This is a genomic window from Streptomyces sp. Ag109_O5-1 (genome assembly GCF_003814875.1).
Lineage (GTDB): Bacteria > Actinomycetota > Actinomycetes > Streptomycetales > Streptomycetaceae > Streptomyces > Streptomyces sasae.
In genome coordinates, this window is sequence record NZ_RKQF01000001.1 from 11,291,744 (window position 1) to 11,643,955 (window position 352,212).

Here is a 352,212-nt window from a genome sequence, read left to right on the forward strand (position 1 = left end):
TTGGCCTCCGCGAGGCGCTGGGGCGGGACGCTGGAGTTGAGCAGCGACAGGCCGCCGAGCTGGCCCATGCCCTGGCCAGCGCCGGCGAGCAGCGCGGAGGCGATGAGGACCGGCACCGACGAGGTGTGCACGGCGACGATCAGCGTGATCATGCTCAGCGTGGTGCTGACCGCGCCGGCCGTGAGGATGGTGCGCCGGTCGAGGCGTTGCACGGCGAACTGCACGCCGGTGGCGGCGAGGAACATGACGAAGGCCATGGCGCCGGCGGCGATCCGGCTGGTGGTGCCGAGCAGGCCTGACAGGAGCGAGGGGCCAAGCGAGAGCATGAAGGAGGTGGCCGTGATGCCGGGCGCGAACACGGTGATGCCGAGGGCGAGTTGGCGGCCGTTGCCGCGCGGCACGCCGGGCACCCGCACCCAGGCGCCCTTCGCGGGCGCCGCGGGACGCTTGAGGGGCATGCGCAGCACGGCAAGCACCGCGGTGAGGAGCAGCACGGCCTCGACGACGAAGACGGTGACGGTCGGCCCGGGCAGCGACTCGGAGAGCACTCCGGCCAGGAGCGGGCCGAGACCGGCACCGAAGACCATCGCGCAGGAGGCGAGTAGGGCGGCGATCCGCTTGCGCTCGGGACCAGCCACGTCGGTCACCGCGGCCATGCCGGCCGAGACGACGGCGCCGACGGCGATTCCGGTGAACAGCCGTGCCACGATCAGCGCGGCCACAGTGGTGGCGGTCGCGAAGATCAGGCAGGCGGCCAAGGCGAGCACCAGGGCGGGTAGCAGCACGGGCTTGCGCCCGAGCCGGTCGGAGACCACTCCGGACACCAGGAGCGAGCCGATGAGCCCGAGGATGTAGAACGCAAACACCACGGTCAGGGTGCCCTTGGAGAAGCCGATGTCGCGCTGCCACAGCACGTACAACGGTGTTGCCGCGTTCGAGAGGACGAAGACGGCCGTGACCGGCCAGGCGGCGAGCCATACCCACCCCAGCGGAGCGGCGGATCCTCCGCCGGGCTCCGCGGTGCCACGTCGTTGCCTCCCGCCGACGGCCTGGACGGGCGCTTTCCGGGTCTCGGACATGACTGTTCCCTCCGACTTCCTGCAGTACGACTTGAGTCGAACTTAGCATGCAGTACGATTGGAGTCGTACAAAGGAATCGAGTCGTGAGGAGCTGCCCATGTCTTCGACTGCGGGCGCCACAGCCGCCATCAAGGTGCTCCCGGCCCCTCCCGGCCTACCCGAACCGCTGCCGGAGCCGACGGTCGAGGAGTTGCGCCTGGAGACCGTTCTCGGGGCGCTCAGCGACCCCTTGCGGCTGACGATCGTCCGCAAACTCCTCCTGGAATCAGAGCAGTTCGACCACTCCTGCGGCTGGTTCGGCTTCGACCGGCCCAAGTCGTCGCTCACGCACCACTTCAAGGCGCTGCGAGAGGCGGGGGTCACGCGCCAGCGCCAGTACGGGCTCGAACGCCGCAGTCACGTACGCATCGACGACCTCAACGCCTGCTTCCCCGGCCTACTCGACCTGGTCGCGGCCTGGGCCCCAGAGGTATGACGAGGCGCCGCTTGACGAACGAAGACAGGCGGGCGGGGGCCACAGCAAGCCCCGACACCGCCGCGCCGCACGGTCACCCGCCTGCCAGAACGGCGGAAGTCAAGGGATTCGTTCATTCATGATCAGGCGGCGGCGGCCTCGGGACGCTCGACTAGCCGGCCGTTCTCGAAGCGGGCCCCAGCGCGGACGAGGGCGACCAGGTGCGGCGCGGTGACCGCGCGCCAGCGGGACTGGGCGGACTCGGCGAGCTTGAACACCATGGCGAGCGCGGCGGCCGGGCTGCCCGCGCCGCGGGTGACCTTGGTCCGGAGCTTGGCCGTGGAGAAGGTCGATTCGATCGGGTTTGTGGTGCACAGGTGGATCCAGTGCTCGGCGGGGAAGTCGTAGAACGCCAGCAGCTCCTCCGCGTCGTTGATGACCTTCGCCACCACTTTGGGCCACTTCGCCTCGTAGGTCTTCGCGAACACCTTCACGGCCTTCTCGGCATGCTCGCGGTCCTCCGCGTTGTAGATCTCCTGCAGCGCCTTCTTCGCTCCCGGCTGGGCGGACTTCGGCAGAGCATTCACGATATTCCGGATCTTATGGACCCGGCAGCGCTGATGCCGAGCGGCGGGGAACACCTCCGCCAGCGCCCGCCACAGCCCCATCGCACCGTCGCCGACGACCAGCTCCGGGTCGCGCATGCCGCGACGCCGGCAGTCGGCCAGCAGGTCCGCCCACGACTCGGTCGACTCGCGCAGCCCCTCCGCCAGCGCGATTAGCTCCTTCGTGCCGTCGATGCGCACTCCCATCAGCACCAGAACACACGAGTGGGCCTGGCTGAGGCGGACCTTGGGGTGCACGCCGTCGGCCCACACGTACACGTAGTCGCTGCCCGACAGGTCGCGCTGCTGGAAGGCGGCGTGGTCGTCGCTCCACTGCTTGGTCAGACGAGTGACGGTCGGCGCGGACAGGCCGGCGGCCGAGCCGAGGAACTGCTCCAGCGCGGGCGCGAAGTCGCCACTGGACAGGCCGTGCAGATACAGCAGCGTCAGTACCTCGCTGACCTTCGGGGACTTGCGGCACCACGGCGGGAGGACCTTGGAGGAGAACCGCTTCCGCTCGCCAGTGGCCGCGTCGACGCGGCGGTCGTTCACCCGCGGCGCGGCCACCTCGATGGCACCGGCGGCGGTGGTCACAGGGCGGGGCCGATGGCGGCCGTTGCGCACCACGAAGCGTCGCCCGTTCCCGTCGCGTTCCGCAGCCAACTCGGCTATGTACTGGTTGACTTCGGCCTCCAGAGCCGCGGCGAGCATGCGGCGGGCGCCCTCACGGACGATCTCGTCGATCAGGGAGCCGGACTCGGTCGAACCGTCGGCGTTCACTACGCTGAGCACAGGCGTGCCTCCCGACCCGTGCTGCAACGCGGGCCTACTCGGTGAGCTTGTTATCGATCACCCGGGAAGGTACGTCCTTTGCGTCCACCCCGAGGACCGATCCACAACTCCTGAGCATTGCTCGGAACGGCCTTCCGATCCTTCCTGTTCTTCATGAGGGTGAAGGTGTACTCCATAGCCGTTGGTGGTGAGAGCCCGCTACCCGGTGACCTCCTGCCGGCCTCAAGCCCTCGAACTCTGGGCGACACCGAGGCCCGTGAGGAACGATGGTGCCGCGAACGGCTCGTGCGATCTCGGCCGGGCGAGGCCTGGAACTTAGGGAGCCGCCTGGTTCGCCCGCGCCGGCGCAAACGCCCGCACGATGGGGAAGGGCAGCGTGATCTGCTGCGGAATGGACCGTGTCGGCCCGGTTGATGAAGATTGCCGCACATGAAGACGGTCTGAGGCAGCCCTACTTGGCCCGTCTGGTGCTGTCGTGGGTGAGGCTGATCCAGCTTGCCTCGGAGGGGATTCAGCGGGTTTCGCCGAGGTTGTCCAGGGCCGCGATGATGTCGGCGGGTTCGGCGCGGGCGGTGTAGTCGGAGTCGACGAAGGCCCAGTGGATCACGCCGTCGCAGGCGATGACGTAGGTGGCGGCCGTCGGCAGTGTGCGGGGGTGGCCGTTGTTGACGCACTGGAGGCCGAAGCCGAGTTTGTCGTAGGTGGCGGCGAGGTCGTCGGGGAGGTCGAAGGCGAGGCCGTACTGCTTGGCGGTGTCCGAGCCGAGGTCGCTGAGCACGTCGAAGGCGAGGCTGTGCTTCTCGGTGAGGGTGAGTGACTCGTCGGGGATCTGCGGGGAGACGCTCACGTTGGCTCCGCGATCGCGCAGCGCCGCGAACAGGGGTCCGGAGCCGCAGCCGGCGTCGAGGATCCGCCGACCGGCCACTTCTCCGGCGAGGACCAGCATCGCGGGCCGCTCGTAGTAGGCATTGATGAGGTTGGTTTCATTTCTCGGCCGTGTACGCCTCGGCGAAACTGTTGTAGTCGTTGACCTTCGGCGGATCCACAGTCACCGCGGGCAGCGAGGTCTGGCCGGTGGAGCTCGCATGCCCTTGGCGTTCGTCAGAGATCATTGTGCGGGAGACGTGTGCTGCACCAGTTCGGTTCCTGGCCGGACCCGATCGCCCTCACAACCTCGAAGATTCAACGAGCCGTTCGTCAAAGCGTCGCGACCACCGTCATGTCATGTGGGCCTCAGGAGCAGGCACGAAGCTTGTTCTTCAACCCGCCGTGTCTGCTGGGGCGTGTATCGAATGTCAGCCCCGCCCCGGTCACGCTGCTTTCGCGTCCTCACCGGCCAGAAACGGATGCAGCAGCGTGAGCAGGGCGTGCGGCCGGTGCAGCGGGATGATGTGGCCGCAGTCTTCGATGGGTGCGGTTCCTTTCGAGGGATAGTTGAGCTGGGAAGACGCTGATTGCCGTGTGGGCGGTGCCGTCGTACTTCTACCGTGGCGAGGTGGAGGTGGGGCGCCATGGTGTCGTTGCCGGAAGAGCTCCAGGCGCGGGAGGCCGCGGCTCGACAACGGGTCGAAGAGCTGCAGGCCGAGGCTGCGGAGTTGGCTGTCCGACTGGAGAAGGCACGGGCTGATCTGTCGCGGTTGGAGATCACGCGGGAGACCGTCGCCCAGGTACTGGCGGAGTTGTCGGCCGCGGAGCAAGCGCCGGAGGCAGAGGCGCGCGATGCGCCGGAACCCCGGGAAGCGCCGGCGCCTCACGGCATCGGGGTGATGGCGGTGCCGCCGTGGCGGGAGGGCCTGGTCGTTCAGGTGCTGCCGGATGTGTACCGGGACATCGTGGAGATCGTCGCTGATGCTCCAGGTCCGTTGCAGGCCAAGCAGATCGTGCCGCGGATCGGGCTGGAGGCCACCACGGCGAAGATCGAGGGGACCCGGGGGAAGCTGAAGCGTCTGGTGGTGCGGGGCTGGCTGGACGAGGAGGCGCCGGGACGGTTCACCCTCGCCCGCCACGATGGGGACGCCGACCACGTCAACTCCGGGTGACCAAGGGGCTCTTCTCCGTAGATTCGAAGGTGCCAACCGAACGAACCGTAAGAAGAGCTGAAGAAGAGCCCCAGATGGAACCCTATGACGCCTTATCCGGGCCTGGTGCCTATGCCGCCTCCCGTGGTGCCTTCGAACGCCTCGTCTCGACGCTGGCCGGCGCCCCGGCGCGGGGTATGGCCCACGACGAGCTGGAGGAACTGCTCGAACAGCAAGGACGGGAGCTGCTGCGGCAGTTGATGCAGGATCACCTCGACCTGCGGGCGAGGACGGAAGACGCGGCGGCCCGCATCAGCGCGGGGCGGGCGGCGGTGCACGGGCCGGAAGGACAGGCGCGGACCTGGCGGGAGAGCAACCACCCCCGCTGGCTGACCTGCGTGTTCGGGCCGGTGCGGGTGAACAGGATCGCCTATCGCGGCCGGGGCCTGTCCAACGTGCACCCGGCCGACGAAGCGTTGTCGCTGCCTGCTGGCCGGCACTCCCGCGGACTTGCCCGGCTCGCGGTCCTGGAAGCGGTCCGCGGCTCGTTCGACCAGGCCCAGGCCGCGATCGAGCGACGCTGCGGAAGAGTGCTGGGCAAGCGTCGTCTCGAAGAGCTGGTGGTCGCCGCGGCCGTCGACATCGCCGCCTACTACACGGTGAAGATCCCCACCCCCTGCACCCGCGAGATGCCGCTGGTCCTCCAGGTCGACGGCAAGGGCGTGGTGATGCGCCCCGAAGCCCTGCGCGAGGCCACCCGCCGGGCCGCGGCCAAGAGTGCGGCCGCCGGACGGCGCGGGCGGCTGGCTCCCGGAGAGAAGCCCAACCGCAAGCGCATGGTGACGGTGGCCTGCGTCTTCGACACCGCGCCCGCCCCGCGCCGGCCGCACGACATCGTGCATCCGCCCGGCGGCCGCAGCGAGAACCGGCCCGCAAGGCCGGGCCCGACAGCACAGCACAAATGGTGCACTGCCTCAGTGATCCATCCCCCAGAACGCGTCGTCGCCGATGCCTTCGACCAGGCCGAGGCCCGCGACCCGCAGCATCTGCGGGACTGGATCGTGCTCGTCGACGGCGCCCGCCACCAACTCGACCTGATCCAGGACGAAGCCGCCCGCCGCAGCATCCGCCTCAACGTCCTGCTCGACTTCGTCCACGTCGCCGAGTACTGCTGGACGGCCGCCCACGCCTTCCACCCGCCCGGCAGCCGCGAGGCCGAGACCTGGGCCGCGGACAAACTCACCGCGATCCTCGCCGGACACGCCGGCCGAGCCGCCGCCGAGATGACCGCCCAGGCCGCAGCCGAACAGATTCCCGCCGTCCGCCGCGAGGCAGTTACCACCTGCCACCGCTACCTCACCGGCCACCTCGACCAGCTCCACTACGACACCGCCCTCGCAGCCGGCTGGCCCATCGCCACCGGCGCCGTCGAAGGCGCATGCCGCCACCTGATCGCCGACCGCCTCGACATCACCGGCGCCCGCTGGGGACTGGACGGGGCCGAAGCCATCCTCCGACTCCGCGCACTGATCACGAACGGCGACTTCGAGGACTACTGGATCTTCCACGCGGCCCGTGAACATCAACGCCTCTACCCCAGCCCCGACCTGCAGAACTACAGCCTTACTGCTTGATCCCGACCGTCACTTCAGAGGAACCGCACCCCAGCAGAATACGGGCAACATGCTCGCCTTCTTCCACATCTGTGAGGCCACCGGCAGCGGTTGGCAGGTCGACAGTCGCTACTGGGCGGAGAAGGTCCAGCCCCACGGTGAAAGGGACCTCCAGGCGTACGCCGAGGACCGGGTGCGGGCCCTACTGTCAAGCAAGCCGCGGAGGAGGCAGAGGCGGCCCACCTGGGGCTGATCGCGGAGGTCGAGGAGGAACTGTTCAGTCGCTACAGGAACGCGGCCCCGGAGACTGAAGCCGGCGCCAAGACCGCGCTCGCCGCGTTCGAATTCGACGGCTCCGTTTCGACACCACCGGCTGGGAGTTTCACCGAGTACGACTACTGGTTCATCTACACCTGCCAGGCCATCGCCTGGACCGTGGCCCAGTACGACGCCGCGCCCCTTCGGCCTGTCCCCACACACGGCCATGCAGTACCTGCGCGCCGCCCATCCCGGACGCTACGGCCCCAGCCACCCGCAGTGAATGAACCCCCACATGGCCGAGACTAAGCTCCCCGACCCTAATCAGGACCCAGGTACGGGGCCCACCTCCAGGTCGGCCCGGCTATTTCCCGAGCCTGTGGCGCCGTCTGCACCAGACCCGGGCCATGGTCAGCCACCACCGACTTCGCGGCAACCCACAACCGCCGCGCCTGCGGCCCTGGGAACGCCACCGACCGATCCCACCGATCACTGATCCTCAAGATCTCCGGATGTAGTACCGGTACGGTGTCGAGAGGCGATCGTGTCGGCCGAGTTTCCCGTAGCTCGGGGAATGTACCCGAACCCGTAGGGATCTACTTAGTTTTACGGATGTCGGCTGACCACGGCCTCAACGATGGTGAGTTCCACCCGGCGGGACGCCGTCTTCGGCGCCCGGGGCACTTCAGGGAGGAACTCGTGCTTGACGCTCTCGCCGAGGCATTCGCGGACGAGCAGCACTACGCTCCTCTCGCGGCGATAGCGGACCCGGGCCTGCGCTTCGCGCCCAGCCGGGTGCCGGCCGGCGGGTGGGGAACGGACCAGGAGATCACCCGAATGTCGTGCCTGAGGGAAGCCGGTCTGCACGCCGGACTCGCCGGGCCGGCGTACTTCCTCGCCGACCACGCCGAACTGGCCGGTGGCGAGACCCGCCGCCACGACGCGGTCCGGACCGCCACCGGCCTGCTGAAGTACGCCATCCCGCACACTCATGGCGTCCTCTTCCTCGGCAAAGGTTCGCACCGCTTCAGCGCCGATTTGTACCAGCGGAGGGGCCGGGGCGCTGATTGGCACTGCACCGCGTCCTGCGCGCTCCGGGTGACGAGCTGTTCACCTTGAACAGCGTCGCGCAGCCCCCGCTGCCGCTGTCATGACGTCAGAACGCCCGATTCGCCACACACAGAAAGAGCAGGTGATCGCATATGAAACGGACGTGGCGGATTGCGGGACGGGCGAAGGGCGAGTGGCTGTGAGTCCGGTGATCGCAGATCGGTGGAGGTCGGCCGTCCGGCCGGGGGTGGACGGCCGCCTCCGGGACATCCTCTGGCCCGCGTCCTTCCCGAATGCGCCCCGGGCCCGTGTCTATGCGCACGCGCTTGCCGCGCTGGTGGTCGTCACGGCGGTGTGCGCGACGTTCAGCGGCTTCTACTGGGCTGACGACCCCCAGGTCAGCGAGTACCGCGCGGGCCTGCGAGGGGTGACGCTGGCGATGGCAGTGCCAGCGCTGGGGATGGCAGTTCCGCTGCTGCTGATGTGCGTCCTGCTGGCCGGCGCCCTGCGGACCTGGCCCAGGGCGCCGCACCGGGCGCTGCCCGCTGTGGCCTGGACAGCGATGGTCGCGACCTTCCTGTGGTGGTCGTGGTGGCGTGACGGGCATGGAAACATGGGCGTGGCGGTGCTTCTTGTCCTGACGTGCGCCCTGCTCGCCCGGATTCTGCTGGCTGGCGGGGTGCAGTATCCGGTGCTGGCAGCCGTGGCCTGGATGTCATCGGCGCTCATGACCTTCCTGGTGCTGCTGTTCACCTCGTTGACGAACGACAGCGACTACTGCACGGCGAACGAGGCCGTGCATCCGGTGTCGGCGAATGTGGTGCTCCTGTGCGTGTTGGCGGCACTGGCCGCCGGATCCTTGGCGGGGTGGGTCGCGTGGCTGCTCTCGCGTCGCAGGGCGCGGCCGTTGGTGCTGTACGCAATATGGCTCGCCACGATCGCCGCGACAGTCGTACTGACCCTGGCACCGCCGCTCCATGCGGCTCAGACCTGCGGCCCGTCCGGGATCGGCTGAGCTTGTTCTTTTTCTTCCGGCCTCGAATGGCGTCTCGAACTGGGTTGCTCACCTGGGGATTCTTCACGGCAGTGGACTCAGCCGCGGACACAGCCACCGCCTCGACCAACTCCTCCCGCGCGATCACCCGCCAGTCCAGCTCGATCTCCGCAGCCTCCAACACCCCGGCCAGCCGAGCGACTTCCTCCCGCAGACCCTCCACCCGCACACGGGCAGCCGCCTCCCGCTCCTCCAGCATTCCCAGCACCGACGCCAGCGCGCACTCCTCGGCCATGAAGCGAACACACGACGCCGCATCCCTGCCTCACCCCGAGCGACACCATGCCTGACCAGCAGAAATCATGGATGCCTACTCGACGTCACCACCGACTACGGGCCAGAGGCACTCGTCTGACAGACCCCACGCCAGTCGAATACGGCCTTGGATGCCGGTGTCTCCGATAAGAATGCCGCTGAGGGCAGCGGCGTCGATAGAGTGCCGTCATGCCGTATTGGCCGACGGCGCTCCAACTCGGCGGGCGCCCGACGACGGGCACGGGACCCCGGGAAGCGGTCCGACAGTTTTCCAGCCCTACGAAGCTGGCGTGAACTCGCGTGGCAGGGGGCCGACTTCACCTAGGGAGCAGTGCAGACATGCCGAAGGGGTATGCCCAGTGGGGGAACGTTCTCTTCTGTCAATCCCCTCGGACTGTGGAGATCTTCTAAGCGGCCAGCTCCAAGGCGGAGTTGGCTCGGTGGTCGTGTTCGTAGTCGATCGGACTCCGGTAACCGCACACGCTGTGTAGTCGGTGTGTGTTGTAGAAGGCGGTGATCCAGGTCGCGATCCTCAGGCGGGCCTCGGTGCGGGTGGCGAAGGTGTGCCGATGGACGTACTCGACCTTGAGTACGCTGTTGAACGCCTCGCTGACGGCGTTGTCGAAACACGACCCGACCCGGCCCATGGACTGCGTCACGCCCAGACGCCGGCAGGCCCAGCGGAAGCGCCGGGACACATATTCGCTGCCCCTGTCGCTGTGGAAGATGACGCCCTTGACGTCGCCGCCACGGGTGGCCGCGGCCATGTTCAAGGACGCAACGACGAGTTCTGCGTCGTGACGTGCACCCATCGCGTAGCCGAGCAGGCGGCGCGAGAACAGGTCGATGACGGTGGCCAGATACAGCTTGCCCTCACCGGTGGCGATCTCCGTCATGTCGCCACACCACACCTGATCTGGAGCGTCGGCGGTGAAGTCGCGGCGGACAAAGTCCGCGAACGCGGGCCGTTTGCCGGGGCGGGTCAGCCCGCCCCGTCGGCGGATCTTCCGTCCGGCCAGGCCGAGTTCGGCCATGAGACGCGCGACGGTGTTCACCGAGACGCGCCAGCCGGCGCGGATCAGGAGGAGCCAGACCTTCGGAGAACCGTAGGTGCCGCCGGACTTCTCGAAGATCTGTCGGATCGCGTCGGCCAACTGTCCTCGCCGCACTTCACGAGCGGTGGTGGGCTTGTCGCGCCACTTGTAGAACCAGGACTCCGACACTCCCAGAACCCGGCAGGCCAGGCGGTGCGGGACGTGGTGCTCGGCCCTCTGGTTACCGATGAACGCGGCCAGGGCGGCCGGGTCCGTTCCGGTCACTTCACCCAGAGGACCATGCATCGCTTGAGGACATCACGCTCCATCTCCAGCTCGCGGATCCGCTTGTTCTTCTCCGCCGCATCCCGCCGCAGCCGCTCCAACTCGGCCCGCTCGGCTTCGCGCAGCCGCCCGCCCGGTGCGGGCTCGGCAGGCTGGTCGGACGACGCCGACCCGTTGCGCCGCCACCGTGACACCCAGCTGTGTAGCGTGCCGGAATGCACACCGAGCTCCTCGGCGACCTCCGGGATCGGCCTGCCCGTCTCGATCACAATGCGTACAGCACCCTCACGAAACTCAGGCGTGTACGTGCGTTGCTTGGACCCCATGAACCCCAACTTCCCCTGCAATCACGGACTCCACGCTAAGAGGGGAGGGACAGCCCGGCCGATGAGGGACACGGCCGATGAGAGCTCCCCCAGCATGCCACTGCCCCAGGCAACTCAACAACGAGCGTTGCCTCCAGGCCGTCGGGCAGTTCCCTGCCCGACGCCGCGGACGGGAGCTTGCCGATGCCCCACACGGCAATCAGCGTCTTCCCAGCTCAACTATCCCTCGAAAGGAACCGCACCCAACTCCGACTTACCCGACCGATGACCGCCGACCTCCGCCGCCCCTGGGAGAAGCCGACCGAGCCCGGCCGTCTCATCCCGGCCCAGATCCGCAGGGGGTTCAGAAACCTCCGCCCACAGCTTGCAAACCCGGCTCGTGCCCCGAAACCCAACCGGCCCGGTCCCGGACGCCCGCTCAGCTGGAAGAACGGGCATCGCGCCACGCGCTACGAAGTGGGCAAGACGGCCAGACGCGCAGGCGCCATCGCCGAACGCAACCAGGTCAGACCCTGAAGAACAAGCCAGGCGAGAGCGGGCAACGTTCGTCGACGGTTTTGGACAGCACTGAGCGATCAGTCAGCTCGAAAATGTCGATGAGACCTGGCAACGCCGGCGCTCGACCGGGAGGGACGGCGCCGAACGCTCGTACGGGTCCGTGCGAGGATCGCGACGTGAACGATCTGCACTTCCGCCTTGCCGGCGTCGCCGACCTCGCCACTCTCGTTCGTCTGCGCGACGACGCTGCCCGCTGGATGCTCGCCCAGGGAATCACCGGCCAGTGGCAGCCCGGCCAACTGGACGAGGAGCACTTCCGTAAGACCATGGCGAATGGTGAGGTCTGGCTCGCCCAGGCCGACGGCCGGGTGATCGGAGCCTGGGAACTGTGGTGGGAAGACGAGGATGCCTGGGGACCGCAGCCGCCGGTGGCCGGCTACGTGCATCGGCTGATGGTGGACCGCAGCAGGGCCACGCCGGGGACGGGGCGTTTTCTGCTGCGTGCTGCGGAGCGCCGCGTTGCTGCGGAGGGGCGGGCGTTCGTGCGTCTGGACTGCCTGGCTGGCAACGCGCGCCTGAACACCTACTACCTGAACGCCGGTTACCGGGTCGTCGGCCAGAAAGCAGATAAGCCGCAGCCGGGCGGTGTACCCAAGTCGTTCACGCTCCTGGAGAAAACCTGCGGGCCGACAGCGGGCGGCTGAGCGGACGTGGCCAGGGGACACGTCGGGCGGATCCGCCTGGGGAAATGAGCGGCGGGGTCCCCCTGGTACGCGGTACGGTGCGCCGATGTCAGCGATCAAGAAGTTCCAAGTCACCTTTGACTGCGCAGAACCTGAGCGCCTCGCTCGCTTCTGGTGCGAAGTGTTGGGGTACGTCACCCCGCCGCCACCGGAGGGGTACACCACCTGGGACGATTTCAACCGCACCCTGCCCCCTGAGAAGCAGGGATCATGGTTCGCCTGCAGTGATCCCTCAGGTGTGGGCCCGCGCCTGTACTTCCAGCGCGTTCCCGAGGGGAAGATCGTCAAGAATCGGGTCCATCTCGACGTCCGGGTCGGCACCGGGCTTGTGGGGGACGAGCGCCTCGCCACGCTCGAAGCCGAGTGCGCACGACTGGTCGCGCTCGGCGCGACCCATGTGCAAACGCTGTACGCCGATGAGGAAAACGAGTCGTGCATCCCGATGCTGGACATCGAGGGCAACGAGTTCTGTATCGACTGAACGCTCTCCGAGCCGGGGAGGTGGGGAGCCGCCTCCCTCGGGCCTCTCTGGTCCCGCATGGGGAGGGAGTTAGCTCATGAGGGCGAGGTGGTGCATCCGGGCGATGCCGAGCAGGATCTTCCATGCCTTCATCCGCGCGAAGACGTGCTCAACGCGTGTCCGGACCTTGCAGTGGGAGACGTGGCTCTGACCGGGTCGCTCGGACGGCGATCCGCCGGGATTCCTGGTGGGAAGGGTTGTCGGTCCGGGCTTTGGCGTGCAGGTACAGGGTGCACCGGCGGTTGGTGCGCGAGGTGTTGTGCTCGTCGTGGCCGTCCTCGCGGAAGGGGCTGGCGCGTCATGCTTCCGCGCTCGGCTCGTCTCGAACGAAAGCTTCAGGAAAGCGCACGTGTTCCGGCGGACCTGGCCAGGTGCTGCCGCAACCTCACGGTTTCGAGGGTGCCGAGGAGGCCGGCCGGTCGCCTCGACACTCGCGCCATGCAGACCTGAGGACTTCGAGCTCGGTGCGGGGGAAGTGCTCACCCCACTTGCCGCGTTATGGGCTTTCGCCGTACTCCCTCACGACCTCGTCGAAGCAACGAATCACCGCTCGGGCAACGACGTCGATGTCCTGCCGGGTGGACCAGATCTCGGAACCCGTGTTGTCGTGGGCACTACCGTGGGCCAGCTCCAGCAGGCGGATCCACACGTTGGTGCCTTCACGGTAGAAGATCCATCGGAAGGCGGTGGGCTCGGCCTCGAACTGCGCCCGACATTCGGTCTCGCCGACGACCAGACGTGTTAATGCCGTCAAGAACTCTTCGGGGGCAGCGGTGATATAGGAGGCCGTGACTTCAGCTTCCGCGTGGCGGTCGCTCACGATGCAGTGGGCCCAACCCTGTCCGGACAGGACCCAGTCGAGTCGCAGGAGGGCCATTCTCGTTCCCCTCCTTCGGTCGAGGGTTCCCTGCGCTGATCTCCAAGGGTCCCTGAAATACATCAGAGTTTGCGGCATGGCGAGACTGATGACGAGCGGATTCTCAGGCACTGGCCGCCGCTCGACGATCGGGCAGACGCCCGGGGCGGCGGCGTGGCCGGCGAGATGTATCAAGGCGGCGTGCGGGTCCATACCGAAGGCCGCGGCAACGAGCTTGGGGGCCTTGGTCTTCAGCAGGCCGACGAGCCGGGTGCCGCGAATCATGCGGGGTGGCAAGCCGCAGTCGTCAAGAACGCAGGAATGACAGGCAGTTGAGGCCGGGCTCCGCCCGGCCTCGGTTCCCTTGGTGACGATGACGTGCGGGTTGTCCGTCCGTTGCGCCTCACGCGGGATAGGGCCGTTTCCTCAGCCGGTCCGTATGGGCCTGCTGGTCGACAGCAACATCATCGAGACCGGAAGAGACTCGTACTGCCTTGCCCAGACACGCCCAACCGAAATTCTCCGCGAGATAGGCCCCCACCAAGCGGCCCCGGGGCTGACTCCGTCATCACTCCATCGCGCGTACGGAGCCTCGAAGCAGGGGCGCGGAACGGCGAAGACCAGATGCCCTCCGGGTACCAGGACTTGCCGCACGGCGCCGACCCTGCGGTCATCCACTCCACACTGCCAGTCGCAACAGTGGCCGGGGAACAGCCGTCGTCCACGGCATAACGTGCGCCGGTCGCGATGGTCTGCCCGGCGGCCCGAGCTGTGGCCGATCATGCGCGGTGACGGGTCGCTACCGGTCACGGACCCCCGTGACCGGCCAGCGCGCGGGTGATCAGCCTCTCCCCACACCCAAGATCCTGGATGCGCTGACCATGTAGGTCCGCAGGAAGCCGGTCGAAGAGAACATCGCGAGCGAACTCGTCCATCGCAGAGCCGGTCCGCACCCGCTCGGCATACCAATCACCCGAATGAACCACAGCATTGAAGCAGAGCAGGCACCGAACGCTCCGGGGGGCCACCCCACTCTGTCCACCGGGGCCGCGGCCACTACACACAGCCGAAGCCAAGTATGCGTGCCGCGGTAGTGAAGCCATCAGAAGAGAACCCGAAGGGGTGTTCCGGCACTCCACGCGGCGATGTCCTCGACTGCATCTCGGTAGAAGACCTCGTACAGATCCCGGCTCACGTAACCGATGTGCGGGGTGACCACGGCGTTGGGCAGGGAACGCAGAGGGTGGTCGGAAGGGAGGGGTTCTCGGTCGAAGACGTCCAGCGCCGCCGAGGCGATTCTCTTCTCGGCCAACGCCTTGATCAGCGCCGTCTCGTCCACGACGGGCCCGCGTGAGGTGTTCACCAGAATCGCCGTCGACTTCATGAGGCCCAGTTCGTGCTCGCCCACCAGGCCCCGGGTGCGCTGGCTGAGTACGACATGAATGCTCAGCACGTCGGAGTGCGTGAACAACTCGTCTCGCGAAACAGAAACCGCTCCCTTCGCCTCGGCGTCCGCAGGCGTCAGGTTCTGGCTCCAGGCAATGGTCCGCATGCCGAAAGCACGCCCGATCTCCGCCACCGAGGTCCCCAGTCGGCCGAGCCCCAGGACTCCGAGAGTGGCCCCTCTCAGGCTCGCTCCCAGGCCCTCCTGCCAGCCACCTCGGCGTACTGAGTCCACTTGCTGCGGGATCAGACGTGCCGCGGAGAGGATGAGCCCCCAGGTGAGTTCGACCGTCGGATACGAGAAATAGCCCGTACCGCAGACGGTGACGCCCAGACGGCGCGCCGCGCCCAGGTCGACCGCCGCGTTCACGGGACCGGTGGTGACGAGCAACCTCAGACGTGGCAGCTCACTCAGGGTCGAGGACGGAAAGGGAGTCCGCTCCCGCATGGCCACCACCACGTCGTACTCGGCCAGTGCCGCCACAACCGCCTTCTCGTCGTCGAAGGCCTCGGTGAATACATGCACCTCGGCGTGGAGCGAATCCCAGTCGGCCAGGCCCAGCGCCACGCTCTGATAGTCGTCCAGGATCGCGATCCTCATGGGTAATCCTCTCGCTCTCGGCAATCGAGCCGACAGCCCGGGCCGCTGCGCGGGCTGGGGCGGAACTTTCGTCCGTCTCAGGTTTGCACCTGCCCCATCACCCCCCGAGCAGCCTGACCGCCCCATACCACAATGGACCCCGGTTGAGCCGGTCCGGATAGAGCGCCGCCATCCGGTCGTAGAACTCGCGGGCCGTAGGTTTGTCGTCGAGCAGCCGGATGGCGTCCACCAGGTACTGCCGGGTCTGGTCGAGAATGGCGGGATCGTCTGCGAGTTGCTTGTTCTTGTGGCCCGCCACGATGGCACGCGGTTCTAGCGCGGCGACGCGGTCGATGGCGGTGAGCCATGCCTGGAGACCGCCGTCGCCGCCTTCGAGGATGTACTGGTGTACGCCGTTGTAGGCGACGTCGCCGGCCACCACGAGGCCGATGGACGGTACGTGCAGAACGGATGTCTCGTCGCTGTCCGTGTGCCCGACCTCGACGGCCTGGATCAGGTCCTGCTCCAGCAGGAAGCCGTCGGCGGGAACGGGACGGGCCACCACAGGGCTGTCGGGAATCAGCCCGGGAAAACGCCTGTCCCACATCTCCGCACGCCCCTGGGTGGCCTCCCGCCGCATGACCTCGATGGTGCCGCGGGTCGCGTAGACCGTGACATCACCGAACCGTTTCAGGAGCTCCGCCATGCCGAACCAGTGATCGCCGTCCCCATGGGTGTTGTAGATGTGGGTCAGGCGCTTTCCGGACCGCTCCACCCAGTCGCCCACCTTCTCGGTCTGCTCATGGGTGAAAGGCGGATCGACCAGCACGCCGTCGACCTCACCGAAGATCAGCGTCGACGTCAGCGGCGAGGACACCAGCCGGTCACCCTCCGGCAGGCGTTCCTCGCCGGCGCGGGGCGCTCCGTCCGACACAAAGGTCTCGTACGCCAGAGTGCTGGGCGTGCCTGCGGTCATGAGGGTGCCTCCCTAGAGATGCAGCGTGAGGCCCGCGCGGCTGGCGTAGCCGTCGTGGCGCAGGGCCTCCTCACAGCGTGGGAAGGCAGTTCGATCACAATCGTCAGCGGGCCTCGCCGGAGTCGTGTCGGATGAAGTGCACACAGTGCCCCATCTTCCGGACGTGCGGCAGGTGGCGCATCACGAGAACCTCGTAGTCTCGCCGCACGGGCGCAACTACGTGCCGAATGCGGTTGTACGCGTTAGCCGGACGAACAAGCGGAGGATGCGGCCCGCTCACCGGATGGCGCCTGCGTCACTGCTGCTGAATCATCGCGAGTGTCGGCTGCACGCTGAGGAGGGCGGTAACGTCCGTGGCGTGCTGGACGGTCCTGATGTGGCGGTGACTCTGCGAGGCGGAGTGCGTACTCGTTTCCACGCCTGGGAGTTCGTGTGCTGGTTCGCTGACGCATGGGTGGGCCGTCCGGTGGAGCCGGAGGATGGTTGCACCGCTGACGAGTTGGCGGCAGCGGAGGCCGATCTGGGCTTTGAGCTCCCGGCCGCATTGAGCGAGGGATATGCGCTCTTCGGCCGCCGGGACGACCTGATCCGGCAGCAGGACCCTCTGGTCAATCCATCTGGCCTTTATGTCGATGATGCCTTGGACGGCGTCCTGGTCTTCCGTCGAGAGAACCAGGACTGCGCCTTATGGGGCATCCCCCTGACCCAGATCGAGCAGGACGATCCACCGGTGGTGGTGGAATCGCATCAGGGCTGGGTTCCCTTTCTCGATCGGATGTCCCGGGCATGGGTCGAGTTGGTGCTGAGTGAGTCGCTCTTCGCGGCGGGCAACGTCTATGACGCCTGCGAGCTGCCCGACGCGCTGATGCCGGATCTCCACGCCCGGTATGCCCGGGTCGCTCTGCCCGACCATCCGATGTGGGCGAGCGAGGACGACTCACCGATGCGCTGGTATGCGGCCCCCGGCCGAGTGATTCGGCGGGATGGCCTTCAGGACCAGTCCTGGATCCACGCGCGCGGGCGCACGGCTTCCGATCTGGAGACCATCCGTGAACAGCTCCCAGGCCCTTGGGTCGGCTGAAGTCACATGAAGTCACACCCACCGGGCAGCCGAGGAGCTCGTTGAACAGGTTCCGCAGGGCAACGGCGTTCACCAGCCCATGCTCGGCGCCGCCCGCCTGCTCGACCTCGCGCGGGTCCGGTGATCTGACGGCGGCAGCGGGCTCAGCTCAGCGTCAAGTGCACCAGGTCGATCTCCGCTTCGCGGGCCCGGGCGAAACACTTGCTCTTCCCCACGACGACGAAGCCGCACTTCTCCAGCACGCGGATGGAGCCGGCATTGTCGGCGGCGGCGTCGGCGTGCAGCGGCCGCGAGGGCTCCAGCTTGACCAGTTCGGCAAGGGCTGCGGTGGCGATGCCCTGGCCCCAATGTGCTCGCCCGACGACGTACGTGACCTCACGCTCCGACGGCGGACCGAAGACAGCGGCGTGCCCTGTCACAACGCCGTCGGCGACAATGGTTCGCAAGATCACTGACGGGTCCGAGCGTACCTTTGTCCAGTGCTGGTCGAAGTGGCCGCGGTCGTAGTGATACTTCCTGGTCACGGCTGCCATCTGCTGCAACCTGGCATCCGTCAGATGCTGCCAGAAGATCGGCAGGTCGCTGTCCTCAAGCTCGCGCAGAGAAATGCCCATAGGTGCAGTCTCACTCTCCACAAGATCGGTACGCGGATCGCCGGCCCAGACTAGGGCTTGTCGCTGCGATCTTGGATATCGAGGTCGGGTCTGTCTGGCGACCGCTTAGGATCAGCCCATGATCGCTGACCTGCAGTGCGTGGTGCTGGACTGTTCCGAGCCGACGCAACTTGCCGAGTTCTACCAGGCGCTGCTCGGTGGGGCTGTCAACCAGGAGGATCGGCGATGGGCCCTGAGCGACGGCTGGGCGACCTTGCACACGCCGTCCGGACTCGTTCTCGCCTTCCAAAGGGTGGCTGACTACGTGGCGCCGCAGTGGCCCGACTCGACCCGGCCTCAGCAGTTCCATCTGGACTTCGGTGTCGCTGAGCTGGACCGAGCCCAGGAACAGGTACTGGCCTCGGGGGCGCGGATGCTGGATGACGGTTCCGGTGGACGAAGCTGGCGTGTCTATGCCGATCCGGCAGGGCATCCGTTCTGCCTGGTGCGGCACTGAGGAGAGGTAACAGGCCGCGGGCGCGTCGGCGCACGATCACGAGCGGAGCCAGATGAGGAGGGTGGCGGCGGTCACCGTGCCGAGGTAGACATACCCGCGCTTGATGCCCCTATGGATCGTCAAGCCGCGATGGTGCAGGGCTCTGCTGCGCGTCAGCCACCGCCGGATCAAGAACAGCCGCTTGGCCGCGGCCGGCACGTGCACCGACGGGCGCACGCAGGCGCCGCGGGGCTGTGGACGGGCATCAGGATTACACGCATCATCCTGATTCTGGAAGTCGTGAATCATCCAGACGTGGAGTGCTGCGCCGCGACCGGATCGGCGTGGCGACGGCCCATTTGTATGATGGGAATCGTCTTGATGTGGGAGTGGCGTAGGCCGCTCCTCGAAGGGAGTCCGGCAGGGGGCATTCGCAGGCGGAGAAGGCGGCGACCCTTGAGCGGGTGCTGCGCATCGCGTCCCGCAAGATCCGCGAGGACGGCATGTCACGCCCCGGTGTCGCCGAGATCATGCAGGAGGCGGGGCTGACCCGCGGCGGCTTCTACAAGCACTTCGCCTCCCGCGAAGACCTGATCGCCCAGGCCGCCACGGCGGCCCTGCCGGAGGGCTCGGCGCAGATCGAGGACCTCGCGGGCAGGAGCGAGCAGGGCCGGCGCACCGGCCTCATCGACACCTACCTCTCCAAGGAACACCGCGATTCCCCCGGCATCGGCTGCGCCCTGGTCACCCTCGGCGCCGCTGCCGGCCGTGGCGACCAATCCCTCAAGGAGGCGTACGAGAAGTGGGTGCGCGGCTATCTCACCCGATTCGGCGGCGACGGTTCCGAGGAGGCCCGCGCCGAGGCCATGCTCACCCTCAGCGCCCTCGTCGGCGCCACCCTCCTCTCCAGGGCCGTCGCCGACCCCGCGCTCGCCGACGAGTTGCTGGAGACGGTGGCTCAGCAGCTGGAGCAGCGGTAGTCGCCGCTTCCCTCATCGCAGCACCCCGCGACCCCGCCTGCTCGCGAGGGAGGCCCGCACCGCGTCGGTGTCCGGCGGTGTCTGAACGTACGCCGGAGGCTGGAGAGACGGCGCGGAACTCCTCCTCGCCGCCGCCACTCAGCTTGTCGTTTGATGTCCGGCAGTCAGCGCCAACAGCCTGGGCATTCGTGCAACCGTCGCTATCACTCGGCCGCGAGTACCAGGTCGTGGACCATGAAGTGGAGTTGCACGTCGTCCGTCGACTCCACCCACAGTCCCTCGGCGTCGAGCACGGAGGCTGCGACCATCCGTGCCTCAGCGACGAGTTCGGGGTGGTTGTTGAAGCCTGGCCAGGGAAGGACGGGGTAGTCGTTCTCCTCGCCGAACTGGCGCACCCGCTCGATGTCGCCCAGGGCGGCGTGCGGGAGTGACGCGTTCGCCCAGGACCACAGCCAGGTCTGCTGGGCGACGCTGACGCTTCCGATCACCGTGAGTCGGCCGGTGAGGAACACCTCTCCGTCCCGCGACCACGTGATGTGAGCGTCGTCCATCGACCAGTCGTATTGCACGTCTCCTGACAGGCCGAAGCGCTCGACCATTGCGACCTGTCGCGAGCGGGCACGCTCCCGAGCCGCGAGCACGACCGCCTCCCAGCCGGAGTGGTCATGCTTCGAGCGGTCGTCCATGTCGCCTCCTCGTGCGGAACTGTCGGCAAGATCCTGCCACCCCGGCCTGCGCATGCGACGTGGTCGGGTCCGGCCGGCCAGCCGCCGCCGCCGTTCGCGGAACTCATGCCGGTGAGTATGCCGCGACGATCCAACACCGGCGAGGAAACCGCTCTACGAGCACGCGGACTTCACTCCGTACTACCTCGCGCAAGCCGCCTGACACAGGTGCCCACCCTGGCGCTCCGCAGCGGAGCGCCTCGGGGCGCCGTACTGCCCTGTCCGGGGCTTCCCACGGCGCGTATCGAGTCACGGATGGAACCGCCACCGGCCTTCGGAAATGACATCCACCTTGCCGTCCCGGACGCGAACGGCCGTCTCGTCGTCGATGAAGTAGATCGGGAAGTCCGCCCGTGCAGAGATGCGATCAGCCCAGGCGTCGTCCCGCTCGGGGAAATCCGGTGAGTACAGGTGGGGCTTGAGATACCAGTCGAAGAGGCCGAACGGCGGCTCCACGGTCGTCGCGCCGAGCACATGGAGGTCCGCGGTGTCCCCGATGACGTCGGCGGAGTGTCCGGTGAGATGACGGCTGAAGATCATTGATCCGGCGCTGACCCCCACATAGACCCGGCTCTCCAGCGCCTCCAGGAAGCCGTCGGCCAGGCCGTTGCCGGTGATGCTGCGCGCGAGGTGGTAGTGGCTGCCGCCCTCGACATAGATGACGTCGGCGTGGAGCAGCCGGTCGAGCACCATCTGGCGGGGCAGGCCATTCAGCTCCAGTACGTCGAACTCCCGCCAGCCGAGGCCGTGCAGCCGGTTCATGTCCGCGACGAACCACCCGTGGTCCCCGGGCTCCGCGACTGATGCCGTGGGAACGTACACGACGTTCGCCGATCCGAATGGCCTGCCCAGCATGTCCCGCAGCGCATCCCGCAGCGTCTCGTTACGCAGGCCACTCGCCGTCAGCAGAAAGTTCATCGGGCGAGCCAAGCACGACTCACGGGCCCGCGCAACGAACCCGAGATCCACCACGAACGGCCCGTAACCCGCCGCAGTGAGAAGACCCGCAGCTCGTTGTGAGATCGGAGTGGATCTCCCGCGTGACCGGGGCACCCTGGAACCGACGGCATCCGGGTGACCGTCCTGTGTCACCGGCCCGAATGGAGGGCGGCCGGCCTCGGGAGCCCAACGTGGCAAGCAGCGGCGGTGATCCCGCCTCCTGGCGGGCCACCTGTCGCACACCCCAGGGACCTTGGTGACGTCCGTACGGATCAGGCCGGCTCGCCGGTCCACGGCCATGCGCCCTCGCGGCCGGCCTCGATGAGGCCGACCATCCGGAACGCGGCGTCCGTGAGGCCGCCGAAGGTGTGCCTGTGGGGGCCCGTTGGGCCGTGGGCGGGCCGGTATCCCGCAAGGTTCCAGGTGTAGACAGGGATATCGGCCGGGACCGGTTCGGCCGGTCCTCCGGGGCCGTAGGGGGCGGCCTGCTCGTCGGTGACGATCAGGACCCGGTCGTGCTCCCGGTAATGGGTCCGTACCGCCTTCGTGGTGTGGGTGCCTCCGAGACTGTGGAACCGTTTCAGTACCTCGAGCACCGGCTCGCCCGGCTCGAACGGCACCTCCGCGCTGCTCCAGCCGAACTCCACCAGATCCGCCTGCTCAGCTCGCATGGCCAGCGCCGTGCCGAACACGGCCGCCGCGTCCGCCCGGGTCAGCTTGGACCCCGCGGAGACGGTGTCACAGAACATGGAGCCGGACCGGTCCACCAGGATCAGGGTCCGGCCGGCCAGGGACGGTACGTTGGCCAGCGAGTGACCTAGTGCCCTTTCCAGCGCGGCCGCCCAGCGCCGCGACGGCGCGTGCTGATGGGCGGCCAGGTAGCGGAAGGGGAACTGCCGGGACCGCGCCACCTCGGTGGCATCCGAAAGCCGAGCGGCGACCTGGGCCGCTACCTCGGCCGAGACCCTCGCCTCGTCGAAGTTCCGCAGGTTCCGCAGGAGCGCCATCGGCCCCATCGTGGGAATCATGGCCTCCCACACAGCGGCGTCCATCGGTCCCTGGAGCCAACCCGCCAGGGCCTCCCACGTCATCCCCGCCGCGGCCAGCCGCTCGGAGCCGCCCGGCCCGGTCACCAGCGCCCGCCGCTCGTCCGCAGCCGACTCCAGCAGTGCCCGGTGGGCGGTCAGCAGGTGGTCGGAGGCAGGCGGAACCGCCTGCTCCGGGTGGTGGCGACGGTCCAGGGCATACCGGAAGAGCGCACCCTGCCAGGGCTTGCCCGGGTCGGGGGAGGCATGCACCAGGTTGAGGACGTCGCCGAAGCGCAGACCCTTGGACGCGGTGTCGTACTTGAGCAGGGACCGAGAGGTGTACAGACGGCGTACGCCGTCGGCGATGCCCCGCTTCACCGGCTGCGGCACGTTGCGCCCGTACGCCGAGATCCAGTGGGCGAGCAGTTCGCCGGGCTCGTCGGCGCGCTGGAGCACCGAGTCGATCACGGACCGGTTGGACGGGCCGCCGGACTCCCCGGCCTCAAGTCGGGCCCGCACGTATGCGGCGGCGCCCACCAGGGACGCCGTGCGCATGTTGCCCTCGCCGCGGAGCCAGCGGAGCAGTCCGGCCGTCCACACGGGATCCTGGAGGGCGAGTTCACCGACGAGACGGGCGTACCGGTCGTCCCGCTCCGCACCGCTCTCGTAAAAGGTCGCCTGGGAGACGAAGTTGCCGACCGCGAGGAGGAAGAGCTCCTCACGAGGCTCCCGGACGAAGGCCTGGCCGCCCTCGTAGGTGCGCAGGTCCGGCCAGGGGGACCCGTGATCGGGCCGTGGTAGGGGCAGGGAGCGGGCGGCCGCCGAGACGTGCGGGGCCACGAGCATCTCGGACCAGATCTTGGAGACGCGTGGGGTGTAACGAGGCAGCGAATCCCCCCGGATTCAAAGGACTGGACGGCCCCGGCCAAAAGGTCCGACGGGGCGAAGACGCCCGCGCCTGCCGAGATCAAAGGAGGCGGCGGCGTCACTTGGTTGTCAGAAGGAAGTAGCCGCAGCCGAGCGCATCGGAGGCGCGGTCGCGATGCCAACGTACAAGTGCCACGGGGTCGCGCACCAACGATTTATTCGGTGCCGTTCCAGGCTGTCAGGCGTGTGATCGTTCTGTGGACCTCCGACCGCGCCGGGCGGGGCTTCGGCGATCGGCCCGTACACGGCGTCGCCGGCGGCTGCACGGCCGCCGATCAGGGCGATCACAGTGGCGATCAGTTCCACGCCGGCCCGCCCGGCCCGGAACCGTTCGGACCCGGATCTGCCTGGAGCGCACCTTCACCGCATGGCGGCATCTGCCCCACAACCGCACCGCACATGTGCGAACTGGCGCCCGCCCTGCGGGAGATGTGCAGCAGACCCCGAACGACCTACGCGAGCACTGCCGGTGGTGGTCCGGCAGCACACGCGAACTGGACGCGCTGCTGTCGCACACGGGTTCAGCCCCGCCACCCCTGAGCAGTCTTCAGGAGCGCGGCGAGTCCGTCGGTGTAGATGCCGTGGAAGAGCTCCTCGGCATCGGCGTCGCTGACGCCCACGGGGGTGAACGAACCGGACCATTCGACGCGAGCGGCGGCAGTTTGGCCGGGGACAGGATGCACGCTCAGGGTGGAGAGGTAGCCGGTCACGGGGAAGGGCGCCTGCTCGATGGCGTACGAGTAGCTGCGCGCGGTGTGGTCGAAGGCCTGGAGGCGTTCGACGATCACGCCGCCGTCCTGGTTGGTCAGGCGGCGTACGCGTCCGCCCTCGCTCAGTTCGCTCTCGGGGATGTAGGGAAGCCAGTCCGGCAGGGAGCCGAAGCCGCCGATGAGCTGCCAGATGCGGTCGGGGCTTTCCGGGACGTCGATGAATGCGGTGGTGGAAGCCATGGAAGAGCCTGCCGAAAGCCTCAGTTCTGACCAGGTTGGGCTGCGCCGGTGGCGCATGACGGATCTCGACGCCTTGGAACAAGCGATCTACGAGTCGCTGGACCATCTGGTGCCGTGGATGCCTTGGGCGGCCGACCCTGGCAGACAGCAAACCTCCGACTTCCTCGCCCGGAACCAGGAGGAGTGGGAGGCCAGGCAAGCCTTCGGCTTTGCGATCACATCGGATGCTGCGGTGATTGGCAGCTGTGGCCTCATGCGCCGCATCGGAGCGGGCGGCCTCGGACCGGACGGGGTCTGGCCACGATGGCTGCTGCGGCTCTTGTCCGCCAGGGCTTCCATCTGGCAGGCACCGACCGCATCGAGATCCATCATGATGCCGCCAACCCTGCCAGCGGAGCCGTCGCCCGCCGCTTGGGGTTCATTGAGGTTGAGCGCGTAGAAGCACCTGAAGGGCCCGTCGCTCCTGGCGAAGCGGGGGTTGATGTCATCTGGCGGATGACGGCAGATCAGTGGAAGGCAAGGACATCCGAGCACGCTCAACAAGCGAGCTGAGTGGGGGATTCGGGTATTTCCTGTTGGCGGACGCCGCCCGTGAGAGCGAGGTCCACCAAGATGGGGCCGTCGGGTGTCAGCCGGCCTTGGCGGGCTCCTCGGCCCGTGCTCGGGTGCCGGCGAGGCGGTAGGAGTCGGTGCCGGTCTCGATGATGGTGCCGTTGAAGGTGAGGCGGTCGACGATGGCGCCGTCGGCCACCTGGGACAGCGCGAATCCCATCGCCAGCCGCATCTTCGAATCGAACATTCGATGTGACTACACCCACGTCGGTCCTCCTGGCCCCGGCAGCCTCGGCCGGGGTGGAGAACAGCTCGGCCTTGCTCTCCTTCGCCCCGCGGCGGATGCCCTGGCAGTCATGGGCGGAGAAGGTCGTCTTTGGGTGCCGTTTGTCTGGAGGGGGACTGGCCTGCGATTGTGTTCGCTACCCGGATCGGTGGTGGATTGCTGAGGGAAGGCGTCGCATGCCGACCACGTGCCCGCCCGTTCCCGTGACCAGCAGTCGGTAGAGACCGCCGGCCAGGGCGGCCGCCGCCAGGCGGAATGACACGGCCCACAAGCCCAGTTGGCGGTCCTGGACTCGCATGTGTGCGCAGTACGCACCGACGAAGTACAGCGTGAGACCGGCGGCGGCGAGCGCGCCCAGCACTGGTACGGCAGATCCGGCCAGCAGCCCCAGCGCGCCCGCTGCAAGCAGCTCTCCCAGCGGGCGCATCCAGGATCAGGGCACGCGCAACTTCTCTGCTTGGCTTTTGGGATATCCATGGCCGGCGAAGTTGGCGATGACGGCCGAACCGTTGCCGGCCGAGGTGAGAAGGGTGACCCGAGGTAGGCTGCGAACACGAAGGTCTCCTGCTTCGCGAGAACGACGGTTGAGTGTTCGCTTCCTGGACGAGCCCGGCCTCCGAGAGGTGACATCCGCAGTTCGGGCGGTCTCTTGGGGAGAGCCGCGACATTGCCGTGCGCTGCGACGAGCCTGCGGTGGTCATGGTCGACGGACCCAGGACGGCTCTTGTCGGACGGGCGGGTGTCAGGGCCGGATGTTTTCCAGGTCTTCGAGGAGGCTGGAGTGTGTCGGCTGCCATCCGAGGGCTTCGCGGGTGTGGGCGCTTGAGGCCGGCTGGTCCATGGCGAAAATCGGGCCGAACGGGCCGAAGTCCTCTTGCGGGACCGCCTCGGTCGGCAGGCCCAGCCGCCGGCCGATGACTGTCGCGATGTCCCGTACCGCGTCGCCCTCGTCGGCGACGGCGTGCCATGACGTCCCGGCTGGTGCCGACTCGAGGACCAGGCGGAACAGGACCGCTGCGTCGCGCGCATGCACGGCCGGCCAGCGCTGGGTGCCGTCGCCGGGGTAACCGGACACTCCGGTACGGCGCGCTGCGTCGACCAGCAGGCCGGCGAATCCGCCCTGGCCCTCGTTGTGGACGGTGCGCGGCATGCGGACAGCTGTGCTGCGCAGACCGCGCGAGGCGAGATCCAGCAGTGCCGTGACCGAACGGCCTCGGCCGGCCACCGGTCCGTCGGTCGGCAGCGGATCGGTCTCGGTGGAGGCGCGTCCCGGCACCCAGGGCGTACCCGAGACGGTGACGATCGGGCGGTCGCTCTTGATGAGTTCCTGCCCCAGTGCGGCGAGGGCGGCGCTCTCCTGGGCGATGGCCTGCGCGAGTGCATCGGGACTGCTGTAGTCGCGGCCGAAAGCCAGGTTGATCACGCCGTCGGACTGCGCGGCGCCGGCGCGCAGGACGTGGAGGTCCGACAGGTCTCCCCGCAGCACCGTGGCACCAGCGCTCTCAAGGGCCTGTGCGGAGCCGTCCGAACGGGCCAGCGCGAGAACGGTGTGGCCGTTGCCGAGCAGTTCGGCAACGACGGCGGAGCCGATGGTGCCGGTACCGCCGGTGACGAAGACATGCATGAGCTCTCCCTGAAAGTGATGGGACTTCTGTCCCATCACTGACCCTACACGGTGATGGGACGGAAGTCCCATCACTTATCCTGGTCTCATGGCTAGATGGCAACCAGGGGCGACCCAGCGACTCGTCGTTGCGGCCGTCGACCTGTTCACCGAGCAGGGATACGACGCCACCACGGTGGCGCAGATCGCCGAGCGCGCCGGCGTCACCAAGAGCACCTTCTTCCGGCACTTCTCCGACAAGCGCGAGCTGCTGGTCGCCGGCCAGGAAACGCTCAGCAGGCTGCTCGCCGACGGCATCGCCGAGGCGCCTGCGGACGCCAGCCCGCTTCAGGCGGTGGCGGCCGGCCTTGAGCGCGCATCGGGCGCCATGGGGCCTGCGAACCGTGAACTCGGCCCCCGTATCAGGGCAGCCGTGGCAGCCAGCACCGAACTTCAGGAGCGTGACACCCTCAAGAGCGTCGGTCTCGCGGCCGCCATGACGGCCGCGCTCATCGACCGCGGCGTCCCCGACCCGACTGCACATCTGGCGGGTGAACTGGGGGTTCTCGCGTTCAAGCGGGGCTATGCCCGGTGGTCGGAATGTGATCGTGACGACGAGGGAGGGCTCGCGCCGCATGCGCTGGCGGCCCTGGAAGACCTGCGTGCGGCGACGGCGTCGCTGGGCTGAACTGTGACCTTGATGCAGGCAGCCGTTGATGTGCGCCTTCGGACGGCGTCCGGCGGATCGCATCTTGTCGCGTGTCCGACGCCCTGTCCTGTATGTGATGTCCCCCGCGTCCGGCCGCCCTGTCCAGGGCGGCCGGTTCCGTGCCCGGTTAGTGCTCGGTGGCGGTGAGGGCGGCCAGTTCGCGGTTGACGGCAGCCTGGTGCGCTTCGGCGTCGATGCGTGCTTTCTTCGGGTTCCAGCGGCCTGCCATCACGAAGACGAACGGCAGGAAGAGTGCTTGGCCGGCGACGCAGATCCACCACCAGTCGCGCCATTGGCCGGGGCCGTTCTTCGTTGCTTTCTGGACGTCGGCGCCGTATTTCTGCAGTACCTCGAGCTGCGGCGCCGCCTTGTGCACGACGGCGAGGTCCTTCGTGCCGACTTCTTGGACGGCGCGGGCGCTCAACGCGGGTGGGACGGTGGTGGGGGTGTACTTGTTCAGTTCGGCGAAGAGCTGCGGGTGCGCGTTGATGACGGCGAGTGCGGGTGCCGCCTGTGCCGAGGCGGCCTTGACCTCGGCGCCGTGTTCCACGAGCGGGGTCGCGGAGGTGACCAGTACCGGGATGAAGGCTGCGGAGACGGCCACCACGATGCGCACCGTCCAGCCCCACACCGCCAGACCTGCCGCGGTCGCCGCCGGGTTGTGCTTCTCGACCGTCTCGGTGAAGCTCGCCATCCAGGGCGCGTAGGCGATGCCGCTGAAGACGCCGATGCCGACGAACAGCCAGGCGAAGGTGTAGTAGCCGGTCGTCAGGTGGGTGGCGCGGGTGGCGAAGATCGCGGTCATCGCGGCGGAGCCGACCGCGCCGGCGATCATGAAGGGCTTGCGCACCTTCAGCCGGTCCGAGAGCAGGCCGGCCAGGACCAGGGCGATGGCGTTCGCCGCCCAGTACCAGTTGGCCAGTGCGTTGGTGCGCTGCTCGCTGTAGCCGAAGACGGTCGCGAAGTAGACGACGAAGTTGCCGACCGCCGCGTAGTACAGCAGCAGGAACACGGCGATGGCGAAGGCCGAGCCCAGCACGTCCAGGCGCATCATCTGCCGCCACTCGCCACGGCGTAGCGCCTCGGTGTCCAGCCCCTTGGCGCGCGCCTCGACCAGCGCCCGGTCCCGCAGCGTCACCATGATCTGGTCGCGCAGCGCCGGGGACAGCTCGCGCAGCGCGAAGAGTGCGGCGATGAAGACGACGAACCCGGCGATCGCCGAATAGCGCAGTTCGTCCTGCCAGGTGGCGCTGCCGAGGGTGTTGCTGGTGACGGTGGTGACCACCAGGGAGCCGATGACCGGGCCCATCGTCCAGTACCCCATCGCGGTGGCCCGGCCGAGCTGCGGGGAGAAGTCCCTGATCAGTGCGGGGGTGGCGACCAGCACGATGCCCTCGATGAAGCTGACGAGCGCGAAGAGCACCAGATAGGCGGTCTTGTCGGCCGCGTTCGGCAGTCCGAAGAAGACCAGCAGCGCGGCGATCAGCAGCCCGTAGACCACCAGATTCGCCCGGCCCCAGCGGTCCGCCAGACCGGCCACGAGCGAGGCGAAGGCCCCGATCGCGTTGCCGATCACCGAGACCCAGATGAAGTAGCGGTACGTCATGCCGAAGTGCGTGATGATCGATGTCGCCACCGCGTACTGGATGTACAGCATGTAGTACAGGACGACAGTGGTGACGACCACGATCGCGAGATACGCCATACGGCGGCCGGTGGGCGGGTAGTCCGCAAGTTCACGGCGGTACAGCCGGGTCAGCGGGGTGCGGGCATTCGCGGCGGGCGCATCGGGCGCGGGTCTGTCGGCGTCGAACGGCGTCGTGGCGGCGGGCATACGGCTCCTCCCAGGGATCACCGGAAACCGGGTGCCTGCGTCGGTGGGACTGGGGTGCGAGGCGGCCCGGCTCCGGGAGCGTGGCCAGAGGCTAGTACCGACTAGTCGGTATGCCTAGGGGTCTGCATGAGGTCGTTCACTCGGTTCATCCCCGGCCGCTGAAGGTGCGAGTGCCGAACTGTCATCCATCCTGTTCAGCTGCTGACCGGCGATGAATCGAATCCCGCCGCCTGCCAGGCGGGGCAGGCGCCGCCGTGTCGTGATGATCGGCTGTGCTACCGCGCGCGGCCTGCTCCGCCTTCACGGACACGGTCTTCTTGATGCGCGTGCTGCCGTCGGCGCACAGCAAACAGCAGTTGCTGACCTGGGAGCGTCCGCTGTGGGAGGAGCGGGAGCGGGGGAGCGTCGTACCGCCCGGGGTCGCCTGTCGTGCCCGTCGCCGCGGCTTTCGGGGCGGCTGTCGTCCGCGCGCGGCACCCGATCGCGGGCATGTGCGCGGGCGACAACCGCGGCAACGTCCGCACAGTGCAAGGCAGTTCGCGCCCGCAGCGCGTGCACGGTCCCAGCGGGCGGGTGTGCCTGCCGTGCCATTTCTGGCACCGCCGGCAGCGGCCCGAACTGAACTCGAGCGTCCAGGCCCCGCAAGCACGGCAGGCCCCATGCGCCGCCGGCACGGTGCGAGGCGCCGTCCGCGTGCTGCTGTCATGGACGGTCTGTCCATGCTGTTTGCCGGCCGGTGGCCCGGAACTTGATCACGTGACCATGAACTGGACCGCGATGTCCGGGCAGTGGGGCTGAAGAGCCGCGGTCACGCGGTCTGGTCGGGGTCGGACCGGTCGATCACAATATCGGCGTGTCCACAGTGATTGACGGCGAGTTCGACGACGGTACGGCCGTGAGGTTCATGCTCACCGGTCCACCGGCCGTCGCGGTCGCGAGCGACGAGTCCGATGATCTCCCTGAAGGCATGGTCAAGGCCGTTCCCGTGGCGGCGGGTGGTGGTGCCGGGGCTGCGGTCGCCGGGTTCACGGAGGGGGCGTTACGGCGGGTGCTCAAGCCGCTGGGGCCGTTGCTGCGGGGGGTGCACGACGCTGTGCGGGCCGTACCGGAGCCACCCGGTGAGCTGAGTGTGACTTTCGGGGTCCAGGTGGGACAGGACCTCAAACTGGGCATCGTGGGCGGGACCGGGCAGGCGCACCTCACCGTGACCGCCAGCTGGAAACCGACAACCGGCGCGGAGTGAGGCGTGGGCTGGTTCAGAGCGGTGGGGGTGGCGACGGGCGGGGAGCTGGGGCCTCGGGTCGCCTCGGTACGCCGGACTGCCGACGGCAAATCGGCGGGAGCGGCCGTGGTCCTCGGCATCGATACCGTGCTGACCTGTGCCCATGTCGTCAACGACGCGCTGGGCAGGCCTATGTTCGAGACGCGGACGCCGGGCCTCGACGAGGTGCCTGTCGCGCTGTGGGGACCCCGCAAGACCGATCTCTACCCCGCTCGGGTGGTGCACTGGGTCGCGCCCCGGACCCGTGACGGCGGGCCCGTCCGGGGTGGCGGGGGCGAATGGCTGGGTGACCTCGCCGTGCTGCGGGTCGACGCGCCGCCTGGCGTGATCCCCGCGCCGGAGCCGTGTGCCGCCATGGTGCCCGGCCAGCGGGTGCGCGCCTGGCACGGCAGTGGTCAGGGGGCGACCTTCGCCGACCTGGAAGTCGCCGCCCTCGACGGCCCGTTCGGCTACCTCGACGGCAAGGCTACCGGGATGGCTGTCGGCCCCGGCTACAGCGGAGGCCCCCTGTGGTGGGAGGAGGACGGCGCCGGTGCGGTCGTAGGACTGGTCGCCGCGGCCTATCTGCCGCAGAGGGACGGATGCGGTAGCCCGCTGCCGTTCACCCCGCAGCAGCCGATTCGGCGCAGCTGGTGCATCCCGTGGCAGCGGGTCGAGGCTGAGCTGGGCCCGCTGGGCGCCCTCGACGGGCTCGGCTTCCAGCTCAGCGACCCGGACGATCCAGCGTACGGAATGCTCGTGACGGCGATCGAGAACGCGCTGCCGTCGAAGTACACGCTCGGCGACACCGCACGGCAGCTGGCCCACGCGTGCGGTGTGGGACCGGGCAGCCCCGTCGCCCCGCCCGCGGTCGAGGAGTTCGCGGCATTCCTCCTCACCCATCCACGGGCCCTGGCCGCCTTCACCGAGATCCTGCGCAACCGGGACGCCCGCGCTGCCGACCGGGTCCTGGTCGCCGGACAGCTCTCGCCCACTCCTCTGCTGCTCTCCCCGCGCGAACACCTCCGGCTGCACCAGCTACTGCGCAAGGTCGACCGGCCGGTCCTCGCCCGGTTCCCCGAGGCGGTGCGCGAGGCCACGAAGCGGGTCGCCGTGCCCCGTGACGGCGGCAGCCTCGACGTCGTCCTCGACCGGCTGGAGACGCTGTCGGGGGACGGCCACTCCGCGGACGGCGGCCCGCGGGTGCCGGTCCTGCTGCGGGTCGTCGAGTACGTCGCCGCCCTCTGCCCCGCGCCCCGGCAGGCGGAGCTGCGCCTGTGGTCGGACGGGGTCGCCGGGCGGCTCGGCATCCCGCTCGCGGCTCTGCGCGAACGCCGCTCGGACGCCCAGGACTGGGCCCGGATGCTGCGTGGCGGGACCCGGCGGGTGCGGGTTCTCGCCTGGATCACCAGGGCCGGGCGCGGCCGGTACCGGCTGCGCATCTGGTGCGACGAGGGCACCGGGCCGCGCCAGGTGTCGGCCGACAGCTCCGGCAGTTACTCCGCCTCGGAGGCGGCCCGCGAACTCCTGCGCGTCCTGGAGACCCTCGCGCCGGCCGTCGCGGACGGCGGACGACCGCTGGTGGAGGTGCTCGTGGACCGCGCCGACCTCAACCTCCCGGTCGACGAGTGGGCCGCGCAGGCCCCCGGCGAGATCGTGCCGGGGGTGCTAGGGGTGGAGTTCCCCCTGGTGGTGCACTGCCCGGAGCTGCTGCGCCGGCACGAACGGTTCCTGCCCGACTGGCGTGAGCGATGGCGGCAGCTCGACTCGGGCGAGACCCTGGTCGTCTCCGACCCCGCCCAGGATCCCCACCAGATCTACTACGAGCTGATGGGCAGACTCGACACCGTACGGGTCTCCGTGGACGTGCCGGCGGGCCCGCGCGACGCGATCGTGCAGGTCTGTCTCGCCGTGGGCATACCGGTGGTGGTGTGGGACCGGGGCGCCGACGCGTCAGCGTCCGAGGCGTCGGTCCCCGAAGCGTCGGTCTCCGACGCGTCAACGTCGGGGGCGTCCACGGCGTCTTCTCCCATGACCTCCGCTTCGGTCTCGCCCTCGTCGCACGTCGTACGGCACATGGCGGAGGTAGCCACCCGTGAACTGCCCGACGGGGTACGTGTCTACCGGGCCAACGCCCGCGGCAGCCGCGCCCCCGAGTTCCCCGGGCGTCCGGTCCTCGCCTGGGCGGACGCCGACCGTGCCGTGCCCCGACTGCACCTGACCGAACCCCAGGAGAACGCATGACCTCCGCACACGAGGCAGACGAGGCATACGGGACCGACGCGGACTGGCGCCTGTTCCGCGGCGACGGCGTGCCCCGCCCCGTGGCCCTGCCCTCCGCCCCGCCCTGGCGCCGCTTCAGCCCCGCACCGGCCGTCCGCCCGGAGCTGCCGTACCTGATCGAGCCGCGCCACGCCGACGTGGTCAACGCCGCACTCCATCTGCGGCGCCCGCTGCTCGTCACCGGCACTGCGGGCACCGGCAAGTCCTCGCTCGCCCGTGCCGTCGCCCACGAACTCCGGCTGGGCGATCTGCTGCGCTGGTCCATCAACAGCCGTTCCACCGTGCGTGAGGCGCTCTACCAGTACGATGCGATCGGCCGCCTGCGCGAGACCACCCTCAGCCGCGACCGGGGCGAACACGAACCGTCCATAGGCACGTTCATCCGGCTCGGCCCGCTCGGCACCGCCCTGGTGCCGTCCGCCACGCCGCGCGCCCTGCTCGTCGACGAGATGGACAAGGGCGACGTCGACCTGCCCAACGACCTGCTCACCGTGTTCGAGGAGGGCTACTTCGACATCCCCGAACTCACCCGCCTGCCCGCCGACATGGCCGAGATCGAGGTACAGACCGCCGATCACCGTGGCACGGTGACGGTGCGTCAAGGCAGGATCCAGTGCCAGGAGTTCCCGGTCGTCGTCATCACCAGCAACGGCGAACGGGACTTCCCGCCCGCCTTCCTGCGCCGCTGTGTCCGCCTCGACCTGCCGGTGCCCGACGAGACCCGGCTGCGCGCCATCGTCACCGCCCACCTCGGCGAGGAGGCGCTGCGCGACGCGGACGACCTGATCGAGGCCTTCCTGCGGCGCCGCGCCCCCGGCGAACTCGCCACCGACCAGCTTCTCAACGCCGTGTTCCTGCGCACCGGCGGCGTCGACCTGGACGCGGAGGGCCTGCTGGACGCCGTACTGCACCAGCTCACCGGGTCTCTGTGAGGAGGGTCTGATGCCAGGGGGAGGCGCGAGGCTTGCCGAGGCGCTGCGGGTGCTGTCGGCCACGGGCCATGAACTTGACGCCGACCAGGTGCTCGACGTGCTCTGGCTGGCCCGGCGGCTGCCCGCCGGAGCCGCGTCCGCGCTCAACATCCCCGCGCCCGCCGGGCATCCGAGCGTCGAGCAGCCGCCCGCCCCTGGCACGGACCGGCCCGAGCCCGACGTGCCCGCACCGGATCCCGGTGACCCCGGCCTGCCCGACCTCACCTCCCCCTCCCTCTATGCGGCGGCCCGCCAGACACCCACCGCGGTGCCCGACATCAGAACGCGGCGCGGCCCCGAACCCGGCCGGGCCATGCCGGTCCGGGTCCCCGAGGACAAGGCCCTCGCCGCCGAACTCGAACTCGGTCGCGCCTTACGGCCGTTGCGCCGACGCCGGGCCAGCCCGCACCGGCTGGAGATCGACGAGGAACACACCGCCGCCGAACTCGCCGAGACCCGGCTGCCCGACGTGGTGCAGCGACCCGTGCAGGAGCGCTGGCTTCATCTGATGCTTCTCGTCGACGACGGACTGTCCATGCTGCTGTGGCACCGCCTCGGCGCGGAACTGCGTACCCTGCTCGAACGGCTCGGCGCCTTCGCCACCACCCGGGTGCTCGGCCTCGACACCCGCGACGCCCACCAACCCCGCCTGCACGCACGCCCGTTCGGGCCGGACAGCGCCCCCGTGCCGCTCAGCGCGGTCGTCGACCCCTCGGGCCACACCCTCGTGCTCGTCGTCAGCGACGGCATGGGTGCCGCCTGGCGCAGCGGAGCCCTGCACCGGCTGCTGACCGGGTGGGCGTCCCGCGGCCCCACCGCCCTGCTGCACACCCTGCCACCCGACCTGTGGGACGGCTCCGGCATCCACGCCGAACGTTGGCAGGTCACCACCCGCCGTATCGGCGGCGCCAACACCTCCTGGGACATCGCCGACCCGGTGCTCCCCGCCGATCTCGCCGCCTTCAACGGCGCACCGGTGCCGGTCCTGGAGCCAACCCCCGGCTCGCTGCGCGACTGGTCCAGGCTGCTCGCCTCACCGGGAACCACTTGCTCGCTGCCGCTGCTGGCCCGCCCGGGCAGGACCCCGGGATCCGGCACCGTCCCCGGTCCGGTCGACCCTCAACACTTCCGGGACGCGGCGACCCCGGAGGCATACCGCCTCGCCGCGCATCTGGCGGCCGTCTCACCGCTCACGGTGCCCGTGATGCGGCTCGTCCAGACGGCCGTCCCGTGGCAGGCCCGCACCTCGCACCTCGCGGAGGTCTTCCTCGGCGGTCTGCTGCGCCCGCACCCCGCGCCGGTCCCCGGCCCCCTGCACGCCAAGCACCAGGTCTTCGACTTCACCGATTCCTCCCGGCTGGTCCTCCTCGACGCCGTCCCGCAGGCCGAACTCCTGCGCACCAGCCAGCGGATCGGACAACGCCTGGAACAACTCGTGGGCAACTCACCCGACTTCCCCGCCTGGCTCGCCCACCCGGAGGGCCCGGCCCAACTGCCGGGCACCCACCGCCCGTTCACCAGCATCGAGCGACGGCTCCTCACCCGGTTCGGGGTGTCCTTCGACCGGGAGACAGCAGGCCTCGACGTGGGCCCGGACCAGGGCGGCGGCGGGGACGGCTGGGGGCCGCTCACCGAGAGCGACCCGAGAAGGCTGGGCCCGTACCGGCTGCTACGACGGCGGCGACTGCGCCGTACGGTGGAGTACGACGGCGTCGACGCGCAGGGCGTCCGGGCCATGGTGCGCGCCCCGCGCCCCGGTCCCGCGGGCGACCAGGCCCACACACTGGAGGCGGAGGCGCTGCACCGGCTCGGCGGAAAGTACGCGCCCACCCTGCTCGGCCACGGCCTGCACGACGATCCGCCCTGGGTGGCGACGGCCCCCGTCGTGGAGACCGGCACCGCCACGCCCTCCCCGCCCCTGCGGCTCGCGGAGATCTTCAACACGGCCCACGCGGAGGGCCACGCGCCCTTCGACAAGATCACCGCCCTGGTCGTGGGCTGGCATCTGGCGAGCGCTGTGGCACTGTGCCATCTGCACGGAATCGTGCCCGGGGACCTGAACGCCGAGAACTTCTTCGTCCTGCGGCGCTCGGTGGTGCTCGGCGAACTCTCCGACTGCGCCGTCGACGGCCGCTACCCGGGTGCGGGCATCCCACCGGCCGTCGAAGACAACGTGCGTGCGCTGGGTGAGCTGCTCCAGCTCGTCAGCAGCAAGCCGGGCTGGGAGCTGCCGGGCCGTCCCGAGGGCATGCACCTGTGGCAGGGCGATACCTGGAACCAGCTCAGGGGGCTCGTTGTGCGCTGTCTGGAACCAGACCCGGCAGCGCGTCCCGCCGCGGGGGACATCGCCGACACGCTGGCCCGGTACATCGCCCAGTCCCGCGTGGAAGACACCGTCACCCCACCGTCCCCGACCCCCGCCCACCCCACCGAACGGATCCCCCTCACCGAGCCGCGCCCCGCCCCCGCCGCCGAACTTCCCTTCCGGCTGCCCCGGTTCGGCATCGCCCGTCAGGAGGCGGAGGCCCGGATCGCCCGGCTGCGCGCGCCCCTGCGCCACGGCAGGCGGCTCACCCTGGTCGGTGCCCACAGCTACAGCGGCAGGTCCACCACGACGATGGTGCTCGGCTCGCTGCTCGCCGCCGTCAGAGGCAACCCGGTGCTCGCCCTCGACGGCGCGTCGCACGAGGGAGCCCTCGCCGACTTCCTCACCGACCGCAACCCGGCCACCGTGCGCGATCTCGCCGGCCTGCCCGTCGACTCGCCGTACCAGGCGGTCCGCGCGCTCACCACCGCGCTGCCCTCCGGCCTCGAAGTGGCGGCCCACCCCCAGGGCCACGTCAGCCCGAACTTCGTGCACGCGCAAGCGTACGAGCACATCCTGACCCGTACCGAGCCCTACTACTCGTACGTCCTCACCGACTGGGCGCCGCAGCAGCTCGGCGCGTCGGCGGACACCGTCCTGGACCTGACCGACCGGCTGGTCCTGTGCTGCGGTATCTCGGACTTCGCCCTCGCCTACGCGGCACGGATGCTCGCGGGGCTGCGGGACGCCCGCCGATGGCGGCTGGCCGACGAGGCGCTCGTGGTGGTCACGGAGGTGGAGGGGCCCACGGCGCGCCGGGTGCCGGCCGGCCTCGCCCGCCGGCTCGGAGTCATGCCCGACCAGGTGGTGGCCGTGCCCTTCGACAAGTACCTGAGCGCCGGCCGGTTCAGAGAACTGGCCCGGGTACGGACCCAGACCCTTGCCGCGTTCCTCGACCTGGCCGAGCGGGCCTAGCACTCCAGTCGAACTTCACCATTCCCGCTGGTCAGAGCCATAGTTTCAAGCCTGGCGGCATGACGGCCGAGCAGGGGCGGGGCCGGGCTGTGCATCGTGGGTGTGGGTGTGGGTGTGGGTGTGGGTGTGGGTGCGGGTGCGGGTGCGGTAGGCGCGGGCGACGGCCTGGTGGCGTCTGCGCCAGTGGGACCAGATCAGTGCACCGGTCCCATGGCGCGCGGGCCAGGGGCCACCAGCTGCCGGCAGCAGCCGCCTGACGCGTGCGGCCGGACCGCGCCGGCGGCCACGGCGGTCGCCGCCATGCCCGCGAGCCTTTGCAGCCAGGCGCGGCTCTCGCGGCCGAGTCCGCGCCAGGCCGCCGGAAGTCGGGACATCCTCACCCGGGGCCGGTCACGTGACCCCGCGGAGTGGGGAATCCACCGCCGCTCAGGCCGGCCACCGGCGATGGCTTCCGCCACGTCCGCAAGATCGCCCGTCAAGGCGTACCGTTGTAGCGGGTTTTGTCGGTGACCCAGTTGGTGACGTAGGTGCACCAGTAGTCGGCATACGGAGGCAGCCACTCGGTCGGGTCCTTGTCGGCCTTCGACCCGCAGGATCGCCCTGGCCGGATCGGCACCGATGCGCTGGGCAACGCTGTAGGGCTAGGTTCTGACTCGTTGACCATCTGTCGGCTGGGGCACTTGTAGATGGTCCATGGCGGTGCCGTCGGGATTTCGCCCGAAGGCTGCCCCTAGAACAGCGGGAAGGTCTGCCTCGGGGACCGTGGCGCGCACCTCCGCCAGGACATGGGGGAAGGTGTCATCGCCGATGGCGCCCATGTGCTCCTGACGGAGTTGGTAAATGATCTCGACGAGTTCGGGCCTCAGCTGCATCCAGGCACGGGAGGTGCGGATCTCTTCGTCGACCTGGTGCATGAACCAGCGCATGACCGCGTAGGGAACTTCCACGTGTGGTGCATGCGGGTTGAAGCACACCGTCGGCTCCCGGGCCGGATCCTCGTCCGGGATGATAGCGGTCACGAGATTCCGTTGTCCGGCCACAAGGTCCAGTTCCAAGTACCAGGCGTCATCGGGCACGGAGTACATCGCAGTGATCGTGTAGTCGCCGTCGGGGTGTCGGAAAGCCATTGCCGCATGCTGTCACGCTGGGCTGAGGGCGCGTGCCTCTCCCATTACGCGACTCGTTCCCGGGCCCGAACGAGGATGGCGGCGAGGTGGAGTGCGGCCTGGTAGACGATGACGAGCTTGTCGGTTCGCATGGCCAGGCCCCGCCACTGCTCGGCCGGTCGATACGTCGCTCGGCCGTGTTGCGCTGCCTGTACGCCTCGGCGTCGAATCCGGGCGGGCGGCCACCAGCGCGCCCTCGGCGCAGACGGTGACCGACCTGGTCGGAGTGCTGGGGGTGACAGATCGGATCCCGCGGCGGCGGAGATGCTTCCGAATCGCGCGGGACGAGTTCGCGTGGTCCGCCAGGACGGCCTCGAGCCGAGTCCTCGGTCTTCCGGGACCACTACGCGGAACACGGATGCCTGACATGACGGCCTCGACGGCCGGCGCGTCACCCGCTTGGCCTCCGGTGACATGGAGGGACAGCGGCCGTGCACGGCCGTCGCGAGGTGGACCTTCGTGCTCAGGCCGCCGCGAGAGCGACCGAGCCCGTGCCCGTCAGGTTCGGCCCGGCCTTGCGCCCCTCTTTCCTGGCGCCGGCGGCGTGCTGGTGGGCGCGGCAGCCGGTGGAGTCCACCGACACGGCCCAGGACAGCAGCGATCCCACGCTGTTCGGGCTGCTGGACGCCGATGTCCTGGTGACGCTTACCCCGACCGACGACCCTTGCCGGGTCCAGGTCACCGTGGCCGAGAGGGGCTTCGGGACCCTCGGCTCCGTCTACCTGCAACCCGACCTTCTCCACGCTCGGTTCACTGATGTCCCCGGGAACCAGGGGGCCGATCGTGCGGCCGTGGAACTCGCGGACGCCGCGCTTCCCTACACCTCGGGTGCCGAGCGGGGGCTGCCCGCCTCCCTCACGCACACCCTGGACGCGCTGCGCACTGCCGTGCTGGCCGACGACCGTGAGACGTTGGCCGAGCTCGGGACGGGCCTGGTCCACGACGCCGCGCAGGTTCCCCTGCCGGACACCGGCCCGGGCCACCGCTTGGCCGCAGCCCTTCGCGCCTTCTGCCAGTCGGCCGTTGAGGCGACAGACGGCGCGGTCTTCACGAAGGACGGAGAACTCCGGCCTGAAAGCAGTGCCGGGTACGCGGAGATCATTGCTGAAGTCGCCGCCGGCAGACAGACGGCACCCAGCCCGGGCGACGGATCCGATGAATCCGACGACGAGGAAGACGAGCGGGACGTCCTGAAGCCCGGGGACGAGGAGAACGAGCCCAAGGACGCGGTCTTCCCCGGCCTACGGATCCTCAAGGACGCGGTCGGCCGCTCGAAGATGCACCCGATCCCCGTCATCCGCACCGAGGACCGCGACAGCGACCCGTGGCTGCTGATGAGTGAGCACATGGACGGTGAGCCCCGCTGGGTCCACCCGGACGTCACCGTCACCCGCGTCCCGTACATCAGGGAGAACGGCACGCGGGTCTGCCGTGACCAGATCGACGTGCCCGATTCCTTCGGCGGGGGTGTGCTGTGCCTCATCGACTGCAACGGGTCCTATCCCTCGGCGTGTTCGGCCGTACCCCTCGCCCCGAACAAGCTGCTGCACACGGGCCCGCTGGACGCATTCGACAAGAGCCAGGCCGGTATCTACCTCATCGACATTCCCCACGTGGACGCGCACCGACATGCCGCACCCGCTGGGGCGGCTCGTCGACAATCCCGATGCACAGGGCCGCGTGTGGGCCACCAGCCCGCACATCAGGCTTCTCGAGAGGCTCGTCAGGGATAGCCACATCGCCGCCATGCCGGGCATCCACGACTCCCGTACAGGGAAGGCCAACGAGTCGCTGTTCAAGCCGTTCTACGAGGCCACCCGCAAGGCACGAACCGAACTTGTCCAGACCGGCGGAGACCCCTACAAGACCTACAAGACGCGGCTGTCCATCGCGCTGCGTCTGCTGTGGCCCAAGCGTGCCGAACAGAAGTCCCCGTTCTGGCGGCCGGAGTGGCGCATGAGCACGCTCGCCGAGGCAGAAGTCCGTCACTGGATCGTGGCCTTCCAGGCCGTCCTGGCGGGCTACCTGCGCGTCGCACTGCGCAACGTCGACGAGGCCGTCTTTCTGGACGCCTGGCAGCACCCCACCCGCCACGTACCGGATCGGGACCGGCTTCGGCGAAGTGAAGGCCAAGTTCGTCCAGCCCGGCGAGATCATCCCCAAGGGTGACGACAGATGGCCGCCCCCACGGGGCGCGGCCGCTCCCTGGGCGCCGCCTTCAACGACCTTCTGCGCTCCCAGGTCACCCCACGCCAACGGCTGTCGTCGTACACCGCCAAGCACTGGCACGCCCAGCTCAGCCGGCTCACCGCGACCCACCGCGGGCAGCAGGCCTTGGAGGACGCCGGCCTCCACGTGACGAGCAAGACCCTCACCAGATGGCTGTCCGACTCCGAGTACAACATCCGACGCAGCTACCGCGACCTCATCCACACCGCCTACGAGAACACGGCCATCGTCCCCGCTGACCCGCTCCCCGACCACATCAAGCGGGGCCAGTAAAAGATCAGCGGCACCGTCAAAACAGGGGACGACGTACGTACGCGCGGAACCCGGGATGCCGCGCCCCTGCGTATCGACGGCAGGCGGGGGCACTGGGACGGGATCGAGGAACTCTGGCTCGTCGGTGAGCTCACCGACGACGAACTCGAGGACCACTTCATCGACGACGTCATCGTGGAGGACATCGGCGAAGGCACCGACGGATGGGAGTTTCCCGGCGCCTCGTACTCCGTCGAAGTCAGGTGGCAAGCACACCTGAAGCAGTGGGACCGCCCGTCACAGCAAGGGAATCCACATCATGGGCCACCCCGGCTGCGATCCCGCGCTCTGGCTCCGGGACGCCTTGCTCGCGGTCGACACGCGCAATGTGAGGCACGCCGGCCCGCACCGGTGCTGCGGGCGGTTGTCGCGTGTTGCCGCTGGGACAACGACGCCACCAGGACGAGGAGATGGTTGCCGATGAACGCCGTCCGAGACAGTCCTGCCGTTCGACCCAGTGGGGGTGTACGAATGTCACAGGGCGAGTCAACGCGCCTGCGCGTGCTTTGCGATGATGACGCTCGCGTGCCGGCGAAGCCCCGTTCTGCAGCAGCGTTTGCAGGGCTTTCGCGGCTCAGCGGCGGCGGGTCCAGGAAGTAGCGAGTGGTGCGGCGCGGTAGCCGGGTACGGATGCCGCGCTGAGGTTTTGCGCGACCGCGGCCGGCTCGACGGGCGCGGGTGCCACCTGCACGCAGGCGTTCTTGGGCTGCGTGGTGCTCTGTCCGAAGCGGCAGGCCACGCCGGTCAGTTTGATGGTGATGAAGTCGGCGATCTGCGCGCCGAACTGGATGGGCTTCCCGTTGATCTCGATGTCACCGACGGTGAAGCCCTTGTCCTGGGGTACCTCGTAGATGAACCGCACGGGGTGGGTCGCGTCGCCGCGTTGCCTGATCCAGTAGTCCTTGGGATCGGAGCCGTCCGGGGCGGCCCAGCCGTCCGTGGCCAGTTTGTCGAAGTAGAGACCGACCGGGTCGGCGAGGGAGACGTCCGCCTTCTGCCGGGCGAGGTCGTTCACGGCTCCACCGATGTGCGGGTCGCTGTTACGTTCGGGCTCGCCGTACTTGCTGCAGTGGATGAGTTCCTGCTCGGTGGTCAGCTCGTGGCCGTCGATGACCCGCACGACGGTGGCCGCAGCCGCGAGTTCGATCTCGGCGCCCAGGGTGTTGTTGGGCTGGATCAGATGCATGGCGCCGTCCGTCGTGGAGTCGTTCCACCGGTTACGGGGGTTGTAGGTACCGGTGGCTCCGAAGAGGTCGCTGTGCTGGACGTTCGGGTCGATGTGCGTCCGGTAGAGCTCGAGGACCTTGGCGGGGTCCGACTGGCCGAGCAGATGCCAGTACTCGGGTCCCTCGCAGGTGAACATGACCTTGGTGATCTTCCCGGCGGCATTGCGGGTGACGCTCCACTCGCAGTACTCGTCCTGGACGTCCCGGCTGGCGTCGGCCCGTCGCCACCGCTGGGCGTCTGACAGAGACTGGATCACGATCAGACGGGGGAAGGCCGTCCAGGTGACGGTAGCCTCCCGGGCGTCGGCCGCGGTGTCGGTCTTGGTCAGGTTGTAGAACTGGCTGCGAGGGCTGTCGTTGAGCACCTCGTGGGGATCGGGGCCCGTGATCGAGTTGTCGACACGGTCGCTGATGAACATGTTCCAGGCCTTCAGGCCGGTCTCGTCGAGATCGTCGAGGTGTCCGGGCGGGCTGTACGAGGCGAGCAGGCTCATGGGGCACTCCTTCGCTGAAAGATGGCCGGGGACGGGCGAGCCGCAGACAGCGGCGGCTGTCAGGGGGTGGGCGCGACCGTGCCGTCGTCGATCATCCCGAGCCGCGGGGCGTCCGCGGGAATGTTGGTGGTCGGCAGCGTCAGCTCGAACTCGTTGAGCCGCATCGCCTTGAAGTCGCGGCGGCGGGACTCTGCCAGCCGGACGTAGTCGTCGAAGCCGGCGGATTCCTGGATTCGCCGGCCGACGTGGCCGAGGTAGTCGTCGATCCGCTGAGCGAAGGCCTTGGGCCAGGTGTCGTCGGCGAGGACCCAGTCGGCGGCGAAACGGCCTTCAGGGCTGCCGGGCGGCAGATTGGCGGCAGCGTCCACGATCGCCCGCGCGATGTGGTCCTGCAACTCGGTTACGGCGGTCGGTGTGGTGGGGACATGGGCCATCAACTGCTCCCGGACGGAGCTGAAGACCGGGTTGGTGAAATCGACCATGAACGCGCAAGCGGCGAACTTGCCCGTGATCAGGCCCTGTTTCACCATCTGTCGGACCATCTCGTTGTCCTCGCAGGCCGGCTCCGGTACGACGAAAGCGAAGAAGGTGTCCCCCGGCTGGGAGAAACCGCTGCTCTTCTCCTCCAGGGCGAAGTCGAAGGTTCCAAGGCTCTCTACGTAGTGGGCGGCCGGGACCATGGGAGGAAGCGCGGCCGTGACAGGCAGTTCGAGATCGCTCAGGAGCGCGTCGCTGTTCAGCCAGAAGCCCGGGGGCAGCAGCAGGTCACCGCTGGAGGGGGTGATCGTCGAACTCTGGGTCGCCGTACTGGCCAGGTTCACAGCGGTCGAGGTGAACAGATGGCGCATCAGCTGCTCGGGATGTTCCACGGTGCCGTCCTGTGTGACGGCCGCCAGGCGGGCGGCGGTCCAGCGGCTGATCAGCGCACGGACGGTCAGCTCAAGGTTCTCGGCGCCGATGACCTGCTGATACAGCGGGTCGGAACGGAAGGGGTCGTCCGGGGCCAGGCGAATCGTCGCCGCCTGCGACTGCCAGTTGTTCCAGGGCGCTTTCAGCTCCTTCATCACGACGCTGCCGTTTATGTGACTGTCGAAGCAGCCGTGGCCGCGGGAGCCGGGGGCGAGGGCGGACCACGAGTTGCCCGCCCACACCCACACGGGGCTGATCCGCATGTAGTAGTTGAAGACCTTCGCGGCCGGATCCCAGGCGGCAACCTGGAGAAACGTCGTGGCCGGATCCTCGTTCGCCCCCGTGCTCACCAGCAGGTCCACGTCCCGGCCGGTGGCGGCGCGAGCGACGGCGAACCGCATGGCGCGCGGCAGCTCGGGGGCGGAGCCGAGCGGAATCTGCCCGGCCTCGCCGATCAGATACACGGACTGGTTCGCTTTCGTCGCCGGCTCGGGCAGCCCAGCGAGGAGATCCTGCACCGTCAACGGGAAGATGCCCCTGCGGAAGAACAACTCGGCCATCGGATCCCCCAGCTCCGCCAGCTCCTGGGCGTCCAGCGGACGGGCCAGCTGGTCGACACCCACCACGAAGCGGTACAGACTCGGTGCTTCCCGGTCGTGGGAGTCCGGGTCGCCCAGGGCGGCCAGGACCGCGCGGCTGGCGGGGGGCGTGATTCCAGGAGGGGAGCCGCGGGTCTCTGCGGTTCGAGCCTGCTGCAACCAGGCAGTTGCCCGGCGATGCTCTCGTATGCCGTCCACCGACTCGACCTTTCGTCACCCACAACTGTCCGGTGAGGTGGGAGCGGTGTGTCAGGGGGCTTGAGTGCCTCGCACTCCATGACCAGTCTGCCTCGCCCGAGGACGTGGCGCATCCTCAGCAGTGGAGGACCGCACACGTGGCTAGTGGTGGCTGTCCGGCCCGCCCGTGCACATGGAGACGTTCAGCTCCTGAAGCACGGAGGCAATCGGATTGCCGACCGTGTTCGCCCCCGAGCCGGCGAAGAGCAGCGCCACCACGAAACCCTGCTCGTCGACGATGGCGGAACCCGAGTCACCGTGGTCGGAGAAGACGGCGTCAGGGGAGGTGGCGGCCGTGATGCTCACCTGGTCGCGCAAGGTGTGCACGCCGAGGCCCTCGCCGTAGTCCACCTGGACGGTGGCCGAGATGCCGTCGACCGAGCCGCGGGTCAGCTCCGTCGTCCGCCCGCGCTTGCGTACGGCCATCCCGAGTGCGGCGGTCTTCGTTCCGCGTACGCCGCCGATCTCGACGATGTCACACGACGTCTGCCGGTGCTCGTCGATGGAGATCACCGCACCGTCGACGTGGTCGGAGAGGACCAGTCGGAGGGTGGCTCCGAACTCGTCCTGAGGAACCTTCCCGTGCTCGATACGGCTGGGCTGCACCATGCGGTCGCCCGCCTGGCCGGTCGCGTCGACGGCGGCGACATGGAAGTTGGTCAGTGCCGCACGGGCCTGGCTCTCGTTGTCGACGACGACGGCACCGAGCGTGCCGGCGAAGATGCTGCCGCCGATGGCCCTGCTCGGGCCCATGCTCACGCCTCCCAGAAGGGGCGAGTAGTGCTTGGCGTCCGCCAGTGAAGCCACGGGCAGGGAGGTGACGTGGAGCTCGTAGACGCGTTCCAGCACGTCGGTGACGGCGCCGTGGATCTCCTCGGGAACTCTCTGGTCGGCCGGTATGTCATCGGTTTTCCGCGCCACATGAACGCGCACGGCGATCTGGTTCGTGAGCTCGCCGCCGACTTCCTTGTAGCCGACGTCGATTCCGGTGACGCCCGGCTGGTCGATGTAGTGCTGCTCGACCTGCTGCTTGATGGCGACGAGTTCTTCGATCGTTGGCATCATGGCCCCTTCGGTCGTCATGGGCACCACATATCACGCTCCCACGTACGCTGCGGCTTCGCTCGGCGAGTTGCCTGCGCAGGTGGTCTCAGCGCCGAGCACGCACAATGGAGGAGTGAAGATGACCCTCGAACAGGCGCTGTCCATTCAGCGCCGCCATGAACAGGGCATCCTGTCCTTGCCGTCCGTGACCGGTATCGGCGTGAAACTCCGGGACGACAGGCTCGTGCTGGAAGTCACCGTCGAGCCGGAGACGGAGGTGCCCGCGCAGTTGCGGGTTCCGGATGTCGAGGGACTGCCGCTGGTGGTGGAAAAGCGCCGGTACGAGGCGCAGTAGTAGGCGGCAGGAAAGAGAGTCGCTGGGCAGTCCTGCAGAGACTTGAGGATGGCGAGGGCCTGTTCGGCAAGAGCCTGGATCCGGACATGGGGACGGTTCGGGTGGGGCGGCTGGCAGCACCCCAGTTTCCAGCGTCGTTCGAAACCGCGCAGGGTGGGCCAGTGGTCGGCGCCGACCCGCCACGGTCCCAGCCGCCAGCCGCGCATGCCCCACCTGGAGCGCCAGCCGAACACATCGAGGGCGGCGTCATGCCGGGCGAGCCTCGCCTCGCCCACGTGCGATGTGCCGGTCGGGAGTACCACGGTCTGGGGTCGCGGCACGCTCAGCACCATCGTCATCCGTCCGTAGCTGTCGCCCTCTTGGACAGCCACTCCCGCTCTGGCCTGCTCATCTCCACCGTGGTAGCGCAAGAGGAGCGGCGGCTGGGCTCGCTGTTCGAGGAGTTGGAGGCCCGCGAGGCGGCTGCCCGGACACGGGTGGAGGTGCTGGAAGCCAAGCTCGCGGAGGTGTCCAGGCGACTGATGAGGCCCGTGAGGGGCTGGAACGGCTGCCGATCGGGCGGGAGACGGTCGCCGAAGTGCTGGGGGAGACGGTCCCGGAGAAGCCGGGGGGCGCGGTCGATACCGACGGGTCGAGCGCGGGTGGGCCGGTGGCGTCGCCGTTCGTCCCTCGAAACGAACCGTACCCATTCGGATATGCGACCCGATCGCTGTGCAGGACAACGTCGGCGAGGTCGTCTGCGGGATCGATGTGCGACGACGAGCCGGCGGAGGTGACCGTGCCCCAGCTCTGGGCCGGAGTGGACATCGGCAAGGAACACCACCACTGCGTGGTGGTCGACGAGCGAGGCGAACGCGTTCTCGCACGCCGCGTCCTCAACGACGAACCGGCCCTGCTGGAACTCATCGCAGACGTGCTCGCGGTCTCTGAGGACGCACTGTGGGCGGTGGACATCAACCACGGCGGCGCCGCCCTGCTCATCGGCCTCCTGCTCAGCCACGAGCAGCCGAGCTCGTCGAGCACAAGGCCGAGCGGGCCCGCACGCAGGAGGCCGGGTCGGAGGAGTACGCAGACATCCGCCAAGAGGACGCCCGGCAGACATTGCGCGATCTTCCCGGGCCGATTGACTTCTTCCTCAACGACGGTTGGCCCGAGGTGGTCCTGGACGTGCTCGAACCGCTCACGCCCGCACTGCGCCCGGGCGCAGTGGTCGTCACCGACAACGTCGGCGCGATGCGTGGCGACTACGCCGATCACACGGCCTGGATCCGCCTTCCCGACAAGGGCTTCGTCTCACTCAGGGCGTCGTTCCGCACCGGCACCGAGGACTCCGTCCGGACCGGTTGACACCCGCGGCCCGATCGCGCGGCCACCCGTCGGACCGCGCTCCGCCTGACCGTCGCCAGGGGCTGACCCGGCCGAAAACCGTGGGCAGGGTGGTCGAAACCCCGGCTCGCAACAGCCAGTTCAAGCCGTTGTGCTGATGCGGTCATGACAACGCTGTCCGGTGGGTGTCACTCTGCTCTCCGAAGTTCACCCTCCATTCACAGGAGACTCACAAAACCCCTGCATCTCCGATCTCGTATTTCCCTCCTACCGCACCGCACGGCCCAGCAGACGTCACCGCGTCGGACCGTGCCCTTGGCACCCGCGCGCCGCCGGACGGCTCGACCCAGCCGACCCGCTCTCCAGGGCTCCGCCGAGCCCGCCACCCCACAGAAGGAGAACGTCATGTTCCGGCAGGACCGTCACCATCGCCGCACCAGACACACCATGACCCTGGCGCTGACCGCCGCGACCACCCTGCTCACCATCGGTATCCAGAACGGCACCGCTGTGGCCGGCCCCGAAGTCCGCCAGCCCGCCCGCATCCTGGCCACCCCGAGGGCCGGTGCGGCCCCCGCCCCGCTCTCGCCGGCGCGGCACAGCGCGCTGCTGAAGCACGCCGCGGCGGACGCACCCGACACCGCGAGGACGCTGCGTCTCGGTGCCGGCGAGAAGCTCGTCGTCAAGGACGTCGCACTCGACGCCGACGGCACGACGCACACCCGTTACGAGCGCACCTACGACGGCCTGCCCGTCCTCGGCGGCGACCTCATCGTCCATGCCAACGGCGACCGGCTCACGGTGTCGCGGGCCACGAAGACGGCCCTCGCGCTCTCCTCCACCAGGGCGAAGGTCCCCGCGGCCACAGCGAAGGCCCGGGCGCTCGGCGTCGCCGCGAAGTCCGGCGCCGAGCACCCCGTGGTCGAGGGCGCCCCGCGGCTCGTCGTCTGGGCCGCCTCGGGCAAACCCGCCCTGGCCTGGGAATCGGTGGTCGGAGGCTTCCAGGACGACGGCACGCCCGACGAACTGCACGTGATCACCGACGCGGCCTCGGGCAAACAGCTCTTCCACTACCAGGGCATCGAAACCGGCACCGGTACCGGCCAGTTCAACGGAACCGTGCCCCTCAGTACCACGCTCTCCGGCTCGACCTACCAACTCGTCGACGGCGACCGAGCCGGGCACCGAACGTACGACCTCAACCAGGGCACGTCCGGCACCGGCACCCTCTTCACCGACGACAACGATGTCTGGGGCGACGGCACATCGGCCAACCGACAGACCGCGGGCGTGGACGTCGCCTTCGGCGCCGCGGCCACCTGGGACTTCTACAAGAACGTCTTCGGCCGCAACGGCATCCGCAACGACGGCGTCGCCGCCTACAGCCGCGCCCACTACGGCAACAACTACGTCAACGCCTTCTGGTCGGACAGCTGCTTCTGCATGACGTACGGCGACGGGTCCGGCAACACCCACCCGCTCACCGCACTCGACGTCGCCGCCCACGAGATGAGCCACGGCGTCACCGCTGCGACCGCGGGTCTCACCTACTCCGGCGAGTCGGGCGGCCTGAACGAGGCCACCTCCGACATCTTCGCCGCAGCAGTCGAGTTCTACGAGAACCTCCCCGCCGACGTCCCGGACTACCTGGTCGGCGAGAAGATCGACATCAACGGCAACGGCACCCCGTTGCGCTACATGGACAAGCCCTCCCGCGACGGCGCCTCCAGCGACTACTGGAGCTCCTCCCTCGGCGGCCTCGACGTCCACTACTCCTCGGGCCCGGCCAACCACTTCTTCTACCTGCTCTCCGAGGGCAGTGGAGCCAAGACCGTCAACGGGGTCGCCTACGACAGCCCCACCTACGACGGCCTGCCGGTGACGGGCATCGGCATCGACAACGCCCAGCGTGTCTGGTACCGGGCGCTCACCACGTACATGACGTCCAGCACCGACTACGCGGGCGCCCGCACGGCCACGCTCCAGGCCGCGGCCGACCTCTTCGGCGCCTACAGCCCCTCCTACCTCGCCGTCGCCGACGCATGGGCCGCGATCAACGTGGGCCACCGGGTCGCACTGGGCGTCAACGTGGCACCGATCGCGGACCAGATCAGCGGCATCGGGCAGACGGTCACGCTCCAGACGGACGCCTACACCACGAACTCCGGCGCGGGGCTGACGTACACGGCGACCGGACTGCCGGACGGGCTGACGATCAGTGACACGGGCCTGATCTCCGGCACTCCGACCACGCTCGGGACCAGCGACGTCACCGTCACGGTCACCGACGACACGGGCGCGAGCAGCACCGTGAACTTCGCGTGGGAGGTGGCCTACGTCTATGGCAACGCCACCCGCGTCGACATACCGGACAACAGCACCGCGGTGGAGTCCCCGGTCATCGTCACCGGCCGCACCGGGAACGCCTCGGCCACCACCCAGGTCTACGTGAAAATCATCCACACCTACCGGGGTGACCTGACCGTCGACCTGGTCGGCCCCGACGGAACCGTCTACTCGCTGCTGAACCGAAGCGGCGGCTCCGCCGACAACGTCGACCAGACCTTCACCGTCGACGCGTCCGCCCAACCCCTGACCGGCACCTGGAAGCTCCGAGTCCAGGACCACGCGGCGATCGACGTCGGCTACATCGACCAGTGGCGGCTCATCCCCTGATCCCCTCCGCCCCACCTGCCACGGCTGTTGTTGCGGGACACGCACCGAGTCCCGGAACAACGGCCGCGGCGCGCCGGTGTCAGCGGCCTGCGACACGGTGCCGCCCCTGCCGATCGACGAGAACCACATCCGCGCCACGATCACCTGTGCGGGTTGTTCACGCTTGGCCGGCGTGTCTCGTAAGGCGGATCGAGCAACCCTTCGAGCGCACCGTGATCCCCGAGGGGTTGGCCATCCTCGTCGATGACGACCTGCTCTTCGAGAATGAGAACGGGCTGCGAGCGACCGCGGTCGCGAACAAGTGGTTTCGCCCCCGGCCGACGGAGAACTGCCCGGCGCCCTCGTCCTGGGGTACGTACGCGCGGATCCTGCGGGACTGGCTCGTGTCCGCCCAACTGCATGGGGTGGAGATCTTCGACACCCGAGACCGGTTGAAAGGCCCTGCTCAGCACGTATGCGGTGGTTCGCTGCAGCGGAGATCTCAAGCAGTGACTCGCAGCGGTCACCTGGAGCCAGTACATGAACGTGCCGGGCAGGTTCTACCGATGGGCGGTCGACGAGTCGTACGCCACGTCCGTGCCCTAGCGGCTCGAAGTAGCCGGACATTCCGGCGTTGTTGACGCCGTAGTGCAGGGCGCCGAACCGGTCGACGGTGCGGGAGACGGCCTGTTCGAGGTCGTCCGGCACGGCGACGTCGCCGGCCACCGCGAGCGCTTCACGGCCGGTGGCCGCACGGATCCGGGCGACCATCTCATCGAGCTTGTCCTGGCCGCGTCCGACGAGGGCCACGTCCGCCCCCCGCTCGGCGAGCAGGAGGGCCGTCGCCGCTCCGATGCCGCTGCCTGCGCCCGTGACGAGGGCGACCTTGCCTTCCAGCGCAGTGTTCACGATGTCTGTCTCCCAACGTGGCCGGGGCCGGGTCTCCGGCGCCCGGGAATGGTGAAACCGGGGCGCGGTACGGCCCTCAGCCGGTGAAGTCGACGGAACGTCCGATCTCCGCCCACTTGGCGTCCTCGGCCGCCTGCTGCTCCATGACCTCGGCGATGTAGTCGACGGCGTGGCCACCGAGCACCAGGTGCTGCGGGGGCTCGGGGTTGTCGGCGAGGTCCAGGAAGACACGGGCGACCTTCGCCGGGTCGATCGGCTCGGTGCCGGTCCAGCCGCGCAGGTGCTTGGCCTGAGCGCCGACCGTCGGCTCGTAGGCGGGGTCGAAGGAGGGGATCTCCATCGAGGAACCGGCCCAGTCGGTGCGCATGCCGCCCGGCTCCGCGAGCGTGACGCGGATGCCGAGGGGCGAGACTTCCTTGTGCAGGACGCCGGAGAACCCTTCGACCGCGTGCTTGGCGGCCTGGTAGGCGCCCAGGCCCGCAGCGGTCAGCCGGCCGCCGATCGAGGTGACCTGGATGAAGTAGCCGCTGTTCTGCTTGCGGAAGACAGGCAGCACCGCCTTGGTCACATGGACCGTGCCGTAGAAGCAGGCGTCGACCTGCGCACGGAAGGCATCGAGGGTGACCTCCTCGATCGGGGCGATGTCGGCGTAGCCCGCGTTGTTGACCACGATGTCGATACGCCCGAACGCCCGCACCGCGGTGTCGACCGCGGCCTGGGTCTGCGCCGGGTCGGTGACGTCCAGCTCGACCGCCATCACCCGGTCGCCGTACCTGGCTGCCAGGTCGTCCAGCGCCTCGGTGCGGCGGGCGGTGGCGACGACCCGGTGACCGGCGGCGAGCGCCTCCTCCGCCACCGAGCGGCCCAGGCCGCGCGAACTACCCGTGATGAACCAGACCTGCTCGCTCATGGATGTCTCCTCGTCCACGGTTGACACTTAGTGCAATCTAGTTGCCTTAGGTTAACTCAATTGAATTGCGCTAACAAGGCAACCCGAGTGCGTTAAGATCGACTCCATGGACACGACAGAACCGCCCGCCTTCCAGCGAGCCCGCTCGCCCGAGCATCGGGAGCGTCGCGCCCGGGACCTGCTGCAGGCGGCCGCCGAACTCGCGCAGGCGGGCGGAACCCGGACGGTGACGCTGAAGGGGATCGCCCAGCGGGCCGGCGTGCACTCCTCAGCCGTTCGCGGGTATTTCTCCTCGCGCGAGGAGATCCTGCTGCGTCTGGCGACCGCGTCGTGGCAGGCGTGGTCGCGGGACCTGACCGAGCAGCTCGCCGGGGCCGGGCCGCTGGACGCAGACGGCCTCGCCCGCTCGATCGCCGCCTCCCTCGCGGAGCACTCGCTCTTCTGTGACCTTCTCGCCCATGCGGCCGTCTCCCTGGAACGCGAGGTTCCGATCGACTGCCTGCACGAGTACAAGAACGCCGCGGTCGGGGCCGTCGACGAGCTCGCCGACGCCTTCCACCGGGCACTGCCCGCCCTCTCACGGGCGGACGGACGTGATGTCGTGGCCGCCGCCGCCGCGCTGGCTCCCGCCTTCTGGCAGTACGCGAACCCCGGGGAGAGCCTGCAGCTCCTGTATGAGCGAGTGCCTCAACTGGCCCACGCACGAGTGGACTTCGAGCCCCGCATGACCGTGCTGCTGACCGCGCTCGTCAACGGCCTGACCGGTCCGCGAGCCTGAGAGCACCCGGCGGCCGCACCTGAGCGTGAGAGGCGTCGCCCACCACGGCCACCCAGATATGTACGCCGTATGCCGCTTCTGCTCAGCCGCAGTCGACGCCACTGCCTGGACCGACACACCCCCGAACAGAACACCGCCCGGGGCGACCCACCCGGCCTCAGCCAGTCACCACACCCCGGACAACGCCGGTCCTGTACAGGCCCGTCGACCCCAGCCACCAACCCAGGTAGACCCACCAAAAGATCCAGACGGGCGGTTCAGAAGCGGGCACTCACGCAGATCCGCCGGAGCGCGGCTCACCGTCCTGGGGGAGGGGTACTTTCATCCGCTCCCAGGCGCCCGGATGCCCCAACCGCGACATCCAACGCCTCCAGCTCTGTTCTGCCTGGGGTGTCGCGTGACCGATTGAGTCCACTTGCCGGCGCCGAGGCCGCAAGCGCACCGGCTGCCCACACGTGGCTCGGCGACGCCCGGCGGTTCCTGGACCGGGCCAACTCGTGATCACGTCGCTGGTGGTGGCGTGGCCTCCCGAGCTCGTCCGTGCGCCGGCGAGTCTCGAGAACCCCTCTTGAGCGGCATCCGGACCCTGGTCGGCGCAGAGACACCGTCGGTTCGCGAGGGCCGCCGTACCTCCGCGCCTTTCATTTCGAGTCGCGCGATAATGGGCCTACGGCTGGAGTGCATACCTGAAACGGCCTGAAGGTGGTCGGCGAGGGGCGCCTGCAGGCGAGGGAAGTGAGCAGGGTGTCGGTCGCCTGGGACGACATCGGCGGACTCGTCGATGCCCATGAACGTTTTCTGGCCGGAGCACGGGTCGAAGACGTACGCAGTCCGATCCTCGAGTCCTGGAAGCGGTGCAGGTCCGAAGGGGTCCAGCCGCACCGGGTGCTGCTGCCGTATGCCTCCGGCCTGGCGTTGGACGACCGTCTCATGCGCGCGATCGAGCCGGTTCTCAAGGACCTGACCGCGTCGCTGGCCGACGTGAGCATGGCGGTCGCCCTCTGTGACGCGCAGGCCCGCATGGTCCAGCGGTACGGCGGTGGCCGCCGACTGTTCAAGGGCCTCGACGAGGTCAACTTCGCCCCTGGTTTCGATGCCTCGGAACGGGTTGTGGGCACCAACGGCGTCGGCACGGCACTGGCCGGGCGGGACCCCATCTATCTCGCCGGCCGTGAGCACTTCGCCGACTGTCTGCAGCCGTTCTCCTGCGCGGGCGCGCCCGTCCGCGACCCCCTCAGCGGGCGCATCGAGGCGGTCCTCGACATCACATGCCTGCGTGCCGACGGCGACCCCGCCATGCTGCGACTGGTGCAGGAGGCTGCCCGCGACATCGAGACACGGCTGTTGGAACAGGCCTCGGAACGGGAACGGGCACTGCTCGCCGCCTACCGGCGGGCCTGCCGCGACAGCGGCGGTGCCGGTGATCCGTCGCAGCGTGCTCTCCAGCTGCTCCCAGGTCCCGGCCCCGAGGAGGGCGGCCTCGGCCCGGTCGACCTGTCGATGCTGCGGGAGAAGGCCGAGGAGCTCCTTGCCTCATCGCAGCGCACCCTCGACGAAGTGGCTCTGTCCGGCGGGCGCGTCGCCACGCTGCTGCGTCGCCCGGTCACGGGAGCGGCAGGTGAGACGGGTGCGGTCGTCGAGGTCCGCGTTCTCGGCGGTCCGAGCCTGCGCCATGTCGGACTCACCGAGCCGACCGAGCCGACCGAGTCGGGCCGGCTGAGGGCGGTGACCCATACGCTCCTGACCAACACGCCGACGCCTCGCTCCCTGGTACCGGGGCGGAACGCCCCGGTCTCCCCACGTGCGGTCGGACCGCCACCCCTGCTCATGGCAGCGGCCTCGCCCGTGTCCACTGCGGTCGGCCCGCAACCTCGGACTCAGGAAGGAACACACGCGAACGGCAGCGGTCCCGGCTCGGCCGACGGCTGGGTGGTGCTCGTGGGCGAGCCCGGCGTCGGCAGGCTCGCCGTGCTGGCCCGCAAGCGCCTGGAGCTGCTGCACGACGCCAGCGTGTGCATAGGGACCACTCTCGACGTCACCCGCACCGCGGAGGAACTGGCGGAAGTGGCCGTCCCCCGGTTCGCCGATCTGATGGTTGTCGACCTGTCCGACCCCGTGTTGCTGGGTGAGGAGCCCGGGCCGCTCGGAGGGGAGACATCGCTGCGCCGGGTCGCGATGGGCTTCGTGCGCGAGGAACTGCCCGTGTACGGGGTCGGGGACCCCGTCCAGTACGTTCCGTCCACCCCACAGGTCCACTGCCTGGAGACCGGGCAGTCCGTGCTCGAACCCGTCCTGGCCGACGCCGAGGGTTGGATCGCCCAGGATCCGGCACGCTTCGGGCGGGCACTCACGGAGGGCATCCACTCACTGATCACGGTGCCCCTGCGAGCTCGCGGTACCGTTCTCGGCGTGGCGAGCTTCTACCGCTCCGAGAAGCCCGCTCCCTTCGAGGACGACGACCTGTGTCTGGCTCAGGAACTGGCCGCCCGCGCCGCGATCTGCATCGACAATGCCCGCCGTTACACGCGTGAGCACAACACAGCCCTCGCGCTGCAGCGCAGCCTGTTGCCCCGGGGGCGCCCCGAGCCGACCGCCGTCGAGGTCGCCTGCCGCTATCTGCCCGCGCAGGCCGGAGTGGGCGGCGACTGGTTCGACGTCATCCCGCTGTCAGGCGCCCGGGTGGCGCTCGTGGTCGGCGACGTGGTCGGTCACGGCCTGTACGCCGCCGCCACCATGGGCCGGCTGCGTACCGCCGTGCACAACTTCTCCGCCCTGGATATGCAGCCCGACGAGCTCCTCACTCAGTTGGACGACCTGGTCGGGGGCCTCGACCGGGGCGAGGGGTGGGCGGTGGAGCCCAGTCATCAGGACTCCGGAATCGTCGGCGCGACCTGTCTGTACGCCGTGTACGACCCGGTGTCCCGGCGGTGCTCCCTCGCCCGCGCCGGACACCCCCAGCCCGCGGTGGTCGGGCCCGACGGCACAGTGGACTTCGTCGACCTGCCGTCGGGGCCGCCGCTCGGGCTGGGCGGTGTGCCCTTCGAGACCGTTGAGCTGGAGCTGGCCGAGGGCAGCCAGCTGGTGCTGTACACGGACGGTCTGGTCGAGGACCGGGGCCGCGACATCGACAGCGGTATGAACAAGCTCCGCGCCGTTCTGTCCAGCGCCGACCGGGCACCGGAAGACACCTGTGAAGCGGTCCTGGACGCACTGCTCCCGGCACGTCCGAGTGACGACGTGGCCCTGCTGGTCGCCCGTGTGCACGCCATGGGACCGGAGCGGGTCGCCGAGTGGCAGTGGCCCAGCGACCCGGCGATCGTCTCCCGCTCCCGAGCGGCGGTCACCCGGCAGCTGTCCACGTGGGGACTGGACGACCTGGCTTTCACCGCTGCACTGGTCGCCAGCGAGCTGGTCACCAACGCGATCCGGCACGCGATCGGTCCGATCGGGCTGCGGCTGATCCGCGACCGCGCGCTGATCTGCGAGGTCTCCGACGGCAGCAGCACCTCGCCCCGGCTGCGCCGCGCACGGAGCGAGGACGAGGACGGACGCGGGCTCTTCCTCGTCGCCCAGTTCACCGAGCGCTGGGGAACCCGCTACACCACCGACGGCAAGGTCATCTGGACCGAACAGCTCCTGGGGTGACCGGGGCGAAGGGTCCCGGCCCCACGGGCATGTTGGGAACCGCACGTCTTGCGATGCGGCGCCGCCCGCAGTCCTCGCGATGTCGTTGCAGGACGGCGTGGACGCGCGGGGCGCCGTAGGCCCCGTGGGACCGGTCATGCAGGCGGAAGACTCCCCAACCTCGCTGATCTTCTCCGTCAGCCCGGCATCGCGGACCGCCGCGGGCCGGGCCGGCCACTGCGGCAGGCGTAGAAGGCGGCTCGGGAGACCTGCAGCAGCCCCCTGCGGCGCGCTCGCGAGACCGCGTGGTACGCAGGTTCCAGAACCGGCGTGCGTGTTCGAGAGGAGGCCCGCCTGCGCGAGAGGATGAACCGGGACGGAGTCCAGCCCATGGAAGACTTCCTTGCGGACCGGGCCGCCTCGGTGAAGGACCGGGACTTCGTTCCCGCTGCCGGTGGCTCCTCCCGTGATACCGCAGAGCGAATTCGGGCCCGCCTGGTCGACCTGGCCGATGAGCCCCGCCCTGTTGCCCTGGTGACGCATGGTGGGGTAACCGTGGACCTGCCGCGCGCCTTGATCGGCGACGATGCGGTGCCGGTCGAGTTGATGCGGCACGGCGTCCCCTCCTGCGCGATCACCACGCTGGATGGCCTGTCCGTCGCGGACGTCGCTTCGGTTGGGCACCTGGCGTGACCAAGCCGACCATTCCGCCTGGTGATTCGTCGACCGGATGACGCACAGTCTGCTGCGGCAGGGATTGAGCGGCCCGTCGCCAACCCCGAAGAGCGCGTCGGTCCGGACCCTTGCGGCAGGCGGTGGACGCTCCTACGGCTTCGTCCACCGCCTGCCCACCGAGGCCGACACCACCATCCGTACGCGAGGCGGCCCGAACGTCTCGGACTGGCCAGCGAACTGACGCGCGACGGCTGCTGCTGCGGCGTCCGCCGAGACCCGAATCCGTGCCGCACACACCTCCTACGTCGCGCCACTGCCCACCGGCCGTACGATCCTCCGCTACCGGCCCCCGGGCGGTCGTGGACGCGGACGCCGCGCCGGCATCCGCTGAGAGCGCGGGGTGGGGAGTTCGCCGGGTCCGACGGGCACGATCTCGATGCCGGTGATGCCCTGCTGCTTCAGTTCCCCTGGACTGGCGCCCTTCTCCGGCGCTCCATCTCAGTGGGGCTTCCGAGGCGGCTCGGGCGCCAGCCATCCGGCTCGATTCCGGAGCGCGTCCCGCCTGGTGGAACAAGGTGATGCCGGCGGAGCGGGCCTCATAGACTCGGCCTTCATCTGCGGCCTGGTGGCCGAGCGGGTGCCGTCGTCGGGAAGGGATCAGTACGGTGAGTGCGATGGGATGGAGCGACGCCCCGATCTACGAACGGCTCATACGCGAACGTGGTGATGTGGCCGCCGACGCCCGCAAGACGGCAGAGGCGACCTGGCGCGAGGTCGGCAGGATCATGGACTTCCGTCTCCCGCACGCGATCGCCGCGCAGGACTCCAGGCTCCGTTGACTGCCGCGTGGTCCTGATACCGGGTGATCGCTTGGGTCGCCCGCGAGGGCGTCGTAGGCGTTGCAGTTGCCGTCGAGGACCGGGTCGGTCTGTGAGGGTCTCGCTCGACCGCTGCTTGCCGCCGAGCCGGCCGTACCGTTGGGCGCTCTGGCCGGCGCGGGTGGCGCCGTTCCCGTCGTTGTCGGGAGCCGTCGGCGCGAGGACCGTGTCGAGCGGCAACCTCACGGCGATGTCGCCGTGGATGTCGGTGAGCTGCAGGACGGTGCCGTTCGTCTTGCCGGTGGTGGCGGTCAGCGACCCGGTTGCGTTGGCGACGTTGCGGGTCAGCGTGGTGGCGGCTGTGTCCTCGACGATCCGGTTCGGGTTGTCGGAGTCGTCGCTGTAGCGGTTGGTCCTGGCCGGTGTCCGGCTCCAGGTGCCGGAGCTGTTGGTCTCGATGGTCCAGGAGCGGAAGCGCAGTCCGGCGTCGGGCTGCCAGGTCTGGCGGTCGGTGCCGGCTGTCTGCTGGTAGGCGAGGTCGTTGGCGTAGTAGGTGCGGGTGGATCCGGGACCTGCGGTGGTCCGACCGCAGGCGTCGTAGGAGTAGCCCCGCCGAGCTCAGAGCAGGTCGAGGGCGTCGAACCCGTAACTGGGGCTGAGGTAGCCGCCGCCACCTGCCGAGCCGCTGGCGGCGTCGATGTGCAGGGTGTTGGTGCCGGTCAGCAACTGGGCAACGGGGATGACGTACTCGTAGGTGTGGTTGTTGCCCCGGTAGCTGCCGACGGTCAGGGTCCGGGTGGACGGCTTGGTCGCGGCGGCCGGGACGGCAGAGGTCCAGGTGTCGTTCACGGTGATCTGCGGACGGCCGTTGGCCTTGGCGTTCGCCGAACGCCAGAAGCCGCGTCCCGAGCGCATCATTGTGGGCGCATCTGAAGTTCTCCGGCAGCCGTCAGTGTCATGGGGGTCTGCCACCACGTGACCCTGCCGCACGGCCCGTCCTCCGTCTGACGCACCGGCCGGACGCGTCTGCTCACCCGGAGCACCTGCCTGTCGCTCTCGTCTGCTGTGACGGTCACCGTGACGGTACGTCCGGCGTCCGATCCTGCCGGTGTCGGCAGGAAGAGGGAGTGTACGGAGGGAGACGCTCCTGATATCGCCTGGCACCTGTCGTTGACGCAGGCCCGCACGGTGGCGTGTTGATGTGAAGCCGCCCAGGGTGTGACATCCAACAGCACGTCCGGAGCGGGCTCATTAGGTCCGTTGCACACCTGCGGTGACGCGCACCCCGCTGCTGCGACCATGGCCACGGCGGTCATCCACAGCAACCTGATCGCACCGGGGCGCACTGTTCGGCTGTCCACAGTGATGGCTCCGATCGCTTTGTGACAGGGCTTGCTCGGCAACCGCGGGACCGCAGCGCAGCCTCCCCCAGCCGTTCTCGGAGGACAGGTGGCGCAGGAAGTGGTCCATCAGCTTCGGGATCGCTCTGACAGGGTGGTGAGGCGGCGGTACAGTTCCTCCCCGCCCAGGGCTGTCGTCAACCGCGCCGTCGGGCCATGTACCGAGCCAGGTCAGCCGAGACAACGTCCGGCATCCAGTCACCCAGGACCTGAACAATCGAGACCCTCGACATGCTCACGTCTCAACTGATCTGGTAGCTCCAGGTCAAAGGTCTGGGCCGGGGTCCAAGAACCTCGCGGACGCAAGATGCCCGGGCGAGGCGCCCACCGGACGGTGGGCTTCGCGGGCCAGGGTGAGAGTCTGTACGGCATCTGGGACAACAAGGCGCGCTCGGCGAGGAGATCGGGCTCGCCTTCGACGAGGAGGCGCAAGAAGGCCGCACGATCAGTCCCACCGTGGCGGACGGCGGCAGGACTCTCGGCGTCTCCAACGCCTCGGCTTCTCCTACGGCCTCCGCATCCGGTTCACCTGAGCGAAGTGAGCTGACCTCAGCCCGCCGGTCCCCACTCCCGGGCGATCAGCATCCGCTGCACCTCGCTGGCGTCTTCGCCGATGTCCGGGAGTTCGGGTTGGCGTCGCACACCCGGCGGCCGGGTGCACGTCCATGAAGGTTTTCGCACCGGCTCTACGCTCTGTCCGGCCTGGGGCGTACTGGCGTGTTCTTGTCTGTGCGCGCGCAGGTGCCGTGAACGCCCCTCGGTTCGCGTTGTCAGGCGGACTGCTGTGGTGTCTGCTCGTCGGCTGTGGGTGCGGCTGTGTCGGGGGCGGTGTAGAAGACCGATGTGCCTTGCTTGGTGCGCTGGGCCTGGTTCTTGGCCACGAGCCCTTCCAGTGTCGTACGCACCACGGTTGTCTTTACCGCACGTTCGGGATGCTGCTGCTCGAGCGCGGTGGTGATTTCGGCGGCCGAGCGGGGCTCGTCCTGGCGGGCCAGGTGCTCCCGCACCAGGTCCACCAGCTTGGGCCCGGCCGGCCGCGGGGCCTGCTCCGCAGCGGTGGTCTTGTTGCTGGTTCGCTTCTTGGCCGGGGCGGGCTTGTCGTCCGTCGTCCGCTTGGCCGCACCGGATGACGCCGCCTTCTTGCGGGGAGCGGGCACTACGGTGGCAGGTTCGGCGGCAGGCGCTTCGGACACCTCTGACACGCCGAGCGCCTCCTGGAGGTTCACCAGGACGGTGTGATCGTGCCGCACGGCGGCCAGTTGCTCCTGCAGCGCTTCGATCTCAGCAGTGAGGCGTTCCTGCTCCTTGCGGTTGCGTTCCAGGTCGCCGGCTACCTGGGCGCTGTACTGAGAGGCCAACTCGGTGGTCTGGGCGGTGGTTTCGGACATGGCGCTCACGCTCTTTCCGGGTGCCGCAGCCGATGAGCGGTGAGCCCATGGCGTACGCGGAGTCGAAGATTCATGCTGTCCCGCCTGCTGCTACGGGAGCAGCGGCAGTTGGTGACGCACGTCTTTGGCACAGTCATAGCACGGAAGACGGCTGTGTTGCTGCTGTACGGGTGTGAGCGGACGGGAGAGGCCTGGCACGACCTTGGTCAGGTGTGCAGGTCTGTGTGGGGTGGACAGGGAGCTGATGATGCACTGTAGACAGGCTTCCGGGACAGCGACATCCCCGCATCCCCTGATCGCAGTCTCACGGTTGCTGTCGACTCCCACCGGGTCCTGATGAACCGCACTTCATGCGCAGCGGTCTCCAACGTGAGTGGTGCCTCGAATCTCTGCCGGTCGTACGCACCCCTCGGCGCCGGTTTTCGTGCCGGTGTTTCCTGGGGCCGGAGTTGAGGGATCAGTTCAGTGTCGGAGGCTGCTGGGGGCCGTGAGGGTGTGGGTGAGCAGGTAGTCGAGGGTGTCGGCGGGTTGCCGGCGGTGGCGTAGGGCGGTGCGTTGTCGGACCGCGCCTGTGCCGTGGAGGCTGAGCCGGGTGATGAGACGCTCGACCAGGGCGGTGTCGCCGTGCTGGTCGAGGGCGGGCCGGATCCGGGTCAGCAGCTGGTGGACCTGACGCCAGGCCGGGGTGAGCCGGCGGGTGAGCGGGTCCAGGAGTGCGCCGGTGAGTCCGTCGCGGGCTGCGCGCCATGACGCGGCGCGCAGCAGGTGGGTGTCGGGGCGCGGTGCGGGCGTGCCGGCGCGGACGTCGGCGAGTGCGGTCGCGGCGGCCGCGCGGGCCAGTGCGGTGAACAGCACGGTGTCATCGACGGTCAGGCCCGCGTCCGCGAACCGCAGCTCCAGGGTGGGCAGATGATGGGAGGGCCGGATGTCCCAGTAGATCCCGCCGGCGTCGAGGACCACGCCGGTGCCGACCAGGGTGGCGACGGCATCGTCGTAGTGTGCGGCAGAGGTGAAGTACGGCGGGGGACCGGCAGCCGGCCAGCGGGCCCAGCACACGCTGCGCCAGCTGGCGTGCCGTGTGTCCCGCCCGTTCCACAGGGGTGAGTTCGCGGTCATTGCTGTCAGCACCGCGGTCCAGGTGCGCAGCTGGTTGCTGACCCGGACGGCCTCCTCGCGGCTGTCCATACCGACATGGACGTGACAGGCACAGCACACCTGCTCCTCGTCCAGCGCCCCGAACATGCGCTCGCTGCGTTCGTAGCGCTTGCCGGGCATGAACGGCGGTGCGCCCGCCGGTGAGAGAACCGGCGTGCCGCTAGAGACGAGCCTGGTCCTGTGTACGGCGGCCGCGCGTGACACGTGCAGTCGGCCGGCGTAGAGCTGTTCGGCGAGCGCGCTCAGGTGATGGTGGGGCTCGGTGCGGGTCTCGACCTGGTAGCGGGTCAGCTCGGGTGTGACCAGGTCGCCCAGCTTGGCCTGGGCGGTGGCGATGACCGGCACGGCCATCGGTGCCAGCAGGCGGGTGCGCGGGTTGACGAGAAGGAACTCCTCTTCGACCCCCACGGTCAACCGAGGTCCCCTCGCCCCGGCCACCGGCGCCCTGCCGGTCCTGAGCCCGTGAATGCTCGTACTGCGAGATGGTCGGCTCTCCACAGGCAGGATCCTTCACCAGCGGCCCGCCAGGATCCCGCCGCGTGGGTGAACTCGCCGCGAACGGAGCGGCAGATGGCTGAAGAACTCCGATGGATGACAACCGGAAGGCACCGGCTGGCTCACGCACGTCGGCTGTCACCTCGACCAGCTGGCCCACGCCCGCTTTTGCGCACTTTCAGGTGACGGCCCGGTCGGCGGGGCGGCGCCAGATGCAGTGACGCCGGGGCGAGCCCGCCTCCCGCACGGCATCGGCTGGTGGTAGGCCAAAGCTCCGTCGTTCTCGTGGATGGCCCGGACCCGCGGGTATGGGCCCGATACTCCAAGTTGGCGATGGTGGGCGGTTCGTGACGGGCGACGGATAGCGTGCAGGTACCACCTCCGGTGATTACGGAGTGTCGAGTTCGCCGACCACCACAACGGAGGACGGTGCCGGCTGCGCCGTTGTCCCCGTTCTCGTGCCCGGCCATACCCGGGTGGCCACCCCAGCCGGACAACCTGACCACCAGACGCGGAAGGCGGCCGATCCGCCGCCCGGAATGCGAGCGGACATGGGCGCCGCCGCCCTTCATCCGGTGGAAGGCAGACACCTCACGTTGCTATGCCGTCAAGTTCTCGGGATCAGCCCCCCCCGTTCACGGCGCGGTTGTAGAGCCGCCGGTGCCACTCGTTGGCGTGGGGTCCGGGGTCGCTGGTCAGGACGGGGTTTGGGCCGGTCTCGATGAGGTGCAGCAGGGTCCCGGCGACGCCGTAGCAGTCGTCCGGGCCGAAGCAGGAGACCAGCGCTCGGGCTTCCTCGCCCGTGACCGGCTTCGGAATCGCTTCGAGTTGCTCGACGCGCCTGTCGATCTCCTCTTCGCTCGCGTCCCAGTCGGGGAGCGGGCCATCGGCGACGAACGCCTGCACTTCGGGTCTCATGGGTGAATGATCAGCTTCCATCGCCAGCGTGAGCAAGGTGTCTTCGCTGTTCAGGCTGCCGCCGCCCCGTACTGGACCAGCTGGGCCTACAAGCCCGGCGGCCTGCGCGACACCCAGACCGAGCACAAGGCGACGGGCGACACGAAGACCAGCTACGGCTACCCGGCCGTCAACGCCAACGGCGCCGGCCAGCCCCACACCCTGACCTCGGTCACGGTCAACGGGGGCACGGCCAAGTCCCTGACTTGCGACGAGCAGGGCAACACCACTCAGCGCTACGGGCCGACCGGCACCGCGCAGAGCCTCTTGTGGGACATGGAAGGAGGACTGGTCCGCCTCACGGAGGGCACGAAGATCACCGACGACCTCTACGACGCCAACGGCGAGTTCCTGATCCGCCGAGGTACCGACAAGACGGTGCTCTACCTGGCCGGTCAGGAAACAGGAGGCCGTCGTTGATGGAGTTGCGGATGACGACGTCCAGGCGGGCCTTGGCGGTGCTGGCCAGCTCCTCGCCCCAACCACGCTGCTGGCTCCTGCCATGAGCTTCCGGTCTTTGCTGTGGGTAAGGACCGTTCCGTCGAGGGCCCTGACGGCCCGTCCAGGCGCGGAGCGTCCCCGTCGCAGAACCTGCTCACCGGAACGGCGAGGGAGTGACAACGGACACCTCGGTATCTGCATCGGTCTTCGAAACAGTCCCGAGCATGTCCGTTGATCACGCTGCCGCACCGGGAGACTCCAAGATTCCCGACAAGGTCAAGCTCAGGCTGGTTGCCAGGAGAGGACCGTCTGGTACTGCGACTCTATGCCGCCGGCCGCGATGACACTCGACGGAATCTGGTCGGCTCCGGTGATGTTGTGGTTGTCCTGGATCAGGACGCCCTTGTTGTCGTAGTCGGAGGGACCGTTCGGCCAGTAGTTGCCTTCGATGTCCGTCGGGTCGTAAGTTCCGTCGCCGGCGGTGTAGTTCCCGTGTTTGCTGCCCCACGGTGAGACGTTGATGTTCCACACCGCGTTGCCGAGGATCGACACGTAGGTGGCACCGTTGTCGGTGTACAGGACGTGGCCGCCCGAGGTGTTGAGCTGGTCGTGGACCACGTTGCCGGTGACATGCTCGCCGCTCGCCATCGAGGTGCCGGTGATCCCGTTCGTGTAGACGGCTCCGCCGTCGCCGAGCAGCGACATGTGGTCGTAGATCAGATTGTCCGAGATCGTGTTGTGGTTCGAGTAGTTGGGCTGTGCGGGCAGGCTCACCTTGTCGGGCCAGCCGCCCCAGCCGATGGAGATCGCCGTGTAGGGGACATGGTCGATCTGGTTGTGAGTGATGGTCGACGTCTCGATGTAGCCGGCGTCGATGGCGATCCCGCCGTGGTACTCGGCGGCGGTGTCATAGAAGTGGCTGTCCTTGACGGTGATCCCGCTGGTGTGCTGGGCGGCACTGTTCGGCTGCGGGATGTCCACGCCGCCCAGGTCGAGGCCGTTGCCGGAGATGTCGGTGAACACGCAGGCGGTGACCGTGTCGTTCTGTGAGCCGTCGCCCAGGTCCAGTCCGGCCGCGCCGAGATGGACGAAGTAGTCGTGGTCGAAGTGGACGCTCTTGTCGTAGGTGAAGCGAACCGCGCCGGGCATCTTCGTCCAGTTGGCGTAGGGGCAGGTGCCGTCCGACACGAAGGCGCACAGTCCCTGGGTGGCGTAGCCGTTGATGCCGGTGACCTGGTAGGTCGCCTGGATCTCTGAGAAGCCGGTTCCGGTGTTGGAGGTCGTGTAGTTCGCGTAGCTGAACTGGATGCCTTGGAAGCCGACATGAGCGGGTACGTCCGAGGCGTTCCCGGAGGTCGCCACCAGCGTGTCGAGTGCGGGTGCCTCGACGTCCGCCGTAGTGAGGTCCTCCCCGGAGCGCGGGATGTAGTAGAACCGGTGCTCGCTCTTGTCCAGGTAGAACTCGCCAGGCTTGTCGAGGAGTTCGTAGGCGTTCTCGACCGCTGTCGGGGCCTCGGTGATGGACTTGCGGCCGACCAGGTTGTAGGTGCGACCGGAGCCGTCGGTACGCATGACCCGCTGGGTGGAGTTGTTCCAGCAGGGCTGGGCCATGGTGATGGCCGTACTGGTCACCGAAGCGACCGGACAGCGCGGCTCGGTCCACAGTCCCAGGCCGCCCCGGTAGACGAACTCGATCGCCGACGGATTGCGCCAGCCGGCCATGGGATCACCGGACGCTGTGGTGTAGCCGGTTGCTGTCTGGGTCACCGACACCGGCAGGGAGCCTGCCGCGCGCTGAGCGCGCACGCCGTCCACGTACAGTTGCCGGGTGTCCAGTCCGGTGGGGGCCGGGGCGGACCAGATGTCGCTGCCCGTGCTGGTCTTGGCCCAGCCGGTGATGTGGACGCCGCCGCTGATGACGGGGGTCTGTCCGGCTGCGGCTTTCCACCAGATGGTGCCAGCCGTGCCGCCGCCTGAGTCCGCGGCGGTGAAGGTCAGCGTCTTGGCCAGCCGGTAGACGCCGCCGGCCAACGTCACGGTGATCGGGCCGGATGTGGATGTGTCGATCGTCCGGACCGCGGTCTGTGCCTTGGTGAGTGTGCGGAAGGGAGCAGCAGCGCTGGTCCCCGGGTTGTCGTCACTGCCACTCGGCGAGACGAAGTAGGTGACCGCGGTCGCCGCGTGCGCAGGCAAGGTGAGCGCTCCGATGGACAGGAGCGTGCAAACGAAGGCCGCAAGAACACGGTAAGACCCGATGAATAATAGGAGTTCCTTGGGGGGTCTGGTGATGTCCTTCTGCTCTCTCGTGGGAAACATCCTGGCAAGGTAGAAGGGCTGTGATGAAACGTCAATGACTGTGACGCCGATACATCGGATCAATTTTGTTGTGACAGGAGTGTCTTTCCAGCCATGCCGGGGTGCGTCCAGGCCCGGGTGACGCGAGCGTTGACCCGCCGTATCCAGTCCTGGTCGATGTGCCACACGAGGTGCCGCGGGCGGCGTCGGAGATCGGGACGGCAGCGGCCGGCCGCCGATGTCCGCCAGATCTTTGGTGCCCCCGGCAACACCCAAAGCCCGCGCCGGTGACATCAGGCCGCCGGAGCCTGCTTTGACGAGCAGCACTGCCTCAAGCCGTCAGAAGTTTCCTGCCACGGACACCGTGAGAAGGCTGCTGCCTGCCGCGGTTGTGCGGCAGTACTGTCATGGCCGTCGAATGCCAGTCTCCCACCGAGTTGCCCGGACGGGCAGCGTCTCACCTACGAGCAGATCGTCCCGCGGTAGCCGCCGGGCTCACCCGGGCTGGCATCCAGAAGGCTGTGGAACGCGGCTGCAGGGCACAGGAGCAGGCAAGATCCGGGGTCGGGGACAGCGTGAGTCCCAACGACCTGGCGAGCTGAGCACCTGGCAGCCAGTTCCGGAATGCACATGCCGGTACCTCCGCAGCCCCCAACAGCGGCAACGGGAGAGTCAGGCGGCCGGCATGCGCTTCAGCGGCATCGCGGTCGACCCCGATCCGGTCGCACTGAGAGGTCTCGTCGAACTCGTCGAACAGGGCAGGCTCCGGGTCCAGGTGCAGGAGACGTTCCCGTTCGAGCGTGTCGCCGACGCACACCGACTGCTCGACGGCGGTCATCTCCACGGCAAGCTCGTCCTCACCGTCTGATCCCGTCGTGGGGCCTCGCGAGAGCGAGGCGCCACTGAGACCCATGCATCATGAAAGCTGCACGTCAGACGGCTTGGTGTGCGTCCGTGTCAGCAAGCTCGGGCCGGCCCTGAGCGGTAGTCCACCGACAAGAACATGCACCGCGTCGACGGGACGTCGGCCGTCGGGCGGGGTTGTCGGTGATCTGTAGGCGATGTGTCGGGGACTGCTGGAACCGTGGGTGCCGAGCCGCCCTGCCGGGCGGTCGCAGCCGCCTTCGACAGCAAGGGAGCCACGCCGCCATGTCGTCCACGCCCTCCACCCCGCCCTGGGATGTCCGACGGCTCCCGCGTGCCGACGGCAGCGTCTTCCTGGTGACCGGCGGCAACGCCGGCATCGGATACTTCGTCGCGGAGCAGTTGTCCGTGACCGGGGCCACCGTCGTCCTGGGCAGCCGGAACCCCGCGAAGGCCGAAGCCGCCACGGCCGCGATCCGCTCGCGTGTCCCCGGCGCGCGGGTGCGGGCGGTACGCCTGGACCTCGCCGACCTGCCGTCGCTCGGAACGGCGGTGGAATCACTGGACGTGGAACACCTCGACGCGGTGGTCCACAACGCCGGCGTCGCGCTCGACGACCCGCCGCGCCGGGAGACCGGGGACGGTCACGAGATCATGTTCGGCACGAACCACCTCGGGCACTTCGCGCTGACCCACTGGCTGCTGCCCCTGCTGTCGGCCGCACCGGCGGCCCGCATCGTGACCGTGGGCAGCTTCGCCGCCAAGTCCGAGCGGCTCGACCTCGACGACCTGCAGTCCCGGAAGGACTACCGGCCCAAGCGCACCTACGGACGCTCCAAGCTGGCGCAGATGTACTTCGGCCTCGAACTCGACCGGCGCCTGCGCGCGGTCGACAGCCCGGTGGCAAGCGTGGTGGTCCACCCCGGGGGTGCGCTGGACTCCCTGACCCCGTCCCGACCGCCGGTCCAGGTGCGGACCGCCGGTGCGCGGCTTTGCGGTGCACCGGCCGCCCTCCTCGTCCAGGGCAAGCACGCCGGCGCCTGGCCGGCGGTCCGAGCGGTGCTCGAGCCAACCGTGCGCGGAGGACAGCTCTGGGGACCGCGCGTCTTCGGCCTGCGCGGCAAGCCCCAACGTGAACCGGTGTGGAACCACCTCGCCGACACCTCCGTCGCGGCGCGGTTGTGGGACGCAAGCTGCGACCTGACTGGAGTCGACCTCGGCGCCATCCCTTGATGAGCGACATGTCGAACGGGTCGGGTTCGGTTCACCCGGCACTCGGGACGGGCGGTGGGCCGACATGGTCTCGGCCCACCACCTGCGGTCGCTCACGAGCCCAGGAGGGCGCGCAGTCCGGGTTGGAGGAGGTCGCCATGGGCGGTGACCATGTCGTCGCACAGGCGCCAGATGTCCTCGACCGGCAGGGCCGCGGCCGTGGCGGGGTCGGTCATCGCCGCGTGCCTGATGTGCCGCGGGTCGTCCTCGATCGCCGCCCGCACCACCAGGTCGTTCGCGCTCAGATAGGTGCGGTTGAGCGCCGCGAGCTGGGGCGGGAGGGAGCCGGCGCGGGTGGGCTGGACACCCAGCGCGTCCACCAGGCACGGTACCTCGACGGTCCCGTGCGCGGGCAGGTTGTCGATCAGGGTCCGGTTGGGGACGTTGCCGTAGACCGTGCGCGGGGTGCCGGTCACCATGCTGTGGATGATCTGCGGCGCGTACTCCATCGTCCCCTCGACGGCGACCGGCGTCCCGGCGGTCAGTGCGTCGCGGGTCCTCTCGTACGTGGCGACGTTCTCGTCGACGATCTTGAGGTACTCGCCGATCGGCAGCCGCAGCCGCTCCACCTCGCTGTCGTGGTGCAGATACCAGGGCACGTACTCGGAGGAGTGCTCGCTGGTCTCCGTGGGGTAGTAGCCGAGCCGGCGGTACATGTCGACCCGGACCCTGCGGCGCAACTGGTCGTCGGAGGCGATCAGTTCGTCCAGCCTCGGGTAGAGGCTCCGGCCCTGGTGCTCGAACCGCAGCACCCACGCCTGATGGTTGACGCCCGCGGCCTGGTAACTGATCTCCTCGTAGGGCACCTTGACCAGGTCCGCGAGGTCGCGCATCGTCCAGTACACCGAGTGGCACAGACCCACCACGCGGGTCAGGCCGGTGGCCTGCGTCAGGTACTGCACGTTCATGGCCATGGGGTTGGTGTAGTTCAGCAGCCAGGCCTGCGGGCAGACCTCGGCGATGTCCCGCCCCAGTTCCTTCAGGAACGGGAACGTGCGCAGGGCGCGGAAGATGCCTCCGATGCCGAGGGTGTCGCCGATGGTCTGCCGTACGCCGTAGCGGGCCGGTACCTCGAAGTCGGTCCGGGTGGCCTCGGCCATACCGATCTGCACGATGTTGATGACGAAGGCGGCGTCGGCCAGGGCTTCGCGACGGTCGGTGTGCGCGGTGACGTTCGGGCGGGCGCCGAGCGTGCCGGCGATGCGGAGGGCGGCCGCGTGCGCGGTGGCCAGGCGTTCGGTGTCGATGTCGTGCAGCGCGACGTGCGCGGACTTCAGGTCGGGGAACGCGAGGAGGTCGGCGAGCAGTCCCTGGGTGAAGACGACGCTGCCTGCGCCGATGAAGGCGATCTTGGGGGTGGTCATACCGGGGTTTCCTCGGTCTCGGAAGGGCGGGAGAGGACGTCGTCCCGCGTGGGCTGTGCGGTCGTACCGACGATGACGTCAGGGGCGGCGTCGCCGATGACGAGCACGTCGAAGGTGTGCGGCACTGAGGTGTTCCTGCCTGAGCGGTGTGTCGGGTGACGAGCGGGATCAGCCTTTGAGACCGGTGGAGGTGATCGACTGGATGAACGCCTTCTGCGCGCCGAGGAAGGCGAGCAGGACCGGCAGCACCGTGATGACGTTCCCGGCCATCACGGCGGACCACTGTGTGTGGTGCTGTCCCTGGAAGGTCGTGAGGCCGAGCTGGAGCGTGTACTGGGTGTCGTGGCTGATGGCGATCAGCGGCCAGGTCAGGTCGTTCCAGGTGCTGAGAAACGTCAGGACGGCCACCGTGCTGAGGGCCGGCCGGGACAGCGGGAGCACGATCCGCCACAGCACGTGAAGCCGTGAGCAGCCGTCGATCCAGGCAGCCTCCTCCAGCTCGCGGGGCAGCGAAAGGAAGAACTGCCGCAGGAGGAACACCGAGAACGGCGTGACGAGGGACGGCACGATCAGCGCGCCGAGCGTGTCGATGAGGCCGAGCTGCTTCATGACCAGGAACGTGGGAATCATCGTCAGCTGGAACGGGATCGCCATCGTGGCCAGCATCAGTCCCAGCAGCAGCCGGGAGCCGGCGAACCGCATCCGGGCGAACGCGTAGCCGCCCAGGGTGCCGAGCACGAGGTTCGCGGTGACCGTGACGAAGCTGACGAGGAACGAGTTGGCGAACCAGCGCGGGAACATCGCGTTGCCGAGCACATAGCGGTAGCCGCCCAGGTCCAGACGGGAGGGCCACAGCGCCGGCGGGAAGCGGTTGATCTCCGCGTTGCTCATCACCGAGCTGAGCGCCAGCCAGATCAGCGGTACCGCGAACAGCAGGGCCATCGGCGCGAGCAGCAGGTGCCAGGGGCTGAACGGCAGCCGCGGGCGTCGCCGGCCGGCATCGGGCCGGGCGGTCGGGACGGCCTGCGCGGCCTCGGGCGGGGCGGAGACGGCGGTCATGCGGCGGCTCCCTGGAGTCGGCGGCGGGCGATCTGGAAGATCAGGCCGATCAGGCCCAGGGCCGCGGCCAGTACGTAGGCCGAGGCGGCGCCGTACCCTGCGGTGGCGTTCTTGAACGCCTGCTCCCAGATGAAGTAGACGATCACCGTGGTGGATCCGAGGGGTCCGCCCTTGGTGGTGACGTACACGAGGTCGAACGTCTGGAGGGCCTCGATGGTCTGCCACAGCAGCAGGAACACCGAGACGGGCCTGAGCGTGGGCAGGGTGACGTGCCGCAGGACCTGGAAGCGACCGGCGCCGTCGAGCCGGGCCGCCTCGGTCAGCGAGGCCGGCACGTCCTGCAGCGCCGCGAGGTAGATGACCATGCAGAAGCCGGTACCGCTCCACAGACTGATCGCGACCAGCACGAGCAGCGCCTGGGACGGATCGTTGAGGAAGCCCTGCGCCGGGATGCCGAGGTAATGCAGTACCGCGTTGGCCGCGCCGAACTGCGGATCCAGGATGAACGAGAACAGCACGCCCTGCGCGGCGGAGGAGACCACGAACGGCACGAAGAACAAGGTGCGGTAGAGCCCGACGAAGCGTATGCGCCGGTTCAGGGCGAGGGCGAGCAGCAGCCCCACCACCATGCTCGCCGGCACGTACAGCGCGGTGTAGAGCAGGGTGTTGTGCACCGCCTGGCTGAAGTGGGGGTCCTGGGCGAGGGCGCGGTAGTTGTCCAGGCCCACCCAGCGGCTCGGTGTGACGAGGTCGTCGGCCCGGAAGGACAGCAGCAGCGACCAGATGATGGGCACCACGCTGAGACCGAGGATGATCAGGACCGCGGGCGATACGAACGTCCAGGCCATCGCGGACTCGGCGGCCCGTCTGCGGCGCAGGGCGCGCAGGTTGTCCGGGGGCCGGGACAGAGTGATCGGGGTGGGCACTCGGGACACGGCGGATCTCCTCAGCGGGGTATGAGCAGTGCGGCGTTGGCGTCGGCGGCGCAGGAGCGCACTGCCTGGGCGGGACTGCTCCGGCCCAGCAGCACCGCGACGACGGCCTGTCCGAGGGCCTGCGAGATCTGCGGGTAGGCGGCGTGCACGGGCCGTACGCGGGCCGAGTCCAGTGCCTTGGTGAACACCTCCAGGCCCTCGGTGGTGTTCTCCTGGTGCTGCCAGGCGGGCAGGTCGCGGGTGCGGCGGCTGAGCGGGAGGCTGCCCGCGTCGATGTCCCAGCGCACGTCCTGCGCGGGCTGCATCAGCCAGCTCACGAAGGTCTTGGCTGCCTTCTTGCGGGCAGCGCCGTTGTCGAACACCGTCCACGTGTCGGGTCCGCTGATGGTCACCGGCCGGCCGGAGAAGGTGGGCAGCGGGACGACGTGATAGTCGATCTTCGCCTGCCGGATGTCGGGGAGCTGCCAGGGACCGGTTACGGCCATGCCCATCCGGTCGGACAGGAAGACCTGGTACATCTGCTCGCTGCCCGGCTTCGGGTCGACGTAGACGCTCTTGTCCCGGGCGAGGGCGGCCACCACCTCCAGGGCACGGGTCCCGGCGTCGGCGAACCCGATGTGCTTGCCGTCGTCGGCGACGACGTCCCCGCCGAGATCCCAGATCATGGGCCAAAGTCGCCAGACGGTGTCCTCGTCACCGACGCCGGGCCAGCCGGTGCCGAAACGGCCGCGGCCGACGTCCGTGAGCGCCTTGGCGGTGGCGACGAAGTCGTCCCAGCGCCAGTCCGCTTCGGGCAGCGGCAGGCCGGCCTGCCGGAAGAGCTTCCGGTTGCAGACCACCGCGAGCGAGTCCAGCAGCGCGGGCGCTGCGCGTACCTGGCCGTTGACGGTCACGGCCTGGCGGGCCGGCGCCCAGTAGTTCGTCCAGGGCGTGCCGGCGTGTCCGACCATGTCGGTGAGGTCGACGACCTGAGGGCTGCGGGCGACGCTCGCCAGGTCGGAACCGAAGATGTAGGCGATGTCCGGGTAGGAGCCGGCGGCGAGGGCGGCCGTCACCTTCTGGAGCATCGCGTCGGCGAGCACTCCGCCGCCCAGCTCCACCCGGATACGGGGGTGGCTCCGCATGAACGAGGCGACCAGGGACTCCATCGCCTTCTTTCCCGTGTCGGTCTGCCCGTGCCACATCTCGATCGTCACGGTGCCGTCGGCGCTCACGCCGTCGTCGCCGCCCGCCGCGCAGCCGGAGGCCCCAAGGCCCGCGGCCGCCGTGGTCGCCAGAGCCGCTCCGGCGCGCAGCACTGTGCGGCGTTCGGGCTGTGCGCTGCGGGTGAGCGCGAACATGGGTACCTCCCGTGCGGAGCTGTGGGACATGCGCAGTGCGTCAGGGATGCGTTCGGTGTACGGAGTTCCGGCCGCGGCGACGGCGGGTGATCCCGGCGGGTCCGGGTGCGGGGCCGGTCCCGGGCGGCCGGAGCGCCGTGGGGCGGTGCTCAGGGCCGGGCGCGGAGCGGGACGGGCGGCCGGGTGCGGGCGCTGCCTCGCCGTCCGCGGGGAGTCACATGGATACGGATCATGTCCAAGCCCCAGAACATGGTGGGTACGTCCCCGCCTCGGACACCGACGTGGTCCTGGCGACTCAGTCCGGACTCCTGGCGCGTGGTCAGCTACCGGCTGGGCGTACCTCTGCCGCCGAGTGCTTCGACTACGGCGTTGACCAGGAGTTAAACGATGGTGCCAGGCAGCTGTCAAGAGGGAAGCGATGATTGAGTGTGCGTGAAACACCAGGGAAACCTGCATGATTGAGCATCAGGCGATGTCGGCCTGCGGCGGTTCGGCGAGCCGTCACAGGCCGACACGCGTTTCAGGGCGCGCCTGAGGGCGTGATCAGTGCGGGATGCGCCCTAGCAGGTCTTGCGGACGTACCCGCTGCTGCCGGCCGGCGAGACCGCCACGTCGCGCTGGACGATGCTCAGCGTGCCGCCCCACCCCTTGCACGCCTTCGACCTGCCGGAGTTGGTGTACTCGATCACGATCACGTTGTTGCCGAAGGCGCTGGTGTAGTCGCCGCACTCGTCGTACTGGCCGCACTCCTCGGCCACCGCGAAGTCGAGGCCGTTGGCGGTGCGGTTGCCGGCCAGCTCGGGGGTGTTCTTCTGGGCGATGGCCAGACCGTCGGCGTGGGCGCGGGCGGAGAGCAGCTTGATGAACGCCTGCGCGTTGTTCGCCGTCAGACGGTTTCCGGAGCGGCTGTAGCTGTCGTAGTTGTCGGGCTCGACGGCCTGGAAGCCCTTGTCCCGGCAGCCGTCGATCTGGGATCCGATCTGGTTGGCGATCCGCTGGCGCTTGGCGTCCGTGCTGACGTCGAGGAGGGCCTCGCCCCAGTCCTCGTCGTAGACGACCTTGCCCGCCGAGTCGCGCAGCAGCAGGTCCGACGCCCACTCGCCCTCCGCGCCCGGCTGCGCCTGGAAGGCGTTGACGTAGCAGATGTTGTACAGGCCGGCGGCCGGGGAGGCGGTGTGGTCACGGGTGACGACCTTGACGCCGGCGGGCGGCGTGTAGGCGCCCCCGATCTGGTAGTCGAAGCCCGCGTGCGTGGGCGGCAGGGACACGGTCGCCGCCTGCGTCGAGGGCGCCGCGACGAACAGGGCGCCGGTCAGCGCGGCCGCGCCGATGACGGTGCCGGTGAGTTTGAGAGGGGTGGTGTTCAGGTGGCTCATGCGTGAGCTCCAGAGGAAGCGGGCACGTCCCCGCCTCGGACGACTGGGGTGTCCTGGCGACTTGGGCCGGGCTTGCGACGCGGGGCCTGCATACCGGCTGGGCGTGCCTCTGAACGCGGAGCGTGGCTCCGGTGTAGTCCGAGAGTAAAGCGATCGCGTTCGAGGATGTCAACGGCGGCGAAGTCCCTTGCTTGCGGCGCGAGTTGGCGCCTCGCGTGGCGCGGTGTGACCGTCGGCGGCGGCGTCCGAGTGCCGGAATAAATGCTCGAACCTGCTTGGTGCAAGCGTTGATTGAGCACCTTCGAGCATCTAAGGTCGTCGGCGTGACGGTCGAACAGGGGCCGCGCTGTCGGCCCGGGGCGATGCGTGACGCATCTCCGCCACGCTCCCGCGCCGGCTGCGCCCATGACGGCGCCCCGGGACACCGCGAGTCCGTCCACCACCGCGCACCGCGGCCGATTCTCCGACGGACCCGTGACGTTCAGGCGTCGGGCGCGCCTCCCCGTCCACCACGACGAAGGGATGCTCCTTGACTTCCTCCCTCTCCTGAAGGAGGGGGATTCCTACGGCTCGCGCTGTAGGGGTTTCTGCTTCATCGCCGACTGCCCGCCCGGAGTGCTCCGTTGAGGTCTTGCATCAGCTCCACAGACAGACGCCGTCAGCCCGACGGCCAGGATGTTCTTCGCCGCGTTCACGTCCCGGTCGTGGGTCGTTCCGCAATCGCACGTCCACTCTCGGACGTTCAGCGGCATCTTGTCCTGCAAGGTGCCGCAGGCGGAGCACAGCTTGGAGGAGGGGAACCAGCGGTCGATCGCGATCACTTCGCGGGCGTACCACTGGGCCTTATATTCCAGCATGCTCCGAAATTCCGACCAGGCCGCATCACTGATGGCGCGGGCCATGCTGCCGATCTTCACCATGTTGCGGACGGACAGGTCCTCGATCACGATCGTTTGATTTTCACGAACGAGACGAGTGGTGAGCTTGTGCAGGTGGTCACGCCTGCGGTCGGTGATGCGGGCGTAGACCTTGGCGACCTTCAGGCGGGCCTTGGCCCGGTTCGCTCCGTCACCCCTGGCCTTGCGGGCAAGTTGCCGCTGGGCCTTGGCGAGACGGATGCGTTCACGCCGTTCGTGCCGGGGGTTGGAGACCTTCTCGCCGGTCGAGAGGGTCAGCAGGTGGGCGAGCCCAACGTCGACGCCGACGGCCGCGTCAGTGGCGGGGAGAGGCTGGACGGACGGGTCCTCGCACAACAGGGACACGTACCAGCGCCCGGCCGCGTCCTGGGACACGGTCACCGTGGACGGCGACGCTCCCTCGGGCAGCGGACGGGACCACACGATGTCGAGCGGCTCCGCCGTCTTTGCCAGGGTGAGGTTCCCGTCGCGGAACCGGAACGCGCTGGCGGTGTACCCCGCCGACTTCCGCGACTTCTTCAGCGACTTGAAGCGCGGGTATTCGGCGCGCTTGCCGAAGAAGTTCGTGAACACCGCCTGGAGGTGCCGCAGTGCCTGTTGGAGCGGGACGGCGGAGACGTCGTTGAGGTACGCGAGTTCCTCGGTCTTCTTCCAGGCCGTCAGCATCGCCGACGTCTGGTTGTAGTTCACCCGTTTCTGCCGCGCCCACGCTTCCGTGCGTGCCGCAAGGGCGAGGTTGTAGACCTTCCGCACGCATCCAAACGTGCGGGACAGCTCGGCTGCCTGCGCATCGGTTGGATGGAAGCGGTACTTGAACGCCCGCTTCAGATGGGTGGTCTTCACGGTTCACAAACTACCCAATCAGTTTGTGACGTAGCGCGAGTAGGTGGGGTTGGACGCCAGTCCGCCCTGGGGGCGAACCGACCTTCCCTGTCCTGGCCCGCAGGAGCCTTGTTTACTCCCCGTCCTGAGGGACGGGGTATCCACGAGGGAGAGCCCCGATGACCAACCAGCCGGCCGCGCCGGGACTGCGTGTCGGTGTCGTAGGCACGGGCCAGCGAGCCGGGCTGGCCGTCCTGGCCGAGCGGCCCGGCTCGGCCCGCGTGGTCTCCTGCGCGGATCCGTCCGAGCGCGGCCGCAGCGACGCCCGGAAGCTCTTCGGGGCGGACGTCCAGGTCCACGACCGTTACGAGGACATGCTCACGGACGACCTGGACGCCGTCTTCGTCCTCACCCCGGACGACCTCCACACCGCTCCGGCCCTGTACTTCCTCGAAGCCGGTGTCGCCGTGTTCGTCGAGAAACCGCTGGCCGTCGACCTCGACGACTGCGACGGGGTCCTGGCCGCCGCGGCCCGCACCGGCACCCGGCTGTACGTCGGGCACAACCTCCGCCATCTGCCGGTGCTGCGCACCATGCGCGGGCTCGTCGACGAAGGGGCGATCGGAACCGTGCGGGCGGTGTGGTGCCGGCATTTCGTCGGCCACGGCGGCGACTACTACTTCAAGGACTGGCACGCCGAACGGGCCCGGACCACGGGCCTGTTGCTGCAGAAGGGCTCGCACGACCTGGACATGATCCACTGGCTCGCGGGCGGCTACGCCCGCACGGTGACCGCGCTGGGCGATCTGTCCGTTTACGGAGCCGGCTCGCACCGCCGTACCCGGCCCCAGGGCTCGGAGCGGGTGCAGGACTGGTTCGACGAGGGCGTCTGGCCGCCGTCGGCGCTGCGCGATCTCAACCCCGTCATCGACGTGGAGGACATCAGCATGGTGCTGACCCGCCTCGACAACGGAGTGCTCACCAGCTACCAGCAATGCCACTTCACGCCCGACTATTGGCGCAACTACACCGTCATCGGCGACGAGGGCCGTATCGAGAACCTCGGGGACGGCGTCGAGGGCGACGCCCCGTTGATCAAGGTGTGGAACCGGCGCCGTTCCGGCTACCGCGCCGAGGCCGATCTGACGCTGCCGCCCCCCGAGGCGGCCGGCGGCCTGCACGGAGGCGCCGACCAGGCCCTCGTCGACGAGTTCCTGCGGTTCGTCGCGCACGGCGGTGCGACCGAGACGTCGCCCGTGGCCGCCCGAGAAGCCGTCGCGACCGGCATCGCGGCCACCACGTCGCTGCGCTCGGGGGGCACGCCGGTCGAGGTCCCCGCCCTCGCCCCGCACCTCGCCGACTACTTCGGGCGCCACCAGCCCGGTTCCCGCGGCCCGGCCTCCCGGATCGACTGAGCCCTTTGGCGCGGCCTCCGGTGCCGTGCCGCGACTCACCGTCCGGGAGAGCCGAGTTCACCTCGGGGCACAGGATGTGCGGATATACCTTACGGAGCATGAGCGAAGATGACTTGGTCTCTCGCGCGCAGTGGGGGAACTTAGACATCGTCTCATTTGGACGCATCGATAGTCTGGGCTCGTGCTGATCGTGGAACGCTTGGTGCCGGACGAGCTGTACGACCTGTTCCAGCGGGTTGTGCCGCCCGCTCCGTCACGGCCGCAGGGCGGGGGCCGACGCCGGTACGGTGACCGTGAGGTCCTCGCGGCGATCATGTTCGTGGCCACGTCGGGCTGCACCTGGCGGCAGTTGCCGCCGGTCTTCGGTCCGTCGGGGCCGACCGCGCACCGGCGCTTCACCGAGTGGACCGCCGCCCGGGTCTGGGCCAAGCTCCACCGCGTCATCCTCGACGAACTGGGATCGCGCGGGGACCTGGACTGGTCGCGCTGCGCCATCGACTCGGTGAACATGCGGGCGCTGAAAGGGGGGAGCTGACAGGTCCGAATCCTGTCGACCGGGGCAAGAAAGGCTCGAAGATCCAATTGGTCACCGAGCGGACCGATTTACCCCTGTCCATCGGCATCTCTGGCGCGAACCTGCACGACAGCCAGGCACTCAAGCCGCTCGTCCGGGGCATCCCGCCGATCCGCTCGCGCCGCGGGCCGCGCCGACGACGGCCCGCCAAGCTCCATGCAGACAAGGGGTACGACTACGACGACCTGCGTCGATGGCTCCGCAGACGAGGCATCCGGCACCGCATCGCCCGCAGAGGCATCGAGTCCTCCACCCGACTGGGCCGGCACCGCTGGACCATCGAACGCACGATGTCCTGGCTCGCGGGATGCCGCCGCCTGCACCGCCGCTACGAGCGCAAGGCCGAACACTTCCTCGCCTTCACCGCCATCGCCTGCAGCCTCATCTGCTACCGCAGACTCACCAAATGAGACGACTTCTTAGAGGGCGTTTGATCTAGGTGGATTGCCCTTTATATTCTAGTAAGTCCCTCGCCAGTTGGGTGTCGTCTCGTCCGTTATGCGCTTGGTGAGGTTGTCGATCGAGGCGACGTGGATCATGGCCTCGGAGGTGGCGGGCAGGGTCTCGTAGTCTCGGGCGAGGCGCCGGTGCAGCATGATCCAACCAATACTTCGTTCGACAACCCAGCGCCCTTTGACGACGTGGAAGCCGCGAACTCCCGGGTTTCTGTTGACGACTTCGACGTCGATTCCGAGGCTGGCGCCGTGCTCGATGACGGCGTTCTTGAAGCCGGTGTCGACCCAGCTCTTGGTGATGGTCGGGTAGGTCTTCTTGGCCTGGTCGAGGAGCTGGATTCCGACGGCATTCTCGGACAGGCTCGCGGCGGTGACGGTCAGAAGCACAAGCAGCACGGCATGAATGTCCAGGTCGTCGCACGCCCGGACGGCACCCCACTGTGGTTCTCCCGCGCGATACCGGGCCGCACGCACGACCTGACCGCGGCCCGCGCGCACGGCATCGTCCAAGCCTGCCTCACCCGGCAGATCCTGGTCCTGGCCGACCGGGCCTATCAGGGTGCCGGCGCCACCTTCCGCACCCCCGTACTACCACCACAGCGAACAGCCCGAGCACTACCAGCAGTTCAACCGTGACCATGCCCGGCTGCGAGCTCCGGGAGAACGCGCCTTCGCACAGCTGAAGTCCTGGCGACTGTTACGGCGAGCCCGATGTTCAACCCGGCGCATCGGCACCATCGTCCGAGCCATCCACACACTCATGACCTGCGACTATTCAGGAAGAAAGAGGTTCAGTGGGCGGTTCGTGAGTATATGAGTCATTCTGGTGTCGCCTGATGGTATGGACGGAGGCGGAACGTGCCGGTCCGATGCCGGTGGCCTGCTGGGATCGGTGGGGTGAGTGAACGCAAGCCGTACCAGAGCGACTTGGCGGACGAGCAGTGGGCGTTGATCGAGCCGGTGCTCACGGCCTGGAAGAAAACCGGCACCGTTCCGTCAGCGGCCACCAGGGCCACTACTCGATGCGGGAGATCGTGAACTCGATCCTCTACCAGTCCCGGACCGGCTGTCAGTGGGCTCTCCTGCCGAACGACCTGCCGCCGAAGAGCGCGACGTACTACTACTTCGCCGCCTGGCGGGACGACGGCACCGACCAGCAGATCCATGAACTCCTGCGCTGTCAGGTGCGGGAGAGGAACCGGCGATTAGAGGACCCGACCCTGGTGATCCTGGACACCCAGAGTGTCCGGGCGGCCACCGGGGTCCCCGCGGCCACGACGGGCAAAGACGCCGCGAAACGGGTACCGGGCCGCAAGCGGGGACTGGCCGTGGACGTCCTCGGCCTGGTCATCGCCGTCACCGTGCTGGCCGCGAGCGTCCACGACAACGCCGCCGGGATGACTCTGCTCGACCAGGTCGCCGTTGCGGCCGGCGGCTCGGTCAGCAAAGCCATGGTCGACCAGGGCTTCAAAAACCAGGTCGTCACGCACGGGGCTGCCCTCGGTATCGACGTCGAGATCGTCCAGCGGAACCCTGAGGAGCAGGGATTCGTTCCGCAGCCGAAACGGTGGCGGGTGGAGCAGACGTTCGGGATCTTGATACTGCACCGGCGGCTGGTCCGCGACTACGAACACCGCCCGGCTTCCTCCGCCTCACGCGTCTACTGGGCCATGACCCACGTCATAGCTCGTCGGCTCACCGACACGAACACGCTCACCTGGCGCGATCCGCGGGTGGCCGGCGCGTGAACCTGAACCCTCTCCTCCAGGCACTCGACCTTCAGGAAGACGCCGCCCGGGCCCTGGCCGACGATCTCCGCACCCAGATCGACGTCCTGCAGTCCCGACTCCGTGAGGCCGAACTACGTCTGGAACACCTCGCCATCACCCGCACGACCATCACCGGCCTCGCCGACCGAATCCCGGTCCAGACGGTCGACCCAGCAGGAAGTCCGGAGCTGCCTGAGCACCCTGACTACCCGCGCATCCTCGCCGTCTTCAACGCCACCACCGGTCCGCTGAGGGCCCGAGACATCTGTCAGGCCCTCGACTTCGAGCTCCTGCCGAAATACGTCGAACGCACCCGCGCCAAGATGAAACGCCTGGTCACAATAGGAATCCTCATCGAGGCCGAGCTCGGCACCTTCAGCAAGAAGCAGTAACGACGTGGTCGGCGATTGAAGGTCGAGGTGGCTCTGCTCGGTGCTGGCACCACGCAACTCGATCGCGACAGAGAGCCGTGCAGGATCGGCTCCGCGTCAGGTCCGCACCGTGCTGGTCCACGGGCACCGGTACCGGTCCAGTCGGAGGTGGCGGCGTCTCGCGAGGCTCAGTGTGTGAATGCCAAGCAGGGGCGCCTGGACCCTCAGTACGATCAACACTGGTCTTCCAGCGGGATGCGAGGGGCGATTCGTGGCACTGGAGCATCACTATGACGACATCGAGCAGATACGGATGCACTGGGTCACTGCGGGCGCCGGGGATCCCGTGGTCCTGCTCCATGGGTGGCCGCAGACCTGGTACGAGTGGCGGCACCTGATCCCGGTGCTCGCAGAGCGCCATCTGGTGATCGCTCCCGACCTGCGGGGTTGGGGGGAGACCGAGCGGCCAGCCGATGGTTACGACGTGGCCACTGCGGCCGCCGACGTCCGCCGCCTGCTCGATCACCTTGGCATCGCGAGCGCGCATGTCATCGGGCACGACTGGGGCACGCCCATCGGCTACTACCTGGCCGCCACCGCGCGTGACCGGGTGGTCTCGTTCACCGCGCTGGAGGCGAGCATCCCCGGAGCCGGCGGCGAGGATCTGCTGAACTTCTCCCGGGCCTGGAACCCGTTGTGGTTCTTCCCGTTCCTTGCCACTCCCGAGCTTCCGCAACAGCTCATCGGCGGAGGCAGGCAGGAGACCTTCTTCACCTGGATGCTCACCCAGATGTGCCGTGCCACCCCGGGCTCCCTCACCGATGAGGACATCGCCGTCTACGTGAAGGCGTACAGCGACGACGACGCGGTGCGGTCCAGCTGCGCGTACTACGTCAACACCTGGGCCAGCGCCGACCAGGTCCGCGACGCCGCCCAGGTGCCGCTCAACGTTCCCGTCCTGGCGATCGCGGGTGAACACTCCCTCGGACAGAACATGATCGATTTCGTCCGGCGGCTCGCCCCTGATGCAGAGGGCGTCATTCTTCCCGGGTGCGGCCACCTCGTCCCCGAAGAGCGCCCTGCCGAACTTGCGCAGCTCGTCACCGACTTCCTGGCAGGCATCGACTCGCACGGGTGACAGTGGGACTGCACTGCGTGCGCGGCAGCGTAGGACAGTGACGGAGCCCGGCCCCCACAGGTATTCGGGGGCTTGGTCCGTGACGTGACCGTGGTCGCATGGGTTCTTCGGGTGTGACAACGAAGTGGGCTCGTGCGGCCTTGTCCCATCACGCCTTCTGCGGTCTGGCCCGTGCGCATCTTGGCACTGTGATCGCGGAGTTGGCCGCGCCGTGGTCGTCGCGTCGCGAGTCCGTACTAGGCAAGCGGCGTGGCGGTGCACGTCGCCGAGCGGCAGGCGCCGGCCCGAAGTATGAGTTGGTGTTCACCGACCGGGTGCTGGTCACCCTGGTTCACTTGCGCACCCAGCTGCCACATGCTGCGCTTGCGCAGCTGTACGGCGTTGGCCGATCCACCGTCACCGAGGCGATCGGGGAGATGCGGCCATCGCGGTGAGGGTCTGGGCGCTCAGCAGGGGCCGCCCAGATGACCAGGAATCGCAGATCGGCAAGGAATCCCGCGGCGCCGCGGAGAGGTGCGTCACTAATGATTGGGTGCGGTCCGCGCCTTCACGGAATCCAGCACAGTGCTGGGCGGCCAACTCGACCTCGCGGTGGGAAGCCGGACGGGAACGGCTATACGGCATTGCGGTATTCCTGGCTGACGTCAGGGATGTCGGGCCTACCGCCGGGAGATCCCGCAGAGACAACGACTCGCGACATTGCTGTGACTCTCTGCTGTGATTGTGTTCCGTAATGTGTTGGTACCCGTGATTCAGCGAGCTGCACGTGAATTCCGTGATCCCATTTATTGGTTCTGCTGCGTTGTGCTCCCTGCGGGTCAGGTCTAGCGTGAGGAAGGTGGCAACCGGCGCCATCTGCCGCGAGGCACCAGGCCGCCGAGGGAAAAAGGTTCCCGAGCCTCCACGGCAACCGTCCTGACCTTGGTCGTGTCCAGCCGGATTTTACACGGGCGGATTTGACGCAGTTCCGCGCCCACGGGCGCCCGGAGGTCGATGTGCTTCCCACGCGACACAAGACAGCAACCATCAAGGGCCAAGAGGTCTTCTACCGCGAGGCCGGCCCCAGCGACGCTCCGGTCGTGCTGCTGCTGCACGGATTCCCGAGCAGCTCGCACATGTTCCGCCATCTCGTCCCCGCGCTGGCCGACGATTATCACGTGATCGCCACCGACCACATCGGATACGGCCACTCTGCCATGCCCAAGGTGGACGCATTCGACTACACCTTCGACAACCTCGCAGGAATCACCGCCGGACTCCTGGAGCATCTGGGCATCGAACGTTTCGCCGTCTACGTGCACGACTACGGGGCACCGATCGGCTGGCGCCTTGCGCTCGACCCGTCCTTCGACGTCACCGCGATCATCTCGCAGAGCGGCAACGCCTACATGGAAGGCTTCGCCAAGCCTTTCTGGGACGACCTGTTCGCGTACGCCACCAACCCCGGCCGCGACACGGAACCGGGCGCGCGGGCCAAGTTCAGTCCCAGTACGACCCGTTGGCAGTACGAGAACGGCGCCACCGACATCAACTTGGTCAGCCCCGACACCTGGACCCTGGACCAGCTGCTGCTGGAACGGCCCGGCAACGACGAGATCCAGCTGGCGCTGTTCCGCGACTACCCGACGAACATCGACGGATACCCGAAACTGCAGGAGTACTTCCGTACCAGCCAAGTGCCCCTGCTCGCGGTCTGGGGCGAGCGGGATGAGATCTTCGGGCCGGACGGCGCGAAGGCGTTCTCCCGTGACCTGCCGGAGGCGGAAGTCCACCTGCTGCCCGCCGGGCACTTCGCCCTGGAGACGCACCTGGACGCCATCAGCGGATACATCCACGGATTCCTCGGGCGCGTCCTCACTTGAAGCGTAGCGAGACCCACGCCCCCTCGGCGGATGCGGCGGCTGATGCGACGTGCTTTCCGGTCGGAGCGGCATGGGAAGCGCCCCCAAGAGAGGCGGCGTGGTGGCCACATTGACAGCAGTGAATGTCGGGATGCCTAAGGGCGTTCCCTGGCACGGAAAGACCGTGTACACCGGCGTCTACAAGCAGACCGTGGCCGGGCCGCGGATGGTGCGGCGGCTGAACATCGACGGGGACGGCCAGGGAGATCTGGGCGGGCACGGCGGTGAGCAACGGGCGGTGCTGGTCTACCAGCTCGACTCCTACCGCTTCTGGGCGAACGAGCTGGGCCGCGACGACCTCACCCCCGGGAACTTCGGCGAGAACTTCACCGTGGACGGGTTGCCCGACGACGAGGTCTGCATCGGGGACCGCTACCGCATCGGGGACGCCCTGTTCGAGGTCACTCAACCCCGGGTGACCTGCTACCGGGTAGGGCTGCGCATGGGCGAGCCACAGATGGCCGCACTGCTCGTGGCGCACCACCGCCCCGGCTTCTACCTACGCGTCATCGAGGAAGGCGAGGTCGAGGCCGGGCAAAAGATCGTCAAGGTCTCCGCCGGTCCGGAGGCGATGACGGTCGAGGAGATCGATCGGGTGCTCTACCTGCCCGGACACACCCGTGAACAGGTCGAACGGGCCCTGCGGATCCCCGCGCTGAGCCCCGGCTGGCAGGGTTCCATGCGGACCCTGCTGGACCAGGCCGACGGCGAGGGTGGTGCTTCCTCGGGCAGCGCCGGACTGAACACCGCGGCCACCGCACCGCCGCCTGCCTGGCCGGGCTTCCGCCCGCTGACTGTCACGCATATCCAGTCCGAGAGCCGCAGCGTGTTCTCCCTGCACCTGGCCGCCGCAGACGGCTCGGCGCTGCCGGCCGCGCTGCCGGGCCAGTTCCTCACCGTCAAAGTCCAGCCCGAGGGAGACGTTCCACCCCTGATCCGCAGCTACTCCCTGTCCGGCGAGCCAGGCACCGGCACGTACCGGATCAGCGTGAAGGTCGAACCGCACGGCGCCGCCAGCAACGAGCTGCGCGCCCACATCCATGTCGGCGACCACCTGGAGGCCGCCGCGCCCCGCGGCACCTTCCGCCTGACCGGCGGCGACAACCCGGTGGTGCTGCTGTCGGCCGGGGTCGGCGTCACCCCCGTCCTGGCCATGCTGCACGCCCTCGCGCATGACCGCTCCACCCGCCAGGTGTGGTGGCTGCACGGCGCCCGCGACGGCACCGAGCACCCCTTCGCCAAGGAAAGCCGCGACCTGATCGCGGCACTCCCCAACGCAAAGTCGACCGTCTACTACAGCAGACCCACCGACACCGACCGCCAGGGCATCGACTACCTGGAAGCGAGCCGCCTCTCGGCCGAGCCCGTCCGCCGGCTTGGCCTACCGACCGATGCCGACGCGTACCTGTGCGGCCCCACCGCATTCATGGACAGCCTCACCGCCGCGCTCGTGGACTGCGGTCTCGACGCCTCCCGCGTCCACACTGAGATCTTCGGCGCGGGCCCCGCCATCACCCCCGGGATCAAGAGCTCGGCAACCGGGCCCGCGCCCCACCAGCCCGCGGGCCCGCCCGGCACCGGGCCCGAGGTCTCCTTCGCCCGCAGCGGACTTACCGTCCCCTGGAACGACGCCCAGGAGTCCCTGCTCGAACTCGCCGAAGCCTGCGACGTCCCCGTCCAATGGTCCTGCCGCACCGGGGTCTGCCACACCTGCGAACTCGCCCTCATGTCCGGCACCGTCAACTACTCACCCGACCCCGTCGAACCTCCCGCCGAGGGCAACATCCTCATCTGCTGCTCCAAACCCGCAGGAGGGGTTGTACTGGACCTATGAGACGACGGCCCCGCCGCGCCTGGGCCAGGGTGGAAGGGTCCTACCAGTGCCACCTCCACTTCTCGGTAGGGGAAGCGGCGGACTTCCGCGTCCCCGGCCAGGTCCTGGTAGAGCGGGATTGCGTCTTCGAGGTTCTCTACTTCGACGTTTGCGATCATTGCTCGGATGATGCTGCTCACGGAGATCTTCTTTGCTCAGTTGGCGGTGAAGGCGGGGTAGTCGGTGTAGCCCTCGGTGTGACCGGCGTAGTAGGTGTCCCGGTCACCGTCGGCCAGCGGGTGGCCCTGCGCGAAGCGCTCGACCAGGTCGGGGTTGGCGATGAAGGGGGCGCCGAAGGAGACCGCGTTTCCGCTCCGCCAACCGCGCGCTCAGGGCACGCATCCGGTGGATGTCACGTTCGCGGGCCAGCAGCAGCACTTCCAGCGCGTGGTCCGGCGGCAGAGCGGTGTAGGTGGGGGTGACGCCGGGCAGCCGGGCGATCAGACCACCGTCCTCAAGCCGCACCAGAGCGGCGACGGCCGTCTTGAGCTCCATGCCGGTCCGGCGGCACAACTCGTCCGCCGACATCGGCGGATTGTCGACCAGGACGAGATACAACACCTCTGCGGGCTGGTCCAGCCCGAGAACTTCCAACACCGTTGCCTCCGACGACAGCCTGGTCTGCGAGATCCTAATGATCACTCGGCTACCGGGTGTTCAACCGGGTTTCGTCGGGTTCTCTGGAAGGTGTGGGCCGCTGATCGGTGACGGTCAGTGAGCCAGCACGGTGAGCATGCTGTGTACGGTGCTCGCAACGGCGTCGCGTGCGGGGCCCAGGTACTTGCGCGGGTCGGTCAGCGCAGGCAGCGAGTCCAGCGTGTCGCGCACGACCCGGGTCAGGGATATGTTGAGCGCCGTCCCGATGTTGATCTTCACGATGCCGGCTCGGACGGCGGAACGGAGTTCGCCGTCGGGAACTCCGGAGGAGCCGTGCAGCACCAGGGGCACCGGAACCGCTTCCCGGAGCCGTTCGATGAGTGCGTGGTCCAGCGTCGCCGACCGTTCGGTCATGGCGTGACTGCTGCCCACCGCGACCGCGAGGGCGTCCACGCCGGTACGCGCCACATAGTCGACGGCTTCCGCCGGATCGGTGCGCACGCCGGCGGCGTGCGCGCTCGCGGGGGAGTCCGGTTTCCCTCCCACATATCCCAGTTCGGCTTCCAGCCAGAGCCCCGCGTCGTGAGCCCATCGCGCCGCCGCAGCGGTGGCGGAGACGTTCTCGGCGTAGGGCAGGGCCCCGGCGTCGAACATCACGGAGGAGAAACCGCAGTCGGCCGCCTGGTGCAGCAGCTCCACGTCGGTCACGTGGTCGAGGTGCAGCGCGACCTCGACCGTGCTGGACCGGGCCATCGAGGCCGTCGCCAGAGAGAGCGGGAGGAGCTGGCCCCCGTGATACCGCACGGCGTTCTCGCTGATCTGCAGGATCACGGGCCGTTCGGCTGCTTCGGCGCCTGTGATGATGCCCTCGGCATGCTCCAGGGTGATGACGTTGAAAGCGGTGACGCTACGGCGCTCGGTCGCGGCGTGGGCGACCAACTCGCCGGTGGGGACCAGAGGCATGTGTGTGCTCCTCGCGCGGGGGCTGTCTGAACCTGCGGTGTCCGTGTGCGGGGCCTACGGGCCTGCCAGCGGTGCCGAGGGAACCCGGGGCTCGGGGGTCTCTTCGCGCTTCTCGTCGGCGTACACCATCAGAGTGGATCCGCCGAGGGCGAGGACGATGCCGATGGTCCCCCATATCGTCGGCAGCGTCTGGTAGACGACCAGGGACAGCACGATGGTGAGGACGGGTGCCAGGGCGTTGGTGATCGGTGCGACGACGCTGGCCTTGCCGCGGCTGAGCGCCATGACGAGGAACAACGCGCCCACGGCGTTGAGGACCTGGGTGCCGGCGGTCAGTGCCGGCACCTGCCACGGTGCGTCGGGCAGCCCGCCCATCATGACGACGGCCACGGGGACGAGCAGCAGACCGCCGCAGGCACCAGCATGGTGAAAGCCCAGATGACGTAGATCATCTCGTTGGGATAGCCGTAGACCCGGGTACAGGATCCAGTTTCGTTGGTCACGCATGGTACTTCTCCGTGGTGGTGATCTCCGAGGAGGAGCGCAGGGCGGCGAGTGCCGCGGTGTCGAGAGGGGTTCCGGCGAGCTTCGCCGCGTAGAGGGCCGCGCCGACCACGGGCTCGAACAGGGGCCGGCGCAGTTCGTAGCGGGCGGTGCTGCCGCGGAGTTCGGTGGTGAACGCGTCGAGCACGGCGGCCGAGCGGAAGACGCCGCCCGAGTAGGACACCGGGACGGGTTCGGCCTCGGCGAAGCCCAGCCGGTGTCGCGCACTGTCCACCAGCAGGGCCAGTTCCCGTCCGGCCTCGGTGAGGACGGCAGCGGCCTGCGTGTCGCCCAGCCCGGCCGCCTCGACCAACAGGGGACTCAGCGAGGCGATCTCGCTGCGGTGTCCCTGCCACCGGTTGAGTACGACGTCGATGACCTCGAGGTCGGAGGTCAGATCGAGATGGCGGCGCAGGAGTTCCGCGAGCGGGCCCTCGGGCAGCCGGCCGTCGCTCATCCGGGAGAACACGTTCAGCGCGCGGGCGGCGATCCAGTACGCCGATCCCTCGTCGCTGAACAGTTCGCTCCAGCCTCCGGTGCGCACACCGCGGCCCTGCCGCTCGCCGTAGGTCATCGATCCGGTGCCGCTGATGACGTTGATGCCGTCCACCGCGCCGAGCGAACCGGCCCAGCCGCAGATCATGTCGTTGTCGCACGCGTAGCGCCGGTGTCCCAGCACCTCGCCGGGGACGGCGTCCAGTGCGGCGACGTCGCCGGGGACCTCCCCGTACCCGGGCAGGCCCAGGAACGCGTAGGCGATGTCCGCGGGCGTGATGCCCGCGCCCTCCGTCACGGCCCGGATTCCCTCGCGCAGAACCTGCGCGACGTGCTCCACGCCTCCCGTCCCGTTGTCCGCGAAGTAGTAGGCACCCTCCGCGACGGCCCGGGCCCTGATCGCGCCCGCACGGCCGATGAGGCAGAAGGCTGTCTTGGTGCCTCCGCCGTCCACACCCAGAAACATCGTTGTTCCTCCGCTCGGCTCTGTCTGAACGCTGTTAGGCGACGTCTTCGCGTCGCTGGGGGAGCGGATGCACGGTCACGCCCTGCACCACGCGGTTCACCTCTCCGGAGGGGAACGGGTTGTCGGGCCGGATGCCCTGGTGCAGGGACGCGCGCAGCGCGATCAGCTGGGCACACAGCACCGCGGGAAGGGCGAGGACGGTGTCGTCGACGTCGGCGAGCCCGGGGAGCAGCCAGGTGTCGTCGCCGGGCAGTCCGTCTCGTGACGCGGAGACGGCGACGACGCTGCCCTGCGGCAGCCCCGCGCGCAGTTCGGCGAGGATGTCGAGGTCGTAGCGGCGCGTGTAGGGGTCGTTCGACACGTAGACGACCACGGCTGTGCGGTCGTTCAGGACGGACTTGGGGCCGTGGCGGAAGCCGAGTGAGGACTCCGAGGACGCCACGAGCGCGCCTCCGGTCAGCTCCAGCAGCTTCAGGGCGGACTCCTGGGCCAGCCCCTTGAGTGCGCTGCTGCTGCCGAGGTACACCAGCCGTTCGGGTTCGCGGGCCAGCAACTCCTCGATCTGCCCGCCGAGTCCGCCCGCCGTGATGTGCTCGGCCGCCGCTGCAGGGGCCTCGATGGCGTCCGTGGTGAGCGCGCCCAGGGCGAGCAGGGACGCCAGGAGCATGCTGGTGAAGCTCGACGTCATGGCGAAGCCCCGGTCGTTCGACGCGGCGGGCATGAGCAGGACGTGTGAGGAGGAGCTCTCGCCGTGCAGGCGTGCCAGCTGCCCGGCGCTGTTGCAGGTGATGACGAGGTGGTGCACGTGTGCCAGGACCTGGTCCGCCAGCCGGGTCGCCGCGACACTCTCGGGGCTGTCCCCGGACCGGGCGAACGAGACGAGCAGTGTGGGGACGTCGTCGGGGAAGGACGCGTAGGGGTCGGCGACGACGTCGGTGGTGGAAACGGCATCGGTGCGGCGGCCGGTGGCGCGAGCGACCGCGGCCCGGACGACTTCTCCGGCGAAGGCCGAGGTACCGGCTCCCGTGAGGACGATCCGCAGGTCCTCGTCGGCGAGCAGGGGTGACAGGAAGGCGTCCAGGGACGCACGTTCACCGGCGACGATCGCCCCGACCTCACGCCACACGTCGGGCTGCTGGATGATCTCGGCGGCGGTGTGGTCGGCCCCGCAGTCCTGAGGTACCAGGTCCTGGGCGGTGGTCTTCACGCGTACTCCTTGTCATGGGTTCGGTATGCACGGTCGTAGTCGCGCAGGACGTCACGGACGTGATCGACGACGAGGTCCCGCGGTGCCGCGGACAGGTCCCCGGTCCTGACGCGCTGGTTCTGGTTGGGCAGGTGGGCGCTGAGCAGCGGAAGCGGAATGTCGAGGCCCGAGAGGTTGGTGAACAGCCGGTCCTGCGCGGCGGCGATCTCGGGGTCGGGCCAGTAGTAGCGCATGCGGTCGCTGTAGCTGTAGCGCCTGGCCAGCCGCTGATCGTCGGCGTTGCCGCCGTAGTAGCCCTCCCACCAGGAGGGCTTGTCGCGCATACGCCGGTCGATCACCTCGCTCAGCCGGGACCGGGACCGGGCCGGGACGAGCTCGTCCTTGATGTCGGCCAGCGCGAACAGGGCCTCGCGCAGCGCGAACATCAGTCCGGGTCCTACCTTGAGCACCGCCCAGTGGTGCTCCACCAGGCCGGCCAGTCCTTCCACCGTCTGGTAGTCGGTCGAGTGGGCTTCGAAGACCATGGCGGGTTCGTCGGCGAGGACCGTGCGCAGCTCGGCCGTCCGCTCACGCCGGTAGTCGAACACCTGGAGGTGATCGAACTCCACCCCGGACTGTACGACCAGGGCCATGACGCGAGGCCACGTCCCGGCCACGCCGTGCCGCTCGAACGCGCGCCGGTTGTGCTCCAGCGTCAGTCGTGCAGCCTGCGGACTGGTGGCAGACATGCCTTCCAGCGTCTCGTGGGCCCTTCCCGGCACCGGAACCTCGGTTCCGATGACATAACGGAGGGTGCCGGCGGAGTCGCCCGCGGCGGACTCGGCCATGCGCACCAGGCGTGCGGTGCGCTCGGCGACCAGGCCGTCGGTCAGCGGAGCGACGTCGTCGGCACAGGAGAAGCTGCAGTCCAGGTGGATCTTCGTGAAGCCCGCCCGGACGTATGCCGCGACGAGCCTGTCCGCCTCGCCCATCGCTTCTGCCGAGGGCAGCGAACGCCATCGGTTGGGTCCCAGGTGGTCTCCGCCCAGAACGACCCGGTCCAGCGGCAGCCCGTGCTCGGTGGCGATGCCGTGCACGAGTTCGCGGAAGTCTTCGGGCCGCATGCCGGTGTAGCCGCCGTACTGGTCCACCTGGTTGGAGGTCGCCTCGGCGAGGACGGTGCCTCCCGATTCGAGGGCCTGGCGGACCGCTGCCTCGATGACCAGCGGATGGGCCGAGCAGACGGAGGTGATGCCGTGCGGTTCGCCTGCCTTCTGGCGGCGGACCACTTCATCCAAGGGGTTCCCCATGATCGCTCCAGGGTTCACCGAAGGGCGTCAGCCGCATCTGTCGGCGCGCCTTCGGAAACGTGACTGGAACGGTACTGGTCTCGTTGATGGCCGTCAATGGTCTGTTATTGGTATGGAACTGGTCTGCCAGAAACTGGTATACATCTGGTATGTCTTCTTCGGACCGTGGTCTCCCTCAAGGGCTGTTGAGCGGAGACGCCCTGCCGCTGTACTCCCAGGTCGCCGGACGCCTCCTGGACGACATCGCCGAGAAAGGTGCCCGCCCGGGAGACCGACTGCCCTCAGAGCGGGCACTGGCCACCCGGTACGGCGTCTCGCGCGTCACCCTTCGCTCCGCCCTGAACGAACTCGCGGAGCGCCAAGTCATCGAGTCCGCGCCGGCCCGCGGCTGGTTCCTCGCCGAGGGCTACGAACGCGTCGCCCCCGCATCGCCTCCGCCGTCAGCGGGTCGGGCGGCAGCCCAGTCGGTCCAGGGCTTCGCCGACTACGCCGAACAGCAGGGACTGCGGCTCCGCGACTCGGTCCTGGAGGCCAGGGTCCGTCCCGCCACGGTTCAGGAGTCCGAACAGCTGAGGGTCGGCCCGGGAGCCGCGCTCTTCGAGATGCGCCGACTGCGCTACCTGGACGACATCGTCGTGGTACTGGAGCACAACCGGCTGCCGCTCGCGCTGTGCCCGGTGCTCGCAGAGACGGACTTCACCACGCACACGCTCTTCGCCACACTCCGCCGTGCCGACCCGCCCCAACTGCCCAAGGTCGCCGACTACTCCGTGGAGGCGCGCCACCCGACGGCGGAGGAACGGCGACTGCTCGAAATCACCGACGCGACTCCGGTGCTCGTCGCCACCCAACTCGCCTTCAACCAGAACGGACAGCCCCTCGAACTCACCGCAGCCGTCTACCGCGGCGACCGGTACCACTTCCGGGCCTCCATCACGGGGTGAGTTCCTCGCGTGGTGTGACGACGTGCGGATCGAGCCACCGGTGCCGCCCTGGCCCGAGCGGTCGTCAGGGCCGCAACCGATACCGGTACCGGACGGGTCAGGGGCGCAGCAGGGTACCGGCGGCCTCCTCCAGGAGCGCTACGGCGAGGAGTTCGCCGTCCACAGGTCCGAAGCGCTCCAGGGCCTGCCGGTGGATGCGCAATACCGTGTCGGCCATCTCGTGGGGGGTGCCGAGGTCTTGGGCCTCCTCGGTGATGACCTTGAGTTGGTCGTGAATGCGGTCGAGTCCGTAGGAGCGAAGGTAGTCCCCGGCGAACAGAGCCGGCAGGTCCCGGCGGATGAAGTCGCTGCCTGCCGCGCTGCCGGCCAGCGTGCCGTGCAGGGCAGTGAGGTCGATGCCCGCTCGGCGCCCGAGCAGCAAGGCCTCGGCGGTTGCCGTGGCCTGCCCGAACCAGAGGAGGTTGATGAGGAGTTTCGTGGTGTAGCCGGTTACCGGCCCGCCCATGTGGCGGATGCGATCCGACGTCGTCACTGCCTCCAACAGCGGCCTGCACCGGTCGAGGACGTCAGCGGAACCACCCACGAACAGCCACAGACGCCCCTGTTCGGCGTCGTCCGGACTGCCGCCCATGGGCGCTTCGAGCACATCGACGCCGTGTGCACCGGCTCGTTGCCGCAACTCCCGTGCGGCCGCAGGGGCGTTGCTCGTCATGTCGATCCACACCGCCCCGGTGGCCAGGGCGGCGAACACGGCATCCGGCAGAGCAGCCGCGGCCTCATCGGGCCCAGGAACCACGGTGACCAGGACATCCGCCCCGGCAACGGCGGCCGCCACGGAGGGCGCCCAGTCCGCGCCCAACGAGCGCACCGCTGCCTCCCGTTCGGGACGCAGATCGAAAGCGGTCACCGTATGCCCCGCCGAAACCAAGCGTCCACACAGAGGTGTCCCCATTCGTCCGGCACCGATGAGGGCTACGCGTGAGGGCAAAGCAGCACCGCCGTGTCAGTCGTTGCGTCTGTCGTCCGTCTCCGGCGCACCCGAAAGACCGTCGCCGTCCGCTCACTTGGACACATTAGGGATCATCCAGGGAGCACCGCGGTCATCCTACGAGCCCGTTGTGCGATCACGATCCGTCCTCCATGAGTCGTCGCCGACGGATGAGGCCACAGCTGTGCGTTGCGGTGGGGCGTGTGCTTTATCGCGCTCGTGCGGACACGGGCACCATGGCGACCGACCTGGGCCGTGACAGGTGGGCGACGAAGAAGAGCACTGCGCCACAGCCGGCGACCACGATTCAACCCGGGTCGACGCGTGTGCGAGTCCCGTGGGACCGATGCCCGAGACCAGGCCTCCGGCGAGAGCGATACCGAGGGCAGCGCCCAGCTGCCGGGCGGTGGAGGTGATCGCCCCGGCGACGCCGGCCGGGGCCGGCGGCAGCCCGTTGGCCGCGGTGTTGGTGATCGGGGCGTTGGCGAAGCCGAACCCGGTACCGATGAGCGCGTACGCGGCCAGCAGCAGGAGCACGCTCGTGTGTGAGGTGAGCCCGACCGTGCAGAGCCCGCCTGCCGTGATGAAGCCGCCGGCGAGGAGCAGCGGCAGCCGCGGTCCCGTGCGGGCGACCAGGCGGCCGGACCAGGGGGCGAAGACGGTCGCTCCGCCGGCGCCGGACGGGAAGTGATCGCCGTGGACCCCCGAACGCCGTCCACGCGACCGCAGGCGCGGGACGTGCGGCACTCCACGCCACCGTGGACATCGCGCTACGCGCCGTCCCGGGCAACGGCGCTGGAGCCCCCGGACCCGTGTGACGCCGCCTCCGCCGTCACACGTGTCGTGACGAGGCCTCTTGCGCCAGGTGCCCACGTCCCTCGCCGGAAGGGCCGTTAGCGTGGTCAGCTCCCGAGTCGTCGGGGAGGCCGCCGACCGCGGCCACCGTACGACAGCGGTCTTCCGCCGCAACCGGTACGTACCGTGCCCGCCTACTGCGCCGTCGCCGCGGCCAGCGCTGCCCAACTGGAAGCATGCCGGACCCACCCCGCCGACTGGACCTACCTCAGCCCGCCGGCCCTCCTCGAACCCGGTATCCGCACCGTGCCACTGATGAAGATCGTCGAGGTCGTTTCGGGCGCGCTGACCCGCCCCGAGATTCCCCCCCGCACCTGACCTCGTCGAGTTGGTCCGGGGTACCGGAAACGCCGCAGTGGTCGTGTCACACGCCGCCGGCTTCCTGGTCAAAGACGTCGGCTGCGGCCTGATTCCCGAGGCGTTCGCCCTGCTGGAGGAGTCCGTCTGCGACGCGACGGGCATTGACCGCATCACCAGCGATGTCCTCGGACCGCGCATGGACGCTTCCGAGGTCCCTTAGATCCAGCCTCTCTTGGCCGCCTCGACTCCCACCTGGAAGCGGGTTTCGAGGCCGAGGCCGGACGCGATCGCCCCGATCCGGCGGGTCACCGTGCGCGCGCTCGTCCCCAACTGCCGTGCGATCGCGTGGTCCTTGTAACCCGCCTGCATCATCTTCAGCAGCAGGAGGTCCTGTGGGCTCGGCCCGTCGGGCGTCGCCGGAGCGGTCACGACGAGGGATTGCGCACGTTGCCAGTAGGAGTCGAACAATTCGAGGAGCGCATCGAGCAGGCCCGACTGGTGGACGACGGCGATCCTGTCGTAGCGGCCCGGGACCAGCGCGACCAGCGCGACGCGCCGGTCCATGATGCGTAGCCGGAAGGGCAGGGTCGGCAGGATGCGGGCCTGCTCGCCGATCCGGGCGAGGTGGGTGATCAGTTCGAACCGGCCCGGCTGTGCCAGCGCCTCCTGGGTGTAGACCGACCGTATGTCGACGCCGCGGCCCAGCAGGTCCATCGTCAGGGCCTCTTCCAACTCGGTGCTGTAGGGGCCGAGATAGGGAGGTCGGTCGAGCACCCAGAAATGGGTGCGGACCGACTGCATCAGTTCGGCGACGCGCAGCGTGATCTCCGCCTCGCCGGTGATCACCTCCACCAGTCCGGTCGGATCCTCCTGCAGTCGATGGGCGCGGTAGTCGTCCGCCAGATCGTCGACGGTGCCCCACACGGCGGTGAACGCCGCCTCGGTCTCGGCCCGGCGTCTGGCGAGCAGTGCCCTGAGAGCGGTGTGCGGGCTGACCGGCCGGTACTGGCCGGGTCCTTCCTTTCGCAGCATGCCCAGTTCCACCAACCGGGAGACGGTGCGTCTGATCCGGCTGGGCGTGGTGCCCAGGGTCTCGGCGATCTCGGCCACCGTCCGGTCCGACGTGGTGAGGTAGGTGCGGTAGACCTGTTCGTCGAACTCGCTGATCCCCAGGGTGCTCAGCACCGGTTGCCCTCCCAGCGATCGCCGTCCGTCGAGCTGTCGGGACGGCCGTGGCGCGAATCGCCAACTGGCGATGTACGACACGAGTTTGATCTAGACATTCGCCGTTCACAAGCTTTCACTCTGAACGTTCACGCCACCTGTGGACGGGTTCCGAGCACCCTCGGTGCCTACGACCGGTCAGGCGGCGCCACTTGGAAGGCAGAGGACGAACGTGCTCTGCCCGACCGCGAGCCGGGAGAGACCCTGTGAAAGCGCACCACCGCAGACGCTGGAGTGTGCCGGTTGCCGCCGGCGCCCTGGCGTTGGCGCTGTCCGGCCCCTACGACGCGACGGCCTTCGCGTCCTCGGCGGCCCGTCCCGCCGCCGACCACCTGCCTACCGCGTCCCTGTCCACCGCTTCTACGTCCGACCGGGTGCCCGCGGGCGACCACTCCGTGACGCTGATCACCGGAGACGTGGTCACCACCCGGCGGAGCCCGAGCACCGGCAACGGGACCGGAGGCGTCGTCAGCGTCCGCGGCGCCGCCGGGCGCCCCGTGCAGACCCACATCCTGACGTCGGGCGACGACCTCTACGTGTTCCCCGAGTCGGTGCTGCCGTTCGTCGCCAAGGGCATCCTGGACCGGCAGCTGTTCAACATCACGGCCATGATCGCCGACAGGTACGACGACGCGCACCGCGACCGGCTGCCGCTCATCGTCTCCTACACGCACGCCGCCGACGCCCGCGGCAAGGCCGCCGCCCTGCCCGACGGGGCGACCCGGGTCCGTACCCTCGCCGGCATCGACGGCGCCGCCCTCACCGCGGACCGCGCGCACGCCGCGGACTTCTGGAAGTCCGTGACCGCGACGCCGTCGGCCGACGGATTCCGCAAGCAGTCCGCCGTACCGGCCTTCGCCGACGGGATCGCGCACATCTGGCTGGACGGCCTCGTCCACGCCGACCTCGCCGACAGCACGGCGCAGATCGGCGCCCCCCAGGTCTGGGCGAACGGCAACACCGGACAGGGCGTGGACGTGGCCGTCCTGGACACCGGCGTGGACGCGGGACACCTCGACCTCGCGGACCGCGTGGCGGACCGTCAGAGCTTCGTACCGGACGAGAACACGGACGACCACTTCGGTCACGGCACGCACGTCGCGTCCATCATCGCCGGTACCGGCGCGGCCTCCGACGGCAAGGAGAAGGGTGTCGCCCCCGGCGCCCGCCTCGACATCGGCAAGGTGCTGGACGACACCGGATCCGGTCAGACCTCCTGGGTCCTGGCCGGCATGGAATGGGCCGCCGTCGACCAGCACGCCAAGATCATCAACATGAGCCTCGGCGACGGTCAGCCGTCCGACGGGACCGACCCCCTCAGCCAGGCCGTCGACACGCTCAGTGCCGAGACCGGCGCGCTGTTCGTCGTCGCCGCAGGAAACTCCGGGGCGCCCGACACCATCGGCGCACCGGGCGCGGCGAGCGACGCGCTGACTGTGGGGGCCGTCGACTCCGGCGACTCCGTGGCCGAGTTCTCCAGCCAGGGCCCCCGCGTGGACGGCGCGCTGAAGCCGGAGATCACCGCCCCCGGCGTCGACATCCTCGCGGCCAACTCCCAGTTCGACGGCAACGGCGAGGGCGCCTACCAGACCATGAGCGGCACCTCCATGGCCACGCCCCACGTGGCGGGCGCCGCCGCGCTGATGGCCGCCGCCCACCCGGAACTCACCGGAAGCCAGCTGAAGGACCTGCTGGGCAGCAGCTCCCGGCAGACCCCGCAGTACGACGCCTTCCAGGCGGGCAGCGGCCGTCTCGACGTCGCCGCGGCCTCGCACGCCGGAGTCTTCGCCACCGCGACCGCGTACGCCGCGCAGGTTCCGCAGAATCCCGCCGGCGGCGTGCAGCGCCCGGTGACGTACACCAACACCACAGACAAGCCCGTCACCCTCGCGCTGAGCGTCGAGGCGGCACACGCCCCCAGCGGGGTGTTCCGGCTCTCCGCCTCCCAGGTGACCGTGCCGGCCCACGGCACCGCCGGTGTCACCGTGACCATCGACGGCTCGGGCGTCACCACGGGCGGCCGGTACACCGGCCAGGTCGTCGCGAAGGCCGCGGCCGGCGAGGTCGCGGCGCACACCGCCGTCTCCCTCGGGGACGTCGAGCACAAGCTGACCATGCGGTTCAAGGACGCCCAGGGGCGGCCGATGTCAGGCGTCGTCGAACTGCTCAGGTCCGGTGACGACGCCCCGGCGTTCGTCGAGATCGACGACTCCGGCACGGGCCAGATGTACCTGCCGAACGACGTGTACTCGGTGCTGTCCTTCAAGACGGTGCAGGGCGTCCACGGACCCCACTCCTGGGGCATGGCGCTGCTCGGCGACCCCGACGTCCGCATGGACCGCGACACCACCGTCACACTCGACGCGTCCAAGATCGACCGTGTTGACATGACGACCCCTCAGCGGACCGAGACGACCTACCAGCGGCTGGACTACACCCGCCTGATGAGCGGCCAGGTCTGGCGCGACTACATGGAGACCCAGACCAACTACGACAGCCTCTGGGCCCAGCCGACCACCCACAAGGTCACCCACGGCGACTTCTACCTGGCGGCCCGCTGGCGCAAGGAACAGCCCGCGCTGTCCGTCTCCACCAGGACGACCGACTTCACCGACGTGCTGCGCCAGGACGGCGTCACCCCCCTGCTCAAGGGCACCGTCAAGCTCCCGCTGGTCTTCGCCGGGGAGGGCGCGACCACCGACTACGCCCACCTCGACGTGCGCGGCAAGGCCGTGGTGGTACGCCGTAACGACGACGTGTCCGACATGGGCCAGGCGGCCGCCGCGGTGGCCGCGGGCGCGAAGCTCATGCTGGTCGTGAACAACGTGGACGGCCGCGGCTTCCGCTCCTACAACGCACCGTTCAGCTCGACGCCCGTCCGGCTCGACGTGGGCCTGCTCAGCACCGACGAGGGCGAGAGGCTCGTACGGCAGGCCCAGACCCGGGGCGCCACGGTCACGGTCGGATCCGCGCCCGTGAGCCCGTACGTCTACGACCTCGACCGGACCTGGCACAACGAGATCCCCGCCCACCTGGTGGTGCAGGGCAGCGCCAAGAACCTCGCCAGGATCGACGAGACCTTCGACAGCCCCGCCCCGGGCAGCACCGGCGGCGAGTTCCGGTTCGACTGGCCCGTCTACAACGACTGGGCGATCGGCTCGATGATGCCGGAACCGGTCCGGGGCAAGCGCACCGACTGGGTCTCCACCGGCGGCTACAACAGCTGGAGCCAGAGCGCGTACGCGGACGGCATGGTCTTCGAAGCCGGGGCCAAGACCTCCTACCGGGCGGGCAGCACGCAGTCGGAGGAGTGGTTCAAGCCGATCGAACGGCCCTATCTGAACGACACCTACAGTCTGCCCACGCGCACGGGTGACCACCTGTACCTCGACACCCCGGCCTGGGGCAGCCGCACCCACGTCGGCATGAACCAGATCGACGGCGGAGCGGAGCAGCGCCAGACCCTCTACCAGGGCACCACTCAGCTGGGCACGGGAACCTTCACGAACGTCTCGGGCGACGCCCCCGGCGCCGGAAGACTCCCTTACCGGCTGGTCGTCACCAGCAAGCGCGACGTGGCGTTCACCCCGTACTCCTCCAGTACGCGCACCGAGTGGGACTTCACCTCGAAGGCGCCGGCGGACGGCTCCGCCGCGGTGCTGCCGCTGGTGCAGATCGACTACGAGGTCGGCACCGACTCGGCCGGGCGGGCCGGACGGCACGATTCCCTGTCCGCCACCGCCGCTCAGCTACCGGGCGCCGTCGGCGCCGGCCGGCTCGGCACGGTCACCCTGGAGATGTCCTACGACGACGGCACGACGTGGCACCGGGTCACCAGTGACCATGCCGGGCGGTTCCGCCTGGACGCGCCGAAGAAGGCGTCCTACGTCTCACTCAGGGCGAGCGCCCGGGACACGGCGGGCAACGCGGTGCACCAGACGGTGATCCGGGCGTTCGGCCTGCGCTGACGCACCGCCACGGATCGCACGCGAGGTAAGAACGGTCCGTCCGCGGCCACACGCCCCCGGACGGACCGTTCGGACGACCCTTCCGGTGACGAAATTGCCGCACTCCCCCCAGAGAGATCGGATGGCGGCAGATAATTTCCGTCCCAGATCTAGGACTTGGGCCCACCCTTCCGTACATTCATCGGATGTCTGGGCCATCGCTCGTCCTGTGGGAGATCGACCATGCGCACCGTTGTCGCCGCGTGCCTTGCTGCTGCCGTGGCTTGTCTCGGTTTCACCGGCGGCCCACCCGAAGCCGTCGCCGCCGACGCGTCCGCTCACGCGCCGGACACCTTGCATGTCGCGCCCGACGGGCGTGGCTCGGCGTGCAGTGACCGGAATCCATGCGGTCTCGAAACCGCTCGTGACCGTGCGAGATCTCTCGTCCCGCACGCCGCCGGCGACGTCGTGGTCGAACTGGAAGGCGGGACCTACCGGCTCACCGCTCCCTTCCGGCTCGGCGTCCAGGACTCCGGCCGGCCCGGCCACCCGGTGGTGTACCGGGCGGCCGCGGGGCAGACGCCGGTGCTCAGCGGCGCGACCCGGATCACCGGCTTCGTGCGGGTCGACGCCGCGAAGAACATCTACCGGGCCCGGGTGCCCGCAGGCACCGCCGGCCGGGAGCTGTTCGTCAACGGAACACGCGCCGACCGGGCCCGCGGGCCGCGTGACCCGGCGGGCTTCTCCGTGACCGCCACCGGCTTCACCACCGCCGACGCCTCGTACACCACGTGGACGAACCCCGCCCAGGTCGAGGTCGTCCGCAACAGCGGCTGGAAGCAGATGCGCTGCCCGCTGGCGTCCATCACCCGTTCCGCGTCAGGCGGTTCGGACCTCACCGTCGATCCCGGCTGCTGGAACAACAACCACAACGCGGTGCCCAACCCGAGCTTCCCCTTCAACGGCGCCGGACTGCCGACGATGGACGGCGTCAGCTGGCTGGAGAACGCCTACCAACTCCTCGGCACACCGGGCCAGTTCTATCTCGACGAGGCCGCCGGGTATCTCTACTACGTGCCGCGCGCGGGCGAGAACCTGGCCACGGCGGACGTCGAGCTGCCGGTGGCGCCCGAACTCGTCGACGCCTCGGGCACTCCGGGACACCTGGCCCCCGTCAACGACACCGACTGGCGGGCGGACTACACCGGCACCTGGGGATACTCCGACGGCCGGCACCTCGGCGACCTGAACGCGGACGTGCACTACACCTCCAACGACGGTGACGCGGTCTCCTACACCTTCACCGGCACCGGGATCCAGGTGCTGTCCGAGACCAACTCCGACGAGGGCACCGCGGACGTGTACATCGACGGCAAGAAGGTCTCGACGGTCTCCGGAAACGGCCCGGAGCGCCTCGCCCAGCAAGCCATGGTCTCCGTCACCGGACTGCCCAAGGGCAAGCACACCCTGCGTCTGGTCAAGACCGGCGGCACCTACCTGCTCGTCGACGGGTTCACCGTGATCCCCGACGTCGTGGCACCCGTGCACGACCTCGTCCTCTCCGGACTCACCTTCGCCTACACCACATGGAACGCACCGTCCGCCGAGGGCTACGTGGACAACCAGGCCGGAGTGATCTGGGACCCCGCCACACGCACACCCATCCGCATCCCCGCGGCGGTCCAGGTGCACCGGGGCACGCGGATCTCCTTTTCCGGCGACGTGCTCCAGCACACCGGCACCAGCGGCATCGACCTCGCCGACCAGACACAGAACTCCACGGTCGAGGACAGCGCCGTCACCGACACCTCCGGCACCGGCATCTCGGTCGGCGAGGTGGACGACTACTACCAGACCGACCCTGCCCTCATGACGAGCGGCAACACCGTTTCCGGTAACATCGTGCAGTTCCCCGGCCAGGAGTACCAGGACGCGGTCGGCGTCTGGGTCGGCCACACCAGGGCGACGACCGTCTCCCACAACGACATCGGCTACACCCCGTACTCCGGCATGTCCGTCGGCTGGGGCTGGGGATGGGCGTCGAACTGCACACTGCAGGCCAAGCAAGGTCTGCCCGACCCCTGCCTGCACGGCACCACGTACGCCGGCGGCAACAAGATCCTCGGCAACCACGTGCACAGCGTCATGGGCGCGCTCTTCGACGGCGGTCCGATCTACACCCTCGGCGGCCAGTCCTCACCCTCGGAACTCGCCGGCAACGTGCTCTCGGAGTGCATCGACGGCTGCAACATGATCTACCACGACGAGGGCAGCTCGCTGTGGAACACCCACGACAACGTCGTGCGCTTCGCCAACGGGTCGCTCTGGACGAACCTGTGGACGCCGAGCATCCACGACGACACGATCCACGACAACTACAGCGACACCGCCTCCTGCAACAACAACGGCACCGACATCACGTTCCAGCAGGCCACCGTGGTGACCGACGGGAACTGGCCGCCGGCGGCCCAGGCCATCATCAAGGCCGCGGGCCCCGGCACCCTCACCGGCAGGACCGTCGATGACGACGACCTGCGGATCTCCTACACCGGCAGCTGGTCCTCCAGCGGTTCCCGCGGCTACGGCGACCTCGACGACGGCGTGCACTACGCCCAGCACGACGGCGCCGCCGCGACGATCACGTTCACCGGCACCGGGATCAGCTTCCTCACCGAGACGAACTCCGACGAAGGCGACATCGCCGTCTCGCTCGACGGCGCCCCCCAGAAGACTGTCAGCGCCGACACCCCGCAACGGCACGCCCAGCAGAGCGTGTACACGGTCTCGAACCTGCCCGTCGGCACCCACACCCTGACTCTCACCAAGGCCGGCGGCGACTACCTCCTGGTGGACGGCTTCATCCTGAACTGACCGCGGACCGCGATCACAGGCAACTCATCGCCATCGGGGCCGGCCGTGCGCCGGGAGAAAGGAAACACCCCATGCTTTCCGCACCCAGACGTAAGCTGCTCGCCGTGCTGACGGCACCCGCCACGGTCGTCGCGCTGCTCACCGGCGCGCACCTCGCCGTAGGCCGAACGGCGGCCTCCCCGGCAGCCGACTCCACCGCGTCGCACGCCCAGGTACCGCAGGGCCGGGTCGCGGCCTGGTCGCCGAGCATGACGGCCGGCGGTCCGAACTTCAACGACCAGACCATCCGGATGGTCGCGCACTCCACCGTCGACGGCGGCGCACTGCGCATCCACCTGTCCAACCTGCGCGGCACCATCCCGCTGACGGTGGCACACGTCACCGTCGGCGCGCAGGCCGGCCGGGCGACCGCCGTGGCACGGTCGCTGCTCCCGGTCACCTTCGACCACCGGAGGTCCGTGACCGTCCCCACCGGCGGGGAAGTGGTCAGCGACCCGGTGTCGATGCACGTCAAGGCCGACCAGAGCGTCCTGGTCAGCATCTACCTGCCCCATGCGACCAGTTCTGCCACGTGGCACTCCGACGCCTTCGACACCAGCTACCTGTCGGGGCCGGGCGACCACACCGCCGAGGCGTCCGACGCGTCCTTCGTCGCGGCGAGGACCTCCTGGTACTACCTGTCCGGGATCGACGTCGTCCCGACGCGTGCCCGCGGAACCGTGGTGGCCTTCGGCGACTCGATAACCGACGGCTACAACACCCCTGCAGGGGCCTACCACCGCTGGCCCGACGACCTGGCCCGGCGGTTGGCCGATACCCGCCCGATGGCCGTCGTCGACGCGGGCATAGGCGGCAACCGCGTCCTGACGGACGTCCCCAACATCTGGCAGGGCGTCAGTGCGAAGAAGCGCTTCGCCCATGACGCGCTCGGCCAGCCAGGAGTACGGGACGTGATCCTCCTGCAGGGAATCAACGACATCGGCAACAACAGCGGTCCCGGCGGCGCCCCACTGACCACGCAGGACCTGATCGACGGCTACCGTGACCTGATCCGGCAGGCGCACGCCGCAGGGGTCCGGATCATCGGCGGCACCATGCTGTCCGACAAGGGCAACGGCTACTACTCCGACTCCGCGGAGGCGATCCGCCAGGCGGCCAACCGGTGGATCCGCACCAGCGGGGCCTTCGACGGCGTGGTCGACTTCGACAAGGCCGTCGCCGACCCGGCCGACCCCGCCGCCCTCAACCCGGCCTACGACTCCGGCGACCACATCCACCCCAACGAGGCCGGCATGCAGGCACTGGCGAACGCGGTCGACCTCTCCCAGCTGACGTGAGAGATGCCTCGCGGCGGTGATCCGTTCCCGACATCGCCGAGAACGGGGGAGCGGCGGCCCGGCTCGCCTATGTGAGGACGCGGCCGAGGAATCCGTGGATGTACCCGCTGATGGCGTCCAGGTGTGTCTCGAGGGCGAAGTGGCCGGCGGGAAGCAGGTGGACCTCGGCCTCGGGCAGGTCGCGCGAGAACGCTCGCGCGCCGTCCGGCCCGAAGATCTCGTCCCGCTCGCCCCAGACCGCGAGCAGCGGCACCTGACTGGTACGGAAGTACTCCTGCAGCTTCGGGTAGCCCTCGATGTTCGTGGGGTAGTCGCGGAACAGGGCGAGCTGGACCTCGTCGTTTCCGGGCCGTTCCAGCAGGAGCTGGTCGAACATCCAGGTGTCGGGGCTGACGAGACTGGTGTCGGACGCGCCGTTCTCGTACTGCCAGCGCGTGGTACTGGGACTGAACTTGGCCCGGGCACCTGGCTCTGTGTCCCGGCTGGGTTCGGTGGCGTACGCGAACAGATCGTCCCAGAAAGGCTTGGTGAAACCCTCCATGTACGCGTTCCCGCTCTGCGAGATGATCGCGCTGACGTCGAAGGAAGGGCTGAGCGCCAGGCGCCAGCCGATCGGCGCCCCGTAGTCGTGGACGTAGATGGCGAAGCGCCGAATGCCCAGGTTTTCCAGCAGCCCGGCAGTGACACCTGCCAGGTTGTCGAAGGTGTAATCGAACTCGTCCACCTTGGGCATGGCCGAATGGCCGAACCCGACATGGTCGGTGGCGATCACGTGATAGTCATCGGCCAGTGCGGGGACGAGATGGCGGAACATGTGTGAGCTGCTCGGGAATCCGTGGAGCAGCAGCACGACCGGCGCGTCGCTTGGGCCTGCTTCTCGGTAGAAGACCTTCTGCCCTTTGATGGTCGCTGACTTGTGTCGCGTGGGAAGCACATCAACCTCCTGCACTCCGGCGATGAAATGTGTCAGATCCACCCACGTGCCGGTGCAAAGGCGTTCGGCCAAGGGCGGCCGTCGCGGAGCTCGAAGCTGGTTTCCCCTGCGTGGCGTCCCGGCCCCACGGCATATGACGTCCATTCCCACGCTAGCCCCTGCCCATCAGGAAGGACAACGCGACTGAACCACGCCGAGGGACTCAGGGGCGCGGGAGGTTCGCCAGCGTGGAGCGGCCGACGATGCCCTGCAGGACCGCCACGGGCGGGCCGCGTCTGCGGTCGTCCGGTGGCGCGCCGACCGCCGGAAGCGGGAGTGGCCAGCCGGGCCGGGCGTAGGCTCGAAATGCCGAGGTCACAGGGAACGTGATGTGGCCCTGGAATGCTTGACCACGGCTTCACGCAAGCCGCGAGTTCTCGGTCAAGGGCCCGGACCTTCGCCGGTGAGCCCGACCGGGACGCGCGGGCGGGCTCACCTGTGACGCGAGCGGCTGTCGCTCCAAATGATCAGACCGGGCGGCCGTGGGAAAACAAGCGGATCCCGCCGTTAGAGGTCGCTGCGGAATGCCCAGTGGTGGGTGGGCAACGGTTTCCAAGATCCGAAGTGGCTCAGAACCGAGGATCAGAAACAGTTACCGAGTGATGCCCGCGCCACGGCTGTTCCCGTCCGGAGTGCCGCGACCGGATCGGGCGCCTCGTCGAGCTCTATGAGGACCGTGTCGGCGCCGGGCGTGCGGGACATGGCCTCCGCCCACCCGGGCCAGTCCACGATGCCCGTGCCCAGTTCCGTCATGTACGGCTGCTGCTGGGCGTACACGGTCTCGTCGATGATGAGGTGGGTGTCGATCGGTCCGACCGCGTCCTTCCAGTGGGCCAGCGCGATGCGCGGGGCGTGGCGGCGGGCGACGGCCACCGGGTCACCCCCGCCGAGGGCGATGTGGCAGGAGTCGGGGCACAGCCAGACGTACTGCGGGTCGGTGAGGGCCATGAACAGGTCGATGTCCCGCTCGTACCAGAGGGTGCTGTTGGACTCGGTGTGGAGGGCGAGTTTCACGCCGTGCCGGGTGACGGCCTCGCCGACGGCGTGGGCGACGTCGGCCATCCGCTTCATGTAGTCGGCGTCGACGAAGAAGGGCGGGCGGGCTCCGAACGTCTGCCGCATGGGCAGACCGGCCACCAGGAGATCGGCTCCGGCCTCCGCGAGGAAGGCCGCGCGGCGCTCCGCGTCGGCGACGATCGCCGGGAGGCCGCCGTCGTCCCGCCAGTCCGGGGCGTCGCTGTCGGCGACGAAGGCGCTGACCACCGACAGTCCGCGGTCGGCCAGCTCACGCCGGAACGCCGACGCGCTGCCGAACGCGCGCAGCACCGAGCCGATGTCACCGGGCGCGAAGGTCAGCTCGATGCCGGTGACGCCGGATTCGGCCATCGCCTCCATCACCCGCTCCCAGAAGGCCACGGGGTGGGCGAGGGCCCGGTCGCGCACGGCGTCGGCGGAGTCGAGGCCCCAGAAGTCCGGGTGGTAGAAGGTGATGATGTCGGTGGCGAAGCGCGGTGTCACTCGGAGCCCCCTCGGGCGTTGTAGACGGCGACCTCGTCCGCGTCGACGGCTTCCCGGTAGGCGCGGAACACGATCAGTGCCTCGTCGCGGAGCACGTCCTGCTCGACCTTGATGCCGCGGCTTTCGAACTGCTCGGCCCAGTCCGCGCCGAGCGGGCCTTCGTCGAAGGTGGTGATCTCCTCCAGTTCAGGGCCCTGTCCGGCGACCACGAGGCCGCGCACGCCGGACCACAGGGTGGCGCCGTAACACTGCACGCACGGACGCCAGTTGACGACGAGTTCGTGGGACGGGAGGCCCTGGCCGCCGAGGTCCCAGCCGCCGGTCGCCGTCTGCGCGAGACCGAGGGCCACGACCTCGGCATGGGCGCTGGAGACACCGGAGGCGAGGACGACGTTCACGCCCACGGAGACGATCCGGCCGGTGTCCCGCTCGGCGACGAGCGCCGCGAACGGACCGCCGTTGCCCTCGCGCCAGTTGCGGTCGGCCAGCCGGTGCACGAGCCGCATCCGGTCCGCCCGGTCGGGGACGGCGGCAGGCACGTCGGCCAGCTCGTCGTCGATCCACGCGGGCAGCGCGACACGGAACTCCCTGGAGATTTCGATCATGTTCAGACCTTCTGTCGGGGGGTGGTGAGCGTGGACTTCCGTCGGCGAGCGGTGTGTGCGGTGACGCCGCGGGCGGCCCGGACGGCGGTGATCGCGCCCGTCAGGGTGACGTTCGCGGCCATCGCCGTGGGGATCACGCCGTTGCCGGCGAGGTACAGGTTGTCGTGGCCCCACACCCTGCCGTCCGGGTCGCACACGCTGGTCCCGTCGTCGGCGGGGCCGGAGCGGACGGTGCCCGTCAGGTGCAGTGACGAGCCGGGTGGCAGCAGGGCGCTCTCGGTCGCGGGGTCGAAGGAGCCGAACTCCTCGGCCAGCGACCGGACTTCGTCCTGGGCCCGGCGGATCAGCGTCAGGTCGGCGGCGGAGTGGTTGAACTCGACGCCGATCCGGGGCATCCCGGTGAGATCCGTGTCCGACTCCGAGAACACCAGCCGGTTCTCCGGCCGCGACTCGACCGGGACGTACAGCGAGATGCCGACCGAGTGCGCGAGCGGGTGGCCCGCCTCGTCCAGGTACGTGCGGTTCATGATCTGGCCGTGGAACGGCTGCTCGGCGCCGTTCTGCGGCAGCCACAGGGAGTCCGTGCTGAACTCGCCGGGGCGTGGCAGCGGCAGTGCGTCGAGGCCGATACCGAACCGGTCGAGGTCGAGCAGTGCGCGGGCGGTGACGAAGGCGTGCTCGTTGAGCCGGCGGCCCAGCGCGTCCGGCCGGATGCCCGAGGCGAAGAGCAGTTGCGGTGTGCGCAGCGCGTCGGCGCACACCACCACGGCGTCCGCGTCCAGGTCCGACTCGAAACCGTCGGTGACCCGGCGCAGCCGGGCTCCCGCGACCCGGCCGTGCGCCACCCGCAGCCTGGTGACGAGTGTGCCGGTGACCAGGGTGAAGGCCGGGTCCGTGCTCCTCGCGAGCGGCGGGAAGATCGTTGCCGGGGCGGTGCGCGGCATGGGGCCGGCGGTCGTCGGCGTGACGGCCATGGGCATCGGCTGCGGACGCCGGTCGGCCGGTCCGATGCCGTCGTAGCGGCGGCGCAGTACGTCGAGGACCAGGTGTCCGACCTCGGTCGGACCGATCGCGGCGGGTGCGACCGCGAGGAGCCGGCGGGCGGTGTCGAGGTCCGTCGCCCAGGCGGCCGGGTCGCCGAAGTCGAACACCTCGTGCCCGGTCGGCCAGGGTGTCGCGGCCGTCCAGTGCACTCCCATGCCGCCCGCGTTCCAGGCGAGCGCCGACTGGGGCATCGCCTCGGCGGCCTCCCCGAAGGCCAGTGCGTGATACATGCCGGGCGGTAGGGAGGTGAGGTCGCCGGGCACCTCGCGTACCACCTCGGCTCCCGTGTACATGCCCTGGATGCCGGTCGCGACCTGTTCGTTGTACCGGGCCCACAGGGCGGGGTCGTCGAGGTCGTGCAGGTGTTTGCCGGGTGTGTCGCCGATCGCGGTGCCGGCTTCGACCATCGTGACCCGCAGCGCCGGATCGGACTCGCGCAGCAGTCGGGCCACGACGGCGCCCATGATGCCGCTGCCCACGATCAGGACATGGGCGTGGGGGGTGCGGGGCACAGAAGACTCCAAAGGATCGATGAGATGAGGTAGCGGATCAGAGGCTCGGTACGAGCGGTCCGAACAACTCGGTGTCCATGCGGTCGAGTGCCAGCTTGACGGCACCGACCAGGGCGGCGTCGCGGCCCAAGGCGGTGGACCGCAGCTCGACCGCGGGGGTCCGGGCGGCGCGCAACGCCTCGCGCACCCGGGGCAGCAGTACGTCGGCCGCGTCCTCCAGGCCGCCGCCCAGCACGATCAGGGAGGGGGCGACCGTCCAGGACAGGGTGGTGAGGATCGTGGCGATGTGGGCCACGAATTCGTCGACCTCGGCGAGCGCGCTCGCCTCGCCCGCCCGGGCGGCCTCGACGCGCTCCAGCGCGACGGCACGGCGGTCCGGCTCCGGTGAGGTGAGCCAGGCGACCGGCCGGTTCTCGACCGAGTCCGTCCGCATCGGCACCGCCTCGATGATCTCGCCGGCCGCGCCGTCGAGGCCCCGGTGGACCGCTCCCCGGATCAGGATGCCCAGGCCGGCCCGGTTGCCGAGCATCGCCCAGACGACGTTGTCGTGGTCACCGGCCACGCCGCGCCAACGCTCCCCCAAGGCGCCCAGGTTGGTGTCGTTGTCCGCGAACCAGGGCACCCGAATCCGCCGTGCGAGTTCCGCGGGCAGATCCACGCCCTCCCACCGGGTCGTGTGGACGAGCCGCCGCACCACTCCGTCGTCGTCGATCGCGCCGCCGCTCGCGAGCGCACCGGCGCGCAGCCGCTCCGGCGAACCGCCCGCGTCCTCCAGCGCTTCCCGGACCAGCGTCGCCGCGTCGTCGAGCGAGGACTGCGGGTCCGGGTAGGAGCGCAGCGGTCGGTGGGCGCGCCCGACGATGCGACCGCGCACGTCGGCGACGACCGCGGACACGTTCTCCGTGGTGATCTGCACGGCCGCCAGCAGGGCGTGCTCGGCCCGCAGTTCATAGCGCCGGGCGGGCCGGCCTGCGCAGCCCCGGGCGGGTACCCGGTCGAGTTCGGCCACCCAGCCGGCTGTCAGGAGGGAGTCCAGAATCAGCTCTATGGTGCGCCGCGACAGCGTCGTCCGCTCGGAGAGAGAGGTGAGCGTCGTCGGCCCGGCCGACACCGCCAACGCCCTCAGGATCACCGAGGTGTTGACCCGGCGCACCGCGCTCTGGTTCATCCCCGCCATCAGCACGCCTCCGCCGCCGCCGGGACCACGGGGTCGTACCCGCCCGTGACGTCGGCGGTGGGCGCGGCGCCGGGACGGCCGTACTCGCGTGCCGTATCTCCCAGCTCGCCGGTCGCCGGCGCCCAGGACGGCCGCCGTCCGTGTACGAACCCGATGAGATCCGCGTGCATCCGCGCGGCCAGCTTCTGGGGTGGACGCGGGCCGAGGGCCGCCCGGACGCCCGGTGCGTCGAGTACGTCGTAGAAGAACGGGATGTCGACGCAGTGCGTGGCGCCACCGGTGGTGGGGGAGGGCCACTCGAAGGAGTACAGCCAGGTGCCGGCGATGGCCTTCCTGCGGAGGCGTGCGATGCGCGGGCAGGCGGCGCGGAAGAGGGTGTCGGTGATCCGGGTGCCGGCCGCGCGGGCGAACCGTGCTGCGACGTCCGCTGCCGCGTCCGCTTCCACACCGCCGTCGAACTCGTCGCCGGTCGCCCCGAGCAGCAGCGGCACGTCCAGCCCGTGCTCGGCGAGTCCTTCGGCGAAGGATACCGGGAGAATGTCATCGCCCGTGACCGGTCCGAGCACCAGCACCTCTTCGCCTCTCAAATCTCCTACACCCTTCTGCAGTTGGGCCACGCTGACGCTGCTGAATCCCTCCCGTGTCGGCGGTACGCCGAGCCGGTCCCCGAGTCGTTCCAGGAAGCCGTGGGCGGTGTCCCGTGCCACCTCGAAGAGGCCGCCGGAGATGCTCACCGCCTGCTGGAAGCGGCCCCGGGCGGCCGGTGAGGACAGGAGTGCCAGCACCACGGCGCCTCCGGCCGACTGCCCGGCGAGGGTGACCCGGTGGGGATCACCGCCGAACGCCGTGATGTTCTCGCGTACCCAGTCGAGAGCGAGCAGCGTGTCGCGGAGCCCGAGATTGGCCGGTACGCCGTCCAGGGGCGCGAATCCGTCCACGCCCAGCCGGTAGCCGACCGTCACGGTGACGACCCCGTCGCGGGCGAAGGAGCGCCCGTCGTACCAGGGGCTCGCCGGACTCCCCGCGAGGAAGCCGCCGCCGTGGATCCACACCAGGACCGGGCAGTGCTCGGCGTCGGCCGGGGCGACGACGCTCAGGTTGAGGACGGTGTCGCCTGGTATGGACGGCTCCGGGATCGTGGTCGTCGCCGACAGCGGCACCGCCTGCGCGGTCGCGCCGTGCCGGGAGGCGTCGTACGGCTCGGTGAACCGACGACGTGGGACCGGCGCAGCGAACCGCCGGGCGTCAATGGGCGCTTCGGCGTACGGGATGCCGAGGAAACGCCGTATCCGGCCCTCTCGGCGCCCGACGACCGTGCCCGCCGGGGCCCGCACCGTGTCCGTCGTGATCACCGCATCCCCGTTCCCGCGATGCCCTGCACGAAGTACCGCTGGAGGCACAGGAAGAGCACCAGCACCGGCAGCATCACCACGATCGCGCCGGCGAGCATCAGACCGTAGTCGGTGACGTGCGCGGCGGCCTGGCTGGTGGCGGCGAGACCCACCGGGAGGGTGTAGGTGGACATGCTCTGGGCGACGATGAGCGGCCAGATGAAGTTGTTCCACGAGGTGAGGAACGACATGATCGTGATCGTCGCGACCGCGGGGCCGGCCAGCGGCAGGAAGATCCGGAAGAAGATCCGGAACTCGCCCGCGCCGTCGATCCGGGCGGCTTCCAGTAGTTCGTCGGGGATGGACAGCGCGTACTGGCGCATGATGAACACCGACAACGGCAGGGCGAGCGCAGGCAGGGCGATACCGGTGAGGGTGTCCGCGAGGCCCATGTCGACCGTGATCACGAACTGGGTGACGAAGACGGTCGTGAACGGCACCATCATCGCCCCCATGACCGCGCCGAACGCGAGCCGCTTCCCAGCGAACTCCAGCTTGGCGAGCGCGTATCCGGCGGCCGACGCGGCCACGACGTTCCCGACGACCACCATGATCGCCACGACGACGCTGTTCACCAGGAACCGGCCGAAGCCCTGGGTGCGGAACAGCCGGACGAAGTTGTCGAGGGTGACATGGTGCGGAAGCCAGGCGCCGGGGTCGGAGCGGATCTCGTCGAGGCTGCGCAACGAGCCGCCGAGCACCCAGACGAACGGCAGCAGCGTGAGCAGCGCGCACAGCACCAGCGCGCCGTACAGGAGCGGCTGGGCGAAGGACCGTCGGCGTACGACGGCATGGTCGGCGGCGGAGGTTTCGGTGTTCTGGTACACGGCTACGGCGGTCATGAGCGGGGCCTCAGCAGTCGGAACTGGACGACACTCACCAGGGCCACCAGGACGAGCATCACGAAGGACGCGGCCGACGACATGCCGAGCTGGCCCGAGCCGAACTGGTGGTAGGTGTACAGCGCCACCGACTCGGTCGAGCCGAGCGGGCCGCCGTCGGTGAGCAAGTACGGCTCGTCGAAGACTTGCAGGTAGAAGACGGTCAGCAGGACCGACACCATCAGGGTGGTGGGCATCAGCATGGGCAGGGTGATGTGCCGCAACTGCCGCCACCGGCCCGCTCCGTCGAGGGCGGCAGCCTCGTAGACGTCTCCCGGGATCGCCTGGAGTCCGGCGAGGAACAGCACCATCGCGGTACCGAAGTTGCGCCAGACGCCGAGCGCGATGACCACGGGCATGGCCAGATGAGTGTCGTCCAGCCAGTTCGGACCGGCCAGGCCGACGGCGGACAGGACGCTGTTCACGGTGCCGTTCTCGTTGAAGGCGTAGCGCCAGATCAGGGCGACCGCGACGACGTTGGTGACGACCGGCGCGAAGAAGACCGTGCGGAAGGTGCCGCGCAGCCGCCGGATGCCGGAGTTCAGCGCCAGGGCCAGCGCGAACCCGACCGCCATGGTGAGGGGTACACCGACGGCCACGAACACCCCGGTGTTGCCGATGTCCTTCACGAAGCTGTCGTCCTGGAACAGCCGGACGTAGTTCTCCAGACCGGTGAAGTCCACCGCGAGCGGATGCCGCAGATCAGAGCCGCGCAGGTCGGTGAGGCTGAAGCCGAGCGCGGCGACGGTGGGCACGGCCGTGTAGAGCAGGAAGACCAGTGTGAACGGGGCGAGGAACAGCCAGGCGACGGCCGTCCGGCGGGTCCTCACTGCGCTCCCGTGCCGAGACTCTCGGCGTACGCCTGCACGTTCGCCGCCGCCTTCGCCGGGCTCTCGGTGCCCTTGGCCACGGCTTCCATCTCCTTGCCCAGCCGGGTGGCGACCTGCTGCCAGGTGGACACCTGCGGGAACGCCCGGGTGTTCTTCAGCTGGGTCAGGAAGGCGTCGAGCAGCGGCTGTCCCTTGATCGCCGCATCGTCCCAGGCGGAGACGACGGCCGGCAGCGAGCTGTACGCCTTGTACTGTGCGACCTGGGTGCTGGGCTTAGCGAGATGCCGGACGAACTTCCACGACGCGTCGGCGTTGCCGCCGTCGGCGAGCACGCCCCAGGTGCCGCCCGCGGAGAAGGACACGCTGCCCGACGAGCCCGCCGGCAGCGGCGCGGTGGCGACATGGTCCGCCGTCCAGCCGGTCTTCTTCGCCGCGGTGTCGAGCTGTCCGACGACCCACGGGCCGGTGATCATCATGGCGGTCCTGCCGGAGACGAAGTACGGCTGTGCGTCCAGGAAGGTCGGTCCGCTGGTGTCGGCGACCTTGGACGTGAAGAACGACGCGTTGTACTTGAGGGCGTCGGCCATGGCGGGGGTGTCGAGCGTCCACTTCCCGCCGGAGAGCAGCGAGCCGCCCGCCTGCCAGGCGTACATGGCGACGTCCTGGCCGTTGAAGATGTCCCAGCCGATGTCCGCCCCCAGCCCGTGTGCCGCCCCGGCACCTTGGAGCGCCTTGAGGAAGGGCACCATCCCCGCCCAGGTCGTCGGCGCCGTGACGCCCGCCTTCTTGGCCAGGTCGGAGCGGTAGACGAGCGCGTAGGTGTACGCGTACCAGGGGACCGTGTAGGCGACGTCCTTGACCACACCGGCGTCCCACAGACTGCTGAAGAAGGACTTGGGGTCGACCAGATCGTCCGGCACGGCCCGCAGGATCGACGGGTCGAGGAACTGCGCCTGCGACTCCGGGAAGAACTGGGCGACGTCCGGTCCCTTGCCCGCGGCGATCGCCGACTGGAGCTTCGTGTAGTACTCGGCGTTCGGGATCAGCGTGAACTTCACCGTGAGCTTCGGGTTCGCGGCCTTGAACGGCTTGATCACCTTGTCCAGGACGTCCGCGTCCCCCTGGGCGGCCCAAACGCTCAGGGTGCCGGTGGCCGGAGAGTCGTCGATGGGAGTGGCGGAGGACTTCGCGGCCGTGGTCGCGTCGCCACGGCCGCAGCCGGTGAGGGTACCGGCGCCGAGCAGCGCCAGGCCGGCGGTCAGTTTCAGGGCACCGCGTCTGGAGGGGAGGGACATTTCGGGGGCTCCTGGATTTCGCGGGAAAGCAGCGTTATCGCTGACTGCGAAGCTACGAACGCCGTGTTGCACGGGCGTGGCCGAGCCATCACGAATAATTTCGGAACTTGTAGCGAAATCGGCAGGGTGCTCGGCAGGGGCGCCCCGTCGGGGAGCCCGCCACCGCGCGTTTGGCGCGGCGCCGGCCCGGATCGAGTAGGAGCCATCCCTTGATCTTCGTAGGGAGTCCCGGTCTTCGGGCCTGGCGGGAATGCGATCCTCGGCCCGGAGGTGCGAAGCGCCGGAGATCTCTGCGTCTCGGGGTGGCGGTCAGGTAGGCCGCTTCTGGCTCTCGATGTAGTCCTTGACGATGCTCAGGGGAGCGCCGCCGCATGACCCCACGAAGTACGAGGGTGCCCAGAACACCGAGCCCATGCCGATGCGGTTGATCCGCCCGGTGTATTCGGCGCGCAGGTAGCGGGAGCTGACGCCCTTGAGGGAGTTGACGAGCTTGGACAGGGCGATTTTCGGGGGGTAGTGCACGAGCAGGTGGACGTGATCGCCTTCGCCGTTGAACTCCCGCAGCTCCGCGCCGAAGCTCTCGCACACGTCCCGCATGATCTCCTCGCAGCGCGTCAGCATGTCGTCGTTGAAGATCTCACGCCGATATTTGGTGACGAACACCAAGTGGGCGTGGAGGTTGTGGATGACGTGGTTTCCCCGTCTGATGTCGGGATCTGGTTCCCATCGTGGTGACATGCGCCAAGTGTATTTGGATCGAGAGGACTTGACCGGAGGGGGTGGGCTGGGTGATCCGTGCGTACAAGTTCCTCATGCGGCCCACCGTCCGCCAGGAGCAGGCGCTTGGCGAGATGCTGCGGGATCACTGTTCCCTCTACAACGGGGCGTTGCAGGAACGCCGCGATGCCTGGCGGCACGTCTCGCAGACCACCGTCAGGTACGGGATGCAGTCCACGCAGCTCAAGGAGATCCGGGCGTTCGACCCGGAGCGTCAGGGCCGCTGGTCCTTCAGCTCGCAGCAGGCCACCTTACGCCGTCTCGACAAGGCGTTCGCCGCGTTCTTCCGGCGGGTCACGTCCGGTGAGACGCCCGGCTATCCGCGCTTTCGTAGCGTGAGCTGGTTCGACACGGTGGACTTCCCCAAGGACGGGGACGGCTGCCGGTGGAACTCCACCCCGCACGACCCCGTCACCCGCGTCCGCCTCCAGGGCGTGGGCCACGTCAGGGTCAACCAGCACCGCCCGGTGGCCGGCCACATCAAGACCGTGTCGGTCAAGCGCGAGGGCCGTAAGTGGTTCGTCGTGCTGACCGCTGAGCAGGACCAGCCCGAACCGCTGCCCGCGACCAGCTCCGTGGTCGGCATCGACCTGGGCATCGCGAACTTCCTGGCCGATTCGAACGGTGATTTCGTGCCCAGCCCGCGCCACGGCCGCCGTGCGGCCGAGAAGCTTGAGGCGGCGCAGCAGGCCCGGTCCCGGTTCCCGCGCCGCAGGGCGAAGGACCGCACCGCCAACCACCAGCGGGCGGTGGAGAAGGTTGCCCAGCTGCACGGCAAGGTGCGCCGCCAGCGCCTCGACCACGCGCACAAGACCGCGCTCGGCCTGGTCCGCGCACACGATGTCATCGCGCACGAGGACCTCAAGATCCGCAACATGAGCAGGGCCCCCGCACCGAAGCCCGACCCCGACCAGGCAGGCTTGTTCCTGCCCAACGGGGCCGCGGCGAAAGCCGGGCTCAACCGTTCTATCAACGATGCCGGTTGGGGGGTGTTCCTGACGATCCTGTACGCCAAGGCTGAAAGCGCCGGACGGGAAGTGATCGCCGTGGACCCCCGCAACACCTCCCGCACCTGCCCCGAATGCGGGCACACCGCGAAGGAGAACCGGCCCGCACAGGAAAAGTTCCACTGCGTCTCGTGCGGCCACACCGCCCATGCCGACACAGTGGGAGCCATCAATGTTCTACGGGCCGGGCTGGTCCGTCGCGACGCCAACCCGGCGTAACGAGAAGCCCCCGGCTTCAGCCGGGGGAGGAGTCACAGCCCTCAGCAAGACGAACGACACAGGCCCGCTCGCAGTCACGACTTTCCCAACGGAGTCGTGAACGCCGAGGCTTTCTGCACGAGTCCCGGTAACCTGTGACATCGCTGAGGGCGCCCAGCAGCTCTCGTCCTTCGTCGACCATGTGCTCGCCGCCACTGGCGCGTCCAGGTCGACTTCGTCGGCCACTCCCTTTGACGGGGCGGTCTCGTGGCATGCCGCGTCCGGCGCCCGCACGGACGCAGGTGTCGCACGCGGCCGAACGCCAGGCGTCAAGCGGAGGGCGCCGAGGCCGGGGCGTACTCGAACCAGTCGAAGGCGACCGTGCCCTCGGTGGCGTACATGCCGATAACGCGGCCGGTGAAGCCGCAGGCGACCTCGGTGGACAGGTAGCGCCCGTCCAGTTCGACGAGTGGCTGGGCGTCCGAGGCGTCGGGATCGCCGACCCAGAAGGCGACGGTGTCAGGGCCGGTGGTTCCGCCATCGGTGAGTTCGGGCGACGCGGGCACAAGGTCGTTCGTCCGGATCGCGACGGTGAGGGTCAGCGGCCCGGGCGGGACCGGTCGGCTGGCCACGGTCTGGCGCAGCGGCCCGATTCGGGCGACGACGCTGGCCTCTCCGTTCCCGACCTCCAGTTCGTAGTGGTGGGCTTCGTCCAGGCGCACGCAGAGGCCGCCGCGTCCCGGACCCGGGTCGATCGCTGCGGTGACGCGGCAGTCGTGGTGTTGCTGGCGGCGGCCGACGAAGGTGTACCCGGGGCGGTCGAGGGTGGCGCCGGTGGCGTTGAGGGCCAGCCAGCCAGGGCGCTCGGTGAGCGACCAGGAGCCCTCCGGACGGGTGAACGGCGAGACCCACTGGGGAGCGAGAGCGGACTTGTCGAAGTCGTCGCGGGCGGGCAGGGCCGGAACGGGGTGCCAGGCGCCGCCCGGGGCCGCGTGGCTCTCGGGAACGGGCGCGACGACGGGCCAGCCGTCCTCGTCCCACTCCGCGGGGGTCAGGAACGTCTCGCGGCCGAGCACGTGCACGTCGGGCGTGAAGCCGCGGGGCCGGACGCCGAGCAGCACCATCCACCAACTGCCGTCGGGAGCCTCCACCAGGTCGGCGTGGCCGGTGTTCTGGATGGAGCGGGCGGTACCGCTGTGGGACAGCAGGGGGTTGGCGGGTGCGCCTTCCCAGGGGCCGCGCGGCGAGCGGCCGCGGGCGATGGACACGCTGTGGCCGCGTTCGGTGCCGCCTTCCGCGATCAGCAGGTACCACCAGTCGCCGATGCGGTAGAGGTGGGGCGCCTCGGGATACTTGAGGCCGCTGCCCGACCACGTGGCAAAGGGCCCCTCCAGCACCTCCCCCTTGACCGGGTCGATCCTGGCCATGTTGATGCCGCCTTCGGGCCCGGAGAACGCGCACCAGCAGGTGCCGTCCTCCTCCCACGCCAGATCGGGGTCGATCCCGTGCAGGTCGATCCACACCGGGTCGCTCCACGGCCCCTCGGGCCGCTCGGCCGAGACGACGAAGTTGCCGCCACCGTCGATATTGGTGTTGATGACCCAGTAACGGCCGTCGTGGTGCCGGATCGTGGGGGCGTAGAGGCCCCCGGACGCCTTGGCGCCGGGGAGAGGCAGCGGCAGTTGGTCGGGCCGGTCGAGCACGTTGCCGATCTGCTCCCAGTGCACGAGGTCCTTGCTGTGGAAGATCGGCAGCCCGGGGAAGTATTCGAAGCTGGAGCACACCAGGTAGTAGTCGTCACCGACCCGGCACACGCTCGGATCGGGGTGGAAACCGCTGATCACAGGGTTGTCGTATGTATGCACAGAATGTGTTCCTTTCGGGCAGCCGGGTGCCGTGGAGCGAGTCCCAGGGGTGCCGTAACTGCTGGTTACGGGTGAGATGACCGTGTCGTGGCTGGTTGGATCACGCCGTTGAACCGCTCGTGGACAGCCCTGTTCACCGGGTTGAGTCCACGTCAGTTCGGAAAGCTGATCACCGGGTGCGGCAGGAGGGGGCGGGTCCGGTGCGCAGCGACTCACCCGTCGCCCGTCCGGCAGTTCGGCGTAGGAGTCGTGGCGCCAGGTCGGGGACCAGGGCGGCGACGGCGAGTGCGGTGCCGCCGGGTCATCACGCCGGAGACCTCCGGCCCGGTCGGGCCGGAGTCGGGGGTCGCGCCCCGGCTCCAGCCCGAGCTCGGCCCGCGCGTGTCCACCTGGAGGTGGGCGTACCTGGCGGACGCCCAGAGCAGGTTCTCCTGCACATGCCCCCGTCCGCCGCCATGACGGACGTACTGTACGACGGCCGGAAGCGGGCCGGTCGCCGTGCCCGGCAGGCGCAGCCACGCCTTGACCGGCTCCCCGCCGAAGCCCGGGAAGGTGACGTCGAAGGTGTCCACGGTGCTCAGCCCGGTGCTGACCGGCGTCAGGCGGACCTCGCCGCCGTACGAGCGGACCTCCTCGGGCAGGTCGGTGTACACGCGCGGCTCTCGTTGCGTCAGCGGCACTCGACGGTGACGACGGGGTGCAGCCTGCGGGTGTGGTCGACCTCCCGGACCTGGCCGGTCAGGCGCAGCGGGACCGTGATGCGGTGGTCGGTGCTGCTGGCGGAGATCCGCAGTTCCAGCTCGCCGGGTTCGACGATGCGGCGGCCCGCGCGGCCGGTGAAGGAGGCCAGGTCCGCGGGAAGTTCCAGGAGGACCCGGCAGACTTCCCCGGTTTCGAGCGGGAGGCGCCGGTAGCCGACGAGGCGCTGCGTCGGCTGGACCACGGAGGCCACCGGGTCGTGCAGGTAGAACTGCACCACCTCGCAGCCGGAGCGTTCGCCGGTGTTGCGGACCTCAAAGGCGATCCGGAAGCTGCCGTCGGTGCCGGTCTCCGCGACGCTGACGTCGAGCGCGGACCACTCGAATTCCGTGTAGCCGAGCCCGTGCCCGAACCCGTAGGCCGCGCTGGTGCTGGTGCTGGACACGTCGCTGTCCTGGGCCAGTCGGGCGGCCAGGTAGGTGGAGGGCTGAACACCCTTGTGCCGCGGCACACTCACGGGCAACCGTCCGGAGGGGTTCACCCGCCCGCTCAGCACGCCGGCGATCGCTTCGGTGCCCGCCTCCCCAGGAAAGAAGGACTGCACGATCGCCGCCGCCTCCGTGTCGGCGCGACCCAGTGTGTAAGGGCGGCCCGCCAGCATGACGAGCACCACGGGCGTGTCGGCATCCAGCAGGGCGTCGAGCAACTGCTGCTGCATGCCGGGCAGTTGCATCGATTCGGCGTCGCATCCCTCGCCGCTGGTCCCGCGGCCGAACAGGCCGGCGCGGTCCCCGAGAGCGAGCACCACGACATCGGCGACGCGGGCCGCCGCGACCGCCTCGGCGAAGCCGGCCGTGCTGTCGCCGTCGACCGTCGCACCGGGCGCGGAGAAGATCTCGGCGTCGGGGAACTCGGCCGCCAAGGTCTCGCGCAGCGTGGGCAGCGCGATGCCGGTCGGGACCTCGGGGTGTTGCGAGCCGACGTGCACGGGGAAGGAGTAGCAGCCCAGCACGGCCGTCGGGGTGTCGGCGTTGGGGCCGATCAGCGCGATCCGGCGGGGGCGGCCGAGCGGCAGTGTGCCGTCATTGCGCAGCAGCACGACGGCCTGCTCCGCCAGTTCGCGCGCCAACTCCCGGTTGGCCGGGGGGTCCAGGTCGACGCTGCCGCGCAGCGCCTCGGGAACGGCCAGTTCCGCTCCGGAGAGCGCCTTCGGAACCGGGTTCCAGTCGGGGTCGAGCAGGCCGAGCTGTGCCTTCTGGACGAGGATCCGGCGCAGGGCGCGATCGATCAGCTCCTCAGGGACGGTGCCGGCCTCGACCGCGTCGAGCAGCGGCTGCCCGAATGTCTTGACGGTCGGCAGCTCGACGTCGACGCCACTGGCGAGGGCAAGCCCGGCGGCCTCGTCCCAGCTTCCGGCGACGCCGTGCAGGAGCTTGAGGAAGGCGATGCCGAAGTAGTCCGCCACCACCGTCCCGTCGAAGCCCCAGGTGTCCCGGAGCAGACCGGTGAGCAGTTCCTGGTCGGCGGCCGAGGGGATGCCGTCGGTGTCGGTGTAGGCGTGCATGACCGAGCGCGGTCGGCCCTCGCGCAGCGCCATCTCGAACGGGGGAAGGATGACGTCGGCGCGCTCGCGGGCGCCCATAGAGACCGGTGCGAGGTTGCGGCCGGCCCGCGAGGCGGAGTAGCCGGCGAAGTGCTTGAGCGTGGCGACGATCCCGGCGGACTCCAGGCCCTGCACGTAGGCGGTGGCGATGGTGCCGACCAGGTACGGGTCCTCGCCGATGGCCTCCTCGACGCGGCCCCAGCGGGCGTCGCGCACCACGTCGAGCACGGGGGCGAGACCCTGGTGGACGCCGACGGCGCGCATGTCGGTCCCGATGGCGGTGGCCATGGTGCGCACCAGCTCGGGGTTGAAGGTCGCTCCCCAGGACAGTGGGACCGGGTAGGCGGTCGCCCCCCAGGCCGCGAACCCGGCCAGGCACTCCTCGTGGGCGATCGCGGGTATGCCGAAGCGGTTGGCGGCGACGATGCGCTGCTGGGAGCGCGCCAGCGAGAGCGCACCGACGGCGGCGTCCACGGGAACGGTGCCGAAGGGCCGGGTCAGCTGGCCCAGACCGTTCGGCAGCAGCTCGTCCAGGTCCGGCGGCTCCTCCATCTCGTGCTGGTGCGGGGCGACCTCGCCGCCCTCGTCGGAGGCGCCCACCCAGACGCCGACCAGCTGCGCTGTCTTCTCCCGCAGGGTCATCGCCGCGATCAGTGCGTCGGCCCTGGTCGCGGGGTCGAGCGAGACGTCCCGCCACACAGGGGTGGCGAGCTCCACGGGGTTCATGTTGCCGGTCACTTTCCTCCGACCCCCATGAGCCCCTGGACCAGGGCGCGGCGGGCGAACAGGTAGACGATGAAGATGGGGAGCATGGACAGCACCACGGCGCTGAGCAGTCCGGGGACGTCGACGCCGTGTTCGGTCTGGAAGTTGTACAGACCGAGGGTGATCACCTTGGTCGAGTCCGACTGGGTGAGGATCAGCGGGAAGAGGAAGCCGTTCCAGGCCTGGAGGGCCGAGAAGACGACGATGGAGGAGAGTCCGCCCTTCGACAGCGGCAGGACGAGTTGCCTGAAGACCCGCCACGGGGAAGCTCCGTCCATCGCCATGGCTTCGTACAGGTCGGGGGTGATGTCGCGCATCGCCCCGGTCAGCACCAGGGTGCACACCGGCAGCGAGAACGCGGCGGTGGGCAGGATGACGCCGATCAGGTGGTCATAGAGTCCGGCCTGGCTGATCACGTAGAACATGGGCACGATCACCGCCTGCGCGGGGACCGCGAGTCCCAGCAGGAAGACCCGGAACACGACGGTGATGGTCCGGCCCTGGGCGCGCACGATGGCGTAGGCGAGCGGCGGCACCACCACCAGCACGATGCCGACGACGCTGACGGTGACGATCAGGGTGTTGAGGAAGTCCTGGCCGAAGCCGTTGGAGAACGCGTTGAAGTAGTTGCTCAGGGTCAGCTGCGACGGAAAGCTCAGCGGGCCCTGTGTGGAGTAGTTGGAGGTGGTGCGCAGGGTCGCGATCAGCAGCACGTAGAGCGGCAGGCCGATCAGAGCGAGCCATATCAGGGAGCCCAGTCCGGCAAGGTAGTTGGGGCGCTGCCGCATCAGATCCCCTCCGCCGTGCTGCGCATCTTGTCGTAGCCGGAGAGCCGGACCACGGCCAGGGAGATGAGGGTGGCGACCACGACCAGGACCAGCGCGATGGCCGAGCCGGCGCCGAAGTCGTACTCCTTGAAGCCCTGCTCGTACATGTAGTAGGCGCTGACCGTGGTGTCCGTGCCGGGGCCGCCCTGGGTGAGGATCAGCACCGTGTCGAAGGTGGTCAGCCCGCCGACGACCATGAGGATCATCGAGGTGATCATGGTGTTGCGCAGTTGCGGCAGGGTGATGTGGAAGAACTGCCGCACGGTGCCGGCCCCGTCGATCGCCGCGGCCTGGTAGAGCACCTGCGGAATCGCGCGGGCGCCGCCCTGGTAGAGCAGCGCGTGCAGGGGGGTGAACTGCCACATTCCGACGAAGGTCAGCACCGCGATCGAACCGGCCTGGCTGCCGAGCAGGTTGCCGTTGCCGAACAGCCAGGGAAGCTGGCCCGGGATGCCGAAGTTGGGGTCGAGCAGGGCGCGCCATACCACCGAGACCGCGGTCGCCGAGAGCAGCAGGGGGACGAAGAAGATCGCGGACAGCACTGCCCGGTTGCGCTGGGGTCCGGCCGCCCAGACGCCCAGCAGGATGCTGATGGGCGTCTGCGTCACGACCCCGAGCACGGTGAGCACGAGGGTGAGCCAGACGCTCTGGGTCATCACCGGGTCGTGGATCAGCTTGGTCCAGTTCGCCAGGCCGTTGAAGTGCGGCGAGGTGATGCCGTCCCAGCTGGTGAAGGACAGCACCGCGACCAGCACCAGCGGGAGGATCGCGAACAACAGGAAGAAGACAGTCGCGGGTACCGCCCAGACGAAGCCCGGGCGGGTCACCCCGACGCCGGCCCGGCGCGCCTTGAGGCGGCGGCCGGACACGGCTGCGAGAGAAAGGGAGCTCATCGGTCCTACTCAGGAGGTGGACAGCGACTGCATCGCCTGGATGAAGCCGTTGGCGTCGGTCTTGCCGTCGAAGAACTTCTGAATGGCCGTGTGCAGCGGCGTGGCTGCTGTCTGCGGGTAGGCCTGGTCCCAGGACAGCTGGAACGACGGGGCCGCCTTGACCAGGTTGAACTGGAACTGTGAGTAGTCCGGGCTGGCCGAGGTGGACAGGAACTTGGCGGTGTTGGTGGTGGTCGGCAGGTTGCCGATGCCGAGCTGGGCCTTCACGAACTCGTCGGAGTACATGAGCTTGAGGAAGGCCGCCACGGTGTCGGGGTGCTTGGTCTTCTTCAGGACGGAGTAGAAGTTGTTGGTGTTGCCGACGAGGTCCTTCGGGTCGCCCTTGCCGCCGCTGACGGTCGGGAAGGCGCTGTAGCCGAGGTCGTTCTTGGCGAAGTCGGGGTTGTTGGACTGCTGGGTGGAGTACTCCCAGGAGCCCATCAGCTCGAAGGCGGCCTTGCCCTTGGCCAGCAGCGCCGGGGACCCGCCGTCGGTGAACTTCACCGAGTCGAAGTTGCTGCCGAATGCGCCGGAGTCGACCAGCTGCTTCAGCATGCCCAGGGCCTTCTGGCTTTCCGGTCTGGCCCACGCGCTCTTGTCACCGGCGAGCGCCTTCTGGAACAGGTCCGGCCCGGCGACCCGGTCGAAGACGTACTCGAACCACATGAGGGTGGGCCACTGGTCGCCGCCGCCGAGCGCGATCGGGGTCAGGCCCTTGCCCTTGAGCACCTTGACGTCGTTGAGGAGGTCGTCCCAGGTCTGCGGGACGCTCAGGCCGGCGCTCGCCAGGACCTTCTTGTTGTTGAAGAGCAGTACGGGCTGCGTGCCGCGCATCGGGACACCGTAGGAGTTGCCGTCGATCACTGCGGTGTTGAACACCGAGGGGAGGAAGTTGGCCTTGAGCCCCGGGTCCTTGGCGATCATGTCGTCCAGGGGGAGCAGGAGGTTCTTCTTGGCGAAGGGCGCGATGCTGCCGCCGCCCCAGTTGAAGAAGATGTCCGGGGCCTGCGGGGTGTTGATGATCGTGTTGAGCTTGGACTGGTAGTCGGCGCCGGGGATGGTGTCCAGCACCACCTTGACCTTCGAGGTCTTGTTGAACGTGTCGACGATCTGCTTTTCGACCTTGTTCGCGGAGTCCCCGTAGACGAGGACGTGGATCGCCCCGGAGCTGGAGCCGCCGCTGGACCCGCATGCGGTGGTCAGACCGAGCAGCAGCGCGGTCGTTGCCGCTGCTGCGGCGAGTCTGTTCCGGGTCGCACCGTTGCGAACGGTCACGCGAAGAGAACCCATTGGATTGCCACTCCGTCGATAATTTCGAAGAGATTTCCGAATGCTGCGGGAAACTTAGGCGTAACATCGGTCTCCGTCAAGGGTTTGGAAGATCTCGATTCGGCCGTACCAGCTGGGGCCCTGACCAGCTAATATCCGTCTCGTACAGCCGCGATGACTACGTACTTCGCACACCAGGGCAGCACAGGAGGGGCTCGTGACCAGAGCGGCGACACTCGCCGAAATCGCGCGCGAGGCGGGGGTGTCCACACCGACTGTTTCGAAAGTCGTCAACGGCCGCGCGGACGTTGCCCCCGCCACCCGGGAGCGGGTGGAGGAGCTGCTGCATCAGTACGGCTATCAGCGGCGACGCAGCAACAGCGCCCCGGCCAGCCCATTGCTGGAGCTGGTGTTCCACGAGCTCGAGAGCGCCTGGGCGATGGAGGTCATCCGCGGGGTCGAGAACGTTGTCCGCGAAGAGGGGATGAGCGTCGTCCTGTCGGAATCCTCGGGCCGGCTCAGCCTCGGGCAGTCCTGGATGGACGGGGTGCTCGCCCGCCGCCCCACCGGCGTGGTCCTGGTGCTGTCGGGGCTCGACGAGGCCCAGCAGGCGCAGCTGACCAGTCGTGATATCCCGTTCGTGGTGATGGACCCGGCCGGGGACCCCGGTCAGGACGTGCCGGCGGTCGGTACGACCAACTGGAACGGCGGCCTCGCCGCCACCCGCCACCTGCTCGACCTGGGCCACCGGCGCATCGGCATGATCGCCGGACCGCGGCGGATGATGTGCAGCCGCGCCCGGATTGACGGCTATCGGGCCGCGCTGGAGACGGGCGGCGTCGCCTTCGATGCCGCACTGATCCGCGAGGGTAACTTCTACCACGAAACCGGCTACTGGGCGGGCCTGGAGCTGCTGCGCCTCAAGGACCGGCCCACCGCGATCTTCACCGGCAACGACCTGCAGGCGCTCGGCGTCTACGAGGCCGCACGGGAGTTGGGCCTGCGCATCCCGGAGGATCTCAGCGTCGTCGGCTTCGACGACCTGCCCATCGCCCGCTGGGTCGGCCCACCCCTGACCACCGTCCGCCAGCCGCTGACCGAGATGGCCGAGGTCGCCGCACGCATGGTGATCGACCTCGCCCGCGGCAACCCACCATCCGCGCTGCGCGTTGACCTGGCCACCAGCCTGGTCGAGCGCAGCAGCACAGCCCAGCCCCCGACCGCCGGCCGCCACTGAGTCGTCGGCACCTTCGAAATTTTCGACAGCACGTGACGCATCGCTGCGGTCGCGTACCGCGGGCTCTGGAGCCATTCCCGCCGACCTGCCCACTGCCGGCTGCCAGGCAGGTGTGCCCCGCGAACATCGACTGCTTCGGGCGCGCCCCACTTCCCGCAACGGCATGCACTGGGACCACTCGAGCCCCAACGGAACCCAGGTGAGTGGTGTTAAGACCGTGTCCTACGTGGTGAGGCGGACGTTGACTCGGTATGGGGAGGGGAACGTGGGAGTTGGATCGTGCCGGACGGGCTGTGGGAGACTGCGAAGCCGTTGATCCCGCCGTCGCGGGTGCGGCCGCAGGGCGGCGGAACGCAGAACAGGCCTGATGAGACCCTCTTCGCGGCCATCATCTACGTCCTGGTCAGCGGATGTGCCTGGCGCCAACTGCCACCCTGCTTCGGGATATCGAAGTCGACCGCTCACCGCCGGTTCCTGGTCTGGTCCCGGGCCGGTGTCTGGGGCCGCCTGCATGAAGCCGTGAAGCACCGCCTCGACGGCGCCGGCCTCATCGACGTCACCCGGGTCGTGCTCGACACCGCCCACGTCAGGGCTAAAAAAGGGGCGAACACACAGGTCCGAGCCCCGTGGACCGGGCTTGGGTTCTAGCGGTCGTGGCAACACCTCTCCGTGAGGGATGTCATGTTCGAGATCCGCAAGAACCGGACCAGGGCTTTGGGCGGTCGTAGACGGCTGGTCCGCCATCGGCACGCTGATGGAACGCTCGACCCGCTATCTGATGCTCCTCCACCTGCCCGACGGCGCACACCGGGCAGAACACTTCCACCAGGTGCTGGCCCGCACCATCCACGCACTGCCGGCTCAGCTCAAACGCTCCCTGACCTGGGACCAAGGCATAGAAATGGCAGGTCACGGCTCGTTCACCACGGCCACCGACATGCCGGTCTACTTCTGCGACCCGGCAAGCCCGGCTTCATCGTGATGAGTACGGACAATGCCGAGCACGACCTCAGTCGGACAGCGCGACCGGGGACCACATGCCGAACCACTGCTCGGCGCCCCAATCCTCGTACCGTTGCACCTTGGTGAACCCCAGCTTCGCCGCGAGGCGCATCGAGCGTTCGTTGGCGGTCTGGGTGGTGAGCACCACCAGCTCGCCGGGCAGCGCTCCGGCGCACCAGTCGAGTGCCGCCGTGCACGCCTCCGCGGCGTAGCCGTGTCCCCACGCCTGCGGCAGGAACATGTAGCCGAGCTCGACCTCCGAGGCCCCGGGACGGACGTGGACCGGATGCTCCGGGTCGCGACGTTCGAACGTGACGATCCCGATCATCGCCCCGTCGAGATCGGCCACGAAGAGGCCGGGGCGCCGCTTGGGTGTCTCGGGCACCGCACGCTCGAACTCGTCTCGCTGTCGGGGGCCGCCGATATAGGTGCCCACCTCGGGCGAGGTGAACAGTTCGATGACCGCCGCACGGTCGCGGGCCTCGGGCTCACGGAGCACGAGCCTCTCGGTCTTGATCGGGGCAGGTGGCCAGGCGACGGGTCCTAACTCAGTCATGCAGGCCAGCTAATCAGCATGCTCGGTAGCGATCAAGACTCACGGACCGATCACCCCAACTGCCCAGGCACGTCCTTCTTCTCTCACATCCCCTCCGCGGAGCCACAACCCGCACTGCTTCGCCCTGCGGGCTTAAGGATGGGATCGGACGTCACTTCTCGTGAACATCCACGGCCCCGCCGACTGCCCATCGCCACCCAAACCGATGGACAAACGCTGCTGCTTGAAGTGAACGAAGCCCCCCGAACTGATCGCGGAGTTCAGCACCGCCCCCACCGTCGACGCCGGCCGCTTCCGCCATCGCGTACGGTTCCTCCGGCTTCGCGAACCTCACCCCCGACCGGGTACCCCTCTTCCCTGCCGAACCGTGACGGGCGACCACCCGGCAACTCCGCGCCCCCGCATACGCCAGGGGGTGTCACCCGGGGCCGCCAGGCCACGCCTTGCGCGAGACCGTAGCTTGCCTGAACCGGCCTCGGCTGTCCGACCGCACCGGGCAGAGGTATCGCACGATGCAGCAACTGAATCCTGACGGCCGGGCTCGGCGGGGTCATGACCGACGATGTCGGCGTCGACAACGGCGATCTGACCGTCAGCGTCCGCCTTGGCGACGTGGGTCGCTGCGCGCACCGCCGTCCAGTACGCGGGTGCCGAGGAGTAGTTCACCCTGACGGGCGGTCCCGCCCCTGTCCCGGACGGCGGCCTGGCCGCCTACCACCAGGATCTGCTCGACCGTATCCGGCAGGACCATGCCGCCGAGGCCACGTGCCGGCCGCGGGTGCCTGCGGCTGGCCCGGTGCTGAACCAAGGACTCCCGATGATCCGACCCGAATCACGCCTCGGACGCCTCGTCAAAGCCCTCGACGCCGAACCCGCACCTGCCCCGCCCGGCCCTGAGCCCATCCTCACGTGCCGGTTCCAACGCACTCGCCTGCCGGCCACTTCGCCCCTGACCGCGGATACAGGTCCCCCAGCGCCCCACTCGTGTGCGGGCCCCTACTGCGCGAACGAGCCACCCCGGCGTCGGCGGGGACCACTCAGGGCATTCACATGCCTGATGGCAGGGGCAGGATCAGTCGACGTCCACCGCGCTCGCGGTGTCCTCGCGCAGCACGTCGGCGACGGTGGTGCGGGCGAGTTCGCTCAGCAGGGCGCGGCGTGCCCGCCGGTCCAGCGCGAGGAGGCTGCGGTGGACGCGTCGGCCCGCGGGGCAGTCGGGCTGTGGGGCATGCATGCCCAGGACCGGGTCCTCGCCGTTGAGTGCCAGCCAGACCATGGCGAGGTCGATCCGCTCGGCGTCGTGTTCGAGCATCCAGCCGCCGCGCGGTCCGGGCTGCGAGCGGACCAGCCCGGCCGTGCGCAACTGGCCGAGGATGCGGCGCGCGTGCGCGGCGTTGGTTGCGGGGCTGACGGCGAGGGACTGCGAGTCCCGCCATTCGCCGGGTCTCTCGGCGAGCAGGGTGAGCAGGTGCACGCCAACCGCGAACTGGGTGTTCGTGGGCTGTGCCATGAGTTCATGGTACGGCCTGCGGGGAAAACTGTACCTGTTGCTGTTACGGTTTGATTCGTAAGCGCCGCGGTTTCGAATTAGGCGGCGCTGGAGCACAGGGACACACACCTAGGGAGATTCCCATGGCGGTCATCACCGTCTTCGGCGCGACCGGCTACGCCGGCGGCCACATCATCGACGAGGCCCTGCGCCGCGGCCACGAGGTGATCGCGGTCAACCGCACCGGCTCCGCCGAGGCCCGCCCCGGGGTCACCCCGGTCGCCGGGTCCCTCGACGACGAGGCCCTGGTGCGCGACCTGGCGGCCAAGTCCGACGTGCTGGTCGTCGCGGTCCGCGGCAGCGTGGACGGCGAGCCGTTCCTGCTTCCGCTCGTCCCCTCGCTCCTGGCGGCGGCGGCCGAGGGCGGTGCCCGGATCGGCGTGGTGGGCGGTGCGGGCAGCCTGCACACGGCCGAGGGCGGGCCGCGGCTGATCGACTCCCCTGATTTCCCGGAGGCGTACAAGGCCGAGGCGAGCTCGCACGCCCAGGTCCTGGAGGCGCTGCGGGCCACGGACACGGACGCGCACTGGTTCTACGTCAGCCCGGCCGCCGAGTTCGGCGCCTGGGCTCCCGGCGAACGCACCGGCGTCTTCCGCGTCGGCGGCGACGTGCTGCTCTCCGACGCCGAGGGCAGGTCCTTCATCTCCGGTGCCGACTACGCCATCGCCTTCGTCGACGAGATTGACAAGCCCACCCACCGCCAGGCCCGCTTCAGCGTCGCCTACTGACGCGGGCTGGGGCCGGGTGTCCCTTTCCGCATGGGACACCCGGACCTGACTCGGCCGCCCCGGCAACCCGACGTCGTCGGCTTGCCGTGCTTCCTCCTCGACACCGCCTGCGACGTCACCAGGGGCGTACCCTGCTGCGCTCCCGCGCGCCGGGATGCTCGTACGCTTGGCTCTGACGCAGTTCGCCGGCTCCTCGGAATTGGCTACAGACAGGACCCCGCTCATAGGGGCTGTGTGATAGCGGGTGATACGGCGGAGCCCCTCGGGAACCATCCGGAGCACCTTGCCTAGCCAGAGGCGCCGCGGTTCGGACAGGAGGGCGCCGAGCGGGGCCTGCTCGGCGCAGTACACCGGCGGACCTCCTCACAGCCGGCGGCGAGATCCGAGACTCCAGGCCGATGCCCCGGGCCCCGGGGACGGTGAGGGCGTGGCTCCAGCCGCCAGGGCCGGCGAACAGGTCGAGGATGATCCGCCTCACGAGGCTGGCTCGGAATTTTCCTGTACCGGCTCGCCTTCGCCACGGCAGGCCCAGGGAGAGCAGCCGTCGACTACGCCGTTCTCCAGCTCCTCTGCATCGGTTCGGGCGTCCAGGTGCTGCTGGCGGGCGGCCAATTCAGCGGCAGTGACGTGGCCGATCGGGGCCTGGGCGAGCGGTTCCCGGGAGCGGTGCGGGAACGCCTGCCCGAGCAGCCGACCCGCCGTACGAAGGCACTCCCCGGTGCGAAATACTCTCCCGATGAGTTCACGCACTTCCCCGATCAGCCAGTCGATCACGATACGGAGGGCCGTCGCGCGGGATGCCAAACGGCTCACGCGGCTCGTGCGTGGCTCAGGCGCCTACGCGGGTAAGTACGCAGCCGCTGTGGCGGGCTACCGGGTCGGTCCTGATTACATCGAGGCCCACCGCGCCTTTGTGGCCGTCGGCGCCGACGAGCATGGTGGCCGGGTCCTCGGGTTCTACTCGCTCGTCCTTGCGCCACCGGAGCTCGACCTGCTGTTCGTCGCCGACGAAGCGCAAGGACGGGGTATTGGACGGCTGCTCGTGGCGCACATGCAGTCCGAGGCCCGTGCCGCCGGGCTCGGCCGTCTCAAGGTCGTGTCGCATCCTCCCGCCGAGGACTTCTACCACCGCGTTGGTGCGGTGCGGACCGGGACCGCGTTTGCGAACCCGCCTGCCGTGCCGTGGGACCGTCCTGAATTCGAGTTTCGCATTCCTTCGGAATGACGCGGTGTGCCGGTTGGCGGGGCACCGGCTTCGCCTGGATGGTGGCCGGCATGCAGGAGCCGCTGGACGCCACTCGCTCCGTGTGCCGTCGACTCCGCCTTGGCGGGGTGATCGCCTGCGGCCAGCGGTCTTCCCCGGCGACTTCCTCGCCTCCGACACTCCTAGAGCGTTGAGCTCGTCCATCAGCCTCTCCCGCTCAGGTGGCCGAAAACGAGAATGCAAAAGCACCACCGCCGCCCCGGCCCCCGGGTTCGCCTTGGCCACCCGCCTCCACCCGGCCGAGCGTCTCGTCGACGTCGTCGACACCGATGCTGAGCAGGATCCGCGGTCCTCGGCGCCGAACAATTTCGTATAGAAGCCGAGCAGGAGACCGAGATCTTCCGGGTGCCGGCGGAAGGCCCGGCTGGTCGAACCACCCCCGCGTCGGCGAGGACGGTACCGTCGTGAGGTCCGGCGACACCGACCTCGGGCTTCTGCAAAACCGCCCTGCCAGACGATCTCCACCCCAGACTGCCGCCCGCGACCTGTACGAGCAGTCCGAAACGGGGCCACACCACCCCTGCTGACCAGCCACTTCAAGAGGGCGCAGCCTCAGTGTTCGACACGGTGGAGCGTGCCGTGGCGGTTCAGTCGGCGTTGGCCAAACTCGTTCGCGGAAGCGGGCCGGAGAAATCGTCGCAGGTTCGCTCCCGCGCGCCCGCTCTCCGAATGCGGTGCTGCTTCCAGCCGCCCTTGGCCTGTGGGGTGGGCTGGGGTCGTTCCAGGCTGCAGGCTGGTGACTGAATCGGTACGGCTACCGTCGTGCTGCGTGAGGTGCCAGCAGGGGTGCTGCCCGTTGGGACGGAGTCAGGTGTGCAGCCGTGCTTCTACCTGACCGTCGGTTATGCGGGTGTCGAAGGCGGGCTGGGGTGCGGTGGCCGGACCAGTGATGTTCCAGCCGTCGGTCAGCCGGAAGGTGCTGCCGTGCCAGGGACAGCGCAGGCAGCCGTCTTCCAGGGTGCCCTGTGACAGCGGGCCCGCCAGGTGACTGCAGTGCTCGGCCAGCACGTGCACCCTGTCGCCCGGCTGGCGGACGGCGACCACGGCCACGCCGTCGAGATCACGGTGCGTCGGTCGGCCTTGCGGAAGGTCGGACAGGTCGGCGACGTAGTGCCAGCCCGGCTCCACCAGCTGCGGGACGGCTTCGGCGTGGTTGGCGCCAGCTGCCAGTCGGTAGGCGAGATGGCCGCCGAGCGCACCACCGATACCGACGACGCCGAGCCCCGCCCAGCCGTACATCCTGCCGGAGATTTCATGCCCGCGCAGACGAGCGGTCAGGGATGCGACGTACAGGGCGACACCGGTGATGTTCACTGCGGCATGGACGATGCCGACGCGCATCTGGCGGGGGTTCAGTTCCGCCCAGTCCACCCAGCCTGACGCCGTGGCCGGGGCTGCAGCAAGCAGGCCGGTGGCGATCAATACGCGCACCGCGGTTCGCTGGCCCGGCATTGCGTCGAGCACCGCGGCCGACAACCAGCTGCCGAGAGGTATCTGGACCAGCAGTGGGTGTACCGGGTGACCCAGCCAGCGCCCGTGCAGACCGTCTCTGGCCCGGCCGAGTGGAGCCGCCTGCACTATCCGCTGCACGACCGCGAGCAACTTGTCGGCGCTGGAGAAGTGTCAATCCCCTCGGACTGTGGAGATCTTCTAAGCGGCCAGCTCCAAGGCGGAGTTGGCTCGGTGGTCGTGTTCGTAGTCGATCGGACTCCGGTAACCGCACACGCTGTGTAGTCGGTGTGTGTTGTAGAAGGCGGTGATCCAGGTCGCGATCCTCAGGCGGGCCTCGGTGCGGGTGGCGAAGGTGTGCCGATGGACGTACTCGACCTTGAGTACGCTGTTGAACGCCTCGCTGACGGCGTTGTCGAAACACGACCCGACCCGGCCCATGGACTGCGTCACTCCCAGACGCCGGCAGGCCCAGCGGAAGCGCCGGGACACATATTCGCTGCCCCTGTCGCTGTGGAAGATGACGCCCTTGACGTCGCCGCCACGGGTGGCCGCGGCCATGTTCAAGGACGCAACGACGAGTTCTGCGTCGTGACGTGCACCCATCGCGTAGCCGAGCAGGCGGCGCGAGAACAGGTCGATGACGGTGGCCAGATACAGCTTGCCCTCACCGGTGGCGATCTCCGTCATGTCGCCACACCACACCTGATCTGGAGCGTCGGCGGTGAAGTCGCGGCGGACAAAGTCCGCGAACGCGGGCCGTTTGCCGGGGCGGGTCAGCCCGCCCCGTCGGCGGATCTTCCGTCCGGCCAGGCCGAGTTCGGCCATGAGACGCGCGACGGTGTTCACCGAGACGCGCCAGCCGGCGCGGATCAGGAGGAGCCAGACCTTCGGAGAACCGTAGGTGCCGCCGGACTTCTCGAAGATCTGTCGGATCGCGTCGGCCAACTGTCCTCGCCGCACTTCACGAGCGGTGGTGGGCTTGTCGCGCCACTTGTAGAACCAGGACTCCGACACTCCCAGAACCCGGCAGGCCAGGCGGTGCGGGACGTGGTGCTCGGCCCTCTGGTTACCGATGAACGCGGCCAGGGCGGCCGGGTCCGTTCCGGTCACTTCACCCAGAGGACCATGCATCGCTTGAGGACATCACGCTCCATCTCCAGCTCGCGGATCCGCTTGTTCTTCTCCGCCGCATCCCGCCGCAGCCGCTCCAACTCGGCCCGCTCGGCTTCGCGCAGCCGCCCGCCCGGTGCGGGCTCGGCAGGCTGGTCGGACGACGCCGACCCGTTGCGCCGCCACCGTGACACCCAGCTGTGCAGCGTGCCGGAATGCACACCGAGCTCCTCGGCGACCTCCGGGATCGGCCTGCCCGTCTCGATCACAATGCGTACAGCACCCTCACGAAACTCAGGCGTGTACGTGCGTTGCTTGGACCCCATGAACCCCAACTTCCCCTGCAATCACGGACTCCACGCTAAGAGGGGAGGGACAGAAGCGTTCCAAGCGGTCGACGGCTTTCAGGACATGGCCAGGGCCCCTTGCTTCGGGCAGGAGCCCTCTGGCCGCCGGGGGAATTCGGTGGGGGAGGGTGCTGAGTCTCATGTGCTCCGAGTAGCCACTTGACCGTGCCGTAATCAGCCGGCCTCTGCCGAGCCAAAAACGTCTCGCGATCTGGCCTTCGACGCGATGATCGAGCGGCTGGAGGAGAGTAATCGCTGACCCGAGGAGTTGCCGGCCGGCCGTCTGCACCGGCTTCGAGTGTGACCCGCGCAGTACTCCGTGACGTGGACCGACTTGTTCGTGCCGTCAAGACGGCGGCCCACGGCTCTGTCGATCACCCGGCGGGTATTCCGGTGACCATGATCCCGCCTGTGCCCACCATCCGCCGCTCACCGGCGACGCCTGCAGGAGCTGTCCCTGCGCATCGCCGGACACCCGTACTGGCAGACTGCGGCTGGAATGCTGGCGGCCCGGATGGCGCTGAAGGAGCTCGCCCGGGCAAAGCGCCTGCTCGGCACCTGACCACCGGCCCGGCCCTCGCGGCCCGTCCGGCCAGTCACTGCGGGCACCTCGGCAAGGCGCATCATGACCGGATTCTCGCTACCGGGGTGCAGAGCCGTCGCTGTGGCTTTGTGGACGGTGCGGTTCTACTGTTGGAGCAGGTAGATCCTTGGAGCACGTCATGATCGTCATCCTCGGACTCATCATCTTCATCGCCGCGGTGGTCGTCGGCGTGGCTGGTGTTCTCACCAACAGCGCCAGCGGGCATGAACTCACCGGCGGATTCTCGGTATTCGGCCACGAGATGATCGGCTCCACCGGCACGCTGTTCCTGTACGGCATCGTTGTCGGAGCGGCGGCCCTGTTCGGGCTGATCCTGCTCTTGACCGGTGTGCGCCGCCGCTCTTCTCGCCGAGGCAGCGTCTCGCGCCGCGGACTCAAGCAGTCCCGCGGCGATACGGCCTCTGCTGGGAGGGGCCGCGACGACCTGGTCGACCAACGCGAGCCCGCCCGCGCGGACAACGCGAATGCGCGGGGGAACGACTCACTCCACGGTGATCGCACTCCCGCCTCGAACAGTGGCCGTTGGAGCAGGCGGCACTTGTTCGGGCACCGGTCCGCCGCCCAGTAGGCGTGCCGCCGCACACGCAGATCGCCGACTGGCCGGTGCCACGGACACCCCTCCCACCGAAGCCCAGTAGACAACTCACCCAGGGTGGCTCCCCATGAGTATCGGCAAGAAGATCGCACACAAAGCCGAAGCGATGAAGGGCGGTGCCAAGAAGACAACCGGCCGCGCCACCGGCAACCAGCGCCTGCAGGCCGAGGGCCGCGGAGACCAAGTCAAGGGCAACCTCAAGCAGGCCGGGATAAAGATCAAGGACGCCTTCAAACACTGACCCCCCGACCCGACTAGGCCCGCGTCGAAGCGTGTGCCGGTGCGCGCTGCGCCAGTTCATGGACGCGTGCAACGCGGCCGCTACCAACGTGTTCGGGGGACCGGGCCCACGGTAGCGTCGGGCAGCCGGGGACACCGTTAGGCCCTACACCTGCACGGTGTGTGACTTGCCCGCAAATCCCTGGCCGGTAGGCAAATCCCTGGCCGGTAGGGAGACCGCGCACGGCGGGAGCCAGCCCCGCCCTGCGCGCAAGATCGAAGGACATCATGATCGTCCTTGGAATCCTCCTGCTGGTCATCAGCTACGTGGTCGGCTTCGTCGTCCTGTGGACCATCGGGATCATTCTGGTCGTCATCGCATCATCCTGTGGATCCTGGGATCCGTCGGGCACAAGGTCGCCGGACGGCGGCACTACTGGTAGCCGCCCCTGCCCAGCTTGGGTAGCAACCCGTTCTCGCACGACCTCCGACGCCGCGGACCCGTACAGCACGCGACCGTCACAACCATCCTGCCGCGCCTCCAGCCCGCGCGCGCCCGCGAACCGAGGCATCACGCCATGATCCTCTTCTACCTCCTGCTTATCGCCGCGATCGTGCTGGTCATCGTCGGCGCGACCACCGAAGGCATGCTGTACCTGCTCTCCGCCGGCGTACTGCTCCTCATCGCCGACGTGCTCTACCTCGCCGTGAGATCGGTACTGCACCTCTGGCGACCGGCCCACTGACCCCGCCCGGCCTGCATCCGCCGCTGCTCGCTTGCGGGTGATCTCGCCGATGAGGCCGTGGCCGTCGGTCCGGCCACCATCAGTACCAGCACGATGGCTTCCGGCCCGTACCGCCGAGCTGAGTACGTCGAGCGACAGGACGGCCAGTCCGCCGAAGCTGGCGAAATGGTCTTTCTTCCTCTCCCAGTGCCGCGACGCCACTCTAGGCGTGACCGTCTTCGGCCCCGTTCCAAAGCCCATGGGTGCCTTCCCTCCTTCCTGCGTTCAAGCGCGCCGGAGGGCGGTTCTTGTGTGAGTCAATGAACGCTGAGTGGTCTGCAACGGTGGTGGCGCGAGCACAACGACACGCGGCACTGGGGGAACCTGCGCGTCTGGCGATCATCGACCGGCTGCTGCTGGGCGATGCCTCGCCCAGCGAACTCGGCCAGGAGCTGGACCTGCCCAGCAATCTCCTGGCACACCACCTCAAGCTGCTCGAACAGGTCGGCCTGATCGAGCGATCCCGCTCCGAAGGAGACCGACGGCGCATCTACCTGCGCCTGCGCGTGGAAACCCTGGCCGACACGATGCCGACACCCCTGCGGACGGCGCCTCGCGTGGTGTTCGTCTGCACGCACAACTCCGCCCGCTCCCACCTTGCCGCCGCCCTCTGGAAGCGCCACAGCATCGTGCCGACAGCCTCGGCAGGAACCGAGCCCGCGCAGCGCGTCCACCCCCGTGCCGTGGCGACCGCACCGGCTGGCTCCCGCCGTCCGCCCTCCTGGAGGCAGCGATGACTGAGACCGCGTCCACCCCGCACCGCAACCTGAGCATCGACCAGCAACTCGCCCTGCGCACCGCCGCCACCCACCTGAGGAGGGAGTTCGACGGCGTCTTCGGCCAGGAGACCATCGAGCGGTTCCTGCACACCAGCTACGACCAGTTCGCCGGCCGCAGCACCATCCCCAACTTCCTGCCGCTCATCGCCGAACGGTTCGCCCGCCAGCGCCTGCGGGCCCTGGCCAAGGTCGAAGGCCACCACACCGACGGCAAGCCCGTCGTGCTCTTCCTCTGCGTCCACAACGCCGGACGCAGCCAGATGGCCATGGGCTTCTTCCAGTACCTGGCCGGCGACAGCGCCGTCGCCTGGTCCGGCGGATCCGAACCCGGAAACGAGATCACCCCGGCAGCCATCGCCGCGATGAGCGAACGCGGCATCGACATCTTCCGCGAGTTCGCCAAACCCTGGACCGACGAGATCGTCCGTGCCGCCGACGTCGTCGTCAGCATGGGCTGTGGCGACGCCTGCCCCGTCTTCCCCGGCAGGCGCTACCTCGACTGGACCCTGGACGACCCCGCAGGCCAGACCGTCGACAACGTCCGCCCCATCCGCGACGACATCGAACGCCGCGTACGCGGCCTCCTCGACGACCTCGGCGTCACGGCACAGAACTGACCGCGCGCAGGGTGTACGAAGGCGGGCCCCACACAGCTCCGCGCCCGTACGAATCAACCTTGCTGTACGGGCAGCCAACTCTCTGGTGCGACCGGATAGGTGCACCGGCTTCCGTGACTCCCAGCGATCATGTGCGCATGGATACGGGGGGACGTAACCGGCGGCTGTGGTGGTCGGCTCCAACCACGAATCCGGCATAGTCCGGGCTGACAGCCGCGGTCACAGGATGAGGAGAGCGGCCGCCCACAGGGCGTAGAGCACCGCCAACAACGGGCCGAACGGGAGGCCGTGGGCGCGCGCCGGGCTCTCCTCGGTGGGGCGGAGCTCGGGGTGGGCGTGCATGGCGGAGATCTCCTCCGCGGCTCTCAGGTACGACGGGCGCAGGGCACGGCGGCGTTCCATCCAGGGCCAGCCCAGGGACGGTGCCCAGGTCTTCCCGTCGGCGCGGCGTATCTCGAGAACGCCGCCGCTGGTGTAGACGGCCGCGCGCAGCTCTTCCCAGGCCAGATACCGCACCTTGTACGCTCCAGCCAGCCACAGCCCCGAACGGTCTGCGGTGATACGCCAGTTGAGGAAGGTCGCCAGCGATCCCGGCACAAACGCCAGTCCGAGCAGGGGCAGGACATGCCACCCCAGCGTGCCCGCCCTCACCTCGTCCAGGATGAACTTGATCACCGCCGCAGCGACTACTGCGCCGAGCAGCGCCGCGCACCGGGTGAACACGCCCGGCCCCCAGCGCATGGGACGGGCGACCGGCTGCATCGACGCCGCGATCCGGCCCACCAGCACTAGATTCTGCTCAACGGCATCCCCCACAGGCCATTCGAGCTCCGGCCTCTGATCGCCCGTCGGCAACCGCACCGGACCAGCCGTGAGCAGGACCACCGGGACCCCGCCCTGGGCGGCGGCGACGATCAGCAACTCGCCTGCGTCGTAAGGCGGGCCGTACAGCACTGCCTCCCGCAGCCGGGTGTCGACGATGAGCCGATCCTCTTCCTCGTCATGAGGGGGGCCGAACTCACCGGCCTCGTCATCGATGACCGGGTAGGCCAGGCAGCGCAGCAGCGGCGTACGGCCGGCGGTGTCGTCGGCGGCGTAGATCCAGGTGTCACCGTTGTGGTCCAGGCGTTGCAGTACCCGCAGCAAGGGAACGGGCGCCCGGCGCAGCGCGGCGGCCCGGCGGCGGGCCAGGACACCCGCGGCGAGGAAGGTCAGCCCCGGCAGCCCGGCGGCCAGGGTGAGCAGTTGCCAGCCGAAGGCGTCGTACGGCTCGGCGGCCAGTCGGATCCAGTTACCGTCCGACAGGAGCGTCACGACGCTGCCGGTGTCGTAGTCCTCGGGGAAGACTGCGTCGACGGTGCGCTTCGAGCCGTCCGAGGTGCGCACGCGCAGCGTTTCCTCGCCCTGGCCGAGGACGACGGCCGATACCGACACCGCCTTCGCGGCCCGCTGCTCGTCCTCGTGAATGCCCCGCAGGCCCTGGTCGACCGCCGCGCCCGCCACGGCGCACAGCACCAGCCCGGCAACGATGGGAACAATCCCCCGCCGCAGCGGGCCCATGCCGCCGGGCAACGGGTGCCGCACCCCGGCGGCCGCCTGCTCTGCGAGGCGCTGTTGCCGTCGCCGAAGAGCGAGCCGCTGCCAGGATGCGGCCCACCCGAAGGCGAGTGCCGCGATCACGGCGGCGTTGGCGGCGTCGGAAGCAGTATCAGGCAGGCGGAACTCCTCCACCGCCACGATGACCGCCAGCACCGGTCCCGACACAAGAGTGAGTTCCGGCAGCCGGACGTACCACAACAGCTGCACCACGGCGAGGCCCACCTGGATCATGCCCACCCAGTCCGGCCCGCAAGGGGCCGCCACCGTGCAGCGCTGCTCCGGCTCCAGAATCATCGCCGCGATCACGGTCGTCAGAAGTGCCAGTACCGGCCACCGGGGCTGTGCCCAGCGCGACAACCTGGGATTTGCCCAGCGGAAGGCATCGTGGGACAGCCAGGCAGGAGCACTCGCAGGTGCAGATCCGGGCGGCAAGGGAACGGGCAGGTCGCTCACGCGAGCGATTATGCGGCCCAGGAACTCGCTGCCCGCGGGCGGGGCGGCCTGGAGCGGCTGGATGCGGTGCCGTTCCTGCCGAAACAAGGGCTCGTCGTTGCCCGAATTCGACGCCCGAGAGAGTTGACCACCCAGTATTGGCCGGACGATCGGCGAGCGCGACGGCGGTAGCCACGGCGCTTGGGGGCCGCGGGCGCCGCATCGGCCGAAGGCATCCGTCACCGTGAATCGGTCCCACCAAAGGGACAGACACTCTCCCGAGCGCAACGCGTCGATCGTTTAGGCGGCCTGGTCGAGGGGTGAGCGTGCAGACGTGGCGGACAGCCACGCAGGCCCCACGGCCGTGCCGCAAGATGCCGAGCTCACCCGCGCCCGCCGACGTGCAGTGCATCGCGCCGGAGTACCCCTGGGCCCGTGGGCCGTTGCCGGTCTGGCCGTCACCGTCGGCCGCAACCTGCCGTGCGTCCTGCCATGGCCGCCATAACACGCAGGCTATGAGACCCATCCGGCCGGCTGTCCGGCAGCGCAGTCCCACGCGTGCGATCGCTTGACGGGAACCAGCTCCGAGACCGAGAGATCCTGGAATCAGCAGGGGACTCGAAGGCGAGATGATCGACTATGGACCCACCGGAGCGCTGCCCTGGTGACTTGCTTCCCGCCGCTGGGGCTCTGGCAGTGGCGGCTCCGGACGGTGTGCTGACCGGTTGGAGCACCGGTGCGGAGCAGTTGCTCGGGCTCTCCGCCGCCGAGGCTGTCGGCCTGCCCGCGGCAGAGCTCCTCGCATCGGCCCTCCCCGCGGCTGCGCGTGAGCGATTCGCCCGGCAGGAGGGCTGGACCGGGCCGGTGGCACTCCGCCACCAGGACGGTAGCGCCGTGGAGTGCCGGTTGCGCGCGTGCCCGCTGCCCACGGGTGACGGGCGAGCCGGTTGGCTGCTGGAGGGCGTCCCGGTGCGGGAGGAGACGGAGCGCGACACGGACCCACTGATCCGCTGGTCATTCGACCAGTCCCCGTTCTCCCTGGCGATCTACGACTCCGAGGGCCGATTCCTGCGCGTCAACGAGCCCATGACCAAGCAGCTCGCCGCCTCCGAGCGGGAGCTTCGGGGGCTCCGGATCACCGAGCACATGCCAGATCAGGGCTTCCAGGCTCCCGAGCGATCTCTCGATCGCGTGCTGCAGACCGGTGAGCCCGAGCACATCGAGAACTACGTCAGAGTCCCGGGAGAGCCCCACGCGCACGCCTGGATCGTCCACTTCACCCCGCTCAAGGACTCCCTCGGACTGGTGCACGGCGTGCAGCTGGCCGCCCTGGACTTCTCCGAGCAGTACGCGGCCCGCGAGCGCTTGGCGCTGCTCAACGAGGCCAGCAGGAGTATCGGCAGCAGCCTAGACGTGCCCCGGACCGCCCAGGAGCTGGCCGACGTAGCCGTGCCTGCCCTGGCGGACTTCGTCTCCGTCGATCTCCTAGACACCGTGCTGCGCGGCGACGAGCCCCCGCTGATCCCCGTCGACGGGCCCCTGCTGCTGCGGCGCACAGCCATCCGCTCCAGTGTGAAGCCCGCAGTCACAGTCGGTGAGCTGGCCCGCTACCCGGAGTTCTCACCGCCGGTCCGGTGCCTGGCCACCGGCCACGGCACCGTGCACCAGATCGGGGAGCCCGAGATCACCCGCTGGCTGGCCCACGACCCCGACCGGGCTACCTGGGTGGTTCGGTATCGCGCGCAGTCGCTGATCACGGTGCCGCTCCGCGCTCGCGGTACCAACCTCGGCGTCGCCCTCTTCACCCGACTGGCTCCCTCAGCCGCGCCGTACGGACCCGACGACCTGCAGATCGCCGAGGAGCTGGCGGCGCGCGCCGCGGTCTGCATCGACAACGCCCGCCGTTACACCCGCGAGCACAGGACGGCACTGGCTCTCCAGCACAGTCTTCTGCCACAGGGGACTGTCGCGCAGGCAGCCGTGGACGTCGCCGGCCGCTACCTCTCCTCAGACTCGCACATCGGCGTCGGCGGTGACTGGTTCGACGTCATCCCGCTTTCCGGCGCCCGCGTCGCCCTCGTGGTCGGCGATGTGGTCGGCCACGGCATCGCCGCCTCGGCCGCCATGGGGCGCCTTCGCACGGCCGTGCGTACCCTCGCCGATGTCGATCTGGCCCCGGACGAGCTCCTCACCCACCTTGACGACCTTGTGGTCCGGCTAAGTTCCGGGCCCGACTCCGGTGCGGAGGCGCCGTCGGGAGAACTCGGAGCCACTTGCCTGTACGCGGTCTACGACCCCATTTCCCGCATGTGCTCGCTCGCCAGTGCGGGTCACCTTTGGCCCGCACTGGTGCGCCCTGATGGCAGAGTGGATTTCCTCGAACTGCCCACCGGCCCGCCACTCGGTGTGGGCGGGACGCCGTTCGAGTGCGTCCACCACGAGATTCCCGAAGGCAGTCTCCTTGCGCTGTACACCGACGGCCTGATCGAGGCACGCCATCGCGATGCCGACGCCGGTCTGCATGCCCTGCGCGGCGCCCTCGCCGACGCCGCCGCTTCGTCGTTGGAGACCACCTGCGACAAGGTGCTCAAGGCGCTGCTCGACGAGCGGCCCACCGACGACGCCGCACTGCTCATCGCCCGTACACGTGCTCTGGACAGCGGGCACATCGCCGTCTGGGACCTCCCCAACGATCCGGAGGTCGTCGCAGGCGCCCGCTCTCGGGCGACCGCCCAACTCCACGCCTGGGAGCTGGACGAGCTGACCTACGTCACGGAACTCGTGGTCAGCGAGCTGGTGACCAACGCCATCCGCTACGGTGGCGCGCCCATTCAGCTGCGGCTGATCAAGGAAAAGACGCTGATCTGCGAGGTCTCCGACGCCAGCAGCACCTCACCCCACCTGCGCCGCGCCCGCATCTTCGACGAGGGCGGACGCGGCCTCATGCTGGTCGCCCAGCTCACCGAGCGCTGGGGGACGCGATATTCCGGCACCGGCAAGACCATCTGGACTGAGCAGCCCCTTCCCGCGCGGGTACTCAGGGCACCAACGCGCGGCGTGCGAGCTGACTGACCTGGATCGATGAGTAGTTCGGTTGGGTCCCTAGTACTCCAGCAGCACTTTGACGTTTTCCCTGTTCAGGGGCGGTCTGGGTGAGTGTAGAGGGCTGATGACCGGCCTGTGATCTCTTTCCCGGGCCGCCCCTCGATCGTGTGCAGCCGCCGCTGATAGTGGCAGCGGTCCGGGCAGCCTCCCGACGTGATCGACGAGCGTGCAGTTGAGATCTGGAACGACGAACTCGAGGAACTGTTCCTGCGTACCGGCCACCGCTTCAGGCGTGTCGAGCCGCGTCGCAGGATGCGTGACTACGTCCGTGGACTCCTGGGCCCGGTCGGCCGAAAGAACGGCTGGCAGCTGGCCGAGTACGCCGGACACCGCACACCCGACCGTCTCCAGCGGCTCCTTAACGGCGCACGCTGGGACGCCGACGAACTCCGCGACGACCTCCAGCACTACGTAGCCGAACGGCTCGGCGAGCCCGACGGAATCCTCATCCTCGACGACACCGGCTTCCTCAAGAAGGGCACCACCTCGGCCGGTGTGCAGCGCCAATACTCCGGCACCGCCGGCCGCACCGAGAACTGCCAGATCGGCGTGTTCGCCGCCTACGCCACCACCCGCGGACGCGCCCTGGTCGACCGCGCGTTGTACCTGCCCAAGTCCTGGACCGACGACCGCGACCGATGCCGCGCCGCGCACATCCCCAACGAGCGGACCTTCGCCACCAAACCCGACCTCTGGCCAAGGCCATGGTGCTGCGGGCGATCGCCTCGCCGCTGCCGATCGCCTGGGTGACCGCGGACGCCGCCTACGGCCAGGAGTGGCGGCTGCGCCGCATGCTGGAGGAGACCGGCCTGGGCTATGTGCTCGCGGTCCCCAAGTCTCAGCAGGTGCCCCACTTCGGACGCATCGACCACCTCTTCTCCCAGGCACCCGAGGAAGCGTGGGAGCAACGTTCGTGCGGTGACGGCGCCAAGGGCCCGCGCTTCTACCACTGGGCCGCCCTGCAGATCACCTCCATCGAGGACTTCGACGGCGAGATGCCCACCCACCAGCGGTGGGCACTGGCCCGCCGCAGCATCAGCAAGCCCGAGGAGATCGCCTACTACCTCTGTTACGCACCGCTCGGCACCACGGTCGAGCGTCTGGTCCGCGTCGCCGGGACGCGCTGGGCCATCGAGGAAGCCTTCCAGGCCGCGAAGAACGAGTGCGGCCTCGACCAGTACGAAGTCCGCCGCTATACCGGCTGGATGCGGCACATGGTCATGTCCCGCGAGGTGGTGTAGTCACGGCAGCTGTTTCGGTTCCGGTTGTGGGGTGATTTCGGGTTCGGCCGGCTTGGTGGTGAAGAGCTCGGCCATGGAGGCTTCGGAGAAGTAGCGGCGGTCGAAGACCTGCCATTCGTCGTGGAGTTCGGCCAGGACCGCGGCGGCGAGCCGGTCAAGGGCGGCGGGGTTGGGAAAGACCTGGACGACGTCGGCCCGCCGTTTGATCTCCCGGTTCAGCCGCTCCAGCGGGTTGGTCGACCAGATCTTCTTCCAGTGCGCCGGCGGGAAGTCGGCGAACGCGGTGATGTCCGTTGCCGCATCCAGCAGCATCGTCTTGACCTGCGGGAACTGCCGTCCGAGCATGTCGGCGACCACGTTCAGTTGGGTGCGCACCTGCTCACCGGTGGTCTGCGCGAAGATGGTGCGGATGGTCGCGGCGACCATCTCCCCGGAGCCCCTTTCGATCACCGAGAACACGTCCCGGACGAAGTGAACCCGGCACCTTTGCCAGGCCGCACCGAGGAAAACGGTGCGGATCGCGGCCACCAGACCGCTGTGGCTGTCGGAGATGACCAGCTGGACGTTCTCCAGGCCGCGGGCCCGCAGCGAGCGCAGGAACTTCGTCCAGAACGGCTTCGACTCACTGTCGCCGACCATCAGCCCGAGGATCTCGCGGTGTCCGGTGGCGGAGATCCCGGTGGCGATGACCACGGCCTGGGAGACGATCCGGTGGTTGACCCGGGCCTTGCAGTAGGTGGCGTCCAGGAAGACGTAGGGGAAGACGGTGTGCTCCAGCGGCCGCTCCTTGAACGCGGTCAGTTCTTCGTCCAGCTCACCGCAGATGCGGGAGACCTCGGACTTGGAGATCCCGCTGTCCGCACCGAGTGCTTTGACCAGGTCGTCGACCGAGCGGGTCGAGACACCATGCACGTATGCCTCCATCACCACGGCGAACAACGCCCGGTCGATCCGCCGCCGGCGTTCCAGCAGCGACGGGAAGAATGACCCGCTCCGCACCTTCGGGATCTTCAGGTCCAGATCGCCGGCCTGCGTGGTCAGCACCCTGTCCCGGTGCCCGTTGCGCCAGGTCGTGCGCGTCTGGGAGTGCTCGCGCGGCGCGGCACCGATCACCTCGGTGGCCTCGGCCTCGATCAGCTCCTGCAGGATGCGCTCGCACACCACCCTGATTGCTTCAACTCCATCGGCCCGACGTAGTGACTCAAGCAGCCGCATCAGCTCAGACTGGGACAAGGCCATCGCGTGCTCCTCCGGTCGAACTGCCCGTTCACCAGAGAGACTTGCGCGATGGCCTGCCCTTGTTCAGGGAGCATGCACCGCCGGCGGATGCACGCCCCGAGCAGACACCCGCGCGTTCCGGGACCCTGCCCGGCTACACCACTTCACGGGACGCCATCCGGCACATCACGCTGGCCATACTGGCGCATGCGTTCCTGGCCGCCATGGCCGCCATGGCCGCCGACGCCGCGGCAAAAGGGGCAGCAGAAACGGTTCCTGCCTTGCGCCCCTCACCGTGGCAGAAGTTCGGCGGCTCCTGGCAACTGGCCACTCACCCCTCGCCGCTCACCAGCCCCTCATCAGTGCACGCGCACTGAGATGGTCACACTGGCGCAGACGACGCCAAGCGGTCGCTCGCCGCTGCCACTATCAGCGGCGGCTGCACACGATCGAGGGGCGGCCCGGGAAAGAGATCACAGGCCGGTCATCAGCCCTCTACACTCACCCAGACCGCCCCTGAACAGGGAAAACGTCAAAGTGCTGCTGGAGTACTAGGCCAGCCAGTCCGGCCACTCCACGAGGGCTCGCCGCTGGGCGGCTCAGCCTTCGGTACCCAGGTCGCCGTTGGCTGCTGGCTCGCGGGTCCGCTCCCCCGTCGGAAGGGTGCACGACCTTCCCCAGGGTGGGCCGAGTTCCGCATCAGTTGGCCGGCTGGGAGCGGGGCACGAGGACGTCTGGTTGATCTCATCGTCCGGCAGGGGCAGACTGACCCAAGTGGTGACAGCGGCAAGCAGAGCGCGGTAGACCCAAGTTTTCTTCGCTCCACCTGTTCCGGGACACGACGATGGCGGTGTGCGGCAGAATGACGCCCACCGAGGTGCCATAGCGCAGCGGTGACCGCAAGTGCCCTGTTTCACGCGGTCCTTGGGTGCGCGAGGAGAGGAAGACGTGAGCGAGAACCAGAGCGCCACCGCCGCAGTGCAGCGACTCGACACTGGGACGGCGCACAACGCTCGCGTGTGGAACTACTGGCAGGGCGGCAAGGACAACTACGAGGTCGACCAGCAGGTAGGCGATCACGTTGCCGGAATGATCCCCGTCATCCGCGACATCGCGCGCGCCGACCGGGAGTTCCTTGGCCGCGCCGTGCGCTGTCTGGCACAGGAGCACGGCATCCGTCAGTTCCTCGACATCGGCACCGGCCTGCCGGCCTTGGAGAACACCCATGAGATCGCCCAGCGGATCGCTCCCGAGTCGCGGATCGTGTATGTCGACAATGACCCCATTGTGCTCGCGCACGCCCGCGCCCTGCTGACCAGTGCCCCGGAAGGCGCCACCGACTACATCGACGCCGATGTGCACGACCCGGACACCATTCTGGGCATCGCCGGACGGACACTCGACTTCACCAAGCCCACCGCACTCATGGTGCTCGGCATCCTCAACTTCGTCCTTGACGGGGACGAGGCGCGGGCCATCGCACGTCGGCTCGTGGAGGCGCTGTCCCCCGGCAGCTTCCTGGTACTGACCCATCCCGCCACGGAGCCCGAACTCGGCGGCGACCTCCAGCTTGAGGCGATGGAGTTCTGGAACGCCAACGCCAAACCGCCGGTCACCGCCCGCAGCAGCGAGGAGGTCGCCCAGTACTTCGACGGGCTCACGCTCCTGGAGCCCGGGCTCGTGTCCTGCGCGTTGTGGCGGCCGGAGCCCGGCGAAGAGCCCACGGTCGTACCCCAGCTGGGAGCCGTGGCGCTGAAGCCGTGATCTCTCGCTGCACCTCGCTGCCGCGCACACTCACCGGCAGGCCCGCCCCTCGTTCCTGACGCCGGCCTTGTCACCTACCCGCCCGGTGGGACATCTTGGCGCTGGTCAACGCCTGCGTCGTTTGACGTGCGAAGGCACCCGGATACGTCTGGCGACGGCGTACGACCTGGAGCCCTGGCGCCGAACGGCTCCGGCCCCCGGCGACGAAATGTCGCCGGGGGCCGGATAGTCGTAGCGGGGGCGGGATTTGAACCTGCGACCTCTGGGTTATGAGCCCAGCGAGCTACCGAGCTGCTCCACCCCGCGTTGGTGTCTTTACCGTACGGCATCCGCGGGGTGCCGGCAGGGATTTATGCCGTCGGGCCGTTCCTCGGGTCTGCCGCTGTGCGGCACCGATGGAGCGTGGCAGTGCCTGGGTGGGCATACTCGTGGGCATGAGAGTCCCGCTCCGTACCCGTCTGTTCGCGGCGTTGGCGCTGCTGATGATGTGCGCGGGATTGGCCGGGGGTTATGCCGGGCTCCGGCTGGGCGGCTGGCTGGGCGCGGGCGCCGGGATGCTCGCGGGCATGACCGTGGTGTGCCTGGGCGCGAGAATCACGATCTCTCTGTGCCGCCTGCAGACGCAGGACTTCCTGAAGCAGATCGTGGGCGACGGCAGGGCGGAGGCGTCAGCGGACGCGGTCCTGCGGGGGATCATGCTGTAGGAGGCAGCCGCCTTCCCTCTGACTGCTGACGGGGTCAGCGCCGCGGAGCAGCAGTCCCGGCGAACCGTCGCGTATCAGTGCGCCGCCTTCGACGGCCTCCCGCTTTCCGTGCGTCTGACGGCTGCCGAGACACTCGAAGTCATCGACCAGGGCCAGGAACGGGACCAGGTACGGGCCGCGGTCTCGGCGCTGGCCGAAGTGGTCCGCGAGTGCCGTGCCGGTCACCTCAAGCTCCACGACGAACAGGCTTCCTGATCTTCAAGGGGGCGAACGAGACGTTGACGTAGTTGCCTGGGGATGGGGCCTTGCTCTCCTGCAGGAAGGGCCGGAGGGTGCGTTCGGGAGTGTTGCACCAGCGGGCTACGACACGCAGCTTCGAGACCCGGCCCGAAGTCCGCCCCACCTGCTACTGGAAAAACAGGCCGCACCGCACTCCAGGCGATGGGATCCTTCGGGGATGGGGCATCACTCCTACCTTGTCGTCGGCGAATGCCACTTCCTCGGTACCCGCGATCAGGGACGTGGGCACCTTGGCGGACGGCGAGGTGGCCGAGCCGCGGCCCCCGCGTCGCCGCTGGTCTCGGGCTCGGGGTCGGCCTCCGTGCCGGCGATGCCCTGGAAGCCACCACCTTCCTGCTCGCGGAACACATCGACCGCATCACCGATGACCGCGACTTCGTCACCCGCGTGATCACAGACGCACTGACCGGTACGGGCAAAGGCTGACGCGAGTTCGGCCCACCACGGGACTCATGGGGCGGCGGCGCGATATCGTCGAACCGTGACGGTGCGGTACTACCTGTACATCAGCGACGCCAAAGTCGACATGCTGCTCTCCCAGATCGACCCCGCGTTCGGCCGCCGGAGTACCACCGAAGCAGGCCTGAGCGTCAAACTGTTCAGCATCAAGCGCAGCGTCGAGGCCCCTGCGCCCGACCGTGCGGCCAAGCTGGAGCGGGTCCTGCGTCACCTGGAGGAGTCCGGGGAGACCGGATCGGTGGACGAACCCGGACCGTACTTCCGTGGCACCCTGCCCATGCAGTGGGGGCCCCTGCCCGGCGGGAACGGCGGGTCGCTGGTGTACTTCGGCGGCCGGACCGACCGGACCGTCCTCGGACTCGGCGGCGCCGGCGGCCATGTGATCGGCGGAAGCGCACCGCAGGCCCAGGAGTTCGCACCGTCCTCGGTACCGACGCTCCTGACCGGTCTCGCCACGGCGTTCGCCGCCGACGGCGTCGAGATGCCGGCCGAACAGCCCTCCCTGGCCTGGGTGCACACCGCCGGACGGCTGCTGCGCGGTCCCCGGCAGCCCGTGGAGTTCGTCGCCCGGCGCCTGCTGGCCGGCCCCAGCCCCTACCCCGAACTCGACCCCAGGCCCGATATGCGGGTGCTGCTCGGAAGTCCCCTGTACGTAGCGCTCACCGACTGACGGCGCGTCGATGACACCGGAGGTCTGGCAGCCCGGCGACATCGTCCTCGATCTGTACGAGGTGCTCGACGTCGTTCACAGCGGAGGCATGGGCCTGGTCCACCGGGTACGCCACCAGGGCTGGAACGTGGACCTCGCGGTCAAGACGCCGCGCCCGGAACTGGTCGCCTCGCCGGAAGGCAGAAGCCGGTTCGAGGCCGAGGCGGGCACCTGGGTGGGACTCGGCCTCCACCCGCACACCGTCAACTGCGCCTATGTACGCACGATCGACGGTCGGCCGAGGGTGTTCGCCGAATGGGTCGACGGCGGCAGCCTGGCCGAGGCCGTCGCCGGTGGCCGGCTCTACGAGGGCGGGCCGCACACCGCGGCCGGCCGGGTGCTGGACATCGCCGTGCAGACCGCGTGGGGCCTGCAGCACGCGCACGACAGCGGCCTGGTCCACCAGGACGTCAAGCCCGCCAATGTCATGCTCGAACCGGACGGAACCGCCAAAGTCACCGACTTCGGGCTGGCCGGAGCGCGCCCCGCGGACCCGGCCGCCGCCACGGACACCGGCGTCACCTTCGGCGGTATGACCCCCGCCTACTGCTCCCCGGAGCAGGCGCTCGCCGCCGCCGGCCGAGAGGTCCGGCTGACGCCCGCGACCGATGTGTGGTCCTGGGCGCTGACCGTTTTGGAGATGTTCACCGGCCGCCGCCCGACCCGGCACGGCCAGGCCGCCCCGGAAGCCCTCGAAGCGCTGCTGGAGGAAGGCCCGGCCGACCCCCGCGTGCCCGCCGTACCCCCGGCGGTCGCGGGACTGCTGCGCCAGTGCTTCATGCCCAACGCCGAGGCCCGGCCGGCCGAACTCGACGAAGCCGCCCGGGTCCTGGCCGAGGTGTACGGCGACGTGACCGGCACGCCGTTTCCGCGCCGTGCACCGCGAGGCGTCGGGCTGCTCGCCGACGGACTGTCCAACCAGGCGTTGTCCCTGCTCGACCTGGGGCGTACGGAGGCGGCCGAGGACCTGTGGCGGCAGGCGGCCGACGTCGATCCGCACCATCTGGCCGCGCGCTACAACTACGGCCTGCACCTGTGGCGTTCGGGCCGCAGAACCGACCTGGAGGTGCTCTCGGACATCGAGGGCGGGCGCGTCTTCGGCGGAGCACCGCAACTCGCCGACCGGTTGCGGGGATTCATCCACCTGGAGCAGGACGACCGCAAGCGGGCCACCGAGTCACTGCACAGGGCGACGCGCCAAGAGGGCGGCCCGTCCGAGGAACACGCCGAGCACGAAGGACCCGTCCCGGCCGACACCGCCGAGGCACTGGCCGTACTGGCGGAACGGCCCCCGCCGACCACGGCGCGGCTGACCGGCCACGGCGCCTACGTCACCGCCGTGGCGGTAACCGCAGACGGAGGCCTGGTGCTCTCCGGCGACCGCGACGGCGGCGTCTGCGTGTGGGACGTGGAAACAGGCCGCTGTCTGCACGAACTGACCGCAACCGGCGCCGAGATCGTCGCCACCGCCGTCGACGCCGCGGGCCGCACCGGGCTGGTCCTCCGTAAACAGGCGCCGCTGGAAGCGTGGGACCTCACCCACGGAACCCCGATACCTCTGCCGCCGGAACTCGACGCCGACGACAGCAGCACCGACGCCCCCACGGCGGTCGCCCTCAGCGGCGACGGATCCATGGGCGCCACCGGCCACGCGGACGGCACGCTCCGGTTCTGGGACGTTCGAACCGGAGCACTGCTGCAGCGCGTGGCGGCCCACAGCGCCCCGGTGGCGGCCGTGACCATGACCGCCGACGGTGCCTTCGCGCTGTCCACACCCGCCGACAGCCGCAACGACCAGAGGGTGTGCGCCTGGAACGTCACCGACGGACGGCGCCATGCGGCACTGACCCCGCCGCTGGACGAGCAGGGCTACGGAGCGTGGGGCGTGCACGTCAACTGGTGTGCGCTCTCTGCTGATTCGCGGTATGCGCTCCAGGTCTGGGACAGCGGGAACATGGTGCTCTGGGACGCCCGAAGGGACCGCGTCGTCGCGCGGTCGCCGCACTCCCTGCGCGTCATTCACCATGCCATCGCCCTCGCACCGGGCGGCTCCCCGGCACTGGTGGGAAGTTCGCAGCCGCTGCGCGTACTCGAACCGGCGACGGGCCGGTGCCTGCGCACATACGACAACGGGCCCGAGGATGAGGACGGGCACCAGGGCGTCTACGGCGACGCCGACACCCGTGACACCAACACCGTCGCCATCAGCGCGGACGGGAGGTTCGCCGTCGCGGGCTCGCGGAAGGTGATCAGCGTGCTGCCGCTGCCCGCACCCGGCTACCGTGCCCCCTGGCTCTACGCCCGGCCCAAGGGCGCCGACGAACTGTCTGACGGGACGCGGGCGTTCGACACCGCCATGGAGCAGGCGCTGCACCTCTTCGACGAGGGCCGGTACGAGGAGAGCGCCGCCCGACTGCGGGCCGCGGAGGCCGTACCCGGCTTCGGACGCCATCCCGACCTGCGCGAGGCCTGGGCGGCGGTGGGCCGGCACGGGCTCCGGTCGGGACTGCGCAGCGGCTATCAGCTGTTCGATCTCGACGGACACCGGCACTTCACCCAGCCGCCGGTCCTGGCCGTCAGCAGGGACGGAGATTTTTTCGTCACCGGCCGGTGGACGGGGGAGATCGACCTGTGGAACGCGGCGAGCGGCCGTCTCGACCGGGAACTCGACTGGCCGTTGCCGGTGGCGCGCACCCTCACCCTGGTCTGCGGCGACCAGGCGACCGTCATCCACGGCAGGAACGGGCAGGTGGCGCTGCTCGACCTCGTCGACGACAGGGCATGGGACCTGACAGGTCCGGACGACGCCGGAACCGTCGAGACCCTGGTGTACGCGCCGGCCGCGGACCGGCTGCTCACAGGCGACGACACAGGGAAACTGTGCAGCTGGGACCTCGGGTTCGACGGGGAGCGGCGCACCCTCCGTACCTCCTGGCAGGCCCTCCGGGCCCACCGCGGCCCGGTGGCCGCGGTCGCGCTCAGCTCGGACGGCCGGTACGCGGCGTCGCGCGAGGACACACACGCCGGCCTGGACCTGGCCTCCGCAGTGCGCGGGGACGAGGTCTGCGGTTGGGAGCTGGAGTCGGGCGAGCGGCTGTGGACCCGTAGCGGAGTGCCGCCCCAGACGGCCCTGGAGATCACCCCGGACGGCGGGACGCTGCTGGAGTACGGCCCCTTCGGGGTGACCGCCGTCCGTACCCTCACAGGCAAACGACTCTACGGGGTGGCCGACACGAGCAACGCTCGCCTGCTGGCGATCGCACCCGTCGGCGGCCGGGCGGTCGTGGCGACCGCCGGGGCGCTCATCGCGTTCGACCTCGCCACCGGCCGTGTGCAGCGGAAGATCCCCACCGAGCACCTGACCACCGCACTCGCGCTCACCGCCGACGGGCGGTTCGCCGTCCTCGGCACCCACACCCAGCGGATCGACGTGGTGGACCTGGACACCGGCGAACTGCTGCGCACACTGACCGGGCACCGCAGTACCGTGCACGCCCTCGCCCTCAGCGAGGACGGCCGCACCCTGATGTCCGGGGACTACGACGCCACTGTGCGCGGCTGGGAACTGGACTGGGAATTCACCTGGGAACCCGGCGACGTAGCGCAACCGCCCGAGAAGCGCCGTAGGCCTCGGATGCCGTGGCGTACTCGGTAACGCTGGTCCCCGGCCACGGATCCGCCGCCGGACCGTACATCTTCACGCGCCGCACCACCTGCTTGGTCGGCCGGGCGGGCGAATGCCGCATCCGGCCTGCCGGCGACGACCGGAAGGTGTCCCGGCACCACTGCCTGCTCGACGTCGATCCTCCGCAGGTGCGGGTGCAGGACCTGGGCAGCAGCAACGGCACCTACGTCAACGGCCGGCGGCTGCCCCCGGGGCCAGCCGTGCGGGATCTGGCCGACGGCGACGAACTCCGCGTCGGCGACACGGTGTTACGCGTCCAGATCGGGACGGCAGAGCCCGCGGACGGTGTCGCGCGGGACCCGGTCGAGGCGACGCACACACTCCTCGACGCCGCGGAGACCGGCGAGCCGGCCCTCGCCCCCATCCGCGGCTACCGGGTGCTGCAGGAACTCGGCCGTGGCGGGCAGGGCGTGGTCCACCTCGTCCGGGACGAGAGCACGGGCGAACTCCTCGCCCTGAAAACTCTGTTGGCCCACGGCGTCGTCGACCCCGCGGCACGCGACGGCTTCCTGCGGGAGTTCGCCTGTACCCGGGCGCTGCGGCACCCCAATGTCGTGGCTTTCCACAGCGGCGGCGCACACGGCAACACCTTCTATTTCACGAGCGAGTTCTGCCGACTGGGAAGCGTGGCCGACCTGGTGGCCCGGGCCGGCGGCCGACTGGACGTCGGCCAGGCGGTGGGGGTGACCCTCCAGGTGCTGCGCGGGCTGCACTACGCGCACACGGCCGAGGTGCCCGTACGACTGCTCGACGGGACCATCACCGTCAGACGCGGCCTGGTCCACCGCGACATCAAACCGCAGAACCTCCTGCTCACCGGGGCCCGGGACGACGCGACCGTGAAGATCGCGGACTTCGGCCTGGCCAAGGCGTTCGACAGCGCCGGCCTGTCCGGGCACACCCTGACCGGCGCAATGGGCGGCAGCCTGGCCTTCATGCCGCGCGGACAGGTGATCGACTTCAAGTACGCCCGGCCCGAGGTCGACCTGTGGGCGGTGACCGCATGCCTGTACTGGATGCTCACCGGATCGCCGCCGCGGGACTTCCCGGCGGGCGTCGACCCCGTCGCCGTCGTCCTGCGCGAGCCGCCCGTGGCCGTGCGCGACCGGCTGGCCGCGCTCCCGCCCCGGCTCGCCGACCTCGTCGACAGCACCCTCGTCGACAAGCCCCGTATCACCGTCACCACGGCCACGGACCTGGCACATGCCCTGCGCCGCGCGCTCTGAGCGGCAGTTATCAGACAGGAAGGCGGTCGGGCGTCATAAAGGCATGCCCTTGGAGGGCATCTGATCAATGTTCAGGAGGTTGTGGGTGGGTTGTCCGTTTCGAATCGCCAGCTTGGTGTGGATTCTCCAGTGAGTTCGCGCGACATTTTGTGAGCCTTACGTTCCAGGGACGGGATGAGCCGAGCCCTTCGTGTGGTTGGGCCGCACAGGGGCGCCGGGTGTGGCTTTTAGTTGGCTGCCGTCCGTGGCTGCAATGGCTTGGCCGCCTGGCGTCCCACGACGACCCGGCCGCCAGATTGGGAAGTGCGAACAAGATCGCTGTGTAAGGCCATGCCGGCGAGGTCGTCCGTGGCACCAACTGCCCGCACGACATCTGGAGCGCCATGCACCGAATCTGGGCCGGCATAGACAGCGGCAAGACCCACCATCACTGCCTTGTCCGCAACGAAGGTGGCGAGACGCTCTTGTCCCGCCGCGTTGCCAACGACGAACCGGAGCTCCTGAAGCTCCTTGACGCCGTACTCGCTCTCGGCGATCAGGTGACCTGGGCGGTGGACATGGCCGGCGGTGAGCCCGCCCTGTTACTCGCCCTGCTCGTCAACCACGAGCAGGAAGTCCTCTACATTCCCGGCCGCGTGGTCAATCGGGCCAGTGACGGCTACCGCGGTGAGGGCAAGACCGATGCCCGCGACGCACTTGTCATCGCCGACCAGGCCCGTATCCGCTGCGACCTCCACACGCTGCGGCCCAGCGGCGAGACCACCATCGAACTCCGGCTGCTGACGAACCGCCGCGCCGACCTGGTCCGCGACCGCACCCGATCCATCAACCGGCTGCGCTCCGCCATGACCGGCATGTTCCCCGCGCTGGAACGTGCGCTCATTCTGACCAGCGCCGGACCGCTCGGTTTGCTGGCCGGCTACCAGACTCCGGCAGCCCTCCGCCGTCTCGGCACCGTTCGGCTCACCCGATGGCTGCGCGCCCGCGGCGTCGTCAGCCCCGAGGAACTCGCAAGGAAGGCGGTGGAGGCCGCAGAGCGGCAGCACACCGCCGTTCCTGGCGAGGCTGATCGCCCAACTCGTTCGGACGCTCGCCCAGGAGGTCCTGGCTCTGAACGAGAAAGTCGCCGAGGTCGACCGGCTCATCGAGGCCCGATTCCGCGCGCACGAGCTGGCTGAGATCGTGGCCAGCGTGCCCGGCATCGGCCCACTGCTGGGCGCCGAGTTCCTTGCCGCGATCGGCCCTGACCTTGCGGGCTTCGCCAGCCCGGACGGGCTGGCAGCATTCGCCGGCCTGGCGCCGGCGCCGAACGATTCCGGGAAGCGCAATGGCAACCTGCACCACCCCCGCCACTACCATCGGGGCCTCCAGCGCATCTTCTACATGTCAGCCCTGACGAGTGTCCGCTACGCCCCCAACTCCCGGACGTTCTACGACCGCAAGCGCGCTGAGTGGAAACGCCATACCCAGGCCGTGATCGCCCTCGCCCGCCGCAGAGTCGACGTCCTGTGGGACCTGATCCGAGACCGGCGCCCCTACGAAGTGGTCCCGCCCCAGCCGACCGGCTAGTCCGGGCGATCATCCGACCGCCACAGCCAGCGCAAGGCATCAGGGAGCAGGACTCCACCGTGGTTGGGGCTGTGACCGCCGTCGCCCAGGACGAGGCGGAAGTCGTATCCGCCCTCCGCGAGTGCGGCCGCGACACGCAAGTTGTTGGCGAGCCAGTTCGCTTCGGGCTCGTTCCAGCGCAGGTCACGATGGCCCGCTTGCAGGAAGATGCGCAGTGGCTTGCGGGGAACGCCGGGGATCAGTTCGGGGTACGGGTTGCCGCCTGGCATCTGCGTGAAGCTGGACAGGTACCCGATGACGCGGCGGAACTTGTCCGGGCGCAACCACGCTGCGGTAAAGGCGCAGTTGCCGCCGCTGCTGCCACCGCAGATGCCCCACCGATCAGGGTCCTCGGTGATCGTGTACCGCTGCGTGACCTCGGGAATGATCTCGTCCAGGAGGAAACTGACGTACCGGTCGTCGAATGCGTCGTACTCGGTGTTGCGGTTCTTCGGGTCCTCGACGTCGGGGAAGATGCCGGGGTCGACGAACACGCCGATGGTGACCGGGATGTCGCCGCGGTGGACGAGGTTGTCCAGAACGATCGCACCGCGGACCTCTCCTTCGGGGTCCAGGTACCACCATCCGTCCTGGAACACCATCAGCGACGCCGGCTGTGCGGGGTCGTACTGGGCGGGCACGTGAACCCAGAACTTCCGGGAGGTACCCGGGTAGATCGGGCTGTCGTTCCAGTCGAACTCGACTGTCTCGCCGACAGGCACGCCGGGCTGGACAGCCGAGTCGGGGCCGTGGGCGTAGCGGACGTCCGACTGGTCGACCGGCAGCGGCTGGTAGGGCACCTCGATCGTCACGCGGGCCAACCTAGGAGAGATCACGAGCCCTCTCAAAGGGGTTTAATGCCCATGTCTCACGGCTTGACTTCTCCATTGGGAAGCCACGTCGGCGTGGCGCGGCATTTGCCTACCAGATCCACATCCCGCCGAGGGGGGAAGTCCTACCGCTCTCGTCGACGCCGATCAGGTGCGCCGACTCGGGCCCCAGGCTTGATCCTTCGTCCAGCGGGATGACGAAGCGATGCTCCCCGAAGTGCAGGGCGAGAATCCGTTCAGGATCCTCTTCACAGCCGTCTACGGTCTTACCGATGTAGCAGCGCATGAGGTCCAGTGACCCCGGTGCTGGGAAATGCCACTCGCGCCCCTCGTGGATGCCCAAGGGGTCACTCAAGGCCCGCAGTACTGGCCCATTGAAGTGCAGCTCGACGAAGTCGCGCACGAAAGACACAGCGCTGACCTCCAAGCCCACCAGCAGTTGGAGTCCTGCGGCCGCGTCGTTCTCGCTGTTCACAGGTCCATGCTGCCAGTGCCCTCTATCCACCCGATCATGCGCCTGGCCTACCGCTGGCCAACTACGGATCGGAAGGGCCGGCTATCGGTCTTCATCACACTGCCCGTCGCATGCAACCGGCGGCATCAGAACGTCAGTTCGCGAATTGCCTCGAAATGGCCGTGACGCCCTCGAATCCGGCGCGTTTTTTAGAGCACCAGTGCCACCGCGACCCCCAGACGGAGGACACCATGCATCCCGTTCCCGCCGCAGCGCGCCGGTCCCTCGGATTCGAACAGCAGCAGCCCGCTACTGGCCCTGCCGTCGCTGCCGTGCGGTGTGCCGGCGTCCCCGCACGCCGCGGAGCACAGGCGGATACGAGGCGGGCGGCATGAGTGACCCCACGGATGCAGCCCAGGCAGAAAGCGACGTTCCGGCGCCGCGGTCCGCCCCGCTCCCGTTGCCGCCGGCCGAGGCACCGGCCGGCCCGCAGGACGGCGACGTGACCGACGACCTGGAAGAGACGTACTGGTCCGCCCACGACGGCGCCTCCGCCAACGCCACCGTGTATCAGGTCCTCGCCCGCCTGCCCAAGATCACCCGGCTGATCGGGCGGCTCGCCTGGAAGGCCGACCGTACGGCGACCACGGTCGTCATCACCTGCCAACTCACCTCAGCCGCCATGGGCGCGTTCGGCCTGCTCGCCTCGGTCGCCGTCCGGCAGCACCTGTTCGCCCAGGGCCCGACCCCCGACCGCATGCGCGCCGCCATCCCGCAGGTCCTCGTCGTGGTCGGTTTCCTGTCCGCCCGCGCGCTGCTCGACACCGCCGTGGCGGTCGCCCAGGCACGGATCACCCCCAAGATCCGCACCGCGCTCGAAGTCGAATTCCTCCATCTCACCGCGCACGTCCGCCTGGAAGCCGTCGAGGACTCCACGTGGCACGACGAGGTCTACCGGGCCAATGACCGGGGCCTGTTCTACGCACGCCAGATCGTCGGCCAGGTCATCTCTCTCGCCTCGGCCGCCCTCGCGCTCACCGGAACCGCCAGCGTCCTCAGCATCCTGCACCCGGCCCTGTTGCCCCTGCTCCTGCTGTCCGTGTTTCCCGTGGGCATGGCGGCCGTGCGCAGCGCCCGCACCCGCTTCCACTCCTTCAAACGGTGGAACGCGCTGCAGCGGCGGGTGCGGGTGTTCTCCTGGCTGCTGATCGACGTGGACGCGGCTTCCGAACTGCGCGTGGACACCGCCCAGGGCGCGCTGCTGGACGAGCACCACCGGCTGACAACCAAGATCGCGGAGGAGGACACGCGGCTGGGCGTGAACGCCGCGCTGATCAACCTGGCCGGACGGGCGGTAGGCGGCATCGGCACCGGCATCACCTACACCGTGCTGGGCGCGATGTTGATCGCCGGGTGGCTGCCCCTGCAGGCCGGGGCCGGGACCGTCCTGGCGATCCAGGCCGGACAGTCCGCGCTGACCCGGCTCGTCGACGTCGCCCACCTCGTCTACGAGCACGCCCTGTGGGTCGACGACCTCCTCGCCGTACAAGAGCACTGCCGTAAACTCCTCCAGCGCCAAACCGGACAGCCGACACCCCAGCACGCGAAGACGATCAGGCAACAACCGGCCGCAGCGGTGCCGGACACTGCCGTCGCGCGGGCCATGATGGTCGAACAACTCGAAGCCGACGGCGCATTGGGGCCGGGGCCGGTCCACGACGCCCTACTGGCGCTCCCACGCGAAGTACTCATGCCACAGGCGACCCAACCGGGGCACTCGAACGTCGGCGACCGAGACCGCGCGGTCCGCCGCCGTCTGCGGATCATCGAACTGCCATCGGCAGCGCTGCACCAACACCCGTTGACCTGCGAGGAGTGATTTGTGGGATACACCCGGGACGACTGGTCCCAGCACTACGCCGACGCCCGCGACTTTCGCCGACTGGGGGACCAGGAGAAGACCCTGCTCGCCGAGCACGTACCGACCCCTGACAACTGGCGGGCGCTCGACGTCTGCTGCGGCACCGGTGAGCTGGCCGCCTATCTGGCCTCACTCGGCTACACCGTCGACGCCGCCGACTTCGCCGACGGCGCCCTGGAGCGGGCCCGGACGCACCATGCCGAGGCAACGGGGGTGCGCTGGCTGTGTCTGGACATCGAGCACGACGACCTGGCCGAACTCGACGAGGACGGATACGACCTCATCACCATCCGGCTGGCCATCGCCTTCATCCACGATCGCGCCCGCGTCCTGCGCCGCCTGGCCGCACGACTGCGCGACAACGGGACACTCGTCGTCATCACCCCGACCGCTGACCACACACCCGATGAGCGTCGCCACATCGCATTGGGCGAAGACGAACTCGCGGCGCTCACCGACGGGTTCACCAAGGCCGAGCGATTCGATACAGAGGGCCTGGCGGTGCTGCTCCTCGGCCGCGCGGAAGGATCGTTCAGCACCGAGGAGAAGCGGCGGCCCGATCCACAGGCCGTGTTCGGCGCCGCGGTCGTGGCCACCGACTCCTTCGGCAGAATCCTGCTGGGCCGCTCGCGGCGGGACATGTGGGAACTGCCCGGCGGCCGGGTCGAGACCGGCGAGAGTGCAACAGCCGCCGCCGTACGGGAGCTGGCGGAGGAGACCGGGCTGACAGCACGCGTGCAGGACGCCTGCGTCATCACCGTCCTGCACGACGACCGCCTCGACGTGCGCCGCATCACCGCCGCCGTCCGCGTCACCAGCTGGAACGGCGAGCTCGGCCTGCCCGAGCCGCACCGCTTCGTACGCTGGGAGTGGCATGACCTGCACACCCTGCCCACCCTCGGGAAGATCTTCACACCCTCCGCGCACACACTGGACGCGGTGTGGCCAGGAGCGCTGCCCGGCCTGCCGCCCGTCCACTCCTACCCGTGCGCCGACACCGCCCCACCCGTGCCCGGTGAGCCGCCGGAGGCCTCACGGCTGCGGGCGCGGATGGCCGACACCGTGATCGGCAAAGGCTGGGCGCCCTCCCCGCGGCTCCAGACCGCGCTGCACCAGGTACCCCGGCACCGGTTCATGCCCGAGATCCCCCTGGAGACGGCCTACCACGACGACCTCGCTGTGGTGACCGTCCGGGAAGCCGACACGTCGGCAGTCAGCTCCGTGTCAGCGGCCTGGCTGCAGGCCGACATGATCGAACAGCTACAACTGGAGACGGGCATGACCGTGCTCGAAGTCGGCTCCGGCGGGTACAATGCCGAACTCCTCGCGCACGTCCTCGGCCCGCACGGCCGCGTGATCACCGTCGATCTCGACCCATACGTCGTCCACCGCACCACACGGCTATGCGCGGAAGCCGGCAGCGGCCGGGTCACCCCGGTCCTGGGCGACGGCTGCCTCGGCGCGCCCGCCCATGTCCCGGCCGGAGGCTTCGACGGCATCGTGATCACACACAACACGGCGGACATCGCACCGGCCTGGCGGCAGCAACTCGCCGACGGAGCCCGGCTGGTCGTACCACTGGAGATCGGCGGCTACACCCGCTCCATCACCCTGACCCGACGCGGCGACACCCTTCAAGCTGAGCACTTCACGTTCTGCGGCTTCCTGCGAGACCGCGGCGCGGCCGCCCGCACCGCCCCGGCCGTCGAACTGGCCGGCGGTGAAGTCACGGTGCGGTGGGAAGACGGTGTCCCCGGCAACGTCAGCGGACTTGAGGAGGCGCTGCGCGGGCCGCGACTCGAAACAGGCACCGAAGTCGTCCTTCCCGGCCACACCAGCTTCGAGACCCTGCAGGTCTATGCCGCGACCACCCTGCCCGGCTTCTGCCGCCTGGCCGCCCCGGAAAGCTCGCAGCTCGTCTCTCAACGCGACGCCGCAGCAATCGTGGCCGACGGCTCCCTCGCCTACCTGGCCTGTATCCAGATCCACAAGGCCGCCACACCCGCCGACTCCCGCTGGGAGTTCTTCATCCACGCCTACGGGCCAGCCGCGCAGGACCTCGCAGCCTGCTTCACCGCCTGCGTGCGGGACTGGGACCGCCACGTGCGCAAGACCGGCTATCCCTCCCTGACCGCTCACCCAGCCGGTACTCCAGACCAGCAGCTCCCGCCCGGCGACGTACTCGACAAGCCCGCCTCCCGCCTGGTCTTCCAGTGGCCAGGTCGAACCCCGTAACAGCTGGAACCGCGACAGCATCGGAGCCAACACCGACCGCTGCAGCGCTACTGCCGCTTGAGGCGATCGCACCGGGCTGGTCATTGCCCTTCCAGGAGGTCGGACTGGTATGAAGGCGCTGACGGTGAGGAATGCCGGCGGCGGCAGTACCAGGACGCGACGATCCGGTTGTGGGCCGACTGCGAGGCCGAGGGGCACAGGCCGTCCGGGCTTAGCTTCGGGGTCACGCAGGACGGCCGGTGGGCGCAGACAGGCCGCACCGTCGGCAGCTGAGGCTGCATACGCGGCGCTCCCTGTACGTGCATCCGGCTGGAGCACGATCATTGGATGGCGTCCCGTGAAGTGGTGTAGCCGGGCAGGGTCCCGGAACGCGCGGGTGTCTGCTCGGGGCGTGCATCCGCCGGCGGTGCATGCTCCCTGAACAAGGGCAGGCCATCGCGCAAGTCTCTCTGGTGAACGGGCAGTTCGACCGGAGGAGCACGCGATGGCCTTGTCCCAGTCTGAGCTGATGCGGCTGCTTGAGTCACTACGTCGGGCCGATGGAGTTGAAGCAATCAGGGTGGTGTGCGAGCGCATCCTGCAGGAGCTGATCGAGGCCGAGGCCACCGAGGTGATCGGTGCCGCGCCGCGCGAGCACTCCCAGACGCGCACGACCTGGCGCAACGGGCACCGGGACAGGGTGCTGACCACGCAGGCCGGCGATCTGGACCTGAAGATCCCGAAGGTGCGGAGCGGGTCATTCTTCCCGTCGCTGCTGGAACGCCGGCGGCGGATCGACCGGGCGTTGTTCGCCGTGGTGATGGAGGCATACGTGCATGGTGTCTCGACCCGCTCGGTCGACGACCTGGTCAAAGCACTCGGTGCGGACAGCGGGATCTCCAAGTCCGAGGTCTCCCGCATCTGCGGTGAGCTGGACGAAGAACTGACCGCGTTCAAGGAGCGGCCGCTGGAGCACACCGTCTTCCCCTACGTCTTCCTGGACGCCACCTACTGCAAGGCCCGGGTCAACCACCGGATCGTCTCCCAGGCCGTGGTCATCGCCACCGGGATCTCCGCCACCGGACACCGCGAGATCCTCGGGCTGATGGTCGGCGACAGTGAGTCGAAGCCGTTCTGGACGAAGTTCCTGCGCTCGCTGCGGGCCCGCGGCCTGGAGAACGTCCAGCTGGTCATCTCCGACAGCCACAGCGGTCTGGTGGCCGCGATCCGCACCGTTTTCCTCGGTGCGGCCTGGCAAAGGTGCCGGGTTCACTTCGTCCGGGACGTGTTCTCGGTGATCGAAAGGGGCTCCGGGGAGATGGTCGCCGCGACCATCCGCACCATCTTCGCGCAGACCACCGGTGAGCAGGTGCGCACCCAACTGAACGTGGTCGCCGACATGCTCGGACGGCAGTTCCCGCAGGTCAAGACGATGCTGCTGGATGCGGCAACGGACATCACCGCGTTCGCCGACTTCCCGCCGGCGCACTGGAAGAAGATCTGGTCGACCAACCCGCTGGAGCGGCTGAACCGGGAGATCAAACGGCGGGCCGACGTCGTCCAGGTCTTTCCCAACCCCGCCGCCCTTGACCGGCTCGCCGCCGCGGTCCTGGCCGAACTCCACGACGAATGGCAGGTCTTCGACCGCCGCTACTTCTCCGAAGCCTCCATGGCCGAGCTCTTCACCACCAAGCCGGCCGAACCCGAAATCACCCCACAACCGGAACCGAAACAGCTGCCGTGACTACACCACCTCGCGGGACATGACCGATCATTGCCTCATGCCCTCTCGGAGCCCCGCGCAGCTGCTTGCGGCCCATGTTCAATCTGTCCTGGGTGACGGTCCGTTTCCCCCGCCCCGCGGCTGGACGCACATGGGCGCCGTCATCTGCGACGCCAGCTTCCATGCCCGGCGCCGCTACCGATCGACCCTCCTGCCGAGGCTTGTCCGGCTTCAGTCGGCGTGGCCTGACGCTGTCACGGTCCGCGGCTTCCAGGCAAGGATCACCACGGAAGATCTGGGAGTCGCCGATCTGTCGTCGCCGAGCGGCCAAGCCCCGCCGCAGCAGCCGCAGCGCGGGAGTGGACAGATGCAGCCCGGATAGGTGGGCAATGACTCGGGGCTCTAGGCGGAGAAGGCTGCTGTTAGCCGACAACCCATCTACCTGGGGCTTCGTTGTTTCGTCACCGCAACCCCTCGATCTCACAGCCAGGTTGGAAGGTACTCAGTGTCGGCTGATCCGACGGCAGCGGGGCCGGACAGGATTGCCCCGCCCGGCCTCGCGGCTCGTCCCGGCGGACGACGTCCTCATGCGCGGGGCATTCAGTTACCGAGTCGGCATCGATGACCCTGCTCAATGGTGTATAGGAAACCGCAGCGCTGGCACTCTTGCAGCCCATCGACCACGTCTGCGCAATGGAAGCAGAAGTCGACAGGTGTCTCTGGAGCGGCAGCAGTCCGAGCTCCTCGCACCAGGCTGCTCATCGCGCAGACGGGACACCGGTTCGGGGCGTCACCGTCGTACGAGGCATCAGGAGCGGCGCGGTCGAGAACGCGGACGGCGTAGCCCAGAGCCAGGCCCAGAGCGCCATAGCCCTCGACGCAGAGGTGGCAGTACATGGGGGAGAGGCTGGCGTCCGACTGGCACCACTCGGGCACGCCTTTGATCAGTGTCGGAGTGAGGGCGAACTGCTGGCACTGCGGGCACTGGAGGGTAAGCGCTCTGACGGGTCCCAGCACCGGAGCGAGGTCCTTCATACGCTCTGCTACATAGCCCTGGATCGTACGGACCCCTCCGCGGATCCGGTCCATGTCGATCTCCGCGTGGTGTCGTTCCTCTTCATCCGTGATGTGCTCCAAGATGTGCTCACTGACGAAACTGATGAGGAAGTTCAGCACTTGGGCAGTGGTGCTCTCCACCTTGCCGGCTTTGGCGTCCTCGCCGACCAAGCCATAGTGCTGCAGAGCGTTACGGCGTTTCGCCAGGTCGGAGAGGGCCTCCTTTTCACTCTGGCTGAACTTGATACCCGCCATGTTGGTCAGCCGCTTACGCGTCTCTTCCGGAGAGCAACTGTTCAGTGTTCCGTTCTCGAGCGCTTCTCGCGTAGCGTCCCCGGGGTTGGTGAACACCAGGGACCAGTGCACCATCTGCAGACGCGCCTTCAGAAGCACTTCGGCGCCCGCAGCCAGGTGCAGCACGGCGTACTTCATGGCTCTTGCACTCGGTTCGCTTCCACCCTCCAGGTGCTCCGCCACGCTGACCAAGTAGTCCAGACCATTCCTGACGGGAGGAAAGTGCACATCACCTGCGAGCTCCGCCTGGCGCACCTGGTAGTAGGACCCGTTATGTTCGACCAAGCGCTGATCCACTGACTGCGGTATCTCCTCAATTTCATGACTCGACGCATCATCGAGAAATTTTTCATGCATGGGGATCCTTCAATGTGATTCTTGGCGGAGGATCTTCTCACGCACACGGTCCCGCGGTGTGCCTCTCCTGGAGGGGGGCCAGGGCTCTCGCCATACCAGGGCGGCTGGTGTTGCTCGCGCGCGACGCCTGGCGGGACACGCCGCCCGGGCTGCCGTCGGCCACGCTCCGTTTCGCCCTGTCCGCAGTCGGCGCTACTGGATCCAGAGGCTGCCGTACGCGACGACGGCGCCGCCGACCGCAGTTGCGGCCCTCGGAGCAGATGCAGACCGGCCTCATTGCGAAGGCGCCGGGTCCTCGCGGCAGTCGACGCTGACGGTCATTCAGAAACGGCACGACTGCTCCCAACTTCCGCCTCAGCGGCCTGATCAGCTCATCAAAGCGCCCCATACGACATCAACGAGCTCACATCCCGGAAGGAACCATCGGATTCTCGACAGCCCCCAACCAAGATCAGAAGTTAAACGTGACACACCCCCTTTGTGGCCGGGACCATCCACCTGAGCAAGATCGTGCCGGCCTGTCGATCAGGGTGTTGATTCAGCACTTCATGACCTTGGGCCGGGGGTTTCGTGCGCCGTCGTGAGGCTGTCGTGCCGACGGGTACGCAGCGCCGGGACAGTGATTGCCTTGATGGCAGCGGCGATTGGGATCGCCATCAGCGCGCCGATGAGTCCAAGCAGCGTTCCGCCGATGAGTGCCGCGAGCAGCACGGCGAGGGCCGACATCTGCACCGCGTTGCGCAACACTCTCGGTGCGATGAGGTAGTTCTCCAGCTGCTGGTAGACGACGAAGAACAGTGCGACGACGATGGCGTTCGGCCACAGGTCGGTGGTGGCCAGGGCAGCGACGATGCAGACCATGGCGCCAAGTGTCGCGCCGATCATCGGGAGCAGGTCGGTCAGTGCGACGAAGACCGCCAGCGGAACCGCGAACGGCACTTGTAGGGCAGTCAGAGCGACGAACGTGGCGACTCCGGCGATCGCCGAGATGGCGAAATTTCCGATCATGTATGAGCCGACCTTGTCGGCGACGACGGCAACGGCGTCGTCGGCCTTGCGGCGGTGCCGTTGCGGGAAGGCGCCGACCAGCCCCTTCCGTATCCGGGGCAGGTCGAGCATGAAATAGATGGTCAGTACGCCCACGAGCAGGGCCGAGGATACGGCGCCCATCGCTTGCTGCCCATACCTCCAGGCGTTGTGTCCGGCTCGATCGAGCATCGTCCTGGCCCATGCCGTGATGTGCTCCAGCAGGTGGAAGCGGTCGTCCAGCCGGGCGAGGGCCGGCGACTGCTTGCGCAGATGCGCCAGGTAGCCGGGGAAGTCGGAGGTGAGGCCCGTGCCCTGGCTCAGCAGCGGGGGAAGAAACGCCCACAGAAGCAGAGCAGTCAGGACGAGCGTCGTGAGGAAGATGATTGCGACCGCGTGCCCGCGTCGGGCTCCGCGTCCGACCATCCAGCGTACCGGCGGATCCAGGCTGATGCCGAGGAACAGCCCGATGACTGCCTTGATCAGTACCGAACGTACGCTGTACAGCGTCATGGCGGCCACGGCAACCGCCGCGACGCCCCCTGCCGCTGCGACGGCCCAGCCGAACACGGTCAGCCGTGACACCGGCGCCCGGACGGTCCTTTGATCGCTTTGATCGCCGTCGGCGGGTGCCTCGGATATTCGTCGCCCGTCTGTCTGCATGCGAACCCCTCTCAGCCCACGTCGACACCCCCACGGCCCGAACTGCACGGTGTCGGACACCTTGCCCGGTTCGTGCCCGGGGGTGGACGCGTTCCTCACGACGATGCCGGTACGCCCGGTCTGGCGGCCGGCGCCGAGTCCGGCGCCGTTGTCTCCAGGGTCGGCGGCTCTGATGTGGTGGAGCAGCGCCATGCGCTGCGGTCTGTGCTTACCGACAGAGCGTCAGGCAGGCCGTGTGATGACCCGGATCCGGTGTGCCAGGCCGAGTTGCATGGCACCGAGCATGATCAACCAGAGCCCGGCCAGCAGCGACAGTGTCAGCAACGACAGCCCCGGCCAGGTCAGCAATGTCAGGCCGGCCATGACGTTGAGCAGGCCGATCAAGATGCTCCACCCCCGCCCGGGCAGGCCGGGCTGGTCGAGGGCCGCGAAGACAGCGGTGAACCCGTCCACCATCCAGTAGACGCCGAGCAGCAGACCCAGTGCGAGCACGGTGATCAGGACGTGCCGGATCGCGTACAGCCCGAGCAGCAGGCTGACCACGCCCAGAACTGCTGTCAGGGTGCGGGCGGTGCCCGTGTCCCCCATGCTGGCCGATCCCACCAGGCGGAACACGCCGGTGGTGACCAGCTGGGCGCCGAAGACCACCGCGAGCACGATCAGCGTGGGACCGGGCCAGGCCACGGCGATGGCGCCGGTGACGATCGAGATCAGGCCGGACAGCAGATGCCATATCCAGGAACCGCCCAAGCGGGCGACGGGGCTCTTGTTCACGCTGCGGAACCTACCGGCACTGCCGCTGGGCGATCTCCCGAAGAATGTCCGTCTCCTTGTGCCCAGGCACAAGGAACAAGCGCGTTCAATCGCACTGATAGACGGGCATCCGCAAGGAAGACCGTGCCCAAGCTTGACCCGTACCCGACGCTGATCAAGGCGCCGGAGAAGATTCCGTGGTGGCTTTGTTCACGAGATGCGGGTTCTGGCACAGATCTTGGGAAGTCATCGCGGAGCGTTAGCCCGTTGTTCGATTGCGAGAGTCTGGATTGCGTGAGACGGCGTACGCCTTGTCGTCTGACAGCGGGAAGTGACGCTCCTTCAGGTGTCTGCCGTTCGCGCTGCTGTGGTCGGTTGTCGACGGTGATGGTGCTGGTCATGCAGACCAATGCACCGTTCTGGGACTCGTTGGTGTTCGAGGGGATCGACGATGTGGATGTCGAGGCGGTTACGGCCGCGTTCGGCACTGTCGAGGTGGTGGCGAGAGGCCGCGCTGCCCGGACGGCGTGTCCGGACTGTGGCCGCTTCTCGGACCGTGTCCACGACCCTTACCAGCGCAGGCTGAAGGATCTTCCGCTCGCTGGGCAGGGTTTTGTGATCCGGCTGACGGCCCGGCGCTTCATCTGCGGGTCGACCGACTGCCCGCGCCGAACGTTCGCCGAGCCGTTCTCCCGGCTGGCTGCCCAGCTGGGCTTCGCCGCAGGAAGGATGACCTTGTTGCGCAGGGTCATGGCACTGCCCGATCCGCAGCTCAACACGCCGCATGTGCTGGGAGTGGACGACTTCGCGATCCGTCGCGGCCAGACCCACTCCACCGTCTTGACCAGCGTCGAAGACCATCGCGTGGTCGATGTGCTCCCGACCCGTGAAGCCGGGCCACGGGCCGCCTGGCTGATCCGCCACCCTGGCGTGGAGATCATCTGCCGGGACCGGGCGGGCGCCTACGCCGAGGGTGCCCGGCGCGGTGCGCCCGACGCTCTGCAGGTCGCCGACCGGTTCCATCTGTGGCAGGGCCTCGGCCGGGCCGTGGAGACCTGCGTCGCCGCCTACCGGGACTGCCTGCGCAACCCTTCGCCCGGCGGCGTGTTACCGAAGGCCACCGGAGCGGCTTCGGGGCGACCGCAGGACGACTCGAACCCCGTCGGCCGGCGGGCCGAGCGCAAGAAGGCAGCACATGCCCTGGTCCGCGAACTGCTTGCTCAAGGTCACTCACGCCGGTCGATCGCCCGGCATCTGGGCTGGGGTCTCAACACCGTTCTCCGCTACGCGAAGGCCGCACGCTGGCAGGACACCCTCCGTGAGAACCAGCCCCAGCCCAGCAGACTGGCCCCCTACAAGCCCTACTTGGAGCGACGATTCGCCGAGGGATGCACCAGCGTCACCCGACTGCACGGTGAGCTGGTTGCCAAGCAAGCTCCCGTCACCTACGGCATGGTCCGCGCGCACATCGCCACTTTGCGCGGGGCTCCATCCGGGGCGCCGCCACGGCCGCCGACGGTGCGGCAGGTGACCGGCTGGATCACCCGTCACCCACGACCCTGACCGAGGAAGACCGGGCCGGCCTGAAGGAGGTCCTGGCCCGCTGCGCCAAACTGGACAAGGCAGCCGAACATGTCCGCGACTTCGGCGACATACTCACCGACCACCTCGGCTCCACACTCCCCTCCTGGATCGACGCAGTCGACACCAGCCAGCTACCCGGCCTCACAGGCTTCGCACTCCACCTGCTTCGAGACCTCGACGCCGTGACCGTCGGGCTCACTCTCGACTGGAGCTCCGGCAGTATCGAGGGCGCCGTCAACCGCATCAAGAAGATCAAGCGGCAGCTCTACGGCCGGGCCGGATTCGAACCACTCCGCAAGATGATCCTGCTCCAGTAACACTCCGAGACGCCCCCAAGATCTCTGGCATGTGAACGGGCCCATCCAGGTGCCCAGCCGTGGCAGGATGGCCTCATGTCGATCCGAAAGGGCGATGCCGCGTAGGCGTCCCAAGGCCGTCCGCGCAGAGCGGTGGCGGCCACGATGGCAGTATCCGGTCCTGAGGGTCCACGGTGTCTCCGCGCGGACTCGTGCAGCGATCCGCCAGGTCGAAGACCAGGAGATGTGGCCCAACGCGGTCGCGCATGCGCTCTCCCGCTTCGAGTGGGCGTTTAAGCAGCCTGGACGATATCTGAACGCCTCCGAGGCCTATTCGCCCGGGATAGAGGTGGAAGACGCCCGTGATGACCTGGAGCGGGCGATGCTGCACCTTCCTCCCGGAGCCAGACGTGACTTGGGGCGACTGATCACACGCATCGATGAGGAGTTCCAGCGCCGTACCTTGCCGGAACCCAACAACATCGAGTTGGCGATGTTCGGATGGTGGTGGACCAGAATGCGGGAACGCTGACGGGCCCGGGCTCGTACCCCCTGCATCGAACGACATCGTCACCCTCCGCGACCGCTCCCCAAGATCTGTGCCAGAACCAAGAAGTGATGCCAGTTGCCGAGCGAGATGACGTCCGATCGGGTTGGCGGCGTCAGTTCCGGCCGGAGCACTGGAGTATCAGCCGATAGTGCTCGGGGTTGGCAAGGATGGTCTCCACAGCCTGTTGGTGATCCACTTGCAGGGCGCCTGGGTAGGTAGAGGACTCCAGCGAGATCCACAGGGAGAGAACCTGGCGTGTCTCAAGGTCTTCGCAGGCCAAGAATGCCGTGAAGAACGGCACGAGTTCGGGCTGGACGCGGTCGGCGCCGTCGTCCAAGAGCTCTTCTGGCCGCTCGGGCAGGACGCAGTTCCCGCATACTCCGCGCAGGTAACGCCGGGCCCCCGGCCGCAGCGTTCGCAGTCGAACTCGCTCAGGCCGCCCGCGCAGTTGGTGCACCACTGGCCGCCGTCCGGTGCGATGCCCGGGGTGAGCCGGTCGACGCTGCAGCCGACGCATTGCCCATCCCTTGTTCTTCGTAGGGAGTCCCGGTCTTCAGGCCGGGCGGGAATGCGATCCTCGGCCCGGAGGCGCGGAGCGCCGGAGATCTCTTTGGGGTGACGGTCAGGCTGGGCGCTTCTGGTTCTCGATGTAGTCCTTGACGATGCTCAGTGGTGCGCCGCCGCAGGACCCGGCGAAGTAGGACGGGGACCAGAACACGGATCCGGTCCCGGTCCGGTTGGTCCGGCCGGTGTACTGCGCGCGCAGGTAGCGGGAGCTGACGCCCTTGAGGGAGTTGACGAGCTTGGACAGGGCGATTTTCGGGGGGTAGTGCACGAGCAGGTGGACGTGATCGCCTTCGCCGTTGAACTCCCGCAGCTCCGCGCCGAAGCTCTCGCACACGTCCCGCATGATCTCCTCGCAGCGCGTCAGCATGTCGTCGTGGAAGACCTCTTGCCGGTACTTCGTGACAAGCACCAAGTGGGCGTGGAGGTTATAGACGACGTGATTTCCCCGTCTGATATGGGGATCTGGTTACCAGTGTGGTGACATGCGCCAAGTGTATTAGGATCGAGAGGACTTGACCGGAGGGGGTGGGCTGGGTGATCCGTGCGTACAAGTTCCTCATGCGGCCCACCGTCCGCCAGGAGCAGGCGCTTGGCGAGATGCTGCGGGACCACTGTTCCCTCTACAACGCGGCGTTGCAGGAACGCCGCGATGCCTGGCGGCACGTCTCGCAGACCACCGTCAGGTACGGGATGCAGTCCACGCAGCTCAAGGAGATCCGGGCGTTCGACCCGGAGCGTCAGGGCCGCTGGTCCTTCAGCTCGCAGCAGGCCACCTTACGCCGTCTCGACAGGGCGTTCGCCGCGTTCTTCCGCCGTGTCACGTCCGGCGATGCCCCGGGCTACCCGCGCTTTCGTAGCGTGAGCTGGTTCGACACGGTGGACTTTCCGAAGGACGGGGACGGCTGCCGGTGGAACTCCACCCCCGGCGCGATCTCGCGAAGGAGTTCATCCGCCTGGTGCGCGAGTACTTCCTCTCTGACGACCCCGACGCGCCGGGCAGCCTGTTCTTCGGGATCGTCTGCCCCATCCCGCCTCCCCGCGCGGGCCACCACAGACAGCGCTGCCCGCTCCGCACTCCGGGGCGGGCAGCGCTGTAGAGCTGCGGCGACCTCGCACAGTCACTCTGGTGAGGCCACAGAATCGCGCGCAGCGGCAAACCGCCCCTTCACCAGTAAAGCGGGTCTGCCAAGCCCATTTGATGACGAAGGGCCGTGACGTAGAGAGGTGCCGGCCTGGAGGCTCGTCAGGAGAGCCCACCCAGCCCGCGTGCAGGGGACTAGGAGCTGTCCGGGCGATCATGTGACCGCCATGTGCCTGGGCATGGGGCGGGGTGATCTGACGGATGCCGAGTGGGAACGGCTGCGGCCGTTCCTGCCGGTGAGCAATGGGCGTTGTGGCCGGTGGCGGGATCACCGGCAGGTGACCGACGGGATTCTGCACCGGGTGCGGACCGGGGTGCACTGGCGGGATCTTCCCGAGCGTTTCGGGCCGTGGAAGACCGTCTATGAACGCCACCGGCTGTGGGCGGCCGACGGCACGTGGGAGCGTCTGCTGCAACAGGTCCAGGCTGCTGCCGATGTCGCGGGCGAGATCGACTGGGACATCTCGGTGGACTCCACCATCGTGCGGGCCCATCAGCACGCGGCCGGTGCCTGGACCGAACCGCCGCCGGCACCTGCGTCAAAGGGGGCCGAGACGGCAGGACATCAGGGCGAAACGCCGTGGCGACCAGTACCGAGCCGTGGCCACCCGCTATGACAAGCGCGGCTACGGCTTCCTGGGCACTGCAACCAGCGCGGCTCTGCTCATCTGGCTTCGGAGTTGAGTACCGACCTCACAGAGCGATCGGCCGATACGCCAGGGCCTGATCGACTACTTCATCAGCAGAAAGCTCCCGCTCCGGCGGCCAGAAGATCAAGCCGCTGACATGACCGGACGGGCATGCCAGGGCTCTGTCGAGCCGATCCAGCCAGCCGTCCACCTCATCGTCTGAGGCGTAGTCCGCCTGCATGATCCGCTGCACGAGCGCGACCGCCTCCGCGCGACTCATCCCCACAGCACTCATCAAGTCCCTCCACCGGGTCACCCTAGCGGGACGCATGATCGCCCGGACAGCTCCTAAGGGACGGGCGGCTTCGGAACATGTCGATTGCCATGCCAGTCCGGAGCCTCCCGTCCCCGCTCAACCACCGGGCAATCAGGCGGCCCGCACCGAACGCTGGCGCGGTCCCAGGGCCAGCGGACACAGTCGCTCCGGATCACCAGTCCAACGCACCTTCGGTGTCTCAAGGCTGCTGCGTCGGTCGGTTACGAGCCGGTCATTTCCCGACGCCGTGGGCGAGGAGGCTCTTGGCGGTCTCCGCGATGGTGTCCTCGATGGGACGGGCCCGCCAGCCGAGAAGCCGCTCCGCCTTGGCGCTTGTGGCGTCGAGATCCCGGCCGAGCTGGTGCCTGAGCAGTCGCAGTTCCGGGTTCACGGTGCCCAGCACTCGCGCGAGCCACACGGGCAGTTCGCGGTCCGGGGCCTTGGCGGCGCGTTCTCCCAGGCGGTCACGGAGAATGCGCGCGATCTCGACGATCCGCAGGCTGTGCCCGGCGGTTGCGAGGAAGCGCTCGCCGGCGGCCGCCGGATCGGTCATCGCGCGCAGGTGCAGATCCGCGACGTCGCGCACGTCGACGAAGCCCATCCCGAAGGGAGGGCAGGCAGGCACCCGTCCCTCGATCATTCTGCGCACTATGCGCAGGGAGGGCGGGTCGTCGGGGCCGAGCAGTGGTCCGAGGACGCCCACGGGATGAACCACTGCCAGTTCCAGACCACCGCCTTCGTCCGCGACGAACTGCCAGGCGGCGTGCTCGGCGAGTGTCTTGGAGCGCTGGTAGGGCGGGATGTCGCTGTCGACGTTGGTCCAGTCCTCCTCGGTGAACGGGGTCGAGCGAGGTGGGTGCCCGATCCCGATGGCGCCGAAGGCGCTCGTCAGGACGACCCGGCGCACGCCGGCGTCGCGGGCGGCGCGCAGCACCCGCAGGACGCCTTCTCGTGCCGGGATCACCAGCTCGTCGTCGGTCGCCGGGGTGCGGCGCAGGGTCGGCGAGGCGACGTGGAGGACGAAGTCGCAGCCGGTGACGGCGTCGTCCCAGCCCTCGGCGTGTTCGAGGTCGGCGCGTACGACCGTCAGACGGTCGTCGTCGAACGGTGTGGCCGCGTGGAGCCACGAGCGCAGAGCCGGTGCGCGGCGCAGGTCTCGGACGGTGGTGCGGACGGTGTGCCCGGCGTCGAGCAGGGTCAGGACGCACCAGCTCCCGATAAATCCTGTCCCTCCGGTGACCAGTACCTGTGCCATCTCTGTGCCCTCAGCTCGGGATCCGGATATCAAGGGGTGCCTCTCGGTATGGCGGTTCATGCGAGAGCCATGCCGGGAACGCGCTTGCGGATGGCCTCCATCTCGGCCTCGTCGGATACGCCCTGCCAGTCGTGGCGGGGGGTGTATGGGGCCTCCAGGGCGCGCACTTCCTCGTCGGTGAGCGCGATGTCGAGAGAGGCCACTGCCTCGTCGATCTGCCGGATTGAGCCGGCGCCGACCAGGGGTGCGGTGACGACCGGCTGGCGGCGCAGCCAGGCGAGTGCGACCTGTGCGCGGCTGACGCCGTGCGCGTCCGCGACCTGTCCGACCGCGTTGATGATGGCGTGGTTGGACGCCTCCTGCTCGGGCGAGTAGAGGGTGTCCGCGTACGCTCCGTCCGTCTCGGAGCGCGCCGTCGAGCGGGCATCGTCCCACGCGCGGGCGAGACGGCCGCGGGCCAGCGGCGACCAGATGATCGTGCCGACGCCCTCGTCCAGGCACAGCGGGATCATCTCCCGCTCCTCCTCGCGGGCGAGCAGGTTGTAGTGGTCCTGCATCGACACGAACCGTGCCCAGCCGTGCTGCCTCTGCAGGTGCAGCGCCTTCGCGAACTCCCAGGCGTGCATGGACGAGGCGCCGAGGTAGCGGACCTTGCCGGCCTTCACAAGGTCGCTGAGTGCCTCCAGCGTCTCCTCCCACGGGGTAGCGTGGTCGTTGCGGTGGATCTGGTAGAGGTCGATGTAGTCCGTGCCGAGGCGGCGCAGCGAGTGGTCGACCTCGGTCATGATCGCCTTGCGTGACAGGCCGCGGCCGTTCGGGCCTAGCCGCATCGGGTGGCGCAGCTTCGTGGCGATCACCACGGCATCGCGGTCGGCGAAGTCCTTGAGCGCGCGGCCGAGGATCTCCTCGCTGGAGCCGTTGGAGTACATGTTCGCGGTGTCGAAGAAGTTGATCCCCGCCTCTAGCGCGTGCCTGATGAGCGGGCGCGCGTCCTCCTCGCCCTTAGACCAGACGGGATGCCCGCGGTCGGGTTCGCCGTAGGTCATCGCACCGATCGCGATCGGGGACACGTCGAGGCCGGTCGTGCCGAGCTTGATGTAATGCATGACGCTCCTTAAAGTATGCGGAGAGCTCTCCATATAACGTAGTGGAGAACTCTCCACTTAGCAACGTGAGGTCCCGTGGTCCGTTCAGACGCCCGTGAGAACAGGGCACGCATCCTCGCCGCAGCACGCGAAGCGCTCACCGCGGACGGCAGCACGTCGATGAACCAGATCGCCCAGCGCGCCGGAGTCGGCGCGGGCACCCTGTACCGCAACTTCCCCACACGCGAGGCGCTCGTCCTGGCCGTCAACCAGGACGAGGTGGCACGCATCACCGGCACCGTGCCCGACCTACTGGCCCAGATGCCGCCACTGGAAGCCCTCCGACACTGGACGATGGACCTCGTCGAGGCCATGCGGCGAAAGCACGGCCTCGGCGACGCACTCACCCCGGGCGTACACCAGGCGATCAGCGAGCAGAGCTACGGGCCGGTCATCGCCGCGATCACAGAACTCCTCGACGCCGGCAAGAAGGACGGAAGCATCCGTGTGGACGCCGCACCTGGGGACTTCCTCCAGCTGACCGGCGCGTTGTGGCGTGCCGCGTCCAGCCCCGTGGACCGGGCCCCCCACATGCTCGCGCTCATCCTCGACGGACTCCGCACGCACCGGTAATGGAGGGCCTCACGGCTGCAGGGGTGCGCTGCCGTGTCGGCCGGCGATGTCGGGGAAGTTCGGGACGCCGAGGTCCACGGCGGTGTTGCGGCGGGCTTGTTCGGCATCCAACTGGGCGAGCTTGTCCAGTGCACCCGCACCGGCTTGTCCGCGATCGCCATCCACCGCATAAAGTCCCGAGCATCCACCCGCTCCACGCGATCCCGCCGGATCTCCCAGACCGCCAGGAACCGCCACCACCTCAACAGATCCATACCGTAGGACCGGATCGTCGACGACGGCTTCGCCTGAGCCTGCAGCTCAGCAAAGAACGCGTCTACCGGTTCAACCACCGAGCGACTGTCATCCACCAACTGGTACGGCATCCACGGGTCGGCGGTCTCCACCATTCGGCCTACCTGCGGCAGCACGAACCCCGTCAGCTCTCTCTGCGAAGCACCATGTCCGAGCACGGCCCGGAAGGTAGCAGAGTCAGCTTCTGACCTGCTGGTTTACGGTCACTGGTTCAGTCAACGGGACGGTGCCAGTTCACGTGGTCAGCGCGGCCGAGGACCACTTGGCGCGCTTTCACCAGTACCACGTGGAGGATATGGCTTCTCTGGGGCAGCACCCGTAGCGCGAGGCAGACTCGTCCGGTCTTGCGCAGCTCAGCGTCTGTTTCGTGGACGCTAGCAGGTGCAACACATGCAGTGGTAACACCAGGACCCTGCCGGGCCGCCCGTGTCTGCGGGCGGCCCGGCAAGATCCTCGGTCGAACACGTTATGCCGTGTGCCCACCAGGATCGGCGGCGGCCGGGCTCGGGGAACGGTCCGGTGCGGGTACGGCCGGGGCGCCGTCGCCGTGTGCCGTGGCTGTCCGGGGCTGCGGTCGTACCAGGATCAGGACGATCAGTCCGCCGAGCGTCGCCGCCGTCGCCGACAGCAGGAACACCCGGTCCAGGCCTGCCGCGAAGGCCTGGTGCACCAGGTGGCGTGCCGCGTCGCGGTGTGCGGGCGGTGCCGCCTGGATCAGGTGCAGCTTGGCGCCGGCGTCCGACGCGCGATCCACGTACGCCTGCTGAGCTTGCGGGGCCACGTTCTGCTGCGGCCCCGCAAGCGAACGGGCACGGGATCTTGTGTACCGGCCGGGTCACTCGATGAAGCGCAGGACTTCGCCGCCGAAGTCCTCGGGGTGCTGGAAGAGGAAGGCGTGACCGGCGTCTCCGTAGATGACGGTCTTGGAGTTGGGGACGGCCTGGGCCATGGCGTACGTCTGGTACACGTGTTCCATCGCGTCGTGGGCGCCGTTGGCGAACAGGGCCGGCACCGCGAGGTCGTCGAGGCGGCTCCAGGCGGAGTCGATGCCGCTGTTCCACCGGACGATGGCGTTCATCTGGGCCTCGCGCACAGGCGCCGGCACGTCCTGCCCGGAGTGGGCCAGGCGCCGGTCGATGCGGCGCAGGGAGTCCAGTCCCGCGCTCCGGCCGGTCTCGGTCTCGGGGTAGAAGAGGAAGAGGAAGTCTTCGTAGTCGTTCTTCTCACGCAGGGCGTGCTCGGGGACCCTCGGGTCCGGGCCCGGGTTGCCGGGCACGCCGCCGGGGCCGCTGCCCGCGACGACGAGTCGGCGTACCCGCTCAGGGCGTTCAAGGGCCAGGTCGAGTGCGACGAAACCGCCCATGGACCAGCCCAGCAGGTCCACCTTCTGCAGTCCGAGGGCGTCCAGGAAGGCCACTGCGACCTCGGTCATGCCGCGAACGGTGTCGGCCGGCTCTCCGCCGGAGTATCCGACACCGGCGCTGTCGAAGACGATCACGCGACGGTGGGCCGCGAGCACGTCGAGCAGGGCGGGGTCCCAGTGGTCGAGTGTGCCGCGAAAGCGGTTCAGGAGCAGCAGGGGCGCTGCGGTGGCCGGCCCGACCTCGCGGTAGGCGAGCGCTCCGTGCGGGGTGTCGACGTGCCGCGTCTCGGCCGAGTCGAACAGGTGGCTTGGCATTGATTTTTCCTTCAGGTACAGGGGAGTTGCCCGTCCAGGGGGCGGCAGAGTCGAAAGGTGGCGTTCTAGTCGTGGTCGGTGGCGAGGGCGACGTGCCGCCAAGCGTCCATGTCCTTGCTGAAGGCGTCCAGCTTGGCGTCGAAGGCTTGCAGGGTGTCGGCTCCGAGCGGGAGTCGTAGGGGCGGCTCGGGGGTGTCGGCCATCTCGACGATGGCGCGGGCGGCTTTGGCGGGGTCGCCGGGCTGGGTGTGGTTGAGGCTCGCGGCGGCTGTGCGCATCGCGCCGACGGTGGGTGCGTAGTCGTCGATGGTGTCGGGGCCGGTGTGCAGGTTGGCGGGGTCGAGGAAGTCGGTGCGGAAGAAGCCGGGTTCCACGAGGGTGACGTGGATGCCGAGGGGGGCCAGTTCGGTGTGGAGGGTCTCGGTGAAGCCTTCGACGGCGAACTTCGTGGAGGCATAGATGCCCCAGCCCGGCGCGGTGGCGAAGCCGACGATGGAGCTGATGTTGATGACGTGGCCGGAGCGCTGGCGGCGCAGTACGGGCAGTACGGCGCGTTGGACGGCGAGCGGGCCGAACACGTTGGTCTCGTACAGCGCGCGGACTGCGGCGTCGTCGGACTCTTCGACGGCTGCGAGCAGTCCGGTGCCGGCGTTGTTGACCAGGACGTCGATCCGGCCGAACCGTTCGACCGCCGCGTCGACGGCCGCCTGGATGCTCTGCGGGTCGGTCACGTCCAGCGCCACGGCAAGCAGCGCGTCGCCGGCGTCGGGGAACTGCTCGCGGACGGTGTCGGGCTTCCGCGCGGTCGCGACCACCTGGTGGCCGGCGGCGAGGGCGGCACGGGTGATCTCCAGGCCGAAGCCCCGGGACGATCCGGTGACGAACCAGGTACTCATTGTCTTCTCCAGCGTTCAGATGGTGGTGGGCAGGTCGAAGGCCGCGCGGTTTTGGGCGATGAAGGTCTCGACGTCGAGGGGGTCGCTGCCGCCGATCGTCTTGACCAGGTCGTTGGTGCCGGCGAAGACGCCGTTGCGGTAGTCGACGGCCACGGCGAGCAGGTGCTGGATGAGGTGGTCGGGGGCGCCGCGCCCGTGCAGGATGGCGGCGAACTCGTCGAGTTCGATGGGCACGTAGGTGACCTTCCGGTCCAGCGCCCGTGACATCTTCTCGGCGATCTCGTAGTGGTTGACCTCCTCGGCTCCGTACAGCGGGTAGATCTGGCCGGCGTGCGGGGCGGGGTCTTCCAGGATGGCCGCGATCACCTTGGCCTGGTCGCTTTCGGCGATGGGGGCGTGGCGTCCGTCGGCGAACGGCAGGCGTAGTTCGCCGGTTCCGTCGGCCCAGGTGTCGATCAGCCACTGGGCGAAGAAGGTCGGGCGGATGTGGGTGACGGGGACCGGGGAGCGGTCCAGGACGCGTTCGGCGACCCAGTGCTGGCGGGCCGCGTTGCTGGCGGTATGGCGGCGGGCGGAGACCTGCGACATGTTCACGATCGCCTGGACCCCGTTCTCCTCCGCCGCCTGGGCCACGTTCGCGGTGGCGTCCATCAGGCCGGGGCGGATCGGATAGGTGAAGTACAGGGCGTCGATGCCCTTGGTCGCCTCCGCCAGGGAGTCCAGGTCGAGGACGTCGCCTTCCGCGATGTCCGCTCCGAGGGCGGCGAGCCGCTCGGCGCGCGAGTCGAGGCCGCGGACGAGTGCGCGGACGCGGTGCCCGCGCTGGAGGAGGAGTTCGGTGGTGTGGCCGCCGGTCTTGCCGGTGGCCCCGATCACGAGGAGGGTGCGTTCCATGATGGTGATCTCCGTTTCTTGAGAGGGCGCTGGCGGGAATTCCAGCGTCAGACCTTCGAGCGGGTGTCGCAGAAGATGAGTGAGTCCGTGCGATGCCCGTCCGGCAGGAGGCTGTGATTGCGGCCCCGCCCCGAGTGGCCGCGGCCCTGTGGTCAGGGCGTGTGGCGGGGCCGGAGGGCGAGCAGCGCGGTGGCTGCGGCGATTCCGGCGCCGACCTGGACCCACCAGGCGTGGTCGAACCCGGCGGTCGTGGCCTGGGGGGTGAGGGCGACGAGCAGGGCCACGCCCACGGCGCTGCCGATCTGGCGGCTCATGTTGAGTACGGCGCTGCCGGTGGTGGCGCGTTCGGGTGCGAGGGTGCCGGCGGCGGCGAACAGCGGTGCCTGGGCCAGACCGCCGGCGAGGCCGACCAGGATCAGGCCCGGGAACATGCCGCCCCAGTAGTCGGGGGTGGTGTTCACGGCCGTGAGCCAGTAGACGGCGGCGAGGGCCATGGCCAGCGTGCCGGTCACGGCGGGGGCGGTGCGTCCGAAGCGGCGCTGGAGGGGTCCGGCGTTCATCGCGAAGGTGATCGAGGCCAGGGGCGCCGGGACGATGGAGACACCTGCGCGCAGCGGGCTGAAGTGCCACACCTCCTGCATGAACAGCGCGGTACTGAGCAGGACGATCGCGAAGCCGGCGGAGAACAGGAACAGGGCCACGCCGGCGGCGGTGAACACCCGGCCGGCGAACAGCTGCCTCTCGATCACCGGCGCCTTGGCGCGCAGGGTCCGCTCGACGGTCGCGGCCCCGGCCAGGACAGCGCCGGCGAACAGCGACACCGTGCGGATGTCGGTCCAGCCCCACCCCGGTCCCTGGACGGTGGCGAGCACCAGCAGGCTCACAGCCAGCAGCAACGCGAGGACGGAAGCCGCGTCCGGCACAGCGGCGCCCTTGGGTTGGCGAACCTCGGGCAGCAGCAGCGCACCGGCGACGAGGGTGGCGACGCCTATGGGAACGTTGATCAGGAAGATCCACCGCCAGTCGAGGGTGACGAGCAGACCTCCGACGGGCGGGCCCGCCGAGGCCGCGATCGCGCCCACGCCCGCCCACAGGCCGACCACCAGAGTGTGCTGGCGCTTGGGGAAGCTCGGGTAGAGCAGGCCGAGCGAGGTCGGCACGATCATCGCCGCGCCGACGGCCTGAAGAGCCCGGGCACCGACCAGCACACCGAGACTCGGCGCGGCGGCCGCGACGGCGGAGGTGAGAGTGAACAGCGCCACCCCGGACAGCAGCATTTTCCTGCGTCCCCAGTGGTCCGCGATCCGGCCGGCAGGGACGAGTACGGCGGCGAAGACGATCGCGTAGGCGGACAGCACCCAGGACGCGCTCGCCACGCTCGTGCCCGGGAACGACCGCCCGATCCCGTCGAGGGCCACGTTGACGACGAAGAAGTCGAGCTGCGCCATGAAGGCGACCGCACTCAGCACCGCCATGATGCTCCAGCGGCGCGGGTGACCCGCCTCGGCACCGGCCGGGGCGGGGCCGGTGTGCGGTGACGTCGCCACCGCCTGCGGTACAGCCTGTGTGTGCATCCCGTCCGCCTCCCAAGAGAATGGGCTTGGCAGCCCTTTTTGTGTCTGCACCCAGAAAACACCTCGCAGAATGGGCTGTCAAGCCCTTTTTTGCGGTATGATGGTCGCCATGACCACCACCAGCGCAGCGTCGGGACAGAAGCTGACCGCCAAGGGCCTGGCCACACGCGAACGCATCGTCAAGGCCGCGGCTGAGCTGATCTACGAACACGGCGCGCAGAACACCAACAACGAGCAGCTCCGGGAGGCCGCCGGGGTCAGCGGCTCGCAGCTGACGCGCCACTTCCCCACCAAGGAGTCCCTGGTGCGCGCGGTGCTCGCCTGGCAGGCCGACACCATCGTCGCCCGCCACCAGGCACCCGAGCTGGGCGAACTGGACAGCTTCGCTGCCCTGTACCGGTGGGCCGATTCCTACATCGCGTCGCAGGACATGGTGCGCGGCGGCTGCACATTCGGCTCGCTGGCCGCCGAGGTCGTCAAGGCTGAGCCCGCCCACCGGGACGCGGTGGCCGACGGCTTCGAGCGTTGGCAGGAACTGTTCAAGCGCGGCCTGAGCAAGATGCGCGAGCGCGGCGAACTGCGGACGGACGCCGACCCGGCCGCCCTCGCCCACCTGCTCACCGCCGCGTTCCAGGGCGGCGCCCTGCTGGACCAGGCGGCCGGCGACTCCACGCCTCTGCGCGACGCGCTGTACGGCGCACTGGACTACATCGAGTCGTTCGCCGTGCAGCGCGGACCGGACGACGGCCCAGCCGGTGGCCGGTGACTCCCGGCAGGTCCGGGCCGGTCTGCGATGGCGCCGTCTCGGGGCGGTGCTCATCCACGACGGCTGCTCGTTTTGGGATCCTGAGCGGCCGGACCTGCCATCGAGAGCCGGGCGTCGGGCCGGCTCAGCCTGGGTGCCCCGGTCAGTCACAACGGCCGGTGAAGAGGCGGGAGTTCGGCGCCGTCCCTGGTCAGTACAGGTACGTTTCCGCGTGAGGGTCGAAAGGTCGGCGCTATGCCTTTCATTCTGAACACCGATGAAGTCGAAGAACGCGATCGTGCCGAATTCGTCCACGAGGCGCTCGGCGCGACGATGGTGCCGATCGAACTGCACTGGCCCGGGCGTCACCGGTCAGTGGCCGCGCATGGCGTCGTCACGGACCTGGGCGACCTGACCATCTGCTCGGGACGGACCACCGCCCTGCGGGTGGAACGCACTACCGCCCTGGCCCGTGACTCGATGGAACCGAGCATTTTCATCAACGTCCAGCTCTCCGGGGCCAGCATGGTCGTCCAACACGACCGGGAAGCCGTGCTCCGACCCGGCGAACTGGTCATGTACGACTCCACGTCTCCCTACACACTGCTGAACGACACCGGCATGACCGGAAACTTCTTCCGAGTGCCGCATTCGGCGCTGGCGATGCCGCACGACATGATCCGCGCGGCGTGCGCGGTCAAGCTGAGCCCGGGGCACCCGGTGACCTCGCTGACCCACGACTATCTGCGCCGACTGGCCGCCGATCCCGCCCTGACCACTGCGGTGAACGCCGACCTCGTCGGTCACCCGAGCATCGAACTCATCCGCGCCGTGATCGCGACCCACCTGCGGGCCGACGAGTTAGCGGCCGAGCCCATGGCCGCCACCCTGCAGATGCGCATCCTCGAATACGCCCGCCGGCACCTCCACGACCCCGGCCTGTCCGCTGAGCAGATCGCAGCCGCGCACCACATCTCGGTGCGCTATCTGTACAAGGTGCTTGCCGCAAGCGGCATCAGTCTCGCGGACTGGATCCGCACCCGCCGCCTCGAAGCATGCAGGCAGGCCCTCGCCGACGACGCAGTCATGGCCATCGGTGCTGTCGCACGACGCCACGGTTTCTCCGACCCATCCAGCTTCAGCCGCGCATTCCGAGCCGAATACGGCATGTCCCCCAGCGAATGGCGAAAGCGCTGAACGGACCGTCAGCGGACCCGCGGGCCGTCGTGCGCGGCACCGCAAAGCCAGAGCCGAGGCGTCAGATCAGGTTCAGCTCGTCGAGGAAAGCGGCGGCGACAGAGGCATCACCGGTCACCTCGGTCCCCTCACGCCAGGGGATACGGGTGGTCGACCAGGCGAGGAAATCGAACGTGGACGACGTCACCTGAGCCGCCGGGGCCGGTGCGGTGGCGGGGTCCTCGACGCGGATCGTGTCCCCGACGCGGTGAAGGACGACACGGGTCGACGCCGGGCCCGTCAGAACCAGTGCCAACGGCGCGAGGAGCGAGCGGTGCAGGTTGCGCTGCATCTTCGGAATGGCGCCCAGCAGCCAGTGGACGGAGGGCTCCATCCGGTCCTCATCCATGGGCGGCACGTCGGCATCCAGCGGCCCGCGGGGACCGAGCAGGTCGAAGCGCAAGTGGGTCGCCAAGTCGAAGGAGAACATGTCCGGGATGGCGTGCAGCTCATAGACGCCGAGGTCGAGCAACTGCGCGGTGGACGATGCCAGCGGCTCGTCCTGGAGGCTGTCGAACACGGGGAAGGCCAGCTCCGACTGGACTCGAAGGAAGTCGACGGTCGCAGCGGGCGTCTGCTCCCTGGCGGCTCCGACCAGCACCTCGTTGAGCCGCTCGATCCCGAGCGGCGGATCCGGATACCGCAACGTCCCCTGCACGGCGGACACCAGCAGCGAGATGAGCTGTCCAGCGTGCGAGAACACGTCCTTGACCCGCCAGCCCTCAGCACCGCTGGGCCGGTTCCAGCCGACGTCGTCGAGAGTGCCGGCGACGAGAAGCAGATCCTGCGTCGCCAGGCGAAAGCCCTTCATACCCGCAACAGTCATGAGGGTCATCACTCCTTGGCGGGGCCGGAGCGCAGCGCGCACCAGCAGGGAATGTCGATCTGCGGCGGTTCATCGACCTATGGGCTGCCGTCTCGCCTACTCCGCGCGCCTTGCGTGGGCGGCTGCGAGGTCGGCACATCCGGGTGAAGGCACAACACCGTGTGCCCGGCCGGGTATTCGAGGCCGACGGTCACTGTGGTGTCTCATGCAGATCACATGCTAGGTGCCGGCCCGCGCAGCGCACTGTGCGAGAAGTGAACCCTGCTGTGCGTGCCGTGCACAGCAGGGGGCGCCAGCTCCCGCCGCGCCGTACGGGACTGACAAGGTGTTCGAAAGTGCTTGTCACGGTGAACGGCAACGTGGCGAACCGCGCGAGCGCACTCAAAGACCGATCAGATCGACGGCGTCTGTCATGTTGTCATCGCTGCGAACGGACAGGGAGAAGCGAGCATGCCCTCCATCACCACCTCCGACGGCCTCGACATCCACTACAAGGACTGGGGCTCCGGCCGGCCCATCGTGTTCTGCCACGGTTGGCCGCTCTCGTCGGACGACTGGGACCCCCAACTGCTGTTCTTCCTCAACGAGGGCTTTCGCGTGGTTGCCGCCGACCGCCGCGGCCACGGCCGCTCCACCCAGACCGACAGCGGTCACGACATGGACCACTACGCCGACGACCTGGCCGCGGTGGTCGACCATCTCGACCTGCGCGACGCGGTGTTCGTCGGCCACTCCACCGGCGGTGGTGAGGTCGCACACTACTTGGCCCGACACGGCCAGGACCGGGCTGCCAAGGCCGCGCTGATCGCAGCTGTTCCGCCGCTGATGGTCCAGACCGACGCCAACCCCGGCGGACTGCCCAAGTCGGTCTTCGACGACCTGCAAGCGCAGCTTGCGGCGAACCGCTCAGTCTTCTACCGTGCGCTGGCCGCCGGCCCGTTCTACGGGTTCAACCGTCCGGGACGCGAGCCCGACGAGGCGATCGTCGACAACTGGTGGCGGCAGGGCATGATGGGCAGCGCCAAGGCCCACTACGACGGCATCGTGGCCTTCTCCCAGACGGACTTCACCGACGACCTCACGAAGATCACGGTGCCCGTCCTCGTCATGCACGGCGACGACGACCAGATCGTGCCTATCGATGACTCGGCGCACCTGTCGTCCAAGTTGCTGCCCAACGGGATTCTCAAGGTTTATCCGGGCTTCCCGCACGGCATGCCGACCACCGAGGCACCAACGATCAACGCGGATCTGCTGGAGTTCATCCGCTCCTGACCTCCGCAATGACGTGCCCGCAGTAACGGGAGGGACGGTTCACGGATGCACGCGCTACCTGTCGAGCGCGCGCCGTCCGGCCGGGCAGAAGGTCTCCGACGCGACGATCACCACGACGGTGCCGCTGATGGCCGCCACTGCGCTGGTGGTGGTCGCCTCCCGGGTCCCCAAGCTCGGCGACAGCCTCGCCGATGTCGCCGCAGTCGTCCCGTTCTACGTCGTCTTCCTGTCGGTATTCGAGGGTTGCAGTATTCGCCGTAGAGCGAGCAGTTCCGTACCCGACTCGGTCACGTCAACGGTGACGAGGTGTAGAGCTCTCGCTGAACGGGCGCTGTCGGCGCGAAGACGCCGGAGCAAGAAGACGGCCTCTTGCGGTGAACCCGCGCCGGCCGCCCGCGCTCCGGTGCGGGCTTTCGCCCTCTGTCACCGCGCGGTACGGCCCCTTCCCGGCAGCAGCAGTCCCGCGCGGCGGAAGGCTCACCCGCCGCTGCGAGGTTCACGGCGCCGGTACGGCACCGATCTGCTGCATCACCCCGAAGAGGTCGGGCTGGCCCCGTTCGCCGACGATCCGGCCGCCGGCCAGGTAGTAGAAGTTCATGGCCTGCACCGAGATCTTGTTGCCGCTCGCCGGGATCCCGAAGAATTCACCGTCGTGGGTTCCCCGCATGGTGAACCGCGCGGCCACAGTGTCGCCTTCGGTGACCGTCTCCTCCAGTGTCCACTGGACGTCGGGGAAGGCGCTGCGCATCATCCCGATGACTTCCAAGTACCCATCGGGCCCGCGCAGTGGTTCCGGGTGGCTTGGCGCGTGGAACACCGCGTCCGGAGAAATGACCTCGCGGGCGAGATCCTCGTTGGCCGTGTTGATGAACTCGACGAAACGGTTCATCACTGACTCGGTGGACTGCGATGGCATCTTGCTGTGCCTCTCCGGAGACGTTTGGGCGGGTACCGGCGAGCGTAACATCGAATCGATGTTCACATCGATTCGATGTTCGCGTGCGAAGATGGACTCATGCTGGAACTCGCGATACTCGGCTTCCTCGCCGAGGGACCCCTGCCCGGACACGAGCTGCGCCGCCGCGTCTCACAACTGACCGGCTATACGCGGCCGGTCAGTGACGGCAGCCTGTATCCGGCGATCAATCGTCTGACCAGGGCGGGCTTGATCGAGCGGCGCGCCGACCCGGCCGCGGGGGCGGCCCGGTACGTGCTCAGCCCGACCGCGGCCGGACGGGCCGACATGCTTCAGCGCCTGCGCAAGCCTGCCGACCACGAGATCACCGACTTCACCCGGTTCTACGTCGTCCTGGCCTTCCTCTCCCACCTGCCCGACGTGGCCGAACAGCACGCGGTGCTGCGCAGACGGCTGGAGTTCCTGGAGGAACCGGCGAGCTTCTTCTACGACAATGAGCGGCCCCTGCGTGCCGAGGAGGTCGCCGACCCCTACCGGCGGGGCATGCTGCTCACCGCCCGCGCGACCAGCCGCGCCGAACGGACCTGGCTGCGCGAGGCCCTCGGGGAGAAGGCGCCCGCATTCGACACCGCATGCACCGACAGCGATCCGCATGCGCCCGCCGCTCCCGCGAGCTGACTGTCCACGGAGGTACCCCCATGCTCGCTTCCTGGTATGACAACCAGGGCCCCGCCGCCGATGTCCTGCACGTCGGTGAACTCCCTGATCCCGTCCCCGGCCCCGGCGAGGTCCGCGTCCGCGTCACCGTCTCGGGCGTCAACCCCGGCGACACCAAGAAGCGGCGCGGCTGGCTCGGCTCGTCCATGCCCTTCCCGCGGGTGATCCCGCACAGCGACGGCGCCGGAGTCATCGACGCCGTGGGCGCCCAAGTCGACGCCCGCCGCGTCGGACAGCGGGTCTGGGTATACGGCGCCCAGTCCTACCGCCCCTTCGGCACAGCCGCCCAGTACACCGTCGTACCCGACCACCAAGCCGTACCTCTGCCAGATCATCTGAGTGATGAGCTGGGGGCGAGCCTCGGCATCCCCGGCATCACCGGCCACCGCACCGTCTTCGCCGACGGCCCGGTCGACGGCCAACTGGTCCTGGTCCACGGAGTTCTCGGCGGCGTCGGCTCCCTGGCCGCCCAGCTCGCACACTGGGCCGGCGCGACTGTGATCGCGACCGTTCGCCGAACCGCGGACCTCGACCGCGTCGACCCGGCCGTCGTCTCCCACGCCGTCGCCCTGGATACCGGCGAGCCCGCCGCGGCCATCCGCTCGTACGCGCCGCGGGGCGTCGACCGGATCATCGAGGTCGCGCTGTCCGACAACGCCGATCTCGACAACGCCGTCGCCGCCAACAACGCCGTCATCGCCGCCTACGCCACCCGCACGGACCGCACCGAGATCCCCTTCTGGCCGCTGCTGTTCAACAACGTCACTCTGCGGCTGCTCGGCAGCGACGACTTCCCCGCCGAGGCCAAACGCCAGGCCGCCCGCGACCTCACCTCCGCCGCCGCCGTCGGCGCCCTCACCGTCGCCGTCGGCGACCGTCACCCGTTGGACGACATCGCCAAGGCCCACGGCCACGTCGACGCTGGCGGTGGCCACGGCCGCATCCTGCTCACCATCCCCCAGTGTGCGACATCCCGTGAGTTCCCCTGAGCCCCGCTGATTCTCTGGGCCTGTGGCCGGGGGGTTCTTCCTCCTTCGTGTGCTCTGCTGGCCCGTGACGTAACTTCAGGATTCCTGAAGCGTCTCATGTCGTCCGACCGATCCGCAGTCGGGCCGAAGGCGAGGAGGCTCGGGTTGGCGGCGCTGGCAGTCGTACGGGACCTGCGTGAGCACTGGGCGCCCGCGTCGGCGGAGGAACTGGAGCGGTTCCTCCGCCGACGCGGGCCTCGGCAGGGCTGGCGGACGGCACCATCCGCGGGGACGTCGGTCACCTGGATCAGATCAGGTCCTGGTTCGGCCGGCCGCTGTGGGACATGGAGCCCGCTGACGCGGACGTGTACTTCGGGAAGGTGCTGCGGCACTCGCCCAGCGGCACCCGGCTGGGCCGGTCGCAGGCGTTGAGCACGTACTTCATGTTCCTGGAGCTGCGGCACAAGGTCGAGATCCATCGGATGACGGGCCGGGTGGTCGAGTGCCCGATCGACGAGATGAACCGGCCGCGCGGGGCCAAGGATGCCCAGTTGCGGATCCCGCCGAGTGAGCCGGAGATCGGGACGCTGTTCACGGGCTGGGGCGGCGAGCTGGCGACCTGCCGGAAGTTCGCCCCGACCGCCCGAAACTACACCGCCTCGAAGCTGATGTCCCAGGTCGGCCTGCGGGTGAGCGAGGCATGCGGGCTCGACCTGGACGACATCAAGTGGGAGGTGGGCCGATTCGGCAAGCTCCACGTCCGCCACGGCAAGGGCGCCCGCGGCTCGGGGCCGCGCGAGCGGATGGTGCCGCTGATCAACGGTGCCGACCGGACGCTGCGGTGGTTCATCGAGGACGTGTGGGGCCAGTTCGACGACGATCACGCCAGGCCCGGCGCCCCGCTGTTCCCGAGCGAGCGGAAGAACACCGACGGTTCCGCCCGCCGGGTCGGTGACGACGCCCTTCGCAACGGTCTCGACAACGCCGTCGAGGCTCATCTGCCGGGCTGGACGGACAAGTTGACGCCGCACGTCCTGCGGCATTTCTGCGCGTCCCAACTCTATGGGAATGGGCTGGACTTGCTCGCGATCCAGGAGGTTTTGGGGCATTCCTGGATCGCCACCACCATGCGGTATATCCACGTGCAGCACCGGGTCGAGGACGCCTGGATCGCCGGAATGGAACGGGCCGCGAAGCGGCTGGAAGGACTGGCCCGATGAGGTGGAACCTGCGGCTGACCGCCGCGAACAAGGGTATCTGGAAGGCGTCAGAGCTCCAGCGGAGCCTGGCCGAGCACGGCCTGGTGATCTCGGCCGGGAAGATGTCCGGACTGTGGTCAGGCCAGCCGGTCTCCCTCAAACTGGACGACCTGGACGTTATCTGCGTGGTCCTCGGCTGCGAGATCAAAGACCTGCTGATCCCCGAACCGGAGAAGGTCCGCCGCCCTGGCCAGGCAGAGGAGACGGAACGGGCCGCGGTCGGTGCGGGAACCGCCGCACCGAAGGTGATCCCCAAGCGCCGGGACGGCCGGTCGCTGCCGCCGGAGTGATCCAATGGCACGGTTCCCGAAGGGCTATGTCAAGCCCATCGACTCCTGCGACAGCTGCCTGGCCTGGGGAAACTTCAGCGGCCCCCTCTGCCCCACCTGCTACATGTTCGGTCGCGGCCACGACGCGGCCGCATGCACCGGCTGCCGCCGCGTCCAGCCGCTGAAGTGGAACTACTGCCGCCTGTGCTGGTGCCAGGCCCGCCTCAGTGCGAAGGCTGTCGTCGGCCAGCCCACGGACGAGGCGGACGTGCGGGACCGGCTCGCCGCCGTCCGGCATCACCAACTGTTCTTCGTCGGGATGCACTACCGCAGGAGACCGACCCCCGCGGCTCGGACGCGAGGAGGACGGCGGGGAGCCCCGCGCAAGCCGCCTCCTGCACCGGTCTGGCGCCCGGATCCGGGGTGGCGGCAGCTACCGCTGTTCGCACAGATCCCCCGTGACTACAGCCGGCTCGCCCTGGCCGACGTCGACCTGGCCAGCCCGTGGCTGGCCTGGGCAAAGTACCTCGCTCACCGGCTCTCCGAGACCCGCGGCTGGGGACGCAACATCCGCTTCGCCGTCAACCGCGGCCTGGCCCTCGTCCTCACCGGTCACGTCGAGGGCGACGTCATCCGGCACACGGCGATCTTCGCTCCGCTGCGGGCCCTGGACCTGCCGGTCGGCCACATCGTCACGGTCCTGGACGAGATGGGGATCTTCGAGGACGACAGCGAACCCTCCTTCGAACGCTGGCTCGCCGAGAGGCTGGAGGGTCTCGCGCCCGGCATCCGCTCGGAGGCCGAGCGCTGGACCCGCGTCCTGCGTGACGGCGGCCCCCGCAGCCTCCCACGACGGGAAGGCACGGTCTGGCTCTACCTCAACCGAGTCCGCCCGGCCCTGCTGGAATGGTCGAACCGTTCCTAGAGACTGAGCGGGAGTGAGTCCTGTTGCCAGGACTCGTGCTCAGCCGAACGCCCCGGACGGTGTTGGGCGTTCTGGTCGACCGCGTTCGCTCCGCGTCCGGCGCCGACGGATCGTGTCCGTGGTCCGGGGATGCGGGGGCGGTTTCCCTCACGCTCCGGGGTGCCCGCTCCGGCCTGGACGGTCCGATGCCCATGCACATCGCTCTGGTGTGCACGGGGCGGTGCCGTCCGTCGCCGGACCGGGTGTCCCAGGGCGCGTCGTCCGATCGCCACGGCTGCCGCGTCGTGGCGGGTGGTCTTCCTGGTCTTGGTGATGAGGGGTTTCTGCCAGTGTTGGGCACCCCACCGGGACGTGTAGGCGGGGTCGACGGCGATGACGGGGATGCCGGGTTCGGCCGCCATGGACACCAGCCGGGCCCGCAGCCTGGCTACCGGCATGCCGGAGATCAGCTTGCGGAACTTCTTGCGGCGGCCGTGCTTCTCACGGGTCTTCTCCGCCTGAAAGTCGAGGTCCTCGACCGCGATCGCCAGGCTGTGGCGCCTGGCCCAGTGCAGCAGGCGGATCAGGGCATGCCGGACCTGCGCGTCACGATGAGAAGCCGTGCCGGTCAGCTCGTGGGCGAAGCGCAGTGGTTGGCCGGTGGGGTTGCCGTGCGCGTCAAGGCGCCAGGCCGCCAGATGATCGGCATTGGTGTCCACGCCGATCAGGCCGTTCGCGCGGGCCGCCTCCAGCGGCACCGTCGAGGTGGGTGGGATGGTCCAGGACGCGGTCAGGTACCAGCGGCCGCGCTGCACGTCTTCGTGGATGCGGTAGGCCACGGCCCGGTGGGCGGTGACGCGGTCGGCCCACTGCTCGGCCCGGTGCGCGAACGACACCTTCCCGGCGAGGACGTACCGGCCGTGCGGCGCGTTGGCCAGATGCGCCAGCGGTGCGGGGAGCTTGAGGGAGACCTCGCCGTCGGGCGTGACGCGGATGGTCTCGTTGCCGTGGCGCTTGCCGGACTCGCCGTCGGCCTCAAGGAACCGGCGTTCGGCGTGCCACCGGTGCCGCCACTGCTCGTGGGTGAGGTGGGCGGTCTCCAGTTGGTGGCGGGTCTTCAGCAGTCGCTTGCCGCCGCGCACCACGTGCACGACCCCGGCCTGCCAGTCGGCCTGCGCCGAGCGGAGCCGGTCTTCGAGGACGTGCAGGCGGCGTGACTTGGCGAACCACTCCTGCCTGCTGTGATATCCGCCAGGAGCTCGTTTGGACCCCTTCTCGCCGATCGGCAGGGACAGCCGATGCCTGATGGTGCGCACCCCCGCCTGGAGGCTGTGGATGTGCGCGAGCCGGCCGCGGCGGGCGAGGGCCCACTGGTCGTGGGTGGCCTTCGTGATGGACCCGGCCCAGCGCGAGGAGGACTCCCCAGTCAGGACACGCTTGTGCTGTGCCCACTGCTCGCTGTCGTGCTGCAGCCCGGCCGCACACCGCGCCTTCAGATCACGGGAAGCCAGTGTGCCGAGAAGGTCGCCGACCATGCCGAGCACTTTCTCGTCCCCGGCGGTCAGGCCCTTGAGCCGGGTACGGACCGCGACGCCCGAGGGGCCGGGCACCACGAACGACGCCACCATCTCCCGCAGTCCACCCACCCCATGTCACCCCCGGTCCGGCATCGCAGAACTCCGTCACCACACCCAACGACCACCATCGCCGAAGGTCACGCATTCGATGCGAGAACTCCCGTTCCCCACCGGCGCAAGTGCGCCTGCCACCGCCGGGAGGCTCACTCCCGTGTGCCAGAACGCACTCAAATGCCGTCAACCCCCACCTGTTCACAACCCCACCGACCACCTGCGGGAGGTGACCCGCGACGACGTCCTCACCTACATCAAGACCCTGCAGGGCCACCAGCGCCACGACCAACTCGTCGCCCTGCGCTCGCTGTTCACATGGGCCAAGCGGAACGGACTGATCTTCCGCAACCCCACCAGTCGGATCAAGGTCGGGCAATACGAGTACGCCGTGCTGCAACCGCTCGATACAAAGCAGGTCGACCGCTCCGTCGCGGCGGCCACCACCCCGGCGACGCGGCTCATCCTCGCCCTCGCTGCGGTGCACGCCGCCCGGGTCGCCCAGATCGGCACGCTCATGCTCGACGACGTCGACCTCGGCAACCGTCGGCTGACCATCGCCGGACGTGTCCGCCCGCTCGACGACCTCACCCCGAAGCTGCTGCTGGACTGGCTGGAGCACCGGCGAAGCCGATGGCCGAACACCGCGAACCTCCACCTACTGATCAACAACCAGACCGCCACCAAGACCAGCCGCGCCAGCAACCACTGGATCAGCGCCGCGATGCGCGGGCAGGACGCGACATTGGAGCGGCTCCGCGTCGACCGGCAACTCGAAGAGGCCCTGACCCACGGACCCGATCCCCTCCATCTCGCCGAGGTGTTCGGGCTCGACGACAAGACCGCGATGCGCTACGCGGACTCCGCACGGGCCCTGCTGGAGCAGGGCGCTGAACAGCAGCTTCGATGAAACCTGCTCGACCGGGACGCGCCATGAAGGGAATCATGGGCGAGTGACATCGACCGAAGCAGCAGCACTCGCCCTGCAGGACCATGCCGCCCTCTGGAGCATGGGCGAGATCCCTGCGACCGATGTCGTCACTTGCGCCTGTAATGCGCTCGTCGCCGGCCTCGACAGTCCCGCCCTGCGGATGCTGGCCGCGTGCACACGCGCGGAGGCGGATTACGACGTCCCCGATCTCCTTCCCCCAGCACTCGACGAACTGGGCCTCATCTTCTACCCAGTGGGCAGCGTTGCCGGACAGGAAGCCGTCGCACGAGCACTTGCCGCCCGGATGCTGGCTGGCGAGCTGACGCCACGCGAGCTGGTCTTCCGGATCCACCAGCGCTTCGGGCACGCGCTGCCCTTGGCCGAACGACTCGCCAACCTGGACGACGAGTACGACATCCTCGAATACGGCGACAGGACACCGGCACAGGTCGACGCCGACGTCTTGGCCGAAGCTCTTCGGCTCACTCAGCATCCTCGTGTTACCCCCGAACCCACGGATCCACTGACCTGAAGCACGCCGGTGGACCCGTGGGTTCGCACTGAAGAAACTTCGGTTCCCGTGAACCCACGGGGCTCTACGGCCTCGGTACAGCGGTTAACGCTAAGCGGGTGATCTTGTTCAGGCCGGATTTCTGAGGCCGGTGACGCGGTTCTCGTACTCGCGCCGGGCTTTGCGCTGGGCAGGGACGGCAGGGACACCCTGGCCGCCATCGAGCGGTTGGCAGCGGGCGAGGAGCTGGCGGTGGACCGCTGGCACGGCCGTGATGCGCCGGGTGTAGCCCTGGCCGCGCCGTACGGTCACCCCTTGGTCGAGCGCGGCCCGCTCGGCGGGCTCCAGGTCGGCCGCGCGGAGGAAGTCCGCGACCTTGCCCGGCATGTCGAGGGTGACCGGCAGCTCCAGGGCGGGGGTGCCCTCTTGCGCGATGCCGTTGTGGTCGGGCATGAGGTCGGCGACCGCCGTGCGAATCGCGCCGCGGCTGACGCCGTGGTCGCGGGCGAGGGCAGCAATCGAGCGGCGCTCCATGTATGCGGTGCGGACGGTGTCGGTCTTGTCGGTCGCCACGGCGGGCCGACGGCCGCCCTTGCTGCCCTTGGCCTCGGCGGCGCGTAGTCCGTCGGAGGTCAGCTCACGCTGGAGGTCACGCTGGAGTTCGCCGGCGGCGGCGAGGGTCTGCACCATGAACTTCACGGTGGACAGCAGCTCCCCGGTGCGCGGGTGACGGGCGGTGAGGTCCATCGCGGAGAACGCGCCGTCGTGGATGCGCAGCGCCACCTGGTCGCGGTGGAGGACGTCGAGCACGTCGAGGATGTGCCCGGTGCCGCGTACGAGGCGGAACATCTCGGAAATGTGCACGGTATCGCCCGGCCGCGCGTACGCGAGCAGCTCGCCGAACTTCGGCCGCTGGAGCGGGTGGAGGCGGCTGGAGGTGCCCGGGTCCTCCTCGAAGACGACCGGGTCCTCGATCCCGGCCTCGTCCAGGACGAGGTTCTGCCGGGCGGTGGACTGCTGGTCGGTCGAGACCCACTTGTAGACCAGGTTCGCCACCGAGGGGCCCCTTCCGTACGGAGGATCGGACCCTACCTGTCGTCAAACGATCGTTTGACGACAGGCCCCCGGAATAGACCCGTCCCAGTCGGGCCGAGCCGAGCCGAGCCGGCAAATCCTAAGTGCCAGGCGCAGGGCAGTGGCGCGCTGATTTTGATAAGGCAGGTTGATAAGTTAGGTTGATTACATGAGTGAGGAGCTGGATGCCGGTGAGATCGCCACCGCCCTGCTGGCCAGTGTCGGTGCGCTGCTGAGGCGTGTGCGTCAGGTGCGGGTCGAGGGCGAGCTCGCAATGCCCGAGCGTGTCGCCTTGTCCCACTTGGACCGTATCGGCCCGACAACGTCCGCGGAGCTGGCCCGGCAGGAGCAGATCACCGCGCAGGCGATGGGGGCCACACTCGGCGGTCTCCAAGCGCGCGGACTGGTCGAGCGCGGCGCCGATCCGCGGGACGGCAGGCGCGTGCTGCTGTCGCTGACCGACGCAGGTAGACAGGCGCTGGCGGACAAGCGCAGTGCCCGCACCGAGCAGGTCGCGCAGGCCCTTGCGGACGGCTTCACGCCGTGGGAGCTGGAACAGCTCGCGGTGGCCGCGCCGCTGCTCGATCGGCTGGCACAAAGGATCTGATCCTTGACCGAATGGGAAGCGGGCCGGTCGTCGCGCTCTTCCAGAACTGGCATCCAGTCCCAGTACGAGAAGGAGAGGCAGGGGCCGCCGTGGCCAAGGCAACCGCAGGGGATCGCATCGATCCGAAAGTCATGAAAGTTGCCGTCGCGCTCATTGTGGGCTCGTTGGCCGTGGTTTTCGACACCACGATCGTCAGCGTGGCGCTGCAGACCCTCTCGCAGGAGCTGCACGTGCCGATCTCCACGATCCAGTGGGTGAGCACCGGCTACCTGCTGGCGCTCGGCGTGTCCATCCCGCTGGCGGGCTGGGCACAGTCCCGCTTCGGCGGCAGGCGGGTGTGGGTGTTCGCGCTGGCGGTGTTCCTCGTCGGCTCGGTCCTGTGCAGTGTGGCCTGGAATGCCGGGAGCCTCATCGTTTTCCGGGTCATCGAGGGGCTCGGCGGGGGACTCATGCTCCCTCTGTTCTCAACGCTGATCATGCAGGCGGCAGCGGGCAAGGCTCTGGGGCGCACGATGTCGATCGTGACCCTGCCGTTCGTGGTAGGACCGATCGCGGGCCCGGTGATCGGCGGCATCCTGTTGAACTGGCTCGATTGGCGGTGGCTGTTCTGGGTGAACGTCCCCTTCTGCGCAGTCGGATTCGTCCTCGCCTGGCGGATGCTGGACCCGGACGCCACCGACGCGCGGCCGCGCTTTGACACCCTCGGCTGGCTCCTGCTCTCACCCAGCCTGGTCGCGTTCCTGTTCGGACTGGCCAACTCCTCGAAGGGCGGCGGCTTCGGTCGAACGGACTCGTTCGCGCCGCTGTTGGCCGGCGCCCTCCTGCTGCTGGTCTTCGCCCTGTATGCGGTCCGTCGTTCCGGCGACGCCCTGGTCGATGTCCGGCTGCTTGCGCACCGCCCGCTCGCCTCGGCGTCCGCGTCGATGTTCCTGTCAGGGGCCGCGCTCTACGGCAGCATGGCGCTGCTGCCGCTGTACTGGCAGCAGGTGCGCGGTGCCGACGCGCTCCAAGCCGGCCTGCTGGTCGCACCACTGGGCCTCGGCGCGCTCCTGAGCCGCCCGCTGGCCGGCGGACTCAGCGACAAGTTCGGGGCCAGATGGGTCGCCTTCACCGGATTCGCCATCGTGGGACTGTCCACCGTGCCCTTTGCCCTGGCCACGACCACGACGAACAAGTGGCTCCTGATGGCGGTGCTGGTGGTCCGCGGCTTCGGCCTCGCCGCCGTATCCATCCCCCTGCAAGCCGCCGCGTTCGTCGGCCTTCGGCGCGACCAGATACCGCACGCCGGCATCATCACCCGCATCACCCAACAGATCGGCGGGTCCTTCGGCGTCGCCGTGCTCGCCGTCATCCTGGACATCGCCCTGCGCCACCACACGGGGTCGGCGGCCCAGGCAGCCCACGCCTTCGACCAGGCGTTCTGGTGGGCAGCCGGCTTCACCGCTCTCTCACTCGTCCTGAGCCTGCTGCTGCCAGGCCGCACCCCGACGGAAACGCCCAAGAAGCCAGAGCCAGAAACCACCAAACCACCTCAGACCGTCTGACGTGCCAGTGAGGGACAGTCGACGTGTGCGGCGTCCGCACCCGTCGACCCCACCAGCACCGGCACCGGCCCGGACACCGAGACACGCCACCACACCGAATCGCATCTTCCTCAACGCGGCGAAACCGCAACCCACGATAAGACCCTCGACATGCTGGGAGCACCACCATGCCCATCCTCGGCCGACTTCTGAAGAACCGCAGGTCAGGTGATACCCACGCCGCGTGGAATCGCCCGAACCTCCACGGGCCAGAACTACTGGACCTCAGTAGCCGCAGCTTCGACCACCTCGGCACGATGCCGCCGGAGCACCACGCCAAGAACGCAGGCGGCCAGAACATTTCCCCCCACCTGGCCTGGAATCCACCGCCGACGGGCACCGCCCAGCTCCTGCTGGTCGTAGAGGACACCGACGTCCCCACCCCCAAACCCGCGGTCCACTGCGTCGTCCTGATCGACCCCGACGTACGCTCCCTCGCCCCCGGCGCCCTCGCCGCGAAAGAGCCAGCCCCCGGCGTCACGATACTGCGCTCCGTTATCGGACGCGGATACCAAGGACCCGCACCCATCAAGGGCCACGGCCCCCACCACTACACCTTCCAACTCTTCGCCCTTGCCACCCCACTGGGCGCGACCGCGGGCAAGACCGCACCGGACAGCGCAAGGCCCAGCGTCCTTCTACCCTCCATCACTGCGCCTGTCCTCGCCCGCGGCCGACTCATCGGCACCGTCGAACGCTGACCCCTCCTTCACGACGGCCTGCGACACGGCTCCCCGCAGTCACTCTGAGTTCTGGGGCCGCGCTCCGTGCGCCGCCGGTCAGACACTGCCCGTCACTTCTTGACCGCTCCCGTCGTCGTCCTCGTCCACCTCCGTCGCGTCCGGGTCGCACAGCGGGCGCAGGGCGCCGGCGGCCGGTGTCGAGGCGGTGAAGCTGTAGCGGCCCAGCAGGTTCAGGTTGCGGTGCTTGAGCGGGGACAGGCGGGCGATGTCCTCGTCTCGGATCTTGTGGCCCTCGGCGCGGAGCTTTTCCACGGCGGCGTCGATGTACTTCGTGGTCCAGAGCACAATGGCGTTGAGGACCAGGCCGAGCGCGCCGAGCTGGTCCTCCATCCCGTCGCGGTACGCCTGGTGGATGGTGCCGCGCTTGCCGTGGCACACGTCCCGCGCGAGCTTGTGGCGGGACTCCTGCACGGTGAGCTGGCGGTTCATCTGCCGCCGGTAGGTGTCGTCGACCGGGTCGACCACGCGCAGCAGGTGCTCGGTCTTGGCGATTCGCCCGTACTCTGCGAAGGCCGCGCCCAGCGAGGGTGGGCGCCCCCCCCGCGGCCGAACATGCGCAAGAGGTCGTAGGCGCGGACCTGGTTGGTGACCAGGGAACCGGCGACCTTCAGCATGTCCGGCCAGTGCGTGATCACCTTCTTCAGGTTCACCCGGTTGCGGGCCAGGCCCTCGACCGCACCGTACGTGCCCGTTTCGACGCCGGGCATCGTGGCCCGCCAGAACCGCTGGTCGTCCAGGTCACGGAAACGGGGGCTGAAGTTGTAGCCGAGGATCTTGAACAGGCCGAACACCGTGTCGGAGTACGAGGCGTTGTCGGTCGCCACCATCTCCGGCTTGACCCCGCCGTCCAGGTTCAGCAGCGCGTCCAGGATGTGCAGTGAGTCGCGCGGGGTGCCGGGCACGACCATCTGCCCGACGCCCGCGACCTGGTCGTTTACTGGCGCAGACCACTTATTTCTGCGGCGTCGTATTCCTCTCCCGGCCAAGATCCACGGCGCGGGCGGCGAGGTAGTCGGCCCAGGAAGTCTTGGCGAGGGTCTATACGGTGAGTGGTGTAACTCCCGAGCTGGAAGCGACAGTTGATGACTGACGTGACGAGTGACACCGAGGCCGGGAAGGCCACTGTGAGTGGGACGGGCGCCGTGGATGACGGGCTGGTCGCCGAGTTGGTTGCCCGGGCTCAGGCCGGTGGGGTGAAGCTCACCGGGGAGGGCGGCCTGCTGCAGCAGCTGACCAAGCGGGTGCTGGAGTCCGCCCTGGAGGGCGAGCTCACTGATCATCTGGGGCATGAGCCCGGTGAGCGGGCCGAGGGTGGTCGGGAGAACTACCGCAACGGGCACCGGTCCAAGACGGTGATCACCGAGTCGGGGCCGGTCGAGATCGCGGTGCCGCGGGATCGGGCCGGGTCGTTCGAGCCGCAGATGGTCAAGAAGCGTCAGCGGCGTCTGGGCGGGGTGGACGATGGTCCTGTCCCTGTCGGCGAAAGGGCTGACGCATGGGGAGATCTCCGCGCATCTCGCCGAGGTGTACGGCGCGGAGATCTCCAAGTCCACGATCTCCACGATCACCGACGGCGTGATGGCCGGCATGAGCGAATGGCAGAACCGTCCGCTGGACAGCGGGAGTTCAGGCGCAGGCGTCCTCGACGGCGACTCGGCGCACTGTGCGCAGCGTCGATCGGAGGCTGTCCAGGTCGGTCGATCCCAGGGCGAGGCGGATCGCCTGTGGTGTGTGTGTCGAGGTGGTGAACGGCTCCGCCGTGGTGACCGAGATGAGCTGGCGCGCGAGGGTGGCGGTGAGGCGGTCGGCGCGTGCGTCGTCAGGCAGCGGCAGCCAGGTGAAGTAGGACGAGGGGTGGCCGATGAGCGGGAGGCCCGCCAGCTCCTGCCTGACGAGTGCCTGGCGGGTCCTGGCGTCGTCTCGTTTCTGTGCTTCCAGGTGGTTCACGGTGCCGTCGTCGAGCCAGCGGCAGGCGATGGCGGTGGTGAGGGCGGGGGTGTTCCAGGTGGTTGCCCGGATGGCGCGTTCGAGGGACGGAACCTTGGTCGGCGGGGCGAGGACGAAGCCGACCCGCAGGCCGGTGGCGATGCTCTTGGACAGTCCCGAGACGTAGATGGTGATGTCCGGTGCGATGGCGGCCAGAGGCGGTGGAGGGTCCTCGACCAGGTAGGCGTATGAGGCGTCTTCGATGATGAGCGGACCGTGCTGTCGGGCGATCCTGATCAGGCGGGTGCGGTCCGTGGCCGGCATGACCCAGCCCAGGGGGTTGTGCAGGGTGGGCATGGTGTAGATCGCGCGCACCGGGCGGGTCGCGCACAGTTTCTCCAGGGCGTCGAGATCCGGCCCGTCGGTGGTGGTGGGGATGGGCTCCAGATCGAGATGAAAGGCGTGCGCGAGCACCTTGAAACCGGGGTAGGTGAGGGCGTCGACCGCGACGACGTCACCGGCGCTCAGCGTGGCCATGACGGTGATGGCCAGGCCGTGCTGGGCGCCGTTGGTGATGAGGATCTGATCCGCGTCGGTGGTGATTCCCCGGCGTGTGAGGTGTCGTGCGATGGAGGCTCTGTCCTGGGGGCGCCCTCGGTGCGGCTGGTAGCGCAGCAGAGAGTCGAGATCGCCGGAGGTGGCCACCGCCCGCAGGGCCTGGCGCAGGAGGCCGGCCTGGCCGGGCAGCGACGGGTAGTTGAAGTTGAGGTCGACCGCGTCCGTGGCGACGGCCTGCTGATCGATGCCGTGACCGACGGGGACCGCGATGTCCCGCACGAACGTGCCGCGGCCCTGTTCCCGGCTCACCAGGCCCATCGCTTCCAGTTCGGCGTACACCCGGGTCGCGGTCACCACGGCGATGCCCTCGCGGGCGGCGAGAGCACGGTGGGTCGGCAGCCGCACCCCCGGGGCGAGCCGCCCGGCCCGGATATCGGCTGCGAACGCGTCGACCAGCTTCTTGTATCGCGAGGCTGCCATGCACCGGATTGTATCCATGACAATTCTTTGACTGTCCTGCTCGCCGGTTCTTACCGTCGAGTCCCACTCACCCGGAAAGGACAGCCGTCATGCACATCGCCATCCTCACCTTCGAGGGCTACAACGAACTCGACTCCCTGATCGCGCTCGGTGTGCTCAACCGCATCAAGAGCGACGACTGGCGCGTCACCATCGCCACCCCCAGCCCCAAGGTGACGTCGATGAACGGGGTGGTCATCGAGCAGATGTCCACCCTTGAGGAGGCGTGCGCCGCCGACGCCGTCATCGTCGGCAGCGGCATCGCCACCCGCGAGGTCACCGAAGACCCGGCGATCATGAACATCCTGCGGGGCCTGGACCCCTCACGCCAGCTCATCGCGGCGCAGTGCTCCGGCGCGCTCGTGCTGGCCAGGCTCGGCCTGCTCAACGACATCCCCGCCTGCACCGACCTGATCACCAAGCCGTGGGTCGTCGCCGCCGGCGTCGAGGTCCTCAACCAGCCCTTCTACGCCAAGGACAACATCGCCACCGCCGGCGGATGCCTGGCCTCGCACTACCTCGCCGCCTGGATCGTCACCCGCCTCCAGGGCCAGGACGCCGCCGAAGGCGCGCTGCACTACGTTGCCCCGGTCGGCGAGAAGGAGGAATACATCGAACGCGCCTGGCGCAACATCACCCCGTACCTGCCCGCTCCGGCCCCGGCGCTCGTCTGACCCACCGGCCGCGAGCTGCAGCCGGCCAGGAATCCGCGCCTCCGGCAGCCCGGCCGGCCGCCCGCGGCCCGTACACCCACCGCACTCCCAGGGAAGGACTACGCATGAACCGTGACGAGGTAACGGCTGCGATCGTTGCCGGCAGACTGGCCAAGGGCCTCACATGGCAGCAGCTGGCTGACGCGATCGGCCGGCCGCTGGTGTGGACCACCGCGGCATTGCTCGGACAACACCCCCTTCCCGAAGACAGCGCACGTCAGGTCGCCGAACTGCTCGACCTGCCGGCGGAAGCTGTGCCGGTCCTCGCCGCCGTTCCGTACCGCGGCGGGCTGCCCACCGCGGTACCGACCGATCCGACGGTCTACCGCCTCTATGAGGCGCTGCAGGTCTACGGTCCGGCCCTGAAAGAACTGATCCACGAGCAGTTCGGCGACGGGATCATGAGCGCGATCAACTTCAAGCTGGACATCGGGCGCGCCACCCACGACGGGGCCGAGCACATCGTCATCACCTTCGACGGGAAGTTCCTGCCCTACAACTGGCCCAGTGACTGAGGCGCTTCAGCGGAGTCCATCGGGTCATTCCCCACGTTAGGGGAGAGGTGTGCCGCACTCTCCGCCGCAGGCCTGCAGGGTGCGGAGCGGCTGTTCGCATCGTGTTCAGCCCGGCCAGCGCGTGGTGCAGGCCGGAGTTGAGGAACGTGCTGATGCGACGGCTCGGCGGGTAACTGTCAGTGGGATCACGGGAGTTCGTGGGAGAATGGGGCGCGGGCCTGGTTTCGGGGACCTCTGGGAGGAGACGGTGACCATCGTCTCCAAGTGGATCAGTCCCGGTTGGCCTCGCGGGAGGAGGGCTGTCCGTTCCTGCGGGAGGACCGGCGGGTGATGCGCCTCGTCATCAACGTGAGCGCGGCCCAGGTGATCAACGATTCCGAGTGCTGGATGAGCCGCTCGTAGTCCCGGGCGTGACGGCGGGCGTGCATGATCCACGCGGATGGGTCGGCCGCGCGGCGAGGGTCTGCCGTGGCAGGTCCTTTTCCGCGCGGCCTCCCGCCGAACCGGACGTGACGGTTTCCCGTCATCCGGCTCTCCAGTGACTACAGCGTGAGCGATTCAGGCTGCTCGCGCAGGACACACAGCGCCGTTGCGGCGATCTGCATTTCGCATACCTCCCGGGTCTGGTGTGTCCGAGTCACCTGGCCCCCTTCGCCCTGTGAACGGCTTTCCCGTCTTCCCTGGCCGGTCGTGACTCCGGCGACTACTACGGGGCCTCCGTCGCCATAGGACTCGCGTCCCGTAGGCGCGGCATGCCTGCGGTCACCTCCAGCCGCAGGGTCTGCCCGTCGGACGCCAGCAGGAAGACCGCTCCCGCGTGCGTGCCGGTGTCGCGCATGGCGAACTCCAGCAGCCGGTCCAGCTCGGTGCGGCGCAGTGACCCGGCGCTGGGCGAAGGGGGGCGGGACCCGTAGGGCTGCGCTGCGCCGCCTTCCCGCATGGCACACATACCAGTACCGTATGTCCGCACCTGGCCCCCCGCGCGGAAGCCGATCCCGGTCACGGACGCCGTTCCCCACGACGGTCTGCCCGTCCAGTGTGTGTCAGCGTTCGAGGACGAGGGCGAGAGGGTCGCGATCCCGGTGCCGGAGCCGCGCCGCGCGAGCTGGTGGCGACGGTGGCGACGGTGCCGGCGGGGCGGGCGCCTGAGGCGCCGAGGGGGTGGCCGAGCGCGCTGGCGCCGCCCTGGGGATTGAGGATCGCCGGGTCGAACTCGGGCCATTCGGCGAGGCAGCCGAGGACCTGGGCGGCGAAGGCCTCGTTCAGCTCCAGTACGTCGAGGTCGGCGAAGGTCCGGCCGGCTTTGGCCAGGGCCCGGTTGACGGCTTCGACGGGGGCGAGGCCGAAGTAGTCGGGGTCGATCGCGGACACTCCGGTCGCCGAGACACGGGCCAGCGGCTCGCGGCCGATGGCCTTCACGCCCTCCTCGTCGGCCAGCAGCAGGGCGGCGGCGCCGTCGTTGAGGGGGAGGCGTTGCCGGCCGTCACTGTGCCACCGTCGGTGCGGAAGGCCGGTTTCAGCTGCGCCATCGCGGCGAGGGAGGCGTCGGGACGTACGCACTCGTCGACCGCGAACAGCTGAGGGTCCCCCTTGCGCTGCGGGACGGGGACGGGCGCCAACTCGGCGTCGAACAGGCCCTCTTCCTGGGTGGCAGCGGCCTTCTGGTGGCTGTGCAGGGCGAACGCGTCCTGCTGCTCACGGCTGATCCCGTGCTTTTCGGCGATCAGCTCGGCCGACTCCCCCAGAGGGATGGTCCATTGCGGACTCATCGCCGGGTTCACCATCCGCCAGCCCAGCGTGGTGGAGTACAGCTCGGCGTGGGCAGCCGGGAACGACCTGTCGTTCTTGGGCAGCACGTAGGGGGCGCGGGTCATGGACTCGACGCCGCCGGCGATGGCTATGGAGGCGTCGCCGACGGCGATGGCACGGGCGGCCTGGATCACGGCTTCGAGTCCGGAGGCGCACAGCCGGTTGACCGTCGCCCCGGGCACGCTGGTGGGCAGGCCGGCGAGCAGTGCCGCCATGCGGGCGACGTTGCGGTTATCCTCGCCGGCGCCGTTGGCGTTGCCGAAGTACACGTCCTCGATGCGCGCTGGGTCCAACTGAGGGCTGCGGGCAAGGAGTTCGCGGATGACCCGGGCGGCCAGGTCGTCGGGGCGTACCAAGGCCAGGCCGCCGTTGTAGCGCCCGATCGGCGTGCGCACGGCGTCAACGACGTAAACGGGGTTCATAGCAGGCCCTCCGTGACGGTCAGCTTGGCGTCGGTCTTGGCGATGATCTCCTCGACGTCGACGGCCGGTGCGCACTCGACCAGCACAAGCCCCTCGTCGGTGACGTCGAGGACCCCGAGATCGGTGATGATCCGGTTCACGCAGTGCCTCCCGGTCAGTGGCAGCGCGCACTCGGTGAGGGTCTTCGGCGAGCCGTCCTTGGCGGTGTGCGTCATGACGACGACGACCGTGCGGGCACCGTGGACCAGGTCCATGGCGCCGTCGATTCCCATGATCATCTTGCCGGGGATCGCCCAGTTTGCCAGGTCTCCTTGCTCGGAGACCTGCATGGCACCCAGAACCGCGACGTCGATGTGGCCGCCGCGGATCATCGCGAACGAAAGCGCCGAGTCGAAGTAGGAAGCGCCCGGCAGCACCGTGACGGTCTCCTTCCCGGCGTTGATCAGGTCCGGGTCGACCGCGTCCTCGGTCGGGTAGGGGCCGGTGCCCAGGGATGCCGGTTCTCCGACTCGAGGATCACCTCCACACCCTCCGGCAGGTAGTTCGGGATCAGCGTGGGCAGGCCGATGCCGAGATTGACGTACTGGCCGTCGCACAGCTCACGCGCGGCGCGGGCCGCCATCTCCTCACGGGTCCAGGACATCAGCTGCTCACCGTCCGCCGCTCGATCTTCCTGTCCGCCCCCTGCTCCGGGGTGAGGACCAGCACCCGCTGGACGAAGATGCCGGGCAGGTGCACCGCGTCCGGATCGATCTCGCCGGGCTCCACCAGCTCCTCCACCTCCGCGATGGTGACCTTGCCGGCCATCGCCGCCAGCGGGTTGAAGTTCCGCGTGGACTTGTTGAACACCAGGTTCCCGTGCCGGTCGCCCTTCGCCGCCCGGACCAGCGCGAAGTCGGTGCGGATGCCGTGCTCAAGCACGTACTCGATGCCGTCGAGAACCCGCACCTCCTTGGCCGGCGAGGCCAGCCCGACCCCGCCGGAGCCGTCGTAGCGCCAGGGCAGCCCGCCCTCGACGACCTGCGTGCCCACCCCGGCCGGGGTGTAGAACGCGGGAATGCCCGCACCCCCGGCGCGCAGCCGCTCGGCGAGCGTGCCCTGCGGGATCAGCTCCACCTCCAGTTCCCCGGCCAGGTACTGAGCCCTTTCCAACCTGGCTGTGGCGTCGGGGTGTTGGTGGGCATGGGTTGTACTGAACGACGAAGCTCCTGGTAGACGGGTTCTCGACCAAGATCACCCGTGTCCGCCAGGAGCTTGACGTGCTTGTCTACCCGTCGTCGATCGATCTGTCCAGCCGCACGCTGCGGCACCTGACGAGGCAACTGGCCGCTCACCGGCGGGAGATCGGCACGCGATGGCGGCGTCTGCCCGTCGGCCGTCAGGCCCTGCTCGCCCTGACCCACCTGCGATGCGGCGACACGTACGCCCAGCTTGCCGCAGGGTTCGAGATCGGCATCGCGACCGTCTACCGCTACATACGCGAGGCCGTCGAAGTGCTGGCCGCCCAGGCGCAGACCCTGGCCGAGGCAATGACGACCGTCCGGACGAAGGCGTACGTGATCCTGGACGGCACCCTCCTGCCCATCGACCGGATCGCCGCCGACACCCCGTACCACTCCGGAAAACACAAGCGCCACGGCATGAACGTCCAGGTCATCACGGATCCCTTCGGCCGACTGCTGTGGGCTTCCGCGGCCCTGCCCGGCTCCAGCCACGACCTGACCGCCGCGCGCGAACACGGCATCATCGACGCGCTCGCAACGGCAGGGCTGAAGTGCTTGGCGGACAAGGCGTACCAAGGGGCCGGCCGCCATGTCCGCGTACCTTTCCGGGGCCGCCGGCTCAAGCGCTGGAAACGACGGCACAACAGCACCCACGCCAAAATCCGGTGCCTCGGCGAGCAGGCCATGGCCGTCCTGAAGGGCTGGCGCCTGCTACGCAGGCTCCGCTGCAGCACCAACCGGATCACCAACATCGTGAAGGCCGTCGTCGTCCTTCATCACGCCTCAACCTGAGGTTGGAAAGGGCTCCTTGGCCAGCTGTTCTTCGAGTTCGTCCAGTTCCGCACGCCGCGCGGTGATCCGTTCCAGCAGCTCGGGATCCATGCACTGGATCGTAGAAGGCCACCCGGCCTCAGCGAGCGGGAATCGCAGAGCTGCCCGCTCCTACTCGGCGGCCTCCCGCACGTCCCTCACCCGCGCTGACTGTCGGCGCCCTCGCGTCGCCGTCGATTCACGTAGTGGTGCAGGCCGTCTCCCAAAGCCATCCGGCTGCCGAGAAAAGCGACCTGGATTGGCCAGCAGGTTCCGTCGGCCTCGACGTCGGAGCGACGGTGAAGGCGCCCCACACCGGATCGTCCACCCGGCGCCCTTGAAGGGCGAGTGCCGTACGCCGGGCCGCATCCACGCGGGAGAACGTCATGCTTCGTGATCGGGGTCGAGCACCACCATGAACCTGTTGCCTTCCGGATCCGTCATCAGGGCGTGCATGCAATCGTGAGGTTCCACGAGAGAGGCGCCCTTGGCGATCAACGTCTGAACCTGTTCGGCGATCGTTCCGACAAGGACGGTGACGACCGGTAGCACAGCCGGAGATTTCGCTTCGCCGACGCTGTACCCACCTCAACCCGGGATGCCACCCCAGAACCTGATCATTTTCTCTGGGTCTACTGCTTCAAAATGAACGTGCATGCTACTGTCTCACTTTCATCTGTGCGACCGAAGCCGAAAACGGCCTACCGAATCAGTCCGGCAGGCCGTTACGGGTGAACGGACTTCAGCAGTCGATCACGGTGCTGCCCGTGTCTGCGATTCCGGGTTCGCTGAAGCGTCCGTTGTATTCGACCTGCAAGGTCACCTCAGTGTTGTACGTCCCCCTTTCTCCATCATGCACGCACGTGAGCCCTGGAGTGGTGTAGCGCCCGCTGCACCTCGTCCACCCGCTGTCGTTGTGCTTCACCGCGCGCCAGTACCCGTCGCGCACGTACTCCTGAAGATCGACCTGGACCCGGCACTGGTCGGGTGCCGGAGTTGAGCAACCCGTGTAATTGCCCTGGGCGTACAGCGGGCCGCCATGGGTGACCTGGAACGGTTTCTCACCCTGGAACGTGCACCACACGGGAAAGGCAGCAGTCTTCGCGACGGCCCTTCCCGTGCTGCCGCTCGGAGCAGCCGACGCCGCGGCAGCTGGCACCAGCAGGGCCCCCGCCGCGAGAAGTAAAAGGATAAAACGCGCCTTGATTTTCCCCCTAGAGGAATCGCATGTGTGTCGCGCCGCCGACCACCCTCATGGGTTCACAGGCGGCACACAAGATCCGTGGCGCGAACTTTCCGCTGTTGTCCGGTTCCCAGTCGTGGAATTGACCGTTCCCTCCCATCTGCTGGCAGCGGGGGAGAAAACGACCATGCCCCCGCCGACCCAGAGGCTGACAGGGGCTGCCTGTGCGGTTTACGGCCTGCGGAGCGATTACTCAGGTTGAACTGGTGGTGTCCGCGGGCTGATGACGTTGCTTGATCGTCGCGGTACGACGGCATCATGCGGTATGCGCAAGGGGGCGGACTGACGCCGGAGAGCAGGAGAAGCGGGAACGGCTGCGGCTGGAGGCCAGCGAGCGGTTCGCGCGCGGAGACAAGACCGAGGCCATCGCGAAGGATCTGCGGGTCACTGCGCGGTCGGTACGGCGCTGGCGGCACGCGTGGGGCCAGGGCGGTGCCGACGCACTGCGGTCGCGGGGGCCTGTGGCCGTCGAACGGCTCAGTCCGGCACAGTGGGCGCGGCTGGGGCGCGAGCTGCAGCGCGGGCCGCTGGTCCACGGCTGGCACGATGAGAGCCAGGGCTGGACACTGAAGCGGGTCAAGCTGCTGATCGGCCGGATGTTCCACGTCGGCTACACCGTCCAGGGGGTGTGGAAACTGCTGCGCAGGCACGGCTGGTCGGCGCAGGTCCCGGTACGGCGGGCGATCGAGCGCGACGAGGACAAGATCGAGGTGTGGAAGGCGGAGGTGTGGCCGCAGGTAAAAGCACCGCGGCGGACCTGGGCGCCTACGTCTGCTTCGAGGACGAGGCGGGGCAGGGCCTGAGGCCGCCGAAGGGACGCACCTGGGCGCCGCGCGGGATGCGGCCGGTGGTACGGGTACGCGGCAGCAACCGGGGCCGGGTCAACATCGCCGGCGCAGTCTGCTTCCGCCCCGGCCAGCGTTCCCGCTTCTTCTACCGGCTGCGCGTCAGCTACGGACGTAAGGGTGAGCGCAAGGCGTTCACCTGGAGTGAGTACCGGGACCTGATCGTTGTCGCTCATCTGCAGCTGAAGGCTCCCGTGGTGTGGTGCTGGGACAACTTGAACGTCCACCTGGCCCGTGAGCTCGGTGACTTCGCCCGTGAGAACAAGGAGTGGTTACGGGTGTTCCAGCTGCCGTCCTACGCACCCGACCTGAACCCGGCCGAAGGCATCTGGTCGCTGCTGAAGCGTTCCCTTGCCGACTTCGCCGCCGCCGACCTGAACCACCTCGTGAAGGTCACCAAGCACAAACTCAAGAAGATCCAGTACCGGCCCCACCTGATCGACGGCTGTCTCGCCGAGACCGGCCTGATCATCGAGCCACCTAACACCACCAGTTCAACCTGAGTTGCGCTCGTTCCCAAATATCACGCGACCTGCGTAGACACCCGCCGCGCCCAAGCACAGCAGCGAGAGCATGACGGCGATGACGCCGTACTGGCCCAGTTTCGCACCCCCGATGAAGAAGCCGACGGCCAGCGCAAGGTAGAGGAGCGAGCACGCCGCGGCAACCCAGCGATTCGTCTTGGACCGCCCGTTGATCCGGGCGAAGAAGGCATGGCGTCGCGCGGCCCGACGATCAGCCCGCGCGATCCGGGCGAGCCGTTCCTCGGAGACGGTGACGGCGGTGTCGACCACCGTGTCGACGGGCCCCGACGCCCCGATGAGCGCGACAGCGGGCACGGACCTTATCGGAACAGCCAAGTCGATCACCTGCGTCCCCTGGGAAATCCGCAGCACGCCGTTCTTCCGCCCGAGGTTGAAAATGGGGTTGAGCGTTGCCGACGTCGGACTTGGGCCGACGTGGCAGGTGCTGTCGAAGATGTAGGCGCGGCGCGACAAGAACAACGGGTCGACGACTAACCCTGTCTCGTCGCCCACCAGAAACACCGTGGCCTGGCGCCAGCTCAGCCGTCCGACCTCCCTCACCCACCCCCTGTCCGTGATCTGCTGTGTGACGCCCCAGCGTTCCTCGACCGCGATCTGCGCAGGCTTCAGCGGATACCCGGGTTCGAAGGCAGGACGGCCGGTACTGCGTGGCCGGACATCCCCCCGCCAGCGCAGCTGACGAGGCACGATCGTCACGCCGATCGCCATCACGATGAACGCTGCAATGCCCCCCAACGTCAGCACCGGCCCCATCGGTCCGTCGCCGATCACGGCCACGCCAGCTAGCAGCGCCCCCATCCACGCCAAGGCCCCGAGCACCAGTACCAGGTCCACGTCGTCGGCCTCCGCCGCTCGCCCCAGGCACGAAAGATATCGGCAAATCCTATCGCCGCCGTATCTTCCTGGCCGCAGCCGTTCCCGCTTCTCCTGCTCTCCGGCGTCAGTCCGCCCCCTTGCGCATACCGCATGATGCCGTCGTACCGCGACGATCAAGCAACGTCACCAGCCCGCGGACACCACCAGTTCAACCTGAGCTTGACTCTGTCGGGGATCTTGGAGTTTCCCGGTACGGCAGCGTGATCAACGGGCATGCTCGGGGCTGTTCCAAAGGTCCTTGCGATTGTCGAGGTGCTCGTTGTCCCTCCGTCCCCGTTCCGGTGAACAAGTCCCGTCTCTGACCGCGCAGATCGCGCGGGCGAGCAATCCGGACGGCACGACGGCGATATGGGTGCGCGACCGGCTCGACGGGCTGTGGTGCGACGAGGACTTCGCCGACTGGTACCCGCGCGACGGGCGTCCGGGTCTCTCGCCCGCCCAGCTGGCCACCGTCTGTGTGCTGCAGTTCGTGCTCGGCCTGTCGGACCGGCAGGCCGCCGAGGCGGTTCGCTGCCGCATCGACTTCAAGTACGCGCTGGCCATGGAACTGGACGACCCAGGCTTCCATCACAGTGTGCTGGCCGACTTCCGCGACCGTCTCGCCGAAGAGGGCCGTGCCGACCACCTGCTCGACCTGGCGCTGGCCCGCCTCAAGGAGGCCGGCCTGGTGCGCGAATGCACCACGCAGCGCACCGACTCCACCCATGTCCTGGCCGCGGTACGGGATCTCACCCGAATGGAGCTGGTCACCGAGGCGGTCCGCGCTGCACTGGAAGAAGTCGCCGGTATCTCTCCTCACCTGCTGGACGATCTGGTCGATGAGGACTGGGGACGCCGCTACGGCCGACCGGTCCGTCTGGGCAAGAACCCCACCAAACCCAAGACCAGGATCCTCGCCACCGGAAACGACGCCGTCCGGCTCCTGGAGCACCTCTACCGTCACGGAGCGGACCGCGCGTCGGGCCCGCGTGTCCAGGCCCTGCGCCAGATCATGGTGCAGAACTACCACCGTGACGCCGCAGGACACCTGCGCTGGCGCACTGCCGAGACGGAAGGCGGGCCCGGACTGCCGCCCTCGTCCCGGGCGATCGTCTCTCCCTACGACACCTCGGCCCGCTACGCACGGCACGGACACATCATCAACTGGAAGGGGTTCTCAGCCCATTTGACCGAGACCTGTGCTCCTGACGGCCCCAACGTGATCACGGACGTGGCCACCACCGCGGCCACCACCCACGACAGCCAGGTCCTGCCCGGCATCCACATCCGACTGCGGCGCCGCGGCTTACTGCCCGCCGAGCACCTGGTCGACGCCGGCTACACCTCCCTGCCCCACCTGGAACAAGCCGCACGTGAGCACCAGGTCACCGTCTCCGGGCCACTGCGCAGCAACCCCACCCGCCAACACCGCAAGAACGAAGGCTTCGGCCGGGACGACTTCCACATCGACTTCGACCGCCGCCAGGTCACCTGCCCCCAGGGCCAGATCAGCGCAGGCTGGCACGGCCCCTACCCGACCTCCTCGCCCACCGCCGCCCCGCTGATCGTGGCCCGGTTCACCAAGAGCCAGTGCCGCCCCTGCCCTGCCCGCACCCGCTGCACCACCACCGCCGACAGCGCCCGGACCGTGGGCTTTCCCCCGCGAGAACTTCGCGACCTGCAACTCCGCGTCCGCGCCGAGCAGCAGACACCCGAGTGGAAGACCCGCTACGCGGTGCGCTCCGGGGTGGAGGGAACCGTCAACGAGTTCGCCCACGGCCACGGCATGCGCCGTTGCCGCTACCGAGGACAGGGAAAGGCCCACATCCAGCACGTCTTGACGGCCATCGCCGTGAACATCGAGCGCCTCAGCGGACTGACACCGACCGAGGAAGCACCCACACCCCGCCAGCCGACCGCCTTCCAGAACTACCTCGACCAGCACGAACTACCCCGGCCGAAGTCCTGGCGAACCCTAGGCACCTGACCTCGGCAACTCCAAGATCCCCGACAGAGTCAAGCTGAGTATCTGTGACGACAGGTTGGTCAGGGCCGTGAGACGTTGAGCGGCAGATTTCCGTGGAAGACGGCCATATCCTGGCCGGGGCCGTTGTAGTCGTCGACGATCTTCGTGTCGAAGCCGAGGCTGCGATGGAAGGCGATCGATCCGGTGTTCTCGATTGACGTGATCGCCTTCAACTGCCGTGCACCATGGCGTTCCGCTGCCTCGGCGAACGCCGCGTACAGGCGACGTCCGAGACCGGTGCCGCGGGCGTCGTCCCGCGTGGCGATCAGATGCACGTACCCGGTGCTGTCTGGGGTGACGAACCCGAAGATGTACCCACGGATTCCGTCCTCGGCTCGGGCAACCAGGCAGGTAGAACCGAACTCCTGCACCAGTGCCAGAAGGTGCAGCGACCGAAGATCGCGTTCGCCCCAGTAACGGGGGTGGTCAGCCAGGACCTGGTGGAAGTCGCCCACCTGGGCCGGTGCGATATGTATGCCCATGATGACGATCATGGCAGGCGTCTTGGCCGTTACGGGCGAAGATCCGTACGCGTTGGGCAAGTTGTGACGCAAGCCTGGGCCCGTGCGGCTTGTTCCCATCCTGCCCTGTCCGGGGTCTCCCGCGCACATGTCGGCGAGTTGCTCGAAGAACTCGCCCCCAAGTCGCAGACCGCCCGTGAGTCTGCCTTGCGTGAGCGGCGGGGCGGGGACCGCAGGCGGGCTGTGGGGGCCGGGCCCAAGCAGCGCCTGGTCTTCGTCGACCGGCTCCTGGTCACGCTGGTGCACCTGCGGCTGGGGCTGGCGCACGCCGCTCTGGCACAGCTGTACGGCGTGGACCGCTCCACCGTCTCCGCAGCGGTGCGAGAGGTCCGCCCGCTGCTGGCGGCCCGCGTCTTCGCCGTCCCCGACCGGCCCGGGCTGCGGCTGCGCACACTGGAGGACGTGTTCGCCTACGCCGGGGCGAAGGCGTGGACCTGCGGATCGACGGGACCGAGGTGCAGGTCCGCCGCCCGCGTGCGGGTCGCCCGGGCCGCAAGGGCGTTCGTCTCCGGCAAGAAGAAGCAGAACACGGTCGAGACCACCACCTTCAGCGACGCGCAAGGCCGCACCCTGTTCAGCGGGGTGGTCCGGCCCGGCCGGATGCACGACCAGACGGCCGTACGCACTGAGGGCATCGCTGAACAGTTCCGCCGGCACCCGAAGGTCAAGGCGGAAGTCGACGAGGGCTACCGGGGCCTGGCCAACGAGTTCCCCGCCCAGGTCAGCGCCCCGCCGAAGAAGCCCAAGGGCGACGCGCCGCTGGGCGAGCGCCATGCCTGGCGTGAGCAACGGCGCTGCCAGTCCTCCCGGCAGATCTGCGTGGAGCACACCAACGCCGAATACAAACAGTGGCGGCCCCTGCAGCGGTTCACCGGCCGCCGCGAAACCTATGCCGAGACCCACCAGGCCATCGCCGGACTGGTCTCCGACCCATCCGCCCGGCGGGCAACCCGTCGCAAGCCAGGCACCGAACTGGTACTCGCCCGCCAGGCCACCTGCGGGCACATCGGCCGGGACCGGGCGCTGATGTTCGACCTGGCGGAGAAGCTGGAGTTCACCGTCACCTCGGAGGACGGGCGGGTGCTGGACGCGCTCGCGCACGCGTAGCGCAACGAGGCCGCCCGCGGCGAGTACATCGGCGCGCTCGGCGAGGACGGGGCGGGGGTCGACATCTCGTTCGCCACGCAGAACTGGCAGAAGGCCGTGGTCGACAGGAGCAGGCCGGGGCAGTTCGTCCGCTGGCACTTCGAGGCGATGGTCTTCACCTACCTCGCCGAGGAACTGCGCACGGGCGACGTCGCGGTGGTCGGCTCGGAGGAGTTCGACGACTGGAGCGGCCAGTTGCTGGAGTGGGAGGTGGTGGAGGAGAAGCTGCCCGCCCACCTGGTGGAGGTCGGCCTGGCCGAGGACGAGGACACCAGGCCGCAGCCTTCGACGCCGCCTCCTTCCGCCGGCAGTTGGAGGACCGGCTGCGTCCGCCGCCGCGGCGGCGGACGCCGGATACCCGGACATCGAGAGCCTGATCATCGACCCCGCCACCGGCATCCCGTCGCTCAAACCGCACCGGTCGGAGGGACCGCGGCCCTCAGCGAAGCGGCTGGAGCAGGAGATCAAGGCGCGGATGCCGGAGCGCACGCTGATCGGGAATCTGTGCACGGACCGCGTACTGGGCGGAGTGGTGGCGCCGCCTCGGCCCGCCCTCGGGCAACGACCCCAAACTCCAGGACCCGTTCGGCCGGTACGTGCTTTGCACCTTCGTGAAGGGCACCAACATGGGCCCGTGCGAAGCCGCCCGTCACATCCCGAGCGCGAGCGGGCACGAGCTGGCCTACGTGGCGAACCGGCACTTCCCCTCGTGCTGCTCAACGAGGCCGTCACCGACCTGGTCAACGCGCACGCGCGCCTGGACATCTCGCAGGCGTGGGGCGACGGCACCGCCGTGGCTGCCGACGGCACGCACATGGACACCTACCTCGACAACCTGCTCGCCGGGACGTCCGTCCGGTACGGGAAGCCGGGCGGCATCGCCTACCACCACATCTCAGACTCCTACATCGCGCTTTTCACCCATTTCATTCCGTGTGGAGTGTGGGAAGCCGTCTACTTCATCGAGGGCCTGCTCAAGAACGCCTCCGAGGTCAAGCCCACCACCGTGCACGCGGATACGCAGGGCCAGTCGCTGCCTGTCTTTACCCTCGCCCACCTGCTGGGTTTCGACCTGATGCCCAGGATCCGGAACTGGAAGGGCCTGACCTCCTACCGGCCTAGCAGGCAGAGCGAGTACGTGCACATCGACGCCCTGTTCGACGAGCCGGACAAGAACGCCATCGACTGGGACCTGATCGAGTCCCAGATCCGGCACCTGATGCGGGTGGCCGTCTCCGTCCGCGAGGGCGTCATCTCCTCGGCCACCCTGCTCAAGCGCCTGCGCTCCGGCTCCCACAAGAACGCCACCTACACCGCGTTCCGCGAGGTCGGCCGCGTCATCCGCACCGTGCAACTGCTGCGGTACCTGACGGACGCCCCACTTCGCCGACGGGTGACGGCGACGACGAACAAGGTCGAGCCCTTCAACCGGCCCAGTGGGTCGGCTTCGGCAACCAGGGCGTCTTCGCCGACAACGACCCCGTCGAGCAGGAGAAGGCGATGAAATTCAATGCTCTGTTGACGAACGCGGTGATCTTCCACAACGCCCTGGACATCACCGAGATCGTCCGCCAGCTGCTGGAGGAGGGATGCGAGATCGACCCGGAGGACCTGGCCCAGGTCTCCCCGTACTTGACCGAGCACATCAAGCGGTTCGGCGAATACAGCACGCACGAGCTCGGCATCGAGCCGGAGGCATACGACCCCAAGCTCGACGGCGAGTTCGGTGGCGCAGGGTCTGGACGCGGTCCTCGACGGCGGGTTGCCAGCGTCGCGGATGAGGGCGGCGATGGCAGCGTTGATCGTCGAGGCGCGCAGGTCGTGGCCAGCGCGGAGTTGCTCGGCGAGGTCGAGTTCGTCGTCGGCCTGGCGGGGGTCGACGAACGCGAGGGCGAGGGCGCGCTTGGCCTGGTTGTGTGCGGCTTCGCCGGTTGTGGCGTGCTGTTCGGCTTCGAGGCGCCCGGCCAGGTAGGCCTCGGCCGCACGCTCTGCTTCTCCCTGGATCCAGTACAGGTCACCGAGGACACGCTGATGGCGGCCCTCCCACCCGAGAGTCTGGGCGGCGGCGAGTGCGGTCGGGAAGTCGCCGGCGAGCCGGGCGGCCTGTATCAGTCCGCGGCGGGCGGCCTGGGCCAGACGGCCCTCGCCGTCGGCCACCTGCTGGTAGTCGCGGCGCGAGTCTTCGGTGCGTCCGATGTCGCGGAGGGCTTTGGCCCGGTAGTAGACCGGCATCTCCTGCAGTTCGGCGCGCAGCAGGCCGGAGTCGATGACGGCAGTGAGCCGCTGAACGATGCGGGCGCGGTGCTCGCGCTGGCGGCGGGCCAGGGCGCTGAGGGTTTCGACCAGGGCGTCGGCCGGCGTCGACAGCACAGCGCTCTCGTGCCCGGGGGCGGGCGGGGCGAGCGGTTCCCACACGGAGTCCGAGATGTAGGAGTAGGCGGCTTCGGTGAGCCAGCCCAGATCAGTACCGCGCGGTCGCGGCGCGGCCCGTGGGCCCACTCGTGTCCCAGGGCGGCCAGCGTGCGCAGGGCGGCGCGGTACCAGTCCTGTTCGGACCACCGGTCGTCGGCGTTGCGGATCGTGGAGCGGACGACCTGGTGCAGGTGGAAGGGCCACAGCCCGGTCAGGTCCTCGCAGATGAAGGGACGTTCGCTCAGCCGCAGGGCCGCCGCGTCGCGGGTGAGTCCGGCCGCCTGGGTGGCCAGCGGCACGGAGAAGGCGTCCAGTAAGGACACGGAGCGCAGTACGTGGCGTTCCTCAGTGGTCAGGTCGCTGAGGGCGCGGGAGATCAGGGCGGGGAAGTCGCCGAAGTCGTCGGGCTGCGGTGCACGTCCGCGAGCTGTACGGCTAGTGCTGTGACCGCATAGGTTCGCCGGATCCGGTGTCGGCGCCCGTGGTTTCAAGATCTGCGGATGTCGTCTGGCGTCGGTAGGCGCCGGGGGGCAGGCCGTGTTCCCGCTTGAAGGCCGTGCTGAACGCGAACTCGGATGTGTATCCGATCCGGTTGGCCACAGTCTTCAGCGGAGCATCGGATTCGCGGAGGAGCCGGGCTGCGGTGGTCATGCGCCACCAGGTCAGGTACGACAGCGGTGGCTGACCCACCAAGGTGGTGAACCGCCGTGCGAATGCCGCTCGGGACAACCCGGCCAGTGCTCCCAGCTCTTCCACCGTCCATGGCCGGTGCGGGGCGCGGTGAATGCCCTGGAGCGCGGCGTGGATGGCCGGGTCGTGCAGGGCCGCGGTCCAGCCGGTGGTTGCATCGTGCCGGGGCCGCTCATCGAGCCAGGCCCGCATCACGTACAGCAACAGGGCGTCGAGAAGTGCGGGCAGCAGGGCGTCACTGCCGAGACGGGGCTCTGCCAGTTCGGTCGCGAGGAGTTCGGTGGCTCCGCGCAGTGACGAGTGCTGTCCGAGGCGAACCGGCAGGTGAACGAGCTCTGGGAACTCCCGTAGTAGTGGGTGGGGCCGGGTCCGGTCCATGAGGTAGGCGCCGCAGAGCATCACGGTCCGGGCCCCCGCCCCGGCGCCGTCGGGGTGATCGTCTTGGTGGGGATCGGCGAGCGGCGAGGAGGGGAGGTCGGCCACCGGCATGGCGGGATCACCGGTCACGGAGTGGGCACTGCCGTGGGGGAGGAAGGCAACGTCTCCGGCCTGGAGTTCGATTGGTTCGCCGTCCGGAGGGATCAGCCAGCTCCTGCCCTCCAGGATGAGGTGGAAGCCGGCACCGGCGAAGGGCCTGTGGCGTACGGCCCACGGCGCGTGCCGCTCGGTGCGCGCGTAGTGCGGCCGCCCCATGCGCATGGCGGCGATCGCGTCACTGAGCAGGTCCATTCGGCCAGCGTATCCGGATCCTCGGCATCCGAGACGATCACGTATGCAGAGGAGACGCTGACGAATTAGCCGTCTCGCCCAAGAGCCATACGCTGTCTTCAGAGGTCGTCGAAGGGACATCGGGCATGCGGATCGCGGTATACGGCGCCGGTGGTTACACCGGCAAGCTCGTCGTCGCCGAGTTGGTCCGGCGGGACATCGAGACGGTGCTGGTCGGCCGGAACGTCGATCGCCTCGGCGAGGCAGCCGCCCGAGCTGGACTTGCCGCAGTCGACGGCGCCGCAATACGGCGCGCCGTGTCCGGGGACCACACCGCACTCGTCCATGCCTTCCAGGACTGTGCCGCGGTCATCAACTGCGCGGGCCCGTTCGTTCTGTCCGGCGAAGCGGTCGTGCGGGCCGCCATCGCCGCTGGGTGTCATTACGTCGACATCGCTGGTGAACAGCGCCACCTCGATCGGATCTTCAGCGCCTTCGCCGCGCCAGCCAAGGCGGCCGGGGTGACAGTCGTCCCGGGCGCCAACGACGACGGCCTGCCCAGCGACCTGCTCGCTCACCTCGTAGCCGAACGTGTCCGTCCTGTACGGGAACTCGTCATCGGCCTGGAGCTGGTCCGCAGTGGCGCGATGCCGTCCCGCGGCACTCTCCGGTCGGCGCTGGAGAACATCGACACCTTCACCGGCGGCGGCCTCGGCTACGAAGACGGCCGCTGGCATCCCGATATCGCCGCACGGCGTACGGCACTCACCTTTCCGGACGGCCCCGACCCGGTGCCGGTGGCGAAGTTCCCTCTTCCGGCGGTGGTCACGGTTCCCCGCCACGTCGCGGCACGCCGGGTCGAGGGTGTGGTCCGTGCGGAACTTGCGGCCGCATTTGCCGACATCACCCCCGCGCTCATCGACAGCATTCCCGAGGGACCGCCCGCGGACAGCCGCCGCACTGCGCGCTGGATCATCGTTGTTGAGGCGACAAGCGAGGATGGCCGGTACGCTCGCGGCGTCGTTCACGGCATCGACATGCAGGGAAGCACAGCGGTCATCGCGGTCGAAAGCGCGCGTCGGCTCGTTGCAGACGGTGCCAAGCCTGGGGTCCTTGCCCCGGCCCAGGCCTACTCACCAGCCGACTTCCTGGAGTTCCTCGTCCAGCACGGCGTGCAGTGGAGAGTTGATGCCCGCCATGTGCTGTGACCGCATAGGCTCGCCGAGCTACGTCAGGCTGCGGCTTTGAGGGGGCGTCCGCCCCAGCGGATGCCCTTCTCGCTGCGGATGCGGGCACGTTCCCTGCGTTCGGCGGCCAGGACGTCGCGGTGGCGGGTATTGGCGTTGCGCCACCGCAGGTAAGCGTGCAGGGCCCGGGTCTGCACGGTGTGGTTGGCGTGGTTCGAGTTGGCGATGGTGAACTGCCGCAGCGGCCCGAAGTGCGCCTCAATCGGGTTCGCCCAGGAGGCGTAGGTCGGAGTGAAGCACAACTCGACCTTGTTCTTCTTCGCCCAGCAGCGGATGTCGGCGCCCTTGTGGGCGGACAGGTTGTCCATGATCACGTAGATGGGTGCGCCGTCGGGCCGGGCGGCACGGATCGACTTAAGCGCGGCCAGCGTGTTCACGGCACCTTTCCTGCGGTGGTTGACGCCCCACAGGCGGTCCTCGCCGATCGAGTAGCAGCCGTGGAAGTAGCGCACCCCGTGCGTGCGGTGGTAGGTGGCCGGCACTCGCTCGAGATGTTTCCGTTCGGCCCAGCCCGAGCCCGCGGTGGGCCGGATCCCGAGTGGTCCGAATTCGTCGAAGGCGAACACCCGGTCGGGGAAGCGGTCCAGGACCTCCTCGATCCGGTCCAGCTTCACCTCGCGGTCCGGGTCGGGTGATTCCTTCCATGTCTTGGTGCGCTGGAAGGTGACACCGCGGCGGGCGAGCAGGCCGCGTAACGCCTCGCGGCCGATGCGGATCACCCGGCCGTGGACTTTCCGCAGGTATGCCACGAGTTTGCGCAGTGACCAGCGGGTGAATGGCTGGCCGAGCTTGGTGGGGCGGGTCGTGGCCGCCCGAACGACGAAGTCCTCGTCGTCAGGGCTGAGTTGGCGGGGACGGCCTCCCGCCCATCGAGGGTCCAGGCAGGCCAGGCCGATCTTGTTGAACCGGTGGATGACGTCCCGGACGGTGTCCCCGTCGGCCTGTACCAGCTGCGCGATCACCGGCACCCGGTTCCCGCTGACCGAGGCCAACAGCATCATCGCGCGCCGATAGCGCACCGAGTTGGTGCTGCCCCGGCGCACGATCTGCTGCAGACGCTGCCCTTCCTCGTCGGTCGGTCTGCGCACACAGACAGGCTCGGCCACCGCGCCTCCAACGGTCGGATCGGACCTCATCCCACATCCAACCGCCACGATCGCCACCCCGGCGAACCTATGCGGTCACAGCACTAGACCCGGGCTCGTCCGGTGGAGTGCGGTGGGCTCATCCGACCGCTCCAGCCCGCTTAGCCCACGTGGGCCCATGTGTCGGTGCAGATCACGGGTCCGGGTGTCCTCCCGTGCTTCCATCGCACCAGGAGGCATATGAGATGACTGATGACCGACAGCAGCACGCCGACCCCAGACCGACGGCGTCCCGGCGTCGCGTGCTGGCCACCGCCGCCCTTGCGCCCGTACTGACCGGAGCGATCGGGGCGGTTTCCCCCGCCCGTGCCGCGACCGCCGGACCGGGGGCCGAGCCGGTCCGCACCCCGGTCCCGCCGGTGATGACCGAACTCGCCGACTGGGCGGACGTGGGCGCGGCCCTCGGCGCACCGGGCGGCATGAAGCGGTTCATGTACCACACGCCCCTGCTGCGCCGAGACCTCCACGTGGTCTCCCGGGGCATCATGATCGCCCCCGCGCTCGCCCTGGGCACCCATGTGTCCTTCGTCCGGTACGCCGACGGCAGCTCGCTCCTGATGGGCGACGCGGTGGTCACCGAGCGCGAACTCCAGCCGTTCAGCGACGCCCTGTACGAGCACGGGATCGGGCAGACCGCGATCCACAAGCACCTGCTGGCCCAGCGGCCCGACGTCTGGTGGTGTCACCTCCACGCCCACAGCACCGACCCGGTGGCCGTCGCCCGCGGTCTGCGCGCCGCCCTGGACCGCACCGCCACCCCGTTCCCGAAGGCCCATGCCGCTTTCGCCGTGCCCCTCGCCGTACGCTTCGACCTGGACACCGCGGCCATCGACGCCGCGCTCGGGGTGAAGGGCACCGCCGACAGCGGCGTCTACCAGAGCACGTTTGTCCGCCGGGAGGCCATCACCGACGGCCACCTCCTCCTTCCCCCGGGCCTCGGCTCGACCACCTCGTTCAACTTCCAGCCGCTCGGCCGCGGCCGGGCCGCGGTCAACGGCGACTTCGCCGTGATCGCCGACGAGGTCCAGGACGTCCTCACCGGGCTCCGGCGCGGCGGTGCCGACCTCGTCGAGCTCCACCACCACAACCTCGCCGACCAGCCCCGGCTGTTCTTCGTCCACTACTGGGCCGTCGGCGACGCCGTGACCCTGGCGCGGCGCCTGCGCCCGGTCGTGGACGCCACCAATGTCGCGCCGATGAAGGGGACGGGTGCCTGATGAGCATGAGCGCCGACGCCGAGCCTGCCCCGCGCCTGAAGAACGTACAGATGTCCGTCGGGCCTGCCTGCTGAGAGCCGCTGAGTTCACGATCAGGCTCGCCGTGCCCCTTCCCGGCGCTAAGGCCAAACCGCATAGACGATGCGGTTTGCGGGGTTGTGACCTGCACGTTTGCTGGGGTGTTGGCACTCGTGCGGCACGTCAGGGATATCCACAGCGGAGCCCCGTGGGGGGACGACTGCGCCCCGCCCTCGTTTTTGGCTGAGGACGGGGCGCGCTATGCATACTTACCCGGCATTAACAGACTCGCGCGAAGTCGGTTTCCTGAGGGACGTTGTACTGGTTGTACACGAACCTGACCGCTGCGAAGTGGTCACCGCAGCCGGAATAACCCGGATTGCTCCAGAACTCCTGCTGTGACGTGTTGTTCCACGGGGGAGTGCCCACGCACCAGAGATTTGAGGCACCCACAGGCCCACATTCCTGAAGCGTCACGGTCCAACCGCTGTGGCTCGCACGGAACGAATCCCACACCCACAGATAGCTGAAATATTCGTTGCACGACCGGGAGTAGTACTGCTTCAACGAGGCCGCGGTCTGACCTCCGAAAGTCACATAGGCGGTTGCCCCCAACTGCGTGACATCGGAGCATCCAGACGGAGTGGCGGCGCTTGCGCTCTCCGTGAAGCCCACGACCGGAGCAATGGAAATAGCTGCGACCGCGATAACTCGCGAGACCAATCGGCGTATCAAGCTTCCCCCTCTAGCGACTGACGCAGACGAATTGCTGAACTAGAGCCTGCACGCGCTGTTGCGCGTGGCAAAGGTGCGGTTTTCGTTCGGCGGTGATCCTAGGGTCGGCACGCATCGTGTGGAGTGTCTGGATGCACAGCGAAGAAGGGGTTCTGGTGCCGAAGTGCACAGCGAGCCGGGAAAGCGCAGGCGGGGGCCGAAGATCCGGGCCGCTGCCCTGCATGAGGTCTCGCGTCGGCGCATCTGCCGGGAAGCCTGAGCAGACGGCTGCGGCCCACTACTGGTAGGGGCAGCGGGCCGTTCGAGGGTGCTGACGAGTGTACGGCGCCGGACCGACAGCAGCAGGAAGCCACTGGCCAGAGGGCTGGACCTTCATGACGAAGGCCAAGCTTCCCGGTGTCGGGAAACTTCCCGCGCTCCTAGGGCGTGTATCGGTAGTGGATCTTGAGGTGAGATGATCTTGCTTCGTGGCACGTGGAGATCTGACGGATGCGCAGTGGGCCCGCCTGGAGTCGCTGTTGCCCAGAGGCAAGAAGCCGGGGCGTCCGCCGATATGGACCAGGCGGCAGCTGATCGACGGCATACGGTTCCGCACCCGCTCCGGCACGTCCCGTGGCGGGACGTGCCGGAGCGGTACGGGCCCTGGGCCCGCCGGTACGACCTCTTCCGACGCTGGCAGCGGGACGGCACCTGGCAACGGATCTTCGCCGAACTGCAGGCCCAGGCCGACGCCAAGGAGCTCATCACCTGGGACCTCAACATCGACTCCACCGTGTGCCGGGCCCACCAGCACGCCGCCGGGGCGCGGAAAAAGGGGATCTGCAGGCCGAGCCGCCCGGGGGCATCGCCGTCGAGCCGGACGACCACGGCCTCGGACGCTCACGCGGCGGCCTGACCACAAAGCTCCACCTGGCCGTCGAGCAGGGGCAAAAGCCCATGTCCATCGTGATCACCGCCGGACAGCGAGGCGACTCCCCTCAGTTCGAGCCCGTGCTGAAGAAGGTCCGCGTCGCCCGCCTGGGCTCGGGGCGTCCGCGCACCCGGCCCGACCGGGTCCGCGCCGACAAGGCCTACGCGTCCCGGAAGAACCGCGCCTACCTGCGACGCCGCGGTATCCGCTGCACCATCCCGGACAAGGTCGACCAGGCCCGCAACCGCAAGAAGCTTGGCTCTCGCGGCGGCAGGCCGCCCAAGTTCGACGCCGAGGACTACAAGGCTCGACACGCAGTCGAGTGCGGCATAAATCGCCTGAAAAGGAACCGCGCCGTGGCGACTCGCTACGACAAGCTCGCGGTCCGCTACGAGGCGACCGTCTTCGTAGCAGCCATCAACGAGTGGCTGTGACCAGCACATTCGATACACGCCCTAGTAGTGCTCCGTTAGGTCTGTCTCGCGGTGCTGTTTGGGGGCATGGTGAGGGTGTGGACGCACATGAAGTGAACCGTGCTCGGGCGAAGTTGGCGTTATTCGTAGCTGATGTGTTCGCGTCGGTGCCGCGCAAGGATCAGCGGGCGAAGGGCGACTGCTATCTGCGGGGACTGATGCTGGACGGGCGGCGGAAGTCGATCCAGCCGATGGCGGAACGGCTGCCGGACGGCAATGAGCAGAACCTGCAGCAGTTCGTGAACCAGTCGACCTGGGATCCGGTGCCGGTGCGGCGGCGGATCGCGCAGCGGATGGTGCCGCAGATTGGCCCGGCTGCCTGGGCGGTCGATGATGTGTCGTTCCCCAAGGACGGCCGGATGTCGGTGGCGGTCGCGCGCCAGTACTGCGGCGCTTTGGGCAAGCGGGCCAACTGCCAGGTCGCGGTGAGCGTGCACGCGGTCTCCGATGCCGCGTCCTGTCCGCTGCAGTGGCGGTTGTTCGTGCCCGAGGAGTGGGCGGACGATCCGGTACGGCGGCAGAAGGCCGGGATACCGCAGGAGGTGGGGCACCGGGAGAAGTGGCGCCTGGCCCTGGACACCATCGACGAGCTGGCCGGGTGGGGCCTGGTGCCGCCGGTGGTGGTGGCCGACGCCGGCTACGGGCAGAACGCCGACTTCCGCGACGGCCTGAGCGAGCGGGGCATCGGCTATGTCGTGGCCATCCGTTCGGACGTGACCGTCCACCCGCACGACGCGCAGCCCACCGCCCCGGCCTGGTCGGGCAACGGCCGCAAGCCGCAGCCTGGCCCCAAAAGCCGATACACCGGACTCACCCTCTACCAGATCCTCGACGCCATCCAGGACCTGCTGAACTGCTGGACCGGCACCTGCACCACCTGCCACCGCCCCCTGCCCAGAACATCCACCACCAGCCCAAACCTGAGAGCCAGAGCAACCTAACGGAGTCCTACTAGTGCCGCATCAGGCAACGTTCGCCCTGTGATGATGTGTCGGCTTGCTGTGCGGTGCGGCAGCGGACGGTCAGAATGATCACGTGGCAGAGCGCGTGCGGGTCAGGGAGATTGATGACGACGAGGGCAGGCGGTTGCTGCGGGTGATCCGCAGGGGCACCGGGTCGGCGGTGACCTGGCGGCGGGCCCAGATGGTGCTGCTGTCCGCGCAGGGCATGTCGGTGGCAAAGATCGCGGAGGTGACGTTCACCAGTGCGGACCGGGTGCGCGACGTGATCCACAACTTCAACGCCGACGGCTTCGACTCCCTCTACCCCAAGTACAAGGGCGGCCGGCCGAGGACCTTCACCCTGCCGGAACGGCGGGAGATCAAGAAGATCGCCAAGTCCAGGCCGGCCGAGCACGGCCTGCCGTTCTCGACCTGGAGCCTGGCCAAGCTGGCCGACTTCCTGGTCGCCGAGGGGGTGGTCGACGACATCAGCCACGAGGGCCTGCGCATCCTGCTCCGCGAGGAAGGCGTCACCTTTCAACGCATAAAGACCTGGAAAGCCTCGCGAGACCCCGAATACGCGGCCAAGAAGGCCCGCGTCGAAGACCTCTACGCGATCGCCGACGGCGAGGTCATACCCGAGGACGGCGAGCCTGAAGTCGTCTTCTGCGTGGACGAGTTCGGGCCGCTCAACCTCCAGCCCCACCCTGGCAGGCAGTGGACCGAACGCGGCGGCAGGCACAAGAACCAGTTGCGCCAGCCCAGGCCGAGACGGCGGGCGACCTACACCCGCCCGCACGGGGTGAGGCACCTGTTCGCCGCCTACGACCTGGGCAAAGACCAGCTCTACGGCCACATCAAGAAGACCAAGAACCGCTCGAAATTCCTGGAGTTCTGCCGTTACCTGCGCTCGCTGCACCCGGTCGGGAAGCGCATCGCGATCGTGTGCGACAACTACTCCCCGCACCTGACGGCGAAGCGGTGCCAGCGGGTCGGGACCTGGGCGGCGGTCAACAACGTGGAGATCGCCTACACCCCGACCAACAGCTCCTGGCTCAACCGCATCGAGGCCCAGTTCACCGCCCTGCGCTACTTCACCCTCGACGGCACCGACCACGCAAGCCACAAAGAGCAAGGCAGCATGATCCGCCGCTACATCATCTGGCGGAACAAGCACGCCGCCGACGAACGCCTCCGCGAGGTCCTGAACAGGGCGAACGTTGCCTGATGCTAGGAATGGTCGGGGGCGTCGAGGGAGTGTTCTTTGAGGAAAGCGCCCGCATGGGCTGCTGCTTCTTCCGCGGTCGCGTGGCGCGTCCCATCGGTGACCGCGGCGGATGCTCCATCAGCGCCCACGCCTGTCCAACTCCAGTCACCGGAAGACACCTGCACCAGTTCGGCAGTCCCTCCGAAAAGCGCAAGCGTGTTCCTTCTTGCTGTCGCGGGCGCTGAGCGGCTGACGGCGTCGGGCCATTTCTTACGGGCGCCCTGCCGGGTGATGCCCCAGACAGCCCCCATCTGCTCGTAACTGGCGCCGTAGGATCCAGCGGTTGCTGCCGCGCGCGCGGTCAACTGCCTGACCTCAGCATCCATCACCTTCCAAGCGGCCAGGACGGACAGTGTCACTTCGATGGGATCCGCTTCCCACATGCGGTCCGCGGGCAGCCCGGTCTGTCGGGAGCGAATCGCCGAGGCCAGCGGATTCAAGGCGTCGTACAGCGCCTTGTCGAGCTCTGCCTGCTCTTCCGGGGTGATCTCAAAGGCCATCATGCGACAACTATAGTTCCCGAATCGGTGCATGGAAACCAAAGTTTACGCACTGTCTCGCTCGCGGCCCGGCGCATCGGCGAGACAGGCCCTCCAGTGCTGCGCCAGGCGTCGTTCGCCCTGGCGACGACTTGGCGGAGGCGTTCGTCGGCGGCGTGCTTGTTTCGCCAGATGATGTAGCGGCGGATCTTGCTGCCCTGTTCCTGGTGGTGGACCAGGTCGGCATCATTGAGGGCGAACGTTGCTTGATGCGGCACTAGTTCGCAGCGCCCTGCCGGACGATCAGCCTCGGCCGTCCCGCAGCGCCAGGTGTCCGATGCGCGCGTCGGGGCAGCCCATTGAGGGTCAACCGACATCCTATCGCTGTGCGTTCGGCCCGAGGACGCGTTGTCGGTCCGGGACCGTATGACCGTACGCGCGGATCGGTCGGTCATACGGGCTCCGGACCAAGGCCGAGACGCAGGCCCAAAACCCGTGGCGCTCAGCCGAAGTAGCCGCCCACAGGGCCCCGGACAGCTTGGGCGACGAGTTCCTTGACCTGGTCGGCGGAGACCGGCTCACCCGGGGCGTCCTGGAACCACCGCTGCCACTCCGGCTCGCCCATCCGCGCCGCGGGGCTCGGCCCCTGGTACGGCTGGACGTAGACGGGGGTGCGGGGCTCGCAGCGCCAGGAGTCGGCGAGGGTGCCGATGTCCACGGCGTCGTAACCGAGGACGTCCATCAGGCGGATGATCTCGGCCTTGGCGGCCGGGTCGTCGCCGGCGATGGGCAGGGCGCTGCGGTCCGGGGCGCCGGCGGGACGGGCCCGGGTGTACAGGCGGATCCAGTCCATGTTGTGGAGCGCCTTGACGACACGGGAGTTCGCCAGGTGTCGCTGGAGCAGCTCACTCGAGGTGATCTCGCGGCTGTCCAGTTCGGCGATGCGGCCGTCGCGATGCGGGTAGTAGTTCATGGTGTCGATCACGATCTTCCCGGCGAGAGCGTTGGCGGGAATCCTGTCGTAGACACCCAGGGGGACGGTCGCCACCACCACGTCGCCCGCCTTCGCCGCCTCTTCCGGAGTGGCCGCGCGGGCGTGGTCACCGAGTTCGGCGACAAGGTCGGCGAGGGTCTCGGGGCCGCGCGAGTTGCTCATGACCACGTTGAGGCCGGCGGCGACGGCGAGGCGCGCGAGCGAGCCGCCGATCATGCCGCTTCCGATGAAGCCGATGGTCTGGGTCACAGTGTCAAACCTCCATTTATGTGCGCCCGAACGGCGCGTTGCCTGACTGCGGTGCTCAGTGACCGTGACGGTTGAGCTGGGCGTGGAGCAGGTTGGGATCGGTGGTGGTGGCGTAGGCGGCGCTGGGGACGTAGACGTGCGGGCCACGCACCGCTACGGAAGTGGGGTTCTGCAGGCCGTCGGAGGCGTTCAGGGCGGTGGTGTTCTTGCCGTCGTCCGTGATGCGCACGACCTTGTTGGGCTTGTTGAGGGCGGCGAGGATTTCGTTGCCGCGGCCGGTGAAGGCGAAGTCGTCGATGCCCTGTAGCCCGGTGGCCTTGACGGCCGGCTTTCCCGCGCGGTGGTCGCTGCGGATGGGGATGCGCACCACGGTGCCCTGGTCGAGGTTGGTCACCCACAGGGCGCCATCGTGGACGCGTGCGCCGTTGGCTCCCAGGAATCCGCGCGGGGCGAGTTCTCGTGCGGTGGACCAGGTCGTCGGGCGACCGCCGTGTGCGGGCACGGACCATACCCGGCCGAGCACCGAGTCCGTGATGTAGAAGGTGTTCGAGCGGGGGTCGAAGGCCAGTCCGTTGGGCAGGCTGTCGGCCGGGAGGGCCGCGATGCGTTCCGGTGCCTGGTGCCCCGGCTTCAGGCGCCAGAGCCCGGTCAGTTCCTTGGTGCCGGTGGCGTACAGGGCGTAGAGCGTGCCGTCGGGGGTGCGGGCGAGACCGGTGGCCAGGGCGAAGCCGAGCACGGGCGTGTGGACGCCGTTGTCGGAGGGTGCCGGGAGGGTGGCGAGGATGTGCGTCGTGCCGTTGCGGTCGACGCGCGCCACCTGGTGAGCGCCTGCGAAGGTCACGTCCACGGAGCCGTTCGGCTCGATGAGGGCGTTCTCCGGGCTCTGTCCCTTGGCCAGGTCGAAGTGGGCGACGATGTGGGCACGGGACACCGGCTCAGTGGCAGCCTGCGCGTCCGTCGCGGTGGCGACCGTCCCGAGCGTCAGACTTGCCGCGGCCCCGGCAAGAACGGCACGCGTGATTCTGTTCTTCATGATTGTTCCTGGGGGAGAAGGAGGGGAGGGGGCGGGTCACAGGTTCCGGCCGAGCAGGTCCAGCAGGCTGGTCCAGTGGCGTTCGGTGGCTTCGGCGTCGTACGCCTCGGTGTCGGCCATGCTGTAGCCGTGTTCGGCGCCGGTGTAGACCTCGGCCCGGTGGCGGACGCCGGCGTCGGAGAGGGCCTTGTCGAGGCGCTCGATCTGCTCGGGCGGCATCGAGTGGTCCCGGTCGGCGTGACCGAAGTACAGCTCCGCGGTGATCCGGTCGGCGAGCAGATGGGGGCTTTCGGGGTCGTTGTCGTCGGCCAGCCCACCGCCGTGGAACCCGGCCGCGGCCGCGACCTTCTCCGGATGGCTCGCGGCGGTGAGCAGGGCCAGGCGGGCGCCCATGCAGTAGCCGGTGATGCCGACCGGGCCCGGGGCAACCTCCGGACGGCCCGCCAGCCATGCCAGATAGCTGTCGGCGTCGCGCGCCACCGCGTCCGCGGTCAGCTCGCCCATGATCGGGAAGATCTGCTCGAACAGTGCGGGACGGTCGTCCGAGGCGATGAAGCCGGGCAGCGGCACGACCGGGGCGCGCCCGTGACGGTAGAAGACGTTGGGAACCAGAACCGTGTAACCGGCCCCAGCGAGGCGGTCGGCCATGTTCTGCAGCTGGGGACGCAGTCCGAAAGCGTCCATGTAGAGCAGTACGGCCGGGTGTTGGGCATTATCGTCGGGGTGGGCCAGGTAGGCGTCGGCCGTGCCGTTCTGGGTGGGGATGTCGACTTCTGTTCCGCGTACGGCGGTCATGGGTGTTCCTTGCTGAATTCGGGGTGGTGTTCGCCATGGGTCATAGGAGCCTGCCGTGTTGAGGGCTGCCGGACCGGAAGTGTTGGTGGCGCAGCGCGGGCCCCAAGGGCGGTGTGTGATCAGGCGTAGAGAAGTTCCGCCTGCCACCAGCCCTGTGGCTGGTGGTGGAGGTCGAGGTAGGCGGCGGCCAGGGCTTCGGGGGTGAAGCGCGGGTCGCCACCGCCGATGTAGCCGGCCACGGTCACGGTGGTCACGTGCACATCGGTGCCTCGCTGCTGCTTGTAGAAAGACTGGACGTAGGCCCGCAGCGCCGCCTTGCCCACCGACAACGAGCTGTAGTCCGGCGAGGGGTCGAGGGCGAGACCGCCGCCGGTGAACAGCAGGCTCCCCTGGCCGTCCGGCAGGAGCGGGAGGACCGTCCGAGCCGCGACCATGGCCCCGGTGACGTTCACCGCGAGGGCGCGGGCGAAGTCCTGCGGCTCCAGCCCGGTGGGCTTGTCGGGAGACAGCAGGGCCGCGTTGTACACGAGCACCTCCGGTGCCCTCAGCTCGTCGGCGGCCCTGACGAGCGCCGCTTGCAGAGCCTCGGGGTCGGCAGCGTCCACCTGGTAGGCGCTCGCCGTATGGCCTTCGGACACCAGGCCGGACGCGTACTCCTCCAGGCGCTCGGCGCCACGGCCGAACAGCACCACCGGATTGCCGTCCCGGGCGAAGGCGTGGGCGACGGCCAGACCGAGGCCGGGGCCCACACCGACGATGAGCGCGGATCCCTTGCTCATGAAAGTTCCTCCAGCTGCCGAGTGTTCCTGCGGCCCCGGCGACAGCGCGGCGACCGGACGTCCTGCCTGCGGCGAGTGGACGATCCCGGCCGTGGCCGGGGCAGCGACTCCATGCAACCTTTCGGGCGGAGGATGAGGGAGAGCCTGATGACCCGGGTACTGGCAGGCCCTCCCAGGTCCGGCTCACCCGGACCTAGCCTCGGAGCATGGACAGGCACATACAGATCCGCGAATTCCTGACGTCTCGGAGAGCGAAGATCACCCCGGAGCAGGCGGGGCTGCCCGCGTTCGGCGGTGACGCACGCCGCGTCCCCGGACTGCGCCGCGAAGAGGTCGCGCTGCTGACCGGGATCAGCGTCGAGTACTACACCCGCCTGGAACGCGGCAACGCCCGCGGTGTCTCGGACAGCGTTATGGACAACCTCGCCCGCGCCCTGCGACTCGACGAGGCCGAGCGCACACATCTGTTCGACCTGGTCCGTGCGGAGAACGCGGACACCCGCCCCCGCCGGGCCGGCAAGCAGCAGATCCGTCCTGCCGTCCAGCGCATCCTGGACGCCATGGCCGTTCCGGCCTTCGTCCGCAACGCGCGCCATGACACCCTGGCCGCCAACCAGCTCGGCCGCGCCCTGTTCTCGCCGATCATGCTCGGTCAGGCCCTGCCCGTGAACAACGCCCGGTTCATCCTCCTGGACCCGCGCGCGGTCGACCTTTTCCCCGACTGGGAGGACGTCGCGGGTGACACCGTCACCACACTCCGTTGGGCAGCGGGCCGCAACCCCTACGACAAGGGGCTGACCGACCTGGTGGGCGAGCTGTCCACGCGCAGCGCGTTCTTCCGTACCCGCTGGGCGACGCACAACGTGCGCATCCAGTGCAAGGGCGTCAAGGCGTTCCACCACGCGGCCGTGGGCGAGCTGGCACTCTCCTACGAGTCGATGACCGTTGACGCCGATGCCGGGCTGACCCTGGTCGCCTACAGTGCCGAGCCCGCATCACCTTCCGAGGACGGTCTGCGACTGCTGGCCAGCTGGGCGGCCACCGTCGAGGTCGAAGCGGGCATGCGGCAGTCGTCGGCCATCTGAATCCCCAGACCGCGGACGCAGTTCGCCGGGCTCGTGCTGTTGACCGGTCCTGCCGAGCGTGCGGGTGTCAGCCGGTGGAAGCCTGTCGGCTCTGCTCATGGTCGACCGTGGTGGCCCACTCGGCCAGCCGGCGCAGTGCTTTCTCCGACGGGGAGTCGGGCTCGGCGCTGTAGACGGTGAGGATCAGCCCGGCGTCCGAGTCGATGGTCATCGACTCGTAGGACAGGGTGAGGTCGCCGACGAGAGGGTGGCGGATGGTTTTCACGCCACCGCGGTGGATGCGTACGTTGTGGTCGGCCCAGCAGGTGCGGAACAGCTCACTCCGGGCGGACAACTCGTCAACCAGGTCGGCCAGCGCTTTGTCCTGCGGGTTACGGCCCACCTGCCAGCGCAGGGCCGCGATGGTGTCGTGCGCGATGGTCTCCCAGTCGGGGAAGAAATCGACCGCGCGCGGGTCCAGGAGGACGAACCGCGCGTTGTTCACCGGGAGTGTCCGGCCGAGCAGGAACGGTGAGAAAAGGGCGAGGCCGAGCTGGTTGGCGGCCAGGGTGTCGAAACGAGGGGTACGGACATACGCGGGAAGGCCGACCATGGAGTGGAGGATGCGCAGGACGGCAGGTGGAATGTGCGGCGCCTCCGCCTCGCTCCGTGGAACCGTGCCGTCCACGGAGCGCACCAGGTCGAACAGATGGGTTCGTTCGGCCTCGTTGAGCTGGAGCGCACGGGCGAGGTTGTCCAGGACTCCGTCGGAGACACCGCGGGCGTTGCCCCGCTCCAAACGGGTGTAGTAGTCGACGCTGACCCCGGCCAGAGAGGCGACCTCCTCGCGGCGCAGTCCGGGAACGCGCCGCGCGTCACCGCCGTAGGCGGGCAGTCCTGCCTGCTCCGGAGTGATCTTGGCCCTTCGGGAGCTCAGGAAGTCGCTGATTTCTTGGCGCCTGTCCATGTTCCGAGGTTATGCCCGCCCCTGCGCGCTGGGGGGAACTGCCAGTACCTGGGTTCTCAGGGTCTCCCTCGTCCGCCGCGTGAAGGGTTGCATGGATCGTGTCCGACGGCTCGGGGCGCCTTGACCGGTGACACGCGAACCACGTTCGGCCAGAACCGGTGCCCGGCCCGCCCGGCTGCGTCGCCCCCACACAGCTTCGTGGTCACCCGCGCCCTCCATGTGACGAGTGGCTGGGCGTCCACAGATTCGGCAGAGAGGATGAGAACGGTATGCGTACCACCACTCTGGGCAGCAAAGGTCCTGAAGTCGGCGTCGTGGGACTGGGCTGTATGGGCATGAGTTTCGCCTACGACATGTCCGCGCCACGCGACGACGAGACATCGGTCTCCGTGATCCGCCAGGCGCTGGACCTGGGCATGACCTTGCTCGACACCGCCGACGTCTACGGCCCCTACGTCAACGAGGAACTGGTCGGCCGAGCCCTGAGCGGCAGCCATCGTGACCGCGCGGTTCTGGCGACCAAGGTCGGTCTGGTGAGCGTGGGCGGGCCGGGCGAGGTCCGGACGGTCCCCAACGGCCGCCCTGAACACGTGCGCACGTCGATCGACGAAAGCCTGCGCCGACTCGGTACCGACCACGTGGATCTCTACCAACTGCACCGCGTCGACCCGGACGTGCCCATCGAGGAGACCTGGGGAACGATGGCTGAGGTCGTCGCAGCGGGCAAGGCCCTGCACATCGGTCTGTCCGAATCGACCGTCGACCACATCAAGCGGGCACAGGCGGTGCACCCGGTGGCCTCGGTGCAGTCCGAGATGTCGCTGTGGACCAGGGAATGGATGACCGAGGTGTTGCCCTACTGCCAGGAGCAGGGCATCGCCTTCCTGCCGTTCTCGCCGCTGGGCAAGGGCTTCCTCACGGGCCGTTTCGCTTCCTTCGACGACCTGCCCGAGGACGACTTCCGGCGCCGGCTGCCCCGCTTCCAGGAGGAGGCTTTGCGGACCAACTTGGCCATCGCGGGCAGGGTCCGGGAGATCGCCGAGCGGATGGGAGCCACCCCGGCCCAGGTGGCACTGGCCTGGCTGATCGCCCAGGGACCGCACGTCATCCCCATTCCCGGCACCAAGACCCCCAAGTACCTTGCCGACAACGCCGGAGCGGCCGACATCGAGCTCAACGCCGAGGACCTGGCCGAGCTCGACGCGCTGCCGACTCCGGAGGGTGGCCGCTACTGACGGCAGCCGAGTCCGCCACCGGCACAGTGAAGGCGCGTGGATCATCCGCGTGCATGCCGCTGCGTCGGGGCCCGGCCCCGGCATCCTCAGCACCCTCGCCTTGGATCGGCCTCCGGGGCCGGCTGATCGCCCACCTGCTCGTGACCGGTGGTGTCCGCCCAACTTGCCAGGAAGTCGAGGGCGTCCTCGGAAGGGGAGCCGGGCTCGGCGGTGTAGGCGACCAGGGTCAGGCCGGCGTCGGCGTCGATGGCCATCGACTCGTACGGCAGGGAGACGGCGCCGATGACAGGATGCTGGAGCCGTTTCACGCCGTTGCGGTGCATGTGCACGTTGTGGGCTGCCCACCGGGCGCGGAAGGACTCGCTGCGCGTGGACAGTTCGCCGATGAGTTCCGTCAGTGCCTTGTCGTAGGGGTTGCGCCCCGCCTGCCAACGCAGGGTGGCCACGGCGTCGTCGGCCGTGGCTTCCCACTCGCTGAAGAACTCACGGGCCCCGGGGTCGAGGAAGAGGTATCGGGCGTGGTTGACGGGCAAGTGCCGTTCCTGGAGCACCGGTGAGAACAGGGCACGGCCCAGCCGGTTGACGGTCAGCGTGTCGAAGTACCCGTTCCATACGAGTGCGGGCGTCGACATCGTGTCCAGGATGCGCTGCACGGCGGGGCGTACCCGCGGCCGGGCCTTCCGGCAGGGCCGGGTGGTGGCGTTGGCCGCGCGGACCAGGTCGAAGAGATGCGTCCGCTCGGCCTCGTCCAGCTGGAGGGCATGCGCCAGGTTGTCCAGGACGCTGTCCGAGACGCCTCGGGCGCCACCGCGTTCCAGACGGGTGTAGTAGTCGACGCTGACTCCGGCCAAGAGTGCCACTTCCTCGCGACGCAGCCCGGGAACACGGCGTGAGTCCCCGCCGAAGACGGGCAGCCCTGCCTGCGCGGGCGTGACCTTGGCCCGGCGCGAGGTCAGGAACTCACGGATCTCATTCCTCCTGTCCATGCTTCGAGGCTAGGTCCAGCCATGGCGGGGCTGGGAGGCCCTGCCAGTACCTGTGTCATCAGGCTCTCCCTCACCGAGAGCCCAGCCTGTTCCATGGATCGTGTACCGGTGGGGCCACAGACATGCCACCTGCGGGTCGCGGAGGCCCGCGTGGCAATCGACTCCGGTGCGGCCCGCATGCACCTGACGGTGCACGCGTCGCTGCCCACCGTGACTGCGGGGCTGTCCGCCGACTCGGCCCTTCTTCACCGGTTCCTCAGCGTCGAGGAGTCCCTCTTTCCCCTCCGCACGCACGTTCAGAAATGAGCAGTTTTCGCATGTCCATGACCCTGCCCCCTCCCGAAAGGCTGCCTCTTGAGCCCGCGCCGCGCTGGACTGCGCGGCTCTGGGGCGTCCTCGCCGTCCTGTGCCTGGTGCTCTTCCTGGACAGCCTGGACGTGTCGATGGTGGGCATCGCCCTGCCTTCGATCGGCCGTGACCTCCAGATGGCCCCCGCCTCGCTGCAATGGATCATCAACGGCTACGTCCTCGGCTACGGCGGGCTGATGCTGCTCGGCGGCCGGACCGCCGACCTCCTCGGTCGCCGCCAGGTCTTCCTCATCGCGCTGGCCGTTTTCGCCGCGGCCTCGCTGCTCGGCGGGGTCGTCGACAGCGGCTCGCTGCTGATCGCCGCCCGTTTCGTCAAGGGCGTGGCCGCAGCGTTCACCGCGCCCACCGCGCTGTCCATCCTCACCACGACCTTTCACGAGGGGCCGCAGCGCAATCGCGCGCTGTCGGTCTTCAGCCTCTTCGGCGCCCTGGGCTACTCCTCGGGCCTGATCCTCGGCGGCCTGCTCACCGGAATCGGATGGCGCTGGACCTTCCTGATGCCGGTCCCGCTCGCGCTGCTGGCCCTGGTCGTCGGCATGATGCTGATCCCACGCGACCGCCGTGCCGAGACCGGCGGCCATGACCCGGCCGGTGCCATCACCCTCACCGGCGGCATGCTGCTCGCCGTGTACGCGGTGGTCACCGCCCCTGAGAAGGGCTGGACCTCCAGTACGACAGTGGCCGCATTCGGCGTCGCCATCGTACTGCTGCTCGCCTTCGTCCTGATCGAGAAGCGCGTCCGCCACCCGCTGGTGCGCTTCGGCATCCTGCGCCAGGGCGCAACGGTCCGCGCCAACCTCAGCATCGTCGCGCTCCTGGGCTCCTACATGAGCTTCCAGTTCATGATGACCTTGTTCCTCCAGGACGGCCGCGGCTGGTCCCCGCTGCGCATGGCCTTCGCCCTGCTGCCGGTGGGCCTGGTCGTCGCCATGGGCTCGCCCGTCGCCGGACGACTCGCCAACCGCCTCGGGACCGCACCGCTGATCGTCACCTCCATGATCTCGACGACGGTCGGCTACCTCTGGTTCCTCCTCACAGCCGGCGACTCCCCGCAGTACCTGCTCACCATGCTCCCCGCCATGGTGCTGCTCGGCGGCGGCTTCACCTTCGGCTACAGCGCCATCATGGCCCAGGCCACCGAAGGCATCGACGACTCCGAGCATGGCCTGGCCTCCGGACTCGTACAGACCTCCGGCCAGGTCGGGGCGGCACTGGTGCTCGCCCTGCTCACCGCGGTACTCGCTGGAGCCGGTGACGCAGGCAGCGACTTCACCTCCTACCGGCCGGGTCTCAACCTGGTGACCGCAGTGGCGGCGGTCGGCCTGCTGCTCAACCTGGTCCCGATGCTGCGACTGCGGCGGCAGTGACCCCCGCCCGGGCGGGCCGGGCAGCCGCGCCACTCGCCTGGGGGGCCCTGCCAGTACCCGGGTCATCAGGCTCTCCCTCATCACCTACCGAGGCTGTTGCATGGATGGTGCTCCGGTCGGGTGGGAGGACCCGCCCGACCGGAAGCCCGGCGCCAGCCACCCCTCTCTCCCATGGCCGGCAGGGCACGGCCCCGGCGTAGTGGCATGTGCCCCACCCGCCGGCGCCGCTCGCCAGAACTGTTGTCCCGCCTCGGGGCATTCCCTCGAACAAGGAAGCAGCACGACGTGTCCACTCCCGAGAACACTGAGCCGCCTGCTGCCACAGCCCTGTCCGGATCAACCGGGCCCCGGCACCAGCAGCTGGGGATCAGCCGCGGACTGACACTGCTGTTCGCCATCGCCGGCGGCTCGGCCGTCGCGAACCTCTACTGGGCGCAGCCTTTGCTGGATTTCATCGCCGGTGACCTGCACGCCTCCGCCTCTCTGGCGGGGTGGCTGGTCACCGCGACCCAGTTTTATGGCCCTTAAACCGGGAGGCGCGTCCCGAACCGTTCCTCCGCCCTTGCCTGAACATCACCCCGGGGACTCAGTGTGGGTACGTTAGGCGGTACGCTCGTACCCATACGCCAGAGGCGGGTCGGCGTTCCGGCCCGTAACTACTCCCCGTTTCCGGGCGGGGACGCTCAGGGGAGACTGCTGCGGTGACGGCCCAAACTGACTCGCGTGACCGACGACCGCGCCGCACCACTCGCAGGCGGGTCGTCGATACTGGTCGGCGGGAGGAACTGCTGCGTCAGGCCGAGGCGATCATCCTGGCCGAAGGCTTCACCTCTGTGACCATGGATGAGCTCGCCCAGCGACTGGGCTGCTCCAAGGCGACGCTGTACAGTCTCGCCTCCACGAAGGAACAGCTAGTGCTGGCGGTCACCCGTGCCTTCTTCCGGGACGCGACAGCCGAGATCGAGCAGGCCGTCCAGGCCGAGCCCGACGCCAGGCAGCGCATCCGGGTCTACCTCACCGGCGTCGGCACCGCCATGCGCCGCCACTCCCACGCCTTCTACGACGACATGGTCGGCTACGAACCGACCGCACAGATCTACCGCAAGAACTCCGCCGCCGCCGCGCACCGAGTCCACGAACTCATCGAGGAGGGCGTGCAGAGCGGCGTCTTCCGCGCACTCAACGGCCACTTCGCCGCCCATGTCGTGGCAGTCACCATCGACGCGGTCCAGTCGGGGGTCCTCCTGGAGAGGACCGGCCTGACCGCCGGCGACGCCTTCTCCGAGCTCGGGGACCTCCTGCTGGACGGGCTCAGCTCGGGACAGGGCGCTTTCGCGCCCTCTTCCACAGCTGGCCGCTCGCCCAGGGGCTAGGAGCGTGGGTCAGTAACGAGCAAGCGGCTGTGTTGCGGTGACCGGCGGATCGGTTGCGGCGGCGGGGCCCTGTTGGCCTGTCACGTGGCCGGGACGCCTTGCCGGTCAGCAAGCCAGGGCGGCGATCCCTGCCGTTCCTGCGTGCCGGAAGATCTTGCGGAGGTTATGGCAGGCGGCCAGCAGGCGCCACTCGCTGCGGGCGCCGTCCTCGCCGCGTAGGAGGAGCTGGCGGCCGTTCTGGCAGGTCATGATCTGTCCGAAGACGGGTTCGACGATGGCCTTGCGGCGGCTGTAGGCGGCCCGTCCGGGCCTGGTCCGCAGCTTGCGGGCCATGCGCTCCTTCAAGGTCGCGTCCTTGGGGATGCGTCCGCGCGGCGCGGGCGGGACCTGCTCGTCGTGGGCGAGGCGGCCGGTGGCCATGAATCTGTCGGTTCCGCAGGAGAGCTGGCGGTCCCGGGCGGCTTCGAGGTTGGTCTCGGAGCAATAGCCAGCGTCGACCAGGGCCTGCTTGGGGTGGGTGCCGGTATTCGCCGCGGACTGCTCCAGCATGGTGGTGTAGTTCAGCGCGTCCGAGGCGTTGGTGGTTACGTCAGCTGCGGTGATGACCTGGTGGGCCTCGTCGACGACGGCCTGGGCGTTGTAGGCCTGGATGTAAGCGCCGTCGCTGTTCTTCATGATCCGCGAGTCGGCGTCGGTGAAGTTGGCCTGCGCCTTCGGCTTCGGGCGGGCCTTGGCGGCGGCCTTCTCCCCGGCGTCGGTGACGGCCTGTTCGTCGGCTGTGCCCTTGCGCTGTTGGCGGCGGCGCTCGATGTCCTCGGCGTGGCTGCGGGCCTTGTCCGCGGCTTCGGCCTCGATCTGGGCGCGGGCTGCCTGCAGCCTGGCGAGGCGTTTCTCGCGGCGGTCGAGTTCGGCGGGCAGATCGGTGTCCTTGCCGTCGGGGCCGAAAGCCTGGTCCTCGACGGTATCGGTGGCCTCGGCATCGGCGAGCAGGGCGGCGGCCTTGGCCTCCAAACGCGGCGATCTCGGCCTCGATCCGTTCTTCCTTGCCGACCAGACGGCCATAGCTCATGGCCTTGTGCTTGGAGGCGTTGGCTTCGAGCTTGGTGCCGTCCAGGGCGACGCGGCCCATCTTGACCATGCCGAGCTTGGTCGCGAGGTGCAGCGACTGGGTGAACAGGCCTGCCAGGGCGTCCAGGTGGCGGCGGCGAAACCGGGAGATCGAGCGGAAGTCCGGGGCCTGGCCGGCGGCCAGGAACCGGAACGCCACGTCGTCGGCCCATTTGCGCTCGATCGCCCGGGAGGAGCGGATACCGGTGGTGTAGCCGTAGATCAGCAGGCGCACCATCAGCCGCGGATCGTAGGGCGGAAAGCCACGCTTCTCGGTGTAGTCGGCCAGGACTGGCCCCAGGTCCAGCACGTCATCGACCAGATCGGCTACGAATCGGGCCAGGTGGTCCTCGGGTAGCCAATCGTCCAGCGAGGGCAGCAGCAGGCCCTGGTGCGGATCGAACGCCCTGAACCGCTTGTTGACCGCCACTGCACCACCCTGCGGCCGCTTCTTCTCGACCGGCTCAGCCTCAAACAGCCCGTCCCCGCCACTCATACCGATATCATTCCGCACGAATGATCACGAACCGAAGCAGGGTTGCTGACGGATGACGTCGGACCTCGCGCACGGGCAGTTGCGAAACCCGGGCGCCTCTCACTACGTGCTCCAATCGCCGATTCGATCCGGCGAGTTGACGGTGTGTCGATCGTCTGGCCTCTCTTTCAGAGTCGGTCATCTGCCACCCAAGAACAAGACTGCAATTTTCAGGCGGAGACCGGGACCATGGCACGCGTGACCTCTCCTTCCTCGGACTCCGAGACCAGCAGAGAACTGTCCGATCTACTCGCCCACGTCCGCTGGATCGCCGGCGGTACGGCCTCCGGTAAGAGCACGCTCGCCCACCTACTGGCCGACCAATACGGCGTCGAGGTCTACAACGGCGACCGTGCGGAGCACGGCTGGCTGACGCGATGCACGCCGCAGCGCCACCCGCGCCTGTCCGCCATGCGCCGAATGCCACCGGGCGGGATGTGGGCGGGCCGCACCGCGAAGGAGGTGTTCCAAGCGATGGCGAGCCTGCACGGAGAGACGACCGGCTTCCTCATCGAAGACCTCCTCGCCATGCCCACCGATCACATCATCCTGGTGGATTACTTCGGGATCCTGCCCAACCACCTCGCACCTCTGCTGTGCCGACCCGACCAAGCAGTCTTCCTCCTGCCCACACCCCAGTTCCGGCAGGATGCACTCGGCGCGCGCTATGCGGATCCCGCCCGCGCGAGAGCCACCTGGGGCAAGAACGATCCCGAGGCCATGCTGACCAAGCGCCTCACCCGCGACGCCCTCTGGGACGAGGAAGTCCGCAGACAGGCCTACGACCACCGGCTCGACACCATCACGGTCGACGGCAGCACTCCCGCCACCGACCTCGCCAATCAGGTGGCAGCACGCTTCGGATTGGGCCACAGAACGTAACGCTCGCCTGGCCGACGCTACCCAGGGTGGCGGCTGGGCTCCGGCACAGTCTCTCGAAAGCCCGAACTGAAGCATTCAGCTACAGCGGGCCACCGGTTACTGACCCACGCTCCTAGGTCTCGACACCCAGGTAGAGCGCGGAGAAGAGGGGTGCACGGATCGTCTCTGACCGACTGCACGACAGGTGCGACGCCTGCGCCCACTCTGGATACATGCGTCGGGCTCTCGCCAGAAAGGCGGGGGTCGAGACGCCGGCTCGCGCGAGCGGTACGCCCCTCCCCGCACCGGCCGCTCCGGTAGTGGCCTCCTGGTTCGCAGTGGTGAGGATCCCGCGCCCCGATGTCGTCGGCGGCCTGTTCGATCACTGGCACCAGTCGATGCACAAAACCGTATCCGCACTGTCAGCCCTGGCGCAGAGCACCGGTGCTCTCCGATCCGTCCTCGACGTGTCGGACTGAGCTGCGAAGCCGCCTCTCACAACGCCTTCCCCCAGAGAAGATGCGGCCGCGGCAGCGATGCCGCGAGGGCCGGGGCGTGAGGTCCGCCCCCTGACGGGACTGGAGCATGACCAGGTCGGGACGCGCGAAGGGGGTCCTGCACCGTCCGGCTTCTGTTCCGCGACCAGGTACCCCGGCAGCGTCGCGCCGTGAGGGCCGGGCCCCCGTGCTTCGGCCGGCATCGGCTCGACTGGGGGATACAGCGTCACTCTGCTACATCTTTGCTGATCCGCACGCCAGACACCTCCGAGGCTGTGCCGGGTCAGGGTGGTGAAGGCATGGCGCGGGTGGACAGGGGGACGACGGTGCCGCCGCCACGCAAGGCGTTGTTTTCGAGAGCCAGCTGCCGGATGGCCTCCTCGTACAAGGCGAGGGTGCGGCGCAAGTCGGTGTTCTCTCGACGGAGTCGGCTCAGGTTGGCTTCCGCGCGCGCATTGGGGGCGGGGGACGGGGTGGTCGCGGACTGCGGGATGCGGGGCCGGAAGTGCGTGTCGATCAGGTCCGCGTAGTGCCGGTGGAAGGTGGCGTGCGGGATGTCCAGGAACCGTTCGACCGCGGTCACGGTGGGGCGCCGTCCGCGGGCGGCGGCCTCGGCAAGGACGGTGTCGACGGCGGCTTTGACGGTGTCGGGCAGCGCGCGTTTCACTCGGCGATCTCCGGGGTGTGGCGGGTGAGGAACGCGGCGGTGGCACGGTGCTGTTCCTCAAGGCGGTGACGGACGTAGGGGGCCAAACGGTCACCGGCGGCCAGTGTGTCCTCCAGCCGGAGGAGGTGATCGGCAAGGGCCTGCCGGTTGTCGGATGTCAGGGCGGCGTTGCGGCAGGCTTGCGGCTGGCAGTCGGCCAGGACGGGCTGATCGGCGGAAGCCTCGGGGCTGCGGCACAGGGCGCGGTCGGGGTTGTAGACGCAGGTGACGAAGGTCCCCAGGTACACGTGCGGGTCGTGGCGGGCCACGATGCGGCGCAGGCGGGCTTCGTCAGTGACGACCTGGCCGTCGAAGACGGTGTGCCGGGCGAACTCGGCGAGCCGGGCTTCGGCCTCGGCGCCGGCCGGCCCAGCCAGCGTCGGGCGGTCTTCGTCGGCACTCAGCTCGGCGAGCAACTGGCCGCGGGCGAGGGCTTGCTCGGCTTCGACCTCATCGCGGAAGCCGGAGTCGCTGGTGCCGGCGTCGCCCTCGAACATTTGAATGTACTGGTGGCGGTATTGCAGGGCTCCCGCGATGGCGCCGCCGGGGCGGCGGGCGATGAACCAGGCCAGGGTCCGCCGGAACTGGCGCGTGGTCAGCCGAGGCAGCCGGCCCCGTTCCAGGGGGATCCCGTCGGGGCGCCTGCGGTCGTCGCAGTAGGCGGTGATCCAGGAGATCAGGAAGGCGATGTCTTTGTTGGTGGTGTTGCTGTTGGGCACCGGGAATGTGCTGCGGCGGCGGGTGCTGGGTGCGGGGGCGAGCAAGTAGGGCTGGTCCTGGGGCTGGAAGCGTTCGAGGACGGCGATGGCGCGGGCGACGGGGGCGGTGACGATCCAGGTGGCCTCCGCGCCGTGGACGTCTTCGCCCTTGAAGGCGAGGCTGGCCAGCCGGTGCCGGTAGACATGCCCGTCGGATGCTTGCTGGACGCTGAGGCATCCGCGCTTAAGGTGCTTGATCTCGGAGTCGCGCAAGCCGGAGAGATAGGCGTTCACGATCCAGCAGGACACCAGAAGCAGCCGCTCCATGCGGGCGACGTCGTAGTACGAGATGCGCTCCAGCCACGGCCGGCCCTCTAGCCGCCCCTGGGGGGCGTGCGCGAGCGGGCAGTCCGTGTTGACTCCGACGTCGTCGGCGGCCTCCGCGATCATCTGTCGTGGCCGGGCCTCGTCCAGGCGGTGAACGGGATAGCCCAGCAGTCGAGCCAGGTAGCTGGTGCTGGGGAACGGCTCACCTCGGCGGGCGGAGGCCAGGCGCGCGGGTGCCGCTGGCAGGGGGTGGCGACGGCGGCGGAAGTCGTCCAGCAGTTCCGCCAGCGCGGTGGGCAGGTCAGGGCCGGCGGGCGGCCGGGCATCGATGGCGTCGCGCTCTGCGCGGGCAGCCAGGACATCGTCGGCGAAGTCGTCGACGAAGCGCATCGCCCAGCTCAGCAGCGGTGCTACGACCTGCTCGGGGATGCGGTCGGTGAGATTCTCTGGTGGAGCAGGCTGAGGCGCTGGAGCGGTTCTTCGTGGCTTCGGAGTCGGCGGCGGTGGTGCCGCTGCCGTCTTTTCACGGGGCTGACGGCTTCGACTGCGGTGTCCTGCTGGGCCGGGAGGCGGCGGTGGGCCTGGTCCACCATGGACGGGAAGCGTGTGCGTCGGCACAGCCGGTGGAGACGATCGAGGCCGTGCGGGCGCTGCCGGTGTGGCACAACTGACGTGGTGGGGAGAGGCGTGAGCAGGAACCTTCAGCGGCCGGACGAGGCCCGTACGGCGTCGGTGGTCGCGCTGGCCCAGGACCTGATCCGGCAGCCGAGCCGGGCCGGGATCGACGACTACGGGCCCGTCCTCGCCGTGCTGGAGGACTGGCTCGCTGCTCGCGGCCTGCCGCACCGGCGCCTGCACGGCGATGCGGGTGCCCTGGTCGGGCTGCTGGTGGAGATCCCGGGTGATCGGCCGGGGGCGTGGTGGACTCTCGATGCATGCGTGGACACCGCCCCCTATGGCGACGAGTTGGCGTGGTCGTTCCCGCCGGCCTCGGGCGACATCGTGGACGGCTGGCTGCGGGGACGGGGCGCGGCTGATTCCAAGCTGGCTGCGGCGATGTTCTGCCACATCGCCGAGGACCTCGCCGCCCAGGCCCGGGAGCTGAGCGGCGGGCTCGCCGTGCTCCTGGACGTCGACGAGCACACCGGCAACTTCGGCGGCGCCCGCGCCGCTCTCGCCGACGAGGCCGTGGCCCGGCCGGCCGGGGTGATGATCGGCTACCCCGGCATGGACGAGGTGGTCGTCGGCGGGCGGGGCCTGTGGAGGGCCGTCCTCACCGTGCATGCTCCCTCCGGGCACTCCGGGTCCAGCAAGACCGTGGTCGGTGCGATCTCCCGCGCCGCGCACCTGGTTGGCCTCCTCGACGCGGCCGACCTGCCCGGGGTCGAGGACGGTTCGGAGTTCCCGCTGCTCCCGAAGGTGTCGGTCACCGCCTGCCACGGTGGCCAGGGATTCTCCGTCACCCCCGACCGGTGCGACCTCAACATCGATGTGCGCACCACGCCCGGATTCGATGCCCATGACGCCGAGACGCTCGTCCGCAAGGCCGTCGCCGAGCTCGACGCAGCCTCGCCTGCCCCGCGCCCGACCGAGATCACCCCGGTCGCGGCATGGCCGCCGTTCCGGCTCACCGACACCGAGCAGCCGGCTGCGGCCTTGCTGGACGCTGCCGCCGAGGCAGGGCTCGCGGTCCGGACGAAGACCGCCGGGCCCTCGAACATCGGCAACCTGCTGGCTGGCGAGGGTATCCCGGCAACGGCCGGCTTCGGGGTTCCCTACGAAGGGCTCCACGGCATCGACGAACGCGCCCACCTCGCAGAACTGCCCACGGTGTACGCGGTCTACCGGCGTGCCGTGCTCCGTCTGCTGGAGTCCGACATCCCAGCCGCGTCCCAGATTTCTCCCAACTCCGCTCCCAGCAAGTACCCAACTGCGCCTCTGGGAAAGGGACGTCGCCCGCGGTGACATGGAGGCAGTACCTTCCCCGTACCCGCTGAGAAGACGAGGGACTTGGCTCATGGCCGAGCCGATCACCCGTCCGACGAAGCCCGTCGGCGAAGGCAGCCGCGCCGCGGCGCACCGCCGGCAAGGAGGCACGATGCCCACCGCAGTCCAGGCCGCGGACCGTCCCTGGGGCGCCGGCCGGCTCGCCCCGTACCCGACCGTCGTCCACCGCCCGCATGCGTCGGTCGTGATTGACCCCGACACCCAGCTCGGCGTCTACCTGGACCACGCCGGTCAGGTGATCGACATGGGCAAGCACGGCACCAGCAAGGGCACCGAGACGGACACGACCACGAACGCGGATTCTGCGCCGGATCAGGGGCACGACCAGGACTCGGAGCAGGACAGTTGAGCGGTGACTGCCAAGAGGCCGGTGCTCGTGGCCACCGAGACGGACGATCTCACCGCCGACATGGTGATCGCCCATCTGAACCGCCGGAACGTGCCGGTGGTCCGGTTCAACCCCGCTGACATCGGCCCGGACCTGACGGTGTCCGCATGGTTCGGTGCCTGCCCGGCCCCAGTGTCCGGGCAGGCACGGACGCTGTCGCGGACCGTTGACCTGACCGTGGTGCGGTCGGTGTACTGGCGTCGGCCGGTGTGGCCCGCCTTCGAGCATCTCGGCGCCGATGACGCGCGTTTCGCGGCGGCCCAGGTCCGCCACGGCCTCGGCGGCATCCTCTACGCCCTCGACGGACCGCTGTGGGTGAACCACCCCCTTGCCAACGCCGCCGCCGACTACAAGCCCGCCCAGCTCGCCATGGCCCAGCGTCTCGGGCTCACCGTCCCGCCGACGCTGGTGACGAACGACCCGGCCGAAGCCCGGGAATTTACCGCCCAGCACGATCAGGTGATCTTCAAGACGCTCCGGTGGACGCCCTGCTGGCGTGACGGTGTTCCCGTCACGGGCTGGGCCGACCCGGTCACGGCATCCGAGATCGACGAGAGTGTGCGCGTGGCGCCACACCTGTTCCAAGCCGTCGTGGACAAGACGGCCGACCTCCGGGTGCTGGTCGTGGGCCGGCAGGTGTTCGCCGTGCGGATCGAGTCCGGGATGCTGGACTGGCGCAAGGACCACTCGGCTCTCTCCTACAGTGTCGTGGACCTGCCCGACCGCATGGAGAAGATGCTCCTGGCCTACCTGGACCACGCCGGGCTGGTCTCGGGGAGCTTCGACCTCGCCGTGGACAAGACGGACAGCCTGTGGTGGCTGGAGCTGAACCCCAACGGGCAGTGGGGGTGGCTGGAGGAAGCCACCGGTCTTCCCATGTCCGTCGCATTCGCCGACCTGCTGATGCAAGGAGCCGCCCCATGACCGACACCGCTTCCCACCGACGCGCCCTTGCCGGCCGCCTGAGCGAAGCGGGCGTCCTCGTCAGCCCTCAGTGGCGAGCAGCGGTGGAAGCCGTGCCCCGGGAGCTGTTTCTGAACCCGGGCGTGTTCCTGCCTGCCGAGGGCGGCCGGTGGCGCCCGGTCACAGCACTCGGAACCGACCCGCATGAGTGGGCGCAGATCGCCTACCGTGACGAGTCCTTGACCACACAGCTCGACGGCCACCTCACCGCTGACCAGGTCAGCGGTCTCGTCGCAGGCTCTCCGACATCGTCGTCCACCACTCCGGTGACCGTGGTCGGCATGATCGAGAACCTGGAGGTGCAGGACGGGCATCAGGTACTGGAGATCGGCACGGGCACCGGATACTCCAGCGCCCTCCTGTGCCACCGCCTCGGCGAGGACAACGTCACCACGGTCGAAGTGGACCCCACGGTCGCAGCCCGCGCGGACGCCGCGCTGGAGACGGCCGGCTACTCGACATGGACCGTCACTGCGGACGGCCTCCTCGGCCACCCCCGCCGCGCACCCTACGACCGCGTCATCGCCGCGTGCGCGGTGCGCCGCATCCCCTACACCTGGATCCGCCAGACCACACCCGGCGGTATCGTCCTCGCCACCGTCGGCGGGACCTGGCACTACGGCACAGGACTCGCCAAGGTCACAGTCGCCGACGACGGCACCGCCCAGGGCGGGATCACCGGCCGCTCCTCATTCATGCAGGCCCGCTCCCAGGCAAAAGTGCCGGTCATCGGTGACCTGTCCGCCCGCACCGCCTACGCCGACAGCGAGCGGGAGACCAAAGTCCCTCCGGCACTACTGGAGGAGTGGATGCCCGCCTTCCTCGCGCAACTCGCCGCTCCCGGAGCGCACTTCACCCGCGCCACGTCCGCGGAGGGAAATCGGCTCCTGTATCTCTTCGACCCGGACCGCGAATCGTTCGCGTCCTTCCTGGAGAAGGAGGACGCCTGGACGGTACGCCAGGGCGGCCCGCTGCCGCTGTGGGACACGATCGAACAGACCCTCACCGCATGGCAGGACGCCGGAAGCCCCGACATCACCACCGTGCGACTGCACGTCACGCAGGAGGCCCACACCTACTGGATCGAAGGTCACTCGGCGCTGCGCTGGCAGCATCACGTTCTCTGAATTGAGAGCCTTGCCCCTGCTCGCCATACTCCTCGAGCTCCTCGAACAGCTCCATGCCGATCGCCTCCAGCAGGCCCCGGGACGCCATGTTCGCCTGCTGGGCGACAGCGACCACCAGCCCGCGCTCTGGCCGAGGTCAGGAGTGTCGGACGCCGCAGGCGGGGCACTCCGCGCTTCATTGCTCGGACGCCGGTGATGCCGGCGCCAACCGTATCCGTGCCCGCAGGGGTCGGAGCCCCGCTGCCCGTCCGCAGGCTCGTCGGCCTGTCCGCGCTGTTACGCACTTTCGGGTGACCGGTGGCGCCGGGAAGGGGCCGCGGCGGCGTCGGTCGGTCATGGTGAGGCCGTCGCTCGTACCGCCGCGCGGGATGGCAGGCCGGCACGGCGCGGCTGGACGCCGCGCTGCTGCGCCTCGCGAGCAGGAAGCACCGGCTCATCGGAGCCGCGGCGCTCCGCGTCGTCATCGGCTTCGCCACCCTGCTGTACTGCCTGTCCGACTACTCACGGCGGCGCTTCCTGTGGGGGCCGGACTCCTACGACTCGATCTCCACGGCGAGGGCCGAGCTGCCGCGCTGGGGCTTCTCGATCTTCCTGTGGAGCCATTCCACGCTCTGGTTCGAGATCGCCTATCACGCGGTGATCGTGGTTGCCCTGGCGTTCATGATCTTCGGCGGCCGGGCACTCACCCTCGCGCAGGCCCTGATGATGTGGTCGCTGCACAACCGGAACCAGGATGTGCTCGAAGGCGGCGACAACCTTGCCCAGATCGTCATCCTGCTCATGGTCTGCATCGTCTCCAACGCCTACTTCGCGCCCGGCGCCAAGCGGCGGCGCGCACGGATGCGCGCGGACGAACGGCCGACGACCTCCACCGTGCTGCACAACCTCGCCGCCTTTCTCATCGTCTTCCAGACCGCGGTGCTGTACTTCACCGCCGGCTACTGGAAGATCACCGGGAAGGTGTGGCAGGACGGCGTGGCGATGTACTACATCAGCCGGATCACCGGCTTCGAGATGTCGGCCACGTACGCGCACCTGATGAACAACGCCTTCGTGGGTACCGCCCTCTGCTACTTCACGATCTTCATCGAGCTGGCGCTGCCCTTCGCGATCCTGTCCGCTCGCCCGTGGATCCGGAAGGCCAACACGGTGGCCCTGGAGGGCATGCACCTGGGCATCATCGCCTGCATGGGCCTGGTGTGCTTCGGGCTACTGATGATCGGCGCGGACTGCACCTGCCTGCGCGACGAGGACTACCGGTCACTCGCGCGGCGCTTCCGGTCCGTCAAGGAACGTGTAATGGGCGGGAGTTGGTCACCGCTGCCCGCGCGCGTCATGACCCCGGTGGCCATGACGGCGGGACAGGACGGTACGGCCGATGCGTGACACGACCGACGAAGCGGCGAACGCCGCGCCGGACGCCCTGTACCGGTTCCTCACCGCCGAGCCCGCCGACCGGGAACGCCTGGCACCGCGCGTGGTCGCCGCCGTGGGCCGGGAGCGGCTCGACGAGATCGTGGACACCACGCTCGGACGGGTCGGCGAGGTCACCGGCGTGCGCGACAGCCGCGACGGACTGGTGATCGAAGGCACCCGGGGGCGGGCCCTCGCCTTCGCCGCCACCAGGGACGGCCATGAGCTGGACGGGCTCCTGATCGCCCCCGGCGCACACCGCCCGGCACGCCTGCGCACCAACTGGGTGCGCCCGGCTCTGGCCTGGACCGTGCTGGTGCTGCTGTTCGTCGTGCGCATCGACGCCTGCTGGGAGGCCCCCTCCCGAATCGCCTGGTGCGGCCGCCTGTTGATCGTCGCGGCCGGATACCTGGTCGTGGAGGGCTGGCGTGCCCCGGCCCTGTTTCCGTGGTGGATACGCCGACCGCTGGAGGCCGGGGCGCTCGTCGCCCTCGCCTCCGCCTGGCGACTGCCCGGGCTGCCCACGTCGGGCGGTGCCCCCGAACTGGTCGTGGGGGCCGCACTGGTCGCCGTCCTCGGCGTACTCCTGATGCGGGCACGGCGTCACCGCTGGGGGACGGCCGTCTCCCAGCCCCTCGTCTTCCCCTTGCAGGGCGGCAGTTGGTACGTGGGGCAAGGAGGCGGACGCAGCCTCAACCATCACTTCGCCGTCCCCGAGCAACGCGGCGCCCTGGACGTGGTCCAGGCCGGCCCGGGCGGGACGCGCGGGCGTCACCGCGCCCGCACCCAGGGCACGCACGGCAAGAACGAGCGCTACCTCATCTACGGGCAGCCCGTGCACGCACCCTGCGACGGTACGGTCGTCTCCGCCGCCGATCACATCGACGACCAAGAACCCGGCGCCGTCCGCTATCAACCCCTGTACGGCAACCACGTGTGGATCGACACGGGCGCCGAGATCGTCAAGCTCGCCCATCTGCGCCCCGGCACCGTGACCGTGAGCACCGGCGACCCCGTGCGCGTCGGGCAGGTGCTCGGCGAGGTCGGCAACTCCGGCAACAGCAGCGAGCCGCACCTGCACCTCCACGCCGAGCGCGACGGCCTCGGCCTCGACCTGGAGTTCGAGGGGGTCTCGGGCCCGCTGTACCGGGGCCGGACCGTCCGCACCTAGGCCCTCTCGGCAAATTTCCGTCTGCCCGCGACCCGGGCGGACGACGGGAATTGACGACACGGCCTAGGCATCCCGTTCAGTTCAGCAGCCACCGGGCCGGTACGGCGAGACGTCCGTGCCGCGCCCCTTCGTTCTGCTCTGCGCGCCGTCCGGCGCTCCCACACCAAAAGGTCTGCATCCCATGCCTCTCCATGCCCCCATACGCCCGCTGCGTCGCCTGCGCGGCTCCGTCGTCGCGGCTGCCTGCGCCACGCTGCTCGGCACCGTCGGCTCCCTACCCGCCGCCCACGCGGCCGACCGGCACCCTCTCGTGGGATCCCGGCCCGCATACGCGACGCGGACCGCCGACACCGGCCCTGTTCCCGCCGGTAGTCACGTCAGCGCGCGTCTCTACCTCAACTCCCGTGACCCGCAAGGGCTCGCGGCGTTCCTGCGCGACATCAGCGACCCCCGCAGCCCGCACTACCGGCACTACCTCACCCCGGCGGATCACCGACGGCACTTCGGCCCGACGGACCGTCAGATCCGGACCCTCACGGCATGGCTGGTCGGGTCCGGATTCACCGTCATCGCCCGAACCTCCCCCCGGGAAGGGGTGGTCGGGGTGTGGCGCGTCGGTGGCCGGCCGGTGGGTGTCTTGCTAGGGCTGCTGGGTTGTCGGGTTGGCCGGGAGCATCGAGCTGCCGGCGCCGGTGATGATCTCCTGGAGTGCCAGCGCGTGCCGGTCGAGGGCGGTGCGGCCGTTGGTGGTGAGGCGGGCGGAGGTGCGTGGTCGCTTGCCGACGAAGGTCTTGCGGATCTCGATGTAGCCGGCGTCTTCCAGGGTGGTGAGCTGTTTGGACAGGGCGGAGTCGGAAAGGCCGATGCTGTCGCGCAGTACTTTGAAGTCCGCCCATCCGGTCGCGGCGAGGAAGGCGACCAGCGAGAGCCGGGTGGGCGCGTGGATCAGTTCGTCGAACCTGGGCGTGTTCACTGCCGGCTCCTGGAGCGCCGTACCAGCGTGGCCGCGTCCAGCCGTACGAGCATCGGCCCCCCGATGGCGAACACCACTCCTGTGACGGCGGCGGCGATCGTTCCCGGACAGGGCGCCCCGGCCGCCTTGAGGCTGATTCCGGTCGCCAGACCCACGCCGAGCAGGGCCGCCGCAAAGGCCGCCGATCCGATCAGTGTCGTGCGGGCGGCCCCCGGGCCGGCCAGGCCGCGGCGCGGTGCGGCGGCGCGGGATGCGCGGCGGACCGGCAGGTCGACGACGAGCGAGCCGGCCACGAACAGGGCGATGCCGGTCCCGAGGAGCACGCCGCGCCCGGACTCGGCGGATGCCGCGAGTTCGGTGATCAGGACGGCGTAGGCCCACCACCACCAACTGGGGAAGATCTTGCGCCGGATCACCTGCTCGCGCCGCCGGTCGATCTCGCTCAGGGCGCGTGCGGCGTCCGCCGGCTCGACTCGATCATCCATTTTCCCTCCCCGACAATACTTTCCTATCAGGAAAGTAACGGGGAGCTCCCCGGCCTTGTCAAGGGCCGTGGACCGGGCGGTGGATCAGGCTGCTGTGGTCTCCCCGTGCTCGGCCAGGGCGCCCTTGTCGGGCTCGGCTCCGGGGCGGGCCTGGGCGACGGGGGAGGCGTCGGTGAGCGCGCCGGTGTTCCTGGGCGGATTCTGATGAGGGTCTTTGGAAACGGTTCTGGCTGCCGTGTGCTGTTGGTGATCTTCCTGGCGCTGCTGTGCCCGCGCCGCTGTGTCGGGGCGGTGGTCGGTCGGCCGCCTGCAGGATCCGGTTTCGTGTGTCCCGCTCGTCCGGGAGGGCTGGGCGGCGGGATGTGAGCCTGTGCAGTGCTGCGGCAGGGGCAGGGGCAGGGGCAGGGGCAGGGGCAGGGGGGTGTCGCGGGGGTTGTCAGGGTGGTGTCTTGCCGGTGGGGGCGGGTTGTGTCTGTGGGTGGTGGGGTCCGGGGTTGTTCGTGGTGGTGGTCTGGTGGTCGTGGTTCTTGGTGGGTGTGTTGTGGTGTTGGTTGTTTTGCGTGTTGTGGGCTGGAGGGGGCCGGCCGCCGCGTTCGGGGGATGGTGGCGCGGCGGCCGGCTGTTCGGGGGTCGGCTGGGGGGCCGGTTGTGTTATCGGGTGGGTCGTTCGTCGACCACGGGCATGAGTTTTCCGCTGCGGGGGTTGATCTGTAGTTCGTTGTAGGGCTTCCATTCCACGGTGAGTGGGCCGATCATGCCGGCGGCGATGGTGTCGCTGATCATCGGCCGGCTGGCGTGGAGTTCGGCGAGGAGTGCCTGGGTGAGGGCCTGGGTTTCGGTGTAGTCGGGCCTGGCTGCCAGTCGGATGAGGAGGCTGTCGAGGCCGTCGGTCCTGCGTTCGACCAGTTGCATGCCGATGATGGCCTGTGCGGTGTCGACCTCGTTGACGATGCGCCGGAAGTCTTCTGTGTACAGGGAGACGGGTCCTATGCGTACGCCTTCGGCGTGGCGTCCTTGCAGCCGGAAGAGCCTCTTGTCGTAGTCCGCCCATTCTGCCCGGTCGCCTACGGGGTATCGCAGTACCGGCATGAGCCGTCGGCGCAGATCGGTCTTGATCAGGCGTCCGCTGCGGCCTGTTTCCCTGATGGGTTCGCCGGTGGCGTCGTCGACGATCTCCAGGACGGTGTCGCGGTCCGGTGCCTGGAACATGCGCTGGTCGGCGCCGCGCAGCGGGCTGCCGATGATGCCGGCGTCGGTGCTTCCGTAGATCGCGGCGCAGATCTCGGCGTTGGGGAAGGCGGCGGCCAAGAGTCGCCGCTGGTCTTCGAATACCGGTTCGCCGGCGAAGAAGATGATTTCCATGGACGGGAGCTGGTAGCCGTGTTCCAGCATGAATCCGGCGACTCGGCAGATGGTTGTCGGGGTGGAGCATGTCACCTGGGCATCGAAGTCCTTGAGGATGGTGTGGACTGCCTCGGGCGATGCGGCGCCCCCGATGGGCAGACGGACGTTGTCTGTGGTGATCGTCGTGAGGCTTTCCTGCCACAGCAGGAAGCTCGCATACAGCTCTCCACCGTAGAAGAGGTTCGCTACGCGGTGTCCGTGGCGCAGCCCGTTCCTGGCCATGGACTCGGCTATGCCGGCGACGAAGTCGCTCCATTCACCGCGTGTGTAGCAGGCGAACTTCGGTGCCCCTGTGGTTCCGCCGGTCTTGAGGACCACCGCTTCGGTGAGCGGCTGTGTCAGTACGCGGTTGCCGGAGACGGTGTTCGCCGACCAGAAGTCCGTGTGGTCGATGAGGGGGAGATCGGAGACATCGTTCACCACGTCGGGCAGATCCATGTACAAGTTGCCGTAAAACGGAGAGTTCTTCCGGGCGAACTGAACGATTTCGTTCAGCTTACGGTGTTCCATCGTCGCCTACCCCGTTCAGGATGGCAGGGGCCGTCTGGGCCTCGCGCTGTGAATGGTGGAATCCCAGTCTTCCTGCGGGATTTCATGTACGCATCGCGCGCCGGTGGAACTGCGGGGTTTCGGACCATCGCCGTTGGTGGAGGCTTCGGCCGCTGGATCACCGGCTCATCGGAAGGACGAGCCGGGGCCGCAGCGGTGTCAGCCTTGCACGGCGATGCCGGCGAGCAACAGCTTCACGGCCGCACGGAGTTCGCGCTCGAGAGCGCCTTGTTCGGCTGTCGTGGACTGCGACCAGCGGTAGAGAATTCCGAAGTAGACATCGTGCAGGACGTTTCCCACATGCTCCGGGGCCAGATCGGCGGTGAGTTCCCCCTTGCTGCGTCCCGCCTCCACGACCTCGGCGAATATGCGGCCGATATAGGGTTCCTCGGTGAGCGGGCGGCCCGCCTTGACCCAGGCGGACAGCATGGCGGCAGTGAGGTCGCGCTCTTCTTCGTTGATGCGTCCGAGGACGGCCATACACTCGTACAGCCGGGACGCCGCGTCGGCACCGTGCGCGGGTCCCTCCTTCTCGAGGGTGGCCAGCAGTTTCAGGCGGCGCTGCTCGCCCCAGGCGCTGATGAGGTCGTCCTTGCGCTGGAAATAGTTGAAGAAGGTCCCGCGTGCCACGTCGGCCCGCTCGGCGATCTCGTCGATCGATGTGTGGTCGTATCCCTGCTCGGTGAACAGGTCGAGTGCCGAGGCGTACAGACGGTCCTTGACCCTCTGCTTGTTGCGTTCGCGGCGGCCGACCGGCTGTGTGATCCCTGGCATGAGCGAGCCCCTCATTCTCTTCAGTCGTTCGGACGCCGCGCGCGGCAACCGACACCCATAGAACTTATACCACGGTACATCTATGGGTTATGGTCACAGTTGGTGGGGAACAGTGACGTCGGGGCTGCCGCTCGGGTGGCGGCAGGGTGGCCCCGGCGTGGCTCCGTCCGCTGTCCGGTGCCGTATCGGCAGACTTTCTGCCTCGTCGGGTGCCTGGCGGAGGTGCCGCGCAGGGTGTGCGGGACGTTGTTTCGCAGGGGCGCGGACGCCTCGCCGCTGCGACGCGGCCGGCCGTTTGGTGCGGGGACGGGGGACGGGGGACGGGGGACGGGGGACGGGGGTGGGGGGCGGGGGACGGGCCGGCAGGTGTCGGCGTTCTTGACGTGGTCGGGATGCGGCGGGGTTCGCGGTCGGGGTCCTTGGGCGTGTCGGCGCGTTTGGCCTGCTGCAGGCCCGGGCGGGGCATGAGGCCGGGCGGTTTGGACGTGTCCGTGCAGAAGACGGCTTCGGGCTCGCCCTTCTCGGGTACGGCCTCGCCGTCGGCGATCGGGTGGAGGTGTCCGGTGCGGGCCTTCCTGGCGGCGTGGTCGGGGGCGCGGGTCTTTTGGGTCTCCAGGTGCTGAAAGCAGACGCTGTCCTTGCAAAGGAGGATGCCCGGACCCTGGTGGGCTGATGGCGTCGGGCGCTCTCTCGGCGGCCGGGAAGTTTGTCGGCCTGGTCGGGTTTTGGGCCGGGAACGGCAGGTCGTGCTCGGCCGGCTGGGGCTTCACGGTCTTCTTGGTCTCGCACTGCTCAGGCAGGGTGAAGGTCTTGGGCCGGCCGTCCTTGTCCTTCGGGTGCAGGGGGTCGAAGCCATCGGTGTCGGAGTGGTGGATCACGTTCCGGACCCGGTTGTCGCTGGTGAAAGTCACGTTGGCGGTTTCCGTCGCCGGCATGGCCTGCGCGGACAGCGGCACCGTCCGGGCTCGCCGCCAGGTGGCCACCGGCCCGGTGCCCCGGCGGGTGGTCCTGGTCGGCCGTCTGCTCTCGTTGTCGTCGATCTCGCGTGCATGTACTCGTTGCGCTACCCGGACAGGGTGGCGGTCGCGCGCCGCCCGGCACGGCATCCGGACGGCGCGTCACATCACCACAGGGCGAACGGTGCCTGATGCGGCGCTAGGCGGGTACTGCGCCACCTCGGGTGAGGCTCTTGGAGATGGTGGCCAGGCTCTCTGTGCCCAGCAGCTGTCCCAGGGGGACCTCGATGTTGCAGTCGGTGCGCAGCCGTCGTTGCAGCACCGTTGCCATCAGCGAGTCGAGGCCGAAGTCACGCAGTGCCCGGCGCGGGTCGAGGCCGCCCGGTGGCATGCCGAGGATGTCCGCGGCCTGGTGCAGCAGCTCGTCGGCGGTGAAGTTTCCTGACGGCGTTTTCTGTTGGGCGGGGGCGCAGGGAGCCGGTGACGGCATCGTCGGCTCCACAGGAAGGAGGACGGGTTCGGGCCCGGCGGGCGCCGCCCGGCCTGTCTGGCCGGTCAGCCGGCTGGTGATGCTGCGTAGCCGTGCGGCCGCGGCCCGCAGCCGGCGTGCTGCCGGATGCCTGTGCTCGCGCAGGCGGTTGAGGCGGACGCCCCGGAACTCGGCGATCATCCGGCCGTCGATGCCCAGGACGAGCACATCGGCGACTGCCTGTTGTGTCCCTGCCGGGTTCCTGAGGAGGGCCATGCTCCAGAAGTGCTCGGGCAGGTCTTGCGCGAGCCGGACGTCGTCGAAGCCGATCGGGGCGTACGCGTGGCCGGGGATGCCCGGGCAGCGGGGTGAGGCCCAGGTGGCGAGCATCGGCTGCAGGCAGCTTTCCCAGGCCGCATGAGGGTGAGCTTTCGGCCGGCGCATGCGCGCCACTGCTTCCCCCTCCCGTCGCCACAGTCGCTCCACGCCCGCGAACGCCTCGCCGATCTCGAAACCCTGTCCTCGCGCGAGTTCGGTGAACTCGGCGGCGGAGACATGCTCGGCGCAGCGGGAGAGAGCGGCGTCCAGGGTCCAGGAGCCCTCGAGCGCATCGTGGCCGTCCGTGTCGGTGGTGCCCAGCACGGCGGTTGCGCACAGAACGCGGTCGCCGGTTCCGGAGCGTTCAGCCTCCACCTGTGCCCGGCGTGCTCCGGGAGTGTCTTCTACGGTGACGCAGAGGGTGAGGTCGCCGGGCGCCGTCAGATCGACGAGTTCTGTGCCGAGTTCCACCTCTTTGAGAGAGCTCGTCAGCCCGGGGGAAGCCTTGCGCCCTGCCTCCAGGATTGCCATCAGGCTGACGGCGGGCGGCAGTGGGCTGACACCGTGCACGCGGACCTGGCCGGCCCATGCGGCCACGTCCAGACGGGCCAGGTCGATGCGGTGGACGAACGTGGGCGGCTGCGCAGGCGTGATCCCGGCGGGCGCCGGCCGGAAGACGGCTGTGTCCCAGGTGTACGAGGGCAGCGGCACGGGTCGGGTCCTGTGCCGGTACCACTGCTCCCAGGACACCCGCCCGCCGGCCGCGAACAGCCGGCCCGTGGAATGCGTGAGTTCGGCGGGCTCGTCTGCCTGGCGGCGCAGCGTGGGGACGGCGGCCCCGGGCAGGCCGGCCTCGGCCAGGGTTTCACCGATGGCCGCCGTCAGAACGGGATGGGGACTGACCTCGACGAAGACGTACTCCCCGTCGGCTGCCACTTTCCGTATCGTGTCGGCGAATCGCACGGTATTGCGCAGGTTGTCGGCCCAGTAGTGGGCGTCGAGTTCCGGACCGAGGACCGCACCGCAGCGGACCGTGGACACCATGCAGGTCCTCGCGCGGCCCGGAGACAGCGCGGTCAGCTGCTCCACCAGGTCGTCACGTAAGGGGTCCATGTGCGGTGAGTGCGAGGCGACATTGACGTTCACCGCATGGCTCGGCACGCCGCGGGCCTCCAGCTCGGCTGACAGGGCGGAAAGTTCGCCGCAGTCACCGGCCAGGACGGTGCGGGTGGGTGCGTTGTGTGCCGCGACGCAGACGGCGTGTGTGCGGGTGGAGATTTCCTGGCGGGCCTGTTCCGGGGAGAGTTCGACAACGAGCATGGCCCCTCCGCCGGCCACGCGCTTCATCAACTGACTGCGCCGGCAGACGACCGCGGCTGCGTCCTTGAGTGTCAGCGCACCGCTGACGCAGGCTGCTGCCACCTCGCCCATGCTGTGTCCGACGCACAGGTCCGGCTCGACGCCCCGTTCACGCCACGCGGACGCCAGCGCCACCTGCATCGCCCACAGGGCGGGCTGGACCTTCTCGACTTCGTCGGGGAAATGCGCACCGGGGCCGGTCAGCAGCTCCTCCACCGACCATCCGACCTCGGACCGGATGGCACGGTCGCACGTGCGCAGCGTCCTGCTGAACGCGGGGGACGAGGCCAGCATGGTGCGGCCCATGCCGAGCCACTGCGAGCCCTGGCCGGGGAAGACGAAGCAGATCCGTCGCGGTGCGCTGAATCCGGCGTCGGTCATGGCGCCCTCGGGGGTGCTCTGCCCGGCCGCCAGTGTGCGCAGGGTTCTGGCCAGGTCGTCGTGGGAATTCCCGGTGGCCCACAGGCGGTACGGGTGGGCGTCGCGCGTGGTGGCCGCGGTGGCGCAGATGTCGGCCAGCCGGTGGCTGCGGCCTTCGCCTTGCGGGGCGAGATGATCGGCGTAGGCGTCGGCCAGTTGGCGCAGCGCTGTCGGCGAGCGCGCGGTGAGGGTCAGAAGGTGGTCATCGCTGTTGTGCGCGGCCGGCCCGCCCGCGGTGTCGTCCTCGGGTTCTGGGGTGAACTCGCCTATGACCACGTGGGCGTTGGTCCCGGAGAGTCCGAAGGAGCTGACCCCGAGGAGAGCCTGCCGTCCCGCTTTGCGCAGCGGCTGGTTCGAGGTGACGAGCTCGACCGGCAGCCTGCCGTCGGCGAGCAGCGGGTGCGGTGTGTCGACGTGGAGGGAGGCGGGGACGACTCCGTGCCGGGCGATCAGCACAGCCTTGATCAGCCCTGCGAGACCGGCGGCGGCTTCGGCGTGACCGATGTTCGTCTTCACCGACCCGGTTTTGAGCGGATGTTCGGGGCTCCGGCCGTCCGCGGTGGCTTCGGCCAGGGCGGACAGCTCCACCGCGTCCCCGACCCGTGTTCCGGTGCCGTGGGCCTCGACGTAGTCGAGCTGTCCGGGAGTGATGCCCGCACTGCGGCAGGCCTCGCGCAGCATGTCGGCCTGACCGGTTACCGAGGGCTTGAGTAGTAATCCGCTGCCCTTGCCGTCGTTGGTCACCGCGCTGCCGAGCAGGAGGGCCAGGACGGGGGTGCCGTCGCGCAGGGCGTCCGGCAGCCTCTTGAGGACCACGGTTGCGATGCCTTCACTGCGGACGAAGCCGTCGGCGCCGGCATCGCCGAAGCGGCAGCGCCCGCCGGCGGAGAGCATTCCCCCTTGCGAGTAGGCGATGGAGTCGTGCGGGGACAGGATGATGTTCGCCGCGCTCGCGATGGCGAGGTCGCTCTCGCCGGTCAGCAGGCTCTGCCGTGCGGTATGGACCGCCACGAGGGAGGACGAGCACGCGGTGTCCAGCACGATGCTGGGTCCTCGCAGGTCCAGCGCGTACGAGATGCGTCCCGCGGCGACAGCCCTGATCCGGCAGCCTGCGGCATGGTGGATGTGGGGGCCGTCGGGCTGCGGCGCCGTTTCCGCGTACTCTCCCGTCGCCTGGCCGACGAATACTCCGGTCCGCGTCGCCGCGAGGGAGGAGGGGCGTATTCCGGCCGCTTCGAGGGCTTCCCAGGTGACGTGCAGCAGGAGGCGCTGCTGAGGGTCCATGGTCCGGGCTTCGGCCGGTGATACCCCGAAGAAGCCCGCGTCGAACGAAAAGGCGTCCTTGAGGAAACCGCCGTCCTTGGAAACCGTCTTGCCCGGTGTCGCGGGGGCCGGAGAGTGGTACGCGGCGGCGTCGAACCTGTCCTCGGGGACGGGGGTGACGGCGTCGGTGTTGTCGATCAGCATCCGCCAGTAGTCGTTCACGCTGCCGGCCTGCGGGAATCTGCAGCTCATGCCCACTACGGCGACAGCCTCACCAGCGTGTACCGAGTGCTCCATGTACGAGTCCGCCTTTGATGAGTAGGGAACTGGGGCCCGCCGTCGAGGAGTCGGCGGGAGGACGTGCATGGTGCCAGCGGCTAGCGGGATCCAAACTTACACTGCCGCCCAACCTTGGCCTCAAGAGTGCTGCAAGGCGCTTCAAACTTCTCGCAAAGTGGCGACAGGATCCTTTCGTTTTAGCGGCTATAGCCCGTTTTGACCGCAAGTTCCCGTGACGTGGATCACGCGATACGTAAACTCGCCTCTATGCTTGAACTCGTGTCTATGATTATTCTTGAGTTCATAAATTGCTCGGTGGCGGGGATCGGTGATCGAGGTTGCGCGTCGTGGCCTGGCTCCCGGCAACGGCACAGGCCGCCGCTCAGTCGGAGTTCTTGATCGAAGGGTCTTGAGGGCACACCATGACGATGAGTCCCGAGTACGTGATGCCACTGCTCTCCGTGGAGACGCAGCAGTCCACGACGAACCTGGTACTGGCCGATTACGACCCCCTGTCCCGGCAGGTCCTCAGCGACGCACTGCGTGCTGCAAGTGGCCCCGAGGGCCGTCGGCTGCGACTGCTGGCGTCCCTGGACTCCTACACCCCCGTGGAGACGTGGCCTGGCCTCGATCACGCGGATGTCGTCGTGCTGGCTCCCTGCCCGCAGGCCGACACCGATGCCACGATCCGCCTGCTGGTGGCGCGTGGTGTCCGCGTGGTGCTGCTCCTCGCGCGCTGGGACAACCTCGCACTGAACCGGGCCATGGCAGCGGGCGCGTCCGGGTGTCTCGTCAAGGATCTCGAAGTGGACCGGATCCCTGCGGCTGTTCAGGCCGTGGCCTGCGGATATGCGCTGCTGTCGGCTGAGTTGATCACGCTCTACCGGCCGGCGTCCCCGCACGGCGGACACGCGGCTGCCGACCTGGGCAAGCTGACCGGCCTGCCCCTGACCGGCCGTGAGCACGAAGTGCTCAGTCTCCTCGCGCGAGGCATGTCTACGGCCGAGACGGCCCGGGCCCTGGGTGTCTCACCCACCACAGTCAAGAGCCATGTCTCTCACGCGCTGCCCAAGCTCAACGCCCGAAACCGGCTCGAGGCCGTCTTGATGATCAAGAACGCCAACTGAGCTGTTCCGCGCCTCTGCAGGCAGGTGACTGATCGCATGTCCCGTGGTATCTCCATCGGTGTCGTCGGAGGCGGTGCGGCTGCAGTCTGCCTTGTGGACGCCCTGGCCAGGGCGGACGGCTTGCCGGGTGAGCTCGTCGTCTTCGAGCCGACGCCCCATGTGTGGCGGGGGCGCGCCTATCAGGTGGACACGGAGATCCTCAGGGTCAACGCCACCCCCGAGGACATGTCGGTGCGCGAGGGAGACGGCGCACACTTCCGGCGCTGGCTCGCCACACGAGCCGGCGCCTCTACGACGGGCCAGGACGCGGACTTCCGCTCGGCCGCATATTTCCCCGCCCGGTCCCTCTACGGTGCGTACCTGGAGGACTCGGCCCGTGCCGGACTCGGTGAGCTGCGCCGCAGGGGCTGGCGTGTGAGCGTCCTCAGCGAAGCCGTCACCGCGGCTCGCCGCATGCCTCACCAGGTTCTGCTGAGCACCGGCCACGGCCGCAAGCAGTGCTTCGACCACGTCGTTCTCGCGGTCGGAGCCGGTGGGCCCCAGGACGTGTGCGGGCTGCGCGGCGCCCCGGGGTTCCTGGCGGAACCCTATCCGCTGTCCACGACCCTGCGGACCCTCGCCGACGACGATCATGTCGTCGTGATCGGCAGCGGTCTCACCTGCGTCGACATCGTGCTCGCGATCGCGGCCCGCGGCCACCGCGGCCCCGTGAGCGTGGTGTCCCGCGCCGGGGTCCTGCCCGCAGTACGGCAGCGCCCGCGCTCGCTCGATCTGCGCCACCTCACCCCGCAGCGGCTCATGGCCGTGGCCGCCGCGTCGGGCGGGCTGACCGTCGACGACGTGTGGGGCGTGGCCCGGGCCGAGTTCCGCGAAGCCGGTGCCGCAGTGCACACGGTCGTCGACGAGATCGCCGGTGTGCGGCGCGACAGTGCGGTCGACCGGCTGCGCCGTCACCTCGGGGCCGTCGACTCGCCAGACCTCGCTCTGCGTCTTCTTCAGCACGCCATACCCTCGGCAGGTCCCACCATATGGTCGCTGCTGCGCGAGGAGGAGAAAGGCCGAATCCTGCGCAGGCACCGGCGGACCGTCATGAGCCTGTGCTGTCCCATGCCGCCGTCCAGCGCCGCCGTGCTGCTCGCACTCGCCGAGAGCGGGCAGTTGGAGGTCCTCGCCGGGTTGCGTGGCATCCGGCCGAGAGCCGCAGGCGGGTTCGAGGTCGAGATCGCGGGCCGGGCCCGGTTCGGCGCCGACAAGGTCGTCAACGCAACCAGTGCGTCGCTAGAGTGCTTCGCCGCCGATGCCAGGCCTTTGATGTCATCCCTCATACGGGACCGTGCCGTCGGCCGCCATCCGCATGGTGGCCTCCAACTGGAGCCGGGCAGCGGCCGGCTCGTCCACGACGGCATCGCGGACCGGCGGTTGTACGCACTCGGGAGTGTGGCGACCGGCGCCCAGTTCTTCACCTTCGGCATTCCGGTCCTGGTTGACCAGAGCCGGCGCATCGTTGCCGCCCTGCAGGAACCTGCCCGGCGAGCGGCCCCGCCCCGCAGCGGTCCGGTGCCGCGCCACGGCGCCGGACCGCTGCCCGTCGCCCGGTGACTGCCCACTGCCGACGGGCCCAGGGCCGCGGGCGGGCGGCGGTGCGGGGCGGGCCCGGTCAGGGCACCAGAGCCGTTCGGTCACGGCCGGTCCCACGAATGCCGTGACCAGGCCGCCGTTGATCAGGGCGAGGGCGGGCGCGTCCAGATGCTGCCGGCCGGCGGCGGCGGCCACGAGGTAAGTCAAACCCGGAGCGGCGGACGCGAGCAGGACCACCGTCATGGGGCGGGTGCGTTGGATGCCGACCTGGAGTACGAAAAGGGGCAGCGCGACCCCCGCCACGGCGATCGCCGCGCACAAGAGCGCCTGTGAGCCGCGCAGCGCCTGTACAGAGGCTTTGGGACAGAAGGCCAACGCCACCAGCGCGAGCCCGTAAGTGAGGTGGAAGCGATGCGCGTTCACCTGCACCGGGGACACACGCAGCGCGCCCAGCCGAAAGGACAGGACAGGAATCGTGGCCGCCGAGACTCCGGCGAGCGCCGCAGCGCCCAGGCCGGCCGTGAACGCGGGCGACCCCTGAGCCTGACCGGCGGACACCATGCGTGCGGCGGCCGCGAGCGAGAGCGAGAGAGCCACCGTTGCGACGGCCAGTGCGCCAAGGCGGGGGGCCTTGGCCGGTCGGCGCAGGCGCAGGCAGGCCAGGGCCAGGGGGCCAATGCCGGACTCGACCCCGACGGCCAGGGGCGCCGGGACCAGCGAGAGCGACCAGTAGAAGCTGAGGAAGGTCACGGCGGTGGCGACATTGAGCAGGCCGAGCAGCCGCCTTTGTTCACCGCGGAAGGTTCCCTTGCCCGCCCGTCCTCGCCGGAACCTGGCCACGAGAGCGAACACCAGGGCCGATGCGCCGAAGGCGACGAAGGAGAGGAACAGGCTGTCCGTCCCGTTGAGCCGATCCGACAGCAGGCCGTTCGACACGGCCTGGAACACGACGGCGACGACCACCAACATCGGTCCACGCACAGGTGTCACCCCAAAAAACGACGCGATTCCAGTAGGTCAGCGGGCGATGGACGGCATCAGGAGCTCGTGCCGCTGCCCCTGGGCGCCGTCCGCCGGGCCGCGCATGTCGTACAGCAGCCCGCTGTCCTCCAGCGCATGCACGTGGTCGACGTCCGCGAGGACGGCCAGGGCGTCGGTGCCGACGAAGTAAGCGAGGCCCGCAGTGCCTGTGGTCAGCAGCGGATCCTTGATCTCGGTCCCGACCGAGGGCAGTTTGGCGAAGCTGTGAAACGTCGGAAGCCGGCGAATCATGTCAAGTCCCGGCATCGCGCGCACCGTTCCCGAGCCCTTGGCCCGCAGGAAGACCACGGCGAACTGACGGCCAGGGGCATAGGGGCGGGCGGCCAGCTCGTCGAAGGGGGCCCTCTTGAGCACTGCGTCAGCCAACAGCGTCGCCTGGCTGTGGCCGAGGGCCGCGAGATACGGATCGCTGGGCAGAATCGGCCCCATGAGACGGCAGTTGACCTCGATCAGGCGCGGTCCTGCATCCGTGAGCCGGATCTCGGTGTGCGCGGCTCCGTCGCTGACACCCAGCGCGTCCAGGCACTGCAGGCCGTACGTGACAACGGCATGGTCCTGAGGGCCCAGTGAGACCTTGAGCGTCTTGTGGCGCTGGATTGGTCTGCCCTCGACCTCGTCGAAGCGGACCGTCAGAACGTCGCTGACGACGTGCCGGCCCGCGACGGAGACGGTGTCGAGAATGTAGTGCGGGCCTGCGAGGTACTCCTGGAGCAGAACCACGTCATTGCGCCGGCCCAGCAGGTTCGGTCGCCCCAGCAGGCCACGGACGGCCTCGTACACCTGTGCCTCGGTGTCACAGATGGCCAGCCCGTCGCTGCCTGCGCTGGCGGCGGGCTTGACGACCACGGGGTAGTGCACGAAGCGCGACAGCGCCGTTCCTAGTTCCCCCTCGCCGGCCACCGCCGCAGTGGCCGCGTGCGGCACGCCCGCCCGCCCCAACGCCTGCGCCATGGCGAACTTGTCGCGGCGGGCGGGCGCCAGGCCGACAGCGTTGTGCGGCAGGCCGAGAGCGGCCGCCAGCGCGTCGGCGAGGGCCACCCCGACCTCACTCCCGGCCAGGACGGCATCCGGCCCGTACCGCCGCAGTGCGGTCAGGGTCTCATCGAAGCCGGTGCGCAGCAGCTTTCCGCCGGGAGCGGGATCGGCCGCGAAGGCGGCTTCGAGCTCCGGTTGGTACACGTGGAAGGTCTCGACTCCACGTTCGCGGAACGCCTCTGCGAGAGACGCCCCGCTGGAGACGGGGTCGACGATCACGATCTTCATCATGGGATTCCCCTGGCAATCCGCGGCCTGCAGGCCCTCGCGGGCCCGCGGCACAAGGGTGCGGGGGCAGGGCCGGGCACGGCCCCGCCCCCGGCTCTCAACGGGCGTTGTTCACCCAGCTCATCAGCTTGCGCAGCTGCTTGCCGGTGGTCTCCAGCAGGTGCTCGGAGTCCTGCTTCTTGTACTCGTTGTACTTCTTCAGACCGCCGTGGTACTCGTCCATCCAGTTGTTGGCGAAGGTGCCGTCCTGGATCTCGGCGAGGACCTGCTTCATCTCGGCCTTGGTGGCGTCGGTGATGATCCGCGGGCCGGTGACGTAGTCGCCCCACTCGGCGGTCTCGGAGACCGACCAGCGCATCTTCTCCAGGCCGCCCTCGTACATGAGGTCGACGATCAGCTTCAGCTCGTGGAGGCACTCGAAGTAGGCGATCTCCGGCTGGTAGCCCGCCTCGACCAGGGTCTCGAAGCCGGCCTTCACCAGGGCGGCGGTGCCACCGCAGAGGACGGCCTGCTCACCGAACAGGTCGGTCTCGGTCTCCTCGGTGAAGGTGGTCTTGATGACGCCGGCGCGGGTGCCGCCGATGCCCTTCGCGTACGACAGCGCCAGCGCGAAACCGTTGCCCGTGGCGTCCTGCTCGACGGCCACGATGCACGGCACGCCGCGGCCCTCCTCGTACTGACGGCGCACCAGGTGGCCCGGGCCCTTCGGGGCGACCATGCAGACGTCCACACCGGCCGGGGGCTTGATGAAGCCGAAGCGGATGTTCAGGCCGTGGCCGAAGAACAGGGCGTCGCCGTCGTTCAGGTTCGGGGCGATGGACTCCTCGTAGACCTGGGCCTGGATCGGGTCCGGGACGAGGATCATGATGACGTCGGCCTCGGCGGCGGCCTCGGCCGGGGTCACCACGCGCAGGCCCTGCTCCTCGGCCTTCGCCTTGGACTTGGAGCCCTCGTGCAGACCGACACGCACGTCGACACCGGAGTCACGCAGCGACAGCGCGTGGGCGTGGCCCTGGCTGCCGTAGCCGATGACCGCGACCTTGCGGCCCTGGATGATGGACAGGTCGGCGTCAGCGTCGTAGAACAGCTCGGCCACTTTGGGTTCTCTCCTTGAAGCGGGGCGAAGTGCCAAGTCGGATGGGGGAGTTGACGGTGTGAGCGGCGGATTCAGGCGCTGACCGGGTAGCTCTCGGCCCGGGCCGGGCGCAGCGGCAGAGCACGGGCCGGCTGGGCACAGTGGGACGCCCGGCGGATGGCGAGGGTTCCGGAGCGGACCAGTTCCCTGATGCCGAACTGTTCGAGCATGTGCAGCATCGTTTGCAGGTCCTCGGGACTGCCGGACCCCTCGACGATCACCGCGTCCGGGGCCACGTCCACGACCCGGGCGTCGAACAGCCGGGCCGTGTCCACGACCAGGGGGCGGGTCTGCCGGTCCGCCTCGACGGTGACCAGCACAAGACCCCGGCGGATCGCGGCGTCCCCATCGCACTCCACGATCTTGAGAACGTTGACGAGCTTGCCGATCTGTTTGACCACCTGCTCCAGCTCTCGGTCCTCGGCGTTCACCACGAGGGTGATGCGGGAGACCCGCGGGTCATGGGTGGTCCCCTCCGACACGGACTCGATGTTGAAGCCGCGGCGCGAGAACAGCGCGGTGGTCCGGGCGAGAACCCCGGGGCGGTTCTCCACCACAACGGACAGGGTGTGCTTGGGCATGGCGTGGCGACCTCTCTGTTTCAGAACTCGGGACGGATTCCGCGGGCGGACATGATGTCGTCGTTGGAGGCACCAGCGGCCACCATGGGCCACACCATGGCGTCCTGGTGTACGACGAAGTCCACGACGACCGGACGGTCCTGAACGGCGTTGGCCGCACTGATGACCTCGTCCAGGTCCTGTGGACGTTCGCAGCGCATCGCGACACAGCCCATCGCGTCGGCCAGTCGCACGAAGTCGGGCACCCGCGTCCCGACGGTTCGCTGCCCCTGCGCCGGGGCGGAAGGGGCCTGCAGGCCGGTCTGGGAGTAACGCTGACCGTAAAAGAGGGTCTGCCACTGGCGGACCATGCCCAGGGCGCCGTTGTTGATGACTGCCACCTTGATGGGGATGTCGTTGAGGGCACAGGTGACCAGTTCCTGATTGGTCATCTGGAAGCAGCCGTCCCCGTCGATCGCCCACACCGTGGCATCGGGGCGGCCGACCTTCGCACCCATCGCGGCGGGCACCGAGTAGCCCATGGTCCCGGCACCGCCCGAGTTGAACCACCGGCGAGGGCGCTCATGGGGGAGAAAGTGCGCTGCCCACATCTGGTGCTGCCCGACCCCGGACGCGTACAGCGTGTTCTCGGGAGCGAGCTGGCCGATCCGCTGGATCACCTGCTGTGGGGCCAGCGTGCCGGCCGGCGGGGCATCGTAGCCGAGTGGGTAGGTGCGGCGCCAGCGGTCGATGTCCTGCCACCACGCGGCATAGCTGCCCCGGCGGCCATGCGCATGTTCGCCGCGCAGCGCCCGGACCAATTCCGCGATGACGCTGCGGGCATCGCCCACGATGGGCACATCCGCTCTGCGGTTCTTGCCGATCTCGGCCGGGTCGATGTCCGCGTGGATCACCTTGGCGTGCGGGGCGAAGCCGTCGAGCCGGCCAGTGACGCGGTCGTCGAAGCGGGTGCCGAGTGCCACCAGCAGGTCGGCCTTCTGCAGTGCCGCGACGGCGGGGACCGTGCCATGCATGCCAGGCATGCCGATATGCAGCGGGTGACTGCCGGGGAACACCCCCAACGCCATGAGCGTGGTGGTGACCGGCGCGCCGATCAGTTCGGCCAGCTCCCTCAACTCGGCGGCGGCATCCGCTTTCGCCGTGCCGCCGCCGACGTACAGGACCGGCCGCCGGGCCTGGACAATCATTTCGGCGGCTGTACGGATCTGCCGGAGATTGGGCCTGACGACGGGGTGGTATCCGGACAGCTGCAGTTGGCCGGGCCAGACGAACGTGGTCTCGTCCTGCAGGGCGTCCTTGGCGATGTCGACCAGGACCGGGCCGGGGCGGCCGGTGGACGCGATGTGAAAGGCCTCCGCGATGGTCCGCGGGATGTCGTCGGCGTGGGTCACCAGGTAGTTGTGCTTGGTGATCGGCATCGTGATGCCGACGATGTCCGCCTCCTGGAAGGCGTCCGTGCCGATCGCCTTGGAGGCGACCTGTCCGGTGATTGCCACGAGCGGCACGGAGTCCATGTGGGCGTCGGCGATCGCCGTGACCAGGTTGGTCGCACCGGGCCCCGAGGTGGCCATGCACACGCCCACCTTCCCGGTCGCTTGCGCGTACCCCACGGCCGCGTGGCCCGCGCCCTGCTCGTGGCGGACCAGGATGTGGCGCAGCTGCGGGGAGTCCATGAGAGGGTCGTAGGCGGGGAGGATGGCGCCGCCCGGGATGCCGAACACGGTGTCGGTCCCCGCGTTCTCCAGAGCGAGAATCAGGGACTGCGCGCCGGTGATGCGTGGCGCGGTGGCGCGTGGTCGGGGTGCACTGGACCGCATGGGTGAGGGATCGGCATCCAGGGGCTGCCGGGCGGCGTTCTGCATTGTCTGCTCCACACATCTGTAGAGGGTGTCGGGCCCGCGCACGCGGGACGGGCAAGAGAAGTCCGACCGTCACGGGGGGCGAGCCGTGCGTCGGGCGGGGGATGCCTCAGTGGGGGCAGGGGAAGCTTCGGGGCGCGGTCTGCTGCTGGTGCCGCGCCACTGCCCGCAGCAGCGCCAGGGCTGTGGCGCGGGCCGGGTCGTGGTCCACCGCGACGCCCCAGACGATCCGGCCGCCGACCATGCACTCCAGGTAGACGGCGGCGTCGTCCTGGTCGGTGCGGTGCACCAGGTGAGCGTGGCGCTCCACCACGTCGACGGTGATGCCGAGGTCGGACAGAGCCGTGACGAGTTTGTCCTCGTCCACGGAGCGGGCCAAGTGAGAGGGGAGCCCGAGAGACTCGCCGGGCCGCCCGTCGGCGAGGCGGTACTCGTGCGCGAAGACCGTCCACAGACGCTCCGGTGTGATCTCGCCGCCGTGCGCATCGGTGTGGCCCTGGACGACACCGGAGAAGTCGATCTGCAGGCGGCGCGGCAGGTCGAGCCCGTGGCACTCCTTCATCAGATAGGCGATCCCGCCCTTGCCCGACTGGCTGTTGACCCGGACTATCGCCTGATAGCTGCGGCCGATGTCATGCGGGTCGAGCGGCAAATACGGCATGTCCCAGGGGAGTTGGTCGACGGGCATCCCCATGCGGGCCGCCTGCGTGCGCTGTGCCTCGAAGCCCTTGCTGATGGCGTCCTGATGGGACCCGGAGAACGAGGTGAACACCAAGTCCCCGCCGTAGGGGTGCCGTTCGGGCACACTCATCTGGTTGCAGTGGCGGTAGGTCCGCTTGACCTCTTCGATGTCGGAGAAGTCGATTTCCGGGTCGATGCCATGGGTGAGCATGTTCAGTCCGAGCGTCACCAGGTCGACGTTGCCGGTGCGCTCGCCCTGGCCGAACAGGCAGCCCTCCACACGGTCCGCGCCGGCCAGCATGGCGAGTTCGGCCGCGGCGACCCCGGTACCCCGGTCGTTGTGCGGATGGGCGGACAGGCAGACGTACTCCCGGCGCGACAACGTCCGGGACATCCACTCGATCTGGTCGGCGTAGACGTTGGGGGTGCTCAGCTCCACGGTCGCCGGCAGATTGAGGATGATCTCGCGGCCTTCTCCCGGCTGCCATACGTCCATCACCGCTTCGCAGATCTCGGCTGAGAACTCCAACTCGGTGCCGGTGAACATCTCCGGCGAGTACTCGAAGCCCAGCATCGTGTCCGAACCGAGGATCCGCTGCGCGTGCTCCATGACGTGGCGGGTTCCGTTCACCGCGATCGAGATCACTTCGTCGCGGCTGGAACGGAAGACGACCTCGCGAAAGCGCGGAGCGGTGGCGTTGTACAGATGGACCGTCGCACGGCGGACACCGACCAGGGACTGCAGCGTGCGCTCGATGAGCTCCTCCCGCGCCTGGGTGAGCACAGAGACAGTGACGTCGTCCGGGATCATCTTGCGCTCGCTGAGCGAGCGCACGAAGTCGAACTCCGTGTGCGACGCGGCCGGGAATCCGACCTCGATCTCCTTGTAGCCCATGCACACCAGCAGGTCGAACATGGTGTGTTTGCGATTGAGCGACATCGGCTCGATCAGCGCCTGGTTGCCGTCACGCAGATCCGTGGAGAGCCAGCGCGGTGCCTTGGACAGGGTGCGCAGCGGCCACCGGCGATTGGCCAGGGGAACCGACGGAGGCGCGCTGTAGCGATGGACCGGCATCCCGGAAGGACGCTGGCGTGCGGTGGCGGATGTGATCGGGGTGGGTGCCAGTACGCCTGGGCCTGACAGATCCATGAGGGACATGGTGAATACCTCTCAGATGATTACGGCCGGTCGGCCGTTGCCAACGCGGTTGCCATCCGGTGCAGCGCCTCGTCGATGACCTGAGGTGACGTGGCGAAGGAGAGCCTGATATGGCCCTCCCCGCCGGGCCCGAAGGCGGAGCCGGGGGTGACAGCGACACCGGCATCGGTGAGCAGCCAGGAGGTGAACTGTTCGCAGCCGCCCCGGGCGGCGCCCCGGATGTCGGGAAAGACGTACAGCGCTCCGTCGGGAGCGGCGCAGTGGATGCCCGGCAGCCGGTTGAGACCGGCGACGATCCGGTCGCGCCGGGCGGCGTACTGCGCCGTCATCTCCTCGATCGGCGCCTGCGGTCCGTTGAGCGCCGCCAGGCCGCCGCGCTGGACGAACGATCCAGCGCATCCCACGCTGTGCTGCTGCACCTTGAGGACCTCGCTGATCACTTCGGCCGGCCCCGAGATGTAGCCGAGGCGCCATCCGGTCATGGCGTAGGCCTTGGAGAAGCCGTTCACCGTCAGGGTGCGGCAGCGGGCATCCGGGAAGGACGCTGGGCTGATGTGCGGACGCCCGCTGTAGTTGATCTTCTCGTAGATCTCGTCTGAGATGATGAACAGGTCACGATCCCGGGCGAATCCGACCAGCGCGTCCACTTCGTCCGCGTCCAGCAGCCGCCCGGTGGGATTGTTGGGCGTGTTGACGAGAACCGCCCTGGTCCGTCCCGTCACCGCCGCCTCGAGTACGGGGCGTGAAAGGCGGAAGCCGTCGTGCGGGCTCAGCTCGGCGAACACCGGCCGGGCGCCCGCGAGATGGGCCATGGAGGCGTAACTCACCCAGCTGGGAGTGGGAACGATGATCTCGTCGCCGGGGTCGAGCACCGTCAGTACGGCGCTGTACAGCGCATGCTTGGCCGAAGGCGTCACGATGATCTCGGTGGACGGGTCGGCCAGGACGCCGTTGTCCTTGGCCAGTTTTCCGGCGACCGCCCCCAGCAGTTCGGGGGTACCGCGACTCGGTGTGTAGTGGGTGAAGCCGTCGTTGATGGCGGCGACGGCCTCCGCGGCGATATGCCCCGGAGTGCCGAAGTCAGGCTCGCCACCGCCGAGATCGAGGATGTCGGCACCTTGAGCGCGCAGTTGCCTGACCTGGTCGAGGACGGCGTAGGTCGCCGATTTCTGGATCCTCGTGAAACGCTCCGCCACTATGGGCATGTGGTTCTCCGCTTCTGTGTCGTGCCGGCGCCCTCTCGCCTGCGCGGGGTCAGTCGGCGACGCGGCCCCGCACCGAGTCGAGCCACTTGTCGGCGTGCCGGTCCGCCGCCGCGTCGTCACGGAACGCGTAGGTCTTCAGGAGCCAGCGCTTGCGGGCCTCGGCCGGGTCGTTGATCTCGATCTTTTCCCGGCTGTGCAGACCGTCCTGGTTGGCCAGCAGGAACAGGTCGCGTTCCAGGATCCGGTGGCGCTGCTTCTCCACCTTGGCCAGCGCGTCCTTCAGAGCGAGGAGCGCGTCCTTGGCCTCCACGGGGCTGCCGGGCGCGGTCGTCGTGCTGGTGTCCAGATAGCGGAAGCTGTGATGGTTCTCCAGGATCGAATGGACCTCGGAGAACGTGAGGCTCTCGTTCTTCTCCTTGGAGAAGACATCGAACGGAGTGATGTAGTACGGCCGACGGAGCATCGCCTGATCGTGCTCCGTCAATTCGTTGAGCATGGCGCGCCCGTCGATGAAGCCCGTGTAGATCAGGTCGTTTCCTGGGCACCTCATGCCGAGCAGGGCAATATAGTCCGCTCGTACGTCGTGGGCGGTTCGGTCGTTGTGGAAGAACAGCTCACTGTCGCTGTACCCGGTGAGCATTCCGCTGTACTTGCGGATGGCGACCACATCCGTGAAGAAATCGCCCCAGTTCCTCGCGTAGGCAAGCAGCGGGTTTCCCGCCAGCTGGGCGAACAGCTCCAGGAGCGCCTCGCCGATGAACGTCCTTTTGGCGACGTGCTTCACCGCGACCGGGTCCTCGTCCCCGAGTTCGGGAAGCTCGGGGTCGATCGGGCAGTTGCGTATGACGTGGGCATCCGACGTGCCGGCTTCTCGCTCCGCGCGGATACGGTTGGCTACGTCCACGAAGAACTGCGGTACCTCCCCCCGTTCGACGAGATCGCGCACGGCCTGGGAGAACGCCTCGTACTCCTCGTAGGGGTTCTTGCCGACCCCGTCGAGGACGCGATACAGCTCCGCGTACTCATCGTTGCTGAGTGTGTAGATCGGCTTCATGACTCCTCTGTCCGATCTCGGGGATGAATTCTGACCTCCCAAACAATCCCCTGCCCCTGGAGTCGTGTCATCGCTCGCCGGTTGAATTTCAGGTGCGGTGGAGAAGTCGGGAGCAGGTGACTCCACCGACGGTGGAAGCGCGTCAACCGGTATCCCGGCAAAAGGATGATCGGCCGCTACAAAGGAATTCCTTGCCAGCCCGTGTGCGGCGCAGGTTTACTTCTGCATCGATGTTCGGGATGGAGTTATGAACTTCGATGATGGGGGATTCATGGGATCAACCCTGGCGCAGAAGATCTGGAATCAGCACGTGGTGCACAGGAGCGCAGGCGGAGACGATCTGCTCTACATCGACCTGCACCTGCTGCACGAGGTGAACACACCGCAGGCGTTCGACGGCCTGCGTGCGGCCGGGCGTCGCGTGCGTCGTCCCGACCTCACGCTGGGTACGGAGGACCACAACACCCCCACCGTCGCCATCGAAAGGGTCATCCGTGATCCCGGCTCGCGCAGGCAGTCGGAGCTGATGCGGTCCAACTGCGCCGAGTTCGGCATCCCGTTGCACCGGCTCGGCGACCCCCGCCAGGGCATCGTCCATGTCATCGGTCCCGAGCTGGGGCTGACGCGCCCTGGCATGACCATCGTGTGCTGCGACTCGCACACCACCACACAGGGCGCGTTCGGCGCGCTGGCCTTCGGTATCGGCACCAGCCAGGTCGAGCACGTCCTGGCGACCCAGACGCTCGCGCTGCACCGGCCCGACGACATGGCCGTGACGATCAACGGCCGCCTCCCTGAGGGCGTCAGCGCCAAGGACCTCATCCTGGCCGTCATCGCCCGGATCGGTACCTCGGGCGGGCAGGGACACATCATCGAGTACCGGGGCGAGGCGGTTTCCGCGCTCTCCATGGAAGGGCGGATGACCCTGTGCAACATGACAGTCGAGGCGGGTTCGCGCGCCGGGGTGGTGGCACCGGACGACACCACCCTTGACTACCTCAGCCGGCGTCCCGGCATGCCGAGCGGGCCTCAGTGGGACGAGGAGGTGGCCCACTGGACGGCGCTGCGCAGCGACCCGGACGCGGTGTTCCACAAGGGAATCGTCCTGGACGCCGACGGGCTGAGCCCCTATGTCTCCTGGGGCACGAACCCGGGACAGAGCATTCCGCTGGATGCCCGGGTGCCCTCGCCGGACGACTTCACGGACCCCCAGCAGCGCTCCGACGCGGCCCGCGCCCTGGAGTACATCGGGCTGCGCCCCGGCACACCGATGCGTGACGTCCCAGTCGACGCGGTGTTCATCGGCTCGTGCACCAACGGCCGGATCGAGGACCTGAGGGCCGCCGCCGACGTGCTGCGCGGCCGCAGGGTGGCCGACGGCGTCCACCTCATCATCGTGCCGGGCTCTGCAGCCGTCCGCGCCCGCGCCGAGGAAGAGGGACTGGCCGAGGTGTTCGCACGGGCCGGCGCCGACTTCCGCGCGGCAGCCGGATGTTCGATGTGCGCCGCGCTCAACGAGGACCGGCTGCGGCCCGGCCAGCGCGCGGCGTCCACCAACAACCGGAACTTCGAAGGAAGGCAGGGCAAAGGGTCGCGCACCCACATCGTCTCCCCGGCTGTCGCGGCGGCAACCTCGGTCGCCGGCCGGCTTGCCGCCCCCAGCGATCTGTAAGGAGCCACACCGTGTACCAGTTCACTGTCCACACAGGGTCGGCCGTACCGCTGCGCCGGAGCAACGTCGACACCGACCAGATCATTCCGGTGCGCTTTCTCAACCGCTCGCAGCGGACCGGGCACGCCGACTCGTTGTTCGCCGACTGGCGCGACGATCCCGCCTTCGTCCTCAACCAGCCGCAGTACCAAGGCGCCACGATCCTGGTCGCAGGCACCGAGTTCGGCACTGGATCCTCCAGGGAGTACGCCGTGTGGGCCCTGCTCGACTACGGTTTCCGGGCTGTCATCGCCCCCCGGTACGGCGACATCTTCAGGGAGAACGCGCTGCAGAACGGGCTGCTGCCGGTGGAACTGCCCACCGGGGCCGTGGAGCAGCTGTGGGACCGGGTGGAGGCCCGCCCCGACATCCCGGTCACCGTCGATCTGCAGCGCCTGTCGGTGCGTTGTGCCGGTCACAGCCACCCCTTCGCCCTGGAGGAGCACGCCCGGCAGCGGCTGCTGGCAGGCGAGGACCGGATCGCGCAGACCCTGCGCCACGCCGAGCGGATCGCCGCCTTCGAGCGCGGCCGCCGTGCCGCGTTGCCGGTGACGACATGAGGTCGTCGTCGATGAAACTCACTCAGTTCTCCGCGCTCATCGCGATCGCGGACTGCGGGGGATTCACCAGGGCGGCCGCGCACATGGGGGTCAGCCAGTCCGCGATCAGCCATGCGATCGCCAAACTCGAGGAAGAACTCGGCTGCGTGCTGCTGGAGCGCGATCGCAACGGCGTACGGCTGACCGTGTGCGGCAGCGAGGTCCTCGAGCACGCCCGGGCCGTGATCACCCACACCGACCGCATCCAGGACATCGCACGCTCGACCAGGGAAGGGCGCCGGGGCACCATCCGGTTCGCGACCAGCCAGAGCTTCGGGCTGCACTTCCTGCCGGGCCTCATCAGCCGCTTCCACCGGCGCCTGCCGAACCAGGAGATCGAACTGCGGGAGGGAACCGACCCGCAGATCGCCCAGTGGCTGCGCCGCCAGGTCGTCGACATCGGCGTGGTCACCCTGCCGAAGGAGGACCTGACCACCTTCCCGCTGTGGAAGGACGAGATGCACCTGCTGGTCGCCGACGGGCACCGCCTGGCCCGCGAAGACACCCCGGTGCCCGTACACAGCCTGGCCCACGAGCGCCTCCTGATGCCGGTGGGAGGGGTGGAGCCAGTGATACGTGCCGTGCTGCGGATCGGGGGCGTCGAGCCGGACGTCGCCCACCGGCTGCGCGATCTCAACTCCCTGCTGGCGATGGTCGCCGAAGGCCTCGGCGTCACGGTGCTGCCCACCTCCTCCATGCTCTCCCTGCCCGCCGGTGTGACGGAGGTCCCGCTGGCCCCCGCGGTCTCCCGGCACGTCGCCCTGGCCACCCGGGTGGGCGTCCGGTCGCCCGCTGCGGTCCACGAGCTGGTCTTCATCGCCCAGGAGCTGGCGGCCGAGGGACCGGGTGCGCGGGACCAAGGGCGCACGGACGGTCGGCCACGGATCAGGCCACCTGGACCACCTGGCGGCGGCCTGCGCGGGCCCTCTGCTGCCGGGCCTGCAGCGCGTCCCGTGCGATCGCATCGGCGTCCCGTGTGAACTCGTTCCAGGGGCCGGGCCGGCTGCTGCCCACCAGGGTGAACCAGCGGGTGTGCTCGGTGGGGACGCCCAGGACGTAGAGACCGGTGTCGGTGCGGCCCGCGTCGTCGACGGGATGGAACGGGCTGCGGGTGACGGCGACCCCACCGGTGGGAAAGGCCTGCGGGCCCCTGCCGTTGACGAACTCGGTCCAGGTACCGCGGGCGAGCAGATTCCGGGTGAGGGCCGCCGGGTCGAGCCCGACATTCGGCTCGGGCGTCCGCGCGTCGATCAGGGTGTCCACCGCGACGGTGGATCCCGCCACCTTCGCCGAGGAGACCATGAACCGGCCCTTGTGGCCCTCGTACGTCGTGAACCGGGAATCAGGACCCACCACCCGCAGCACCCCTGCGGCCCGCAACGCCATCGCCTGACGCACGCGGATCCGCGGCGGACCCGCGGCCAGCATCGCGCTGCGTGGGGCGAACCAGCCGAGGAACTCGTCGCGGTGCGAATCGGGACTCAGCCCGCCGAAATCGACGATCTCCCGTATCACCCATCGGGTATCGCGCATCACGTCGAGCGCGGCCTTCAACGGGTCGGCGTAATTTCCGCGTTCGGCGTGCTCCAGGTCTTTGCGCAGATGAGCGCTCAACGCCTCATCGAATTCCGCGGTGCTGGCGAAGCGGCGTCCGGCGAAGGGCCGGGCCAGCTGCTCGAAGTCCAGCGGAGGCAGGTCAGCCACCCCGAACCCGGCCGCGATCTTGGCCACTTCCGGTACGCCGTCCTCGGCCGCGGCGACCACCTGCCCGGTGAACAGAGCCGCGGCCGCTTCGCCGTCCCGCTCGCGCAGGGCCGTGCGGTAGTACACGAGCTCCACCTCCGCGAGGTTCCACGGGAACACGTCGGTCATGAAACGGATCTGCCCGAAGGGGATACTGCGGCAGATGCGTGCCGGGGTGAAGAGCACGGGCTCGAACGCCAGCGTGGACGGCTTCTGGTTGCGCCCGCGTGCCGGCAGCGGCACACCGCTGCGGGAACCGGCCACCAGGAGCGGCTCCCGGCCACTGGGCAGATACGTCAGGCTGCCGTCGGCGGCCTCGGCGAATCTGCCGCCGCGGCCGACGCTGAGGGCCAGCATCAGATCGTAGAAGGACAGACCGAGCCCGATCGCCCCGACCTTGGAACGGTCCGGGATTTCCTCCAACGGCATTTCGGCCACCGAATCACCCGCGAAATAGCGAAGATGCGGCCTTGCTGCAGCGAACTCGGCGAAGTCCCGGAACTGCCCCACCTGGTCCGGGCGTGCATGCCCGGTCGCCAGAATTACCTTGTCGGCACAGAGATCTGCCCGTCCGGTAAACGAGAGCCGATAACCCCCTCCGTCCATGGGAGCCACGTCCTCCACGCGCGCCTGTATCCGGCGCAGGCTCGCCCCCTCGGGCAGCGTGCGTTCGACGGTGTCGACGACGTATCGCAGATACCTGCCGTGCAGACGGCGGGGGGCGTAACCGTCCTTGCCGGCGAAGCCCGGCTCATGCGCGCTCCACCACGCGGCGAGGGACGGGCCCGAGCCCGGACGCGCCGGGCCGTCGTCCGGCGGCCCGGAGAACATGGTGACCTCCCCGCACACGGTGTTCATCAGGAACCATTCGGGCTGGTCGGAGCGCCACAGTCGCCCGCACCCGACTTCCTCCGCGTCGATGAGGCAGACCTCCACCCGGCGACCGGGCGACTGCGCGACCCGGGCCGCGACGCGCTCCAGCACGGCAACACCGCGAGGGCCGCTCCCCACGATCGCGATCCGGTGTGCCGGTGCGGGCTCCTGCGCCCCCGGCATCGGCCCCGAAATCCATCGCGCATCACGCTGCTCGGTCATCAGATTCCTCGCTTTTCCGAAGTCCAATTCCTTGGCACAGAAAGCTAGAACTGTTTCGACGCGGGCAGCAAGGAATCCGTGTTCATGTATCGATCGACTTTGGTCATTACTGTGGAAGCGATGCCCCGCCTCGCCGAAGCTCTGGGTGAGAGATCCACCGAAGTTCGCCGCGAGGCAAGAGAGGGGAACATTATGGAGCGGTCTCCTGCGCTGATAATGCTGGACATGCTCAACGAGATCGTCCATCCGTGCGGGGCGTACGCCCCGCACGGATACGCCGCGCAGGCGGCACGCCGCCAGGTCCTGGCGCGGGCGGCGACCGCGCTCGCCCGAGCCAGGGCGCGCGGCATCCCGGTGATCCACGTCGTGGTCGGCTTCTCGCCGGACTTCTCCGAGGCGCCGGCGCACTCACCCGTCTTCGCCGCAGCGCGCGAACAGGGCGCACTGGTCATGGACTCATGGGGAACGTGCTTCCACGACGCGGTCAAGCCCGAACCCGGCGAGCCGATCGTCGTGAAACGGCGCGTCAGCCCGTTCTACGGCACGGAGCTCGACCTCGTACTGCGCGCGAGAGGCGTGGACACTTTGCTGCTCGCCGGGGTCTCCACCGACCTCGTGGTGCTGGCCGGGGCGCGGGACGGGCACGACCGTGACTACGCCGTGGAGGTGCTGGCGGATGCCACCGTGTCCGCACGCGACGACCTGCACGACGCCGCACTGCAACTGATCGCGCGTACCGCCTCGGTGGTGACCGTCGACCAGGCGCTGCCGGACCGAACAGAACTGGCACGGACGACCCGTGCCTCCACTTGAGACGAGGGCGCTGGGACGTCTCTCCACTTTGGAGGAACGGACGCCTGCCAGGAGTCGTCCGCCTTCATCGTGGAATTCCTCTGAAGGACGAAGCGCGAACGATGTCCGGCATGAACAATTGGAATGCGCCTTCCGGATGGCCGAAAGGCTCCGGGATTTGAAAATCCACTCGCGTTCCGGGGCAGCCGGACGGGCATCGCCCCTTGGTCGTGTACATACTAGTAGGTACAGTCGATTCATGGATACGAGAGAACGCCTCATCGAAAGCACTCGTGCCCTGCTGTGGGACCGTGGGCTCGACGGCACCAGCCCCAAGGACATCCTCCGAGAGGCCGGTGTCGGCCAGGGCAGCATGTATCACCACTTCCGCGGCAAGCACGACTTGGCCCGAGCCGCTGTCGAGCGCAGTGCGCAGGAACTGCGGACTGCGCTCGACCACCGGCTCGGCGCTCCGGGGCACGCCGTGGAGCGCATCACCGCGTGTCTGCGCCGGCAGCGAGGGGTCCTCAGGGGCTGCCCGCTCGGGGGTCTAACCCAGGACCCGCACGTCATGGGCGACCCCGAACTGCTCCGGCCCATCAAGGAGACGTTCGACTGGCTCCAGCACCGGCTCGCCGCCGTGCTGGCCGAAAGCCAGGCCGACGGCGAACTCGACGCCGAACTCGATCCCGTCGCCACGGCGGCATCGATCGTGGCCGTCATGCAGGGCGGCTATGTCCTGGCACGTGCCGCCCAGGACGAGAGCCGCTTCGACCGAGCAGCCGCGGGCATCCTGCGGCTGCTCGGGAAGGCCGAGACCGGTGCCGGAGCCGACCTGTGAACGTGCGCGACGACCGCCGCGCCCTCGTCCGCCCGGCGACTTGCCGCCCGCAGGCATCGCACTGCGGGACCTGCCATCATCCCTGCCACCCCGGGACCACCTTATGACCAGCAAACAAGCAGAAGCCGTCAGCGCCGAGACCCCTGCGGCCACCCGTGGCACGCAGGCCGCAGTCAGCCACCCCGGGATCGCCTTCACCCTGGCCGTCATCGGCTACTTCATGATCGCGGTCGACATGACCATCGTCAGTGTCGCGATGACGCCGATCAGCCGCGGCCTTCACCTGTCCGCGGCCTCCTTATCCTGGATCACCACGGCCTTCACCCTCACGTACGCGGGAGCCATGATGCTCGGGGGGCGCGTGGTCGACCTGTTCGGGCGACGCAGCTCCTTCGTACTCGGCATCTCCTTGTTCACCGTCGCCTCGCTCGCCGCGGCACTGGCACCCAACGCCGCCGTGCTCATCGCCGCCCGTGCCGCGCAGGGCGTCGGCGCCGCGATCACCACGCCGTGCACCCTCGCGCTCATCCTCGATCTTTTCCCCGAGGGCCCCAGGCGCCAGCGCGCCATGGGCACCTTCCAGGCGGTCATCGGGTCGGGCGCCGGATTCGGCCTCATCCTCGGCGGCCTGCTCACCGACGCTCTTGGCTGGCGGTGGCTGTTCCTCGTCAACGTCCCCGTGGGCGTGACCATCCTGGTCCTTACCCCGCGCTTCCTGCCACGCCCCACCCGGGAGCAGGCCGCCGGACCCCGGCGGTTCGACATGGCGGGTGCGACGACGGTGACACTGGCCCTGGCCCTGCTGATCTACACCCTCTCCGAGACAGCGCACCGCGGCTGGCTGAGCACTCCCACGCTCGGTGGCATCGCGGCTTCCCTGGCCCTGTTCGTCGCCTTCGGCTGGAACGAACACCGCAGCCCTGACCCGCTGCTCCCGCTGCGCATCCCGCGCAACCCCGTCGTCCACACCGCGAACCTGCGGGCCGCCCTGGTCTCCGGCGCGTTTCTGTGCGCTTTGGTCCTCGTCGCACTCGACAACGAACAGGCCCTCGGCCAGTCACCGACCCGCGCCGGTCTGAGCCTGCTGCCGGCTGCCGTGATGATCCTCCCCATGGGCCGGATCGGCCCGAAGCTGGTCGCGCGATTCGGTGTCCGCCGCATGGCGATCGCCGCTCCCGCCGTCATGGCCGCGGGCCTGCTGTGGTTCGCCACCACCCCCTCGACGAGCTTCGTCGGCAGCCGGCTCGGCCCGGACATCCTCATCGGCTGCGGTGCCACCGTCGCCAACCTCGCCAACATGCTCTCCGCGACCAGCAGCGCCAAGCCCACCGAACGCGGTGTGGTCTCAGCCCTGCAGTACACCGCCCAGCAGACCGGAAGCTCCGCCCTGCTGGCGGCGTTCACCGCCATCGCGGCCGCCCACACGACCCACCTGCTCAGCGGACACTCGGGAATCGGCCACACCGCAGCCCTGCACCAGGGCTTCCAGCAGGCCTTCTTCGCCGCAGGAATCGGCGGCCTCGTCGCAGTGCTGCTCGCGCTTCCGCGGCGCCACTTCGCCCGCTGACCCGACCACGGCGCCCGGGCCGGCCGCTCCGCTCCCTCCGGGGCGGCCGGCCCCCGGCCCCGTACAACCAGGCATAGCACGCTCCCCACCCACCACCCCGACCACCACAAGGACCAACCATGTCTTCTTCCCTGATCGAACAGCTCCCCGCTCTCTTCACGGCGTCCGGGGCGGGCCGCATGGCCCTCCAGGACCTCGACTTCCAGCCGCTGGTCACGGACGGCCGGGTGGGTGCCGAGATCCACCGCCTGTACGGCACGCAGGAGACCGGCGCCGACGGCCCCGCGGCGGCGATCGTGCGCTACTTGCCCGGAGCCGAGGCGCAGGCGCACGTGCATCCAGGCTACGAGCTGATCTTCGTTCTCGACGGCGAACTCGAGACCGAGGACGGCACCTACGGGCGCAACAGCCTGCTCGTGATGGAACCTGGCAGCGTCCATGCACCGCGCAGCCCCCGGGGGTTCACCGCCCTGGTCATCTGGGAGCGCCCCGTCCTGCCTGCCTGAGTGGCACCGCGACCCCCGTCCGGGTATGCCACGCAGCCGGCTTCGGCACGACACGAGGAGGCACCATGAGCCCGGCACCGACCGCAGCACCCAGCGAATCCGCCCTCGGTATTCACAACCAGCTGCACCACTTGGGCATCATTCTCGACGGCAACCGCCGTTGGGCGGCGGCACACGGGGCCTCCCTGCACAGCGCCTATCGCCGCGGCGCGCAGAAGTTCGGGGAACTGCTGACGTGGTGCGAACAGGCTGGCGTCCCGCACGTAACGGCGTGGGCCATGTCGGCCGACAACCTTCGGCGCCCCGCCGCGCACACCGCCCCGCTGATGGACGCGGTGCTCGAAGGCCTGCGGCCCATCACCGCGGCCGGGCGCTGGCGACTCCGCCTCATCGGTGAACTCGACCTGCTGCCGCCCCAGCACCGCACCGAGCTGCTTGACCTCGTGGCCACCACGGCCGATGCCCGCGGCGGCCGGGCGAACATCGCGCTCGCCTACGACGGGCGCCTGGAGATCCTCAGTGCCCTGCGCGGCGTCCTGGACGGGAGCACGTCGCACGGTGTGGGCGACGGCGCCCGCGTCGCCCCGGACGTGCTGGCCCGGCACCCGCAGATGGCTCACCGGCTTCCGGCTGAGGACTCACGGAACTGCGGCCAGAGCCTTGAAAACGAACGGAGGTGCTCCTCGCCTCACTTCGGAGAATCTTGAAGTGTGTGGGGAGAGTGGGGAGCGAAGAGCGTGAGTGGCCCTGCTTCGGAAGCAGTTCGTGGGCTCTTCGTTCTAGTGTGTCGCGGTGAACACCAACGCTCTCGTCGGTAGTGAGGTCCGCCTCGTCCCGTTATCCACCGACCATGCCGAAGATCTCTTCCCTGCTGCATCCGACCCCGAGGTATGGCAGTGGATGCCACGGCCTCGTCCCGAGTCTGTGGTGCAGATGCGCGAGATGCTGAGCCAGATGCTCGCGGACCCGGCTCGGCGGTGCTTCGCGGTGCAACGTTGTGACGACGACACAGTGATCGGTTCGACCAGCCTGTATGCCATTGACCTGGATGAGAGCCGTGCCGAAGTCGGTGCGACCTGGTTCGATCGATCTTGTTGGGGAGGCCCCTACAACGCTGAGAGCAAGCTGTTGCTGTTCAGTCATGCCTTCGACGACCTGCACCTCGCCAGGCTCGCTCTACGCACTGACAATCTGAATGTCCGTTCCCAGCACGCTCTGGCCCGTCTGGGCCTGGTCTATGAAGGGACCCTGCGCAGCCATATGCGGCGCCAGGACGGCACCCGCCGCGACTCGCTGTATTACAGCCTGCTCGCAGATGAGTGGCCCACCGTCCGCGAAACGCTGCGCGCCAGGATCGCCGCCAAGACGACCGCTTGATCCGGGACGCTGAGCTTGATCTTTAAGTCTTCAACCGAACGTGCTCTCCGAAAGTGTCAGCCCGTTTCACGGTTTTGCCGACGTCGTGCCTGGTGGCGGGTCGTCTGTTCTTGGACCCGAGGGGCCGACCTGGGCCAGGGGAGGAGGGTCTCGGGGCACGGGCCGGGCATGCCAAGTGCGGGCGGAGGTTCCGAAACCCTCGCCGAACCCGGGCCGGGGTAAGGCGGCCGGGCTCGGCGGGCTTCTCCCAGGGACGCCGGAGGTCCGCGGCGGCAGCGCGGAGGAGCCGGAGTTGGGTGTGAGCGGCGATGATGAGCCAGGTCCAGCGGTCGGCGGCCTCGGGGGTGCGGAGCTTGGGGCGAGTCCAGCCGAGTGTCGTCTTGATCATGCGGAAGGTGTGTTCCAGGTCGAAGCGGCGCAAGAATGCCTGCCAACGGATGTCGACGTCCGTGCCGGTCAGGCCCGTCCTGGAGGACCACAGCCAGACCGGAACGGGGGTGGCGTCACCAGGCAGGTGGTCGACTTCGAGCCGGATCAACGTGCCGTTGAGTACGGGGAGTTCACCGTGGTGGTCGATCCAGGCGGACAGGTGCCGCAACCGTGGATGGATGTGATCCCAGGCCATGGTCCGGGCCAGTCCGTAGCGATCGGTGGCCTGCGCGGTGGCTGCGTCCGGCTCGCCCCAGGTCTGGGGATTGGCCAGGCGGAATTCCGGGCCGTGCTTGGGGATCCTCCCGCCCTGCGGCAGCGCGGTCGTCCGTGTCGCGGGACGACGCATCACGCGGTCCGAGCGTAGTCGTCCCAATACTTCCACGGGCAGATCACCAAGGAGGTAGGCCAGGCGCGGGGCGTCGTAGCCGGCATCGCAGACGATCAGGATGTCTGCATCACCCTCGCGCCACCGCTCCTGAGAGGTCAAGTGCTGTACGACCCTGCGCAGTTGGACGGCGGTGACCTCGGCCACGTCGTCGGCGGGGCCGAGCCGGACGGCATCCAGGAGCTGGCACCACGAGGTCCGCCCGCTCTCCAGCGCGGCGACGAAGGAGTAAGGCCACCCCGGAACAAGCTGGTCCGAGGCGCGCCCGCTGCGGCCGTAGACGTGGCAGAACAGACGCTCCGGACTGCAGGGTGCGTCCGGGCGCAGCCAGTTGGTCACATCCACCGCCAGCACGAGGCGTCCATCCGCGGCCGTGGGCTGCGGCAGCGCAGCGAGCAGTCGGCCGAGCCGGTCAGTGTCGATGCGGCCGCGGTTCAGCGCGTCATACGGCGCAGAGCGTTCTCCCCTGTGTCCGAGACGGTCCCTGGTTGCGCGGGATCCAGCCCTGGTATATGAGGAATATCCGGTACTTCTTCCCGGCTCGCCGCAGAATCTAGAACGATCCGTTCCGCATGCGCTGACGAATAGTGCACCGGTTTTTGTCCCACGCCGAACGCCTACTGCGGTGCAGACCGGGCAGCACGCGAGTGCAGCGGTGGCCCGCACGAGGCGGTTCAGCGCGCTCAGTGGGCGTGCGCCGGCGCGGCGATGAACCGCTCGAGGGCCTGGGCGACGCCGTCCTCGTCGTTGGAGGCTGTACGACAAAGCGCGGTCCGTAGGACGTCCGGGTGGGCGTTGGTCATGGCGTAGGGCGCGCCGACCGCCTTGAGCATGGGGAGGTCGTTGGGCATGTCGCCGAAGGCGGCGATCTCGTCGGCGGTGATGCCGAGCCGGCTGCTCCACGCGAGGAGTGTGGCGGCCTTGGTAACGCCGGGCGCGCTGAACTCCACCAGCGACAAACCCGTGGAGTGGGTCGTCTCGGCACTGCCGCCGGCACTGCGTCGCGCCTGCTCGTAGAAGACGTCGAGGGGCAGCGTGGGGTGGTGGGCGAGGAGCTTGAGTACATGGCGGCCCGGCGCCGGCGTGAGCAGGTCCTCGGCGGGACCGATCAGCTCGACGGCCTCTTCGCCGAACGACCAGTTGGGGTAGTCAGGTTCGTGGCCGTATGCCGTCTCGTATTCCACGGCGAAGGAGACGCCGGGCACGGCATCGCGCAGTCGCGTCACGAGTTCGGTCGCCGTGTCGGACCGTATTGGGGAGATGTGGATCGTGGTTGCGTCCGGCGCGTACAGTGCGGCGCCGTTGGCGGCGATGACGTAGTGCCGTCCGATGGTCTCCAGCAGGGCGGGAACGCACCGTGGTGGGCGGCCGGTGACGAGGGCGATGCGGATGCCGGCCTTGCTCGCCGCGGTCAGGGCGGCCCGGGTGCGCTGGGACAGGCTGCCGTCGCTGTGCAGGAGTGTGCCGTCGAGGTCGGTCGCCACCAGCTTCGGCCGGGGATGCGGCGGGGAGGCTGGAGTCGGCGTTGGCGTCGTTGTCATGGTGCACTTTCCGGACCGGGGGCGGGCTGGTCGAGTGGGCCGGGCGCGGGGCCGCACGGGGCTGGGCGTGGCGCCGCATGGGTCTTTGGGCCTGGTGGCGGAGGATGCGCTCAGTCGGTGTGGCTGGGGCGGCGGGCGAGGAGGCCGGCTGTGGTGAGCAGGGCGAGCAGGACCGCGGTGAACCATGTCATCGCGGTGGTCATGGTGGTGTAGCGGGTGGCGATGCCGATGGCGATGGCGGGCAGGGCGAGGCCGAGGTAGGAGATGAGGAAGAGGCCGGCGAGGGCTTCGCCGCGTTTGGCCGGGGTGGCCATGGCGACGACGGTGCCGACGGCGGATTTGAACAGGACTCCGGCGCCGATGCCGGCCGTGATGCCGGCCACCAGGAACAGGGTGAGGCTGGCGGTGTGCATGCCGACGGCGAGTGCGGTCGCCCCGGCGGCCTGGGCGTACAGGCCGATGTTCCTGCGCAGTGTGGCGTCGAGGCGGCTGGTGAGGGTCTGGGCCGCGGCGGAGGCGCCGAACACGGCGAACACGGTCAGTCCGGTCAGTGCGCGGGAGGGGTGGTGCAGGGTGTGGCCGACGAATCCGGGGGCCAGCGAGGTGAACAGGCCGAAGACCGCGAAGGACGCGAAGCCCGCGGCCGCGGCGGCCACGTATCCGGCTGGGTCGCCGTGGTTGGTGCTGATGCGCTGCGGCCGGTAGGCGGGCCTGACGGACTGCACCTGGACCGTTTCGGGGGTGAGCGCGACCGCGGCGATGCTGATCAGCAGCAGGGCGCCGAAGACGAGGTAGGGCAGGCGCAGGGGGGCGTCGAGGTACTGGGCGAGAAGGCCGGCGATGAGCGGGCCGAAGCCGAGGCCGCCGATGTTGGCCGCGGTGGAGACGATCTCGAAGCGCTGCGGCGAGGCGTCGGGGCGGTGTGCGGTGTGCAGTTCGTGCAGATGCGCGGTGGCGGTCGCGGTGAGCATGCCGACCCCGAGACCGGTGACCAACCGTGCGAGGAGAAGGAGCGGCAGGGATGGCTGGGTGAGGAACAGTGCGGCGGCGACCAGTTCGAGGGTCAGTGCCGTGATCAGGACCTTGCGTCGGCCGATCCAGTCCGAGATGTGCCCGGCGAGCAGCAGGCTGGCCAGGACGCCGAGGGCGTAGACGGCGAACACAATGGTGACGGTGAAGGTGGAGAAGCCGTCGCGTGCCTGGTAGAGGGGGTACAGCGGCGTCGGGACGGTGGAGAACGCCATGGCCGTGACGAACGCCGAGGCGATCAACCAGAACCCGGCCCCGTGCCTGCGGACCGAGTGCCGGGCGGCGATCTGCTGGCCGGGTGCCCGGCGAACGAGCCGGGGGGCGGACAACGACATGGGGGTGCTCCGTTTTCGTGTGTGCTCCGAGTGGTGACGGTGGCCGGCCGGCGTCGCCTGGGACCGACGCCGGCCGTGAAACTCAAGTCGCTGAAGGACGGGTTCGCTGCCCCGGGCCGGACGGCCCGGGGCGGTAGCGGCGGGTTTCAGGCCAGCTGGCCGCGGGCCTGGGCCCACTTGACCTCGGCGCCGGCGCCCTCGGACCCGGTGGCCTCCGCCTGGGCGCGGGCCACGGACTCCATGACGGCGGCGTAGCCGGGGCTGACGCTCGCGTAGATGCCGCCCCAGGCGGCCCAGTCCTCGCGGGCCCAGGTCTTCTGCAGCTCGGCGGCCACGCCGAGGACGTCGATGACCTTGACGCCGGCGCGGCTGAGGCGCTCGATCGAGATCCGCTGTGCCTCGTCGGAGTAGGTGCCGGAGGCGTCGATGACGGCGTACACGTCGTATCCCTCGGCGAGGGCGGCCAGTGCGGGTTCGACGACGCAGACGCTGGTCATGATGCCGGCGACGAGGAGGGTGCGGCGGCCGGTCTGGGCGACGGCACTGCGGAAGCCTTCCACGTCCCAGGCGTTGATCTCGCCGTGGCGCTGGACGTAGGTCGCGTGGGGGGCGTTGTCGAAGACCTCGGGGATCAGCGGGCCGTTGGGGCCCTCGGGGACCGACGCGGTGGCGATCACCGGGGCGCCGGCCAGGGTGGCGGCCTTGGCCAGAACAGCCACGTTGTTGCGCAGCTCGTGGACGTTGGTGTGGTTGACGATCTGCAGCAGGCCGCTCTGGTGGTCCACCAGCAGAACCGCGGCGTCCGCGGCGTCGATGAGGCCGTTGTTCGACATGACGTCTCCTTGCTTCAAGGGCGGGCATCCGGCACCGGGCCGGATTCCCTCGTTCACCGGCAGCTCCCTCGCTGCCGACGACCTCTTCAACCTCGCGCCACAGCCACCGCTTCCCACGCGAAGGAGATGGTTGGAGATGACGGTAATCTTTGCCATAGATAGCCTGGACCGAGCGGGTACGGGAACTGGACCAGGCGGGTGCGGAAGAGGCACGGAGGCGGAATGGATCTTCGGCAGATGGAGGTCGTCGTCGCGGTCGCCGAGGAAGGCGGCTTCAGCGCGGCGGCACGACGCCTGCACGTGGTGCAGTCCGCGGTCTCCACCACGGTGCGCACCCTTGAGCGCGAACTCGGCGCACCGCTTTTCCACCGGACCACCCACCGGGTGTCCCTCACCCCGGCCGGCCAGGCATTCCTCCCCGCCGCCCGCGCCGCACTGCGGGCCACCGAGGAAGCCCGCGCCGCCGTCGACCTCGTCAAAGGAGAGCTGAGGGGAGAGATCACGATCGGTGTCATGCAGGGCCTGTACACGGGCCTCGCCCTGGCGCTGGCCGCCTTCCGTCACCAGCATCCGCAGGTGACGGTCAGGCTCCGCCAGGCGTCGGCCGACGACCTCCTGCAGGCACTGCGCGACGGCACCACGGACGTGGCCGTCGTGGCACTGGACCGTCCTCAGCAGCGAGGACTGACCGCACGCGTGCTGAAGGAGGAGGAGATGGTCCTGATCACGGCGTCGAGCCGTGCCATGGAAGGCGAGCGACCGGTCACCCTCGCCGAGGTCGCGGGACTGCCACTGGTGGAATTCCCCGTCGGCTGGGCGATCCGGCACTCGGTCGACCGGGCCTTCCGCGCGGCCCTCGTCGACCGCACGGCGACCTTCGAGGTCAACGACGTTCTGGGCGCCACCGACCTGGTCCGCCAGGACCTCGGCGTGTGCATCATGCCGGAATCCCTGGCCGCCCGCTTTCCCGACCTGACGGCACACCGGTTCGCCCAGAACGCACCGACCTGGAAGGTGATGGTGGTGCACCCTCGCGGGCAGGTGTCTCCGGCCGTCACCGCGCTGCTGGGCCACATCAAGTAGGCAGTGGCACGGCACCCGGCAGGCCGAACACGTCGGGCACGTCTCCGTAGATCCGCGAGCTTCCTCGGGAGACGCCGACGTTGCCCGCGCCCGTGATCGCGGAACGGACCGGCCGGCAGCGCGGGAGGATGACCAGCCTGAAGGAGTGGGTGCGCCCAGCCGTACCCACTCCGCCGCAGGGAATAACGCCCCGCACGCGTGAGCGATGCGTGAGCGGACGGCGCGGGACGAGCCATCACACTCTGGTCCTCACCCCCATGCCGCGAGGCCCTGATCAGGCAGAACAACGCCACGCGGCACAGTCACGTACCGCCCGGCAAGGATTCGATCCCGCAGGTACCGGACCATGCCGGACTTGTTCTCCCGCTTCGTCGTCTTCACGTACACGACTCCAGACCCTACGAGCTCGTCCCAGGCCAGCGCGGGCGAATCCAGAACATCGCGTCTCTAGGCACTTTCCGATCGTGGAGCAGCCTTCAGCCCCTTGGCCTGCACCTTCGGCCTCAACGAGCCTCGAGAACCCTCGAATTACGTCGAACCCAGGGTGGGTTTGGCCGGGAGGGGGAGTGTCATGAATTAGGCCCTGTCTCACATTCGGTGGTGACGGAGAGTCGTCAGGGTCGTTGACCTTCATGTGATAGGTGTCAACGAGCTTGTGCAGACAGTGTTTTCGGGTCTGTTCCCACTGGTCATGGAGGATGTTGCCGACGAGGGTGAGCGGATCGTGGTGCGGGCCCGGACGCCGCTGGACACCGCGGTCTGCCCGGTGTGCGGGGCCTCGTCGGGGCGGGTGCATGGCTATCACTGGCGGACGGTGGCCGATGTTCCGGTCGACGGACGACGGGTGGTGGTCCGTGTGCGGGTGCGGCGTCTGGTGTGTCCCACGCGGGGCTGCCGCCACACCTTCCGCGAACAGGTGCCCGGGTGCTGGAGCGATACCAGTGACGCACCGCTCGTCTGACCAGGCAGGTCAAGGCCGTGGTCAAAGAGTTAGCGGGCCGGGCGGGATCACGTTTGCTGGCGATACTCGCGGTGGTCCTGTCCCGTCACACGGCCCTGCGCACCCTGCTGCGCATCCCGTTGCCCACCGGGCGGGTGCCCCGTGTGATCGGCGTCGACGACTTCGCCCTGCGCCGGCGGCACCGTTATGCCACCGTGGTGATCGACGCCGAAACCCATGAGCGGATCGACGTACTGCCCGACCGCACGGCCGACACGCTGGAAGCCTGGCTGCGCGAGCATCCGGGCATCGAGGTCGTGTGCCGCGACGGCTCAGCCACATACGCCGAGGCCATCCGCCGTGCTCTGCCTGACGCGGTTCAAGTCGGTGATCGCTGGCACTTATGGAAGAACCTGTGCGAAGCCGCCCTGAGTGAGGTGAAGGCACATAGTGCCTGCTGGGCCACCGTACTGGACGCGCCGATCTACGACGGGCCCCGCGCCCAGACCACCCTCGAACGCTGGCATCAGGTTCATGGCCTGCTCGAGAAGGGCGTGGGCCTGCTCGAATGCGCCCGCCGCCTGCAACTGGCCCTGAACACCGTCAAACGCTACGCCCGAGCAGACCGGCCCGAGCGCATGCTCCGCGTCCCCAAGTACCGTGCCGGCCTGGTCGATCCCTACCGTGAGCACCTGCGCAAACGCCGAAGTGAAGATCCCGGCGTCCCCGTCCAGCACCTCTTCGAAGAGATCAAGACCCTCGGTTTCACGGGCTGCCTGAACCTTCTGCACAAGTACATCAACCAAGGCCGCGCGGACGCCGACCGCAGCCATATCTCGCCACGCCGGCTCGCCCGGATGCTGCTGACCAGACCCGACAACCTCAAGCCCGAGCAGCACGGGCTCCTGGCCAAGCTCACCGCCGCCTGCCCCGAGATGACCCAACTGGCCGCAGGTGTCAGAGACTTCGCCCGGCTCCTTACGCCCCATACCGCCAACGCCGATGCGCTCACGCACTGGATCGCCCAAGTCCGAACAGCCGACCTGCCCCACCTACACGCCTTCACCCGGGGCCTGGACCGGGATATCGACGCCGTGATCGCCGGGCTCACGCTTCCGTACAGCAACGGCCCTACCGAGGGCGTCAACACCAAGACCAAACGGATCGCGCGCCAGATGCACGGACGAGCAGGCTTCACCCTGCTCCGGCACCGCATCCTCCTCGGATAACAGCACGCTCCATCACCACCGAATGTGAGACAGGGCCGTTAGATTTACACTCCCCAGACTGACGGGGGCGAGGGGCCCGCCGGTGCGCTGACCAGCGACGAGCGCGAGGAGCTTCGGCGCCTGCGCCGCGAGCTAGCCGAGGCCAGGAAGGCGAACGAGATCTTGGTAAAAGCCGCGACCTTCTTCGCGAAGGAGATCGTGAAGTAGGCACTGTGTGTCTCTTCATCGATGCGGAGAAGGCCACCGAGGCGAACCCCGATGACTACAGCGTCGCGCGGCTGTGCCGTGTCCTGGGCATCAACCGCTCCACCTACTATTCGTGGCTCGCCGCGCGGCCGGCCGTCGCCGAACGGCGGTGCGCCGATGACGAGTTGGCCGGTCGTATTCGCGAGATCCACGCCGCTTCTCGTGGCGCGTACGGAGTCCCGCGGGTGCACGCCGAGCTGCGGCGGAAGGGCCACGGCATCAACCGGAAGAGGGTCGAGCGGATCATGCGCGAGCGCGACATTCGCGGGATCACCCGCCGTCGGCGCCGCCACCTGACGAAGCAGGACGTCAAGGCCGCCCCGGCCCCGGACCTGGTCGGCCGCGACTTCACCGCCAAGAAGCCCGGCACGAAACTGGTCGGCGACATCACCTATCTGCCGACGATCGAGGGCTGGTGGTACCTGGCGACCGTCATCGACCTGGCGACACGCGAGGTGATCGGATACGCGATGGCCGACCATCACCGCGCCGAACTGGTCACCGACGCCCTGCGCATGGCCGCCGGACGTGGCGACCTTCAGCCCGGCTGCATCATGCACACCGATCGCGGCAGCGAGTAAACAAGCAGCGAATTCCGATGCGGGATAAGGAAGTTGAACCTGCAGCAGAGCATTGGAAGAACCGCCATATGCTATGATAACGCCGCAGTCGAGAGCTTCTTCGGCCTGCTGAAGGCCGAGATCGGCACTGCCGTATGGGAAAGCCGCGAGGCGGCCCGCGCCGACGTCTTCCGTTTCATCGAGGTCGAGTACAACCGCACCAGGCTCCGCAAGCACCCCGAGTTCGGGTACCTCACCCCACTCGAAACCCGAGCCAGGCTGCAACAAAACTTCACCCCCGCAGCGTAAGCACCAGCTGTCCAAGATCAGGGGGGAACTTCAAAGAGATCCGAGACGACGTCGGACAGTTTGATCTGCGCGTCCTGCAGGGCCTTGTCCACCCGGTGCTTGTGGCGGGTGCGTTCCTGGACGAACACGGTGCGGGTGCGGGTGAAGTCCCGCAGCTGCCGGACCGCTTTCGGTGGCACGAACGAGGCCCGGACCATGCCGCGTTCGGCGAGCTTGGCCAGCCAGACCGCGTCCAGCTTGTCGGTCTTCGGGCGTCCGGGGACGTTCTTCACATCGCGCGCGTTGACGAGCCAGCAGTCCAGTCCGCGGGCCTCCAGCAGGTAGAAGAACGGACGCCAGTACGAGCCCGTCGCTTCCATGACGACCCGCTCGACGCCCTGGCAGACCAGTCGGTCACCGAGTTCCAGGATCGCGTTGGTGGTCGAGGCGACGTTCCAGACCTGTTGGACGCGCCGGCCCTCGATGGTGTCGTGCGGGACGCGCAGGCAGACCATCCCGGATGCCTTGGCGATGTTGATCGCCGCGGCCCGCGCGACCGTCCCGTCGTCGTGGTCTTCTCTCAACTCCTCCATCAGGTGCCCCCTGTTGTGCTGGTTCGGGCAGGGGCTGCCCGGGGAGCCTGAGGGGGCCGGAGAAGCTGATCGGCGTGCTCAAGGCGACAGTGTGCGGCCCCTCGGGCGGCTCCCTCACCAGACTCCTATGCGGGCTCACGGCCCAAACATCAAGCGGCGTCGGCGGACAGCCCCTGTACCGATTTTCACGCCCGCGAGGCGTCACCGCAGGTGAACGGTCGACTCCTATGAAGTCACAGACGCCCGACCGGCCACACGCCAGGCGGCACCGCCCGGCAGGCCGACGATTCCAGCCGAGGACAGCCGAAACGTCAGTCAGTCGGAGAGTCAGACCCCCGAGCGATGCCATCACCAATCCTCACTGTCAGTCGATGGTGAGGTGGCTGGTGAAGAAGTCGGTGAGCTTGTCGATGGCGGGGTCGATGTACTCCTTCTTGTCATAGAGGTCGACGTGGCTGGCGTCCTTGATCCAGTGGATCTCCTTGGGGCCAGTGGCGCGCTGGTGGGCCTCGACGGCCATCCAGGCGGTGACGGCGCGTTCGCCGATGATCTGGAGGATGGGGCGGGGGCCGATCAGCGGGATGGCGAAGAACGCGTCGTGGAAGGCCATCCTGTCGATGCTCTCCCAGGCGAGGGTCTTCGCAGAGCGTTCGTGCTGGCCGCGCGGGGTGCAGTAGTACTCGAAGCCTTCGACGCCGTGCTGGCCGCCGAGCGCGCGGGCCTGCTCGGCGGTCTCCGGGAACATGGTCATCGTGCCGGGGTTCTCGCCGCGTGCGGCGGCGCTGCGGGCCGCTGCGGCGGCGTCCAGAAGGGCTTGGAAGACGGCCGGGTCCTGGGTGCCGTCGGCGCCGAGGCGGAACTGGCGGGCGGGTTCGGCGGTGGACACGGTGGCCACGGCCTTGACGCGGTGGTCGCCGCCGGTGGCGGCCAGCGAGTACCCGCCGGAGGCGCAGATGCCCAGCAGGCCGATGCGGTCGGCATCGACGTCGTCGCGGGTGGTGAGGTGGGAGACGGCGGCTTTGAAATCCTCCACCCGCTGAGCGGGGTCTTCCAGGCCACGGGGCAGGCCGCCGGACTCGCCCTGGTAGGCGGCGTCGAAGGCGAGGGTGACGAAGCCGCGCTCGGCCATCCGCTGGGCGTACGTGCCGGAGGTCTGTTCCTTCACACTGGTGCCGGGGTGACCGACCACGAGCGCCGGCCGCGGACCCGACGCCGGCGTGTCGGGGGTGTAGAGGTGGCCGGCGAGCGGGATGCCGGCGCTGTCGAAGCTGACGGTGGTCTGGGCCATGAGGCACTCTCCCCGAGAGGTGATGACGTGTTGTAACGCACCGGCGCGGCGGCCTGGGGGCCCGCACCCTGCCGGGCACACATCCACGTTCTGTCAGTCTCCGCACGAGCGGGAGAGCCAGGTTTCTGCCTGGGAAAGAACTTGCCCCCTCACACAGGTGCCGTGGCCGTCGCGGCGCAATGACACTTAAGAGCATGACTGCAGACTCCGACCCCCGGGCGCTGGGCGCCTTCCTCAAGGCCCGAAGGGCCCAGCTGACACCGCAAGAGTGCGGCCTTCCCGAGGGAGACTCCGCCCGCAAAGTCGCCGGACTGCGCCGCGAGGAGGTCGCCCAGCTCGCCGCCATCAGCGTCGACTACTACACACGACTGGAACAGGGCCGCGTCCGGGCATCCGTACCCGTGCTGACCACCCTGGCCCGCGCCCTGCGGCTCGACGACGACCAGCAGCAATACCTCTACGAACTCGCCGGCCGAATCGACGCCCACCCGCGCCGCCGCCGGCCCGCCCAACGCCTGCGTCCAGCCATGCGACGTCTGCTCGACCAGCTCACCGAGACCCCCGCACTCGTCCTTGGCAAACGCCTGGACATCCTTGCCTGGAACCCCGCCGCCACAGCCCTCTACACCGACTTCGCCGCCTTCCCGGCGAACCGGCGCAACTACATGCGGCTGCTGTTCACGAGCCCAGTGGTCCGGCAACTGCACCAGGACTGGGCCCACGACGCCCGGGAAGCAGTCGCCGCGCTGCGCATGGAGGCCGCGGCCGACCCCGACGATCCCGACCTCGCCCAGCTCGTCGGCGAACTGTCCCTCCAGGACCCCGACTTCCGCACCTGGTGGGCCGAACACCACGTCAACAGCGCCAGTTACGGCACCAAGCACTACCGCCACCACCTGGTGGGCGACCTCACCCTCGACTGCGACACCTGGACCAGCCCCGACGGCTCCGGACAGAGACTGATGATCCTGACCGCCGAACCCGGCAGCCCCTCCCACGACGCCCTGCGCATCCTCACCTCATGGACCACCCAGCAACCGAGCACCGGCCGGACGGAGGACCTGACGCGATGACCCCATGGACACCCGAAGATCTCGCTCTTCTCACCGGGTCCGAATCCCTTGTCCTAACCGCCGGGGACGACGATCACCTTGGCGTGGAGATCGGTATGGTCCTGGTTGGTGGCGAGCTGTATGTCCGCGCCTACCGAGGGGTCCGCTCCAGCTGGTACCAGGCGGCGCACAAGCACAGCCACGGACAGATCCGGGTGGGGGCCGTCGCACGCGACGTCCTCCTGGAAACCCGTGACACCAGGCCCGCCTCCGAGATCGACGCTGCCTACCGGAACAAGTACGGACAGGCGGCCGGCGCCCTCGCGGCGAGCCGCCGGGCACACGCCGCGACGATACGGATCGACCCGGCGACCTCATCGAACGGCGCCGCGGGCCTGGTCCGCTGACGGAACGGGGGCCGGGCAGCGTCAGCGCGCAGCAGCGCACGCTCACCGGCGGCCCTGTCCGGCGAGACTGCTCGTCAGGTTGACAGCGCCAAGGCGATCAGCCAGTGATTCCTAATGCGGTCTGACAAGCCGCGAGGGCTTTTGGCGGTGCGAGCTCGTAGCACCGCCCGTCGCGTAGGAGTGCCTAGAGGACTGAGTCCAAGACCCTGGTCACGCACGCCACCAGCCAGGCGGCGCGCTGAGCTTCCTCGGCTACGAAGTGAAAGCCCAGCGATGCGACACGAAGCTCACGGGACCACGACGCTCCGTCAACGGTGCCATCGGGCTTTTCGTGCCACGGGAGGTAATCCGGCAGCGTTGTGCCTCCTACATGGGTGGCGGGAAACCGAAACTCCGTGGTGTGCTTCTCCCTTGAGTTTCGCGGTTTTGGCGGGCCTGATGTGATCATGCTGCGTGGGTGAGTCCTGCTTGGGCCCAGGCTTCCTGGACGGTCCGGATTTCGGCGTCGGTCGGCTGGCCTGCGGCAGCGGGAAGAAATCGGGTGGCGATGATCACGCGGCGGAGCTTGGCGAGCATGTCGGCGAAGGCTGGGTCGGTCTTGGTGGTATACCAGGGGGCTTGCTCGCGGCGGTCGGCGGCGTCGTTCGGGTGGTGGCCGTGCAGTGCGTACCAGATGACGGTGATCGAGTAGCAGTACAGGCCGAAGGGGACGGTGCGGCTGCGGGCCTGTCCGACGACGAGTAGGGCGCGGGCTTCGGCGAAGGTGACCTCGATGGACCACCGCCAGGCGTATCTGGTGACCAGCGCCGTGGCCGGGGTGTCGGGGTCGGTGGTGACCAGGGCCAGGTCGTAGCCGGTGTCGGTGCCGTCGTCGCGGATCAGGATCACTCGGACGGTCTGGGTGTGGAAGGAGCCGTACCACAGGCAGCGGACCTCGGCGATCCGCACCTGGTCGGTGCGGCCATAGCGTTTGACCCGCGCGGTCGTGAATGTCGCGGTCGCCGCGAGGTCGGCGGCCGTGCCCAGCCGGGCGCCTTTAAGGCGGGGGCGGCCGCGTCTGCCGGTCGGCGGCGGCGCGAGATCGAACAGCACGGCGTTGGCCAGCAACCGGACCATCGACGCAGCGAGTTCGACCTTCGACGGCCCGGCCTTCGGCCGCCACAGCCTGGCTGCCACCGGCAGGCACACCGGCCGGGTGAGGAACGGCAGCTCCACGACGATCCCGATCACCACGAAGCACGTCCCCCGCCCGACCGGCTTGGCACCGGCCGCCGCGCCGTCGTGCTGTCGCGGCCTTCCTGGAAGTGAGCAGTCTTTCAAGGCTGACCTGTGCGTTGCTCAGTTCGGAGAGCGGGATCCATTGAATACTACTGATGGGTAAGTTGGTTGGGTGTGTCGGCTGAGCCGGTGTGGCCTGCGAATTTCCGAGTTCTGCGCACTATGAGCGTTGGTTGTTCAGGCTTGCGGAGCCGCCGGTAGTAGCGGTCGAGTTGGTGGCACTGGTGCAGGCCGTGGTCACCTTCCGGACGAGCTCGAAGCCCGGCCCAGCCAGGGCGAGCCTGGGGGGCTTGGGGCCTGCGCAAGGCATGGCGCCGGAGTCGGAGCGGGAGAGAATAGACCGATGCGATATTCATGGCGACGGTCTCTGCGCCCCCTCGCCGTCCGCATGGACGGGGAGCCTGACCCACTCGACGACCGTCTTGAAGCCGACGGTGCGCTGGGTCTGGACGAGCTTCGGGACGTGCCGGTCGTCGTGATGCTGGGGGAGCGCGGCGCAGGCAAGTCTGTGGCCCTGGAACAGGAACACGCCTTGCTCCGCGAGGAGGGCATGCAAGCTGAGCCTTTCTTGCATCTGGGCCGGGACGTCTTCGACCTGATGTCTGCGAGTACCGCCTTCGGCCAGCGCTTGCATCAGTCGCAAGGGCAGGTGCGGCATGTGCTGCTGGACGGGCTGGACGAGGGCATGAGTGATGTACCCGGTCTCGACAAAGTCCTCCTGCACCAGCTGCGGGTCATGGAACCGTGGCACCGTGAGGGTCTGCGGCTGCGTATCACCTGCCGTACCAGCCGTTGGTCCGACGTGCTGGAGGGCGGACTGCGGGAGCTGTGGCCCCAGCCCGGCCAGGTGGCGATGATGACGCTCATACCGCTCAACCAACACGACATGCGACATGCGGCCGAGCAACGGGGCCTGGACGCGCCCGCCTTCGTTAAGAAGATCACCGGCCGCAGCCTGCAGGCCTTGGCCCAGCAGCCGGTCACCCTCCAACCTCTGCTGGAGGCCCAGGCGCGAGGGGAAAAGCTCCCCGAAACAGTAGCCGAGGCCTACGACCAGGCATGCCGGAGCCTGTGCACGGAGACCTGGTCCCAGGACTTTGCCCGGCGTCAGACACGGCCTGCGGCGGATCACCTGCTGGATGTGGCTCGCTGGGCTGCTGCTGCCCTCCAGTTCAGCCGTAGCCCGGCCCTGACGGACGGCGAGCCGGAGACAGGGGAGGAACTGCATCTCGACAGCCTGTCCGGCCCAGGCGTTCCCGGCCTCGTCCCCGAACCGGCGTGCCACCGCCACGAACTGCTGCACCTGACCGAGTCCGCCCTGCTGGCACCCGTGGGCCGACGCCGCTGGGTTTTCGCCCACCGTGGCTACCAGGAACACCTGGCGGCACAGTACCTCCATGCCCGGATCGCTCCCGCCGTGCGCTCCCAGCTGCTGTGGACGGGCAGCGGCCTTGCCCGCCATGTACTGCCGGAGCACCGGGAGATCGCCGCCCGTCTCGCGGTCACCGATCCGGATTTCTTCGAGGACCTGCTCGCCCATGAGCCCTTGGTCCTGCTGCTCGCCGACCTTCCCGTCCTGCCGGCCGCACAGCGCCAGCGGGTCGCCCAGGCTCTCCTCGACGCGGTCCTTAGCGACGGCTTTGAGCGTCTCGACTACGCGCTGCTGCGGAAACTGGACCATCCCGCCCTTGCCGAACAGCTCAGGCCCTTCCTCACACCGGTGACGCACTCCGATCAGCTGTACCTGGCTTTGTGGATCGCCACGCAGTGCCACCCGGCCGGTCTGGCACCCGACCTGCTCTCGGTGGCGCAGGACACCGCGTTGCCCGTGCGGTTGCGGTCTTTCGCCCTGCACGCGCTAGAGGAGTACGCGAAGGACGACGGGACGGTCGCACGACTGCGCCTGCTGGCCACCGACGCGAAACCAGACGTCGTCGAGGCGGCGTTGGAGCAGCTATGGCCTCAGCATCTGACGATCACCGAGTACGCCGACCTGCTGCCCGTCCGGCAGATGGTGACCTACAAGCTGCGGTACACGCACATCCAGATACTCACCGACTACAACCTCAAAGAGGCTCTTACCTGGGCGGTTACGACCCTCAACGAACGCCGCCCCAAAGCACTGATCGCTCTAGTCTTGGTGGCCCAGGGCATTCGCTTCCTGGGTCAGGCACAAACACGGAGCCCGAGCCCGGATTTCCGAGAGGTGCTGGCGGGCCAGGCGCTGGCCGCCGTGGCGGCACAGCCCGAGCTGTCCTACCCCGTCGAAGCCCGCACCCCTTTCGAGTACCTGCACGACTCTTTGGACAGCGCCCCCGCGCTGCGCCGCCGACTCGCCGAGCACGTCCTGCGCCACAGCAGTTCGGACCGCGTCCTGCATCTCCTCCTCACCAACCCTGACGTGGGTCTGTTTCCGTCCGAGGACCTGCGGTACTGGGCGGAGCGGTGGCCGGATCTCCCGCCCAAGGTGCGGCGCACCGCCCAGCCGCTCTTCAGCAGCCGCCCCCGGCCCGAGGACGAGCCGCTGAAAGAAGCCGTCGAGACAGCCCGGCAGGCAGACGAAGAGCTCCGGGAAGCCACCGCCTGGTGGGACGCCCCGCCTCCTGAGTGGCAATTGCGAAGGCAGAAAGAGGAAGAAGAACGGCGACGTGGCAACACCTTCGACGAGGGCCGGTTCATCGCCGCCCTCGATGCGGTACAAGCGGCCGGGCCGGACACCGTGCGCGCGGCCTGGCTCGCCGTACTCCTCGATCACCTCCAGCGGACGTGCGACGGCCGGCCGGTTGAAGAGGCCGCACCGCTGGGCATGGTCGCCGCAGCACCGACACGCCCGCTCGCGGACAGCACCCTGAGTAAGAAGCTGACCACGGCCGCCCGACACGTTCTGGCGACAGCACCCGCGCACACAGCGCATCGCGTGACTGCCTGGGGTACCGAGTGGGGCCATGTCCCGGAACTGTCCGCGGCCGCGTTCCTGCCAGCTGGCGAATGGGAGGCGGCAGCGGGCACGGACACTGACCGGTGGGCGGGCTGGGCACTGGCCCTGGCTACCATGCAGACCCTTGAACAGGACCGGGCCCTGCACAGCAAGCTGTTCGAACAATCCGCCCGCCACGCGGGAGCCGCGTTCACGGCCGTGCTCAGGGTGTGCCTGGAGCGTTTGGAGACTCACCGGGTCGCCGAGCTGGTTCAGTTCCTGCACGTACACCAAGCGCACGATGCCATCGGCCTCGTGCGGGACTGGGCGACGGCGCCCGGCCGCGTAGACGCAGCCTGGGGCGCCGTGGTGGTCACACTCTTCAGCCTCGGTGACGCCGCCGCCCTGAGCCTGCTGAAGAACACCGTGGCGGCTGATCCGTCCCCTGAGACACCCACGGCAGACCCGCAACGGTGGATCACCGCGGCCTACACCCTTCTGCCCCGGGCGGACCTGCACGAGCACTGGCCCTACATCCGCCGGGCATTCGACGATCCCCAGCTCTTTCACGCCCTGACCGACCGCATCGCCTCCCTCGGCACCGGCCACTGGCCCGCAGGCGTGGAAGGACTCGACGAAGCAGACCTCTGCGACCTGTACGAGCGCCTGTGTGCGAGAGAGGAACTCAGTCAGCCTCGGCCCGAGTACGAGCCGGGTGTCGCCTTCCAGATCACCAGACGGGACACCCTCCACGAACTCACCGATGCCCTGCCCCAGCTGATCGCTGGCAAAGGGACTACCCGGGCCGCCGGCCACCTCACCCGACTCGCCGCGTCAACCTCCCGCAATCCTGCCCGGCTAGGACGCCTGGCGCGTCGCGCTGCCCGCCAGGCAGCCCGACGCCACAGCCGCCCGCTGCCCGTGCACGAGTTGAGGAAACTCGCAGCTGATCACAGCCTGCGCGTGGTCGCCGACGAGGCACACCTCCTCGACGTCGTCATGGAGGCCTTGGACCGGGTTCAGCAGGCGCTGTCCGGCCCCAACGGAATGGCCATCCTGTTGTGGAACCGCGCTGCCGCAGCAGGCGATGCCGCAATGTGGCCGATGTGGGAGGAGGACTTCAGTGATCTCGTCATGGGCCTGCTGAAGATCCAACTCGGCGGGCAGCACGTCATCCTCAACCGTGAAGTCCAAATCGACCGCCCCGGCACCGGAGGAGGACGCACCGACATTCACATCCAGGCAGCAGACCCCTCTCACCACACCGAGCCCTTCACCGTGATCATCGAATCCAAGGGCTGCTGGAACAAGGACCTGCCTACGGCACTCTCCGAGCAGTTGGTAGACCGCTACCTGCGCCGACCCCGTACCGCAGGGATCTTCCTGGTCGGCTTCTTCGACTGCGATCAGTGGAGCTCATTGGCACGGCGGCGCTGCTCACCCCGCCACACTCGCCAGGAGATCATGCACGAGCAAAAGCAACTGGCCGCCCGGCATGACGCCACGGTCCGCGCCAGAGTTCTCGACTGCAGGCCCCCCGGCGCCCAGACAGATTGACAGGACAGACCGCACGGCCAGTGGACCGGCACTGATCCCCTCTTGACGGGCTCGGCCGCGCCGTGGCGTCGCGCTCCTTCGGCGGCCGTCAGCTTCTCCCTGCTGTGGGCCGCGACAAGGAGAAGCTCGGCGTACGTGTCGTTCCGTTGCCCCGGGAGATCTCGGTGCCTTGGGAACGGGGCGTTGGTGGTCTGACTCGTGCGCCTCCGCAGCAGGGGCTCGTACGAGCAGAGCGGCCAGGACACCCCACCGCTGCCGTACTGGCGCGTACGCACAAGAGCCTGTTCCCACGGCCCGGTCCGGCCTACTGCACCCTGACTTGAACGCTGTACAGCGTGGTTGCCGCCCCGGAAATCTGTCCCTGTCCGGGGCCCTGCAGTTGCAGGACGACCTCGCACCGGTTCCCGCCTACGACCACTACGAACGCACCTGGCTGCCGCCCTCACCCCTGCTGTTCCAGCGGCATAGAGGCGGGGAGAACCGGGCGATCAGCTCCGGCGCCATCCGCACGTTGCTGACAACCGCGCTCGCGCACACCGGGCTGACCGACTCGGTCACCGGCGGCCCTCTGCACTTCACTCCGTACGATTTCCGCAGGCTGTTCATCACCGACGCTGTCCTGAGCGGTCTGCCGCCGCACATCGCCCAGGTCATCGCCGGGCACCAGGACATCAACGTCACTCTCGGCTACAAGGCGGTCTATCCGGACGAGGCCGTCCAGGCTCATCTGGCCTTCCTTGCCCGAAGGCGAGCTATGCGACCCAGCGACGAGTACCGCGTCCCCACCGACGAGGAGTGGACCGAGTTCCTCGGCCACTTCGAACGCCGCAAGGTCTCCACCGGAACTTGCGGACGCTCTTTCGGAACCCCCTGCATCCACGAACACGCCTGCGTGCGCTGCCCAATGCTCTGGCCCGACCCCACCCAACGCGACCGGATGGTCGAGATCCGCGACAACCTCATCGCCCGCATTGCCGAGGCCGAGCGCGAAGGCTGGCTCGGAGAAGTCGAGGGACTGCGGGTCAGCCTCGCCGGGGCTGAAGACAAACTCGCCCAGCTCGACCGCCGCCGCGGCAACCACATCGTTGTCGACCTCGGCATCCCCACTCCGCGCAAGGCAGCGGTCGACCCAACAGGCCAATGACCCCGTGTTGATCGAGCTCAGGGAGCGTCAGTTCACCTGGGACCGGCCGCGACCCGCACGGGGCGTTGCCGCCCGGGTCCACTGGACAAGGCGGTCAAGGACCGCCAACACGACTTCTTGGCGCTGAGACGGAAGAAAGGGCCACGTCAGCCATGCCGGCGCGGACAACAACACAACCGCCAGAAGAGGAAGCAGGAACAAGGCAACGAGAAACGGGCGCGACAGCCACACGGGCATGCGTCAACCTCCAGGACTCTCCCCGGAAAGGGAACCGTGCTGGATGGCGACGCAAACTGGGCATCCCAGGCGCAGACGCGCATGGAATCTCCGGCCAGAGCCGACATCCAGATACCGCTCGGACCATACCCTCAACATCAGCTGCACAACCGCGAGTTCAGAGAATCCGGCCCACGAGCGGAACGCCACCCAGCGGTCGGACTCGCGTCGGTCTCGGAAGCCGAGGACCCGGGAGACTGCTGACCGCAGGTTGTCATAGCGGACCTTCCCGGTCGGCACTCCGCCCAGCACGTGGAAGGCGTGCAGGTGGCCTTCCAAGAATGCCTCAAGCCCGCACGAGGCCGAGATGCGGTGGACGGCCTTGCCCGAGTAGGACAGGCGGAAGGTGTAGGTAGCTCTCGATCTCCACGACGCCGCCGGCCACTTGGGCATCAAGTCCGCCACGCTCGAGCGCTTCGAACAGGCAGCGGGCCAGCTCCCCGGACGCCCGGTCTCCCTCGGCTACCTCCAACTCCTCACCCTGACTTGCACCCAGACGGGCCGCACCGCTCCCGCCTGCATCCCGCAGGCCGTCTCCGAGCCGGTGATCTCACTGCCGACCACCCTGTAAGACACCACCGTGCCCCACCCCTGGTCGGGCACTTCGCAGCAGACCGGCTGTACCGCAGACCCAGGTGCACCGGCACCCGAACCGACCAGCGGAGGTCTTCCGTGAAACGCGAGCGCGCCACCACACTCCTGAACGACATGCTCGACCGGCTGGAGGTGGGAGGCTGGCCGCTGGACCTCGTCGACGAGATCCTCGTCTTCGGCTCCTACGCACGCGGCGCACTGAACCCCTCGGACGTCGACATGGTCGTGGAGCACCGCAGGGACGACCGTCTCGTCTCCGAGTTTGTCCACGCCCTGTCCTACGGTCGTGACCCTTCCGCCTCGATGAAGCGCGCCCTGAAGGGCAACAGCCGCGGCCTGCAGATCCACTTCGGCGAACGCAAGATCCTCGAAGCGGAAGGATTCGAACTGACCCCGCTGTGGACGCGGGGCGAACCCGTCGACGCCGCCCGCGCCCGCCTCGCCGCCATCACCCCCGACCCCGCGGCAGGCCGGGCCCCACGCGACCACATGATCGAAGCCTTCGACGGCATCGACCGCTGGGTCCCGCGCCCGGTCCGCATCACCCTCACCGACCTCGTCGACCGCAAAGCCGTCACCATCCGCCAACTCCAGCTCCCCGACGCCGAACCAGCCCATCCCGCAGCCCTCGAAGCCCTCACCCGCTGGAGCGAGACCAGCCCGCTGCGCCGCGCCGCGGCAGCCGTCCTCGCCCACCTCGAAGCCACCTCCCGCCCCCTCGACTCCGTCTACCTCCACGGGGAACCGGTCATCGGCAGCCGCTACAGCAACACCACTTGGCAGACCGGCATTGGATTCGGCTGGAGCCATTACCGCGGCATCTCCCACCACCTGCAGGAGGGCACCGACTGGTTCGAGGTCGTCCGCCCCACCCCGACCCAGCCCCTGCACACCCTCCACATCACCGCCCAGGACCGCTCCGCCCTACCCTGCCTGTGACGGACCGCCATGCCCGGGTGAGTCCCCGCCGGCCAACGCTGCCGTCCGGCAGACCGGACGGCAAGACTCGCGTCAGATGCCCTGGGCGGCGCTGTGTTGGCGAACGCCTCACCATCGGATGCGCACCACGCTCTTGGTGCACGCGGTTATGGATCTCTTCAGGCAGACGTGTCGATGTAGGCGCCCAGCCGCTGCCGCCAGACGGCGTCCTGTTCAGGCAGGACAGCGCTTCGCAGCCTGAGCTTCCGATCGGTGTCAGCTGCTTGGACTGGAGTCATTCCCCGCTACGGGGAGGGGCTGGGTATGGCACTCAACATCGAAATCACCTGGGACGAACCGGTCACGATTGGTCTGCTTGAGCAGTTCATGAATTGCAAGGTCGAGCAGGAGCTACGCTGTCTCGTGCGACGCGACGGCTAGAGCCTTCGCACCACCCCGTGCCGCCTCCGACGGTCTTCCAACTGCAGCGTGCCCTCGGCGGTGGCCGCTGTGTATGGAATCCTTAGACGTAGTTTCTTTCGGTGCTGTTGGCTCGTTGAGCGGTTCGTGGCTGACCTGGTTGAGCGACTGGTTCCGCACGAACTGTGGGTGATTTTCCGGCGGGTGGTGTCGCTAACGGAGGTCAAGCGTCCGCAGGGCGGTGGCCGACGTCGGGCCGGTGACCGAGAGACGCTGGCCGCAATCATCTTCGTGGCCGCTACTGGCTGCACCTGGCGGCAACTACCACCGGTCTTCGGCCCTGCATGGCCCACCATCTACTGACGCTTTGCCCAATGGAGCCGGGCGCTCGGGTCACTTGACGTCGGCCAGCCAGCGCAGCGCGCTGAGGCTCGGCAGGAAGAAGTACTCTCCGCCGCGGGTGATGACAAAACGCTCTACGCCGTGCAGGCGGCGCTGGATGGGGTGCTGCGGGATCGTGAAGGCGCCCGTGCCGTCGTTGTCGCCCGTGAGCAGGTCCTTCTCCCGGCCGAGGCCGGTGAAGTTGCCGTCGTCCAACCATTGCGACTTCACGAACTCGAACTGCCGCTCCAGTTGGGAGCCGATGAAGACGAAGACGATGCCACGGTCGGCTCCGTCGTCGTCCAGGACGCCGGCCGGCAGCGGCGGGCCGTAGTTGGTGCCCCGTCGAATCATGCGGTGCAGGCGGACGTCGCCGATGATCTCCGAGTCGCGGGGGTTGGCTCGTCTGGCGTGGGCGCTGTGGGGGCAGATCGCGCCCTGCGGATCGGACGCGTAGAGGAAGTCGTTGTTGCGCTGGTCGTCCGCTCCCAGGGCCGGGTCGTCGTGCTCGGGCGCCAGGATCAACGGAGCGCCGCTCTGCCAGCGGCCCACGATCTTGGCGGCGAGCAGCGACTCCTCTTCCGGGCTGTTGGAGTTGTCGTGGAGATACCGGCGGAAGGCCGCGACGCGCGTGTGCAGCTTCCGCCAGGCCACGAAGGTGCCGTTGCGGCCCAGCTCGGCCGGCTGCGGCATCGACGGCAGGTTCCCTGTCTCGTCGCGATAGCCGAGCACGTATTCGCCTGCCTTGAGCGGGGAGCCGTCACCGGGCGGGCTCTCGGCGCCGCTGCCTTCGATCGTGGGGTTGCCGATACCGTCCTTGTAGCCGAAGCTGGTGCGCCCGGTGGACAGTTGGTAGAAGTCCTGCCGATGAACGGTCTGAAGGCCCGGAAGCTGCGCGTGGGCTTGGCGTGCGCGTTCAATAACGACCGCCAATGACTCCTGGTCGGTGGCCAGGAGGGACAGCATGACGTGTACCTGGCCGGTGCCGAAGGGCGGCTCCCAGCGTGCCGGCGCGCTCTCCCCGGTATCGCCGATGAGCTCGGCACGTGCCGCCATGCCCTGCCGGAACTCCGCGGGGAAGCTGTTCAGGGAGGCCGGTGGGACCTGGAGCGCCTCGAGGCCCCGACACGTCAGTCCGACGTTGAGGAGCGCGGGCAGGTCCGGTTGCCACCAGTTGGCAGCGGAGTCGACCAGCTCGGCCAGGCGTCCCATCAACTGACGGCCGGCACCTGGATCGTCCACACGCAGCAGGATGTAGGTGCCGACGTACGGTGACGGCCGGTTGCGCAGCACAATGCCCTGGATCTCGTCCAGCTGCAGCGGTGGGGCTTCGGTCGCTGTCATGTCGTCCCTCCGGAAGGGTGCCGGATGATTTGTACCAATTTCCCCTATCGTCGGCACTGTCCGACACGGCGCATCGCGCGATCGACGAGTGCGTGGGCGCGTGGGGTCGCCCGAAGGACGAGGTTGTGCCGCGCGAGCCGGAGTGCTCGTTGGGGATCGCCGCCGACGGTCAGCCAGAACTCCGCCGCGTGATCGGCGTACGCCTCGGGGTGGCGCGCCATCAATTCCTCGTAGCGCGCGCCAGCGTGGGCACGCCAGAACCGAGCCTCCGCCGACGCCTCGGACTGGCACAGGAGGCGGGCGAGCCGGCTGGTGTAGTCGGGATCGTCGCTGATGAGGGCCAGCCGGCGCAGGCGCTCGATCGCCACGGCCATCCTGCCTTCGGCGGCGTCGGTCTCAGCGAGCCGGCCTTGCGTCGGCACGTAGGACGGCAGTCGGGAAGCGGCCGACTCCAGCCAGGTGCGCGCGCTCACCAGGCGTCCCTGGGCCAGCCGCATCTGCCCGCACTGGAATTCGAGGACCGCCAGTGGAAACGGACTGACCCCGCGATAGGCGCGTCTGGCCGCCAGAAACCACGTCTCGGCCTCGTCCGCCTCGCCGCTCTCGGCATGACAGCGGGCCATGGCGCCGAGGGTCCTGAAGTCCTGCCGCCTCGACAGCCCCTGCCGAAGCAGCGCCAGCGCCTCGTCGTAGCGCCCGACCGTCTGGCAGACGGCTGCTCGCTCCTCGTCCACGGTTCGCCGATCGAGTCCCAGCGCAGCCGCCGCGTCCAGATCGTCCAGCGCCGCCGCGAACCGGTGGAAGAGGCCCCGCAGCCGGGCGCGCGCCAGAAGCGAGCGAGGATCGCGCGGCGCCTGGTCGACGAACGTCTCGGCCAGCGAGGCAGCGCGCTCGGTCTCGTCGATGCGGCCCCGTACGTGCCCGCGCAGGGCGGTCAGCTCCACCAACTCGCCCCAGCCGTCGGCGGTGAGTCTTCCTCGTGTCGCCTGCGACGTCAGACCTTCGATGCGTGCGTCGAGGTTGCCCATGGCAATGACGCCGGCTGTCGTGGGCGGCCCGCCCGCAAGGTCGGGTCCTCTCGCGCCGCCGGCACGAGTGCCCGCCGTGGAGCTGCTCATTGGCTCGCGGCAACCGTCGGGATGGTGGCCGCCTGCTGGGGCGGGTTCGGGTTGGCCGGTGCCAGGTACGGAAACTCACGCGAAGCCGGGACGGTCGCGTCGCAGCCGTCGCTCACGCGTGGGCCATGGCCCGCGTTGACGATCAGCGTGTAGAGCGTGTCGATGACATCGTCGTTGGGCGACCGGCCGCCACAGCTCGCATGCTCCCGTCCCTCCAGCAGGGCCCGCTCGATCTCGAAATAGCTGTCCTCCGCGTACGGCTTGGCCGCGTCCACGACCAGGAAGTCCGCGAGCAGCAGCTCCGTCAGCGGATGCGTCCCGTCCGGCTGTGTCGTCCAGTCCGCCTTGCCGTCGAGACCGTCGAAGAAGACCAGGTTGGCGTTGAGCCGGGCGCGATAGGCGTCCACGTAGCTCGGACCCAGCCGGAACGGGTCTTCCTCGTTGTAGAGATCGCGCAGGTCCACGACCCTGTTGGCGGTGTCGACCCCGTTGTCCGACATCAGGATGTTCTTGACCTCAGGGCGGCCGAGGCGTTCGAGGCGCACGGGATACGGCCCCGCCGTGACGGTTTCCGCCGCAACGGCGAAGACGCTCCCCGAGGCCGCCCCGAACACCCTGGCGACGTCAAGCTCTACCACGAGGGCCAGGACGTCGGCGCCCTCCAGAGTGTTGATGCCCTTCGGCACGAAGGCGAGCCGCCGGCTCGCCCGCGTCTCCACTTCCCTCGCCACGTCCATGAAGAAGGGATCCAGCCGCAGCCCGGCATAGCAGCGCACGCCATGCCCCTCGCCGCCCCGCTCGTCATTCACCAGAAACGAAACCGATTCCCCGCTCGGCAGTACGCACGTTCCCTGCTGCGCCGGCTCCCCGCCGTCACCCGGTCCGACCGGCGCCGAGAAGGTGCAGGTCAGCGCGAATTCGTCCGTGCCGACATCGAAGAGCGAACCGGAATCCCTCACCGGAACGGATGCCGGACGGACGCGGAAGCGATAGCTTGCAGCGTCGGAGAACAGGGCTCCCGGCCTCGCATTGGGAAAGACATTCATGACAAGGACGAGCCGACCCGCCTGGGAGGGGCTGGGAAAGGCAAAAAGGTCGGTCAGGTCTATGGCCGGATCGGCCAAGGCGCGGGTTCCGGAAAGATGGTCGGACATGATGCTGCGACCTCCACTGACGGGGCCCGGCCGACGGCCTCGCAGCGTTGCCGGGCCGCCTGGTGGTGCCCAGGCGCCATGGCCACGGCTACAGCACCTGGACGCGAGGCAACTGCTAGGCGGACGCGGTGTCCAGCAACGCGTTGAACGCCTGCGTGACCTTCTGCGCCTTGGTGGTGTCCTCGACCGTCATGGTCGGATTGGAGGCGTACCACATGTCCGCCTCCACGATTTTCGTCGCCAGCCAGTCGGACATGTGCGGATCGCTCGCCCCGGGCCAGCCCTCAACAGTATCTTCGAACATTTCGTCGAACCACGGCCCGGCGTTGGTGAAAATGTCAGCCATGTACGGCTTGAAGTCACCGTCATAGGTGACCGCGCCAAGGACCTGGGTGTCATTGTTGATGAAGGTAACGCGGAAGTCGTGGACAGTACCGACGAGCTTTTCGTAGTGCCAGGCGTCGTCCTGGATCTTGGCGGCCTTCTGGTGGAACCTCTCTGCCCCGCCTGGCTTGGCATCGAAGAGAACGGTGATTTCCGCTACCTCCCCGACGCGCTTGCCGAGACCGTCGGGTTGCCTGGCCACGGTGGGAGTCGCGTCCCCCGGAACCGCCGACTGCGCAGAACCCTGTGTTGTCATGACTCCCTCTCCTTTTGATCACTTATCGGCTGGTCTGCGGGCTCTCCTCCGTTCTGAGCGCCTTCCGAAATGCCTACAAAGCCAGCTTTGTCGTCCTCCGGGGCGTCGGCAAGACGATCACGCTCCCTGGGCCGACGGTGGCGGCGTCCAGATCATGAGCGGAAACACGAAAGTGCCCTTGACCTGCAACGGTAGGACTTGGCGAGGGTCCTGTTAGCTGCAAGGAAAAGAGCACTTTCCAGCTGCGAGGCCCATCTCGTCCTTCCCGCGCGTCCGTGCCCAGGGAGAGGGCCACCACGTAATCTCGCGGCTCCCGCGTGTGCCGGCAGGCGCGCAACGGAAACGATACGGGGACGGCGGAAGATTGCTGAGGTGGTCCCCACGGACGAGGAATGGTTGTCCGTTCAGCTTGGCCTCATGAGGGCCGCGCCGCTGAATACTTGGCAGCGTTCACCTTCAATTCAGACCAGCGCTCGGGATCCTGATCGGTACCGACAAGGTGGCCGATTTCTAGCGCAGAATAGGTGCTCCCGCTGCACCCCCAGCTGCCCTCCGGGATCTCGATGAGCAACGCGTAGATTCGCAGCAGGTATGCGGGCGAAACGTGGACGCCGTTCAACTCGGTCTCTGATCCATCATCGCCGAGCACGGTGAGGAATGCTTTGCCGATCGCAGTGTGCGCGGCTTCGCGTCGCTTTTGGGTGAAGAAGCCGGCAGCGGTGATTCCCTCGACGAGCCAGAACGGTTCATTCCCCAGGAAGCAGTTCTGCTGAGGTATCTCATTGAACACGATGAATGTACCGTTGCGGGCTGCCTCGGTAATCGGATCGACCTCTTGGGTCATCACGGCATCGATGAGCAGCGGGGCGAGTTGCTGCTTTTGTTCAGCGGTGAGCGAATTCTCGGGGCAGGTGACGCGGATGACGGGCATGATTGAACTCCTTCCCCGCTGGCTTTCCTTATCGGCGTCTATGTCGGTCGGTCACAGCATGCGAACTGACTCTCCTATATGGCGATCGCCAGCACTTGAATAAGCGCAGAAGTGCACCCTAATGTCGACGCGGAGGGGTGGATCTGGAGCAGCCAGCCCGACGCGAGACCGCCTAAGACGGCACACCCTATGAGAGGTGCGGAGGCGGACGGTTTCAAATTTCCTGCGTCTACGCCTTCGCCGTTCAATACTTCGACGGACCTGCCCTCGTTCGCCGTCAGTGAACTCCTTCAGCCGCCACTCGGGCGAGTGAGGAACCGCTGGGTGTTGGCGATGTCGGCGAGCAGGGCGACTACCGCCGTGCTGACCCGAACCATGGTCCTGGGTGTCACCCGATCGGTGGCCGTTCTGAAGAAGCTCAGTGAAGCTAGTTCATCGTTACTCCATATAGAACCCGCTGCAACCAGGGAGGTCGACTCGGGCCGGCTCTGGGCCGTGCGGAGGCGGACAACGACGATCAACGCCGACAACAACCGACGGCTAAGACCGTGTCCTACGTGGTGAGGCGGACGAGGCGCTTGTAGCAGCAGAGGGCAGCTGCGAGTCCGAGGAAGGCCAGGTAGTTGCGGGGATGGCGCTCGTAGCGGGGGCTGAGCCTGCGGTAGCCGGACAGCCACGACATCGTGCGCTCGATCACCCACCTTCGACGCCCTAAGCGTTCGCTGGATTCAATACCCTTGCGGGCGATGCGCACTCCGATCCGCTTGCCGCGCAGCCATTTCCGCAGATCGGCCCGGTCGTAGGCTTTGTCTGCGTGGAGGCGCTGGGGCTTGAAGTGCCGGCCGCGGTGGGGGTCGTGTCTCGTTTGGTGACCCTCGATCATGGGCTTCAGCCCTTCGCTGTCGTGGGTGTTGCCGGCCGAGATACCGACGAGAAGAGGCAGGCCGTTCGCGTCCGACAGGACGTGCATCTTGGAGCCCGGCTTGCCCCGGTCCATGGGGCTCGGACCTGTATGTTCGCCCCCTTTTTAGCCCTGACATGGGCGGTGTCGAGGACAACACGGGTGACGTCGATCAGGCCAGCGTCGTCGAGACGGTGCAGCACGGCTTCGTGCAGGCGGCCCCAGACGCCGGCTCTCGACCAGATCAGGAACCGGCGGTGGGCGGTCGACTTCGATTCCATCGACGTCAGCGACGCTCGGTTCACCTGACATCGGTTCCGTACGTGGCGCGTGCTGAGCGGAACTGGCCGGTCACACTTCCCACCCACCCTCTCAATGGCTGTCTCTCCTGCGTCGGCACGACTATCACGTCGACATCGCAGGCGGGTTCACCGCGGCACAGTACGTCTACGACACCGTGGAAGCAGACGGGATCCGCCTGCCCACCAAACGCCGGGCCTACCGAAGCGATGCGGGCAATCACCCGATCCTGGACCAGACGGTGGTCGTTCGTCTCCTTCCCGCCATGGTTCGATTTCGGTGACGGTGAAGCCGGGCATCGACAGCAGGAAGGGCGTCGTGAGATACGTCCACAGCGCGTATCCGTTGAAGTAGGCGCGGTCCAGTGGGTCCCAGGGGGTGTCGAGCTCGTGGCCTGAGAACGACTTCCGCGGTTGGTCGCGTTCGGCCACGACGCGGCCGTCGAGTTTTTCGATGCTGATTCGGTCGGCCGTGAAGTCGGTCTTCTGGTCTGGGGCGCCGAACGGCGTCACGGAGGCGTGCTGCTCGTGCAGCCAGACGGTCATCTCCCGGGGGGTGGGATCCTGCGGCATCCCCTTGATGACGAACATGTCGCCACCTCTGACGATGGTGGCGCGGACCGTGGTGAGTGCGTTCCAGCGGGCGAGGCCACCATGGGCATCGAGAACCTCTGCGAGCAACGTGTTCATGTCGGTGTCCTGCTCGGTCGTGCCAGGCGGCGGTGGCCGAAGGGCCATCGATTGGGCAGCCCGGCTTCGGCGACGCAGCCGCAGCGAGGCGATCCGCGGTGACCCTCATCAGCCGGGCGACCCTCTCATCGTTCACTGGTTCACGGGCGTCACGCACCCGGGCGCTCATCCTGGGGACGCTGTAGGCCCAGTCGGAACCGGCGTGGACGACGAGTATCCGCTGGTCAACCCTGCGTCCACGGCGTTGGCGCGCGGCGTTTCGGTGCGGTCCGTTGATGAAGGTCGTAGGGGTTCCATCGTCCCCCGCTTCGTGCAGGGCCGCAGCTGGGTGACTGCGGCGGCGCAGCCCCTGGCCGCCGGGCAAGCTGGAAGGCGGAGGTGGTTCCCGTGGCCGGTGAGACGCCGCTGATGATCGTGGACGGCGGAGGCGTGGTCGTGCAGTGGAGCCACCGGGCGGAGGAGTTGTGGGGGCGCCCGGCGGGCGACGTGGTCGGGCGGCCGGCAACCGACCTGGTCAGCCTTGTCCCCGCGCCAGGCGGTGGTGACGTGGAGCGCCGCAGGTATGACGACCTGCGTGATGTTGCAGAGGGCGCCGCTGGCAGTGGCCTGTGTGTGCGGCCGGTGCTGCGCGACGACGGTTCGGTGGCGTGGGGGATCTTCCCACCACCTGCGGACGGGATGGGGCCCGGCATCGAGAGCGCGGCACTCGATGCGCTGTCCGCTCACATGGCAGGGGCTCTGTTCGTGGTGGACGAGGAGTTGCGCGTCGTGTCGGCCAATGCGGCGGCTCAGGCCCTGTCCGGCGCGAGCGCACTGCAGATCCAAGGACGCCCCCTCACCGATGCGTGGCCCTTTTCATCCCCCGGCGAACTGGAGAACATGCTGCGCCAGGCCATGGCGGACGGTACGTCGGCGACGGACCACGTGATGTGGACGGACCCGAAGAACGATCCTCGGCACGCGCACACGGTCTCGGTGCTTCCCCTGCGGGATGCACCGGGGGCAGTGGTCGTGGCCCACGACGTGACAGATCAGGAGAAGGCACGCCGCGGAGTTCAGACCCTGTATGCCGTCCGGGAGCGCGTCGGACAAACCCTGGATGTGGTGGCCACCTGCCAGGAGTTGGTCCACGCGCTCGTCTCCGGGTTCGCCGATATCGCCGTGGTGGAAGTGGTGGAGCCTGTGGTGCGCGGAGACGAACCACCGCTGAGCCCGCTAGGACGGGATGTGCCGCTGCGTCGGGCCGCCTTCGGGAACAGCGGCGGTGATCAGCAGGCCCGGGCGCATCCGGTGGGAGATGTCCGCGCGCTGCCGTTCCCCACCCCGTACGCGCAGGCACTGGCCGACCTCAAGCCCCGCACGATGGCCCTGCGCCCCGACACGCCCTGGCTGGCGGCCGACCCGGCGCGGGCCGAAGCGATCCGCGCATCCGGCGCACGCGCCCTGCTCGTCACACCGCTGACGCTGCGCGGAAAGGTGCTCGGGCTGCTGAGTCTCTACCGCACCCAGCGATCCGGCGGATTCGACGAGAAGGAACTCGCCCTCACCCTGGAACTGGCCACGCACACCGCCCTGAGCATCGACAACGCCCGCCGCTATACCCGCGAGCACACCGTCGCAGCGGCACTGCAGCGCCATCTGCTGCCCCCGGCTCCACCGTTGCAGACCGCGATCGAGACCGCCGGCCTGTACGTGGCCGACGACCGGGGCGCGGGTGGCTGGTCCAACGCCTGCGCCCTGCCCGGCGCCCGCACGGCCCTGGTCGTCGGGGAAGTCGCAGGCCACGGCATCCACACCGCCGTCACCATGGGTCAGCTGCGGACCGCTATGAACGCGCTCGCCGCATTGGACCTGGAACCCGACGAGCTCCTCGCCCGGCTCGACGACACCATGACACGTCTCGCGCGCGAGCGGAGGGCGCTGCCGCTCGGCGACCCCCTGCGCAGCCAGCCCCTCAGCGCGACGTGCCTGTGCGTGCTCTACGACCCGTTCGCTCATAGGTGCACCATCGCCTCCGCCGGACACCCGCCGCCCGTCGTCGCCGGCCCCGGTTCCAGCACCCGAGTGGTCGAGCTGGCCACGGGTGGTGCCCTCGGCGATGAAGGAGGGCCCCCGTACGCCACCACCGCCGTCACTTTGGCCGACGGAGACGTCCTCGCCCTCTACACGGCCTCGCTCCTGGACGCGGCACGGCCTGAGGACGGCGCAAGCGACACGCAGCCGCTCCAACGCTTGCTCGCCGACACCGACCGGCCCCTGCGGGACCTGTGCGACGACATCCTCTACCGGCTGCGGATCGATGCTCTTCCCGGCGACGCCATCCTTCTTCTCGCCCGCACCCACCCCTTCCCCGCCGACTGCGTCGCCACCTGGCCGCTGGGCGAAGAGACCACCGCCCCCGCCCTCGCGCGGCGCCATGCCCGGCGCCAACTCGTCGGCTGGGGCGTGGACGACGACACCACCTACGACACGCAGGAGATCGTCAGCGAGCTGGTCACCAACGCCCTGCGGTACGGCGCGCCGCCCGTACACCTGCGCCTCATCAACGACCGCACGCTCACCTGCGAGGTCCACGACACCGGCACCTCCGCCCCGCGGCTGCGCCACGCACGAACGGTCGACGAAGGCGGTCGTGGCCTGTTCATCTGCGCCCAGCTCGCGCAGAACTGGGGTATCCGATACACCAACGACGGGAAGACGGTCTGGACCGAGCAGGCCCTCCCCTCAACGCGCCCATAGCGCCCCTCCGACGAGGAGTCGTGCACGGAGGCGCTCTGGTCTTCCCGCGCCTGTCTCAGCAGGTCGACGGAGCACCTGATGCGGGTGGCGACGCCTACGCGTCTTCAGCGGCCGGCCGCGATCAGTGCAGGAGGACGCCGAAGACCATACGGAAGAAGGCGTCGAAGGGAGCGGAGGACTTGTCGGCCCGGGCAGCGATCAACGTGCCCTCCCAGGCGCTGAGGATGAACAGCGCGGCGTCCTCGACATCGAGAGCGGCGTCCAGCTCACCGGCTTCCTTGGCTTCAGTGAGCACCTGCCGGATGTGCGCGGCCCACTGCTGGAAGCCGCCCTGGACGGCGGAGCGGATCTCCTCGGAGTGGTCCGCCACCTCGGCGCCGAGGTTGCCCACCAGGCAACCGCGTGCGAAGCCGTTGTCGACCGTGTCCGTGCTCAGGAACTCGAAGTGCGCCCGCAGCCGCTCCAGCGCCGGGCGTCCGGGAGTCTCGAGCATGTCGAACCGCAATCCGGCTGCGTAGCGGCTCAGCGCCTCGAGGGCGCTCTCCTCCTTGCTGGCGAAGTGGTTGTAGAACGAGCCCTTGGGAGCCCCCGCCGCCGAGGTGATGTCGCTGATGCCCGTGGCATTAAAGCCTCGCGTGCGGAACTGCTCCAGGGCTGCCTGCGCGATCTCCTCGCGCTTGGACGCGCGTGCCATCCTCACCACCACCTTTCGGGCCAATATGTCCGGTCGCCTTGCCTCAGGTCAAACCCAGATCGCCAGGGAAGCGGCGGCCGCCCCCAACGGCACGTGACCCACGCCTCGGACTCGGGACCTGCTTGACTATTTTAAAGTGACCGGTCATATTGAATTCAGATCCCCCACCCAACCCTCAGCCCTCCCCGTGTCGGCAGAGGCAGCACCGAGGAGAACCGTCATGTCCGCCTACCGAGCATTCGAGGCCACCGGCGTCCACCAGCTCCGGCTCGTCGAGCGCGAGCTGATCGACCCGGAGCCCGGACACGTCCGGCTCAGGGTGGAGGCGTGCGGCGTCTGCCACTCCGACGTGCTGGCCGTGGAAGGACTGCGCCCCGACCCCTCACGCCCTGTCGTTCCCGGCCACGAGATCGTCGGTGTAATCGATGCCGTGGGCACGGGTGTCACCGCCTGGCGCCTCGGCGACCGCGTCGGCGTCGGCTTCCTGAACGGACACTGCTGGGAGTGCGAACCCTGCCGCCGCGGCGACTTCGTCAACTGCCTCAACCAGGAACAGACCGGCACCACCGTCGACGGCGGATACGCAGAGGTGACCTACGCCCGCGCGAGCGGACTGGTACGCATCCCCGACGGCATGCCGGCCATCGAGGCGGCCCCCCTGCTGTGCGCCGGACTGACCACCCTCACCGCGATCCGGCAGGCCGCCACCCCCGCGGGCGCCCTGGTCGCCGTGCAGGGGATCGGCGGGCTGGGTCACCTGGCCCTGCAGTACGCGCGCAGCCTGGGATTCCGGGTCGCCGCCATCGCCCGCGGCCAGGAAAAGGAGAAGCTCGCCAGGGAACTCGGCGCCCACGAGTACATCGACAGCAGCGGCACCGACCCCGGCACGGCGCTGGCCGACCTGGGAGGCGCATCGGTCATCGTCGCCACGGCATCCAGCGGTACGTCCATGAACCCGCTGGTCCGCGGACTGGCCCCGGGCGGCAGCCTGGTGGTGGTCGGCGCCGCCCCCGACCCGCTGACGGTCGCCACGGCCGACCTGATCTTCGGTACCCGCCGCATCGTCGGCAGCCTGACCGGATCGTCGATCCAGAACGAGGACAACCTCGCCTTCAGCCTCGCCCACGGCATCCGCCCCTCCACCGAGACCATGCCCTTCACCCACGCCATGGACGCCTACGAGCGGATGCTCTCGGGCAAGGCACGCTTCCGCGTCGTCCTGGACATGGCTGCCTGACCACGCAGCCGATCTGCGCCGCCGGGCAGACGAGTCCCAGCCCGTGCCCTTGGCATTCCCTTCGAGGTACCCCCCCATGATCGACTTGGCCGACACGGCAGAGCACACCAGCACGGCCCCCCGCGGCAGCGGGCGGACGCGCCCATCCGCCGACATCGCCTCCGACGTCAACGGTCCCCACGCGACCCGCACCGCACGGATCAGGCTGCTGTCCGTCTCCCTCGGCACCGCCGGCCTCGGCGGAGCCTGGCAGGCGGCGGTCACCACCTTTCCGCCCGCTCTGCAGGTCAGCGACGCGCTGTTCACCGTCAGCGGTCTCATCTGGCTGGTGCTGCTGACCCAGTACCTGCGCCACGGCGGGACCCGATGGCACAACCTGCGCCACGACCTGCGCCATCCCGGTCAGGGCTTCACCCTTGGGTACGTGCCCATCATCGGCATGCTGATCGCAGGCCACTTCTCCCGGTTCGGGCTCACCGGGGCACGCTGGGTCTACGCGGTGTTCCTCACCGTGGCCGCCCTGATCGCCGCACGCCTGCTCGCCCACTGGCTCACGGGCGCCCTGAGCACCACAACTCTGCACCCGGGCTACCTACTGCCCGTCTCCTCCGCACCCTTCGTCGCCAGCGCCGTCGCCTCCACACTCAAGCTGCCCGGCATCGCCGACGCCGCCTTCGCGGTGGGGCTGCTCTACTGGTTTGCCTTCGGCACCGTCATCCTCGGCAGCCTCGTCACCAGCGGCCCCCTGCCCAGGCCCGCCCGCCCCGCACTCACCGTCCTGACCATTCCCCCGGCGACCGGCGGAATCGCCTGGACCGCCGCCCACAAGGGCGTCTTCGACGCCGTCGGCTACGGCTTCGCCGGCACCCTGCTCTTCACCGTCCTCCTCGTCGCCTTTCTGCTCCCCGAGCTACGCCAGCCCGCGTTCCATCCGGGCCTGTGGATCTTCAGCTTCCCCATAGCGGCATCGACCAATTTCGCCATCCGCTGGATACACGCGTCCGCACTTCCCGGAGGGCTGGCCCTCACCGGGATCCTCCTTGCCGGTGCGACCACGGCGCTGGGCCTGTTGGCCGCGGCCACCCTGCACCACCGCGCCCGGCGAGCACGTCCCAGCTGAGTTCGCTTCGTTCTCAACCTCGGTGACTGGGAGAACCGCTTCCACCCCGACTGGATCGCCTCGGTCGACGCGGCCCTGGGACGAGGTGGAGAAGTCGGAAGGCCCCCGCGCCCTGGTGACCGCTGCGACCGGGAAGTTCTACTCCAACGGTCTCGATCTTGAATGGCTCGCTGCCCACAGCGACGAGCAGTTGGACTACGTCATGGTCCGGGGCCTTTGACGTCTAGTTCTGACATCAACGCGGGTAGTCGCGGGCGATCACGGGCGACCTGGGTGTGTCAATTTAACTGACTGTACAGACCCGTTCCACGCTGGCTGCGTAGTGGGGCGCTTCGAGCGCGTTGTGGCGTGCCACAGCCGCCTGGCGCTCCTCCACCACCTGCTCGAAGGGGATGCCTCGCTCCTTGAGGTTCTCCAGGAAGGACCGGGTCGGCCGACCGAGCACCTTGTTGGTGAAGGTGGCCCTGCCGGAGTCGAGCGGGGTGACGCTGAGGTCCCAGATAACCTGGACGTACTGCCAGCCGTCGGGGCTCTGGGTCTCCGACAGCGAGACCAGGCGGCAGTGGTGCGGCTCCAGCACCTCGGCGACGTAGTGCTGGATCATCAGCGCACCGCCGATCACCTCCACGTTGATGCTCACCAGATCGCCGTCGGCGTTCTTGCTCCAGCCGCAGGCCCTGTGGTCCGGGACCGCACACGCTTGGTATTCCGCGTCCGTGAGCTGGGTCAGCCACTTCCCCAAGTGGATCTTCTCGACCGGCGCGTTGATCACCACGTTCTCGGTAGAGTCCGACAGTACCAAGTCCTCAACGACTTCATGAGTGGTCGTCATAGCTATTTCCCCTTTCTGCGCCGGGCTTGCCGACGTCAGTGGGTTTCCCACCAGTCGGCCACGAGCCGTGCGTACTCGCGGGGCTTCTCCTCCCAGGAGAAGTGACCCGCGTCCTTGATGAAGTCGACTCTGCTGCCAGGGATGCGGTCGACCAGGAAGTGGGCGTTGTCCGCCGGGACCACCTCGTCGTTCTCTCCCGCAATGACACGCACGGGGGTGGTGATCCCGGGGAGGAGTTCCGCGAGCTGCGGAAGCTGGTCGGGGTACTGCTGGACGAACTTCAGCGACTCCGCGAACCTTCCGTCCCCGTACGACGCCACGTAGTCGTTCCTGGTCTGCGCGGAGGGCGTGAAGCCCTTGACGGTGCTCAGCGCGGCGTCCACGATCTTGGCGGGGTCCACGTTCCGGTACTTGTCCGGGTCGGGCTCCTCCACCCAGCTCTTGAGAACGCCCGTGACGTTTACAGGCACGGACGCGCCGCCGGCGCCGACCACGATGCTCCGGAAGGCGTCAGACTTCTGAGCCGCGGCGAAGAGAGCGGCCGAGGTGCCGATGTCGGGGCCCACGATGTGCGGCTTGTTGAGACCGAGGGCCTCGACCGCCTGGAGGATGAAGCCACCCATGGCCCGAGGCGATTGGAGCGCCTCGGAGAGCTGGGACCCTCCATAGCCGGGAAGGTCGATGGCGATGAGGCGTGCATGCGCTGCCAATTCGTCCCAGACCTGCTCGTAGGCGTAGATGCTTTCCGGCCAAGGGGCGATCAGTACGGCGTCCGGGCCGGTGCTGGAGCTGTCCGCGTAGCGGATGCGCACTCCGTCCACTGTCGCGTACTCGGGTGTGATGTTCGGCATTCGCTTGCCTTTCCGATGGAAGCGCGGTGGTGTCCTTCGCCGGATCAGGCAGTTGACCCCTGCCCACCACCGCTATTTCGTCGTCGGCTCCTGGTCGTTGACATGGAAAAGGCCAGGACGGGCCGGAAATTTTCGGGCAGCAGGGAAAAATGCGACGGAGAAAGAGTGTCAGAGGATCAGGGTCGACCGAGGGTGGGTCCGGGGCGTTCCCTCAGTAGGAAAGTGAGTCCTTCGGCTGCCGTGGGGTGGGCGAATATCGCACTGCGCAGTGCCGTGTACGGGATGCGGCCGATCATTGCCGTCTGGACGGCGGCCATGAGTTCGCTGGCTTCGGTCCCGAACGCGGTGAATCCGAGGATCTCGTCGCTGTCCGCGGCGATCAGCATCTTCATGAATCCACGCGGCTCGGACAGCGTCCTGGTTCGCAGAACGGCAGCCATCGGCAGGGTGAGGGCGGTATCCGATGCCGCGGTGCCCGGCCTGGGTTTCGTTGCAGCCGACCCGTGCGAGCTCGGGATCGGTGTACAGGCAGTACGCCAACAGGCGGCCGGTGGTGGTGCTGCTGCCTCCGTGCAGATTGTCGTGCACCACCCGGAAGTCGTCGAATGCCACATGGGTGAAGTGCGGGCTGCCCGCGCACTCGCCCATGGCCCACACCCCCGCCGCAGTGGTGGCGAGGCGCTCGTCGACCACAATGTAGCCCGTGTCGGTCAGCTTCACTCCGGCCCGCTCCAGCCCTATCCCGCCTGTGTTCGGTGTGCGGCCGACGCCGACCAGCAGGTCCGTGCCGTCGATCACGCACTCGCCGTCCGGCCCGTCGGTGATGACGAGCACATCACGGCCGGATTCTCCATCGACCCTACGGATGCGTGTCCGGAGGTGGACGGTGATCCCCTCGTCACGGAAGAGGTCGAGGATCGCCGCGGCGACATCGGCGTCTTCGCGGCTTGCCAGCTGCGGTCCATACTCGATGACGGTCACCCGCGCGCCGAAGCGGCGCACGGCCTGCGCCAATTCCAGCGCGACAAAGCCGCCACCGATGACGATCAGATCCTCCGGCAGGCGGTCCAGATCCAGCAGTTCGACGTGGGTCATAGGCCGGGCTGCAGCGAGACCGGGCACGTCGGGCACCGTTGCATACGTGCCCAGGTCCAGGAACACCCGCTCCCCGCGGATCCGGCGCTTGCAGCCGTCAGCCGCTTCGACATCGACCGATCTCTCGCAGACGAAACGCGCCTCGCTCATGATCAGTTCGGCTCCGCTGGCCTGGTAGCGGTCCAGATGAAGCTGGCGCAGGTCCTCGACCATCGCCCGCTTCCTGGCCTGTACGCCCTTCATGTTGGTTGCCGCCGACTCCAGCTCGACCCCGAATTCGGCGGCGCGCCTGGTGAAGGAGCGCACCTTCGCCGAGTGAATGATGTTCTTGCTCGGCAGACAGGCGACGTTCGGGCAGGACCCGCCGATCAGCTTCCGCTCGACCACAGCCGTACGGTGACCCTCAGCTGTCGTCGTCCAAGCGAGGCATTTTCCTGCTTCGCCGCTGCCGACGACGAGGATGTCGTAGTTCTCAGTGCTCTCGGTCACGGACATTCGACCGGCTCCTCCCGCTGGAAGGCGGCATCCATCCGGCGACCCGGATCTCGCGCCGCGGCCTGGTGATGCTGCCGGTGTATTCACCACGATCGCGCACAGCGGGGGGCAGGGCAAAATGGCATCTGACTTCAGTGCAAACGGTTACCGTGTGTGCTCGTGAACAGGCGCTGACTGCTGCAGGCCGAGTGGAACCGACTCGGCAAAAATCTACGTGGTCAGCCACCAACCGTGCAGGCGAAGACGCACAGGGCACACGACATGTCTACCCATTCCGGCGTCGTACGCCCAGTGGTAGCCGTGATTCCTGAGGAACGTCCTCAATCGGTACGACTAGCCGTATCCGCTGGCCAGCTCATCTGGCGGAGGTCGTTCGGGTCACACGCTCTTTCGGCAGCCACTTTAGGGCGAGCCTCTAAGACGCCATCCGCTTTCCGAACGTGATCGTTTGGTTCGGGCTGGGTGGGCATGAACTCCGGCTGGCGGCGGGAGAGATGGGCGTGGTTCGTCCGTTCGTCTGGCTTGTGGAGGTGGCTGGTGCCGTCGGTGCTCGGTCTGCTGGAGGCTCGGGAGAAGAAGGTCCGGGAAGAGGTGGCACGGCTGCGGGAGGAGGCCGAGCGGGTGCAGGCCGCGCTCGGCGAGGCGGAGCGGGCACTTCAGCGTCTGGCGGATGCCCGTGTGACGGTGGCCGAGGTGCTGGCGGAGCCGCCTGTCGGGGTCGCGGAGCCGGTGGTGAGTGCGGTGGCGGGGTCGGTGGTGCCCAGACGGGCCGAGGGCATGACAGCGACGGTCCTGCCTCCGGACTACCAGCGGATCATGTCCGTGCTGGAGTCGGATGCGGCTCGGGAGGGTATGCGGTGCCAGCAGCTGGCCGCAGCCCTGGGTCTTGAGGCGGTTCCGGCGAAGGTCGAGGGTCTGCGGTCGAAGGCGAAACGCCTGGTCGAGCGGGGGTGGGCGCTCCAGGTACGGCCGGGGGTGTTCACCCCGCTCGGGGCGCCGGCCGGCTGAAGGTGCCTGGCCGGCGCCCGGCCAGGCGGTTGCTCATGAGCATGGTCATGGACCACAGCACCATGGCCTCGTGCATGGCGGGCAGCGTCTCGTAGTCGCGCACCAGGCGGCGCGAGCGCATCAGCCAGCTCAGCGTCCTCTCCACCACCCACCTGCGCGGCAGCACCACGAACCCGCTGGTGTCGTCGGTGCGTTTGACGATCTCAAGGGTGAGCCGGAGCTTCTCGGACGCCCAGTCGACGAGCCGCCCCGCATAGCCACCGTCCGCCCAGACGAGGCGGATGGAGAAGTACATGGTGCGCAGCCGCTCCAGCAAGGGCAGTGCGGCGTCGCGGTCCTGCACGCTCGCCGCACTCACCACGACGGCCAGGACCAGGCCGAGGCAGTCCACCACCAAGTGCCGCTTGCGGGTGTGTCCTGAACGCGAAAGGGAGTTGATGGTAGCGAACTTCAAATAGCGGTGCTGTGCGGGAGATGAAGGTTTGGCCCTTCGAAGCCGCCCTGCGGGGGGAGGCTTCAAACCGCCTCATGCTGCGTTGGCTGAAGACCGTCGTGGTGAGCGATGAGGAAAAGGCGCCGTTGAAGGCGTCAGGTGGGGACCGGGAAGACGAACGCAAGTGAATCGCTGTTGACGTGTCGAAATGGCAACAGACGACATCGAAACCGGGGAGTACGCAAATCCCCGGGATGAGTCTGGCGGGTGCCCGTTTATTGGCCAGGCGGTGTCCGGCATGGAGGCGACGTGAGCCTGGTCTGCCGCTCTCGCATGGAACAGGAGAAGGCAGTGCCCGATACTCTCCGCCGGAACGGGTGGGGGAGAGGGAGTGCTCCGAGCAGACGCAACTGTGAGGGGTCGAGTACCGATGCGGGTCCTGCTGGCGGACCGGTCCGTAGTAGTGCTGAGGCCCCTGTAACGGGGGCGGAGCGAAGGGACCGGGCCGCTCGTGACTGTGTTGATCGCATCAACCGGAAGTCCTCCGGGAGGAGTGGGATGAGCCAGTTGAAGTCTCGGATCAAGCCGTTCGATATCTCGAAGCGGGAGGTTATAAAGGCATGGGAGGAAGTCAGGGCTAACAAGGGTGCGCCGGGTGTGGACGGGCAGAGTATCGAGGACTTCGAGAAGGACCTGAAGAACAACCTCTACAAGGTCTGGAATCGAATGTCGTCGGGCTCTTACTTCCCGCCTCCGGTGCGCGCGGTGGAGATCCCGAAGCCACACGGCGGAGGCACGAGAATGCTCGGCATTCCCGCTGTCTCGGATCGGGTGGCGCAGACCGTGGTGGCCCGGCATCTCATGCTGAGGGTGGAACCGGTTTTCCATCCGGACAGCTACGGATACCGGCCCGGACGATCTGCCCTGGACGCGGTGGGGAAATGCCGGGAACGCTGCTGGAAACGGAACTGGGTGGTCGAGCTCGACATCCGGAAGTTCTTCGACAGCGTGCCCTGGGACCTGCTTGTCAAGGCGGTGGAGATCCATACGGATGCCGTCTGGGTGAAGTTGTACGTGCGTAGGTGGCTCGCCGCCCCGCTCGCCATGCCCGACGGCACCCTGCACCAGCGGGAGCGTGGGACGCCACAGGGCGCCCCGGTGTCTCCCGTCCTGGCAAACCTGTTCCTGCACTACGCGTTCGACACCTGGATGGCCCGGGAGTACCCGACCGTGCAGTTCGAACGCTACGCGGACGACGCCGTGCTGCACTGCGTCTCCGAGGGCCAGGCCCGCAAGGTCCTGGCGGCGCTGGAGGACAGGATGGCCGAGGTCGGGCTGCAACTGCACCCGGACAAGACCCGGATTGTCTACTGCAGGGACGGCTCACGCCACGGCTCGTACGAGCATGAGGCGTTCAGCTTCCTCGGGTACACGTTCCGCGCCAGGAGAAGCCGGAGTCGGCACGGGAACCAGTTCCTTTTGTTCGAGCCGGCGATCAGCAGGGAGGCTCTGACCAGGATCGGGCGGGAGGTGCGGTCATGGCGCCTGCACCGCCGGTCCGACCTGACCTTCGGCGAGCTCGCCCGACGGATCAATCCGATGGTGGCGGGCTGGCTCAACTACTACGGCCGGTTCCGGCCGTGGGAGCTGCACTCCTTCGTCATGCGCATCAACGCCTACCTGGTGCGCTGGATCCGCAAGAAGTACCGACGGCTCGCGGGCAAACGGAAGGCGCTGGCGAAGCTTCGGGAAATCGCGCAGCGGTACCCCCGCATGCTCGCCCACTGGCGCTTTTCGCCCACGCAGGGAGCCCTGTTGATCTGAGATCAGAGCGGCAAGAGCCGTGTAACGGGAGACTGTTACGCACGGTTCTGTGAGGGTCGGGAGGTGAGATCCCTCCCGGCTACTCGACCCGCCCACCTTCTTCCCGCCGTCCCACCCGGACGTCGAGCGCGGAATGTTCGCCGCTGCCCGCAGTGACTGCGAGTCCACGATGGCGGCTGTCGGGTCCGGCGAACGGCCTTCCTTCTGGCGCACCTTGTCGCGCAGCCGGTCGTGGAGCTCGGCAAGCAAGCCCGTCACCTGCCAGCGGCGGGCGAACGCGTGCACCCGCCGGTACGGCGGGAAGTCACAGGGCAGGTTGACCCACTTGACGCCGTTGTCGACTACATAGCGGACCGCGTCCAACATCACGCGATGGCAATAACCCTCCGGCCGCCCGCCCAGCCCCTGAAGCCACGCGGGGACCGGCAGCAGCGGCCGGATGACCTGCCACTCCGCCTCCGTCAGGTCGGAGCCGTAACACCGCACGCGGTCCGGCCCGTCCGCCGCGTTGCCGAACCTGTGCGCGAGACAGTCACACGCCGGAGACGGCGCATTGGACTCCACGGACGCGGGCACGAAAGACTGCGACACAGGGCCTCCTGGTGCTGCTCGGTTGGGATCGCAACCCCGAGCTACCAGGAGGCCCTGCCGTTATGCCCCGACCGCCGAGAGGTCACCCGAACAGGAACCGTGTTCGACTGATCAAGCCTGCCGAGCGGTTAGCGGATGGCTTCTAAGATCATGGCCTCAACGTCGTGCTTTACCGGGCAGGTCCACAGACTGTCCGACGGTCATGTCCCGCGAGGTGGTGTAGTCACGGCAGCTGTTTCGGTTCCGGTTGTGGGGTGATTTCGGGTTCGGCCGGCTTGGTGGTGAAGAGCTCGGCCATGGAGGCTTCGGAGAAGTAGCGGCGGTCGAAGACCTGCCATTCGTCGTGGAGTTCGGCCAGGACCGCGGCGGCGAGCCGGTCAAGGGCGGCGGGGTTGGGAAAGACCTGGACGACGTCGGCCCGCCGTTTGATCTCCCGGTTCAGCCGCTCCAGCGGGTTGGTCGACCAGATCTTCTTCCAGTGCGCCGGCGGGAAGTCGGCGAACGCGGTGATGTCCGTTGCCGCATCCAGCAGCATCGTCTTGACCTGCGGGAACTGCCGTCCGAGCATGTCGGCGACCACGTTCAGTTGGGTGCGCACCTGCTCACCGGTGGTCTGCGCGAAGATGGTGCGGATGGTCGCGGCGACCATCTCCCCGGAGCCCCTTTCGATCACCGAGAACACGTCCCGGACGAAGTGAACCCGGCACCTTTGCCAGGCCGCACCGAGGAAAACGGTGCGGATCGCGGCCACCAGACCGCTGTGGCTGTCGGAGATGACCAGCTGGACGTTCTCCAGGCCGTGGGCCCGCAGCGAGCGCAGGAACTTCGTCCAGAACGGCTTCGACTCACTGTCGCCGACCATCAGCCCGAGGATCTCGCGGTGTCCGGTGGCGGAGATCCCGGTGGCGATGACCACGGCCTGGGAGACGATCCGGTGGTTGACCCGGGCCTTGCAGTAGGTGGCGTCCAGGAAGACGTAGGGGAAGACGGTGTGCTCCAGCGGCCGCTCCTTGAACGCGGTCAGTTCTTCGTCCAGCTCACCGCAGATGCGGGAGACCTCGGACTTGGAGATCCCGCTGTCCGCACCGAGTGCTTTGACCAGGTCGTCGACCGAGCGGGTCGAGACACCATGCACGTATGCCTCCATCACCACGGCGAACAACGCCCGGTCGATCCGCCGCCGGCGTTCCAGCAGCGACGGGAAGAATGACCCGCTCCGCACCTTCGGGATCTTCAGGTCCAGATCGCCGGCCTGCGTGGTCAGCACCCTGTCCCGGTGCCCGTTGCGCCAGGTCGTGCGCGTCTGGGAGTGCTCGCGCGGCGCGGCACCGATCACCTCGGTGGCCTCGGCCTCGATCAGCTCCTGCAGGATGCGCTCGCACACCACCCTGATTGCTTCAACTCCATCGGCCCGACGTAGTGACTCAAGCAGCCGCATCAGCTCAGACTGGGACAAGGCCATCGCGTGCTCCTCCGGTCGAACTGCCCGTTCACCAGAGAGACTTGCGCGATGGCCTGCCCTTGTTCAGGGAGCATGCACCGCCGGCGGATGCACGCCCCGAGCAGACACCCGCGCGTTCCGGGACCCTGCCCGGCTACACCACTTCACGGGACGCCATCTGTCCGACGCGCCGCAAGCCTACGGGGCCATGAACACTCGCCCCAAAGCAGCTCCGTAAGTCGATAGCGTGGCTGATGCCGGTGGGGGTGCAGCGAAGCACACGCGCGCGTGAGTCGGTCGGCCACCCGCCATCGTGGCTGACTTTCGTCGGCTAGTGCTGTGACCGCGAAGGTTCACCGGGTTGGTGGTCGTGGCGGTTGGATGGGCGGTGACGTCCGATCCGACCGCTGGAGGTGCGGTGGCCGAGCCTGTCCGTGTGCGCAGACTGACCGACCAGGAGGGGCAGAAGCTGCAGCAGATCGTGCGCCGGGGCAGCACGAGTTCGGTGCGCTATCGGCGCGCGATGATGCTGCTGGCCTCGGCCGGCGGAAACCGGGTTCCGGTGATCGCCCAGCTGGTCCAGGCCGACGAGGACACCGTCCGGGACGTGATCCACCGGTTCAACGAGATCGGCCTGGCCTGTCTGGACCCTCGATGGGCGGGAGGCCGTCCCCGCCAACTCAGCAATGATGACGAGGACTTCGTCATCGCGACGGCCACTACCCGACCGGTCAAGCTCGGGCAGCCCTTCACCCGCTGGTCACTGCGCAAGCTGGTCGCCTACCTGCGCAAAGTCCACGGCCGGGTCATCCGCATCGGCCGCGAAGCATTACGCTGCCTGCTCGCCCGCCGCGGCATCACCTTCCAGCGCACCAAGACGTGGAAGGAATCCCCGGACCCCGAGCGTGACGCCAAACTGGACCGGATCGAGGAGGTCCTGGACCGCTTCCCGGACCGGGTCTTCGCCTTCGACGAGTTCGGCCCGCTCGGCATCCGTCCCACTGCGGGCTCGGGCTGGTCCGAACAGGGGCGTCCCGACCGGCTGCCCGCCACGTATCACCGTACCCATGGAGTGCGCTACTTCCATGGCTGCTACTCGGTCGGCGAGGACACTCTGTGGGGCGTCAACTGCCGCAGGAAGGGTGCCGCCAACACTCTCACCGCGCTGAAGTCGATCCGTGCCGCCCGCCCGGACGGCGCCCCGATCTACGTGATCCTGGACAACCTGTCCGCCCACAAGGGCGCCGACATCCGCCGCTGGGCGAAGAAGAACAAGGTCGAGCTGTGCTTCACCCCGACCTACGCCTCGTGGGCGAACCCGATCGAGGCGCACTTCGGACCGCTGCGGCAGTTCACCATCGCCAACTCCCACCACCCCAACCACACCGTGCAGACCCGGGCCCTGCATGCCTACCTGCGCTGGCGCAACGCCAATGCCCGCCACCGCGACGTCCTGGCCGCCGAACGACGTGAACGCGCCCGCATCCGCAGCGAGAAAGGCATCCGCTGGGGTGGCCGACCCCCGTCAGCGGCGAGAAATTGTCAATACTTGTGGATGGCTCATCAGCAACGGTAGGTGATGAGTGACGAGGCATACTGTCAGTCGTGACGACGTATGACCGCATCGGCGCGACCTACAATCACACGCGACGCGCCGACCACCGGATCGCTGTCAAGATCCACGAGGCGCTTGGCGATGCCGGCACTGTCATCAATGTCGGCGCTGGCGCCGGCTCTTACGAACCACCGCAGACCATGCTCGCGGTTGAACCCAGTGCAGTGATGATCGCCCAACGTCCGGCCGGATCTGCGCGGGCCCTGCAGGCATCCGCAGAGTCGATCCCCATCGCCGACGACTCGGCCGACGCGGCGATGGCCATCCTGACTGTGCACCACTGGACGGACCTGGAAGCCGGTATCGGGGAACTCCTTCGGATCGCCCGGCAACGCGTCGTCATCTTCACTTGGGACCAGGCCGTCTTCCGCAGGTTTTGGCTGCTGGACGAGTACCTGCCCGAGGTAGCCGCGTTCACCGACACACAGGCCGTCCCCATCGATCGGCTGATTGCGCTGCTGGGAGACGCCCGCGTCGAGAGGGTCCCGGTTCCGCATGACTGCATCGACGGATTCGGCGCCGCCTTCTGGCGCCGACCTGAGGCATACCTCGATCCGCACGTGCGAGCCGGCATCTCGATGCTCGCCCAGACTGGCGAGGAGGTCCTCCGCCCGGGTCTGACCCGGCTGTCCAGCGACCTGTCCTCCGGCCTGTGGCAGGAACGCCACGCGGACCTGCTCGACCGTGAAACACTGGACGTTGGCTACCGACTTCTCGTAGCGGACCTTTAGACACAAGCGGGTGACCCGACTCCACACACAGGCAGATCTGTGCTTCTGCGGTGGAACTTGTTCATGCCGCGAGGGTCTCGGGTCGTTCGACGAGGTGGCCGCGCTCGAAGCGGGCCCCGGCGCGGACCAGAGCAACGAGATGGGGCGCGTTCACGGCCCGCCACCGGACCTGGGCGGACTCGATGAGCTTGAAGACCATGGCCAGTGCGGCGGCCCGGGAGCCTGCACCTTTGGTGACCTTGGTCCGCAGTCGCACGGTGGCGAAGGTCGACTCGATCGGGTTGGTGGTCCGCAGGTGGACCCAGTGCTCGGCGGGGAAGTCGAAGAACGCCAGCAGCTCATCCTCGTCATCTGTGATCCTCTTGACGACCTTGGGGTACTTCGCCCCGTAGGCCCGCTCGAAGTCGCGGACTGCCCCGGCCGCGTGCTCCTTGTCCTCGGCGTTGTAGATCTCCTGGATCGCACGCTTGGCCGCGGGCTGGGCGGACTTCGGGAGAGCGTCGAGCACATTTGCAGCTTTATGCACCCAGCACCGCTGATGGCGGGTGTCGGGGAACACCTCGTTCAGCGCGTTCCAAAAGCCGAGTGCGCCGTCGCCGACGGCCAGGACCGGTGCACGCATGCCCCGGCGGGCGCAATCCCGCAGCAGGCCCGCCCACGCTTCGGACGATTCGCGGTAGCCGTCGGTCAACGCGATCAGTTCCTTCGTGCCGTCCGCTCGCACGCCCATCAGCACCAGGACCGCAGCTTTCGCTTCCTCCAGGCGTATCCGCAGGTGCACGCCGTCCGCCCACACGTACACGTAGTCCGTGGCGGACAGATCACGGTCCTGGAAGGAGGTGTGGTCGGCTTGCCACTGCGTAGTCAGCCGGGTCACCGTCGCGGGCGAGAGGCCGGCCGAGGACCCGAGGAACTGTTCCAGCGCGGGCACGAAGTCACCGGAGGACAGGCCGTGGAGATAGAGCAGCGGCAGCACCTCGCTGATTTTCGGGGACTTCCGGCACCACGACGGCAGGATCGCCGAGGAGAACCGCTTACGCTCCCCGGTGACTTCGTCGGTGCGCTTGTCGTTGACCCGCGGCGCCCTGACCTGGACGGTTCCGGCCGAGGTGGTGACCTTTCTGCGCTGGTGGTAGCCGTTACGGACCACCAGCCGACGCCCGTCACCGTCCCGTTCGTGAGACAGCTCGGCTATATAGGCGTTGACTTCGGCTTCCAACGCCGCGGCCAGCATCCGCCTGGCGCCTTCCCGGACGATCTCATCCAGCAGCGAGCTGCCGCTTGGCGTGGTGCCGTCCTCGGTGACTACCGTAAGCACGGGCGTGCCTTCCCGACACGGTGCAACGTCGGCCTTGCTCGATGACCTATCGATCGATCCATCGGGAAGGTACGCCCCCTTCCGTCAGGCTGATCCACAGGTATTGAGCATTGCTCCGTCAGCGGCGACCTGAGCCGGCTGGAAGGTAGTCACCGAGATCGTTTGGCGGCGTTTGCCCGATAGCGTTCCAACACGCCGATGGACAGTGCCGATGCGGCCATCAGCCCGAACACGATCGAGCTCGAACCACCGCCGTGCTCCCGCTCCCAGATACGGAATCCGACCAGCAGGACAACGACGCCGAACAGCACGACCTGTATCCACCTGATGGCCACGGCCCGCTGGCCGTGGCCATCAGCGTTGCTGTCTCTTTTGCGCACCGGGGCTCCTCTGCTCCTTCAGTGCGCCGACTGTACTGGTACAGGAAGCCATCGAAACGACCCAACCCGGTGAACCTTCGCGGTCACAGCACTAGTAGTGCTCCGTTAGGTCTGTCTCGCGGTGCTGTTTGGGGGCATGGTGAGGGTGTGGACGCACATGAAGTGAACCGTGCTCGGGCGAAGTTGGCGTTATTCGTAGCTGATGTGTTCGCGTCGGTGCCGCGCAAGGATCAGCGGGCGAAGGGCGACTGCTATCTGCGGGGACTGATGCTGGACGGGCGGCGGAAGTCGATCCAGCCGATGGCGGAACGGCTGCCGGACGGCAATGAGCAGAACCTGCAGCAGTTCGTGAACCAGTCGACCTGGGATCCGGTGCCGGTGCGGCGGCGGATCGCGCAGCGGATGGTGCCGCAGATTGGCCCGGCTGCCTGGGCGGTCGATGATGTGTCGTTCCCCAAGGACGGCCGGATGTCGGTGGCGGTCGCGCGCCAGTACTGCGGCGCTTTGGGCAAGCGGGCCAACTGCCAGGTCGCGGTGAGCGTGCACGCGGTCTCCGATGCCGCGTCCTGTCCGCTGCAGTGGCGGTTGTTCGTGCCCGAGGAGTGGGCGGACGATCCGGTACGGCGGCAGAAGGCCGGGATACCGCAGGAGGTGGGGCACCGGGAGAAGTGGCGCCTGGCCCTGGACACCATCGACGAGCTGGCCGGGTGGGGCCTGGTGCCGCCGGTGGTGGTGGCCGACGCCGGCTACGGGCAGAACGCCGACTTCCGCGACGGCCTGAGCGAGCGGGGCATCGGCTATGTCGTGGCCATCCGTTCGGACGTGACCGTCCACCCGCACGACGCGCAGCCCACCGCCCCGGCCTGGTCGGGCAACGGCCGCAAGCCGCAGCCCCGCTACCGGGACAAGCCGTCTGCGGTGGCCGCGCTCGCGGCCGGCCATGGGCGGCAGGCGTTCACCGAGGTGACCTGGCGTGAAGGCTCCCGCGGGCCGATGCGCTCGCATTTCCTGACGCTCCGGGTGCGGCCGGCCGGGGTCAGGGCCCGTCGCCTGGCCCAGGCCGCCGCCACCGCCGAACACGGCCACTGGGACGGTGTCCTGACCGAGGTCACACTGCTGGTCGAATGGCCAGACGGCGCCGAAGCACCCACCGACTACTGGCTGTCCAACCTGCCCGCCAACACCCCGCCGGCTGAACTGGTCCGCCTGGCCAAGATCCGCTGGCGCATCGAGCACGACTACCGGGAACTCAAGCACGGCCTCGGCCTGGACCACTTCGAGGGCCGCTCCTGGAACGGATGGCATCACCACGTCACCCTGGTCACCGCAGCCCACGCGTTCCTCACCGAACAGCGCCTGGCCCCAAAAGCCGATACACCGGACTCACCCTCTACCAGATCCTCGACGCCATCCAGGACCTGCTGAACTGCTGGACCGGCACCTGCACCACCTGCCACCGCCCCCTGCCCAGAACATCCACCACCAGCCCAAACCTGAGAGCCAGAGCAACCTAACGGAGTCCTACTAGCCATCCGACGAACGTGCCAGTCTGCGGTGGCTGGCAGGCGGCGGCATCCGGCCAGCCAGGACTCTTGGGAAGAGGCAAAGCCATATCTCACCTCGCTCCGCACGACACGGCGCCTGGGGCCCCCGGCTCCAAGGTCATGCGCCGCTACCGCGGGGAAGACGAGGCCTTCAAGGAGAACGCCCTGCACGGCGTGCTGTAGGCGGAGACGCCGATGCTGCTGGACTTCCTCATGCACAAGGTCGAGGGGCTCATCGAGACCTTCGTGCTTCTCAGCGTCAAGAACGTCCTCCCGCCCGCGCTGACCACAACGGGGCCGTGGCAAGCGCCTGGGCATGTACACAGGCTCGGCCCGATAGCGCGCTCCCTGTGGGAGATCATCGACAACTCCGTGGACGAGGCCGTCATGACGAAGCTGCACGCGGGCTGCAAGCTCGGCGACTAAGTCCGCGGCCAGAGCGACTGAGGCTGTAGAGGGCAGGTCTTGTTCGACCCATACGCACTTGCCCCCCGTTGAGGAGCGGCAGCCCCACCTGCGGGACAACTGGGCGATCATCAACAGGCCTCGGCCGTTCTCATCGACGATGCGGGCATGGCGCAGGCGCGGGTAGGAGCCTCCACTGTCGAATACTTCGCAGGTCAGGACTTGGTGCTGGATGAGGCGGAGGCGGATCGGGCCGGCGCCGTGGCGGATGGCGTTGGTGACCAGTTCGCTGACGACCAGTTCTGTGGTGGGCACGAGGTCCTCCAGCCCCCATTCCCTGAGTTGACGGGCGGTCAGGTGCCGGGCGGTGTGGACGGCGGTCAGCTCGGGCGGCAGGTCCCAGGAGGCGATCTGGGCCGCGTTGAGTGTGCGGATCCGGACAAGGAGCAGAGTGACGTCGTCGGATGCTGCCTGAGTCGGCACGGTTTCCATCACTGAGGAGCACAAGTCTTCCAGGGACTGATCAGGCTGCGCCAGGGTGGCGCCCAGGCGGTGCATGCCGACGTCGATGTCCTCGTCACGGGACTCGACCAGGCCGTCGGTGTAGAACGCGAGCACGCTACCTTCGGACAGTTCCACTTCCACGGCCTCGAAGGGGATGCCCAGCCCGACGCCGAGGGGGGCTCCGGTGGGGATGTCGGGGAAGGTGACCTGGCCCTGCGGATCGATGATCGCGGGCGGGAGGTGCCCGGCCCGTGCCATCGTGCACCGCCGGGTGGCCGGGTCGTAGATGGCGTACAGGCAGGTAGCGCCCAAGACCACGGGGAATTCGTCCGGGCCGTCGGCGTCCTCCTCGGCCAGCCGACGGACCGTGTCATCGAGGCAGGCCAGCAGTTCGTCGGGGGGCAGGTCCTGGTCCGCGAGCGTGCGGACGGCGGTGCGGAGCCTGCCCATCGTCACTGCGGCGTTGATGCCGTGCCCGACCACATCCCCGACGACGAGGGCCACCCGGGCGCCGGACAGCTCGATCACGTCGAACCAGTCGCCTCCGACGCCGGCGTCCGTGTCGGCAGGCAGGTAGCGCGAGGCCGCCTCGACCGCCGTGCCGCCCCTCAGACGGTGGGGGAGCAGGTTGCGCTGCAGCGTGAGGGCCATGGTGTGTTCGCAAGCGTATTGGCGGGCGTTGTCCAAGGACAGTGCGGCCCGGGTGACCAGCTCCTCCGCGAGCAACAGATCATCCTCCTGGAACGGCAAGGGCGCCTCGGTGCGGATGAACACCGCGACACCGAGTACGGAGTGCCGCGCACGGATGGGCACGATCATCACGGAGTGCATCCCGTTCTCACGGATCTTCTGCGCCCGCGCCGGGTCGTGGTCGAGCCATGTCCCAGGCGAGGTGTCCACCACCTGTGCCAGGTGGGACCTCCCCGTGCGCAGGACGCTGGTGAAGGGCGAGTCCGGTGAGATGAACACCGTCTCCCCCCGCGCCCACGGGGATTCCGGGATCCCCGGGTGGATCGAGGCCAAACCGGCACGGCGCAGAACAGGGAGGTGATCATGTGTCGTGTCGGTTCGGGCAGAGGGCTCTTCGCCGAACGGAACCGAGCCCGCCAGGTCGACGATGGCGTAGTCGGCCATCAACGGCACGGCAACGTCGGCCAGTTCCTGCCCGGTCTGCATGACGTCCAAGGTGCTGCCGATGCGCGTGCCGGCCTGGCTGAGGATGGCAAGGCGCTCGCGCACCCGCCAGCTGCCGGTGACATCCACGCACAAGCAGCACACCCCCAGCGCCTTGCCGTCCGCGTCCTGGAGGCAGAAGAACGAGACCGAATACGCGTGCTCCCGGCGCGGATCTTCCGGCGGCCACCCCCGGAACTCGTGGACCGCTGAGGTACCGCTCTCCAACACCTGCCGCATCACTGCCTCGAGCGCTTCGCCCTCGAAACCGGGCAGCGACTCCGTCAGCCGGCGTCCGAACCGCCGGTCACGAGGAATGCCGTCGTGGCTCTCCATCGTGTCGTTCACCAAGGTGCAACGCAGCTGCAGGTCACGAACGACGATGCCGATCGGTGCGCGGGTAAGGAGCGACTCCCGCACCGATCCATTGATCATCCCCGAGGAGAGCGTGTCCATGTCGGTCAGGGATACCAGCCAGCGCAGGGTTGCATCCTGTCCCCGCAGCAGTGAGAGGCGCAGGCTCAGGTTGAGCGTGCGTCCGTCGCGGTGGCGGACCGAAGCGGTGCCGGACCAGCCACCTCGGGCACGGCACTGCTCGGCGAACGCTGATACCCCCAGCGGCTCCTCAAAGGACGGCAGCACGAGTGCGGCGGACTGGCCGACCACTTCCCCGGCCGAGTACCCGACAAGCCGCTGAGCGGCCTGCGTCCACCCGACCACCGTCCCTTGCTCGTCGAGCATCGCTATCGCTGCGTCGGCTATCTCGTAGCGCTTCTGGTCAGTGCTCATCATGGCGGTCGATCACGTTCCTATCTGGATTTCCTTGGCTCGCGACCTGGATGTCGCGTCCGTGAGTTCTTGGGCGAAGCCTCAAGGAGGCTGGACTTCTGGGCGGCCACTGCCTCGCGTCGTTGGCCGGAGTGAGCCGTGTACTAACCACCCTCGCGCTACGGACCGCCCATGACGCCCGTGAACGTCCTTGGGGCGCGCGAACCTTTGCCCCGTGCCGTGACGCACCCCGGAACTCCTGAGCGTCCTGTCAGGCAATCAACCGAAGCAGGGCTGCCGCGGCAGCGGCGAGAGTCACCACCACGAGGAATGGGGCACGCAGCAGAACTGCGATGACGGCCACCCCGACCCCCGCCGCTCGTGGGTCGATCGTCAACTCCTGCTGTTTGCTGAATGTCTGCGTGACGATGAGTGCGGCAAGCAGAGCCACGGGCAGCAGCTCCGCCACCTTCTGCACCCGACGGTCCTCAAGCACAGCCTTGGGGGCTGATAGACCGCCCAGTTTCAAGGCGTAGCAGCTCACTGCGCCCACAGCTATAGCCACCCACATCAGCCGACCTTCCTTTCCTCGGGAACTGTGTCGTCCACATGACTTGCGTTCCGGGGAACCTCTCCGCTGTCCGTCTCGACACGCCTCTCGTCGTCGTGGGAACTCCACAGCGAGAGGGCAACCACGGCCGCTGCCGCCAGGAGCACCGGCACTCCGGCCGGCGTGAAAGGCACGGCCGTCAGCGCTACCGCGGCAGCGATCAGCGCGGCCCACCATGTGATGGGTGTGCGCAACCGGGGGGCCATCAATGCGACGAAGGCCGCAGGCGCGACCACATCGAGGCCGAGGACGGAGGGATTCGACAGTGCCCGCGCTCCCAGCGCGCCAAGCAGGGTCGCAATGTTCCAGCAGCCAAACACAGACAGGCCGGCCGCCCAGAATCCCAGCCGGGCAAGCGGCTCGTTGCGGGTGTCGAGGGACATCGCCGCGCTCTCGTCGATGACGAACTGTGCGGCCCCAAGGCGCCGTGGCAGGCGCAAGCGATGCAAGCGAGCCAAGTGCAACCCGTAAAGCGCGTTGCGTGAGCCGAGCAGCGCTGCCGTGGCGGCTCCCGCCAAGGGTGCGCCTCCGGCCGCCACAACTCCAACGAAGGCGAACTGCGAGGCTCCCGTGAACATCAACAGCGACAGCACACACGTCTGCGGGAGGGTAAGACCGGCCGTCGTAGACAGGGCCCCGAACGAGAGGCCATAGGTGCCGGTGGCTATCCCGATGCCCAGCGCGTCGCGGATGACCCTTTTTTCCGCTTCATTTCGCATGGCAATATCGTACCGAGATTCGTGCGCTATATTACTTCAAATATCCACCGTATGCAGGGATTCGGAGTATGTTCGACTCATGGATGCAGTAGACCGCGCGATTTTGTTCCAGCTGCAGCAGGACGGTCGGCTCTCGAACGTCGACCTCAGCGCACGTGTCGGCCTGAGCCCCACCCCATGCCTCAGGCGGGTGCGTAACCTCGAAGAAGCGGGGATCATCCAGGGCTACCACGCCGACCTCGACCCGGCAGCAATCGGACGAGGCTTTCAGGTCCTCGTCCAGGCGAACATGATGATCAAGGACCAATCCACCATCGAGGCGTTCGAGGACCAGGTCCGCGAATTTCCGGAGATCGTCGAATGCAGGCGCATGTTCGGCGATCCGGACTACGTGATCTGGGTCGCCACCACGGACGCCGACGCCTACGAGCGCTTCTACATGACGAAACTGACCAATCTGCCGGGCGTGGCCAGAATGAACTCACAAATGACCATGAAGATGGTCAAGGAGCGCACTCTCACCCTGTGACTGGGCAGCCGCCACCGCATCCAGGCCGCAATCAGGCAACGTCGCCGCAGCCGCGGCAAGATCGTCCTGCTGCCCTGACCCGACCCCCGAGCCTCCGCAGCCCCTGGGTCGCCGCGTGCAAAAGCATGGTCAGCCGAGGTCTCCAGCCGCTCATGAGGTGATCGTTCACACCGCCCGCCGCCCTCAGCACGAGCACGGCCGTGAGCAGCTCATCCACCTGCGCCTGCAACTCCAACCGATCAGCCGCCCGTTGCGCCTGGGCGGGCCTCCCTGCGAAGCGTCAGACCCTCAGTCACCCCCCAGAGCCGAGACCGGAGACGACCAGGCCACCAGCGCCGCCACCACAAGATCATGGTTCATACCCCTCCTGACCCCCCAAGAGGCCCCATAGTTCCCCCGCGCACGGCGAGTCGGCCGGACAGTTTGGATGCTTTTTCAGGGTGGGGGTTCTGGCGCGGCGTCACGGTGCCACACGGCGCCGCGGGGCCGCCCTCCGGGCGGCGGACGCTACACCTCCGACGCGGCCCCCGGTCGGGCCGCCTCCGGCGTCCTGGAGCCCCGCGTCACCGTGCGGCCTCGCGTGCCTCACCAGGACCCTCACCACTGAAGGGCACCACCATGCACGCACTCACCTGCGTCGACTGCTCTACCGGCCCTGGCACCGAGTTCCGCGCCCTCCCCGACGGCCTGTTCGCATGCCGCCGGCCCCCACGTCTAGGCCGTCGACGTCTCCGGCGCCCTTGGCTACGTCACCAGTCCGACCACGCCCGCGGCGCCGGCCTCACCGCCACGCCCCGCACCATCCGGGCCTGGCTCGCTGGCACCCTCGCAGGGTCGTCGATAAAGATCGGCGACCACCTCGAAGATCCGCAGGAGGATGGGAGGCCCCTCAACGTCTCCGTTCACCGGCGAGTCCACGTATCTCCCTCGGCCAGCCGATCATGCACTCGCTACCGGCTTCCCGCCGCGTGCTCACAACCGCACCAGCTGGCAGATCACAGGCGACTTCAGCACAGCCAGAAGGACCATCGCAAGGTGCGTACCCTGTCTGCGACCCTCAGCCTGGATCTATGAAAAACCGGCCCTTACTGGTCGTACATTCGCCGGATGGTCGCGGATTGCGACAGGTCAGCATCAACCGACAGGGCGTGGGGAAAGTGTGGTCCCTACGCGAGTTGCGACTTCTCCTGCGCCGTTTGGGCTATCCGCGAGACCTGAATATTGAAGACCGAACACATATCCGTTGGGAGGGCGGGAATAGTTCGCGGTGGCCAGACCGTCCATGGAGCAGGCGAACAGCTGCCAGCTTGATGGTCATTGGCTCCCTTACGTCAGCCTCGGTACTGTTCAAGATCGGCGTAACAGACGCACTCGGGGCCCTTACCTATACAGGACGCATCGAAGGCTCGTTGTTCCTGATCGCAGCCATACTGGAGACGGTCACGGCAATCGCCGTTTTTGATCACTGGGGAAAGCGCCGACTAACCTACTCAGGTGCAATAATCCTAGTAGGCGTCACCATTTCCCTATTGGTCAGCCTACTGTTGCTTTCTGTGCAAATTTACGGGGGTGAGTACACGCACTATCTTTGGCTTTGGCTAGCTCTCCTGATCTGGTCGGCCTGGGCATTGAGGCGGCTCGAACCTCACCACATACTGAAAGAAATAACGCATCCGAAGAGCCTCGCAGTGGGAGCCGTAGTCTCAGCATTCTTCGTTGCCTCGAATTTTGCATACACGCAGGTCTACATACCCTACGCATCCCCCGTACAGGCGCGCGTCATAGCGAAGCTCGGCACTCCTAGCATGAACCAGAAGCGCACAATCCTGTATCTGCCAGTTGAGCTTCACTATCAAAACTCGGGCAAGGTGGGCTTCACTCTTCTGGGCAGCCAATACTCGGTCTACGGCCGAACGGCCAAATTCGTTGAAAGGCCGAACAGGCTGACAGAATGGAAGGATGACATGGAAAAGGAGCCAATGTCCGACCTCTATCGTCACACAGAAGTGCAGGGCAGAAACCTGATTAGCGCTGGAGAGTTCTTCCGGGCAGGAAACTCCCTAGACCCAGACCAGGAATTCGTAGAAAAGAAGATCGTCGAATTTCCGGCGGGAGCTGAATACGATTCAATTGAGGTTGTAGCGTCGGCGACTGCCATACGGACAGATCGAGGGGATCTAGATGATGTAGACTACTCAATTCCGTACTATTCCTGGGATACCGCATCTGCCGGTAGAAAACACCTCTATGATGCCCCTGGCTGGGTTGCCCAACCTGGCGACGAATACATTGCCCATCATGCGCAAATACATTACGGCAGCGAGATCCTCAACATGACACGAAAACCTCGCTATGTAACATACTGGCGGGTGATTCGAAAAGAGTTCAGTGGCGCTAATCCGGAAAATGAAAATGATTTCACCGAGCCATACAATGCGTTGACTATCAGTGAACTCCACGAGGAAGCCCGCGAGCCGAGTACCTCAGACTACGACGAGCTCTATGACCGATACGGCCTTCAGGAAACATACAGTCCGTGGCTGAGGGAATCCCTCCCGGCGCTCCTCAAGGCTGCAGGTCGCTGAGAAGCCGGTTCCACTGACTGATCGCCACGGACACTTTGCTGACTCCGGCGAGGGCCCGGTTAACCTCGATTCTTCAGCGGTCGTGAGTGCATGATCGGGTCTGTCGGCGACGGCTGAAAAGTGGTTCTGGCTCACTTTTGGTGCTGGAGTGACGGAGGGTAACTGTTCGTGTCGGCGGCGGTCAGAGGTCACGCGGCCAGGAGGACACGCTTGCGCAGGAGGTCCAGCCCCGCCCGCCCGAACATCTGACGCTTCAGCATCTTGATCCGGTTCACCTGCCCCTCCACCGCCCCCGAACTGAACGGCAACGTCAGCCCAGCCGTCACCGCCACCTGATCACCAACGACCCCGTTCACGAACGAAAGCAGCGGCTTCCGATCGGATTCGTTGATCACCTGCGACTGAGCGTCAATCCTGTGAGCATGCTCGTCCGTGAGGGATGTGGAGTGGGAAGAAGCACTGTTTCCGCAGGTGGATGGCTTGGTGATCGACGAAGTCGATCTCGCCGAGGATCGCGTCCGCGTCGCCGCCCGGGCTGTCGCCTCACAGGCGGTCTGCCCGCAGTGCGGTGAGGCGTCCGGGCGGGTCCACAGCGGCTATGAGCGTCGGCTCGCCGACGCGGCCGTGGGCGGTCGACCGGTGGTGATCCAGCTGCGGGTGCGCAGGTTCCGCTGCACCGGGCGCTCCTGCCCCAAGAGCACCTTCGCCGAGCAGATCGCCGGGCTCACCTTCCGGCACGGGCGACGCAGCGCACGCCTACACGCCGTTCTGCAGGTCGTCGCGCTGATGCTGGCCGGCCGGGCCGGCACCCGGCTGGCCAGCGTCCTCGATGCCGCTGCCAGCCGCTCCACGCTCCTACGACTGATCCGGGCCATGCCCGATCCACCAACAACTACCCCGAAGATATTGGGCGTTGACGACTTCGCCCTGCGACGGGGCCACATCTACGGCACTGTCCTGATCGACATCGAGACCCGCAGGCCGATCGACCTGCTGCCCGACCGCGAGGCCGCAACCCTCGCCCGCTGGCTCGCCGAACATCCTGGTGTCGAGATCATCTGCCGTGACCGGGCCACCGCCTACGCGGAAGGCGCCCGCGCGGGCGCCCCGGACGCCACGCACGTGGCCGATCGCTGGCATGTCTGGCACAACCTCGTCGAGGCGGTCGAGCGCTGCGTCACCCGGCACGCCGCCCACCTGCGCGAACCCGAACCACCCCCGACCCCCACGGCATCGGCCGCCGCCCTCGCGGAACTGGAGAAGATCGCCACGGCAGGCCAGCTGGCCAGCACCGCCCACCGGTATGCGGACCGGACCCGCGAGCGCCATCGGGCCGTGCACGCCTTGGTCGGCCAGGGCCGCCCGCAGCGCGCGATCGCGCGGGAACTGGGCCTGTCCCGCAACACCGTCCGCCGTTTCGCCCGCGCCATCACCTGGCAGGAACTGGTGACTGGCAAGTGGCAGTGCCTTCCCAGCATCCTTGATGACTTCAAGCCCTACCTCCACCAGCGCTGGAGTGAGGGCTGCACCACGGCCGCCACCCTTTTCGAGGAGATCACGGCCGCTGGTTACCGCGGTGGACTCACCATTTTGCGCGACTACCTGCGCCCGCTGCGATCAGGCGCTCCGCCCCTGGAGAAGGTCCGGCCACCCTCAGTGCGGCAGGTCACTGGCTGGATCACGCGCCGCCCCGACAGCCTCGCCGCGGAGGAGACCCTCAAGCTCAAGGCCATCCTCGCGCGATGCCCCGATCTCGACGCCACGGCCGGCCACGTCCATGTGTTCGCCGAGATGATGACTGCCCGCACGGGCCACCAGCTCCCCGGCTGGATCGAGAAGGTCCAGGCCGAGGGCCTGCCCGAACTGCTTTCGTTCGTGAACGGGGTCGTTGGTGATCAGGTGGCGGTGACGGCTGGGCTGACGTTGCCGTTCAGTTCGGGGGCGGTGGAGGGGCAGGTGAACCGGATCAAGATGCTGAAGCGTCAGATGTTCGGGCGGGCGGGGCTGGACCTCCTGCGCAAGCGTGTCCTCCTGGCCGCGTGACCTCTGACCGCCGCCGACACGAACAGTGACCCTCCGTCACTCCAGCACCAAAAGTGAGCCAGAACCACATTTCAAGCGACGCCGACACGGGTCGCCGGTTCGCCCTTTTTGTTCCGCGTGATCGCGGGCGGGGCCTTCGCGTATCGCTGCGGCTGCGCCGGGGTTCCACGGCACCCGGAGGTCGTGCAGGTCGCTCCTTTCCTTGTCTCATCGGACTGTTGGTCTGGGCGTCAGGTGAGGGCGGGCAGGGCGGTCAGCCGGTGCCAGCAGGTGGTGAACGCCTTCGCCCAGGGCCAGGTCCGCTCGATGCGCAGGTAGTGGCGGCGGGCGTGGTCGGCGAGGCGGGCGGGCAGGTGGTAGAGGCGGAAGCGCATGGTGTCCGGCTCGGCGTCGGCCAGGTCATCGATGTCGTGCAGGGCCAGCAGCCGTAGCCACGCGTCGAGATCGGCGGCGACGTTCGCGGCGAGTATCCAGCCGCGGTTGACCTCCCACGATTGCGAGGGCAGGTTGCCCAGGCCCATCGCCTTGTTGGTGCGGCCCCGGTCTTCCACGGACGCATGGGAGCGGTGCAGCACGTCCAGGAACTGGGCGTGGCCCGAGCCGGCGACACCCCACATGTGGCGGACGTTGGTCGCGGTGATGCAGTAGCGCCAGCCGGTCTTCTTCTCGAAGCGGGTGAGTTTCTTCAGATGCCGCCGGGTCGGACGCACCCGGCGCACGATCAGCCGCATTCCCTCCGGCCAGCCCTCGCGGGTGTTCACCCCGGTCAGCTCCGCGACGAAGTAGCCCTCCTGGAGGCTGCCGTCCTGGCGCACGGAGGTCTCCCAGGCGTTTTCGGGCAGCCTCGCGATGGCCCGCTCGTCGTCATCGGTGATTTTCCAGCCGACCGTGTAGCGGACCGTGCGCCGCGTGGTGTTCAGGGCTTCCAGGTGCTCCAGCAGCCCGTGGGTGGCGCCGGCCCCGTCCACCCGTACCAGGATTTTCGCTGCTGAGGAGCCGGGGATCTGCGCGAGGGCGTCGGTGAAGACGCGGATGTGGTCGGCCACCGTGTTGGCTCCGGAATTCCCCGGCCGCAGGAGCATCGCCAGCGATTCGGTGGTGTTCGCGCACCACGCGGCCAGCGGATGAAACCCGAACGTCTTTTTGAACGTGACCGCAGCCCCGGCCTTCTTCGACGCCGACGTGATGATGGTGGCGTCGAGGTCGATGACGATCCAGCCGGTCAGCCGCCTGCCCGCCACCGTCAGCCACGGGAAGCCGCCCGGCCGCAGACGCAGCAGACTCCACACGTGCCGGCGCACCCTCGCCCGCGCCTTTGCGATCTTCGCCAGGGCGGCCTCGTCGAGCCCGGCCAGCGTCCGGCGAGCGGTGGAGTCCGAGGCCGCGAGCCCGAACAACGGCCGGTGATGCAACTGGAGTTGCTCAGCCTCCGAGAAGTTCGCCGCCCCCAGCACGATCGCGATCGCAAGGTGCACCAGTACCCCGGCGCGTTCCCGCCAGCCGGTTGCTGTGCTGGACGGCAGTACCCCGGCCAGCGCACCCGTCAGTCCCGTGCGGTCCGCGCACCGGCGCAGCAGCACCGCCCCGGCATGCCCGACCAGCCTCTTCCCGTCAGCCACTACGGACAGCCAACGGTCCCACCCTGTACTCTCGACCACCAGAAAGGTGCCTTGCTCTCTGCAGCGGATACGACCTAGACACTCGCATCCTCGCAGGTCAACGGCACCTTTCTGCTACCGGGGCGTCAGATCACCCAATTCCGCTGAATACCCAGGGTTATCGATCTGGACGGTGAGCGCGACACCGCGATACCGCGCTGTCAATGCCTACGGGCACTCTCCGGTTTGCTGCGTGAGGTGGGCAATGAAGACGAGCTCACGCGTGTGCCCCTCGCGCAGCTCTGCCAACAGGCGGACGAGCAAGCAGTGCGATGCGCGCAGAATGACTGGCACGGCGCCACCCACGATGCCGTTGTCTCCCTGCTTCATCACACCTCCCGTGCTACTCAGAGGGCGGTACGTGAGTTGATGTCCGTTTCGCTGTTTCGGGAGGGGTGGACGCGCTGGCTGCGATGTCGCCGGGCGGCTACGGCCGCGGCTGGGTGAACAAGCCCTGCTCGGTCTCGACCAGGATTCTGCGCTCGGCCAGCCGTTTGAGTTTCAGGCGGGTGTTGTTGATGTTGTTGGGCGCGATCTCCAGGTCCATCGCCTCGCACACCTGCCGCGCCCGCAGCGGCGCGTCGGCGGCGGTGAACACCCGCCATGATCTGCTGGTAGGCCGGATGGTCCGGCAGTTCCGGGGCCGGCGCCGCGGGCGGCTGCGGATCGGGCAGCGTCAGCAGCGTCTTGCGGGTGATCCGGACCTCCTCGGCGGCCCGGCCGAGTTCGTCGAGCCGTGCGGTCAGCTGCGTGATCTGTTCCCTCGTCGCATCGGCCTGCGCGCTGATCTCCCGTTCCTGCTCCTCCAGCCGCACCAGCACCGCCCCGAGCGTCAGCTCTGCGCCGGTCATGCGCTGCGCCAGGCCGCAGCGGTGGTGCCGGTCAGCCGGCGCAGTATCACCGCGGTCATCGCCCAGTACACCCGTGACTCCGAACTGCGCGGCAGGTGCTCGTAGTCGCGCACCAGCCTGCGGTGCAGCATCAAGATCCCGTAGGCGCGCTCGACGATCCACCGTTTCGGGATCGGCACGAACCCGGTCTGACCTGGGTTGCGCTCGACGATCTCCACCTCGATGCCCAGCGTCTGGCCGTGCGCGACGACGGCGTTCTTGAATCCCTGGTCGACCAGCGCCTTCTGAACGGTGTCGGTGTCTGCGGCGACCTTGTCCAGCAGCGCGATGCCGGCGGCGTTGTCGTGCACGGACGCGGCGAGCACCACCACCGCGATCACCAGGCCCAACACGTCAACAGCCAGGCCGCGCTTGCGGCCCGGTACTTTTTTTGCCGCATCACACCCCGTCGACTCCGCCGGCACCCCGGCCGCCACGCGCACGCTCTGGGCGTCCAGCACCACCAGACTCGGATCCGCCTTCCGCCGCGCCTTCTCCCGCACCTGCCAGCGCAGCAGGTCGTGAATGGTCTGGTCGATGCCGTCGTCACGCCACTTGGTGAAGTAGTACATCACCGCGCCGCGTGGCGGCAGGTCATGCGGAAGCAGGTCCCACTGGCAGCCGGTGCGGCCCTGATAGAGGAGCGCGTTGACAATCTCCCGCATCTCGTACCGACCCTGATGGCCGCTGACCGAACGGTGTGCGGCCTTCCACGCGGCGATCACCGGTTCAACCAGCGCCCACTGCTCGTCGGACAGGTCGGTCTTGTAGGGCTTGCGCTCGCTCACGGTGTTCAGCCCAGCACGCCCGAGCCCGCCGGCCGGCTGGGATGCCGGAGTCCCACACGTTCAGGTGACGGCAAATCACCTACCAACTCGCATACCGCCCTCTGAGTGGGCGTTTAGGCATGGATTATGATGCTAAGTCGCTCCTGCGGCCAACAATCTTCGGGACGATTCGCACCTTACATGCGCCTTCGCGGGCTTCCGGTCGCCGATCTGCGTGCCCGTTTGATCCGCTTATCAGCACTAGATTCCGTCTGGTTTAGCAATGAGGTGGAAAGTCCACGCCAGTGTGGAGCTTCCAGGTATTTCAGGCTGTTCACATTGGCGATAAATAAGGCAAGGCGGGTCGAAATGCCCATCGCGAATCAACATCAAACGCCCACTGAGAGACGTCCGCCCGCCGACGCTCCTTCGGCCAGCGCGAGGACACCCACCGGTAACTGCGGACCGTCGTATAGGCCAGGCCGACGTCTTCGGCGAACATGCGGATGGCCTCGCTGACGGTGAACAGATCGTCCTTCCCGGACGGATTCGCACCCCCATACGGGCGCATCGGCTCGATCTCAAGTGCCGCGTCCCCGAGCCGCCACTGGGCGCCGCTCATCGTGGCGACCCAGTCCCGGCCCTGCTTGACCAGCTCGTCGTAGCGGTCCCGGGTCACACTGCCGATCATCGCGGGCATCCGAACACCACCCCCGCGGGCCCGGGTTCGGCATCCTGTCTATGCCGTCAACTTGCCCTGGAGGCCCGTCACTTCGTACCATCCGGCGGCCTCCGGTAGCCGGAAAGGGCGTGCAGACCCGGCGCGTGGAGCAGCCCTGTGCCCGCCAGTTGCGCGGCCTCACACCCCGCGCTGCTGCGTGCGCCGCCTGTGCCAGGACCGTTTGCGGCAGCGGGGAGAGCAGTACCTTGCCGAGGTGGGATGTTCGACGCCGGGCGTCCACGACTTCCCGCACTCCGGACAACTGGACGTCCGGTCGGCCTTCACCGCCTCGGTCCTCGCCCGTGCCCGCCGCATCCGCCTCCAGTGCCGCGACCGGCAGGCGGACGAACAGAACTTCGCCGTCGCCTTCGCCGCCGGCATCAGCGGACCGCCGCACCCGCGACACAGCCGCGGCCCCAAGTCGTCGTCCGCGACCACGACCAGCCGCAGCCGGGGAACACCGTCCCTGCCCATACGGCTACCGTATGACCAACGAATTGAGGGCCGCGGGCTGATCGCTGCCCGGCGGGAATCAGTCGGGGTGACGACTGGCGTCGAACCACTCGGCGTCGTTCCACATGACAGGCATGGCGCCGACCGGATCGAATTCAATATCTGGGTCGTTGCTGTGGACCAGGGCCATGATGCGGTGTCCGAACAGTGCCGCACTGCGGGCGCGGTCGGCGAGGATGTTCAGAACAGTGTGCGCCGCACGCGGTTCGGCGCGGGCGAAGTGGTCGTAGTCGGTGAAGACAATGACCAGGCCAGTCGCATCCCTTGTACTTCCGTACTCGAAGGACTCGACGTCCCGGAGGCAGTCATTGAGTGCGTCGAGGTTGCGTCCGTAATAGTCCGGGAAGTCCAACGCTGAGGCGACGTCGCGGTGCATGTCCGCTTCTGCGGTCCACTGTCCTGCATCCAGAACGACGACTTGGTAGTCGTGGTCGCGCAACCAGGCAGCGGCCTCGTCCAGCAGACTCCGGCGCCAGTACAGGGTGACGAAGGAGTCCGCCATCAGGCGCAAGGCGAGGTCGTCGGAGAGGTCGGCGTCAGGGTCGAAGGCAGGCACCGGTAGACCCTAACTGACGGGCTTGTACGGTGCCGCCTCGCCCCAGTCTTGTTGTCATGCCGGGCTCAGACACAGCTTCTGAGGGTGGGGCTTGTATCCAGGTAGTGCTGGTACAGGATGTCGGTGGTGAGAGGTAGGGCGGGTGCTGCGTGTGATGGTGGGGGCCGGGCTGCGGGGGCCGGGTGGGCCGGGGGAGTTGGAGCAGGAGCTGCTGGACCGGTTTGTGCCGACGTCCGCGGCTGCGGGGATCTCGGACGAGGTCCTCGCGCAGGGTGGTGTTGGAGGACTTCGTTCGGTTCGTGGGCTGCCGGGTGTGGTGCCGTTGTAGGTCCAGGTGAGTCGGATACGCAGGAGTGCCATGGTGTCTGGCGGGCCGGACGGGAGGCGGCCACCGCTGGGCACTCCGGCTCATGCGTCAATGGCGAGTTCCTCGGCGACGCTCACGATCTTGCAGTCGTACAGAGCCCGAACGTACTGCGCCGCGACGGTCCAGCCGAGCAGTGGCGACTCGAACGGCACGATGCCCGCCTCGATCGGGATCGGCCGACCCGGCTCGCGGTGTACCGGTGCCCCCACACCCCGCACAGGTCCGACTCGCCGGCGCGCACGGCGACACTGCCCTTCCACATGTGCGGGCACTCCTCGCGTGCCTTGCGTACGCACGACAGGCACGTCGGGGGGTGAGTGGTCACGAGCCCTTTCGGCCAGTCGGACCAATCCGTTCGCTGATCCTCGACCAGCCACAGCCGGCCGCGGTCGTCCTCGTCGCTCGGCCCGCCGCATACCTGGCACAGCAGCTCGGACATAGCGAGGAACTGCCGACCGGGATGCACGTGTCCGTGCCGCGGCGCACCGACGCCCTGCCGGTCGGGGCGGCGCAGCCGCAGTACGCCGCGATCGTCTCGGTCCGAGGCGGTCTCGTCGGCGTAGCCGACCCCGACGAGCAGCCGCTGCACGACTGCCGGTTCGTCGACCAGCTCGCTCGACCATGACGCGATGAACGGCACGGACTCGGCGCGCTTGCGGCAGATCTTGTGCGTGAACGCCGGCCGCAGCTTCCGGCCCTGGTCGTCTCGGCGTGCGACCTGTCCGAACCGCTGCCCGTCCTCGATCGGCAGCTCACAGATCGTGCAGCAGTTCACGGTGCGGTCACCTGCCGCAGCTCGGCGACCCGGCGGGCGAGTTCGCTCACCTGTAGCGCCGCCTGCAGCGTGGTACCGAGCTGGAACCCGCACGCGTCGTCGGCCCGGTCAACGGCGTTCACGAGCCGATACCAGTCGTACGAACGATGCGGCGTCCGGTCGGCCATGCGGCGGGCGATTATCTGCAGTCGCTCGATCTCTTCGCGCAGCAGCTTGTCGATCTCGACGAACCGCTCGTGCTCGGGGTATCTGCGCGTCGAGTCGAACGCGGCCGCGATAAGAGCTGGGATCGGGTCGTCGGTCCGCTGTTCGGCAGACGGGCCGGCCGTCATCGGGCACTGTCCATATGCGTGGCGGCGAGCGCCGCGGCGTACGCCTCGTGCAGCAGATTGGCGTCGGTGAGCGGCGCGCATTCCTGTGGCGAGACGATCCACGTGTGCGCATGCTGCGTACGCGGGGCGACCATCGCGGGGTGCGGAACGGCGACCGTCCCCTCGGTGAGCACCTCGGTATCCGGCAGATGCCACTCGGCGGCCGAGCCGACCGGCACGAGCACCTCGACGCCCTCGGGGGTGTGCTGCACCGGGCCGACGGGGGTGCCCTCGTGCCGCATCCGTTCGACGGTCCGCCATCCGAGCGCGCGCGGCAGGCGGACGACGTCCCAATGCTTACCGACGGCAACGTCGACGAGCTGGTCTTGATCCCACGCCGCGAGGGCGCTGGTAACACTCACCGCTTGTCTGATCCAGTCGAGCGCCGTGAACCCGTCGAACCTGCCGGCCACAAGCCGGGCGTCGCTGATCTTGCGCGAGTCCTCGATCACCTGACGACCTCCGCCGGTCGGGGAATGCTCTCGCGTGGCAGCCCGAGCAGGAATGCGACTCGGTCGGCGGTCGCGGGCTCGTCGCCGTGCTCCCCGATCTCGTACCCGTAGTCGGTGAGGTATCGGCCACCCTGCGCGGTGACGATCTCGCCGAGGTCGGGGTGCATGGGATTCGCCACGGTCACGGCGTGAAGATCCCGATTCGTCACAGACAGCCCGCGTGCTGCAAGCTGTTCGGCCAGAATGGCCGAGGCGGTCATTGCATCCATGCTTCGATCCCACCGCAGCGCGTGCAATTGCAGGATCTGACAACCTATGACACGGAGTTGATCAATGCCCCTAGCTGCAGCGATTACCGGAACACGGGAAATCGGGCACCGGGAACTCGCCTGGTTCCGTGACCTCTTCGGCACCTACCTCGCACCATGGGCAAGCGATGACGCGCACTTCTTCATCGGCGGCGCGAAGGGGATAGACAGTCTCTCTCTGCTGTGGCTGGCCGGTAACTCGAAGGCGCGGATCACGGTCGTCGTGCCGGGGGCGGTCGCGCAGCAGCCGGCCGAGGCGCGACAGGCGATCGAACGGTGCCGCGACCGGATCGCCGACGTTGTCGAACTCGGCGCTGCCGAACTGCGTACCCCGGCGTATCACGCCCGCAACCGGTACATGGTCGACCGGGCGCAGATGGTGATCGGATTCCCGCTCACCGTGCCCGAGGGCACCTCGGGCACGTGGCAAACCCTCAACTATGCCGCCTCGCAGGGGAAACCACGACTGATCGTGCCCATATGAGCTACATAGCATGCATCATGAGAGCATGAGCGCGCACGACAAACTCGTCGGCGCTGCCACACTCAAACGGTTACGGCTCGCCCGCGGCTGGTCCCTCTCCGGCCTCGCCCGAGCCATCATCGCCAAGGCTGCCGAACTCGGGCAGCCGCTCGACGCGAGCGTCGCGAGTGTGCAGCGAACCGTCGCACGGTGGGAGACCGGCAAAGCGCCGATCCTGCCCGGCGACCGATATCAACTACTGCTCGCCCACCTGCACGCCCGCACCTCCGACGGGCAGACATCCCTCGGCGCCGGCAGCGACTTCGACGAGCTGCTCGATGCGCTCGCGCACCTCGGCGAGAGCGAGCGGCGCCTCGAAGAGCTGCGCACAGTGCTTGTGAAGACTGCGACCGACGGTGGCGGCGGGCTGCTCGCACTGCTCGGGCCGTCGACGCAACTCGCCCTGTCGACTGCGCTCGCCGACCCGTCCAGGCTCGACGAGGGTCTGCTCGCTGCGATGCGCCTCGCTGTCGGCGACGTGAACGGGCAAGTCGGGAGCGTGCCGTTCGTACGCGTGCAGCTCTTGCTCGCTCCGATCGTCGAGTCGTGCCGCCGGCTGCTCGACGCCCCCGTGCCCGAGCCGCTACTGCCCGGCCTGCAGGCGGTCGCCGCACAGGCCTACACCCTCGCCGGCCGGGCGGCGTTCGAGACACGCGACGACGAGGCATCGAGAGCGTTGTACGCCGAGGCGACCGCCGCCGCGGGCGGTATCGGCTCGCCGTGGCGCCGTGCCGTCGTCCACATGAGTCACGCCCTGGTCACTCTGTACTCGACACCCGGAATCGAGGCAGCACAGTGGCTGGTCGACGCCGCCGTACGTGATGCGCGAGCCGGTGAAAGCGTGACGGTCCGGGCACGAGCGCACGCCCTGCAGGCAGAGATCGCGGCCCGCGCCGGCGCCGAGCGGCACGCGAGGGCTGCGCTCGGCCTCGCGTGGTACGACTTGGACAGCGACCGCGACGGTGACCCCGCGCCGACCTCGTTCTCGCATGCTCACCTACGTGGGTTCGAGGGCGTCACGTCGCTGTACGTCGGCGACCCCGCCGAGGCACACGACTACTTCGCTCGGTCGGCCGAGGCACTGCAGGCGCCGCGCGAGCGTGTGCAGCGGGCGATCGTGTCGACCGATCAGGCAGCCGCCCGGATCCGTCTCGACGCCCCCGAGTCGGCCGCCGAGCTGCTACACGGGTGCATTGACGCCGCCTCGGCGACCGGCGGCCGAGTCGCCGCGATCCGGCTCCGCCGCGCCCGCAGCGACCTGCGGCCATGGCGCCGCGAGGACTGGTTTGCAGATCTCGACGATCACCTGATCGACTCACTCGGCGCGTAGCCGCGGGGTACTGACCGGCGACCGAGTGCGTCGCGGTCAACAGAGCGGCTTCACGCGACCGCAGCGTCTGAACAGGTCACTGGTGCCATTTGCAGGATACGCTTGAAAACGAGCATCTCGACGTAGATGCGGTCGAAGCGGACCGATCTCCGCTGGTAGGCCCGTTTTCAAGGCCCAGCCGGGTTCGTCCTGCGACGTGTGCACGGTCTGCGGCTGGACCAAGAGCGGCGCCGTGAATCCGTCCGTCCGGGCCTTTTGTGACACCTACGTTCCCCGGGCATGCAAGAGGTGAAGCCACCCCGAAGGCGGGCGCCTCCCCCTCCCGCTGTGTGCCCGTTGGACTGGACGGAGTGGCCCTCGATCCCTATGTCGGTGTACGTGTGACAAATCCGCTAAGGATCACTGCATGATCGATACGCTGAGCTGTTGGTCTAGTGATCGTTACAGGATTTCTGGTTGTTGTGACGTGTCGACCTGAGCTGGGGTTTCGGCAGAGGTTCAGGAGCCAGAGAGGCTTCTGAAGTGCGAGTTCAGTGATCGCTTCGGAATGTGGTGATCGTCGCAGGATTTCCTATTGCCGGGCACCAGTAGGGTGCGCGGGATGAACGTATGTGTCGAAGCCTCGTTCGATGCTGCTGTGCCGGGCAGTCCTGGGGCATCGCTGGTCCGGTGGTTTCGTGCCGCCCGCACCGGGCTGTACCGCGCCCTGGTGGAGGCGGGGGCCAGGAGCGGGGGAGGCGTCGTCTCCGAGGCACAGGTCAGACCGGACATCGACGACGTGCCGCGACGCTTCCCCCACATCGGGCAGGCATGGCCACAGTTCGAGGAGGAACTCACCGCGTTTCCCTGGGGGGCAACTCCTGTTTCTCACCGATGGCGGGGAACTGGCCGACCTGGGACGGGCGAATTTCTACCACGTCCTGAGAGACGGCTCCCGGCAGCTCGGCCAGCCCACGCTCGCTGACATTCTGGCCCGCCCGCCAGCTGCGCTCCAGCCGCAGTGTGCTCTGCCGGTGCGGGATCGCACAGGGGAGGGGCTTGATGTAAGGGGCCTGGAAGAAGGGGGCGACCTACAACACGCTCGTCACCGTCTTCGTGTCGTAGCCGGGCAGACAGGCTGGAGGCACTGCACGGACGTTCGTAGCCTTGAAGTGAGGTCTGTGCGGAATCGCGACCTGACGCGTTCAAGATTCTTTGCCGGTACACCCCCGTCTCGGGACCGAGAGGCGTAGGCACGAGCCCCGGCCCCCTAAGGAGGTCCCCGTGTCCGACTGCACCCCTTCCCCGGACGCCCGAACCCCTCAACCGTCATGGTTCCGCAGCGCGCGGGATATCACGGAGCTTGGGAAAGAGCCAGATACCGAGCGGCGGGTGAAGTCCCTCCATACTGCCGGCGCCGCTATGGAGCGGATCCAGCGCGCGAACGTGGACCAGTTCGTTTTTGGTGAGCGCCCGCTGATCGTTGGTCCTGACGGTTACGGACACGTCTTCTATGAGCACAGCAGCTACACCCCACCGGCCGTCTCCGCGGCCATCCACGCTCGCCACTTCGCTCTCGGGCGCAAGGAAATGCCGCGCGGAGCGGTGATGCCCGTGGCGGAGGGCACCCCGGAGGAGATCAGCGCTCGCAATCCGTTCGACGCATTCAACCAACAGCACCTCGTAGTCCCCGGGGGCCCCCAGTGGCGGGAGGCCGCCTCAACCGCGGTCTGCGAGCCCTTCTGGACCACCGGCATGGACGGAACCAGAACCATTGACGAGCAGTTCGTCGCCCTGATGAGGGCCGAAGTACGAATGATTCACCGGCAACTGGTGCCGGTGTGGAGGCACAAGATCAACGGATTGCGGGTGCTGCAGTTGGAGGCTCCGCTGTGGGCGGGTGGTCTGACGCTGCTGGATGTGGTGGCCGGCGAGCTGCGGATGGAGGGCCTGGTCTTCGAGACGGCTTTCGACGACCCGCGGGTCGATGCCGTGCTGAGGGGTCTGACGGAGGACGAACGGCGGGTGGCGATGGCCTGGGCCCACCCCTACGCGGACACCTGGACCGAGGCGGCCCGGCTCGCGGGTGCCGCCGATCCGGAGGCCTTCGGTGAACGGGTCCGGCGCAAGCTCAAGCGGCTCGGCAGCGAGTACACCCGGCGGCGCACCTCGGCCCTCCAGAAGACGGTGGCCTAAGGAGGCAGGACATGTCCGATAACGTCTCCTCCCCGAAGGCCCGGAACGGTGAACCGCGGGAGATCCGTTGTACGCGAGACGCCCGGGAGCTTCACGCCCAGGGCGTGTATGCCGAGGTCGAAGTGACGGGGCCCGCACGATACGCCGTCGACCGCTTGGAGTGGAACGGCTACAACCCGTATGTGGTGGTCGCCGAAGGCTATGGATACGACTTCACCGGCGACCACCCCGGCCCGCCCGCCATCACCGCCGCCATGCGTGCCACCCGCTGCGAGTTGAGGGTGCGGCCGCTGTTGCTGGAGGACGTCTCGGACATGGCCAGCGGGAGGAACTTTCTCGATGATTTCAACCAGCGGCATCTGATGGTGCCAGGAGGACCGCAGTGGCGAGAGGCAGCTTCCACCGCACTCGCCGAGAGCTGGTCTGTTGCGTTGGATCCGGGCATGAGCATCGAGGAGGTGTACACCCGCATCGTCCGGAATGACGTGCGCACGGTTCACCGGCAGCTGGTGCCGCTGTGGAGGCACAAGGCGAGCAGTGCGCGGGTGCTGCAGCTGGAGGCTCCGCTGGGAGGCAGCGGTCTGACGCTGCTGGACGTGGTGGCCGGCGAGCTGCGGACGGACGATCTAGTTTTCGAGGCCGGCTTCGACGATCCGCGCATCGGCGCTGTGCTGGCCAGGCTCACCGTGGAGGAGCGGCGGGTGACGATGGCCTGGGCCCACCCCTATACGGACAGCTGGACCGAGGCGGCGCGGTTCGCCGGGGCCACCGATCCGGAGGCATTGGGGGAACGGGTGCGCCGCAAGCTCAAGCGGCTTGGCATCGAGTACGCCCGTAGGCGCGCCCCTGCCGGCGATGAAGAGCGTTAGCGGGTTCGCCTCTTCCCCCAGGACTGAGATCAGGTGCACGCCCTTTAAGGACCTCCCATGACTCACACTGCCAGCCGACTACGCGAGTTCCGGTTGCCCGATATGAACGAGGGAATCACGGAGGCTGAGATCGTTCGCTGGTACGTAAGGCCCGGCGACACGGTCGTCGACGGCCAGATCGTCTGCGAAATCGACACGCTCAAATTCGCAGCGGAACTTCCGATCCCATTCAACGGGGTGGTGCATGAGCTGCGGTGCGCGGAAGGCGAGACGGTGGCTGTCGGAACGGTCGTCATCACCGTCGCGGACGCGGACGCGGCGGCACCACCTCCGGCTCCACAGTCCAGGTCGAACTACTCTCCCTCCCGGATGCCCGAGCCCGCCGACAGCAAGAACTCAGCCTCTCGTGGGGCGTCCCCGAAACGGAAGTACGCGACGCCGAGACGTCAGGTAGGAACCCCTTTGGGCATGACGCCTTCCATTTCGGTGACCGACCGCTTGCCGTAACTACTGACAGCTACACCTACATGCCTTATCCCGAGGCCATCACGCCGGCTGTCTCCGCCGCGCTGCGCGCTCGTGACTTCGCGCTGCAGATCCCCGAGCCGTCCGAGGGCCTCTTGCGGCAAGGGGGACGAGCAATCCCCTGGATGACTTCCTTCAGCGACATCTGGTGCTGCACGGGGGGCCGAAGTGGCGGGAGGCGGCTTCCACTGCCCTCGCCGAGGACTGGTTCGTCGAACTACCCGAGTCCAGAACCATCGACGAGACGTTCGTCCGCTCGATCAAGCCCGATGTGCAAACGATTCATCGACAACTGATGCCAGTGTGGGAGCACAAGGTGAGCCGGTTGCGGGTGCTGCAGTTGGAGGCTCCGCTGGGAGGCAGCGGTCTGACGCTGCTGGATGTGGTGGCCGGCGAGCTGCGGATGGAGGATCTGGTCTTCGAGACGGCTTTCGACGACCCGCGGGTCGATGCCGTGCTGAGGGTCTGACGGAGGACGAACGGCGGGTGGCGATGGCCTGGGCCCACCCCTACGCGGACACCTGGACCGAGGCGGCCCGGCTCGCGGGTGCCGCCGATCCGGAGGCGTTCGGTGAACGGGTCCGGCGCAAGCTCAAGCGGCTCGGCGACCGGTACACCCAGCGCGCCGCAGCCGTCCGTAAGACGGAACCGGGCCGGTGACGTCGTGCTGCCCCGACCCGCGGATAGCTTTGAAGACCCGTGGCGGATGCGATGTAGCCGGGCTCAAGATTTTTTGCCGGTTGACCCGTTTTTGGGGCCTGAGAGGTGAAGGTGCACGTCTGCCTAAGGAGGCCCATGTACAACCGCACCGCTTCTCCGGATATCCAAGCCCTCGCCCCTACTCGTCGAGGAGGTGAACGAGTGAACCCTTGGCGAGCCTTCGCGGTCCATGTCTTGGCCGCCGTCTGCGGACACCTGCTGTTCTGGACGCTGACCCTCGTGGTCCCCGTGCTGGCTGCCTGACCCTGTGACCCCTGGTTGGTCGCCCGAGCCAACAGGAGTCAGGAGCCGCGCCCCCGTCACTGAGGTGAGGAGGTTACGAGACGAGCCTAGCGCTCCGTCATGGGCGGTGTGGCTGCGGCTGCACCGCCCGACTTGTGCTCCGCTCCTGGTCAGCCACCTCGTACTGAGGACCGCGTACGTAGATCAAGCGAGCGCTGAGCGATCCGCCGGACCGGCCCGAGTACAGGGAATCAGACAGCGCCAGCCCGGACGGCACCAAAGCGCGCGGCGGGGACTCCTTGAGCGAAGCGCTGACCTTGGGGTCTGGTGATCATTTCCGGATTTTTGACCGTGTGTGGGCGCGGCTCTGAGCTGGGGGTTTGTGGAGCTGCAGAAGCTGGAGAGGTCCTGAAGTGCGATTTCAGTGATCGTCTCGGAATGCAGTGATCGGCGCGGGATTTTCTTATGTCTGCGTGGCTGGACTGGGGCGGCGACGGCCCCTGACGCCTGCCACTCGGTCGGGTGAGACACACTGCGGCGGAACCCTCCCGGGGACACACGGCGTAGTGCCGTACATGAACGAAGTGCGCGTAGCCGGCTGGCCTGGTCGACGTCGCGGCCGCTGACGACGCCACCGCGCTTGCCTTCCAGCAGCTGCTCGCCGACCGGTGGGCGACGGCGAGCAGCGGAGCACACGACCCGGAACGCGGGCGAGCCCGGCGTTCGGTTGCGCTGCTACTGGACCTGCGCCAGCAGCTCACCTACCACGGTTGCGGGAGATATCCCGGGTGAGCGCCGCGAGCACCCGTTCAGCCTCCGGTGGGCAGCCGGAAACCCACCTCCGGCGAGGCCGAGGCCCAGCTGTTCATTCCCACGGCTGTGCGGGCGTGCCATCCGGGTCCAACCCGATGTGGCCATCGATCCTGCAGAAACTGCCAGAGCCCGCCGAAGTCGGCAACGCATCCGATAGAGGACTTCTGCGGCGTCTTGGTTTCCTGAAGCCTCGCGCCATCTGCGCCACAGCGACCAGAGCGCTGGGTGTTCCCAGCCTCGGCGGCCTGCACAGCGAGGGCCTCGGCGGTCTTTTTGTCTCCAGCCTGTTCGCGCATGGCGTGCCAGGGCGACCAGAACGCTGGTGTCGCCAGCGTCTGCGGCTTGTCGGCCAGGGCTTTCGGCCGAGTCCCGGTCTCCGGCTTGCTCCCGCATCCGGTGCCAAGTTCATTCGGCCGTCCGGAATGCGCAGCGTTCGCTCGCCTCTGATAGAGGGCTTCAGCTGTGACAAGGTCGTTAGAACTCTCGCGGATCACCCCAGCGCCACCAGTGCGATCTGTAGCCGGCATCCGCGGCGCGCTGGGTAGAAAGGCCTCGCAGCGCCTATATCCCCGATACGCTCTCGCCCGTCTTGCAAGGCAAACAGTGCCTCGGGGCGCCGTCGTCGCGGCCTGGTAGAAGTAAACCCGGCCGATTCCCTGTTCTCGACCCTCTCGTGCAGCTGCGCGAGCAAAAAGAGAGGCACCTCGCTGGCGTCCGCGACCTGTCCACCGGAGCTTTCGGCTGTGCTCTCTTCGTGTGGCCTTCTCCGTTCAGGTGCCACCACGATGCTGGCGAGATTCTCGGCTCGTTCAGCGAGAGCAGGGCCCGTGCCTGCGGGCCTGATGTCGGAGGTGCAATGCCCAATGGTTGCGGTACGGAATCGCGCTGCTTCAGCGAGATTTAGCAAGTCGTCCATGTCGGTGAGATGGTGTGGGCAGCTTGCCAGAAAGAGGCGGGTGGGCACAGGCGTCGGCGGTGGCGCGGCCGTGTTGTTCGAGGTAGTCAGCAAGTCGGAATACCGGCCCGGCTGTCGGGTGGGAGGGCGTGGCGATCGGTGGGGTTCCGGGCGTGCGGCGCTGGGGCGGGGGCTGGCGCGGCGTAGGGGGCTTGCTTCCCATGAACCAGGTGTGCGAGTTCAGCGAAGGCAGCTTCTGCCCAGTCGTCGGTGAGCTGGTCGTGGTCGATGTCGGAGAGGTAGTCGAGGGCGGCGTCGGTGAGGAATGCCTGGGGGAGGTGGAGGGCGACGCCGAGGCGGCGTGCGTCCATCGCCGCTTCTAGTACGGCTTTGGCGGCCGGGGTGCCGCTCTGGTAGCGGTGCAGGAGTTCGGGGGCTCCGGCCAGGTCCTGTGTCAGGCGTCCGTCGGCACTGGCGCGGTTGAGGGCGTCGGCGAGCAGCCGATCGCCGCCCTTGGCGAGGACGTTCGCAGCGGCCAGAGCCGGAGCGTCGAACGTGTCGGGGACCGTGAGGGTGCGGCCGGTAAGCAGTTCCCGGACCCGGCTATGCGGTCCGGCCCGTTTGGGGTGGGCAGCGCGGTGTACTGGGCGGCGTACTCGGGCCCAGCGTGCCAGCACCAGCACCGGCCCACGCTCCGGTTGGACGAGCAGACTGTGCACGGCGGCCGCGATCCGTTCGCCGGTCCTCGGGTCGCCGAGGTAGTGCTGGGCCTCGTTCAGCCAGACCACGGTCCGTGGCCGGACGCGGTGCAGGTCGTCGAGCGCGGCCTCGGCGCGGGTC

The 352,212-nt window shown here is 68.6% G+C and carries 296 protein-coding genes, 1 tRNA gene and 47 pseudogenes (1 of these 344 running past the window's edge); 169 read left to right on the forward strand and 175 right to left on the reverse strand.

Features of this window, described 5'->3' with window-relative positions:
• On the reverse strand, positions 1-1,079 hold the 5' portion of the coding sequence (locus tag EDD90_RS51530) for an MFS transporter (RefSeq protein WP_123980244.1). 184 nt of this gene lie to the left of the window's left edge; 1,079 of the gene's 1,263 nt are visible here — the first part of the coding sequence; its start codon is at positions 1,077-1,079; the stop codon falls past the left edge of the window.
• 98 nt (positions 1,080-1,177) lie between these two features.
• On the opposite strand from EDD90_RS51530, the gene EDD90_RS51535 reads away from it, so the two are divergent.
• The gene (locus EDD90_RS51535) at positions 1,178-1,555 is read left to right on the forward strand and encodes a helix-turn-helix transcriptional regulator (protein ID WP_123980246.1); all 378 of its coding nucleotides are present in this window, start codon (positions 1,178-1,180) and stop codon (positions 1,553-1,555) included.
• Between the two features lie 122 nt (positions 1,556-1,677).
• On the opposite strand, the gene EDD90_RS51540 is transcribed toward EDD90_RS51535, so the two are convergent.
• The 4 genes and pseudogenes from EDD90_RS51540 to EDD90_RS58155 form a co-directional block, all read right to left on the reverse strand.
• On the reverse strand, positions 1,678-2,931 hold the full coding sequence (locus EDD90_RS51540) for an IS256 family transposase (protein WP_123980248.1): 1,254 nt from the start codon (positions 2,929-2,931) through the stop codon (positions 1,678-1,680).
• Positions 2,932-3,442: 511 nt separating this feature from the next.
• A pseudogene (locus tag EDD90_RS51545) lies at positions 3,443-3,802 on the reverse strand (AhpC/TSA family protein); the annotation flags it as partial.
• 112 nt (positions 3,803-3,914) lie between these two features.
• On the reverse strand, positions 3,915-4,043 hold the full coding sequence (locus EDD90_RS58150; protein WP_260328612.1) for a hypothetical protein: 129 nt from the start codon (positions 4,041-4,043) through the stop codon (positions 3,915-3,917).
• A gap of 198 nt (positions 4,044-4,241) precedes the next feature.
• Positions 4,242-4,340 (reverse strand): annotated as a pseudogene (locus tag EDD90_RS58155) (alpha/beta hydrolase); the annotation flags it as partial.
• Positions 4,341-4,442: 102 nt separating this feature from the next.
• Here EDD90_RS58155 and EDD90_RS51555 point away from each other — a divergent pair.
• From EDD90_RS51555 to EDD90_RS56115, 4 genes are all read left to right on the forward strand, one after another.
• The gene (locus tag EDD90_RS51555; protein ID WP_123980250.1) at positions 4,443-4,970 is read left to right on the forward strand and encodes a hypothetical protein; all 528 of its coding nucleotides are present in this window, start codon (positions 4,443-4,445) and stop codon (positions 4,968-4,970) included.
• Between the two features lie 74 nt (positions 4,971-5,044).
• Entirely contained in the window at positions 5,045-6,583 is a 1,539-nt protein-coding gene (locus tag EDD90_RS51560) for an ISKra4 family transposase (RefSeq protein WP_123980252.1), read from the forward strand.
• A 936-nt stretch (positions 6,584-7,519) separates the two neighbouring features.
• Positions 7,520-7,939 carry a hypothetical protein gene (locus tag EDD90_RS51565; RefSeq protein WP_123980254.1) on the forward strand — a complete coding sequence of 140 codons (420 nt, stop codon included), beginning with the start codon at positions 7,520-7,522 and terminating at the stop codon, positions 7,937-7,939.
• Between the two features lie 139 nt (positions 7,940-8,078).
• On the forward strand, positions 8,079-8,885 hold the full coding sequence (locus EDD90_RS56115; RefSeq protein ID WP_185149715.1) for a hypothetical protein: 807 nt from the start codon (positions 8,079-8,081) through the stop codon (positions 8,883-8,885).
• Between the two features lie 701 nt (positions 8,886-9,586).
• On the opposite strand, the gene EDD90_RS51580 is transcribed toward EDD90_RS56115, so the two are convergent.
• Positions 9,587-10,498, reverse strand: a complete 912-nt coding sequence (locus tag EDD90_RS51580; RefSeq protein ID WP_221305076.1) for an IS3 family transposase — start codon at positions 10,496-10,498, stop codon at positions 9,587-9,589.
• Entirely contained in the window at positions 10,495-10,824 is a 330-nt protein-coding gene (locus tag EDD90_RS51585) for a transposase (RefSeq protein WP_123972376.1), read from the reverse strand. The genes EDD90_RS51580 and EDD90_RS51585 overlap by 4 nt, the downstream gene beginning before the upstream one ends.
• Before the next feature lie 240 nt (positions 10,825-11,064).
• On the opposite strand from EDD90_RS51585, the pseudogene EDD90_RS58160 reads away from it, so the two are divergent.
• The 3 genes and pseudogenes from EDD90_RS58160 to EDD90_RS51600 all read left to right on the forward strand — a co-directional run.
• Positions 11,065-11,340, forward strand: a pseudogene (locus EDD90_RS58160) (transposase); the annotation flags it as partial.
• Between the two features lie 158 nt (positions 11,341-11,498).
• The gene (locus tag EDD90_RS51595) at positions 11,499-12,026 is read left to right on the forward strand and encodes a GNAT family N-acetyltransferase (RefSeq protein ID WP_123980256.1); all 528 of its coding nucleotides are present in this window, start codon (positions 11,499-11,501) and stop codon (positions 12,024-12,026) included.
• An 85-nt stretch (positions 12,027-12,111) separates the two neighbouring features.
• Positions 12,112-12,546, forward strand: a complete 435-nt coding sequence (locus EDD90_RS51600; protein ID WP_123980258.1) for a VOC family protein — start codon at positions 12,112-12,114, stop codon at positions 12,544-12,546.
• Positions 12,547-12,615: 69 nt separating this feature from the next.
• On the opposite strand, the pseudogene EDD90_RS59300 reads toward EDD90_RS51600, so the two are convergent.
• From EDD90_RS59300 to EDD90_RS51620, 4 genes and pseudogenes are all read right to left on the reverse strand, one after another.
• Positions 12,616-12,723, reverse strand: a pseudogene (locus EDD90_RS59300) (IS5/IS1182 family transposase); the annotation flags it as partial.
• A gap of 358 nt (positions 12,724-13,081) precedes the next feature.
• Entirely contained in the window at positions 13,082-13,726 is a 645-nt protein-coding gene (locus tag EDD90_RS56120) for a hypothetical protein (RefSeq protein WP_185149534.1), read from the reverse strand.
• 817 nt (positions 13,727-14,543) lie between these two features.
• Complete coding sequence (locus tag EDD90_RS51615) at positions 14,544-15,485, reverse strand: D-2-hydroxyacid dehydrogenase family protein (protein ID WP_123980259.1); 942 nt, start codon at positions 15,483-15,485, stop codon at positions 14,544-14,546.
• A 97-nt stretch (positions 15,486-15,582) separates the two neighbouring features.
• Positions 15,583-16,440: an MBL fold metallo-hydrolase gene (locus EDD90_RS51620; protein ID WP_123980261.1), complete on the reverse strand. Its 858-nt coding sequence runs from the start codon at positions 16,438-16,440 to the stop codon at positions 15,583-15,585.
• A 358-nt stretch (positions 16,441-16,798) separates the two neighbouring features.
• Here EDD90_RS51620 and EDD90_RS51625 point away from each other — a divergent pair, with 358 nt between their 5' ends.
• Complete coding sequence (locus EDD90_RS51625; protein ID WP_123980263.1) at positions 16,799-17,521, forward strand: SMI1/KNR4 family protein; 723 nt, start codon at positions 16,799-16,801, stop codon at positions 17,519-17,521.
• Positions 17,522-17,664: 143 nt separating this feature from the next.
• On the opposite strand, the gene EDD90_RS51630 is transcribed toward EDD90_RS51625, so the two are convergent.
• Positions 17,665-18,135 carry a GNAT family N-acetyltransferase gene (locus EDD90_RS51630; RefSeq protein WP_123980265.1) on the reverse strand — a complete coding sequence of 157 codons (471 nt, stop codon included), beginning with the start codon at positions 18,133-18,135 and terminating at the stop codon, positions 17,665-17,667.
• A 118-nt stretch (positions 18,136-18,253) separates the two neighbouring features.
• Here EDD90_RS51630 and EDD90_RS51635 point away from each other — a divergent pair, with 118 nt between their 5' ends.
• Positions 18,254-18,631, forward strand: coding sequence for a VOC family protein (locus tag EDD90_RS51635; RefSeq protein ID WP_123980267.1), 378 nt, complete (start codon positions 18,254-18,256; stop codon positions 18,629-18,631).
• Between the two features lie 36 nt (positions 18,632-18,667).
• Here the strand turns inward: EDD90_RS51635 and EDD90_RS51640 are convergent, their stop codons facing one another.
• Positions 18,668-18,919, reverse strand: coding sequence for a hypothetical protein (locus EDD90_RS51640; protein WP_123980269.1), 252 nt, complete (start codon positions 18,917-18,919; stop codon positions 18,668-18,670).
• Between the two features lie 155 nt (positions 18,920-19,074).
• Between EDD90_RS51640 and EDD90_RS51645 the strand changes: the two genes are divergently transcribed.
• Positions 19,075-19,590 carry a TetR/AcrR family transcriptional regulator gene (locus tag EDD90_RS51645; RefSeq protein WP_123980271.1) on the forward strand — a complete coding sequence of 172 codons (516 nt, stop codon included), beginning with the start codon at positions 19,075-19,077 and terminating at the stop codon, positions 19,588-19,590.
• Positions 19,591-19,793: 203 nt separating this feature from the next.
• Here EDD90_RS51645 and EDD90_RS51650 read toward each other — a convergent pair whose 3' ends face one another.
• The 4 genes from EDD90_RS51650 to EDD90_RS51665 all read right to left on the reverse strand — a co-directional run bounded on the left by EDD90_RS51650 (position 19,794) and on the right by EDD90_RS51665 (position 24,159).
• The gene (locus EDD90_RS51650; RefSeq protein ID WP_123980273.1) at positions 19,794-20,276 is read right to left on the reverse strand and encodes a DUF6882 domain-containing protein; all 483 of its coding nucleotides are present in this window, start codon (positions 20,274-20,276) and stop codon (positions 19,794-19,796) included.
• A gap of 288 nt (positions 20,277-20,564) precedes the next feature.
• Positions 20,565-21,233 (reverse strand): Type 1 glutamine amidotransferase-like domain-containing protein, encoded by a 669-nt coding sequence (locus EDD90_RS51655; protein WP_123980275.1) that lies wholly within the window; start codon positions 21,231-21,233, stop codon positions 20,565-20,567.
• Positions 21,234-21,526: 293 nt separating this feature from the next.
• Positions 21,527-23,128 carry a TROVE domain-containing protein gene (locus EDD90_RS51660; RefSeq protein ID WP_123980277.1) on the reverse strand — a complete coding sequence of 534 codons (1,602 nt, stop codon included), beginning with the start codon at positions 23,126-23,128 and terminating at the stop codon, positions 21,527-21,529.
• A 602-nt stretch (positions 23,129-23,730) separates the two neighbouring features.
• The gene (locus tag EDD90_RS51665; protein WP_123980279.1) at positions 23,731-24,159 is read right to left on the reverse strand and encodes an SRPBCC family protein; all 429 of its coding nucleotides are present in this window, start codon (positions 24,157-24,159) and stop codon (positions 23,731-23,733) included.
• A gap of 55 nt (positions 24,160-24,214) precedes the next feature.
• Here EDD90_RS51665 and EDD90_RS59305 point away from each other — a divergent pair.
• A pseudogene (locus EDD90_RS59305) lies at positions 24,215-24,711 on the forward strand (GNAT family N-acetyltransferase).
• A gap of 76 nt (positions 24,712-24,787) precedes the next feature.
• On the opposite strand, the pseudogene EDD90_RS51675 reads toward EDD90_RS59305, so the two are convergent.
• From EDD90_RS51675 to EDD90_RS51685, 3 genes and pseudogenes are all read right to left on the reverse strand, one after another.
• Positions 24,788-24,898, reverse strand: a pseudogene (locus EDD90_RS51675) (AAA family ATPase); the annotation flags it as partial.
• Between the two features lie 235 nt (positions 24,899-25,133).
• Entirely contained in the window at positions 25,134-25,424 is a 291-nt protein-coding gene (locus EDD90_RS51680) for a DoxX family protein (RefSeq protein WP_260328614.1), read from the reverse strand.
• Between the two features lie 315 nt (positions 25,425-25,739).
• The gene (locus EDD90_RS51685) at positions 25,740-26,621 is read right to left on the reverse strand and encodes an SDR family oxidoreductase (protein WP_123980281.1); all 882 of its coding nucleotides are present in this window, start codon (positions 26,619-26,621) and stop codon (positions 25,740-25,742) included.
• An 88-nt stretch (positions 26,622-26,709) separates the two neighbouring features.
• On the opposite strand from EDD90_RS51685, the gene EDD90_RS51690 reads away from it, so the two are divergent.
• Positions 26,710-27,288: a TetR/AcrR family transcriptional regulator gene (locus EDD90_RS51690; RefSeq protein ID WP_123980283.1), complete on the forward strand. Its 579-nt coding sequence runs from the start codon at positions 26,710-26,712 to the stop codon at positions 27,286-27,288.
• Between the two features lie 148 nt (positions 27,289-27,436).
• Here EDD90_RS51690 and EDD90_RS51695 read toward each other — a convergent pair whose 3' ends face one another.
• A complete protein-coding gene (locus EDD90_RS51695; protein WP_123980285.1) occupies positions 27,437-29,143 on the reverse strand; it encodes an MFS transporter in 1,707 nt (568 codons plus the stop codon).
• A gap of 847 nt (positions 29,144-29,990) precedes the next feature.
• On the opposite strand from EDD90_RS51695, the gene EDD90_RS51700 reads away from it, so the two are divergent.
• The 4 genes from EDD90_RS51700 to EDD90_RS51715 are packed head-to-tail and all read left to right on the forward strand — an operon-like array spanning position 29,991 to position 36,938.
• On the forward strand, positions 29,991-30,386 hold the full coding sequence (locus EDD90_RS51700) for a CU044_2847 family protein (protein ID WP_384576823.1): 396 nt from the start codon (positions 29,991-29,993) through the stop codon (positions 30,384-30,386).
• A 3-nt stretch (positions 30,387-30,389) separates the two neighbouring features.
• Positions 30,390-32,648: a trypsin-like peptidase domain-containing protein gene (locus tag EDD90_RS51705; protein ID WP_123980289.1), complete on the forward strand. Its 2,259-nt coding sequence runs from the start codon at positions 30,390-30,392 to the stop codon at positions 32,646-32,648.
• Positions 32,645-33,619: a MoxR family ATPase gene (locus tag EDD90_RS51710; protein WP_123980291.1), complete on the forward strand. Its 975-nt coding sequence runs from the start codon at positions 32,645-32,647 to the stop codon at positions 33,617-33,619. Before EDD90_RS51705 ends, EDD90_RS51710 begins: the two co-directional genes overlap by 4 nt.
• 10 nt (positions 33,620-33,629) lie before the next feature.
• Complete coding sequence (locus tag EDD90_RS51715) at positions 33,630-36,938, forward strand: SAV_2336 N-terminal domain-related protein (RefSeq protein ID WP_123980293.1); 3,309 nt, start codon at positions 33,630-33,632, stop codon at positions 36,936-36,938.
• Between the two features lie 194 nt (positions 36,939-37,132).
• On the opposite strand, the gene EDD90_RS51720 is transcribed toward EDD90_RS51715, so the two are convergent.
• The 4 genes and pseudogenes from EDD90_RS51720 to EDD90_RS51735 all read right to left on the reverse strand — a co-directional run.
• Positions 37,133-37,312 (reverse strand): hypothetical protein, encoded by a 180-nt coding sequence (locus EDD90_RS51720; protein WP_123980295.1) that lies wholly within the window; start codon positions 37,310-37,312, stop codon positions 37,133-37,135.
• Positions 37,313-37,413: 101 nt separating this feature from the next.
• Complete coding sequence (locus EDD90_RS56125) at positions 37,414-37,569, reverse strand: hypothetical protein (protein WP_185149535.1); 156 nt, start codon at positions 37,567-37,569, stop codon at positions 37,414-37,416.
• 10 nt (positions 37,570-37,579) lie between these two features.
• A complete protein-coding gene (locus EDD90_RS51730; RefSeq protein WP_123980297.1) occupies positions 37,580-38,065 on the reverse strand; it encodes a hypothetical protein in 486 nt (161 codons plus the stop codon).
• Between the two features lie 44 nt (positions 38,066-38,109).
• Positions 38,110-38,693, reverse strand: a pseudogene (locus EDD90_RS51735) (IS5 family transposase); the annotation flags it as partial.
• Between EDD90_RS51735 and EDD90_RS51740 the strand changes: the two are divergent.
• Genes EDD90_RS51740 through EDD90_RS58180 form a run of 3 tightly spaced genes read left to right on the forward strand, consistent with a single transcriptional unit; the run spans position 38,671 to position 40,606 of the window.
• Positions 38,671-39,837: a hypothetical protein gene (locus EDD90_RS51740; protein ID WP_260328615.1), complete on the forward strand. Its 1,167-nt coding sequence runs from the start codon at positions 38,671-38,673 to the stop codon at positions 39,835-39,837. The pseudogene EDD90_RS51735 and the gene EDD90_RS51740 sit on opposite strands and share 23 nt — an antisense overlap.
• A 13-nt stretch (positions 39,838-39,850) precedes the next feature.
• Positions 39,851-40,273 carry a hypothetical protein gene (locus EDD90_RS58175; protein WP_260328616.1) on the forward strand — a complete coding sequence of 141 codons (423 nt, stop codon included), beginning with the start codon at positions 39,851-39,853 and terminating at the stop codon, positions 40,271-40,273.
• A gap of 6 nt (positions 40,274-40,279) precedes the next feature.
• Positions 40,280-40,606 carry a hypothetical protein gene (locus tag EDD90_RS58180; RefSeq protein ID WP_260328617.1) on the forward strand — a complete coding sequence of 109 codons (327 nt, stop codon included), beginning with the start codon at positions 40,280-40,282 and terminating at the stop codon, positions 40,604-40,606.
• A 613-nt stretch (positions 40,607-41,219) separates the two neighbouring features.
• Here EDD90_RS58180 and EDD90_RS51750 read toward each other — a convergent pair.
• The 3 genes from EDD90_RS51750 to EDD90_RS51760 all read right to left on the reverse strand — a co-directional run bounded on the left by EDD90_RS51750 (position 41,220) and on the right by EDD90_RS51760 (position 45,172).
• The gene (locus EDD90_RS51750) at positions 41,220-42,365 is read right to left on the reverse strand and encodes a hypothetical protein (RefSeq protein WP_123980299.1); all 1,146 of its coding nucleotides are present in this window, start codon (positions 42,363-42,365) and stop codon (positions 41,220-41,222) included.
• A gap of 59 nt (positions 42,366-42,424) precedes the next feature.
• The gene (locus tag EDD90_RS51755; protein WP_123980301.1) at positions 42,425-44,032 is read right to left on the reverse strand and encodes a hypothetical protein; all 1,608 of its coding nucleotides are present in this window, start codon (positions 44,030-44,032) and stop codon (positions 42,425-42,427) included.
• A gap of 180 nt (positions 44,033-44,212) precedes the next feature.
• Positions 44,213-45,172 carry a hypothetical protein gene (locus EDD90_RS51760; RefSeq protein ID WP_123980303.1) on the reverse strand — a complete coding sequence of 320 codons (960 nt, stop codon included), beginning with the start codon at positions 45,170-45,172 and terminating at the stop codon, positions 44,213-44,215.
• A 121-nt stretch (positions 45,173-45,293) separates the two neighbouring features.
• Here EDD90_RS51760 and EDD90_RS56130 point away from each other — a divergent pair, with 121 nt between their 5' ends.
• The 4 genes and pseudogenes from EDD90_RS56130 to EDD90_RS51780 all read left to right on the forward strand — a co-directional run bounded on the left by EDD90_RS56130 (position 45,294) and on the right by EDD90_RS51780 (position 49,511).
• Positions 45,294-45,509: a hypothetical protein gene (locus tag EDD90_RS56130; RefSeq protein ID WP_185149536.1), complete on the forward strand. Its 216-nt coding sequence runs from the start codon at positions 45,294-45,296 to the stop codon at positions 45,507-45,509.
• Positions 45,510-46,257: 748 nt separating this feature from the next.
• Positions 46,258-46,518: pseudogene (locus EDD90_RS51770) on the forward strand (transposase); the annotation flags it as partial.
• Positions 46,449-46,856, forward strand: coding sequence for a class I SAM-dependent methyltransferase (locus tag EDD90_RS51775; protein WP_123980307.1), 408 nt, complete (start codon positions 46,449-46,451; stop codon positions 46,854-46,856). The pseudogene EDD90_RS51770 and the gene EDD90_RS51775, both read left to right, overlap by 70 nt.
• Before the next feature lie 384 nt (positions 46,857-47,240).
• Positions 47,241-49,511, forward strand: coding sequence for a M4 family metallopeptidase (locus tag EDD90_RS51780; RefSeq protein WP_123980309.1), 2,271 nt, complete (start codon positions 47,241-47,243; stop codon positions 49,509-49,511).
• A 543-nt stretch (positions 49,512-50,054) separates the two neighbouring features.
• On the opposite strand, the pseudogene EDD90_RS59310 reads toward EDD90_RS51780, so the two are convergent.
• Positions 50,055-50,576: pseudogene (locus EDD90_RS59310) on the reverse strand (SDR family NAD(P)-dependent oxidoreductase); the annotation flags it as partial.
• On the reverse strand, positions 50,476-51,309 hold the full coding sequence (locus EDD90_RS51790) for an SDR family NAD(P)-dependent oxidoreductase (protein WP_123980311.1): 834 nt from the start codon (positions 51,307-51,309) through the stop codon (positions 50,476-50,478). The pseudogene EDD90_RS59310 and the gene EDD90_RS51790, both read right to left, overlap by 101 nt.
• 106 nt (positions 51,310-51,415) lie before the next feature.
• On the opposite strand from EDD90_RS51790, the gene EDD90_RS51795 reads away from it, so the two are divergent.
• The 6 genes from EDD90_RS51795 (at position 51,416) to EDD90_RS58765 (ending at position 57,610) form a co-directional block, all read left to right on the forward strand.
• The gene (locus EDD90_RS51795; RefSeq protein ID WP_123980313.1) at positions 51,416-52,087 is read left to right on the forward strand and encodes a TetR/AcrR family transcriptional regulator; all 672 of its coding nucleotides are present in this window, start codon (positions 51,416-51,418) and stop codon (positions 52,085-52,087) included.
• A 735-nt stretch (positions 52,088-52,822) separates the two neighbouring features.
• The gene (locus tag EDD90_RS51800) at positions 52,823-55,732 is read left to right on the forward strand and encodes a SpoIIE family protein phosphatase (protein ID WP_123980315.1); all 2,910 of its coding nucleotides are present in this window, start codon (positions 52,823-52,825) and stop codon (positions 55,730-55,732) included.
• A 261-nt stretch (positions 55,733-55,993) separates the two neighbouring features.
• Positions 55,994-56,404: a histidine phosphatase family protein gene (locus tag EDD90_RS51805; RefSeq protein ID WP_123980317.1), complete on the forward strand. Its 411-nt coding sequence runs from the start codon at positions 55,994-55,996 to the stop codon at positions 56,402-56,404.
• Positions 56,405-56,441: 37 nt separating this feature from the next.
• The gene (locus EDD90_RS56555) at positions 56,442-56,627 is read left to right on the forward strand and encodes a helix-turn-helix domain-containing protein (protein WP_123980319.1); all 186 of its coding nucleotides are present in this window, start codon (positions 56,442-56,444) and stop codon (positions 56,625-56,627) included.
• Positions 56,628-57,060: 433 nt separating this feature from the next.
• The gene (locus EDD90_RS56140) at positions 57,061-57,225 is read left to right on the forward strand and encodes a hypothetical protein (protein WP_185149716.1); all 165 of its coding nucleotides are present in this window, start codon (positions 57,061-57,063) and stop codon (positions 57,223-57,225) included.
• A 205-nt stretch (positions 57,226-57,430) separates the two neighbouring features.
• Positions 57,431-57,610 (forward strand): hypothetical protein, encoded by a 180-nt coding sequence (locus EDD90_RS58765; protein WP_123980321.1) that lies wholly within the window; start codon positions 57,431-57,433, stop codon positions 57,608-57,610.
• 212 nt (positions 57,611-57,822) lie between these two features.
• Here the strand turns inward: EDD90_RS58765 and EDD90_RS58770 are convergent, their stop codons facing one another.
• The 5 genes from EDD90_RS58770 to EDD90_RS51835 form a co-directional block, all read right to left on the reverse strand.
• Entirely contained in the window at positions 57,823-58,122 is a 300-nt protein-coding gene (locus EDD90_RS58770; protein ID WP_311737263.1) for a polysaccharide lyase family protein, read from the reverse strand.
• Between the two features lie 1,031 nt (positions 58,123-59,153).
• Positions 59,154-59,285 (reverse strand): hypothetical protein, encoded by a 132-nt coding sequence (locus EDD90_RS58195; RefSeq protein ID WP_260328618.1) that lies wholly within the window; start codon positions 59,283-59,285, stop codon positions 59,154-59,156.
• 89 nt (positions 59,286-59,374) lie between these two features.
• Positions 59,375-59,992, reverse strand: coding sequence for a hypothetical protein (locus EDD90_RS51825; protein ID WP_123980323.1), 618 nt, complete (start codon positions 59,990-59,992; stop codon positions 59,375-59,377).
• A 462-nt stretch (positions 59,993-60,454) separates the two neighbouring features.
• Complete coding sequence (locus EDD90_RS51830; protein ID WP_260328619.1) at positions 60,455-61,555, reverse strand: glutamate--cysteine ligase; 1,101 nt, start codon at positions 61,553-61,555, stop codon at positions 60,455-60,457.
• Between the two features lie 708 nt (positions 61,556-62,263).
• On the reverse strand, positions 62,264-62,560 hold the full coding sequence (locus EDD90_RS51835) for a hypothetical protein (RefSeq protein ID WP_260328620.1): 297 nt from the start codon (positions 62,558-62,560) through the stop codon (positions 62,264-62,266).
• Positions 62,561-62,566: 6 nt separating this feature from the next.
• Between EDD90_RS51835 and EDD90_RS51840 the strand changes: the two genes are divergently transcribed.
• Positions 62,567-63,019: a hypothetical protein gene (locus tag EDD90_RS51840; protein WP_260328621.1), complete on the forward strand. Its 453-nt coding sequence runs from the start codon at positions 62,567-62,569 to the stop codon at positions 63,017-63,019.
• 303 nt (positions 63,020-63,322) lie between these two features.
• On the opposite strand, the gene EDD90_RS51845 is transcribed toward EDD90_RS51840, so the two are convergent.
• The gene (locus tag EDD90_RS51845) at positions 63,323-65,233 is read right to left on the reverse strand and encodes a hypothetical protein (protein ID WP_221305168.1); all 1,911 of its coding nucleotides are present in this window, start codon (positions 65,231-65,233) and stop codon (positions 63,323-63,325) included.
• Between the two features lie 778 nt (positions 65,234-66,011).
• Here EDD90_RS51845 and EDD90_RS51850 point away from each other — a divergent pair.
• Both EDD90_RS51850 and EDD90_RS51855 read left to right on the forward strand, forming a co-directional pair.
• A pseudogene (locus EDD90_RS51850) lies at positions 66,012-66,203 on the forward strand (zinc-binding dehydrogenase); the annotation flags it as partial.
• 281 nt (positions 66,204-66,484) lie between these two features.
• A complete protein-coding gene (locus EDD90_RS51855) occupies positions 66,485-67,432 on the forward strand; it encodes an SDR family NAD(P)-dependent oxidoreductase (RefSeq protein ID WP_123980327.1) in 948 nt (315 codons plus the stop codon).
• 92 nt (positions 67,433-67,524) lie between these two features.
• On the opposite strand, the gene EDD90_RS51860 is transcribed toward EDD90_RS51855, so the two are convergent.
• The 7 genes from EDD90_RS51860 to EDD90_RS51885 all read right to left on the reverse strand — a co-directional run bounded on the left by EDD90_RS51860 (position 67,525) and on the right by EDD90_RS51885 (position 75,305).
• Complete coding sequence (locus EDD90_RS51860) at positions 67,525-68,835, reverse strand: alpha-glucosidase/alpha-galactosidase (protein ID WP_123980329.1); 1,311 nt, start codon at positions 68,833-68,835, stop codon at positions 67,525-67,527.
• The gene (locus EDD90_RS58200) at positions 68,832-68,960 is read right to left on the reverse strand and encodes a hypothetical protein (protein ID WP_256216138.1); all 129 of its coding nucleotides are present in this window, start codon (positions 68,958-68,960) and stop codon (positions 68,832-68,834) included. The genes EDD90_RS51860 and EDD90_RS58200 overlap by 4 nt, the downstream gene beginning before the upstream one ends.
• A gap of 43 nt (positions 68,961-69,003) precedes the next feature.
• Positions 69,004-69,894, reverse strand: a complete 891-nt coding sequence (locus EDD90_RS51865; protein ID WP_123980331.1) for a carbohydrate ABC transporter permease — start codon at positions 69,892-69,894, stop codon at positions 69,004-69,006.
• Positions 69,891-70,829 (reverse strand): carbohydrate ABC transporter permease, encoded by a 939-nt coding sequence (locus tag EDD90_RS51870; protein WP_123980333.1) that lies wholly within the window; start codon positions 70,827-70,829, stop codon positions 69,891-69,893. Before EDD90_RS51870 ends, EDD90_RS51865 begins: the two co-directional genes overlap by 4 nt.
• 11 nt (positions 70,830-70,840) lie before the next feature.
• Positions 70,841-72,169 (reverse strand): ABC transporter substrate-binding protein, encoded by a 1,329-nt coding sequence (locus EDD90_RS51875; RefSeq protein WP_123980335.1) that lies wholly within the window; start codon positions 72,167-72,169, stop codon positions 70,841-70,843.
• Positions 72,170-72,729: 560 nt separating this feature from the next.
• A complete protein-coding gene (locus tag EDD90_RS51880; RefSeq protein ID WP_123980337.1) occupies positions 72,730-73,545 on the reverse strand; it encodes an endo alpha-1,4 polygalactosaminidase in 816 nt (271 codons plus the stop codon).
• Between the two features lie 563 nt (positions 73,546-74,108).
• Complete coding sequence (locus tag EDD90_RS51885) at positions 74,109-75,305, reverse strand: RNA-guided endonuclease TnpB family protein (RefSeq protein ID WP_123980339.1); 1,197 nt, start codon at positions 75,303-75,305, stop codon at positions 74,109-74,111.
• Between the two features lie 158 nt (positions 75,306-75,463).
• Between EDD90_RS51885 and EDD90_RS51890 the strand changes: the two genes are divergently transcribed.
• Entirely contained in the window at positions 75,464-76,699 is a 1,236-nt protein-coding gene (locus EDD90_RS51890) for a Gfo/Idh/MocA family protein (protein WP_123980341.1), read from the forward strand.
• 190 nt (positions 76,700-76,889) lie between these two features.
• Positions 76,890-77,683 (forward strand): IS5 family transposase gene (locus tag EDD90_RS51895; RefSeq protein ID WP_260328820.1). Its coding sequence is split into 2 segments (ribosomal slippage): positions 76,890-77,222 and positions 77,225-77,683, totalling 792 coding nucleotides; the frame shifts between segments, so codons are not numbered across the junction.
• A gap of 48 nt (positions 77,684-77,731) precedes the next feature.
• Here the strand turns inward: EDD90_RS51895 and EDD90_RS51900 are convergent.
• Positions 77,732-78,121 (reverse strand): annotated as a pseudogene (locus tag EDD90_RS51900) (transposase); the annotation flags it as partial.
• Here EDD90_RS51900 and EDD90_RS51905 point away from each other — a divergent pair.
• The 7 genes and pseudogenes from EDD90_RS51905 to EDD90_RS51935 form a co-directional block, all read left to right on the forward strand.
• Positions 78,107-78,545, forward strand: a pseudogene (locus EDD90_RS51905) (transposase family protein); the annotation flags it as partial. The pseudogenes EDD90_RS51900 and EDD90_RS51905 sit on opposite strands and share 15 nt — an antisense overlap.
• 80 nt (positions 78,546-78,625) lie before the next feature.
• Positions 78,626-79,476 (forward strand): annotated as a pseudogene (locus EDD90_RS51910) (IS5 family transposase).
• Positions 79,473-79,889 (forward strand): hypothetical protein, encoded by a 417-nt coding sequence (locus EDD90_RS51915; protein WP_123980345.1) that lies wholly within the window; start codon positions 79,473-79,475, stop codon positions 79,887-79,889. Before EDD90_RS51910 ends, EDD90_RS51915 begins: the two are co-directional and overlap by 4 nt.
• A 250-nt stretch (positions 79,890-80,139) precedes the next feature.
• Positions 80,140-81,006 (forward strand): alpha/beta fold hydrolase, encoded by an 867-nt coding sequence (locus EDD90_RS51920; RefSeq protein ID WP_185149537.1) that lies wholly within the window; start codon positions 80,140-80,142, stop codon positions 81,004-81,006.
• Positions 81,007-81,104: 98 nt separating this feature from the next.
• Positions 81,105-81,440: a transposase family protein gene (locus EDD90_RS59315; protein WP_123980349.1), complete on the forward strand. Its 336-nt coding sequence runs from the start codon at positions 81,105-81,107 to the stop codon at positions 81,438-81,440.
• A 561-nt stretch (positions 81,441-82,001) separates the two neighbouring features.
• Positions 82,002-82,868, forward strand: a complete 867-nt coding sequence (locus EDD90_RS51930; RefSeq protein ID WP_123980351.1) for an alpha/beta fold hydrolase — start codon at positions 82,002-82,004, stop codon at positions 82,866-82,868.
• A 130-nt stretch (positions 82,869-82,998) separates the two neighbouring features.
• Positions 82,999-84,741 carry an MOSC and FAD-binding oxidoreductase domain-containing protein gene (locus tag EDD90_RS51935; protein ID WP_260328622.1) on the forward strand — a complete coding sequence of 581 codons (1,743 nt, stop codon included), beginning with the start codon at positions 82,999-83,001 and terminating at the stop codon, positions 84,739-84,741.
• 261 nt (positions 84,742-85,002) lie between these two features.
• Here the strand turns inward: EDD90_RS51935 and EDD90_RS58775 are convergent, their stop codons facing one another.
• From EDD90_RS58775 to EDD90_RS51970, 6 genes are all read right to left on the reverse strand, one after another.
• Positions 85,003-85,377, reverse strand: a complete 375-nt coding sequence (locus EDD90_RS58775) for a helix-turn-helix domain-containing protein (RefSeq protein WP_185149540.1) — start codon at positions 85,375-85,377, stop codon at positions 85,003-85,005.
• A gap of 114 nt (positions 85,378-85,491) precedes the next feature.
• Positions 85,492-86,340, reverse strand: a complete 849-nt coding sequence (locus EDD90_RS51950) for a class II fructose-bisphosphate aldolase (protein WP_123980357.1) — start codon at positions 86,338-86,340, stop codon at positions 85,492-85,494.
• 54 nt (positions 86,341-86,394) lie between these two features.
• Positions 86,395-86,847, reverse strand: coding sequence for an EamA family transporter (locus tag EDD90_RS51955; protein WP_260328623.1), 453 nt, complete (start codon positions 86,845-86,847; stop codon positions 86,395-86,397).
• Entirely contained in the window at positions 86,840-87,844 is a 1,005-nt protein-coding gene (locus EDD90_RS51960; protein WP_123980359.1) for an N-acetylglucosamine kinase, read from the reverse strand. Before EDD90_RS51960 ends, EDD90_RS51955 begins: the two co-directional genes overlap by 8 nt.
• Before the next feature lie 34 nt (positions 87,845-87,878).
• The gene (locus tag EDD90_RS51965; protein WP_123980361.1) at positions 87,879-89,051 is read right to left on the reverse strand and encodes an SIS domain-containing protein; all 1,173 of its coding nucleotides are present in this window, start codon (positions 89,049-89,051) and stop codon (positions 87,879-87,881) included.
• Positions 89,048-90,340 (reverse strand): D-tagatose-bisphosphate aldolase, class II, non-catalytic subunit, encoded by a 1,293-nt coding sequence (locus tag EDD90_RS51970; protein WP_123980363.1) that lies wholly within the window; start codon positions 90,338-90,340, stop codon positions 89,048-89,050. Before EDD90_RS51970 ends, EDD90_RS51965 begins: the two co-directional genes overlap by 4 nt.
• 149 nt (positions 90,341-90,489) lie before the next feature.
• Here EDD90_RS51970 and EDD90_RS51975 point away from each other — a divergent pair, with 149 nt between their 5' ends.
• Positions 90,490-91,284: a GntR family transcriptional regulator gene (locus tag EDD90_RS51975; protein ID WP_123980365.1), complete on the forward strand. Its 795-nt coding sequence runs from the start codon at positions 90,490-90,492 to the stop codon at positions 91,282-91,284.
• Between the two features lie 97 nt (positions 91,285-91,381).
• Here EDD90_RS51975 and EDD90_RS51980 read toward each other — a convergent pair whose 3' ends face one another.
• The gene (locus EDD90_RS51980) at positions 91,382-92,272 is read right to left on the reverse strand and encodes an NAD(P)-dependent oxidoreductase (RefSeq protein WP_260328624.1); all 891 of its coding nucleotides are present in this window, start codon (positions 92,270-92,272) and stop codon (positions 91,382-91,384) included.
• Between the two features lie 117 nt (positions 92,273-92,389).
• Positions 92,390-93,316 (reverse strand): MFS transporter, encoded by a 927-nt coding sequence (locus tag EDD90_RS58215; protein ID WP_260328625.1) that lies wholly within the window; start codon positions 93,314-93,316, stop codon positions 92,390-92,392.
• On the opposite strand from EDD90_RS58215, the gene EDD90_RS59320 reads away from it, so the two are divergent.
• Positions 93,254-93,445 (forward strand): hypothetical protein, encoded by a 192-nt coding sequence (locus EDD90_RS59320; RefSeq protein ID WP_398928852.1) that lies wholly within the window; start codon positions 93,254-93,256, stop codon positions 93,443-93,445. The two genes, EDD90_RS58215 and EDD90_RS59320, sit on opposite strands and share 63 nt — an antisense overlap.
• A 37-nt stretch (positions 93,446-93,482) precedes the next feature.
• A complete protein-coding gene (locus EDD90_RS59325) occupies positions 93,483-93,647 on the forward strand; it encodes a hypothetical protein (RefSeq protein WP_185149541.1) in 165 nt (54 codons plus the stop codon).
• Here the strand turns inward: EDD90_RS59325 and EDD90_RS51995 are convergent.
• Positions 93,644-94,612 carry a helix-turn-helix domain-containing protein gene (locus tag EDD90_RS51995; protein WP_123980369.1) on the reverse strand — a complete coding sequence of 323 codons (969 nt, stop codon included), beginning with the start codon at positions 94,610-94,612 and terminating at the stop codon, positions 93,644-93,646. The genes EDD90_RS59325 and EDD90_RS51995 overlap by 4 nt on opposite strands.
• 245 nt (positions 94,613-94,857) lie before the next feature.
• On the opposite strand from EDD90_RS51995, the gene EDD90_RS52000 reads away from it, so the two are divergent.
• The 3 genes from EDD90_RS52000 (at position 94,858) to EDD90_RS52010 (ending at position 102,806) form a co-directional block, all read left to right on the forward strand.
• Positions 94,858-98,619 (forward strand): S8 family serine peptidase, encoded by a 3,762-nt coding sequence (locus EDD90_RS52000; RefSeq protein ID WP_260328626.1) that lies wholly within the window; start codon positions 94,858-94,860, stop codon positions 98,617-98,619.
• A gap of 447 nt (positions 98,620-99,066) precedes the next feature.
• A complete protein-coding gene (locus EDD90_RS52005; RefSeq protein ID WP_123980371.1) occupies positions 99,067-101,469 on the forward strand; it encodes a hypothetical protein in 2,403 nt (800 codons plus the stop codon).
• A 71-nt stretch (positions 101,470-101,540) separates the two neighbouring features.
• The gene (locus EDD90_RS52010; RefSeq protein ID WP_123980373.1) at positions 101,541-102,806 is read left to right on the forward strand and encodes an SGNH/GDSL hydrolase family protein; all 1,266 of its coding nucleotides are present in this window, start codon (positions 101,541-101,543) and stop codon (positions 102,804-102,806) included.
• Positions 102,807-102,873: 67 nt separating this feature from the next.
• Here the strand turns inward: EDD90_RS52010 and EDD90_RS52015 are convergent, their stop codons facing one another.
• From EDD90_RS52015 to tnpA (EDD90_RS52060), 10 genes are all read right to left on the reverse strand, one after another.
• Entirely contained in the window at positions 102,874-103,740 is an 867-nt protein-coding gene (locus tag EDD90_RS52015; protein ID WP_123980375.1) for an alpha/beta fold hydrolase, read from the reverse strand.
• A 621-nt stretch (positions 103,741-104,361) separates the two neighbouring features.
• Positions 104,362-105,297 (reverse strand): sugar phosphate isomerase/epimerase, encoded by a 936-nt coding sequence (locus EDD90_RS52020; protein ID WP_123980376.1) that lies wholly within the window; start codon positions 105,295-105,297, stop codon positions 104,362-104,364.
• A complete protein-coding gene (locus EDD90_RS52025; RefSeq protein WP_123980378.1) occupies positions 105,294-105,902 on the reverse strand; it encodes a nucleoside deaminase in 609 nt (202 codons plus the stop codon). The genes EDD90_RS52020 and EDD90_RS52025 overlap by 4 nt, the downstream gene beginning before the upstream one ends.
• A 2-nt stretch (positions 105,903-105,904) precedes the next feature.
• On the reverse strand, positions 105,905-107,458 hold the full coding sequence (locus EDD90_RS52030) for a GMC oxidoreductase (RefSeq protein ID WP_260328627.1): 1,554 nt from the start codon (positions 107,456-107,458) through the stop codon (positions 105,905-105,907).
• Positions 107,459-107,495: 37 nt separating this feature from the next.
• Entirely contained in the window at positions 107,496-108,626 is a 1,131-nt protein-coding gene (locus EDD90_RS52035; protein WP_185149691.1) for an ROK family protein, read from the reverse strand.
• 8 nt (positions 108,627-108,634) lie between these two features.
• Entirely contained in the window at positions 108,635-109,987 is a 1,353-nt protein-coding gene (locus EDD90_RS52040; protein WP_123980382.1) for a carboxylesterase family protein, read from the reverse strand.
• Positions 109,984-110,868: a carbohydrate ABC transporter permease gene (locus tag EDD90_RS52045; protein WP_123980384.1), complete on the reverse strand. Its 885-nt coding sequence runs from the start codon at positions 110,866-110,868 to the stop codon at positions 109,984-109,986. The genes EDD90_RS52040 and EDD90_RS52045 overlap by 4 nt, the downstream gene beginning before the upstream one ends.
• A complete protein-coding gene (locus tag EDD90_RS52050) occupies positions 110,865-111,737 on the reverse strand; it encodes a carbohydrate ABC transporter permease (protein ID WP_123980385.1) in 873 nt (290 codons plus the stop codon). The genes EDD90_RS52045 and EDD90_RS52050 overlap by 4 nt, the downstream gene beginning before the upstream one ends.
• Complete coding sequence (locus EDD90_RS52055; protein WP_123980387.1) at positions 111,734-113,032, reverse strand: extracellular solute-binding protein; 1,299 nt, start codon at positions 113,030-113,032, stop codon at positions 111,734-111,736. Before EDD90_RS52055 ends, EDD90_RS52050 begins: the two co-directional genes overlap by 4 nt.
• 309 nt (positions 113,033-113,341) lie before the next feature.
• A complete protein-coding gene (gene tnpA / locus EDD90_RS52060) occupies positions 113,342-113,770 on the reverse strand; it encodes an IS200/IS605 family transposase (RefSeq protein WP_123980166.1) in 429 nt (142 codons plus the stop codon).
• Between the two features lie 50 nt (positions 113,771-113,820).
• Between tnpA (EDD90_RS52060) and EDD90_RS52065 the strand changes: the two genes are divergently transcribed.
• Positions 113,821-115,035, forward strand: coding sequence for an RNA-guided endonuclease TnpB family protein (locus EDD90_RS52065; RefSeq protein ID WP_123980389.1), 1,215 nt, complete (start codon positions 113,821-113,823; stop codon positions 115,033-115,035).
• Positions 115,036-115,343: 308 nt separating this feature from the next.
• On the opposite strand, the gene EDD90_RS52070 is transcribed toward EDD90_RS52065, so the two are convergent.
• Positions 115,344-116,879, reverse strand: a complete 1,536-nt coding sequence (locus EDD90_RS52070) for a glycoside hydrolase family 43 protein (protein WP_123980391.1) — start codon at positions 116,877-116,879, stop codon at positions 115,344-115,346.
• A gap of 87 nt (positions 116,880-116,966) precedes the next feature.
• Between EDD90_RS52070 and EDD90_RS52075 the strand changes: the two are divergent.
• Positions 116,967-117,097, forward strand: a pseudogene (locus EDD90_RS52075) (IS5/IS1182 family transposase); the annotation flags it as partial.
• Here the strand turns inward: EDD90_RS52075 and EDD90_RS52080 are convergent.
• From EDD90_RS52080 to EDD90_RS52100, 5 genes are read right to left on the reverse strand one after another with little or no spacing between them, the layout of a single operon-like run.
• Positions 117,092-117,559 carry an acetylxylan esterase gene (locus tag EDD90_RS52080; protein ID WP_221305169.1) on the reverse strand — a complete coding sequence of 156 codons (468 nt, stop codon included), beginning with the start codon at positions 117,557-117,559 and terminating at the stop codon, positions 117,092-117,094. The pseudogene EDD90_RS52075 and the gene EDD90_RS52080 overlap by 6 nt on opposite strands.
• On the reverse strand, positions 117,550-119,907 hold the full coding sequence (locus EDD90_RS52085; protein ID WP_123980395.1) for a beta-glucosidase: 2,358 nt from the start codon (positions 119,905-119,907) through the stop codon (positions 117,550-117,552). The genes EDD90_RS52080 and EDD90_RS52085 overlap by 10 nt, the downstream gene beginning before the upstream one ends.
• Before the next feature lie 8 nt (positions 119,908-119,915).
• A complete protein-coding gene (locus EDD90_RS52090) occupies positions 119,916-120,734 on the reverse strand; it encodes a carbohydrate ABC transporter permease (RefSeq protein WP_123980397.1) in 819 nt (272 codons plus the stop codon).
• Positions 120,734-121,666 carry a carbohydrate ABC transporter permease gene (locus tag EDD90_RS52095; protein ID WP_123980399.1) on the reverse strand — a complete coding sequence of 311 codons (933 nt, stop codon included), beginning with the start codon at positions 121,664-121,666 and terminating at the stop codon, positions 120,734-120,736. Before EDD90_RS52095 ends, EDD90_RS52090 begins: the two co-directional genes overlap by 1 nt.
• 9 nt (positions 121,667-121,675) lie before the next feature.
• Positions 121,676-122,980 (reverse strand): extracellular solute-binding protein, encoded by a 1,305-nt coding sequence (locus EDD90_RS52100; RefSeq protein ID WP_260328628.1) that lies wholly within the window; start codon positions 122,978-122,980, stop codon positions 121,676-121,678.
• Between the two features lie 211 nt (positions 122,981-123,191).
• Here EDD90_RS52100 and EDD90_RS52105 point away from each other — a divergent pair, with 211 nt between their 5' ends.
• From EDD90_RS52105 to EDD90_RS59330, 3 genes and pseudogenes are all read left to right on the forward strand, one after another.
• Entirely contained in the window at positions 123,192-124,211 is a 1,020-nt protein-coding gene (locus EDD90_RS52105; RefSeq protein ID WP_123980403.1) for a LacI family DNA-binding transcriptional regulator, read from the forward strand.
• Between the two features lie 251 nt (positions 124,212-124,462).
• Positions 124,463-124,846: pseudogene (locus EDD90_RS52110) on the forward strand (transposase); the annotation flags it as partial.
• A gap of 62 nt (positions 124,847-124,908) precedes the next feature.
• Positions 124,909-125,181: pseudogene (locus EDD90_RS59330) on the forward strand (transposase); the annotation flags it as partial.
• 39 nt (positions 125,182-125,220) lie between these two features.
• Here the strand turns inward: EDD90_RS59330 and EDD90_RS52120 are convergent.
• From EDD90_RS52120 to EDD90_RS52130, 3 genes are all read right to left on the reverse strand, one after another.
• On the reverse strand, positions 125,221-125,769 hold the full coding sequence (locus tag EDD90_RS52120; RefSeq protein ID WP_123980405.1) for a GNAT family N-acetyltransferase: 549 nt from the start codon (positions 125,767-125,769) through the stop codon (positions 125,221-125,223).
• A gap of 592 nt (positions 125,770-126,361) precedes the next feature.
• On the reverse strand, positions 126,362-126,520 hold the full coding sequence (locus EDD90_RS56155; protein ID WP_185149543.1) for a hypothetical protein: 159 nt from the start codon (positions 126,518-126,520) through the stop codon (positions 126,362-126,364).
• A gap of 321 nt (positions 126,521-126,841) precedes the next feature.
• Positions 126,842-127,279 carry an Rrf2 family transcriptional regulator gene (locus EDD90_RS52130; protein WP_123980407.1) on the reverse strand — a complete coding sequence of 146 codons (438 nt, stop codon included), beginning with the start codon at positions 127,277-127,279 and terminating at the stop codon, positions 126,842-126,844.
• A 122-nt stretch (positions 127,280-127,401) separates the two neighbouring features.
• Here EDD90_RS52130 and EDD90_RS52135 point away from each other — a divergent pair, with 122 nt between their 5' ends.
• Positions 127,402-128,046, forward strand: coding sequence for an NAD(P)-dependent oxidoreductase (locus EDD90_RS52135; RefSeq protein ID WP_123980409.1), 645 nt, complete (start codon positions 127,402-127,404; stop codon positions 128,044-128,046).
• Positions 128,047-128,520: 474 nt separating this feature from the next.
• On the opposite strand, the gene EDD90_RS52145 is transcribed toward EDD90_RS52135, so the two are convergent.
• Positions 128,521-128,820 carry a hypothetical protein gene (locus tag EDD90_RS52145; RefSeq protein WP_260328834.1) on the reverse strand — a complete coding sequence of 100 codons (300 nt, stop codon included), beginning with the start codon at positions 128,818-128,820 and terminating at the stop codon, positions 128,521-128,523.
• Here EDD90_RS52145 and EDD90_RS52150 point away from each other — a divergent pair.
• The gene (locus tag EDD90_RS52150; RefSeq protein ID WP_185149544.1) at positions 128,783-129,271 is read left to right on the forward strand and encodes a GNAT family N-acetyltransferase; all 489 of its coding nucleotides are present in this window, start codon (positions 128,783-128,785) and stop codon (positions 129,269-129,271) included. The genes EDD90_RS52145 and EDD90_RS52150 overlap by 38 nt on opposite strands.
• 259 nt (positions 129,272-129,530) lie before the next feature.
• Here the strand turns inward: EDD90_RS52150 and EDD90_RS59335 are convergent.
• From EDD90_RS59335 to EDD90_RS52170, 4 genes and pseudogenes are all read right to left on the reverse strand, one after another.
• A pseudogene (locus EDD90_RS59335) lies at positions 129,531-129,599 on the reverse strand (extradiol dioxygenase); the annotation flags it as partial.
• A gap of 518 nt (positions 129,600-130,117) precedes the next feature.
• Positions 130,118-130,912 (reverse strand): Rieske 2Fe-2S domain-containing protein, encoded by a 795-nt coding sequence (locus EDD90_RS52160; RefSeq protein ID WP_123980415.1) that lies wholly within the window; start codon positions 130,910-130,912, stop codon positions 130,118-130,120.
• A gap of 48 nt (positions 130,913-130,960) precedes the next feature.
• Complete coding sequence (locus tag EDD90_RS52165) at positions 130,961-131,872, reverse strand: IS3 family transposase (RefSeq protein ID WP_221305076.1); 912 nt, start codon at positions 131,870-131,872, stop codon at positions 130,961-130,963.
• Positions 131,869-132,198 (reverse strand): transposase, encoded by a 330-nt coding sequence (locus tag EDD90_RS52170; RefSeq protein WP_123972376.1) that lies wholly within the window; start codon positions 132,196-132,198, stop codon positions 131,869-131,871. Before EDD90_RS52170 ends, EDD90_RS52165 begins: the two co-directional genes overlap by 4 nt.
• 743 nt (positions 132,199-132,941) lie before the next feature.
• Here EDD90_RS52170 and EDD90_RS52175 point away from each other — a divergent pair.
• The 7 genes and pseudogenes from EDD90_RS52175 to EDD90_RS58780 all read left to right on the forward strand — a co-directional run bounded on the left by EDD90_RS52175 (position 132,942) and on the right by EDD90_RS58780 (position 135,818).
• Entirely contained in the window at positions 132,942-133,391 is a 450-nt protein-coding gene (locus tag EDD90_RS52175; RefSeq protein WP_123980417.1) for a hypothetical protein, read from the forward strand.
• A 94-nt stretch (positions 133,392-133,485) separates the two neighbouring features.
• Positions 133,486-133,659: a CsbD family protein gene (locus EDD90_RS52180; RefSeq protein ID WP_123980419.1), complete on the forward strand. Its 174-nt coding sequence runs from the start codon at positions 133,486-133,488 to the stop codon at positions 133,657-133,659.
• A 266-nt stretch (positions 133,660-133,925) separates the two neighbouring features.
• Positions 133,926-134,080: pseudogene (locus EDD90_RS58225) on the forward strand (DUF6131 family protein).
• A gap of 135 nt (positions 134,081-134,215) precedes the next feature.
• A complete protein-coding gene (locus EDD90_RS56160) occupies positions 134,216-134,383 on the forward strand; it encodes a hypothetical protein (protein ID WP_183127454.1) in 168 nt (55 codons plus the stop codon).
• A 299-nt stretch (positions 134,384-134,682) separates the two neighbouring features.
• Positions 134,683-135,159, forward strand: coding sequence for a helix-turn-helix domain-containing protein (locus EDD90_RS52185; protein WP_123980421.1), 477 nt, complete (start codon positions 134,683-134,685; stop codon positions 135,157-135,159).
• Positions 135,156-135,374 (forward strand): annotated as a pseudogene (locus tag EDD90_RS59340) (three-helix bundle dimerization domain-containing protein); the annotation flags it as partial. The gene EDD90_RS52185 and the pseudogene EDD90_RS59340, both read left to right, overlap by 4 nt.
• A gap of 6 nt (positions 135,375-135,380) precedes the next feature.
• Entirely contained in the window at positions 135,381-135,818 is a 438-nt protein-coding gene (locus tag EDD90_RS58780) for an arsenate reductase ArsC (protein WP_398928817.1), read from the forward strand.
• Between the two features lie 219 nt (positions 135,819-136,037).
• On the opposite strand, the gene EDD90_RS52195 is transcribed toward EDD90_RS58780, so the two are convergent.
• A complete protein-coding gene (locus EDD90_RS52195) occupies positions 136,038-137,711 on the reverse strand; it encodes a hypothetical protein (RefSeq protein WP_123980425.1) in 1,674 nt (557 codons plus the stop codon).
• An 807-nt stretch (positions 137,712-138,518) separates the two neighbouring features.
• On the opposite strand from EDD90_RS52195, the gene EDD90_RS52200 reads away from it, so the two are divergent.
• The 3 genes from EDD90_RS52200 (at position 138,519) to EDD90_RS58240 (ending at position 142,195) form a co-directional block, all read left to right on the forward strand.
• A complete protein-coding gene (locus tag EDD90_RS52200) occupies positions 138,519-140,921 on the forward strand; it encodes a SpoIIE family protein phosphatase (RefSeq protein ID WP_260328629.1) in 2,403 nt (800 codons plus the stop codon).
• 186 nt (positions 140,922-141,107) lie between these two features.
• Positions 141,108-141,704, forward strand: coding sequence for an IS701 family transposase (locus EDD90_RS58235; protein ID WP_260328630.1), 597 nt, complete (start codon positions 141,108-141,110; stop codon positions 141,702-141,704).
• Entirely contained in the window at positions 141,593-142,195 is a 603-nt protein-coding gene (locus tag EDD90_RS58240; RefSeq protein WP_260328631.1) for a transposase, read from the forward strand. Before EDD90_RS58235 ends, EDD90_RS58240 begins: the two co-directional genes overlap by 112 nt.
• On the opposite strand, the gene EDD90_RS52210 is transcribed toward EDD90_RS58240, so the two are convergent.
• Positions 142,196-143,434 (reverse strand): IS256 family transposase, encoded by a 1,239-nt coding sequence (locus EDD90_RS52210; RefSeq protein WP_123972384.1) that lies wholly within the window; start codon positions 143,432-143,434, stop codon positions 142,196-142,198.
• A gap of 41 nt (positions 143,435-143,475) precedes the next feature.
• Between EDD90_RS52210 and EDD90_RS56165 the strand changes: the two genes are divergently transcribed.
• Positions 143,476-143,790, forward strand: coding sequence for a hypothetical protein (locus EDD90_RS56165; protein WP_185149545.1), 315 nt, complete (start codon positions 143,476-143,478; stop codon positions 143,788-143,790).
• 571 nt (positions 143,791-144,361) lie between these two features.
• Positions 144,362-145,177 carry an SAM-dependent methyltransferase gene (locus EDD90_RS52220; RefSeq protein WP_123980429.1) on the forward strand — a complete coding sequence of 272 codons (816 nt, stop codon included), beginning with the start codon at positions 144,362-144,364 and terminating at the stop codon, positions 145,175-145,177.
• A 232-nt stretch (positions 145,178-145,409) separates the two neighbouring features.
• Here the strand turns inward: EDD90_RS52220 and EDD90_RS52225 are convergent.
• Positions 145,410-145,483, reverse strand: a tRNA-Met gene (locus tag EDD90_RS52225).
• A gap of 128 nt (positions 145,484-145,611) precedes the next feature.
• Between EDD90_RS52225 and EDD90_RS52230 the strand changes: the two genes are divergently transcribed.
• From EDD90_RS52230 to EDD90_RS52260, 6 genes and pseudogenes are all read left to right on the forward strand, one after another.
• Positions 145,612-145,881: a hypothetical protein gene (locus EDD90_RS52230; RefSeq protein ID WP_123980431.1), complete on the forward strand. Its 270-nt coding sequence runs from the start codon at positions 145,612-145,614 to the stop codon at positions 145,879-145,881.
• A 108-nt stretch (positions 145,882-145,989) separates the two neighbouring features.
• On the forward strand, positions 145,990-146,136 hold the full coding sequence (locus tag EDD90_RS56170) for a hypothetical protein (RefSeq protein WP_185149546.1): 147 nt from the start codon (positions 145,990-145,992) through the stop codon (positions 146,134-146,136).
• A 526-nt stretch (positions 146,137-146,662) separates the two neighbouring features.
• A complete protein-coding gene (locus EDD90_RS52240; protein ID WP_123980435.1) occupies positions 146,663-147,310 on the forward strand; it encodes a DUF7019 family protein in 648 nt (215 codons plus the stop codon).
• 10 nt (positions 147,311-147,320) lie between these two features.
• Positions 147,321-151,004, forward strand: a complete 3,684-nt coding sequence (locus EDD90_RS52245; protein WP_123980437.1) for a serine/threonine-protein kinase — start codon at positions 147,321-147,323, stop codon at positions 151,002-151,004.
• Positions 150,989-152,260, forward strand: a complete 1,272-nt coding sequence (locus tag EDD90_RS52250; protein WP_260328632.1) for a protein kinase domain-containing protein — start codon at positions 150,989-150,991, stop codon at positions 152,258-152,260. The genes EDD90_RS52245 and EDD90_RS52250 overlap by 16 nt, the downstream gene beginning before the upstream one ends.
• Positions 152,261-152,643: 383 nt before the next feature.
• Positions 152,644-153,829: pseudogene (locus tag EDD90_RS52260) on the forward strand (IS110 family transposase).
• On the opposite strand, the gene EDD90_RS52265 reads toward EDD90_RS52260, so the two are convergent.
• Together EDD90_RS52265 and EDD90_RS52270 are read right to left on the reverse strand one after the other, a co-directional pair.
• Positions 153,826-154,680, reverse strand: a complete 855-nt coding sequence (locus EDD90_RS52265) for an esterase family protein (protein WP_123980439.1) — start codon at positions 154,678-154,680, stop codon at positions 153,826-153,828. The pseudogene EDD90_RS52260 and the gene EDD90_RS52265 overlap by 4 nt on opposite strands.
• A 109-nt stretch (positions 154,681-154,789) precedes the next feature.
• A complete protein-coding gene (locus EDD90_RS52270) occupies positions 154,790-155,173 on the reverse strand; it encodes a hypothetical protein (RefSeq protein ID WP_123980441.1) in 384 nt (127 codons plus the stop codon).
• Between the two features lie 370 nt (positions 155,174-155,543).
• On the opposite strand from EDD90_RS52270, the gene EDD90_RS52275 reads away from it, so the two are divergent.
• The 3 genes from EDD90_RS52275 (at position 155,544) to EDD90_RS52290 (ending at position 161,031) form a co-directional block, all read left to right on the forward strand.
• Positions 155,544-157,031, forward strand: coding sequence for a hypothetical protein (locus EDD90_RS52275; RefSeq protein WP_260328633.1), 1,488 nt, complete (start codon positions 155,544-155,546; stop codon positions 157,029-157,031).
• A 3-nt stretch (positions 157,032-157,034) separates the two neighbouring features.
• Positions 157,035-159,308 carry a methyltransferase, FxLD system gene (gene fxlM, locus EDD90_RS52280; protein WP_123980443.1) on the forward strand — a complete coding sequence of 758 codons (2,274 nt, stop codon included), beginning with the start codon at positions 157,035-157,037 and terminating at the stop codon, positions 159,306-159,308.
• 484 nt (positions 159,309-159,792) lie between these two features.
• Complete coding sequence (locus EDD90_RS52290; RefSeq protein ID WP_123972384.1) at positions 159,793-161,031, forward strand: IS256 family transposase; 1,239 nt, start codon at positions 159,793-159,795, stop codon at positions 161,029-161,031.
• Positions 161,032-161,610: 579 nt separating this feature from the next.
• Here EDD90_RS52290 and EDD90_RS52300 read toward each other — a convergent pair.
• The 3 genes from EDD90_RS52300 to EDD90_RS52310 all read right to left on the reverse strand — a co-directional run bounded on the left by EDD90_RS52300 (position 161,611) and on the right by EDD90_RS52310 (position 165,180).
• Positions 161,611-162,717: a hypothetical protein gene (locus tag EDD90_RS52300; protein WP_123980446.1), complete on the reverse strand. Its 1,107-nt coding sequence runs from the start codon at positions 162,715-162,717 to the stop codon at positions 161,611-161,613.
• Positions 162,718-163,263: 546 nt separating this feature from the next.
• On the reverse strand, positions 163,264-164,598 hold the full coding sequence (locus EDD90_RS52305) for an AI-2E family transporter (protein ID WP_123980448.1): 1,335 nt from the start codon (positions 164,596-164,598) through the stop codon (positions 163,264-163,266).
• Positions 164,599-164,628: 30 nt separating this feature from the next.
• Complete coding sequence (locus EDD90_RS52310; protein ID WP_185149547.1) at positions 164,629-165,180, reverse strand: HdeD family acid-resistance protein; 552 nt, start codon at positions 165,178-165,180, stop codon at positions 164,629-164,631.
• A gap of 378 nt (positions 165,181-165,558) precedes the next feature.
• Here EDD90_RS52310 and EDD90_RS52315 point away from each other — a divergent pair, with 378 nt between their 5' ends.
• The 3 genes from EDD90_RS52315 (at position 165,559) to EDD90_RS52320 (ending at position 167,571) form a co-directional block, all read left to right on the forward strand.
• Positions 165,559-166,722: a transposase gene (locus EDD90_RS52315; protein ID WP_260328634.1), complete on the forward strand. Its 1,164-nt coding sequence runs from the start codon at positions 165,559-165,561 to the stop codon at positions 166,720-166,722.
• 32 nt (positions 166,723-166,754) lie between these two features.
• Positions 166,755-167,060, forward strand: a complete 306-nt coding sequence (locus tag EDD90_RS58245; protein WP_260328822.1) for a transposase — start codon at positions 166,755-166,757, stop codon at positions 167,058-167,060.
• A gap of 223 nt (positions 167,061-167,283) precedes the next feature.
• Complete coding sequence (locus EDD90_RS52320) at positions 167,284-167,571, forward strand: hypothetical protein (protein ID WP_123980452.1); 288 nt, start codon at positions 167,284-167,286, stop codon at positions 167,569-167,571.
• A gap of 130 nt (positions 167,572-167,701) precedes the next feature.
• On the opposite strand, the gene EDD90_RS52325 is transcribed toward EDD90_RS52320, so the two are convergent.
• The gene (locus EDD90_RS52325; RefSeq protein WP_123980454.1) at positions 167,702-167,926 is read right to left on the reverse strand and encodes a hypothetical protein; all 225 of its coding nucleotides are present in this window, start codon (positions 167,924-167,926) and stop codon (positions 167,702-167,704) included.
• A 285-nt stretch (positions 167,927-168,211) separates the two neighbouring features.
• Entirely contained in the window at positions 168,212-168,610 is a 399-nt protein-coding gene (gene tnpA / locus EDD90_RS52330; protein ID WP_123980456.1) for an IS200/IS605 family transposase, read from the reverse strand.
• A gap of 80 nt (positions 168,611-168,690) precedes the next feature.
• Here tnpA (EDD90_RS52330) and EDD90_RS58250 point away from each other — a divergent pair.
• The 3 genes and pseudogenes from EDD90_RS58250 to EDD90_RS52345 all read left to right on the forward strand — a co-directional run.
• Positions 168,691-169,080, forward strand: a pseudogene (locus EDD90_RS58250) (helix-turn-helix domain-containing protein); the annotation flags it as partial.
• Positions 169,065-169,253 carry a hypothetical protein gene (locus EDD90_RS58255; RefSeq protein WP_260328835.1) on the forward strand — a complete coding sequence of 63 codons (189 nt, stop codon included), beginning with the start codon at positions 169,065-169,067 and terminating at the stop codon, positions 169,251-169,253. The pseudogene EDD90_RS58250 and the gene EDD90_RS58255, both read left to right, overlap by 16 nt.
• A gap of 223 nt (positions 169,254-169,476) precedes the next feature.
• A pseudogene (locus tag EDD90_RS52345) lies at positions 169,477-169,842 on the forward strand (IS5 family transposase); the annotation flags it as partial.
• Positions 169,843-169,990: 148 nt separating this feature from the next.
• Here the strand turns inward: EDD90_RS52345 and EDD90_RS52350 are convergent.
• The 3 genes from EDD90_RS52350 to EDD90_RS52360 all read right to left on the reverse strand — a co-directional run bounded on the left by EDD90_RS52350 (position 169,991) and on the right by EDD90_RS52360 (position 172,603).
• Positions 169,991-170,221 (reverse strand): bacteriocin immunity protein, encoded by a 231-nt coding sequence (locus tag EDD90_RS52350; RefSeq protein ID WP_123980458.1) that lies wholly within the window; start codon positions 170,219-170,221, stop codon positions 169,991-169,993.
• A 253-nt stretch (positions 170,222-170,474) separates the two neighbouring features.
• The gene (locus tag EDD90_RS52355) at positions 170,475-171,497 is read right to left on the reverse strand and encodes an aldehyde reductase (protein ID WP_123980460.1); all 1,023 of its coding nucleotides are present in this window, start codon (positions 171,495-171,497) and stop codon (positions 170,475-170,477) included.
• Between the two features lie 56 nt (positions 171,498-171,553).
• Positions 171,554-172,603: an aldo/keto reductase gene (locus EDD90_RS52360; RefSeq protein WP_123980462.1), complete on the reverse strand. Its 1,050-nt coding sequence runs from the start codon at positions 172,601-172,603 to the stop codon at positions 171,554-171,556.
• 75 nt (positions 172,604-172,678) lie between these two features.
• On the opposite strand from EDD90_RS52360, the gene EDD90_RS52365 reads away from it, so the two are divergent.
• Positions 172,679-173,215, forward strand: coding sequence for a TetR/AcrR family transcriptional regulator (locus EDD90_RS52365; protein ID WP_123980464.1), 537 nt, complete (start codon positions 172,679-172,681; stop codon positions 173,213-173,215).
• 9 nt (positions 173,216-173,224) lie between these two features.
• On the opposite strand, the gene EDD90_RS56175 is transcribed toward EDD90_RS52365, so the two are convergent.
• The 6 genes from EDD90_RS56175 to EDD90_RS52395 form a co-directional block, all read right to left on the reverse strand.
• Positions 173,225-173,380 (reverse strand): hypothetical protein, encoded by a 156-nt coding sequence (locus EDD90_RS56175; protein WP_185149548.1) that lies wholly within the window; start codon positions 173,378-173,380, stop codon positions 173,225-173,227.
• Positions 173,381-173,975: 595 nt separating this feature from the next.
• Positions 173,976-174,263, reverse strand: coding sequence for a hypothetical protein (locus tag EDD90_RS52375; RefSeq protein ID WP_123980466.1), 288 nt, complete (start codon positions 174,261-174,263; stop codon positions 173,976-173,978).
• An 81-nt stretch (positions 174,264-174,344) separates the two neighbouring features.
• Positions 174,345-175,187 carry an alpha/beta fold hydrolase gene (locus tag EDD90_RS52380; protein WP_123980468.1) on the reverse strand — a complete coding sequence of 281 codons (843 nt, stop codon included), beginning with the start codon at positions 175,185-175,187 and terminating at the stop codon, positions 174,345-174,347.
• Positions 175,188-175,252: 65 nt separating this feature from the next.
• The gene (locus EDD90_RS52385) at positions 175,253-176,083 is read right to left on the reverse strand and encodes an oxidoreductase (RefSeq protein ID WP_123980470.1); all 831 of its coding nucleotides are present in this window, start codon (positions 176,081-176,083) and stop codon (positions 175,253-175,255) included.
• 15 nt (positions 176,084-176,098) lie between these two features.
• A complete protein-coding gene (locus EDD90_RS52390) occupies positions 176,099-176,977 on the reverse strand; it encodes an NmrA family NAD(P)-binding protein (protein ID WP_123980472.1) in 879 nt (292 codons plus the stop codon).
• 152 nt (positions 176,978-177,129) lie between these two features.
• Entirely contained in the window at positions 177,130-178,551 is a 1,422-nt protein-coding gene (locus EDD90_RS52395) for an MFS transporter (protein WP_123980474.1), read from the reverse strand.
• Positions 178,552-178,660: 109 nt separating this feature from the next.
• Between EDD90_RS52395 and EDD90_RS52400 the strand changes: the two genes are divergently transcribed.
• Positions 178,661-179,317: a TetR/AcrR family transcriptional regulator gene (locus EDD90_RS52400; protein ID WP_123980476.1), complete on the forward strand. Its 657-nt coding sequence runs from the start codon at positions 178,661-178,663 to the stop codon at positions 179,315-179,317.
• A gap of 234 nt (positions 179,318-179,551) precedes the next feature.
• Entirely contained in the window at positions 179,552-180,493 is a 942-nt protein-coding gene (locus tag EDD90_RS52405; RefSeq protein ID WP_123980478.1) for a helix-turn-helix domain-containing protein, read from the forward strand.
• 61 nt (positions 180,494-180,554) lie between these two features.
• Here EDD90_RS52405 and EDD90_RS52410 read toward each other — a convergent pair whose 3' ends face one another.
• Positions 180,555-181,358 carry a maleylpyruvate isomerase N-terminal domain-containing protein gene (locus EDD90_RS52410; protein WP_185149549.1) on the reverse strand — a complete coding sequence of 268 codons (804 nt, stop codon included), beginning with the start codon at positions 181,356-181,358 and terminating at the stop codon, positions 180,555-180,557.
• 450 nt (positions 181,359-181,808) lie between these two features.
• Between EDD90_RS52410 and EDD90_RS52415 the strand changes: the two genes are divergently transcribed.
• Entirely contained in the window at positions 181,809-182,633 is an 825-nt protein-coding gene (locus tag EDD90_RS52415) for an alpha/beta fold hydrolase (protein ID WP_123980482.1), read from the forward strand.
• Between the two features lie 64 nt (positions 182,634-182,697).
• A pseudogene (locus tag EDD90_RS58260) lies at positions 182,698-182,892 on the forward strand (arsenic resistance protein); the annotation flags it as partial.
• 237 nt (positions 182,893-183,129) lie between these two features.
• Here the strand turns inward: EDD90_RS58260 and EDD90_RS52425 are convergent.
• Positions 183,130-183,522 (reverse strand): ester cyclase, encoded by a 393-nt coding sequence (locus EDD90_RS52425; RefSeq protein WP_260328635.1) that lies wholly within the window; start codon positions 183,520-183,522, stop codon positions 183,130-183,132.
• 126 nt (positions 183,523-183,648) lie between these two features.
• Between EDD90_RS52425 and EDD90_RS52430 the strand changes: the two genes are divergently transcribed.
• From EDD90_RS52430 to EDD90_RS52450, 5 genes are all read left to right on the forward strand, one after another.
• On the forward strand, positions 183,649-184,227 hold the full coding sequence (locus EDD90_RS52430) for a PadR family transcriptional regulator (protein ID WP_123980484.1): 579 nt from the start codon (positions 183,649-183,651) through the stop codon (positions 184,225-184,227).
• Positions 184,228-184,247: 20 nt separating this feature from the next.
• Positions 184,248-185,255, forward strand: coding sequence for an NADPH:quinone reductase (locus tag EDD90_RS52435; protein WP_123980486.1), 1,008 nt, complete (start codon positions 184,248-184,250; stop codon positions 185,253-185,255).
• 323 nt (positions 185,256-185,578) lie between these two features.
• Positions 185,579-186,454, forward strand: a complete 876-nt coding sequence (locus EDD90_RS52440) for a site-specific integrase (protein ID WP_260328636.1) — start codon at positions 185,579-185,581, stop codon at positions 186,452-186,454.
• A complete protein-coding gene (locus tag EDD90_RS52445) occupies positions 186,451-186,783 on the forward strand; it encodes a helix-turn-helix transcriptional regulator (RefSeq protein ID WP_123980488.1) in 333 nt (110 codons plus the stop codon). The genes EDD90_RS52440 and EDD90_RS52445 overlap by 4 nt, the downstream gene beginning before the upstream one ends.
• A 4-nt stretch (positions 186,784-186,787) precedes the next feature.
• Positions 186,788-187,687 (forward strand): hypothetical protein, encoded by a 900-nt coding sequence (locus EDD90_RS52450; protein ID WP_260328637.1) that lies wholly within the window; start codon positions 186,788-186,790, stop codon positions 187,685-187,687.
• Here EDD90_RS52450 and EDD90_RS52455 read toward each other — a convergent pair.
• Positions 187,684-189,312, reverse strand: a complete 1,629-nt coding sequence (locus EDD90_RS52455) for an IS200/IS605 family accessory protein TnpB-related protein (protein ID WP_123980490.1) — start codon at positions 189,310-189,312, stop codon at positions 187,684-187,686. The genes EDD90_RS52450 and EDD90_RS52455 overlap by 4 nt on opposite strands.
• Before the next feature lie 211 nt (positions 189,313-189,523).
• On the opposite strand from EDD90_RS52455, the gene EDD90_RS52460 reads away from it, so the two are divergent.
• Together EDD90_RS52460 and EDD90_RS52465 are read left to right on the forward strand one after the other, a co-directional pair.
• Positions 189,524-190,204 (forward strand): hypothetical protein, encoded by a 681-nt coding sequence (locus EDD90_RS52460; protein WP_260328638.1) that lies wholly within the window; start codon positions 189,524-189,526, stop codon positions 190,202-190,204.
• A 43-nt stretch (positions 190,205-190,247) separates the two neighbouring features.
• A complete protein-coding gene (locus tag EDD90_RS52465; protein ID WP_260328639.1) occupies positions 190,248-190,757 on the forward strand; it encodes a hypothetical protein in 510 nt (169 codons plus the stop codon).
• A 108-nt stretch (positions 190,758-190,865) separates the two neighbouring features.
• Here the strand turns inward: EDD90_RS52465 and EDD90_RS52470 are convergent, their stop codons facing one another.
• On the reverse strand, positions 190,866-191,792 hold the full coding sequence (locus EDD90_RS52470) for a recombinase family protein (protein WP_123980491.1): 927 nt from the start codon (positions 191,790-191,792) through the stop codon (positions 190,866-190,868).
• A 187-nt stretch (positions 191,793-191,979) separates the two neighbouring features.
• Between EDD90_RS52470 and EDD90_RS52475 the strand changes: the two genes are divergently transcribed.
• The 3 genes from EDD90_RS52475 to EDD90_RS52485 all read left to right on the forward strand — a co-directional run bounded on the left by EDD90_RS52475 (position 191,980) and on the right by EDD90_RS52485 (position 194,701).
• Positions 191,980-192,417: a MarR family winged helix-turn-helix transcriptional regulator gene (locus tag EDD90_RS52475; protein WP_123980493.1), complete on the forward strand. Its 438-nt coding sequence runs from the start codon at positions 191,980-191,982 to the stop codon at positions 192,415-192,417.
• A 131-nt stretch (positions 192,418-192,548) separates the two neighbouring features.
• Positions 192,549-193,961 (forward strand): MDR family MFS transporter, encoded by a 1,413-nt coding sequence (locus EDD90_RS52480; RefSeq protein WP_398928821.1) that lies wholly within the window; start codon positions 192,549-192,551, stop codon positions 193,959-193,961.
• 296 nt (positions 193,962-194,257) lie between these two features.
• Positions 194,258-194,701 (forward strand): YbhB/YbcL family Raf kinase inhibitor-like protein, encoded by a 444-nt coding sequence (locus tag EDD90_RS52485; RefSeq protein WP_260328641.1) that lies wholly within the window; start codon positions 194,258-194,260, stop codon positions 194,699-194,701.
• Positions 194,702-194,779: 78 nt separating this feature from the next.
• On the opposite strand, the pseudogene EDD90_RS52490 reads toward EDD90_RS52485, so the two are convergent.
• Positions 194,780-195,750, reverse strand: a pseudogene (locus EDD90_RS52490) (Tn3 family transposase); the annotation flags it as partial.
• Between the two features lie 75 nt (positions 195,751-195,825).
• On the opposite strand from EDD90_RS52490, the pseudogene EDD90_RS52495 reads away from it, so the two are divergent.
• Positions 195,826-196,360 (forward strand): annotated as a pseudogene (locus tag EDD90_RS52495) (transposase); the annotation flags it as partial.
• 9 nt (positions 196,361-196,369) lie between these two features.
• Here EDD90_RS52495 and EDD90_RS52500 read toward each other — a convergent pair.
• Complete coding sequence (locus tag EDD90_RS52500) at positions 196,370-197,707, reverse strand: PLP-dependent aminotransferase family protein (RefSeq protein ID WP_123980497.1); 1,338 nt, start codon at positions 197,705-197,707, stop codon at positions 196,370-196,372.
• A gap of 89 nt (positions 197,708-197,796) precedes the next feature.
• Between EDD90_RS52500 and EDD90_RS52505 the strand changes: the two genes are divergently transcribed.
• Both EDD90_RS52505 and cynS read left to right on the forward strand, forming a co-directional pair.
• Positions 197,797-198,420, forward strand: coding sequence for a DJ-1/PfpI family protein (locus EDD90_RS52505; RefSeq protein WP_123980499.1), 624 nt, complete (start codon positions 197,797-197,799; stop codon positions 198,418-198,420).
• Positions 198,421-198,524: 104 nt separating this feature from the next.
• Entirely contained in the window at positions 198,525-198,974 is a 450-nt protein-coding gene (gene cynS / locus EDD90_RS52510; RefSeq protein ID WP_123980501.1) for a cyanase, read from the forward strand.
• Positions 198,975-199,286: 312 nt separating this feature from the next.
• Here cynS and EDD90_RS52515 read toward each other — a convergent pair.
• The 5 genes and pseudogenes from EDD90_RS52515 to EDD90_RS52530 all read right to left on the reverse strand — a co-directional run.
• Positions 199,287-199,411: pseudogene (locus tag EDD90_RS52515) on the reverse strand (IS5/IS1182 family transposase); the annotation flags it as partial.
• A 269-nt stretch (positions 199,412-199,680) separates the two neighbouring features.
• On the reverse strand, positions 199,681-199,923 hold the full coding sequence (locus tag EDD90_RS56180; RefSeq protein WP_185149717.1) for a hypothetical protein: 243 nt from the start codon (positions 199,921-199,923) through the stop codon (positions 199,681-199,683).
• A 117-nt stretch (positions 199,924-200,040) separates the two neighbouring features.
• A pseudogene (locus EDD90_RS52520) lies at positions 200,041-201,205 on the reverse strand (thiolase family protein); the annotation flags it as partial.
• Positions 201,202-201,848: pseudogene (locus EDD90_RS52525) on the reverse strand (CoA transferase subunit B). The pseudogenes EDD90_RS52520 and EDD90_RS52525, both read right to left, overlap by 4 nt.
• Positions 201,848-202,345: pseudogene (locus EDD90_RS52530) on the reverse strand (CoA transferase subunit A); the annotation flags it as partial. The pseudogenes EDD90_RS52525 and EDD90_RS52530, both read right to left, overlap by 1 nt.
• A 119-nt stretch (positions 202,346-202,464) precedes the next feature.
• Here EDD90_RS52530 and EDD90_RS52535 point away from each other — a divergent pair.
• Positions 202,465-203,220, forward strand: a complete 756-nt coding sequence (locus tag EDD90_RS52535) for a transposase family protein (RefSeq protein ID WP_123980503.1) — start codon at positions 202,465-202,467, stop codon at positions 203,218-203,220.
• Between the two features lie 402 nt (positions 203,221-203,622).
• Here EDD90_RS52535 and EDD90_RS59345 read toward each other — a convergent pair whose 3' ends face one another.
• Entirely contained in the window at positions 203,623-203,790 is a 168-nt protein-coding gene (locus EDD90_RS59345; RefSeq protein ID WP_185149550.1) for a VOC family protein, read from the reverse strand.
• Between the two features lie 924 nt (positions 203,791-204,714).
• On the opposite strand from EDD90_RS59345, the gene EDD90_RS52540 reads away from it, so the two are divergent.
• Together EDD90_RS52540 and EDD90_RS52545 are read left to right on the forward strand one after the other, a co-directional pair.
• Complete coding sequence (locus tag EDD90_RS52540; protein WP_311737264.1) at positions 204,715-205,284, forward strand: winged helix-turn-helix domain-containing protein; 570 nt, start codon at positions 204,715-204,717, stop codon at positions 205,282-205,284.
• Positions 205,209-205,829, forward strand: coding sequence for a transposase (locus EDD90_RS52545; protein ID WP_123980505.1), 621 nt, complete (start codon positions 205,209-205,211; stop codon positions 205,827-205,829). Before EDD90_RS52540 ends, EDD90_RS52545 begins: the two co-directional genes overlap by 76 nt.
• Here EDD90_RS52545 and EDD90_RS52550 read toward each other — a convergent pair.
• Positions 205,821-206,705: a hypothetical protein gene (locus EDD90_RS52550; RefSeq protein WP_123980506.1), complete on the reverse strand. Its 885-nt coding sequence runs from the start codon at positions 206,703-206,705 to the stop codon at positions 205,821-205,823. The two genes, EDD90_RS52545 and EDD90_RS52550, sit on opposite strands and share 9 nt — an antisense overlap.
• 301 nt (positions 206,706-207,006) lie before the next feature.
• Here EDD90_RS52550 and EDD90_RS52555 point away from each other — a divergent pair, with 301 nt between their 5' ends.
• Entirely contained in the window at positions 207,007-208,713 is a 1,707-nt protein-coding gene (locus tag EDD90_RS52555; protein WP_123980508.1) for an IS1182 family transposase, read from the forward strand.
• A 59-nt stretch (positions 208,714-208,772) separates the two neighbouring features.
• Here the strand turns inward: EDD90_RS52555 and EDD90_RS52560 are convergent, their stop codons facing one another.
• Positions 208,773-209,246, reverse strand: a complete 474-nt coding sequence (locus tag EDD90_RS52560; protein ID WP_123980510.1) for a GNAT family N-acetyltransferase — start codon at positions 209,244-209,246, stop codon at positions 208,773-208,775.
• A 51-nt stretch (positions 209,247-209,297) separates the two neighbouring features.
• On the opposite strand from EDD90_RS52560, the pseudogene EDD90_RS52565 reads away from it, so the two are divergent.
• The 3 pseudogenes from EDD90_RS52565 to EDD90_RS58265 form a co-directional block, all read left to right on the forward strand.
• Positions 209,298-210,203, forward strand: a pseudogene (locus EDD90_RS52565) (transposase family protein); the annotation flags it as partial.
• Positions 210,204-210,919: 716 nt separating this feature from the next.
• Positions 210,920-211,111 (forward strand): annotated as a pseudogene (locus EDD90_RS59350) (Tn3 family transposase); the annotation flags it as partial.
• A 17-nt stretch (positions 211,112-211,128) separates the two neighbouring features.
• A pseudogene (locus EDD90_RS58265) lies at positions 211,129-213,278 on the forward strand (transposase).
• On the opposite strand, the gene EDD90_RS52585 reads toward EDD90_RS58265, so the two are convergent.
• The gene (locus EDD90_RS52585) at positions 213,267-214,250 is read right to left on the reverse strand and encodes an AraC family transcriptional regulator (protein WP_123980516.1); all 984 of its coding nucleotides are present in this window, start codon (positions 214,248-214,250) and stop codon (positions 213,267-213,269) included. The pseudogene EDD90_RS58265 and the gene EDD90_RS52585 overlap by 12 nt on opposite strands.
• Before the next feature lie 125 nt (positions 214,251-214,375).
• On the opposite strand from EDD90_RS52585, the gene EDD90_RS52590 reads away from it, so the two are divergent.
• Positions 214,376-215,437 (forward strand): trans-acting enoyl reductase family protein, encoded by a 1,062-nt coding sequence (locus tag EDD90_RS52590; protein ID WP_123980518.1) that lies wholly within the window; start codon positions 214,376-214,378, stop codon positions 215,435-215,437.
• Between the two features lie 23 nt (positions 215,438-215,460).
• Here the strand turns inward: EDD90_RS52590 and EDD90_RS52595 are convergent, their stop codons facing one another.
• Positions 215,461-216,582, reverse strand: coding sequence for an IS630 family transposase (locus EDD90_RS52595; RefSeq protein WP_311737265.1), 1,122 nt, complete (start codon positions 216,580-216,582; stop codon positions 215,461-215,463).
• A 224-nt stretch (positions 216,583-216,806) separates the two neighbouring features.
• Here EDD90_RS52595 and EDD90_RS52600 point away from each other — a divergent pair, with 224 nt between their 5' ends.
• The 4 genes and pseudogenes from EDD90_RS52600 to EDD90_RS52615 all read left to right on the forward strand — a co-directional run bounded on the left by EDD90_RS52600 (position 216,807) and on the right by EDD90_RS52615 (position 222,143).
• Positions 216,807-217,838, forward strand: a complete 1,032-nt coding sequence (locus tag EDD90_RS52600) for a DUF1259 domain-containing protein (protein WP_123980522.1) — start codon at positions 216,807-216,809, stop codon at positions 217,836-217,838.
• A 1,220-nt stretch (positions 217,839-219,058) separates the two neighbouring features.
• Positions 219,059-219,935 (forward strand): annotated as a pseudogene (locus tag EDD90_RS52605) (IS5 family transposase).
• Positions 219,936-220,012: 77 nt separating this feature from the next.
• Positions 220,013-220,759: pseudogene (locus EDD90_RS52610) on the forward strand (IS701 family transposase); the annotation flags it as partial.
• Between the two features lie 250 nt (positions 220,760-221,009).
• Complete coding sequence (locus EDD90_RS52615; protein WP_123980524.1) at positions 221,010-222,143, forward strand: IS630 family transposase; 1,134 nt, start codon at positions 221,010-221,012, stop codon at positions 222,141-222,143.
• Between the two features lie 2 nt (positions 222,144-222,145).
• Here EDD90_RS52615 and EDD90_RS52620 read toward each other — a convergent pair whose 3' ends face one another.
• The 6 genes and pseudogenes from EDD90_RS52620 to EDD90_RS52645 form a co-directional block, all read right to left on the reverse strand.
• Positions 222,146-222,685, reverse strand: coding sequence for a hypothetical protein (locus EDD90_RS52620; protein ID WP_123980526.1), 540 nt, complete (start codon positions 222,683-222,685; stop codon positions 222,146-222,148).
• 104 nt (positions 222,686-222,789) lie between these two features.
• Positions 222,790-222,921 (reverse strand): annotated as a pseudogene (locus tag EDD90_RS58785) (transposase); the annotation flags it as partial.
• Between the two features lie 242 nt (positions 222,922-223,163).
• On the reverse strand, positions 223,164-223,904 hold the full coding sequence (locus EDD90_RS52630; protein ID WP_123980528.1) for an NADPH-dependent F420 reductase: 741 nt from the start codon (positions 223,902-223,904) through the stop codon (positions 223,164-223,166).
• 55 nt (positions 223,905-223,959) lie between these two features.
• The gene (locus tag EDD90_RS52635) at positions 223,960-224,937 is read right to left on the reverse strand and encodes an SMP-30/gluconolactonase/LRE family protein (protein WP_123980530.1); all 978 of its coding nucleotides are present in this window, start codon (positions 224,935-224,937) and stop codon (positions 223,960-223,962) included.
• A 36-nt stretch (positions 224,938-224,973) separates the two neighbouring features.
• Positions 224,974-225,732 (reverse strand): dienelactone hydrolase family protein, encoded by a 759-nt coding sequence (locus EDD90_RS52640; RefSeq protein WP_123980532.1) that lies wholly within the window; start codon positions 225,730-225,732, stop codon positions 224,974-224,976.
• Positions 225,733-225,851: 119 nt separating this feature from the next.
• Complete coding sequence (locus tag EDD90_RS52645) at positions 225,852-226,511, reverse strand: SDR family oxidoreductase (RefSeq protein WP_123980534.1); 660 nt, start codon at positions 226,509-226,511, stop codon at positions 225,852-225,854.
• A 206-nt stretch (positions 226,512-226,717) separates the two neighbouring features.
• On the opposite strand from EDD90_RS52645, the gene EDD90_RS52650 reads away from it, so the two are divergent.
• On the forward strand, positions 226,718-227,596 hold the full coding sequence (locus EDD90_RS52650; RefSeq protein WP_123980536.1) for a helix-turn-helix domain-containing protein: 879 nt from the start codon (positions 226,718-226,720) through the stop codon (positions 227,594-227,596).
• Positions 227,597-227,663: 67 nt separating this feature from the next.
• On the opposite strand, the gene EDD90_RS52655 is transcribed toward EDD90_RS52650, so the two are convergent.
• On the reverse strand, positions 227,664-228,542 hold the full coding sequence (locus tag EDD90_RS52655) for a helix-turn-helix transcriptional regulator (RefSeq protein WP_123980538.1): 879 nt from the start codon (positions 228,540-228,542) through the stop codon (positions 227,664-227,666).
• A gap of 269 nt (positions 228,543-228,811) precedes the next feature.
• On the opposite strand from EDD90_RS52655, the gene EDD90_RS52660 reads away from it, so the two are divergent.
• Positions 228,812-229,777: an aldo/keto reductase gene (locus EDD90_RS52660; RefSeq protein ID WP_123980539.1), complete on the forward strand. Its 966-nt coding sequence runs from the start codon at positions 228,812-228,814 to the stop codon at positions 229,775-229,777.
• Positions 229,778-229,863: 86 nt separating this feature from the next.
• Here EDD90_RS52660 and EDD90_RS52665 read toward each other — a convergent pair whose 3' ends face one another.
• Positions 229,864-230,763, reverse strand: a complete 900-nt coding sequence (locus EDD90_RS52665) for a helix-turn-helix transcriptional regulator (protein WP_123980541.1) — start codon at positions 230,761-230,763, stop codon at positions 229,864-229,866.
• A gap of 317 nt (positions 230,764-231,080) precedes the next feature.
• On the opposite strand from EDD90_RS52665, the gene EDD90_RS52670 reads away from it, so the two are divergent.
• The 3 genes from EDD90_RS52670 to EDD90_RS52680 all read left to right on the forward strand — a co-directional run bounded on the left by EDD90_RS52670 (position 231,081) and on the right by EDD90_RS52680 (position 233,872).
• Positions 231,081-232,499 carry an MFS transporter gene (locus tag EDD90_RS52670; protein WP_260328643.1) on the forward strand — a complete coding sequence of 473 codons (1,419 nt, stop codon included), beginning with the start codon at positions 231,081-231,083 and terminating at the stop codon, positions 232,497-232,499.
• A 285-nt stretch (positions 232,500-232,784) separates the two neighbouring features.
• Positions 232,785-233,027, forward strand: coding sequence for a hypothetical protein (locus EDD90_RS52675; RefSeq protein ID WP_221305170.1), 243 nt, complete (start codon positions 232,785-232,787; stop codon positions 233,025-233,027).
• A gap of 173 nt (positions 233,028-233,200) precedes the next feature.
• Entirely contained in the window at positions 233,201-233,872 is a 672-nt protein-coding gene (locus EDD90_RS52680; protein WP_123980546.1) for a TetR/AcrR family transcriptional regulator, read from the forward strand.
• Between the two features lie 105 nt (positions 233,873-233,977).
• Here EDD90_RS52680 and EDD90_RS52685 read toward each other — a convergent pair.
• Positions 233,978-235,457: pseudogene (locus EDD90_RS52685) on the reverse strand (IS1182 family transposase).
• A 255-nt stretch (positions 235,458-235,712) separates the two neighbouring features.
• Between EDD90_RS52685 and EDD90_RS52690 the strand changes: the two are divergent.
• Complete coding sequence (locus EDD90_RS52690) at positions 235,713-236,396, forward strand: hypothetical protein (protein ID WP_123980548.1); 684 nt, start codon at positions 235,713-235,715, stop codon at positions 236,394-236,396.
• Positions 236,397-237,155: 759 nt separating this feature from the next.
• On the opposite strand, the gene EDD90_RS52695 is transcribed toward EDD90_RS52690, so the two are convergent.
• Both EDD90_RS52695 and EDD90_RS52700 read right to left on the reverse strand, forming a co-directional pair.
• Entirely contained in the window at positions 237,156-237,539 is a 384-nt protein-coding gene (locus EDD90_RS52695) for a hypothetical protein (protein ID WP_123980550.1), read from the reverse strand.
• Entirely contained in the window at positions 237,536-238,993 is a 1,458-nt protein-coding gene (locus EDD90_RS52700) for a hypothetical protein (RefSeq protein WP_123980552.1), read from the reverse strand. Before EDD90_RS52700 ends, EDD90_RS52695 begins: the two co-directional genes overlap by 4 nt.
• A gap of 59 nt (positions 238,994-239,052) precedes the next feature.
• Between EDD90_RS52700 and EDD90_RS52705 the strand changes: the two genes are divergently transcribed.
• The 8 genes and pseudogenes from EDD90_RS52705 to EDD90_RS59355 all read left to right on the forward strand — a co-directional run.
• Positions 239,053-239,274: a hypothetical protein gene (locus tag EDD90_RS52705; RefSeq protein ID WP_260328644.1), complete on the forward strand. Its 222-nt coding sequence runs from the start codon at positions 239,053-239,055 to the stop codon at positions 239,272-239,274.
• Positions 239,275-239,290: 16 nt separating this feature from the next.
• Positions 239,291-240,568 (forward strand): M20 family metallopeptidase, encoded by a 1,278-nt coding sequence (locus tag EDD90_RS52710; protein WP_260328645.1) that lies wholly within the window; start codon positions 239,291-239,293, stop codon positions 240,566-240,568.
• 133 nt (positions 240,569-240,701) lie between these two features.
• Positions 240,702-240,959 carry a putative ATP-grasp-modified RiPP gene (gene tgmA, locus EDD90_RS52715; RefSeq protein ID WP_123980556.1) on the forward strand — a complete coding sequence of 86 codons (258 nt, stop codon included), beginning with the start codon at positions 240,702-240,704 and terminating at the stop codon, positions 240,957-240,959.
• 3 nt (positions 240,960-240,962) lie between these two features.
• Positions 240,963-241,922, forward strand: coding sequence for an ATP-grasp ribosomal peptide maturase (gene tgmB / locus EDD90_RS52720; RefSeq protein ID WP_123980558.1), 960 nt, complete (start codon positions 240,963-240,965; stop codon positions 241,920-241,922).
• A complete protein-coding gene (gene tgmC / locus EDD90_RS52725; protein WP_123980560.1) occupies positions 241,919-243,088 on the forward strand; it encodes an ATP-grasp peptide maturase system methyltransferase in 1,170 nt (389 codons plus the stop codon). The genes tgmB and tgmC overlap by 4 nt, the downstream gene beginning before the upstream one ends.
• A gap of 636 nt (positions 243,089-243,724) precedes the next feature.
• The gene (locus EDD90_RS52730; RefSeq protein ID WP_123980562.1) at positions 243,725-244,474 is read left to right on the forward strand and encodes a hypothetical protein; all 750 of its coding nucleotides are present in this window, start codon (positions 243,725-243,727) and stop codon (positions 244,472-244,474) included.
• Positions 244,467-245,672, forward strand: coding sequence for a peptidoglycan DD-metalloendopeptidase family protein (locus EDD90_RS52735; protein ID WP_123980565.1), 1,206 nt, complete (start codon positions 244,467-244,469; stop codon positions 245,670-245,672). Before EDD90_RS52730 ends, EDD90_RS52735 begins: the two co-directional genes overlap by 8 nt.
• Before the next feature lie 181 nt (positions 245,673-245,853).
• A pseudogene (locus tag EDD90_RS59355) lies at positions 245,854-246,243 on the forward strand (protease pro-enzyme activation domain-containing protein); the annotation flags it as partial.
• Positions 246,244-246,312: 69 nt separating this feature from the next.
• On the opposite strand, the gene EDD90_RS52745 reads toward EDD90_RS59355, so the two are convergent.
• The 5 genes from EDD90_RS52745 to EDD90_RS52765 all read right to left on the reverse strand — a co-directional run bounded on the left by EDD90_RS52745 (position 246,313) and on the right by EDD90_RS52765 (position 255,008).
• Positions 246,313-246,645 carry a transcriptional regulator gene (locus EDD90_RS52745; protein WP_123980567.1) on the reverse strand — a complete coding sequence of 111 codons (333 nt, stop codon included), beginning with the start codon at positions 246,643-246,645 and terminating at the stop codon, positions 246,313-246,315.
• Positions 246,642-247,130 carry a hypothetical protein gene (locus EDD90_RS52750; protein ID WP_123980569.1) on the reverse strand — a complete coding sequence of 163 codons (489 nt, stop codon included), beginning with the start codon at positions 247,128-247,130 and terminating at the stop codon, positions 246,642-246,644. Before EDD90_RS52750 ends, EDD90_RS52745 begins: the two co-directional genes overlap by 4 nt.
• 651 nt (positions 247,131-247,781) lie before the next feature.
• The gene (locus tag EDD90_RS52755) at positions 247,782-248,972 is read right to left on the reverse strand and encodes an AMP-binding protein (RefSeq protein ID WP_260328646.1); all 1,191 of its coding nucleotides are present in this window, start codon (positions 248,970-248,972) and stop codon (positions 247,782-247,784) included.
• A 270-nt stretch (positions 248,973-249,242) separates the two neighbouring features.
• Positions 249,243-249,857, reverse strand: coding sequence for a TetR/AcrR family transcriptional regulator (locus EDD90_RS52760; protein ID WP_123980573.1), 615 nt, complete (start codon positions 249,855-249,857; stop codon positions 249,243-249,245).
• A 1,155-nt stretch (positions 249,858-251,012) separates the two neighbouring features.
• Positions 251,013-255,008: a type I polyketide synthase gene (locus EDD90_RS52765; RefSeq protein ID WP_123980575.1), complete on the reverse strand. Its 3,996-nt coding sequence runs from the start codon at positions 255,006-255,008 to the stop codon at positions 251,013-251,015.
• A gap of 335 nt (positions 255,009-255,343) precedes the next feature.
• Between EDD90_RS52765 and EDD90_RS52770 the strand changes: the two genes are divergently transcribed.
• Both EDD90_RS52770 and EDD90_RS52775 read left to right on the forward strand, forming a co-directional pair.
• The gene (locus tag EDD90_RS52770; RefSeq protein ID WP_123980577.1) at positions 255,344-256,048 is read left to right on the forward strand and encodes a response regulator transcription factor; all 705 of its coding nucleotides are present in this window, start codon (positions 255,344-255,346) and stop codon (positions 256,046-256,048) included.
• Positions 256,049-256,084: 36 nt separating this feature from the next.
• Entirely contained in the window at positions 256,085-257,647 is a 1,563-nt protein-coding gene (locus EDD90_RS52775) for an FAD/NAD(P)-binding protein (RefSeq protein WP_123980579.1), read from the forward strand.
• Between the two features lie 996 nt (positions 257,648-258,643).
• Here the strand turns inward: EDD90_RS52775 and EDD90_RS52780 are convergent.
• The 7 genes from EDD90_RS52780 to EDD90_RS52810 form a co-directional block, all read right to left on the reverse strand.
• Positions 258,644-259,933, reverse strand: coding sequence for an ATP-grasp domain-containing protein (locus tag EDD90_RS52780; RefSeq protein WP_123980581.1), 1,290 nt, complete (start codon positions 259,931-259,933; stop codon positions 258,644-258,646).
• Positions 259,934-260,027: 94 nt separating this feature from the next.
• Entirely contained in the window at positions 260,028-261,026 is a 999-nt protein-coding gene (gene ilvC / locus EDD90_RS52785) for a ketol-acid reductoisomerase (RefSeq protein ID WP_123980583.1), read from the reverse strand.
• 71 nt (positions 261,027-261,097) lie between these two features.
• A complete protein-coding gene (gene ilvN, locus EDD90_RS52790; RefSeq protein WP_123980585.1) occupies positions 261,098-261,646 on the reverse strand; it encodes an acetolactate synthase small subunit in 549 nt (182 codons plus the stop codon).
• A 20-nt stretch (positions 261,647-261,666) separates the two neighbouring features.
• A complete protein-coding gene (locus tag EDD90_RS52795; RefSeq protein ID WP_123980587.1) occupies positions 261,667-263,508 on the reverse strand; it encodes an acetolactate synthase large subunit in 1,842 nt (613 codons plus the stop codon).
• 106 nt (positions 263,509-263,614) lie between these two features.
• Positions 263,615-265,336 carry a 2-isopropylmalate synthase gene (gene leuA / locus EDD90_RS52800; protein ID WP_123980589.1) on the reverse strand — a complete coding sequence of 574 codons (1,722 nt, stop codon included), beginning with the start codon at positions 265,334-265,336 and terminating at the stop codon, positions 263,615-263,617.
• Between the two features lie 29 nt (positions 265,337-265,365).
• Positions 265,366-266,550, reverse strand: coding sequence for a pyridoxal phosphate-dependent aminotransferase (locus tag EDD90_RS52805; RefSeq protein WP_123980592.1), 1,185 nt, complete (start codon positions 266,548-266,550; stop codon positions 265,366-265,368).
• Between the two features lie 49 nt (positions 266,551-266,599).
• Positions 266,600-267,604, reverse strand: coding sequence for a TauD/TfdA family dioxygenase (locus EDD90_RS52810; RefSeq protein ID WP_123980594.1), 1,005 nt, complete (start codon positions 267,602-267,604; stop codon positions 266,600-266,602).
• Between the two features lie 271 nt (positions 267,605-267,875).
• Between EDD90_RS52810 and leuC the strand changes: the two genes are divergently transcribed.
• Genes leuC through EDD90_RS52825 form a run of 3 tightly spaced genes read left to right on the forward strand, consistent with a single transcriptional unit; the run spans position 267,876 to position 270,894 of the window.
• The gene (gene leuC / locus EDD90_RS52815; RefSeq protein ID WP_123980596.1) at positions 267,876-269,276 is read left to right on the forward strand and encodes a 3-isopropylmalate dehydratase large subunit; all 1,401 of its coding nucleotides are present in this window, start codon (positions 267,876-267,878) and stop codon (positions 269,274-269,276) included.
• Positions 269,277-269,287: 11 nt separating this feature from the next.
• Complete coding sequence (gene leuD, locus EDD90_RS52820; RefSeq protein ID WP_123980598.1) at positions 269,288-269,875, forward strand: 3-isopropylmalate dehydratase small subunit; 588 nt, start codon at positions 269,288-269,290, stop codon at positions 269,873-269,875.
• Between the two features lie 11 nt (positions 269,876-269,886).
• Positions 269,887-270,894, forward strand: coding sequence for a LysR family transcriptional regulator (locus EDD90_RS52825; protein ID WP_185149553.1), 1,008 nt, complete (start codon positions 269,887-269,889; stop codon positions 270,892-270,894).
• Here the strand turns inward: EDD90_RS52825 and EDD90_RS52830 are convergent.
• Positions 270,800-272,998, reverse strand: coding sequence for an FAD/NAD(P)-binding protein (locus tag EDD90_RS52830; RefSeq protein WP_123980603.1), 2,199 nt, complete (start codon positions 272,996-272,998; stop codon positions 270,800-270,802). The genes EDD90_RS52825 and EDD90_RS52830 overlap by 95 nt on opposite strands.
• Between EDD90_RS52830 and EDD90_RS52835 the strand changes: the two genes are divergently transcribed.
• The 6 genes from EDD90_RS52835 (at position 272,978) to EDD90_RS52860 (ending at position 277,835) form a co-directional block, all read left to right on the forward strand.
• Positions 272,978-273,565: a cysteine hydrolase family protein gene (locus EDD90_RS52835; protein WP_185149554.1), complete on the forward strand. Its 588-nt coding sequence runs from the start codon at positions 272,978-272,980 to the stop codon at positions 273,563-273,565. The genes EDD90_RS52830 and EDD90_RS52835 overlap by 21 nt on opposite strands.
• Positions 273,566-273,803: 238 nt before the next feature.
• The gene (locus EDD90_RS52840) at positions 273,804-274,385 is read left to right on the forward strand and encodes a TetR/AcrR family transcriptional regulator (RefSeq protein WP_123980606.1); all 582 of its coding nucleotides are present in this window, start codon (positions 273,804-273,806) and stop codon (positions 274,383-274,385) included.
• Positions 274,386-274,488: 103 nt separating this feature from the next.
• Entirely contained in the window at positions 274,489-275,952 is a 1,464-nt protein-coding gene (locus EDD90_RS52845; RefSeq protein ID WP_185149555.1) for an MFS transporter, read from the forward strand.
• 119 nt (positions 275,953-276,071) lie between these two features.
• Positions 276,072-276,458 carry a cupin domain-containing protein gene (locus tag EDD90_RS52850; protein ID WP_123980610.1) on the forward strand — a complete coding sequence of 129 codons (387 nt, stop codon included), beginning with the start codon at positions 276,072-276,074 and terminating at the stop codon, positions 276,456-276,458.
• A gap of 65 nt (positions 276,459-276,523) precedes the next feature.
• Positions 276,524-277,165 (forward strand): undecaprenyl diphosphate synthase family protein, encoded by a 642-nt coding sequence (locus tag EDD90_RS52855; RefSeq protein ID WP_123980612.1) that lies wholly within the window; start codon positions 276,524-276,526, stop codon positions 277,163-277,165.
• An 85-nt stretch (positions 277,166-277,250) separates the two neighbouring features.
• Positions 277,251-277,835 (forward strand): GNAT family N-acetyltransferase, encoded by a 585-nt coding sequence (locus EDD90_RS52860; RefSeq protein ID WP_123980614.1) that lies wholly within the window; start codon positions 277,251-277,253, stop codon positions 277,833-277,835.
• Positions 277,836-277,857: 22 nt separating this feature from the next.
• Here EDD90_RS52860 and EDD90_RS52865 read toward each other — a convergent pair.
• The 4 genes and pseudogenes from EDD90_RS52865 to EDD90_RS52880 all read right to left on the reverse strand — a co-directional run.
• A pseudogene (locus tag EDD90_RS52865) lies at positions 277,858-279,123 on the reverse strand (NF041680 family putative transposase); the annotation flags it as partial.
• A 212-nt stretch (positions 279,124-279,335) separates the two neighbouring features.
• The gene (locus EDD90_RS52870; protein ID WP_123980616.1) at positions 279,336-280,193 is read right to left on the reverse strand and encodes a Cof-type HAD-IIB family hydrolase; all 858 of its coding nucleotides are present in this window, start codon (positions 280,191-280,193) and stop codon (positions 279,336-279,338) included.
• 110 nt (positions 280,194-280,303) lie between these two features.
• Positions 280,304-281,557, reverse strand: coding sequence for an MFS transporter (locus EDD90_RS52875; RefSeq protein ID WP_123980618.1), 1,254 nt, complete (start codon positions 281,555-281,557; stop codon positions 280,304-280,306).
• Between the two features lie 146 nt (positions 281,558-281,703).
• Positions 281,704-282,390: an isochorismatase family protein gene (locus EDD90_RS52880; protein WP_123980620.1), complete on the reverse strand. Its 687-nt coding sequence runs from the start codon at positions 282,388-282,390 to the stop codon at positions 281,704-281,706.
• A 222-nt stretch (positions 282,391-282,612) separates the two neighbouring features.
• Here EDD90_RS52880 and EDD90_RS52885 point away from each other — a divergent pair, with 222 nt between their 5' ends.
• From EDD90_RS52885 to EDD90_RS52900, 4 genes and pseudogenes are all read left to right on the forward strand, one after another.
• A complete protein-coding gene (locus tag EDD90_RS52885) occupies positions 282,613-283,473 on the forward strand; it encodes a LysR family transcriptional regulator (RefSeq protein WP_123980621.1) in 861 nt (286 codons plus the stop codon).
• A 691-nt stretch (positions 283,474-284,164) separates the two neighbouring features.
• A pseudogene (locus EDD90_RS52890) lies at positions 284,165-285,642 on the forward strand (ISL3 family transposase).
• A 164-nt stretch (positions 285,643-285,806) separates the two neighbouring features.
• Positions 285,807-286,469 (forward strand): annotated as a pseudogene (locus tag EDD90_RS52895) (IS3 family transposase); the annotation flags it as partial.
• Between the two features lie 33 nt (positions 286,470-286,502).
• Positions 286,503-286,757: an IS3 family transposase gene (locus tag EDD90_RS52900; RefSeq protein WP_185149556.1), complete on the forward strand. Its 255-nt coding sequence runs from the start codon at positions 286,503-286,505 to the stop codon at positions 286,755-286,757.
• A 17-nt stretch (positions 286,758-286,774) separates the two neighbouring features.
• Here EDD90_RS52900 and EDD90_RS52905 read toward each other — a convergent pair whose 3' ends face one another.
• Positions 286,775-287,329 carry a transposase gene (locus tag EDD90_RS52905; RefSeq protein WP_123980627.1) on the reverse strand — a complete coding sequence of 185 codons (555 nt, stop codon included), beginning with the start codon at positions 287,327-287,329 and terminating at the stop codon, positions 286,775-286,777.
• 364 nt (positions 287,330-287,693) lie between these two features.
• Positions 287,694-288,617, reverse strand: coding sequence for an alpha/beta hydrolase (locus EDD90_RS52910; protein ID WP_123980629.1), 924 nt, complete (start codon positions 288,615-288,617; stop codon positions 287,694-287,696).
• Positions 288,618-288,811: 194 nt separating this feature from the next.
• Between EDD90_RS52910 and EDD90_RS52915 the strand changes: the two genes are divergently transcribed.
• A complete protein-coding gene (locus EDD90_RS52915; RefSeq protein WP_123980631.1) occupies positions 288,812-289,690 on the forward strand; it encodes a helix-turn-helix domain-containing protein in 879 nt (292 codons plus the stop codon).
• Complete coding sequence (locus tag EDD90_RS52920) at positions 289,687-290,076, forward strand: DUF2255 family protein (RefSeq protein WP_123980633.1); 390 nt, start codon at positions 289,687-289,689, stop codon at positions 290,074-290,076. The genes EDD90_RS52915 and EDD90_RS52920 overlap by 4 nt, the downstream gene beginning before the upstream one ends.
• A 444-nt stretch (positions 290,077-290,520) precedes the next feature.
• Here EDD90_RS52920 and EDD90_RS52925 read toward each other — a convergent pair whose 3' ends face one another.
• Positions 290,521-291,309 carry a hypothetical protein gene (locus EDD90_RS52925; protein ID WP_123980634.1) on the reverse strand — a complete coding sequence of 263 codons (789 nt, stop codon included), beginning with the start codon at positions 291,307-291,309 and terminating at the stop codon, positions 290,521-290,523.
• A 433-nt stretch (positions 291,310-291,742) separates the two neighbouring features.
• On the opposite strand from EDD90_RS52925, the gene EDD90_RS52930 reads away from it, so the two are divergent.
• From EDD90_RS52930 to EDD90_RS52955, 5 genes and pseudogenes are all read left to right on the forward strand, one after another.
• Positions 291,743-295,828, forward strand: coding sequence for a hypothetical protein (locus EDD90_RS52930; RefSeq protein WP_123980636.1), 4,086 nt, complete (start codon positions 291,743-291,745; stop codon positions 295,826-295,828).
• Positions 295,829-296,147: 319 nt separating this feature from the next.
• Complete coding sequence (locus EDD90_RS52935; protein WP_221305171.1) at positions 296,148-296,972, forward strand: tyrosine-type recombinase/integrase; 825 nt, start codon at positions 296,148-296,150, stop codon at positions 296,970-296,972.
• Between the two features lie 661 nt (positions 296,973-297,633).
• Entirely contained in the window at positions 297,634-297,819 is a 186-nt protein-coding gene (locus tag EDD90_RS52945) for a hypothetical protein (RefSeq protein WP_260328650.1), read from the forward strand.
• 101 nt (positions 297,820-297,920) lie between these two features.
• On the forward strand, positions 297,921-298,781 hold the full coding sequence (locus tag EDD90_RS52950) for a nucleotidyltransferase domain-containing protein (protein ID WP_123980641.1): 861 nt from the start codon (positions 297,921-297,923) through the stop codon (positions 298,779-298,781).
• Between the two features lie 546 nt (positions 298,782-299,327).
• Positions 299,328-299,540, forward strand: a pseudogene (locus EDD90_RS52955) (transposase); the annotation flags it as partial.
• A 33-nt stretch (positions 299,541-299,573) separates the two neighbouring features.
• Here EDD90_RS52955 and EDD90_RS52960 read toward each other — a convergent pair.
• The 7 genes and pseudogenes from EDD90_RS52960 to EDD90_RS52990 form a co-directional block, all read right to left on the reverse strand.
• A complete protein-coding gene (locus EDD90_RS52960; RefSeq protein WP_123980645.1) occupies positions 299,574-300,905 on the reverse strand; it encodes a Dyp-type peroxidase in 1,332 nt (443 codons plus the stop codon).
• A gap of 44 nt (positions 300,906-300,949) precedes the next feature.
• Positions 300,950-301,933 (reverse strand): lipopolysaccharide assembly protein LapB, encoded by a 984-nt coding sequence (locus tag EDD90_RS52965; RefSeq protein WP_123980647.1) that lies wholly within the window; start codon positions 301,931-301,933, stop codon positions 300,950-300,952.
• An 86-nt stretch (positions 301,934-302,019) separates the two neighbouring features.
• The gene (locus EDD90_RS52970; protein WP_123980649.1) at positions 302,020-303,177 is read right to left on the reverse strand and encodes a DUF4331 family protein; all 1,158 of its coding nucleotides are present in this window, start codon (positions 303,175-303,177) and stop codon (positions 302,020-302,022) included.
• A gap of 115 nt (positions 303,178-303,292) precedes the next feature.
• Entirely contained in the window at positions 303,293-303,817 is a 525-nt protein-coding gene (locus tag EDD90_RS52975) for a hypothetical protein (RefSeq protein ID WP_123980651.1), read from the reverse strand.
• 415 nt (positions 303,818-304,232) lie between these two features.
• Positions 304,233-304,748, reverse strand: a complete 516-nt coding sequence (locus tag EDD90_RS52980; RefSeq protein WP_123980653.1) for a tautomerase family protein — start codon at positions 304,746-304,748, stop codon at positions 304,233-304,235.
• A gap of 553 nt (positions 304,749-305,301) precedes the next feature.
• Positions 305,302-305,924: pseudogene (locus EDD90_RS52985) on the reverse strand (IS5 family transposase); the annotation flags it as partial.
• A 153-nt stretch (positions 305,925-306,077) separates the two neighbouring features.
• Complete coding sequence (locus tag EDD90_RS52990; protein WP_185149558.1) at positions 306,078-306,638, reverse strand: hypothetical protein; 561 nt, start codon at positions 306,636-306,638, stop codon at positions 306,078-306,080.
• 387 nt (positions 306,639-307,025) lie between these two features.
• Here EDD90_RS52990 and EDD90_RS52995 point away from each other — a divergent pair, with 387 nt between their 5' ends.
• Positions 307,026-309,377, forward strand: a complete 2,352-nt coding sequence (locus EDD90_RS52995) for a SpoIIE family protein phosphatase (protein ID WP_123980655.1) — start codon at positions 307,026-307,028, stop codon at positions 309,375-309,377.
• Between the two features lie 121 nt (positions 309,378-309,498).
• On the opposite strand, the gene EDD90_RS53000 is transcribed toward EDD90_RS52995, so the two are convergent.
• Positions 309,499-310,071 (reverse strand): TetR family transcriptional regulator C-terminal domain-containing protein, encoded by a 573-nt coding sequence (locus EDD90_RS53000; protein WP_123980657.1) that lies wholly within the window; start codon positions 310,069-310,071, stop codon positions 309,499-309,501.
• A gap of 220 nt (positions 310,072-310,291) precedes the next feature.
• Between EDD90_RS53000 and EDD90_RS53005 the strand changes: the two genes are divergently transcribed.
• The 3 genes and pseudogenes from EDD90_RS53005 to EDD90_RS53015 form a co-directional block, all read left to right on the forward strand.
• Positions 310,292-311,308: an alcohol dehydrogenase catalytic domain-containing protein gene (locus EDD90_RS53005; RefSeq protein WP_123980658.1), complete on the forward strand. Its 1,017-nt coding sequence runs from the start codon at positions 310,292-310,294 to the stop codon at positions 311,306-311,308.
• A 76-nt stretch (positions 311,309-311,384) separates the two neighbouring features.
• Entirely contained in the window at positions 311,385-312,428 is a 1,044-nt protein-coding gene (locus EDD90_RS53010) for a TDT family transporter (RefSeq protein WP_123980660.1), read from the forward strand.
• Positions 312,429-312,434: 6 nt separating this feature from the next.
• Positions 312,435-312,633: pseudogene (locus EDD90_RS53015) on the forward strand (enoyl-CoA hydratase/isomerase family protein); the annotation flags it as partial.
• A gap of 78 nt (positions 312,634-312,711) precedes the next feature.
• Here the strand turns inward: EDD90_RS53015 and EDD90_RS53020 are convergent.
• The 4 genes and pseudogenes from EDD90_RS53020 to EDD90_RS53030 all read right to left on the reverse strand — a co-directional run.
• Positions 312,712-313,260 (reverse strand): hypothetical protein, encoded by a 549-nt coding sequence (locus EDD90_RS53020; protein ID WP_123980662.1) that lies wholly within the window; start codon positions 313,258-313,260, stop codon positions 312,712-312,714.
• A gap of 35 nt (positions 313,261-313,295) precedes the next feature.
• A complete protein-coding gene (locus EDD90_RS53025) occupies positions 313,296-314,111 on the reverse strand; it encodes an alpha/beta fold hydrolase (protein ID WP_123980664.1) in 816 nt (271 codons plus the stop codon).
• Positions 314,112-314,287: 176 nt separating this feature from the next.
• A complete protein-coding gene (locus tag EDD90_RS59360) occupies positions 314,288-314,725 on the reverse strand; it encodes a hypothetical protein (RefSeq protein ID WP_398928824.1) in 438 nt (145 codons plus the stop codon).
• Between the two features lie 46 nt (positions 314,726-314,771).
• Positions 314,772-315,701 (reverse strand): annotated as a pseudogene (locus EDD90_RS53030) (FAD-dependent oxidoreductase); the annotation flags it as partial.
• Between the two features lie 537 nt (positions 315,702-316,238).
• Here EDD90_RS53030 and EDD90_RS53035 point away from each other — a divergent pair.
• Positions 316,239-316,709: a hypothetical protein gene (locus tag EDD90_RS53035; RefSeq protein WP_123980666.1), complete on the forward strand. Its 471-nt coding sequence runs from the start codon at positions 316,239-316,241 to the stop codon at positions 316,707-316,709.
• Here the strand turns inward: EDD90_RS53035 and EDD90_RS53040 are convergent.
• Entirely contained in the window at positions 316,681-317,163 is a 483-nt protein-coding gene (locus tag EDD90_RS53040; protein WP_260328651.1) for a transposase, read from the reverse strand. The two genes, EDD90_RS53035 and EDD90_RS53040, sit on opposite strands and share 29 nt — an antisense overlap.
• 537 nt (positions 317,164-317,700) lie before the next feature.
• Here EDD90_RS53040 and ltrA point away from each other — a divergent pair.
• Complete coding sequence (gene ltrA, locus EDD90_RS53045; protein WP_123980668.1) at positions 317,701-318,966, forward strand: group II intron reverse transcriptase/maturase; 1,266 nt, start codon at positions 317,701-317,703, stop codon at positions 318,964-318,966.
• Between the two features lie 243 nt (positions 318,967-319,209).
• Here the strand turns inward: ltrA and EDD90_RS58270 are convergent.
• Positions 319,210-319,557 (reverse strand): annotated as a pseudogene (locus EDD90_RS58270) (transposase); the annotation flags it as partial.
• Between the two features lie 223 nt (positions 319,558-319,780).
• Entirely contained in the window at positions 319,781-321,019 is a 1,239-nt protein-coding gene (locus tag EDD90_RS53055) for an IS256 family transposase (RefSeq protein ID WP_123980672.1), read from the reverse strand.
• 397 nt (positions 321,020-321,416) lie between these two features.
• Between EDD90_RS53055 and EDD90_RS53060 the strand changes: the two genes are divergently transcribed.
• Both EDD90_RS53060 and EDD90_RS53065 read left to right on the forward strand, forming a co-directional pair.
• On the forward strand, positions 321,417-322,574 hold the full coding sequence (locus EDD90_RS53060; protein ID WP_311737266.1) for an IS630 family transposase: 1,158 nt from the start codon (positions 321,417-321,419) through the stop codon (positions 322,572-322,574).
• 29 nt (positions 322,575-322,603) lie between these two features.
• Positions 322,604-323,344, forward strand: coding sequence for a methyltransferase domain-containing protein (locus tag EDD90_RS53065; RefSeq protein ID WP_123980677.1), 741 nt, complete (start codon positions 322,604-322,606; stop codon positions 323,342-323,344).
• Positions 323,345-323,405: 61 nt separating this feature from the next.
• Here EDD90_RS53065 and EDD90_RS53070 read toward each other — a convergent pair whose 3' ends face one another.
• A complete protein-coding gene (locus EDD90_RS53070) occupies positions 323,406-324,662 on the reverse strand; it encodes an IS256 family transposase (protein ID WP_123980679.1) in 1,257 nt (418 codons plus the stop codon).
• A gap of 149 nt (positions 324,663-324,811) precedes the next feature.
• Positions 324,812-325,042 carry a hypothetical protein gene (locus tag EDD90_RS53075; RefSeq protein WP_123980681.1) on the reverse strand — a complete coding sequence of 77 codons (231 nt, stop codon included), beginning with the start codon at positions 325,040-325,042 and terminating at the stop codon, positions 324,812-324,814.
• Positions 325,043-325,189: 147 nt separating this feature from the next.
• Between EDD90_RS53075 and EDD90_RS53080 the strand changes: the two genes are divergently transcribed.
• Positions 325,190-326,467, forward strand: coding sequence for an IS701 family transposase (locus tag EDD90_RS53080; RefSeq protein WP_123973329.1), 1,278 nt, complete (start codon positions 325,190-325,192; stop codon positions 326,465-326,467).
• A 602-nt stretch (positions 326,468-327,069) separates the two neighbouring features.
• Here EDD90_RS53080 and EDD90_RS53085 read toward each other — a convergent pair.
• The 3 genes and pseudogenes from EDD90_RS53085 to EDD90_RS53095 form a co-directional block, all read right to left on the reverse strand.
• Positions 327,070-329,460 (reverse strand): annotated as a pseudogene (locus EDD90_RS53085) (SpoIIE family protein phosphatase); the annotation flags it as partial.
• Between the two features lie 247 nt (positions 329,461-329,707).
• Positions 329,708-330,007 carry an AzlD domain-containing protein gene (locus EDD90_RS53090; protein WP_123980683.1) on the reverse strand — a complete coding sequence of 100 codons (300 nt, stop codon included), beginning with the start codon at positions 330,005-330,007 and terminating at the stop codon, positions 329,708-329,710.
• Positions 330,007-330,765: an AzlC family ABC transporter permease gene (locus tag EDD90_RS53095; RefSeq protein WP_123980685.1), complete on the reverse strand. Its 759-nt coding sequence runs from the start codon at positions 330,763-330,765 to the stop codon at positions 330,007-330,009. Before EDD90_RS53095 ends, EDD90_RS53090 begins: the two co-directional genes overlap by 1 nt.
• A 79-nt stretch (positions 330,766-330,844) precedes the next feature.
• On the opposite strand from EDD90_RS53095, the gene EDD90_RS53100 reads away from it, so the two are divergent.
• Positions 330,845-331,294 carry an Lrp/AsnC family transcriptional regulator gene (locus EDD90_RS53100; RefSeq protein ID WP_123980687.1) on the forward strand — a complete coding sequence of 150 codons (450 nt, stop codon included), beginning with the start codon at positions 330,845-330,847 and terminating at the stop codon, positions 331,292-331,294.
• A gap of 1,310 nt (positions 331,295-332,604) precedes the next feature.
• Complete coding sequence (locus tag EDD90_RS53105; protein ID WP_123980689.1) at positions 332,605-333,879, forward strand: hypothetical protein; 1,275 nt, start codon at positions 332,605-332,607, stop codon at positions 333,877-333,879.
• A 188-nt stretch (positions 333,880-334,067) separates the two neighbouring features.
• Here EDD90_RS53105 and EDD90_RS53110 read toward each other — a convergent pair whose 3' ends face one another.
• The gene (locus EDD90_RS53110; protein ID WP_221305238.1) at positions 334,068-334,274 is read right to left on the reverse strand and encodes a hypothetical protein; all 207 of its coding nucleotides are present in this window, start codon (positions 334,272-334,274) and stop codon (positions 334,068-334,070) included.
• Positions 334,275-334,362: 88 nt separating this feature from the next.
• Between EDD90_RS53110 and EDD90_RS53115 the strand changes: the two genes are divergently transcribed.
• Complete coding sequence (locus EDD90_RS53115; RefSeq protein ID WP_260328823.1) at positions 334,363-335,922, forward strand: ISL3 family transposase; 1,560 nt, start codon at positions 334,363-334,365, stop codon at positions 335,920-335,922.
• A 230-nt stretch (positions 335,923-336,152) separates the two neighbouring features.
• On the opposite strand, the gene EDD90_RS53120 is transcribed toward EDD90_RS53115, so the two are convergent.
• The 7 genes from EDD90_RS53120 to EDD90_RS58275 all read right to left on the reverse strand — a co-directional run bounded on the left by EDD90_RS53120 (position 336,153) and on the right by EDD90_RS58275 (position 341,603).
• Positions 336,153-337,541: an IS1380 family transposase gene (locus EDD90_RS53120; RefSeq protein WP_123980693.1), complete on the reverse strand. Its 1,389-nt coding sequence runs from the start codon at positions 337,539-337,541 to the stop codon at positions 336,153-336,155.
• Between the two features lie 207 nt (positions 337,542-337,748).
• The gene (locus EDD90_RS56195; protein ID WP_185149559.1) at positions 337,749-337,910 is read right to left on the reverse strand and encodes a hypothetical protein; all 162 of its coding nucleotides are present in this window, start codon (positions 337,908-337,910) and stop codon (positions 337,749-337,751) included.
• Between the two features lie 17 nt (positions 337,911-337,927).
• Positions 337,928-338,431, reverse strand: a complete 504-nt coding sequence (locus tag EDD90_RS53125; RefSeq protein WP_185149560.1) for a hypothetical protein — start codon at positions 338,429-338,431, stop codon at positions 337,928-337,930.
• Positions 338,428-339,258, reverse strand: a complete 831-nt coding sequence (locus tag EDD90_RS53130; RefSeq protein ID WP_123980695.1) for an IS5 family transposase — start codon at positions 339,256-339,258, stop codon at positions 338,428-338,430. Before EDD90_RS53130 ends, EDD90_RS53125 begins: the two co-directional genes overlap by 4 nt.
• A gap of 313 nt (positions 339,259-339,571) precedes the next feature.
• Complete coding sequence (locus EDD90_RS53135) at positions 339,572-339,937, reverse strand: hypothetical protein (protein ID WP_260328653.1); 366 nt, start codon at positions 339,935-339,937, stop codon at positions 339,572-339,574.
• Between the two features lie 553 nt (positions 339,938-340,490).
• Positions 340,491-341,027 carry a barstar family protein gene (locus tag EDD90_RS53140; RefSeq protein ID WP_123980697.1) on the reverse strand — a complete coding sequence of 179 codons (537 nt, stop codon included), beginning with the start codon at positions 341,025-341,027 and terminating at the stop codon, positions 340,491-340,493.
• Positions 341,028-341,435: 408 nt separating this feature from the next.
• A complete protein-coding gene (locus EDD90_RS58275; RefSeq protein WP_260328654.1) occupies positions 341,436-341,603 on the reverse strand; it encodes a hypothetical protein in 168 nt (55 codons plus the stop codon).
• A 251-nt stretch (positions 341,604-341,854) separates the two neighbouring features.
• Between EDD90_RS58275 and EDD90_RS58280 the strand changes: the two genes are divergently transcribed.
• On the forward strand, positions 341,855-342,019 hold the full coding sequence (locus EDD90_RS58280) for a hypothetical protein (protein ID WP_260328655.1): 165 nt from the start codon (positions 341,855-341,857) through the stop codon (positions 342,017-342,019).
• Between the two features lie 146 nt (positions 342,020-342,165).
• Here the strand turns inward: EDD90_RS58280 and EDD90_RS53150 are convergent, their stop codons facing one another.
• Genes EDD90_RS53150 through EDD90_RS53160 form a run of 3 tightly spaced genes read right to left on the reverse strand, consistent with a single transcriptional unit; the run spans position 342,166 to position 343,177 of the window.
• Entirely contained in the window at positions 342,166-342,501 is a 336-nt protein-coding gene (locus EDD90_RS53150) for a DUF6415 family natural product biosynthesis protein (RefSeq protein WP_123980699.1), read from the reverse strand.
• Positions 342,498-342,992: a hypothetical protein gene (locus EDD90_RS53155; RefSeq protein ID WP_260328656.1), complete on the reverse strand. Its 495-nt coding sequence runs from the start codon at positions 342,990-342,992 to the stop codon at positions 342,498-342,500. Before EDD90_RS53155 ends, EDD90_RS53150 begins: the two co-directional genes overlap by 4 nt.
• Positions 342,989-343,177 carry a hypothetical protein gene (locus EDD90_RS53160; protein WP_260328657.1) on the reverse strand — a complete coding sequence of 63 codons (189 nt, stop codon included), beginning with the start codon at positions 343,175-343,177 and terminating at the stop codon, positions 342,989-342,991. The genes EDD90_RS53155 and EDD90_RS53160 overlap by 4 nt, the downstream gene beginning before the upstream one ends.
• Positions 343,178-343,325: 148 nt before the next feature.
• Between EDD90_RS53160 and EDD90_RS53165 the strand changes: the two genes are divergently transcribed.
• From EDD90_RS53165 to EDD90_RS59370, 8 genes are all read left to right on the forward strand, one after another.
• Positions 343,326-343,784 carry a DNA-processing protein DprA gene (locus EDD90_RS53165; RefSeq protein ID WP_123980703.1) on the forward strand — a complete coding sequence of 153 codons (459 nt, stop codon included), beginning with the start codon at positions 343,326-343,328 and terminating at the stop codon, positions 343,782-343,784.
• 25 nt (positions 343,785-343,809) lie between these two features.
• On the forward strand, positions 343,810-345,153 hold the full coding sequence (locus EDD90_RS53170) for a hypothetical protein (protein ID WP_185149561.1): 1,344 nt from the start codon (positions 343,810-343,812) through the stop codon (positions 345,151-345,153).
• Positions 345,154-346,524: 1,371 nt separating this feature from the next.
• The gene (locus tag EDD90_RS53175) at positions 346,525-347,328 is read left to right on the forward strand and encodes a hypothetical protein (protein ID WP_123980705.1); all 804 of its coding nucleotides are present in this window, start codon (positions 346,525-346,527) and stop codon (positions 347,326-347,328) included.
• Positions 347,329-347,339: 11 nt separating this feature from the next.
• Positions 347,340-348,197 carry a hypothetical protein gene (locus EDD90_RS53180; RefSeq protein WP_123980707.1) on the forward strand — a complete coding sequence of 286 codons (858 nt, stop codon included), beginning with the start codon at positions 347,340-347,342 and terminating at the stop codon, positions 348,195-348,197.
• Positions 348,198-348,254: 57 nt separating this feature from the next.
• Positions 348,255-348,704 carry a biotin/lipoyl-containing protein gene (locus tag EDD90_RS59365; protein WP_123980709.1) on the forward strand — a complete coding sequence of 150 codons (450 nt, stop codon included), beginning with the start codon at positions 348,255-348,257 and terminating at the stop codon, positions 348,702-348,704.
• A gap of 166 nt (positions 348,705-348,870) precedes the next feature.
• Complete coding sequence (locus EDD90_RS53190) at positions 348,871-349,191, forward strand: hypothetical protein (protein WP_123980711.1); 321 nt, start codon at positions 348,871-348,873, stop codon at positions 349,189-349,191.
• Between the two features lie 17 nt (positions 349,192-349,208).
• The gene (locus EDD90_RS56200) at positions 349,209-349,382 is read left to right on the forward strand and encodes a hypothetical protein (protein WP_185149562.1); all 174 of its coding nucleotides are present in this window, start codon (positions 349,209-349,211) and stop codon (positions 349,380-349,382) included.
• 936 nt (positions 349,383-350,318) lie between these two features.
• Positions 350,319-350,456: a hypothetical protein gene (locus tag EDD90_RS59370; RefSeq protein ID WP_398928828.1), complete on the forward strand. Its 138-nt coding sequence runs from the start codon at positions 350,319-350,321 to the stop codon at positions 350,454-350,456.
• A gap of 1,023 nt (positions 350,457-351,479) precedes the next feature.
• Here the strand turns inward: EDD90_RS59370 and EDD90_RS56205 are convergent.
• A pseudogene (locus EDD90_RS56205) lies at positions 351,480-352,212 on the reverse strand (hypothetical protein); the annotation flags it as partial.

Excerpts from the sequence above, each read along its gene's own strand:
- EDD90_RS51535 (WP_123980246.1), top strand. The coding sequence starts at position 1,178 with ATGTCTTCGACTGCGGGCGCCACAGCCGCCATCAAGGTGCTCCCGGCC.
- EDD90_RS58150 (WP_260328612.1), bottom strand. The coding sequence starts at position 4,043 with ATGATCTCTGACGAACGCCAAGGGCATGCGAGCTCCACCGGCCAGACC.
- EDD90_RS51555 (WP_123980250.1), top strand. The coding sequence starts at position 4,443 with ATGGTGTCGTTGCCGGAAGAGCTCCAGGCGCGGGAGGCCGCGGCTCGA.
- EDD90_RS51560 (WP_123980252.1), top strand. The coding sequence starts at position 5,045 with ATGGAACCCTATGACGCCTTATCCGGGCCTGGTGCCTATGCCGCCTCC.
- EDD90_RS51585 (WP_123972376.1), bottom strand. The coding sequence starts at position 10,824 with ATGGGGTCCAAGCAACGCACGTACACGCCTGAGTTTCGTGAGGGTGCT.
- EDD90_RS51600 (WP_123980258.1), top strand. The coding sequence starts at position 12,112 with ATGTCAGCGATCAAGAAGTTCCAAGTCACCTTTGACTGCGCAGAACCT.
- EDD90_RS56120 (WP_185149534.1), bottom strand. The coding sequence starts at position 13,726 with ATGATTCGCGGCACCCGGCTCGTCGGCCTGCTGAAGACCAAGGCCCCC.
- EDD90_RS51615 (WP_123980259.1), bottom strand. The coding sequence starts at position 15,485 with ATGAGGATCGCGATCCTGGACGACTATCAGAGCGTGGCGCTGGGCCTG.
- EDD90_RS51620 (WP_123980261.1), bottom strand. The coding sequence starts at position 16,440 with ATGACCGCAGGCACGCCCAGCACTCTGGCGTACGAGACCTTTGTGTCG.
- EDD90_RS51630 (WP_123980265.1), bottom strand. The coding sequence starts at position 18,135 with ATGGGCATTTCTCTGCGCGAGCTTGAGGACAGCGACCTGCCGATCTTC.
- EDD90_RS51635 (WP_123980267.1), top strand. The coding sequence starts at position 18,254 with ATGATCGCTGACCTGCAGTGCGTGGTGCTGGACTGTTCCGAGCCGACG.
- EDD90_RS51640 (WP_123980269.1), bottom strand. The coding sequence starts at position 18,919 with ATGATTCACGACTTCCAGAATCAGGATGATGCGTGTAATCCTGATGCC.
- EDD90_RS51650 (WP_123980273.1), bottom strand. The coding sequence starts at position 20,276 with ATGGACGACCGCTCGAAGCATGACCACTCCGGCTGGGAGGCGGTCGTG.
- EDD90_RS51655 (WP_123980275.1), bottom strand. The coding sequence starts at position 21,233 with ATGAACTTTCTGCTGACGGCGAGTGGCCTGCGTAACGAGACGCTGCGG.
- EDD90_RS51660 (WP_123980277.1), bottom strand. The coding sequence starts at position 23,128 with ATGCTCGTGGCCCCGCACGTCTCGGCGGCCGCCCGCTCCCTGCCCCTA.
- EDD90_RS51665 (WP_123980279.1), bottom strand. The coding sequence starts at position 24,159 with ATGGCTTCCACCACCGCATTCATCGACGTCCCGGAAAGCCCCGACCGC.
- EDD90_RS51680 (WP_260328614.1), bottom strand. The coding sequence starts at position 25,424 with ATGCGCCCGCTGGGAGAGCTGCTTGCAGCGGGCGCGCTGGGGCTGCTG.
- EDD90_RS51685 (WP_123980281.1), bottom strand. The coding sequence starts at position 26,621 with ATGCATGTCTTCGTCACCGGCGGTACCGGCACCATCGGCTCCGCCGTC.
- EDD90_RS51690 (WP_123980283.1), top strand. The coding sequence starts at position 26,710 with ATGGCTAGATGGCAACCAGGGGCGACCCAGCGACTCGTCGTTGCGGCC.
- EDD90_RS51695 (WP_123980285.1), bottom strand. The coding sequence starts at position 29,143 with ATGCCCGCCGCCACGACGCCGTTCGACGCCGACAGACCCGCGCCCGAT.
- EDD90_RS51710 (WP_123980291.1), top strand. The coding sequence starts at position 32,645 with ATGACCTCCGCACACGAGGCAGACGAGGCATACGGGACCGACGCGGAC.
- EDD90_RS51715 (WP_123980293.1), top strand. The coding sequence starts at position 33,630 with ATGCCAGGGGGAGGCGCGAGGCTTGCCGAGGCGCTGCGGGTGCTGTCG.
- EDD90_RS51720 (WP_123980295.1), bottom strand. The coding sequence starts at position 37,312 with ATGTCCCGACTTCCGGCGGCCTGGCGCGGACTCGGCCGCGAGAGCCGC.
- EDD90_RS51730 (WP_123980297.1), bottom strand. The coding sequence starts at position 38,065 with ATGGCTTTCCGACACCCCGACGGCGACTACACGATCACTGCGATGTAC.
- EDD90_RS58175 (WP_260328616.1), top strand. The coding sequence starts at position 39,851 with ATGCCGGGCATCCACGACTCCCGTACAGGGAAGGCCAACGAGTCGCTG.
- EDD90_RS58180 (WP_260328617.1), top strand. The coding sequence starts at position 40,280 with ATGGCCGCCCCCACGGGGCGCGGCCGCTCCCTGGGCGCCGCCTTCAAC.
- EDD90_RS51750 (WP_123980299.1), bottom strand. The coding sequence starts at position 42,365 with ATGAGCCTGCTCGCCTCGTACAGCCCGCCCGGACACCTCGACGATCTC.
- EDD90_RS51760 (WP_123980303.1), bottom strand. The coding sequence starts at position 45,172 with ATGCCAACGATCGAAGAACTCGTCGCCATCAAGCAGCAGGTCGAGCAG.
- EDD90_RS56130 (WP_185149536.1), top strand. The coding sequence starts at position 45,294 with ATGACCCTCGAACAGGCGCTGTCCATTCAGCGCCGCCATGAACAGGGC.
- EDD90_RS51780 (WP_123980309.1), top strand. The coding sequence starts at position 47,241 with ATGTTCCGGCAGGACCGTCACCATCGCCGCACCAGACACACCATGACC.
- EDD90_RS51790 (WP_123980311.1), bottom strand. The coding sequence starts at position 51,309 with ATGAGCGAGCAGGTCTGGTTCATCACGGGTAGTTCGCGCGGCCTGGGC.
- EDD90_RS51795 (WP_123980313.1), top strand. The coding sequence starts at position 51,416 with ATGGACACGACAGAACCGCCCGCCTTCCAGCGAGCCCGCTCGCCCGAG.
- EDD90_RS56555 (WP_123980319.1), top strand. The coding sequence starts at position 56,442 with ATGACGCACAGTCTGCTGCGGCAGGGATTGAGCGGCCCGTCGCCAACC.
- EDD90_RS56140 (WP_185149716.1), top strand. The coding sequence starts at position 57,061 with ATGGGATGGAGCGACGCCCCGATCTACGAACGGCTCATACGCGAACGT.
- EDD90_RS58770 (WP_311737263.1), bottom strand. The coding sequence starts at position 58,122 with ATGATGCGCTCGGGACGCGGCTTCTGGCGTTCGGCGAACGCCAAGGCC.
- EDD90_RS51825 (WP_123980323.1), bottom strand. The coding sequence starts at position 59,992 with ATGTCCGAAACCACCGCCCAGACCACCGAGTTGGCCTCTCAGTACAGC.
- EDD90_RS51835 (WP_260328620.1), bottom strand. The coding sequence starts at position 62,560 with ATGAGACCCGAAGTGCAGGCGTTCGTCGCCGATGGCCCGCTCCCCGAC.
- EDD90_RS51840 (WP_260328621.1), top strand. The coding sequence starts at position 62,567 with ATGATCAGCTTCCATCGCCAGCGTGAGCAAGGTGTCTTCGCTGTTCAG.
- EDD90_RS51855 (WP_123980327.1), top strand. The coding sequence starts at position 66,485 with ATGTCGTCCACGCCCTCCACCCCGCCCTGGGATGTCCGACGGCTCCCG.
- EDD90_RS51860 (WP_123980329.1), bottom strand. The coding sequence starts at position 68,835 with ATGACCACCCCCAAGATCGCCTTCATCGGCGCAGGCAGCGTCGTCTTC.
- EDD90_RS51865 (WP_123980331.1), bottom strand. The coding sequence starts at position 69,894 with ATGACCGCCGTCTCCGCCCCGCCCGAGGCCGCGCAGGCCGTCCCGACC.
- EDD90_RS51875 (WP_123980335.1), bottom strand. The coding sequence starts at position 72,169 with ATGTTCGCGCTCACCCGCAGCGCACAGCCCGAACGCCGCACAGTGCTG.
- EDD90_RS51880 (WP_123980337.1), bottom strand. The coding sequence starts at position 73,545 with ATGAGCCACCTGAACACCACCCCTCTCAAACTCACCGGCACCGTCATC.
- EDD90_RS51890 (WP_123980341.1), top strand. The coding sequence starts at position 75,464 with ATGACCAACCAGCCGGCCGCGCCGGGACTGCGTGTCGGTGTCGTAGGC.
- EDD90_RS59315 (WP_123980349.1), top strand. The coding sequence starts at position 81,105 with ATGGGTTCTTCGGGTGTGACAACGAAGTGGGCTCGTGCGGCCTTGTCC.
- EDD90_RS51935 (WP_260328622.1), top strand. The coding sequence starts at position 82,999 with ATGCCTAAGGGCGTTCCCTGGCACGGAAAGACCGTGTACACCGGCGTC.
- EDD90_RS51950 (WP_123980357.1), bottom strand. The coding sequence starts at position 86,340 with ATGCCTCTGGTCCCCACCGGCGAGTTGGTCGCCCACGCCGCGACCGAG.
- EDD90_RS51955 (WP_260328623.1), bottom strand. The coding sequence starts at position 86,847 with ATGCGTGACCAACGAAACTGGATCCTGTACCCGGGTCTACGGCTATCC.
- EDD90_RS51960 (WP_123980359.1), bottom strand. The coding sequence starts at position 87,844 with ATGTTTCTGGGTGTGGACGGCGGAGGCACCAAGACAGCCTTCTGCCTC.
- EDD90_RS51970 (WP_123980363.1), bottom strand. The coding sequence starts at position 90,340 with ATGGGGAACCCCTTGGATGAAGTGGTCCGCCGCCAGAAGGCAGGCGAA.
- EDD90_RS51975 (WP_123980365.1), top strand. The coding sequence starts at position 90,490 with ATGTCTTCTTCGGACCGTGGTCTCCCTCAAGGGCTGTTGAGCGGAGAC.
- EDD90_RS52010 (WP_123980373.1), top strand. The coding sequence starts at position 101,541 with ATGCTTTCCGCACCCAGACGTAAGCTGCTCGCCGTGCTGACGGCACCC.
- EDD90_RS52025 (WP_123980378.1), bottom strand. The coding sequence starts at position 105,902 with ATGATCGAAATCTCCAGGGAGTTCCGTGTCGCGCTGCCCGCGTGGATC.
- EDD90_RS52035 (WP_185149691.1), bottom strand. The coding sequence starts at position 108,626 with ATGAACCAGAGCGCGGTGCGCCGGGTCAACACCTCGGTGATCCTGAGG.
- EDD90_RS52045 (WP_123980384.1), bottom strand. The coding sequence starts at position 110,868 with ATGACCGCCGTAGCCGTGTACCAGAACACCGAAACCTCCGCCGCCGAC.
- EDD90_RS52055 (WP_123980387.1), bottom strand. The coding sequence starts at position 113,032 with ATGTCCCTCCCCTCCAGACGCGGTGCCCTGAAACTGACCGCCGGCCTG.
- tnpA (WP_123980166.1), bottom strand. The coding sequence starts at position 113,770 with ATGTCACCACGATGGGAACCAGATCCCGACATCAGACGGGGAAACCAC.
- EDD90_RS52085 (WP_123980395.1), bottom strand. The coding sequence starts at position 119,907 with ATGAACCCCGTGGAGCTCGCCACCCCTGTGTGGCGGGACGTCTCGCTC.
- EDD90_RS52090 (WP_123980397.1), bottom strand. The coding sequence starts at position 120,734 with ATGCGGCAGCGCCCCAACTACCTTGCCGGACTGGGCTCCCTGATATGG.
- EDD90_RS52095 (WP_123980399.1), bottom strand. The coding sequence starts at position 121,666 with ATGAGCTCCCTTTCTCTCGCAGCCGTGTCCGGCCGCCGCCTCAAGGCG.
- EDD90_RS52120 (WP_123980405.1), bottom strand. The coding sequence starts at position 125,769 with ATGACTGAGTTAGGACCCGTCGCCTGGCCACCTGCCCCGATCAAGACC.
- EDD90_RS56155 (WP_185149543.1), bottom strand. The coding sequence starts at position 126,520 with ATGGTCCTGCCGGATACGGTCGAGCAGATCCTGGTGGTAGGCGGCCAG.
- EDD90_RS52130 (WP_123980407.1), bottom strand. The coding sequence starts at position 127,279 with ATGGCACAGCCCACGAACACCCAGTTCGCGGTTGGCGTGCACCTGCTC.
- EDD90_RS52135 (WP_123980409.1), top strand. The coding sequence starts at position 127,402 with ATGGCGGTCATCACCGTCTTCGGCGCGACCGGCTACGCCGGCGGCCAC.
- EDD90_RS52150 (WP_185149544.1), top strand. The coding sequence starts at position 128,783 with ATGAGTTCACGCACTTCCCCGATCAGCCAGTCGATCACGATACGGAGG.
- EDD90_RS52170 (WP_123972376.1), bottom strand. The coding sequence starts at position 132,198 with ATGGGGTCCAAGCAACGCACGTACACGCCTGAGTTTCGTGAGGGTGCT.
- EDD90_RS52175 (WP_123980417.1), top strand. The coding sequence starts at position 132,942 with ATGATCGTCATCCTCGGACTCATCATCTTCATCGCCGCGGTGGTCGTC.
- EDD90_RS52180 (WP_123980419.1), top strand. The coding sequence starts at position 133,486 with ATGAGTATCGGCAAGAAGATCGCACACAAAGCCGAAGCGATGAAGGGC.
- EDD90_RS56160 (WP_183127454.1), top strand. The coding sequence starts at position 134,216 with ATGATCCTCTTCTACCTCCTGCTTATCGCCGCGATCGTGCTGGTCATC.
- EDD90_RS52185 (WP_123980421.1), top strand. The coding sequence starts at position 134,683 with ATGAACGCTGAGTGGTCTGCAACGGTGGTGGCGCGAGCACAACGACAC.
- EDD90_RS52195 (WP_123980425.1), bottom strand. The coding sequence starts at position 137,711 with ATGATTCTGGAGCCGGAGCAGCGCTGCACGGTGGCGGCCCCTTGCGGG.
- EDD90_RS58240 (WP_260328631.1), top strand. The coding sequence starts at position 141,593 with ATGCCGCGCCGCGCACATCCCCAACGAGCGGACCTTCGCCACCAAACC.
- EDD90_RS52210 (WP_123972384.1), bottom strand. The coding sequence starts at position 143,434 with ATGGCCTTGTCCCAGTCTGAGCTGATGCGGCTGCTTGAGTCACTACGT.
- EDD90_RS52230 (WP_123980431.1), top strand. The coding sequence starts at position 145,612 with ATGAGAGTCCCGCTCCGTACCCGTCTGTTCGCGGCGTTGGCGCTGCTG.
- EDD90_RS52245 (WP_123980437.1), top strand. The coding sequence starts at position 147,321 with ATGACACCGGAGGTCTGGCAGCCCGGCGACATCGTCCTCGATCTGTAC.
- EDD90_RS52275 (WP_260328633.1), top strand. The coding sequence starts at position 155,544 with ATGAGTGACCCCACGGATGCAGCCCAGGCAGAAAGCGACGTTCCGGCG.
- EDD90_RS52290 (WP_123972384.1), top strand. The coding sequence starts at position 159,793 with ATGGCCTTGTCCCAGTCTGAGCTGATGCGGCTGCTTGAGTCACTACGT.
- EDD90_RS52300 (WP_123980446.1), bottom strand. The coding sequence starts at position 162,717 with ATGCATGAAAAATTTCTCGATGATGCGTCGAGTCATGAAATTGAGGAG.
- EDD90_RS52305 (WP_123980448.1), bottom strand. The coding sequence starts at position 164,598 with ATGGCGCTGCTCCACCACATCAGAGCCGCCGACCCTGGAGACAACGGC.
- EDD90_RS52315 (WP_260328634.1), top strand. The coding sequence starts at position 165,559 with ATGCAGACCAATGCACCGTTCTGGGACTCGTTGGTGTTCGAGGGGATC.
- EDD90_RS52320 (WP_123980452.1), top strand. The coding sequence starts at position 167,284 with ATGTGGCCCAACGCGGTCGCGCATGCGCTCTCCCGCTTCGAGTGGGCG.
- EDD90_RS52350 (WP_123980458.1), bottom strand. The coding sequence starts at position 170,221 with ATGAGTGCTGTGGGGATGAGTCGCGCGGAGGCGGTCGCGCTCGTGCAG.
- EDD90_RS52355 (WP_123980460.1), bottom strand. The coding sequence starts at position 171,497 with ATGGCACAGGTACTGGTCACCGGAGGGACAGGATTTATCGGGAGCTGG.
- EDD90_RS52360 (WP_123980462.1), bottom strand. The coding sequence starts at position 172,603 with ATGCATTACATCAAGCTCGGCACGACCGGCCTCGACGTGTCCCCGATC.
- EDD90_RS52380 (WP_123980468.1), bottom strand. The coding sequence starts at position 175,187 with ATGCCAAGCCACCTGTTCGACTCGGCCGAGACGCGGCACGTCGACACC.
- EDD90_RS52385 (WP_123980470.1), bottom strand. The coding sequence starts at position 176,083 with ATGAGTACCTGGTTCGTCACCGGATCGTCCCGGGGCTTCGGCCTGGAG.
- EDD90_RS52390 (WP_123980472.1), bottom strand. The coding sequence starts at position 176,977 with ATGGAACGCACCCTCCTCGTGATCGGGGCCACCGGCAAGACCGGCGGC.
- EDD90_RS52395 (WP_123980474.1), bottom strand. The coding sequence starts at position 178,551 with ATGCACACACAGGCTGTACCGCAGGCGGTGGCGACGTCACCGCACACC.
- EDD90_RS52400 (WP_123980476.1), top strand. The coding sequence starts at position 178,661 with ATGACCACCACCAGCGCAGCGTCGGGACAGAAGCTGACCGCCAAGGGC.
- EDD90_RS52405 (WP_123980478.1), top strand. The coding sequence starts at position 179,552 with ATGCCTTTCATTCTGAACACCGATGAAGTCGAAGAACGCGATCGTGCC.
- EDD90_RS52410 (WP_185149549.1), bottom strand. The coding sequence starts at position 181,358 with ATGACTGTTGCGGGTATGAAGGGCTTTCGCCTGGCGACGCAGGATCTG.
- EDD90_RS52415 (WP_123980482.1), top strand. The coding sequence starts at position 181,809 with ATGCCCTCCATCACCACCTCCGACGGCCTCGACATCCACTACAAGGAC.
- EDD90_RS52425 (WP_260328635.1), bottom strand. The coding sequence starts at position 183,522 with ATGAACCGTTTCGTCGAGTTCATCAACACGGCCAACGAGGATCTCGCC.
- EDD90_RS52430 (WP_123980484.1), top strand. The coding sequence starts at position 183,649 with ATGCTGGAACTCGCGATACTCGGCTTCCTCGCCGAGGGACCCCTGCCC.
- EDD90_RS52435 (WP_123980486.1), top strand. The coding sequence starts at position 184,248 with ATGCTCGCTTCCTGGTATGACAACCAGGGCCCCGCCGCCGATGTCCTG.
- EDD90_RS52440 (WP_260328636.1), top strand. The coding sequence starts at position 185,579 with ATGGAGCCCGCTGACGCGGACGTGTACTTCGGGAAGGTGCTGCGGCAC.
- EDD90_RS52445 (WP_123980488.1), top strand. The coding sequence starts at position 186,451 with ATGAGGTGGAACCTGCGGCTGACCGCCGCGAACAAGGGTATCTGGAAG.
- EDD90_RS52450 (WP_260328637.1), top strand. The coding sequence starts at position 186,788 with ATGGCACGGTTCCCGAAGGGCTATGTCAAGCCCATCGACTCCTGCGAC.
- EDD90_RS52475 (WP_123980493.1), top strand. The coding sequence starts at position 191,980 with ATGAGTGAGGAGCTGGATGCCGGTGAGATCGCCACCGCCCTGCTGGCC.
- EDD90_RS52480 (WP_398928821.1), top strand. The coding sequence starts at position 192,549 with ATGAAAGTTGCCGTCGCGCTCATTGTGGGCTCGTTGGCCGTGGTTTTC.
- EDD90_RS52485 (WP_260328641.1), top strand. The coding sequence starts at position 194,258 with ATGCCGCCGGAGCACCACGCCAAGAACGCAGGCGGCCAGAACATTTCC.
- EDD90_RS52500 (WP_123980497.1), bottom strand. The coding sequence starts at position 197,707 with ATGGCAGCCTCGCGATACAAGAAGCTGGTCGACGCGTTCGCAGCCGAT.
- EDD90_RS52505 (WP_123980499.1), top strand. The coding sequence starts at position 197,797 with ATGCACATCGCCATCCTCACCTTCGAGGGCTACAACGAACTCGACTCC.
- cynS (WP_123980501.1), top strand. The coding sequence starts at position 198,525 with ATGAACCGTGACGAGGTAACGGCTGCGATCGTTGCCGGCAGACTGGCC.
- EDD90_RS56180 (WP_185149717.1), bottom strand. The coding sequence starts at position 199,923 with ATGTGTGCCATGCGGGAAGGCGGCGCAGCGCAGCCCTACGGGTCCCGC.
- EDD90_RS52560 (WP_123980510.1), bottom strand. The coding sequence starts at position 209,246 with ATGATCGTCATCATGGGCATACATATCGCACCGGCCCAGGTGGGCGAC.
- EDD90_RS52585 (WP_123980516.1), bottom strand. The coding sequence starts at position 214,250 with ATGGACCTGCTCAGTGACGCGATCGCCGCCATGCGCATGGGGCGGCCG.
- EDD90_RS52590 (WP_123980518.1), top strand. The coding sequence starts at position 214,376 with ATGCGGATCGCGGTATACGGCGCCGGTGGTTACACCGGCAAGCTCGTC.
- EDD90_RS52600 (WP_123980522.1), top strand. The coding sequence starts at position 216,807 with ATGACTGATGACCGACAGCAGCACGCCGACCCCAGACCGACGGCGTCC.
- EDD90_RS52620 (WP_123980526.1), bottom strand. The coding sequence starts at position 222,685 with ATGATGGCCTTTGAGATCACCCCGGAAGAGCAGGCAGAGCTCGACAAG.
- EDD90_RS52635 (WP_123980530.1), bottom strand. The coding sequence starts at position 224,937 with ATGAAGAACAGAATCACGCGTGCCGTTCTTGCCGGGGCCGCGGCAAGT.
- EDD90_RS52640 (WP_123980532.1), bottom strand. The coding sequence starts at position 225,732 with ATGACCGCCGTACGCGGAACAGAAGTCGACATCCCCACCCAGAACGGC.
- EDD90_RS52645 (WP_123980534.1), bottom strand. The coding sequence starts at position 226,511 with ATGAGCAAGGGATCCGCGCTCATCGTCGGTGTGGGCCCCGGCCTCGGT.
- EDD90_RS52650 (WP_123980536.1), top strand. The coding sequence starts at position 226,718 with ATGGACAGGCACATACAGATCCGCGAATTCCTGACGTCTCGGAGAGCG.
- EDD90_RS52655 (WP_123980538.1), bottom strand. The coding sequence starts at position 228,542 with ATGGACAGGCGCCAAGAAATCAGCGACTTCCTGAGCTCCCGAAGGGCC.
- EDD90_RS52660 (WP_123980539.1), top strand. The coding sequence starts at position 228,812 with ATGCGTACCACCACTCTGGGCAGCAAAGGTCCTGAAGTCGGCGTCGTG.
- EDD90_RS52665 (WP_123980541.1), bottom strand. The coding sequence starts at position 230,763 with ATGGACAGGAGGAATGAGATCCGTGAGTTCCTGACCTCGCGCCGGGCC.
- EDD90_RS52670 (WP_260328643.1), top strand. The coding sequence starts at position 231,081 with ATGTCCATGACCCTGCCCCCTCCCGAAAGGCTGCCTCTTGAGCCCGCG.
- EDD90_RS52700 (WP_123980552.1), bottom strand. The coding sequence starts at position 238,993 with ATGCGCTTCGTCGACGACTTCGCCGACGATGTCCTGGCTGCCCGCGCA.
- tgmA (WP_123980556.1), top strand. The coding sequence starts at position 240,702 with ATGCCCACCGCAGTCCAGGCCGCGGACCGTCCCTGGGGCGCCGGCCGG.
- tgmC (WP_123980560.1), top strand. The coding sequence starts at position 241,919 with ATGACCGACACCGCTTCCCACCGACGCGCCCTTGCCGGCCGCCTGAGC.
- EDD90_RS52735 (WP_123980565.1), top strand. The coding sequence starts at position 244,467 with ATGCGTGACACGACCGACGAAGCGGCGAACGCCGCGCCGGACGCCCTG.
- EDD90_RS52750 (WP_123980569.1), bottom strand. The coding sequence starts at position 247,130 with ATGGATGATCGAGTCGAGCCGGCGGACGCCGCACGCGCCCTGAGCGAG.
- EDD90_RS52755 (WP_260328646.1), bottom strand. The coding sequence starts at position 248,972 with ATGGATCTGCCCGACGTGGTGAACGATGTCTCCGATCTCCCCCTCATC.
- EDD90_RS52760 (WP_123980573.1), bottom strand. The coding sequence starts at position 249,857 with ATGCCAGGGATCACACAGCCGGTCGGCCGCCGCGAACGCAACAAGCAG.
- EDD90_RS52765 (WP_123980575.1), bottom strand. The coding sequence starts at position 255,008 with ATGCACGTCCTCCCGCCGACTCCTCGACGGCGGGCCCCAGTTCCCTAC.
- EDD90_RS52770 (WP_123980577.1), top strand. The coding sequence starts at position 255,344 with ATGACGATGAGTCCCGAGTACGTGATGCCACTGCTCTCCGTGGAGACG.
- EDD90_RS52775 (WP_123980579.1), top strand. The coding sequence starts at position 256,085 with ATGTCCCGTGGTATCTCCATCGGTGTCGTCGGAGGCGGTGCGGCTGCA.
- EDD90_RS52780 (WP_123980581.1), bottom strand. The coding sequence starts at position 259,933 with ATGATGAAGATCGTGATCGTCGACCCCGTCTCCAGCGGGGCGTCTCTC.
- ilvN (WP_123980585.1), bottom strand. The coding sequence starts at position 261,646 with ATGCCCAAGCACACCCTGTCCGTTGTGGTGGAGAACCGCCCCGGGGTT.
- EDD90_RS52795 (WP_123980587.1), bottom strand. The coding sequence starts at position 263,508 with ATGCAGAACGCCGCCCGGCAGCCCCTGGATGCCGATCCCTCACCCATG.
- leuA (WP_123980589.1), bottom strand. The coding sequence starts at position 265,336 with ATGGATCTGTCAGGCCCAGGCGTACTGGCACCCACCCCGATCACATCC.
- EDD90_RS52805 (WP_123980592.1), bottom strand. The coding sequence starts at position 266,550 with ATGCCCATAGTGGCGGAGCGTTTCACGAGGATCCAGAAATCGGCGACC.
- EDD90_RS52810 (WP_123980594.1), bottom strand. The coding sequence starts at position 267,604 with ATGAAGCCGATCTACACACTCAGCAACGATGAGTACGCGGAGCTGTAT.
- leuC (WP_123980596.1), top strand. The coding sequence starts at position 267,876 with ATGGGATCAACCCTGGCGCAGAAGATCTGGAATCAGCACGTGGTGCAC.
- EDD90_RS52825 (WP_185149553.1), top strand. The coding sequence starts at position 269,887 with ATGAAACTCACTCAGTTCTCCGCGCTCATCGCGATCGCGGACTGCGGG.
- EDD90_RS52835 (WP_185149554.1), top strand. The coding sequence starts at position 272,978 with ATGCTCAACGAGATCGTCCATCCGTGCGGGGCGTACGCCCCGCACGGA.
- EDD90_RS52830 (WP_123980603.1), bottom strand. The coding sequence starts at position 272,998 with ATGGACGATCTCGTTGAGCATGTCCAGCATTATCAGCGCAGGAGACCG.
- EDD90_RS52840 (WP_123980606.1), top strand. The coding sequence starts at position 273,804 with ATGGATACGAGAGAACGCCTCATCGAAAGCACTCGTGCCCTGCTGTGG.
- EDD90_RS52845 (WP_185149555.1), top strand. The coding sequence starts at position 274,489 with ATGACCAGCAAACAAGCAGAAGCCGTCAGCGCCGAGACCCCTGCGGCC.
- EDD90_RS52850 (WP_123980610.1), top strand. The coding sequence starts at position 276,072 with ATGTCTTCTTCCCTGATCGAACAGCTCCCCGCTCTCTTCACGGCGTCC.
- EDD90_RS52855 (WP_123980612.1), top strand. The coding sequence starts at position 276,524 with ATGAGCCCGGCACCGACCGCAGCACCCAGCGAATCCGCCCTCGGTATT.
- EDD90_RS52870 (WP_123980616.1), bottom strand. The coding sequence starts at position 280,193 with ATGACAACGACGCCAACGCCGACTCCAGCCTCCCCGCCGCATCCCCGG.
- EDD90_RS52875 (WP_123980618.1), bottom strand. The coding sequence starts at position 281,557 with ATGTCGTTGTCCGCCCCCCGGCTCGTTCGCCGGGCACCCGGCCAGCAG.
- EDD90_RS52880 (WP_123980620.1), bottom strand. The coding sequence starts at position 282,390 with ATGTCGAACAACGGCCTCATCGACGCCGCGGACGCCGCGGTTCTGCTG.
- EDD90_RS52885 (WP_123980621.1), top strand. The coding sequence starts at position 282,613 with ATGGATCTTCGGCAGATGGAGGTCGTCGTCGCGGTCGCCGAGGAAGGC.
- EDD90_RS52905 (WP_123980627.1), bottom strand. The coding sequence starts at position 287,329 with ATGGAGGAGTTGAGAGAAGACCACGACGACGGGACGGTCGCGCGGGCC.
- EDD90_RS52910 (WP_123980629.1), bottom strand. The coding sequence starts at position 288,617 with ATGGCCCAGACCACCGTCAGCTTCGACAGCGCCGGCATCCCGCTCGCC.
- EDD90_RS52915 (WP_123980631.1), top strand. The coding sequence starts at position 288,812 with ATGACTGCAGACTCCGACCCCCGGGCGCTGGGCGCCTTCCTCAAGGCC.
- EDD90_RS52920 (WP_123980633.1), top strand. The coding sequence starts at position 289,687 with ATGACCCCATGGACACCCGAAGATCTCGCTCTTCTCACCGGGTCCGAA.
- EDD90_RS52930 (WP_123980636.1), top strand. The coding sequence starts at position 291,743 with ATGGACGGGGAGCCTGACCCACTCGACGACCGTCTTGAAGCCGACGGT.
- EDD90_RS52960 (WP_123980645.1), bottom strand. The coding sequence starts at position 300,905 with ATGACAGCGACCGAAGCCCCACCGCTGCAGCTGGACGAGATCCAGGGC.
- EDD90_RS52965 (WP_123980647.1), bottom strand. The coding sequence starts at position 301,933 with ATGGGCAACCTCGACGCACGCATCGAAGGTCTGACGTCGCAGGCGACA.
- EDD90_RS52970 (WP_123980649.1), bottom strand. The coding sequence starts at position 303,177 with ATGTCCGACCATCTTTCCGGAACCCGCGCCTTGGCCGATCCGGCCATA.
- EDD90_RS52975 (WP_123980651.1), bottom strand. The coding sequence starts at position 303,817 with ATGACAACACAGGGTTCTGCGCAGTCGGCGGTTCCGGGGGACGCGACT.
- EDD90_RS52980 (WP_123980653.1), bottom strand. The coding sequence starts at position 304,748 with ATGCCCGTCATCCGCGTCACCTGCCCCGAGAATTCGCTCACCGCTGAA.
- EDD90_RS52990 (WP_185149558.1), bottom strand. The coding sequence starts at position 306,638 with ATGAACACGTTGCTCGCAGAGGTTCTCGATGCCCATGGTGGCCTCGCC.
- EDD90_RS53000 (WP_123980657.1), bottom strand. The coding sequence starts at position 310,071 with ATGGCACGCGCGTCCAAGCGCGAGGAGATCGCGCAGGCAGCCCTGGAG.
- EDD90_RS53005 (WP_123980658.1), top strand. The coding sequence starts at position 310,292 with ATGTCCGCCTACCGAGCATTCGAGGCCACCGGCGTCCACCAGCTCCGG.
- EDD90_RS53010 (WP_123980660.1), top strand. The coding sequence starts at position 311,385 with ATGATCGACTTGGCCGACACGGCAGAGCACACCAGCACGGCCCCCCGC.
- EDD90_RS53020 (WP_123980662.1), bottom strand. The coding sequence starts at position 313,260 with ATGACGACCACTCATGAAGTCGTTGAGGACTTGGTACTGTCGGACTCT.
- EDD90_RS53025 (WP_123980664.1), bottom strand. The coding sequence starts at position 314,111 with ATGCCGAACATCACACCCGAGTACGCGACAGTGGACGGAGTGCGCATC.
- EDD90_RS59360 (WP_398928824.1), bottom strand. The coding sequence starts at position 314,725 with ATGTGGCATTCGACGACTTCCGGGTGGTGCACGACAATCTGCACGGAG.
- ltrA (WP_123980668.1), top strand. The coding sequence starts at position 317,701 with ATGAGCCAGTTGAAGTCTCGGATCAAGCCGTTCGATATCTCGAAGCGG.
- EDD90_RS53055 (WP_123980672.1), bottom strand. The coding sequence starts at position 321,019 with ATGGCCTTGTCCCAGTCTGAGCTGATGCGGCTGCTTGAGTCACTACGT.
- EDD90_RS53090 (WP_123980683.1), bottom strand. The coding sequence starts at position 330,007 with ATGTGGGTGGCTATAGCTGTGGGCGCAGTGAGCTGCTACGCCTTGAAA.
- EDD90_RS53095 (WP_123980685.1), bottom strand. The coding sequence starts at position 330,765 with ATGCGAAATGAAGCGGAAAAAAGGGTCATCCGCGACGCGCTGGGCATC.
- EDD90_RS53100 (WP_123980687.1), top strand. The coding sequence starts at position 330,845 with ATGGATGCAGTAGACCGCGCGATTTTGTTCCAGCTGCAGCAGGACGGT.
- EDD90_RS53105 (WP_123980689.1), top strand. The coding sequence starts at position 332,605 with ATGGTCATTGGCTCCCTTACGTCAGCCTCGGTACTGTTCAAGATCGGC.
- EDD90_RS56195 (WP_185149559.1), bottom strand. The coding sequence starts at position 337,910 with ATGAAGCAGGGAGACAACGGCATCGTGGGTGGCGCCGTGCCAGTCATT.
- EDD90_RS53125 (WP_185149560.1), bottom strand. The coding sequence starts at position 338,431 with ATGACCGGCGCAGAGCTGACGCTCGGGGCGGTGCTGGTGCGGCTGGAG.
- EDD90_RS53135 (WP_260328653.1), bottom strand. The coding sequence starts at position 339,937 with ATGCCCGCGATGATCGGCAGTGTGACCCGGGACCGCTACGACGAGCTG.
- EDD90_RS58280 (WP_260328655.1), top strand. The coding sequence starts at position 341,855 with ATGCACGTGTCCGTGCCGCGGCGCACCGACGCCCTGCCGGTCGGGGCG.
- EDD90_RS53150 (WP_123980699.1), bottom strand. The coding sequence starts at position 342,501 with ATGACGGCCGGCCCGTCTGCCGAACAGCGGACCGACGACCCGATCCCA.
- EDD90_RS53165 (WP_123980703.1), top strand. The coding sequence starts at position 343,326 with ATGCCCCTAGCTGCAGCGATTACCGGAACACGGGAAATCGGGCACCGG.
- EDD90_RS53170 (WP_185149561.1), top strand. The coding sequence starts at position 343,810 with ATGAGCGCGCACGACAAACTCGTCGGCGCTGCCACACTCAAACGGTTA.
- EDD90_RS53180 (WP_123980707.1), top strand. The coding sequence starts at position 347,340 with ATGTCCGATAACGTCTCCTCCCCGAAGGCCCGGAACGGTGAACCGCGG.
- EDD90_RS59365 (WP_123980709.1), top strand. The coding sequence starts at position 348,255 with ATGACTCACACTGCCAGCCGACTACGCGAGTTCCGGTTGCCCGATATG.